The organism is Bremerella volcania, assembly GCF_007748115.1.
GTDB classification, from domain to species: domain Bacteria; phylum Planctomycetota; class Planctomycetia; order Pirellulales; family Pirellulaceae; genus Bremerella; species Bremerella volcania.
The window spans coordinates 1-461,373 of sequence record NZ_CP036289.1 but is presented as its reverse complement, the minus strand read 5'-3'; the positions used below and the strand labels follow the sequence as shown (position 1 = coordinate 461,373).

The following is a 461,373-nucleotide window of genomic DNA, read 5'->3' as shown; positions in this document are numbered from 1 at the left end:
ATGAAATTTGCCTGGAAATTGACACTTTCTGCAGTGCTGGCAAGCGGACAGATTGCCGTAGGAACCGCTCTATTTGCGAACGAAGCCGACACCAAGGCAGCGGTTCCCGCGAAGGTTCTCACCGTAGGTGAAGATGCGAAAGAAGAAGCAGCAGCTTCCCCCGATACCTTCGAAGCCAAGTTTAAGGCCGCCATGGATGTTGCCCGCTCCGGCGGGGAAGACAAACTGCCGATGCCTGAGCGATACGAGAAAGCAATCGAGCTGCTCGACCAGGCCTGGGAAATGGATCGTACCGCGGACGAAACCAAGCAAGCCATTCGCATGAAGTTCTCGTTGCTGATGGCAGTCGGCCGAAACAGCGAACAGCCCGGCGAGAAAGCCAACGCCTTCCTCAACGAACTGATTCAAGACAACGATCCTGAGATCTCCCTGCTGGCAGAAAGCATGCTGCTGTCGCTGGAACTAAGCCGACTGAGCAAACTCCCGAAAGAAGAACAGGCCTCCAAGTTGGATGAGTTGAAAGCCGAATTCACCGAATCGGAACCGACCGTTCGAACCGCGACGTTGGCCACCAACATCGCCACGACCATTTCGCGTCTTCTCGAAGAAGAGCCGGCCAGGGAGGAAATCTCGGAACTGGCCATGCACTTTAGCTCGGTTCAAGATGAAGAAGTTCAGCAGGCCGCTTCCCGACTATTTGGGCTCTCGAATCGTTTGAATTTGCTGGGCGAACCGATTGAAATCACCGGCACGCTGCTCGACGGCAATGACGTGAATTTCCCTGCCGCTTTCCAGGGGAAGACGGTTCTGGTCGACTTCTGGGCGACCTGGTGCGGGCCGTGCGTTGCCGAGTTTCCCAACATGAAACGTCTCTACGAGATCTACCATCCGCATGGTTTCGAGATCGTCGGCATCAGCCTGGATAGCGAGAAGGAGGCGGTCGATGAATTCATCCAGACCCGTGAAATCCCATGGTCGATCGTCTGGAACGAGCGCGAAGAAGACGAAAGCGGCTGGATTGATCCGAACGCAGACCGATACGGCATCAGCGGCATCCCCACGATGATCCTCGTCGGCGAAGATGGCAACGTCATCTCCCTCTCGGCTCGCGGACACAACCTGGACAAACTGCTGGCCGAAGCATATCCGGAAGTCGAAGTTCCCGCGAAGGAAGAAAAAACCGAAGCCAAGCCGGAAGCGACCAAGTAATCGCGTTTGGCGACATCGATCCGCATGGATGGATGCCACAATTTGATAATCACGATGGCTGCTTATGGAAATAGGCAGCCATTTTTCGTGACCTAGAATGAAACCTCTAGCGACCAACAGGCACAGGCGAATTGAGAAACTCATGAACGAGGAGTGGCAGATGAAACGCGCGTGGACGTGTTGTGGGATTTCGTTACTTTGGTTGGGACTGGCAGTCCCTGGCATACCTCTGTTTGCCGAGGATGCCTCGGTCGTCGAGTCATCGCCATCGGTTGAGACAGCATTCGAGCCGAAGACCGCCGACGAAGGTTTCCATCAGTTTGAAACCTTCATGCGCGATCCCAACAATCCGCTGCCCATTGCCGAGCGTCTGACGCGAGGGATCGCCATGCTGGATACGCTCTGGGGTATCGACTCGGACGTCGAGTTCAAACGTAAGCTCATCTGGACCCGCTTTTCATTAAGAATGGGTCAGGCACGCACCGGCAACGAGATGAGCATTGAAACGCTGCTGAGCGAGCTGAACGCGTACTCTCAGCACGAGGAGCCTAAGGTCGCTCTGACTGCGAAGGACGCCCGGATGACGCTCGAGCTGATGCTCGTCCGGGAAAAGTCGGATCAAGAGCGACTCACTCTGGTGCAGAACATGCAGGAAGAGATCGAGGCGATGGACGTCTCTCCCGCTTCGGCCAAGCTGGCGATGACCCTTGCCAGAAATCTATCCACCGTGGTCGACGACAAGTCGGCCGCCCGCATCGCGGACGAACTCTCGCTGCACTTCGCTAAGTCGGACGACGCGGAACTGCAGCACGTGTCGGAAGACCTGAAAGGCTTCTCGCGCATGATCAACCTGAACGGCCACCAGATGCGCATCGCCGGAAAAACGCTGGAGGGGAAAGAGCTGGCCTGGGAATCGCTGCGAGGCAAGATCGTGCTGGTCGACTTCTGGGCAACCTGGTGTGGACCGTGCGTCGCTGAGTTCCCGCAACTGAAACAGCTTTACAAGGCCTACCACGAGCATGGGTTTGAAGTCGTGGGCATCAGCCTGGACGACGCCAAGGCAGACGTTCAGCAGTTCGTTACCGATCGCGAGCTACCGTGGATCATCGTCTGCAATGCCGAAGGAGACGACTACAACGGCTTCTCCGACGCCAATGCCCGATACTACGGAATTAACGCGATCCCTCAGATGATCTTCGTCGGCAAAGACGGCATCGTGCAGGCCACCGATGCCCGCGGCGAGAAGCTCGCCTTGCTGCTTGCCCAGGCCTTCCCCGATGTGGAAGCCCCCGAACTGGAAAGCGAAGAGCCTGCGGCCGAGCAAGAGTAACTCCCCCACCCTGTTACGCTGCTCTGCTAGAGGAACAAGAAGCGGGTCCGACTTAGTTACGGACCCGTTTTCTTTTCCAGGTTAGGTAGTTATCAAATTCGGGATGGGCCGTCAAAAGCTCGATCGTGTTGTAGTTGCGACCGAGTTCCTTTTCATCCGGAATGAAATGATGGATCATCTGGTGACACATCTTGCACACATCGATCGTGTGCTGCATTTGCTGCTTGGAGAATCGGCTTTTGAACCATGCCTTGCGATGGCAATGGCGCGGGATGAGATGATGCTCGTTAAAAGCTTCATCTCCGCACAGTTCGCAGCGAGCCATCGTGGTCGTCCTTCGGTTGAAATGGGCTATTACAATCCCCGATAGACACCGATGCCCATTGTGGGTTCGCTACGAAAGCAGCTGATGCACGACGTTTCCGTGAACGTCGGTCAGGCGGTAGTCACGTCCGGCGTATCGGTACGTGAGCTTCTTATGGTCGAAGCCTAACGCGTGCAGCATGGTGGCATGCAGATCATGCACATGAACCGGGTTTTCGGCGGCCTTGAAACCGGTTTCGTCGGTCGAACCGTAAACCTGTCCGCCCTTGATCCCACCGCCGGCCAACCAACAGGTAAAACCGTAGTGGTTGTGGTCGCGGCCGTTCACTTTGCCCTGGTTGGAACCTGGCTTTGGCAGTTCGACGGTCGGCGTCCGGCCAAACTCGCCACCCCAGAGAATCAAGGTCTCTTCAAACAGCCCCAGGCGTTTCAGGTCGGCAATCAATGCACCGATCGCCTTGTCGCATTGGCCAGCCAAGCGCCGATGCGACTTTTCAAGATCGTCGTGGCTATCCCACGGCTGGCCTTGGTCGTGGAAGACCTGCACGAAGCGAACACCTCTCTCGACCAATCGCCGGGCTATCAGAATCTGTCGAGCCTGGATACCGTCGCCATAAGCTTCCAGCACGTTCTTCGGTTCGCGTGAAACGTCGAAGGCATCGGTCGCTTCCATTTGCATGCGGTAGGCCAGTTCGAACGACTGCACGCGCGACTCGAGTGCCGGATCGAAGCCGCGCTGCTCGCGGTGGGCCTGGTTCATCTTTTGCAGCAAGTCGATCTGACTGCGTTGTTCTTCCAGCGACAGCTTCGAGTTCTTGACGTTCTCGATCAGCTTTTCGACTTCCGTGTGCCGCGTATCGACGTACGTTCCCTGGTAAACGCCCGGCAGGAAGGCCGACTGCCAGTTCTGCGTTTGCTTGGTCGGATAGCCGTGAGGGCACATCACGATGTAGCCCGGCAGGTTCTGATTATCGGTCCCCATGCCGTAGGTCAGCCAACTACCAAACGCAGGGCGAACGGCAACCGAAGCACCGCAGTTCATCAGCCCCAACGATGGCTCATGGTTGGGCACCTCGGCCTGCATCGAACGAATCACGGCGATGTCATCGATATGCTGGGCCGTATGATGGAACAACTCGCTGACCTCAATGCCGCTTTCGCCGTACTTTTGAAACTTGAACGGCGATGCCATGGCGGCACCGGTCTTGCGTTCGGTACGGAGGTTCTCGCCCCCAGGCAGCGGCTTGCCGTCGTACTTGGTCAGCAGCGGCTTGGGATCGAACGTATCGACATGTGAAGGACCACCGGTCATGAACAAGTGAATCACATGCTTCGCCTTGGCCGGAAAGTGGGGCTCTTTCGGCGCCAGGGGATTCTGATACGACATGGCCTGGGCTGCCGACTGGGCATCGGCGGCCAGCAGTTTCTCGTCTCCCAGCAGACCGGCCAGGCCCAACATACCAAGGCCTGTTCCCATGCGCGAAAGCATGTCACGACGGTTCATGCAAGCTTCAGGGCGATGTGGGTATTGGCTATTCATAATCTTGTTCCGGTTCGTATTTCGTGAGGGGGTCCGCAGGCAGGCAATCGGTCAGTCCACGAACATGAAATCGTTCGAGACCATCACTACCTGGGCGACGCTGTCCCACTTGTTCCACTTCTCTTCATCATTGGATGCTTCGACGTACTTTAAAAACATCTCCGACTCTTCGCTGGTTGGCGACCGCTGCAGCACGGTCTGAAAGAGCCTCTCAAGACGTTGCTCGTCCGTAAGGGATGCGTCATCCTTCCACTTCTGAGTCACCCACTGCGCCTGTCGCTGCACGAAGGGGCTATTCAACAGGTACAACGCCTGCTGAGGGACACTCGTCTTCGAGCGTTCCGGGCTCATCGCATCGGGGCTGGGGTAATCAAATGCCCGATACAGGTTCGGCAAGTCTTGTCGATCGACAAACCCGTAAACCGTACGCCGCGGCGGGTTGGGAACTTCCAGGATCTTCACCGCTCGGCCACCAAGGGAATCATCGAGCGCGCCGCTCACTTTCAGCATGCCGTCACGCATTTCCTCGAAGCTCAACCGGCGTCGATTCATCCGCCAGAAGAGACGGTTCTCGGGGTCTTTCTCGCGAGCCTCCGGGCGATCCTTGCTCGACTGCTGATAGGTCGACGAAAGCATGATGTACTTGTGCAGCTTCTTGAGCGACCAATCGTTGGTTCGCAGATAGGTCGACAGGTGATCCAGCAACAGCGGAAGCGCTGGCGGATCACTGCGAATACCAAAGTCACCCGGTGTGAGCACCAGCGGCTGATCGAAGTGCCCCATCCAGACGCGATTGACCATCACCCGCGCCGTCAGCGGGTTATCGTCGGCGACGATGTCTTCGGCCAGTTCCAGGCGACCGCTTCCGTTGTTGTAGGCGGCATCCGACTCGTCGTTCAAGACACGAATGAACTGACGCGGCACGCGATCGCCACGTCGGCCTGGGTCACCTCGTAGGAAGATCACCGGATCGTGAATGTTCTCGCGATCGACCACGGCCATGGCCCGCGGAGGGGAGCCTGCCGAATCGATCTCGTGCCCGCGAATCTTACCTTCGAGCTTCTTCTGATGGTTGCGATCGCTGGTGAAGTACGAGCGACGCACGTCGTTCTCGTTGAGCACGACCGGCGAATTACGCCCCAGCAGCGACTTGGCAATTTGACGCGGGGCTCCTTCAAACTTGTCGCTCGCTTCCCGATTGAACTCGGCATCGCGGTAGGCCTGACCGATCGGCTTGAGTAGTTCGTCGTACACGTCGACCAGGGCTGGCAGCGACTTCGGCTGGGCCGCTTTCAGGGCATCGCGTACCGCGGGATTCAACGGGCTCTGCTCAGCCGTCCACTCTGTGAGAAGCGTTTCGGCCTGCGATGCGTAAGCATCATCACCAAGCTCGCGGGCCTTGAATAGCGGCGCCCAGATGGGATGATCGGCCTTCCACTCGCGATCGGCAAACAGCTTCCACTTCGAGACCAGGTGCGGGCGAATGTTCTTGCTGTCGAGTTCATTCTGCTCGAACTTGGCGATCTCGACGTCTTGTTTCTTCGAAACCGCTCGAACGATGAAATCGAAGAAATTGGTCGACGCTTCCATTTGAATCGCGCGATCGACCTTGGCGATATGTTGATTCAGTTCTCCCTGCAGTTCGTCCAGCTTCTTCTTGAACTCGGGGTACTTCGGATCGGCATCGATGGGTCCGACTAGTGGCGTGGTTTCATTCAACTGATCGAAAACGCCGTATAGCCCGTAATAGTCGGCCATGTTGATGGCGTCGTACTTGTGGTCGTGACAACGGGCACACGTGACCGTCAAACCGAGCACACCCCGCGTGACGACGTCGATACGATCGTCGATGGTGTCTTGATGCTTGAGGAACTGGCGGCCAATCCGAATCAAGCCGAGCCCCGCCAGGCGCCGGTCTCCTTCTTCCGCGAAGTAATCGGCCGCGATCTGTTCCTTGAGGAACTCGTCGTACGGCGTATCGAGATTGAACGAGTCGATCACGTAGTCGCGGTACGCATGGGCATAGGGGAAACGGCGATCCTGGCCGTCGTTCAAGTAGCCGCGAGTATCAGAGTACCGGGCCACGTCCAGCCAGATGCGGCCCCACTTCACCCCATATTGGTTGGAAGCCAACAGGCGATCGATCACCTTCTCGAAGGCATTGGGATCTTGATCGTTGACAAACGCTGCGACTTCTTCCGCGGTTGGCGGCAAGCCGGTCAGGTCGAACGTTGCCCGGCGGATCAGCGTGCGACGCTCGGCCTTCTCGCTGGGCGTGATACCTTTCTCGCTGAGTCGGCTTTGCACGAAGTGATCGATGTCGTTCGTGGCCCAGTTCCCTTCCACCTTCGGTGCTGGCGGATTTTTAATGGGTTGATAAGCCCAATGATGCTGCTTGTCGTCGACCAATCGCTGATCGAACGACGCCGGTTGCAGCGGTTCGGACTCTTCCGGCCACGGCAGCCCCAGCTTTACCCACTTCTCGATCGCCGCGATCTCTTCGGCCGGCATTTGACCGCTGGGGGGCATCTCGAACGTTTCGTAACGAATCGCCTGGATCAGTTCGCTTTCATCCGGCTTGCCGACGACGACCGCGGCCCCGGAATCTCCCCCTTTGACGATTGCCGCGCGAGCATCCAGACGAAGGCCACTTTCCTGTTTTTCAGGACCGTGACACTCGACACATCGTTTCATCAAGACAGGTCGAACCGACTTCTCGAAGAACTCGATATGCTCGGGAGAGAATTTACTGTCAGCCGATGCCTGGGACGTGAAGGTGATCGTCACGAGCAGGGCGAGCGGCAATGCGAGGGTCCGCATAGAACTGAGCCACGGAGGTTTAGGTGGGGATGTATGAATGGGTGGGAACATGGAAAACCATGCCCCCCTATTCTACCGCACCGCGTGGCATCGGTCCAAGTCTATTTGCGTCCGCGAAGTGGCAAATTGCCCCTCGCGAGCGGGAAAAGGTCGGCTTACGAGCCCTCTGCGGCCTGGGCCCGGGCTTCCTCTTCCAGTTCGGCCTCGATCGGCTTGCGCCCTTTCATACGAACCCGCATATTGAGGAACTCGACGATCAGGGCAAAGGTCATCGCGAAGTAGATGTATCCCTTGTTGAAGTGGGTGCCTGCCCCTTCGGCAACCAGCATCACGCCAATCAAAATCAGGAAGCTTAAAGCCAGCATCTTCAAGGTCGGATGGCGTTCGACGAATTCCGAAATGGGATTCGCGAAGGCAATCATCACGCCCACCGAGATCAGCACGGCCGTTACCATCAGCCAGATTCCGCTGACCTCCATGCCGGCGATCATCACCTTTTCTTGAACCATGCCCACTGCGGTGATCACCGAGTCCAACGAGAAGATGATATCCAACATCATCACCTGAAAGATCACGCCTGAGAATGTCGCCGCCGCTGGCTTGGCGGCACCCTCGGCATGCGGGTGGTGCTCGAGCTTCTCATGAATTTCGAAGACGCTTTTCCAAATCAGGAACAGTCCGCCCACGAACAAAATCAGGTCTTTCACCGAAACGCCTGCCAGTTCCTCGTGATGCTCAAAGAACTCCAAGTTGCCTAAGATCGAACTCCAATAGAAGAATGGTTCGTCGGCTTTCATCACCCACGAGATCGTGAAGAGAAGCAAGATTCGCATGATCAAAGCGGCCAACAGACCCACGCGGCGGGCATTGGGGCGTTGCTCTTGGGGTAGGCGTGCCGAAACGATCGCGATGAAGACGATATTGTCGATGCCCAGAACGATTTCCATGGCGGCCAGGGCGATGACCGCGATCAGTGCTTCCCACATGGTGTTTCTCTCAGCGTCCCCTGGTGCGGCTCAAAGCAGCCACAAATCTCATTTGATCCCCACGATTTGGTCAGGCGCATCATAACGCACGCAGAAGTCGGTCACCATGCCGCTTTCTCGGCGAAGATACATCCTTCGACCGTTGCATGTCGTGTGCCATCCAACCACAATAAAGCCACCTGCGAAGAATTTCCCACCTAAGGACACCGGCTCATGAGCGCTCACTTGGATCGTCGTCAAATGCTTTCTCTCTCAGGTGCCTCGGCACTTGGCTGCATGGGGCTCGGCCTGACCGCCACGACAACGGCGGAAGCAGCCCAGAAGACCCCATCGGCGATTCGCTACTGCTTCAACACGAGCACCATTCGCGGCCAGAAGCTGACCATCGAGCAGGAAGTCGACGTCGCCGCCAAGGCAGGCTACGACGGCATCGAACCCTGGATCTCGAAGATCCAAGAGTACAAAGACTCTGGCAAGAGCCTGCACGACCTGGGCAAACGCATTGCCGACTCAGGCTTGAAGGTCGAAAGCGCGATCGGCTTTGCCCAGTGGATTGTCGACGACCAGGAGAAACGGGCCGCTGGTCTGGAACACGCCAAACGCGACATGGACCTGCTTGCTCAGATCGGTGGAACACGTATCGCCGCACCCCCGGCCGGTGCCACCAACGGCCCTAAGCTCGACCTGTTGGAAGTCGCCCAGCGGTATCACGCGCTACTGGAAGTGGGGCGGCAGGCAGGCGTGGTCCCGGAACTGGAGCTATGGGGTTTCTCGACGAATCTTAATCGCCTGGGTGAAGTGGCGATGGTGGTGGTCGAAGCCAATCATCCCGATGCGTGCATGATGCCGGACGTCTACCACATCTACAAAGGTGGTTCCGACTTCAGCGGGCTCCAAGCGATCAGCGGCAGCGTCATTCCCGTGTTTCACATGAACGACTACCCGGCCGACCCGCCCCGCGACAAGATCAACGATAGTGCCCGGGTCTTCCCAGGTGATGGTATCGCCCCGCTGAAGACGATGATCCAAACCCTGGCCGGCAACGGGTTCGCCGGCGTCTTCTCGCTGGAACTGTTCAACCCTGAGTACTGGAAGCGCGATGCCTTGGAAGTCGCCAAGGAAGGTCTCGACAAGATGAAGGCCAGCGTCCAAGAAGCACTTGGCTAGAGCGGTTCCAATTCATCTGTAGCGTCCTTGGCTGGCTGCGCGGGACTTCGTTGACCTGCATCGACGAATCTAGAGGATTCGCCTGCTTCGGTCGCCTTGTCCAGCTTGCCTCGCCGATGCCCATGACGCTACAGCTAACTTGGAAACGCTCTAAGGTCGGCTACCGAGCGTCCGGGTAGGTCTTTTCCAGCGAGATGGAATCGGCAATCCAGAAGAATTCGTTCTGCATTTCGCCGTAACCGCGTTCGCGTTTCATGAGCACTTCGACTTCCCAGAGGGGTTTGCCGGATTCTTTGTCGATGATTTGAAACGCGTGTCGTCCGTAGTTGACCCCTTCGTACAGACTGGACGACACGTCGTGGTCGAATTTGGCCTCGAGCGGTCCCCCTTCCCACTCACGAATCACCTTCACGGCGTCGTGCGTTTCGAAGGACAGGAGATCTTCCTTCGTGATGTCGTCCTTCTCGTAATAGCCTTCCAGCGACGTCGTTGCCGACTGGCGTGCATTGGGGCGAAGCGTCAGTTGATGGGCTTCCATCGTCTTCTTTTCCAATAGCAATTCGAGCCAGCTCTTGGCCAGCTCGCGCGAGTGCGTCATCATCACGCGATCGCGCACGCCACCCTGGGTAACGCCGATACCCAGCCAGATGGCAGCCAGGCCCATACCGATCAGGGCCATCCCTTTGCCAGTCAGCACTTCCGATCTATCGATTTTGTAATAGGCCACCAGCGAGAGAATGATAGCCAGCACCGGTACGATCCACAGAACCGAGGTAAAAATGGCGAGCACCGAAAGCACACCCAGCACCATCCCCCCAATGGCGAGCCGGCTGAGTTCTTTGTATTCAAGCAGGTCTTCGTTTTCGGCGGAAAATCCAGCACCCGAAGCGTGGTTAGCAGTATCAGTCATTGGTGACGAGAATTGAATTCGAAGGAGCGATGGACGATAGGAAGATTATTCGCGATCTGCTTCGGCTTGGGCACGCTTCAGACGACTTGTGGCAAATTCAACCATGTTGAACGGCTTGCCAGGCATCCCCAGATTCGACGGAACCTGAAAGACGAGATATCCATACGTGCTGCCAGCAAGCGACGGGACGCTCGGGCCATTCATCATGTTGACGAAGTTCGGATCTCCCACCGGCGAAGCGAACAGGGTAAAGCTGATCCAGCAGTACATGACGACCGTAATCAACCCGCAGCCAACCCAGTCGAAGATGGGATCGACCTTCTTGCCGAATCGCACCGGAAATTTCGATAGCCAGTTGACGTACTTCCGCAACGAGCCGTAGAAGCACCAGAACAGAAACCACATGAAAATAAACTCGGTGAACCCGCTCCATTCCGGTGCCTTTTCGTTGATCTTGGCGGCCGAGTCCGGGGCGATATTGACGGCAATCGCGCTGCACAGGATCACCATGTGACAGTTCAGGAAATTCGTCCAGAAGCACTGATTCCAGAAGACCGCGAAGAGCGCCAACAACAGGACGACGGTAAAGACAAAAAAGTACAACACAGTCAAAAGCCCTGGATACGAGTAATAACAACGATTGCAAACAGACAACGAAGAAGCGGAAACACGAAACTACGAGGCTACTCTTTAAGGACGCGACTGATTTCTTCCAACGAAGTCACCCCCGTGGCCACCAGTCGAATCGCTTCCTCTTGAAGCGTCTTGTTGCCTGCCTGCTTGGAAGCGGCTCGAATGGCTTCCAGCTTAGGCGTTTTCACAATAGCGCGGCGGATGCCATCGTCGACTTTCATCAACTCGAAGATCCCCACGCGGCCATAGTAACCAATGCCGCCGCAATGCTCGCACGGCGGCTTCTTCGGGTCGTCCGGGCCAGGAGGCGTGGGTGTCTTGTAGAGCTTGTCTACCTTATCCGGCGGGATGCCCAATCGCTTGAGAAGTGCCGCGCTGGGCTGGAACTCTTCACGACAGCCTTTGCACAGTCGTCGGCACAGACGCGTATACAGGACGCCGTTCAACGCACTGGCGTACTCGTCTGCCGGAACCTTCAGTGAAAGGAGGCGCAAGACCGCTTCCGCGCAGTCCTCTTTCGCGTTCACCGTCGTGAAACACATCCGGGTTCCGTTGGCCTGGTCGAGCAAAACATTGAAAACTTCCGGGGTGTCGATTCGACGGACGAACAGGGCATCAGGCTGGTTACGAATCACCGAGGTCAAAACCTCTTCCGGCTTTTGGCCGGCTGCGGGATCGTAATACTTGAGCGCGATGTTCATCACCTCAGGCTCGCGGCTATCCTTCAATTCAATCCCCGCGAAGTCACGCATCAGGCGATCGGTCGACGACAACCCCGTGTGCCACAGGGTCGTGAAGCCGCCTTCGGGACGGGCCGTGAATACGAACAGGCCGTTGGGAGCCCCCATCAATCCCTTGACTTCCTGAATCATGCCTTCACGCATTCCCAGGTCTTCAAACGTCTCAAGCTTCGCGGTGGGCGCAGGCACGGCGAGAAGCACTCGTTCGCCAGTCTGCGTGCCTTGCGAATTCATCGAGCAGATCACCTTCTTCTTAACGTCGTACTTGATCTCGAACTCGCCTGATTGACGGGCGCGGCGTTCGTTGGGATTCAAGTTACACACCAGCTTCAAGACGGCCAGCATCTGGTCGCTCGATTCTCGATCGCGGTTTTCGCCGGCGAGCCAGACGCCGTCGATCAAGTAACGCATCGCGACCGTTTCCTTGGTGTAATCCATCATCACCTTGGATGCCCGCCGAGCGATCATCTCGTAGATCAGTTCCTTCACCCAGACATAGGCATCCGGCATCTTCCGAGCCGTATACAGGTTCTCGGTGTTCTTACTCGCGTCGGCACCCATGGCCGTGATCTGGATCTCCGGTCCGCGGTCCCAGGCTTCCTTCAACTCTCGTTTAACCTTACCCCCAGACCACGAACCGATCACGTAGCGAATGTGATCTTTCGTCATCACGCGTTCGTGAGGATCCAACAGCGCGTTGCGGGTCTTGATGTACATGCCCAGCGGCACGGCCCAGGCCAGGATGGCCAGCAAATATCCCAGGAAAAAGGGAATCGCCGCACATAAGAGCCAAAACGTGAGACCGAATACAAAGACGTTCGGAACAACCCAGGTCGCCGGCGATAGTTTCCGTTCCGGACAGTCCTGGCCGATCCAGTCGGTGGTGTAAACCCACGCGCAAAATAGGAAGATGACCAGCAACAGCAGGAATGGGTTGACGAAAAACCCCTTGCCTTCCGAGTCATCCGACGCGGCTGGCGTGTTCGCCGGGGCGGCTGCCGGGGCCGACTGGGCCGCTCCGCCATCTTGAGCCAGCAACGTCGACTCGAATCCGGAAGATGCCGTAACCAGCCCGACAGATAAAAGGACCAAAATCAAAAGAGCGATTCTTCGCATTAAACCATCCCAGGTTGTGCCACATTGATGCCTTTGAGTGCCATCTTCAACGCTTCGACGTTTGGTGCCACGGCGAAAGCGGTTTCGCGATCGATCAGTTCTTTATCGATCAACGACTTGAGGCTCATCGTGAAGTCTTGCATACCGTCGTCTTTACCGATACGGATCGCATCGGGCAGCTTGCTGTCCTTCCCTTCCAGAATCAGTTTCTGGACGGTTGGATTCATCGTCATGATCTCGACCGTCGGCACACGGCCCACGCCCGGCTTGATCGACTTGAGAAGTTTCTGGGCGACGATCCCCTTCATATTGAACGCGATGGCACTGCGAATCGAGCCATGCATTTCTTCGGGGAACAAGTCGAGAATACGGCCAATCGTACTGGAAGCACTCGAAGCGTGGATCGTTCCGAACACCAAGTGCCCCGTTTCCGCCGCGTGAATGGCCGTGAGGAACGTTTCTTGATCACGCATTTCACCAATCAGGATGATGTCGGGGTCTTCACGCACGGCGTGCCCCATCGCGATCTCGAAGTTCTTCACGTCCTGCCCGATCTCGCGCTGATTGATCAGGCACTTATCTTCGGTGTAGACGAATTCGATCGGGTCTTCCAGCGTCAGAATGTGCTTCGAGTAGTGCCGGTTGATCCAGTTGAGCATCGACGCGATCGTCGTACTTTTACCGGAACCCGTCACCCCGGCCAGCAGCACCATCCCTTGGTCGAACTTACACAGCTCTTCCATCACCGGAGGAATGTTCAACCCTTCGAAGTTCGGAATCCAGTTGTTAATACGACGAGCCACCAGCCCGACGTTACCCAATTGGGTGAACATGTTCACACGGAAACGCCACTTCTCGCCATCGACGTCCACCACGTGGGCAAAGTCGGCACCGCCGTTTTCTTTAAAGATACGCTCGTTTCGCGCGTCCATGAGCGGCCAGAGTAGCCGCAACATTTCTTCGGCGTCGATCGGTCCTCGATTAAGGTTCTTGAGCGTACCGTTCACTCGCACAATCGGCGGGCGGCCCACTTTCATATGCAAGTCGGAACCTTCCAGCTTCACCAGCGCGCGGAAGATTTTGTCGACTTCGTACTCTTTATCCTGCGAGAGAAACTTCTCGGCTATCGCTGCGTCGATTTCTGCCATGACTCTTCTACCTCAGTTCCTGAACGTTCGAGGACAAGCCCCTCATTTTGATTCGCGACGGCCGTGAAATCAAAGCCGGACGCAAATTCCGCGGTCGCGCATCAATTCTTTCGTTTCATGAATTGTAAACTGGCCGAAGTGAAAAATGCTCGCCGCCAGGGCGGCATCCGCTTTCCCTTCCAATATGGCGTCGGCCAGGTGCTCGGGATGCCCTGCCCCACCGCTGGCCACCACGGGGATGGTTACCGCCTCGCTGACGGCCCGGGTAACTTCCAGGTCGTAGCCATCTTTGGTTCCGTCGCGATCCATGCTGGTCAGCACGATCTCGCCGGCACCCAGCTCTTCCACCTTCTGCGCCCAGCTGACCGCCTCCAGGCCGGTGGGCTTGCGGCCTCCGTTAATGTGGACCTCCCACACTTCCTGGCCATCTTTCTGCACGCGTTTGGGGTCGATGTTCACCACGATGCACTGGCTGCCAAATCGCTTGGCTGCCTGGCTGACGAACTCGGGATCTTTACAGGCCGCCGAATTGATCGAGACCTTATCCGCCCCGGCATTCAATAGCGAACGAATGTCTTCCATCGTCCGAATGCCACCCCCGACCGTCAGCGGCATGAACACCTCTTCCGCCGTCCGCCGCACGACATCGAGGATGATGTCGCGCTCTTCATGGCTGGCCGTAATGTCCAAAAATACCAACTCGTCGGCCCCTTCGCGCTCGTAGCGCGCAGCGACTTCGACCGGGTCACCGGCGTCGCGCAGCTGAACGAAGTTCGTTCCTTTGACGACACGCCCTTGGTTCACATCCAAACACGGTATGACACGGCTGGCCAACATCGATGCTAACCGCAGCTTTCAGAAAGGGTTGCATAAACTTAACCGAACCCAGAAAAGGGCCCGTAGAAAGGCAAATCTACTGTAAGCGGGACGGGAGTCAGGGTCAACTAACCCCACCTGGGTGTGGAGGGGACAGGGAGCGATCAATTTCCGCGCATCCCATGGCAATGAAAACAGTGTCCAAAGCGGTCGGCGCTCTTAACCCCAAGGACCGGAGGCCCGGTCGAATATAGCCAGGCGGCGTAAGCCCCTGATTATCCGCATCTAAAAAGAGTGAAAGCACTGGCAGGGCGACCGAAACATGCCATCATTCCTTCACCCGTCCCTGAACCGCCCGACCCTTTTCGATCTCATTCAAGATCCGCTCTTTAAATTGCTTCACCGTAACAGGCTTGCTCTTCGCGATATCTTCATCCCGCATGTTGATCCCCATCTGGGGCACTTTTCCCTCGAATACCGGGTAGACCGAGTTGCCGTCGGTCAATTGATATAATCCCGGCTGGATCAACTTCAGGCAAAGAATGTAGGTCCGACCTTCGGTCAAATCGTGGCTCAGGCCGCGGATCCCACGACTGCCGTCTCCGTGGGCAATCGTCAGCAGATCTTGCTGGTCGTATTCGTCGGCCGCCTCATCCTGGTCATCAAACGCATGCTTCTTCCATACCTCGCGGACCTTCGTTAACGAAAAGCACTTGGGCCCCAAGTATTGACCGAGCGATTGATCGGAGACCTGCTCGTCGTCCTCCGCCAGTAGCGGCATCATGCGAATCACTTCGCATTTCACGATCGTCGTTGACTCGTCGACAAGCCGATCGAACGGCAGCGGGATCGGAAACGACGCCTGGACCGGAGTAAAAAGCAGGCAGCCAAAGATGAACGAAACGAATCGTGCGGGCAACTTCATCGAAACCTCCCAGCCTATTTGCGGCAAACGTCCTAAACTTAAATATAATCATCCCAACCCGGCCTCGCCGAGCCCGCTTGAGCAAAGCTATCTTCCACCAACTGGCACTCTGGCAGCGCCTTTAAAAATGCCCGGCCGTAACCCTTCGTCTGCACGCGTGGGTCGAGGATCACCACGATTCCCTTGTCGGAGTGCCCACGGATCAATCGCCCGAAACCTTGCCGTAATTTAATAATCGCTTCGGGCAATTGGTATTCCGAAAACGGCTGGCCGCCGCGTTCTTTGATTTGATTCAGCCGAGCCTGCAGCAGCGGATGGTCTGGCACGCTGAACGGGAGCTTCGTGATGATCACGTTCTGTAGGGCATCGCCGGGCACGTCGACCCCTTGCCAAAAGCTATCCGTTCCAAACAGCACCGAGCCAGGCGTCTCTTTGAATTTTTGCACCATCTGCCCGCGTGGCATGCCGTCGGACTGGCTGAACAGCGTGTACCCGTTCTGGCTCATCCAGCGGCTCACACGGGAAGCACAGTTGCGCAGCATGTCGTAGCTGGTGAACAGCACGAACGCGTGCCCCTGCGTTTGCTCGACGTATCGCTTCACCATGTCGGCCAAGGCCTGGTCGTAGTCGCGGCGGTTGCTCGGGTCTGGCATTCCTTTGACCAGCACCAGCTTGACGTTCTTCTTGTAGTCGAACGGACTGCCGGAGGTGACCTCGTCGTTACGCGTGATGCCGATGCGATCTTTGAAGAAGTCGAAGCCTTGGTCAGGCGACGACGACAACGTCGCGCTGGTCAGGATGACGCTGTCCACCTTCTGAAACAGCTCTTCCCGCAGCACTGGCCCCACTTCGATCGGCGTGGCGAACAGCTTCACGCGTCGATACGGCCCGCGCTGCTGGCTGCTTTCGACCCAGTAAACCGTGTGCTCCATCTTCTGCATTCGCCACGCTTCGATCGAGTCTCCCATCAGGAAGATACGGTCCGACAGCGAATGGAAGTCTTGCCGGGTTCCTTCTTCTTCGAATCGGTCCCCTTCCGACTTCACCATCTGAGCCAGCTTGGCCAGCGCCGGCGAAAGGACGTTCGGGATCAACTCCGGCACGGTCGCGCGGCCGTTGCCTCCGGGGTTTTCCTCCAGCCAGCTATCCAGCTCGTTGAAGAACTGCTGAGCCCGATAACGCGTGTGCACCACCTGGTTCATCGCGTCGCTGCACTCGTGATGCACCAACAGACCTTTTTGAGTGCGTTCGTTGAACAGCTTGTTCAACGCAAAGTCGATCTGCGTCGACGTGACCGACATCCCGAGGTGATCGCCTGCGACTCCTTCCAGCGTGTGCGCTTCGTCGAAAATCACCGCGTCGTACGAGGGCAGCAAACTGACGCCACTCCGCCGCAAGGCCAGGTCGCTGAAGAAGAGCGCATGATTCACGATCAGCAGCTGCGCGTTCTGCATCCGGCGACGTGCCCGGTAGTAGAAACAGTCGTCGTAGGTCGGGCACTTGCGTCCCAGGCAATTGCCGCTGTCGCTGGCGATTTCGTCCCACACTTTAATGGCCGGGCGAAAGTCCAGATCGCTCAGCGATCCGTCGGCCGTCTTCTTCGACCACTCCTTCAACGTGCGAAGCTGGGCGGTCTCTTCGTCTTTGTCGAACAAGCTGGCGCTGCGCAGCGAGGCCGCACCCAGCCGGCGGAGGCTCACGTAGTTGCCGCGTCCCTTGGCCAGCACGGCGGTGAACTCTAAAGGGATGGCCGCGTTGATCAGCGGGATGTCCTTTTCCAGCAATTGCTCTTGAAGGCTGATCGTATGGGTCGAAATCACGACGCGGCGTGACTTCTCACCGCTCCCCTGCTGACCGCAAGCCCACAGAATCGACGGCACCAGGTAGGCAAAGCTCTTGCCGACGCCGGTACCGGCCTCGACCACCAGGTGGCGATTCTTGGCCAGCGCCTTGCCCACGGCCTGGGCCATGGCCATCTGCTGGGGACGTTCTTCGTATTGCTTTAATCGACGAGCGATCAGCCCCTGGGGCCCCAGAACGTCCTCGATTGACAGGTTATCCATCCGTGAAATCCGTGGTTGCCTTTCATTGCCTTCCTCTCGGTGATCTCTTTGTCCTCTCTGGCTAAAGGACAAGTCCGCAACCCTTAACTCTATCGCGAATGCCGCGAACTGCCCACCACGATGGGTAAAAGTCGCGACGTAAGCTAGAGCAGGGCCACGATTTGGAATAGACTAAGGACCGGTTCTTTCTGGCCGACCTTTTCGTATCGTTCTTCTGCGTTGAGAAAGTCATCCACGATGCCGATCGACTTCGATTGCGCCGTTTGCAAGCATAGAATTCGCGTCCCGGATGGAGCCGAGGGAAAGCGAACCAAATGCCCCAAGTGTAGCGCCATTCAACCGGTGCCGTCTGAATCGGACGAACTGAGGCTTAAGGACTCCCCGGGCGAACCGGCCCCGACGCGTCGATCTGGGGTGGGTGATGCCTTTCAGCCGGCCGAGCCGGAGCCTGCGAAGCAAGAGAAAAGCCCGTTCGGCGATTTCGACTCCGGCAGCTCCGACAACCCCTACGCCCCCACTTTCGGCGAGGACGCCGTGAAGGTCAGTTCGGCCCGCATGGAGGCAATGGAAAAGCTGCAAACGCCGGTGCTCATCTGCCTGATTCTGGCCGGTCTGGGAATCGCGTCGAACCTGGTGACGCTGATTGTCTCGGTGATCGGCATCATTGGCGAAGGGGCCCGCGGAACGGACGTCGTCGTGCAGCTTGCCACGTACGCGATTGGTTTCGGCTTCGCGATCGGGCTGTTGGGGTTTGCCGTATTCGGTCTGATGCAGGCCCGCGATCTCAAGAGCTATGGCCTGGCCTGGGCAGGCTTCATTATCACGCTTCTTCCTTGTTCGTGTTGTTTTCCCCTTTCGCTTCCCATTAGTATCTGGGGAATGATGGTTCTGGCGGATAATACCGTCCAGCGCCAGTTCACTTCCTAGTCCATCGTCGGCACGTGTTGCTACTGCGTTGAAATTCCCCCGAACCGATCAGGTGCCTATCCATGTCGATCGACTTCCCCTGCTCGAATTGCCATCAAACGGTTCGCGTGCCCGATGGCACCGAAGGCAAAAAGACCAAGTGCCCCAAGTGCCAGCAGGTCCAGGTCATTCCCGATAAGAACTCGTTTGGCTCGGCACCTCCGCCCGCGCCCACACCTCCTCCGCAGCCGCCGCCCAAAAGTGAATCGATGTGGGATGACCTGACTCCCGAGCCGAAGCCTGCCGCGGCGTCTTCGAGCAACCCCTTTGGCGATGCCCCCGATCCGTTTGGCCCTCCGGCAACCAACCCCTACTCGTCGCCTGCTCAGTCGTCGTACTCCCCTCGGCCAGCTTCGCGTGCCGAGGCCCGCTCGAAGTTGATGGGCCCCGCGATTGGCGTTTTGCTGTGCAATGGTCTGGGGCTGCTTCTGCTGGCCGTGTGGGCGATTGCCACGATCATCGAACTGCAAGGCGGCGGCGAACTGAAGGATACTCCGGAAATCGTCGGGGCCAGCATCGCGCTGTTCATCATGTTTGGTCTCCCCTTCCTATTGAGCTTGTTGTGCATTGCGGCGATGATCCGCGCGTTTGCGGTGCGCAACTATGCCTTGGTCATGACCGGCTTCATCCTGTCGATAACGCCCTTTGGTGGAGGATGCGCCTGCTTGATCGGGATGCTGTTTGGCATTTGGGGGATCGTAATGATGAACGACGATTCCGTCAAAGCCGCATTCCGCCAGCCGTAGGTTTCGCCCTTCCTAATTGAGAAAGTCCCGAGATGCCGATCAGTTTTCACTGCGAAACCTGTCGGCGGTCTATCTGCGTTCCCGATGGTTCGGAAGGCAAAAAGACACGCTGTCCCGAATGCTATTCGATCGTCCAGATTCCCTTCCACGGGAATACGACCCTGCTGACGGTACCCAAGCAGCCGGAATTCGCTCCTTCGGAAGTCGACGACGACCCGCTGGGCATTTCCGGCAAGAAAGAGTCGCGCTGGGACCCCCAGGAACCAACCTCGTCCAATCCCTTTGCCGACCAGCCTGCTCCACCACCGATCGAAAGACCATCGACGCCAAGGCCGGGCCACCCGCGTGACACGACCAAAAAACAAAAGACTCTGAAGAACCTGGCGGCTATTTTATTGGCCCTGGGAGTGCCAATGTTGGTTTTCAGCCTGCTTGCCGTCAGCAGTCGCGTCCTGGCGCTGATCGACAACCCGACGGATGATTCGCAAACGCTCGGCGCCTTGGGGGGCATGGCCACGCTCTTATTGGTTCAAGTCGTGACCCTGATTGCATTGAACGAAGCGCGCGTGATGCGAAATTACGCCACCGCCCGCACGGGAATGATTTTGGCCATAATCCCACTTTCCTACCCGGCAGCTCTCATGGTCGTGCCGCTAGGGCTGGCGATCTGGGGGGTGGCACTTCTGTACGACCCCGATGTCCGCGCCGCCTTCGATAGCGAGCAAGGCAACACGCCTGACTGACACGCCCCCTTTGGTGTGTTAAAACAAGCGTTCCCTGTTGAAACAATCCCCAAGCTTTGCCTGTCTTATTCTCTGAGGAGATTCGCCCCATGGCTACCAACGGTGATCTGAATCGTAAATTGCGAATGGCTTTGGTCGGTGGTGGTTCCGGCTCGTTCATCGGCCGCGTGCATGCTACCGCCGCCGTCCTCGATAACCGCGCCGCACTGGTCGCCGGGGCACTCAGTTCGAATCCCGAGCGGGCCAAAGCTTCCGCCGCCGATTACGACATCCCCGAAGCCCGGGCCTACACCAGCTACCAGGAAATGCTGGAAAAGGAAAACGCCCTGCCCGAAAGCGAACGGATCGACTTCGTCTCGGTCGCTACCCCCAACCACATGCACTTCCCAGTCGCCAAAGCGGCCCTGGAAGCTGGCTTCAACGTCATGTGCGATAAGCCCATGACGCTGACGCTGGCCGAAGCCGAAGAGTTGTACGAAGTCGTGCAGAAGTCCGGCGCCGTCTTCGCCGTCACGCACAACTACACCGGCTATCCGCTCATTCGCCAGGCCCGCGAGATGATCCTCAACGGCGACCTGGGCGAGATCAACGCCATCCGCGTGCAGTACATCCAAGGTTGGCTGCGGACCAAGCTGGAAGACACCGACCAGAAGCAAGCCGCCTGGCGTAGCGACCCAGCCAAAAGTGGTGCCGCCGGTGCTTACGGCGACATCGGTACTCACGCCTACAACCTCGGCCGCTACATGACCGGCCTCTTGCCGGACAAGGTTAGCTCGCATCTGACCACCTTCGTCGAAGGACGCAAGCTGGACGACTACGGCACCACGGTCATTCGTTACGAAAATGGAGCCCTCTGCACGCTGACCGCCTCGCAGATCAGCCACGGCCGCGAAAACGACCTGGCGATCGAAATCGACGGCACCAAGGCCGCCATCCAGTGGCGTCAGGAAAACCCGAATGAAATGATCTTCCGCCAGAACGGCGAACCTCACAAGATCTACACCCGCAGCCCCGGTGCCCCGTTCATGACCCCGATGGGTGATGCCGCCTGCCGCATTCCGGCCGGTCATCCCGAAGGGTTCTTCGAAGCGTTTGCGAACATCTATCGCGCGGCGTTCGACGCGATGGCCCTGCGAGCGCTGGGCAAGGACTTCGAAAAGAAGGACACCATCTACCCGAACATTCACGACGGCGTCGAAGGGATGTACTTCATCCAACAGTGCGTTGCCAGCAGCGGGCAAGACGGCGCCTGGCTGCCGCTGAAGCACGACGCGGCTCGCCGATAATTCGCTTCGAATGCAGTCAACAAGTGACGTGTACCAAGCTGGATGAACAGGCAGATCATCACCCGCCCGTTTCCTTCCTCTTGAGGGCCGGAGGCCCGGCCGAATGTAGCCAGGGGTGATAACCCCTGGTTGCGGACTGCGGAATACTCTTGAGCCCTGGAAGGGCGACCGAAGTATCGAGTTTCTGTTTCGGTCGCCCTTCCAGGGCTTGCTTTTGTTGATGCCTTTTACCAGGGGCTTTCGCCCCTGGCTACATTCGGTCGGCCTTCCAGGCCTGAGGAAACTTGGGCAACCGGTCACTCGAATGGCTGCAGCCAAACATGCGGCTCAATCAGAAGATTCCCAAACACTCTAGACAATCACGCCATGAAAATCGAACACTTCGCCCTCCAGGTTGCCGACCCGATTGCCGTTGCTCGCTGGTATGTCGTGCACTTGGGGATGACCATCCAGAAGGGAAGCAAGCAGCCGCCGTTCGCCCACTTCCTGGCCGACGACGGGGGGCAGATGTTGATCGAATTGTACTTCAACGATCAGTTCGACGTGCCTGATCAGTCCCAGGTCCCGCCGGCTCACTTTCACCTGGCGTTTGTGAGCGACGACATCGAGAAAGACCGCACGCGACTGATCGAAGCCGGGGCGAAGGAAGAAGGCCCCATCGACACGCAGCCCAACGGCGACCTGGTTTGCTTTCTCCGCGACCCGTGGGGACTGACGCTGCAGTTGGTAACGCGGGTCGAGAAGCTGCTGGCCTAGAGTGATTTGTTTCGGCGTGCTGTTTCGTCAATAATCGGGAGCATCTTCCCTCTTTCCCTTGAAGGTGCTCCCCATGCGAATGCTCTCCACGCTACTACTTCTCCTGCTGCTCCCCGGCCTGACGTTTGCCGACGAACTTTCGTTCGAGCCCCAAGAGCTGAAAACCGAACTGGGCGTCGGATACGCCGTTCGTCTGCTCGACATGAACGGAGACGACAAGCTCGACATCTGCATCGTCGATCAACAGCGCATCCTCTGGCTGGAAAATCCCAGCTGGACCGAGCACGAGATCCTCGGCCCCGGCCAGACCAACGCCGACAACGTGGCGTTCGCCCCCGCGGACATCAACGGTGACGGTCAGCTCGACTTCGCCGTGGCCGCCGGCTGGGGTGGCGGCAAAACGCAGCGAGGCACCATCCAGTGGATCACCTCCGAGGGTGCCAAGGGGGATCACTGGAACGTGCACCCCATCCGCAACGAGCACAGCACCCATCGGATTCGCTTTGCCAACGTCCTCGGCGATGAGAAACCAGAACTAATCATCGGCCCCCTGTTCGGCCCGGGCACCACCGGACCTCACTTCGCGGAAAGTGGCGTGCGGTTGATCGCGCTCGAGATTCCCAAGAACCCGACCAGCGACCAATGGCCAGTCCACATGATCGACAACTCGCTGCACGTGATGCACAACTTCCTGCCGATTGACTTTACCGGCAACGGCAAGACCGACATCATCTCGGCCAGCTACGAAGGCATCTACCTGCACGAGCTTCAGGAAGATGGCACCTGGCAGAAGTCGCAGTTGGGCAGCGGCGACCAAGAGTCCAGTCCCAGCCGTGGTGCCAGCGAAGTTAAGGTCGGCCGGCTGGCCAATGGCGACCGCTACATCGCCACCATCGAACCGTGGCACGGCAACCAGATTGTGGTCTACACCAAGCCGGAAGATCAGCCGCTGCGAAGTCTCTGGACGCGGCACGTCCTGGACGACCAGCTGAAGTGGGGACATGCCGTCTGGTGTGCGAACCTGGACGACGATGCGGACGAAGAACTGGTGATCGGCGTGCGAGACGACCAGACCGACAGCACGCGCCGCGGACTGCGAATTTTCGACCCGCAGGATGCCAAGGGATCCCAATTCCAGCGAACCGTGATTGACCCTGGGGCGGTCGCGATCGAAGATTTAGCCGTAGGGGACCTGAATGGGGATGGCAAGGCAGACGTCGTTGCGGTCGGCAGGCAAACGCACAACGCCAAGATCTACTGGAACAAAACTCAATAGCACTCGCCAAGATTCTCAAACATTGCCTGTTTACCGGGTGGTTCCTACTATTTTTTATCGCAAAATTTCAATATCGCTGGGTGAATTCCGAATCGACCGTTACACTGGATTTCACCTGCCAAGAGCGAAATCTTATCTCCCCACATCATGAAGAACGAAATAGGAACAGGCCCGATGAGTAAAGTTCGTTGGGGTGTGCTGAGCACCGCAAAGATCGGCACGGTCAAGGTCATCCCTGGGATGCAGAAAGGGCAATATTGCGAAGTGACCGGCATCGCTTCGCGCTCGCTGGAAAGCGCCCAGGCAGCTGCGGACCAACTCCATATTCCCAAAGCGTACGGTTCATACGAAGCCTTGTTGGAAGACCCCGAGATCGACGCCGTCTACATTCCACTGCCCAACCACTTGCACGTGCCGTGGGCCATCAAGGCGATGCAAGCCGGCAAGCACGTGCTGTGCGAAAAGCCGATCGGCCTGAATGTGGAAGACGCCCGGCACTTGGCCGACATCGCTTACCAGCACCCGAACTTGAAGGTGATGGAAGCGTTCATGTATCGCCATCACCCGCAGTGGCAGAAGGCCCGCGAGATCGTCCGTGAAGGGGGCATCGGTACCCCGGTTACCATCCAGTGCTTCTTCTCGTATTACAACAACAACCCGACCGACATCCGCAACAATCCCGACTGGGGTGGCGGCGGCATCATGGACATTGGCTGCTATCCGATCTCGCTGTCGCGGTTCATCCTGGAAGGAGAGCCCGAAAAGGTGATCGCTTCGGTGACGCGCGACGAAGAGTTCAAAACCGACGTCGTCTCGTCGGTGATGATCGACTTCGGCGGCCTGATGAGCACGTTTACCTGCGGCACGAAAATCGCCCCGTACCAACGGGTCAACATCTTCGGCACCGAAGGACGCGTCGAGATCCAGATCCCTTTCAACGCCCCGCCTGACAAGCCGTGCATCATGTGGCATCAGCAAGGGGAACAGATTTTAGAGATCGAACTGCCGGTGGCCGATCAATACACGATCCAGGGAGACCTCATGTCGCAGGCCATCCTGGAAGACACCGACGTCCCCACGCCGATCTCCGACGCGGTGGCCAACATGGAAGTCATCGAAGCCGTCTTCCGTAGCGAACGCTCGGGTCGCTGGGAATCGGTTAGTCATATGGTGACGAAGTAAGCCAGCATGGCTGACTCACGCAAAGCCTGACGCATGTGGTCAGGCTTTTTTTGTTGGAAGTCACTTGGCGTAGCCTTGTTACTGAAACTCCGACTCGAAGTTAGTACGATCGCCTGGTTTGATCAACGCAGTGACCGTCCAACGTTCATCGTACCAGGCAGGTATGCGACAGAACGAGTGCGATGCACAGACTCTTCCGCAAGAGGATAAAATATTCATCCAGCTCTCTCTGCGTACGAAATTGTCGAAAAGGGACGGCCTTTGTCACTTTTCCTTACATTAACATCAGAAGAAAAATTCTCGGAGATGTTGAAATTATATAAATTTCACTTTAAACTCGCAAAAACAGTAGGATTCATCGACCGCTAGGATATATCATCCATTCATGCGGCTCCGGTGTTCGCTATCGCGTAAAGAATGCGCGTCACTTCCAGCTAAAGCCGCTTCGATTTTGCCATCGTTTTCACTTTTTTTAGCGTTATCTCGAATCCCGAAACGGAGACCGCCATGCAGGTTATCGGTTCGCCCAGTCGCGTCTCACGAAAATCGCCAGCAGGCTTCACCTTAGTGGAGTTACTGGTCGTCATTGCCATCATTGGCGTGCTCATCGCGTTGCTGCTTCCCGCCGTGCAGCAAGCCCGCGAGGCCGCTCGGCGGATGCAATGCACCAACCAAATGAAGCAGCTTGGGCTGGCAATGCACAACTATCACGACACGTTCCAGAAGCTTCCCCCAGGTAACTCCGAGATCGAGTCACTCGGCAAGCCGCGACGAGAATGGGGTTGGGCTCCCCGAATTCTCGCTTTCATGGAACAAACGGCCATTTACGATCTCATCGAGTTCGAAAAGCCCTCGTACGATCGCCCCAGCGGATGGAACAATACGATGATGGACGACCCTTCGGTGGTTTGTAACTACAAGTTCATTCGCATGGTACACCAGCAGTTTCTTTGCCCTTCCAACTCCCAAGGGGGCGAAGCCGCCGTCGAAGATCACTTCGGCACCGGCTGGGAGATCTCGCAGTGCGACTATGCCGCGAGCATCGGCGATTACCCCAACGGCACCGGCGTCGCTGGCGTGGGAGTCACCCACACCGGGGCCGGGAACTCGGAAGAATTCGTTCGTGGCGTGATTGGCACACTAGACTACTCGGCGAAATTCTCGGATATCACCGACGGTCTGAGCCATACCTATCTCCTTGGGGAATGTATTGGTGCGTGGAGCCACTGGCAGAACTGGGGTTCGGCCTGTTTCTCGAGCACGGCCTATCCCATCAATCATCGCAATCGCGATTTTTTGAATGGCACTCTTGGGCCAACGGTCACCGACTGGAGAGAGAACATCGCATTCCGCAGCTTTCACCCAGGCGGAGCGAACTTCCTATTGTGCGACGGTTCGGTGACGTTCCTGTCCGAAACCATTGACGGCGCCGCCTACCGTGCCGGGGCGTCCAAAGCCGGGGGCGAAGTTCCCCAACTTCCTTAATAACGGAATCCGTCCACTCGTTTGTTATTCACTCTTCATTACTGGCAGGAAATGTTTCATGAGTTTTTCCGTCAAGTACCTTGGTAACGGGGGGCAGCAAGTTCCATGTCCAAGACTCGCGTTTGCCGCACTTGTCTTAACCATGGCCGCTGTCATGCTGGGATGCGATAGCGGCCCCTCCCTAGGTCAAGTTACCGGCACGGTGACTTACCAAGGGAAACCGATCGAGAAAGGAACCATCGTGTTCGAGGTCCCTGGCACGCGATCCGCATTCGGTAAAATCGAGAATGGAAAAATCGTGGATGTTTCGACGTTCGAGAGTGGAGATGGCGTCCCACTAGGAGAAGCCACAGTCGCCGTAAACGCGTACGATGACGCTGGAATGAGCACCGAACAGACCTCCCCTAACGGGCAAAATGCTCCGGGAGGCACTGGCCGAATGGTCATCGGAAAAAACCTGATCCCAGCGAAATACAGTAACCCCACCACCAGCAATCTCCATGTGACCATTGAAGCGGGAATGAATGTGGTCGAACTAAACCTCCTTCCCTAGCCAAAGTGGTGCGTCTCAGCCAAACAGCGAGCCAACGCAGTTCCGCTCGACGGTTCTCGTCGATCTTGCTGGAGAAATCATCACTCACTTACTGCCGCTGAGCATCCTCCCGGGGGGGAAACTCGCCAGTATCATAGCCTTTGCGCTAACCACCTGTTACGGTGAAGGGTAGTTGCTGCTTACCCTTTTCTTTTCGACACGCAAAAGCCGGCTGAATGGAAGCTGATCAAGACGAAGCACTTTCCTCGACCGCGTTTCCGGCGGACGATGCTGCTTCCACAGATCCGTACGACCTGGAAGCAACCAAATGGTTGGTCCCGGCAGCCTTGGTTCTGTTTGCCATGTTGCTACTGGAGATCGTCGTGCTTTTGGCGTGGCGAACCCCCGGCGAGGAGCATGGAATCTTCATTCGTTTCGGCCAGGCAGGGATCGCGGGCTTCTACCTGGCGTGCGGCTGGGCGAAATGGTGGGTACGGTGGCTGGTCGCCTTTGGGGCGGTCGTGGCCTTTTCGATCACCATGATTCAGCAAATCGATCCAGTTGCCTATGTGATGTTTGGCGTGCTGATCATGCTATCGGCAGGCTTCACCTACCTGGTCCGCATGATCGTGGCCGTCATTCGCGGCGAGTCAAGCTCTTCGCAGCGTTTCACCATCTTCGGCTTGATGCTTGTGACCGGCATCGCGGCCGTCTGCGCGGTCGCGATGAGCAACCTTCCGGAATTTCAGGAACCGGCTCGCGGGGCGTCGATCGTCATCATGATGGCATGTTTTGGTTTGTGCTTGATTACCCAATGTTCTCCCCTGTGGACTACCAGCCAGCGTCAAGCCATTCCATTCGTCGCGAGTGCCGTATCCTTAGCACTGCTGATGCCGTTCGCCATCTGTCTCGTCTTCTACTTGATCCAAGATCAAATGCCGCCGATATGGAACGTGGTGTCCGCCTGCTGGCTGATGGCCTTCACCACCTGGGTCACTCTTTATCCGTTGGTGTTCGTCTTTTACGGCATGGGGGGCTCATTGGTCGATCCGAGTTGGAAGCTGAAACCACGCTACGAGCGACCCCACCGGCCGGCTCGCATCGAAGCAGAAGTCGACGTGCTGATGAGCGATCCTGGCGATGGAAACTAGAGCCGAAGTAACGACCCGTGAAGAGAACCACCCGGCGGATGACCATGCCGCGGCAAACCGGTCGACTCGAAGTGGACTGCTCCAGCTTTGCGGCATGGTCTCGCTGCTCGTCTGGGCACTGGCGATCTTGTTTTGCCTGTATGGCTGGCCAGACCGTCGAATCGAGTTCACCATGTTTATCTGCTATAGCCTGACCACGTTCGCAGGCTTCTACCTGGCTTGTGGCAATGCCCGGTGGTGGGTGCGGTGGCTGCTGGTCGGCATGACGATACTGCTGATCCTTTTCGCGAATCATGGACCCGGCATACCACGGCGATTGCGCCATGATGGGTTATCTGCGACACTGAGGCAATGGCGGTCAGGCGATTTTGTGACGGAGGTTGTCGCGGCCTGATCCGGTGTTCTCAGGTGCCTTTCTCATGTCGTCACGTTCGCCTGTTTCCCTTCAAGAGTGCTTTGCCGATCTGACCGATCCGCGGACTCGCAAGGTGACTTATCCGTTAACGAATATCGTGACCATCGCGCTGTGTGCGGTGATGAGTGGGGCGGATGATTTTGTGGCTATCGCCGACTGGGCCGAGATGAAGAAGGAGTGGCTGGGTAAGTTCCTTGATTTGAGTTCCGGCATCCCTTCGCACGATCGCTTTAATGCGATCTTGGCTTCGCTGAATCCGGCTGAGTTTGAGAAGTGTTTGCTGACTTGGATCACCGCCTTACACGAAATCACCGACGGGCAGATCATCGCGATTGACGGCAAGACGCTGCGGCGGAGTTTCGACAAGGCCAGCAGCAAGGCGGCCATTCACATGGTCAGTGCCTGGGCGACTGCCAATCATGTGAGTCTCGGCCAGGTAGTAACCGACGCGAAGAGCAACGAGATCACCGCCATTCCCAAACTGCTTGAAATCGTCGAGGTTTCCGGCAGTTTAGTGACGATTGACGCTCAAGGTTGCCAACAGGACATCGCTCAGAAGATCGTCGACCAGGGAGCCGATTATTGCCTGGCCGTGAAGCGCAATCAGCCGACCCTCCACGATTCGATCGAAGATTTTTTTGTCGCGCAGCAGGAAAGCAATTTCAAGCGAGCCAAAGTACACCGTCACGAAACGCACGAGAAAGGGCATGGTCGCGAGGAGTCGCGTTCCTATTATATCTGCCCTGTGAACGACGAGATCATCACACGAGATCGTTGGTCGAACTTGAGGGCGATCGGGATGACGATCAATATCGTGAAGCAAGGCGGGAACGAGACGAGCGAGGTGCGATACTATATCCTGAGCAAGTACCTTTCCGGCAAGCGTTTCGCCGAGGCCGTTCGCGGTCATTGGGGCATTGAAAACAGCCTGCACTGGCAACTGGACGTGACGTTCGGTGAAGATCAATCTCGCATCCGCAAAGGGCACGCCGACGCCAACTTTAGCCTGCTACGAAGGACGAGCCTGAGCCTGCTGAAGAACAACAAGACAGCCAAGGTCGGCGTGAAGAACAAACGATTAAAATGCGGCTGGGGCGATGACTACCGCATGGAAGTCCTGCTGGGACGGTGAGTTATGGTGCAATCGCCGTGAGGCATCAGCAGGTGGGCTATATCAATACAGATGTAATTTTGCGACATTGGTAATATTGTTATTTGTTGAAGCTTGCGTGTAAATCCATTTGAGTGATCATTTAGGACTGAAATATTGATCCTTCAATGGTCAACGCATTTTCTCAATAGCAAAGGCCACATCGGTTTCGTGACCTTTGACGAAGTAAAATTGCCGACCGGTTAAAGGCCTAGCCCTTCGAGCCAACTCGACTTGTCCCATTCGACCCAGCTTTCAACGAGTTTGTCACCCTCGTAGTGATCGGTATGGACGCCGGTCCAGGTGGTCGTCTTGCCGGTCGAGTTGGCATCGCGGAACGCGCCGGTGTTGGTTGCCGTCATCCGCCAACGCGAGCAGACATAGTCCCCTTCGGCGACTTGCAACAGCACTTCCATCTTTACGTCTGAGAAGCCCTCGTGAAAATCAGAGACGAGGGCTTTCCACTCGCTGAGCGACTTGGAAGAAGTGCCACCGGCTGCGTCAGGAAATTGGTGATTGACGTAGTCGTCGGCAAGGTAATCCGACGCTTGGTGAACGGCGTTGTCGCCCCACAATTCGAGAAGCTTTTTCGAGCACGCTTTGCGATCGATGGACATTGGATTCCCCCATGAGGTGAGTTGACCCTCTACGAGGTTATCCTTCACAGGGAAGCACTGCAAACGTTTTGGCCAAACGAGTCGAACAGAAGACATGAGGAACGAAAAAAGCTCCTTGCGCGGGCAAGGAGCTTTTTGTGTATTCTATCAGCCGCCAGCGAAACTACGTGACCGCACACGAGTCGTCATCGGGGCATTGGTAGTCGAAGAACTTGCGTTCCTTGATCACCTTGGCCACGGGAGGCGGGACCATCGTTTCCCACGAGGGATCGCAATCGCCAATCTTTCGCAGCACGTCACGCGAGAAGATACCCAAACAGTCGGGATTGTAGTTGTCGAGATCGCTGATCCCGTCCCGCTCCAATAGGTAGCGGTAGAGCTTTTGGAGTTCCGGTTTGATGTTCAGCGTTTCGCAGGTTAATAGTTCGTCAGTGTCGCGATCTCTCAGTGGATAGCAGTAGATCTTCAGGTCGTTCTTGAATAGGCGTCCGAACGATTCCAGAATGCCGCCGTCGAGCGTCGTGTAATACTTCTCGTCGAACAGCTCGCGAAGGCTGGCCGCTCCCATCACTACGCCGATGTGTTCGTTGGTGCAGCGAGCCAGGTAAGCGCCCAACCGGTAGTACTCGAAGTAGTCGGAGATCAGCACGTTCATGCCGCACGCGGCCATCACATCGGCACGTGCAAGGAAGTCGCGGCGGTCGATCTCGCCTTCCGCCTTCAAGTTCCGCATGGTGATCTCCATGATCTGAGCCACCTCTTTCCCTTTGACGTCGGGAAGCTGCGAGAACTTTTCGTGGGCACAATTGAGCATGTCCAGGTTCACGTTACAAACCGGACGGAAGCTGCCACGCTCGACCAGAATGGGTTTCTTGTAAAGGAACTCGGACGGTTGCAGCACTTCGCCGTTGGCCGCGAACATGGCCGCCCCGCTCAGGCCCAGTTCCACCAGTTTCAAGCTCATCAGGCGATTGTCGACCCGACGGAATGCGATGCCGGAGAACTCGATCATGTCGATCTCGATACGCGAGGTCGAAAGACCATCCAGCAGCGAGTCGACCAACAGTTCCGGTTCGTGATGGTAGTTGAACGCGGCGTAGACCAGGTTCACGCCGACGATCCCCAAAGCTTCCTGCTGCAGGGCCATCTCGTTGTCGAGCATGCGGACGTGGATGATGATCTGGCTATCGTCGTCGCGCGGGTGGGCTTGGAACTTGATTCCCATCCAACCGTGACATTCCGAGCCCCCTTTGTATCCGCGGGCCTTCACCGTATCGGCGAACGCGAAGAACGTGCTCGTCTCGCCCCGAATGTCGGTCAGACGTTCCAGATTCAAAGCATGCTCTTGGTCGAGCATCGCCTGCAGACGTTCGCGGCAGACGTAACGCTTCGCACGTCCGTAGATCGCATCGCTGACCTGCATGTCGTATGCCGACATGCTCTTGGCGATCGTTCCGGCTGCACCCCCGACGCGGAAAAACCAGCGGACGACTTCCTGGCCGGCACCAATCTCGGCAAACGTGCCGTATCGGCGATTGTCCAGGTTGATGCTGAGCGCCTTCTGGTGAGTATCCAGTGGCTTTCCGGATGTGTTTTGGAGCATGCGACTTCCGCTCGGTAGGCGTTGGATTGGTTGAGAAAGTTACGCGGCGAGTTACCTGTCGCACGCCGACATTTCGCCACGCGTGTTTCAAAACACTGATGCGAGTCAGGACCTAGCGATCAAGATAACAATTGGCGCAGTTCGTGCCACAGTCATCTATCGGGCATGCGTCGGCGCGAGTCGAGCGGGAAGGTTAACTTTTCCGTGTTTAAGGGATATGAGCACGCTAACGGCGATTACGGGCAAATCTCGTTCCCCTGAGTTTCTGTAAGAATTTGCCGCATTCTCGTCGTTTCGTTCCGGAAAATCGTTGTGACCGGGGCATGCGGGCTCTAGATTTCCGAGTAGGGTCTCAAAATTTATCTATGCGTTTTGTGCATGGCAGCTATAGAGAGAATTCATTGGATGAATCACTCGTCGCGCGGGAGAATTGAAGGAAGTTGACTGGCCGGTGCCCCACAGCGGGCCATTTCAAATCATTCCAACCAACCGGAGAGATCATGACACGTACCATTCCCATCACAGCTTTTTTGGCGAGTTGTGCGGTGATGTGCCTCACGGCATCCGCCGTAGCTCAGCACCCAACCGTTCCTGCCGGTCATCCGAGCACGGACGCAGCGGCACCCGCGAGCAAGTGCCCCATCACGGGGGCCATGAACGCCCTGTTCACCGCGGCCCATGCCAAGACGGACGATGCCGAGAAAATTCCAGAAGCCTACATGAACTCGGGCCCCGTGATGTCCGTCAAGGATTGGTGGCCCAATCAGATCGATCTGCAAGTTCTTCACCAGAACTCGGCTCGCAGCAATCCGCTCGGTCCCGACTTCAACTATGCCGAAGAGTTCCAGAAGCTCGACATCGACGAGGTGAAGGGGGACATCAAGAAGTTGATGACCACTTCCCAAGACTGGTGGCCGGCCGACTATGGTCACTATGGCCCTCTGTTCATTCGAATGGCCTGGCACAGTGCCGGTACTTACCGCGTGACCGATGGTCGCGGTGGTGCGTCGGACGGTACTCAGCGTTTCGCTCCGCTGAACAGCTGGCCTGACAACGCCAGCTTGGACAAAGCTCGGCGCTTGCTCTGGCCGATCAAGCAGAAATACGGCAACAAGATTTCGTGGGCCGACTTGATGATCCTGGCCGGTAACTGCGCCTTGGAAGACATGGGATTTGAAACGTTCGGTTTCGCCGGCGGTCGTGAAGACGTTTGGGAACCGCAAATGGACGTTTACTGGGGACCAGAAAACAAGTGGCTTGGTGGCGAGCGTTACGACGTCGATGGCAAGCTCGACAATCCGCTGGGCGCGACGCAAATGGGTTTGATCTACGTCAATCCCGAAGGCCCTAAGGGAGAACCCAATCCACTGGAAGCCGCCAAGGCCATTCGCATCGCTTTTGGCCGCATGGCGATGAACGATGAAGAAACGGTGGCTTTGATCGCCGGTGGTCATACGTTCGGCAAGGCCCACGGTGCCGCTTCCCCAGCTGAGTACGTCGGTCCCGAACCGGAAGCCGCCAGCATCGAAGAACAAGGCTTCGGCTGGAAGAACAAGTTTGGCAAAGGTAACGCTGAAGATACCATCACCAGCGGTTTGGAAGGTGCCTGGACCTCGACGCCAGCTCATTGGTCGCACGACTACTTCGACAACATGTTTAAGTATGAGTGGGAATTGACCAAGAGTCCTGCCGGCGCCCATCAGTGGAAGCCAAAAAACGGTGGCGGTGAAGGTACCGTGCCAGATGCCCACGTCGAAGGCAAGTCGCACGCACCGATGATGTTCACCACCGATCTGGCCCTGAAGATGGATCCGGAATACGCCAAGATCTCGAAGCGTTTCCACGAGAATCCAGAAGAGTTTGAAAAGGCTTTCGCTAAGGCCTGGTACAAGTTGACTCACCGCGACATGGGCCCTCACGCTCGACTACTCGGTGCCAGCGTTCCCGAACCACAATTGTGGCAGGATCCGGTCCCGGCGGCCGATTACACGATGATCAATGACGCCGACGTGGCTGCATTGAAGAAGACGATCCTCGACACCAATCTGACGATTCCTGAACTGGTGGAAACGGCCTGGGCTTCGGCCAGCACGTTCCGTGGTTCGGACATGCGTGGGGGTGCCAATGGGGCTCGCATTCGCCTGGCTCCGCAGAAGGATTGGGCTGTGAACAACCCCGAGCAGACCGCCAAGGTGATTGCGGCGCTGGAAAAGATCCAGCAGGATTTCAACGGTTCGCAGTCTGGCGACAAGCAGGTTTCGCTGGCCGACTTGATCGTGCTAGGCGGTTGTGCCGCGGTGGAAGCCGCTGCCAAGGAAGCCGGGCACGACGTGAGCGTTCCGTTCACGCCAGGCCGAACCGATGCGACCCAGGAAATGACAGACGTCGAATCGGTGGCCTACCTGGAACCGACTTCCGATGGCTTCCGCAACTACATCGGCAAGAACGACTACGATCGTCGCAAGCCGGAAGAAAAGCTGGTCGACAAGGCGAATTTGTTGACGTTGTCGGCTCCGGAAATGACGGCCTTGGTCGGAGGGCTGCGAGCCTTGGACGCCAACACGGGCGACTCGAAGGCCGGCGTGCTGACCGATAAGCCTGGCACGTTGACCAACGACTTTTTCGTTAACCTTTTGGACATGGACACCACTTGGCACAAGACCGGCGACAACTCGTTTGAAGGCCGCGATTACAAGTCAGGCGAAGTGAAATGGACGGCGACTCGAGCCGACCTGATCTTCGGATCCAACTCGCAGTTGCGAGCGATCGCCGAAGTCTATGCCACCGACGGTGCTGAAGAACGTTTCGTCAGTGACTTCGTCAAAGCTTGGAGCAAGGTGATGGACCTTGATCGTTTCGACGTCGATCGCGCAGATCCTGAGTTGAACTAAGCGAGAATTCGCGAGTGCAATCCCCCCCGGACGCGTCCTGCCGCCGCTTTGCGGTGGGACGCGTTTTCTTTTGCGCGACCCCCAAAATAAAACGGCCTCGGTGGGATGGGTATCACCGAGGCCGTTTTGTGAAAAGGAAAGGGAGGATTGTCGAAAAGAATGGGGCGGAGTTCGTTCTAGCCGAAGAGTGCCGTAACGGCTTCGGCCTTCACTAGCTCGCGGGGCTGATTCAAATGGTTGTAAACGATCGTCTGCGGATCGATGCCGATCGCGTGGTACATCGTGGCTAACAATTCGGTCGGATGAACCGGATCGTTCTTCGGCGCCGAAGCCGTATCGTCCGATTCGCCGTAGACCTTGCCGCGACCGATCCCAGCACCAGCCAGGCAAGCCGTATAGCAGTAAGGCCAATGATCGCGGCCATCGGCGCTGTTGTTGTTGCCCGAGGTGCTCACGCCGCGCTGTGGGCTACGGCCAAACTCACCGACGGCAACGACCAGCGTTTCGTCGAGCATGCCTCGGTCGTCCAGGTCGGCGATCAGCGAGGACAAACCGGAGTCCAGCATCGGTGCCGACTGGTTCTTCATGCGGTTGCTCAGATCTACGTGGTGATCCCAGCTGTGATTGTTGCTGTTGGCGACTTTCGGCCAGATCACTTCCACGACCCGGGTACCCGCTTCGACCAGGCGGCGTGCCAAAAGTAAGCTCTGGCCGAACGTGTTCCGGCCGTAGCGATCGCGGGTCTTGTCGCTTTCTTTGGAAAGATCGAACGCGTCGCGAGCCCGACCGCTGGAGATCAGGTTCAGAGCCGTTTCGTAGTACTTGTCCAGGTCGTACGACTCGACCGCTTTGTCCAGCGCCGGCATGCCGGCGTTGATCATGTCTCGCAGGCGTGCCCGACGTCCCAGACGCGTGCTGGTGATCTCAGGCCGCAGCTTCAGGTCGTCAACATTGATGCGGTCCATCTTGTTCATGTCCATATCATCTCCCGACGGGAACAGATAATACGGATCGTAGGCACGCCCCAGAAAGCCTGCGGTGCCCGACTTGTTGACGACGTTACTTTCCTGCAGCGGTCGCGGCATCATCACGAACGGCAGCATGGGAACTTCCGGCGGCTTAAACTTGATGATGTTGCAGCCGAAGTTGGGGAAGTCCTTGGGGGTGGGCGGTTCTAACTGTCCACTTGGGCTGACCTTGTCGGCTGTGTAGCCGGTATGCATTTGGTAGATGGCGGCGGTGTGATTAAACAGGCCGACCGGGGTATAGCTCATTGAGCGAATCAGCGTGAGCTTGTCCGTCTCTTGGGCCAGCTTGGGCATGTTCTCGGTCAGATCGATGCCAGGCACCTTGCTGCCGATTCGCTTGAACACGCTCTTCACGTTGTCTGGTACGTCATCTTTCGGGTCCCACAAGTCCAAGTGGCTAGGGCCGCCTTGCAGGTAGACCAGAATGATGCTCTTCGCTTTGCCGAAGTTGGCACCGTGCGAGTTGGACTCGGCCGCCAAGGCTTGGCCTGACTGCAGATTCAGCATTTGCCCAAGCGAGAGACCCAGCATGGCAGAACCGCCAACGCGCAGTAGATCGCGACGAGTTGGTCCCAAGTGGGAATCGCAGACGTCCTTCGCTTTACTTCCAGGAATGACCAGCATGGGAATGCTCCTTGGTCAAATTGGGACGAATACCGACGCCGATGCGACGGTATACAAGCGGAGGTAGGACAACCCAAAAGCGTCACCAAGTGGGAGATGACGTATGAGAGACGAGGTTCTCTCAAGCTGGGTAGCCAGCGCTTGCGGGGATAGCGCGGTCCTCAAACCAGGGGCCTGTTAGGATGAACCCCTCAATAACAAGCCTTTTCGGCAGTATGACGCTTTCAATATACAAAGTCAAGCTTTGCCACTTCTACTTCAGATAAAGGTGCTAAGAATCACGCTATGTGGCCTGAAGTCAGTGCTAGCGGTAATCCAAGGGGTGTTGCTCTTGCCACGGTGGAAGGAATTTTGATACGTATCACGCCCGAATTTTCTCGATGCCAAAGGAGGCCGATGATGCGACGTCGAATGCTGAAATGGATTGCCGGCAGTTTTGCTCTGGGGGGTGCTTATGCGCTGGGGCAAGGTTGGCTCGCTCCACAACGACTTGACGCAGCCGAAGTGGCGAACCTCCAAGACACGCTCGAACGGGGTCTTTACGCCCGTCTTCCCGAGCAATTCGCGTTTATTGCTCTGGTGGTCAAGCTTGTCGAGCAGGACAAACTCGAGCTGAAGCTGGTTTACTCGACCTTTCAGTGGTCGCGGAAGTACGATAAGGGACGACGCTACTACTATTTCGAGGCCGCTATCAGAAAGCGTGCTGGCGATTTGGGAGTCGTGGTCTAGTCTTACCTGAATTCGTAAGCTTGCGAATTACTTGACCAGTTTGCAGATTCCGCGAGAATCGTGACGAGAAGAGCGACACCTGCGTGCTTTTGCGCGGTTGATTCTATTGGAGCGGCCCCCACGACCCACCTTGGCCGTTCGTCCCCGGAACAGAACAGACAGAGAAGGTAACAGCATGATCCTTAAGGAATCGACCTGGACCAAAATTACCCAAGTGGTTTTGCCCGGGTTAGTTCTCTTTAGTGCGTTGGCTTACATGCATGGGCCAAGCTACGTTGCTTATTTCCAGAAGCAGTACCTGGCTTACAGCATGCCGCGAGAGTCGCTATGGGGACCGATCAAGTACAACGTTCGGTTGAAAGCGGACTTCGTTTCCGAATATGGAGACGACTGCCAGGTGTACGTGCTCACCGATCTTGAGCCGGTCAAAGATGCGCCCGCCAATCGCCAGGAACTGATCCTGGTCGATAAGTGGAGCCGTGTCGTCGATCGCCAGGTTACGACCGACGTAGGGGCGATCCGCAGTACTCACCTCAGCCCGCAAGATGGTTACGCGATGCTGGAGGTTATCCGAAGCGTTCCCGAGAATCGCCGCCAGGCCGAGATTCTGCACTACCAGGTGACCGCCGAGCAGATCGCCATGGTAAATACCGAAACCCGAGATCTTACCCCGGAATGGGACTGGCACGACGGTCCTCCTCGGCGTCGTCGTAGTGACGATGACCAGCGCGGACGAAACTGGGAAGGCCGTCCTCATTTCACGCCGGAGCAGTGGGAAGAGTGGCATCGTCGCCGTCGGCGTATGGAAGAGCGTAAGCGCGAAACGTCCGACGTAGCCCTGGCCAAGGAAAAGCGAGGCGAAGGCAACGCGGAAGATCAGCCGCGCGAGAAACGTAAGAAGCTCGATGAAGAGGCCAGCGAGGCGACTCGTTCAGAAGACAAAAAAGACATGCAGCGAACGCGCCCCATGCGCTCCGATAACAAGCGATTGCTCGATGTCGGCCGTCTTGGAGGGGCCCGAGATGAAGCAGCCGAATTCGTTTCGACTCCACACTAGTCGCTGGTAAGCCTCGGCCATGTTGTGGACCACGGCTTCTTCCACCTTGCCGCCTGCGCAGTGAATTACCAGGGATATATGCTGCGGGATAAAGAGGATCACCCGGTGCCGGATCTTGGCATCGGTCACCCACACTGCCGCATTCTCGGCCACCGCGAACTCGCCCGGCAAAACAGCGTAGTCGACGTCTTCCAACTCGTGCGGATCTTCGACGCGATCCAGGTCCACCGTTCCCACGAGCCCTTCGACGCAGCTGACCGTCTTCTTTGCGTCGGTGTAGGCCGGAATCTTGGCGAGTTCTTCGGTTAGTCCGTCGATCCCTTCCACGGCAATCGCGGTTCCTCCGACCGCTTGCAGGACTTCGCCAAAGTGGGCGACGGCATCGTCGTACTGAATCCAGTCCTGGTCCAGGCTCGGCAGATCGGCCGATGGAACCAACTGGTTGCGGACCGACTTCAGGATTTGATCTTTGCTGCTCATCGGTCGTCGCTTTTCTTCTTCGCACGTTGGGCGTACTGCTGGCGGAAGCTTTCCGGCGGAGCTTCCGGCATCTCGCGATGACGTCCCCAGGGGTTCAGCGGGTTGTAGATCAGGAAGCGGGGCATCGTTCGCAGGAAGAACTTGCCGATCCCCCCGAGCCAGGCATACAGCTTCGGCCGCTGGAACACGTACGACGCAATCCGCATCGGCAGCGTTTTCGACATCGGCAGTTGCTTCTGGTTTTTCACTTCGGTGCGTAGCGTAAGAAGCTGCTCGTGCAGGTTGATTTTTACCGGGCAGACGTCGCTGCAACTGCCGCACAGCGTACAGGCAAACGGCAGCGTCTTGTGGTGTTTGGCGTCGCGAAGCGGATTGAGAATCGAACCAATCGGTCCCGGGACCGTCGCCGCGTAGCTATGGCCGCCGCTACGACGATAGACGGGGCAGGTGTTCATGCACGCGCCGCACCGAATGCACTTGAGCGAGTTTCGGTAGTCGTCGCTGTTCATGATTTTGCTGCGGCCGTTGTCGACCAGCACGATATGCAGTTCGCCCCCTTCCACGGGACCGTGGAAGTGCGAAGAGTAGGTCGTGATCGGCTGCCCGGTCGCGCTGCGGGCCAAGAGTCGCAGAAAGATGCTGAGGTGATCGGCCTTGGGAATCAGCTTCTCGATTCCCATGCACGCGATGTGAACCTTCGGCAGCGAAACACCCAGGTCGGCGTTCCCTTCGTTGGTGCAAACGACAAAGCCGCCCGTTTCGGCGATGGCAAAGTTCACGCCGGTGATGCCGACGTCGGCCTGGCAGAACTTCTGCCGCAAGTGCTGACGAGCCGACTCGGTCAGGTAGTTCGGGTCGTTATTCCCTTTTTCGGTTTGCAGATGTTCGTGAAACGTGTTGCTGACGTCTTCCTTCTTCAGGTGGATGGCGGGCATCACGATGTGGGACGGGGGCTCTTGCCGCAACTGAACGATGCGTTCTCCCAGGTCGGTATCGACCACTTCGATCCCGTGCTTCTCGAGCCACGGATTCAGGTGGCACTCTTCGGTTAGCATCGATTTCGATTTGACGATCCGCTTCGCCTGGTGCTTTCGCAAAATCTCGAGCACGATCTGGTTGTGTTCTTCGGCATCTTTCGCCCAGTGGACTTGCACCCCGCGAGCGGTCGCGTTCTTCTCGAACTCTTCCAGGTAGTCGGCCAGTTTGCTGACGGTGTGGGCTTTGATCTGCGACGCGCACGATCGAAGCGTTTCCCACTCGGGCAAGCTCTTCGACATGCGGTCCCGCTTTTCGCGGATGAACCACAGCGAAGAGTCGTGCCAATGGGTACGGTCCTGGTCCTGGTTGAACTGGTTGGCGTTAGTCGGGTGATCGTAGCTTTTGATAGCGCTCATTGGGGTACCTCGTATCCGGCGAGGATCTCGGCGATGTGCATGACGCGGATGGGCTGCTTCTCGCGTTTGATCAAGCCTGCCAGGTGCATCAAGCACGACATGTCGCCGGCGGTAAGTACTTGTGTTCCGGCTTGCAGGTGGTCGGCGATCCGGTCGCGCCCCATCGTGCAGCTTACCGCTTCTTCAGAAACCGCAAACGTGCCACCAAAGCCACAACACTCGTCTTTCCGTTTCAGCTCGGCGAACTCGACGCCATCCAGCAGTGCGAGCAGTTGCTTCGGCTTGTTGAATTCCGGAGCGTTCAGTTCGCTATCGCTGGCCAGGCGAAGTTCACGCAGGCCGTGACAGCTTGAATGGAGACCGACCTTGTAGGGAAACTTGACCGGCAGCGAATCAATCTTCAGCACGTCGACCAGAAATTCGCACAGTTCAAAGATCTGCGTGCGGAGCGTGTCGTAATTGGCGTTCTCGTGCAAAAGGTGATCGTAGTGATTCTTCACCATCGACACGCAGCTACCGCTGGGACAAACGATGGCATCGTAGCCCGAGAAGATCTCGACAAACCGCTCGGCCAGCGGCAACGCATCGGTATCGCAGCCGCTGTTAAGCATCGGCTGCCCGCAGCACGTTTGGGCTGCTGGAAATTCCACGTCGACGCCCAGTTGTTCCAGCAGATCTAAAGTGGCCATGGCCACGCGCGGGTAGAGTTGATCGATGTAGCAGGGAACGAATAGGGCGACGCGCATGGTAACCAAAGAACAGGGGAATCGAAGAAGCAAAACCGGGGCAGGCAGATTACAGTATAACCGCTTAGCCGTTCTTTCCGACGCAGATCAACTGAATGCTCGCGATTTTTCCTTGATCGTGTCCGATTGAATCAAATCGGTGACGGAAAACTCTACTCGCATCACGTGTCCCGACCCCTGTTGGTGCTGTGCCGCTTGATGGCCCGACAGAATCTCCAGGCAATCTTGAATCCGCGGGCTGTCGGCCAGATTCCCCGCACCGTCATCGGTGATGGCCAAGCGCAGCCGGTCGTCCTCTTGCACAAGCTCCAGTTCCACGTTCTGTGCGAATCGATTGCGGCGGATCTGATCCAGCGCTTCGCGGACTAGTTGAATTAGCGCGCATTCACACAATGGAGAAAGCCGATCGAACTCGACGTCGTGGTGAAACCGCACGCTGTCGACCGATGCCTGGAAGTGATCGACCAGGCGCTGCAAACTGGCGACGACTCCTTCATCCTGGACCAGCGTCGGCGACAAGCAGTTCATCACCCGGCGCGTTTGATGCATGCTTTCGCGAAGCAGGTCGATCGTCCCATCGAGCGAGTCATCCATGCCGCTGAGGCGTTGGCCGAGCGCTTCCATCTGAAATAACGAAGACGTCAGATTTGGCAAAGTCAAGTCATGTAGATCGAGGGCCAATAGTTGCCGCTCGTGATCCTGATCGGCTTTTAGGAACTGCAGAAAGAACTTGTCTTCCAACAACTGGGCGTTCAGGTGCCGCAGCGTATCAAGCTCGAGCTTTAGCCGTGAATTCTCTTGTGTGGCATCCGTACCAGTTGGGGCAGAATCGGAATTGGTCGAGGCAAGCGTCACCACGGCGGTGAACGTGATGGCGATCGCCAGGATTGCAAAAATCGTTGCTGTGGCTGGACTTGGAAGCAAAGTTGGCACAAGGGATGCGATGAGGCCACATGCCGCGGCTAGGAGACCTAGCGCGGCGATGATGACGCAGCATGTTCGTTTGGCTTGCACCGTGGAATGTCCTCAACCGAGCAGACGAGCGAGGGAAGTTCTTCTGTATTGTTGATAACACCCCGCAACTTGCGAATCAGCCCCTCCCTCAGGTTGCTTGGGTAGTTGCTTGTATATTTTGCCTAAAATACACAAGAACCTAATTTAACCTGACTAGCGCAGCCGTTAGAATCGAACTTTGCCAGTTAAAGCTAATGAATGACCTACTGTTAAAGAGGCGTCGGGTGAGACGCCCTTACGACCTACTTGTTTTCAGAAAGTTTCTGGGGGAAAGATTGATTATGCTCCGTGTTGTTCTCGTACTTACGATGGCCTTCTTGAGCGTTCCGCAACTGGCGGAAGCGGGTCGACGTCACTGCCACGCTGGCTGTGCGTCACCATGTGCAACCAGCTGTGACACTGGGTGTGGCACGGCCTCTTGTTCTTCGTGCGGTGAAGCCGCACCTGTGACTATGGTCGAAAAGACCGTCATGGTTCCTACGACGGTGATGGAAACCCGCACCGTAACCAAGACCGTATGCACTCCCGAAACTCGGGAACAAACCTACAAGGTGTGCAAACGCGTTCCGGAAACCAGCTACGTCACCAAAGAGTACACCGTGACTGTTCCGACTTGGGAAACCAAGGTCGTTGAATACACGGTGAACAAGCCGGTTTACGAAACCAAGACCGGCACCAAGACGGTCATGGTTCCCGTAACCAAGACGAAGATGGTCGATTACTGCGTGAAAAAGCCAGTTTACGAAACCAAGACTGGCACCAAGACGGTCATGGTTCCCGTGACCAAGACCAAGCTGGTCGACTACTGCGTTCGTAAGCCGGTCTATGAAACCAAGACCGGTACCAAGACCGTCATGGTTCCAACTTGGGAAACCAAGCTGGTCAACTACACCGTCTGCAAGCCCGTCTACGAAACCAAGACCGGCACCAAGACCGTGATGGTTCAAGACTGGGAAACCAAGGTCGTTGACTACACCGTCACCAAGCCAGTCTGGGAAACCAAGACGAAGACCACCACCGTGATGGTTCCTCACCAGGAAGAACGCACCGGTACCAAGACCGTTTGCAAGATGGTTCCTGAAACCGTTACCAAGACCCGCTGCGTGGATCGTGGCTGCTGGCAAACCAAGTGCAGCACCGACTGCTGCGGTTGCCCAACTGCCTGCAAGGTTTGGGTTCCTAACGTCGTCGAAGAAGCCTACGAATGCACCGTCATGCGTCAGGTCACCGAAGAAGTGCCGTACACCTACACCGTGTGCGTCATGAAGCCGGAAGAACGTACTCAGACTTACAAGGTCTGCAACATGGTCACCGAGACCAAGCAGAAGGAAGTCAAGCACATGGTTTGCCGTCCAGAAACCCAAGAGTACACCTACCAGGTGTGCAAGATGGTTCCTGAAACGCTGACCAAGGAAGTCAAGCACAAGGTTTGTGTTCCCGAAACTCGTGAATACACCTACCAGGTCTGCAACTACGTGACCGAGACCAAGCAAAAGGAAGTCTCGTACACCGAATGTGTTCCGGAAACGCGTGAGTACACCTACCAGGTTTGCAACTACGTGACCGAAACCAAGCAGAAGGAAGTTTCCTACACCGAGTGCGTTCCACAACAGCAAGAGTACACCTACCAGGTGTGCACGATGGTTCCGGAAACCAAGACCAAGGAAGTTAAGTACATGGTCTGCAACACCGAAACCCGCACCAAGGAAGTTCCGGTTACGACCTACAAGACCGTGTACGAAGACAAAGTTCGCACGTACACTGTCATGGTTCCTCACACCGTGACTGAAGAAGTTCAGGTTCCTGTTTGCAAGATGGTTCCTAAGACCATCCAAGTTCCTGCTTGTGGTACCACCTCGTGTGGTTCGGCTTGCGGCAGCTGCGGTGCCTAAGCTTCGGCTCACGCCTGACGAGTTAAAAACAAAAAAGCCTGAGGTCGAAAGATCTCAGGCTTTTTTCATACGCCGAGCCAACTGACGAACATCAAGTCATGATGCCCCGCATCCCGCCAGGGTAGATCGAAAGACAACTAAAAGCTCTCGGGTCCTAGGTATTCAAACCGGGGCACTTCCTGGCCATCGACGATCACCGATTCGATGAACATCGCCAGCGGACGCACCCACAGGCTTTTATCGCCGTAATCCTTGCGATAGACGACCAGCGGCTCGTCGGTCTCGCTATGCCGCGCCACGCCCAGCACGACGTATAGAGGGCCTTTGTAGTGACGATAACGGCCAGAGGCAATTGACGCTCACGGGAATCCGACATGGGCTGAGAGAGCCTCGCGAAGGATGGGAGGGCAAACCAGTGGGGCCCTCGACCAAAGAAAAGAAAGGGTGGATAGAGGGATTCGAACCCACGACCCCTGGAACCACAATCCAGTGCTCTAACCAGCTGAGCTATACCCACCACAATCGAAGCGACTTATCTTAAATGCCGCCTCGGCTTTCGTCAATTGGCCGGGCCTTCTGATTTCTGCAAAACCAGCCGTTTTAACGGCTTACGTCTAACCGTCGATGACAAACGGGAAGTTTTCGTCTGCCTGGCTATGGGATAGCTCGACCAGGAAGGGGGCCAGGCGGCTGACGAGAAGCTCCATCATGCGCTCCCCTTTTTCGGCCGTCGCCTCGTGAGGATTGCCTGATCCGCTGTTGGTCGTCAGCAAGTGCCAGGGGCGGGTGATTGAAACCCAGCCATGCTCGAGGGCCTCCATCCGCATCGGCCTGGTCGCTCCGGAGTCAGCGTCAAACGATCCATCTGGTCGTCTGGCAACCAGCTCGGGACGATACGCCAGGATCATCGAGGTTTCCATTTCGCCGGCATGATCTTCTTTGTGGGTGAAGATCTCGTGGTATTCTTGCTCGCTGAAGGCCTTAAACCAATTACATAGAAAAACATGGGCTTCCGTTTTTCCGTACAGCTCGCGCAGCAGTGGTTTCATCTCGTTTCCGCCGTGGCTGTTGAGCAGCACGACCTTCTTGATTCCGCTTTGCACCAGGGACTCGACCAGATCGGTAACCACGGCAAACAGCGTCGACGGGTCAACGTTCATCGCCAGCGGAAACTGCCGCATGTTGGTCTCGGTGCCGTAGGGCATCGTCGGCAAAAGAATGACTTTGGCCCCTTGCTTGTGGGCCGCCTCGCAGATCCGCTGGCCGATCTGGGTCCCTTCGTAGTCGTCGGTTCCGTACGGCAAGTGCAGGTTGTGCGGTTCGGTGGCACCCAAGGGAAGCACGGCCACTTCGTATTGGGTGTTCTTCACGTGGCCGTAGTTAACTTCAGAAAGTATCCAGGGACGAGGGGCAGACATCGGCGCGGCTCCAACAGGAAGGAAGGGAAGTGGAGGAGCCATCGATTTTATAGGCCCGCTTAGTGGTGAACCACCACCTTCGGCAGCGATTGCTTTAGACGCTCAACACCCTGCGGCGTGATCCGCGTTTGCCGGGCATCGATCATTTCCAGATCTTTCAAGCCGGCAAGCTTCAACAGCCCTTCGTCGGTGATCTGCGTGACCGCCATCCGCAGGACCTTCAAGTTCGATAGCGAACTTAGATGAGCGAGACCAGCATCGGTGACCGGCGTACCACTGATGTCGAGTTCTTCCAGTGTCTTCAGCTTACCAACAGTCGCCAGGCTGCGGTCGCTGATGTGGGTGGTGGCGATACTCAAATCTCGCAGCGAACGGCAGCCAGTCAGGTGAGCAATACCGCTATCGGTGATGCTCGTTTTGGTGAGATCCAGCCAACGCAATTTCTCAAACGTGCCGATCCGCGCGAGGGCCGCATCGGTGATCGTATCCATGCTGCCAAGTACCAGGTCGGTTGTTGGCGCGCCTTGGGGCAGAGCCAGGATGTCTTCGTCGAAGACTGAGAGAAAGTTCATGTAGAACGTCTCGGTACCTATCCGTCCTCGGTATACCACTTTGTCCCCTAAGGAGTGCACCGTATCACGTCCCAGGTAGATCTCTTTCAAATACTCAATGAATGGCTCACGCCACTTTTGACTTTCGGGGGCGTAGTCTTCTGGATAATCGAGGTAATAGTGGGTGCGGCCTGCTGATTCGCTATAGAGGGCACCAATGTCAGGGCGTTTTTGGAGTTCACTGCGTCCCAGGCTTACAAGTTCAGCGAAGGAAATACGAGAGTCGTCGTTAAAGTATCGATTGCGAGCAAACTGCAGCCGCGTCGCATCAATCCCCCCCAGCGTGACGTACCCGTCGAAGATCCGCAACGACTCCATGTACATCGCCACCCCTTCGATTGCCCAGAAGTTGAAGTTCAGCCCAACGTCTTTCGAGGCACTGCGGTACTCCTGAAACAGCTGATGCGAAACCTCATGATGCCAGGTGGCGTGGGCCGCTTCGCTCTCGTCGTGAAAGAGGTACACCTTCTCTTCGTCGAACTGGTAGATGCCCAGCGTGATGCCGATGCGCGGCTGGACCTGTTCCAGGTAATTCACATATTCGCCGCGCGTCTTGAACAACACGACTTCAAACTTCTTGCGTACCGGGCTTGGCGAGCCTCCGTCGAAGTACCCGGCCAACTGCAGTTCGTTGCTCCAGTACGAAAAGAACATCTGTTCCCAGGCCGAATAGACGATCTCCAGACGCTCCCCCAGCTTCAGGCCTTCCGCCTCGCTGAGGTTGGTCATGATTTGAAAGTGGGGCGTATCGATCTGCCAGAAGCTTTTGGCCGGCCAGCCGAACTTGGGATGCTCGTACCGCGGCTGCTTGGCCCGCGTCACCACGCCTGGGCGTCGCCATGTTCCGTTGACGTTGGCATAACCGAGGATCCGCCGCGCGTCGGTATGGTCGGGGTTCTCGCGCAGCACCTCGTGCAGCGTTTGATACGACTTGGCTCCCTGCTTGGCGATCAGCATTTCCTGAGCATGTTTGTACAGGGCATCGGCATGCTCGTTGCGGATGGAACGAAACTTCTGATACCAGAATTGAACCAACTGCGAGGCGTCACCGTCAGGCTGAAGCGGATCGCTTTCCGGCACCAGGTAAAAAAGGTTTGCCTGTCCGTACCGGGGAACGATCCACTTGCGGGTAAGCTCGGCTTGCTCCGGCAACTTCACCTCGTCGCACTTGGCCGCCAACTCGCTGAGCTGCGCCTGAAACCGCGCATCGATCTCTGCCCGCGACGGCGCTTCGGCTTGCATCGTCACGGCGGAGAGGATCAGGATGGCAGCGGTCGTAAGTTGCAAGGGTATGTTTGGGGAAAGGGTTGTTCCCCAGCCCCAACGGGGCGACATGTCATAGCCAGGGGCGCGAGCCCCTGGAAAGGTGTATAAATCAATCGCGAGCCCCAACGGGGCGGCATAGGCTATGTCGCCCCGTTGGGGGCTGAACTCGCTTTTGGAGATCTCGTACCAGGGGCTCACGCCCCTGGCTATTATACATGTCGCACTTCCAGGGCTAGGATCTGGTAGTCACTAACACTCTAGTGTGACCTCAATCCCGATTCCTTGCCAACTTCTGGCCCCGGCGCATGAAAAAACCGAGCCGGATTATGCTTCTGGCTCGGATTGTTTGGTTTGTAGCGATTTGAGGATTAGCCCTAGCCCTCTCTCCCCTCGCACGGGAAGGGGACAAGATACGCCAGGATTCCGCTTGCTTACTGCTTTTCTTTGTCGAAGGCAGAATCGAACGCCACGTCGCTGGGGGCGAAGTCGATGCTGCGGACGAACTCGCACGATTCTTCCGCACCATGCAGACGATCCATGCCGCTGTCTTCCCATTCGATGCTCAGCGGGCCGGTGTACTTGATGTCATTCAAGGCGCGGATGATTTCTTCAAAGTTCACGCCACCGTGGCCAGGGCTGCGGAAGTTCCAACCGCGGCGATGATCGCCGAAGTCGATGTGGCTGCCCAGAATGCCGCTACGGCCGTTGAGCGTCGTGATCGCGTCCTTGATGTGGACGTGGTAGATGCGGTCGGGGAAGTAGCGAATGAATTCGACCGGGTCGATCCCTTGCCACAGCAGATGGCTTGGGTCGAAGTTGAAGCCGAACTCTTCGCGGTGACCGATCGCATCAAGGGCCTTCTCGGCGCTGTAAATGTCGAACGCGATTTCGGTCGGGTGGACTTCCAGGCCGAACTTGATGCCGCATTCGCCGAAGACGTCCATGATCGGATTCCAGCGATCGGCGAACAGCTTGAAGCCGTCGTCGATCATCTTCGGAGGAACCGGCGGAAAGCTGTAAAGCAGGTGCCAGATGCTGCTGCCGGTGAAACCGTTGACGACCGGCACGCCAAACTTCTGAGCTGCCCGGGCAGCGTTTTTCACCGCTTCCGCCGCGCGGTCGTTCACACCGGCCGGATCGCCGTCCCCCCAAACCGAGTCAGGCAGGATCGCCTTGTGACGCTCGTCGATGATGTCGCAAACGGCCTGGCCACATAGATGCGTGCTGATCGACCAGCACCCCAGATCGTACTTGTCCAGTTGTTCGCGTTTCTTGTCGCAGTAGTCATCTTCGGTGACGGCGCGGTCCACTTCAAAGTGGTCCCCCCAGCAGGCCAATTCGAGACCGTCAAAACCAAAACCTTTCATGGTCTTGGCCAAATCGTCCAGTTTCATATCGGCCCACTGGCCGGTGAACATCGTGACTGCGCGGGCCATGCCGTGCTCCTTTGAGGGGTGAAAAACGCGTCGATGGTATGTCAATAAAAAAGTGTGGCAAACCACAGAACCGGTTATTTTGTCCCTTCCCCTGGATCGTTGCAACCACTTAGACACCGCCAGTAAGGGAATTCCAAGGGTAACGATTCTGCCAATTCCCCGGCTGCGCGCCAGGCGAGTGCTACAATTGAGTCGTGAACGAGAACCGAAACGGAGCCAGGCATGACTCAACTGCGCACGCTATTAACGACCTTGATCCTCTTTGCGTTTCCGGCGACGGCCTGGGCCGATCATCGCGTGACGCTCGAGGTGATCACCGAGAAAGGTCTGTCGATTACGGCTCTGCAAGAGTGGACTCGTCTGCTCAACGACAAGGGTGCCGACTCGGTCAAGCTGCGCACGGGCCGCGATGGCGAGAAGGTCGGGATCGAGGAAGTCAATCTCGGGCGTAGCCAATCGTATCGCGTGACGGCCATCCTGGGACGCGATCAAACGCTGCACATGCCCGATGGCAAACGCTTCACCAAGCGCAATCTGGGTGAACTGCCGCAGTGGTTTCAGCGCATCAAAGTGGGTGGCGAAGACGAACTGATGCGTCAGCCGGAAAGTGACGGCATGACGCGCGCCGAGCGCAATGAAGTCCTGGCGAAGCTCTCCAAGCCGCTCGATTTTAGCACGAAGGACCAGCCGCTGGCCGAAACCTTGGGGGCGGTTCGCGAGTTGACCGGGCTGAACTTCAGTGCCTCTCCGGCGATGATTGCCCAGGTAAAATTGCTCAAAGCGAAGGACGAACTCAACGGCTACTGCGCCGGTACGGCCATGGCGATCCTGCTTCGTGCGCACGGCTTGATCGTCGTTCCCAAACGCGAGATCGGCGGCACCGTCAATCTGCATGTGCTGCCCATGGCAGCCAGCGACGATGGATGGCCGGTCAGCCAACCGCTCAAGCAAAGTCCAGCCGATACGTGCCCGGTTTTGTTTCAATTCATCGAGGTCGAAATCAATCGCACGCCTCTTGAGAAAGCGCTCGGGGCGATCGGCCCCCGTTTGAATACGCCGATTTTCTTCGATCACTACAAGATCGCCCAGGACAATATCGATACCAACGTTGACGTTCGCTTTCCCAAAGACAAGACGTTCTACAAGAAGATTCTCGATCACATCCTCTACCAGGCATTTCTCGGGATCGACCTGAAAGTCGACGAAGCGGGCAAACCGTTTCTGTGGATTACGTCCGCTAAACGAGGCTGATCGCCAGAAAAAGTTGCCAGCTTGCTTGGCGGCGTGTATAAAATAACGCAGAAGTGCGGCTGGCAGTGGAGTTCGGTCGCTGGTCTTCCCTCCTTGTTCTCTCGTTGCGTGTGCTCATGACTTGCCGACTACCCCAAGCGTTTCTGTTTCCGCTGCTCATGTTGTTGTTTGTTGGCGTGGAGGGACTACCGGCCGCGGAGATTGCTGCGTGGAAGAAGCAAGGGGACAACCAAAGCTACTTCATCGATAGCGGCAGCGGTAAATGGTTAGAGGTCGACGCGAAGGGAAGCTCGCTTCGCTTCGAAGAGCTGCAGCGCAAGGAAGACAGCGTCGAGATCATCGATCGCGGGCGGCAGATCAAAATTCGGCTGAAGCCCAAGCAAGCCGAGTTATCGGTCGGCGGCCGCCCTTATCAGCGGTGGGTGACCGGCGATTGGACCAAGGCCGACAGTTTGCCCGAGTTTGCCAAGATCTCGCCGATCGATCACAAGGTGCGCCTGATCTACTTCGTGCCGACCGATCGCGAGCCGAAGCCAGGCTATCGCGAGAAGATCAACACGTTGATGCACTTCGTGAATGAGACCTACAAGTACGAGTTCAAGCGTCGCGGTCTGCCTGATCGCGGGCTCGTCTTTCAAACCGATGAAAGCGGCACCCCGATCGTGCACCTAGTGCGGGGAAAGCATCCGGCGAAGCACTACAACGGCGCACCCAACTACGATCCGTACTTTCAGTTGCGACAGCTGAAGCCTGAGATCCCGCGGAGTATCGGCTCGGAGTCGACGCACCTGGTGATCACCTTCGCCGAAACTTACGACGAAGGCCCGCACGTATTTGAATGGCCCGGCGGCATCGCCTTGGGAGGCTGGCGTTCGGCCGATGGGGGAACGGCGAACTTCTCGGCGTGGGTCTTGCAAGATATGTTCTGCGCGACCACGGTTGCCGAGCAGGAAAAGCTCTTTCAAGATCGCACGCCGATCGAAGGACGCACGGCGCTGGGCAATGGCCGACCTGACTCGCCACGGTTCGAGTTTATCGAGGACGGCTTCGGTGCCGTGATTCATGAAGTGGGACACGCGTTAGGCTTGCCGCACGATCAACGCGACGATCGTCACTACATCATGGGCAATGGGTTTCGGAAGATGAAGGAGAACCTCAACCCCAAGACGCCGGTCTCGGGCAGGGCACGCTTCTCCGATGCCAATGCCAATATCCTGGCATCGTCGCGGCTGCTGAATCCCGATGTCGACCTCACTGACAACGCAGCACCTCAACTCGAAGTTCAACTTGAACCAACCGACAAACCGAACGTCTACCAGGTAAGCATCCAAGCCAAAGATGATCGCGGCGTGAAGGCAGTCCTCTACTACGACGACGTCCGCGGAAGCGTTGTCGGCGGAGAGCAGCTAGAGGGAACCGAAGACGAAGACCAGCGCAAGCTGGAACTCAAAGTGGAGGCCGGGAAGAAAGAGGTTCGGCTCCAGGCCAAGGTGATCGACCAGGGAGGCAACATCATCACGGTTCAAGCAGTGCGACCGACCCCCTAGCGCAAGAGAACGCACCATGAGCAAAGTCCCATGGTGCGAAGTTTAATAGGAAATCGACCAGTCAGGCTTAGCTTCCTGCTCGGAAGTCAGGACCAAAGCCGGTGCCGTAGCCATATCCGCCGAAACCGAAGCCGCGATATCCGCCGTGATAGGGCGAAATGTAACGTCCGGTGTAGTAGTCATGGGTTGTGGCATGCGGGTGTTGGCTGACATTTCGATAATGGGGCGCTCGCCCCCAGCCGGCTTGGGCCGTAGAAGCAAGCATCATGGTAGCAGCGAGAACAGCCGTCAGCATCAACGTGCGAATCATCTCATTCTCCTTAGGAACTCGTAAAAACTGGTAACGTTCCCCTGCATAGCTCTGTCGAGAACTGCTCGAACTATATCGAATTACCCGAGAAATTTCCTGGTTTCGCGAAAAAGAAGCCGGATTTCAAGTTGTGAAGCAATGGACATTTAGTACCCTAATGATTCAAAATGACCACCATTTGGAAAACTAATAGTTCGTCCTGCGATCCGCGCAAGAAAAAGTGACGCCTGTCCGAGGACAAACGTCACCTGAGTGAGGCAAAGTGATTGTTCCGCTTTAGAAGCCAACGCGGAAGCTCACGCCGGGTCCGTAACCATAACCGTAGCTGTATCCGTAACCCGGATAGCCGTAGTAGCGATAGGTCGACACAGGTCGGTAGTAATAGCGCGGCCCGTAGTAGTATCCCGGGGCGCCATAGGCTGGCCCGTAATAGTGACTACGGTAGTAGGGACCGCCGTAATAGGCGGTGACGCGGCCGGGGTAGTTGTAGTAGCCGTAGTTAGCGACGTAGGGTCGATAATAACGGCGACCACCAGCATCGGCCCGCGAGGTGGAAACGAACATCATCCCGCCGATAAGAACAGCGGCCAGCAGCAGCGTACGAAACATGGCTTTACTCCTCTGAGAAGCCAGGAAGACCAGTGGGTAACTCCCTCCTTGTCATTGTTACCGTCGTCGACTCGAGAGAGAAGCAACAAGTTCTCAATTCTGCGTTGGCGGTCGCTTATCAAGAAAGACACCGCGCCGATGCATGACCGGCGCGGTGTCTTCATGATGCTGATTCGTGGTTCGGCTTAACGGCAAACTCCGCTGGCGCAGCCGGTGCTGGGGGCATGATAACTTGCTCCGCCGCACGAGGAGCAGCCGCTTGAATAGCTACCGTAGTAGGGGTTGTCGTAACAGCCGCCGTGGTAGTAGCTTCCGTGATAGGTGGTGGCACATCCCCGATAGTGGTAATTGCCGCAACGGCGATGTCGCCAACCTGCTTCGCTCACCGAAACCATCGACAAACCAACCAAAAGCGCGACGGTCATAAGCAACGCTCGGACCATGAAAATCCCTCCGTAGGTGCATGAAAAAAGGGTGCTAGGGCATCGTCACGGCGTCCATCCAACAGGCCGGCGGACGATGCTTGGGGTAAGGTGAATTCCTTAAGACCAACACTAGGCGCAACTGGCGGCAAGGAAAGTCCCCTCGCCAACATTTGCCGATCAATTGCGCGATAGGCGTCAGCCAGTAGCAAACCGATGGGTTCGCAAGCGATCAACTGCCGGTGTTAAGCGGGGCTAGGGGCACAGATAGGGAGAGCCCCGGTGCGGAATATCGGGCAGTTCATCGACTCGTTGGAAGTAGAAATCAATCAGCTGATTGTCACCCAGAACGCCTGACGGAGGCGTGTTCGAGCGAACCATCACCTTGTAAGCGCCGTCGCGCAGCAGCAACGTTTGCTGTTCGGGGCATTCGACGTTCCAGTCCATCAAGTCGTAAAGGTCGCGAAAGCAAACCTTTCCGCCGATACAGCGGAAGGGAAGCGTCAGGCTGAACTCGTGTTGCTCGGCACACATCGCCGGTTTGCCGCGCTGCACGCGCAATCGAAACGTGCCTGGCGTGCCGGTGCAAAAGCCGACGATCGAGCCGGCCCGTACGTGCCGTCGCACGTCCGGCACGTTCGTATAGTGGACACTTAAGTAGTCGTCCCCCGGTTCAATGTGCGCAGCATTGTGGGGAGAATAGAAAATGATCCCCAGTCCAGCCGTTTCCAGCTGGATGGACTTAACGGTCGAATCCACGAAATTGCCGCCCCTGTCGAGCTTGCCTGGGTTTACTAACTGGCCGAAGCGTTCTCTATTTTAAAAGCCGCTTCATGGCAGATGCAACGCCGAGGGCCACTTCGGCCATGCGCCGGTAGTCGAGCGTGTCCGGCGTATCGCTCGCCTGGTGATAGTTGGGGTTCCGCACGAAGGCCGTATCGGTCAGCATCAGTGCCGGATAACCTTGTTCCCAAAAGGCGCGGTTGTCACTCAAAAAGATGAATTCGAACTTGTCCGGCAGCGGCAACGTCCACAGCGGCAACCGCGAACCGCGTTGGAAGCCGCGGTGAAACTGATACGCCAGCTTCCACGAAGCCAGGTTTCCCAGCGCCGTTAGAAAGTTGCCCCGTCTGGGCAGCGGCCAGGTCAGCCACTTGGGGATTTCCTCGGGGTAGGGCTGCGAACCCGGCTCATCTTGAAAGTACCCCACCATCTCCAGACACAGCATCCCGACAATCTTGTCGCCGCGCTCTCTTGCCGTGCGCGCATGATGCTGGCTGCCCATTTCGTCTAGGTTGAAATAGGGGGGCTCTTCACAGGCAAACGCGACGTACCGCGCCGTTCGCTTGCCGACATGGTCTTTCAGCAGCCGACTGACCTCCAGCAGTACCGCCACGGCGGAAGCATTGTCGTCGGCACCAGGCGTCGACAGAACCGTGTCGTAATGGCCTCCCAGCACGATGATCTCCTCGGCGCGGCTGGTGCCCGGGGTTTCGACCACGAAATTGGTGGCGACGTCCGACATTGCGTTGTAAGGTTCCTCGGTGATCGCGTACCCCATCTCCGACCACTGCTGACGCAGGTAACCCATCGCGGCATCCATCGAGCCAGCCCGCTGAAAACAGCGCGGTCCAATCAGACCAGCCAAGCAGTCGACGTGCTTAAACAGCCGCTGCTGCAGGGCATCTTTGTCTTGGTGGTTCATCTTGCTGCCGCTTTGAGTGGGTCGGAAATCAAAGACGAAAAAAATTTTCCGCGCGCACTATCTCACTGAAGCGCATTGCCCATAAATTGAATATACGACACGCAGACCAATCGAAGGTTCTCTCGTGCCATGGGCACGCCTTCGAGGAAATGCGAAGAAAGTATCTGTGCCTATTCGGGATTACCGGACAAATATTGCCACACAACCACATCGAGTAAAACCATGACCACCAACCACGACCAACCTGAACCAAGCGGCGCGACTAAGCCCCAGGTGGTCGTGCGCGCCGGCAAGTACTTCGTCTGTTCGTCCTGCGGGACGATGGTCGAAGTCCCGGCGGATGTCGTGGGGCAATTGGTGATTGCGGTCGATCCTTCGCCGCAGGAAGAGCTTTCTCCGCCTGAGTCCGCGAATCTTAAGCCGCCCCAACAGCAAACACTCATCCAAGAATCGCCATCGCGGCCTGCACGCTCCAAACGCTTGCAGCAGCCTGACCGTAGCGACCTCACCGGCACAATGATCGACGGACTCGGCGTGCCGTCTTCCCAGGAATTAGACCGCGCGCTGGCCTGGGTAAGCTTCCACCTGAAGGTCCTTGATCGGCAGGGGAGCGAACTCAAACGGTTGCAGAAGTTGCTCAAACAGCAACCGATGCCATGCCCACGTCCGCGCGGGCATGCGCCAGCGGCAGCCACGCAATCGCACGTCGTCCGCGAGTGTCACTCAGAGCGAAGGCATGCTCATGAAAAGGTGAGCATGGCACCCGAAGAGCGCTCGCAATCGTCGAATAAAACCCAACAACGCGGCCCGCCGTAAAAATTCCTGTCCCCTCTCCCTCGCAGGGAGATGACTAGGGTGAGAGTTTGTGAAACGACGTTTGCCAAACATCGCCAACGAGAAGTTCCGAACCAAACGCGAACGTCAATCGTGCATGCGCTTCGCTCTCGCAAGATGCCCTCTCACCCTGACCCTCTCTGTGCACAGACGGTGGAGAGAGGACCGGAGAGGGTGCTTGCGCATGCGCCCTTAGAAAGTCGCTTTAACGTCGCCAGAATTGCCACCACTTTTTCGCGGTCGGGTCACGATCGAGATGATGGAACAGGTCTTTCCCTTCACCGGGTAGCGTGTCGTGAAACGAGAACCCCGTGATGCGCCGGGCCGTTTCGATCGGGACTTCCATGGTGCAGTCGACCAGTTGGTTCGACTGGTCCATGGCCGCTTGTTCACCGGCGTACCAGGTGCGGATCTCGTCGAACATCGGAGGCAACTTGCCGGTCGCATCCAGGTGATGCCTGCCGGCGGCCGACTGGCTGTCGTGGGTGATTTCCCAGGCATGTTTTCCGTTCTTCCAACCGGATGTGCTGGCGTACATGACATGCTCTTCGACGGCACATGTCACCAATTCGCACCGTTTGGAAAGCCGACGCAAGCGGCGGGTATTGGCGTAGTCGCAGCGCTCGGAGACGACCAGGTACCAGCCCGTGGGAAGCATGATGCCTGAGAGGTTGCCGTTGGGGAACCCTTCGTACGTGTTTCCCAGTGTCAGCCCCAAGTCACGAAGCGTATCGTCCGGCGATTTGCCCGAAACAGCCAACCACGAATAAGCGAAGCTCACGGTGACGACTCCCTTCCCACAAGATCATGGAGATCAAGCGATTGATGTTAGAGAAAGCTATCGAAATTGGGAATCAGAGAAAACGGAACTTAACTAAGACGATTCTTCCGGCACAGGGAATGCCCCAATGGCTCGCACACCGTCGTCAGCAATTCGATAAACCTCGGTCGAGATCGCGTAAGGGCTGCGGGTATATTCGCGAACTACAACCGGGCCCAGCCGAGAGACAAAACCCTGATGCTGAGCACCCCATAGGTAAAGAAAGTCGCGATCCGGCACGACCGCCATCACCGGCCAGCCGAGCCGCTCTTCGACCATTTGCCGCAGGTTGGGTGCCAGGATCAGTGCCGCTTTGAAAGGGAGCTCGGTCACTACGTAACCCAGCGGTACACCGTCAACGTCCTGCGTTTCCAGCGTCGCGGCTTCCACTTCGCGGGCAAGGTTGGTAAATGCATGCCGGCCGGCGTCCTCAAGGGACAGTCCCAGCGTTTCCAGCATGGACGGCGTGACCCAGGTGATCATCGTGCCGCACGCGGAAAGATGGACCAGCACGCGATCCGCCGAGTCGCTGACGGCTTCGCAGTAGTCGGCTTTCTCCTCGTAGTCGTTCGGCTCGAGCGACCAGTAAAGCCGCTCGGCCGCGTAGTCGTCGTCGAAGGTTTCAACCGAAGCGAGAACCGTATCGACAAACCGAGCCACACGATCGCCATCGATGCCAGCAGCCAGCTCACGCTCCAGGTTTTCAAGGCTGACTTTCAGCTCGGTTTCATCGACGGTTACCAGGTGACAGCCTGATTCGGGATCGATCGTAAACGAGTAACCACGCTCGGTGAGTTCTCGTTCGAATTGTTCGCGGACGCTCTTCAACGAGATCCCCTTACAGTAAATCGTTCAACTGATCGACCAGGCTGTCGAAATGACTCAGCGCCATATCGACCGGTTTGGGGCTTTCCATATCGACGCCGGCGTCTCGCAAGAGATCCAGCGGGTACTTCGAGCAGCCCCCTTTGAGGAAGGAGAGATAGTCATCCAACTCCTTCTTGCCGCCGTTGAGCACGCGCATGCTCAACGCGATCGCCGCCGACAAGCCGGTCGCGTACTTGTAAACGTAGAACGCGCGGTAGAAGTGCGGGATGCGGAGGCATTCCAGTTTCAATTGCGGATCGATGACGAACTCCGGGCCGAAGTAACGTTCCAACAGGCCATGGTAGACCTCTTGGAAAGACTTCGACGTGAGCGGTTCGCCTGCTTCGCACATCGCGTGGGTGATCTTCTCGAACTCGGCGAACATCGTCTGGCGAATGATCGTGCCGCGGATGGCGTCGATGTCGCGGTTGATGAGGTAGGCCCGCTCAAGGTCGTTTTCGGCGTTCTCTTGCAGGTGCTGGCTGAGCAGCTGTTCGTTGAACGTACTGGCCACTTCCGCGACGAAGATCACGTAGTTGTAGTACTGGTACGGCTGGCTCTTGGAAGAGTAGTAGCTGTGCATCGAGTGCCCGGCCTCGTGAGCCAGCGTGAACACGTCGTCCAGCACGTCCTTTTTGTAGTTCATCAAAATGAACGGAGCCGCGTCGAAGCTGCCGCAGCTGAATGCACCGCTTTGCTTGCCGGCGTTGGGGTAGCGGTCGCACCAGCGCGCCTTGGTGAGGCCATCCTTCAGCACGTCGCAGTATTCGGGGCCAAGCGGGATCATGGCGTTCATGATCAGTTCGACCGCTTCGTCCCACGTGTGCTTTTTCTTGATGTTGTTCAAGATCGGCACGTAGGTGTCGTAGTGGTGGATATCCTTCAGTTTCATCTTGCGGCGCCGCAGCTCGAAGTAGCGATGCACTGCCGGCAGATGATGGTGGACCGAATCGATCAGGTTATCGTAAACCGACTCGGGAATGTTATCGGCATACAGGGCCTGGCCGCGAGCGCTTTCGTAGCCGCGGACCTTGGCATAGTAGACGTCTTTCTGGATCGAGCCGGAAAGGGTCGCGGCGAGGGTGTTTTCGTGCCCTTCGAACTGTTGGTAGTACTGTTCGAAAGCCTTCTTGCGGATCTTGCGTTCCGGCGAGAGAAGGAATTCCATCAGGGTCGAGTTGGTCAGTTCGTGCTCTTCCCCATGTTCGTTTTTGAGGGTGCCGAATTTCATGTCGGCATCCAACAGCTGGCGGAACGCCTTGCCGGCGGCTCCGGCCATTTCGCTTTGCATGGCGAGGATGCGTTCTTCCTTCTTGCCGAGAGTGTACTTCTTGTAACGCGTCATGCGTTCCAAGACCAGGCGGTAGCCTTTGAGGACCGGATCGTCCATCAGTTCCTGCAGACGCTTGGCGGGAATGGCTTGGATCTCTGGCGCGATGTAACTGGCGGCCTGACCGAGCTTGCTGGCCACGGCCTGAAAGCGAGCCATGCGGCGTTGGTTTTCGTCGTTGGCCTGGTCTTCGGTCGTTTTGAGGAATGCGTAAATGCCGAGCTTCTCGCCCAGACGGTCGACTTCGGTGTCGAACTTAAGACAGGCCAGCAGTTCTTTTGCCCCAGTAGCCAGCGTGCCGCGAAACTTGTCGAAGCCTTCTTCTTTCTTGGCCAGCTTTTTGAAGTCTTTCTCCCAGGCCTGGTCGTCGGGATAAAGGCTGCTCAAATCCCAGGTATCGTCGGTGGCGACCTCGTCGCGCGTGAGGAGCTTTTTGACGGACTTCTTAGCTGCTTTGGCAGTCGTGGCCATGTTGGTTCCTTCTCAGGTTTCTCTAATCGCTAATCTCGAAGGCAATCGTAACGCGTAATAGCGGATGGAGAAAGATTAGGTTGGGGATCGGATGGGAGGAGAAGTTTTCAGTGTTCAGTTTTCAGCAAGAGAAAGCGTGTCAGGCATTACCATAAAAAAAGGGCATCCATGATGCCCGATTGGTGGTTGCGGTGGATCCGTTACCTACCACTGGAAGACGGTCGTCCCCCACGACAGTCCGGCACCGAAGCCGCACAGCAAGATTTTATCGCCGCGGTGGATGAGCCCTTTTTGCATCGCTTCGTCGAGCACAAGCGGGACACTGCCAGCCGACGTGTTGCCGTATTGGTCCAAGTTGACCACCATCTTCTCGCGGGGGAAGCCGAGGTTTTCGCAGGCCGCGTCAATGATGCGGACGTTGGCCTGGTGCAGCAGAACGAGCGAGACGTCGTCCGGCGTGAGGTGGGCGTCGTACAGCACGTCGCGGATCGAATCTTCGATCACACGCACCGCCCACTTAAAGACGCTGCGGCCATCCATGTAGAGGTACTGCTTCCCTTCGGACAGACCTTGCTCGGTAAGGGGCTCGCGAGAACCGCCGCCTGGGACGCACAAGAGGGGACCGCCGTCTCCTTCGCTTCCCAGCGTGTACGAAAGCATGCCGTGATCGTCACTGGCCGGGCCCAGAATAACGGCGCCGGCGCCGTCGCCGAACAGGGGATAGGTCTTCTTGTCTTCGGGGTTCGAGATCCGCGACAGCAGATCGGCACCGACGACCAATGCCCGGCGGCTGGTCCCCGTTTTGATGAACTGGGCCGCCGTGATCATCGCGTACAGGAAGCCGGCACAGGCCGCACTGACGTCCATGGCCGCCGCGCGAATGCCCAGCCGTTCCTGCAGTCGGCAGGCGGTCGATGGGGTTGCCGAATCGGGCGTGAAGGTTCCGACCACGATCAGATCGATCTCGTCGGTCTCGATACCGGCCGACTTGATGGCCGCGATGGCGCTTTCATAGGCCATGTCGCTGGTGGCAATGTTTTCCGGGGCGTGACGACGTTCACGGATGCCGGTCCGCTGGATGATCCACTCGGGATCGCACCCGAGCGACGAGAGGTCTTCGTTCGGGATGACCTTCTCAGGCACGTAGCTACCGGTACCGAGGACCTGAAAGCCCATCAATGAACGCAGGTGACTGCGGCCCGAGGGAACTGGGCGCGGAGAGGTCGTTTCACTACCGGGAGAGGAATTGGGTTGCGCCGTCGCCATGCTTTCGTTTCGTGAGGGAAGCTCGTCCGGGAAAACGATTAATGTACCAGAAATCCCCCAAGTTCTCATGCCTATTTCAGTTACCAGACACGCGAATCTGCGAGAACGCCTGGGAGGGAATTATAGAAGTTCCGCTCGCAAGGTCACCGGATCGACGAAGACCGGCCCATCGAATGGGGTAGGGAAGACGGCCACTTTCAGCCGCATGCGGACGAGCTTATCGACCCAGCGTTCGTTGAAGCTGGAGAGTTTGATCATCTTAGGGGAGTGTAGTCGCCATTTATCGGTAGCGCAAAGGCGGGCATGTGGTTCATCGGGCCAGACGACCAAGCCCTTCTTGCCGTCTTTGTCGGTTGCTTCGGCCCAGCCGTCGACGTACAGGCCCCACATCTCTTGAGAATCGCTCACCTTGTGAATGAACATTTGCAGTCGATCAGGACCGCTTAAGTCGACCGCTCCGGCAAACTTGCCTGAGGACATATCACCACTCCCGAATTACTGTTCCGATTAGCTATGGAAAAGAGGATAGAAAAGAGAACGCGCGCCGCGGATGATTTACCATGCATCTGCAATGCGAATCCGCTTCGTTTTCTCGTCGGTTCGGCACGCCGCTAACCTCTTCTCAGCGGGCCAAAACAAATTCCCTGTCTCAAATCATACCGAAATTTTTTCGCCGCTTCACCCATGTCGGTGGTTTAAGGGGATCCTGACTGGACCAGCAATGATTTCGCACGATGGGCGACAAGCGTTCGCTTGGCTGGGTATTCGCACCTGGAAAGCTTTCCTTGGGCTCAGCCGATGACGGTTGAACCGGTGCGTCGGCTGGGGTGTCCTGACGAGGAGAAGGACCGACGAATCAGCGGTGCCGATATCCACCTTGTCGTCGACGATCGAGTCGGCTCTGGCAATCCCAATATGGCCCGTTCGATCGCTCACGTGGCGACCTTCTGCTCATGGTAAGCACCCCGGCGGATGGCGAACCGAAGAGAGGATAAACAGGAGCCGTGGCAAGCGTTTACGAGGCCGAAAAGGCTGATTATGCGGGGTTTTAGGGCATGGGGCTGCCGATTGCGGAAAGTTGAACCAAGCCCCCGCCGATTGAGGGTGTACCTTAAAGGTGGGGATAGCGGGCGTTTTTTGGTCCCTGGTTTCACACTTCCTTCAAGCTACCGTCGGGGAAACTTGTTTTAACAAAAATTTAGGTACTCGACCCCCATTAAAGGGTGTCCGAATAGGGAAAAAAGAATAGACTCAAGGGAATTAGATCGACCTTGGGGCGTGACCAGGGCACTTGCTTTTTTCGTTCCTCTAGCCCCGCTCTTTAACAATATGTGCCTATTGGCAATCCAATACCGAAGCGTTCCTGAGGCTCCGATTCTTGTCGCGGCTAATCGGGAAGAATTTTACGATCGTCCCACGCTGGCTCCCTCGATTCAATCCGGGAAGCCGCGAGCGTTGTGCGGAATTGATCAGCAGGCTGGGGGAACCTGGCTTGGCGTCAATCAGCACGGCCTCGTTGTCGGATGCACCAACCGCCGCAAGATGAAGCGTCCACCGGTACCTCGTTCGCGGGGACTTTTGTGCCGCGAACTGCTTAGGGCCAGCAGTGCTCAGGCAGCCGTGGAAGTGGCGATGGAAGGGCTGATGTCCGAGCAGTACGACGGCGTCAACTTCGTCATGGCTGACGCCGACAGCGGTTGGGTCGTGCATGGCGGCGACGACGTCAACGCTCAGCGTCTGGAAGAAGGCCTGAACCTGATCGGCGGCCACGACCTGAACGATTCGCGAGACGAACGCGTTCAGTTGGCTCATCGCCTGATGACCCTGCAAACGCTCGATTCGGCCGTGAAGTTCCTGGCCGTTTCCAGCAAGGTCTTTGCCCGTCCGCCAGCGGCTCAAGGTCGTCCTGGCATGGTGATCGAAGGGAAGGAATGGGGTACGGTCAGCAGCACGCTAATCTCGCTGGGCAAAAAGCCTCGTGACGCCATCTTCCAATACACCGAAGGCCCTCCGACCAAGGTTGGCTACGAAGATTACTCGCCGCTGCTCAGAGACATCCTCAGCCGCGGTCTCCGCGAAGCCCGAGCTTCCCGAGCCGAAGCCTAGTCGGCGACGCGAATTGAAAACACTCGAAAGAGCACATTGCATCCGTGATGTGCTCTTTTTTTTATGAACATCTGGTCCCCCTCTCGACCGTCTGCGGGGGCGAGGGGGACCAGAGAGAGGCTAACCCCGGATTGCTTCCTGATTCATGGCCAACGAAACCTGGCGTCCTTCGGCGTCGATCGACAATTTGAAACGGCGGCACGAGATCACCCAGGCAGTGCGGGCCTTTTTTCTCGCGCTGGGGTTCTGGGAAGTCGAGACGCCGTTGCTTTCGCGGGATACAGTCGTCGATACGCATCTCGATCCCGTGCCGGTTTCGCTCTCCTGGGATCCGGCCAGGCCAAGCGAAGGAGAGCCGTACTACCTGCAGACTTCGCCGGAGTTCGCCATGAAGCGGTTAGTGGCGGCCGGAGCGGAGGCCATTTTTCAGATCACCAAGGCGTTTCGCCTGGCCGAGGCGGGCTCGCAGCATAACGTCGAGTTCACGCTGATCGAGTGGTACCGCGTCGGTGACGACCTGCAGGCCGGGATGCGGCTGCTTTCCGACTTGGCGGTCGCGATCCTCCAGCGTGGGCCAGCGGAGATGATCAGCTACACGAAGCTGTTTCAAACGCACCTCAGCATCGACCCGCTGACGGCAACCTCGCAGCAGCTTCGAGCCGTCGCGGAAAAGCACCACGTCAGTGTGCCGGCGTCATTCATGAGTGACGACGTCGACGGCTTGTTGGAACTACTTCTTTCCGAGCTGATCCAGCCCAAGCTTGGTTTCCAGCAGCCAGTGATTTTGTATCACTACCCCGCCTCGCAAGCGGCCCTGGCTCGGCTGGACGAAGCCGATCCGAGGGTAGCGTGTCGTTTCGAACTGCTGGTCGACGGGATGGAGTTGGCCAATGGCTACGACGAACTGCTAGACGCCGAGCTCCTGGTCGAGCGAAATCGGGCGAATAACGCGGCTCGCCAGACCCTGGGCAAACCGCAGCTGCCGGAGAGTAGCCAGCTGATCGAGGCCATGCGCGCCGGGCTGCCAGCATGCAGTGGGTGCGCGTTGGGACTCGATCGCCTGGTGATGGCGGCCATCGGCGCGAAGTCAATCGACGAGGTGATCCCGTTTCCGACACGACAGGCGTGAAGCTCTCTCTTCTTCCTGTCCCCTCTCTCCACCGTCAGCGGGGGAGAGGGGACCAGAGATGGCTACTGCACCACAAAAGGCAGTGGTAGGAAGTCAGCCGTGCGGGGCATGAAGTAGGGGATCTGTACCTGGCTGATTTCCTGCACGACGGACGAAGCCGCGGCGTCGGAGATGTCCCCCTTGTCGAGACCTTGCAGGAAGCCGGTCGCGGCTCGCGAGGAGATCGTATGAGCCCAGATCGGATCGTCAGAGCCCTTCATCAGCAGTTCCAGTTTCAGCTGGCCGTACTGATGCTCGGGGGAGGCAGGCTCGGCGTTGAAGCGGAAGTAGACCTCCTGGTCGGCGGCGTAGAGCATCTTGTCGGCTTTCATGCGGGCGACAATCGCATCGCCGACGGCTGCCCTGGCTTTGTCGATCGACTCGCCGCGCTGGCCTCGCATGTAGACGTACAGCGAAAGCTTCACGCCAGGGCCGAGGATCGCATTGTCGACCGTGTTCATGGCTTCCAGCGAACTGTCGATCGATTCCCACGGAAGACCGATCATGGTGATCGATTCGGCCTCTTCTCCGAAACGCCCCATCAGGAAGTACGTGTCGAGCACGGCGATCTCGTCTTTGTCGTTGCGGGGGCGTTTGAACTGAACGGTGATCTTCTTGGTTTCGCGATCGATGACGTTGCCGTCGACGATCCATCCTTTTTGATCGGGCAGCCACGACAGGCTGTAAGCGTTCAAGCGGCCGTATGGAATGTTCAGCGGGATGTCATGGGTGATTTGCCCCTGGCCGTTCCAAACCACCAGTCGCTGCTTGCTGAAGCTGCTGTAGAGCGCCGCCATCTCTTGTCCATCGGGCGAGAACTCGAGGTCTTTGATGTCGCGAGCACCGACGGTCCAACCGGTGCTGCTGGTCGGATCACGCAGGGGGGCTGCCAGGTTGCCGGCGTAGCGGCCATCGGCCAGGGTCATGACCGAGACCTTGTCCCCTTCGCACAGTGCCAGGTACTTGCCGTCGGGGGAAACGGTCAGCTGCCCTTCGTTGACGTCTTGCGTTCGTACGAAGACGTCGCGCGTCTTCTTGTTTTGTTCCAAGTCCCAGATCGTCAGTTGCTCGCCGGTATCGGGGGCCGCCAAAAGATAGCGGTTGTACATGATCTTCATCACCGGGTAGATGCTGCTCGACTTGCCTGGGATCGTGGCGACGATCTCGCCGGTCACCAGATTCCAGACGTTGATGTCTTTCCCGCGATCGAAATGGCCACCTTCGAACGCGGCGAAGTACTTGCCGTTGGCGCTCAAGCAGCGGTAGTCGCCGATCTCCCAGCCATCCTGGATCGTCTGCACGACCTTCTTCGATTTGATGTGCCAGGCCTGACGATTGACCACGATCACCGGGCAGCCAGGCGGTCCCATGGTGACTTGGGCTTGTTGATCGGCGGGGATGTTAATGTCCGAGGACATGATCCACGGCGAGGCGCTCATCTGGGCGAGTGCATAGCGCCCGGGAAGCAGTAGCAGAACGAAGAAAATCGTAAGGGTTCGAATCATTCGAGACATAAGAAACTAACGAAGCAAAGCAGGCCGAAATGAATTCAACTTTCGATTATGCATGGCCGTCGGGGGGAGGGAAATGCGAAAATCGGGCGGGAAGAGACTTTCACGAAGGTTTGATCTCTTTCCCCTAAACTTTGTTCAACGAAATTGCTGGTAAATGGTTCATGTTTTTCCGGGAAGAGAAAAAAGCTTGCTGCCCGTTTCCGCGTAGGGTACACCGAAATAAATCTTCCGATGGGATCCACTTGCCATCGAAACCCATACGTGAAGAACACCCCCAACAGCAAGGATCGATCGATGAGTGAAAAGGTCGGACTCTTCCTCAAGAAGGCCAACGATGATTTGGTTTCTCACTGCCAATGCGAGCCGTGCTGGATCTCGGCACCGGCCCAGATGGATTGCCCCTGGTGTGGCTGCGGGTGGCTGTTTGCTTGCCCGAAGTGTCGGCATGCCTACACGTTTACCGTCGCCGCGCCCTGTGATCTGACGTGGGAGGAGCTGGCCCATCTCGATCTCGATACCCGCTACAGCGAACCACCGACCGACGAAGACATCGATCTTTGGATCGACTTCATGAAGCAGATGACTGAAGACCTGGAAGAGGGTCAGCAGTACGTCTACCTGGACGGGTGGGCGATTCCCGTCGATGCCGAGGAGTTCGACGTCGAGGGGGTTTACGCCGAACATCAACTCGATAAAGTTCCGCAGCTTGCCGCGCTCGGTCAGCCATCGATCATCGAAGAGGTGCTGGCCAACGAAGACTACTGGCGCGAGCGGCATGTCGAATACGACGACGATGATGAAGAGGATTAGGCCTGGTGGGTCAATCTTCCATCAGCACGTCGAACTCTTCCTCGGGGGCAGCGACCTTGGGGCCTGCGACGTGGCGTGGTCCTAACTTCCAACTGGGGTCGATCAAGGTCCAGCCCAATGCGTAGAAGCCGAACCAGAGCGGGTAGAGGAGCATCCACATGAACAAGACCATGGTTCCGATGGGAATCAGGACGTCACCGGCTTCCGTCGGCGACTTGTTGACGTAGTGAAGCAGCACGTGAACGCCTAGCGCCGCGGGAATCGCCACGAGCAAGGCCACCAAGGCTACCACCAACGTTTCCCACTTGGTGCGGCACCACGCGGAGGCACATTGGGCCGTCAGTGCAAAGCCCACGAGGATCAAGATCACGATGACCAATAAGGCCGAAGGACTACTCTCTGAACCCAGAAAAAGGTTGAGGGCGACCAGGCAGACCGCGGTAATCGCCGTGACGATCATCAAGCCGAAGATCGTAAATCGCTGACGCGGACTCGACTCGCGGCGAAACGCCGAGATGATCATGCGACTCATATAGGTGAACCCCGCTGCGATCATCGCCAACACGCTAAAATAAGTGAGTCCTTGGAGTATGCCGGGCACGGCGATTGCACCATAACTCACCGTCCCAGCAGGACTTCCATGCGGTAGTCATCGCCCCAGCCGCATTTTAATCGTTTGTTCTTCACGCCGACCTTGGCTGTCTTGTTGTTCTTCAGCAGGCTCAGGCTCGTCCTTCGTAGCAGGCTAAAGTTGGCGTCGGCGTGCCCTTTGCGGATGCGAGATTGATCTTCACCGAACGTCACGTCCAGTTGCCAGTGCAGGCTGTTTTCAATGCCCCAATGACCGCGAACGGCCTCGGCGAAACGCTTGCCGGAAAGGTACTTGCTCAGGATATAGTATCGCACCTCGCTCGTCTCGTTCCCGCCTTGCTTCACGATATTGATCGTCATCCCGATCGCCCTCAAGTTCGACCAACGATCTCGTGTGATGATCTCGTCGTTCACAGGGCAGATATAATAGGAACGCGACTCCTCGCGACCATGCCCTTTCTCGTGCGTTTCGTGACGGTGTACTTTGGCTCGCTTGAAATTGCTTTCCTGCTGCGCGACAAAAAAATCTTCGATCGAATCGTGGAGGGTCGGCTGATTGCGCTTCACGGCCAGGCAATAATCGGCTCCCTGGTCGACGATCTTCTGAGCGATGTCCTGTTGGCAACCTTGAGCGTCAATCGTCACTAAACTGCCGGAAACCTCGACGATTTCAAGCAGTTTGGGAATGGCGGTGATCTCGTTGCTCTTCGCGTCGGTTACTACCTGGCCGAGACTCACATGATTGGCAGTCGCCCAGGCACTGACCATGTGAATGGCCGCCTTGCTGCTGGCCTTGTCGAAACTCCGCCGCAGCGTCTTGCCGTCAATCGCGATGATCTGCCCGTCGGTGATTTCGTGTAAGGCGGTGATCCAAGTCAGCAAACACTTCTCAAACTCAGCCGGATTCAGCGAAGCCAAGATCGCATTAAAGCGATCGTGCGAAGGGATGCCGGAACTCAAATCAAGGAACTTACCCAGCCACTCCTTCTTCATCTCGGCCCAGTCGGCGATAGCCACAAAATCATCCGCCCCACTCATCACCGCACACAGCGCGATGGTCACGATATTCGTTAACGGATAAGTCACCTTGCGAGTCCGCGGATCGGTCAGATCGGCAAAGCACTCTTGAAGGGAAACAGGCGAACGTGACGACATGAGAAAGGCACCTGAGAACACCGGATCAGGCCGCGACAACCTCCGTCACAAAATCGCCTGACCGCCATTGCCTCAGTGTCGCAGATAACCCATCATGGCGCAATCGCCGTGGCTGATGCCTAACCTGGATGCACCAGCAACACTTCCGCTGTATCGCATATCCATCTTGATATAAATTCATTCTAATATGTCCACCATTGAGTATAGTCTTTTTCGGGCAAAGATAATTTTGCCGTCTCAAAAATCGTTGTTTCAACCTTCCCTTACGCCTTAAGAGATTTTCGCACTCGCAATTCACGAACGACCTTCCGCCGAGTTGAGAGCAGGACGCACTTGGCACATTGGCAATATTGAAAACTTCGAAAAAGACAAAGGCTACTTTGCATTTGGAAGAACAACTAGAACAACGAATACAAAATTCGATGAAGACACTGGCAATTTTGTTGAAGAGGATTTTGAAACTAGCCCTTATACTCACGTAGTGTTTAACACCGCCATTGGATTTCTTGGGATCGCGCACAATCATCGCCTTGCGCGTCGACCAACAGGCATTGCTTCCAAACTCCAGCAAGTCCTACGACGCACAGCAATTGTGATGGACACTGATGTTGAGGTACTAATATCTCCTATATCGGATCCAGAAGGCTTCCTAAGGACTATCGCTCGGGCGTATCGAGTCCTTAGATTTACGGCTCACTTTACAGGGCCTAACCCATTTGATGCTGATGAGTTCTTTCAGAAGCCGCTGTCTGTTTACGCGGCTAAAGCCAATGCGGCCAAAGGCAAAGCGCAGATAGACGGTGAAGATTTGGACAAATCCGTCGTTTCTGAAGTAGCCAGAAGCACTGCAGCAACAGGCAACAAGGCGTCGGCTCGCGTAAAAAGAACGAGGAATCAAGCGCCAGAGACAGTTGGCTTAAGAGGAGAACCTATCAAACGCCGTTTCGATGAGATGACTCACGATCCAGAAAATGTCGTTGACGAACTTACATCCGCATACGACAAGGTACGACAAGATGGATGAGATTCGCATCGACAATATGGAAGCACTAATCCATCGCCTTAACGAATCTCCGAATCATTTCGTATTCCGGGGACAAGCCGACGCCGACTGGAAGCTCCAATCGGCGCTTGAGCGTGCGATTGGTAAGGACTGGTCCAAGGATAGAGCCAAGCAATTTGAGGACTACTCTATCTCGCTTTTCCAATCAAAGTTTCACCTCTACGACAAGGAGAATATTCAGCCAGACTCCAAGCTTGCCTGGCTTTCTATAATGCAGCACTACGGTGTTCCGACTCGACTAGTCGATTTTACTGAGAGTCCTTATGTCGCGTTGTACTTTGCACTGGAGAGCTACGCACCACATAGTATGCACGACTTCTCTGTCTTTGCGATCGACTATACAGCAACTATGGAAAGCTCTCTCGCTGAAATAAAACGACAAGACAGCCAGTTTACGGAGACTAGGGAAACGCTTCATAACAAACGTGATCAAGTTTTTGAGAATGTAGTCGACCGTTTTTCCTACGATATTCTTTGGATTACTGAACCTAAGCAAATGAATACAAGACTCGACCGCCAAGCAGGTTCATTCATCTTGTCTGGAAACGGGGGGTCGAAAATAGAGACAGTTGTTGAGTCGCCTGCATACGAGAACGTAACAATCGAAAAACTACGCATCGACCATTCTTTGTACCAAAACGTATTTGCGTTGCTAAGAAAGATGAACATTACCAGCAAGAGCCTCTATGGCGATCTTGATGGACTCGCCCGTTCCATCCGAATGGAAATGCAAGTACGTGCTGTCTAGGAACTTACCCAAGCGAGGAGCTTTTCGCGCGGCGGGACATTCTTTGCAAGCTTACTTCGCGGCCGCTTCCCAGATGGCCACGTTGCGGAACAGGGCTCCTTCACCGCGGGCAACGAACCCGATGCGCCCTTTGCGATCGAGAAAACGCTGGTGGGCGGCTTCGATTTCCTGGCCATCGAGCACCGCTCGCATGCGATCGCCGCACACTTCGATGGTGATCGTGTGCCACTTGTCGGGATCGACGTCGTGTTTGACGCGCTTTAGCTCTTCCCGGCGGGTTTCCTTCGAGATGCCGGTCATCTTTTGAATCCAAAACGCGTCCGGCTTGATCATCACGCGGCCTTGGTGCAGGTTCGGTTGATTGGTATCGCGAAAGACGAACGCAACCTGCGGAGCCTCTTTCATTTTGAACTCGGCGGTCAGCACGAAGTCCCCCATGTCAGTCACGTATTCGCACACGGCCTCGTGGCCGTTGGGGCGCCGGTCACTGGGGGCTTCCTGAATCGCGTACGCGGCGCCGTCAACCGTCTTCCAATCTCCCAGGCCATCGCGCCACTGGCCAGCTTCGACCTTCCCTTTGGCGACCATGACGTTCGGCTTGTCGAACTTTTCAAATGCGACCAATTTACCAGGCTTACATAGCCTGGTCTCAGGAGCCGCCGGGGCTTCACCAAATGCAGGAGCCACACAACAGACAACGGCAGCGAAAACAATCAAGCGGAGCATGGGCGGGGATCTCGTAAAAAAGAAGTGGAGGGGATGCGCGAGAGCAATAATCGTCCGGCTATGCGTTACTCTTCGCTTGAACCTGCTTCGGGTGCAGGAACATCCTCAGGGGAAGCCTCGCTGGGCTTTTCTTCTGTCGGTTCCGTTGACTCACTCGGAGCCTCAACTTCCTCCTTAGGAGCTTCCGGCTCTTCCGTTGCTTCCACCTTCAAATCGGCGGCAAAGCGATAGAGGCCTGGCAGGAACTTTTCTTTGTCGACGCTGTAGGTCAGAAGCTCGATCGAAAACCGTTTGCCGGAGCGAACCGTTTCCAGAAAGACCCCGCTGGCCGCGAGACTGCGGAACTTCATCGCCTTCTCGTAGCGGACGAACCAGTTGTTGCCGATATTGACCACCGTCATGGCGGCATCTTTGTCGGCACCGACTTCCTCGGTGATCTTGGCAACCAGTTGCTTCGCCGAGTCAGCGGAGGTCGTTTCCGGCAGGCCGCCGGCGTCGGATTCTCGCAGCACAAGCCGAGGGATGCCTCCCTTGTCTTCGTAATAGGCCGCAAAAAGATAGTCGTTGGAGCGCGGCAGGAATTTCCATCCCTGGGGCATGTTCGACTGAACGCGGCCACCATCCAGCGGAGGAGTCGCCTCGCCGGCCGGAGCCAGCGAAACCTTCGGCGCCGCCGCCCCACCGGTCGGCTTTGGTGAAGCGGCACTACCGCCGCCTGCAGGGGCGGGTGGTGTGGGTTCACTGGTGCATCCCAACGCCGCAAGCAGAAGTACGGCGCAAGTTACGAGACTCATTCGCAGCATCATCGTGGGGACTCCCGCACTCAAACAGGTAAGTTGTTGGTACTAGGACGAGGCAACTACGAAAACGGCACACCAAGGATAGGGCGTGGCGGGGCGTTACTCGATCGTTTCTTCGATCGTTTCTTTGACCTTCTGAACGAAGTGTGGCGGTTTGCCTGACTTGCTCAGATCGGCGGCCTTGGCTTCGGCTTCATCCTTCTGGTCGAACTCGTAAAGAGCGACCCGCTTCATCGATTGATTGAAAACCCCCCAGAACATCTTCATGCGGACTTCGGTGGTTTTCTTGCTGCGGGACTTGCGCTTCGCCTTTTTTTTCTTGGGTGCTCCTTCGTCTTGAGCTTCGGCGGCTTCGGCAGCCTCCACTTGAGCGCGCAACTCTTTACGATTAGCGACTTTTCGAGCCATAGTGCAATCTTGCCGTTGTGGGAAGTTGACCAATTACCTGCGAAGGCGAGAATCTAGTAAAAGACGAGTTCACCTAGGAGACCTACCCTCGCAATGGGTTGAATTTAGCTAATATAACGGATTCTGCTGCCAATCACCATGGGCAGACCGTTTTCCCTCGAAATAGCCATAGGGTCTGCTTGATAGACCTTACTCATGATCGATCTCGTAGAGCAAATCGTCCGTCATCAACTGGAAGACACCGTCAAAGAACTCGGGCAACCGAAGTTCCGCGCTAAGCAGCTGCGCGAGTGGATCGTGCAGAATCGGGTCGATTCGTTCGAAGAGATGACCAACCTCCCTAAGGCGTTTCGAGAGAAGCTGGCCGAGTCGTGCCGAATCTGGACGACCACCATCGCCAAGCACACCACGGCGGACGATGGAACGGAGAAGCTGCTGGTCCAGCTGCATGACGGCGGACGCATTGAATGCGTTTTGCTGCGGGACGGCGATCGGCGAACGATCTGCATCAGTTCTCAGGTCGGCTGCGCGATGGGGTGTGTCTTCTGCGCTTCGGGCCTCGATGGCGTCGAGCGAAATCTGACTGCCGGCGAGATCGCCGAACAGATGCTACGGCTGCAGATGCTGCTGCCCGAAGAAGAACGCCTGAGCCACATCGTAGTGATGGGGATGGGCGAACCGCTGGCGAACATCGATCGCTTGCTGCCAGCTTTGAATCTGGCATCGTCGGAAGATGGCCTGGGCATCAGTGCCCGGCGCATCACGATCAGCACCGTCGGCCTGCCACCGGCGATCGACAAGCTTTCCAAGCTCGATACGCGGTATCACCTGGCCGTTTCGCTGCACGCCCCCAACGACGAACTGCGAACGCAGATCGTGCCGGTCAACAAGACGATTGGCATCCAGAAGATTTTGGACGCCGCGGATCACTACTTCGAGGTAAGTGGACGACGGCTCACGTTCGAGTACGTACTGCTTTCCGAGTTGAACGATCGCCCGGAGCACGCCCAGCAGTTGGCCAAGCTTCTCAAAGGCCGCCCTGCCCTGTTGAACGTGATCCCTTACAACCCCGTTCCCGGCTTGCCCTACGAAACGCCCACCGTCCAGGCTCAGCAGCGTTTTCGTGAGATCCTGGAAAGCCACGGCATCACCGTGAAGTTCCGCCACCGCAAAGGGGACAAGATCAACGCGGCGTGCGGTCAACTGCGGCGACTCTCGAAAGAGAATCTGGTTCCGTTGGAAGGATCCGCTCCAACCTGATGGCCTCGGTAATTTCACTTGAACCGTAGGATGGCTATCTGCCGCAGACATGAATGACCATCGGTGGTTACTCCCGCTTCTCTCCCAAGAAACAAAAAACGCCCCGCTTAGTCAGCGAGGCGTTTTCTGTAAGTAAACCTTCGGCCAGATGCGACGAGTGGAGTCGCTGCGAGAATTGCGCGTTTCTGAGCGTGCACGTGCACTAGCCGTTGATGAAACGGGCAATCGCAAAAAATTGGTCCCTCAGCCGATGTGGGCCGAAGGTTTATATCCTTTGTTCGTGATGCTTCCCTATTTTACCTCATAACAACGATGAGGATAGGTCGGAAACATGAAGATTAAATTCGTCCACAGGCATGCCCCAGGTTCACTAAATCCATTCATCATTTTTGTTTACGAGAAAACAGAACCCACAATAGGCTTTGGGCAAAGTTTGCTAGCCCGCGGATTTTTCGATTCGCTTTCGAAATTCACTCCGCCACGATTCGGCTAATACCACGCAATCGGCCATCGCCTGGGCGTCTTTCAGGTTGCTTCGATCGTGGTAGAACAGCTCGTTCAGCCGAGCAATCGGCCAATCAGGAAGTGGTCGCTCGATCAACTTCATTTCCTGGCCGGCAGAAACGGCCCCTTCTTCGATCACGCGCACATACCAGCCCATCCGTCCGGTCGATACGGCAAGGGCGGTTAATTGCTTCAGACGCCAGCGTCGTCCTAGCTTCCAGCAAGGTTGGCGCGGCTGCGAGACTTGGACTTTCGCGCTTCCCACTTCATAAACGTCCCCCAGGCAGACGTTTTCTTCCGAAAGCCCGCTGACCGTCAGGTTCTCGCCAAACGCCCCGTTACCGAAGTCCTCAATCGAGAGACGCTCGGAAACGGCCTCCATCCGTTGGAATTCATTTCGCCAAACAGGGTAATGTTCGGCCGAGTAACACAGAACGGCTTTATCCACTCCCCCATGATGGACGGTATCGGCGACGCCATCCCCCTCGAAGCCCAAGCGATTTAAACGAACTGAGATGGAGACAGGCTTCTTAAAAAAGCCCGTCTCCCAGGTCTTATCCATCGGATCGGTCGCTTCCTCGCTGCCATATTTCTGGGGCATGCCGACAGCCACCTGAACGATAACTCCCTTAATAGACAACACTTACTCCTAAGGAAGAGGTATTGAACGAATCGAGAATCGAGGCTCTTTCCCACTAAGTTTTTCCGTTTAGATGCCCGCCTGCCGGAAAAGATCCGACAATGAATCGAGAGATTTTCCCCACGTTGAGGAATTCGATCGATGAATTCTTGATATTTTTTTCCAGGGATCGAACCATTACTATGAAGAGATCGTAACGAGCCTATCGAAACATTTCCCTCCAAGAATGTTTACGAAGCAAGTGTGAGTTCCAGGAAAAGGCCACCCAATGACGTTCGTTCGTTTAACGGGCGATTTTGGGTGGCCTTTTTCCTTGTATGGGTCAACTTACCCGCTGTTTACCCTCTGTCATGCGATCCCCCCACTCTTAACAATTCAGCTCAGTACCCTCTTACGACGGTGCATCTTCGGATTCTTGGCTGGCTTCTGCCAGCTTCTCTTCAAGCGAAGACAACGAGGGCTAAATCCGTTCTTAACATGTCCTCCCGACAATATGGCGAAATGTAATCGGCAAGGCGGGCAATCAGTAGGTGTAAGTGAAATCACTTTCACGAAATTTTGCCAACCCGCGTCCCGCTTGAAGAGCACTCCGCCATGGAATCTGGAAGAATCTCGCTCCGGGCATTCGAAACGTGGAATGGAATACTCGATGTCGCCCTATGCCAGAATCGCGACACTGCTCAATCGCCACACGAAACGCAGAAACTCATGACATCGAACCATTTGCTTGCTAAACCGCGACCTGCATTCACGCTCGTCGAACTGTTGGTCGTGATCGCGATCATCGGAATTCTTGTCGGCCTGGTTCTGCCTGCGGTTGCCAGCGCTCGGGCCTCGGCACGGCGGATGGAATGCCAGTCGAACCTGAAGCAAATCGGCATCGGCATGGTCAACTTCGCCGGTATCGATAAGGGACGACGCCTGGCTTCGGGCGGATTCAGCTGGAAGCGCGATGGAGCGGTCACCGAAGTGGGCTGGGTCGCCGACATGGTCAATTCCAATATTGGCGTTGGTGACATGCTGTGCGCCTCGAACAACTCCCAAATCTCCGACACCTACGAAGACCTGCTGTCACAAACCAACGTCACCAAAACGGGAACGGCGCCCAACGATTACGCGGCCTTTGCTGACCCCGAAGGGGATTCGCTCGGATCTTTGACCGTCGCGCTCGAAAGCGGCCTGGCCGGCAAGAACCCCTGCCGCGAGATCTGTGAAACGGCTGGCCTGCAGACTCCGGGTGACGATCGTGACAATCATGTCAAGACGAAGATTTACGACAAGCTCTATAACACGAATTACACTGCCCATTGGTTCCTGATCCGGTCGCGAGTCCGCATGTCGTATGACAGCTCCACGCGTCGCGCAACGGGCAACCTGGTCACCACCACCGGCACCAACCCTCTGGTATCGCTCGCGGCAACCCATGGCCCGCTAACCACGGCAATGGTCGACAACTCGGCCACTTCCTCAAGCTTGATTCCCCTCCTGGGAGACGGCCTCTCGGGCGGTGGCGGGCTGCTATCACGCGGTCTGTCCGGCAGCGTGAGTGCAGGTGATCCGATGGTTCCCTTCTGCACCTGGGGCCCCCGGGTTTCGGCCAGTCCCAGTGACACCATCGCCGGCTGGACACCCACCACCCTACTTCAGCCACCAACCTTCTCGAGCGTAAGCGAGGCGGTCTGGAAGGAAGCATGGTGGGAAGGATGCCGTCAGGACCTGCGTCAGTTTGGCGCCAATCATGGCGACGTCTGCAATGTCCTGATGGCCGACGGAAGCGTCCGCTCGCTCACCGATAGCGATGGGGATGGGTATCTGAACCCAGGCTTTATCGCCGGCGAAGATTACCTGGTCGGCTACGAACGCGACACCGAGGCGGAAGTCCCCGAAACCGAGTGTTATTCGCGGTGGGATCTGAAACCGCTGAAGTTCAAATAGCTGCCACAAATGAGGGTTAACGACCGCCAAAAGAAGTGGAATTAACCTTAATCGAAAATTCGCTCCGAGATTCACATTACGTTGACAATCCAAAGCGACAATCTAGCCAAATCACTTTACTGAAAGGAGGTCGTAGTAGTAAATCGGTTCCTATTCGTAGTTATGTCAACCCGCTTTTGATCACGCGAAAAGCGTCTTCAAAGCCCCCAACCCCAGATGGAACAACACAGCACAAAAAAAGAGAGACCGAAGCACTAGATTTGGAACTCCGTGCTTCGGCCCTCTGAAAAGCGTCTTTCGACACTCTTTCCACAATTGCTTGTAACTAAATCCTTGGAGATTTTCAATGAAGAAGCGTGGTTTCACGTTGATTGAACTGTTGGTGGTTATCGCCATCATCGGTATCCTCGTTGCCCTGCTGTTGCCTGCCGTTTCGCGTGCTCGTGAAGCTGCTCGTAATGCAGAATGCAAGAACAACCTGCGTCAATTCGGTATCGGTGCCTACATTTTCTCCGGCGTCGACAAGAAGGGCCGTCTGATCAGCTCCGCTTACGACTACCGTCGTGACGGTTGCCCAGACACCTACGGTTGGGTTGCTGACCTGGTGAACACCGGTTCCGCTGCTCCTGCCGAAATGCTCTGCCCAACCTCGCCACTGCGTGGTCTGGAAAAGCTGAACGACCTTCTCGGTGGCCCAACCGGTTCGACCGGTCCAAAAGAAGGTGCTGAAACCTTCAAGCTGTACGGCGGCATCTGCGGTTCGGAAACGACTCCGTTCAGCGGCACCGCGTACAACACCCCAGGTAACGACCGTGGTGAATACCTGAAGACTTTCCTGATCGACCAGGGTTACAACACGAACTATGCTTCCAGCTGGTTCGCTGTTCGTGAACAGCCTAAGTACTCGGCCAGCGGCAAGGATCTCCTTATTGAAGGTCCGATGAAGGGTCTGGGCGGCTCGAAGGGTGGCCTCCGTCTGCGTACGGTTGAATCGGCCATCGTTCCTTCGCAAGCCATTCCGCTGCATGGTTGTGGTGCTCCTGGCGACACTGACGAAGCCGTTCTCGACAACGACATCAGCGTCGACGCTGACCTGACCGAAGGTGCACGTCTGGCTGAATCGTTCAACGACGGTCCTGCTGCTCTGTCCTCGAAGTCCGGCATCACCACCACGGTTAGCGTTTCGCACTCGACCTTCGTCGCCTACGATTCCGATGGCGTCAGCGGTGCTTGGGACGGTCTGGACGATCCTACCAAGTGGGGTAACGACGAAACCTCGACCGACACGACCGGTACCGGTACGTTCAACGACATCGGTCAGCGCGTTGCTGGTCAGGGTGGTACGAGCCAGCAATGGGCTCAGGACACTCGTGACTGGTTCGCTTGGCACTCGGTTGGTAAGACCGGCGGTGCTGCTAACATCCTGATGGCTGACGGTTCGGTCAAGACCGCTTTCGACGTCAACGGCGACGGCTTCCTGAACCCAGGTTTCTCGATTGACGACGAAGCCAACAGCGAAGATCTGCTGATCGGTGGCGTTGGTTACACCGACGACACGGTTGAAATGGACTGGTTCGACATCTACTGCGGTGTCAACATCCTGCCTCGTAAGGCTCAAAAGGGTACCTTCGAAGACTAGTCTTCGATGGCCTTTGCCTTACCTGCGAGAGGAACCGAAACTACGATACCTCTAGAAAGTCCGAGCCTTGGGGGAAACCCCAAGGCTCGCTTTCATAATACTTTCCATTCTTACTGTTGAGTTCACTGTTATGAGCCGCTTCATGCCCCTGATCATTCTTCTGATTTCCGTCACCACCGCGGGAGTCTTGTGGTTGTCAGGCCCCTTCGATTCTCAGTCGTCGAATCCAGCTCCGGAAAAAGAAACCAAAGCGGCCAGTCCCCAGAAGCCCTCGACGACCACAAAGCCTGTCACCAAGACCGAAGAAGAAACACCCAAGCAGGAGAAGGCCGCAGCCAAGAAGAACACGGCTTACCCCATCGCGGTGACGGACGAAACGTCCTACAACTTTGGCGTCCTGCCCCGATTCACGCAGGCCCAGCACGTTTTCAAAATCCGCAACGAGGGGACCGCTCCCCTGGAACTCAAGCAAGGTCCCAGTTCGTGCAGTTGCACGCTGCTCGGCCTGGAAACCTCGAAGGTTTTGCCAGGCGAGACGGCGGAAATCAAACTCGAATGGACCTTGAAATTCAAAGAAGGAAACTTCTCTCAGTCCGCGGTTATTTTCACCAACGACCCTGACCGCAAAGAGATCGAATTCGTCGTCAAAGGCCTAACCGAAACGCGCCTGGGTTTGAGCGAATCGAAAGTGGTCTTCTCCTCGCTTTACCCCGGCGACAGTCCCACGAAAGAAGTCCTGCTGTATTCCCGCACGCTCAAGTCGCTGGGCGAGGTAACTCAAACCGTCAAAGCCAGCATCCCCGGCGTCAAGGTCTCGCTGCACGAGGCCTCGCCCGAAGATCTAAAGGCGGTCGAAGGACGCTGCGGCTACATCATCAAGGTCGAAGTGCCCGGCGATTTGGAATCGGAGCACCATGTCGGTCAGGTCGTATTCACCGCCCATCCCGAAGAACTTGCCGAGGAAGAGGAGGTCGAGGCGCGAACTCCGGAGGTTGCCTTGAACATCGATCTTCGCGTCAAAGACCCAGGAGCAACCTTCTTTTCGACCCTGATCGACGGCTGGGGACGCATCAAGCTGGGTGAGGTCTCTTCCGCGGAAGGGAGCGAACTGCTGAAGCTCAATTTTCGCGTCGATCAGGGATCGACCCCCTGGAAGGTCACCAACATCCGCAAATATCCAAAATTTCTCGACGTAAAAGTCGTCCCCTTGGATGCTGATCGCGGCATGTTCCAGCTACAGATCCAGGTACCCCCCGGTGCGCCTAGTGGGAATTATTATGGTCAAACGATCGGGCACATTGTCCTGGAAAGCGACCATCCCTACATTCCCCGCGTTCCCTCAGAAAATCGAATCGGAATCGCGCTTGAATTCCACGTCAAATAAGCGTACTCGCACCGGAATCGTCTTCACACAGCCTTCATGATTCGTAAATACAATGGTGAAATGTCACCCACTGAATCGAGCATCGACCCGTACGACCGTCTGCTTCGGATAAAAACCGAGGGGAAAACACTCAATTTCTACGAGGTGTTAAAACTCGAAGTTTTTGAGAACGACGTCAATTACATTCGCAATTACGGCGAGAAAGCTCGCAAGCAGCTGCATTCCAAATTCGGTGAAATCGACCCTGGCCTCTGGCGACAAGTCTTCAACCATGTCGAGGACGCCATCGCAACGCTGACCGATAAGGAAAAGAAAGCCGAGTACGACAAGAAGTTGGATATCGAGCAGTCGAGCAGTTCTGCTCGGCTCGCGTCCAGTTCCAACGGAAGCAGCCATAAAGCCACCGCGAAATCAGCGGAGCCTGGCGACCGTATCCAGTGCCGCAAGTGTTCGACGCTCAATCCACCTTCGCGCCGTTTTTGTTCCGATTGCGGCGACGCGCTCTTTCTGGCCTGCCCTGAGTGCGGTGGCATGAACACCGTCCATGAACGGTTCTGCGGCCAATGCGGGGTCAACCTTCAGGCCTCTGCCACTGCCCAGCGCGAAGCCCTGGAATCGAAGTTCGACGAAGCCGAAGCATTGCTTAAAGACGGGCGACATGACCGCGCATGCGATGTTTTGCGAACCCTCACCAAGGCACAGCACGAGGGGGAGATCGAATTCGCCAAGCGTGCCGCCACCATGATCACGCAGATCACGCTCGAGAAAGATCGCCTGATCAATCGTGCGCCCGAAGTCGAAGCCGAGGCCAAGCAGCTGCGCGACGGTAAGCACGCCGAAAAAGCGGTCGCCTTGATTCGGGAAATCCCGAAGAACCTCTGGCCTGAATCGCTGAAAGAGCTTTACGAGGAAGTCAGCGAAACGAAGAAGCAGATCAAGCGACTCGCCCAGGAAATCAAAACGGCCATCCAGGAACGCCGCACGTCGCGTCTGCTTCCCAAAGTGGAACGCCTGCTCGAACTCAAGCCGCATGACATTTCGGCCCAGCGTCTGGCTGAAAAGCTTCGCAAGTCCCAAGACCAGGCCGATCGCTTGAAACGCGAGAAGCTGGTCGAGAAAGCCAAGCAGTACATCAAGCAGTTCCGCTACGAGCGAGCCCACCAGGTTCTCTCGGAAGTTCCCGAGTCGGTCCGCACGGAAAACTTTTTGAAGTTCTTCGATCAAGTCTCAGAGCTGGCCTTCCTTTCGGCTGACCTGCGGCGAAGTTCGTATGCCGACCCCATCCTGGTCGGCATGGCCAGCCGCCTGGTCAAGATGATGCCGAAAGACAAGCACTCGATCGATCGGCTCCACAAGATCACCCAACGGGTCGAGCAGGCTCGCAAGAATCGCGGCGCACCCAGCTCGTATTGGACCGAGCCTCCCAAGACCACCACGCTGGGGATTCCCGTCGATCTTTATCCGCGATACCGCAAGTTCAATACCGATGCGGTCAACGACAACGAGCACTTCGATCTGTTTGCTTCCGGCTTTGTCGTCGCCGTGGGACTTGGACTGCAGGGAATTGGCATCGCTAAAATCGAAACCAACTTGCTACCCAACAAAAGCGGCGGCATGTTCGGATTGATTGGGGTCGGCAGAAAGGCCCCGACGGGCGACCTTGCCTGGGGTATCGACCTGAGCAACTCCGGTCTGAAAGCGGTGCTGCTGCGAAAGGAACGCAAAGGCGAAAAGAAAGACGAGATCGAAACGATCGTTCACATCGAACAGATGGTGAAGATCGAATACAAGCGGCCCCTCTCCCGAGCGGACGACGCCGACCGCCGCGGTCTGATTCAAGACGCCGTCGAGCAGTTCTTCAGCACGGTTGGCAAAGACGTCTTCAACGACAAGCGAGGAAAGCCGATCGTCTGCTTGAGCCTGCCGGCAACCGAGGTTCTGGGACGCTTTTTGAGTCTTCCGCCGGTGGAAGACAAGAAGATCCCCAAGACGGTTCAATACGAAGTGCGTCACCAGATCCCCTTTCCGATCGAAGAATTGTCTTGGGACTATCATGTCTGGGATGACAATATCGCACCGGAAGATATGGGCCTGGAAAGCGAAGCCAAGCGAACGTGCGTGGTCGTCGCCACACGCTTGACCAAGCTCCAAGAACGATTGGCGTTCCTGCGAGGCCTGGGCATCACGCCTAATCTCGTTCAAACCGATCAGATGGCGATCTACAATTTCTTCGATTTCGATCTCTTTTCGGACGAGTCGTATCGCCAGCAAATGGAAGAGACCCAGCAGGCCGTCGGCATTCTCGACGTCGGCTCGGATGCAAGTCACCTGATCATCTGCGGCCCCAATTCCATCTGGTTCCGCGGCCTGGAAGTTGGTGGCGAAAACTTCACGCGTATCCTCGTGCGACAGATGAGCCTCACGTTCACCAAGGCAGAAGAACTCAAAAAGAAGCCGGATACGGCGGACGAGATCTTCAAGCTATACGACGTGATCGAGCCAGTGCTCAAAAACATCTCGAAGGAAACATCCTACTCGGTGAACACGTACGCCGGGCTCGACAAACTGAAGCTGGCCGAGGTCAAGCTCGTGGGCGGGGGCTCGTACCTGCATGGGCTGTTGACCTTCCTGCAGTACGGAAAGTTCCTCGACATCTAGGTCCCTGGACATCGTATAAACAGAAAGAAAGGCCATCGCTCGCGAAGAACGATGGCCTTTACGCGTTTGATCGTTGTCACGCTGTTTACTTCAGTTCGATCGTCACCGTCTTCAATTGACCACCAAACTTGAATGGCACCTCGTACTGGTCATTGATGGGCGTTCCGGTATCAAAGCCGATGTCGGTCGTCTCGTCGAGCGTGACCCGATTGGGAATGCTCTTCTCGACGCGTCCCTTACCAACCACTTGATCGTTCGCGTAGAGCGTCACATCGGCACCGGCCAGCGGCTTGTCGGCGTCGGTGACGTACTCCATCTTCAACTGAACGTTCCCGGTCGGAATCTTATCTTTCGACTCGATCGTGTAGCGGTCGACTCCCGCCAGATTGTAATGGTACGTCAGCTTGCCATCCTTCACGTAGAATCCGTATCCGCAGAAATCGCCCCCTTGGGTGAACAACACACCGTCGGCACCCCCTTCAGGGACAACGACGTCCGCCGTAATCGTGTGGCTCTTGTGCTTCAGGTCAGGAGACGAACCCTCGGTCAAGCGAAGTAGATTGGGATAGACGAACTTAGTGCGCCCCTGCGTCAAACTGGGGCGGTTATCGACCGCCAGTCTCGCGGTCTTGCGATCGTCCAGCGGCAACACATTGTAGCGCGACGCTTCCGCGAAAAACAGTTTGACTAAATCCTTTAGCTTCTCAGGCTTCTGCTTTGCCAGGTCGTTGGCTTGGCTGAAGTCCTCTTCGACGTGATAAAGCTCCCACGGCATATCGAGCAGATTCGCAGGCGGATTTTCGGAAGCCCACGGCACACCTCGCAAGGCGCTGGCCATCCAACCGTCGTGATAGATGCCCTGGTTGCCGAGCATTTCAAAGTACTGCGTGGTCCGACGGTCTTCCGCATCCGCATCGTTAAACGAATAGACCATGCTAACCCCTTCGACAGGCTTCTGAGCGATTCCGTTCAACTGGGCAGGCGTCTCGACACCGACGATCTCGAGAATGGTCGGATAAACGTCGATCACGTGATGAAACTGATCCCGCACTTCTCCGCGGGCCTTGATCCCTTTGGGCCACGAGATGGCCATGCCATTGCGTGTTCCGCCAAAGTGACTGGCGATTTGCTTGGTCCACTGAAACGGCGTGTCCATCGCCCAAGCCCAACCAGCCGGAAAGTGATTGTAGTGCTTGGCACTTCCCAGCGTGTCGATGGCTTTCAGCTTGGCCTCCAGCGGTTCTTCGATCCCGTTGAAGAAGGTCATTTCATTCAGCAGACCGCTCATGCCGCCTTCGGCACTCGAACCATTGTCGCCGGCAATGTAGATCACCAGCGTGTTGTCGAGTTCCCCCATTTCGTCGATCGCATCGACCACACGGCCGACTTCATGATCGGTATGCGCGGTGAACGCGGCAAAGACGGCCATCATCCGGGCGTATACCTTGCGTTGATCTTCCGGCAGGGAATCCCAAGCCGGCAAAGATTCTGGCCGCGGCGTCAACTGCGTGTTGGCGGGAATGATGCCCATCTTCTTTTGGCGAGCAAACGTATCTTCGCGGTATTTATCCCAACCACCATCGAACTTGCCCTCGAATTTCTCAATCCATTCTTCCGGCACCTGGTGAGGAGCATGCGTCGCGCCGGGAGCGAAGTAAACGAAAAACGGACGCTGCGGAGCCACGGCCTTCGAAGCACGCATCATCCGAATCGCATGGTCGGCCAGGTCGGTCGTCAGGTGATAAGGGGAACCATCCTCATTGGTTTCCGGAGCGGTCATACGTCGCTTGTTCTCAACCAACGCCGGATGAAACTGGTCGGTATCGCCGCCGACGAAACCATAGAAGTAATCAAACCCAAGCCCATCGGCCCAACGATCGAACGGACCGACGATGCTCGTTTCCCAGTCTGGCACGTTGTGGTTCTTGCCGAACCAGGCATTCATGTACCCGTTCTCGCGTAGCACTTCCGCGAACGTACCCGCGGAGGCTGGAATGATTCCCGTGTAGCCCGGGAAGCCGGTCCCAGCTTCACCAATCACCCCGGAACCAACCGAATGATGATTTCGACCGGTCAAAAGTGCTGCCCGAGTTGGCGAACACAGCGCCGTAGTGTGGAAGCGATTGTAGATGATTCCGTTCTTGGCGATCCGATCCAGCGTCGGTGTCGGAGCCGCACCACCAAAGGTGCTGCACTGCCCGAAACCACAATCGTCGATCAGCACGATCAGGATGTTCGGCGGGGCTTCCAAGCCGTACGTTTCCGGTACATCCAGCTTCGGTTTCACAGCAACGGAGTCCTTGTAGGTTAACCCGATCTTTCCCCTGAAAGGCTCCTCCGGCCGAGGCAGAACCTCTTGGGCAATCACCGAACCGGCGAGGCAGAATGCCGCGAGACAACAAAAAACACCAGTCGCTCGTGCGACGCATGATCCGAGATGCATGGCATGGACTCCATGAGAGAGAGGCGAATACGCAATGTAGAACGCGTGAGAAGCAATCACCGACCCAACCGTAAGAGTAGTGCTATTGCCACGGCGAAGAAAGCAAATTCGCGAGAACTTCAGTGATTGGCCAAGCTGGATGCTCTGTACGTTTCAGGTAGCCAAATGCGAAAGATGCGTCTACTGCTGCATCGCATATAAAAGAACGTTCGTAGCAATTCGGGCAGCGTCTTCTTTGACGTACCCTTTGCACTGCAAGGAGGCACCACTTTCCATCGCGCAGCTCAAGTCATTCGGGCTGAAAACGATCGCCAGGCGGTTATTGATGAACAGGCCTTCCAGTTCAGGGCTCGACTCACGGCGAACTGACTTGAGGCCCCCTTCATTGCTGTTGCGCGTTTGCGGGTCGTTGAGCGTGACGTTGGTGACGTCGAAACCGCCGTACGCAGTCGATAGCATCGGGTGGTCGATCGGAATCGCTTCCAGCTTGGCGTCTGGGAAGATCGCCGCGATCTCTCGGCGAAACGCGGCCGTAAACGGCTTGCTGGCGCAGATCGAATCGGCAAAGAGGAAGCCTCCTCGTTCGAGATACTCTTTCAGATTCTTCCGCTGCTTGGAATTGAAGCCAAAATCGCGGCGGCCGTGCATAAACAAAATGGGATAGAACTGGTGAGCATCATCCTGCAGCGTGACCATCGGCTTTTCGACATCGAATCGCAGGTCTAGCTGCTCGCCAGCCACGCGAACCATATTGGCGAGTGCCGCCGGGGCATCGTCCGAACCACCCAGGTGCTGAATCTTGGCCACCTTCAGTACGTTGCGGCCCAGTTCATCTTGCACGCCACCATCAGTCGTCAGTTCAACCCGTTCCAACTTGTCCTTCAGTTGCCGCCCGGTGGCATAAGCCAACACGTTGGCTCCGATCGCGTTGGCCGCTGTGACCTGGTTACGGACTTTGATCGAGATGTTGTCGTCATCGAGAAAACTGCGGCTACCGTACAGTTCCCAGTAACAGCTCAAGTCCTGCGGCGTGTAAACCACACTCGTTCGGCAACACGCATCCAGTCCCCATAGCGGCACGGCAAAGTCCGGACTGACGGCCTGTTCGGCGAACCACACTGGATGATCTGGCGGCAGCAGACGGAACTGACTATCCGGCAGAATCCGTTTCAACATCGCCCGGAAATCCTTGTCGAACTTCTGACCACCGCAGCCCGCTTCGGCGAAGATGAACCCGCCAGCTTCGATATACTGCCCCAGCAGCTCTTCCTGCTTGGGCGTAATCTGGAAGCCATCTTTTCCACTGATCCAGATGACCGGCGTTTGCAGAAGATCTTCGGCCGATTTAACGGCACTGACGTCGACGACCTGCCACGTCATCTTCTGCTGCCAGAGACTTTCCACGTGGCGATTCAAATTGTTGAGATCGTGACGATGCGGATTCCAATCTTGGTTGGCCGTGTAACGCAGTTTCGAGACCAACACTGGCCGGCGTCCCTTGGCGAGAAAGAGTAGCGCGAAACTGGTCGAGACCAGCGGATTGCTTTGCTCGACGACGCCTGTTCCTTTCCACGTTCCGTCCAACGAGTCTTGCCAAGCGACCAGCAACTCAGCCCCTTCACGATACCAATCGTGCGTCCCCATGAATCGTCGGCCACTGAGTCGCCCGACGCGCTCGATACCGTACAAGTAATAGAGCAGCGAGTTTCCACCCCCGCCCCCTTCCGACGGATTGGTACGCAGCGTCATGTTCCTCGCCAGCCAGTCGAAGCCGCGATCGACGGAACTGTCCTGCTTGAGGGGCACGCAGCAGTTGACGCGATCGCCGTTGATTTCGGCGTCGCCACTTTCCAGGCGTTTGGTCGTGATGATCATCGACGTGATGCCGGCGCAGGTCATGCTTCCGGTGCCAGGGGCGTTGGGAAGATAACCCCACGACCCGCTGCCGTTCTGCATCGAATCCCAGCGCAGGAAGGCCCGCCGCCACGTCTGTTCGCTGATTTCGGCCCCATGCTCGGCCGCTTCGTCCAAGGCCAGCAGCGCGAACTGACTGTTGCTGTTGTCCCCTCCTCCGCCCCCTTCTCGCGGGGAGCCATACGACCACAGCCCGGCACGTTCGCCCGATTGGATTTGATAGCTTTCCAAGAGCGCCGCATTCGACTTGATCAGCTGCAAATCTTTTTGCGGATCGACGGCGCAGAAGACCATTGTTTGCAGTGCCAGCGCATAGGTCTTATCGGCCCGGGTACTGCGGAGCGAAGTCAGTGCTTTTTGAATCGCGGGATCATCTTTCGGCACCCCCGCCTCTAAGAGCGCCAAAGTGACCAGCGAGGTTACCCCACCCTTAAACTCTGCGTAGTCTGGCCAGCTTCCGTCTTGTCGCTGGGTTGACTTGAGATAACGAACCGCTTTGTCCATCGAGTCGCGGACATTTTGGGGAGTCACCCCACCGCGCGTAGCGGCACGCTGTGCCATCGCAGGGGGCACAATCAGCAAGATCGCTACAATCAGCGCAGGGCAGCTAGTGATTCTCAGTGGGAACAAACGGGGGTTCCTTGGGGACACGTCGCGTTCGCTTCTTTCCATCTTAGGTCTGCCTGCGGTGGGCACAAGCGAAATGCAGGTGCGTTGTTTCCATCGAAGCACGTTTCTACAATCACTTGGCAAGGCTGCGGGTTTTCGTTTGCCGGAACCAAACCTTTTCCCCTGCGTAACTTACAATTACCGGGCTAAACGATATCAATGTCCCCTCGCCCCTGCGGGGAGAGGGTTAGGGTGAGAGGGCGAAGTTGGTACCAGCTTCATCAACCCTCACCCTAGCCCTCTCCCTTTGGAAGGGAGAGGGGACCGGATATTGGCCGATAAGACCAACAGCGTCACTCATTCACCATCGACGATTCTCATCTGAGACAAGGCGTCTATTGTGGGCAAAACCAGAAACCTGGGCGAAGTTCTTCAAGAGTTCAAACAACAACGCATCGTCATGCAGCAGGAACTGCAGAAGGTGATCGTCGGTCAGGACGAAGTCATCGAACAATTGTTCGCGGCCATTTTTACGCGTGGGCACTGTTTACTGGAAGGGGTGCCTGGTCTGGCGAAGACGCTGATGGTGAGCACGCTGGCCAAAGTGCTCGACATGCAGTTCAAGCGAATTCAGTTCACGCCTGACCTGATGCCTTCCGACATCACTGGCACCAACGTGCTGGAAGAAGACGAAGATGGCCGCCGCAACTTCCGTTTCGTCGAAGGGCCAGTCTTCACCAACATTCTGCTGGCGGACGAAATCAACCGTACACCACCCAAGACGCAGGCCTCGCTGCTGCAGGCGATGCAGGAACGCGAAGTGACCGTTGGCCGCGAAACGATGGACCTGCCGGAGCCCTTCTTCACCATCGCCACGCAAAACCCGATCGAGCAGGAAGGAACCTACCCACTGCCGGAAGCCCAGCTCGACCGGTTCATGTTCAACATCATCATCGATTACCCTTCGCTCGACGAGGAAGAAAAGATCCTCATGGCCACCACGCGGCAAGAGCGCGTCGAAGTCCGCAAGGTGTTCAGCAGCCGGGCGATCCTCAACATTCAAAAGCTGGTCCAGTCGGTCGCCGTCAGCGAGTACGTCATCAAGTACGTCGCTCGGCTCGTGCGTGCGACGCGTCCTCGCGATGCCGAAACTCCTGCGTTCATCAAGGAACTGGTCGACTGGGGTGCCGGTCCGCGTGCCGGCCAGAACCTGATTAACGGCGGCAAGGCGATCGCCGCCATGGAAGGTCGCTTCTCGGTCGCGATTGAAGACGTGAAGAAGATCGCCATCCCCGTGCTGCGGCATCGTATCGGCACGAACTTCCAAGCCCAAGCCGAAGGGATGACCAACGTCGACATCATCGAAAAGCTGCTCGAAGAAGTTCCGGAACCCAAGATCGAAAAGTTTGAACGTTGACCACAGCCGAAAGTTATCTGAAGCCTGAGGTGATCCGCCAGATCTCGCGGTTAGACCTGCGCGCTCAGTTCGTGGTCAAAGGGTTTCTGCAAGGTTTGCATGCCAGCCCCTACCATGGGTTCTCGGTCGAGTTCAGCGAGCACCGCCGCTACGAACAGGGAGACGACCCGAAGGACATCGACTGGCTGGTCTACGCCAAGACCGACCGCTATTACATCAAAAAGTTTGAAGCGGAAACGAACATCACCGGCTACCTGGCAATGGATCTGAGCCGTTCGATGGCGTACACCTATCGCCAGGAGATGACCAAGTTCGACTACGCGATCAGCCTGGCCGCCGCGCTGTGTTACTTGATGGTCCACCAGCAAGATCCGGTCGGCCTGGTAACGTTTGATACCAAGATCCGCGCCAGCCTTCCGCCGAAGTCGAAGCGAAAACAATTGGGAGACGTCCTTTCGCTGCTGGCCAACTTGAAGCCGACCGGCGAGACCGATATCGCGCACAGCCTTTCGCAACTGGCCGCCATGCTCAAGCACCGCAGCGTGGTGATGATCTTTTCCGATTTACTCGCCGATCCGGACGAAGTGATGCGGGCCATCTACCAGCTGCGTCATCGCAATCACGACGTCATCTTGTTTCACGTTCTCGATGAAGCGGAAGTCACCTTTCCGTTTGACGGGATGGTCGAACTGGAAGACCCGGAAACGAAAGAGCGGATGAAGGTCGACGCCAGCAACTACCGCAAAGACTACCAGAAAGAGATTGCGGCCTTTCGCGACAAGTATCGCCAAGATTGTTTTCAGGCCGGGGTCGACTACGTGGAACTCGACACGAGCATGCAGTTCGACAAGGCCCTGACCGAGTACCTCATCAGCCGCCAATCAAGGTTTTGATTCATGCAGTTCGCCAACGTCGGCCTGCTGCTGGGAGGCCTGCTCGTGGCCGTGCCCATCATCTTGCACTTGGTGATGCGGCAGCAGCCGAAACAACTGGAATTCCCTGCCCTGCGTTTCGTCCGACAACGCAGCGTCCAAAATACGCGCCGTCTGCAACTGAAGCACTGGGTACTCTTGGCCCTGCGGTGCCTGGCCGTGCTGGCGTTGGTGATCGCCCTGGCCCGCCCTGGGGTTGCCTCGGCAGCGCTGGGCCGCTGGGTGCTTTCCGGCTCGCTCGGTGTGATTCTACTGATTGGCGTCTTCGTCACCCTGGCCGCCTGGCTGGCCGGCAGTAGCCGCACGCTGGCCTATATCCTGACCGGCATTACGGCGCTTATTGGCGTTAGTGCATTGGTCTCGGCGCTGATGGCGATGTCCAGCAGTTCCGGGCCGATCGTAGGCGAACAGGAAGCACCCGTCGCCGCCGTGATCATCTGCGATACATCACCGCGAATGCTCTACCGCCATCAGAATCAAACGCGACTGGAGAAAGCTCAAGAGCTGGGGATGTGGCTCACCTCGCAGCTGCCGGAAGACAGCCAGATGGCCGTGCTCGATCAGCGTACCCAATCGACGATCTTCGCCCCTGACCGGGGAGCCGCCCGTCAGGCACTGCAGCGACTGGAAATCGCCGTCGGCGGACAATCGCTGATCGAGTTGACGCAGAACGCGCTCGAGATGCTCCAAAGCAATGAACTGGCCCGCAAAGAGATCTATATCCTTACCGACCTGGCCGCCCCGGCCTGGGATGCCAATCAGGCCCAGCGATTGAAAGCGGCACTTGCCGAGCAGCCCGACATTCCACTCTATATCGTCGACGTCGGTGCCGACGACGTGCAGAACGTCGCGATCAGCGACCTGGTGCTTTCCGCCGAGAGCACGCCAGAGAACCACGACGTCACGCTGCAGGTCGAAGTCGTCTCCGATGGAAGCAGCCAGGTCGAGACGCTGGAAATGTTCGTGGAAGAAGTCGACGACAAGTTACCGATCGTCGAGAACGGCGAGCTGATCGTCCCTACGGCAACCCGTCGCAATCGTCAAACGATCGAGCTGGCCGACGACCAGCCGCGTAGCGTGAGCTTCCGACTGACCGGCCTGGAAGCTGGCACGCATCACGGCTGGATTCAGTTGGTCGGCGAGGATGGCCTGGGGGCCGATAACAAGCGTTGGTTTACGATCGAAGCGCGAACGCCGTGGTCAATGCTGGTCGTCAAATCGGACAAAGCGATCAGTGACCGCCTGGTCGATGCGCTCGCACCACCCAGTTACCGCGAGTCAGGCCGAGCAGCGTTTAAGATCGACGTCATTTCGCAAAGCGAACTGACGCCAGCCAAAATGGAAGAGTATCAAGCGATTGCCCTGTTGGACCCGGCACCGATGCCTGACGCCACGTGGCAGGCTCTTTCCAGCTACGTGAGCCGGGGTGGAGGGCTGATGCTGCTGCTGGGTCGCGCGGCCGTCAAAGACGAATTCAACTCCGAGGCCCCGCAAAGCGTTCTGCCAGGGAAACTATCCAGGCAATGGCGAGCCGGCAATCGCGAGTGGTTTCTGGCCCCGACCGACTACCAGCACGCCGTCCTTTCTCCCTTCCGCGGAAGCGGCGCGTCGGTCCCTTGGCGAGACTACCCGATCGATCGCTTCTGGTCGTTCGATGACATGGACGAAGACGTCAACCCGATCGTCCTCTACAGCAACGCGGTACCCGCGTTGATCGAGCAGCGGATCGGGGATGGTCTTGTTTTGACGCTGACGACCTCGGTCTCAGACCCACGCGGCGACTCGTGGAACAAGCTGTTCACCGGGCTCGATACGTGGCCCTTTTTCGTGCTGTGGAATCAAATGGCCCGCTACGTCGTGCAAGGCGGCGACGATCACTTCAACTATACCGCCGGCGAAGTGGCAACTTTGAAAACGGAACCCGGCAACGAGACAGCAACCCACCTGCTATTCACCCCCAATGGCATTGATCCACAGGAAGTCGTTCCCGATTCCGGCACGATCACGATTCCCTTTACCAGCAGCCTGGGCACGTATCGCGTGCGTCCGTTGGGTGGCGGCAAGTCGATGGGCTTCAGCGTCAATCTGCCCCCCTATGCCACACGCATGGATAAGTTGACCGAAGCCGATTTGGATGAACTGTTCGGCCCTGGCCGCTACCGTTTAGCCCGCCAGCAGGAACAGATCGTCCGCGAACAAGGCAAGGCCCGCCTCGGCGTCCCGCTGTTCCCGTGGCTGATGCTGATCGTCGTGATCGTCTTCGGCCTGGAAAATGTTTTGGCCAATCGTTTTTACCGGCAAGCACCTAGCGAAACTTAACCCTTGAAGAGGAAGGAAGAATAACCACGGATTACACGGATGGCCATGGATAAGAGAGTTAGGACTGAATTGGCCGTAGGATGGCTATCGCCTCGGAAGGCGTAGCCATCCTCCAACATCTTTTTTATCCGTGTAATCCGTGGTTACATCCCTTCTTCCTCCAAAGCAAACCACATGTCGTACTGGTACCTGCAACCTTTGGGCGAGAGCTATCTCTTGGTGGGGATATTGGTCTTCGCGCTAGTTGCGCTGTTGGTACTGCGGCCTCAGTTTCAAGGGCTGACCCCCAAGCGGCACTGGATCCTTACCGGGCTTCGCTTCGCGGTGATCCTGCTGATTGCCTTGACGCTGCTTCGCCCGACGTGGGTTCGGACGATCAAAGAAACACAGAAATCGTTACTGGTGCTGATGTTCGACTCGAGCCGCAGCATGACGGTGCCTGACGCCGCTGACGGCATCCCGCGGTGGGAAGCTCAGAAACAAACACTCCAGCGGTTGGCCCCTGAACTCAGCGCTTTAGGGGATGACATCGACGTAGCGATCTACCAGTTCGACGAAAACGCCACGCGGCTGGAATCCATCAATGGGCAAGTTCAGTTGCCCCCTGGCCCCGACGGACGCTTCACCGACATCGGTACTTCCATCTCGCAGGTCATGCAGCAAAACATCGGCAAGAAGCTGGCCGGCGTCATCCTGCTTTCTGATGGTGCCCAACGGGTTTACTCGCCCCAGGTCGAAATGCAGCAGGCAGCACGCGACCTGGCACGACTGGAAACGCCCCTGCATACCGTCACCTATGGCAAGGCGATCGATCCCTCCCAGGCCCGCGACGTCGCCGTCGAAACGTTGGCCGACCACTACACCGTCTTCGTTAAGAACGAACTGGCGATCAAGACTTCGGTTCGCATTCAAGGAATGGCCAACCTGCCGGTACCGGTACAACTGATCCTGGAAGACGCCCAGGGCCAGAAGACGATCGTCGAGACGCAGGAGATCACCACGCCGAAGGTGCAGGAAACGGTCGACGTCATCTTCCGCTACACTCCGCAAACTTCAGGGCAGTTCAAACTGAGCATCGTGGTGCCCGACCAAGACGGCGAACTGGTCACCAAAAACAATGGGTTGAGCGCCTACCTGAATGTCCTGGAAGGTGGCCTCAAGCTGTTGTACCTGGAAGGGCGCACGGTCGACCGTCCGGAGCAAAAGTGGCTGCGACAGGTCGTCGCCGAGTCGGCCGACATGGAACTCGACTTCCGCTGGATCGATCGGCGACGGCGCGATCAATGGCCCGTGAATCTGACCGAAGAGATCGAGAAAGGAAAGTACGACGTCTTCATCATCGGCGACGTCGACTCGTCGGCGCTCAGCCCTGAAACGCTCGAACTACTGGCCAAGCAGGTTGAAGATGGCAAAGGCCTGATCATGCTCGGCGGGTTTCATTCCTTCGGGGCCGGCGGCTACCAGGCAACGATCTTTCAAAACGTGCTGCCTGTCGAAATGAGCCGCTTCGACCGGCAGGACTTCGATGCCCCGATCCGCACCGACATGCACGTGCCAGGGCCGATCACGATCGTCGCCACCGAGAACCACTTCCTCTCTTCGCTTGGCACCGATAGCGAGGGGGTGCCAGCGTTTACCTCGGTACCGGCACTTTCCGGGGCGAACAAAGTCACCGGTCCGACGCGGCGCGGGATGACGATTCTTGAATCGCAAAGTGGTCAGCCCCTTTTGGTGGCTGGCGAATATGGTCTCGGCAGGACGCTGGCCTTCACCGCCGATAGCACCTGGCGGTGGGTCATGGCCGGCAAGAGTGACATCCACAAGCGTTTCTGGCGGCAAATCATTTTGTGGCTGGCCAAGAAGGATGGAATCGAAACTCGCGACGTCTGGGTGCAACTGGGGCAGCGGCGTTATGTGCCTGGGGCACCCATCCAGTTCACCGCCGGTGCCAACTCGCAGAGTGGTGATCCCCTGCGCGGCGTGACGTTCGAATCGACGCTGATCGCCCCGGACGGGAGTCGCACGCTCTTGCGGACGCTTCCTGGCGATGGCGTCATCGAAGGGAGCCTCGACGCTGGCCAGGCGGTGGGAGACTACACCATTGAAGTGGTCGCCAAGCAAAACGATGCCGCCGTCGGCACGGGCCTGGGACGTTTCTTTGTCTACGACCAGGATCTGGAACTGAGCGACCCATCGGCCCGGCCATCACAGTTGGCGGCACTATCGGCGATCACCCAAGAGGTCGGCGGGCGAACCTGGACACCGGAAGAACTGCCGCAGTTGCTCGATCAAATCAAGAACCGTCCGCCGGAAACGGAAGTCGAGGTACAAACCAAATGGACGTGGCCAGAGTCGTCACGCGATAGCTGGATCAATCTGCTGCTGATCATCGGTCTGCTCGGCTGGGAGTGGTATCTCAGAAAACGATGGAGCATGGTCTGACGCACGGTTATATTAAGACCTCCCATCTACTTTTTTGCTACCAGGAGGCAAGACCGTGTCAGACGACTGGAACGCATATCTCACGCAGATTGAAGACTCGATTGCTTCAGTTCTTTTGGACATGGGCATCGTCTCGGATGCACCTGATCCGCAGCGAACGTGGCTCGTCCGGGTATTCATTCCGCTTCAGGATCCCGATCCGTACGGGATGACCACCAACGAAGAGTTCACGGCGATTCAACCGTTGGAAGAGGGGATCGTCGATGCGATCGAACAAGGTCTCGGCGCCGTGCATGTCGGCTGCCTGACGCACGACGGACGCCGTGAGGTTGCTTTCTACAGCCCGACCTTCGAAGGAGTCGACGTGGCATTGGCTCCAGTCATGCAAAAGCATGCCACCTATCAGCTGAGAAGCAGTTACCAGGAGGATGCCGATTGGGGTTTCTACTTTGAGATCTTGTACCCATCGGAGTACGAATATCAATCGATGCAAAACAGTTCCGTCCTGCATAACCTGATCGAAGCGGGCGACTCGCTCGAGCAGGAACGTCCTGTGTCGCATTGGGCTTATTTTCCCAGTGAACAGGCACGAGCCCAATTCATCGCCTCCGTTCAGGAAAAGGGCTTTCAGATCGAACAAGAGATCCAGAGTGATGAACAGGAACAATCCAACCCATTCGGCGTGCAACTCGAGCGAGTTGACCATGTCGACCAGGCCTCGATCGACCAGGTCACCATCGAACTCTTAGAACTGGCCCATTCGCTGGAAGGCAGCTACGACGGCTGGGAAACGATGGTCATTACCGACGAGTAAGAGAAAGGCAAATACCGCGGCGGACTGCTCTGCGACAAGCAGTCCGCTCACGGCTTCTGCTGGAGAGAGCGGGGAGCGATGCGAACATCGCTTGGACCTTGGGGCGAGTTGATCTTAAAACTCGCCGGTCTTCAGTTGAAACATCAAGTTATTGGAACCGTCCGCGGAAATCTTGGCGCTCAAGGTCCCTTTCTTTTCGTACACTTTGGGCACGAACGCTTTCGGTGCCGGGATCCCTTCACCGCGCTGCACACCGTCGATGATCGCCCCGGCGCCTGGCTGCTGCGAAACCACCATCACGTAATAGTCGCCTGGAGCGATTCGGCCGCTGGGAATGGTGAACGAGCCTCCGTTGACCTCGGCCGTAACTTCCTTCGCCTCGGGGTTTCCCTTCGGCTTGAACTTGATGATCGCCCCGTTGAGCGGACGTCCATCCAGCATCACGCGTCCGGTGATCTCGCCGGCGGAACCGCCACAACCGGAACACAGCATCAGCGCCAAAGCCATCCCCAACGCCAACATCACACTCGCTTCCACCGGGTTCCGCGTCATCAGTTGCAATCCTCGATCGATCATGGCTGAGCTACCTCGTTCACGGCCAGGTGCCGCAACGTGAGAATCGATTTTAGGACTGAAATGACACTGCGAGGACCAAGCGCACCACGCCTTAACGGGAAGTTAAAACTCGTAGTCAGCCAGCTTCGAATTCCAGTCATTAACCCCCTCGATCTACTAAATCATTGCCACTTGAAATGGGTATTAAGTAAGCTGGCTAGCCCCGCCGCTGGCACCTAAAGGGCGCGAATCAATCGGAATGGAACGTTTTCGCCTCTCATGGTTGATACCGAGTATCAATATCGCTATAACCTAACAGAGCGTTAGCCAGTGTCAACGACATCAGCGAATTTTCCCCGATACCCTCCCCTGACACGTATGTCTCGAAAAGCTTTCGCATGAATACCTCGGACCAAGATCAAAAGACACCGACCAGCGATCCTGCCCCCCTGTTGAAACGCACCATCCAATCCGAAGAGATCATGGCCGGTGAGAAAGAAGTTTGGATCCAGCACGGCGATGCGATTTATCGCTTGTGCGAAACCAAGTCCGGAAAGCTCATTCTCCAAAAGTAGAACCAGCCGGGGCGAAAGGACGTTCGCGCTGCACGCGAAGACGTTGCCGGTAATACTGCAAGCCCGGGATGAAGAAGCTGGCGGCCGATACGATGCCAAAAATGATGTGCGCAACGCCTGGATACAAAGCCATTGGTACGCTGCACGCGAACAGGGCCAACGCCTGAAAGTAAAACCACCCGGTCAGAATGCCTCCCTTGATGAGGAAGACCATTCCCGAAATGACCGCCAACAGCGGCGACAGTTCCAGCGGCTTGAGCCCTAACAGCCATTCGATCGGAAAGAGACACGCCACCCCGATCATGCCTGCGCCCCACACGTGCGCGATCTGACGTTCCACGAACGTGACTGGCCCCATGCGTCTTCGCAGGTACCAGAAGCAGGCAGCCCAGATTCCGGAGATGACCGTCCAGATGGCAATGTAGTGCCAGCGATGACCGTCATTGTTCCACTGCAGCATCTGGGTCGCCACGCAGCAGACGAAAAGCACCAGGCTGTGCCACATCCACAACAGACCCCAGTTCTCAAGAACCTGGGCGTTGTGCGTCTCGCGAAACATTCGGGAAACGACCTGAAAGAACTGACCACTGCGGGCCGAGATCGCCTCATCGTTCAAGTAAGCCTCGAAGTCGTCGCAAAGCATCTGCGCGTTGGGATAACGCAGGTCCATCGGCTTTTGCAAACAACGGAGCGTGATCATCTCTAAATCGCGGTCGACCTTCGGGTTTACCTCATGCGGCATCGGAGGGTCTTGCTCGAGCACCTTCAGCAGCACATCGACCGGCGTTCTTCCCTGGAAAGGAGGCTGCCCTGTGATCATGGCGAACAGGATCGTGCCCAGGCCATAAACGTCGCTGGTAACGCCAACCGCCCCGCGATCGCCGCTGGCCTGTTCCGGGGCCATGAACGCCGGCGTACCGATGATCGCCCCGCTCCGTGTGATGCTGTCGACATCGCTGGTGACCTGCTTGGCCAGGCCAAAGTCGGTCACCACCGGGCTGCCATTCTTATCGATCAAGATGTTCGAAGGCTTCAGATCACGGTGCAAAATGCCGTGCTGATGGGCTTCGTGGACGGCGCTGGAAATGATCCGCATCATGCGCGCGGCTTCCTTCGCCGGCATCGGACCGCGGGCCAGACGCTGCGAAAGCGTTTCTCCTTCGATGTACTTCATGCTGAAGTAATATCGCCCGTCGCGCTGCCCCACTTCGTACACCGGGACAATTCCAGGGTGGCTGAGTCGTGCGGCCGACTCGGCTTCAGACAGAAAGCGACTCAGTTCGTCCTCCGAGGCGAGCTGCGCCTTGAGGATCATCTTCACGGCCACGATGCGGTTGAGACTCACCTGTCGGGCTCGGTAAACGACCCCCATCCCACCGCGACCGATTTCCTCGATCAGTTCGTAGTCGCCAAAACGTAGCGGCAGTTTTAGCTGCGAGAGCTTCTCGGGGATCGGTTCTTCGCCGGAGCCGGGGCTGGTGATCGAAACGTTGAGCGCGACCGCGTCGGCCAGCATGACCGCGCCCCAGACTTCTTTCAGATCCTCGGCCAGGTGGGGATATTTCTGGGTGACCTGTTCCAAGTCGACGGCTTCGCCACGCTGCACGCGCTGGGTCAAATCATCGAGCAGTTCGGCCAGCTGTTCGTCGATTTGATCCCGGTCGGTGGCCATGCTTGTGCGTTGACTTCAAGAAGAATTATTCGTCGACGGCGGTCGGCCCCAATAAAGCTCGCAGGCGACGAATGGCCCGCAGGTAACGCATGCTGGCCGCGGCCGGAGTCAAGTCGAGGGCGGCGGCCACGTCCTGATTGGAGAGCTGCTCGAAGTGCCGCATGATGACGACTTCGCGATCCTGATCGTCCAGCTGTTCGATCGCGTCTTGGAAGCGGATGTGCAGTTCCTGCATGGTGGCCGCAGCCCCTGGCGTTGTGTTTTGATCGCACAACTGGGCAGCCAGATCGACCGACGACTGATCCATATTGAATCCGACGTTCATATTTTGTTCGCGGTCGACACTTCGTTTTCCGCTGACCCGGTGACGGCGGTGGGCATCGATAATTCGATCCTTGGCCATGTGCCGCAGCCACAAATGAAATGGCATTTTCGGGTTTTCAAGATAATCGGCCAGTCGACGATTGGCATCGACCAACACCTCTTGGACAATGTCACTGGCGTCAACGCGCTGCTGGATACGCTTATCCAGGCGCATTTCGATCATTCGTCGCAGCGAATCGCGATGGCGCTGCAGCAAGGCATCTCGCGCGGAAGCATCCCCGTCTCGGGCACCTTGAAGCAGCTGCTGTGTTTTGTCAGTTTCGGGCCACATATGTTTATTATTTTGAGCTAGGGGGGCCCCCAGCAAGCCACCAGACTAGAATTCCGGGAGATCCATACCGACATTAACCCATAAAACCGGTCAATCTGGTGTTAAATCGCAACCATTCTGTTAAAAAATCGGTGCCCAGCCTGAATCGTTTTGGCCGGCCATCTCGTCTATCTATGCGTAAGGGCCCATTGTGGAGCATTCGCGTCGCGCAAGCAGTACCCCCCCTGCGGAAAACCGTGGGGATACGCTGGAGACCCATTTTTCGGGTCTTCACGGAGAACTATTGGGCACGCTGTACCACCTTTTGGGCAACATGGACGACGCCCACGATGCCCTCCAAGAGACCTTTATCAAGTGTTGGCGAAACCGAGAGCAATTACCCGAAATAGAGAATGTCAGGGCGTGGATTTTCCGCATTGCCGTGAATACGGGTCGCGACATGCGGATGACAGCCTGGCGACGCAAACGCCAAGCGCTGGGTGACCAGCAGCAGGACGTCCCCAGCAAAGAAGCGACTCCGGAGCACTACGCCCACAGGTCCGAGCAAATGGAACGTTTACGGATTGCCGTATCAGAGCTCCGGGACGAAGAACGGGAGGTCTTCCTGCTTCGTCAGAACGGAGACCTTACGTACGAAGCAATCGCCGATGCGCTATCCATTCCGCTAGGAACCGTCAAGACGCGCATGCGAATGGCCCTTTCGCACTTGCGAGAACACCTGGCCCCCCAAGAGTCACCACGAAAGAATCCTTTGTAAGTTAACGATTGTGCGAGTAGCCTAGGTGGCGAGTCGCACCCAGCAGAATCTCACAGAGCAATGGACGATCGCGAACGAATCCAGCAGCAGATGCTGGAACTGATTTACGGCTTACTCTCGGACGAAGAGTCCGCGGAGCTGGTCGATCGTATCAGTTCCGACGGACAGCTGGCGCGCGAATACGCCGAGCTTAAAGAGCAGACCGAACTGCTGGCCGAGGTGACCAAGGCCGACACGCAGCCTCCCAACTACGACCAGTGGAAGCGCGAGGCGGAAGACGATCGCCCCACGCCGCGCACCCCAGCGGCAACGTGGGCTTCGCGAACGTTACAGGTCGTTGCGGCCCTGGCAGCCTGTTTACTCATTGCCGCGCTCGCTTACCCAATGCTGAGCATCGACCAGCAAGACCAAACGCTCGCCCTGGCAAAGCAGAAAGAAAGCCTTGCGAGTCACTTCCTGAGTGTCTCGGTCACCGGCCCTTCCTTGATGGCGGCCGAAGTTCGCAATGACTTCTTCGTCTCGATCGAAAACGCCGAAGCGCAACCGGTCGACGCCGAAGTTGAATACACCTTCAAGAACCCCGAGGGGGCGACGGTTTACTACGGCCTGACCAAGGCCACCAACGGACAGGTCACTTGTCAAATTCCGGCCGACGAAGTCTCGTACGCCACGAAGCTGGAAGTCGTTGCTCGGTATGAACAGGCCAAGAGCAAACTTGACGTCGACGTGAAGGCCGCTCCCCCCAAGCCCATCGCCGTTCTGCAAACCGACCGCCCAGTCGCCGAGCCAGGCGAGACCGTCAACATCCGCGCGGTGGTTCTCGATCCGCAAACTAACCGTGATCAATCCGCGAACGTCGCTTTCTTTTACCGCGTTCCCAACCAGCGTGGACTCAACCGGATTGTCAATGCCGAACGCTCGACGCTCAAGGGGGTCGCTCAAGGACAACTACAAGTTCCCCAGTCGAATGACTTTGACAATGTCGATCTTGTCGTGCAAAGCCCCGAGCTGCAAAACAACTTTCAGCAGCGGGCGCTGCCGGTAGTCGAATCCCGGGCAAAAGCGACCGAAGAACTCGCCCGACTCGGCGAACGTTCTTATGGCGGCGCGTATGCAAACAACGCTACCGATGCCTATGCCGGCGGGGCCCCGTCGCAGATTGCCGCCAAGCCGGAAGGAGGCAACCTGGTCGCTGGCGTGTCGAACCGTGTGCGCTACATGGCGACGCGGGATCAAGCCCAAACCACGCGTGCCCAGATGCAGGTTCGCGGTGCGGATGCCAAGCAGGTCGCCGGGAACGACAAACTGAATCAAGACTACGGTTATTTCGAGTTCGTCCCGCAGCCCATGCAGGACTACACTGTTGAAGTAGTCGAGGAAAACCAACAACCGCTCGAAGAACAAATCGCCCAGGCCCAAGCCTTGCCGGCGGCATTACAGATTAACAACGGCGTCGCCCCGGCCGACCAACCGCTGGACGTCGAAGTCCGCGTGGCTCAGCCGAACAACACACTCGCGCTGGTCGCAACGGACGGCTACAACACGATCGGGCACAACTTGTGGGACGTCGGCGTCAACGCGCCGATCACCCAGCCGGTACAACTCGATCTGCCAGTGGAAGCCAGTGGTGCCCAGCGGGTACAGCTCTTCAGCATGCCCTCGCAAGAGGAAGAAGATTCCGCTGCCGAGCCGCAATTGATCGCCGAGCGCATCATCTACCGCATTCCCGTGCAGCGGTATGACATCGATGTCGATGGTCTGCCGGCCCAAGCCGATCCGGGGCAAAGCCTGGACTTGCTGGTCACCGTGACCGACGAATACAACAGCCCCGCTCAGGCTACCCTCGGCGTGCAAATGGAACGCATGTCCGACGTGCTCCCCCAATCGCAGCAACCGCTCGGCCTCGAGGGAGAATGGCTCTTCAATCGCCGCGTGCAAATTCCAGCTACCGCTGCAGGTCTGCCGGAAAACATCCGTGACCTGGAGAAAGACAGCGTCTGGTTCGACCAGGTCCTGGCCCTTTCCACCTGGAAGGAAGAGCCAGCCGCATCCACTTCCGATGACGCGGACATGATCGCAGTCGCTTCGAAAGACGCCCAGCGGGAAGCATCCTCACCGCAGGCCAAGCTGCCGGTCATGCGACGATCGAATAAGAAGGCCATTCAATCGCAGTATCAACAAGCACTCGCCATGATCCATGCCGAGTGGGAGTCACAGCTCGAAGGCATTCGCCAGACGTCCAGCTGGATGCTAACCGCCGCCGGCGCGATTCTGGTGGTCTGCTTGATTGGCTTAGCCGTCGTGCAAGGGCTGCCCAAGATCGGCGTCTGGGGACCAGGCTTATTGGTCGCTATGGGCGCGGTGCTATGGGGCATCATCTCCCTCAATCTGTCGCTCCCTGAGATCAGCCCTCCGTCGGCAAGCGGGCCTGAAATGGTCGCCTTGAATGAAGTCAGCGACAACATTTCAACCGAAAGTCAGCGTGAAAAGAAAGAAGGTGCTCAAGAGCTGGCGAAGAACCGCCTGGCCGACGGCGCGGCTGCCACCGAGGTCGACGATAACTCGGGCAATTGGTCGTTCGGTGGAGGCATGACCGACGAGATGCCCCAACTTCGGCCGGCCGTCGAATTGCAACGCAATGGGCAGCAGTCGGGGCAGAAAGCTCAGGTCGAACTGCGAACCGGCCCGGCTCGATTCGCCGACCAGCCAGACCCCAGTGCCGCCGGCATGGGCGGTAGCGGCGACGCCCCAGGCCTGGCCCCCATGTCGACCCCGGCAGGCGGCTCCGGGATGAGTCGTTTCGGCGCGGAATCTCGCAGGATGCGAACGGAGCCGAATACTCCGCCTCAACCGGAAGCCCCTTTCGACTCAGGCATGAACGAACCTCAATCCGATGTGGCGAACATCAAGCCGGCCGAAAGCATGATGGCTCTTTCGGCGGAAGCCGAGAAGCTTCTGCCGGAACCCATCTTGTGGAAGCCTCGCCTGACGACCAATCCGGACGGCCAGATCAATATTCCCGTGCAGTTGCCCCAGCAGCCTGGCCGCTATCGTCTGCTGATCGATGCCCACGGCTCGGGACGCTTGGGTACGGTGGTTCGGTACGTCGAAGTCCTTCCGCCGAACCTCGCATCCCCAACCCCCTCGCCTCTGAAGAAGGCGGTGAACTAGCCACTCGCTGGCTGTAACGATTCTGCGGATCTTACCGCCTGGCCGCGGGCCCGGAAGTCACATTTCCTGGGGGCTTGTTCGCTCGTACCCTCCTCGCGCCGGAGAATAGAGAAACTTTCTTCCGCTGCGTCAGGGTTGTGTATCCGTGGATCTACCTGTTTGGCAAATCCTATTGCTGGCCATCGTGCAGGGCATTGCCGAGTTCCTGCCGATCAGTTCGTCGGGCCACCTCGTGGTTCTGGCGACGCTGCTGGGTGCCGATGCCGAAAAGTTCGACCTGGTCGAACTCAACATCGTGCTGCACGCCGGAACGCTTGGCTCGATCCTGGTGGTCTATCGAAAACAACTCTTCGAGGCCCTCACCAAGGACTGGCGGATCTTGTTTCTACTGGCCGTCGCGACCATGCCGGCGGTAATCGCCGCGGTGGTTTTGAAGCTGACCGATGGAGATGCTCTGCTCGAATCCCCTTTGGTGGCCGGCGTTTGCCTGCTAGTGACCGGGGCGATCCTGCTGCTTTCGCAGCGACTGGCCCAGAGCGAGCAAACGTACGAAGCGACCTCGTGGTGGCAGGCATGGTGGATCGGCTGTGCCCAGGCCCTGGCCATTTTGCCTGGCATTTCCCGCAGTGGTTCGACCATCTGCAGCGGCCAGGCCCTGGGCCTCTCGCGCGAAGGCGCCGCGACGTTCTCTTTCCTGATGGCGGTACCGGCGATCCTGGGTGCGATCGTGTTGGAACTGGCCAAGTCCCTCTCGCATTCGTCCGAAACGGAAAACGGCCTACCGGCCTGGTTGCTACTATTGGGAGCGCTGGTTTCCTTCGCGGTGGGCTGGGCGTCGCTGGTCCTCTTGCTGCGGATGGTTCAACGGGGGCGGCTGCACTGGTTTGCGTGGTGGTGCTTCGCGGTCGGGTTGTTTGTCATCGTCTGGCAGACGACGATAGGATAGAGCTTCTCGTTCCTCCGCGCAGATAAGCCGATGCAACTGACCGAACTTCACCAGCAGCTACTCAGCCAAGACGCCAAGGCCGACGCCTATGCCGAAGGGATCGTGAGCGCGCTGCTAAAGGGAGCGTTGGCCCTGCGAGCCAGTGACGTCCACATTCAACCGACCCCCACCGGGCACCAGCTCAAGATTCGCATCGACGGCGTCCTGCAAACCCTGGGAGAAATCCCCCGCGGAGAGAAGACCGACACCGGCGCACGGCTGAAAATTCTTGCCGGCCTGTTGACGTACCGAACCGATATTCCTCAAGAGGGACGCGTCAGCGATCTGACGTTCGGACAGGAAGTCCGGGTCAGCACCTTTCCGGCACTGCATGGCGAACGGGTCGTGATTCGGATTCTGTGGCAGCAAGACGAACTGCATCAGCTGAGCGATCTCGGTTTGCCCAAACGCATTGCCGATGATCTTGCGGCGCTGCTCGAAGAGTCGTCCGGCATGATCCTTATCGCCGGGCCGGCTGGTAGTGGGAAGTCGACCACCGCCTATGCCTGCCTGCGGCATATCGCGGCCGAGCAGCATGGCGGACGCAGCATCGTCACGCTGGAAGATCCGATCGAGTCCGAAATCCCCGGCATCTCGCAGAGCCACATTCGCCCCAGCGCCGGCTTCGACTTCGCTACGGGGCTGCGGAGCTTGATGCGGCAAGATCCCGAAGTGATCCTCGTAGGCGAAATCCGCGACCCTGTGACGGTCGAAACGGCCATGCAGGCCAGTCTCACCGGGCAACTGGTCGTCAGCACGTTCCATAGTGGCAGTGCGGCGGAAGCGATCCGGCGACTGATCGACATGGGGATTCCCACCTACATGATTCAAAGCGGACTGCTGGGCGTGCTGCATCAGCGGCTGGTGCGAACGCTGTGCGCTTGCGCAGTCGCGTGCGAAGAGGAACAGCGGCTGGGCTTTGCAATCGAAGGGATGAAACAGCCCCAAGGGTGCGAGAAGTGCCGCGGCATCGGCTATCTCGGGCGAACGCTCCTGGCCGAATGGCTCGTACCTCACCAACACCGGTTGTCGAAGCTGTCGCTCGAGACGGCCACCAGCGCCGCGATCGAGGCCTGGGCGGTCGAAGCCGGCATGCCTACGCGGTGGGTCCAGGCCGAAGCGATGCTATCCAGCGGCACGACCAGCCCCGCTGAGATCCGCCGTGTGCTTGGTTTTCGCGATGATCCTTTCACCAAGTCGCTTACGTCTCGTTAGCGGAACGCGCACCCGATTCGCACTTCCCTAAACGGCTGACGTCGATTATCCTGCGGGCAATGGATGATCGTTGGCGAAAATTGGCTTCCGCCATACCTCCCACTCGCTTTTTTCCAGCCAGTGGACTCTGCGCCAGAAATCACTTTCTTTTTTGCCGATCTGTGGCAGAATGTGGCCCCATTTTCCGTGGGCCGACGCTTTTCAAGATAGAGCAAACCCCAACTGCCGCTGCGCACGTCAGCGGACAAGTTGCGACCGATACCCCATTGTGGGACGCACGTCCCGGTTCTGTTTTCCCTTTCCATGCGAGGAATTGCCCATGGCAAGAACAGTGGCCAAATGCGAGATCTGTCGAGAGTGGATCGATGCCGAACGGCTCGAAGCGGTCCCCGGCACGCGGTTGTGTCGAGAACACGCAGAGCAAATCAATCAATACGGAGGCGAATTCCTCACCGTCGCACGGGAAGACCGAACATCGAAGTCAGGCAGCTTGAAAATCAACATCGGCGGGGTCACCACCGAACGAGTCCCCAATCAGAAAGCCATGGATCAGCTGCGGGACGACTACGAAATGCAGCTCGACGATGATTAAACCAGGCAGAAGCGGCAGGCAAAGTTCCGCTCTGCCGGTTGCATCCTTTTGTTTAGCCAGCTTCTGGCGCCGGTTCCGCTGGCGCCTGCTTTTGCACGACCATCGTATCGATGATGCCGGCCCCGCACGCGTCGCCGTAGACGTTGACCGTCGTTCGCAAACGATCAAGGAACCAGTCGATCGCCAGGATCGTGCCGATGCCCGTCATCGGCAGTCCCACCGCCTGCAGTACGATCACCATCGTCACCAGGCCTGCTTCCGGGATGCCGGCGGCACCCACCGCGGCCAGGGATGCCGTCAGAAACACAATCACCAGGTCTGCCGTCGAGAGATCGATCCCCAGCGTCTGCGCAATGAAGATCACCGCCACCGCCTCATATAGCGCCGTACCGTCCATGTTGATGGTGGCACCCAGGGGCAAGACGAACGACGCGGCGCGATTCGAGACGCCGTTATTTTCTTCGACGCACTCCATCGTCACCGGCAGCGTGGCGGCACTACTGGCCGTGCTGACCGACGTGAGCAAAGCCCGCAAGAGGTTGAATGTGTAAGTCATCGGATTTCGCTTGCCGAGCACGCCGAGCAGCGTGGCCAGAATAGCGGAATGGATCAGCAGCCCAATGACCACCGTTGCCACGTACCAGCCAATCGCCTGAAGCTGTTCCAGAAAGCCGGCGGCACCGCCGTTCTTGGCGATGTTCGAACTGACGAGCCCGAAGATACCGATCGGCGCAAAGAGCATCACCAGGTGCACCATCTTCATCACCGCTTCGTTGCAGACGTTGAAGAAGCGGATGACCAGGGCCCCTTCCTCGCCCAGGGTGGTCAGCGCGCCGCCAAACACAATGGCAAAGACGATCAGCGCCAGCACGTTGGTATTGGTCGCGGCCAGGAACAAGTTCGAGGGGAACATCCCGCTGCCAGGGTCCCCTTCGCGGCCGCGAAAGACGTCGAGGAAGACCTCCATCGTGGTCTGACCTTCTTTCGCCTCGACACTCTCGGTGCGGTAGGCAAACGTGTCGTCGGCCGACATCCCTGGCTGAATGATGATGACCAGCACGATCCCGATGAAGACGGCGATCGCCCCGGTGCTGAAGTAGTAGACGATCGTCGAGAGACCAACGCGTCCCATCTTCCGAATATCACCTAGCGACGTGATCCCGCTGATCATGCTGGTGATCACCAGCGGAATGACCAGCAGCTTCAGTACCTGCAGAAACAGGTCGCCGCAGAACTCGCAGAAGATGTAAACCGACTGGGCGACACCCAATTTGCCGGCCTTCTTATCGGCCTCGACTTGTTCGACGGTCTTCTTTGTTTTGTCGATGCGGCCCTGAATCTTGGGCAGTTGGCCTTCCAGGCGATCGGCTTCCTTGTTCAGCCGCTGAGCTACCTGGGCATCGTTCGTCTCTTGGGCCTGCTGGCGGTATTTGGCGGCATCGGACTGCTTTTGCTCGATCGTCTTCTCAAGCCGGGCCAGTTCCTTCTCCGCCCCTTCTGAGGCCAACCACATCGAATAGCCGTAGAAAAGACCCAACAAAACGCCCAAAACGATACCCAACAGAATGAGTATCAGGCCACGCATGCTGTTGTCTGGCTTCGATGCGTCTGCGGTGTCGGTCATCGGGGTTCCTCGCTGGTGGTACTAAGTGTCCGCCTAAGATAACCGACCTCAGGCAGGAAAACCCAGCCGCTTCTCCAACAATTTCCGGCAAGATGTCTATTTCTACTGACGAAGCCCAAGTTTGGACCTCGATTTGCAGAGAATATTTCTATAGCCACTAATTGGCTTTTGTGAGTATACTTACCATAGACGCCTGATAACGATGCAGTATTTCACGCAGACCAATCAGGCAGGCATTCCGAGGAGTGGGATGGTCACATTTTGGCCAGGGAGATGAAGTGCGATGAAATTAGGAACTCTTTTAGTATCCGTCATAGGCCTCTGGTGCGTTCTCGGGGCTATTGTCCTCGGACCAGGCGTGCTGCTCTATCCCGTGGCCTGGGTTGCCGTCTTTGCCGTCTTGTACGGAGTCCACAAAATCGCAGAACCCCGGCAAAACAAGGCTCAATCAGCGCTCAGAAAGTCCGCCCAATCGTCCGGCGATCTCTCGCACGCAGATCTTTCCCGCGATCAAAATGCGGCATTGATCCGATAATCGCACGGCCAGTCACGCAGGTCTCGCAATCGGGCTAGACCTGCGATGCCGAGCATTCTTCTTGTAATCTTCTTGCGATAACAATCACGCGATTGCCTACGCCTGAGGCATCTTCGTGCCCATAAAGGCAGCTTTACCGGGTCATTCCTCCCCTTAGATCGCACCCCATTTCATCCACGCTGGTAACCCCTTATGCCGCTTGTGCATCGAATTAAGGGGCCGTATAATCGCCTTCACCTGGGAAGCCTTCACGATTTCCGTGAATTTTATTTGGCGCCTCTCAGGAAAACATCTGGGCACGGACGTCTGGCCCGCTTGGGCACGCTCAGGATGCGTGCTATAACGCCGAGAACACACCCCGATCGGCATCGTCCCTGTCAGGGACCAGAGATACCAATACACACGACGGCGAACCGCTCGCCGCCCAACGATTTACCCCCTCAGGAGATTACGTACCGTGGCAGTAAAGGTTGCAATTAACGGTTTTGGACGTATCGGTCGACTTACCTTCCGCAACATGATCGCTCGTCCTGAGGAGTTCGAGGTTGTGGCGATTAACGACCTGACCGACAACGAAATGCTCGCGACGCTGCTGAAGTATGACAGCACGCACCGTCGCTTCCCTGGCACCGTCGAGTTCGACAACGAAGGCCTGACGGTCAACGGCAAGAAGATCAAGGTTCTCGAAGAACGTAACCCAGCCAATCTCCCTTGGGGCGATCTGGGCGTCGACGTCGTCATCGAATCGACCGGCGTTTTCACCGGCAAGAAGAACGGCGAAAAGCCCGGTTACGACTCGCACCTGGACGCTGGCGCCCGTAAGGTCGTCCTCTCTGCCCCAGCCAAGGACGAACCCGATCTGACGTGCGTTCTCGGCGTGAACGACGACAAGCTGACCGCCGACATGACCACCGTTTCCAACGCCAGCTGCACGACCAACTGCCTGGCTCCGGTTGCCAAGGTCTTGAACGATTCGTTTGGTATCGAAAGTGGTTTGATGACCACGATCCACGCGTACACGAACGATCAGAACGTGCTGGACCTGCCGCACAAAGATCCTTACCGTGCTCGTGCCGCTGCCCAGAACATCATCCCAACCTCGACCGGTGCTGCCAAAGCCGTTGCTCTGGCCATTCCAGAACTCAAGGGCAAGCTGACTGGTATCGCCATGCGTGTTCCGGTTCCCACCGGTAGCGTCGTCGACCTGACCGCCAACCTGAGCAAGTCGGCCAGCGTCGAAGAAATCAACGCCGCCATGAAGGCTGCCGCCGAAGGCCCGATGAAGGGTATCCTGGCTTACACCGAAGATCCGATCGTTTCGTCCGACATCATCGGCGATCCACACAGCTCGATCTTCGCGGCTCCGTTCACCGCCGTGATCGCCGACAAGCTGGTCAAGGTCGTTTCGTGGTACGACAACGAAGCCGGTTACTCGGCTCGTGCCGCCGACCTGGTCAAGAAGCTGGGCACCATGTAATTCGCCTCCTTCTGGCGTCAAAACCATCAAAACCCTCGGATGTGAACGCATCCGAGGGTTTTTTCATGCGCGTTTGTTTATGGAGTAGAGTTCAATAGGCCGGAATGAGGGCAAAAATTGCCCGCTCGATTCGCTTTGACACAGATGGCCGAATGTCGGAACATTGGGGAAAGCATCTATCGACGCAACGCCCTCCCCAGTCGCTTGCAAAGCATTCCCCTAAACGACTACTGCTTAACACTGCCATGAAATCAATCGTTACCTATGGTGGCTTGTTTGGCCTGTTGGTCGGGCTCCTTGTATGTCCTGCCCGCGGCCAAGCTGCCGATGCCCAGGCCCCGAAGCTTCCTAAAGTCGCCGGACAGGACACGCCCGCGTTCGTGACTTCCGAGTTCATCTTCCCGACTGAAGATCGGCCGACCAAGAACTCCCACGCGTCGACCATCGTCGAAACCTCCGAGGGGCTGGTCGCTGCCTGGTTTGGCGGAACGCATGAAAAGAACCCGGACGTGGGCATCTGGCTTTCACGCAACACCGGCAACGGCTGGTCCACTCCCATCGAAGTCGCCAACGGCGTCCAGGACGAAGAACTCCGCCACCCAACCTGGAACCCAGTGCTGTTTCAACCGAAAGAAGGGCCGCTAATGCTCTTCTACAAGGTTGGCCCCAGCCCAAGTAGCTGGTGGGGCATGCTGACCACATCAACCGACAACGGCATCACCTGGACCGAGCCCACTCGCTTGGGCGAGAACGAAGCCATCGGCAACCTCCTGGGCCCCGTGAAGAACAAGCCAATTCAACGAGAGGATGGAACCATTGTTTGTCCCTCCAGCACCGAACACAAAGGATGGCGGGTTCACTTCGAGGTCACCAAAGACCTGGGCAAGACTTGGGAAGTGATCGGTCCGATCAATGATGCCAAGCTGTTCAATGCCATCCAGCCCAGCATTCTTTCGTACGGCGACGGCAAGATGCAGATCCTCTGCCGCACGCGTGAGAACCAGGTTGCTTCGGCCTGGTCGGAAGATGGTGGCAAGACCTGGAGCGCCTTGAGCGGGACCGAACTCCCCAACCCCAATTCCGGGACCGACGCGGTGAGCCTTGCCGATGGCACGCAGCTATTGGTCTATAACCACACCATTCGCGAGTCCGACTTTCCGGCGGGCCGTAACATGCTGAACGTGGCGATCTCGAAGGATGGCAATGCCTGGCATCCGGTGTTGACCCTCGAGCGGCAACCAGGCGAATACTCGTACCCGGCCGTCATTCAGACTTCCGACGGAAAAGTGCATATTGTCTATACGTACCGCCGGGAAACGATCAAACACGTAGTCGTCGATCCCGCAAAATTGAAGATTCCTGCACCGGCACCCGCAAAATAGTGGCAACGCGTGGTCCGGTCGGCCGTTAATTGCAATTGTCGACCGATACCACTCGGACTATCATTTGGACGTATGTTTAGCCCAGCTTCAATTCGATTTCGCACTGGGACGGTGGCCCTGGCCATCCTCAGCATGGTGTATTCCTACGGCGTTTGCCCGGGGGGATGCCTGGAGGAAAATCAGTGGTACGCCGCGCTGCATCATCTGGTCGAGCACGACCACGAGATGCCCAGTTGTGCCCACGAACATGATCCGACCGAGCACTGCAACTGCGACCTGAGTGCCGACACGCCGCTGTTGGTTTCTTCGCGAACGGTCGATGACGATGGCGCCCCGTTCATCGCCTGGCTGCCGATCCTCGACCTTCCCACTAGCACGTTCACCATCGTCGTCTCTGGCAACATCTTCCAAGTCGAGCATGGCGCAGGGCCTCCTACGACCACGCTGCGCGCTCAGTCTCAACTCTTTCGCTGCTAGCTTCCGGCAGCCAGTGTGCCCCTTCTGCGGGCACTTCCCCCAGGCATTGCATCGCCTCGGGTGCACCACGTATCCCTGGCATGGCCAGTGGTACCCCGTCACGCTGCCGGATATTACCCACAACTAGCAAGAAAGGCTTATCATGCCTCGCACGATTTTGCTTCGGATCGCGCTCTTTTTGAGCCTCGCGATCGCGATCGGCTTGATCGGATATTACACCGGAATGCAATTCGCTCCCGCCCCTGCACCGCCGACCGAAGCGGCTCAGGATGATCACGAGGACGAACATGGGCACGACCATGGTTCCGGCGAAGTCGTCGAACTGACCGACGCGGCATTCAACAACTTGAAGATCGCGGTAAAGACCATGCGCGGCGAAACGTATGTCGCACCGCTAACCATTCCCGGCGAAGTGGTCGAGATCCCCGGACGCAGCAGCTTTACGGTGGCGGCGCCGGTCGGAGGGAACATTCGCAGCGTGAACGTTGATGCCGGGCAACTGGTACATCTGTCCGATGCTCTCTTTACGCTCGACATCGTCGACGAGCCGGTCCTGTCGGCTCAGGTTGACCTACTGGACGTCTTGGGTCAGATCGACGTTACGAAGGCCGAGATCAACCGGCTCTCTCCGTTGGCTCAATCTGGAGCGATCGCGGGCAAAACCCAACTCGAATTTCAGTACCAAGAGCAGAAGCTGCAAAACCGCAAGGATGCCCGCATTCAGGAATTGATTGCCCGGGGGCTGACGGCAAACCAGGTATCCCACGTGATCGAGCAGCGCAAACTGATCAAACAGATCGACGTACTGCTGAGCGAAGTTCCGCGAGTGGATGACTCCTCAGAACAAGATCCTGTCTCGTTCGTCGTGGAATCGCTTGAAATTCATCCCGGCATGACCGTCGAGCGCGGCACGTCGCTGGCCCGGTTGGCCGACCATCGCTACCTGTACATTCGCGGCGAAGCATTCGAGCAGGACGTTCCGCGGCTGTACGAACTGGAAGCGAATCACCTGCCGATCGAAGTTCAGTTCGGCCACTCGCACCAGGACGCGGCTCATCGCAACTACGCGACGCGTACCGCCGAGATCGCCTACATCGACAACCATGCGGATGAAACAACGGGAACGTTCTTCTTCTACTTGCGGATCAAGAACGAAGTCGCTGCCGACTCGTTGCTCTTGGATCAGTCGGTTACGCGTCAGTGGCGATTCAAACCGGGGCAGAGGGTCCACCTGCAATTGCCCATGGATAAGTACGAAGACCAGTTCGTCCTGCCGCGCGAAGCGTTGGTGGAGGAAGGAATCGAAACGTTCGTCTTTCAACAAGTCTTCGGCCATGTCGAACCCGCCATGAAGGAGTTTCAAAAGGTTCCGGTCGAGGTGATCCACCGCGACACGAACACCGCCGTGATCCGCCGCGATGGAGACATTCGCCTGGGAGACACGATCGTCGTGACCCATGCCTATCAGTTGTACTTGGAAATGCTTTCCAAGGCCGGCTCTGGCGGCGGAAGCGATCACCACGGACATAACCACTAATAGCCGAGGAGCGAAATCATGTTGAACAACATCATTCTGTTCGCCCTCCGCAATCGGCTGGTTGTCGTCATGGCGGCGTTGGCCGTCATGGTCGTGGGGAGCGTTATCACGGTGAAACTGCCCATCGACGTGCTGCCGAACCTGACCCGGCCGCGCGTGGTGGTCATTGCCGAATCGCATGGGCTGTCGCCGGAAGAAGTCGAACAGCGAATCACCTACGTGCTGGAACGCAGCCTGATTGGTGCCTCCGGCGTGCAGGCGGTGCGCAGTTCATCCGACATCGGATTCTCGGTGATCTACGTCGAGTTCGACTGGGGAACCGATATCTACACGGCTCGCCAAATCGTGCAGGAACGCCTGGCGCTCGAGCAAGATAATCTACCGCCGGAAACCGACGTGCAGATGGCCCCCATGTCGTCGCTGCTGGGGCAGATCATGATCGTCGGCATGTGGAGCGACGACGGCGAGACCTCACCGCTGGAAATCCGCACCATGGCCGACTGGACCGTGCGTCAGCGGCTGCTCACCATTCCCGGCGTGGCGCAGGTGATCACCATGGGGGGCGGACGAAAGCAGTACCAGGTACTGGTCGACCTGCACAAGATGCACCAGTACGACCTGCAGTTGGCCGACATCGAAAAGGCCCTCAGCGAAAGCAACTTGAACGTCACCGGCGGATACATCGATCAAAGCTCGCAAGAGTTCCTCGTACGCGGGCTGGGTCTATTGAAGACGATCGATGACATCAAGGACGTTCCCCTCACCACCGATCGCCATCGCCCGGTGCTGATGCGGCACGTGGCCGAAATCAAAGAAGGGGCGCAAATCAAACGGGGCGACTCCAGCGTCAACGGTCGCGAGGCCGTGGTACTGACCATCCAGAAACAGCCCAACGTCGACACGCGATTGATCACCGAGCAAATCAACGCGGCGATCGCCGACTTGAAACTGGCGATGCCGGACGACGTGCAGATCGAAACGACCTACCAGCAGCGCGAGTTCATCGATCACAGCGTGACCAACGTGATCGAAGCCCTGCGTGACGGAGCCATTCTGGTGGTCATCATTCTGTTTCTCTTTCTGTTCAACTTTCGCACGACCTTCATCACCGTGACGGCGATTCCCCTTTCGATTCTCGTCACGTCGCTGATCTTCTATTTCCTGGGAATGTCGATCAACGTGATGACCCTCGGCGGCATTGCGGTGGCCTTGGGGGAACTGGTCGACGATGCGATCGTGGACGTTGAAAACATCTTCCGCAGGCTCAAAGCGAATGCGAAGCTCGAGAACCCTCGGCCGGTACTGCGAGTCATCTTCGACGCGAGTGTCGAAGTGCGAAACGCCATCATCATCAGCACCGTGCTGGTGATCGTCGTCTTCGCTCCCCTGTTCGCTCTCAGCGGGATGGAAGGCCGCTTGTTCACGCCGCTGGGTGTGGCGTACATCATTTCGATTCTCGCCTCGACGCTCGTGTCGCTGACCGTCACGCCGGTCCTGTCGTACTACCTGCTTCCCAACGCCAAGGCCACGCATCGTGGTGACGGGGCGTTCCTGCGATTTTTGAAGTGGGGCATCCAGCCGGTCGTCCGGGCCGGTCTCACGCAGAATGGCATCGCGATCATCCTCTCCGGCGTGCTGATCGCGGTGATCGGCAGCGGCTTCCTGGTAACGCGGCTGGGTACCGACTTTCTGCCGCCGTTCGATGAAGGGGCCGTGCAGGTCAACTTGTTCGCTCCTCCTGGCACCTCGCTGGAAACGAGCCGCAAGATCGCCAAGCTGGTCGACGACGAACTCGGCAAGCTGACCAAAAGCGAAGACAACCCTGACGGTCCGCTGCTGTGGTACACCACCAAAACCGGCCGGGCCGAGCAGGACGAGCACGCGATGGGGGTCAACGTGACCGAGACGGTCATCTCGCTCAACCCGGAAGTCCACAAGGGACGCGACGAGATGATCGAGATTCTGCACAAGGCCACCGCAGACGTTCCTGGCGTCGAGATCGAAATCGAGCAGCCGATCGCTCACCTCATCAGCCATATGCTGTCCGGGGTGACCGCGCAGATTGCGATCAAGATCTACGGCGACGACCTCACGCAGCTCCGCCGCACGGCCAATAACGTGAAGAACGCCATTACCGATATCGAAGGAATCGCGCCGCCGGTGGTGGAGCAACAAGCGATGATTCCGCAGTTTCGCGTCGAGCTGAAACGAGACGAGTTAGCCTACTACGGCGTGTCGGCTTCGCTGGTCAACGAGACGATCGAAACGGCGCTCAACGGCAAAGTCGTCACGCAGATGTACCAGGGACAGCGCACCTTCGATGTCCTGGTTCGCCTGGAAGATCGTTACCGAACCGATCTCGAGAGCCTCGACCGCTATCCCCTGGAACTTCCCGACGGCAGACGCGTGCCTTTGTCGGTTCTGGCCAACGTCTACGAAGCAGGCGGGCCGAACACCATCAAGCGGGAAGATGGCCGCCGCCGAATCGTCGTCCGCGTCAACACGCTGGGCAAAGACCTAGGCACGGCAGTTGCCGAGATCGACGAGCGCATTCGCGAAGACGTCGAGTTCCCGGAAGGTTACTTCTTCACGATGGGAGGCCAGTTCGAGGCCCAGCAAAGCGCCAGTACGCGGATCTTTGGGCTTTCGATCGTGGCCCTGCTGGTCACGTTCGTCGTGCTATACTCGGCGTATCCGTCCACCAGTATCGTGCTGCAGATCTTGTTCAGTCTGCCGGCGGCGTTCGTGGGTGGAGTGTTGGCTCTGCTGATCACCGGGCAAACGCTTTCGATCGCGGCGTTGGTCGGCTTCATCTCGCTGGGGGGCATCGCGGCCCGCAATGGCCTGCTGCTGGTCTCGACCTACTTAGAACAATACCGCGAGGAAGGCTTCACGCAGCAGATGATCATCAACGGAAGCCTGGAACGCCTGGCCCCGGTGCTGATGACGGCCCTGACCACCGGCATCGGCCTGATACCGCTGGTGATCGGCGGCAGCCAGCCGGGGAAGGAAATGCTGTTCCCAGTGGCAACGGTCATTCTGGGCGGACTGGTCACCAGCACGTTCTGTGAATTCCTCGTCCGCCCTGGGATGTTCTGGTTCTTCGGCAAGCAGGCCGCCGAGCGACTGGCCGTCGACGAGGCTTCGCCTGACGGTATCGACTAGGAATGCGAAACGTACAAAATCGTTGCGAGTCTTGAAGATTCCAGAGAAAATCGCTTTCGCGGCGGTTGTCCCCTCATCGATCAAGGATCGCGTTATGCCGGATACTTCGGATGAAATCTCGCACTCCTCGTGGCAGGACATGGCCTGGGTTTTGGCACTGGTCGTGACGCTGCTGGTGCTATTCGGCATCTACCGCACCGAGGTCGTCCTGGCGTCGCTCCCTTACCTGGAATACATCCCCGGCACCCTGGCCGCGGTGATCGCGATCGTCTTCCTAAAACCACGGCAATCGGTGGTGCTGTCGATTGGGCTGGGTTACTTCGTGGGCCTTTTGCTGATGCCGTTCGCGCTGGCCAACCCACCGCTGCAATGGTACTTGCACTTAGAAACCTTCACCGCCGTGAAGGTCGGCAACAGCCTGCCGCTGCTGGGCTGCGTGATGGTGGGGATTGTGGTGGCGTCGATCTGGCTGGCATTTCGTGCGCAGATTCGTCGCCGGATTACTTCCCAAGACCCGGCAAACTAAGTTGCCCGTTCTTCACGTCGGCCAGTCGCCCCCGGGCCATCTCGACGTACTTCTCCGATTGGTCGATGCCGACGTAGCTGCGGCCTAAACGCTTGGCGACGACGCCGGTCGTGCCGCTGCCCAAGAAGGGATCGAGCACCGTGCCATCTTCCGGGCAGGTGGCGTTGATGCAGGTCTCGACCAGCGTTTCCGGAAAGACGGCGAAGTGGGCGTCGCGGAACTTGGAAAGTGGGATCGACCAGACGGTCCGCTTGTTGCGTCCCTTGGGATGAAAGGCCTGATCCCAGCGGGCATCGTGCAGGTTGTTGTTGCCGCCGTTCTTGCCTGCTTCCGGCGTGCTGCCGCGGCGATGGAAGTGATTGCGGCCCCCCTTCATCTTGCTGTTCTCGCTGAAGGTGACGTGCGGCTCGCGGATCGCGTCGGCATCGTAGAAGTACTGGTTGTTCTTCACCAGCAGGAAGACATACTCGTGATCGGTCGTGGGACGCGTCTTCACGCTGCTGGGCATCGCGTTGGGCTTGTGCCAGATGACGTCGCTGCGCAGCTTCCAACCGTCGGCCCGCAGCGCGAGCGCCACTTGCCACGGCAAACCCAACAGTTCGCCGTCGAGGTACTTGTCCCCCAGGACCAGCCACAAGGCGCCTGTCTCTTTCAGCGTGCGGCGAACCTCGCGGAAGACTTCCACCAGGCTCTCGACGTAGCCTTCGGGCGAAGTCTCTTGGCCGATCTGATCGTCCCCGTCGTAGTTCCGCTGCTGAAAGTAGGGCGGGCTGCTCACCACACAGTCGATCACTTCGTCGGGAAAGGTCTTCAGAACATCACGGGCATGGCCGTGATAAACCGTGTTAAGCGTGAAACTCGGCTTGGCCGACTTCGAAACCTTCCGTGGCATGATCTTCTCCGAGCGAGTCTCTTGCTCTTATCTCTTGTCCCCTCTCCCTCGCAGGGAGTGGGTTTCCTGTGCGAACTTGACCTCACATCTTCAGATATTGTACCGCCACGATCTGAACACTTGCCGCGCCAGCGCTCATCTGCCTGCGGGTTTCCCCCCTCACCCTAACCCTCTCCCCCGCAGACGGGGGCGAGGGGACCGGAGAGAGAGATTACATCTTCTCGACCGTTTGGATACCCAACAAATCCAGGCCTTGTTGTATCACCCGGGCCGTTAAATCGCAAAGCAAGAGTCGGCTATTCTTTTGCTCTTCCGTTTCCGCCTTCAGCACCGGGCAGTTCTCGAAGAAGCTGCTGTACGACTTGGCCAGCTGATCGAAGAGGTAACTGGTCAGGTAATTGGGCCGATAATCGAGCAGTACGTCGTCCAACGCCTCGGAAAACCGCAGGATGGCCATCGCCAACTGACGCTCGGCCGGATGCTCGATCGTGATCCGAGCACCGCTGGTCCGCAGGTTGTCGATCTCGACTTCCCCTTTGCGGAAGATGCTTTGTACCCGGGCATAGGCGTACTGCATGTAGGTCGACGTATTCCCATTGAGCGCGAGCATTTTGTCGTAGCTGAACTTGTAGTCCGACTCACGATTCTGCGACAGGTCGCCATACTTCAGCGCGGCGATCCCCACCGTCTCGGCAACTTTCTTTTGATACGACTCGTCGTTCGCTACCCCTTCGGCGAAACCATCTCCTGAACCACTTACAACCTTGTAGGCACGGGCAACCGCTTCATCCAACAGACCTTCCAGGCCCACCGTATCGCCGGCCCGCGTCTTGAACGGCTTGCCGTCTTCCCCCATGACGGTCCCGAAGCTGACGTGCTTCAGTTCGACGTCGGTGTAGCCCCACAGCCGCGTGGCGGCGAACAGCTTGTCGAAATGCTCCCCTTGGCGAAAGTCGACGACGTAAAGAATCGCATCGGGTTTCCAGTGCTCCATGCGGTAGGCGATGGTCGCCAGGTCGGTCGTCGAGTAGAGAAACGCGCCGTCGCGTTTGCGAATGATCATCGGGGCTTTGAACCCTTCGAGGAACACGCACGTCGCTCCTTGCGACTCCTTCGCCAGGCCGCGTTTCTCGAACTCTGCCACCACCGGGGCGAGGCGATCGTGATAGAAGCTTTCGCCCAATTGATGATCGAACGTCACGTTGAGCCGCTGGTAGACGCGTTTGATTTCGTCTTCGCAGAACGGCAGAAACTCTTTCCAGAGGGCGATGTTCTCTTCGTCCCCTTCGTGCAGCTTAGCCGTTTCCTGGAGGACCGCAGTGCCGATCTCGGCATGCTCGTCGGCCATCTTCTTCAGCTCAGGCGAGTCCTCGGTCTTGGCGATCTTGGCCTTGGTCGACTCGATTGCTTCGTTGAGTTCCTTGATCTGCGATTGAAAACGGCCGACTTCTTTCTTCTGCTTTTTCGCTTCCGCCTTGTCGGTGGGCTCGGGGGCATTCTTGGCCGTTTCGTACTCGGCCGTTCGTTCGGCGAGTTTCTCGATCAGTTGCGGCAGCTCTTTCTTCGCATCGAAGTAATCCATCAGCCCTCGCACGACGCGGTAGATCCGCGACAACTCCGGCACCGGGGCCTTCTGGTAGGCGTCTTTGTCGGCGAAGTGCTTGTAGCCGTAGATGATCATCCCAAACTGGGTACCCCAATCGCCGAGATGGTTGTCGCTAATCACGTTGTGCCCGACGAACTTCAGCGTGCGGCAGAGCGAGTCACCGATCACCGTGCTGCGGATGTGACCGACGTGCATCGGTTTGGCCACGTTGGGCGAAGAGTAGTCGACCACGTAGGTCCGCGGCTGGTCGACCTTTTTGATCCCTAGCCGCGGATCGGCCTTGGCATGCTCGAGCCGCTGCTGGATCCAATCTCCGCGGAGCTTCAAGTTGATGAAGCCAGGCCCGGCGACTTCGGGTGTTTCGCAAATATCTTCCACTTTGACGGCCTGGACGACCTCGGTGGCCAAGTCGCGCGGATTCTTGCCGAGCTTCTTCGCCAGGCCCATCGCGAAGTTCGCCTGGTAGTCGCCGAACTTCGGATCGCCCGCCGGGCGAATCATCTCCAGCAGCGGACCCACCTCGTCGGTCAGGGTCGCGAGCACAGGCTTAAATCGGGCACGAAGCAGAGCAAGAATATTCATGAAAGTGGCTTGCAGCTTGGATGAATCAAAGTGTTCTCGATCTTGTCCCCTCTCCCTTCCCAAGGGAGAGGGCTAGGGTGAGGGTTGGGAAGCGGGTACCTGGTTCGCCCCTCACCCTAACCCTCTCCCCTAAGGGGCGAGGGGACAAGATAAAGAGGCTCGCTTGCCAGCGCTTATTCGCCCGGGTTTCGCAAGATGCCGGTCAGGTCAACCTTCTTGGCATCGGCCCACAGTTGTTCCAGCTGGAAGTACTCGCGGGTTTCTTCGTCGAACAGATGGCAGACGATGGTGCCGTAGTCCAACAAGATCCAGCGGCTTTCGTCGTACCCTTCGCGTCCCATGCGGCGATCACCCAGCTCTTTCTCGAGCTTGTCGTCGATCTCTTCGCTCATTGCGTGCAGCTGCCGGCGGCTGCCGCCGGTGCCGATGACGAAGTAATCGAAGATCGGCGTCAGGTGCCGCATGTCGAGGATGCAGATATCGCGGCCGTTGTTGTCTTCGATGACCTGGGCGGCTGCCTTGGCAAGCTCGAAGCTGGCGTTATCGCTGTTGTCGGAAGTTTCAGGCTTGTCGGATTCAGTCACGCGAATGTGTGGGGAAAGAGTCAGCGTCAGTGAATGTTCGTAGGCGGATCCAAGATGGCGATCGACTCAGAAGTCGCAGCCATCCTGCAACCCAGGGATTTCCAATTGGGGCATTAGGCGGAAGTGTTAGCCGGCGTCTTTTGACCGCCGCCGGAAGGGCCCCCTTCGTTCGCTTCATAGCGTCCGAAGATCATGCGGCCGGCACTGGTCTGCAGCACGCTGGTCACCAGAATGCGGACCTGGCTGTTGATGTGCTCACGCCCCCCTTCGACGACGATCATCGTTCCGTCGTCCAGGTAGCCGACGCCTTGGCTATCTTCTTCACCCTTTTTGACAATCCGCACCGAAAGATGTTCGCCTGGCAGGAAGACCGGTTTCAAGGCGTTGGCGATTTCGTTCAGGTTGATCACTTCCACGTTATGCAGCTTGGCAACCTTGTTCAGGTTGTAATCGCCGGTGACGATCTTCCCTTCCAGCAGCTTCGCCAGCAGCACCAGCTTCATGTCGACCGGTTGGCCTTCCATGTCGGGCGTCTCGCGATCGTGGATCTTTAGGTCGACCTGGTCGTTGTTTCGCAGGCGGTTCAAGATATCGAGCCCACGGCGGCCGCGGCTGCGCTTCAGCTTGTCGCTGCTATCGGCGATGCCTTGCAGTTCGGCCAGAACGAACCTGGGCATGATCAGCACGTTGTCGAAGAAGCCGGTCTCGACGACGTCGGCGATGCGGCCATCGATCACGATGCTGGTATCCAGCACGTACGGCTTGGGCCCTTTCACTTCCTTGGCAAATTCGACGTAAGGAATGATGAAGCGAAAGTCGTCCTTGGTTTGCAGCACCAGGCTGATACAGCTGTAACACAGCACCATCCCGACCACCAATTGTAGTGCCCGGTGGGCCGTGACCGCTCCGGGATTGTCGGCCGGGAACCATACCTGGGTGATCAGCCCCAGAATGTAGGTCAGCGAGAGCCCCACCAGTAGCCCGAAATAGACCCCAGAGATGGTGTCGTATCGCTTGTTCTTGACGAATATATCGATGCCGATGACCGCCAACGCCAGGACCAGAACCCCGACGAACGCCCAAAATGGCTGGTCCTGCAGCGCACTGCGGAAAGCATCGACCTGGATGACCGTGATGCCGACACCGGCGGCCACCAAGATAAAAACAATTCTAAGTACAATCAGCGCCATGGAGAGCCTGCAGGAGACGACCCAAAACGAGATAACCGCGACGGCAACCTTCGGTCAGGCAGGTCGTGCTCCCCTTAAAAGACAAACCTAATCTCAAATCCAAGTGACGTATTCTACTCCGCTTTTGCAGCGAAAGCATCCCCATAGACTAGCGAAAATGGGCTTCAAACTCCCGTTGGCAGTAAGAATCGGTCATGGTGGCGATGTAATACCCTACGGTACGAGGAAGCCCCCAAACCTCGAACCAGTCGGCACATTTACCACGTACCAGCTCTGGACGGCGTAAATACCCCTCGTACATCCGCCGCAGTTGGTCCTGGCCGCGCTGGCGGAACTCGACGATGTCAGGATGGCGGTAAACCCTATCAAACAGGAACCGCTCGAGCTGGGTTTTTCGCGCACGAAGGTCATCGCTCACCGTCACGATCGGCTCGCACATCTCGGCTTCCTCCGGCGTGGCCGGGCTCCACTTGGCGATCCGCTCCATCGCGGTCTGCATGACGTCGGTGACCTGAATGTCGATCAGTTGGTGGATGACCATCTTCCGCAACCGACGCCCTTCCAATTGGCCATACCGCTGATACGCTTTCTCGGCCGCTTGCGCAAATAGCGGAACCTGCATCAGCTCGTCGAAATTCACCAGCCCTAGCTTGAGCGCGTCGTCGGCGTCGTGCGTGTCGTACGTAATGCTGTCGCAGGCCTCGACCGTCTGGGCTTCCAATAGCGGCCGCAGGAAAGTCATCTGCCGCTTGTCGACCCGCGTGATCTGCCCCTCCAGCACCTCGTGCGTGAGGTTCAGCCCGTCGTAGTAGGGACTGCGCGTTTCAAGAAACTTCACCAGCACCAGGCCGAACGCGTTGTGCGAGAACCCTCCGCAGTCAGCCATGCACTCCTGAAGTACCTCTTCCCCCGTGTGCCCCAGTGGCGGATGCCCTAGGTCGTGCAGATACCCTAAAGCCTCAATCAGTTCTTCATTCAGTCCCAAACTGCGGCCGATGGTGCGGGCCACGTTCACGACTTCGATCGTGTGAGTCAGCCGCGTGCGGTGGTAGTCGCTGACGCTCATGAAGACCTGCGTTTTGTCGGCCATCCGGCGGAATGCACTGCTATGGATGATCCGATCGCGATCGCGCTGAAACGGCGAGCGATACGGCTGGTCGGCCTCTTCGTGCTCGCGACCGCGCGACTGTTTACTTCGAAGCGCGTAAGGAGCTAAAAGCCGGTCCTCGCGCTGGTCGTAATTCATGAAATGATGCATATGCTTCGCTGGTAGTTTTCAGTTTGAAGTGTTCCATTTTCAGTCGTCAGGAAGTTGTAAGTGGTTGTGCCTGATTCTTCTATCCCGCTTGAAAGAAGGCATGACTTGTGCGCTTTCTCGTCCCCTCTCCCTTGCCAAGGGAGAGGGTTGGAAAGTGGGTAACAGACTCGCCCCTCACCCTAACCCTCTCCCCAAAGGGTCGAGGGGACAGGAGTTACGACGATACCGCGCGTGGCGTTCAGCCCGTCTGACTGAAAACGGAACACTGAAAACTGAAAACCCACGCTTCCCCTCTAGTTGCCACCTGGGTTGGGCCCTGTTAGCCTGAACTGAATTGTCGCTCATCATTTATACCTTTAAGGTCGGGATTGCCCCATGGCAGGGGCACGGCGCGAAGTCCCGATCTTTCCGCCCAGCATGACTGTCTGCCATCGTGGATTTTCATCGAGATAAGCTGTCTGCCATCGATCCGACGCAGGATACGTCCTCGATCTGCGTTCGTGGGGCCCGTGTTCATAACCTCAAAAACATCGACATCGATCTCCCTCGAGATCAGTTGATCGTCATCACCGGGCCCAGCGGCAGCGGCAAGAGCTCGCTTGCTCTCGATACGCTCTACGCCGAAGGTCAGCGGCAGTATGTCGAAAGCCTGTCGGTCTACGCGCGGCAGTTCCTCGACCAGATGGAACGCCCCGACGTCGACCTGATCGTCGGCCTGCAGCCCACTATCTGCATCGACCAGCGCACCGGCAGCCAGAACCCGCGCAGCACCGTCGCCACCATCACCGAGATCTACGACTACCTCCGTCTGCTGATGGCTCGCCTCGGCCAACCACACTGCTGGAAGTGCGGGCGTCCGATCACCCAGCAAACCGCCGAACAGATTCAAGATCGCCTCTTAGCCCTGCCTGAGGAAACCAAGCTGATGATCATGGCCCCGATGGTTCAGGGGCGCAAAGGGGCGCACAAAGAGGTCTTCGATCGCATCCGCCGCGAAGGCCTGCTGCGGGTACGCGTCGACGACGAGGTCTACCAGATCGACGAAGTCCCCGAACTCAACCCAAAGAAGAACCACACCATCGAAGCGATCGTCGATCGCATCATCATTCGCGAAGGGCTGCGGGCCCGCATGAGCGACTCGGTCGCTATGGCTTTGAAGCTGGGTGAAGGGCGGCTCCTTTCCTGCCACCTCGATACCGACAAGGTCGACGACAAGCATCCCAAAGGAACGTGGATCGATCAGATCTTCAACACCGAGCTGGCCTGCACCGAGTGCAACCTCAGCTTCATCGATATCGAGCCCCGCACGTTCAGCTTCAACAGCCCCTACGGCACGTGCCCCAAGTGCGAAGGGCTGGGCATCTGCGAAGAGTTCGACCCCGACCTGGTCATCCCGGAACGCGAGCTTTCGATCGACGACGGCGCGATCGCACCCTGGCGTGGGCTGACCGCTTCGGCGCTCACCAAGGTCAGCAAAGGGCTCGACGTGTGGCTCGGCAAGCATAAGCTCGACCGCACCTCGAAGCTGAGCGACTGGACCGAAGACCAGCGTACCAAGCTCCTTTCCGGCGAAGGCAGCACCTGGCAAGGCGTGCTGATCGCCCTGGAAAAAGAGTACGTCACCACCACCCGCAAAAAGCGGCTCGAACAGCTCGGCAAGTTCCGCGGCAAGCTCCCCTGCCCTGCGTGTCAGGGGGCCCGGCTTCGCCCAGAAGCCCTCGCCGTGCGCGTCGCCGATCACAACATTCACCAGATCGTGCGCCTGAGCATCAACGATGCCCGCACGTTCTTCGACGATCTGGAATTCGACGAACACGAGAGCCTGATCGCCACGCCGATCGTCCGCGAGATCGCCAAGCGTCTGGCCTTCCTGGAAAAGGTCGGAGCCGACTACCTCACGCTCGACCGTGCCGCCGACACGCTCAGCGGCGGCGAACTGCAGCGGGTTCGCCTGGCTACCGGCATCGGCAGCGGCCTGGTCGGCATCTGCTACATCCTGGACGAACCATCGATCGGGCTTCACTCGCGCGATAACCACCGACTGATCGAAGCCCTGGTCGAACTGCGCGACCATGGCAATACCGTCATCGTGGTGGAACACGACGAAGCGATCATGCGAGTTGCCGATCGCCTGGTCGACGTTGGCCCTGGTGCCGGCAGCCGGGGCGGGCAGATCATCGCCGAAGGCACCCCGGACGTCGTTTCTCAGGTCGAAGCTTCGATCACCGGCCAATACTTGAGCGGTCGCACGAAGATCGACGTGCCCAAATCGCGCCGCAAGGTGGCTAAGTCAAGGATGATCTCCATCGAAGGAGCCACCACCAACAACTTGAAGGACGTTGCCGTTCAGGTTCCCCTGGGCGCGCTGGTCTGCGTGACCGGCGTCAGCGGCAGCGGCAAGAGTTCGCTGGTAAACGAAACGATCACGCCGGCCCTGCTTCGCCGCCTGGGTCAGCCCTCGCAGCGGCCTGGGGCGTTCACCAGTCTGCGCGGCACGAGCCAGGTCGACAAGGTCATCCCGATCGATCAGTCCCCCATCGGCCGTACGCCCCGCAGTAACCCGGCCACGTACACTGGCGTGTTCGATGAAATCCGCAAGGTGTTCGCCGACACGCGGCAGGCCAAGCAGTATGGCTACAAAGCGTCGCGGTTCAGCTTCAACGTGAAGGGTGGCCGCTGCGAAGAGTGCCAAGGCCAGGGCTTGCGTAAGATCGAAATGAACTTCCTGCCAGACCTGTTCGTCGAATGCCCCCAGTGCCACGGCAAGCGGTTCAACCGCCAGACGCTACGAGTGAAGTACAAAGACCTCTCGATCGCCGACGTTCTGAACCTGCCGATTGAAGAGGCGTCCGAGTTCTTCGAGGCGGTCCCCACCATCCACCGCGTGCTGGCGAGCCTGTGCGATGTGGGGCTGGGATATCTCTCGCTCGGCCAACCGAGCACCACCCTTTCCGGCGGCGAAGCCCAGCGCATCAAGCTGGCCACCGAACTGGCGAGAACCGAAACCGGCAGCACGCTGTACGTGCTGGACGAACCGACCACCGGCCTCCACTTCGAAGACATCCGCCGGTTGCTCTCGGTCCTGGGGCGGCTGGTCGACAAGGGGAACACGGTCCTGGTGATCGAACACAACCTGGACGTGATCAAAAGCGCCGACTGGCTCATCGACCTTGGCCCCGAAGGCGGCTCCGGTGGCGGCCAAATCATCGCCACCGGCACCCCGGAACAACTGGCCGAAGTGGAAGCGAGTTACACGGGGCAGTATTTGAAGCCGCTACTCAATGGCGGCACCGAGGCCTAACTCCACTCCCCTCGCCCCTACGGGGGAGAGGGTTAGGGTGAGGGGGCAAACCGGGGCCCCGTTCTAAAATGCAAGAGGAGAAGACCAACCACGGATGACACGGATGAACACGGACAGGAACGCTTGAAAACGGGTGCCACTGCCGCCCCCGGCAGTGCGACGTTGGTACCCGTTCTCGATTCATTCCCATCCGTGTCATCCGTGGTCAAAAAATTTTTCCCGCGCGCACTATCTCACTGAAGCGCTAACCCTCTAAATTGCACGTACACCCGATGAAGCAATCTCGCTTCCGGGTGCCGTGCCCGCGTTCGCGTGGGCACGCCCTCTCAGCCCCAACGGGGCGACAGATAATAGCCAGGGGCGTCAGCCCCTGGTAGGTGACCAAAAAAAAACAAGCCCTGAAAGGGCGACAGAACCTATGTGTCATTCATGATTCTGCCGCCCCGTTGGGGCTCGGAAGAACTCGAATCCAAGGGTGATACCAAACGTTCACCATTCGTTTTTCTCGTCCCTAACACACTCAACACTCGAAAACGTCATGTCCCATTCACACGCCACGCAACCTGAAAAACACGGAGCGAACGCATCAGCGTACGCTCCGCAGGTTGCCGTGCGCGAGGGGAATCGGCTTCTCTGCCCCTGCTGCGGGGAGGTGTTGATGATCTTGCAGGAAGAGCCGGCCAACGAGTCGCAGCCTAAGAAGTTCTGGCCGCCGAAGATGGCCCCTCCGAAGCGAACGCCGCGGCCCCAATCGGCCACGCTCAACGAAATCATTCGTCGGCAAGAGGCCCAGGAGGAAGCCGCGTTTCAGGCCGCCATGACGAAGGACGTTCCTAGCAAGGACCCGCCTGTCGAAGCGTTCGACCCCGACCGGCCTCACTACCGGGCCGACAGCATCGTGGTTGAAATCGATCCGGAAATCAACGCGTACGAGTTCCCCGAAATCGATCCTCCCCTGGTCCCCAGCGGCCTAACGCCCAAGCGTTCGCGAAGTGATTCAGGCGAATACCGCGAGCCCCGCGAACGCGACGCGGTGACGCGTTACGAGGAACGAAAACGGTACCGACTGCGGCAGCCGCTGCGCGAGCCGCTCACGTACGAAGCCGCCCGATTGTACGCGTGGATGTTCTACCGCATGAAAAAACTCAACCTGCAGCTGATCGAGGAGATCACCGCGAAACAGGCCGAGATCGACGCGCTGGAAGAGGAACTCAACGCACCGGTGAAAGAGGCTTCCAGCGAAGAACAACCGCCAAGCGAAACGCAGCCTCAAGTAGTCTCCCGAGTCGAAACCAAAAAGATCATCACGCCCACACGACGCAAACGCGTGCTTCGTGCGATTGAAAAGCGTGTCCACGGGGATGTGAGGATGGCGTCCAACAACGAAACACGACAAGTCGAAACGGCCCACGAACGCGGGCCGCCTTGAGTGTATAAGCCCCAAGGGGCTGACAAGAAAATCCTATCCCCTCTCCCTCGCAGGGAGAGGGCTAGGGTGAGGGTTTGTTGTGCGGTTTTTGCCTCACATCGCTGGTCGAAAGTTCCGAGCCTATCGCGAACTTTTATCTCGCATGCGCTTTCAGGCCGGCGGGAAAGACCCCTCACCCTAGCCCCCTCCCCTCGGGGGAGAGGGGACGGAAGCGCGTGCGCCGATATAATTATTGAACTACAGCCACACCCTCGTTTCCCGTGCAGTCGTTCCCCTGCGATTTCATTTTCAGGACATACACCATGGCAGATCTTCTCACGGCAACTTTCGGCGGCGGGTGCTTCTGGTGCACCGAGGCGGTCTTTCTTGAGCTTCGCGGCGTGAAGAGCGTCGAGTCTGGCTATGCCGGCGGGCACGTCGCCAATCCGACCTACGAACAGGTCTGCACCAAGACCACCGGGCACGCCGAGGTGATTCAAATCACGTATGACCCCGAAGTGGTCAGTTACGAAGACCTGCTGGAGATCTTCTTTCAAACGCACGACCCGACCACCAAAGATCGCCAAGGCAACGACGTTGGCCCGCAGTATCGCAGTGCGGTCTTCTACCATTCGGACGAACAAAAGCAGACGGCCGAAGCGTTCATCGCCAAACTGAACGAAAGTGGCGCATTCCCGGCAAAAATCGTGACCGAAGTGACCGAGATCAACAACTACTACCCGGCCGAGAACTACCACCAGGATTACCTGGCCAACAACCCCAGTAACCCGTACTGCGCGATGGTCGTTCGCCCGAAGGTCGATAAGTTCCGCAAACAGTTTGCAGGCAAACTGAAGTAAAAGAAAACTTGCACCGGCTGGCCAGGTGGGTTAGGTTTCGGGAACTCTTCATTCTCTTGCCTCAGCCCCACAGGTTTCGTCATGTTTGTCACGCGTCATAATCACGTTGGCGTTTCGCTTCTTTGGCTCGGCCTTCTCCTGTTCAGCTTCGGCTGCGAACCGATCGGAGATATCACTCCGCAAGATTCGGCCCCTCCTGGAGATTCCAACGCCCAGACCGTGACCCCAGCCGTCGAAGACGACGAAGAGGAAGACGCTTACTTCGATCTGGGTGGCGAGATTGCGCTGGTCGTGAAGCTTGATCCACTGCACCCAACCTCGACCGAGCCGACGCATGTGATCGCCGAATACTCCAGCGCCTATGGCCGCCCCAAGGTGCAGCTTGAGATGCGAGTTGTTACGGCTGGCGGAGAACCGACGGCGTGGCAGTCGCTGAAGATGACCGGCGGCCATGTTTACGACGAGGCCACCGACGACATCGTGCCGGTGAAGGACCTCGACCAGGAGGCTCCTTCACTGGAATACGGTGATTCGATTTACGAAACCGACTTCCAGTTCCCAGCCGGCAAGATGAACATCGAGTTCCGCGAAAAGGACGGCGAATCGCTTCGGATTCAATGGCCGATCAGCGTGAAGTGAGATCCACGTATCGCTGACGCCAGAAGCAGGCGTCGATGTATTACTCTCGGGCCCGACCCTGGGCCATTAGTCTATTAGGAGCCCATAAGAGCCCATTTCAAACCGATAAACGCAATCAAGCAAACGTTGCAAAACGTGGCAAAGAATAACATCAACCAGTGCGTCTCGGTTAGTTTGCGACCAAGCACCAGATTGTTAACAAGCCACGCCGGCAGAAACAGCAGAGCCCCATACGACACAACTCCGCTAAGTACCATGTCTTCGTATTCTCTCTGCGGTAGAAACTGAAAGACCTGACAAGCCAGGACCGTCACCAGGTTCATGACCAGCAAGAGACGCGGTGCAAGATGCGGCGAGTCGATTACAATCACCAAAAAGAATATCGACCCCAGGAAACTGACCAAATAGCTGATGAGCCCGAAAGCAGCCAGCGACGGAACGAATCGCGCAGTCCCATCAAGCAGGACCTCACCAAATGTCGTCTTCTGCCCCAGTATCACAAGGCCGCAGACGTAGGCGATCGAAAGGGTTAACAGCAAAAGATCGAGCACGCCAAATTGTGCGTTCACTTTCGGCGTGCTCGATGCTGGTTCCTTCTTGTCCACCGTGAAAACTACTTCCGTTCAAACTTAAACTTAAAACGGTCGTTCTCGGTGTGAGCCTGGTCGAAGATCTCTCGCACCTTGGCGATCACCAGCGGGTACTGGGCCGAGAGGTCGACGTTTTCTTCGACGTCCTTTTCGATGTTGTACAGCGCGATGGGGGCGTTGGGGTTGGCGGTCATGTCGTTTTGAACGGCTTTCCACTGCCCCATCCGCACGGCACGGCGGCCGCCGCGTTCGAAGAACTCCCAGTACAGGTACTCGTGCTGCGGCTGGTTTCCTTCACCGCTCAAGGTGGGCACCATGCTGATGCCATCGAGGCCTGCCGGCACGTTAGCTCCGGCCAGTTGGCACAGCGTCGGCAACACGTCCCAGTGGGCACTGACCAGATTGCTTTCGGTGCCTGGCTTCACGTGCCCTGGCCAGCGGACCAAAAACGGTGCCCGGATGCCGCCGTCGGTCAGATCGCGTTTGTGACCACGATAAGGACCGTTGCTGTTGAAGAACTCGGGGTTGTGTCCCCCTTCCTGATGGGCGCCGTTGTCGCTGGTGAACATGATGATCGTGTCGTCGTCCAGGCCCAACTCATTGACCAGGTGCATCACGCGGCCGACGTCCTCGTCCATTTTGGTGCACATGCCCGCGAAGGCCGCGATCGGGTTTTTGACCGGCGGACCGGCGTACTTGCCGATCTTGTTCTCGAACTCCGAGAACTTCTGACGGTACGGCGCCACGTACTCTTCCGGCACGTGCATCGCGGCGTGCGGAATGGTGATCGGCAAGTAGCAGAAGAACGGCTTGTCCTTGTTGTCGCGAATGAACTGCAACGCATGGTCCATGATCAGATCGTGCGAGTAGGTCTTGCCGTCGAGTTCGATCTTCTTCTCGTTGTCGTACATCCAGGTCGGATAATACGTGTGCGCGTTTCGCTGACAGTTGTAGCCGTAGAAGACGTCGAAGCCTTGCTTGATCGGATCCCCTTCAGAACCAGGGAAGCCAAGGCCCCACTTGCCGAAAGCCCCCGTCGCGTAGCCCGCTTCCTTGAGAAGCTCTGGCAGCGTGACCGTATCGGCCGGAATGGGTTCCTGCCCGACGGGCTTCACTTCGGCATTGCCGCGGACCGGCGTGTGCCCGGTGTGCAGCCCCGTCATCAGCACGCTTCGGGTCGGAGCACACACGGTGCTGCCACTGTAGTGATCGGTGAACTTCATCCCCTCGGTCGCCAGGCGATCGATGTTGGGAGTCTCGAACTTCTCTTGGCCATAGCAGCCAAGATCGCCGATGCCCAGATCGTCGGCCAGGATGTAAATGATGTTTGGCTTTTTGGCTTCGGCAAAGTCAGGGAAAAGGAAACCGAGACCGACAATGGCTAACAACAACGTGGTAAGCGTACGGATCATGATCAAACGATATCGTCTTCAGGAAAAGGAAATTGGAATGTCTCACTAAACTTACAAACCGAACGACTTGCATCGACTCGTATTATGGCGGCGGCATCGTCAGGCCGCGGTACTAAGTCTAACACGGTGAACGGATCGTTGGCGACCTGCTCAGGCTGATCGAAAGCGAACAACCACTCGCAAAACCAAAGGAGGTGCGATGGTCATGATTACTTTTTGTCGGCCGCATTCAGGGCGTCGATGTTCGCCGACTTGTGCAGCTTCAAGATCTCTTCGTCGGTCAGTGCCCGATCGAAGACGGCCAGGCCGCCGAACTTTCCTTTGGTTGCTTCACGCAAAAAAGAACCAACGGCGTAACGTGCCCCCACGGTGAAGTCGGAGCCGCCGTCTGGCTTCGACTTGGCGTGCTTCTCGGGATCGTACTTGAAGATGCCGCGGCCGTGGTAATACGGATTCATCCCGCGGTCTTTGCCATCGGGACCTTCCTGGGTGAAGTAGCGATCGTCGCGGCGATCTTTCTTCGCGTCGAGTTCGCGCTTCTCGTACGTTCCGTTGATGTAGGCGGTGATGTATTTGCCGTCGTAAGTGAACGCCAGAGTGCACCACTCTTCTTCTGGCACCATACGCTTCGTCGCGGCGTAGTCGGCACACCACGGGAAGGCCGAGCCGTCGGCGCGGCGCGTGACGCCTCCTTCGGCGCTGATGTGAGGCACCAGTTGATTCGGTCCGCCGTAGGTTGGCATGTTCATCAGCATGGCGTACTGGCGCGTGCCGCTGTCGTCGTCGCGGCCTTTGCCTTCGCTCCACATGCCAGCGATCGTGCGGCTTTGGCGAAGGTCGATAATCCGCACCACGGCGAACATGCTGACCTGAGCGTCCGGCCCGCTGATGTTCAGCTTGCCGGTCTTGTCGTAGTCGAGTTGCAGATACTGCTTGCCGTTGAAGTCGATGCTGTGACCGGAGTACGGGCCCTGGTCTGCCCGGGCAATCGGTCCGTTGACTTCCTTCAGCGGGTAGTCCCCTTCCGGGGCGATCGACTCTCGCAACTGGCCGGGCTCTTCGTCGAAGGTCCAGAACGCAACCAGCCCAGGCGTCTTCAGCACGACGGAAGGATCGCCGGCCGGTTCGTGAGCCTGAGCCGATGCAAGAAAAGAAAGTCCCAGCAGCAGGGAGCCCAACAGAGTCGAACGCAGCATGACGGAGGTTCTCGGAAGGATTGGGGGGAGGCATATCCAGGGATCAGGCCGAATCCGGGGAATTCGACCTGACCTCGATATTAATCCATCTCAATCCGACATGAAACCTTTTCGGCCGCGGAAAGGGCTCGGCCTGGAGCAAACCCGAAGCCTAGTCGTTCAGGCCAGCCAGCATGTTATCAAGCGAAAGCGACGGAATGTCGGCCGCGAGGGAGTCGTCGGCTACTTCCGATTCCGCACTCATCGGGCAGCTCATGGAACCAGCGGCACAACCGGAAGCCTTCGCATGGCAACAGCCTGAGTAGCCACCTACCGGCATCCCGGCCGAGCAGGTTTCGCCAGTTGCGGAGGTCGCAAAGATCGTTTCCTGGTACTCCTTGGGCAGGTACTGCGAAACGGCCACCGCGGTTTCTGGCGAGACGACGGTGATCACCAACGCCAAGATCACCAGCCCTGCGAACCCGTATATGGTGTTCTTCGCCCAGCTTCCGATGCGGCTGGTCGAAGGATTGGGTGGTGAACCTTGACCGGCGTCTTCGGTTCCCTGTTGAACGGACTCGGTCGTTTGATTCGTGTTTTCCATCATCAATTCCCCTGCGAGCATTCTGGAACAGGACTAATTACCATAAACAGTACCGACATTTTGCGGCTGATGTTCATCCGTTTTCGGTGAGATCTTCCACCGTTAGAGGATCTTTTTAGGAAATTCATATTATCCCCCAGTTTGAGCATTCACATTGCCGAATTTGCATTCCCGATCCCCCCGGGTTTTGTTAGCTTCACAATGTGCTGTTCCTAAACATTTGGACACACCCAACCCCACTGCCCAAAAAATTGTTGCCCATGATTATCATGCCTCCTTCGGCGCAGGAGCGCCTTGCTCGTATTGAACAGGTCCTCGCACCTCAGCGGCAGGAACTGCTCGATCACCCTGTCTACCAGCGGATCGGCGACGCGGATGCCCTGAAGGTCTTCATGCAGTACCATGTCTTCGCGGTATGGGACTTCATGTCCCTGCTCAAGGCCCTGCAGTTGAAACTAACCTGCACGACCGTTCCATGGCTGCCGACCGAGAACAACCTCGGACGCCGCCTGGTCAACGAGATCGTTCTCGGCGAAGAGAGCGACGAGGATGGCGAAGGGGGCTTCCGTAGCCACTTCGAGCTGTACCAAAATTCGATGCAGCAGATCGGAGCCGATGGCTACTTCATCGATCGCTTCCTGCAGCGGCTGGAAAATGGCCGCGACGTGACGGCCGCTTTGTACGAAGCCGACCTGCCGCGTCCGATCGTCCAGTTCGTGACCAACACGTTCGATCTGATTGCCAGCGATAACCTGTGCGCGATCGCCTCAGGCTTCACCTACGGCCGCGAAGACCTCCTGCCAGGCGTCTTCCAGAAGATCGTGGCCCAGGTCAACCAGGAGTTGTCCGGCTCGGCCTCGAAGTTCGTCTATTACCTCGACCGCCACATCGAACTCGACGGCGACTCGCACGGCCCGATGGCCCATCGTCTTCTCTCGCACTTGTGCGGCGACGACGACCACAAGTGGCAGGCCGCCGAAGATGCCGCCGTACGTAGCCTGGAAGCACGGCTGCTGCTATGGAACGGAATGTACGACGCCCTGGCCTACTAGCGGAAACCGACCAGTGCGCGAGAAGTCGGAAGCGAGGACGTTCCGGTTAAAGAAGTCGATTCTTTACCAGGGCATCGGCTTCTCGATCTTCTTTTCGATCGTGATCTGCCTGTACGTCTGGCTCGGTTTTTTTATCCCTCCCGCCGCACCGGGTGCTGGTGGCCCCAACGTCTCGGTGATGATCCTGGGCATGATCGTCTTCGGGCCGATGCTCATCGGCTCGCTGTGCATGTGGCGGGCCTACTACGTCGAACAACTCACCATCGACGGCAGCCTGATTTCGCTCCGCTCGCTAACGCAAAACCATCACTTCGACGTCTCCGAAATTCAGTCGCTCGCCTGGTCCGCATTCCCACGCGGTGGATCGCTACGAATTCAACTCGCCGGCTCCAAGGCTCGTCTCAGCCTGCACGGCTTTAGCCCGAAAGACCGACAAGTGATGATCGCCATCCTGCATGCGATGGTGCCTGAGCCGCTGCAAGAGAACTGGCCGAAGTTCTGCCACCGCATCGCGATCCCCCTGCGAGACGGCTACTTCCCTAACGCCGAAATGACGCCGATCGAACAAATCGAGCGCGAAGCGAAACGCCGTCAATTGATCCGCACGATGGTCTTAACCGTGAGCACCATTGGCCTCCTATCGACGCCCGTCCTGATCAACCTGGGCGTCGACAAAGAGACGGCCCTCATCGTGGGAGTCGTCGTGCTGCTGGCAGGCGTCTTCGGCTTTATCCCGTTTCTGCCCCGCGTGAAAACGAAGTGGTCGGAGGAGGATGAAGAGTTGGCGGTGCGATTGTGGGATGAAGGGGAGTCGGTGTCGGCTGCTAAATTGATGACTGGAGAATAACGAGCGGGTGTTCTCTTGTTAAGGCTCAACGTCCGTGGTGCTGACACGAATGCTTTTCGGATCAGCCCGCCCGCCTTGGGCTGTTTGAAATGCCAGACTTACGATGTCCAGCAAAATACTTGGCACGACGATAACGACCGTGTTCACGGGGCGGCGGCGAACGGCGTTGATTTCAGGACATGCACCCGACCGCCGCTCGGGTGCAACACATTGTTATCCGCTCATGTCAACAAGATGAGAAGCGGGACGTCTTATTGACGTCTGCGCATCCAATCCGTAGGGGCGACCAACGGAAGTCCCGGAATTCGTGGCAAAATGGCTGGCAGAGGCGTTCGATTTAGGGCGCAGACATCAATAAACTACTTGATCCACTTTTGGTGAATCAGAAAGACGAGTACTCGGGTCGCAAACCCTGGTCGGAATTCCGGCTTTTCCGCCCTATGCCGGTCGATATGACTTTGGAGGTCTTCACCGGTCTCAACCCATTGGCACTCGCGGAGCGGAACGTGAGTGCCGCACCCCGTACAGAACGTCTTATCTGCCAGATAGAGGTACGGATTAACTAAGTAGCTTCGGACGATCTCCTCCGGCATTTGCGTCCCCGCGCCACATTTGCTGTGACAATACACTTGCGGTTCGTCGACCAAGTTTTCCGATGAACGTGCTTCGGGCGGCAGAGTGACGTACTCTTCCTGCTGTCCATCGGCCTGAATTTGTTCGTGCTGCGCGCAATGCGCATTAAATTGGGAGGACTCAACATGCTCGTGGCAATAGGGGCATCGTTTACTGCTCATGCTTGCGTCCTTGTTTGACGGATAGCTTGTTAATAGGAAGTTTCTGCCTATCACCTGGAGGCCGCAAATATACGGCCTAAGCGGAGGCAGTTGATTCTCGTAAGTCTAATTCTAGACGTTGGCTGCTCAATTCTCACGCCTGTTCGTGTGTGATAGGCGGTCCCAGGCTATTGCGCATCCGCCCGACGAGTGAGTTGATCCGCGAGGCTGCGTCCCCACGGTTCTAAGATTTCTCTACGAGCATTAGAGACGCACGATGATGCGGAATCAATGTCTTTTACCACTCCCAATACAAAGACTCGGCTCTGCGATGTTAGAGCAACTAAGTGTTCTTACGCTGAGAAAGAACCGTCATTTACCACCGAAACAAGAGCGAAAAGGTCACGCCCTCCTTACGCACTTCGATGTGTAGAAGGAAGTATGGTGTTTGATTATTCAAAGCCACGGCTTGGTGCCCAACCGCCCGCCCACTTCGTCCAGAAACAGATCCACGATTGCTCGACGCGGTATCCGGCATGCGTTTGGGCGAAGAGCAGGAACTCCCGCACCCTACGCGCGAGGTACGGCCGGTGGTTATCCAGCGCCAAGTTCTTGTCTTGAAGGAACTTGGCATAGCAGTCGAGCACCTCGCTCAGTTGACTATCGCGTTGGAACATATCCACTTTCCGTTTTAATACACTTCTGGATCAAACCTGGCTTCCTATGGACATGCACGGCCGGTCAAACCACCATTTCGCCTCCTAGAGGGTCATCGCTAGCCAAAACATTGTTGATAACTCAAAACGCCGGTAGAATGGGCTTCAAAGCTCAGGAAAGGCAGTTTTCTGTAGAAGAACCGTTGTGCAGGCGTGCAGTGTTAAATGAGCGAGCTTGATCTCGACAAACCGTTCGTCCACGCTGTTGATGAATTGCGACGCGGTCGGCAACCAATCACCTTTGCGATCGAACTACTTCAATCATACGAACAGAAGCACGGTTTGACTCTCGTGGCTCCCGGCCTGCATTACGAGTGTCGCCCTGGTGTCATTGAGGTAACTTCAGATCCTCGATTCGGTCATCTTACCGATCCCAACGATGATCTTCTCGATAGACTCATTGAAAAGAATCTATTTCCGTTCCTTACTGACACGCATGCGGTACTTGCGCTGACCTGCCCCCTTCAACAGCGTCCATTCGGTAAATTAGTTTTTGCTGAATGCATGCCCATTTGAAGGGAGATTTCTTATGCCTAGAAGAAGATTCACGCCTGAGCAGATCATCCAGCATCTCCGCGAAGCGGAGGTGCTTCTCTCTCAGGACAAGACGATTGCCCAGGCCTGCAAGGCGATCGGCGTCACGGAGCAGACTTACTATCGCTGGCGGAAGGAGTACGGCGGTGTTCGTACCGATCAGGCCAAGCGTTTGAAAGAGCTCGAGAAGGAGAATGCTCGCCTGAAGCGACTGCTGGCTGATGCCGAACTCGACAAGGCGATCCTGAAGGAAGCCGCTTCGGGAAACTTCTGAGCCCGGACAAGCGACGGCGAATCGTCGAGCACGTGCGAGATACTTTGGGACGCGAGCGAGTATCAGAACGGAGGGCCTGCCGGGTGCTGGGACAGCCTCGTTCCACTCAGCGCCGTGTTCGCTGGGTCCCCGACGACGAGCCTCGCCTGGTCCGGGAGATGATTGAACTTGCTGAACAGTATGGCCGTTATGGCTATCGGCGAATCACTGAGATGTTACGCCGGAAAGGTTGGCAGGTGAACCATAAACGCATCGAACGCTTATGGCGTCGCGAGGGCTTGAAAGTACCAAAAAGGCAGCCGAAACGACGTCGCCTGTGGCTTAATGATGGTTCGTGCGTTCGCCTGCGGCCGAGTCATCGTGATGAGGTCTGGAGCTATGACTTCGTGCATCACCGAACGCACGATGGTCGAGCCTTCCGTATGCTGACGCTGATCAACGAGTATACTCGCGAGTGCTTGGCGATCGATGTGGCTCGTCAACTGACCAGCGAGGATGTCTTGGAGCGTCTTAGCGACCTGTTCGTTCGCCGTGGCGTGCCAGACTTCATTCGCAGCGACAACGGCTCAGAGTTCACCGCCACTAAGGTCCGTGACTGGCTGGAGCGAGTCGAGGTGAACACCCTGTACATCGAACCTGGCAGCCCGTGGGAGAATGGCTACATCGAATCCTTCAACGGGAAGCTGCGAGATGAACTACTCGATCGAGAGATCTTCGACACGCTGCTGGAGGCAAAAGTGTTGATCGAACGGTGGCGAGTCGAGTACAACACGGTACGCCCGCACAGTTCGCTGGGGTACCGTCCACCGGCACCGGAGGCAATTCTTCCAGGGGAAGCTGCTTCCGCTACGCTCCAGCACCTTCCCCTGGAAGAATCCTTGAAGACTACAACTTAAAGACTGGTTTCATTCGTGGGGGCAGGTCACGCAGCGATAAAAATCAGTTCTCGTTGTTGAAATTCCGATGCGTTACTGACGTCCGTGCGACCGTTTGCCCGCTTCTTCGGCGCCCCTTTTCGTTTTGCCATTCTTGATCTCCCCTACTAAAGAAATTGTTGAACATTACCAGGTCGCCGTCATTCGCCTGGTAGTGTCGCGGGAACGCAAGATCGTAGAGCGTGCCTATCTACTCAGTAACCGAGAGCTATGAGGGAGGTCCCTCGGGTGGCTTTGTATACACCGCTTCTACTTCATCGAGCTTGGACAGCTGGTCCTGAACCATCTGCCCCTGCTGCGCATCGGTCACTTCGACAAAAAACTGCCTCGCCAGGTCTTCGTCCTCCGCACCAGGATGCAGAGGAGCAATACTCCAGCCCGAACCAGCCAGCGATGACTGGACGGAATTGAATGATAAACCCTTATCCTCAGACGGATTCTTGCGAAGATATACTATCACGTACATATGGCATGCGTCCCTTACACCGGCCTAATCATCTCATATATGAAATAGCAAATGCAATGACATTAAGAAAAAAACATCATGCTCAATCGAGCGAGTTCACGAACGATGCAACACATTGGAAACGCTTTCAGATCTATTGACGTCTGCGCATCCAATCCGATAGGGGCGACCAACGGAAGTCCCGGAATTCGTGGCAAAATGGCAGGCAGAGGCATTCGATTTAGGGCGCAGACATCAATAAATCGACAGCTGCGTTTTCTAGTACGCAGGCTGGTAATGAACTGTCCAGGCAACGATATTTTAAACGGGGTAGCTCGTCGGCAGAAATTGCCGGAATGCCATTTCGAAGGACTTCTTGCCTGAGCGAAAAAGAAAAGCCGCAGGCCGCTAAGAGTTGACCAGTCAAGAAATGAAAAAACCCGGCGTACGTTTGTTAAGCTTCAACGTACGTCGGGCTCACACCGCGGCAAAGTGCTTAACGCTCCGTGCGGTGTCCTTGCTCGGCCGCAGACGATTGGAGCAACCGTCCAGAAGGGCCCATTCGGCCGAACACTTGTAACTTAGGTTACGTTTTGCCTGAATGCAAACTTTTTCTTGAACCATTTTCAGCGAGGCGATTTTCGTACAATAAGGGGTCATTGCTTCATGATCCAATCGGTACCCATTGATGTCCCTGTTTGAACAAGCCGAAGCCAAGAACTTCGATCGAGCCAAACCGCTGGCTGCCCGGATGCGTCCGCGTAACCTGGGCGAATTCGTCGGGCAGAAGCACTTCTTGGCCGAAGGTAAACTGCTGTGGCGATTGATCAAGTCGAATCGTCTGACCTCGGTCCTCTTCTATGGCCCGCCTGGCTGCGGCAAGACGACCCTGGCCCAGCTGTTGGCATCCGAAACGAAGTCCCGCTTCCGTCAGCTCAACGCCGTGACCTCAGGCGTGAAAGAGCTGCGCGAAGTACTACAGGAAGCCCAAAGCGAAGTCGCCACCGGCGGACGCAAGACACTGCTGTTCGTCGACGAGATCCACCGCTTCAACAAGTCGCAGCAAGATGCCCTGCTGCCGGACGTCGAGAACGGCATCGTGATCCTCGTCGGAGCGACGACCAGCAATCCGTTCTTCGCGGTCAACAGCGCGCTGGTCAGCCGCAGCCAGATCTTTCAGTTTGAACCGCTGACGCCGGAAGAGATTCATGATGTCCTCAATGCCGCGATGGCCGATCCGCATCGCGGGCTGGGGAAGTTCGACGTGAAGCTCGACGACGATGCGGCCCAGTTCCTGGGCGAGGTGTGCGACGGCGATGCCCGGCGCGCGCTGAACGCACTGGAGATCGGCGTTCTTTCGAGCGACGAGCAGCCGATTCACTTCACCAAGCAACTGGCCGAAGAGTCGATTCAGAAGAAGGCCGTGCAGTACGATCGCGACGGCGACACGCACTACGACACGGCCAGCGCGCTGATCAAGAGCATCCGCGGCAGCGACGTCGACGCGGCCATCTACTGGCTGGCTAAGATGCTGGAAGGGGGCGAAGACATTCGCTTCATCACGCGGCGGCTGATCATCTCGGCCAGCGAAGACATCGGCAACGCCGACCCGCATGCGTTGACGATCGCCGTCTCGGCGATGCAGGCCTGCGAAATGATCGGTCTGCCGGAGTGCCAGCTCACCCTTTCGCAAACGGTGGCCTACCTGGCGTGTGCCCCCAAAAGCAACGCCGCGACGGTCGCCATCGGCGAAGCACGAAAAGACATCCGCGAAGGCCGCGTCCAGCCCGTGCCCGTTCACCTCCGCGACACGCATTACGGCGGAGCCAAAGATCTCGGCCACGGCGAAGGGTACGAGTATTCCCACAACGCGCCCGACGGCATCGCCGCCCAAACCTACCTGGGCATCGACCGCGAATACTACCGCCCCGTCCCCCGCGGCTTCGAAGCAACGCTGCAGAAGCGGGTCGAGGTTTATCGGAAACGGCTACGTGGCGAAGATAGTTAGCCACAGAGAAGAAGAGGGACAAACCACGGATTACACGGATAGTCACGGACAAGCACTAGCGCGTCCAGACAAAGCATGCTGATGGATTTAATCGAGTGACAGCGATGGCTATGATAACGACAACTTGGAGTATGTTTCGCTCACGGTATGGGATCACTATTGGGATAGTGTGGCTGTCGTTTATGCAAGCCTTTTTCTTCGGATGTCAGGAAAAGCAACCGGTTAGTTTTCCGAAGCCTGTCCAAACGCTTCTAAAGCCCAAAACGGTTCGACATACAATTGCACAATCGGAAGGTTGGCAGCCGAAGGACTTTTTTCAAGCAGAAGAATCTCGACGAATCTGCGAAGCCATTTCCGCCGGGGATCAGGTGACGCTTGAGCGATTGTTAAAGCAATCGCCCGATGTCAATGTGACTGGTAAGTATGGCCTGACCTTGCTGCACTGGGCGTTCGCGGAGGAGAACATGGGGGCCTTTCAAACTTTGCTTAAGAACGGTGCAAACCCAGACTTAAAGCTAAGTGAAAACGTTCCGCACAAAATCTACGATGTTACCTTCGTTGAAGACTCCAATATCTTTTTCTCCAGTATTCAATGCTTGCGTCCCGCGTATTGCACTGCAGCGCTTCCCTACTCCGATGATCCTAAGCAGCCAATTCTCGGTGGATCGAGTATGTTACACTTGATCCTTAGCCGAATGCCGTGCCCAGCAAATGAAGAGGACATTGATGCAATGCTCAAGCACGGCATCGAAGTAAACACCCAGGGAGCATTTGGTTACACGCCCTGTCATTGGGCCGTTCACAATGCACCTCGGCTGTGCGTTCCCTTGTTGGAAGCAGGAGCCGACCCAAGCATTCAGGATGAGAAAGGACGAGATGTCGCGGACGCCGTCGATTTTCAAATTGCCGAGGCGCAAAAATTAGGTCGCAATATTCAAGAATATGAGCCTGTGATCGAGTGGCTTTCCGAAAATTACCGCCCCATAGATACTCAGCGCCCTTCGGGAAATGCACCATGAAAAAAGAGGGCTAATCGCAGATTGCACAGAGGGTCACGTATGACCAGGTAGGTTGGTTCAAGACCCAGCGAAGTCAAATCGGTGGCCAGTACGTCGTCCGCATAGAATGGTGGCATGTGGTCTGTTTCAAATTTCACTGAAGCCGTTAAGAGGACGGATGGTTATAGCTGAGTCTCGGCAAGACTATCCGTGTTCATCCGTGTAATCCGTGGTTAGTCCTCTTCTTCTCGACTTGCCTACTTCTTCGACTTCAACTCAATCATCGTCTTAGCCAGTTCATTCCCAATCCGCGTATACCAAATCGCACTACCCAGGTAATGATACGGACGATCAGACCCCACAAGCTTCCACTCTTCAAAATGATCTTGCCAGTTGGGGAACTTGGCTTCGGCGGTCTTGTCGACCAGGACGTCGGTGCGGATCGTTTTGACGTTGCCGGCGAACTCTGGCACGTTGTTCATGGCGAGCTGGGCGTCTTGGATTTTCTTCATGTTCTCGGCTGGGGGTGACGAGCCGTTTTGGCCCAACGCGCCGATGACCACCGGCAACTGCGGAACATCCCAGGCCTGGCGAATGTCTTGAATCAGCAGCTTCATGTTCGCTTCGTACTGGCCGGGGGCATGGTCGCCGAACATGTCGTTGAAGCCTTGGAACCAAACGAAGCCTGCGATCTGTGGCTGCTTTCCTTTCAGCTGCGGAAACAGCTCGCCAGCGTTTTTAAGCGTCTCGTCGACTTCCTGCATCATGTTCCGGTAGGAGACGCCGTACTCGGCTTTTACCTGCTCCATGGTGGGCAGCGGGTCGTTGCGGTTGCGTTTCTCGTTATTCTTCTTGGTCTGCTCCTGCAGCTTGGCTAACTCCTGCTGCAGCACTTCTTCGCTGGGCAGGCCAGCGCTGGGTGGGCGAAACTTCTGGTAGAGCGAGTGCCCTCCCCAGGCCGTTTTAATGAGCAAGACCGGCTCGTCGTAGTAGTCCCCCATGGCGAAACCAAACGCAAGTTCCAGGCCGGTCTTGTCGCGCGAACCGTACCCCACGGTCAGCGGCCCCTTTCGTCCCAGGTACTTGATCAGCACATCGTCCCGCTCGATCCACTTGGTGTTGTCTTCGTTTCGATAAGGCGCGAAGAACTCCTTGGTATCCGCGAAGGTCGCCTGATGCTCGAACAGTTCGGTACTGGCTTTCCCTTCCATGTTGGACTGCCCAGCCAGGATGAACACTTGGTAGGTATCGGCCGCGAAGACGTGAGAGACGGCCATGCCGACCACAAAGAGGAGAGCCACCGGAACATGGAGTAGACGCATGAGGAATTCCTTGAAAGGGAGAAGTCGTCGGGGGAGATAAAGGGAAGAGCAATCTCCGTTGTACCCTAAATGGAAGTCACTTTCCAAACAGAAGCCCGTGGCATACATGCCTTCTCTTCTCCCCTGTGTTCTCTGTGCCCTCGGTGGCTAACCCCCTCTTCCTGGAGCAGCTAGCAGGGCACGAAAACCGGCCTTTGTCCGAATTGGCCGTTTGGTTACTATCTGAGAACGCTTGTTGAGCTAGACAAGCTATGGGAACAACATGACCAGTGCGACGATCGTCGCGATGATGCCCAGGATGCCGAAGAGAATCCAGGTGAACGACTTCCCCGACCAGGGGCTTGTGTCGTGGATGATCGCGTGCAGGCAGATCGGGCAGACGTCGACATCGTCGAAGATTTCGGCCCCGCACTCGGGGCAGATCATCGTCTCGTCCTGATCGTCTTCAGGCTCGTCGTCGATCCAATCTTCGTCGTACTCGTCGCTGTCGACCATGTTCCTGGGATGGGTAAAGCAAAGTTAAGAGCACACCTCGGCATTATCAATCTTCGGCAGAAGGATCTGCCTGGGATGAGCCGAAATCGTCAGGGAGGACGAAGGTGGAAACGATTAAAACCGCTTGCATGGTCATTGTACTCATGGCCATTGGTTACGGCGTCTACACCGTTTTGAATCAGCCGGAAGACGTCCCGCCGGAAGTGGCCGATGCCAGCGAAAGCATGGACCTCACCCTGCCGGACTTCTCGCAGATGGCGATGCCTGGCGGTTCTCCTTCGACTTCCCCATCTACGCCGATGGGCACCCCTTCCACGGCACCCAAGTTCGATGACAAAGGTTTCGCCAGCGGACGTTTGACCGCTCCCCAGCTCGGCCAATCAGGCGGGAACATCCCCTCATTCGATGGCGGCGCCAGCGCGGCCGGCCAACACGATCATGGTCACGGCCACGATCATTCCGACGACGCGCCTAAGTTCGCAGGCTCCAGCGACCTTCCCCCCCTGGGCAACTCCCTCCCCAATAACCCCGCCCAGGAAACGTCCTCCAGCGAAGCTCCCATCCCCACTTCACCGGACACTTCCCGTACCGAGCTGGCCTCGGTCTACAGCCAAGGCAACATGAGCGGCATAGCCAATCCCGTGGGGGGCGACGCGGCCCAGTCGCTCCTGGCGTTCCAAGCTGACTGGGACGAAGCCCAGGTCTATCTGCGCCAGAACGACCTGGTCGAAGCGACGAGGCGGCTCACCCCGTGGCGCAATCGCCCCGAGCTGAATCCCTCGCAAAAGGAAAAGCTGAACCTCCTGCTCAGCCAACTGGCCGGCACGGTGGTTTACTCGACGCAGCACTCGCTGGAAGAACCGTACACCGTGGGTAGCGGCGAAACGCTTAGCAGCATCGCTCAGCAGTTTCAGGTGCCTGAGATCCTGCTGCAGCGGATCAATGGCATCGCCGACCCCAACAATCTGACGCCTGGCCAAAAGCTGAAAGTGCTGCGTGGTCCCTTCCACGCGAAGGTCGACATGACGCACAACGAATTGACGTTGGAAATCGACGGCTGCTACGCCGGACGATTCCCGATTACCATCGAGAACGGCGCCATCATTCCTGCTGGCGAACACGAAGTACTGCGCAAGGAAGCCAACCCGCAGTTCTACGACGAGGCGTCGCAGAAGATCCTGACGGCAGGTGACCCGGCCAACCCGTATGGCGGCCATGCGGTGCACCTGGACGGCGGAATCGTCCTGCACGGCAGCGGCGGCCCAGGCGGCTCGATCAGCATGAGTTCGCGCGATTCGGAAGACATCTACGGCATTCTTTCGGTCGGCTCGAAGGTCACCGTTCGCCGATAATTTGACGGCGAAGTGAATCGCGGATAGCTTACGATAGTCCCACCCTACCTTGCGGAGACTATCGTGTCCGACCCCATCGGCCAGTCTAGCGAAACGACCCAGCCCAAGCGGCGCGGCTTCTGGCGACGGCTGTCGCTACGAATGCTTCTGGTCCTGGTCGCCTTGGTGGCGGTTCTGTTTGGACTGGTCAGTCACCAGATGCGCGTCGCTCGACTGCATGCCGACGTAGCGAATAACCTGAGGGCGATGTCGGTCGACGTCGCATCGACGCGAGCCACTCACCTTTACCTCGGTCCGATTCCGATCGAAATCACCGACCAGCGGCAGGCCATGCTCGACAAGTTCGGCGCGAACGACCTGACCTATCGTATTGGCCGGATCGTCTTTCGAGAAGACATGCGGGAGGAAAAGCTCAACAAGACGATTAACGAGCTGCGCAGGCTCGATTCCTTCTTCCACTTGTCGTCCTATGGTAGTGAAATCACTCAAACCGAGCTGGCTCGGCTTTTGGAAGACACGCACGTCGATACGCTATACCTGGAAGGAATGAAGGTCGACCGCCGCGGTATCCCTTGCCTGCATGGCAGCGAGGTACGCTGGCTGCTCTTAGCCCGCACGCAGTTCTCGGACCCGGGCATCGACGACCTGCCGGATACACTGGAGCACCTCGACGTGACGCGAACGCGGATCACGGACCAGGGGCTCGATAAGTTCGTGCGGCTGAAGAACCTGAAAACGCTGATCCTGAGGCGCACGCCCGCCAGCGAAGAAGGCATTGAAGCACTACGGCAGAAGATGCCCTGGTGCCGGATAGCCTGGGAGCCGCTGACCAATCCATGAAACACCGCGCCGCGACAACTGAAGACATCACGGCCCAATCGCCACGGCTGCGCTCGTGGTGCGTTCGTTGGTCGATGCGGGGCCTCATTGTGGCAACGGCGTTGGCTTGCATCTTGTGCGGATGGATCAGCTATCGATATCGAGTTGGACGACTCCACGAAGATGTCGCCACGCAGTTACTGATCCTTCAGGCACCCCGGCCAAAACATCGCATCTTCAACAATTCTCCCATTCAGCTTGACTGGAATCTTGAAGAAACCAAACGGGTGATCGATCCGCCGCCCGGAGTGGCTGCGGTCACCGGGGCAACCGACTTGACGATCGCCTACGACGTGCAGGTAAGGTATACGCCCCGTTGGATGGAAATGACTTCCAGCGGCCCTGTGTTTCAGCGTTTGAAGGGGATTCGTTTGACTCCCTACATTCATCCCGACGTCATGCGAAAAGTGTTGGATCAAATTGCCCGACTGGATGGCCAGGTACCCATTTCGATCGACATGCCGCGAATGCATCAAGACTTGATGGAGGACATCTTCACGAAAACCCAGGTCCATACCTTCGATGCACGATTCGCGAAACTAGAACCGGGGCCGCTCCCGTTTCTTAAGAACTCGGGGCTTGTCGAACTGTGTCTTTGCCATACCTGGTTTTCCGATGCGGCCGCGAGTGACTTGCCGGATACGCTCGTATCGCTCGACCTGGAACGCACGGCCGTGACTGATGCTGCCCTGCCAGAATTTGCGAGGCTGCATCGCTTGCAGTACTTGAACCTTCGACGAACGCCAACCAGCGAAGCAGCGATCGAGAAGTTGCGCGAGGCGATGCCGGAGTGTCAGATTGCGTGGGAACCGCTGAGGAATTGACGACGATAAGAGAACCCCCTCACCCTAACCCTCAGGGGCGAGGGGATCAGAGAGTGGTTAAACCGTTTCTACGCAGCCTTCAGCCAGGCGCACGATTGAGTCCGCTTCATCCGCGATGCTTTGGTCGTGGGTGACCATGACGATCGTCAGGCCTTGTTCTTCGTTCAGCTTGCGCAAAATGGCCAGCACTTCCTGGCCGGTCTGGCGGTCGAGGTTGCCGGTGGGTTCGTCGGCCAGCAGGACCTTGGGGTCAGAGACCAATGCCCTGGCAATCGCCGTGCGCTGCATTTCGCCGCCGGAAAGTTCGCGCGGCTTGTGATTCAAGCGATGGCCCAGGCCGACCATGTCGAGCAGGTGCTTAGCTCGTTCTTTGAGCTGCTTGCGGACGGCCCAGTACTTGAAGAAGCCGTGCGAGATCATCGCTGGAGTGAGCACGTTTTCCAGCGTCGTCAGTTCCGGCAGCAAGTGATAGAACTGGAAGATCAGCCCGAATTGGCCGTTTCGCAGGCGATCGCGCTGGCGGATCGGCAGGTTATCGGTGCGCTGGTCCTCGAAGTAAATCTCCCCCTGGTCCGGCACATCGAGGGTACCCATCAGGTGCAAGAGCGTGCTTTTGCCGGAACCGCTTTGGCCGATGATCGACGTGATGCGGCCTTCGTTGGCGATGAAGTCGACGCCGCGGAGCACCGGGATGATGTGCTGGCCTTTGCGGTAGCTTTTGTGCAGGCCAATCGTGCGGAGGATCGGCTTGTCGACTTCGATGGGCGTATCGAAGCGGTCGGTGTGGACGTGCGGACCCGGCTTCTTAGGCGCAGGGGTGACGGCCGGGGCGGTCGCGGTGGACGTGTAGCTATCGCTCATCATGTTACTCATAACGGAGGGCCTCGACCGGGTGAAGTCGTGCGGCGCGAATCGCTGGCAGCACGCTCGCCAATACGGCAATCAACATCGCCCCAAAAACCACCATGGCAATCGCGGCGGGTTCGACGATGGTAGGAATTTCCTGGAAGTAATAGATCGTCGGATCAAACACTTCGCGCCCGGTGATCATCTCGATCAGCTTGGCGATGTGGTTGATGTTCCAGACGAATAGCAGGCCGAGAATGCAGCCGACGCCGGAACCGACAATGCCCAGCGAGAGCCCGTAGCCGACGAAGATGCTCATGATCCCGCCACCGCTGGCACCGAGCGATTTGAGGATGCCGATGTCTTTGGTCTTCTCGACGACGATCATGTAGAAGGTCGCCAGAATGCCGAAGCCGGCCACGCCGATGATCAAAAACAGCAGGATATTGAGGATCGTCTTTTCCATCTGCACGGCAGCCAACAGCGGCCCTTGCATGTCCTTCCACGATTGAATGCGGAAGGGATGCGTTTCAGCGGGGAAAGCAGCACGCAGCTTGTTGGTGAACTGGTTGAGGTCGACGCCTGGCTTCAAGCGAATTTGAATCGTCGAGACGGCGCTGCCCAGTTCCGGGTGCGTCATGTAACGTAGCGACTGGAGCTTGCTCAGCGGAACGAACGCGAAGCCGGCGTCGTATTCGTTCATCTTGCTTTCGTAGAAGTCGACGACCGTGAAGGTCGCGTTGATCGCCTTGGGTGGGCTTTCGGCCGAAGGAAACGTCAGGCGAACGTCGTCGCCAGGCACGGCCAGGAAATAATCTTTCACCTGGCCTTCGGCATCTCGCTGACGAATGCTGGCCACGGCCATCCCCAGGATGATGCCGGGGGCCTGATGCTTCATCGGATCGAAGGTCTGGCTCTTGGGCTGATCGTGACGCAGAGCAAACGGGTCGCCTCCCTGATTGGGATCGATTGGCTTGGTTTGCTTGGCCATCCGCTCGGCCAGGTCGGCAGGGGGTGCTCCTGGCAGCGGTGGTGCATCGGGATCATCGGCGAACTTAGGAGTGACCAGTGGGGCTGGCTGAGCAGCATCTTCGGCCAGAGGGCTATCCATCGCTGCGATCTCGTTGGGATCGCGGCGCGGCATATGGCCATGTTGATGCATCGTTTCAAAACGCCGCATCTCGGCTTCCAGTTCTTTCTGGTAGGCGATCTTCTCGCGACGATACTCCCAGCCTGATTCGACCAAGGGAGAGTTCTCCGGGCCGTCGTAGCCGGTTTCCTTCAGGTTGAAGTCGACCTGCTGGCGGTTGGATGGGTGCTTCAGATACTTTGAAAAGTCGCTGACTTTATTGTACGTTTCGTCGTCGATGCCGATGACGGTGAGTTGCCGCGGCAGCCACTGGTCACGCACACGCATGTTCAGCATCGCCGGTACGTGCACGGTGACGGTCATGTTCTCGATGTCGTCGCCGGCCACCTCGCGTACGGCTTGCATGTGACGTTCCCACTGGTAGAAGCCATCCAGGCTGTGGCTTTCCATCACGACGTCGGAAAGAATGCCGTGCAGGCGAACGTGCATCTCGTGCGAGAAGCCTGACATGACGGCGTTCACGACCACCATGGTGGCCACGCCCAGCGTCACGCTAATGATCGACGCGAGGGCGATCCAACGCGTTTTCAGGTAACGCAGACAGAGCATCAACTTGTACATTGCCAATCCTTCGGCAAACGCGGCACTCGTGTCTGGTCCCCTCGCCCCTCCGGCGGTGTGCCACTGGCCTCTGGCCATTGTGATGGGGGAGAAAACGTGAACCTTAGGCACTGGCCAGAGACCAGTGGCACACAGATTTAACCTTCAATCTGGATGCAATCAGGTTGCTTCGTGCCGCAACAGCGGGAACAAAATGATTTCGCGAATCGTCGCGCTGTTAGTTAGTAACATGACAAGGCGGTCGATGCCAATACCAAGTCCGCCAGCTGGCGGCATTCCGTTGCGAAGGGCTCGGACGAAATCGGTGTCCATGCGGGCCATCGAGTCCTCTTCGTCCATCCCTTCCAACTGGGTGCGGAACAGCTTTTCCTGCAGGTCGGGGTCGTTCAACTCGGTGTAGGCGTTGGCCAGTTCCATGCCTTGGATGAACAGCTCGAAACGTTCGGCAACCGCTGGATTATCCGCTTTTCGCTTGGTCAACGGGCAGATGCTAGCAGGGTAGTCGATTACGAAGACCGGGCCGACCAGTTTGTCTTCGACCGTTTCTTCAAAGATCTCGTTACGCAGCACGTCGGGGTGCTTGCCGTCGGTCTCCAGGCCCAGCTTCTTGGCACACGCGATTACCTCGGCTTCGTTCGTCGGATCGATGCCGGCGTGCTCTGCTAGCAGGTCGCTGTAGCACTTCCGATCGAACGGGGGCGTGAAGTCGATCTCTTTCTCGCCGAAGGGAACCTTGTACGGCGAGCCGATCGCATCGAGGGCGTTCTTGACGATGTTCTCGGTCAGCTCCATCATCGTTTCGTAGTTGCCGAAGGCCTGGTAGACCTCAAGCATGGTGAACTCAGGGTTGTGACGCGGGCTGATCCCTTCGTTGCGGTAGACGCGTCCCAATTCGAAGACCCGTTCCATGCCGCCAACCAGCAGCCGCTTCAGGTGCAGTTCCAAGGCGATTCGCATCACCAGCGGCATACCCAGGGCGTTGTGGAAGGTCTCGAAAGGACGCGCGGCGGCACCACCGGCGATCGTGTGCAGCGTCGGGCCTTCAATTTCGTAGTAGCCTTCACCGACGAGCGTATCGCGAATCGAACGCACGATTTGGGTTCGCTGCACGAAACGTTCGAGCACGCCGTCGCCGTAGGCCAGATCCAAGTAACGCATCCGCTGACGCATCTCGGGATCGGTCAGGCCCTTATGCTTTTCCGGTGGAGCTTCGAGCGTCTTGGTCAGGAAGTGAAGTTCTTCGACGAAGACGGTCAGCTCGCCGGTCTTGGTTTTCTTCAGTTCGCCATCGACGCCAATGATATCGCCGAGATCCAAGCACTGGGCGATCTCCCAGTTGCGCTCACCGACCTGGGCCTGGCCGAGAAACAACTGGATGGTGCCGGTCCGATCGACCAGGTTGATGAAGATCAGCTTGCCAGTGGGTCGCATCAGCACGACCCGCCCCGCGACGCGTACCTTGGGACCACTGTACTGGGTTTGCTCGCGTCCTCCTTCGCTGGTCGTCTTCTCTTCGGTGATTTCCGACTCGAGCCCGCGAACCTCGGAAATCGACTGCTTGTTGTCGAACCGCTGCCCCCACGGGTCGATCCCCAAGCTGACGAGCTTGTCCATCTTCTGACGACGAGCCGCTTCGATCGCATGAACCGCGGCGTTCTGATCTTCGATCCACGGACGGCTTTCGTCGGAAAGCAGCTTGGTCAACTTCTCGGCCAGCACGTCGGCGAAGGTATCGCTTTCGCCGAACAGGCAAATGTCATTCGGCTTCAAGCCTTCGGGGAGACGCAGCAGGTCGTGGATCTCGCCTGAGACCTCCTCGCGCTGATCGCTGCCGTTATTGCGGTGCGTGAGGACGAACCAGACCGACTGATGGAACTTGTTCTGCTTCGCACTTTCCAGCACCAGGTCTAACTGCTGCTGGGCTTTTTCTTCGGTGTACGGATTGAGCGACGTCTCGTCATCGGTGCACAGGCCGATGGTCAGTGCGAGCGTATCCTTGGCCTTGGCCAACAACTCTTCGGCCGGGACGGCGCCGGGGTGCCCTTTGTCGTCGGTACCGAAGCAGTGATCGATGATCTCGAAGGTGACGCCAAACTCAGGCTTGGCGGTTTTCTTATTGAACTCTTTGAAGAACTTGCGGACATCGCGACACTCTTTGACGGTGTCGTTCGACCAGAGCAGAAAGACTTGGTACTTGGACGGTCGATTGGTTGGCTTGGCGGACATGGCCCCTTCCGAAGTTCGGGTGATGGGAAAACCCCAGGGGCAAGCTTTGGCACCCTCAAGTGAGCGTGAAGAATGTAACCCCAGTTACCGCAAGATTTTACTGGGGTTGATTTGAGGGTCAATCGGAGGTCGTTTCCGCAGCGTGAACTAGCGGGTAACTGGTCCGGCTTCGCGAGGGCGATATTGGTACGCCTGTAGCACGCCCATGTGCAGACAGAGGTGCTCGCAAATGAGTGCTCGCTTGGTGGAATCGTGTCGGACGATTTCCAAAACCGGCGGTGAGGTGTGCTCCATGAAACCGACGTTGAGCAGCTTGTTGCTGCGATCAGCGTTCCACGAGGAGGTGACGTGGTAATCCTTATCGGTGACCACCACCCGGCAGGTCGTGGTGCCGCTACCAGCTTCCGACTCGAAGACGAACAAACGATGCATGATGCCCCCTTCGTCGGTAAAGCTGTTCTCCGAGATCAGCCTGTCTTGGTGCAGCGGGTTCATCGTCGGAAAAGACTCGGTCGTCAGGAAGGTGACGTAGTTGGCCTTGCGGTAGAGCGACTCGCCAAAAGCGACGCCCAGGATGCCGACCATGATCAAAACGGTAATCGCCGATTTGGCAAACTGAGCTGGGGTAATTTTGCCCATGCTAATAATCCTCTGTTCCGGTAGGTAGGTCGTTTTGCAGGTAGGTAGTTTGTGAGCCGCAGTTGTTCAGGCTGCTAACTCCGCCTCGTTCTCGATGGAACTGAAATCGTCTCTATGCTTTAATTCGCGTCCGTCTGTGACTGATATTCCCCCATTATCGTTTTTCTTGCAACGGTTTTTCGAAGGCCTTTTTTTGCCCACCAGGCAGGCTTCCAGCTTATGCAAAAAAACGCACCTATAGGAGTCACGTGGGGATGGGTCCTCGCCGTATCGATGCAGATTCGGTGAAAACTTTATTGGCTGGATTTTTCCCTTGAGACCACCGGGGATGTGGTCTTCCGCAGTGCTAGCTAGTAGGCAGGGTCTAGCGATCACGAGAGAGAAAAAAAGGCGACTCAGGCCGGCAGGGGCAAACGTCGGGGGAAACGGGCCAACCAGAGTCGCCAATATGGTCACTGCCCCAGAACGAGTGTCTCGGTCGGCGGCAGTTACTTAGCTGTCTATATTTTCGCTCGATGCCACCGAGATTCGATGTGGCAAACCGAGAATGAAGAAATTGCTAAGCTCAGTCTAATTCCCGGTGGCTGGTATACCACTCCACAAGATGGGGGATCTGACTCGTTATATTCCGGGTTTTTGGCCCTTCTGTGATGATTGCAACGCCCTTAACGCCAAATAAAGTATCTCCGCCTATTGGCTTGCGTGGTACCGCAAGATGACACCGCGGCTCAGTAATACGCTTGGACACTTATCGTAAAAAGGGAATCGCGACGGGAATGACGTATGGCTCCCCCTCGTAGGCCTTCATAGCAGGCAAGATCGTGAAGATAACTTGAATGGCGAAGGTGACCATGGCCAATAGAATTCCGACGTAAACGCACATCAAAACGCCGGAGGCCATGTAGGCCAGGATCAGCGTGATCTGAAAGTTGATGGCCTGCTTACCGTGGAAATCGACAAACGGGGATTTGTCCTTCATCAGAACCCATAGGATCAGGGGCCCAAACACGTTGGTCAGCAGCCCCAGGATATGACACAGCAGGGCCATGTTGCGATCGTCTTGCGTGACTTCCTGCGATTGTCCCGATTCATAGGGAGACGACTCATGCGGATTCGTAAAATCTGACGACATGGTTTCATCCTTCGCGGTTAAACTCGAAGCTCTTCCGTCGGCGCACTCAGCGTATCACGTCTGCCGAGGCACTTCATCTTTTGGCCGATGCGTTTGGCGGTAGCGATCGACCACGACCCAGACCATCAGGATCACGCCACCTAGAAACCCTCCGGCGTAACTGGCGCTGTGAATCCACAGGTCGATCAGAAACGCATCTTGCTTTTCGCTGGGAATGGCATGCTCGAAGCCTCCGGCCAAGTGAATCGCGTCATAGGCCGTCAGCACGTAGCACGTCACACCAGCCATAATCGCAAGAGCGGCCGTGCCGGCCATCAAGACCAACATCGGACGAACCAGGTCTTTGGCTGACTTTTTGACCAACGACCCTGTCTGGCTGACGAAGGCCAACGGGATGCCCAGCATCGCCCCGACCCACCAGGTCGCCAGGAAACCCCAGGCGAGTCCCAGCACGGTAGGATCGTCCGTCCCGCCCAGGATTGGCTTGTGACCGATGGTGAAGTACTCGACGCAGATCCGAGCCGTGATCTGATCGTGGATGACGCCATAGATCACGCACATCAAGATCGAGAGCCCCACGATAAGTGGCGACTGCGTCATGCATTCCCCTTATGGACAAGACAAACAGAAAAGGCCGATGGATACGTTTCCCCAAGGGGATTCGTCTGCCATCGGCCGATCTTGGTGATTGGAGTGAAGGTTTTTCAAATTCGCCCCTCACCCTAGCCCTCACCCCGGCGGAGAGAGGGGACAAGAGATGTGCTACTCGGCGGAAACGAACTCGTAGATCGAGCCGTAATCGCCGAAAATCGCACACATCAGCACTTCGCCATCTTCCGTTTCGCCGAAGCAAACGACCGGCGGGTTCGAGGGCTCTTCGATGCGATAGTTCGTGCCAGCCTTCTTGGTCTCGTAGTCGTACTCGAGCGCCCAGATCTTACCAGTCACGTAGTCGGCGTACAGGAACTTGCCGACCAATTGCGGGACCTTCTTGCCGCGGTAGACGTAGCCGCTGGTGATCGACTTACCGACGTTGTGGTGATACTCGAAGATCGGATCGATGTATTTGGCACCTGGCTTGGCGAACTCTTCGGAGAAGGGATGCAAGCCTTCGCGAACGTTCCAGCCGTAGTTACCGCCGTTGGTAATGACGTCGATTTCTTCCCACAGGCCCTGCCCCACGTCGCCGGCCCAGCAAGCACCGGTCTCGCGATCGAAAGTCAGTCGCCAGACGTTACGCAGGCCATAGGCATAGATCTCTGGCTTGGCCCCTTTCGTGTTCACGAAAGGATTGTCGGCCGGGATGCCGTAGTTCTTGCCGTTCTCTTTCTTGTCGACGTCGATCCGCAAGATCGAGCCCAACCAGGTCCCCAGGTTCTGCCCGTTGCCGAAAGGATCGTTGGCCTTACCGCCATCCCCCAAAGCAATGTAAAGGTACCCATCGGGGCCAAACTCGATGCTGCCGCCGTTATGATTCCAGAACGGCTGATCGATCGTCAGTAGCACTTCTTCCGACTCGGGATCCCCCTTGCCATCTTTGGTTTTGAAACGAGAGACGTGCGAGACCAGCCCCTTCTTCACGGTGTAGTAAACGAAGAACTCGCCGTTCTCTTTGAAGTTGGGATGGAACGCCACGCCCAGGAGGCCTTCTTCGTTTTGCTTCGGATTGAAGCGAACCGAGTCTTCGATATCGAGAAAGACTTCCGTCTCTTCGACCTGTGGATCGTTGGGCACCGCCAGGATGACCCCTTGCTGTTCAGCAAAGAAGACGCGGTTGCTGCCGTCACCAGCGTGGGTGATCGTCACCGGTCGACGAATCCGCAGGTTGGTGAAAGTCTTCTTAGGAAGCACCGACAAGATCGGATCATTCGGGATCGGCGGACCCTCGACTTCCTTCTTCTGCGCAAACGCAGGCACAACCAACAGGGCCATCATCGGAAGAACAAAAAACAAACGAAGCAAACGATTCATGGTCGAGATGCTCTCAGCGACAGGGGAAACACGGAAGGACCAGTGGCAGGAACGTCGACTTATTCTAGCTGGGCAATTTGGCGAATTCCATGCACCAGCCTGCTCTTAGTGCCCATCTTCACCAAGTTTATGGCCGGGAATTTGATGGGGGATCGCCAAGGGCCGCGGATTTCGCGGATAAGAAACCAGCGTTTAGGTTGCATCACGAATGCGAAACCAAATCACGAGCCAACTGCACCGCGTGGATCATGCTCGATACTTTCGCTTTGCCCTGCCAGGCGATGTCGAACGCGGTGCCGTGATCGACCGACGTTCTTACGATCGGCAAGCCCAGCGTCGTGTTCACGGCGACGTCGAACGCCAGGGCTTTCAGTGGGATGTGCCCTTGGTCGTGGTACATGCAAATCACGCAGTCGTACAGCGGACGGCGTTCGGCCAGGAAGGCCGTGTCAGGCGGGACGGGGCCGTCGATGTAAATTCCTTTCGCGCGTGCAGCTTCGACGGCAGGGACGATGATGCGTTCTTCTTCGCGATCGCCGAACAGGCCGTGCTCGCCGGCATGCGGATTGAGTCCGCATACCAATAGGCGTGGATCGCGCTTACGAATCTTCCGCATCGCGTCGACCGTCAAATCGATCACTTCGTCGATGCGCTGGATCGTCAGCAGCTGCGGCACATCGCGGTAACCGACGTGCGTGGTGACGAAGCTGCAGGTCAGTTCTTCGCTGGTCAGCATCATGCAGCCAGAGTCGCGGCCGCAGCGCTCGATGAGGATCTCGGTATGTCCCGGGTAGAAATGCTTGGCGGCGTGCAGGGCTTCTTTGTTGATCGGCCCGGTCGTGATGCCATCGGCCTTGCCGGCCAGGACAAAGTCGATCGCCTTGGTGAAGTACTGGTAGGACGCCTCGCCCCCTTCGGCGGTGACTTTGCCGGGCGTAAAGCTGGCCAAGTCGATGGTGCCGAAGTCGACGACGGTCGCCTCTTTCAGCGAGTGAAGGTCCATCGCTTCATGGAAGGGAACGACGTTGTTAGGCTCAGGGTAACCGCACACGTGGGCGACCTGACGCAAGATGGCGGCGTCGCCGAAGATGATCGGCACGGTGCCTGCGTATTGGTTGTGGTCGAGCAGAAATTGCAGGCAGACCTCCGGCCCTACCCCGCCGGGGTCCCCCATGGTGACGATGATTCGCGGATGCAACACGCCAAATACTTTCTTTTCCGTGGCAAGTATGAAGCACTTGTTCTATTGTACAACCTATCGCCTTTTCGCCGAGGGAGGCGAACCTGATGCCTGGTTGTGCGTGTCTGCCAGGCGGACCGAGCCACTTTCTTCTTGTGAAAATATTTACCATGCCGCGTACCCTGTACCAAGTCGATGCGTTCACATCCAAACCTTTTGCTGGGAACCCGGCAGCCGTCTGTTGGCTGGACGAGCCGGTCGATGCCGAGTGGATGCAACAGGTTGCGGCGGAAATGAACCTGGCCGAAACCGCTTTCGTTCATCCGGAAGGAGACTCGCTCCGGCTCCGGTGGTTCACGCCGGCCGTGGAAGTCGATCTGTGCGGGCACGCAACCCTGGCCACCGCACACACCTTGTGGCAACACCAAGGTTTTCCCCAGGATCAGACACTTCGCTTCGAGACTCACAGCGGCACGTTAACCGCGTCCCCTCTTGGGGACCGAATCGAACTCGACTTTCCGATCGCTGCCGCGGAAGAAACACCGCCGCTGGACGGCCTGCTGGAAAGCCTGGGGATCGGCGATTTCACGTTTTGTGGGAAGAACGCGTGGGATTGGCTGATCGAAGTTCCAACAGCGGACGACGTTCGCCGGCTCAATCCCAATCATGCGCTGCTGGCACCGGTGACTTCGCGCGGGGTGATGGTCACGGCCCGAAGTGATGCGCCGGAGTACGACTTCATTTCCCGGTTCTTCGCGCCGGCCGCTGGCATCCCGGAAGACCCGGTCACCGGATCGGCGCACTGCGTAGTTGGTGAGTATTGGAGCCGCAAGCTCGACAAGAAGATCCTCCAAGCGTATCAAGCATCGCCGCGCGGAGGAGAGGTAGAAGTTGAGGTTCGAAACAAACGTGCCCTCCTAAGAGGGCACGCCGTAGTTGTGGCTAAGATTGAACTGTTCGTCTAAAGATTCCCTTCTTCATAGACCTCCTGGCGTTCAAGGTGCGGTGTCGTGATCACGTTGGCGTGGGCATGTCATCCCGGGGTAGTAAGTGATGCCCGCGCCAACGTGGGCATGGCATCGTGGTTGTTGATTTAGTCTGGCTCGTTGAGCAAACCCACTTTGGCCAACAGCACGTGCAGGCCTTGGTCGATGGCCGAAGGTTCGCAGTCCTGACACGAGACTCGCCATTGGGTTTGCGTCAGGATCGGGTAACCGATCAGGCCTGCCAACAGCAGAATGCCCATCCCTTCCAGGACAATCGCTCGCACCAGGTGCATGCCTATTTGCGCGGAGCTTTGTTTGCCACTGCGTCGGGCGTGTCGTTTTCTGGTCACTGCGTCTCCTCCGTGTGCTATCGCTTGGGTGTTGCCAGGACCGAAGTTGCTCTCCGTCATGAACCTCGCCTGGGAACAGATACTGATACGGCGAGCCCCGCCAGGCAGTTCGCGAATTCTTCGATTTCCGTGAAGCAGCACTGATAGCACAGCATGGTTCGATCTAACCGTGGCAAATAGGGGCTGGTTGATGTTATCTTAGGAGCTTGCTGAACTTCTCATGAAAGTCCCTCGTCGCATGCCGCACCCAGACTTCCCCGACCAGCCACAACGCCCCAAACGCGAAAGCTTTGGGATGGAAATCGGCATCGCGCTGATGTCGATCGTCGTCGCTGGCATGTTGCTGCTAGTCGGCGGGCTAATCTTCAACTGGGCCGCCAAGCCGACGCCTCCGGCCGTGCATGATAACGACCAAGACCCAACGGTCAGCAAGTTTCGACGCGTCGGTTTTGAAATTGGCCGAGACAACGAGAACCGCATTCAGGTCATCACCACACCCAATCCACTGCTGGTCACCAACATAGACCTGGCCCTGATCACAGGGCTGCCCGACTTGATCGTGCTCGACCTGCGTGGCACGCAGATCAGTGACGAGGCCCTCACACATTTGACCGACCTGCCGAGCATCGAGCAGCTGTACCTGGGAGGCTCGGTCATCACCGATACCGAGCCAACGCTGTTTCATGCCCGCTTCACTGACGCGGCGGTCGATCCGGTAGTGCAGTTGACCTCGCTGAAAATACTGAGCCTGGCCAAGACCGATATCGGCGACGAGGCGGTCAAGAAGCTACCGGCGCTGACCAACCTGGAGGTGCTCTTTCTATTAGGGACGAACGTCACCGACGAAAGCGTCGACGCGCTGTCACAGATGAAGTCGCTTCAAGAGTTGTACCTGCAAGAGACGGCCGTCACGCCGGAAGGACTGAAGCGACTTCGCGAGGCCCTGCCCGAGACCGAGATCTTACCCCTGGACGAAAGCGACGCCGGTGAGGATTCTTAAGCCCTGAAAGGGACGGCAGACAATAGCCTAGGTTATAAGTCCAATGTCATTTCTTCTAAAGGGCGACGCTCGCGCATCTTGTCCCCTCTCCCCCGAAGACGGTGGAGAGGGGACAGGAGAGGGACCTACCCCCTGACCTGCTTTGCCCCGATGCGGTACGATGGGTTTCGAATGGCTCATGACCCTGCGACCGAGGAAAGATCGATGCAATACAGCAAAGAGAAGCTGATTGAAATTGTTCGTGACAAAGGCCTGAAATTTGGCGACTTCACGCTCGCCTCGGGCAAGAAGGCTTCTTACTATCTCGATTGCCGCAAGGTGACCCTTTCCAGCGAAGGTGCTCTGCAGGTTGGCCTGGGCATCTTGGACATGCTGGGGGACGACCTGCCGGATGCGGTCGGAGGGATGGCCATTGGGGCCGATCCGATCTCGGCTTCGGTCATCACCATGGCGGCCGTGCAAGGCAAGTCGCTCGCCGGGTTCATCGTTCGCAAGGAAGCCAAGGCCCACGGAACCGGACAAGACGTCGAAGGCCCGATCGTTTCCGGCAACACGTGCGTGATCGTGGAAGACGTCGTCACTACCGGCGGCAGCTCGCTCAAGGCAATCGAAAAGGTCGAAGCGGCCGGGCTGAAAGTGCTGGGCGTAATTGCGATTGTCGACCGCATGGAAGGTGGCAAACAGGCGTTTGCCGAAGCAGGCTACGAATTGCGTACCCTGCTGACGATCGAAGACTTCGGAATCACTCCACCGCAATAAAGATATCGACGCGATTGGGGCTGGCTTCGTCATAGATCTCGAAGTCAGCCTCGAACGACCGCGAGTAGGTCATATCTTCTTCGAAGAAGCGCCAGATCTCTTTCCACGTTTTAAGAACGATCTGCGGCATCTCTCCTTCGCCAACAAAGTGCAGGTAATTCCCTTTGTGAATCCGCACCTTGTCGAGCTGATCCGGCACCTCGGCTTCCGGCGACACCTCTCTCCCCAGCAGCATCGTGAATTCGCCGGACTGGTCCGACTCGTAATCGGCGTACACGGCAATGCGCTGCTTCGGATTGACCGGATTCGCGATTAATGAATCGATGTTGTCGGTCTCATACTTTTCGTAAAGCTTGGGAATCCGCCAGGCATCAGGATTCATTTCCTTGCGGTTGGTGGTGCGAACCGAGATGCCGGCCACGTGTATCGCTTGCTTGAGTGGCTCTAGTTGAGGTGCCACGATTGCCTCCTGAGAAGTTTGCTGAAGCACGGTGGTCTCGAGACCAAGCCAGGCAATGCCGGTCGAGATCCATATGGGAATTGTAACAAATCCAACCACGGTCGACGCCATCACCACGCGAAGTGCCGTGCGGGGATCTCCTCCGTAGTGCTTGGTCAGCACAATCGGGAAAACGGCCGCCGGCATCGCGGCTTGAATTGCCGCCACTTGCTTCAGTTCCAACGAAATCGGCAGCCAAAGTGCCGCTAACAGAAATAAAATGGGCAATAGAAGCAGCCGCAGCAAAACGGTCGAGACATATGTCGGCCAGGGGCTCGAGTTGTCTCCCTGCACGTCCGCGTGAAAGATTTGATCGTAGAACGTCGCCCCGATCAGGAGCATCATCATCGGAATGGCGGCGCTGGCCAGGATGCTTGTGATTTGTGTCACGAACTCCGGCACCAGGCTGGCCCAGCCCATCTCATTGATCAACAGCGAGAGGATGATCGTCAGGCTGGGCGGGTTCAAGACGTTCTTCCACCAACCCTTGGTCAGCCCGCCACTGGCCAGGCTCACGCCGATCGTCCAGATCCCCAGTTCCACGCCGACGTTATGCAGAAACAGCACCCCCAGGGCCCGCTCGCCGAAGATTTCCTGAATCAGCGGAATGGGAATGAATCCGTAGTTGAAGATCCCGATGCAGATGGCAAACGTATGCACTTTGTCCGAGTGATCGAAGCCGAGCCGGGCTCCACCCACGCGTGCCCACGAGTACGCTACGAAGCAGCCCAGAGCGACCGTGACAAAACCCCAGATCGGCGGCAGATAGACGTTAGCGGCCTCGTCAAAGGCCGGATTGCCGACTACCTTCACAAAGATAAAGCACGGCATCAGCACGCGAATGCCGAGCTTCAACAAGCCGGCGTCGACCTCGCGCGAGATCCATTGCAGATAACGAGCCGTCCCGCCGATCCCCATCACGGTGAAAACGGCGGCCGTTATGCTTAGAATCGTAATGACTTGCGTAAGATTCATCGTCCTAACTTAATCGTTAGCCCGCGAAGCAACAATTAGGCCACCCAAAACTTCACTCCCGAGCAGTTCTTTGATGCGGCAGACCACATCCGACCGAGAAAACCTGGGCATCATCATCGTCGACCACGGCTCCCGCCGGGCCGAAAGCAACGACCTGTTACTGGAAGTGGTCGAGCTGTTCCGCCAGACAGCCGGATACAAGATCGTCGAACCAGCCCACATGGAACTGGTCGAGCCCAGCATCGCCCAGGCGTTTCAAAAATGCGTCGGCCAGGGAGCTACCCGGATCGTCGTGCACCCCTATTTTCTTTCACCAGGAAGACACTGGCACGAAGACATTCCCCGCCTGGCCCAAGAGGCAGCCGCCAACCATCCAGGCATTACGCACCTGGTAACCGCCCCACTAGGGCTACACCCGCTGATGGCGAAGGTGATGCAAGAACGCATCGAAACCTGTTTGGCGCATTGCGAAGAGGGGGCGCCGATTTGTGAGGTGTGTACCGAAGAGAGTAGTTGTCAATTGCGTGGTCAATAGCCGAAGACGCTCAAAAGGCGTTACGTCCGAAGCCCTGAAAGGGCGGCATATAATAGCCAGGGGTGCAAACCCCTGGTAGTTGGTACCTGATAAAGCGAAAGCCCCAACGGGGCGACAGAATTGTTCCTGGCAGGTTTTCTGTCGCCCCGTTGGGGCTTTCATTGGTTCTTGGAATCGTTACGGCAAGGGAATTAAAACTATTAAAGAAAGAGCTATCGTATCGGATTAAGGCGAGAGTAATGTTGGCCCTGAGAAATTTACCCTTGGCATGTGGTATTCTCCAGCGTCCATATTTCGCATGAAAACGTCGACAGGCTTCCCTGTTTTTGCGGTATGGTTTAGCCGAAAACCCGTTGGCGCCCACTCGTATTCTCGAATGAAAGCCGTGACACGAGTTGGGTGTTCATTGCTCAAAGCAATATAGACGACTCCTGGTGTCTTGACTTGAAAATGTATTGGCTTTGTACCTTCGCCTTGAACCTGTGCAAATTGCTTGAAGGGAAAGTCGTCTGGTATATCTACCCATTTATAGGATCGATCCGAAAACGCTCTTACTCCATTCTTAAGGTTCTGAAGTGAGGAAGCACCCGACTTAACAACTATTTCGGCATTGGCATATGTTGGATGATTCGAAGGTAATGCTTTGATCTTTTTGATTTCGTCTTGAAGATAACGAGCATCATCAAGTAGCCCTTCCCTCACATACCTCCGAACTACTTGATCATAGGCATTTTCGAGTTGCGTTAGCGCTCGTTCAAAGGTAGTCACGTAACCATCTGCCGGAACAACAGTCGGAAGAATACCTTTGCCTTTAAATGCTTCAATCTCTTTAACAACCGACTCAACCAACTCTAGTTCACCACGCCGTTGAGCAAACTCCAGTTTCGTTTCGAGACGCTCTAGCAGATGCTTCTTTGCAGAATCGATGTTTTCTTCGAACACCTCCTTTGCCGCTATGATCTCCGGATCAGGAACCTTATCACTATCAGCGGCGAAGATATACACAGGACATGTGTTCAACCACAGTAAAAGAAAAAATGTGCTGTGAAGATGCTTAACGTCCATTACCAACCCCAGCTAATTGGATATTTCGCGAGCGTTTATTTCTGCCAATATTGTAAAGTGGTGGCTTTGCAAATTCCAACTAAGTCCCGGTCTATTCTCTATCGCCCCGTTGGGGCTCACTCGTTTCTTGATCGACTTCCCCAGGGCTTACGCCCTGGGCTATTATATGCCGCCCCTTCGGGGCTTCAGAGATTATCGCGGCTTAGCACTACTCCTCCACCAACACCGTATCCTCATGCTCGTACCCGGGAGCACAACAACACAGCAGTCGCAGTGTATCGCTGCCCGTGTTGGTGATCTGATGGACCTGGCCTGGTGGGATGGCAATCGCATCCCCTACGCGGACTTCGCGCAGTTCTTCGCCGATCTGCATACGCCCTTGGCCGTGGGTGATGTAGTAGATTTCTTCCGTCTTGGGGTGGTAGTGGGCGGTGGTGCTAGCGCCTGGGGGGAGGCGGGCCTCGGCCAGGCTTTGGGCCCGGATGCACGAATTGCGGTGGGCCAGCAGTTCGCGGATTTCGGAGCCGTCTTTGGTGGTGAACGGCTCGGCGTCGTTCAGATTGACGATATCCATCGGTTTTTTGCCTCCTAACGGGGTGTTCTGGCACAGCGGCTTGGGCTGTGAGAGAATCTTATTGACACATTTGGGCGTTTCTTGATACTTGGGCGAAAAATACACCCAAGCCTAGCGCTTTAACGGACATCACGAAGGAAACCAATCATGCCCCGAAATAAGACGTTTAACGACGCATGCAACGCCATCGGCGATACCCCGATGATACATATCAATCGGTTGATCCCCCAGGGTGGGGCCGAGGTTTACGGCAAGTGTGAATGGTTCAACCCGCTCAATAGCGTCAAAGACCGAATCGGGTACGCCATGATTGCCGATGGCGAGAAGCGCGGCATCGTGACTAAAGACACGCACATCATCGAGCCGACTTCCGGCAACACAGGCATCGCCCTGGCTTTCGTTTGTGCCGCCAAAGGTTACAAGTTGACGCTGACCATGCCGGAATCGATGTCGCTCGAGCGCCGTGCCCTGCTACGTGCGATGGGTGCGAACCTGGTTCTGACGCCTGCGGCCGACGGTATGAAAGGGGCCATCAACACGGCGACCGAAATGGCCGAGAAGGAACCCAACGGCTGGATGCCTGGCCAGTTCGAGAACCCAGCCAACCCGGCCATTCACGAAGCGACCACCGGCCCTGAAATTTGGGCCGACATGGAAGGCAACGTCGACGTGTTGATCTCCGGCGTCGGTACCGGCGGTACGATCACCGGCGTCTCGCGTTTCATCAAGAGCAAGAACCCGAACTTCATTTCGATCGCCGTCGAACCGAAGAACAGCCCCGTGATCAGCGGCGGTCAGCCTGGTAAGCATCGCATCCAAGGGATCGGTGCGGGCTTCATTCCGAAGAACCTGGATACGTCGATCGTCGATGAAACGATTCAAGTCGACGACGAAGACGCTTTCGAGTATGGCCGACTGCTGGCCAAGGAAGAAGGCCTGGTCGCGGGGATCAGCAGCGGCGCCGCCATCTGGGCTGCCAAGCAGGTTGCCGCTCGCCCCGAAATGAAGGGCAAACGAATCGCGGTCATCCTGTGCAGCCTGGGCGAACGATATCTATCAACGCCACTGTTTGGTGGCCTGGACGGTTAAGTCCCGAAGCCCCAAAGGGGCGAAATAAAATAGCCCAGGCGTAAACCCTGGGTTAGACGAGCAAGAAACAAGTGAGCCCCAACGGGACGACATAAACTCAATGTTGAGAGATTATGTCGCCCCGTTGGGGCTCTTTCTCTTTTGAGACGAGTACCAGGGCTTACACGCCCTTGATTACTAGATGCCGCCCCTTTTTCGGGGCTAAGGAGTCATTACTGGTACAACGTCTGAAGCAATTCCGCCTGCCGCTTCAGTTCTTCCAGCTTGGCCTGGGCGTTGGCCATTTCGTCGGTGCTGGTTTCGACCTTCTGCTTGTGCTCGCGGAGTTGAGCGTAGACGGCCGACTTTTCTTCCATGACCTTATCGAGTTCGGCCTGCAGCTTGGCGATCTGGGCCAGCTTTTCTTCCATCTGCTTTTCCATCTCGGCCTGCTTGGCGGCGGCTTCGGCAACCTGCTGTTCCTGGGTCTTGATGCCGGTCATCATGGCTTGCTGTTCGGCTTGCAGCTTGGCGGGGTAAGCGGCGAAGTCGGCTTTTTCCTTCTTGAGTGCTTCCAACTCGACCTTGGCGGCAGCGGCTTTCTCGGCGGCAGCCTTGGCAGCGGCGGCCTGATCGTTCATCGCCTTCTCGACGTTCAGCTTGCCTTCTTCCAGCTTCTTAAGCTGCTCGGCCTGCTTCTTCATCTCGGCGTCGTACTGCTTGATCAGGTTTTGCTGTGTGCCGGTCTCCTTGTTGGCTTCGTCTTTGGCCTTCTTGGCCGCTTCGATCGTGGACTTCGCGGATGCCAGCTGGGTATCGGCGGTCTGCTTGTTCTGTTTCGCCGTGGCGATGGCCTTTTCCGCATTGGCTTTCTCGGCGTTGGCCTTGTTCGTCTCTTCCTGAAGCTGCTTCACCTGAGCTTCGGCGGCGGCGATTTGCTCGGCATCCTTTTTGAGTTCGCCGTCTTTGCCTGCGATGGCGTCGGTCGACTTCTTTGCTTCGGCAGCCAGCTTGTCGACTTCGGCCTGGGCGGCTGACTTTTCACCATTGAGCGAATCGATTTCCTTTTGCTTCGATTCCTTCTGATCGTCGGCGACCGATTCCTTTTGCTTGGTCGCTTCGGCGATCTTGGCATCAAGGTCGGCGACCTTCTTCTTGGCGGCTTCGATCGCTTGCTGCTGAGCGGCTAGCTGTTTCTTCAAGTCGTCCAACTGCTTTTGATGTTCCGCTTGAGCATTCTTGGCGGCATTCAGGACCGAAGTCTTCTCTTGGATCTGCTTGCCGTAGTTGGCCAGCTTGGCGTTGACTTGATTGAGCGACTGCTCGGCCTTGGCGATTTCGCCGGCCCACTTCTTCGAGTCGGCGTCCTTCGCGTTGGCTTCTTGCTCTTGCTGCTTTTGCTTGGCTTCCGAGTCGGCGATGGCCTTCTTCAGCTCTTCGATCTTCTTCGCGGCCGCATCCATGGCGGCCTTGGCGTCATTGCTGGCCTTCTTGCTGTTCTCGATCGCGGCAAGATGATTGTCGAAGGCCTGCTTGGCTGCGGCTGCGGCGGCACTTGTATCAGCAGCGGCCTTGTCGAAGGCACCAATTTCGGTCTGCAGCGAAGCGATCATCTCGTCGTAGGTCGGGGTGACGGCTTTCAGCTTGCCGAGTTCCTGCATCCCTTCGATTTTGTAGACGCGGATCTCACCGGTCCAGTCACCAACAACGATCTTGATACCGTCGTGATTGAAACAAGCACGCAGGGCCAGGTCGGCGAAGCCTGGGGTCTTGGCGAGTTCTTTTCCGTCACCAGCCCAAACCTTGGCGACCTTGTCGCGGCCAGCGGTGACCATGCGTCCGTCGTGGGTGTAGCTGACCCACTCGGCACCGCCACCATGGGCGCCGAACGACTTGATGTTCTTGCCGTCGATCATGGCCCACAGCTTGACGTCGTTATCGCTGCTGGCGGAAGCCAACACGTTCGAGTCCGGCTGCCAAGACACGGCGTTGATGCCTTCTTTGTGTCCTTGCAGGTTCATGTATTCGCGAGCCGTTTCGGCTTCCCAAACGAACAGTCCGTTCGAGCGATCAGCCGAGGCAAGCAAGACCCCGTCAGGGCTGTAAGCAATCGAGGTGACCCAGTCGGTGTGCTTCTTGATTTCGTAAAGTAGCGAACCGTCGGCTGTCGAGTAGATGCGAACCAGTCGCTGAGGCCCCCCCAGGGCAACTCGCGAAAGATCGGGCGATACATCGGCAGCCAGCACGGCGTCGTATTCGTCACCGACCGTCACCAGCGGCTTGCCGGTGCGAACATTGAAGAGAGTCACGCTGCCGGCGTAACCACCACGGCCACCACCAGCCATCAGCACTTCGCCATTACGGCTAAAGCGGAGGATGTACGGAATGCCTTGCGGGTAAGGAATCACGCCCAGCAATTTCAGCGTATCGGTATTGTACAATGCGATCTGCTTTTGACCGGCAATCGCGACCAGAGGTGCCCAAGGGCTGTGCGCCATCGCCGTAATGGCACCGCTGCTGTGGAGCTCCATGACCGGAGCCTTCCACAGACCTTCCGGCATCGCGGCAGGACCTTCTGGCTTGCCGGTGGTCACCGGGCCTTCCATCGCCAGGCCGCTCTTTTTCTTGGCTTTAACTTTCGAGCCGCTGTTTTCCAGTGCGCCCAGTTCGATCCACTTCGCGATGATGTCTCGCTTTTCCTGGGCAATCGGATCTTGCCCCGGCGGCATCTCTGGCGTTTCGTCACCGTTGATCAATGCAAACAGACGCGAACTGCCGACGTCTTGTGGGATGACCACCTCACCACTGGCACCACCTTCGAGCGTGGCTCCAAAGCTTTCCAGGTTCAGCCCCCCCTTGGCATCCCCCTGGTTATGACAGGTAAAGCAATGCTCCCGCAGAATCGGACGAACGTGATCTTCGTAGGTGATCTTTTCGACCATGTCGCCAGCTGGCTTGGCATCTTCAGCTGCGGCCAGCGTGGTCAATCCGAACAAAACCAGAAGTGGGAAGGTATAACGCATCGCTCAATACTCTGTGCGAAAAAAGGCGGGCAAACGAAGGCGGGGGTCAAGCGTGCCGACGGACGGACCGTGGCACGCTAAAGCAAGTCTAGCTCACGAAATTTAGTGGTTAAACATGAACTCGCGGGAGTTGAGGACCGCCCAGAAGACGTCTTCGAGCCCCCGTTGGCGGTTCTCTTCTTCTTTGAGAACAGCCGTGAGTTTCTCTCGTTCTTCCGCCGTTGGCTTGCGGGCCAGGCAGCGGATGTAAATCTTGTCGATGATCTGATCGTTGGTCAGCTCTTCCTTGACCCAGTCTTCGACCAGCTTGCCGCGTGCGATTTTGTCTTGCGTGGCCGAGCCGTTCAGCATGTGCAACGCCTGGGACAAGGTCGGTGAGGTGGCAGCTTCACACGAGCAAACCGTTTCACGTTCGCTGCGACCAAAGGTCGTGAGGAAGTAGTTGGAAGTCTTACCGTCAGCGATCTGCACGGCACGCGAACCGAGTGGCAGGCCGCGGAACTTTTCGTCGTGGTTGGTGGCCTGACTGATGCAGTCCAAGAGTTGCTCGGCCGGGATACGGCGTACCTGGGCGTAAGCGAAGTTTTTGGTATCGGACTTGTTGCTGTCATTGGGAACAGTCGTTCGCTGATAGGCCTTGGAGGCACAGATGTCACGAACGAGCTTCTTGAAATCGTAGTTGTACTCGACCAGCTTGTTACCCAGCGTCGTGTACAGTTCGGGGTTCGAGGCTGGGTTGCTCACGCGGACGTCATCGACTGGATCGACGATACCAACGCCAAAGAAGCTGGCCCAAATCCGATTAGCGACGCTGCTCGCGAAGTAAGGGTTCTCGGGAGCGGTCAACCACTCGGCCAGCACTTCACGACGATCGCGTCCCTTCATGTCTGGTTCGACGCCGCCAAGGAACTTCGGTTCCATGACCTTATTGCCGACTAGGTGACGCACGTCGCCGCCACCGCGGTTGTAGATGATACGCTCGCGGTAGTCCTCGGTGTTCTTACGACCGATCTGAGCGAAGAACGCGGCGAAGCCGTAGTAGTCATCCATCGTCCAACGATCGAATGGATGGTTGTGACACTGGGCACATTGAGTTCGCAGCCCCATGAAAACCTGAGCCACGTTCTCGGCCGTCTTGAGGGTATCGGTCTCGATTTCGTAGTAGTTGGTCGGCGGATTGCTGAACGTACCGCCCGATGCGGAGAGCAGATCGCGAACCATCTGATCCAGTGGAACGTCGTTGGAGATCTGTTCGGTCAGCCAGCTGTAGTACAGGAAGGCCGACTTATCGCTCACGCGGTTGGTGCTCTTGATCATCAACAGCTCGGCCCAACGCATGGCCCAGATTTCCGAGAACTCTTTACGCTCAAGCAGGCGATCGACCAGCTTGGCTCGCTTGTCGGCCGAAGTGTCGGCCATGAATACGTTGTATTCCTCCTCGGTCGGCAGAAGGCCGGTGATATCGACCGTCGCACGACGGAGGAACTCTTCATCCGTGCAGATTTCACTCGGTGTGATTCGCAGCTTGTGCAGTTTGGAACCCACCAACTCGTCGATGTAATTACCGACGACCTGAGGCTTTTCGTACTTCAAATCCTTCGGCAAGACGATCACCTGGCTACCGACGGTGTGGGTGTCGAAGCGAGCCATGACGAACGCTTCGCCGCGTTTCGAGGCGGTGCACAAACCGTTCTTATCGATCGGAGCCGAGTTGTCATTATTGGACATGAAGACAGCCAGATTGGTCACGTCACGCGTGGTGCCGTCCGCGTAGAAGGCCTTGACGATGAACGACTGCTGGGCCCCTTCCCCTTCGAGGACGGCCTTGGGCGGGTAGATCTCGATCTTGTCGCACCGGGGCACTTCCCCTTCATCTGGCTTGGCACCGGTTTCCAGCCAACGCAGAAGGGTGGCGTAGTAATCGGAGTCTTTCTCGAAGAGCTTACCACCGGTATGAGGAACGCTACCGATCGCCTTTTCCAGCAGCAAGCTAGACTGGGGATCGGCGAGGTTGACGCGACGGGTGGCTTGTTCGCGCGTAGTGCGGAAGTAGTCGCCATCCGGATCGAAACCAAATAGCGACAAACGGAAACCGTCCTTACCGCGAGCAGCACCGTGGCAACTACCGGTGTTACAACCGGCTCGCATGAAGACCGGCATCACGTCGAGGTGGAAACTGACGGGACGTTCTTCGGTTGCCTGGGCGACCTTTACCGGAATTTCGACCTTGTGACCGGCATATTCGATCTTTAAAGTCGTTTCGCCATCGGCAACCGGCAGGACCAAGTTACCTTCCCGTTTGACGCTCCCTTCCGAGGCCAGCGAGGCGGTTGCCTGGGCGGTGACATCGAGCGTGACGTCGTCATCGCGAGTCGCGACCACGACATACCGCTGAGCATCTCGGCTAGTCAGCAATTCAATCGAACTGGGATAGACGTTGATTTCGCGAATGGCGGTCTCGGCCTGAGCAGTCGTTGCTGCCAGACAAATCACGAGTCCGCTGAGCATCCAATGAGCGACTGCGTTACGAGTCACGGCTGGCTCTCCTTCGGCTTTCGCCGTTTATCCTGGGAAGGGTATAGGAATCTTGTTCTGGGGGGAATCGAAAGCAGGCGTTTACTCGCCCATTTCCTTAGCCAGTCGCAGTTGTTCCAGGCGACTGAGCGGACGTTCCGGTTTCGGCTTAGGAGCCTCTTCCTTCTTCGGTTCGTCCTTGGGTTTGGCGGTGGCCACTTTGGGTGGCAGCGGCTTGTCGACCCGCAGTTCGATGTTGCCGTTGGTCTGAACAATTGGCTCGTCGTTTTCGGTCACCGTGATGCGGGCCACGATCGACTTGTGTTTGCCATCTTTCGCGTCTTGGGCAACTTTGACGGTGAAGACCGCTTTTTCAGCGTCTTTGTTCACTTTGACCGGTTCGGTGGTCACGCCAGAAGGCATTCCCAGCAGTTCGACGGTAGCCTCGCCAGGGAATTCTCGTTTGGCGGTCAAACCAACAACGATCTGAGCCTCTTGCCCTTGCTCGCAGGCAGCTTGATTGAAGGCGAAGTCAACGATGCGATCAGCAACTTCCAAGTCGGCGAAGGGAGAAGAGACTTCCGACAGGCCGGAGGTTCCCAAAACGCAAATCTTGTGAACACCGATGGCCGCACCGCCGTTGGCCGTGACGGGAATCTCAGCTTCGGTCTGCCCCTTTTCGATTTTGATCGAACGCGAGGCGCCAATGCCCGGTGGATCGTCGAGCAGACGCAGGCGGATTTCATCTTCAAACCCTTCGGCACGCGTCGCTTTCACTTTCAGCTTCATCGAGCCATCGCGGACGACCGGCACCTTCGGTTGAACGATCTCGAGCTTGTAAGGGACTTTCTCGACGACGGCGACCGACATGCGGTCGGTATCGTGACCCCACACGTCACGGTTGTTTTGACCGCGAACGAGCATCGTACGCTGTAGCACGTGTCCTTCAACCTTGATATCCTGGTTGGTCGGCCTGGCCACGACATCCACCAACTTGCCGTTGAGTTGGGCATCGGGCTTGGCTCGCATGAGGACTGGCAACTTGTTGGTATTTTCCGCCATGGGGAAGGTGATCACTTCGATTCCTTCCGGCAGATCATGGAAATCAAACTTCAGTTCGCCGCCGAAGTTCTCGCGGCGAGCGGTCAACAAGACAGCCATGTAGTTGTCTTGCGGAACACTCATCGTGCGGGCTTTATATCGCTCGACTTCCGGAATGTCGATGACCAGGCTCGGCGTACGCTGGGTGACTTCCACGCGGTAGATGTTCAGCGGACTGCCAGAGCCAAGGTGGTCACGCACACGGACCACCAAGTCGGTATCTTCTTCCGCTTTGACGCGAACGTAGCTATCGATATTTCCGCCGGTGTCGTCGTTGCCACCCAGACGCTTGCCGTTGGACTGTTGATAGACATCGACGACGGGATCCAGGTAGGAACGCAAATCTTCGCGAGCATAGACGCGAACGTCATACTCTTGCCCCTTCTTGGCCGGGAATGCAAAGTGGTCGTAGTCCCCCTTCTGTTCGATCACACCACTGGCAACGCCCGGCCCTTGCATGGGCGTGGCTGCCTTCAGGTCGTTGTTCGGTTCCTTCTCGACTACGCCAGGCAGACTCGAAACGAACAAACGGTTCGGGGAAGGAGCGATACCGTACTGATCTTCTGGATAGTACAGAAACTCGCCTTCCTTCTCTGGCAAACGTACCTTGGCGGTCTGCGTGCCGGAAGGGTCGCCTAACCAAGTGACTTCGATCTCTTCGCCTGGCTTGCCGCCGGTTGGGTAGATACCTTTGGGACGTGGGAAGCTGCCGACGCTCAGGCGATAGGCACAATTGCCGTTGCCGCCGTAGCTGCTTTCGCGGACCTGAATGATGTACTTGCCATCTTCCGGAGCCAAAAGCGAGCAGAGGCAGTCTTGGAATAAGAGAGGTTCATCGTCGCTCTTAGCGAGTTCAAAACGTTGCTGGTTGAGGATCGCGACGTACGGATCGAAGAAGGTCAGGCCCAATCGCAGGCCAGTCAATTCGGCCGTGATCCGCTGACCTTTCTTGGCCTCGATGACGAAGTAGTCGACATCTTCGTTCTGGATGATTCCGTTGACTGTGGTTCCCATTTCGACGGGCTGCGGTTCTTTAAAATCGCTATTGGGTTCTTTCTCTTCGATTTCTGGCAGGGCGCCGACGTAGAAGAGAACCACATCGCTCAGCCCAGTCGCCGTCCGCAGCCGCATCGCATGCTGGCCAAGACGGCAGTCAGGAGTGACGTTCAGGGTGACTTTTACCTTCTTGTCGTCTTCTGCCTCGATCGATTTGGTTGAGACGCCTGGCTCGAAGTAAAGAATCTCCTGAGTGTCTTTCAGGCGATCTCCTTGCAACGTCACGGTGATCTCTTGACCGCGTTGGAAACCAGGAGGGCTGATCCGCGAGAAAGCTGGCTTGGCAGCCAGGATATCAGCTGAGATCAGCGTCGTGATGACCGTAGCCAATAAAAGAACTTGGAGGCGTTTCATGACGGTACCGCGTCCAGATGAAGGGTTCAAATCGTGTGGGGGAGAAAACGAGAGCCGGAAGCTGGCAGGAAACCGAACTCACGATTTTAGGCGGGGATGATAGGTTCGGCCTGGGCAAACTTGCCCAGGCCGAACGGTTTTATTCTAACCTGAACCTCACGAAGGCGAAGTGTTTTCTGCCGTCGCGAAGCCAGTTTCTACTAAGTTAGGCCAGCAGGTCTTTGATGACCTTGCCACCGTCAACGATTTCAATCGGACGATCGCCAGGTGCCATCAATTCCTTGTCAGCCACGATACCCAACTGGTGGTACATGGTGGTGGCAAGATCTTCGGGACCGACTGGGTCGAGTTCTGGCTCGCTCGAAGTGGCGTTCGAGGCACCATGGATGTAGCCTTTCTTCAGACCACCGCCGGCTAATGCCACGCTGAAGACTTTCGGCCAGTGATCGCGCCCAGCGTCCTTGTTGATCTTCGGCGTACGTCCGAATTCGGAGGAAACCATCACCAGCGTGTCGTCCAGGATGCCTTGGCGATCGAGGTCGCGAATCAGTGCCGAAAAGGCTTGATCGAAGTCAGGCACCTGACGCTTGATGCTGTCGGTAATGCGTTGATGCATGTCCCAACCGCCATAAGTCAGCGTGACCATGCGAACGCCGGACTGAACCAGACGTCGAGCCATCAGCATACGCTGGCCGGCCTGATTGCGACCATACTCATCGCGAATCTTGGCATCTTCGGCATCAATGTTAAATGCTTCACGAGCTTCCGGCGACGAAACCAAGCTGTAAGCTCGTTCGTAGAAGGTATCCATTGCCGCAACTTGATCCGACTCGTTCTTCTGAGCGAAGTAGTTGTTGACGGCATCCAGAGCCGAGCGACGACGATAGAAACGAGCATCATCCACGCCGCCTGGCAGGCTCAGGTCACGAACCTTGAAACCACCGCTGGCTGGATCGGAACCCAGCGAGAATGGTGCAAAGGAAGAACTTAGATAGCCCGTGCCTGCAAATTCGTTAGGCACGTTTGGCACGCAAACGTAAGGAGGCAGATTCTTGCGCGGACCGTACTCGTGACTCACTACGGCACCGAAGCTGGGAAACTTAAGCGCCGGGCTGGGACGGTATCCGGTGAACATGTTGTGCGTGCCACGTTCGTGAGCGGCTTCACCATGGCTCATCGAACGAATGATGCACAGTTTGTCGGCCACTTGAGCGGTTTTAGGCAGTGCTTCGCTGAAGTACTCGCCGGTATTGGTTTTGACCGTCTTCATTTCGCCGCGATATTCGATCGGCGAATATGGCTTCGGATCCCACAGTTCCTGTTGGGCGGCACCACCCGGCAGGTAAATGTGAATGACGCTCTTGGCCTTGGCTTCGATGAAATCATACTGCTTGATTTCTGCCTGGGCTTCTTGCAGCCGGAACATGTCGGACATGCTCAGCCCCAGACCTGCCGCGGCACCGACGGTAAGAAAATTACGTCGACTCAGCGGGTTCCCCTTGCACTTCTTCATGACCATCTCCAACAGTTTTGGGTGTGTTCAGCTTCTTGGGAATGACTTGGATTGATGAAAGGTTTCACCAATTTCAAGCGAAACGGAAGGAACGGCGCCAAACCCCTAATATGTGAAGCGCAAGGGTGTTGGACGCGAGCGTAACATTGAACGATCGCCGCTAAACTCGGCCATCTTCAAAAAAGGTAGGCAAATATGGGTAGGTAATGGAAGGAAATGTGCCACTTCGGATAGAAGCAGCCTTATCCATTAAATGGCCAATATAACGATCCTCATCTCTGTTGTCAAAAGAATTATATTGGATTTGACCTATTTAACTCCCTTGGCAACTTCTTAGCTAAACCCTTACACAAAAGGAACTTACGCCGATGTGATGTCACGAGCCATCAGAAGAATTTGGCAAAAAGGCGAAACTAGCCCCGATTTGCCAAGCGTGCCACCCATTCGAACTGGCTTAGTTGGTGCTTTCGCAACTACGAAGCAGGCGCGAGGCAGTAGAGATGCGTCGATGTTCTCCAATACAGCTTTCCGCCCGCGAACACAGGGCTGGCGAATCCATTTCCCTCGAGATGAAACTGGGCAACCGAGTTAAAATCGGGAGTCGCATCAAAGACGTGCATTGTCCCGTCCTCGTCGGGAACGAGCATGTAATTGCCGTATAAGGTCAACGAGGCACTGAAGTTACCGCCGATACGCTTCCGCGCGAGACGCTCGCCAGTCACCGCGTCGTAGCACAGCCCGATTCCGTCGTCGTTGACCGCGAAGATCTTACCATCGTGTACCAAAGGGGACGGGACATAAATCCGCTCCCTGGCTTCCCATTCAATCGTTTCTCTGACTTTCTCCCCATCTCTATCGACTCGGACGGCAATCGATCCGTTTTGAGGATAGCCGCCGGTCGAAATCACCAGGTCCCCGGCAACCACTGGGGTATTGGCAGTCGTCTTCGCAGGACCGCTGACCGACCACAGAAGTTCGCCATTGTTGGGGTCGTAGGCTGACGTCTTCCCAGTCCCGCCAATGAGAATCTGTTGCCTGCCGGCAACTTCGGCCAGAATAGGCGAGCCGTAACTTGGTTCAGACGAACGTCCTACCCGCCAGACGATGTCTCCGGTGTCTCGTCGCAATGCGGCTAAGAACCCAGGCCCATCCGAGTCCGCCAAGACTATCACGTACGACTCGAAAATGATCGGCGAACTTCCATAGCCATGCTGGCTGCGGAATGGTCCGGCTTCCTTCTGCCAGACGATTTGTCCTTTCAGATCGATCGCCGTGACATATAAAGAGTCCTTCACCACGAACGCCGTAAAGATGTACTTTCCGTCGGTGGCTGGTGTCGCGGAGGCCTGAGAGTTCTTTTGATGGGTCCGCATAAAGCCGCCCTGATGGACCGTGGTAGTCCAGTTCGGCTTGCCCATGATGGTCTCATAGCAGACTAGCGACTTGGTTTCCTGCTTGGCATCGGCCGTCGTGATGAAGACCTTGTCCCCCACGACAATGGGCGAAGAATGCCCCAGTCCCTGGATTTTAGCACTCCAGACGACGTTGGGTTGGCTGGTCCACTGGAAATCGGCGATCTCTTGATGGGCGATCCCATCCCGATCTTGGCCGCGCCACCAGGGCCAGCTACTGGGCGGCAGCGATACCGGATCGGCAGCTTGAGCGGCTTCGCCTTGCGGGGCATGGATCTCGGCAACCGGCTCTTGCCGACAACCAAGCAGCAACGCACCTACCGCAAGCGATAGGGACACAAATCGGCGATATCCTGCGAGCATCATGCGTCTCCGTTGGGGAGTCATTCCGGCAACAGCTTCTTTGCATATTGCCGAATCGAAATAAATTCCCTGAATTCTCGTCATGGCAAGGTCTGCCTAATTGCTTAGAATAACATTTTACGCGAATCCGCTAACAAAATGTTCTCACGGAGTTAGATAAAAACATCATGGTTGGGCGATTCTCCCTCTTCGTGGTAGCCACAATGATAGGTGGCTTCTTAACCCTCCCCCTGGCGGCTGAGGATTACGCAGGGCAAGCCGATCTCGACAAAGCAGTCGACTTGAAACTCGACGCCGAAGGGATGGACGATCTGGCCAAGGTCGCCGAACTTTGTGAATCGGCCTTAGACAAGGGGCTGCACGAAGAAGACCAGGTCTTCGCCAAGCAACTGCTCACCTCGGTACGCTACCAACGGGCCGAAGCCATGGGCAAAGGGATCTTCGAAGAAGCCCAGCAGCGCAAAGACTGGAAAGAACTACGCGACAAAGCGGTCGCCGAGGTCAACAAGGGTCTGAAGTACGACGACTCGGTCGGCATGCTCCATTTCCTGAAGGCACGTCTCTTGCTTCTACCTGAAGGAGATCGCGATCAAGCGAAAAAGAGCATCAACAAGGCGATCGAACTGCTGCAAGGAACCGGCGAGCCCCTCTCGAAAGCGCTGGTCGTCTCCCTTGTATTCGCTGAAGGCCCCGATGCTCAGATTGACGTGCTGACCAAGGCCATCGAAGCTCATCCGAACAATGCCGACGCGTATCGACTCCGTGGGCTGATGTATCTGGAACAGGAAAAGTTTCAAGAAGCCTTGGCCGACCTGAAGGTCGTTACCGAACAGTTGGCCCCCGGCGACCTGACTTCGCTGCAAGCATATGCTCGTGCGTTTGCCCGATTGGGTGAGTTCGACGAAGCGATCAAGGCGGTCGATCAAATCATTCAAGCCAATCCCAACTCGCCGATTGGTTACTTGCTGCGAGCCCAATTCAAGACGATGGCCGGCAATCTGAACGCGGCGATTGAAGACCTGGATCAGGTACTGGTTCTCGCCCCGCGATCGGTGCCGGCTCTGTTGATGCGGGCCAGTTTGTACGTGGAACGGGAAGACTACAAGTCGGCCCTGCAAGACGTCGAGCGGGCCTTGGCTGCCGACACCGGCAACATGCAGGCATTGCTCATGCGAGCCACGCTATACGCCCAGGAAGGGAAGTTCGCCGAAGCGATTCGCGACCTCGAAGCGCTCCAGATTCGCAACAGCGACAACGCCACGATCGCCTTGCAGCTGGCAACCCTCTATCAAGCCGACAAGCGTCCTCGCAAGGCCGTGGAAGTCTACGATCAGGTCCTTAAGATCGAGCCTGATAACGTTCTCGCGCTGCGTGGCAAAGGAGATGCCCTGCTCTCTTACGGCAAACATGCCGAGGCAGTCGAAACTTACATGGCCGCGCTCAAGATTCAAGATGATGAAGAAGGGGGTATCCTGAACAACCTGGCGTGGGTCTTGGCCACGTCCCCCAAAGAGGACGTTCGTGATGGCGAGAAAGCGCTCAAGTACGCCGTAAAGGCCTGCGAGGCGACCGACTACTCGCAAGCTCACATCTTGTCGACCTTAGCCGCGGCTCACGCCGAAAAGGGTGACTTCGAGGAAGCTCGCAAGTGGTCGAAGAAGGCCGTCGAAGTCGCCGGTGGCGACGAAGCTGCCGCCGAGATTCGCGAGCACCTCAAGAACGAGTTGGATTGTTACGATGGCAACGAAGCCTGGCGAGAAATTCAAAACACCAAGGAAGGTGGCAAAACCGATACCATCGCCGGTCCGGCTTCCAAGGTGGCCGAACAGTTGAAAGACGCCGACCAAGAAAAGCCCGGCAAAAAGGGGAAGAAGGATGATAAGCCAGAGATGATGGAACCAGTCCCCGACATGGACCCCGTCTCCTGAGCCAACTCTTTTTTGTTTGCTTCGCCTCGAGTATTCGGAAGAATGAACGCAGAGGCCACACCCAAACGAAACGCTCGCCCTGGCCTCTTTGACGGTGCCAGGGCTTTTTTCATGAAGGGACTCCACACCATGGATATCCAAACGCCCGATCAATTGACGCAAAAGAAGTGCAAGCCGTGCGAAGGGGGGGTCGACCCGTGCAGCGTGAACGAAGCCAACGATCAGTTGGCCAAACTCGACGGTTGGTACCTGACGCACGAAGGCCAGCGGATCCGCAAAGACTGGACGGTCAAGAATTTCATGGCCGGCATGGACTTTTTCAATAAGGTCGCCGAAGTTGCCGAAGAAGATGGTCATCACCCCGACCTGCACATCGCCGGGTATCGCAACGTTTCGATTGAACTATGGACCCATGCGATCGGCGGACTCAGCGAGAACGACTTTATCCTGGCGGCCAAGATCGATGCCTTGCCGATTGACTTGAAGTCATAGGCGACATGCGGATACCAACGTGTCCGTATGAAGTCCTGGTTAATCATTGTGCGGGTGGAATTTGCGTTTCGCGGCGAGTGTCCTAAACTTTGGGCAGTTACTGCGCACGCGTCTTACCCCCTACATGGCTATGAACGACGAGACGGAACTTCTCGATAAGCCTCAGCTTCCGGCGGTTGCCCCTGAGGCTCCGGTCCCAGCCGAGCGGACCATCGATGCAGGCCTGCCGCCTAGTATCCGATCGGCCGTACGTAGCCATACGATCATCTGGATCGTCATCCTGTCGATCGGCCCGTTGGGTTTACCGCTGCTTTGGCTAAGCCCGAAGTACTCGGCCTGGTCGAAGGTATTGATCTCGCTGGCTACGGTCTTCTTCACGGTGATCCTGCCGGTTGCGGTGACGATCTACTGCGGCGAGTTTCTCGTTCACGAACTTCTGGACGCTCTGGAAGAAGCCAACCGAGCTGGCGGGGCAATCTAACGACCGTTTAGGCCTCGGCCGTTTCCTGGAGTTGTCGATAGTACTCCTGCACGACCGGACGACGATAAAGCGTCGCTAACACCTGGCGACGCTTTTCCAGAAGGTACACCTGGGCCTGTTCCGGGGTCATCCCCTTGGCTTTCATCAGCCAACACATGACGATCGTCGCACTGCGGGCTCGGCCTGCTTTGCAGTGGACGTAGACGTCCTTATTTTCGGCAACGAACCGTTCGATAAAACGCACCCCTTCGTCGATGTCCTCGACACTCGGGGGCGTAAAGTCGACCGTTGGTAGATAGAGTTGTTCGACGCCATGCTCTTTATAGATGTCCAGGGGCCCTTCATATTCGTGGCACGTATTGATCACTCCTTTGATGCCACTTTCGGCCAAATCGAGGGCCATCTTGCGCGACGGAACCGCCCCCACGAAAACATGCTCGTCGATTTCGTCGTACCAACGCCACCACTTGAGCCGCCGGATCATCGTCCAGTTATAGAAGTATGAGGGCCAGTAGATCGATTTCGCGTACAGATGTTGGAGAAAACGCTTCATGTTGGGCAAAAATGGTCCATTCCCGGGGGATATTCAGGTTTCAGCTCAGGAAGCCTGGCAATTGATTCCCTTTGCCTATGTCACCGATTATGATGGTTGGCGGTCTCTGAGCCCACCCTGCCCGAGCGAAATGTCGTGGCAGCCTACCCATATGGGCAAATATCATGCCTCCTTGCCCGCCTGAAAACATCCTGTGGAGAAACCTATCTATGTTGCGTCTGGTGTGTTGCTTGGGCCTGCTGCTGGGCATGGCCTCGTTTGCGTTCGCCGAAGAACCCGCTTTGAATCAACCGCCCAACGGTTTCAAGCAACTGTTCAACGGCAAGGATCTCACCGGCTGGAAGGGCCTCGTAGCCAATCCGAAGAAGCGAGCCGAGATGTCGCAGGAACAACTCGCCGAGGCGCAAGCCAAAGCCGACGAGTCGATGCGCGAGCATTGGCAAGTGGAAGATGGCGTGCTGGTTTTCGATGGCAAAGGTCAAAGCCTCTGCACGTCGCAGGATTACGCTGACTTCGAGATGTACGTCGACTTCAAAATCAAAGAAGCTGGCGACAGCGGCATCTATTTGCGTGGTAGCCCGCAAGTTCAAATCTGGGACCCGAGTAACAAGGGCCCCAATCCGAACGGTGTTGGCTCAGGCGGTTTGTACAACAACCAGAAGAACCCCAGCCAGCCACTGGTCACGGCCGACAATCCAATCGGCGAGTGGAACACCTTCTTCATTCGCATGATTGGCGACCGCGTCACCATCAAGCTGAACGGCAAGCTGGTAACCGATGACGTCGTGCTGGAAAACTACTGGGAACGCGACAAGCCAATCTACCGCACTGGCCAGATCGAACTGCAGAATCACGGCAACACGCTCTACTTCCGTAACATCTACATTCGCGAACTGGTCACGCCTGAACAGATCGCCAAGATCGAAGAGGCCCTGCCCCAACAGCCACGCGTCGAACCGAAGAAGAAGCACAACGTGCTGGTCTTCACCCGCTACGACGGCTTCCGTCACAGCTCGATCCCCGTGGGTGCGATGGCCGTGAAGATGCTGGGGGAAAAGACTGGCGCGTTTGATGCCCGCATCACGAACGACCTGACGATGCTCTCTCCTGAGACGCTGAAAGACTACGACGCGATCGTGATGGTCAACACGACCGGTTCGTGGATCAAACCCCGCGACGAAGACATCGCCAAGCTGGCCGCGGACGGAAAGCAGATGAGCAAGGCAGACGCCGAGCAGATGTTCCGAGAAAGCCTGCTCAACTTCGTCTCCAGCGGCAAGGGCCTGGTCGGTTTTCATGCTGCCAGCGACGCGAATTACCACTGGGAAGATTTCGGCAAATTGATTGGCGGTTACTTCCATGGTCACCCATGGCATGAAAAGGTGGGCATCAAAATCGATGACCCCGAGCACCCGCTGATGGCCGCGTTCGGCGGCGAGAACTTCGCGATCGTCGACGAGATCTACCAGTTCCGCGATCCCTACTCCCGCGATGCATTGCATGTGCTGCTTTCGCTGGATGTCGACACCACGAATATGGACAAAAAAGGCATCCATCGCAAGGATGGTGACTTCGCCGTTTCATGGGTTCGCAAATGGGGAGACGGCCGCGTCTTCTACAGCTCGCTGGGACACCGCGAAGAGATCTATTGGAACCCTCAAATGCTGAAGTTCTATCTCGACGGCATCCAGTTCGCTCTGGGTGACCTTGATGGACCGACGGCTCCGAGTGCCGCAAAATAAGAGAGAACGATAAGAGCCAACCACGGATTACACGCATAGGCACCGATGAAAGCGCAAGGTTCCATTCGTGCCTTATTCGTGTAATCCGTGGGGCTTTTTCCTGCCACTTCGACACCTATTCAAGGAATTCCCCTCATGACTTTTCGCTTCTTTCGCCCCTTGCTGGTGATGCTCGTCGTCCTGGCAATCGCTGCCACTTCCCAGGCAGAAGAGAAAGCCAAACTGAAAGCTCTGTTGATCACCGGCGGTTGTTGCCATGACTACCCGAACCAAATCAAGATTATCACGCAAGGTCTCAGCCAGCGCGTGAGCATCGACTGGGACGTCGCCCTGGCCGGAGAAGACCGGAAGATCAAAGTCCCGGTTTACGAAAACCACGACTGGATCAAGCCATACGACCTGGTCGTGCACAACGAGTGCTATGGGGCGGTCGAAGACGTCGACTTCGTCGAAGGGATCGTTAAAGCCCATACCGAGCACAAGATTCCGGCGATCTTCGTGCACTGCTCGATGCACAGCTACCGCAATGCCAAGACCGACGAGTGGCGTAAGCTGATCGGCATGCGAAGCACCAGCCACGAAGGCAAGCATCCGCTGGACGTGATCACACTCGTCGAAGATCACCCGATCATGAAAGGCTTCCCGCAGAACTGGAAGGTGGAACGCGGCGAGCTTTATAAGATTGAAAAGACGTGGGATTCCGCCACGCCGCTGGCCAAAGCATACGGCGTTGATACCAAGAAGGACCACACCGTCATCTGGTGCAACGAATACGAAGGGACCAAGACCTTCTCGACCACGTTGGGGCACTATAACGAAACGATGAATAACGATGCGTGGCTGAGCCTGGTCGCTCGCGGCATTCTGTGGACCGTCGACGGTCTGAACGACGACGGCTCCGCCAAAGCAGGCTTCGAAGGGACCGGCAAAGCCGAGATCGACCTCAGCAAGCCGAACCCCGACAAAGATAAGAGCCCGACGCCGGCGAAGTAGGAGGGTACCCCGAAGTCCTGAATTCACAATGCCTTATCAAAAGGCTATCCGCCTTCCAGCGGGTAGCCTTTCTTTATGTCCAATGTCGTCTCTAAGAAGCCTTTCGAGGCGAGCAAAAGATGGTTCGCGACGCGCTGCGCGACGATGATCGACCTTCTGACTCGTCGGCAATCTTCCGCAGCTGAGCTTGCGGGTACTCGTGGAAGCGCTGTTCCCCGACCGATTCGTAGATCGAAATCAAAGAAGGCCTGCGAAGAGTGCTCCCTAGACCTGGGCAGCCTAGGCATTGGTTACCGGTGCGATTCTTGCGCCACGATTCCATCGACGAACCTTCCCATAACCCGCGCAAGCTGTCTTCTTCCAGACTACCGAAGTAAACCCGTTGTCGCTGCTCGCCGCTGCAGCCGGTCATTTGACCGCAGGCACCAAACGTCACTACGCGATACGGTTCTTCGCACAGTTTCATCCCATAGTCAGCTTGTTGTTGTTCAAGCGAAAACGCGCTGGCCCCGCCACTACGCTGCACTCGGAAGGCTTCTCGCCAACTGAGTTGGTCCAATCGAGCAGCCAGATCGATCGATAGATTGCCTTGAGGAATCCGCACGACCAATTCCGACGAAAGCTGCCAGGCACTCTTTACGCGGGCATAGTATTCGATCGTTCGCAGCCAGACTTCCAGTTCGTCCGTTAGTTTTTCTTCGTCGGACTGTTGAAAGGGCAACAGTTGGTTACGAAGATCCTTGGGCAGGGTAAATTCGATCGCGGTGAAAGCCCGGAAGACCTCCTCCACCTCTTGCCGCATCATCCCCTCGCCACCGGTGAAGAGAATTCGCTGAGGAAAACCCGTCAGGGCAATCATACGGCCATGGTCGACCAGTTCGGCTAGTTCCCCAGGGTCGGCACCGACACCTCGTACATGAACCGAGTGGATCGTATCAATTGGGCGGCCAGCAGAGAGAATCTCGGACAACCGATCGGGCGTCATCATGACCCGCCGCGGACCGTTGGCATCAACCAGATGGAGTGACAATATCCATGGATCGTACTTCAGACGAGACATAACCCTAATGAACTTCCCTGTTTCGTGTAGGTGCGATCGCTGCGCGTTTTCTCAGGCAGCGTTCACTGCTCGGTCAAAGCCACCCCACGGGACGACCGTGATGTATCGATACGAAAATGGGGGTGTTGCTCAGGCCAAAGGTGCTTCTCGCGCCAGGTTCGTGCCATGGGGGCGCGAAACTAGATGATTCCCATTTCCCCTAAACGAAGCAATATCAACTCTCTATATTCCTCCCAGACGTGCTATCTTCGCTAGCAGATTAAGAACACGTGAATGTCCAATAAAGTAACGACGACAAACAGAACCAACACGAACGCAATACGTATGTGTTATCGGAACGCTATAGGAAGAGCAAATCCCTACCCCAGGCCCACCCCAATGAAATCGGAACAGATTTACCAGAAGCTAGGCGAGATCTTCCCAACTCTCAAACCGCTGCTTGAGGGAAAGAAGAAGAGCAAGTATCCGGGCCGTGAGAAACGGAAAACGCCACTGCGTGCGCCAGAGCCACCCAAAGATGCCAAGCCGGACCTGACGGAATTCTATGTGAAGTTCCCGCCCAAGTTTCAAGAGTCGGGACCTTACCGACTGGCGGAACTCAAAACGCTCGCGCGTGATGGAATGATTACCGGCGAGACGCATATCCGCACCGACAAAACATCGTGGATGTATGCCAGGAACATCAAAGGCTTGGTCGCCGAAGGGACCGAAGAAGAGTAGATCTCGCTGGGACTACGCCAGGATGTCGTGAACGACATTGCCGTGAACGTCCGTCAGGCGGTAGTCTCGGCCAGCGAAGTGGTAGGTGAGCCGTTCGTGATTCATGCCCAGACAGTGCAAAATGGTGGCCTGCAGGTCATGAATATGGACTTTGTTTTCGGCTACTTTGAAGCCCAGTTCGTCGCTGGCGCCGTATGAAAACCCAGGCTTCACACCGCCGCCTGCCATCCACAGGCTAAAGACGTCGGGGTAATGGTCACGACCCAGGACGTTACTGCCAGCTGTGCGACCTTCGCGGAATGGAGTCCGACCAAATTCGCCACCCCAGATCACCAGCGTTTCGTCCAGCAGTCCGCGTTGTTTCAGGTCCTTAATCAACGTAGTGACAGGCCGATCCATCGTGGCACACTTGTCCCGCAGACCATCTTGAAGACCGGTGGCGACACTGGTGCCGTGGAAATCCCAGCCCCAATCAAACAGTTGCACGAATCGAACGCCACGTTCCACAAGCCGCCGTGCGAGCAAGCAGTTGTTAGCCAAGCTTGAATCGCCCGGCTTTGCCCCGTAGGCATCGAGGGTGGCCTGCGTTTCCTGGCTCAGATCCATCGCTTCAGGGGCCGCCATCTGCATGCGGAAGGCCAGCTCATACTGGCTGATGCGGGTCTCGGTTTCCGGATTACCCATTCGCTGGAGTTCCATTTCGTTCAAGTCATTCATCGCATCGAGAGTCATGCGACGCATGTCCTTGTCCATGCCAGCCGGATTATTCAGGTACAGAACAGGATCCCCCTTCGATCGGCACTGGACGCCTTGGTAGACCGACGGCAGGAAGCCGCTTCCCCAATCGCTGTTACCGCCGGCCGGATTGACGCCGCTGGATACGAGCACCACGAACCCAGGCAGATTGGCATTTTCGGAGCCCAGCCCGTAGGTCACCCAAGAACCCATGGAAGGACGTCCCAATCGCGGCGATCCAGTATAGAGCAACAACTCGGCCGGGGCGTGATTGAACTGATCGGTATTCATGGAATGGATGAAGCAAAGGTCGTCGGCAACTTCTTCCAAGTGCGTCAGCGCATCTGACATCCACATCCCCGACTTACCAACCTTGCGGAACTTGTGGGGCGTCCCCATTAATTTGGGTGTTCCGGTAGTAAACGCGAACTCTTTGCCCTCAAAGAACTCTGCGGGACAGTCTTTGTCGTTGTGCTTGATCAGTTCTGGCTTGTAGTCGAACAAGTCCAGATTCGGCGGCGAACCCGTCATATGCAGGTAAATCACGGACTTGGCCTTGGCCGGAAAGTGCGGCTGAGCCGGAGCCATCGGGTTGCTGGGAGTGGCCTCGGCACCACTTGCCATGCCACCCAAGAGCGAACTCAGTGCGAGCCCTCCCAGGCCAGCCTGACACTGCGAGAGGAAGTATCTACGCGTAACGTTCTGCAAAGGTCGATGGAAAGGATTCATCGTCATCTCTCGTTCAATGGATTATCTCGAGCGGCCACCAACAGGGCGTTACCGGTTCAACGTCTCGTCCAGGTTCAAAAGTACATTTCCCAGAATGGTCCAAGCCGCGAGTTCGTCGGCGGCTGCCCCCTCTGGCAGTGGTCCCAAGGGATCGGTCGCCAACTTGGTCGCTTCTTCCGGCATGGATGAGTATTGTGACTTGGCCCGTTCGAACAGTTGGACCAACCGGGTCTTCTCCTGTTCGCTCGGCGGTCGCTTCAGAACGCGGCGGAATGCATCCGCGACTTTCTCTTCCAAGGAAAGCTCCTTCTGCTCCCAAACTTTACGGCCAAGGGCCTGCGCCGCTTCGATGTAGACCGGATCGTTCAGGGTCACCAAAGCCTGGAGCGGTGTGTTGGTCGTAATCCGGCGAATCGTACAGACTTCGCGGCTGGGTGCGTCGAATGTGGACATCGAAGGATAGGGAGTCGTTCGTCGCCACATCGTATAGACTCCGCGACGATAACGGTCTTCTCCGGAACTTGTCGTCCAGTCGGTCGCTCCGCCAAACGCCGCTTTGAGCCCTAGGTTCGGCCGGGGCGGATGGACTGATGGTCCATACATCTTCCTACTCAGAAGCCCGCTGGTCGCCAGGGCCTGGTCGCGCACCATCTCGGCAGACAAACGAACCCGCGGGCCACGCGAAACCAGTTGGTTCCGAGAATCTAATTCCAACTTTTCAGGAGTCGTCTTGGCCGACTGTCGAAATGCCTGGCTCATCACGATCTGCTTGACCAGCCACTTCGTATCCCACTCATGCTGCATCAACTCAACCGCAAGCGTATCCAGCAACTTCGGATGGGTCGGCAGTTCGCCCTGAGAACCAAAGTCTTCGCTGGTTTCGACAATGCCAATCCCAAACAACTGTTCCCAGTGCCGATTCACCACGACGCGCGCCGTTAGCGGGTTCTCTTTACTGACCAACCACTTGGCCATCGAAAGACGATCGGTCTTGGCTTCTTCAGGAAACGCGTGGAAGTTGTCAAGCACGCTCGCGGTGACTTCCTCGCCGCGCGACTGATAGTTGCCGCGAATCTGGATGTGCGTCTTACGATGCTTATCCGCCGGCAACTGCTTCATCACCGGCGTAGTGATCGGCTTGATGCTGTCCCGCTTCTTCTCCAGGCTGGCGATGCGTTTCTTTTGCTTCTCCAGTTCTGGCGAGTTGCCTTTGAGATAGGCAGCCAGTTCCACCCGAGCACGCTCGTCCATGCCATCTACGGACTTGGGAGGGACGAATTCGGCAGTCGGATTGAAGGGAGAATCGACCCTTCCCGCCCAAACCGGCTGGCGATTTTCATCCAAGATGATCACGCGGCACGATTTCATCCGATTGAATAGATCGCCATCGGTGCGATTCCAAATAACGACCTTATCGATCGTGGTGCTGGCACCCAAATCGACTTCCCACCAGGGGTTTTTCTCTTGCTTCGTGTGGATCGTGCTCATCGCTCCGGCGAAGTCGCCGTTGGTATTGCCATCGATCGCGAGATTCGCAGGGCCGTTATAGTCGACACTGATCTGAGAAGCCTTTCCGTTGACGGCCACGTTGTTCTCGTTCGAGAAGACCTGCACTTCCGCGATATGCAGATAGGCGCTGTCCGCAACGTTCTCGACTCGCACATAGCGACCCACGTTGGGGACGTTTTCCGACAAGGCAATCTCCGCCGAGTCTTCCAGCATCTGCTTCAGCTTCGCTTTGGCTTCCTCAATTTGCGACACGATGCCGGCCTTCTGCGACTCTTGTTCTTCCGTGAACCACCGATGCAGAGGCGATTCATCATTGCGGTCGGCATCTTCGGTTTGATTGAAGATCGCGAAGAACTCGAAGTATTCCTGCTGCGTGATCGGATCGTATTTGTGCGTGTGACATTGGGCACACTCCATGGTCAGCCCCATCCAGGCCTGAATGGTCGTATTCACTCGATCGATCACGGCCGCGTTGCGGAACTCTTCGTCGTTGGTGCCCCCTTCAGTGTTGGTCATCGTATTGCGATGAAACGCCGTGGCGATAATCTGATCTTGGGACGGATCAGGCAACAAATCGCCGGCGAGTTGCTCGATACTGAATTGATCGAACGGTTTGTTCTCGTTAATCGCTTTAATCACCCAATCGCGATAGGGCCAAATCGTTCGCGGGCTGTCCTTTTCGTAACCCATCGAGTCGGCGTAGCGTGCAATGTCGAGCCAGACGCGCGCCCAGCGTTCGCCATAGGCGGGATCGTCCAGCAAGCGGTCGACCAGTTTTTCGTAAGCATTGGGTGAGTCATCGTTGACGAAAGCTTCAGTTTCTTCCACCGACAACGGCAGTCCTGTCAGGGCAAAGGAAACACGACGAGCCAAAGCATAACGATCCGCTTCCTCATTCGGCGTGAGCCCTTCTTCCTCGAGCCGCTTGAGGATGAACGCGTCGATCTCGTTCTTCACCCAATCCGATTTCTGCACTTTAGGTGGTGCATGCTTCTTGGGAGGATCGAACGACCAGTGCGGCGCGTACTTGGCACCCTGCTCGATCCACTTGCGAATAAGCTTCACTTCTCGTTCGGAAAGCTGCTTGCCGATCTCAGGGGGTGGCATGCGCGTGAACTCGTCGTCCGCGATAATCCGAGCAAACAGTTCACTTTCGTCCACATTGCCAGGCACGATCGCCAGCAGGCCGCTATCGAGTTCTGCCTTGGCGTCCTCTTCAATGTCGAGGCGCAAACCGGCCTCACGCGATTCGGGATCAGGGCCGTGGCAATGGAAACACTTGCCGGAGAGGATCGGGCGAATGTCTCGGCCGAAATCAATATCATTCTCCTCGGCGGCAACCGTGGTGGTTAGCAGCGCCAAGCAGAATAAAGCCATGTAGGCATATAGGTCGGGTCTCATAGATCACCAGAAGGGGCTATGGTAGGCAGGCAGGGAAACTCGTCTCAACCCGAATGCATTATTTCTCAATTCGGGCAAAACAGCAAGATTCGATCACCCTGCAGCGGGGAAAAATCGCTCACTTAGCGATCATTTCTCCTCCTCAATTCCATAATTGATCTCAACTCTCAGTTCGGGAGATAGGCGTCTCGCTTGCGGAGATTTCGCCACTTTTCCTCGTACTTTTCGGCAAAATCCCAGCCTAATTCGCCGTAGATATCCGAGCGTTTCTTATACAGAAGCAAGTTCGTCGGATCATCGGCGATCATCTTGTTAAGCAGTTGCAGGGCTTCGGCTTGGCGATCGTGGCGGCGAAGACGCCGGAGATGAACTAGAGCGTATTTCTTATCGGTGGTATCGACCCAGCTTGCCAGATCGTCAAACGCTTTCTCAAATAGCTCGGCTCGTTCTTTCTCGTCCTTCGGCTCTTTGCGGATGTCTTTATTTTCTGGGTGCTCTGGGTCATCCTCTGGCAGATCCATATAGGCGATGGCTCGGGCTTTGCGGAAAAGCGTATCGATGATCGCTTCCTTCAGCTCGGTCATTTCCTTCATCTGCTTCTTTTCTTTGTCCGTTTCCGGATCGCGGCGTTCGGCAAAATAGCTTCGCACCTTACCGACGTTAATTGCTTTAAGAACCTCGTCGGCGGCCTGAACCACTTCGGGGAGGTGATCCTTGCGATCGTTCTCGTCCAGCAAGATCAACTTGGCTTGCAGCAGCGGAACGTGCTTCTTCTTTTCCTTGTTCAACTCCTTGAACAGATTATCGAATTCGTTCTTCTGCTTCTTATCTTTGAGCGTCTTCAGGTAAGCAAGCTTGGTTTCGAAGAGCTTGTCGGCCAGCGTTGGCTCATCCTCTTTCGGCGGATCAGGCGTTTCCGTTTTAGGTGTCGGCTGCGGGCCGACGACGTACTGCAAAGGAAAGCCGCCAGGGCGTCGAGCGTCGCCACCCAGCTTGGCATCGGAATCACCAAACTGAATCTCCCCGATCAACAAATCCCCCGGCGAGGCTTGTTTGGGGAGGCCTTTCGGATTGGTCGTCAGGAAAACGGGAAGTAGTTGCCCAGGACGAAGCCAGGCAGCACTGAAGCCCCCTTCCTGGTTGGCCGCTTTCTCATGCGTATCGAAGGTGCGAATGCCTGGGCCGCTGATCTTGTAGTCGAGCCAGATGGGCATGTCTTCCAGTTCCAGTACCTTGTCGCGATTCTCTTGGCGGAAGTAGAACGTCAACGTGTACTTCCCCCTGTCGAGCGATGCTTCGCGGCCACCGGCCCCGGTTGTCATGACGCGTTTGTTGGCGTCGTAAATGACGTACACGCCACCAGAGTATCGATCATAACCGTTAGCCCAGATGATTGGCTCTGGCGTGACGGTCGACTTTTCGCTCAGGGTAAACTCGTAGGTAAGCGTGATGCCGTAATTCAATCGCTTCCGCGGGAATTCGTCCCGCTCGGGATCGAGGGCTTCGACTTCACTCTTCACTGGCAGCAGCGTCTTGCGCAGCTTTTCAAACTTGGCGCTCGGTTTGATCTGCATCGGGCCCAGGCTCGATTGCACGTCGATGCGGTGAATCGGGTTCGTTCCGTCCCAGGTCAACTCGGCAGGGCTCGGCAGGATGCCGAAGAACGTCGCTTCGAGTTCAACCTCATTTTGGCCGAGCGTCGACCAATACTGGGCCAGGGTCATTTCCAAAGTCTTCCCTTCGGCCACGGCAAAGCTGATTTCGGTAGCCTCGTTGGGCTCGACCCGCAGGAAGCTTTGCTTTTCGATCGTCGGAAACGAGCGATCTTCCAGCCGCTGCAGGGCATGAAACACGAACAGCTTGGTGTCGTCCGCTTTCGTGGGCTTTACGCGAACGTTGACCCACGTGGCCCCCATCGGCACCTCGATAAACGTCCGATCAATCTGCCCAGGCTGAAGCTGTAAGGTTGTTTTGAATTCAGTGGGAGTCTTCTTCGGGGATGGCACCAACACGGTAATCGGCACTCGGAATCGCGGCCCCATGTCAGGCCGATCCGCGTAGTAACCCTCGACCGAAGCGAAGTGCGCGCCCGGCTTCAGATTGCGTGGATCGACTTCCATCTTGAAGGTGCGACCGCCATGGTTCACGTAAAAGTTTTGCGGGATCTTCACCCAGTCTGCGTCGCACTTCAGGAAGAACTCGGCGCGATAGTCGGCCCGGGGACCAAACTTGGCATCTTCGTTGAACTGAGGATCGACTTCGACCGTGACTTCCTGGGCACGTTTAATCTCTTCCGGTTCTCGCAAGTAGACACCTCGTTTGGTGCGCATGCCCGGCAAGGAAACGTCGTAGCGAACTTCCGGTTCCACTTCGTCACGATGATCTTCCAGCCAGTCGAAGGCCGCATCGACTTGGATCAGCCCCTGGCCATTGGCCCAGACGGATCCACCTTCGAGCTTGCGTGCCGTGTTCTTGATGGCCAGCTTGACCGATTCCGGCGTGTAGGCGATTTTCTCTTGCTTCAGTCCGCTCAGGATCAATGCCACTCCACCGCACGCATTGGGCGAGGACATCGAGGTCCCGTTCATCAGACTGCCAGGAGAAAGTGACCAGCGCGAGACAGGTGAAACCGCACCGCCTGGTGCCGTGATATCGACACCCAGGTCACCATCCATCGTTGGTCCGCGTGAACTCCAGGTGAACGGCTTTTCGCCAAGTTCTTCGCGCACCGAATATGCCGCGGACATCAGCTCAGGCGAGACGTAGGCACCCACACCGAGAATAGCCGAGGTCGTTCCGCCTGGGCTGCCGACGGTGCTTAGCCCAGGGCCATCATTGCCGGCGCTGGCCACGAAGATCACACCGTAGCGATTGACGATCTCTGAGAACAACCGAGCCGTTCGCCCGGTGCTCCACTCCGGCGAAGGCCCACCGTAGCTCATATTGATCAGGTCGCACTTATTCTCCAGCACGGCAATCAGACCGCGATCTTCACCGATCCCGGTCGAATTCGACCCGAGTCGCGAGTCGCCAATCTTCACCGAAACAATCTGTGCCCCAGGAGCCACGCCGTTGAGTTCGGGCGTGTCGGGATAGTTCGCCGCGATAATCCCGCCGACATGCGTACCGTGGGTGCCGGCATCGCAGACGATGCTCAGCACATCGCCGTCCTGATAAATGTTCACGGCGAACGTCACGAGGTCGACCTCACCGAAGGTCGAGTATTGACGTTTGACTTTGTAGTTGGTCATCAGCTTTTCGTCGCTGAGGTCGCCATCTTCGTCCGTATCGATGGCCGCTTGCCACGAGTTGCCATCGTTGAAAACGACACAGTCATAGATCGGACCTGGGTCGCTCCAGTTCTTACCCAACTTGGTCAGTTCTTCCAGCCGAACTTCGAGTTCCTTCTTCTCTTTGAGTTTCTCACCCCTAGGCTTGGGATTGGCTTTCTTGAATGCTTCCAACTCGCGAGTCAACTGCTCGACCTTCGCGCGCACGGCTTCGTCCCAAAGCTTGCGGTTTTCGGCTCGCAGACGCGGAATGAGATGATCGGGAAAGAGTTCGTACGCTGGCTTCATGCCAACGCGGTACTCCCCACTGGGGTTGTTCCACTTTTCGGGAATGGTCAGCTTGCGCCCGGTCAGCCCTTCGATCTGACCTTCTTCCACTTTGCGAATGGTCGTCGTGTTGACGTCCCCACTGCCGGTGGCGTCGATCATGTCGATGACCTTGGGCTTGCCATCGGACGTGACTTGAAGACCTGGCGCAGCCGGATCGCAGCCGGTATCAAACACGGCGACGATGACGTCACGGCCATCAAATTTGCGGTGCTGCTTCAAATAGCGTGTCGCACCGATCTCCTTTTTAGGAAGCAGGTCGGCCGTCGGGAAAAAAGCGTCCTGAGCAAATGCCGGCGCAGAGCAAGTGACCAACAAAACGAAGGCGAAGCAGAAACGAATCATGGCTGGCTTAGGTTGAAGGAACGATCGCAGGTCGATTAAGGATGCAAGCGTAGCCCGCATAGTTTACGCAAACCCTCTATTCTAGGTCGTAAGTCCCCCAGGGGCGATGGTCAAAGATGTAGAAAATTCCGCAGAATCGGCAGAAACCCAACAAAAAAGGTCGCGTGAACGACGATGTTCACGCGACCTTTACGAAGTCCCGCAGTCTACCCAAACGCGTGGCCTGCTATTTCTTCTTAAGGGTCGAGATGTAGTCGACCACATCGACCAGTTCCTGAACGGTCATCAGTTTCTGCAGATCGTTCGGCATGACCGAGATAGGAAGCTTACGGATCTCTTCCACTTCATTCTTGGGAATGGTGCGGACAAGACCTTCGGCATTGGTGATCGTGATCGAATCGGCCGTCTCGCTCGTTTTCAAGCCGGCGATCGCGGTACCACTATCGGTCAGCACAGCCCAGTTTTCGTAGTTATGACTAATGCCAGCACTTGGATAAAGAATCGCCTCGAACATCGCCTCGCGACTCAGCTTCGAGCCAATCTCGCTCAGGTCAGGTCCGACTTCTTTACCTTCCTTGTTCACGATGTGGCACTTGTTACAGGTACCTTCAGTGGTGAAGACCTTCTTGCCGTTATCAACGGAGCCTCTCATCTTCACCAACTGATCCATCGGAGGCAGGGGCTTGTTATCCTTCGAGGGGGGTTGCGGGAAGATCTCGGCGGCCTGACTGCGGACGTCGTTCCAAACGGCGATCTTCAGCGGAGCGGCCGCGGCCTGCATCAGCTCGGGGTCGAGCTTGCCGCTCTTGGCAAGTTCCAGTAACTGCTTGGCCGACTTCTCGTTATTAGCCAAGCCCTTCACCGCTGCGCGGCGAACTTGCAGATCGGCTTTCGAGTCGTTCAACGTTCGTCGTAACCAGGCAGTCGCCTGGCCACTGCTGCTATTGGAAATCGCAGTAGTCAGCGCCAGCTTTTGTTCGGGCGTGCCTAAGGTCAGGATGTCGGCAAGCAACTCGTTCTGCCCACGACGCAGCAGCACATCGGCAGCGGCCACGCCGATCGCGCTTTCTGGTTGAGCAATGGCCAGCTCTCGGAGTTGGCCATAATGCTGCTTGAGCTGGAAACGGTCGACCAGGTCGACGTACATCGACGTCCCTTCGAGCTTGGCCAGTGCCTTTTCCATGGCGGCCGCCGACTCGGGGTTATTGGCATCGTAGTTCTTCAGACGCTTGACCGACTCTGAGATAATCATCGTCTCGGCAGCATCATGTCGCGTGCCGGCGAAAGCCAACGCAGCGACCGCGCTGTTCACGCCATCGGCGTTCGGCTGGAAGTCAAGTGCTCGGAAGTAACGAGCCAGCTTGTCCGCCGAGTTCTTCTTGTCTTCGATGATCGAAGCCAACAGCCTAGGCGTCTGCGTAGCGCGGCTCCGCCAGACGACGTCCTTCTCAACATCGGTATCGATGTTGCCATCAATGGCCGACAGGTAAGCCGCCAGGCGGCTGTCCCAATGCAGGTCAGCCCCGATGCCGAGTGCTTCCAGGTACCAGCGATCTTTCCCGTCGTACTGCTTGGCCAGCTGAGCCCATTGCTGAGAAGCCTTGTCACTGCCGTCAAAGCGAAGCTCGATGGCGGCACTGCGGAGAACTTGAGGGTTCTTATCCTCCAGGACCTTCGCCACAACTTCGGTGGCTGGAATCTTCAGCTGATGCGCCAGGCGTAGACCGACAATGCGGAGGTCGGGGTTATCGGAAGCCAACGCCAGGTCGACATACTGACTCCCCTTCCCTTCGATCTTACCCAGAAGCCATAGGAGGCGAGCCTTTTCCCGGGTGTCCTTGGCCGAATCATAGGCCGCTTTCAGTGCCGCTTCGGCCTTGGCACCTTGCTTGTGCAAGTTCGTCCAGGCGATGTAGCGTACCGAAAGACATGGGTTGTTCAGCGCTTTGATGCAGCCTTCGGTGGTGGTGAAGTCAAATTTCGGCACGATGTACTTGGACCCTTCCGGGGCGACGCGGAACAGGCGGCCGCGATCGAGGTCGCGTTGAGCATGTCCACCGACGCCTGGATCGTACCAGTCACTGACGAATAACGAACCATCAGGAGCTACGCACACGTCCGCTGGGCGGAACCAGTTATCGCGGGCACCTTGCAAGATATCGACCGACTCGGCCGAGAAGCCAGCTCCGTCTTTCTTGACCGGATAAGCGCGAACGATGCTTGGACCAGCATCGCAGTGGATCACTTGATTGTGGAAGACCTTGGGCAATAAGTCCCCTTCGTAAACGCAAATGCCGGTAGGTGAGCCGGCACCCGTTTGCAGCAGGTTAGGCACGACGCCTGGGTCGTTCAAGTGCCAGTGCTGCAGTGGGACCTCGCTTTCCATGTTGGTACGAGGATCACGCCAGCCGGCGCCGGTCATCTGGTCGCGGTAACCATAGTTACCGTACTGCATCACGTAGTTAATGCGTACGCCGCGGTTGCCGTCGTCGTCGTTATCACTTTGCCACAAATTGCCCAGCGAATCGACGGTGACTTCGTAGTTGTTGCGAAAGTTGTGTCCGAGGACTTCGAACTCGCTTCCATCCAGATTACAGCGAAATGGCATACCACCGAAATAAGGCTGACCATCGTCAATCACTTCGTTGCCAGCCAGGTCGACAACTATCTTGCCGTTGGCGTCGTAAACATGCTTGCCGGTGTTACCGACGTTCCAGTAAAGCTTGCCATCTGGGCCAAAGAGAAAGCTGTGGGCGGAGTGGTCGTGCTGAGGCTGGCCGGTATTGGTGAACAGAAGCTCTTTCTTCTCAGGCTTGTCGTCACCATTTTCATCGGTAAAGACGTAGATATTGGGTGAAGCGGAAACGATGACCTTATTTCCCAGCACGCAAATACCCATCGCCGAATCGATGTCGCGACCTTGATAATAGACCTTGGACTTCTCGGCTACTCCGTCCCCATCTTCATCTTCCAGGATGAGGATCCGATCCCCTTCTTCACGGCTGCCGTTGTTGCGGCGGTAGTTCATCACGTCGCATACCCAGATGCGGCCACGATGATCGATATCGATATTGGTTAGGCTCTTCAGATCTGGCTCGGAAGCAGTGAGCGTTGCCTTGAGACCCGGGTAAACGTCAAGATTCGCGACCGCATTCTCAGGACCGCGTCCGGCACTCTCGGCTTGCTCGGAAACGTTGCCGGGGTCGGTAGTGTAAACGGCAAACTGAACGGACGTATGGCCACCACCATTTTGATTCGTACCGCCATTGTCGAGCGCGCCCTTGGCCACGAAGGTCGTATAGCCTTCGGGCAGATCATATTCAATCACGGAATTGGCGTGCGTGCCGATGCCATTTTCGTAAGGCTTGCCGTTGACCATCAGCGGTCTGCCGTCGACGTTACGATTCTTGTTGACCTCACGCCAGTCGGTGGTTGCCTTCTTCCAGTTCAGTTCGGTCAGCTTCTTTTCACCACTGGGACCAACCAGCTTGGGCTCAATCCAATCGGCCCAGTCGCAGCTGTAGCCGTTCCCGCCGTCGCTGACGACGAGAAACAGCTTCTTGGCCCCTTTCAGGTCGACCTTAATGTCGACCTGATGTCCCGGAGTCGCGGTGGTGACGACGGGACTTTGATACAGAGGCTTTACATTCTGGGAAACTTTTTTAGCCGCAGGCTTTTTGGCTTCCTGTTTTTTCGGCTGCGGCTTCGGTTCGGGAATCAGGCCTTCCATGTCGTCTCGAGAGAGAGAAACTGACTCGACGCCGTTTTCCGGAACTTCTTCGTGGCTGATCCACACGATGGCGTTGAGAGCCACTTTGCGGAAGTTAGGGTCAGCCCAATTCCAGTGGAAGTGCCCACCGGTAAAACCAAAACCACGGCCGCCATCTTCACGCTCGGCAGCCCAGGCAACATGCTGAGGCTGACCTTTCATCGCGCGAACGTGCTGGTTGCCGCTATGCGGTCCGTCGGGTCGACTCAGCGTGCTTTCTGGCGGCGTGGCGGTCAGAATCGGAGTGACTCCTACCATTTCGTTGCGAAACCGCATGTTGTAGTACCACTCGTCATTGATCTCGAATGGCTCGACACCGTTGGCGATGGGGTGATCTGGCAGCGCCTTGAACGAGGCCGTCCAGTGCGGATTGACGCTCCACCACGTTTCAAAGTAACCACCAATCCAGTCGACGAACTTGTCGCCAGGCTCTCCCTTGGGGATTTCCACTCCGTAATGAATGCATGCCAGACCGACGCCCTTGTCCATCAGCTTCTGGAACTCTTCCAGGTGCGGCTTCAGCAGGTGACGTTCGCCGCCATCGCAGTAGACAACCACCGCATCGGCATTGTCGAACGCGGTCGGATCGTCAGGCCAACCCCCTTTGTAGATCGAAGCTTCGAACTGCGGCATGTTCTCGGTTAGGGCCAACATCAACAGGCGACAACCGGCAACGTGTTCGTGATCGCCCCAGGCATGGCTTGGCGTACCGGGAACAAAGACGACCTTCTTCTTACCTTCCTGCAAAGGAAGACGCTTGAGCATGATGTCCTTGAATTGGACCTTCATCGGCGGACCGGCATGCAGCTGCAGTGCCAGGATGCCGCTGGTGCGGGAATCCTTTTCGCCTTCATCGATAACTTCGCTGAAGACTTCACCATTGATCTTATGAATCAGGTGATTTCCCTTGGCGATGATGTGGTAATCGTTCCAGTCTTCCTGCTTGATCTTGTCTTGCAGTTCAGCCGACTCGGCAAAGCGTTCCTTCTGGGGATCTTTGTTGCCGTCATGAACGATTACCTTTTCGCCGCGTTGAGCGAGGATACCGCGACCGCGTTCTTCGTAGTTGATGCCGCTGTAGGTCGTGCCGCTATCGATGTCGGCCTGGTAGCCTTTGACGACATGGTTGCCCAGGTCGGTCGACCGGTACTGAATGCCGGAGTTGCCACCGACGATGCGGTACTTCAGCTTCAGTTCGAAGTCGTCGACCTTGCCCTGATCCCAAATGATAAACGTGTTTCCCTTGGTGGGATTCTCGGACGTCGTCGTTCCGGTAATCGCGCCATCTTCGACGCTCCAAAACTTATCGATGCCGCTCCAACCGTTGAGCGTCTTGCCATCAAAAATAGGCTTGAAGCCGGCATCGTCCGCCGAAGCGGTATTCGCCGCGGCGGTCGCGATAAAGCCGACCAAAAGCCATGTCAGATGCTTAATCATGAGAGTGAAATCTCCTGCATTCATGTAGGTAACGGGATGCGTGTCGACAACCGCGCGCGGCTGATGAGAAGCTTGCGAATGTGGGGTGCGTTCGCCAGGCTGGCTGGAAGTTTGCGATCAGTGCATCACCCTTCCAGAAGACGAACGTGCGGTTGGTCACTGTGTAGTTTAGCGGGGAAGAACCGAGAAATGCACTAGATCGTGTCTATTTCTGCGTCCATTTTGAAAAATGAAGTTCCTCTTGAGGTGCGCAAGGGGCGATACGCCTCCCTACGTAGCAACAAAAAAAGACTCGCGATCAAATCGATCGCGAGTCTTTCAATAATCTTAAGGAACATTAGCGGAATGCTTAGTTACCAAACGGATCGTCCATGCCGGCCCCGCTACCTGAGCTGCCGAAAGGATCGGAGCTGCCACCGCTGCCAAACGGATCGTTGGAACCACCTCCCGAGTTGCCACCGCCGAACGGATCGCTGGAGCCGCTACCAAACGGATCGTTGCTTCCGCTTCCGCCGCTACTTGGTGGACCGAACGGATTGGCATTTCCTCCGCCGCTGCCACCGAATGGATCGGCTGCCGGAGCACCACCCCCTGGGGCGGCGAACGGATCGGCGACTCCACCGCCAGGAGCTGCGAATGGATCGACGGCAGGCTTGTCGCCCCCTGCGTCTTCTTCTTTCTTGTCACCTTCAGCAGGTGCTTCTTCATCCTTAGGTGCTTTGACGTTCACGTGCACCATTGGATAAGGATGAGCGGCCGATCGCAAGACGACGAGTCGTCCCTTCTTCGAGCCGATGATAATACGATCGGTCTGGCCATTGGTGTAAAAGAAATCGTAGCCTGACAGATCTAGCGTCCCTACCTGAGCACCCGAGTTGATATCGAGGACGACGAGATTCTTGGTTTGATCGAGTGCGTAAGCATACTGGTCATTCGCAGCCAGGAACTGTTCGATCCGCGGAACAAACCACTTCACGCCACCATCATCGATGCCAAGTTTATACAGCCCGCCTCGCTGAAGTGCCACAAAAACGGCATCGCCAATGGCAACGGCTGAAGTATCAATCGGCTGCCCACACGAGAACCGCCACTGCACACTGCCATCTGGAGCGTAAAGGCAATAGACGTAGCCTGTCTTGGTAGTAAAGAACAGACGCAATGGGTCTTCATAGCTCGGAGGTGCCAGGATCTCGCCGCTCGATTCAATGCGATAACGAATCAACGGACGATCCGCATAACCGACGTAGAAGTAATCGCGGTCGGTCGCCCAGGCAACCGAGGTCTTGGAAGCGACCATCGGTTTGTGAATCCGACCCAACGACTTGTAGCGCGGCGTCAGTCGCGGGCCCCCTTCGAAGTTGTAGGCAACGACCGTTCCGTCGAGCATTGGAACGTAGGTAAACTCTTCGCCTACGACTGGGCCGGCAATCGGAACCCCTTCTAGTTTTCGGCTCCACACCAACTCGCCATTATTGCGGTGCAGGCAGTTCAGAGCGAAGTCATTGATGGTGAAAACGAATTCGTCGTTGGCATCTGGCGTCGGCTGGGGATATCCCCGACGGCCGTACACCTTCGACCACTCGGTTCGACCAGTGCGTCCGTTGATGGACATCAACATGCCGGCATCGCTTTGTGCGAGGAACGTGACTTCGGGAATCTCCAGGCGATTAACAACCGGCTTTCCTTTGCTGTCGTCCAGACGAGCGACATACTGATCGGCTTTCGCCTTGGCACCTTCTTCGCCCAACGGCTGGCCGAGGATGCTCAATTCATTCGAGGCAAACGTTGCCGTTCGACCATCCTGTTCTACTTCGAAGACGACCAATGGATTCTTCAGGCTGACCACCTGCCGGAACTTTTCGATCTCCGAGCGATGTGGATCGATTGGCAGTTGGCCTATCCATAACTTCTCCAGACCCAATCGTTCCAGTTCCAAAGGAGAGAAGTTTCGCGGCCCCAACTGAGCCATTGCAGGACTCGCCGCCACTACCAGCATGGCAAACAGGATCAGCCGCGTAACGCATTTGTGAATGTGCATAATCGTCTTGCTTCCTTGGGTCGGCTTGAACTCGGTCCGACTTTCTGAGTGGAAACTACTGCCAGATAAGATCCTTCGCCACCTGAATCGGCCGCGAGGATGAATTTAGATTTTTAGCTCGATGAGAACGCCATCAATGCGTCCTCATTAAGCATAACACTCGATTAGGAAATACCTTGCCGAGTTTTTTCATCTTAATTCAGATCCCCTTGGGCGTCACGTTTTCGCCCAGGAATTCGCCAAAACCTCGTTTTTCCATGTTTCCTGGGGTTCTGCATCGCCTAGACCCCATCGGCACTGGGCTCTACCATAAACTCTTGCGGGAGGATTTACCACTCTCGTGAGGGGAAGGCAATGCTTGTCGAATGCATGGCGGCACACCCCTCGCATTAGGGGCTCTTATTCAATTACAGTGGACGGTTCATGGGTGATCCAGCTGAAGAGAATGTTCTGCTCGAGAAGATACTCGGCTATCTCAATTTCTCTTCCGGAGACTTCGATGCCCGCTTCGCCACGGCGATGGACCACCTGTTTCGCCAGGTTGCCGAATCCGAGCCAGCCAAACCGATCTGGCAATGGTCGCTCGTTGGTGAGAGGCTAAAAGAAGGTCTCGCTCGCCTGAGGACCACTTCGGCCGCTTTGAACCAAAGCACCCAGGCCGAGACTGCGCTGTACTATATCTTCGATGTGGTTCTGCCAGGTTACCTGAAGTTCCACCACGATCTTTTGTTTCACCAAAGCGGTGAGAGCCTATTCTCTCCTTTCTTCGTCGTCCGCGTGGCGCAGTCCGTCCTGATGCAGTCGGCCGAATGGGATGACGAAGCCCGCGTTCTCAAGAATTGCCTGGAACAGTTAAATGATTACATCGGACACCGTCCGGTTCCTGCGCTCGAAACCCGCAAGACCGAGCCGTACGCCCATGAGTATTGCCGCCCTATTCCCATTTGGCTGAAAGGGGCAGGCGCTTGCCTAAGTCGACACCAAGAGATTGTCGAGAAGACCTTGGAACTGCTTGCCAGCACGGCTCCGGACATCTTACAAGATGCTGGATTCGATCCCGCGAAACTTGTTGAATTGGCGATCGACCCGCGAGCGTACGACTTCGAGCATCCGGTCAACAAACGTCCGAACTACCAATTCGGACAGTGGGACCCGGACAGCATCGACATGAGCGGTCATTACAATCGCTTTGTCGTACAGCAAGTCACCCTGGAAGCATTAACCGACCGCGTCGATCGCAACCCTCCGGAAAACTTGAGCCATGAAGAACTCGTGTACGAAGGGGCGGCCGTTCTGGCTGGCGTCATCCTCATGGGTGCCGGCATCAGCGGCAGCGGACCAGGTGCTTACGATTCGGAGACGACCCTCTCAAAACTCGTGCCCGTTATCGCCAACTACCGCGATCGGTTCTACAACCAGCTTCTGGATAACTGCCCCGCCTCGATGTCGCAGCGGCTCAACGAAGAGTCGATCCAACGACGCCAACCGTTCGGGGCCGCTCGACAGCATTTAAACGCTTACCTCAGCAATCGCCGCGCAAAGCAGCTGGCACACGTTCGCCTGGCGCTTATCTTTTCGCGGATGGGCTATCCCGAAGCGGCCGGCAAACAGGTCGATATCGTCCCAACCGCTTCTGCGCGGATGCAGTGCCGCATTGAGTGCTTCATCACGCTTGCCCATCAGGCCATGCGTCGCGGCGAGCTGAACGAAACCATCGAGTACATTCACCGCATCGTTGATCGACTCCACCGGGCAATCGAATGCGGAGCGATCGTCGACCCCTGGAACATCCTGGGCTTCGACGGCCAGTTCAGCTTGTTCCCCGCCTACGAGAACAGCGTCCGCGATCATCGCGTTGATGACTTGGCGCGGATGATCGAACAAATCTTCGACCTCATGTCCCAGGCTCTCAGCGAAGCGGCCGTGCGCGATGACGAAGCCGTGCGATCGAAAACAGCCTGGGCGTTTGAAGAGTTCAGCATGTGGTGGCATCAATTCGCCACGCACGAGCTTTCCAGCGTCGATAGCCCCAGCGGTGACGATGCCTTTGCGGCGGCACGACGCGTGGCCGATGCCCTGCGTCTGTGGCACAAAGCCGGAGCAGAAGCTGGCGATATTGCCTTCTGGTCGCCGCACGTCGAAATGTTCGATTCCCCCAAGGCCTATGGTCTGGTGATTCAAGCGCTGCTCGAGCGGAACGACTTCGTCACCACGATGGCCTTGTTGATGAATTGGCTCGAACAGGCCGACGAGATCCCGCTGCATCATCTCGACACGTCCTACTTCAGCATCGCGACGCAGTGGATTCTAACGCTACAGAAACATCGCGAGTCCCTGCCGGACACGCCTGAGAATCAGGCCGAGACGTGGCAGATGATTCAGCGTTTCATGGATTTCCAGGAAGCCAACGCCGGCATCTACAGCCAGGTGCCGGGGTGGTTCTCGAAGCAAGCGAAGAAGGGACAGTTCGACGAAGAACTTGACGCGCTCTTCCAAGGAGAAGAGCCCAGCGAAGACGATGACATCTTCCAGGCAGCTTACGAAGACGTCACTTTCACCGACAGCACCGACGATGGCAACGAAGGGGCGATCTTCGAGGGAGGATCGAGTTCGACCGAATCGAGCGAAGACCTGCAAGTCGAATCGCGCCGCGTCAACATGCACATCTCGTTTCTCAGCTGCGTCGCCCAGCAGTGGCAGATGGCTGCGTTTCAGGCCCTGCGTAGCGAGGGGGAACCGGTCGTCGTCGAGAAGTTGCTGCAGTGGCGAGAGCAGGCAATCACCAACTATCGTGAACTGCTGGAACTGCTGCTGGTCGTGAACCAACATCAACTGAGCGATATCAGCGGTGACCACCAAGAGATGGTCGAATACGATCGCCAGCGAGCCGTCAAAGAGTTCATGCTCGAGCGGATCATCATGACGACGGTGAGCACGGCCTCGGCGGCTCGTATTCTTTCGTCGGTCGTGGCCGCGGTTGCTCCTGAGCATAAGCAATCTCTCGAGAATCTCGAGAAAGAAATCGGTGCGGAACAAACGCTGGCCGTCGATCTATTGGCGGCGATCCTTGCCGGCGATACCGAGGCCGTCCAGCAGCATTTCCCGCCGATGCTCAATACTCTGAAAGACAAACCGCTGCTATACGTGCCAATCTCGAAGCGGGGTGGACCACTGCGAATCGTTTCGACACGTGTTCGCCAATCGACCATCCGCGAACTGCTGCATTGGCTACCGCGCATTGGGCAATACGACTTCTCGCGCCAGATGCTCGACACGGCGCGGAAGATGGAAAACGATAACCCAATCGGTCCCGGTGCGATCACCGAATTTGACGCACTATTTGAAACAGGCTTTCTGGCGATTATCGATGCCGTCGTCGCTTCCTCAGAGAGTTGGGAAGTCGCCAAAGAAGGGGCTTCGGAACTCGACAACGCATTGGTCGAGTGCCTGGAACATGTCACGCAGAATCTTTTGATTGTGTGGCTCAATCACAGTCGCACGCTGCGTTTGTCGGCCGTCGAGAAGTTCTCTGACCCTGGGCAATGGAAGCTCGTTCAAGCTTTCATTCAGCGGTACGGGGCTGATCTGTTCACCCAGCACTTCTTCAATCGCGGCAACATCCGCAGCATTCTGCACGGCGGTGTGGCAACCTGGATCGAAAAGGTTCGCCAGCAATGGCCCGATGAAGACTGGCCTCTATTCATTCAGGCTATGGGAACGAATATCAACCGGACCGAATCGATTGCCTGTTTTAGCATGGTGCTGGAAGCCGTGCTGGAGAACTTCGCCGAGTATCGCGACTACAACAGCACGACCACGCAGAGTGACCGCGGCGAGTACCTGTACATGTTCCTCGACTTTCTGCGACTTCGTACCGCGTACGATCGCGTCTCTTGGAACCTCAAGCCGATCGTAATGACGCACGAAGTCCTCGTCCGCACTGGGCACTCCGAAGCAGCTCAAATGTGGCGTAAGGCGTTGGCCGATCGCATCGAGGACGAAGCCGACAAGTACGTGCAGAAGCTGCGAGAACTGCAGCGCGAATACGCCATGCAAATGCCCACCGTTGCCGACCGCATCAAGGAACGCTTCGTCCGGCCGCTGGCCGTCGATCGGATCTGCTCACTGGTCGAGCAATCGATGACCAACATGGGAAGCGAAGACGCCAACACGGCCTTCAAGCTGCTATACGACGAGGCGGAAGCATTGGTCGAAGAGCCCAGCGGCGTGGGGCTCGATATCCCCGCCTGGCTCAAGGCTCTGGACGAAGAAGTGACCAAGGTCGAACTCGAAGCTAGCTTCTCGACGGAAAATGAAGCCTGGCAACCTGGTGAAGCGATTCCGCTCAGGAAACTTTCTCTGGAAGAAGTTCACGATCAAATCGACGGCTGGACGACCCATTTCCCTTCCGGTGGAGACGACGAAGAGGAATAATGAGTTAGCTGCTTAACTCTTGTCCCCTCGCCCCTTTGGGGAGAGGGCTAGGGTGAGGGGCTGACGCGGGGACTCAATTCGCCCCCTCACCCTAACCCTCTCCGCCGCAGACGGTGGAGAGGGGACCAGATGTCGCCAACAACAGGTACCAAGCAATGAACTTTCGAGTTGAAATCCCCATCTACCGTGGGCCGCTCGATCTATTGTTGTACCTGGTTCGTAAGCACGAACTTGATATCGTCGATATTCCCATCGCCCAGGTAACTCAGCAATACCTGGCCTATCTGGAAATTCTCAAGGCCATGGACGTCAACAGTGTGGCCGACTTCCTGGAAATGGCCAGCACGTTGATCGAGATCAAGTCGAAGCTGGTCCTGCCTCAGGTCGAAGACACGGACGAAGAAGCAATCGACGACCCGCGCGAACAGCTCGTCGAACGACTTTTGGAATACAAACGGTTCAAAGACGCTGCCAGCCTGCTGGAAGACCAAGGACGCAACTGGCAGCGACGCTTTACCCGCATCGCCGACGACCTCCCCCCACGTAAGGTCGATATGGCCGACCAACCGATTAATGAAGTCGAACTCTGGGACCTCGTTAGTGCACTCAATCGGCTGCTACGAGACAACAAGGCCCAACAGCCGACCAATATCGTTTACGACGACACCCCGATCCGGGTCCACATGAAAGCCGTGCACCAGCGGATTGTCGAAGAGGGAAAGGTTCGCTTCCATACTCTTTTTCCGCCTGATAGCGCCAAGAGCCGCATCATTGGCATCTTCCTCGCCCTGCTGGAACTGATCCGCCACTATAATACGTTGGCCCATCAGGACGAGGGAGAAAGCGAGATCTGGATTACCGCCGGCGAAGGATTCAAGGCCGAAGTTCATTTTGAAGACGTCGACGAATACGAACCAGGAAAAGCATCGGCGGAGTGAACCTGATCTCGCGGATGCAAGTCCTTTCCTTCCTCGACACATGGCACCTTGATTGAGGGTCACCAGCACTCACAGCGATTGGTCTCCCGATCACACTCCATCTGCCTGATCGACGGCGACGATGGAACCTCCAGAGATACGCAACTCAGACTTTGACGATCATGCTCGACAACGCACCGCTGCGAAAACTTGAATTCAACGGACTGACGATCGAAGGGTATTCCCGCGCGGCCGTTCAAACTTACTGGCGCATTCCAGAAATGAAGCTTGGCTTCGATCTGGGATTGCAGCCGTGGGACTTCATGGGTACGGCAACGTGGTTTGTTTCCCATGCTCACTTGGATCATATCGCCGCGCTGCCCGTGTATGTTTCGCGTCGTCGGCTGATGAAAATGCCTCCTCCAGTCATCTACATGCCTGAAATCGCCGTCGGCCCTGCCCTGCAGGTCCTCAAAGCATTCAGCCGATTGGATCGCGGCAAGATGCCGTGCACCATTCATCCGGTCCTACCAGGCACGGAGATCGAACTCTCGCGCGAGCTGATCGTCAACGCCTATGAAACGAAGCACACCGTCCCGTCGGTTGGCTATATCGTTTCGCAGAGACGTCGCAAACTGAAACCGGAGTTTCAAGAGCTTCCCGGAGAGCAAATTCGAGACCTGCGACTGGGCGGTACCGAGGTCACCGAAGAGCATCGTCACCCGTTGTTGGCTTACCTGGGGGACAGCCGCGCCGAGGCGATGGACAACAACCCGCAGTTTTACGAGGCCGATATTCTGATCATGGAAATGACGTTCGTCTCGCCCGAGCATCGGAAGGAAAAGATCCATAAGATGGGTCACATTCACCTGGATGACGTGGTGGCACGGCAGGATCGTTTTCATAACAAAAAGATTATCGCCTCGCACTTCAGTACGCGGTACAACAATCGTCAGATCCAAGAGCATGTCCAAGCCAAGCTGCCGGAGATGCTCGACGGACGGCTGCACTTGTGGCTATGAGCGACCTGCACGCTGCGAACGAGACGCCGCGCAGTGCGTACATTCACGTCCCGTTTTGTGCGCACCGCTGTGGCTACTGCAACTTTACCGTCATCGCCGGCCGCAACGACCTGGCCGGTGCCTACCTGAACGCGATCGAGAAAGAACTGGAGCAACTCGGTCAGCCGCACGAGGTTGACACGCTCTTTCTCGGTGGTGGCACTCCGACTCATCTTGCGCCGGATGAACTGGAGCAACTTCTTTCCCTAGCGACCAAGTGGTTTCCCTTAGCGGCGGACGCTGAGCTAAGCGTCGAGGCGAACCCGATCGACATCACACCTGAGAAAGTCGCAGTCCTTGAGTCGGCTGGAGTCAATCGCGTTAGCCTCGGCGTTCAGTCGTTCCGCAGTGAGAAACTAAAACTACTTGAGCGCGACCACGACCGAGGCCAGGTCGAAGCCGCCGCACAGCTGTTATTGCCTCGGATTCCCAATCTGAGCGTCGATCTGATCTTCGCCGCACCTGGGGAAACGTTGGCACAGTGGGAAAGCGATCTTCAGTCGGCCATCCACCTGGGGACGGCGCACCTATCGACCTACGGACTTACGTTTGAAAAAGGGACGACGTTCTGGAATCGACTGCATCATGACCAGCTTCGTGAAGTCGACGAGGAACTTCAGCGCGAGATGTACCTGGCCGCGATCGATCATCTCACGAAGGCCGGTTTCGAGCACTACGAGGTCTCGAACTTCGCTCAGCCGGGACGCGAAAGCCGTCACAACCTGCAGTACTGGCTGGGCAAGCGATATTTTGCCGCCGGGCCTGGCGCTTCACGTCATGTCGGCATGATTCGCGAAACCAACCACCGCAGCACCACGGCATACATCCGCAGAATGCAACAAGGCACCTCGCCAGTGGCAGAACATGAAGAACTCAGCTTGCCAATGAAAGCCAGAGAGCAACTTGTGTTTGGTCTGCGGATGCTCGCCGGCGTCCACATTCCCACCTTCCAGGAGGATACCGGCACGACTCCCTGGGAGTTATGTGGGACAAAGATTGACCAGTTTCTGGAATTAGAACTACTAAACCATAGTTATGAGCGCTTACGATTAACGCGTGAAGGGCTATTACTCGCTGACACCGTTTGCGTCGAACTGCTTTGAGTCGATAACCTGCTAACTCACTAGCAGGCACCACTCTACGGGGCGCTGAGCCGTCCATTCCGTCATACGCAAACCTTAAGCCTGCTAGTCAATCAAGCGCCAATTCTTCCGCTTCCTTCATATTTTGTACTTTGTATCGAAGTACCAATCAGGTAGAGTGAATATCAGTGATGCGAAAAGATTATCGCACTTCACGCAAAACTCTTTCTGCCAACCCTGGTTCAAACAGAATAGCTCTCGACGAAAGATACGTTCGACTGCTCTTCATCTAACGGAACAAAATTGTCGAGGCGTCGATCGCATCGCCTTGGGGGAGTCCCCAGCGATGTCACACCCCCAATCCTTGGCCAGTTAACCTGGGAGTGACGCCATGATTCAAATTAAGCATCGTATTACAGGAGAAGTCCTGTACGAGATCGACGCAGACGCACTAGCCGGTGCCAAGCTCGTCGGCAAAAACCTCGCAGGTGCTGACCTTTCCTCGTTGGTACTTCGCAGTTGTGTATTTGATAGCGATAACCTGGACGAAGTCTCTTTCGAGAACTCGGACCTAGAAGGTGCCAGTTTCATGGGTGCCAGTGTGAAGCATGCTTGCTTCGATGGTGCCAATATGGTCGGCGTGACCATGACCGACGCGATACTCAACGAGTCGTCGCTTAAAGAAGTAAACCTTACCAAGGCAAACCTACGTTACGCGAAGTTTCACAACTGCAACCTTTCTGGTGCCCGCCTGGTCGAAGCCGATATCAGCATGTGCGATCTGCGCTGTGATATGCCTGGCGCGAACCTTACCCGGGCAGATCTTCGCGGTGCGAATCTCACCGGTGCCGACTTGACCGGGGCAAAGGTCGACGAAGCCGACTTCACCGACGCCACAATGACCGAAGCCCACCTCGAAGGCTGCTACCTCGAACGAGCAATCAATGCGTGCACCAAGCACAAGCCGTTCAAACCCAAACCCCAGTCGGTGAAAAAGCCGTGGTGGATGGTGTGGGCGACCTAGTCGTCCGAACAAATCGATTTGGAGTGGCCATCGCCGAAAACGCCATTGCCACCAGCACAAGATGCCGACTGGCCGTCAGACGAGAATTTTTTTGACCACGCTTCCATGCACGTCGGTCAGTCGGTAGTCGCGGCTCTGAAAACGGTACGTAAACTTCGTGTGGTCGATACCCAACAGGTACAACAGCGTCGCGTTCAAGTCGTGCACATGCACGGGATCTTCGGTGATGTTGTAGCCTAGCTCATCCGTTGTTCCCAGTTCGAAGCCTGGCTTCACCCCTGCCCCGGCTAGCCACATGGTAAAGCATCGACTGTGATGATCGCGGCCATAGTCGTTGGCAGCGATCGATCCCTGGGCGTAAGCGGTTCGACCAAACTCCCCTCCCCAGACGACCAGCGTATCTTCCAAAAGACCAAGCCGAGCCAGGTCTTCAACCAGCGCGGCCGATGCCTGATCGGTATCGCGACATTGCCGGGGAAGCTCGGCATTGATGCTGCGATGCTGATCCCAGCCGCGATGAAACAGCTGAATGAATCGAACGCCTCGCTCGGCCATGCGGCGTGCCAAAAGGCAGTTGGCAGCGTAAGTACCTGGCTTCCTGGCATCGTCTCCGTAGGCCGCAAAAACCGATTCGGGCTCATTCGAAAAATCGGTTAGAGTCGGAATCGACATTTGCATCCGATAGGCCATCTCGTACTGAGCAGTGCGACTTTCGATTTCCGGATCTCCCACCTCGGCAGCCTGGCGCTGGTTCAATGCAGCCAGGGTCTTGATAACGCGACGCCGATCAGCCATCGAGATACCAGCCGGGTTGTTCAAATACAGAACAGGATCCCCATTGCTACGAAAGCGAACCCCTTGGTAACGAGACGGCAAAAAACCGCTCGACCATAAACGATCGAAGATCGGCTGATTGTTCAACGTGGCGCTTCCTTGGGAAACCAGCACTACGAAGGACGGCAGTTCCTCGTTCTCGCTCCCCAGCCCGTAGCTGAGCCAACTCCCCATGCTCGGTCTGCCTGGCAGGGTATGCCCACTGACCAGCAGCGTCGTACCGGGATCGTGATTGATCGCGTCAGTATGCATGGAGCGAATACGACAGATGCGATCCGCGATCTTGGCCTGGTGCGGAACGAGGTCGCTAAACCACATGCGGCCCTCGCCATGCTGGGAGAACGCGAACTTGCTGGGGGTCAGCGGCAACGAGTCTTGTTCGGACGTCATCGTCGTAAGCCGTTGCCCCATTCGAATCGACTCTGGCAACTCTTCGCCGGCCAGTCGTTCTAACTGCGGCTTGTAGTCAAACAAGTCATGCTGAGAGGGGGCACCGGACTGGCACAGGTAAATGACCCGCTTCACCTTGGGTGGAAAATGGGGCAATGAAAGGTCTGCTCCTTGAACATCTTTCGTCGCGAGCGCGTGCATCGCCAGCGCACCCAGCGATACGCTGGTCGATCCCAGGAATGATCGCCGTGTTTGACGGTCCGCGAGTTGTTGGAAATCGTCACGCATTTAGGGAGTCATCACCGCTTCATCGAGATTGAATATCGTATGGCAAATCACTGCCATCGCTGCCAGTTCGGGACTCGCAGCGACTACCATTTCTCCTTCGCCCAGCCACTGGTTCATCGCTTGGGGATCGTCGGTAAACCTCTGCAGCTCTTGTCGATACAAGGCCTCAAGCATCGCCAGTTCGTCCGGGCGAATCGGCCTGGAAAGAACCCTTAGGAAGGCCTCGCCCATGGCCGCGTCGATTCGATTACCCTGATTCTTGAGCACATCGGCAGCCAACACCTTGGCGGCCTCGACGAAAGTCACGTCGTTCAAAAGCACCAGCGCTTGCATCGGCGTATTGGTCCGGCTTCGCTGCGCGACGCAGATCTCGCGGTTTGGTGCATCGAAGGCGATCATGTTGGGCGGCGGGCTCGATCGCTTCCAGTACGTGTACAGACTTCGACGATAAAGCCGGTCGCCATGATCCTGCACGAATCGCTGGGCGGTGAACTCGCTTCCCTTAGAAAGCTCTTCCCATAGGCCCGGCGGCTGATACGGCTTGACGCTCACACCGCCGATTTGCCGCACCAACAGCCCACTGGCCGCAAGTGCTTGATCTCGGAGCTCTTCGCCTGTCAGACGCAACCGTGGGCCTCGGGCAAGAAAGCGATTCTCGGGATCGGCTTCATAACGTGCCTTACTGACTGAACTGGATTGCCGATACGTGCTGCTGCTGACAATCAGGCGGTGCAGATGCTTCATGTCCCATCCACTATCGATCAACTCGCTGGCAAGATAGTCGAGCAATTCCGGATGGGTTGGTAGTTCTCCGCGCGTCCCAAAGTCATCGATCGTCTTCACCAGCCCAGTGCCGAAGTAGTGTTGCCAGGTGCGATTCACGACAACTCGGGCTGTCAGCGGATTGCCAGCCGAGACCAGCCATTTGGCCAACTGCAGACGATCGCCACGTCCGCGGGCATTGCCATCGTACAACTGCCGTGGTACGCCGGGCTTCACGACATCACCAAGCTGATCCCATTGACCTTGAATACGAACATGCGTGACGCGTGGTTCTTCTCGCTCGCGCATCACCATCGTCTCCGGAAACTCTCGCCACAGAAGTTCGATCTTCCGCCGCAAATCTTCCATCTGCTGTTCCAGACGAACGAAGTTTTCGTTCGTCTCACGCAGATAGAACGTCTTGAGACGAATTGATTGCGTTTCCGTACGCTCGCGGGGTGCTTTGGCGAGCAGTGCCGAGATCGGGTCGTCTTCCGCCAGAATCGTTGCCTCGCGATTGGACCAGATACGTGCATCGATCCGCACGTCGTCCAACAGCCCACGAATAGCGAAGAGCCACTCCCCTTGGGAATCGTCAACCTCGTCTTCATCCAATGAGGTAGTTGTTGGCAACTGCCACGAAAGACGCTTGCCATTCATCCAAACACGGGCGTCTCCAGGGGCACTTGGATCGATCGCAAACGCCACATGCTGCCAAACGTTGGTTTCCCATGGGTCGCAAGCCGCCTCCCGCGTGATGACCGTGTCATCTGCCTTGACCGAAGTAAGCGTGAACTTGTCTTTTGCTTGGACCAACTGCAGCATGTCGCCATTATCGCAGCGCAAAGCATAAAGAACTTGCGGACGCGTGACGGTCGGATAAAGCCATGCGGCAACGGAAAGAGGCCCTTGGGGATCACGAAGTAGATTTAGCCGCATATTTCCGCCAGCAACCAGGGCTTGGCCTTGCTTGCCGGTCACGTAGGAGCCGTCACCAACCAGGCGAATGCCACTTGGAAAAGGAGATGTCGTATCGAAGTCAAGCTTAGCGAGCAGCTTCTCCTGCGAAACGACTTCGGCTCGACCCTCCTCTCTGGCTTTCGTTTCCCAACCGATCATCAGCGGATCGTCCGTCGTCAGATAATCGGCATACGGCTGGCGAAGCTGGCCTAGCTTTGTTTCGAGATCGGCCAGTTTCTCTTGCTGTTCTCGCGTGGGGCTTTTAATGACGGGCCCAGCGTTACCGTATTGCCCGTCGAGCCCTTTCTCGTCGATGTTGTCAAAGAAGGCAGCCAACTGATAGAAGTCACGCTGCGAGATTGGATCGTACTTATGATCGTGGCACTGGGCACAACCGAGCGTCATCCCCAGCCAGACACTGCCGGTCGTGTTCACGCGATCGACGACGTACGCATGACGATACTCTTCGGCGAACGCCCCATTCTCGTCATTCACCGGCAGGTTCCGATGAAACCCGGTCGCCGTAAGTTGATCGACCGTCGGGTTGGGAAGCAGATCGCCGGCGAGTTGCTCGATCGTGAATTGATCGAACCGCATGTTTGCGTTGAGCGACTCAATCACCCATTCGCGATAACGCCACATGTCGCGATGACTGTCGACGTTATACCCATGCGTGTCCGCGTATCGAGCCAAGTCGAGCCAACGGCGAGCGAAGTTCTCGCCATAGGCAGGCGACGCGAGCAAACGATCGATGACTTTCCGCTCGGCCTGGGATGACGTGTCAGAAACGAAAGCATCAATCTCAGCGGGCGAAGGTGGCAAGCCGGTCAGGTCGAAGGTAACCCGGCGCAGCCAGGCATAACGGGAAGCAAAGCCTGCTGGCCACACGCGGTTGGCTTCCATCTCGGCCAGCGTGAAATAGTCGATATCATTCGTCGGCCAATCCTGACGTTCGACCGAAGGTATGCTCGGACGCGTGATCGGCTGCAGGCTCCATAGCTCTTGCCACGGGGCGCCTGCTTCGATCCAGCGTTTGAGCGTGGCAATCTCTTCCAGGCTCGGCTGGTGCTGCTCGCCAGGAGGCGGCATGCGAACATCGGGATCGCTGGAAACTAAACGTCGATAGAGTTCACTAGCACCGGAATGCCCAGGCGAGACCTTCTCCAACGCACTATCGCGCTGATCGAGCCGCAAATCGGCCTTCCGCGTGGCCGCGTCAGGGCCGTGACAAGCGTAGCAGTGCTGAGCCAGGATCGGCTGCACGTCCCGAGCGAAGTCGGTCGCCGGCTTCTCCGCGCGCACGGCAAGAGACGTCCCCAGCGCGCACGCCGAGAACAGAAGCGATCGAATTAGCCAAGCGCGAACAGAATGCACAAGCACCCCAACCAAACAGGAAAGAAAGACGCCTTTCTTTCATCATATACGCAGGGAGGGATTTTCGTCCAAGTGCGTGCCAGGGAACGCCCTACCGCAGGGCATTGTGAAGGGGTCGTAACGATTAGACAGGCTGGACCTATCCGAGGTTGGTTACCCGGCCATTGGAGTCGCTGAACTTGTCGGCGCTGATGCCCATGGTTTCGAGCATCGTAACGTACAAGTTGCACAGTGGAGTCTTATCCGCCACGCGGACGTGCCGCCCCGGCTTCAGTGCGCCGCCACCCCGGCCGGCCAGCAAGATCGGTAGATCGTCATGATTGTGGCGGTTTCCGTCCGAGATGCCGCTGCCATATAGCAACATCGAGTTATCCAGCAGCGTGCCGTCCCCTTCCTTGACCTCCCGCATCTTGGTCAGCAGATAATCGAACTGCTTGGCATGAAAGGCGTTGACCTTCGAGATCTTCTTCTGCTTGGCGTCGTCGTTCTGGTGATGTGAAAGATCGTGGTGCCCTTCACTCACGCCGACTTGAGGGTAAGGACGATTGCTGCTCGCATTGGTCATCATGAAGGTCGCAATCCGCGTCGAGTCTGTCTGAAACGCGAGCACGATCATATCGAGCATCAAACGGCAATGCTCTTCAAATTCAGCCGGTACGCCACTTGGACGAGCGTAGTCCGGCATCTCGACTTCCTTCCCTTCCAGCTTGATGCTGTGGGAAACGCGGCGTTCGACGTCCCGCACCGCATGCAAGTATTCATCCATTTTGCGGCGATCGACTTCCCCCAGACGGTACTGAAGACGCTTGGCATCGTTCAGGACGAAATCGAGGACACTTTTTTTGCGGCGGTTGCGGATCGCCTGACTTTCGGCTTGCTCCTGCGACTCGCCATTGCCAAACAGCCGATCGAACAGGGCCTGCGGATTAACTTCTTTGGCGACATAATTGGTATCGCTACGCCAGCTGAGATTCGACGAATAGACGCAGCTGTACCCGGTATCACAGCTGCCTGACTGGGCACTTGGTTCCAGCCCCAATTCGAGCGACGGGAACTTGGTCAGATGGGAAATTCGAGCCGCGGCGAACTGATCGACCGAGACTCCATTACGGATATCGGCGCCGCCTGTCTTGAAGGGATGGGCACCGGTCAAAAAGGAAGCCACACTGCGTGCGTGGTCTCCGCCGCCATCCCCCAGGGCCCAACCGTTGTGCAGTTCAAAACCGGAGATCGGCATGATCTCGCTGCGGTGTTTCGCCAAGTGCGAGAGCGTGGGAGTTAGTTCTTTGAGTTCTCCTTCGTACTTTGGCTTCCAGTCCGGCATATGCATGCCGTTAGGAACGTAGAAGAACCCCATCCGCACCGGCGGTTTGACGTTGGAGGAATCGACGTTGGCGGCGCGGGCTTCCGGGCAAACGCTTTCCAGCCAAGGCATCGCCACCGCGGTACCAAGGCCACGCAAAATCATTCGCCGACTGAGCATTGTGCTAGACATCGAATAGGTCTCCCTTAGCCACCGCGTTTTTGAAATGGATCACTATGAACGATGGCCTTGATCATCGAGGAAAAGCGGTAACCGCTATTCTCCAGTTCGACCTTCACGGCCTGGATCGCACACTCGTCGTAATATTCCACGCCTCGCCCCAAGGCGTACGTTGTCGTCTTGGAGATCAGGTTATGAACGAAGTCGTCCTTCTTGTCTTCCAACAACAGCTTCTTCAAGCCGCCCGCTCCGTCGACCTTGCGTCCGCCAGGCATCTCACCAGTTGCGTCGATGGCGAAGCCGGCGTCCTTGGTCCGCCATCTGCCGATCGCATCGTAGTTTTCCAAAGCGAAACCAATCGGATCCATGCGGGCATGGCACGAAGCACAAGCCGCGTTCTCGCGATGCTGCTTCATCTGTTCACGTAGGCTGCCGGTCAGCTTCTTTTGTGATTCCAGCGATGGCACATCGGCCGGCGCTTCAGGCGGGGGCGTACCGAGTACATTGTCGAGAATCCACTTGCCACGCTTCACCGGGCTCGTGCGTGTTGGATTGGAGGTCACCGTCAGCACGCTGGCTTGGGTGAGAATGCCGCCTCGACGACCATCGCCTAGCTCGACACGTCGGAAGTGATCTCCTTTGACGCTACCGATTCCATAGTGCTCGGCCAGACGTTGATTCAGGAACGTGTAATCCGCACCCAAAAGATCGAGCACGCTGCGATCTTCATCGATGATCGACTGGAAGAACATTTCCGTTTCGGTACGCATATCGGCGGCAAGCTTGTGATTGAAGCTGCCGAAGCGATTCCGATCGGGCTGAACGATCTCGAGCTTTCGCATTTCAAGCCACTGCCCGGCGAAGTTCTCGGTGAGTTGTTTTGCTTTCGGATCGGCCAGCATCCGCTCGACTTGCACGTCGAGGTTCTGCCGGAGCGTTCCCTTCCAGGCCTGCTGCAGCAGTTCCTCGTCGGGCATGGTGCTCCACAGGAAGTAACTCAAGCGGGTCGCCAACTGATAGTCGGTCAGCGGCTGCGTGCCTTCGCTTCCCTCAGGCGTTTCCTCGACTTTGAAGAGGAAGTGAGGGGAACACAACACGCCAACGACGACTTCGCGAATCGATGCCTCGTAGTTCAGCCCGTCCTCCTTCGCCATTTCGTAGAGGATCATCAGCCGCTCCATCTCCCCCTTGGTGACAGGTCGACGGAACGCTCGGGACGCGAATCGCGCAATCACCTGCTGAGCGGCTTGCTTCTCGTCTAATCCCTGCTGACCAGGGCTCACGAAGATGATCTTCTTATGCGACTCGGGATACCGATCATCGAGGTTTGTATCGGGCCCACGCAGTTCGATTCGATTGATGAACAGGTTTCGGTCGCGGCGGTTGGGATTGGGATTGCCCGGATCGTAATGATCGTTGAGAAAAGCAACTTCCAAAGGAAGCTTTCCGCGAGGAACCCGCATTTTGATTTCCATCGGGTGGTCGCTGGGACGCTCGTTACTGACTGCGAACGTTCGCTTCTCCTTGTCACCGAGACGAACTCCCAGTTTGGCGGGCTCATCTCCCGACTGGCTGGCATGAGCATAAATGGCCACGGTATACATACCGGGTTCGACATCCAGTTCATAGCTGCCGGTGTTGTTGGAAGGAAACGTCAGCTGCCGTCCCGAGGGATTGCCGTACTTCAACTTGAACTTGGCCAGCGGCAACTCGCTCTTAGGAATCAGCTGGCTCTTATCCGTGATGATTGCGCGCGAAGCAATCTCATCAGCGGCTTGGTAGAACTTTTCAAACAGAAGCGGAGACGTCGACAGCACGTCGCCGATGTTGTCAAAGCCGTACCCAACGTCATCGGCCGGGAACGATTCGGTGGCCTTGTATTGGATGCCGACCAGATCACGAATCGTATTCTCATATTCAATACGATTTAAGCGGCGGATGGTCTCACGGCCGGGATTCACGGGGCCATCGCAATCGACCATCGACAGCGCGTCCTGCACCCACTTCAGTACGTCTTGCAGTTCTTCGCCGGCAGGTTGATCGTAGTCTTTTGGGGGCATGCTCCCGGTGACCAACATGTCCAACACCGATGCCCATTTCTTCCGACCGGTGGTGGTGACCTCTTCCCACGAGCGGAACTTTTCCAAATCGAGCCCTGCCTCGGCGGAGTCGCCTGAGTGGCAATCCAGGCAGTAACTCTTCATAAACGGCACTACCGTGGCGCTGTACGACTCAGCCATCTCCGCGCGTTTTGCTCCCCATGCCTGCGACGCAATCAGCGTGCAGAGAAGAGACAAAACGATTGGGAACGGCCCGAATGTACGGAGCCCGCCTGGGAGCCGTGACATGGAAGAGAACTCCTACTTGGGGAAGATAACGAGGGATTAAGGCAGGTTTAAGGGGAAGGTAGCCCATTATTATAAGAATCATGTGTAGATACGTCTATGGAAAATCGTATCCACCAGCGGCGCTTTCGGAATACGGATTTCCACACGAAAATAGTGCCGTGCGAGGAGATAGAAAGACACCCCACCGCAGAAACGCCTTCCACCTACAAGACGGGCAATGCGGATAAACTGCATCGCCATTTTAGCAGTCCGCTTCTGCCCAAAAATTTGGGACGCATCGACACAAAAAAGCCGCGAGTCCACTGGGTGGATCGCGGCTTGAAGTGAATGGGCTTCGTTGACTTAGTCTTTGAAACGACTAAGGGCGAGCGTGATGTTTTGGCCGCCGAACCCAAAACTGTTGTTCAGGGCGATATCGACCTTCGCCTCGCGGGCCACATTGGGCACATAATCGAGATCGCAGTTGTCGTCTGGATTCTCGTAGTTGATCGTTGGCGGAAGGACGTTGTCACGAATGGCCAACATGCAGACGATCGCTTCGGTCACGCCAGCTGCGGCAATCAAATGCCCCATCATGCTCTTGGTACTGGAGACCGGGATCTTCTTGGCCCACTCTTCGCCAAACGCTTCCTTGCAGCACAGCGTTTCGACCTTGTCGTTCACCGTGGTGCTGGTGCCGTGGGCGTTGACGTAGTTGACCTGTTCTGGACCGATACCGGCGTCTTCCATCGCCATCTTCATGCAGGCGATACCCCCGCGTCCTTCCGGATGGGTGTCGGTAATGCGGAACGCATCGGCCGTGGTGCCGTAGCCAATGATCTCGCCAAAGATCGTCGCGCCGCGGGCCTTGGCATGTTCGAGTTCTTCGAGCACGACCATCGAGGCTCCTTCGCCCAGCACGAAGCCGTCGCGTTCTCGATCGAAAGGGCGCGATGCCTTGGTGGGCTCGTCGTTGCGGGTCGACAGGGCGGTCAGCAAGTTGAAACCGGTGACGCCAAAAGGATGGATCATCGAGTGTGCTCCGCCTGAGAGCATCACGTCGCACGTACCACGCTTGATCAGTTCACGCGCTTCGCCAATGGCCTGGCTTGAAGCGGCACAGGCAGTCAAGCAGTTCAGGTTAGGCCCTTGGGCGTTGAACAACGATGCCAGGTGACCACAAGGCATGCTGGGGTCTTGTTCCATCTCGCGCTGCGAGTCGAGCGTGGCCAGGCCCTTGGTGATGAATGCCGACTTGTCCCAGTCGCCATTGCCGCTGCTGATCGCGGCGACCACCATGTTGGTGAAGGTGTGAAAATCCTGATCCCCTTCGCCACATCCCAAGTAGACGCCAAAGCGGGTCGGATCCTTGATGCTGTCCAGGACGCCGGAAGATTCCACGGCCTGCTTGGCGGCACCTACGGCGAAGCGCGTATGACGACCAGCTTTTTCCCAGTCGGCGATCTTCTCACCGCACTTGGTCACGTCCCAATTCTTGACTTCCGCCGAGATCTTGGTGGGGAAGTTCGAGGCGTCAAAGATGGTGGTGTAGCCAACGCCGGAAGCGCCCTCTTTCAAGCCTTTCCAGACCGTTTCCACATCGTGTCCCATGGGATTCACCATGCCGACACCGGTGACAACGACTCGCCTAGTCATAGAAGATTCTCTCCGCGCCGAAGGCATTAGGGGCGTCCAGAACTCGTACGGCCTGGCTCACACACTTATTGTAGTTCGCTATATCGGCTGGGTCGCGTCGCAGCTTGCGAAGGTTTCGTCAAGCTGCCAGCGATTGCACCAGCTTTGGGCTTTGCTGGCTACGAAATCGAGGGGGTTTTCGTTAGTTCGATTTCCGCTTGAATCATGTAATCGGGTGGTTGAAGCGGGGAACCATCTTTGGCCAGACCGACTTCATAAAGGCCAAGCAAGCGTAGCATTGATAGCAGGTCGGCCGGGAAGAACAGCTCGCGCTGCTGGTCTTTGTCGTTGAGGTGGGCGAAAAACAATTCGACCTCAGCGTGCAACTGATCGCCGATGTGACTGGTCGCCGAGACGTACGCTCCGTTCTCGCGGATGTCGTTCATCGTCGCCGTATAGGTCAACTGATCACCAGGATGAGCCGTGCCATGAAAGATGGCCTTGGCTACTTTGGCCAGAACGACACGTTCGCGGAAGTCGTAAACTTCGCCGGCAAGCAAACCGCCGGTCTGAGCAATCCCTTCGATCACCAGCGAATGCGGCATGACCGGCAGGTAGCGAAAGTGATCATGGAGATGGTCTTCGGCCAACGAGACGCACTTCACCGCTTTGGCCGACTCGCCACTTTTAAACTCAATGAACTTGTCGATCCAAAACCAACGCATCCCGACCGTCCCTCAGGCTTCTTTCTTATCCCCTCAACACGTTAGGAAGAGGGCTGGGGCGAGGGGGCAACGACAAATTTGCTCCGCAACTCGATCCCGCTGATGCCGATGGATTCGGCTTGGTTTCTTCGCGTACTTCGTATCCTGGAAGCACGCGACGCGAATCGTCCCTACGCGTTCTCCTCTCTCGCTTTGAGAGAGAGGGAATGGGAAGGAACTCGGTTACTTAGGCCAGCTTCGACTTGACGTAGCTGCACATATCGTTGACGGTCAGCAGGTTGCCGAAGTCCGACACGACTGGGTTCGCTTCAAACTTGCTGAGATCGGCAAATGGCATGCGCTTCTTCAGTTCGGCCAGACCTTCGTCGGTGACCTTGCCGCCTTGGACGTACTCGGCGTTGGTTAGAATGTCTTCCGGGAACAGTTCGTCACGCGGAATGGTGATTCCGAACGCTTTCTCCAGGCGGAACACGATATCCAGGAAGTCAATCGACTCGGCACCCAGATCGCCGACCATGGTGGCCTCTGGTACCACTTCTTCCTCGTCAACGCCCAACGCGTCTACCAAGGCTTCGCGGACCTTTTCAAAAACTTCGTCATCCGAGGGTGCCATAATTTCTTGCTCTCCGACTGGGAAAAGACTGGCTAATTGATTGCTTGAAAATTTGCCCGACATGGGGCTATGTGGCCGCACGAGCGACCCAGTGGACTGCCTAAACCGCCGAGTGTTGACGATAGAGCAGTTCGTATTGTTGTTTTAGTTGCCGAATCGCATTTTGATCGGTGATGTTGGGCTCGTCGGTACCGGAAGAGTTATAGCTTTCCAATACGATGCGCGAACTAACCGCGACGTTTCCCGCCAATTCGCCGGAAACCTTAAGCGAAGCCAAATTGCCATCCATCTTGACCAGTTCCGCTTTGACGATCAGCATCTCGCCAGGTTCGACAAAGTTGCCGTACTTCACGTTGCGTGCTTCTTTCAGCACGGTCAGGCTGTGGCTGAAGTTGTTCGTCACGCGAACCAACCAGGCCCCGGTCTGAGTCATCGCTTCCAACATCAACACGCCGGGCATGACCGGAAACCGCGGAAAGTGATCCTGGAGGTACTCTTCGGCCAAGCTTAAACACTTAATCGCCGAAATTCGTTCGCCGGGATGAATCTCCGAGATTTGATCGATCAGACTGAACTTCATCTCAGCTCACTAGCGACACGATTTTTCGTAAGCACTTAAGGACCTAGCGATGGGAAATTAAAGCTTAGCAGTATACCCAGCTAATCTCACCCTCACAAGTTCACAACCGGCTGCAGAAGGACGGTTTTCAGCTGATACCGCTACCTCTGCAGTTGCCCCTAACCTAAGAAAATAGCCCTACTTACGGTAGGTCAGTTCGGCTGATCCGACCGGATTAGGTCGAACTTGGCCGTAATATAAGGTCTCACTGGGGCTTAGCGTGGGTGGGTTAGCTCAGGGTCGATGTCTATAATAAGCGGTAGTTTCAGGCCCTTTGTGGCCCTCAATACCCCAGCCAACCGCCTGCTGGCGGACGCCTGGCACCTGCGAGAACCATCATGTCGACCGTTTCCCTGGGATCCTTCGATTTTGCCCCCTATCGATCCCTTTCCAACGAAGAGCTGACCACGCGAATCCAAAAGGTCCGTGAAGACCTGGGTAGCAAGCTCCTGATCCTGGGACATCACTATCAGCAGGACGAAGTGATTGAGTTGTCTGATCTTCGCGGCGACAGCTATCAGCTCAGCAAGATGGCCGCCGAAAGCAGCGATTGTCGCTACATCGTCTTCTGTGGCGTGCACTTCATGGCCGAAACGGCCGACATCCTGGCCAATCGCCCCGAAAAGATCGAGGAGCGTAACGGCCAACGCGTCACGGTCGTGCTGCCCGATATGGCCGCAGGCTGCTCGATGGCCGATATGGCCGCCATCGACCAGGTCGAAAATGCGTGGGATGACCTGGGGGAAGTAATCGACACAAATGACATCACACCAGTTACTTACATCAATTCAGCGGCCAGCCTTAAGTCGTTCGTGGGCAAGCACGGCGGCATCGTGTGCACTTCGAGCAACGCCGACAAAGCCCTGAAATGGGCATTCAGTCGCACCAGCCGCGTGCTGTTCTTCCCCGATCAGCACCTCGGCCGCAACACGGCGCTGACCATGGGCATCACCGAAGATCAGATGCCGGTGTGGAACCCATACGCAGGTGACCTAGGCGGCAGTACCGAGGCGCAACTCGTTGATAGCAAAGTGATTCTATGGCAAGGGCACTGTAGCGTGCACCAGATGTTCAAGAAGGAACATGTCGACGCGTTCCGTCGGAATCACCCGGGAATCAAGATCCTCGTCCACCCGGAATGCATGCGCGAAGTCAACGAAATCGCGGACGTCTCCGGCTCGACCGGGAAGATCATCGAAACGGTGCGCAAGGCTCCAGCTGGCACGAAGTGGGCGATCGGGACCGAACTTCATTTGGTCAATCGACTTAAGAAGGAGCACCCCGAGCAGGAAATCCACTTCCTCAGCCCGGTGGTATGCATGTGCGCGACGATGTACCGCATCGATCTGGCTCACCTTTGCTGGTCGCTGGAAAATCTGGCCGCTGGCACGCCGGTGAACGAAATCTACGTCGATGACGAAACGGCCAAGTGGTCGCGGGTAGCACTGGAGCGAATGCTGGAAGTATCGGCATAATCATTACGAGCCAAACCGATTGGCAAGTAAATCACGAACCGTAGACTACCTCGCTCGGACCATTCGACAACTTCCTAACTTCAAAAGGCCCAAAAACTTGACGCCTGTTAATTTGGGCAACTATATTAGACTTTGAGATAAATTCGGCCGGCACCGTTGTGCTTGGATCGTGAGTCCCTTTTCCAATCTCCAGGCGTTTTCCGCATGACAGTTGCTTCCATTCGCACTTCGTTTCTGCTTGTTCTGGCGATGCTAACGGCATCGTTGGCCATGCCGTCTTCGTATGCCGCGGCAGCAGCTCCGGAAGAGAATACGGACGTCGCCGCGAACGCGATTCGCCTGGCACAAGCCAATCCGCCCAATCGAAAGTTCGTCGACGGCGTGATGACGACGATTCCGATGAAGTTCAGCGCTCAAGACACATACTCGAGCCCCGAGCAATATCGCGACATCTTGCAGGGTATTCCGAACCTGGATTGGACCCCGAACTACCTTGCCGACACGCGAACTTTGAAGTCGATGGCCAGCAACGTCATCTTCCGCCGCGATGTCTGGGGCCTGGAATTCTCGTTCAAACCGGTCCGTATGATCGAAGTGGGCGTTCCCCAGCCCAGTGGTAAACTACAGAGGAAGTTGGTTTGGTACATGGTCTACAAGGTGACCAACAACGGGAACCCACTGCGTCACGTGCCGGTAAAAGACCAGTTCGGCAACGTGAAGTTCGAAGTTCAACAGATCGACGACCTCCCATCCGCCCCGATCCGTTTCTTCCCCCGCTTCGTCCTGGAAACGAAGGATACTAAAGAGAAGAAGGAGTACCTGGACCGCATTATCCCGGCGGCGATCGAAAAGATTGCCGAGCGAGAAACAGGCGGTAGCAAGCTCTATAACTCGGTCGAGATCAGTCGTTTTGACATCCCCGTGACCACCGCCGACAAGGATAACAGCATCTGGGGCGTGGTAACCTGGGAAGACGTCGACCCGGACACCGACTTCTTCAGCATCTACATCGATGGCCTGACCAACGCGTTTCGCTACGAAGACGCCGATACAAACTACGATGCTAGCTCTAACCCCCTTTCTTATCGCCAGTACAAGCAAAAGACGCTGAAGCTCAACTTCTGGCGTCCTGGCGACCGCCTGGACGAAAACGAGCGGGAAATCCGCCTCGGTTCGCCTGGGGAGGTTGACTACGAGTGGATCTTCCGATAAAAAACTAGTTTCCCTTAGCGGCGATATAGTCGCCTGGGAATTGAAGAGATCCACCTAGTAAGCGATTGCCGCCCCTCACGATGCGGCCTCATAAGATACCTCAGGAGCAGATGTCATGGCCCATAAGAAAGGTCAAGGTTCTAGCCGTAACGGTCGCGATTCCAACCCACAGTATCGCGGCGTGAAGAAGTACGGCGGCCAAACGGTTAAGGCTGGCAGCATTCTCGTTCGCCAATTGGGTACCAAGTTCCGCGCCGGTAAGAACGTCGGCATGGGCAAGGATTACACCCTGTTCGCTCTGTCGGACGGCACGGTTATGTTCGACCAAGGCAGCCGCCGCGTTAACATCGTGGTTGAAGCCAACTAGGCGGCTCGCCCTTCCCCGCTGGGAAGCTTAGGCGAACGATTCGCACAAGAGAAAACACAGTAGGGATGGTCAGTCGGCCATCCCTATTTTTATTCGCAAAGCGCCAGGCACGAAAATCCATCTATGTTCGTCGATCGGGTACAAATCCAAGTCGAAGCCGGGGCTGGAGGTAATGGTTGTTCCAGCTTCCGCCGCGAGCGATATATCCCCAAGGGTGGTCCCGACGGCGGTGACGGTGGCGACGGCGGCAGCATCATCATCGTTGCCGAAGAAGGCGTGAACAGCCTGGTACAACTTGCCCACCAACATCATTGGCGCGGCAAACGGGGCGGCCACGGGAGTGGCGCCAACCGCACCGGTCGCAAAGGAGAAGACATGGTCATCAAGGTTCCTCCGGGGACCGTGGTGATCGATGCCAAAGAAAACTTCGTGCTGAAAGATCTCGCCAAGGACGGAGATCAACTCATCGCCGCACGCGGCGGCAAGGGTGGACGCGGCAATCTCAGCTTCAAATCAAGCACCAATCGCGCCCCCAGAGAATGCCAGCCAGGCGATCCCGGCGAGAAGCGACTGCTGACACTCGAGCTGAAGTCGATCGCCGACGTGGGCCTTATCGGTAAACCAAACGCCGGCAAAAGCACGCTCCTTTCGCGGCTTTCCCGTGCACGCCCCGAAATTGCCGACTACCCCTTCACCACCAAGTTCCCCAATCTTGGCCAGGTGCAGATCGACATGGACACCAGTTTCATCCTGGCTGATATTCCCGGTCTAATCGAAGGCGCCGCGGAAGGGGTTGGGCTAGGGCACGAGTTCCTGCGTCACGTCGAACGGGCAGGCCTCCTGGTTCACCTTGTCGAGCCAGCTCCGGTCGATGGAACCGACCCGCTGGAGAACTACCATTCCATTCGTAAAGAGCTGGAAGCCTACAATCCCAAGCTTGCCGCCCGCCCGGAAGTAACGTGCGTCACCAAGGCCGAGCTTCCTGGTGCGGAAGAGTTTCGGGCGACACTCCAAGAAGAACTGGGTCGCGATGTCTTTCTGATTTCGGCGGTCACCGGCCAAGGACTGAACGAGATGATTCGGCAGGTCGCCCAGCAACTGGAGGCCGCCAAGAACGAAACGGAGGACGCCTAGTGCCGGTTGAGTCGCTCATCGCCGTCGACATTGGCAACACACGGGTACACTTTGCCCGCTTCGAAAACTTCCGTGCGGAAGAGGTCACGCCGCCGGTCTCGACCTTCTCGTATTCGACTTATTCGTCTGATATCCAGGGTCTGCGTAACTGGCTCACCGACGCCACCCTTCCCTGGTACACCGTCAGCGTGCATCGCTCGGCACTCGCTTCGCTCGAAGCGTTCTCGAAGATTGAGCCACGCGTCAGCTCGTTCGTTGCCTTCGATTACCAGAAGCTGCCAATCGAGATTGCGATTCCCGCCCCGGAAAAAGTCGGCTTGGATCGGCTTGCCGCGGCCGTTGCCGCGAATCATATGCGGCAGAAAGATCGACCGGCAATCGTAGTCGACGCCGGCACGGCGATCACCATCGATGTAGTCTCGGCCGAAGGAGCATTCGTCGGCGGTGCCATTCTGCCTGGCATGCGGACCAGCGCGAAAGCACTGGCCTCGCAAACCGACGCGCTGCCGCAAATAACAGTCGACCTGGAAAACCAGCCGGTTGCGATCGGTACCGATACAACCCAGGCCATGCAAAGCGGACTCTTCTGGGGCTCGGTCGGCGCCGTCCGAGAAACCATCCGCCGCGTCTCCGATCAGCTGAACTCGGACGAGCCTCCGCAAATCTTCTTCAGCGGCGGTGATGTGAATTACCTGGCCCCGTGGATGGACCTGGATATCGAAACGGTCGATTACCTGGTGATGCGTGGTGTGGCGCTGGCAGCACAAAACCAGTAGCAGCGCGGACGCGGAGGTTTGCACGGAAGTTGCCTTAGTGTCATTTTTCTTCCCCACAGCTCGCAGTTCGCATATCCTTTTAGAAACAAACGCCAGAGCGCTGGCTGCTCGCAGTGACAAAACCTCTGCTCGCCTTCTCACTCGCTGGCATCAGTTTAGGTGGCAACGCATGGATTCACGTCTGGCCAATCTGATTGCGTCGTATCAAACAGCGGTTGCTGACTGCGTTCATGCGCTGGCCGATGCAGGTGCGACTCTTCCAACTCGTGATTACGATTGGCCACCCGACGGATTTCCCCAAACGGGAAAGCTACCTGACGGCCGCGACTATTTCTGTCACGGTGTTGGATGCACCGTCCGCTCTGAGAAAGGACGGAGGGTGACTTTGACTTCGGCGAGAATGGCCAGATTGACGGGTTCGACCAATCTCGATTGCTAACGTTCGTGGGAGCAACTCTCCAGAAATTTGGATTTGAGACACGTGATGAAATTGCTGCCAGTTTCGATGCTGTCAAGTCGGAACTCGCTTTCTCAGGTTCGATACTCTATAATCTTTTACCGCCGGAATGAACCGCCAAGAATACACTCTATCCCATCTCCAGATGGCTATGGCTCGATTGCCAATGTCATCTAACCACAGAAGCACAATGATCCATGACCGAACAGTTCAAAGGGTCCCCGTGGAATTGTGACTCCATCGATCAATGGAATCAGCCTGGTTATTGGTCGGACTACTACCGCGACCTGTTAGCGGACCGGCAAGACCCGATACGGCGAAAGCTCGTGGTATGGCGGGACTGCGATCGCTTAATATATACGCTTTCGCGGATTGGCAAGCTTCCGGTCCGGGATGGTAAAGACGAAATCAGATTCCTGGATGCTGGCTGTGGAATCAGCGCCCTGCCCTACGTCTTGAAAGCTTGGGGATTTCACGTCGTGGCGTTGGATACGTGTGAGCAAGCCATTCAAATCTCCGCGAAGCAGAATCCATCCGACGAGGAACTCGCGCAATGTATCCGCAACTGGGAACCATCCCGCGACTACCGTGGCTCTTACACGCTGATTGACGATCCAAAGAAATCACTTGAGAGTCTTCAAAATCTCAAGGGCGTCGGCGGATCCGTTTCTTTTATCCATGCGGATTGGCTCGACCGGTCTGCATGTACAGGCCCGTTCGATTTCATTTACTGCCGGAATAGTTTGAGAAGGTCGAAGAAGCCATACTGGCGCGACTCGATCCGGCGCTTTTACGAAATGCTTGCCCCACGCGGTCTACTTATTCTCGAAACAGTCAACGCGCTGGATCTTATGAACGAAGTGCACGACCTGCTCCGCGAGATTGGGTTTGTGAGTCTAGAGAAGCACCTGACCCGTGATGAGGATCACAAATACGTTGATGCGTATTGGCCGACTGGATAGCCATGGTAGCGCGAATTATCCACAGCCTCCGCTGACTACGAGGCTACACTGCGGTAAACGTCTTCCAGCGTTTGTCGCAGCGTGATTCGCTCGATGGGCCCAATCGCTTCGTGCAGCTTCGTAACATCAGCAATCGGCTGCTGCGAGGGCTCCGGCTTTTCCGCCGAGACTTCGATCTGCCCGCCGCGGATCTCGCACAGCGTGTTCCAGATGTCAGCGGTTGTAATTGCCTGACCGCTGCCGACGTTGTAAGTCTCGCCGAGAGTTCCCCGCTGCGCAAGCAGCCGGTAGATACGAATCACGTCGCGAACATCGCTCAGATCGAGTGACGTTGCCAGCGACCGAACCGATTGTGGACCGTCAGCATCCTTGATCTTCTGACACCACTCCGGCACCAGGTAGATAGGGCTTTGGCCAGGACCGGTATGATTGAATGCCCGGGCAATGACGACCTTCAGCCCTTGTTCGATCCGATCTCGCAAAAGGTTTTCCGCCGCCCACTTGCTATGGGCATAACCTCCTTTGGGCTGCAGCGGGTCGTCTTCCCTGGCCCACGGCTGCTCGGCCGTGCGGGTGCCGTATACTTTGCTGCTGCTGGTGAAGATGATCTTCGGTTCGGAAGGAAGTGCCAAAGCCAGGTCGGCCACATGACGCGTGCCGAGGATGTTCACCGCTTTGCACGTTTCCGTGGGAAGGTCATCGCCACAGCTACCGGGGTGACTGATCGCGGCCAGGTGGTAGATCACATCGGGCGAAAAGTCTTTGAGCTTGTCGATGAGTGAGGGAGTCGCAGGCTGCGAGATCTCCCACTTCAGGTCCAGCTCGGACGAAGGCTGACTTCCGACATAGGTCCCCCGAACTTCGTCCCCGCAATGTCGTAGATACGACGCAAGATGCTGACCGACGAATCCATTGATGCCGGTAATCAGAGACTTCACGCCTGCTCCTCAGCCAGTTTGATTTCGGCTTTGACCCGTTTCATGTCTTCGTCGACCATCATGTGAACTAACTGCTCGAACGAGACTTTCGGCTCCCAGCCCAATTCCTTGCGGGCCTTGCTCGAATCGCCGCATAGCGTGTTCACGTCGGCCGGGCGGTAGAAGCGCTTGTCAACGACGACGTACTTCTCCCAGTCGAGATTGACCCGCTCGAACGCTAATCGGCAGAACTCTCGGACGGTATGCTTCTGGCCGGTCGCCACCACGTAGTCATCCGGCGTATCGGCTTGCAGCATCAACCACATCGCCTCGACATAGTCTCCGGCGAAACCCCAATCGCGTTCTGCATCGAGGTTACCCAGGCGAAGTTCGCTTTGCAGACTGTTAGCGATCTTGGCGACTGCGTATGAGATTTTGCGAGTGACGAACTCGGTTCCGCGCAGTGGGGACTCGTGGTTGAACAAGATACCGCTGCTGGCAAACAGGTTGTAGCTCTCACGATAGTTGACCGTCATCCAGTGGCCATACATCTTCGACACGCCGTAAGGGCTGCGCGGCCAGAACGGGGTCGTTTCCCGCTGCGGCTCTTCGTAAACCTTACCGAACATCTCGCTGCTGGATGCCTGGTAGAAGCGGATGTTCGTGTTGACCGTGCGGATCGCCTCCAGAATACGAGTGACCCCCAGGGCGGTGACTTCACCGGTAAGGATTGGTTGGTCGAAGCTGGTGGGCACGAAGCTTTGCGCGGCCAGGTTGTAGACCTCCGACGGCTGAACTTTTTCGACCAGCCGATTGAGGGCCATCTGGTCGAGCAAATCCCCTTGATGCAGTTCGATCTTATCGGTTAGATCCGCAATTCGCTCGAAGGGAAGCGTGCTGCCGCGGCGCACCATCCCATGGACCTGGTAACCCTTAGCCAGCAGAAACTTGGCCAGGTAGGCGCCATCTTGCCCGGTGATCCCGGTAATCAGTGCCACTCGCATGCTGGATTACTCCTCGCCACTCTCTTCGGAAGCTGAGTCTTGGGAAGCAGGGTCTTCGTCGGTCGATTCTTCGGCGGCGGGCTGTTCACTTGCCTGAGGAACGTCCTCAGGGGCTGGCGATGCCGGAGCTGCGATTTCATCCACTTCGTCGTCCGTATCTTCTTTCGGAACACGCACGACGGCGGCCAGGCTGTCTCCTTCGTCCATCGACATGATGCGAACGCCTTGCGTGTTGCGGCCGACCATGCTGATCTCGGCGGCGGAAATACGCTGGATCTTACCGCGAGCGGTCATCATCAACACTTCATCGGAATCATCGACGCGAGCGACCGCCACGACCTTGCCATTACGGGCGGTCGTCTTGATGTCTCGCAGCCCCTTACCACCACGCTTCTGCGTACGGTAACGAGCGCTGCTGGAAGTCGATTCTTCTTCCGATCCGTTATCATCCGCATCGGCGTCGGCGTCGCTACCTTCGTCTTCGACCGCCAGACCAGGGCCGAAGTTGGTCCGCTTACCGTAGCCGTGTTCGCAAACGGTCAGCAATTGAGCGTCTGGGTCGGCTACGACCATCCCGACCAGGCTGTCCCCTTTGGAAAGGTTGATGCCCTTCACGCCGCTTGAGTTACGCCCCATGGCTCGGGCATCGCTCTCGCGGAAACGGATGGCCATCCCCTTCTCGGTGGAAAGGACCAGCTCGTCGCCCGGTTTGGTGATGGCGACGTCGATCAATTCGTCGTCTTCTTTCAGCTTGATCGCGATGATGCCATTCTTCTTCGGGCGGCTGTATGCTTCGAGCAAGGTCTTCTTGACCAGTCCCTTGCGGGTAGCCATCACCAGGCAGTGGTCAGGCATGTCGAAGTCACGCACGGCACGGCAGTCGGCGATGTGTTCGCCCTCTTCCAACTGAAGCAGGTTGACCACGGCGCGGCCGCGGCTTTCGCGGCTGAGGTTCGGCAGGTCGTACACCTTCTGCCACAGCACTTTCCCCTTCGTGGTGAAGAAGAGCACGTAGGCGTGGGTCGAGGCGACGAACAGGTGGCGAATTGGATCTTCCTCTTCGCTCTTGGCACCCTTGATCCCTTTGCCGCCGCGACGTTGGGCCTTGTAGATGCTGGCCGGAGTTCGTTTGATGTAGCCCTTGGTGCTGATCGAGACCACCATCGTTTCTTCTTCGATGAGGTCTTCCAGATCGATGTTGCCGATCTCTTCGTGCGAGATCTCGGTGCGACGATCGTCCCCAAAGCGACGGTCGATCTCTTCCATCTGCTCGCGGATGATGGCCAGGATGTTGGCTTCGTCCGACAAGATACGCAGATACTCGGCGATTTCTTCCAGCAGCTTGGCGTGTTCGCCGGCCAGTTTTTCCTGTTCCAGGTTCACCAACTGACCCAGCGTCATTCGCAGGATCGCGTCGGTTTGGACCGAGGTCAGGAAGTAGACGTCCGATTCGCCACGTTCCATCTGGAACTGAGCGAAACCTTTCTCACCGAGTGCCCGGGCCATCATTGAGGCGGGGCATTCGACTCCCATCAAACGCTGCTTCGCTTCGGCCTGAGTGCTGGACGAACGAATGATGCGAATGATTTCGTCGATGTCGGCCAGAGCCAGCAGCAAACCTTCGATGGTGTGCTTGCGCTGCCGTGCCTTGGCCAACAGGAATTGTGTGCGGCGGCGAATGACCGTCACGCGGTGGCGGATGAATTCCTCCAGCATTTCCTTGATCGACATCGTTCGCGGCTTGCCGTCGACCAATGCCAACAGGATGATCGAGAACGAGTCCTGAATCGGCGAGAATTGATAGAGCTGATTCAGGACGATATCGGGATCGGCGTCCCGCTTCAGCTCGATGACGATCCGCACTGGCTCTTGCAGGTCGGAAAGGTTGCTGACCGAGCGAATTCCCTGGATGCGTCCTTCGTTGACCAGCGAAGCGATCTTTTCTTCGACGCGGTCGCGCGTCTGCTGGTAAGGGATGTCGTGAATGATGATCTTTGCGCCGCTCTTGGCATGTTCGATCGTCGTGTGCGAACGAACGACGATCGTGCTGCGCCCGGTCTTGTAGCCTTGGCGAATCGCTGCCCGGCCACAGATGATGCCGCCGGTCGGGAAGTCAGGCCCTTGAACGATGTTGAGAATCTCGTCGATCGTCGTGCCTGGGTCGTCGATCAACTGGATGACGGCTCGGCAGATCTCGCGCAGGTTATTGGGCGGAATCGAGGTCGCCATACCGACCGCGATCCCATTAGCCCCGTTGACCAGCAGGTTCGGGAACTTGCTCGGCAAGACGGTTGGCTCGGTACGAGCTTCGTCGTAGGTCGGCACGAAGTCGACCGTGTCGAGCTTCAGGTCTTCCAGCAGAAGATTGGCAAAGTTCGACATGCGGGCTTCGGTATATCGCATGGCCGCCGGAGGCAGACCGGCAATCGAACCGAAGTTCCCCTGCTTGTCGACCAGCACGTAACGCATGTTCCAGTCCTGGGCCATACGAACGAGGGTCGGATAGATGACCGATTCACCGTGCGGGTGGTAGTTACCCGAAGTGTCACCACTGATCTTGGCGCATTTGACCCGCGATGCCCCCGGAGTGAGGTTCAGGTCGTTCATCGCCACCAGAATGCGCCGCTGCGAAGGCTTCAGCCCGTCGCGAACATCCGGCAAGGCGCGGCTGACGATGACGCTCATCGCGTAGGTGAGGTAGCTCTCCTTGAGCTCGTCCTCAATCGACATTGTGAACAGTTTTGTGGGGTCTTCCGGCGACCCGCCATCACTACCATTACCGTTGGGGTTATTACCGTCCGTTGCCAAGTGAGCGTCCTTTCGGAGGTTATCCTGCGCGGCGGGAAAAAGGGCCCGGCGCGACCGTCAATCTGCGAGGTTGCAAGTGTGCTGAAAAAGGGCAAAAACACCGAGAAAAACCACGTTTCCCCAGCGGAGAAAAGCCTTCCAAAATGCACACCGTAATGTACCAAATTTGAGGGCGCGGAACTACTAGGGGGAAGCCAATTAACGGAAGAGCTAAGTGGTTGCCAGACAGCGGCTTACGAAGCGATTATTTTGTGCCGAGTAACCACTACAAAGCTGAGCTGGAAAGCCACGCGAAATGACCTCTAACGAATGGTCAATTCGCCTGTTGACTTAGAGCGAATTCACATCAGAGTCGACGGGCAGGGCGTCGTCAATCTTCTTCAATATACGATTCAACACTGCGTGGTGGTGGCGGAGCGGAACCTGTTGGCGGCTGGTTCTTCAAGTAACGCACGATGCCGGAATAGCGACGTTTCAGCTTCTCATTTGACGCTTGTTCCAGCGCCCCTTCATAGGCCTGCAATACTTCCTCGTCCGTGAAGCCGTGCTGCAAGCGGACGAGGGTGATTTTCCAGTCGTCTTCACTTTGTTCGATGTGTCGAATTAAAAGGGGCATGTAGTCGCATTGAGGGTCCATGATCCGCGCATCTTTGATGGAAGACGTAACACGGATCCAACGCGTGGCGTCACACGTTTCCAAAACCATGGGTGCCGCGGCCGCGGCATGGCGCTGGTATTGGTTGAGCACGCTCATCCCCCAGACGCGCAGCCGCTCGTCTTTCAGTGTGGGAATCACGGCGGGTACGACCATCGGTGCGAAGATTTCACGACGCCCTAGATCTGGCGCCATAGCGGCCAGTCCGGTGAGCCCGTTCAACTTGACGAAGAAGCGATCGTCCTTCAATTGACGGATGAGGGCACCCATGATCGGCCCCTTGAGTTCGTCCTGGATGTTGAGCGTGCGGTAATCAGCCGCCGATACCAACGGCAGCCCCGAATCGAGCTTCGCGACGACTTGGGCACCATGCATGTCGAAACGCGTTTTAAGCTGGTCGAGTTGAATTTCAATCCGTTGATTCTCAATCATCAGCTGATGGTTCTGCTGAGCGATGAAACGCATTTGGCCGAACAGTACGCCTGCCAGCGCTACGATGATGACGGCCGATATACCGCCCAGCCATAGATACGTATTATTCGCGGGAGAACCGCTCATGGCGCGTCCCCATACTCGACGGGCGAAACCGGGAGGCCAAACGCCTCGCGAAGCCGTATCGATTGTTTTTTGAGAAGCGGATCCCCATCACTCGGGACCATTTCCGCCAGTTGCCGTGCATCTTCGGCCAATGCAGCCGTATAGTCAGGCGAGAACTGGGGAATACGCACTGCGAAGTCCAACAGCAGGAACTGGTTGCTGACGTCACCTTTGGGATATTCTTCCTGGATCCGTTTCATCAGGCGATGGAGTTTCTGCTCGTCTGCCTGCACAAAGAAACAACGCGACTCGTCCCATGCAGAAATGCTTTCGTCGCCTGAGCGTCCTTCTAGTTGATTATATCGCGTAAGGTAATCGACCACGGCTTCGGTTGATTTCCAGCGGTCGGCACGCTGTTGAATCTGGCGGCTAATCTGCTCGACCAACGCAATCTCCGATTCCAGCGTCGCGACCCTTTCGAGCAGGACAGCCCTTTGAGCGATGAGGTCCGCCCGCGTTCTGGCCTGTTCGTGCCAATTCGTGTAGATCGCAATCCCCAGACCGGCAATTGTGGGTAGGACGAACAACAAAAACCAAAGCGGAAACTGGGCTCGCTTGGCGGGCTGTCGTGATTCGTCCTGTTCGATCTCACTCATTCCATTTCCATTGCCGATTGAAAACGCGTCAAGCCCTACAGCGGGTAAGCGATCTCTTCGCATCCGCCTTGATGTCTTTCCAATCGGCGTCAGCATTCAAGCCGGTCGCCATTGGCTTGGTCAGGGGCTGATGCTCGTAGATTGCCGCTACGATCTCCGGATCGACCTCCACCTCGTAGTACTCTTCGGCGAACTGGCAATACGTTTCCGGGTTGCCGTCCAGATGCGACAGAAGGTACGCCGATCCGTCCGGGTCTTTTCCCTTGGGAAGCTTGAAGTCGGCATGTTCCCAGTGCGAACCATCCGCGGCCCGCCAGAGGCAGAACGTGACGTTCTCCGGAGAGAACGCAGGCTCGGTCACGCCTCCTTTCAACGGCTGCGGTACGCCTTCGTAGAGCTGACTGCCAAGCTCGGGCCGCTTCGCAAACTGGCACTCGTGCTCATATCCTTTCAGGAAGCAACCGTATTTGTTGAACAAGGCAAAGAATTCGTCGCCGCTTCCATTTCGCATCGATCCCATCCGCTCTCCTTTTCCCCACTTGGCGTTGAACGAGTAGTAGCGGTATTCCCACTCGGGGCACAGGATGGCCTCGAGCATGGCCAACGATTGAAGCAGGGCTTCAAGCTTCGCCACGCCTGGCAGCTGCGATAGATCCTGGGTCGAAATCGTGGCCACTTCCGGAAGTTCCTAACGAGTTCTGAGGGGGGATGTTCGTACTAGTTTTAATGGCCAAGACAGCTTCTTTCCACATTTTTCACCGATTCGAAGCAACCAGGGTGGAGATATCCAGATAACCTGCTTGGCTCGACGGGGAAACGGGTCACTTACTCGCGGCCGCGAGACGATACAACGAGGGGAGGATCGGTCGGTAAGATCCAAGGTACCGAACGATCGACAATTTGCCTGGGTCTTGGGGGAGATACTCAGGCAGATGGAAGGCATCGACCGTGGCCACGTCGAATCATCGGGGGTTGATTCGATGATGGCTGCGGTCGAGTTATTTCTTGAGATGGGAAGCCGCTCTAAAGCCCGGCCCGCAAGATCAAACCCGCAATCGCGATTTTATCGGCATCCTTCTGCCTGGTGTAATAGAGTTCCTCTAACAGGACTCGCACTTCGTCTGCCGGGCGAATATCGAGAAGGGCTATTACTGCGGCGTCTTGAGCGGGGTTACCCGCGCTGAGCAGCTCGATCAGTCTGGGCCCGGGATCGGAACCAGATCGAATGTTTCCAATTGCGATGGTGGCGAAGACTGCTTGCGGGTGCTTTTCATCGTGCGAGATGATCGCCAATGCCCCCACCGCACTCTCGGCATCTGGCCCGATCATTCCCAATAATTTAATCGCATCGAGGGTGTCCGAATCGGTGGGAGTACCCAGCTTGATGATGTCTAACAGCTTTCTGACCAGCTCGGGGTGATGCTTTTGCATCTTCTCGCGAATCTGGTTGTCGTACTGCCCCGCAAGCACGATGCACGCATTCCGGCGAATCCGATCCTCGGGATCTGACAGGAGTTGAATGAGCTTCTCGACGGTCGCGTCATAGTCATCCCCCGCTTTCTGTAAGGCCTCTGCCCAATCGCCTGCATTGAGGTCGGTTCGCACATCGCGGATGAGTTCAATGAAATGCTCCGGCGATTTCGCGGTGAACGAAAAGGTTCGCCTGCTCCGCGTTAGAAATACATTCGGTGTGCTGCCGAACGGGTTCACACTGTACGAGTTCAAGAGCGTGATTTGACTCGCTTTGATGTCGCGCTCGAGCTCCGACTTCGCCAACTGCTGCGACAAACGCGTATGGTCCGACCACCACCCCAAGCCCAGGCCGATCAGCAGCAGCAAAAAGAGGGCACTACTGATCCTCAGTTGGAAAAACGAACGACGCGACGGAACACCTTCGGTTTCGTGCATGGCATGCCTCCATGGGGATAGTTATACCCCAATAGAACTCGATCCGTCACGCAAATAACCGAAACCACAGCGTACTAAGAAAACGCCACCAGCACGTCGTACATCGCATGCGATCCCGCCGCGATGCCAAACCCCCGCAGGGCAAAGATCGACGCGAAGATCAGCCCGGCCGATAAACGAAACAGAAACGTATAGCCGTCAATCGGATCGCCGCCAGCGACGAAGAAGTTGTAATGCGCCGCGGCAAAGACCAGGCTGCTGATGAGCATGGCGGCGAAGGTTGCCACCAGCTTAGGGAACGCGAATCCCTGAATGAAAACGATCAGCACCGGGATCAGCATCAAGCGAAACAACAGTTCTTCGTAGATGCCTGCCCCGAAGTAAGCGACGACCTGCTTGGTAGTCACATCGACTTCCGGACCGGCATTGGCCGCAACGACCTGCATCTGCATGACCGACGCTTGAAAGTGAGCCAGGCATAATAGCAATAGTCCCAGCACCATCGATTCCGCGGCCATTAGTGGCAGATTGGTCGGCCGGAATTGCCACGGATACGACTTCAAATGATGCCACGACAGAAGAATGGCAATCGTCAGCACCGGCAGTAGGAAATACTGCCCCAGTCCCATCAAGCCCAGGAATTGCCGCAGCCAGACATCGACCCCGTTGCGAATCGCATCAGGCCCCAGCATCAACACGCCGGCTTCGTAGACGGCCAGCATCGGCAGCACGAAGATCAAACTCGTCAGCGGGCGAGCGGTGGCCTGCCAATAGTTGATCTCTTGAGGTTCCAGTTCCACTTCCGGGGCGGACATGCGCTCGTTCTTTGCTGGCAATCGTTGGTCTAGCGAGGTTTCCACATACATTCCCGTCGGAACTTATGCCAGCAGCACTTGATTCCTCGTCGCCTGACTGGAACAACTGTTACGACCGGACATCGCCTCCCCCAATCGATCCTTTGCCTGTGTGGATTCTCTGTTGAGCGACTCGAACGTTTCCTTAAATACCGTCTTTGAAAAGCTTTTAGAGCATTACGGCCCGCAAGACTGGTGGCCTGGTGAGTCGCCGCTGGAAATCATGATCGGTGCCGTGCTGACCCAGAATACCTCTTGGAAGAACGTCGAGAAGGCGATCGCCAACCTGAAAGAGGAAGGTCTGCTGAACCTGGATCGACTGCATGCGACCCGGCAGGAAGAACTGGCCGAAATCATCCGCCCTTCGGGGTATTATCGCTTGAAAGCGAAACGACTGGCCAATCTGATCGATCACGTCGTCACCCGGTACGACGGGGACCTGGAGTGGATGTTCTCGCACGATGTGATGACGCTTCGTGAGGAGCTTCTCAGCATCAACGGAATTGGCCCGGAAACGGCGGACTCGATTCTTCTTTATGCCGGCAACTTGAAAACATTCGTGGTAGATGCCTACACGGCTCGCATTTTAAAGCGGCATGGCTGGATTGAGTGGGAGGCCGACTATCACCAGCTCCAAGATCACTTCGTTAGTCAGGTACCCAGCGAAGTCGAGCATTACAACGAGTTTCATGCGCTGATTGTCCGCACTGGCAACGAATTTTGCCGCAAAACACCCAAGTGCCAAGGCTGCCCGTTGGCCTGTTATCTGCCGGAATCAGGCATCCAAGAGCCTGTTTAACGACCTGTGTCTGACAGGATTTTTTACCAATCCCCCACAAGCCGCACTTATCTACCCCTTAGCGGGTCCCATGCTTCCATTCTCTAGATAGTCACTTCTTGAAACGCATCCATCGGCGTGTCAGAATCATTCCTTGCATCTTTTGCGACTTTGCGTGCCCCTTTTTGTTTTGAGCCGGAGTTGAAGCAAGTATGAAAGTTGTTCCCCTGGGAGCTAATGTGGTCGTGCGGCGAATGGAATCGGAAGAAACCACAGCCGGCGGCATCGTCTTGCCAGGCAGTGCTCAAGAAAAGCCGAAACAGGGTCGTGTCCTGAGCGTTGGTGATGGTCATGTCCTGAAAGACGGTACCAAGGCACCACTGAGCGTCAAAGAAGGCGACCAAGTGATCTTCAGCAGCTGGGCCGGTACGGAAATCAAAGTGGAAGGGGAGGAACTCCTCATCATGGCCGAAAGTGACATCCTGGCTGTCCGCGGCTAGACATTTCGAACCGTTCCTCCACACATTCCGGCGCCGTATATTTTCGCTAACCCTTGGTTTTAAAAGGGTTAGCGAAAGAGATCACCGAGAATCCGCTGGTGTGCGGCCAACATCTCGCCGCAGAGTGGTTAATTTCGGTTTCTCGGTCTACAATTATTTGTTCCCTGCTTGGTTTCATGGTGAACGTCGTGGTTCACCCTGGGCTTCGCAACGGTGCCAATTTGGGTCGATGCTCTGCCAATCGACTCCCCTGTGCGGTCTGCCATCGCTTTTGGGCAGCAACGAGCACCTAGCAACCCGCCCGATGACGCCTGGCTTCGTCATCCGAGTTGACTTATTTTCCCTAGAGATAGAGGTCTCCTACATGTCTCAACTGCTCGTGAATCCCTTACGTTTTTGCCTGGCAATGTTGCTTTTGGCTTCGCTGTTGATTTCGCCGGCCGTCGTTCATGCCGCCGACAACGCTGCCTACGAAAAGGCCGTCCAGAACGCCGTGAACTACTTGACCACTCAAGGTCAGGCCCCCGACGGCACATTCAGCAGCAACGCTGGTATCGGCGTTACCGCGATTTGCACGCTCGGTTTGTTGGAACACGGACGTACCCCGCTCGATCCGGCCGTCAAAAAAGGTCTGGCTGCCCTGGAAAAGCACGTGAAAGAAGATGGCGGTATCTACCTGGAAGGTACCAGTCATCGCAACTATGAAACGTGCCTGAGCTTGTTGACCTTCATCGCCGCCAACAACGAAGGTCAGTACGACAAGCTGATCGCCGATGCCAACAAGTTCCTCAAAGGACTGCAATGGGACAACGAGGAAGGCAAGAGCGAAGACGACGCGTTCTACGGCGGCGCCGGCTACGGCGGTCACTCGCGTCCCGACATGTCGAACACCACCTTTCTGATGGAGGCCTTGAAAGAGAGCGGCACGAGTGCCGACGATCCTGCCATGCAAAAGGCGCTGATCTTCGTCAGCCGCTGCCAGAACCTGGAATCGCCGCATAACCAATTCGAGTTCGCTCCGAAGAACCCCGATGGTGGCTTCTACTACACGATCGCCGCTGGCGGCAGCAGCCAGGCCGGCCAAACCGAAAATGGTGGCCTGCGTAGCTACGGCTCGATGACCTATGCCGGTCTGAAAAGCATGATCTACGCTGGCGTCGACAAGGACGACCAACGAGTTAAAGCGGCCGTTGCCTGGCTTGGTAAGAACTACGACACCGAGCAAAACCCCGGCATGGGCGATACCGGTCTGTATTATTACTACCATACCGTCGCTAAAGCCTTGGAAGCCTACGGCGAAGACGAGTTCGTCACGGCAGATGGGAAGAAGCATGACTGGCGGAAGGAGTTCACCGACGAGCTGATCAGCCGCCAGCAGGAGAACGGCAGTTGGGTCAACGAAAAGGCCGAGCGTTGGATGGAAGGCGATCCGAATCTGGTTACCGGATACTGCCTGTTGGCCTTGGCTCATCTGCAGAAAGATGCCGACTAGTCACGGCGTGCGATGGCCACAACGACAAAGGTCCGGCGAGATGACTCGTCGGACCTCTTTAATGCGCGCTGCTTCATAAGCATTTGCTCAGTTGGCTAAATCTTTCGCAGCACGAAAACCGCGTCGCTGATTTCATCGTCAAACGGCATCGGATCGTCGATGTCGTAGTTGAAGTCGTATACCTCGCAGATTTCAAACTCTGGCACCTTCGCCAGCAAATCTCGAAACTGCGTTGGGTTATAGATTCGGTAAGGATACTCGGCTTTCAGTCGTAGTTGTTTTTCACCGTCGCGAACCTGCAGATGAAACAGCAGTGTTTCCAGTCGTTCTTCCCGACACGACTGAACCACTTCCAACGTGGTCGTCACTTCGACATCGCCGTCCCGGTTGGTCCAATGTTCCTCACACTCCGGATCGTCGTAGTCTTGCAAGATGTGAAAGCCCAAGACATAAAGCCCGCCGGGTCGCAGAGCACGTGCCACGCAATGCAAATGGCTTTCGGCCTGCTCCTCGGTCAGTAAATGCCGAAACGTGTTGAACGTGCACAGTGCTGCGTCGAGAGGGGGTTCGATCTGGAAGTCGGCCATATCGGTCGACACGGTCTCGGCGTTTAAATCCTTCTCGTAAAGTTGTCGAGCAAGATAGGCTAGAGAGGCCTCGTTATTGTCCAAGCCCAGCATTTTGAAGCCGCGTGTCGCCATCTCAACAACATTGCGTCCTCCTCCGCATCCGATGTCCAGCACGCGATGTGTGTCTCCTTGACCGAAACGTTTGAATACATCTTCAAAGAAGTCGCACTCCAGCTCCGTTTCGTCTTGGAAAGATAGGTCCCAATACTTGGGATAGTCGTAGCAATCGACCGTTTCAAATGGTGTCAAGAGATTGTTCTCGTAGAAGGAAGACGGAGCCCGCTGGGCAATCTTGTCATTGTGCCCTGATTCCCGGTGCACCGATAGGAGCAAAATGAGGGATTGGTTGAATGATACGAAAGTAGTTGCCCCAGACATGTCCGCATTAAGATTCGACGCCTTTTTTACATGGTCGGAGGATCTAAAGTTTTTGCGGCTTCTACCACCGATTTCTTCTCGATGTCGACCATTCCGTTCGCGCCTCGCATTTGTTCGGTTGAGATCGTATTGACCATCTTCCGCAGACGCTCGGTCGCGGCACGATCTTTGGCCAGCCGAGGCGAAACCAAAAGCACCGCGTCATAAGGAGGCAAGACGAACCGTGGATCGCTCAACTCAATGATCTCGTCGGTGGCCAAGCGGCCATCGGTGCGATATCCCACGATGACGTCCGCGTCCCCCCGAAGCAGTGCCCCGTACATCAACGTTGCATCCATTGACTTCGTTTCACCGAACTGCAAACCATATTGCGATTGCACGTTCTTCCATTCGGGGCGCGACCAGAATTCGATCTCACATGCGGCCGTCAAATCACCGGCGTGGACAACCAGGTCTTCCAGCGATTGGATCCCCAGTTCTTCCGCTTGTTCCTTTCGCATGGCGAAGACGTAGTCGTTGCTGAAGCCAAGCGGCCCGAGCGTGAGCACCCCGCTGCTCTCTTTCAAGTCGGTGGCAATATCGATCAACATTTCCGCCGACGAGACGTTATCGGCGCGTTTCATTTCATTGGCCCACAACGTTCCGGAGTAGTCCACATAGCAGTCGATCTCGCCACGTTGCAGCGACTGCAGTACGACCGTCGACCCGAGACCCGCCTTGACTTCCGTATCGCGGTTCGCTTCGTTCAGCGTTTCTTTCAGGTGTTCGATCAGAATATACTGCTCAGTGAACGGTTTGCCGCCGATCACGTACGGCTTCTCCTGGATAAACTCGCTGGCCTCAGCCAAGCGATCGCTTGGCGTCAGTGTCGGCTGCGGCTGCATGGCTTTCAGAAAAAGGGGACTCAGCGCGACGGCTACCATCCCGCCGATCGAACCCAACGCCCAGGCCTTGCTGCGTCGCTGCGAGGCCCGTTCGAGCCCCCCCAGCAGCATATCCAAAAGCAGGGCCAGTCCGGCAGAGAACACGCAGCCGACAAACAAGGCCACCGGATTAGTCGTTTGCAAACCGGCGAAGATGTAGTCCCCCAGGCTCGTTGCTCCGACCGGGTATGCCAACGTCGCGGCCCCTACGACCCAGGCCGAAGCCGTACGAATCCCAGCGATGATTGTGGGCGATGCCAGCGGTAATTCGACGACTCGCAGCCGCTGCCATTTGTTCAAACCGATGCCGTCCGCCGCTTCGATACAGCCAGGGTCGACCGTCTTCATGCCGGCGATCGTGTTTCGCAAGATCGGCAGAATGCTGTAAAGCACCAAGGCGATCCAGGCAGGCAGGACGCCTGTGCGATCCAAGGCAAACACCATGATTGCCAGCAATGCCATACCAGGAATCGTTTGAATGATATTGGCAATCGTTACCGCGACCTGTTCCCACTTGGGCCTTCGCGCACAAAAGATCCCCAGCGGAATGCTGATCAGCACGCCGGCAAGGATCGAAGTGAACGCCAGGAAGACGTGCCCGCCAAGTCGGTCCGGCAGAAAACTCAGTTGATACGGCACACGGCTCCAGAAATCAGCATCGAACATGGCTCTATATCTTGTCCCCTCGCCCCTGAGGGGAGAGGGCTAGGTGAGGGGTTTTGAGTCAAAAAATTAGGCGCTCAATTCTCGTACGAGTTCACCATGACGGCGTGGCGTTTCCAGTAGCTTGGCCACATAGTCATCGCCGGGATCTTGCAGAAGCTCTTTGGGGGTGCCAATCCGCAAGATCTCGCCCACGTTCATCACGGCAATGATGTCCGCCAGCAGCAACGCTTCGGCCATATCGTGGGTGACGATCACGGCCGTCAACCCGAGGGAACGTTGAATACGACTAAATTCGATTTGCAGCGTATCGCGGGTCACCGGATCAAGCGCCCCGAACGGTTCGTCCAGCAGCATCACTTTCGGCTCGGCTGCCAACGCTCGGGCAAACCCGACCCTTTGACGCTGCCCGCCTGAGAGTTCGCTTGGTAGTCGTTTGGCGAACGTCTGGTGTGGCAGATCGACCATGTCCAATAGCTCGTTGGCTTTGGCCGTTCGCTGGTCGGCAGGAACACCTTGCAGCTTCAAGAGCAGCGTCACGTTGTCGGCCACGTTCATGTGCGGCAAGAGCCCGATGCTTTGAAATACGTAACCGATCCGGCGACGAAGCTGGACGGGATCTTGGTGGGTGATATCTTCGCCGCCCACCAGGATGCTGCCAGAGGTGGGCTCGATCAGGCGATTGATCATCTTCACGGTCGTGCTTTTGCCACTTCCGCTGCCGCCGAGAAGCGCGAGGACTTTACCCTGAGGCACTTCGAGCGAGACATTCTTGACCGCGAAGGTCTGGCCTCCGTCCCACGATTTGCAGAGATCTTTGAGTTGAATCATCGGCTATATTCTCGCTTCTTACGAGCTTGGCGGGAGAAGGAACCAAGGGAATACGACATCCGCTCACCAGTTAACAGCGAAAAAGAGTGATCGTTAGGACAGAAAGATTTTTCGAGGCTTCACCATGGGGATGCAGCCTACCCAATCACTTCGCCGCTTGCCTCCCCTTCTTCGTTCGATTCCTCATCGACTGGGTTTTGATCGGCCTGGGGATCTTCCTTTTTCTCCAGCAGCGGTTCTAGCTGTTTGGTCAGCCGCTCGTACTGCTCCTGAATGATCTTCAGGTCGGCCGGATGATGCGGCTGTTCCAGTGCCCCTTCCATCGTAAGCCGTGCTTGATGCAGCACATCCGCGGCATGGTCTTCATGCGTTACGGCATCCGCAATACGCTGATAACCTTCCATCAAACGCTGCGACACGGCCGCGCTGTTTACGGCATAGCTGCGTATTTGATCGAAGGCCGCGTGCATCACGCTCGAGAACGTTTGACGGTCGACGATCAAGCGAAGATGCCCATCATGGTCGAAGCGATTCGCCGCCGGCATTTGCCGTTGGGAAAGCTGAGCCAACGCTGAAGAAAGGCGATCGATACAATTAACCGCCGTGTACGGATCGTTGATGCCTGGGCTCAGGGCGCGGACACCCATCTGCGACAGTTCGTGTACCGAGCAGTTCACATCTTGCCATGGCGTACGATTATTGCCGATAAAGAAGGCTTCGTTGATCGCGTGGGCGACCTTGGTCTGGTCAATCTTTTCCTGTACTGCGACTCGGGCCATTGTTTCGCCGGTGGAAAGAAAGTCTCCGGGACGTTTGGGAAGCTCAATGATCAAGTTGTGCTGAACAGCCAATGCAATCAGGTCGTCCCCTTCAATTCCCTGTATGTATCCTTCGCGAGTCGACTCGATAGTGATGCCGTTCTTCAGCGAGTCCCACTCCTCATCGGTCACCTCGCGGAGATGCGAGTTCACCTTCGGCGGTGGATCGCCAATTTTGTCAGGAAAAATCCGCTCCATCGAATGCCGCAAGTCAGTGGCCAGGCTCGCCACAATCTCAGGCGCCTGGGCGATCATCGCGACGTGGTGGATGAAATAGAGCAAGATCATCAGACTCCCCAGGGCAAATAAAATTGCCGCCATCACGGACAGATGGGGGATGAAGAAGTTGTCTTCGCCCAGCTTCCGTACCATCTTCAGCACCACCAGGCTATAGACGGCGGTGCCCATGAACGCCCCAATCGTCCACTGGGTTGTCCGATCTCCCAATCGGCTGCGCAGGACGCGCGAGCCAAATTGCGAAGAAGTGATCGAAAGCGTGACCATCTCCATCGACAACACGATGCCTGCCACGGTGATCATTCCGCCGGCGATCGTCGACAGAACGGTCTGGGCGCCATTGGCTGTGGTTTCCAGCCAGAAAAAATCTTCCCAAGATCTTTTCAACGTATGGTCGAGCCACAGCATGAGGATGGCGACCATAACGCCCCCTAACGTGCAAAGAACAGGCACAAACCAGAGGCTGTGTTGCAGGCGGTTCGAATAATTTAGCAGCTTTTTGAGAGACAACATTTGGCGCGTCAGTGCTTGAGGAACAATCTTCATCCCAGTTTCGTCCGACGGGAGTTATTCTCGATCATAGACCGACACGACGTGCAAGACGAACTCGAAATGAAATGAAACCAATTGTCTTTCATATGGGCCGAGAGGCAGAGTAACTCTAGCGAAAAGTGATCACCTAGCGAAATAAGATGAATGCATCTACAATCCGATGCACCTCTCCGAACCGTCCTAGCCAACCACGATTGCCTGGAACATCCGAGATTCCATGAAAAAGAAACGTGAATACGAGCTTTGCGCTGGTCGGTTGAAGGCCCTCGCGGATCCTGATCGCCTGCGGATCGTCGAACACCTCTTCTCCGGTCCGATGAACGTCAGCCAACTGTCGGAAGCCCTGGGGGAAGAGATCGTGAAGGTCTCGCATCATCTAGGAGTGTTGCGGCACGCGGACGTCGTCCAGACCGAGAAGCAGGGCCGTTTCGTGATTTACTCGCTACATCCCGATGTTGCCGCCGTAGGCAAAGATGAATCGATGGCCCAGGTCCGCCGCATCGACTTTGGCTGCTGTTCCTTCGACCTCGATTGTGAATAGTTTCTTTCCGCGCGAAAATCTTTGACGCAGCTAGCAGGGAATTCCATAATCGGAACTTCTCCAAGCCTCCTAGCCCGCATAAACGAATCAAGTCGGGTCCCCGAGCCATCCTATCCGCTGTAAGGAATCAACGATGCCGCGCTTCCATGTCGAAAAGTCGATCGAGATTGCCGCGCCTCCGCAAACGGTCTACGAGAAGGTCGTCGACTACGCAACGTGGACGACCTGGTCTCCTTGGCTGTGCGCGGAACCCGATGCCGAGGTAACCGTCAGCGAGAACTCGAACTCGAAAGGCTCTCTCTACAAGTGGTCAGGCGACGTCGTCGGAGCCGGCGAAATCGAGCACATCAAGCTCGACCCTAATCGGCGCATCGAAGATGAGATTCGTTTTCTGAAACCGTTCGCCTCGAAGTCGAACGTTGCGTTCGACGTCGAGCCGTCCGGGCTGGGCACCAAGCTTACCTGGCACATGGATGGCTCCCTTCCCTGGTTCATGTTCTGGATGACCGGCATGATGAAGGGCTTCATCGGAATGGACTACGACCGAGGTCTCAAGATGCTCAAAGAGTGGATCGAGACCGGCACGATTAACAGTAAGACCAATGTCCTCGGCATCGAAGAAGTAGGCCCCATTCATATGGCCGGTCTGCGACGTTCCTGTTCGCTGAAAGATATCGGCGGGACCATGCAGGGAGCCATCGGAGAGATGATGAATCTGTACGCGAAGCATAATCTGCCCAGCGAGGGACAACTGATGGCGGCGTACCACAAGTTCCATATCGGTAAGCAAACGTGCGAGTTCACTGTCGGCACGATCCTGCCGGCAGGCGATATCGAAGTACCGGCACCGCTCGAAAAATGGTCTTGTCCCCAAACCAAGGCCTTCTGCGTCGAGCACTTAGGGGATTACAATCACTTGGGCAACGGTTGGAGCGCCGCCAATCAGCATGTGCGCTATAAAAAGCTGAAGCAACGCAGTTGCAGTGCGTTTGAGATCTACGAGAACAATCCAGACGAGACCCCGATTGATCAACTGCGGACAAAGATCTACCTTCCACTGAAGTAAATCCCCACCTTTCCCCTCACCGGCGTGCCGCTTGCACGCCTCCAGGAGCCGTGCATGAGTCAGGATGTCGATCCGAGCAATCAGGAAGATAAAGGGGGACCCGACTGGATTGCCATTGGCGTCACCATCGCCTCGCTCGTCCTGCTGATCGTCTTTTCTCCTTGGGTACTTAACATTCAAATCGGATTCCTGATCATTCAGGTCGTGTTGATCTCGATCGTCATCTGGCAAGCCTGCGATCCTTTCGCCGATGCGGCCCAGTGGGTGGGCGAGAAGCTACGGCTACCAGGCTCGGTGCGCGGTGCGACGCTTGATGCCGTCGCCAGCAGCATGCCGGAACTGTTTAGCGGCATCTTCTTCGTCGTCGTGGCGGTGATGAGCGTGAAAAGTGATTCCGTCACCGAGATGGCCCAGACCGGAGCCGAAGGGTACGGCAGCACCCTGGCTACGTGTGCCGGCAGTGCCGTCTACAACATGATCTTGATCCCGGCGTTTTGCGGCATCGTCATTTCGATCTATCGCAAGTCGCAGCCAACTGTGGATGTCGAACCCGAAGTCATCTCCCGGGATGGCATGTGGTTCATGGCCTGCGAACTCGTGCTAATCGCCTTCTTGTTCAACGATCAAATGCATTGGTGGATGGGACTGGTCTTCATCGGGATGTACGTCGGCTACATCGTTCACTTGTTTGTCGATGCCAAGCGTTATCAGCGGGCGATGGATGCGATTCATGCCCATCTGGGCGAAGTCGGTCACGACACGCCCACCGAGCAGATCGTGGCGACGCTGCAGGAAGAGAACATCAAAGCCACGCACATGCTGGTCGAGAAGATCAAAAGCTCGGCCGATGAAGATGAAGAAGACGAAACAGACTCGGCTGGGGCCTTGTACGGGATGTTCGACATTCCGCTTAACGGCCTCACCGCGACGATCGTTCTTCTGGTCTGCACGGGGATCGCGGCCATCTCATGTTACTGGCTAGTCGAAGTTACCAACGAAACGGCGCACGTCTTGAACGTACCGGTCTTCTTCGTGGCGGTGATTCTTGCTGCCGCCGCATCGAGTGTCCCGGACACGTTTCTCTCGATCGGAGCCGCGATGCGCGGTGATGACTCCGGTGCCGTGTCGAACGTCTTTGGCTCGAACATCTTCGACATTTGCATCTGTCTGTCGATTCCGCTGCTGGTCAATTCTTATTTGATTGGCTGGCAGCCGGTGCAGTTGGTGCAAGATGGCAAACCGATCGAGGGACTGGTCGACCTGCGTCTGCTCCTGGTCACGCTTTCCGCCATCACCTTGCTCGTGCTTTGGCATCGTCGCCAGTTGACGCGAGCCAAATCGTACTTCCTATGTTTCCTGTATGCCTTGTTCATTGGCTATGCGATCGCCGGTTCCTTTGGATTCAGCATCGTGGGCATCTTCGAGCAGTTGTTTTTGGGAACGTAGGCTCGAATTGAATTCGGCGGAGACATTCACCCACAAGCAAGATTGCCTGAATCTGCACCCTTATTTTCCCCCGGATTTTTGAGGCAACACGATAATTTCTTTTGTACGATGTCTACCGACGCACTCATGCGGCATCACTTTTCCAAATCGTTCTCATCTTACGACGTATCTACTAAAGCAATTGTCGATAAAGGGCATCCAGACGATGGGATTACTTGACTCGTTATTCGGAGGAATGGAAGGTTCCTCAAAGCTGACTCCTCAAGAATCGTTTGCCGGAATCCTTATGGGGGCCAGCGGATGTGACGGACACATCGCCGAAGAAGAAGTCGACGGCCTGATCACTTGCCTGGTACGCATGAAACTGTTCCAGCGATACGACGGCCGGCAGTACGGCAAGACCTTGAACAAACTGCACGGCTTCATGAAGAAGAAAGGGGTCGATGCGTTGATCGATTCCTGCACGGAAACGCTCCCTAAGGAACTCGCCAAGGCAGCGTTCGCCAATGCCTGTGATATCGTGCTGGCCGACGGAGTCGTCGAACCCGACGAGAAGGCCTTCATTGATCGACTGCGCGAGAAACTGCAGTTCGATAGCAAAACGGCCAAAACGATCGCCGAAGTGATGGTCATCAAAAATAAAGGTTAGCGATCCGGTATCGCTCTCGCGAACTTCCAACCTTCCGCCGATTGGGATCTTATTCATGTCACTTTTCGATGATGTATTAGACGATTCGTCCTTCGCTCCGGAACAGTTCGGACCACAAGAAGGTTTCGCAGGCACACTCCTGGCCGCATCCGCATGCGATGGCCACATTGCCGACGAAGAAGTAGGTACATTGGTCACCACCTTGGTTCGTATGAAGATGTATCAGCATGTGCCGCCGCACAAATTCAATTCGATGATGGATCGCCTGATGGGCGTCCTCAAACGAGGTGGTCCTGAGAAGCTGATCGCGGCAGCCGTGCCGGCGATTCCTCCAGAACTCCGCGAAACGGCCTTCGCCAACGCGTGCGATATCGTGCTGGCCGACGGGGTTGTCGAGCCGGATGAAAAAGAGTTTATCGACGACCTGATGATCAAGCTCGAGATGGACAAGAACCGCGCCAAGACGATTGTTCAGGTCATGGTCTTCAAAAACCAAGGCTAGCGACCCTGGCTACCAACCATTGCCATGCCCACGTCCCTCGCGCTTGGGCATGGTCTTTTCTTGCTGGACGCGTCAAGCGACGGGGATACCTTCCAGCGGAAACAGCGGGCGGATCTCGACCGTCCCTCGCTTGGCAGCCGGAAACCTTTCCGCAATCGCGATCGCTTGGTCCAGGTTCGGGACGTCCACGATCACGTAGCCCCCGAGTTGTTCTTTCGTTTCGGCAAACGGCCCGTCGCGGACTTCGGTGCGTCCCGATTTGGCAGTCAGACTGGTTGCCGTGCTGATCGTCTCCAATGGCGAGGCCCCCACAAACTGTCCTTTGGCGACCAGCTCTTCACACAGACCAATGGCATTCTGCATCTCTTGGGTTAGCTCTTCTTGCGTAAAGACCCCTTCGGTGTGGTACATGAGAAGAATGTATTTCATCGTTTAGCGCTCTGGGAAAGGGATAGTTTCCGCCACGCAGCAGGCAGTGGCTGACAACCCATAGTCGAACGATAAGGCAATAATTCGACTTTCGTCCGGAAAATTTTTGTCCGTCAGACAACTACTATTGTGGCTGAAAAACTCCACCACGTGTCTCTTGGAATCAATCTCCCCTAGAAGGTGCCCTGATCGATTAGATATCTCGCGTCAGTTGTGACTAGAATAGACCATCGTGCTTCCGTTCTGAATTCCCCCTTCACCCCATCTGGAAGAATCTCGCTCATGAAGTCTCTTGTGCCTGTTTGGGCCGGCCTGTTGCTGGCCTGCGTGATGACGTCGTTTGCCTCGGCAGAAACCAAAAAGCCCAACATCATCGTGATCATGGCCGATGACCTCGGCTACGGTGACGTCGGATGCTACGGAGCCCAGGCCCTTGCTACGCCCCACATCGACGCGCTGGCCAACGATGGCTTGAAGTTCACCAGCGGCTACTGCTCGACTTCGACCTGTACGCCAACGCGGTTTGCCTTTCTGACCGGCATGTATGCGTTCCGTCAGAACGGGACCGGCATTGCTCCGCCGAACGCGACCTCGATCATCAAACCAGGCACCAAGACCACACCAGAAGTCCTACAAGATGCTGGCTACAAAACGGCTGTCGTTGGCAAGTGGCACTTAGGTCTGGGTGAAGGAGATGGTCCTGATTGGAATGGAGAACTGAAGCCAGGCCCGCTGGAACTAGGCTTCGACTACTGCTTCCTGTTGCCCACCACCAACGATCGCGTGCCTAGCGTTTACGTCGAAAACCATCGCGTGCGGGATCTCGATCCGAGCGATCCTCTGTGGGTCGGTAACAAGAACCCTAACGACCAGCCCACCGGCGTGACGGCACGCGAAACGCTGAAGCTCGATTGGAGCCACGGGCACAACAACACCATCCATAACGGCATCGGCCGTATCGGTTTCTTTACCGGTGGGCATGCGGCTCGCTGGCGCGATGAAGACCTGGCCGACGAATGGGTCAAGAAGTCGAACGAATGGATCCGTGCCAACAAAGACGAACCTTTCTTCCTGTTCTTTGCTTCCCACGACCTGCACGTCCCACGAATGCCGCACGAACGTTTCCAGCGTAAGACTTCCCTCGGACTGCGTGGCGACGCCATCGTGCAGCTCGACTGGTGTGTCGGCGAACTGGTGAAGACCCTCGACGAGTTGAACCTGACCGACAACACGTTGATTGTTTTCTGCAGCGACAACGGCCCGGTACTGGACGACGGTTACAAAGATGGTGCCGTCGAAAAGCTGGGCGATCACCTGCCAGCCGGACCGTATCGCGGTGGCAAGTACACGCCGTTTGAAGGTGGCTGCCGTACGCCGTTCATCGTCAAATGGCCCGCCGTCGTGAAGCCAGGTCAAACCTCGGACAAGATGATCACGACCACCGACCTGGGTGCCACCTTCGCCGAGATCGTCGGCCAGAAAGTTCCGGCCGGGGCACTGCCCGATAGTGAGCCGCTGGAAGCGACATTGCTAGGTGAAGCCTATGCCAAGGGTCGCGACTACGTGGTCGAAGAATCGCCCCGCGGCATCGGCCTGCGAAAGGGGAACTGGAAGCTGGTACGCCAAGGCAAAAATAAAAACCAAGGCTACACGTTGTATGACCTCTCGGAAGATGCTGGCGAAGAAAACGACGTCGCCAAAGCGAACCCCGAAAAGTTCGAGCAGCTAAAGAAGCTGCTGGCCCAGATCGAAGCGGGCAAGTAAGCTGCCTGCTGCAATTGCTCCCGAAAAGAAAAAGCCAGGAGTGCACCGCTCCTGGCTTTTTTCGTTGGGGCTTACCGCTTCCGATTCGGTTTCGGGCCGTCGCCTGTCAGCGGACCTGCCATCGGGGGCGTCTCGAAGAACTTGCCCTCATCCACCAGGCGAGGATCGCCGCTGGTCTTCAATTCTTCCATCAACCGGGCCGTCAGTTCTGCTTTAACCTTCTCATACTTCGGATCATCCGCGACGTTGGTCATCTGATCCGGATCGTTCTTCAGGTCGTACAGTTCCACGGCCGATCGTTTCCCAAAGCAGCGATCGAAAATCGGCTTCACTTCGGGATCGGCGCGATGCATGACCATGAACGCCTTGGTAGGACCGGCGTCGTCATCCGGGAAGGTCACGAACGTCTTGTTGACCAGTTCATCCTGCGTTGGTGGATTGTCAGTACCTAGATTGTATGGATCCCCCATCGGCCAGCGGTCGGGCTTAAAGTTGATGATCAACTGATAGTCGGCCGTTTGAATGGCTCGCATCGGGTAAGGCAGGTTCCCTTCGCGAGCCATTTCGACATGACGTTCACGTCCGGTAAAAGCCGCGGTGCGAGCCGGATCGACGAGGCCTTCTTTGTCGGACTTCAATACCGGCCACAAGCTCTTAGCGGTCATCACCTCGGGGATCTCCTGACCGCCGGCTTCCAGGAACGTAGGAGCCAGGTCTGGCAGAATCGTAAAGTCATCGACCACACGGCCACCATGAACCCCAGGCCCCGCAACCGCCAGCGCGACATGCGTGCCGAAGTCGTACAAGTTGCACTTCCCTTGTGGGAAGCCTGGCGGGCCATGGTCACCACTAACGACGATCAGCGTGTTGTCGAGTTCGCCTGCTTCTTTCAACTGCTCGATGAGAATCCCCAACGCCGCATCAAATGCTTGGATCTCGCCCAGGTAATCGGCCAGGTCTTGGCGAACGACCGGAACGTCTGGCAAGAAGGCTGGCATCTTCCCCTTCAGGTCGTCAGGATTGATTCCCCACAGCTTCTTGCCACTGCCGGCGACCCACTTGCGATGCACATTGGTCGGACCGAACCAGTAACAGAACGGTTGCCCCTCCTGACGATCTTTCAGAAAGTCGGCGAAGTTGCCGCGGACCTGTTGGTAAAGCTCTTCTTTCGCTTCATCCGCCGACTTGCCGCTGGACATCAAAGCGGTCGCGCGTTGCGAGAACTGATTGAAAGAACTGCCCGCCTTTTGATAGCCATACTTTCCGCTGCCGTACGGTGCATCGTTCGGTGTACCGGGGCTCCATACCTTGTATGTTTCGCCAATGTGGTAACCGCCATCTTTAAGGAGCAGCGGATAACTGGGGATCGTCGGATCCCAAACCGCACCACGAAGAATGGCACCGCGGCCGGTTCGCCAGAAGTACTGCCCTGAAAGAAGCGAGCTACGGCAAGGCGTGCACGATGGAGCATTCACGAATGCGTTCTTGAAGAGCACACCCCGCTTGGACAGCGCATCGAAGTGGGGTGTCTTCACCACGTCGTTGATGCCGCCAGGCTCCAACTGGCCGTAAATGCTGGCCTGCTTCCCCCAGTCATCCGCAAAGGCAAACAAGATGTTGGGGCGTTTGGTTTCTTCCGCGTGAATTCGGTTAGCAAAGCTCGTCAGGCACAGGGCCATCAGCACAAGCAGTAAGGTGCGTCGCATCATGTTGGGGCTGTCCAGAAAGAGGGATTCGGCGAGTGCAATCGAAGAATTGCATTCTAGACCGAAGCGGACCGCAACGCACGCGCCGATTCTACGACAGTTCAAATCGACGCAAGATCTTCGTCAGCGTTTTCCGGTAATCGAAGTAATCGACCTCCAGTCGATGCCGTGCCGTCGCCAGGAAGTGGTCGCGCGAACGGATACCTGTTCCGCCGGACTGCTTTTGGACCCGGAACGACTCAGCAACCGGGCGACCTTCGTGCTTTGCTTTCAGAAAACGGGCAATGATCTGCGTTTGTAGATCGGTTAATTGCCACTGACCGCTGTTGGGCTGGATCATGCCGGCCACAAACAGCGTATCGTCGGTCGGATGAAACGCGTGCAGGTACAGCTTGGGGACTCCGTTATGTGTGTTGAGCAGGTCCTGCTCAATAAAAGGAAACTCCAACTGATACCCGGTTGCGAAGACGACCAGGTCGAACGCTTCCCGCTGACCGTCGGTGAACTCGATCGACTCGCCGTCCATCGAACGAACGTCAGGGAAGACCTGTAACTTCCCGTGCCCCGCATAGTAAGGAAGCTGCGAATTGATGATCGGGTGGGCATCAAACAAGCCATGCTCAGGCTTAGGCAGGCCGTATCGCTGCGGCTTGCCAATCGTCCAGTCGACCACAAACTGCGAGAGTCTTCGCTGCCAGGATCGTGGAATCGGCCAGCGGCGAACCCGATCCCCCACCACGTCGGCAGGCTTACCGCGAATGAACTTGGGGAAGAAGTGGTAACCGCGGCGCATGCTGATCGCCGCGGACTGACCATGAATGGCGGCTTCGACCGCTATATCGCAGCCGCTGTTGCCCGCTCCGACGACAAGAACCCGCTTTCCTTCCAACTGGCGATGATGCTTATAGCCGTGAGCGTGCAGTAACTCGCCGGTAAACTGGCCAGCAATAGTCGGCATCATGGGTTTGGCATGGTGGCCGTTGGCGATGACCACGGCATCGAACGATTCGGTGGCTTTCCCGGGATTTCCTTCTTCCTGCAGCTCAATCTGCCAGGCATTGTCCCGTTTTTTAATGGAAAGAACCGAAGTTTTTTTCCGAACAAAGCGATCCAACTCAAAGCGTTCTGCGTAAAAGTGTAAATATGCCAGCACTTCGCGGTGGCTGGGATACTCAGGATATTCCTCTGGCATCGGGCAATCGACGAACTGAGTCATCCCCTTCGAGGAGATCAAATGAGTCGATTCATAGACGCTGCTATGGGGCGATTGGATATTCCAATTGCCTCCGATATCCGAATTACGGTCGACCGCAACGGCGTCAATTCCGAGTTGGCGCAGGTTTTTTAGCGCAACAAGCCCGGATGGTCCTGCGCCAATTACAAGAACACGAAAATCATGCTGCGAGGTCATGCCGCCAATTGTAACGATTTTTTCAATTGTTCGAGATCGCCGCTACTGCGCGAAATTCTATGCCATAAATCGAGATCGAACTTGGGAGTATCCCGCCTTACGAAATGGTGATCACAACGTGCTCATAGATATTTTTCACTTGAATAGAGATTTTTAACAGAAACCCAATCGCCGAGACGGTGTTTCAACTCTTAATTAACATTTTTTATGATATTCCAGATTGGCTCCATAACCTTTTTAATTCCCATGCTTTACGTCTATGAGCTATGCTTCGTGGTAATTAATTGTCCATGCACGGACTGCCGCACTCAAAAAATGTTGTCTTTTTGTCAAATCTCGAAATAATAAGTTTCTTAGGTAGCGAAATTCTTTTGTGAGAGGTTACAATTACATTTCACGGGATATCGTTAACCAGGAGACTCCGGAACACCTCCTGCACTTTTAACCCTAGGCACTTCCCCCTAAGGTGCCAAACCCAACCAGACCCAAGTTGTTGGAAGGACTTTAGAAGAGGCTTTACACATGCGTTTTAATAAGATCACTTCAGCGGAAGACTTCCAGCTGATCAATAGTTTCGATGAGGTCAAACAACGCCTTCTCGAAGATAAGAAGTACTCGGATCGTCTCGACAAGCCGCTGGCTTACTGGGCCCTTCCCAACGATCGTCGCTTGCCACTGGCGTTTCTCGGCCGCACGATCGGCGACCTGTTGGCAACGCCATTCGACGAACTCTCGGCAACCCCGGGTATCGGTCAGAAGAAGATCAGCTCGCTGGTCACGCTGCTGAACCGTGCCACCAAGGAAGACGCCGGTTTCGAGCCTTCCCAGGCTGCCGCCAAGGAAGCCCCGGCTGACGACAACTTCTCGACCAAGAGCCCGCTGGATGCTGACGGCAAGTTCGATCCATCCCTCGTCTCGGAAGTCTTGTGGCTTCGCTGGCGAGAAACAGTTCGTCGTCACAATCTGGGTAACGAACGTCTTGGCCGCCTGGCTCCAACGCTGACCGATCTGCCAACCGTCATTTGGAACACGCCACTCGAGTTCTACATGGGTCATAGCCTGGCCGAGATTCGCCGCCTGAAGACGCATGGCGAGAAGCGCGTCCGCGTCGTTCTCGAAGTCTTCTACCGCGTTCACGAAACGCTCGACCTCGCCCAAGGCCAGCCACACCTGGCAATCGCCCTGCGTCCCAAAATGGTGCCGGTCCTCGAAACTTGGGGATTGGATCGCCTGACCAGCGAAGCGCCGGTCAGCCGTAGCGAAGTCATGGATCGCCTTACGCGTCCGATGCTGCAGCAGATCTTGACCGACGCCGGCCAAACGGTTCATGACCTGGCCGCTGGTCGTCTCGGTATCGAATCAGCTCCGCAGAGCGTTCGCATGCAGGCCCGCAACCTGGGCGTCACGCGAGCACGCATTTACCAGCTTCTGGAAGATTGCCAGAAGATCATGGCCGTTCGCTGGCCAGAAGGTCGTGCGATCCTTGAATCGCTATGCCGCAAGATCGAAGAGAAGCCAGGCGAAGCCGAAGCTTGCCAGTTGCTGACCGCGACCCGTGATCTCTTCTACGCCGTCAAGAGCGAAGAAGACGAAGCCGACGTCGAAGAATCGGAAGTTGCCAGCGTGTAACTTGGCGGCTTGGCAAAACAAGAAATCATAAACGCGTCCAGGTTTTCTGGACGCGTTTTTTTATGCTATTGCGTTCTGCAGATCAGCTGGCCTAGGCAGCACTACGATGTAGCCGCGGACCAGGATGATCGTTGCGTGGATCGAAGCGGAAGGTCTGATCGCGGCCTTCAATCACGGCCCGTACGTCGTCCAAGTCTGGCAGGCGATGCAGGGCAGCCTTGGCATCCGCTTTCGCGGTTAGAGCGGACATCATCGTGGCAATAGACCCACTTCCCACGCTACGCGACAGCCAGCCCAATTTGCCGCCTGTCTTGCCGCGAGACGCGAACCACTCTTGATGCCGCAACTGCAGTGTCCTTGCCAGACGAATCCGATCGGCGGTCACGCGGCCCAGATCGTTGGGCTCGTTCAAGTAAACATGCGAACCAGTTGCCACTTCGCACCGACCCCCTGCTTCGGCAATCCAAAGACCAATATCGAGGTCGGCAACTTGCTCCATCCGCGTACAGAAACCACCCACCGCTGCTAGCAACGAATAGCGATAGAAGCCTGCCTGCAGCATCGGTGCTTGCATGGTAGCTGCCGAGGCGGCGGCACGCAGACCGAAGTCATCGGCCAGGACCCCCTGAACAGGTTCGTTGGAGTCGTTGTAGTGCGACTGCGGGGCAACGGCCATCACCTCTGGGCGCTGGAAACCAGCGAGGGCTTCTTCCAGCCAGCCTGCTTCCACGGTCGCCCCAGTGGCCAAGGTGTGGACGATCGGAGCCTTGCACATCGACCAGGCAACCGCCAACAGTTCGACTTCGTTACGAGCCGCGGGAACTTCGATCAGGCGGACTTCATCAGCAATATCGTAGGGGTCGTCGTAGTAGCCAGAATGAGGCACGACAATCTCGCACTCGCTCGGACAATTCTCCAGCAGCGAGATCAAGGTCGTTTCCAGTCGGTGAGCGTTGTCAACGCTCGGGATGACGATCGAGACTTTCAGCACAGAAACTTATCCTTCTGCCGCGGCCTGACACTCAGGGGGAAGACCAAGGTACGCTAGGTAGGGCTAGTTGGCCGGGGCTCACGTTGGAATAATTCGGACCAAATGCGGTCACAAGTTTACCTGTTTTGCCTCAAAACCGACGATGCCGCTGGCAGAACGATGCTAAGAAGCCAGGCTAGCAGCTAGCGTTGCGTAACCTGGATTACTTAGGCAAGCGATCCTTTTAGCTTGCGGCAGACTTGGGTTCGCTCGCCCAAAGCTCCAGCATCTTCAGCACCAACTCGACCGCTTGCTCCATCTCGTCCAAACAGGCCCACTCCAGCGGCGAGTGCGGGTTATGTTGTCCGGTCGAAAGATTCGGTGTCGGCAATCCCATCGCGGTCAACTGCGAACCATCGGTACCCCCGCGAATGACGCGTTTGCTGCAAGGCCGCTCCAGCGCGCGATGTGCTTTCTCTGCGATCGGCACGGCGCGGGGTTCCTTTTCCAAGCCGTCTCTTAGATTTCGATACTGCGGTGTGACGGCCACGTGAATCTCGCAGCCGGGAAACTCTCCTTCGACCTGCTTGGCCAGGTCGCGAATGAGCTGAGCCTGAGCTTCCAGCTCTTCGGTTTCAAAGCTGCGAAGAATGCACTGAACGGTCGTTTCCGCGACGCCCCCTTCGATGATGTAGGGATGGATGAAGCCATCGCGCTGGTCGGTCGTTTCCGGGGAAAGTCGATCGGTCGGCAGCTTTGCCACCAAGGCGCTCGCCGCGCGGACGGAGTTGACCATGCGTCCTTTGGCGATTGAAGGATGAATGTTCACCCCCTTCACGGTAATGGTGGCCAGGTCCGCCGAAAACGTCTCTTCGTTCAGTTCGTTCGCACCAGGACCATCCAAGGTGTAGCACACGTCGGCGCCGAGCTTCTTCAGGTCGACGTGATCGACTCCATGGCCGATTTCTTCGTCGCAGGTAAACAAGATCTTCAGGGTCCCAACGTCAGGCCCCTTCCCTTCCAGTATCCGTTGGGCCACTTCCATGATGACGGCGATGCCTGCCTTATCGTCGCCGCCCAGTAGCGTTGTGCCGTCGGTAGTGATCAGCGTGCAGCCATGCAGATCGTTCAGCTCGGGGTTATCGCGAACGGTGATCACCTTCGTCGGATCGCCTGGCAGCGGAATGTCTCCGCCGGCATAGCTTTCAATTACCTGGGGTTTGACATTGGCCCCGGTTGTTTCCGGAGAAGTATCGACGTGCGAATTGAGCGCCACGACCGGGCACCCCATCACTTTTCCTTGCACCGTTGCGTACACGAGACCATGTTCGTCTTGCACCGCATCGACGACTCCCATCTTCAATAGCTCGTCGGTCAGCAGTTTGCCGAGAACTAGTTGCCCGTCGCTGCTGGGGTACTTGCCGCCCGGGTGGCCAGCAGTCGTGTCGATTTGGGTGTATTTAAGAAATCGCTGGAGTAAACGATCGCGGCTCATGGAGGTTCCTTTAGAGGACGCTAGGTGTGTTCCCTTCAGCTTAGTGAAACCGAGCGGAATCCAACACCCTCCGTCGTTATTCCCCAGGCGTTGTGATACGTTGTTGATGTGGGAAAGGAATTTCAAGCATTTCTTGGTGAAAAGGGTAGCGCAATGGCGGAAGCGGCGGTTCGATACTTGGTGTTCGATGTGGAATCGGTCGCCGATGGCAACCTCGTTTCCCGGCTGAAGTATCCCGACGAGGGGCTCTCGCCGGAAGAGGCCGTCAATCGCTTTCGAGCCGAACTGCTGGAAGAAAAGGGAAGCGACTTCATACCCTATACCTACCAGATGCCTGTTTCGGTGGCGATCGCCAAGCTCGACATCGAACTGAACCTGATCGACCAGGTGGTATTGGATGCGCCCAAGTTTCGCCCACCGACCATCACCGACCACTTCTGGCGAGGCTGGAAAGCGTACCGCCGACCGACCTTCGTGACCTTCAACGGACGCGCGTTTGATATTCCGTTGATGGAGCTAGCCGCGTTTCGGTTCGGATTAAGCGTGCCGGATTGGTTCAATTTGAACGCCAAGAACTTCGAGCAATCGCGATATCGCTACAACAACGATTCCCATTTCGATCTGTACGATGTGCTGACCAACTACGGGGCCAGTCGCTTCACCGGCGGACTGAACCTGGCCGCGAACCTTTTAGGCAAGCCTGGAAAGATGGAAATCGAAGGGCACATGGTGCAAGACTTGTATCACGAAGGGAAGCTCGAAGAGATCAACGAGTACTGCCGCTGCGACGTGCTGGATACGTACTTCGTCTTCCTGCGCTGTTGCGTCTTGCTCGGGAAAATCACGCTCGATCGTGAGCAGGATTTGATCCAACAAACCAAGACCTGGCTCAAGAATCGGGCCAGCGAAACGCCCATCTATCAAGCCTATTTAGAAGGCTGGGGTGACTGGGAAAATCCCTGGGATGCAGACTCCGGGGAGTAAATCGTGGCGAAGAAGCGAAAGAAGAAGAAAAGCCCAGCGTCCGACTCACAAACTCCGAAGAAAGCTCGACGAATGATCTGGCTGTATGTTGCTCTCGGCCTTTTGGCAATATTGATCGTCGGTCCGATCGTCGTTCTCTCACTGTACGTCGACGATTGGTCGCGTGACCTGACGACCAATCACGCCGAAACCAGGAAAAGCGACCCGAACCCGCTGCTGCAGCCGCTGGTGGTCCCCGGCGACCGGGACAAAGCCACCGCGCTGGTAACCGACGCAATCGTGAAGCTGGAAGACTGGAGCATCGAAAGCATCACCACCGAAGGTAAACGCACGATTGTCAATGCGACCCGCACGACGAAGCTGCTCAAGTTCACCGACGACATTCGCGTTTACCTGAACGACGCGGAAGATGGCGTTCAAATCACGGTCACCAGCCAATCGCGCGTCGGCAAAGGAGACCTAGGCCAGAACCCCCGCAACATCGCCGAATTGATGTCGAAAGTTCGGGAACGTCTCAAGCCATGAGAATCGGTCTGCACTGCCCCGAGGTGCCTGGGCATCTGAATCCGATGACTACGCTCGGCTGCGAGCTTCAGCGTCGCGGCCACGAGGTGACGTTCCTGGGCTGCCAGATGGCCGAAAGCATCGTCCGGCGCAGTGGCCTTCCTTTCTATGCGTTGGGTCCCCACGACGAGCTGAACGACCGGCTCGAGCAATCGTTCCGCGAACTCGGCAAGACGTCCGGCATCCAAGGGATGATGATGACCGGTAAGATCTTCGGCATTCAAGCGAAACTCGTCCGGCGCTACATCGGCGAGGCGTTCGAGGCAATTCCCTTCGACGGGCTGGTGATCGACCAGGTCGCGCCAGCGGCCGCGATCCAGGCGGAAGAAGCAGCGATTCCCTATGCGGTCGCGTGCAATGCCCTGGCTGTCTACTGGGATCCGTACATGCCCCCACCGCCACTGCCTTGGGATTACCGAACCGACCTCTACGGGCGAGCACGCAACGAGATTGCCAAACACCTGGTACTGTGGGCGTATCGCCTGTTTGCGGCGGAAAAGAAAGTTGGCGTCGATCCGCTGAAGCTCATTCGAAATAACGATAAAGCCCTGGTACATCTCGCCCAGCAACCGGCCTTCTTTGAATACCCTCGTACCAAGTATCCCGAGCGGCTGCACTATACTGGACCGTGGCACCGCGCCGAACGCGATGACACGTCGATCGATTTCCCCTGGGACTGGCTCGATGGCAGGCCGCTCATCTATGCTTCGATGGGAACGCTGCAGAACGCCGTCAGCCATGTTTTCCGGAGCATCATCGATGCCGTGCGTGACTTGCCGATGCAGGTCGTCCTCAGCAAAGGAGGCGGACAAGTCGACGTCCCTGGCCCCATCCCCGAGAACGTTCTGCTGGTCGAGAAAGCCCCGCAGCTTCGTCTTCTGGAAAAGGCTACGCTGGTGATCACGCACGCCGGCATGAACACGGCGCTCGAGTGTCTGTCGCACGGCGTGCCGATGCTTTGTCTACCGGTCACCAACGATCAGCCGGGCGTAGCCAAGCGGGCCGAGTACCTGGGCAATGGCCGCGTGATCCCCGTTCGTAGCGTCACCACCAAGCGCCTGCAAAGGGAGCTGGATCGTATGTTGCACGACGATTCGTTTCAGCAGAAAGCCAACGAGTTCGCCGCGACCCTGGCCAGCTACGATGGCCTGGAGATGGCCGCGAAACTGATCGAACAGGCCCTCGAAACCAAACAAACAGTTGTTAACTTCGAGCATCGTCAACGAAACCAAGCGATCTGATCGAAAACGCCCGCGAAGTTTCTTGTATCGATTCTCCGGCAAATAATCGTAGGATGAACCATTCATCGAGATTGGGGCCCGCTGAAAGCTTAAAAAATCGTTCGCCATCTCTTCCAGGCGGAAACGCTTCGCATGAAGTACGAATGCCAAGGAATACTTCGATACGGCACTTGCCTACGCGTTCAAGTTCCGGCCGTCCGCTTACCGACTCAACAATCAGAACAGCGATGCCGACGAAGACGAACGTCGCTTCCAAAAACTTCATGGCCAGCGCTGACATGACCGACGCCCCCATCACAGACCAACTACGGAGCCTGGCTCGCGGTGAGGAGCCTCTCTCGACGAACGAGGCCAGGAAGTTGCTTCAGGCCGCGTTATCGCACGCATCCAACCGCACCGTGCAGCGGGCAGCCGAGATGATCACCGAGGCGGAAGACGCATCCTGTACGGCCGACCTGGTCAAAGCGTACTGGCGACTCAAACGGAACCCGCTTAAGAAAGACCCTGGCTGCCTCGGCAAAACGGCCATCGTGAAGGCCCTCGTGCAGATCGAACACGCCGACATGGAGGTCTTCCGCGACGGCATCACGTACAAACAAATCGAACCCCACTGGAAAGGCGAGATCGACACGGCCGCCGAGCTGCGCGGCGCGTGCGCCATCGGACTAGTCCACTTCGCACCGGCGATGGAAGTGCTCAACCGCTGTGCCGTTCTGCTGTGCGACGCGTGGCCGGAAGCACGCCTGGGTGCGGCTCAAGCCCTGGGAACTTTGGGCCAGGTCGATGCGGCTCCCCTATTGCGTTTGAAGTTGCTCACCGGCGACAGCCAGGCCGAAGTCCACGGCGAATGCTGCTCGGCCCTGCTGAAAGCGGACCGCGAAGAGGGACTCGCATTCGTCCAAACGTTTCTCACTTCCCATGACGCCGATCAGTGCGTACAAACGGCCTTGGCCCTGGGTGAAGCCCGCCTGCCAGGCACATTCGACATTCTCCGTAGCGTCTGGGGACGCCGGGCCGAATTGAACGTTCGCGAAAGCCTGCTTCTCTGTATTGGTCTGTTGCGAACGACCGAGTCGCAAGACTTTCTCCTGTCACTGGTCGACAAGCGAGACATCCGCACCGCCGCCGACGCAGTGAAAGCGCTACGACTCAACGGCCCGCTGGGTGACCTCCGCCAGCGAACGGAAGCGGCGGTGGAAGCGACCGAGAGTGATGCGCTAGCACGTGTGTTTCGTGAAGAGTGGCTGGACTAGGGAAACTGATATCGCTTGGATCCAGAACATCAAACCACTGTTGGCACAGCGGTTGCTGCCCTACGAAACCGGTCGTTAAGTCGACCCCAAGTTGAACTGTCTCCATCTCCCTGGGAAAGGAGGAACTGATGTCACACTCGAAATACGCAGACTGTATCCGAGCTTGTATTGAATGCGCTCAAGCATGCGAACTCTGCGCCGATTCCTGCCTGAGTGAGTCCGATGTGACCAAAATGGCCGAGTGTATCCGCACCGATCGCGATTGTTCGCAAATCTGCTGGACCGCCGCCGCCTACCTGAGCCGCGATTCGCAATTTGCGGCGGAAATTTGCCGTATTTGTGCCGATATCTGCGAAGCTTGCGCCGCCGAATGCGAAAAGCATGATATGGACCACTGCCAGAAATGTGCGAAAGCATGTCGCGAGTGTGGCGAACAATGCCATAAGATGGCTGGCGTGCATGCTTAACAGCAGCGACTAAAATCTGACGTTACCATTCCTCACCGATTCTCAGGGGAGATACCTCGCCTGAGAATCGTGAGAGAATGTGCATCAATGCCGTTCGCATCAGGTTAAGCAGTCAAGTCAGATTGGGACTTAGCTGAGGAACGCGATGGGAAGATTTGATCTATTCTGGAATGGACTTAAGGGCATGCTGGCCGGATTGGGAGTCTTGGCTGTTTGCCTTAGCCAAGTCATTTTCGGATGGATCGGCGATGAACTGTGGCTGCGAATCGTCTATGGTGCAGCAGGCCTCCTCTTAGGGGCCCCTATGATCGTGGTCGGATTCATGTACGCATACATGGGGCTTACCGGTGACGTCGACACTCGCATGCCACCGAGAATCTATCGGCGAAATTAATCGTTCCACCTACTTCGTATTCGCAGGCACCGCCGCCACGGGTCCGTGTGGCGAGCCTCTTTCGTAGATGCTGAACTCGGCCCAAACCGGTAGATGGTCCGATACCTCCAGCCCTTCGGCCAGCGTCAAGTTGAACTGACGCAGGAAGTCGAACACGCCGTTGCGACCGGTGTATTCGCTGGTGGCGCTGCGCTGCATGAAGAGGTTGTCGTACAGTTCGGTTCCTCGCGTGTTGGTCTTCACGCCGCTGATCGCCCAGGTAATGCCAGGTATCGTCGCGATCTGGCCGAACTGCGATTCGTTGGCGTTGAAGTCACCCAGTAGGATCACGTCGTCTTCGCCGCGGGCATCATCACGCACCGCGCGAAAGACATCGTCCATCACGTCCATCTCTTGCTGCACTTCGTCCGGGTCGACATGCACGTTGACCAAAGTGAAAGTGAATGCCTGACTGGGGTCGGGTCCCCGCACGCGAAACCACGCGACTAGTGGTTCACGGTGCAAGACGTCCAGCGGATCTTCCACGGTGTAGACCTGCGAACGATCGACCTGCAGGCTGGCCGTATCAAAGACGTAAGCGAACTGCTCTTTGCTATCGGTTCGACCCAGACGCGGGCCAATGACGAAGTCGTAATGCCTGCCGTTGGCGTTGATCATCTCGACGAAACGCGACAGCAGGCTTTGATCGATCGAGCGGATTTCCTGAATGGCGACCACATCGAACTGGCGAATGATCTCGACCAGCCGGGCCATCACTTCCGGTTTTTCCATCTTGGCCGTGCCGAAGACCTGGATATTGAACGAGGCTACGCGGATCGAATCTTGTTTCCGCGCCATCGCCGGCACGGCTACCATCGGGTCCGCGGTAGGTGCGGCAGACTTGGCGGTGGTGGCATCGCGCGGGACGACCACCACGTTGTCGATTCCCTCGATGCGATAGTTCTGGAAAAAGAACCAAGCGCCGGCGCCAGCGATCAATGCCAATAGCAAGGCACTCGTCCTTCTCACCGCAAATCTCCTGTGGACTTATTTTGTCGCTTCTCTGAGAACCAAGAAGGCTGTGTGCCACTGGCGTCTCGCCAGTGGCACACCGGTGTTTTATGCCCGCAATGCTCTTCTCACTTCTTGCTTGTCAGCCCCCGCGCGCATAGCGGGGTGCGAGACCATAGCGGAAAGCGGCGGAGCGAATCCATATCATTTCCGGGAGAAATCATTGTCGATCGTGCTATCAATGCCTATCTTGAAGGGTGAGTTTCCTTCTCATCACAGGAGCGCGGTCGTTTGCACTGGAGTGCTATCATTGCGGGTCTGCTTGGGCTAGTCGGGCTGCCGCTATGCGCCCACGCCCAGGTCGTGCAGCTTGCCAATGGGGGGCAACTGGAAGCCGCTGTCAGGCAAGACTCGGAAGCCGCAGCCGGCGGCCAGGTCGAACTGATCGTCGAAGGAGTGGGCTCGGTCGTTCTGGCCAGCCACCAGGTGCAACAGGTCGAATCCCCCAAAGTCACCGAAGACGAGTACTTCGACTACGCATCCCGTTTTACCGATACGGTCGGAGACCAATGGAAACTGGCCAAGTGGTGTCAGCAGCAAGAGTTGCAGCTTCCTTTCCAGCGCCACGCCCAACGAGTTCTCCAGCTCGATCCGAACTATCAACCGGCCCGTAAGGCACTCGGCTACGAGCGCCGTGACGGCCGATGGGTCAGCCGCGAAGAGATCATGACCGATCGCGGTTACGTCCGCTTTGAAGGGCGCTGGATGACGATGCAGCAGGCCGCGCTGCAGGTCGCACAAGAGCGCCAGAAGCAAAAGCGGATTGATTGGAAGCTTCGTTTGCATCGCTGGCGGCAACAACTGGGGCGTTCGTCGGCCCCGGAAGTACAAATCGACTTCGATACACTAGACGACCCCGATGCCATTCCTGGTTTGATCCAGTTGTTGGGAGAAGAACTCGACCAGGATCTCGCGTTTGTCTATCTCGAAACACTCGGTCGCATGAACAGCCCGGCGGCTCGTTCCTTTTTGATGGAGAACGCGGTCTTCCAGAACAATCCCATCTACCGCGAGAAGTGCCTGCAGGAAGTACTCGCCCAGCGCGACCCGCAGATGGTCGAGTACTTCGCCAATCACTTGAAGAGTTACGACAACACGATCGTGAACCGGGCAGCCTACGTTCTGGCCCAGCTCGACTACCCCACCGCGGTGTTTCCCCTGGCTGGTGCCTTGCAGACGCAGCACCTGGCTTCGCATTCGTCGCGGTATACCTACTTCTATACGTCGCTGGCTCCTGAGCGGCGGTTTGACGTCGAAGGGCCGAAGGCTTCCTACCGGATGCTGACGCTGGCTGAGTTTCTCGGGCGAAGCCGCAACGCGTACGATATCGTCCGCGTGCAGAACCAAGGCGTGCACCTGGCGCTGATGCAACTGTGCGACGGACAAGACTTCGGCTACAACCCAGCTTCCTGGAAGGAATGGTACCAACAGGTCCATGCCCCCAAGTCGCCGACTATTCGGTTGGCCCGAGAGCAGTAGCCACTGCGCGGCAAGCGCAAGTTAGATCAATCGATTCTCGACGATCGGCACCAGGGTTTCATCGTAGATTCCCTTCAGTGAAGGGTCGGTCCACTTTCCGACCAGCGTGCCGTTCTCTTTGATCTTGTAAGAGACCACCCCGATGGCCACGCCTTTGGGCGTATTCAACGTCCAGGCAACGCTAAGACGGTCTTCGTCGACGAATCCAATCCCATCGTACTTCGTTTTGCCGACGACCCAGGTAATGCGATAGCCCTTGTTCACCTTTTGGACGATGACCTCGCCGACGTATTTGCCCCCAGCGTCGGAAGTGCCCACACATTGGTATTTGCCCGCTAGATCAGGCGGAGCGGCCTCGGCATAAGCATTACTACCCAAAAGAGTTACAACACACGCGAGGGCCACGGCCAAGCGAACCATCGAGCACCACCTTTCGGCAAGAATTCAAAACGCTTCTCTAATGCACTTTAACAGCCACCGGGCATCAGGAAAGCAATTTCGTCGAGAAAGACTGGCAATCAGCCGTCGACGGCGTGCTCTTGCAGGTCTTCGAGGTCGATAAATTCGAGGGTCGAGATGTGCGTCGCCTCGAGAACCACCGAGGGGGCGACCCCTGCCTCGAAGGCTTCCTTCCACCTCAAAGCACATAAACACCAGCGATTACCCGGTTTAAGGCCAGGGAAGCCGAACTCGGGGTGGGGTGTCGAAAGATCGTTACCGACGCTTTTCGAGAACTCCAGGAACTCTGCCGTGACTTGACTGCAGACGATGTGCAGCCCTACGTCTTCGGCCCCGGTGTGGCAACATCCGTCTCGAAAGAAGCCAGTCAGAGGGTCTTGGCTGCAGTCTTGCAGATCGGTTCCGAGGACATTTTTCGCCATTACGGGAGCAGCCTTGAGATAGAGTGCAAGCAGGGTACGTACCGCGCGGTACGCGGTCATCATAACATGACCGCATGCGTCGCAAGTCCCCACCGCCTGAGAACTTACCCCAAATGGGCGGGTTCGCTTCCAAAACTTGCAATCTGGGAGCAACCGAACTACGATACCGGTGAGCCGTGGTTCTTTTTCCAGGGACGGTAACCGGTGGTCCGATTGCCCTCGTTCGAGTGGCAGGCGGTACTCTTCAAGGACGAAGGACAGGTGGTCCGTGATTCAGCTGAATCATTGCCTCCTGTCGAATCCATTTTCCCCACGAGCACGTCCACTTCCCAACAAATCTCATAAACGAAGCGCCCCTCGAGCGCGGCCAACCGATCGGTACCAGGGAGTTTTTATTGATGACGAGGAACGTTATCGCCTGCGGGCTATTGTCCTGCCTGAGCCTGCTTCTGACTGCATGCACGACCCAAGAGGCAGCGGCTCAAGACACCGTTCTTGTCGATTTGTATGGTCGCGGTGTGCACGCGTACAACCGAGGCGACTATCTGGAAGCAGAAAAGCTTCTTGGAGCCGTCCTCGCCGAAGGCACCAATGATCCGCGTGTCTATTACTTCATGGGTCTGGCCAACTACAAGCTTGGCAACACCGACCAGGCACAAGCCGACTTCACCAAGGGTGCTGAGTTGGAACTCGATCGCAGTCAGGTCTATCCCGTGGGCAAGGCACTCGAACGCGTCCAGGGTTCCGAGCGAATCATGCTGGAAGACTACCGCGACAAAGTGCGTACGGAGGTCTACCTGAAAAAGAAGGAACGCGAACGAGCACGCTACGAAGCCCTTAAGCGAGCCGAAGATGAAGTTCTGCGAGATCGCCAACAACGCACCAGCTCGACGCAGCCATCGGTTCCGGTTCCCTCCGAGGACGAAACTGATCCATTCGGCTCGCCAGGCGCAGCGACCACTCCGATGACGCCTGATCCGATCGTTCAACCCAGTCCGACCGAACCTGAAATGACGGAAGATCCATTCGGTGGCACGTCCCCTCCAGGATCGGCCACCAACCCAGCTCCGGCCAGCCCGATGGCCGCACCGACCGATACCGATCCGTTTGGCGCTCCGACCACCCCGACCGACGATCCGTTTGGTGCCGCACCGGCCCCATCGGCCACTACGCCTAGCGACGATCCATTTGGTGCCGCGCCGATGCCCAGTCCTTCAGAGCCCGAAATGACCACAGATCCGTTTGGTGGCACCTCCCCTCCAGGATCGGCCACCAACCCAGCTCCGGCCAGCCCGATGGCAGCACCGACTGATACCGATCCGTTCGGGGCTCCGACCACCCCGACCGACGATCCATTCGGCGCCGCTCCGGCACCTTCGGACGATCCATTTGGTGCCGCTCCGATGCCCAGTCCATCGGAACCCGAAATGACCACAGATCCGTTTGGTGGCACGTCCCCTCCAGGATCGGCCACGAATCCCGCTCCGGCCAGTCCAATGGCCGCACCGACCGATACCGATCCGTTTGGGGCAGCACCAGCCCCAGGTGCGGGTGCGGCAACCACCGAGAGCAAACCGAATCCCGTTTCCGCTGCGTTTGGTGCTCTGGGAAGTGCGTTGATTCCGAGTGTGAAAGTTCCTTCGGTGCCTGGCATGGGACCTCCGTCTGGTGCATCCCAACCGGGTGCGATGCCAGCCGACGACGATCCATTTGGCGCTCAGCCAGCTCCGGGCGCCGATCCGTTCGGTAACGACCCGAGCACGAACGAACAACCGTTCGGTGTCCCTTCCGCCGCTCCCTCGAACACGGTTCCCAGTGACGATCCCTTTGGTGCGGAACCGATGCCCGAGATGAAGCAGCCTTCGAACGACCCATTCGGCGCGGCGCCCCCTGCAGGCAATGACCCATTCGGAGCCGCTCCGGCCACCGAGCAGCCAGCTGCCGACCCATTTGGCGAGGCACCAGCTCCAAAGCCGATGCCCCAGCCAAGCGACGATCCATTCGGTGCGGCCCCGGCTCCATCGAACGATCCATTTGGTACCAGCGAGCCCGCTGCCGATCCGTTCGGCAACTAAAAACAACTTGGACGAGACAACTTGATCTCGTACACACGGAACTTCGGTCGCGTTTTTCCTTGACGCACCGTCGTTCCGTCTCGGACAATAACTCCGAACCTTATCCCGCCCCACCCTGCCGCAGCTTGAGCGGTCTCGCCTAAACGACAAGGAACCCACCTGATGGTGCGCTCTTCAGTACTCGTCGGTCTCACACTCGCTTGGTGTGTTGCGTCGGAAGCGATTGCTGCTCCGCAGATCGATAACGTCTCGCTACGTGGTCTCACGAGCGGGCAGACAACGCGTCTAACCCTTCGTGGCAAACAGCTTAGTCCTGATACCGAGGTGAAACTCGATTTTGCAGCCAAGGCCCTTCGTGTTCTGCCTGAGTCGAATGCCGGGCGTTTGGAACTCGAGATCGAACTGGCAGCCGACGTCGAGCCCAGGCATGGTCACCTGCGGGTTGCTTCGGCGACGGGAATCAGCGCACCAATCACCCTGGAAATCGACCAACTGCCAGAGGCCGTCTTCAGCGAGAAGATCGAGACGCTCCCGATCGCTCTCAGTGGCAACCTATCTGGCTCGCAGCTTCTGTCGACCACCTTCAGCGGCAAAGCCGGTCAGCGGGTCATAGCTGAAGTCGAAGCTCAGCGACTGGGAAGCAAAATGCAGCCGCTGGTCAGCATCGTTGACGCGCGTGGCACGCAGTTAGCTTACTCCTCGCGCGAAGTCACCCTGCAAGGCGATGCCCGCGTCGAGGTCATACTCCCTGCCGACGGCACCTATACAATCAAGCTGCAAGACGTTCTCTTCAAAGGAGGTTCGCCGGGGCATTTTCGTCTGAAGGTCGGACACTTCATTTACTCCCGCGACTTGCAATTGCCGCTGGCTTTACAGTCTCAAGACGAGCAAGGGCCCGGTTTGATACCCGAACAGTTCTCCGAATCCTCAGAAGAATTGGATTCCTCAACTCCTTTCAGCGGCACCCGGCCGAAGATCTACGTCAGCGGTATTCCCGAGGTAACCATTCCCCCGGGCGAATCGCCTGCCGACGCATCGGTCGGCGCTGCTCCGATCGGAATCAGCAGCATCCTTTCCGAGCCGAAAGAGCAGGACGCTTTTCTCGTCGACGTCACACCAGGCATGAAGTACCGCGCGGAAGTTTTCGCCCAGCGGCTTCATTCGCCGGTCGATGCCGTGCTCGAAATTCGCAAGCCTGACGGCGGGATGTTGGCCAGTTCCGACGATCAAAACAACACACCCGATCCAGCCGCCACGTTTGACGTTCCCAAGGATGTCAAGCAAATCAAAGTATCAGTCCACGACGTGACGCGAGCCGGCGGTCCGCTGCACTTGTATCGCATCGCGGTCACACCGGCCAACCATGCCGACTTTCATCTGCACATCCCCAGCCCGGCCGTTAACATTCCGGCCAGCGGCAGCGCCGTCATGGAAGTCATTGCCCAGCGTCGTGGGTTTGGTGGGCCGATTGCACTGAACTTCCCCGAACTGCCCGCAGGTGTTCAGGTTTCGCTCAACGAGATACCGGCACGTGCCGATCGAGCGCTGGTCACCTTCACCGCTTCGGCCGACGCCAAGCAGGCCGCCGTGGGCATGGTCATGGGAACAGCAAAAGCGAAGGAGCAAGAACTTTCGCGTGTAGCCGCCATCGGCACCGACGCAGGCAGCTTCGGCCTGGCCGCTTCCCAGGAGAATCTCGGCATCGGCATTCTGCAAAAACCCAAACTCACGTTGGCTTACAGCAGCGCACCAGCAGCTAACGCACTCGGACTTGGGCAATCGACACCGCTGACGGTCAAGGTACAGCGCGGCGAAGGGGAAACAGGCCCGGTTCGGTTTTCGCTGGTGACGTCACAGGTCATTCCTGAGGATAAAGGAAAGCCTGACTTGTCCAAAGCGATCAAGCTCGATGGCGAACCAGTGCTGGCCGCCGATCAATCGGAGATGACCCTTTCGCTGTCGGTCCCTCAGGAACTGAAAGACATTGCCTGGGACATTGCCGTCAAGGGTGAGCTCCTGTCGGATGACAAGAAACAGGTCAAAGCATCGGCGACGACCGCAGCCGTTCGCCTGTCGATGGGATCACCGCTCTTCCTGGCACTGACCGGCGAGTCGATCGTCCGACTGAAAGGAAAGATCTCGCGAGCAGGCGGCTTCGCCGAAGCGGTCACGATCGTTGCCGAAGGGCTTCCGAAGGAGGCCAAAGCGGCTCCGGTTGAGGTTGCCGCCGACAAAAACGATTTCGAAATTGAAATCGTGTTGCCCACTGGTATCCAAGCAAAACAGCTTGCCGATGTGAAACTGGTCGCGAAAACGAAGCGCAACGGGGAAGATACCGCCAGTAATTCCGTGGCCATAAAGTTGGAAACCGGCACGAAATAACTTTCGCCCCTCTCCGGGCGGGAAATTCCGTGAATGCACTCAATTGGACCGGCAAACGATCTTTATCCTGCCTATACTGAGTGATTCGTTGGCACCCCCCGCCTACCATACAGGGTGCCGCGTTAACAATGCGAGCACGCTCTGCCCCTAATCCAACGAGCGTCTCGTTCGAGATGGGTATTCGATTTCAAGAGAGACGAACCGTATGCACAAGTTTGCTTTGACCCTGGCCGTGGCAGCGACCATGGTTGTGTCCGCGTCAGCCGCCGAAGTAGTTGGCATTAGTCCCACCAAACCCGAGTCGGGTCCCTACGTGAAAATCGATAGCGGCTACATGGTGCCCTACGAAATCACGATTCCTGGCACCGATGCCAAGCTGAAGATGATTCCGATCCCAGGCGGCAAGTTCAAGCTCGGCAGTCCTGAATCGGAAGCGGGCCACACCGCAGCCGAAGCGCCTCAAATCGAAGTCGAAGTCCCTCCCTTCTGGATGGCCGAACACGAAACGACCTGGAAGCAGTACAAGCCCTACATGGCCCTGTACGAGTCGTTCAAGGACTTCAAAGCCGAAGGCGTTCGCCCAGTGACCGACGACAACCGCATCGATGCCATCACGGCACCGACGCCCCTTTATGAGCCAAGCTTCACCTACGAATACGGCGAAGACCCACAACTGCCGGCCGTCACCATGACGAACTATTCGGCGCGTCAGTACACCAAGTGGCTCAGCGGCATCACCGGCCAGCAGTATCGCCTGCCAAGCGAAGCCGAGTGGGAATACGCAGCCCGCGGTGGTACAGACACGGCTTATCACTTTGGCAACGATCCCGAGAAACTGGACGAGTATGCCTGGTTCGATGGGAACGCCGACGAATCGCCCCACCTGGTCAAAGAAAAGAAGCCCAACCAGTACGGCTTGTACGACATGCACGGCAACGTGTGGGAATGGGTTCTTGATCAGTACAGCGACGAAGGTTTCGCTCGCCTGGAAGGCAAGAAGCTGAAGGCCCTTGATACGGTTGCCTGGCCAACCGAGCCTGATCCGTTGATGGTCAAAGGTGGTGGCTGGGATGACGACCCCGAGAACCTTCGTGCTGCCTCGAAGATGGGTAGCAGCGACAGCGACTGGAAGGAAGAAGACCCGAACATTCCGCTGAGCCCATGGTGGTTCACCAGCTATCCGTCGACGATGGTTGGCTTCCGCGTGATTCGTCCACTGGAAGAAACCCCTAAGAAGGAAGCTGCGAAGTTCTACGTCCCTGAGATCGAGTTCCTGAATCTCGACGTCAGCGACCGCCTTATCGAAGGACGTGGCGTCCTGGGTCTGGTCGATCCCGAATTGCCGGCTGCCATTAAGAAGGCCGAGTAGTTTTCTCTGAAATGCACAATCCACACGCCCTCTCCCAGTTCATGGGAGAGGGCTTTTTTGTGGATCGAATCGTGCTTGAACAGATCCACCAGCGTATGGAGCGTGGTGGCCAGTCCCGATGGATCTCAGCTCGCGGTCTTGGTGGCATCCGATGCGATGTGCGTTATCTCGCGCAAGATTTCTCGCGGATCCCCCCATCCCAATGGGTCGGGTTGAATTGACGCGGTAAACCGTAGTAACCACAATAGTTGGCATTCCGTTTAGGCTCGCCCCATTGGGGCATTCGCGCACGAGCCGTGGTTCAATCTCGTTAAACCACTTCCCCTTCCCACCGGCTTGTATGGAGATCTCCATGACCTACTTATTTCGGTACTCTCTTCCCCTCTTTCTGATCGCGGTGACACTCGTCCCGTGGCTCAATCGCAGCGTGCAGGCAGCCGACAAGAAGCCGAACATCGTCTTCATGATGTCCGACGATCACGCGTTTCAGGCAATTTCGGCCTACCCTGGTGCGATCAACCAGACACCCAACATCGATCGCATCGCCAAAGACGGAATGCGTTTCGATCACTGCTACGTGACCAACAGCATCTGTGGACCCGCTCGGGCCGTGATTCTGACCGGTAAGTACAGCCACTTGAACGGTTTCTACGACAACAAAACGCCACGTTTCGACGGAAGCCAGCAAACGTATCCCAAGCTGTTGCAGAAAGCAGGCTACCAGACCGCCATTATTGGCAAGTGGCACTTGGGATCAGAACCGACCGGCTTCGACTACTTCAACGTTCTGCAAGGCCAGGGTCCTTACTACAACCCCAAGATGCGTACTTCGGACGGCATGAAGAACTACGAAGGGCACACCAGCGAGATCATCACCGACATCGCCATGGAGTGGCTGCAAGAGAAACGCGATCCCAACAAGCCGTTTCTGCTGATGTACCAACACAAAGCACCCCATCGCAACTGGATGCCGGCTCCGAAGTATTTGAACAAGTACAACGACGTCACCTTCGAAGAGCCTGCCAACATGTGGGACGACTATAAGAATCGTGCCAGTGGTGCCCGCGACCAGGACATGACCATCGCGAAAACGATGAACATGCACGACTTGAAGGTTGCCACGCAACGCGGTCTAACGCCTGAGCAGCGAAAGGTGTGGGACGCCGCCTACGGCCCGAAGAACAAGGCGTTCGAAGATGCCAAGCTGGAAGGCAAGGAACTGACGCGTTGGAAGTTCCAACGCTACATCAAGGACTACCTCCGCTGCATCGACTCGGTCGACGAAGGGGTCGGCCAGGTACTGGACTACCTGGATGAAACGGGCCTGTCGGAAAACACGCTGGTCATTTACAGTTCGGACCAAGGTTTTTACCTGGGAGAGCATGGCTGGTTTGACAAGCGTTGGATGTACGAAGAATCGTTCCGCACGCCGCTCTTGGTTCGTTGGCCTGGCCACGTCAAACCAGGGACCGTCAGCGACGCGCTGGTGATGAATCTCGACTTCCCCGAAACGATGCTCGCCGCCGCTGGCGTGGAGATTCCCAGCGACATGCAAGGGCTCAGCCTGTTGCCGATCTTGGAAAACGACGGCAAGACTCCCAAGGACTGGCCGCGCAAGGAACTGTACTACCACTACTACGAATTCCCCGGCGCTCATAGCGTGCCGCGGCACTACGGCGTGTTCGACGGCCGCTACAAGTTGATCCATTACTATCAACTGGGCGAATGGGAGCTGTTCGATCTGCAGGAAGACCCCAGCGAAATGAACAGCGTTTACGGCAAGCCGGAGTACGCCGAGGTGCAAGCCAAGATGCACGAGAAACTGAAAGAGCTTCGCGAGAAGTACAAGGACGACACGCCGCGCGAAGGTGGCAAGTACTAAAGCATCAACTGAGCGAACTTTTAACGAGCGGCTACGTCTTTCCGGACGTAGTCGCTTTTGTTTGCGTAGTCCCAGAGGAGTTCCCTTGGGTTACCCTGCGTAACCCAATTGCGAGAGCATCGACACTCCTAGCCCTGAAAGGGCGAGGGGACAAGATTGGCAGCGCGCATAAAAAAGCCTGGTTGAGTTTCCCCAACCAGGCTTTTTGTATTCACGCTGTCTTCGCTAGGCTTAGCGAGCCGAAGCCAGACGACGGCGAGCTGGAACGAAGGTCATGGTGTCAGCCGGAACTGGAGCCGGTGGCATCATGTCAGCTTCGGTTGGAGTACCAGCTTCAACTGGAGCCGAGTAGGTTGCACCGCAACCGCACGACGAACCGCAGCTGTCGCAACCAGCGTCGCAACCGCAACCGGTGTCACATCCGCAGCTGCTCTTGCAGCAGCTGACGCAGAACAAGCGAGCGATGGCGTCCTTCAGCGGGGTGCAGCTCTTCTTGCAGCCGCACTTGCCAGCGAACAGGCTGCAGCTCTTCTTGCAGCACGAACCGCAAGCTGGAGCGCCGCAGGTTGGTTCGCAACCGCAACCGCTGTCGCAACCACAAGCTTCAGGAGCGGCACAGGTAGCTTCAGGTGCACAGCACGAAGCTTCTGGAGCGCCACAGCCACAGCTCGAACCACAGCTCTTCTTGCAGCAAGACTTCTTGCAGCAGAACAGGTTGTTCAGAGCGTCCTTCAGCGGAGTGCAGCACTTCTTCTTGCAGCAGCTGGTGGCACATCCGCAAGGAGCAGCACAGCTGGGCTCAGGAGCACAGCACGAAGCTTCAGGGGCACAACCGCAAGCTTCAGGAGCAGCACAGGTGGCTTCTGGAGCACATCCGCAAGCTTCTGGAGCACAGCAGGTTGGTTCCGGAGCACAGCAAGTAGCGGCTACCGGAGCACAGCAGGTCGGCTTTGGCATGCAGCAGCGCGGCTTAGGCGAGCAGCATTTCGGGGTTTGACAGCAGGACGTATCGCAACCGCAGCCGGTTCCCAGCATTTGGTTCAGAAGTCCCGCGGCATTCGCTTGGCTACACACAAACGCGAGCACCAGCGTTGCCAAAAGAGTGTTCCATTTCATCGAGTCATTTCTCCTTCTGAGTGGTGACTTCCAGATCCCAATATTCTTTGTCGCCAGGCCGGCGCTCTCGTGAACAATCACGGTATGCGACTACCACGCCGCGATTGCTCGCACCTCTGGGGCTGTCCTTATGGCGGGTTGGACAACATGGCCTCGGAAGTTTGAGCGTGTAGTCGAACCTATTGAGCAAAGCTTCTTGGTTTCTTTCGTCTCCACAGTCCTCTGTCTAAGTTCCGTCGAGCCAATCCTTGACCCGAATGTTCCCCATCGAAACTTGACAGCCCCTCATGATCCGCCAGAGGGAATTCCGTTTGATAGACACCTCGTGCAGGTATGTCTGGAAATCGGTATCGGCGGAAAGACTAGGCAGGCTTGATCGCTCAGAACCAATTTCAGCTACTTGGTTTACATCTTCGATTGCACGAACTTTTCCCACCACGGAAGACAGGTAAACCTTAACGGTTATTCACGCGAGCCAGTCGCTACAGCTTGCCAACCGAACCTGAAAGGTCGCCACTAATCGCTACAGCTTAACGCAATGCTATCGGTAGCCCCTCATCCACGTGGCAGGTAGAATATGCGGCATAACGCATCCAAATTTCCTCTTTCAGCCCGCCACACATCGGAGGCAGTATGACCTCGACCCCATCGACCAAGGGATATGAAGTCGTCGATTTCGCCAACATCCCAGGCGTCCCTTGCCCCTGCGGAACCGCCAAGCGCGGTCTGGCCGACGTGGATGATTACCCCGGGACAATTCACGTCACCGAGATCTCAACCGATGCCAAAGTCCACTACCATAAGAAGCTGACCGAGACCTACTTCTTTCTCGAGTGCGGCGAGGATGCCCAGATGCAACTCGACGATGAGATGATTCCCGTGCACCCCGGGATGTGCATCATGATTCGACCCGGCACACGTCACCGAGCCCTGGGAAAAATGAAGATTGTGAACATCGTCTATCCCAAGTTCGACCCCGAAGACGAATGGTTCGACTAATCCCCGTCGGTGGCCGCTAGTGCCTGATACAACAGAAGTTAGCTACCGCGATCATGAGTGAGATGAATGGCTGGGTGCCACGGCTGGGCGAGCCAGCAGTGGCACCCGTTTCCAGCTCTTTTCCCCCGTATAAACGGCCATTTTTGTCCCTCTTCTCTCAGCGATTTCTGTGCCCTCTGTGGCTGAATTTTCCCTTTGATTCCGCTAGCAGCCGCACGGTTTTCCTCCCTCGCCTGGACTATGCGACCAGGAGATTCCTTGCATACACGTTTAAACAGGTATAAGCTTGAAGCTGCGTTACGACCTTCCCCCCAACGATTTTAGAGATCCCTATGTTCCGGCCCTATGCACATCGGCTCCATCCAACGGTGGCCTCGGCAACGTTGGTATTCATCCTCTCGCTGTCCCTCCTGACGATTGGCTGCACGCCACCTCCGACCGGGCGTCCATCCACGAACAACACAACGCTCAATCCGAATCCCAACACCACGGTTCCTAGCACGAACGCAACGACTCCGTCGAAATTGCCTGGCCCAGACGAAGTGCCAGTCGACGAAACGAAAGAAGCCGTTGAAGAGTCGAAAGTCGTTCCGGCCAAGACGAGCGAAGAACTGAATCCGGTTGTCACGCCCGACGAGAAGCCTGGCAAGACGCTCGTCGATTCCGTCGAAACGACTCCGGCTAAGAACAGTGAACAACTCACGCCTCCGATGGCAACCGACACGCCTGCTGATGCCGCGATGAAGGAAGAAGCGGTCAAAGAAGAAGCCCCGGCAGAAACCAACGCAGAGAAACCTGCTGCCGAGGAAATGACCAAGAAGGAAGCTCCGGTCGTGGAAGTCGCCTCCGCCAAGAAGACGACCACTGCTGCTTCGTCCAGCGAAAGCCCAGCCGATCCGCAAGACTGGCTCTACTGGCGTGGTCCTGAGTTCAACGGCATCAGCCGCGCAACAGGCCTGCCGGATACCTGGAACCCCGAAGGGGGCGAAGGGAGTAACGTCCTTTGGAAACGCGACGACCTGGGTACCCGCAGCACGCCGGTGGTGATGAACGGCAAGCTGTTCGTGCTGGCCGCCGCCGAACAAGGCACGCCTCGGGAAGGGGAACGCGTCGTCTGCGTCGACGCCAAGACCGGCGACACGATCTGGGAAAACCGCTTCAACGTTTATCTCTCGGACGTTCCGGTCGAACGCGTTGGCTGGTCGGCCGTGACGGCAGACCCCGAAACGAACACCGTCTTCGCCCTGGGCGTCGCAGGCCACTTCCAATGCATCGACGCCGACACCGGCAAAACGGTTTGGCTTCGCAAGATGCACGAAGAGTTCGGCATGCTGACCACCTACGGTGGCCGAACCAACTTCCCTATCGTTTACGAAGACTTGGTGATCATCAGCGGCATCGTGATCGGCTGGGGTGACATGGCCAAGCCAGCGCACCGCTTCTTGGGCATGAATAAGGAAACTGGCGAAGTCGTCTGGTTTACTGAAACGACTCCCCTCCCCTACGACACGACCTACAGTGCACCCAGCATCAAGATCGTTAACGGCATTCCACAGTACGTGATCGGTGCTGGCGACGGCAAGATCTGGAGCATTCAACCTCGCACCGGCCAGCACAACTGGAGCTTCGCGTTCGCGGCTCGCGGTTTGTACGGTACCCCGATCATTGAAGGGGACACTGTCTTCATGGCCCAAGGCGAAGAAAACGTCCAGACGAAAGAAGTCGACGGCAAGATCGTCATCGACGTCGACAACACCATGGGCGCGGTCGTTTCGGTCGACGCGACCCAGTCCGGCGACATCTCGGTGAGTGGGCAGAACTGGAAGGTCGTCGAACTGAACGGCAACCGCAGCGCTCCGCTGTACGTCAACGATAAGCTGTACGTCATCGACGACCGGGCCAAGCTGTTCGTGCTCGATCCGAAGACGGGCGAAGAACTCTTCAAGAAGACCCCGCTGGGGACTAAGATGTTCGCCTCGCCGCTGTACGCCGATGGCAAGATCTACACCATCACCGAGAATGGCCGCTACTACGTGCTGGGCATTCAAGAGGACGGCAACGTCGATATCCTGACCAAGGGTCGCCTGCCTGAAGGGGACGCACTTGGTTCGCCGATCTGTGCCCACGGACGTATCTACTTCCCAACGACCACCGCCCTGTACTGCGTTGGTAATCAAGACGGCAAGGAAACCGGCTTCAGTGGTCTGCCTGAACAACCGCAAGAAGCCCCGGTATCCGACGATCCGAAACCGGCTCACGTCCAAGTCATTCCGGCCGAAACGCTGATCTATCCGGGTGCCGAAGTCGACTACCGCGTCAAGCTTTTCAACTCGCGTGGTCAGTTCGTCAAGGACGCCGAGTCGGTTGAATATAGCGTCGAAGGTCCCGCCAAGATCGATGATTCCGGCAAGCTGACGGCCAACGAAGATGCCGGCCATGCTCCGGCATACGTCACGGCGAAAGCTGACGGCTTGACTGGGAATGCTCGCCTGCGAATCGTTCCGCCGTTGCCGTGGAGCTTCGACTTCGACGGCATCGCCATCGACGAGAAGACCGGCAAAGGCGAACCTCCGATCACCTGGGTAGGTGCCCGCTATCGTCACGTCGTGCGTGAAGAAGATGGCAATAAGGTTATGGTCAAAATCACGACCATTCCCAAGGGTACCCGCAGCCAGTCGTGGATGGGACACACCGACCTGCACGACTACACGATCGAAGCGGACGTGATGGCTCAAGAGTTGGAAGGTCAGCTTCCCGATATTGGCCTGATTGCCCAAGGTTACGAGTTCATCTTGATGGGCAACGAGTCGAAGGCCCGTGCTTTGACTTGGATCACCCAGCAGCGTATCGCCCAGGATGTCGACTTCAAGTTGGAACCCAACGTATGGTATCACCTGAAGTTAAAGGTTTCCAACCAGGATGATGGCACCGCCAAGGCCCAAGGCAAAGCCTGGAAGAAGGACGAGGCCGAACCGGAAGCGTGGATGGTGGAAGTCGTCGACGACGTCCCCAACACAACCGGCAGCCCTGGCCTGTTCGGGAATGCGAAAACCGGCGAAATCTTCCTGGACAATATCAAGGTGACTCCGAATAGTTAGAGTGTTTCCATGAGAGTTGTCGCGTTTGTGGCGTAGGCGAGGCAAGCTGGGCAAGGCGACCGAAGCAGGCGAATCCACTTGATCCGTCGATGCAGGTCAACGAAGCCTAGCGAAGCCGCAGCCGGCCAGAACGCGACAGATAGAATGGAAGTATTCGACATGTCGGACTCCCTCCTCAATTCCTCCCTCATATCACACAGTTCACGTACGAGCATAAAACCCATGAAATCGACGTATGTTTACTTGGCTATCGTAGGCTCGGCCTGCGTTGGCATGACGATCGCTGGCCTTTTGCCCGAAGAGCGCGTCGTCGCTCAGGACGAAGTGGCCAAGGCAGAAGTAACCAAGGATTGGCCGCAATGGGGCGGTGACTCCAAGCGAAACAACACCCCTACCGCCACCAACATTCCCACCTCTTGGGAAATCGGCGACTTCGATCGCACCACCGGCGAGTGGCAAAAAGAAGATGCCGAAAACATCAAGTGGGTCGCCGCGCTAGGCAGCCAGTCGTACGGCAACCCGGTGGTCGCCGACGGCAAGATCTTTGTCGGCACCAACAACGGCAGCGGCTATATCGAGCGCTACCCCTCGAAGGTCGACCTGGGCTGCCTGGTTTGCTTCGACGAAGCGACCGGTGAGTTCCTGTGGCAACACTCTAGCGAAAAGCTTCCAACCGGCCGCGTTCACGACTGGCCGCTGCAAGGCGTCTGCTGTGCTCCTTACGTCGAAGGTAAGAAGCTGTGGTTCGTGACCAGCCGCGGTGAAGTTCGCTGCCTCGACACCGAAGGCTTCCGCGACGGCGAAAACGACGGTCCTTACAAGGACGAAGAATTCACTGGCGAAAAGGAAGCCGACGTCATCTGGGTCCTCGACATGATGAAAGACCTGGGCGTTTCGCAGCACAACATGTGCAGCTGCTCGGTGACCTGCCGGGGTGACATCCTGTTCGTGAACACCTCGAACGGCGTCGACGAATCGCACATCGTGATTCCTTCGACCGAAGCCCCCAGCTTCATCGCCATGGATAAGAACACCGGCGAAGTCTACTGGACCGACAAGTCCCCCCACACCAACATCCTGCACGGTCAATGGTCGAGCCCGACCGTAGCTGAACTGGGTGGCGTTCCGCAAGTAATCTTCGCTGGCGGCGACGGCTGGGTTTACTCCTTCAAGGCTGACAAGGGAACCGACGGCAAGCCGGAACTGCTGTGGAAGTTCGACGGCAACCCGAAGAACTCGAAGTGGGTTCTGGGCGGTCGTGGCACGCGTAATAACATCATCGCTACCCCGGTCGTCTACGACGAAAAGGTCTACGTGGCCGTCGGTCAGGACCCGGAACACGGCGAAGGAGAAGGTCACCTCTGGTGTCTCGATCCCACCAAGCGAGGCGACGTCAGCTCGGAACTGGCCATGAAGATCGAAGGGAGCCAGCGTGTACCGATCGAACATCGCCGCATTCAAGCGGTGATCGAAGAAGATGGCGAAGTCGCTGTTCCTAATCCGAACAGCGCCGTGATCTGGCACTACTCGACCTACGACCAAGACGGAGACGGCAAGATCGAATTCGAGGAAACGATGCACCGCAGCATCGGTACCTGCACGATCAAGGACGACATCCTGTACATCGCCGACTTCAGCGGTCTGCTGCACTGCTTGAACGCCCAGACCGGCAAGCCGAACTGGACGTACGACATGTTCGCCGCGGCGTGGGGTTCGGCCCTGATCGTGGACGATCACGTCTACATCGGTGACGAAGATGGCGACGTGGCCGTCTTCAAGCTGTCGGCCGATCCGGACGATGCCGAACCGCTCGAAGAGATCAACATGGGCAACTCGGTCTACTCGACCCCGATCGTTGCCAATGGCGTGCTATACATCGCCAACAAAACGCACCTCTTCGCCATCACCGAAGGGGGCGAGTAACCTAACCGCTTACCAGCGCATCCTAAGACGCGGGAGTGACCAACGGACGCTCCGGCGTTTTTTATTGCCTACGGAAGAAGAGGAGTAACCACGGATATTTACGATCCAACCGGGTGGCCCTCTATGAAGACAGACTCGTTGTCAAGTGTTTTCACCGGTGGTTCCCTTCCTCTATCCGAGCGTTTCCCGTGGTGGGATAGCCCCTGTGGGTGTTTTCGAAGTAAAGGGGAAGGCTGCCCTAACCAGAGACGAGCTTGAGCCCAGGGCCACCACGAGCGTACCTTCCCGCCGGAACAGGTGAATGCTTGACCAGTCGCTTCTTTCGAAGGATCTCCCAGAGTTCTATCGAGTTGTGGGGATTCCTTAATTTAAACGGCTTGCTCTAAAACGCGATCCGCTTGGGGCGTTTCGCGGCGTAGTTCGTGGTGCAGCCAGCGAACCCAACGATTGGCGACCGCCGCGACCACCACGTTCTTCGGTTTGCCTCGACTCAGCATGCCGGTCGCTAGCTTGGTCCATGGGCCACTTGTTTGTCGAATCAGTCGATGCCCCAATTCGATCAACACAGTCCGCAGGTCGGGGTTGCCGGCCTTGATCAGTCCTGCATCTGCCTGACGTTGTCCACTGCTGGCATTGCGAGGCGTCACTCCGCAGAACCGAGCCAGTTGCTTGCCACGCGTGAAGCGATCGAAGCGACCGATCTCGGCGCGAAGCGTAACCGCCGTCACCAGCCCCACGCCGGGCATTGTCAGAAGCTTCGCAACGACCGGATCGTCTTCGACCGTGTGCCTGATCTTGGCTTCCACAGCACGGATGCGACGCCCCAGGGAAGTCAATTCCTCGAGGTGGTCTTCCACAAGCCACCGGTCGCTTGGTGCCAAGTCGTCTGTTTCCTGCAGCCATGTGAGCCACTTCTTCGTCCAAGGCGTGCCGCCCGGTGAAGGCACCCGGTTTTCTCGTAAAAGCCCACGAATCCGCAGTTTAACGTCCCGCCGCCGCCGCACCAATTGAGCCCGATGGCGGACCAGGCGTCGCAGTTGCCGCGTTGCTTCGGGGGCCAGCCACACGCTCGGCAGGTAATTGACGCGAGCCAGATCGGCCAGCAGTTGGGCATCGGCCAGGTCGGTTTTGTCAGGCGAACGCTTCATCCGTGCGACGTAGCCTGGATGAGCCAGCTGCACCGGCAAATTGCGATGGGTGACCAGTTCCTCGGCCAGATCGGCCGCCCCGCAACAGGCCTCGATCGCCACGCGTTGCGGCGTGCCATGCTGCAACGCAAAGCGGGCAATCAAATCAGCCTCATTCCGCACCGACCGATTCGCCAGCGTCCGCCCTTCCGAATCCAAAACACACACCTGAACCAAATCCTGATGGTAATCAAGCCCGACGAAAGTTGGTAAACTAGGCATCGCTCGTTGCTCCTTTTGGGTTTATGGGTTACTAACACACTCGTAGTAAACCCTAGGAGCAACGGGTCTTCATCCCTATCCAGAGAGCTATCTCTGGGCCACCCGGTTGTTGAAACATTCCTCCCCTATCCGTGTTCATCCGTGCCATCCGTGGTTCGTCCCTCTTCCTCTCTTTCCCTGGAACTCAGACGATGCCTAAACAAGTTCTCGACGTCGGAAACTGTGGTTACGATCATGGCTCGCTCAAGAGCCTGATCGAGCGCAACTTCGACGCCAAGGTGCTTCAGTCGCACGGTCCGGCCGACACCTTAAAAATGCTGCGCGAACAAACGTTCGCTTTAGTGGTCATTAATCGTAAGCTCGACCGCGATCATTCCGATGGAATCGAGATTCTGATCGATCTGAAAGCGAACGAGCAGCTGAAGGATATCCCGGTGATGATGCTTTCGAACTACGAGGAGGCCCAAGCCGCAGCCCAGGCAGCCGGTGCCGTCCCCGGTTTCGGCAAGCGCGACCTGGGCAAAGAGACCACCCTGAAAAAGCTGGAGCCCTTTCTAGGATAGCGCCATGTCAGAGATAACCTGGAGCGACTTCGAAGCCGTCCAGCTGCGCGTCGGCACGATCGTCGAAGTCGAAGATTTCCCCGAGGCCCACAGGCCTGCGTACAAGCTGATGGTCGACTTCGGCGTTCTGCTGGGCATTAAAAAATCGAGCGCCCAAATCACGCAGCTCTACACGAAGGAAGAACTGCTCGGCAAACAGATCATCGCCGTCACCAACTTCCCCCCGAAACAGATCGGTCCCATCCGCAGTGAGGTGCTGGTAACCGGCTTCTACGGCGAAGACGGAGCCGTCACGTTAGCTGTGCCCGATAAACCAACGAGCAACGGCAATCGCTTGGCGTGAACGCCTCTTGTCCCCTCGCCACCGTCTGCGGGGGAGAGTGGGCATGTTGCCGAAGTCGAGAGGTTGCTCGGTCGGTGATCCGCTTCTTTCCAGAACACGAAGTTGCGTAATTCTTCAATCGCCGCTCAAGAAACCCTCACCTTGCAAGGGAGCCGGTCGAACCGTCCTTTTTGAGCTAAGGACGGCAAATGTCACGCCCTCCTTACGCTGTTTGAATGGCGAGACTCATTACGATCAGCCAGGTACTTGGCAAGAACGGCGGCGTTGACCGAGCACCGCCCATGTGGTTTCCATTTGTAAACGCGCCATGCGGTGCTTCGGTCCAACGCATGGTTCATCCCGTCTCACTGGTTTTCGACATTGATGCATCGGCAAATCGGACAGAACGTAAACACGAGCAGCGGCGACATGCTGCCAAAAAGAGGGGCGTTTCGATCCTGCTCATACGTCGCGAAGGCCCGTACTGTTGCATCTGATTCGTTGTACCGGCAACCGCGGTCGAAATCACCGCAGGAAAACCATTTGCTTTGATAGAATGGCCGCAAATATTCGCCACGCACAATGTCCGCTTTAGATTCGTACAGATGAATGGGCGTTATGCAATGCCCTTCCCAATCTCCTCGCCATAGTTCATCAACAATTCCCACCGCACGATTCATCTCGCTGTCGGAAAGATGTTCCAGTCCGAAAATGCCCGCCCACTTTAAGGCGTCCTCTGCCTTGCTACGATCATTGACTTCTGATTTGAAGCCGAATTTCACCGCTTTTTGTTCATCAAGGCACGGCAAGTTGACTGGAGCTTCGTCGCCGACGATGACTATTTGGTTGTCAGAGGTAACGCGGTAGGCCAACTCAGAGAAGTCAGGGTCCCTAACCTTGTAGATGAGGGGTACGCGTGTGACTCCGGGCAGGGCGATATCTATGTGGGGGTCGCTAACGTCCAGTGAATAGAGCAGGTCGAATGCTGTGCTGCCAATTGGGCATGCGTGGTCTTCAAATACAAATCGTAAATGTGCGCCAGGCGAATCCGCGCTCGATCCGACAGTACCCGATTCGTAATTATAGACCTGCAGCGACATTGCGAGCTTGCGTAAGCGGATGAACTTGTTTATAGGATGATCAGCGTATCACCTGTAGGCTGCAATTTTGTCAGCCTAACGCGCAGCACGCCAATCGTTGCAAGACTCTTCATACTCGGTGGTTGCATCTTTTTCAAGACTTTCGCTGCGTGATAGGATGTTTCATCATATCACTCACCGTGACCACGAGTCAGACCGTCAGCCGGGCTGCGGACACCACGGCCGCCTCGGTTCAAGACGTGCGTGTAGATCATTGTCGTGCGAACGTCTTTGTGACCAAGCAGTTCCTGAACCATGCGGATGTCATAGCCCGCCTCGCAATGAGCTGAGCCCTCGAACTTCATGCACGCTTCAGGACGAACCGTCCTGCGAGCCTCCCCCGCATTCCATCACACGTCCAAAGTGTACGTCTCAGCGGCAATTCCCTACTTCGATCAAACTGATCGCTAAAGCCCACTTCTGACCGCTTGTGCTACTTCATAATCTGCTGCGAAATGCAGTGGAACGCCCCTAAGCCCCAAACCAAGTCGATCGCGTCGATCGGGACGATCTTGCGATCCGGGAAACAGCCCTGCAACGTATCGCATGCTTTCGCGTCGGCATCATCGCCGAACTGGGGGACGATGACGATTTCGTTGGCGATATAAAAATTGCAGTAGCTGGCCGGCAGGCGCTGGTCCTCCTGGTACTTGGCCTTGGGCATGGGCAGTGGAATGACTTCCAGCGGTTGCCCACTCAGGTCGGTCATGTCCTGCAGGTCTTGGAAGTTCTGCTGGAGCGCCTCGTAGTTCTCGTCGCTGGTATCTTCTTCGTAGGCGGCCACGACCGTGCCTAGACCGACGAAGCGAGCCAGCTCGTCGATGTGGCCATCGGTATCATCGCCGGCGATCCCACGATGCAGCCACAGAATCTTTTCCGCACATAGGTAGTCGCACAGAAATTTTTCGGTTTCGGCCTGGGAAAGGTGAGGGTTGCGATTCGGATTGAGTAAGCACTCCGTCGTGCTGAGCACCAGCCCTCCGCCGTTGCCGTCGACGGCGCCCCCTTCCATGACGATGCCTGGCTGAAAGCGGCCGAAGCCGAGTTTCTCGGACAGCCGCTCGGGCACGGCCTGGTCGTTACCCCACGGCGGATACTTGCCACCCCAGGCATTGTAGTTCCAGTCGACCGCCATCCACGGCTTGCCTTTGGGGGCCTGCAGAAAGCTGGGACCATGATCGCGGGCCCAGGCATCGTTGGTTGGGATCGCGTGGATGAAAACGTTGGGCAGATGCCCCACCAGGTCTTCGGCCTGGGTCAGTATCTCACCGGCGGCTGCCAGGATATGCACGTCCTCGACTTCGCACAGCGCGGTCACCAGCTTTTTGTACACGCCAGGAACCGGCTCGAACTTGCCAGGCCACGAGTCGCGATTGTGCGGCCACGAAAGGAGCGTTCCGACGTGCGGCTCCCACTCGGCGGGCCAGCGGTACTCTTGTTGTTTGGGCGTCAGCCGATCGTTCATGAGGTGACGTCCCCATCGATGAATCGTTTGGTCAGCCCGGCGTAAGCGTCGATGCGACGATCACGCAGGAAAGGCCAATGCGTTCTAGAGAAGTCGATCTGGGCCAGGTTGCACTCGACTACCAGGATCTCTTCCTGGTCGTGCGAAGCCACTTCCAGCAGCGTGCCGGTCGGATCGACCACGAACGAGTGCCCCCAGAACTCGATGTTGTCTTCAATCCCCACGCGATTGGGCGCGGCGACGAACACACCGTTGGCGATCGCGTGGCTGCGCATCATCGTTTCCCACGCCGAGACCTGGGCCGGGCCGTACTCTTCCTTTTCCGGATGCAGCCAACCGATCGCCGTTGGGTAGACCAGAATCTGAGCCCCAGTCAGCGCCGTCAAGCGAGCCGCTTCGGGGAACCACTGATCCCAGCAGATGCACACGCCCAAGCGGCCAAACTTCGTATCGAACGTGCGGAAGCCGATATCGCCTGGCGTGAAGTAAAACTTCTCGTAGTAGTGCGGGTCGTCCGGGATGTGCATCTTGCGGTAAATCCCCAGGAATGCTCCATCGGCATCAAACACAGCGGCCGTGTTGTGGTACAACCCTTCGGCGCGCTTCTCGAACAGTGAAGCGACGACCACCACGCCGTGCTCCTTCGCGGCGGCTTGAATGCGCTCGCTGGTTGGGCCGGGGATCGGTTCGGCCAGTTCGAACTGAATATGGTCCTCGGTCTGGCAGAAGTAGAGACCGGGGAACAGCTCTTGCAGGCAAACAATGTTCGCTCCCTGCCGGGCGGCCTCAGCGATTTTGGCAACCGCTTTGGCGACGTTCTCTTCTTTGTTGCCGCTGCACGTCATCTGCACGACGGCGACGTTGACCTTGTCCGGTTTGCTCATGTTTCTGACTGCTTACTCACTTGAAGCGATGCTGGGATGCGAACTGGCAAAATGGTACTATTTCCCCTATGGACGGAAAACCACCAAGAGGACTCTTTATTACCGGAAATAATACGGGCGTCGGCAAGACCCACGTGGCCGGTTTGATCGCCGGAAGCCTTCGAAATGCGGGGCTCCGCGTCGGCACTTACAAACCTGCGGCCAGCGGACTGATCGAAAAGGAAGGCCAGTGGATCTCGGAAGATGTGCACACGCTGTGGGAGTCTTCCGGAAAGATCTGGGATCCGCGTACCATCTGCCCGCAAACGTTTCACGCGCCGCTGGCCCCCCATCTGTCTGCTCGGGCCGAAGGGAAGGTGCTCGACACGAAGCTGCTGCGAACTGGCTTCGACTTTTGGAGACAGCAGCAAGCCGCCGGCGCGTGTGATCTGATCCTGGTCGAAGGAGCTGGAGGGCTGCTTTCCCCCATGTCCGACGACGATTACGTCGCCGACCTGGCCCTGGAGTTTGGGCTGCCGCTGGTCATCGTCGCGGCCAATCGACTGGGCATGATCAACGAAACGCTGCAAACCGTGATCACGGCTCGGTTCTACCAGGGAGGCGTTCCGATTGCGGGCATCATTCTGAATGATATTCAGTCCGATGCAAGCGACGTCAGCCGTGCGACCAACCGAACCGAGCTGGCCCGCCGCTGCCCGGTGCCGATTTTGACGCATGTTCCTTTTGGCGCCTGCGCACTTCCCGACCAGGTCAACTGGCTGGCGATTGCCAGCATGACGTAAGTGCCGCAGTGGACAAAAATTCGGAAAAAATCTCCTTTCTGCAAATCGCTGGCCGAAAGTGTCTCGTCTCTCTGGGTGAGCTCAAGTAGGTCGTAAAACGCAGAAACACTCATCCCCAACCAAACTGTGCGGGTCGAAACCGATGAAAAAGATATGGATTCTCACGCCGCTGCTTCTAGGTGTCTCCCTCGTTGGATGTAACGCCCAACCGGGCGACGTTGCCGCGACGAGTCAACGAGCCCCAGGCGCGGATAACAGCACACACACGGAACTAAGCTCCGCCGACGAGTCCCTCACGCAGGTACCGTTGGAAGGTTACGTAGAGCCGGGGGAGACAAACTTCTCGGTCGTTCCGGAGCAAGCCGAAGTGGGACAGATGCAGATGGGGCGCCAAGCCCAGTCCAATACGGCAGGCCCTGTTCCCACCGAGCCGACTCCGACGATTGAGCCCGGCTACTATGGCGGCAAAGCGATACGGGACATGGCTGAAGAAAGCAAGCCTGTGATGGATGACCTCAGCTCGCAACTCGATGGGCAACCGGTCTCTGGCGAACGGGAAGAAGTCGGAAAATATGCCGAAGGCACCCACAGGATCAAACAGCTTCAGCAGATGGAAAGGAACGTCAAAGAACAGCCCTACCGCGAAAACGCACCCGCTTCGGAAGCCAAGCGGGCCGACGTTGCCAAGAAGGAAGCTGCCCCTGAGGCCCCGCCGGCCCCTGTTGGAGCGTCTGCTATGTCGGGTCCGGCTGTTGGCGACCCAGCGGCACGCGTTGCCAGCAATCCGGTGCCGGCCACCAAGCCAGCCGAAAGCGACCGGCTACAAGGGGTCGAAGCTCGAACTCGCTTCAGCAGGGAGGGCGAAGTGCGATCTTTGGACTTCAAGCCGCTCGATGAAATGCGATTAGAGTTCGACAAACCAGGCGACGGCGTCGGCCCCGGCGAAGGGGGCGACAAGTTTGAGCCGATCGAAGAAAACGACTTCATCGCGGTCGCCGATCAGCCTCTGTCGACTTTCTCGATCGACGTCGACACGGCCAGCTACTCGAAGATTCGTTCTTACCTAAGCCAGTTTGGTCAGCTGCCACCGCGGGATGCGGTTCGCGTGGAAGAACTGGTGAACTACTTCACCTACGACTACGCGACCCCCACCGACGAGCATCCGTTCGCCGCCAACGTCGAAGTGGCCAGCTGCCCATGGAACCCCAGCAATCGCCTGGTTCGCGTCGGCATCAAGGGGAAGGAAATCGACACCGAAGATCGCCCGGCCAGTAACCTCGTGTTTCTGTTGGACGTTTCCGGCTCGATGAACAACCCCAACAAGCTGCCGCTGCTGAAGAAGGGCATGAAGATGCTCGTCGATCAGCTGGGCGAAAACGACAAGGTTTCAATCGTCGTCTACGCCGGTGCCGCCGGCATGGTGCTGGAACCCACCTACGGCTACGAAAAGGCCAAGATCCTGGAAGCACTCGATCGCCTGCAAGCGGGCGGTTCGACCAACGGCGGACAAGGCATTCAGCTGGCCTATAAGACCGCCACGGAAAACTTCATCCAGGGTGGAACCAACCGCGTGATCTTGTGCACCGACGGCGACTTCAACGTCGGCGAAACGAGCACCGGCGGGCTGGTCGGCATGGCCGCCGAACAAGCCAAGAAGAACATTTACCTCAGCGTGATGGGCTTCGGTATCGGCAACCACAACGACTCGATGCTCGAACAGCTGTCGAACAAGGCCAACGGTAACTATTCATTTATTGATAATGAGAAGGAAGCCAAGAAGGTGCTGGTCGAACAGATGAGCGGCACGCTGCTGACCATCGCCAAGGACGTGAAGATCCAGATCGAGTTCAACCCGAAGAAGGTCGCTTCGTATCGCCTGGTCGGCTACGAGAACCGCCTGCTCGCCGCCCAGGACTTCAACGACGACAAGAAGGACGCCGGTGAAATCGGTGCCGGGCACACGGTTACTGCGTTCTACGAAGTGGTGCCGGCTAAGGGTAACGGTGATACCGAAGTCGCTGCCGTCGATCCCAAGGTCGACGAATTGAAGTATCAGACCAAACCCAAGACGACCAAAGCCGCCAACAGCAACGAGCTGATGACCTTGAAGCTGCGATACAAGCAGCCTGAGGAAGACGTCAGCACGCTGATGACCTACCCGGTGGTCGATAGCGGCAACAAGTTCAACCAGGCCACCGGCGACTTCCAATTCGCCTCGGCCGTGGCCATGTTCGGCTTGAAGCTCCGCGGTAGCCACTTCCACCATGAAACCAACTTCGCCGAGATCGAAGAACTGGTCGCTTCTAACGTCGACGGCCCAGGCTCGTCGTATCGCGAAGAATTCCTGGAAATGATCCGCCAGGTCGAACGGCTGCAGAAGTAAGCTTGCCTCAGGAATCATTCCGCATTGTTCACTCGAAGGCCGCCTGACCACTGCAGGCGGCTTTTTTCTTTCGATCTTCACAAACAATACGCATGACTCCTGCGGAAAAGCTTGCGAAACTGCGTGTAGCTCATGCTCGCTATCACCCATCACCCAGGTGGAGTCTGTCCGATGAAGCGATTTCTTCTCGTCTCGATGCTCCTATTATCCGCTGGCTTCTTCGGCTGTGACGCCAAGCCCGCATCAAACCAGCCTGGCAAACTCTCACAGGAAACGAACACCAAAAGCGAAACGCTTAACGAAGAACTGGCCCGGCGGAAGGACGTCGCCAAGAACCTGCGAGAGAACTACTCTCCACCTCCGTCGCCCAAAGGAAGCTTTGAGGACAGCGGCCCGAACCCACACGGTTTTATGCCGATGTCACGGCAACCATTAGTTCTCTCGTCGATGCCTGGCGACGGACAACGGCCAGGCGAAGGCCAAGGACCGGGCATCGGTGGTGAGAAGTTCGACAAGATCGACGAGAACGGCTTCATCGCCGTCAACGATCAACCCCTGTCGACCTTCTCGATCGACGTCGATACGGCTTCCTACTCCAAGATTCGCTTCTATCTGACCAGCTATCGTCGGCTACCACCGGTCGATGCGGTGCGGATCGAAGAGATGGTGAACTACTTCGTTTACGATTACCCGGCACCAACCGACGGCGAGCACCCGTTCGCGGCCTCGCTGGAGGTCGCCAATTGTCCCTGGAACCCCGATCATCGCCTGGCTCGCGTGGCGCTGAAGGGGAAAGAGCTGGACCTCACTGAGCGGCCCTCGAGCAATCTCGTCTTTCTGCTCGACGTATCGGGCTCGATGAACCAGCCCAACAAGCTGCCGCTGCTCAAGCAAGGGATGAAAATGCTGGTCGACCAGCTGAGCGAGAACGACATGATTTCGATCGTCGTCTACGCCGGAGCCGCAGGCCTCGTCCTCGAGCCAACCTCTGGCGACCAGAAGGCCGAGATCATCAGCGCGCTCGATCAACTGCACGCCGGTGGTTCGACCAACGGGGGTGAAGGGATTCAACTGGCTTACAAGATGGCGACCGATCATTTTCTGAAAGGGGCCACCAATCGCGTGCTGCTGTGTACCGACGGCGACTTTAACGTCGGCACCACCAGCACCGGCGACCTGGTTCGTCTGGCCCAGGAGCACGCCAAGAAGAACATCTACCTGAGCATTCTCGGCTTCGGCAGCGACAACCACAACGACTCGCTGCTGGAACAACTCTCGAACAAGGCCAACGGCAACTACACGTTCATCGATACCCAGCAAGAAGCAAAAAAGGTGTTGGTCGAGCAGATGGCCGGCACGTTGGTCACCATCGCCAAAGACGTCAAGATTCAGGTCGAATTCAATCCGACCAAAGTCGCCGCCTATCGCCTGGTGGGCTACGAAAATCGTTTGCTCAAAGCCGAAGACTTCAACGACGACAAAAAGGACGCCGGTGAAATCGGTGCCGGGCACACGGTCACCGCGTTCTACGAGTTGATCCCCTTCGGCACCGAGACCACCGCCAACGGCAAGATCGACGATCTGAAGTACCAAACCGAACGCGTCCCCTCGGAGGCCGCCCAGTCGGACGAACTGTTGACGCTCAAGCTGCGCTACAAGCAGCCTGACTCCGACACCAGCACGCTGATGACTTCGACGATCGTCGACGATGGCAAAGACTTCGCCAAGGCCAGCGGAGACTTCCAATTCGCCGCCGCCGTCGCCATGTTCGGCATGCTGTTGCGAGACAGCGAGCAAACCCAAAAGACCAGCTACGCCGCCATCGAAGAAATCGCCGCACCGTATGCTGGTGGCCCCGGGGCATCGTACCGGGCCGAGTTTCTGGAAATGGTTCACCAGGCAGAAGGACTGCCGAAGTAACGAACCGACGTTTCCTGCTTTCTTTGGCGTACCGCTTCGTGAGCGTCCTCACGTGCTGCGATGAACGCACGCTCTCGCTCTCTCTATTGCGATGAGCCCCAGCGCACTGCCCGCTTCGGTAGTGGCAATCCAGGCGATGATTCTCAAGGGCGTGAACAAGGATTTCAAAATCCACCAACATCCATAACTTCCCCGCAAAGAATCTCAACTCTTGTGACAAATCAGCAATCCCTGCGTGACAAGAACGCAATGACCCGAAAAGCGGGGTTAGCAACAATACTCAATAACCATCAGATTCTTTAGTTCTCTTGCAAAGACCTTCAGATCCTTGTCTTTAAGCGGCACGTGAGCCCCCTCGATTAGCTCGCCGCTTGAATGCCCCATTCCTTATCCCTATCCGAACTAGGCACTATCTATGAAGACTGCCGCGCGCTGTGGATTTACGTTAGTCGAACTCTTGGTGGTGATCGCCATCATTGGTGTTTTGATCGCCCTGTTGCTGCCCGCCGTACAACAGGCTCGGGAAGCTGCCCGACGTATGCAGTGCACCAACAACCTGAAACAGCTTGGGTTGGCACTGCACAACTATCACGATACCTATGGAGCGTTTCCAGCGATCAGTTACGATCATGAAGTGAACGGCGGCAGCGAGGCCGATCACTCCAGCTGGAGTTGGGGTACGCTGATCCTGCCGCAGATCGAACAAACGGCCGCCTACGATCAGCTGGCCCCGAGCTCGCCCGATCGTCTACACGAAGCGGTAAACAATGCTACCAAGTTGGCCATTCTGAAAACGCCAATCAGTGGCTTCCGCTGCCCATCCGATTCGGGTCCTGATTTGAACTCGCATTATCTCACCAACCAGGGCAGCCCCGATCACGAGTTGGCTTTGTCCAACTACATCGGCGTCAACAGTGCCGGCAATGTCGACCGAGCCCATAGCCCCAACGGTATTTTCGTCCCAGGTACGAATGTCGATGGTAACAAGCGTTTGCGTGTTGGCATGCGGGACGTCACCGACGGTACGAGCAATACGGCCATGGTCGGCGAGCGTGCCTGGAAGCTGAACGGTGCCACTCTGGGTGCCGGACTGGTTTTCGGCCACAATGGCAATGCTGACGTCGAACGAAATGGTAACTTCGATACCGGCTTTATCTCAGTCGTTGGTGGTGGCAAGCCGCACATCAATACTACGGCAACTTGCGGCACCGGCTGTAACGACAACGATGGACGTCAGGGTTTTTCCAGCGTTCACCCAGGCGGATCGCAGTTCGTGTTCGCCGATGGTTCGGTTCACTTCCTCAGCGAAACGATCGACGACGACATCGGTGGTGGTACGAATACCACGTACGAGCGCCTGCTGAATAGCCACGACGGTCAGCCGATCGGACAGTACTAAGCACCCGATCGCTTCATCCCGTTGAAGCAATCATTTTGCCAACGTCCCAGGCAAAGCTCTGACTTCGTCTCAGAGCTTTGCCACAAGCTGTGGCTGTCTCTTTTTCTTTCACCTACGCCTGTCGGCCTATCCCCTCATTGATCGTTGATGGTCGTGGGGACCTTACGGAGTTCATCTCATGAATACGCGCGGACTTTCGCTCTGCTTACTACTTACCATTTCACAGCTTGTCGGGTGTGGCGGCAGCGGCAATCCGATTGGGACCGTCAACGGCAAGGTGACCCTCAACGGCGAGCCTGTTTCCGAGGCCTACGTCATGTTTGAACCAGTCGAAGGCGGTCGTAGCTCGTTCGGTATCACCGACACCGATGGCAACTACCAGCTGACGTACATGGCGGAAAACGACGGCGCCCTGGTCGGCGAACACACAGTGCGAATCACCACCCAGCGTGGAGCCAAGCGAGACGATCGAGGGCAAATCACCCAGCCTGGCGTTAAGGAAAAGTTTCCACCGGAATACAACACGGAATCGACGCAGCAGGTCACCGTCGAAAGTGGCAGGAATGAAATCAACTTCGACGTTATTAGCGACAAGAAGTAATCCCTTCGACATTCCCATTCTGACGAAACGCTCGATCCGCTGGTTCGAGCGTTTTTTTATGGTGCTCTTTCTTTTTTAACAGGCCCACGGGCTTCTTATTGGCATGCTCGCGATCGACACGCTATCCTAGCCGCTGGAAACACCAAACACTGCCTGACTTACTCAGCACCCATCCAGGAAATCTTTCCCATGCCTGATCCTGCCCATGTCGTTCAGTCGTCGCCCAGTGCCGAGACCATGCGTCTGATGGATCTGGTGGCAGCCGATGCGGCGGAGATCTTGGACGTGTCGCTCGGCGATTCTCCCCAGGTCATTATCGAGGCGATCGACCAGTGCGTGCGTGAGATTCAAAAGGGATGCGGGCCTGAACTGGACGCGGAGGAAGACCTCGTCATGCTGCTGGGCAGCCTGTGGGGCAACCAAATCGTCCAGGCTCTCTCGTGGCAATGGGTCAACATCGATCTCACCGACAGCGACCCGCCGTTTGCGGCGATCGGCGTGGTTTCTCCCGATCGCGACAAGGTGATCTACCCGTTCAACTTCGTTTCACTATGCGTCGAGAAGGACGTGCTGGTGAACATCCTTTTGGTTTACAACGTGCTGACCGAAAAGCCAGAGTCAGCCGTGTACGATCCTGGCTCGTGCGAAAACGTGATGACCCGCATCCAACACATGGTTCCGCCGGAGTAGGCTACCGTGATATTCAGTCGCATCCTGTCTTTTGCTGGCATGCTGCTTGCCGTCGTTCTGGGTATCGATGCGATGATCGCCTGTTGGAATCAAACGATCTACCTCACATCATCCACTCGGGTCGATGACTTCCATTCTTATCCTCTCAGCGAATCACGGCCCAATACTTCGCTGCTGAAGACCGACGAGATCGTACCGGAGAGCTTCAACTCGTTTCAGTTCGTCCGCATGAATACGACGAGTTTCATCGAAGAGCTTCGCTTCCATCGCTCTGGCAGCGGCATCTATCGCTACGTCGATTTCAACAACCCCGAAATGCCGGTGATGCAAACCGAGTTCTTCGTAAGCGACTGGCATATCGCTGCGATTTGTGCCGTGCTACGTAATGCCGATTTCTGTTCGCTCGACGACGCCTACGAAGCAGACGTTCCGTTTCAATTCGCCATGGCAATTCGTGTCGAGAGCTTAGGAGTCGGCAAAGAAGTCGTTTGCCGCGAGTACTTTCCCAAGCGGTTCGACCAGGTAGTGAAATACTTGAATCGAGACTTTCTACCTGGCCTTGGTCTTCAACATCATTCGTTCAAGCCGGTGCCGAAGTCGGAGGCCGAACAGTGGAAACACTTTATGATCGATATGCCGCTACCGGATGAATGGGCGACCCAAAAAGAAACGCTCGACCAGTAGCCGAGCGTTTCCCATTGGATTCCACTTGTCGAAGCGGCGTTTACTTCTTCACGCGTTCGACGTAGGTCCCGTCGCGGGTGTCGACTTTGATGACGTCCCCCAGGTTCACGAACATGGGGACCTGGATCTCGGCGCCGGTTTCAATGGTGGCGGGCTTGGTCACGTTGGTGGCCGTGTTCCCCTTGGCACCTGGCTCGCAGTAAGTGACTTCCATTTCGACCTGCATTGGCGGGGTCATGTCCAGCGGGTTGCCGTTGAACAAGGTCATCATGCACTTCATGCCGTCCTTCAGGAACTTCCAACCGTCCCCCACGGCGTCGGCGTCGAGTTCGTACTGCTCGAACGACTCGTTGTCCATGAAGACCCACGTGTCCCCTTGCTTGTAGAGGAACTGCACGTCGGTTTCTTCGACGTCGGCCGATTCCAGCGTTTCACCACCACGCCAGGTACGGTCCAAGTTCGTGCCGCGGATCAGGTTCTTGAGCTTGCACTTGTACAGTGCGTTTCCCTTGCCCGGCTTCACGAAGTTGCACTCGGTCATGACGTACGGTTCGCCGTCGATCTGGACCTTCAAACCTTTACGAAAATCGCTGGTACTGTATTGCACGTGGGGACTCGCTGAAAAAAGATATCCGTCGCTTAAGGGCGCCTTCCGCCCCTGTCCATTTCGGTAAAATGGAAAGATGAACATTGTAACTACCGATTCGCAATCTGCGAGTAGCAATTGTATCGCGAACCCCGCCACATCGCCTAGCGAGGGTTGGAAAGCCTCGATGCGGGCCGCTTTCCGTCGCGCCAGCGACTTGGCCGAGCACCTTCAACTGCCAGAAAGCAGTTGGCAAACCGGCTTGGCGGCGGCCGACGGCTTCCCGCTGTTCGTCCCGCGCGAGTTCGCCGCCAAGATGCGCCGCGGCGATATTGGCGATCCACTGCTTCGGCAAGTGCTGCCTGTCGAGCAGGAAACCTTTGTCACAGAAAGCTTTACGGCGAATCCTGTCGGCGACGACGAAGCGATGCTGACGCCAGGCCTACTGCAAAAGTATCACGGCCGGGCCCTGATGGTGACGACAGGGGCGTGTGCGGTTCATTGCCGGTACTGTTTCCGGCGGCATTTTCCTTATGGGGAAGGTCCTAAGGGGATCGACGCGTGGAGTTCGGCTCTGGGGGCGATCCATCAGGACGAGAGCCTTCACGAAATTTTGTTATCCGGCGGGGACCCGCTGACGCTGACCGATGGCGTTTTGACGCTACTGGCCGAGAAAATCGCCGCAGCCAGGCACATTCGCCGGTTGCGAGTTCATACCCGGCTACCGGTGATGATCCCCAGCCGTGTCTGCGACAGCCTTCTGGCCTGGCTGACCGGCACGCGGCTCCGCCCGTTTGTGGTCATCCATGTGAACCACCCCCACGAACTGGCCGACGACGTCGCCGCGGCGCTGGCCCGGTTGAGCGAAGCCCAGGTTCCCCTGCTCAATCAAAGCGTGCTCCTGAAAGGGGTGAACGACGATGCCGAAACGTTGATCGAACTGTCGGAAAAACTGCTCGATTTGAACGTCATGCCATATTACCTGCATCAGCTCGACCGCGTCCAAGGCGCCGCCCACTTCGAGGTTCCGCGGGCCGAGGGGCTGCGCATCGTCAAAACCATGCGGAGCCGTCTGCCTGGCTACGCTGTACCAAGATACGTCGAGGAAATCGCGGGAGATGCGAGCAAGCGGGTAATTGGTTAGTCGGCGCACGCACGTTCATATCCCTCGCTTCTGAAGGGCGAGGGGACTGGATTATTGGGCTAGAGGGATTCGCGGTTTGTTGAAGTCTACTGCGGTGCTGGTTCGGCCAAGGCTTTTTGGATCGCTTCGTCCAGCGATTTGATGCCTGCCTCGCCGATGCCGCCGACTACTTTGCGGATCTTGCCGTCGCGGCCGATGAGGACCATGTGAGGAATGACCGATACGGCATACGACTCGTAGAACTGGTCTGGATCGGCGACCAATGCCGTGGGATGTTTCAGGCCGTGCTCGGCGACGAACTTATTGAGCATGGCTTCTTCTTGGGCCGGCGGGACTTCTCCGTCTTCGACTTGCCCTGGTCCTTCGGCACCTTCGGGCCAATCGAAGTTGAAGTAGCGCGTGATGCCGATCACCTGAAGGCCTTCCTCGCCGTACTCCTCTTGCCACTCGATCATATGAGGAAATCCGGCGACGCAAGGACCGCACCAGACCGCCCAGAAGTCGAGCAGGATCACTTTTCCCTCAAGTTCTTCTGGCGTGAAGCCGTCGCCGTTGACCCAGGCCTGGGCGTCGATCGGAGTCATCTCATTACCGATGATCTTCTCGTAGGACTTCAAGCGGTCGACGTCTTGAGCGATCGACTGCAGGACGATCGCGGCCTTTCTGTAGGCGATCTTCACTTTCGAATCATCGACCTTCTCGGCATTGGAAACAATGAAGTCCGCTTCATTCTTGACGAACGCTTCCATCTGCGGGATGTCGTCATGCATCTCGGACGAAACCATGTCGATCTTCACGGCGTACAAGTCAATCGCCTCGACGTCGCTGGGGTTCTCGGTGACCTTCGCTTGGACCTCGTCGAGCGTGAATCCTTTGGCGACCAGACGAAACTCGAAGACCTGCAGCGATTTCTCGATGCTGTTGAGCAGACCGGCGGCCTGTTCGTTATCGCCTGGATCGACTCCGGCGATACTCTTGCGGATGCCTTCGATGTGCTTCTGGGTAACTTCACTGGGGCCGGACATCTCTTTCTGAAGCGCCTCGAAGTTGGCGTTGGTGAAATCCATCAGCGGCTCGGTGTCGGTGGGGTTAGCCACGAAGGTCGCCAGGCTATCTTGGGCCAGCACTTCTCCGCCAGTGGATTCGGCTTCGGCCGCAGGTACCGCGTCGTCAGCGGCACGGTTGCAAGCGACGAAAGCAAATAACGACGAGCTCACACAGGCAGCAACAACGAATCGTTTCATCAGCATTCGAATTTCCAGGAATCAGAGTGATTTTGGCGTGCGATAGATTGGGGGGATCTTGCCGGTGGCTAACGTGCGGTCGCCGGTCGATTGGTGGCAAGACACTGTATTATCGCCGCCCAGGGGTTAGAAGAAAGGCGTCCGCCCGCGAAATTCATATGTAAATGCGCAGCACGCCCTCAAGTGGCTACGATTCTGGCACGCGCTCTAGTCGGCCAACTTTTTCAGGGCATCGTCGATCAGTGCCTGGATATCGAGGTGTCCCGAATCGATGCTATCCATAATCGAGTCAACCTGGGTTTCGGCCTCGTATTCACGAACTTCGGCGATGATGTGGTCGATTTCCACGTCCGAGTAGTTCTGACCACGCAGGTATTCGCGAAGTTCCGGGTATTTATCGTTTTCGGTCATCAAGCTCCCCCGTCGTCGCCCCTTCTTGCCTGCCCGTCGCTCGGCAGACCACGTTGATTGAAAAAAGTCGATTTCGCTGCGGCCACGTGGTAAGTTAAGTGCAATCACTCCTCCTTTCCACTCCCCCAATCTTACCCCACAAATGATGATGATCGAAATTTCTATTCCGGCAGTTCGCTTTAGCTGGACTCTTTTTCTCGTTCTTTTCATGGTTTCTGCCCCCCTTGCTGCTGAAGAATCGGGCTGGAAACCCCTTTTTCAGGGCGATTCTAACGATTGGCCTGCCTGGCGCGGGCCAGAAGGCATTGGCTTCAGTGCGGCAACCAATGTACCCACGAAGTGGAATGATCAGGAGAACCTGGCCTGGAAGACCCAACTCAACGGCTGGGGGGATTCGACCCCGGCGATCGTTGGCGATCACGTCTTCGTCACGCTGCAGAACGAAGCCAACGAACTGCGTCTGTTGCGTCTCGATGCGAAGACAGGCCAGATCGAACTGAACATCCTGGTCGATCAAGCCGAAACGCCGCGCGAGGCACCGAAGCGCAAGTCTCAGAAGTTTCACAATTTGCACAACATGGCTAGTCCATCTCCCGTGGTCAGCGGCGATCAGGTCGTCGTGCACTTCGGCAATGGTTTGCTGGCTACCTACAACCTCGATGGCGAAGAGTTGTGGCGTCATAACCTGCAGCAAGAGTACGGCACATATTCGATCTGGTGGGGACACGCCAACAGCCCCGTCGTTTACGACGGCCTGGTGATTTCGGTCTGCATGCAAGACTCGTTGGCCGATCTGCAGAAGGAATCGGTCAAAAGTTACCTGATCGCCCATGATCTGAAGACAGGCGAAAAGAAGTGGATGACGATGCGGATGACCGGTGCCCCGGCGGAAGAAGCAGACGCATACACCACGCCCCTTCTGCTGCAGAAAGATGGCCAGGTGCAACTGGTGGTCATGGGGGGCAACACGCTGGATGCGTACGATCCCCACACCGGCAAGCGCCTGTGGTACTTGCCAGGGCTGGTCGGTGGTCGCACGGTGACGGGACCGATTGCCGCCGAAGGAAAGATCTTCACCACGCGCGGCATGCGAAAGCCGCTGCTGGCCGTGACGCTGGATGGTAACGAAGGGGAACTCACCGAAGACGCGATTCAATGGACCATCGATAAGTCGACGCCTGACACGCCTTCGCCGGTGTATGCGGGTGGCATGCTCTTCACGGTCACCGACGACGGGATCGCCCACTGCTATAGCACGAAAGATGGTGAACTACTTTGGCGCGAACGTCTGGGTGGCAACTTCAAGGCCTCGCCGATCGTCGCTGGCGGCAACGTTTACTTCCTGAACATCGACGGCAACTGCAAGGTAGTCGCCGCGAAAGATACGTTCGAGCTCGTGAGCGAAAACCAGGTGAAAGACACGACGATCGCTTCGCCAGCGGTCGCCGGCGGCAAGCTCTTTATCCGCGGGAAAGAACATCTTTACTGCATCGGGAAGTAGGCCGTACCGTAACTGGTTGGGCCTAGTTCTTTGCTGCCCGTTTGATCTGAATTTGAATCGTGCCCTGATTATCACCTAGTTGGTCAGGGCTCTCGTTCACCTTCAGAAACAGCACACAGGGACCTTCCGGAAAGAGGGAAGTCCCCAGGCCGACTTCGTTGGCGGTAACCAGGGGCGTGATGGCTCCGCCGGGCCAGGGCTCGGCTCGGAGGGCTCCGACCAGTTGGCCGAGCGGTTTTCCTTTGTGGTAATGGATCGTCACGCCGTTGGGCTGGCACATCCACGGCTGGCCATCGTTGCGAATGACGTACTCGCCGCTGGCGGTCACCTCGAAGTTGCTGCTGCTGTCCAGCAGAATGCCGGTCGATTGCCAACCGCGATCGGCGCTGATCTCGGCGGTCATCACTTCGCCGCTAAAGGGAACCGGGTCGCGGTAGACGACTTCGTTCCGCTGCCAGTCGTAGCCATATTCGGCATTGGTGACGAACAGTTCCCAAGATTCGGCCAGTTGCGGCATGACGTCGCCCAGTTCGTTCAGCAGCCGTTCGCTGAAACCACCAGTCAAGCGAACCTGGGTGACCATGTCACGAAATGCCTCTTGTGACAGACTATGGTTATCCAAAAAGGCACACGCCCCCCAGCACCACGCGTAAGGGCGGTTCTGCAGAAAGGACTGCTGCGGCGTGCCCATGATCCGCGTGAGCGACAGCGCACTGCCCCCAGCGACTTCATCTTGAATGATCTTGATGCGCCCCCACATCGGGGTCGCGTCTTTGGATGGGGGCATCACGCGGGTGGCGAGCTGGCCGTTTTCCCAGCGGTGCGTCCCGAAGTGCTCGGCCATCCCTTCCATGTACCACGGAGGCCCCGCCCCACCCAGGAGGATCATCATGAACGCATGCGTTCCCTCATGGATGAGCAGGTGCCGGCGGTAGTAGTCGCTGGGCTGATCCAACAGCCAGACGGCGTCCCCCTGGTAGTAGCCGTGCAAAAACTCGGGCAGTGAATCGGGAAAGAGGCCTGCTTTGCGGAAGGTCTCTTTGTTGGACATCAACACCGCTTTGACCTTCCAGTCGTCGTTAGCGGCGGGATCGACGTGGAAGTACTCACACCACTGCGGATAAGCCGCGTCGAAGACGGTCGGCAACTCGTCGATCTCGTGCGAAGACGGCAGGTCGGTATAGATCGTGACGTGCTTCCCCTGGATGGCGCGGATGCCGTTGGCCTCGAGCTTGGCCGGATCGACCTCGAACTGCACTTCCGGCTCGATGCGACCAACCTTCAGGCGCTCGCGGAGTCCTTCCCCGCTGAAGAAGTTCGGCCCCAGGGAATCGGCCCCGCCGGAGGACGGCTTGCTGAAGCTCGCGCTGCCGGAACGCATTTTCGGGGGCTCTTTATTCGGCTCTGGCGGCTTCGCCTCGGCTGGCTTGGCCTGAGCGGTTTCCGCAGAGGGTGGCGCGGCGGCGGGCTTTGCCGTGGGCTCAGACGAACTACAACCTGGTAGCAGGAGTGCACCGACGATGAGGATAGCGAGCAGTCGGACCATGGGCCGCCTTTGTCCGAAGAGAAGACAAACAAACCAATTGGTGGTATTTTAGACGAAAATTGATTTCGCGTCTTTGTTGTTGTTCGCCCCCATGCAGGACCACACGTCCCCCGGAAAATCTGGTTTACCCAAAGCTCATGCGGCTTGTGCGTTGATTTGCTTCGCCGGCGCGGTGGCCTCGGGGCTCGATTGGCCTACGCCTGCCCCGCAGCATGCCTCGGTGATGATGCCGGCGCTGGTGATCTGGGGGATTGCTGTGGTCTATCAGTTTCTGCTGGCGGCTGGCCACCTGCGAACTTCGATTCTGGATCATCAGCACCTGTTCGGCAGCAGCCACTACGAACGCCAATCGGACGTGGGCTGGATGGTCGCCAACGTGGTGGTGCTGGTCGTGGTCGCGTTGTTTTTTGCCCAGCAATCGAACTCGATCCCCATCCTCACCGGCCAAACGACCACGCTGGTGGCCCTGTTCGTCACGAGCGCCATCTCGTTGGTCATTTGGGGCATTCGCTGGAAAATCACCCCTCGCAAGTCGAAAGCTGCTTCCTGAAATGCCTGCCCCAGCCCCGCGACGTCGTGCTGTCTCGCTCGTCCTGCTGTTATCGTGCGGACTGCTGCTGCCCGCTTGCCGACCTGCGGCTAAGAAGGAGGTCGTCGTCTACACGGCGCTCGATCAAGAGTTCTCGGAGGACCACTTCCATGCCTTTCGCGAACTGACCGGAGTGGCTGCGGTCCCCAAGTTCGATACCGAGGCCAACAAAACGGTCGGTCTGACCGAGGCAATCTTGGCCGAGAAGGACCGCCCGCGGTGCGATGTTTTCTGGAACAACGAAATCCTGAACACCTTGCGCCTGCAAAAGGCCGACCTGCTCGCGGCGTATCATCCTCAGCACGAGGACGAGTACCCGGCGGCGTTTCGTTCGGCCGATGGTTTCTGGTTCGGCTTCGCGGCCCGTGCTCGTATCTTGCTCGTGAACACCAATCTGCTGGCCGAAGGAGAACGGCCTGGCTCGGTCTTCGATCTGGCCGACGAGAAGTGGAAAGATAAGGGAGGCTACGCCAAGCCGCTCTTCGGCACGACCGCCACGCATGCGGCGGTGCTCTTCGAGGAGCTGGGGGACGAGAAAGCGAAAGATTTCTTCACCAAGCTGCAGACCAACGCCAAGATGTTTCCCGGCAACAAGCAAGTCGCCCAGGCCGTCTCTTCCGGCGAAATCGCGTTTGGCCTGACTGACACGGACGATGCCGTCGTCGAGATCCAATCGGGCCGCCCGGTGGCGATCGTCTATCCGGATCAAGGAGAAGGCCAGCTCGGAACGCTCTTCATTCCCAATACGCTGGCCATCATCAAGGGGGGACCGAATCCTGAAGCAGCGAAAAAGCTGGTCGACTACTTACTCTCGGCGGAAGTCGAAACCGCGCTGGCACGCGGGCCGAGTGCTCAGATTCCGTTGAACACGACGCTCGACATCCCGCTGCAGGTCGAATCCCCCAAGACGATCAAGCCAATGGAGGTCGACTGGGAGGCCGCCGTCGACCAATGGGATAGCGCCGCCGAGTTTCTTCGCGAGAAGATCCTCACGAACTAATGTTGGTTCAATTTTCGCAGACTGGGTAGAGACCTCAATGTTACCCACATTTCTACCACGCTAGCTCGTAATTCTTACAACGCCTGTCTTCGTTTTCTGCGGAATTGTGCTTGTTTTGCTTTTGGCATTCGGTGTGCACCCCGACCACCCAGCCATAGAAGTCGTGCCCGCACAGTGGGTCAAGACGATCACCAAAGTACGACAGCGCCCCAGTCCCCGAGCACCCAAGATCAATGCAACGACGATGACGCTTGAAGAGTTCGTCAAACACCTGGGCGGCCTGGGAGGTCACCTCGGCCGAAAATGCGACGGCCGCCCCGGCTGGCAAACCCTCTGGCGCGGATTGGAAAAACTCCTTCTGATCCTCCGCGGCTGTGAGATATTACGAACAAAATGTGGGTAACATTGAGGTCTCGACCCAGTCTACGGCACTGCGGTTCATTTCAGATTCACATGCTCACGAAGGCATGAGCATGGTCAAGTTGGATGATACACTAAAGTGCCCGGCGGTGGCGGCGACGGGGAGCCTTCTTGGGTGGCTCTTTCTTTTCTTCGGCCGGAGCAGTTCCGTCGGTATCGCGGGCATGCGTCGGACTCGTTTCGACCGACGTCTTCACGTACGGGTCGAACCCTTCGATTTCGTCACGAATCAACAGCTTGTCGATCCGCATCTCGATCCGCGTCAGCTGATTCCCTTCTTCCGGCGTCACGAAGGTATACGCGACCCCTTCCTTCCCCATGCGGCCGGTGCGTCCCACGCGGTGGACGTAGTCGTCGGAGTATTCCGGCACGTCGTAATTCACAATCAACGTCACGTCTGAGATGTCGATCCCGCGGCCTACCACGTCGGTGGCGATCAGGATGCGATACTTGTTCGCCTTGAAGTCGGAGATCGTGCGGTTGCGGGCTCCCTGGTGCATGTCGCCGTGGATGCAGCGGACCAGCTTGGTCTTCTTTTGCAGACGCTGGAAGAGCTTCTCGGTGCCGCGCTTGGTTCGGCAGAAGACGATGCACTTGGTCGGCTGCTCGCGGCGAAGCAGGCGGACCAGGAGTTCCATCTTCTTGGGCCCATCGACCGTGAAGTAGTGCTGCTCGATCGTGTCGGCCGAGATGTTCTTGGGAGAGAAGTCGACCTTCACCGGATCGCGCATATAGCGGTTGGCCAGGCGCTCGATCGGGGGAGGAACGGTGGCGCTCAGCAGCATCGTCTGGCGCTGTTCGGGGCAGCGGCGCAGAATCTTCTCGATGTCAGGCCGGAAACCAATGTCGAGCATGCGGTCGGCTTCGTCGAGCACGACTATGCTGAGGTAGTCGAGCGAGAGGGACCGCCGTGTCATGTGATCGATCACGCGGCCTGGCGTCCCGACGATGATGTCGGGGTTTCGCTTCAGCTTGTCCATCTGCCCCTTGATCGGCTTGCCGCCGTAGATGGCCACCGTTTGGATGCTCATCCCTTTGGATAGCTTGGCGATCTCGTCGCGAACCTGGACCGCCAACTCGCGGGTCGGCACCAGGATCAATGCGTGCGGCCCTTTGCCGGAAGGAAGGGTCTCGATGATCGGAATGCCGAACGCGGCCGTCTTGCCGGTACCGGTGCGGGCCTGACCGAGGATGTCTTTCCCTTCCAGGGCCAAGGGAATGACTCCGGCTTGGATGGGCGAGGGGACCTCGTAGCGGGCCTCTTTCAGCGCCGCGAGCATCTTTTCGGAAAGGTTGAGGTCGGTGAACTTCTTTTCTGGGGTATCTTCAGGGGTCGACAAGGTTGGGACCGTTTCTCTAAGTGGGACGTCGCCAGGAAGCAAGACGTCGTTGTTGTCGTCAGCGGTTTCTCGAGCAGGTCCAACCCATCTGAGCATGTCTTTCACTTGCCAGCCCCAAGGGGGCGACCGCTAAAAGCCAAAGGCTTTCACCTAGCGATCGCTCCGTCGGGGCCGACACTGGGGGCTACGATGACACTTGCTCGGAACGTTGACCAGCTGCTGCCGCAAGTTCTGCGTCAAAACAATAAGCCCTAACGATAATGTACAAACGGCGATAGGACAATCGAGCGGCCCCCTCGGAAGTCCTGTATGCGCAAACAAATAGGCCGAACCGCTGGCCCGTAGGACGCCTACGGGACAAAGGTTCGGCCTTTCTCGTCGTTATATGCCAGGCCGCCCCTGGGGGGGACCTCGTCGAAGAAAAACCAATGTCGGCCGAGTTGATGGCTCGGCCGTCAAGCCTTAGGTGGCTGGAGTTGCTGGAGCAGCAGGCTTCTTAGCGGCAGCCTTCTTGGTGGTCTTCTTCTTAGCGGTCTTCTTGGCGGCCTTCTTTGGCGAAGCTTTCTTCGCAGCAGCCTTCTTCACCGTCTTCTTAGCGGCCTTTTTAGGGGCAGCCTTCTTTGCAGCCTTTTTGACCGTCTTCTTAGCAGCCTTCTTAGGGGCAGCCTTTTTGGCAGGTGCTTTCTTGGCGGTCTTCTTTGGTGCAGCTTTCTTCTTGGTTGCCATCGTTCCGTGGGCTCCTCAAGATTCGATGCCCGGGGTTTTTAGAGAGGGCTTTCGGGGCATCACAAAAGTCCTCTCGAATCTGCATTGGCAGTTATGCCGAACTCCCACATACATGTGAGAGATTGAACATCCATTTTCATCCGTCCGAATGCATGGCAGATTCGATCGGGAGAACTTCGGCCAAGGCCGCTTCACCCCTGTTCGACTCGGCATCCTCGCGGGATTTTTCAAGCCGGAGTTTTTCATTTCGTCAACGCTTCAACGCGCCACCAAACTGCTTAAGCGACGTGAGGTGATGACTGAAAAACTACTTCTCGCAAATTGAATCAACTTTGCCTTTCTTTCGTCAAGGTGAATTATCGAACCTCGAATCGAATTTGTTCAGAAAAACTTCAACGCGAGCCGCTCAGTTCATGGAAATACTTTCGCGTAGTCATGCTCGATGAAGCGCCGCGAACCTTGGAAAGACGCGCTGGTGGTGGTCGCGATCAAGCACTTTGCCCTTTAGACTAGTAGATGGACCAAGTTGTTGTCCGCCGTTGTTCCATGCGAAAGTGAAGTCCATGTCGGATCGATTGAATGCCGCTCTCAGTGGCTGGCTGGAAGGAGATCAAACCCTCGCAGCACTGGTCTCGCACAAGGAAGCGCTGCAGTGGATTCTTAGCGCCGAAGAACTAGAAATCTCGGGGATTTTGCGGTTTTTAGAGTCGGTTCCACCCGAGATCACCGATCCTCAGCGGCGTTTTCTCGATCGTGTTTTGAACCTGTTGGCGATGCGGCTGCGCGGCGCAGAAGACCTCGAAGCGGACGACCTTCATCGCATCGCGACCGCGTACCGAAAGTGGGGCGCGACGCATCGCATGGGGCACTTGTTGCTCGCGCTGTTGTCGGCCACCGGCAGTGAAGCGGCGCTCCAGTTGTTTGCCGAGTTGGTCGTCGAACAACCACCTTCGAATTCCAACGCAGCGGCGATTGCTTTTGTTCCGCTTTTGCGTCAGGACGAACTTCCTACCGAGACACTTTTTCCAAAACTTCTTGAAGCGCTGTCGCATCTCTCGGTCGCGTCGCTCGTGTTGGACCTGGCCAACTACGTCACGCGACAAGGCATGGTCGCCAGGCATCCGGCATCTGACCGCGTCGAAGCGCTAGGAGAACTTTTCTCGGGCCTGGTCGCGCGACTCTCGAAGTTTGAATCGGAGCCACCCAAGGAAGCCAAGGACTTCGCCACCGCCAAGGTCGCCGTGACCGAAGCAACCTCGATTGCCCTGGCCATTTGCGACGCGTTCGCCCTCATTGGTGACGAGAAGGCAGTCGGTAAACTCAAGTCAGCATTAGACTTAAAGCATCGCAAACTAAAGGCCGACGCGGCCATCGCGCTGGCCAAACTGGGGAACGAAGAAGGGAAAGAGCTTTTGGTGGAACTGGCCGCTGAGCCGGTTTGTCGCCCGCGCGTGTTGGCCGTGGCGGAAGAACTCGACATGCTGGCCAAGATCCCGGCCGAGCATCAATCGGAGCAAGCCAAGGTCGAAGGAGAACTCGCCGCGTGGCTTTCGCTGGATACCCAGTTCGGCATGCCGCCGCACGAAGTGCACCAGGTCGACAGCCGAGAGTTGGGTTGGCCTGGGTTTGAAGAGACGCAGCGGTGTCACCTGATTCAGTACGCCTATCACATGCCTGGCGGAACGTTTCAGAGCGTGGGCATTGTGGGGCCCGTCACCCAAAGCTTCGCCGTCGACCTCACTTCCCTGCCGCTGCCAGATATCTACGCGGCCTTCGCCGGATGGCAGGCCGAGCATCCCGAGGTGTTCGAGCTGGAGCCGAACATGTGGCAGCCCAATCAACAAGAGTTGGCCAATAATCTTCTGCAGCGCGTCGCCAGCGAAGGGTACGAGACACCCCAACCGGCGATGCTGGGGTTCTTCTTTGGCGATGTGCGACTGATAGCAGCCACCCGCCGCGACGGCCAAGCCGGCACCGCGGTCGCCGATCTTCGCCAAACGACGTTCTACCCAGCAGGCGAAAGCCGACACCCCGTCGGCCCCCGCGAGGCCTATTACGTCCACGCCGGCCGCGAATATTTACAGGCTTTTAACGAGGACCGGCCTGAGTGGGTTTCCTTGCACGAGAGCTTGTCGGATCAGGAAGAAGCGGAGTAATTCGGATTCCCTCGCCCCTGTTGGGGCTTAGGAGATTTTGTCTTTACTCAGGCATGTTGAAGGAGCCAGACTGGTACCTGGTTCTTCAACCCTCACCCTAGCCCTCTCCCTTGGGAAGGGAGAGGGGACAGGATGAGTCTTAGCTGGTCACCTTTTTGATGCCTTCGCATAGGCGGTCGACGTTGGCTTCGCTGATGCCAGCCACGTTGATGCGCCCCGAACCGACGATGTAGATGCTCATTTCGCTGCGGAGCTGGTCGACCTGCATCTGATTGAGCCCCGAGAAGCTGAACATCCCCTTCTGCTGCTGGATGAAGGAGAAGTCCTGGTCGATGCCACAGGCCGAGATCTTATCGACGAACAGCTTGCGAATGCCGTTGATGCGGTCGCGCATGTGGGTCAGTTCGTCTTCCCACGTCGCACGCAGCGAATCATCGGTGAGAACGGTCTCGACGACCGCGGCACCGTGCGTGGGCGGGTTCGAGTAGTTCGAGCGGATCACCTTCTTCAACTGGCTGAGCACCGCCGTTGCTTCGGCTTCGCAGGTGGCAACCGCCGTCAGGGCACCGACGCGTTCGTTGTACAGGCCAAAGTTCTTGCTGAAGCTGCTGCAGATCAGCATCTCTTGCCCAGGTCGAGCGATCTCGCGAAGGCCGATGGCGTCTTCGGAAAGACCATCGCCGAAGCCCTGGTAGGCGAAGTCCAACAGCGGCAGCAGTTCCTTTTCCTGAATCAGATCGGCGATCGCTTTCCACTGCTGGGGCGTCGGATCGATGCCGGTCGGGTTGTGGCAACAGCCGTGCAAGAGGACGACGTCCCCCTTGGCGGCACCCTGCAACGCGCCGAGCATGCCTTCGAAATCGAGGCCGTTGGTCGCCTTATTGAAGTAGGGGTAGGTCTTCAGGCCGAGGCCAGCGGCGGTGAAGATGTTGGGATGGTTGGGCCAGGTAGGTTGGCTGAGCCACACCGACGCACCGGGAAAGCTATCGGCGATGAAGTCGCCAGCGACGCGTAGGGCACCCGTACCACCAGGCGACTGAACGGTGACCGCACGATTGGAGGTGATCACTTCGTGATCGGCACCAAACATCAGCTTGCGGACCGCGCTGTTGTAGCCAGCTCGGCCGTCGATCGGGAGGTAGCTCTTGGTGCTCTCCCCTTCCAGCAAACGCTTCTCGGCTTCCTTGACGCACTTCAGGACCGGCGTCACCCCTTGTTCGTCTTTGTAGACGCCCACGCTCAGGTTGATCTTCTCCGGGTTGGGATCGTTACGGAAGGCTTCGTTAAGACCCAGGATTGCGTCCGGGGGAGCCGTTTCGACGTGCTGGAACATAAACTTCCATTGGTAAGAAGGGGCTGAAGCAAACAAACGCGTTCATTTTACGAGATGCTGGTGGTGTCTGATAGTTCGCAATCGTGTCCGAAAAGTCCCAAACTAGGAAAAAATGCGGCGGATTCTTCGGTGACCCGCCCCTTTAACGGGGTGAATTTCCCGCCCAAACCGATCATAATGGTAAGCTTCACCCTTCCTCGCGATGCCTGCCTGGTTTGTTCCCACCCATAATTCGGAACCGGTCGTAGCGAAATGGTGAGCCTCATGGCGATGACGCTCACCCCGAACCAGGCCCAATGTTGGTATCGCGACGAATTGATTTTTCGCCTTTTGATTTGGAAAGAAACTTACCGATGGCAGGCTCGCGTACCGGGATCTGGCTGATTGGCGCTAAAGGCGGCGTCGCCACCACCACCATTGTTGGACTGCTCGCGCTGAAGAAGGGCCTGACCGAGACCGTCGGACTGGTCAGCGAACTAAAGCAGTTCGAACACCTGGATCTGGCCCAGTGGAATGACATCGTCATCGGCGGCCACGACATTCGCGACGTGAGCCTCTTGGACGAAGCGTACAAGATGGTCTTTGAGAGCCGTGCGATCGATGGCCGCCTGGTCGAGAAGATCAAAGACGACCTGACCGCGCTCGACGGGAACATCCACGACGGCACCCTGATCAACGCCGGCAAGAAGATCACCGAGTTCGCCCACGCCAAGCTGCAGTCACTTAAGGAAACGCCTCGGGAAGCAGTCGATCGCTTGAAGGGGCATATCACCGACTTCGCCACGTCCAACCGCCTGGACAATGTGGTGGTGGTGAACATCTCGTCGACCGAGCCCCCGGTCGATGGCGCGCAGTTCCCAAAAAGCTGGAAAGAACTCGAGCCGCAGCTTGCCTCCAACGATTGCAAGCTGCCAGCCAGTTCGCTGTATGGGATCGCCACCCTGGAACTGGGCTACGCATTCATCAACTTCACCCCTTCGCTGGGGACGGCGATCGATGCCCTGGACGACCTAGCCAAGTCGAAGGGGACCTGCCACATGGGGCACGACGGCAAGACAGGCGAAACGCTCCTCAAAAGCACGCTGGCCCCGATGTTCGCCAATCGTAACTTCAAAGTGATGAGCTGGGTCGGGCACAACATCTTCGGCAACATGGACGCCAAGGTGCTCGACGATCCCGAAAACAAGAAGACCAAAGCGGTCAGTAAGGATCGCCTGCTGAGCAAGATCTTCGGCTACACGCCGCAGACACTGGTCACCATCGAAAACATCGACAGCATGGGAGACTGGAAGACGGCCTGGGATCACATCCACTTCCAAGGCTTCCTGGGCACGCCGATGGTGATGCAGTTCATCTGGCAAGGGGCCGACTCGCTGCTGGCCGCCCCACTGGTGATCGACCTGGCCCGCTTCGCCGACCTGGCCCGCCGCTCAGGATGCACCGGCCTGCAAACGCAACTCTCGTGCTTCTTCAAGTCGCCCCTAGGGACGGAAGAGAACGACTTCGCGAAACAGTTCCAGATGCTGGAAGAGTGGACGGAAACGTTGAAAAGCTAGTGCCTGCGAAGCCCTGAAAGGGCGGCAGATAATAGCCAGGGGCGCAAGCCCAATGGCACATACTTGGAGGGCACGCTGACTCATCTTGTCCCCTCTCCACCGTCCTCGGGGGTGAGGGGGATTGACTGCGCTGCTCGCACCCTACCCGAGGTTGATGATACGAGACCTCTTCGACTTGTGGCTCCTCCTTGATTTCCGGTTCGCCGGTGGGCCTGGTTAACTGGTAGATCCCCCAGATCGAGAGCAGGCTCAGTAGCACCACCAGCAGCGCGTCCGGCTCGATGATCGAGTACTTCTTCTCGGCTCGGTACAGAATGCCCATCGTGGCGACGCACGTCAGCAAAATGACCGCGGCACCGGTCATCGCGTGCACGGGGCTGGCGTCGGCCAGCAGCGAGCCCTTGGTGTAGATCGCGTCGACCGGCAGCAGGATCGCGATGTTGAAGGTGTTGCTTCCCAGGATGTTGCCGATCGCCATGTCAGCCGCGCCGATCAGCACCGCGACGATCGTCGTGACGAACTCGGGCAGGCTGGTGGTCAGTGCCAACAGCGTGCTGCCGATGAACGTTCCGCCCAGGCCGGTGATTTCAGCAATGCGGTCGGCCGTCGGTGCCAGGTACGCCGCGGCGATGAAGATCACGACGGTGGTAGCCAGGTAGATCAAAATCGCGACGCCGAGGGACATGCCTGACTTTGCCGTCGGTTCTTCCTCGGGGCTTTGCTTCTCCTGTTCCAGCTTCGAGGCCATGTGTTGATCGAGATAGATCAACCGCACCGAAAAGATATAAAACACGCCGCACGCGATCGTTCCGATCCCCATGTGCCAGATGTGGAGGGGAATGCCGATCGCGTCCCGTTCCAGCAGCAGGAACAGCACCACGATCGCAATGAGCGCCATGCTGACCAGCGCCGATAATGCGTGCGCCGAAGAGATCGACGAGAACATCCGGGCCTTCGAGTGGAAGATCAAGTCGACGATCCCCAGAATCAACAGATTGAAGAGCGAGCTGCCCAGCACGTTGCCCAGCGTGAGGTCGACCCCTTGGGTGCTATCGGGCAAGCGAACCGCGTTGATGTTGATCGCGAACTCCGGCAAGCTGGTCGCCGCGGCAAGCAGGACCAGGCCGGCCAGCGAGGCACCCATGCCCGACTTTTCGCCTATGACGTCGGCCGCTTTGGCCATGAAATTGCCTGCGAAGACAATCACGATGGCCAGTCCCAGAAAGATCAAACTCAGCGTTGCCAGTTCGCCGCCCATGGTGCTCTATTCGTAGATGGGAAAGAAGGTGTTGAAGGCCGCTTCGCAAAAATGGCCTGGATCGTTGAAGCGGCGATTCTGATTCAAAGCCGACAGGCCGGACATCTGGTCTTTCGTCAGATCGAAGTCAAATATTGCCGCGTTTTCCTGCAAATGTTTTTCGCTGCTCGCCTTGGGAATAACGATCGTCCCCCGCTGCACCGCCCACCGCAGCAGTACCTGCCCCGGTGTCTTTCCTGTCTCCTTCGCAATACGTTGCACCACATCGTGATCCATCAACGAGTCGCTCTTTTCGGCCATGCCTAGCTGATAGTAGGAACTCGGACCGAAGGAAGAGAACGCGGTCACGGCGATGCCCTCTTGCGCGCACCAGCGCAGCAGCTTTTCTTGTGTCAGCCGTGGATGCAATTCGATTTGTAGCACGCTCGGGCGAATCTTCGCGTACGACAGCATGTCGCGAATGAGTGAGACGCCAAAGTTGCAGACGCCGATATTCTTGGCCAGACCCGCGTCGACCAGCGACTCCATCGCTTCCCACGTCTCGCGGATTGGAACGGCTTCGGTCACCATGCCAGGACTCTCTGCTTGCGGATCGTAGAACCACTCCGGTGGATAGCGATCTTCAAAGGGAACGAACTTCAATGCGATTGGAAAGTGAATCAGGTACAAGTCAATATAGTCGAGCCCTAGATCACTTAGCGTTTTCTCGCACGCCGGCTGGACGTGCTGCCGCGCGTGGTAGGTGTTCCACAGCTTAGAAGTGATCCACAGCTCTTCGCGCGTCGCGATCCCTTCGTCGACGATTCGCTTGAGTCCTTGGCCGACTTCCTTTTCGTTGCCGTAATCACACGCACAATCGAAGTGGCGGTAACCAGCTTGGGCCGCTGTGAAAATCACGTCGGCACACTGCGACTTGTCAATCTTCCACGTACCAAGCCCGAGCATGGGCATTTGGGAACCGGTGTTGAGCGTTTGTGTATTCATAGGAGGGGAGCCTGGGTGAAGGGATCGTAGAGCGTGGGCCACTATAACACAATCAAATGCCCCTGTCGGCGATCCATCGGCAAGGTTTCATACCGACGTAGCCTGGATGAGCCAGTTGTACCGGCAAATTGCGATGGGTGACCAGTTCCTCGGCCAGATCGGCCGCCCCGCAACAGGCCTCGATCGCCACGCGTTGCGGCGTGCCATGCTGCAACGCAAAGCGGGCAATCAAATCAGCCTCATTCCGCACCGACCGATTCGCCAGCGTCCGCCCTTCCGAATCCAAAACACACACCTGAACCGAATCCTGATGGTAATCAAGCCCGACGAAAGTTGGTAAACTAGACATCGCTCGTTGCTCCTTTTGGGTTTATGGGTTACTAACACACTCGTAGTAAACCCTAGGAGCAACGGGTCTTCATCCCTATCCAGAGAGATTCCTCTCTGGGCCATCCCGATCATTTCTCGCACGATCGGCGTAACAATCCTTCATATCGCGACGACTTTGCCGGGAAATGGCTCTCCGGCTTGCATCAGCGCGGTTTGCGAGCCAGAATCGTAATATCTCGCCCAAATTGCCAAAAACTCGAAAAGCGTCGCGCTCGTCGAGTGCGGCCCTTCCCGGTATCGACCCCATCGCTTAAGTCACACGACGAGGTAGCCCATGTTTGCCCGCATCGTTTTATCCGCTTGTTTCGCCGTTGTCGGCGTCGCTTATATCGCTCAGCCTGCGTATGCCATTCCGTTCTTCTGGGAAGTCTTCCATGAGAAGGTCGTCCCGGCGGATCCGAAGGAAGAACCGGCCAAGGCGTTCGCTGCCACCGCGACCGCGTCGAAGTGCAACGTGTGTCACATCGACGGCCAGAGCAAGAAGGAACGCAACGCCTACGGGGCGGCTCTCGACCAGTTGCTGGACAAGGCCAACTTCGGCAAAGAGCGTCTCGAAAAAGAAAAGGACAAAGCGACCGAAGAAGTGGTCGCCGCGCTCGAAAAAGTAAAGGCCATGAAGGTCAACAAGGAGGACGAGAAGTCCCCGACCTTCGCCGATAACATCACGGCCGGCAAGTTGCCTGCGGAGATCGCCAAGGCCGAGCCGATGCCAGAACCGAAACCGGAACCGATGCCAACTGAGTCAGCCGCGGAAGAAGGCAAAGGCCTGGTGCTCGATCAAGCGGCACTCGACAAGCTGAAGGCCGAGATCAAGAAGGAAGTCAAAGCAGAGCTTTCAACCGAACTTCGCAAAGGCCTGGCCGATGCGATCAAGACGCAGTTGCAGGTCATCGAAATCGTGAAGGCCCATCCGCTGGCTCCGGTTGACGACGCGACCGAAGAGGAAGCGATCAAACAGATCACGGCTCGTGGTGGCCGCGTGAATGTGCTGGCGCAAAACTCTGACGAGAAGGTCGTTTCGTTTCACCTGAGCGACAAGCCGATCGATGACGAAGCGTTGGCGCTGGTTCGTAAGCTGAGAAACGTGGTCGAGATCAATGCCCGGGGAACCAATATCACCGATGAAGGGGTGAAGCAGTTGGTCGGTTTGCCAAACCTACAGAAGCTGAACCTGGCCAAGACCGGCGTGACCGACGCCGCCCTGATTTACCTGGTGCCGCATACGAAACTGCAATATTTGAACCTGTACGGCACCAAGGTGACCGACCAGGGAATCGACGTCCTGGCCAACTTGACCAGCCTGAAGCATTTGTACCTGTGGCAAACCGGCGCGTCGCAGGAAGGTGCCGACGCATTGGAATCACAGCTGACCGGGCTGGAAGTAAACCTGGGCAGCTAACCCCTTTCCTGTCCCCTCGCCCTCGCAGGGAGAGGGGACATGAGCGCAATGGTCCTTGATGCTCGCACCTTAAACGATAAGCTGCTTAACCCTCTTCCGGATTCAATCTTGCGTACGCCTCATCCGCCCAAGGAGAATCAGGATTCAGCTCCAGGCACTTTTGCCAGTGACTAGCCGCTTCGCGCTGGCGGCCTAGTTCATCGAGCGTGCGGGCCAGGTGGTAGTGGGCATCGCAGTAGTCGTCGTAAACCTGGATGGCATCCCGCAGGGCAGAGACCGCTTCGACCAGTTGGCCTGTTTCGGCCAGTACACAGCCGAGGTTTGCCCTGGCCTCGATCATCTCGGGGTCGAGTTCGATCGCGGTGTGGTACCGCTCGATCGCTCCGTCTAAGTGCCCTGCCCGGTAAAGCAGTTCGGCCAGACGAAACGACCGCTCGGCACTCGCTCCGCCGATTGCCAGCGCGGATCGCAGGCAGCGGATGGCTTCTTCCAACTGCTCGTCGTCTTCGTAGTCAGCCGCGCGGGCGTCCCACTGTTCGGCTGATTCCGGCTCGTAGCTGGCGGGGTCGACGACGTTGAACTCGTCCGAGAAGTCGTCGTCGCGATCGAAGTCGAAACGCATCTGGCCGCCCGGTTCGACGAGCCCTTCCCCTTGCCGCAACAGGATGTCGCGACCTTCGACCATCACGGAAAGCTGCACCAGCGGACGCTGCACGTCCGGCAGGTATTCGGAAATCGCCGACAACTGACGTTCGATCCGATCAGGTGACAGGCCGGAAGCCAGCATCGCGGCCAACTGCTTGGCGGTGGCGACCTCTCGGTAGTCGAAGTAAGGGAGGCTGCGAACTTGCCGGGCCGGGATGATCAGCCCGCGACGATGCCAGCGGCGGATGATCGATTTGGAGACCCCCAGCAGGTCCGATAGCATCGCCGGCGTATAGAGCCGATGCAGTTTCTGGTGCGGCTCGATCAGGCCGAGCCACTGCCAGAGGGTCGTTTCGCTGATGAATTTGAGATCGCCGCCAGCCGCTTTTTCCTGCAATTCAGGCGAGATGCCCTGATCCCCCAGGCCGGTCAGATCGTTCTCGCCAAAGACGATGACGTCGACCCGCTCGTCGATCTTATCGCTAGGTGTGGCGTCGGCTTCGCGCAGGGCCGTGTAGACCTCGCGCCGCGTCATACCGGCCAGTTTGCCGACGATCGCGACGCGTTTGCCTGACAGATCGCCGGCTTCGTTCGATTTGGCCCAGTCCGTTGCCACGTGCCACCATCCCAGAATGCGGGCTGCCCCAGCAGGTCCCAAACGCGGGAAACAGCAACAGCAAACCCTTACGTTCTCATCGATTTAAGGTACTGTAACCGGGCCGGATAGACTAGGCCCGGCAGCGCCGTAACCTTGTTTCCTGGCACAAGATCGATTACCTATGAAGGCTCCCCAAACACTTTCCTGCTCGTGAGTTTGCCATGCCTCGGATCGGAATTCTCGTCATCTTGTTGACTATGACCTGGGTGGCTCGTGCCCAGGCCGAGAATAACTACAACGTGCTGTTCATCGCCGTGGATGACCTTCGGCCGGAGTTGGGCTGCTACGGCCGCTCGCCGACGGTAAGCCCCTCGCTCGATGAATTGGCGAAGCACTCGGTCGTTTTTCGCAATCATTTCGTTCAGGTTCCCACGTGCGGTGCTTCGCGGTATGCGCTGCTCACCGGACGCAGTCCGAGTAAGACCGGCGCGCTGGGGAACGAAGCGATGTATAGCGGCAAGACGGCTCTTTCCGGCGAGCAAATGCCGGGGGCGCAGTCTCTGCCGGAACTCTTTCGCCGCAGCGGCTATCACACCACGCTGATCGGCAAAGTCTCGCATACGGCTGATGGCAAGGTATACGCCTACAACGGCAAAGGGGACGGCCGCGACGAAGTGCCGCATGCCTGGGATGATCTAGCAACCCCCTACGGCCCGTGGAAGCGCGGCTGGGGGATTTTCTTCGCTTATGCCGATGGAAAGCATCGCGAGGATGGAGGCGGGCACTCGGACCTGATGGAGTTCACCGTAGAAAAAGACAACGAGCTTCCTGACGGTATGATGGCCGAGACCGCGATCGAAAAGCTCAAAGCGTATGGCAAGAGTGACGAGCGTTTCTTCATGGGGCTCGGGTTCTTCAAGCCGCACCTTCCGTTCGTGGCAACTCGGCAGGACTGGGAAGCGGTCGACGCGATGGACATCCAGCCGGCACCCCACGGCACCAAACCGGACACGGCTTACTGGCATACTTCGGGGGAGTTCTACAAATACAAGACCGATTACCCGAAGACCAACCCGCTGGCCAAAGAGGATCAGATCACCGCGCGCAAAGCGTACCTGGCCTGCGTTCGTTACACCGATCGGCAAATCGGCAAGGTCCTGGCGGCACTGAAAGAAACAGGCCTGGAAGATTCGACGATCGTCGTCGTGTGGGGAGATCATGGTTGGCACTTAGGTGAAAGTGCGCTGTGGGCCAAGCACGTTTCGCACGAGCGTGCCCTGAATAGTCCGCTGTTGGTCAAAGTGCCTGGCGTGACCGACCAGGGGAGAATGACCTCGGCCCTGGCCGAAACCTTGGACATCTATCCGACGCTCGTGCAGCTGTGCGATCCGAAGTTCAAGCAGACCGAACACCCGCTCGATGGCGTGAGCCTGGCATCGATCGTGCAGGGAACCGACGATAAGGTTCGCGACGTCGCGGTCAGTTACTGGCGGGGTAATCAGGTCAGCGTCCGAGACGATCAGTACCGACTGATCGTGCAGATGCAGAAGGGAACCCCACAGAAGATGGAACTGTACGACATTCGCGAAACGCCTGACCCGGTCGAGAACCTGGTCAGCGAGAAACCGGACGTCGTCTCCAAGTTACTCCACGCCGTGCAGGATGCCACACCGTAATGAAGTTACCCATCGATCTGCAGTTTCTGAGACGCCCCTTTGAACGCCGCACGCCGCCAGGCTCGGCACCGGGGACGGCATCGAAGCCGGAAGAGGAAGTTGCCAGTCGCATTCATGTGGTTGCATTCGGCCCGGACGAATTCGAGGAAGCCGAGATTGATACTGCCGACGAGGTTCGCGAATACCTGGGCAGCTACGACGTGACCTGGATTCACGTGCATGGGCTGGGCAATACCGAACAGCTGCGGCAACTGGCCGATTTGTTCGACCTGCATCCACTAGTCTACGAAGACATCCTGCATCCGCATCAACGAGCGAAGGCTGAAGAGTACGGCGACTATGCGTTCATTGTGGTGCGAATGGTCGAGATTCACCCCCATCTCGATACGCAGCAGTTGAGCATGGTGGTGGGGGAGAACTTTCTGTTGAGTATCGAGGAAGCCAGTGCCCAAGATCGCCTGGAACCGGTGCGCGAGCGGCTGCGGAAGCGGGTGGGCCGAATCCGGCAGATGAATGCCGATTATCTTTCGTACGCGCTGATGGACTCGGTGATCGATCACTACTTTCCGGTCGTCGAGTCGTTTGGCGATCGATTGGATCTGCTCGACGATCCCCTGGCGGCCGGCTATACCCACGACGTCATTCCCCAGATCCAGAAAATCAGTAGCGACCTGTTAACCATTCGCCGCAATCTGCTTCCGCATCGGGAAGCGATTCGCAATATGATGGGGGCTCGCTTCACACGGTATTCCGAAAACACGACCGTCTTCCTGCGCGATGCCGACGACCACACGTCGCAGCTTCTCGACGCGATCGATGCCTACCGCCAGATTTGCTCGGACATGCGCGACTTTCACTTCGCGCTGACCAGCCAACGGGCCAACGAGGTGATGAAGACGCTGACGATCATCGCCACGGTCTTCATCCCCCTTAGCTTCATCGCCGGCGTCTATGGAATGAATTTTCACGATATGCCGGAACTCAAATGGAAGTTCGGTTACGAATTTGCCTGGATCTTGATGCTCAGCGTGGCCGGAGGGCTCATGACGTGGTTCTATACCCGCGGCTGGTTTAAGGAATAAGCTGCCGACGCGTACCCATAATTAGCAGGGGTCTTTTATGAAAACAGAGTTAATCCACCCGTTGTTCCGCGTGAATACGCGTAAGTCTTTGGATTGAATTTCGGCTCACCTCTGTTGAGGGGGGTGAAAACCGATTAATCTGGGACGAGTCCTCGTCTTTGCGCAAGTTGTTGCGTTAGACTGGGAATAGCTCATCTGACGGCAAATGATTACCCAGGCCGCACCCAGCAAGGATAGAAAAGCTCCTCGATGGTAGCTCCGTGGAATACCGAGGCGATCGACTCGCAGTTCAAGGTCGTAACGCCTGAAAACATCGCGTTCAACTACCAGGTCGCCGGACCATTCCGTCGCTTGCTTGCGTTTTTATTGGATTTGGCCATTCGCGGTGCGGTGATTCTGGCCTTCTTTATCGCGCTGAGTTGTGCGGGGCTCGGCAGTGTTTTCGTCAACGCTGGGCTCGAAGATCTGATGTTCGCCCTGATGACCTTGGCGGCGTTCTTCTTCAACTGGTTCTACATGGCCGCGTTCGAGTATTGGTGGAACGGCACCACGCCGGGCAAGTGGCTGTTGAACCTCCGCGTGACCACCGACGAAGGGGAACCGATCAACCTGTTTCAGTCCGCCGTGCGAAACCTGTTTCGCTATGTCGATATGTGGCCGATGGTCCCCCTCCCTTTCGCCGTGATGCGCGAAGAGATGACGCCGGAGCCGGTCGTGGTTACTTTTCTGTTCGCGCTGATCGTCCCCATTTTTAATCAACGCTTTCAACGAATCGGCGACCTGATCGCCGGGACGATGGTCGTGATCGAGGACCGTTCCTGGCTGATGAAGATCGCCAAGATCGAAGACGACCGAGCACGTCTGCTGGCCGATTATATTCCCCTGAACTTCGTCGCTCCGCGGAGCATGGTCAAAGCGGTCGCGACCTACGTCGAGCGGCGGCGCTACTTCACGACCGCGCGGCGGCGTGAGATCGCGCGGCATCTGGCCGAACCGCTGCTGGATAAGTTTGGCCTGCCGGCCGACACCAGCTACGATTTACTGCTGTGCGCGCTGTATTATCGAACGTTCCTCTCGAAGCATTCGGCCGACGGAACGAAAGAGGATTCGCAGCTGGTGGGGGATGGAACGACGCGAGAGCATTCCAACCCTTACCTGGCGACGGCTAGCGTAAAGGTCGGAGCGGAATCGAAGTAAAGGAATCATTGCGGTGAAAGTTGCTCAACTGATCGAAAAACGACGCGTTTACTGGCAAGAGCTGGAGAATCTTTGCGCTCAGATGTCCAGCTCGCGCAAGAAGACGATCGGGGCCCGCAACATCGCTCGGTTCGCCACGCTGTACCGTGCGGCTTGTGCCGACCTGGCTTTGGCCGATAGCTATCAGCTGCCACCCAACATCGTCGATTACTTGCACAAACTGGTTGGCCGGGCCCATGGCCAGCTGTACCGCAGCCGCCGCGTCGATTGGTCGAAGATTGGGGACATCCTGTTTCGGCAAATCCCGCGCGAGATCTTCCAGGATCGATGCGTTCAGCTGACGTTCTGGCTGTTCTGGATGGTCTTTCTGCTGGCCGGTTTCATGGCGGCCAACCCCGATCGTTTTCCGAATTTCGCCGCCGATATCGTCGGAGCCGAAAACATCGACATGTACGAACAGATGTATGCCGAAGCCCCCAGCTCGCGCAACAACGGCCCGACCGCCTCAGGTGCCGCGTTCTACGTGAATCACAACACGGGCATCGGCATCAAATGCTTCGTCGTGGGGATCACCGTGATCGGCGGCATTTGCGTGCTGCTGTACAATGCCGCGGTCTTGGGGGCCACGTTTGGACACATGGCCAGTCCCAATGTTTCGGAAGAGGTGAGCCAGCACTTTTTCGAGTTCGTCACGGCCCACGGTCCCTTCGAGTTGACGGCCATCGTGCTGGCGGCCGGGGCTGGCCTGCGCATCGGATTTTCGCTGATCAGCCCTTACCATAAAGAAGAATCGCTCCAGCCCGACGAACTACCCGAAGGGGAAGAAAGCCTGTTCGATAAGTCTCGCCGGGTCGCGTACGAACGAATCGACTCGCTGCGGATTGGCGCTAAGCGAGCCCTGCCTATCATGGGTGCTTCGGCGATCCTCTTCATTTTGGCGGCGATGATCGAAGCATGGATCTCCCCTTCCCCCCTGCCTGAGCAAGCGAAGCAGGTCGTGGCTATCTTTTGCAGTGGTCTGCTGATGGTCTACTTCATCGTGCTCGGCTATCCGCGAAGGGAATCCGATGCAGCTTGATAAGACACGCATTGCCATCCGCGAACGAGAACTGCTGGAGATCTACGATCTGGCGCTCATCGTGATGCGCGTTTACTGGTGGAAGATTCTACAGGCCCTGGCAATCACGGCGGTGCCACTCACACTGATCAACGCGGGCCTGTTGTGGGTGATGGAACCGGATCTGGTCGTGAACGAAACGGCTGGTTGGTTCATCTACTACATGATTACCCTTATCTTCCTGGAAGCGCCCCTGGCAGGTCTGCCGATCACTCTGCTTTTGGGCGATGCCTTGTTCCACGACAAACCGAATTGGCGGAGAATGTGCACCGGTCTCTGGCCGGTCGTTCCGCGCATCTTCTGGATCATCGTCGTGCTAAGGGCCATCTTGCCCGGCATGGTCCTGGCGTTCATTGGTTCGTTTGCAGAAAACTACTTCGCCGCCACCATGATGTTCTTCGTCTGCTGCTACGCGGCAATCCTCCGCGCCGTGCGACCTTACATTGGCGAGATCCTGATCCTGGAAAAGAATCCGGTCTTCTCGCGGCAGAAGGATGCCATCACCGTTGGCCGCCGCAGTTCGGCCTTGCATCAACCCAACTTCGGCGACCTGGTCATCCGCGCGATGGCCTCGAGCATCAGTGTTTTGCTGGCGGCCAGTATCGTCATGAATGTCTTTGGACTCCGGGGCTACGTCTTCGGTCAGTGGAACTGGGACGACATGTTCCTGTTCATCTGGTTCCCCCTGGCCTTATGGCTGGTGGTCGCATTCATGACCGTCGTGCGATTTTTGTGTTACCTGGACCTCCGCATCCGCCGCGAAGGATGGGAAGTCGAACTCGTTCTGCGGGCCGAAGCATCACGTCTGAAGGAGGTCGCCGGATGACGCGAGGCCTTCTCGGAAAACTCGGTACGATGTGCCTGTTGCTGTCGCTTGCGCTACTGCCTCAGGCATATGCTCAGGAGTGGGATGACTTCGGCACCGGCACGCGTTCGATCCAACAACCGGTCGAACAAGGACGCGAGGCGCTGGCCAGTATTCCCCAGGCCAACTGGTACGACAGCGAGTCGGACGAGGTGCGTACCATTCCGGTGCCTGGCGAAACGAAGATGCCCAACACGCGGCCAGGCACTGCCAAAAAGAAGAAGCCAGCCGCCGCGCCGGCAGCCCCTGTAAACTGGAATTTCCCCAACCTGGGCGGACTGTCGCTGTTCTCGATTTTGATGTACTCGATCTTGATCATCGTGCTTGGTTTCATCACGTACCTGATCTACCGTGCCGTTAGCTCGGGCGGTGCGGCCGCGACCAGTTCGTACGTGCCTCAGCAGCACGAGGATGAGAAGTCGAGCCAGGTCGACCGCGTCGAACATCTTCCCTTTGAGGTCAAGAAGAAGGACGGCAACCTGTTGGACGAGGCCCGTCGCTGTTACGAGTCGGGTAATTTCAACGAAGCAATCGTTTACCTGTTCAGCTTCCAGCTGCTGGAACTCGACAAGGGACACATCATTCGCCTGGCCAAGGGAAAGACCAACGGCCAGTACCTGCGCGAAGCAGGCCGCAACCGCGACCTGCGGAAGATTCTGCAAGGGACCATGAACGCGTTCGAGGACGTCTTCTTTGGCAATCGCAATTTGACGCGCGACCGCTTCGAGCGATGCTGGAACGAGATGACCCAGTTCAATCAGCATTTGGCGGGAGGTGGCGTATGAACGGCACACGCTCTTTCCGAACGATCGTCCTGCTAATGCTGATGGCCTGTACGATTATGGTTGGCTGCGGCAAGCCGAACGACAAACTCCGCACGGCCTACGGCAAGCGAACCGGCAACGAAGCTGGCAGCGTCAACGGCACCAAGGGGCTGTCCGAGATGTTCCGCGAGGCAGGCTACTACGTGCGCAGCTACAGCGTCGTCTCGCCGAGCATGCTGCGGCACGACGTGATCGTCTGGTTCCCCAATAACTTCGACGGTCCAACGCCCGAGTTTCGTGATACGATTTTGAAATGGCTGCAGGAAGAAGAAGGTCGCACGTTCGTCTACGTGGGACGCGACTTCGATGCATCCATCCAGTACTGGGGAGACGTCCTTGACAAGGTCGACCCCGCTGAAAAGCTCGACGTGATGCGGCAGCGGAGCCTGGCGATCGAATCGTTCGACCAACTGCGAAACTATCAAACGGCCAAAGCGGATTACACCTTTTACAAGATCGAACGGGACGCCCCGCGGCGAATTGCCAGGTCGCTCAGTGGCCCCTGGGCCGAGGGAGTCGACGCGACGAAAACCCAGATCGAACTCCGATCGCGGATGATCCCGGCCGACGAAGACTCGATCTACGAAGGCTTCAATTCAATAGACGGCGAGTCGGTCCCGGTTCACCTGGTGGAAGATACTGAAATCTTGCTGGGAACCGGTAACGAAGCGATCGTTGCTCGGCTGGGCAGCGATTACAGCGACAACCAAGTCATCCTGGTCAACAATGGTTGTTTCCTGTTGAATCTTCCCCTGGTCAATCCCGAGCACCGCAAGCTGGCGGCCAAGCTGGTGAACCAGTGCGATCAGTCGTACTATCCCCCGGAGAGCGTGGCCTTCCTGGAAACCGAAGCGGGCGTTCGCATCATGAATGCGGACCAATCGACCGACGGTAACAGTGGCTGGGAATGGCTCTCGAAATGGCCGCTGAACTTGGTGGGCCTGCAGATGGCGTGGTGGCTGATCGTTCTCTGCTTTGCGTTGTATCCCATTTTCGGCCGTGCCAAACGATTGCCATCGGCCGAGACGTCCGACTTCAAGAAGCATATCGATTCCGTGGGCGACCTGCTGCAGGCAACCGATGATCACGGTTACGCTCAGCTGCGCGTCCAGCAATATCATCAAGCAATGAAAGGAGACACCGTCTACCGTCGATCGAAGGTACGTCGAGGCGATGGGAAGTAAGCCCTCCCCCTCGATCACGAAACCCGACCGCAAATCGACAAGACGGCGTGCATTACGATAAGCGAGCATCCATGAGTAGTTCCCCCCCTGATATTATCGAATTTCCTTGTAGCGGCTGCGGCAAGAAACTGCGTGTCGGCCCGGAAGCTGCCGGTAAGAAGGCACGCTGTCCGCAGTGCGACAACGTACAGGTCGTTCCCGCTTCCAGCGAAGCCAACGGGACGAGCCAGGTGGTAGGTCCATTTCCGCCCGAACCAGCGCCCGCTCCGCCACCGGAACCTGAACGGCCAATTGGCACGCTGGGGGACGATCTGTTCTCCAGCAGCGAGTCACCTGCTCAGCAGCCTGCCTCTCAGCCCCCGGCCCAAACAACGCCGCAGCCGACGTCGCCCTCCCAACCGATGCGTGCGAGCAGCACCACGCTGCAAGGTCATCACACGGATGACTCTGCTTTCTCCGAGACGCGCCACCTTTTCCAAAGCATCACCGATGAGATCTCGAAGATCTACGTGGGGCAGGAAGAGCTGGTACTCGGTACGCTAGTCGCGCTGTTCAGCGGCGGGCACGTGCTGATCGAGAGTGCTCCCGGTCTCGGGAAGACCCTTTTCGTGCGAACGCTCGGCCGGGTGCTGGGGTGCGACTTCGGACGCGTGCAGTTCACGGCCGACTTGATGCCTTCGGACATCACCGGTGCCCCCTTCTTCGACATGAAGTCGAACGAATTCCGCTTCCGTCCTGGTCCGATCTTCACGCAGCTGCTGCTGGCCGACGAAATCAACCGTTCGCCTGCCAAGACGCACGCAGCCCTGTTGGAGGTGATGCAGGAATTCCGCGTGACGATCGACGGCACAAGCCACAAGATCGATCGCCCGTTCCTGGTGATGGCGACGCAAAACCCGATCGAGTCGGAAGGAACGTACAACCTGCCGGAAGCCCAGCTCGACCGCTTCATGTTCAAGCTGAATCTCGACTATCCCAGCGAACTGGAAGAAGCGGAAATCTTGAAGCAGCACAGCCAGCAGGTCGACATCAACAAGCGACTGGAAGAAGAACTGGAGGTGATCACTTCGCCGGCGAAGATCATGGAAGTCACCAAGCAGAACGGCGACGTGCTGATCGCCGACAAGCTGATCGACTACATCAATCAGATCGTGCGACTGACGCGAACCTGGCCGCAGTTTCACTTGGGGGCATCTCCCCGAGCCGGGATTACGCTCATGCAGGGGGCCCGTACCTTGGCTGCTTTCAATGGTCGTGACTACGCGGTGCCAGACGACGTGGTTCAGATTGCGTTGCCGGCGTTGCGTCACCGCGTCGTCCTTTCCGCCGAAGCCGAAGTGGAAGGACACACGGCCGATGAACTGCTGACCGAACTGATCCGCACGATCGAGGTACCGCGTCTGTGATCTCGTTCCTGCAAGACTTTTTCGTCGGGCTTTGGAATAACGTCCTCACCCAGCCCATGATGCAATTGGTGGCCATGGTCCTTCCCTTGGCCATCCTTGCTCGTTGGATGCGGACGACGCCCACGATCTGGCTGGCCCTGAGCTTCGCGGCGCTGATGCCGGTGCCGGTGATAGCCATTTTGCTGGCTGACGCCGGTAGCTTGATGGGTCCGATCGTCTTTCTGCTGATACTTGCCCTGGCGGTGGGCATTTTTTCGTTCGTTCAGTTTCTCGCTCATTCCCTGGGGTGGGAGCGTTTTCAAGCCAAGTTTCTCCCACTATCGGCACGCGTATGGCTGGGGATGACGTTCGTCGCGGCGCTGGCCATCTGCGTGTTGTTCGCCTTCGCCGCGGTAGGCAACTCGCTGGCATGGGTTGCCTGGACGCTACTGGGCTTGAACCTCGCTATTGCGGCAATCGCCGCGATTGACCTGGCGAGCCTGCCTGGCGCGAAGCACTTTTTGGTTGAGCGCGAAACGAGCCGCATTGCGTCCCTTCTGAAGAAGCAAAAGGTGATCCTGACGATCACCTACAAGGGCCCCCTGAATCTTCACTTGTCCGTTCGCGACGACGTTCCGCAGCAGTTTCTGGCCGTACCGGAAGAGTTCAACCTGGACGTCGAACCACGCAGCCGCACGACCGTGCACTACGAAATGGAACCGACCCAGCGCGGGTCGTTCTCGATGGATACGGTATTCATCAAGGTCGACAGCAAGCTTCGCTTCTGGAAGAAGATCGTCAAGGTCCCGGCGCACGTTGCCATCAGTGTCTATCCCGACATGAAGCAATTGGCCGAGTACGCACTGTTGGCCCGTACGAATCGCTTGAGCCTGGTCGGCGTGCGGCGTACGCGAAAGGTCGGCCAGGATCATGACTTCGAGCGTCTGCGTGACTACACCCGAGACGACAACTACAAGCATATCGACTGGCGGAGCACGGCCCGGCGTCGGCGTTTGACGGTTCGCGAGTTTCAAACCAGTCAGAGCCAGCGGATCATGTTCATGATCGACTGCGGGCGAATGATGACCAACGAAGCAGACGGCATCAGCCTGTTGGACCACGCATTCAACGCGATGCTGATGCTGAGCTTCGTTGCCCTGCGGCAGGGAGACTCGGTCGGGGCGATCGCGTTTTCCGATCGCGTGCACAAGTACGTGCCGCCGAAGTCGGGCGCCAACCAGATGAATCATCTGCTGCATGCCAGCTACGATCAATTTCCGCAGCTGGTCGAGTCTCGCTACGACGAAGCGTTCATGCACCTGCGGACCAATTGCCGAAAGCGATCGCTGGTGGTCTTGATCACCAACGTTATCGACGAGGTCAACTCGCATCAGATCGAGCAGTACCTGACGACCCTCGTCGGTAGGCACTTGCCCCTGGGCGTGCTGCTGCGAGACCATCGCTTGTTCGACGCCGCCGAGAACGAGAAGCCATATGGGCCTGACTTGTTTCGAGCCGCGGCTGCCGCCGAAATCCTTACCTGGCGGCATCATGTGCTGACCGACCTCAGCCACAAAGGGGTGCTGGCCCTAGACGTCTTCCCAGAAGACCTGACCGCCAACCTGGTAAATCAGTACCTCGAGATCAAAGCGCGGCACCTGCTTTAACGCAGTTACCGATGCATGGTCTGCTGATCGGCCTGAATACTTTTGGCGACCGACCAGCCGCGGAAGCCTTGGCCGCGATAGATGGTCACCGCATGCTTGCGATTGGGGCCCACTTCCACTTCGACTTCTTCCAACGGCTGGATCGATTGAAAAGCTAGCTTCAGCGGAAGCGGGATCTCTTCTCCCTGGTGGGCGACCAGCAGGAAGTCGCGGCTCTTGGTCTCGTCCGGTCCGCCCCAGACGTCGTATTGCGAGAGTGGGAACTGGTTGTCTCCCCACAGGTAGACTTTCGGATGCTGCGGCATGTAGAACGCTAACTCCGAAGCGACCGCTCTTCCGGCGGTGACGATCATGGCCTGCGATCGTTCCTCGTGTCGCTCTAATCGGCTACCCACTTCGCTGCCAAGCTCTTCCCATCCTCGCAGGCGAACGAGCACATCAACCTTGCTTCCATTGAGCCCCAGCAGCGGCAATGCCAGCGGCATCGCGTAGGTGCCAGCCAGGAAGATCGCTCCGACGGTGGCCGCATATCGCAATCGCCACTCGGCCGGTTTCAGGAAAAGATTCGGTAGTTGCACGTGACCCAGTGCCCAGGCGGCGACCAGGATGATACCGGCACTAAAAAAAGGAGCTGGCCAGTTGAGTTCCAGCCGCTGCTTCAAGCTCAATCCCAGAACAAGCACCATCGGCAGTGCACTCAGGCAAAGCAAGTAGCGCTCGCGGCGTCCGACGCTGCGAAACGCAAACAACCCGAATGCGGTCACGCAGATGAACAGGAAGAACGTTACCGGCGAGATGACGCCGAACAGTCCGCCGACGAATTCCAGCGAGATCGCCACGCGGCGCAGTACCGATACCGGCTCGCCTTGGAAGTGCTCGCTGGTGTGATGCAGCGTGACCCAGTCGTGCTGGTAGTTCCAATAGAAGACAGGAGCGAGGAACAACAAGGCTCCGATCGCACAGATATACAGCGTCGGACGAATCGCTTCATGCCGGTCTTCCCTGGAAAGCAGAACGAACAAACCACCAAAGACCAGCATGCCCGCCATGGTTTGTTTGGTCAGCAGGCCGAGGCCAATCACAAGGGTGGTGGCGATCAACCATTTCCAGCGATCTTCGCCCCGTTCCAGCAGTCGCCAAAAGCAATACATGGCGACGCTCCAGAAGAAGAGGAATGGCGAGTCGATCGTCATCAACAAGCTCATCGCCGCGTTGCCAGGGGTCATCGCGGCCAGCAACATCGCCCAGAAACCGACCTTCGCGTCGTACATCCGGCGGGCCAGCAGAAAGACGAACGCGAGGCTACCCGTCCCCAATAGCGAGGCCGGTAAGCGAACCGCGAACTCGTGATCTCCCAGCAGCCGCGTCGACAGGCCAATGATCCAGGCAATCATCGGAGGCTTGCTGAAGTAGCCGTAATCCAACTGCCGCGACCAATCCCAGTAGTAGGCTTCGTCGTGGACCAGGTCGAAGGGATCGAGCGCGAGATAAAGAACGCGAAACAGTCCCAAGCCCAACAGCAGCCAAATTGCCCGGCGAGTCCACGCCGACGAGTCATCTGAATCGGCCTGCATGGCCTCGATTGGTGTATTCATAAGTGGCTACTAGTTTCGATTCACTCGCCAAATGAGTGCCGCGCCAATCGTGATCAACACGGCGTTGGCAATCCACACCGGTGCCGAACCAAAGGTTCCTTCCCGGGCCGTCTGCTCGCCAATGACCAGCAGCGGGTAATACAGCAAAAGGATCGGCAGGAAGCAGGTAAAGAAGGTCGAAACGTTGTCCGCCGACTTTCTCCAAATAGCGACCGGGATGCCCATGCAAACAAAACAAAATACGCCAAACCCGTTGGCCAGGCGGCGTTGACGCTCGGCTTGCAGGCGAAACAAACGCTTTTGGTGATGCTTCAAATTGTGCTGGGCATCGTCCAGGATTTCCGCGTCAGCGCTGTCGGTCACTTCTTGGAGTGTCGCTTTCGCTTCCTTAACGAGCGCTTTCTCGCGATCGATCTGCTTGGGTATCGCCTTAAGGGTGAGATTGGCCGGAGAAGAATTATCTTCGTTCAGTTCAATCGAATTCAGATGATCGAGATAAATGACGCGTTCGTCTGGGAATTCGAAGGAGCCTTCGTCGCCAAATTCGACCGTGCCATCCCGGCAAATCAGTTGTAGGATGCCAGTCTTCGGATCGGTCTTCAGTTCGGCTTCTTCAACCTCCAGGTAAATCGACGGCTGCGACTCGGTCGCCGCGACCTGGAACGTGGGGCTGATCAACTTGCGATCCTGAACCGACTTCACGGTCACCGAGAAGCCAGACATCTTGAAGTTGCGCTGCGTCCTGAGCACTCCGTAAACGGTATCGTCAAGCGACTCGGCCACGACGCGGTGCAGATTCGGGCGAGACCACGCCGCGCAGGCATCGTACATCCAGAAGGTAAAGAAGCTGAGGAAGTAGGCCAGCGTGAGCACCGGCCACATCAGTTCCATCGGATTGATGCCGGCCGACTTGATAGCCGTGATTTCGTTGGAAGCGGCCATTCGGCCAAAGGCCGTACAGACGGCGAAAAGCATGCAGCCTGGAATCGTGTAACGCAGCATTTCGGGAATGAAGTACGGGAGCATGTTCAGGATCACCCCGGGAGGCAATCCCTTCTTGAGCCCTTCGTTCACACCACCACCGACGGTCATCAGAAGCACGGTGATTCCGAGGCAGAGCAGGAAGACCTTGGTGATCTCCCACAAGACGTACCTCTGGATCGTTGTCATGAGAAATCTTGTGCTTTACTTAAGCTGCGGAACTTTTACGAACTTCTTGCACGTTGTCTGCATGGCTATTTGGCGAAAACGGCACGGTTTCCGCCGTCGCTGCAGCCAATGTCTCCGGCCGTTTCCAGCCGTACATTCCCACGTATAAAGCGAGGCCGGTAAAGTAGACGATCGCACCACTCCAAGCAATATCACTCAGGTAGTGTCCCCCCTCGGCAATGCGGGAGGCACCCACACCGGCACCACACAATAGCCCGAAGGCAAATACGCATGCCGCGCGTTGTGGGTTCTTGCGAAGAAGTAGAAAGGCCGGCAGCAGGAACACAAACCCCATCGAAGCATGACCGCTGGGGAACGACTTGGCCATCTCGTAAGGGCCAATCGTTCCCGGTGGAATGTACTGGAAGTCACCTCCAAACACGGCCGTATCGATCGGACGCGGGCGTCCCCAGTTGGGCTTCAAAACCGTGTTAATCAATATCCCTGGGCCAATCAGGATCGCCAGCGAGCAGAACAGCGCTCCCTTTCTCCAGTTTCTCAGCCAGGCGAAGAGAAAGCTGCCAATCCAAGTGGCGACGCCTCCCACGCCGAAGACAATCGCGGGAATCGGGCCGTAGTCGTAAATCAGGTTTGCCACCAGCGTTTCGCCGTAGGGAAACGGATCATCACCCTGGTCGCTGAAGAATTGACGGGTCGTCAGCAGATCGAGCTGCGTCAGATAGCACAGGACCGTAAGCGTCATCAACAAAGCAAACGGCACGATGGTCATCCAGATCAGTGCTGGCTGAATTGAGTTGTTGTGACGCGTGTTTTGTGTTGGGTCCGAGTCGGGCATGGTCGACAAGTCCGCGGCCGATCGCGAGTGAGGCGGAACAGAATAGGTCTCTTGTATCTGCATCGACGATCAGGCTTTGGGTATTCAATGGATCTCGTTCGGATTTCCGAATCGCCGACGGCGAAATGTCGGTCCGTGCGTTTGGTGCGAAGGGTACTACTACCCGAGATGAGGGATCCAACGCAAGACACATCCGCAGTCTCGGCACGCTAGCAGCTACTAGACGACCAAAGCGTAGATGAATACCCCCAAGCCCGCCAGCGAAATCACGACGCCAATACTCCGCGACAACGTCGAGGCGGGTTCGATCCAGTGGCCGATCCAAATGCCAATCCCCAGCAGCAGTCCGGTTCCCAGCAGAAGACCTAATAGAAACGCCAACGGTAGCGAATCGGTCATCAGGCTCTCTGAGCCGTGCACGTAGCCATGAAAGATTCCGAAAAAGGCCACCGCGACTGCTAGCAGCAGCTCGGGGTACTTTCTCCCGGGAATGAGGGCGACGCCCAACAGGATAACCGAAAACGCCACGATCGGCTCTCCCCAGGGAAGCCAGATTCCACTTCCATTGAGCCCTTCCCCGGCCATCAAGCTGCTTAAGAAAACGATGGGAACCGCGATCATCGATCCCTTCTCGACGTGAGCCACCAGCAGCCCGATGGCAAGCGTTGCCAGCAGGTGATCGATACCAAACCAGGGATGCACAATCCCTTCGAGAAAACTGTTGCCGGACCCCGTGCCATGAACAGGACCAGCCCACGCCTGCTCAACAAGCAGCGGGATCCAAAGGATGGCCCAAAGGTTTCGGGCAAAGCTCATGGGGGTGTTCTCGATGAGGTAAAACAACGACGCCACCCATATTATCGGCTACGTGCCACCCAGAAGTTTGCGAACAGCTGCCTGTACGTCTTCCTGCCGCATCAAGCTCTCGCCAACGAGAACCGCGTCGACGTCGTTCTCTTGCAGCAGACGAATGTCCTCGTGCGTAAAAATTCCGCTTTCACCCACCAACACGCACTCGCTGGGAATTTGTCGGCCGAGTCGAATCGTGTGGTTCAGATCGACCTCGAACGTTCGCAGGTCACGGTTGTTGATGCCGACTAACTTAGCTCCAATTTCCAGCACGCGCGCGACGTTCGACTCTTCGTAAAGCTCGACCAGCGGCGTCATACCCAGTTCGCAGATCTGATCATGCAGCGATTTGAGGGCATCATCGTCCAGGCATTCGGCGATCAGCAGCACCGCATCGGCACCAGCAGCCCGGGCTTCGATTACCTGGTACGGATCGAGCACGAAGTCTTTCCGCAGGATCGGCAACCCAACTTCGCCGCGAATGGCAACCAGGTAATCCAGATGCCCTTGAAAGAACGACTCGTCGGTCAGACAGCTAATGCACGCAGCACCGGCCGCCTGGTAGTCCTTGGCGATCTGCACAGGATGGAAGTCGGGGCGAATCAATCCTTTGGACGGACTGGCTTTCTTCACCTCGGCGATCAGCTTGACCGAACCTCCCGCGGAGAGCGCCCCCAGAAAGTCGCGCGGAGCCGGCGCGTCGGCCAGTCGGGCTTCGACTTCCGCCTGGGGGCGAGCGGCCTTGGCGGCGGCAATCTCTTCCCACTTTTTGGTAACGATCTTATCGAGGACGGTCGGCTCAGCCATGTTCTTGTCTTGCCGCAAATTAGTGTCGGAAGTGACGGACACCGGTAAAGATCATCGGCAGCTTGTGCTCGTTGCACGCGTCGATCACTTCCTGATCCCGCTTCGAGCCGCCTGGCTGAATGAACGCTTTGACGCCGGCCTTCGCGGCTTCGTGAATCGAATCGGGAAATGGGAAGAACGCGTCGCTGGCCAGCACGCTTCCCGGTGCCCGGTCGGCGGCCTTCTCGATCGAAATCTGAACCGAGTCAACGCGGCTCATCTGCCCTGCTCCGGCACCCACGAGCGAGCGATCCTTGCACAGGACGATCGCGTTCGATTTGACGAAACGGCAGATCTCCCAGGCGAATCGCAGTTCCTGCTGCATCGACTCTTCGACCTCGGTTTCCGTCACGACCTGCCAGGTGCTGGGATCATCGAGCAGGAAGTCGGTGTTTTGCACCAAGAGGCCCCCTTCGATCCAGCGCGATTGGAACTCGGGTCGCTTTCCTTCCAGCGAACCGACTTCCATCAAGCGAACGTTGCTCTTCCACTTCGGCTTGGTGGTCAAGATCTCGACCGCTTCCTTCGAGAAGCTCGGGGCCGCAATCGCTTCGACGAAGAGGCCCGGCGTCGAAAGATACTCGGCGGTCGCAGCGTCGACTTCCTGATTCATGCCGATCACGCTGCCAAACGCGCTGAGTGGATCCCCCAGCATCGCCTTCTCGCATGCTTCGGCCAGCGTTGAAGCCGAGGCCGCACCGCAAGGGTTGTTGTGCTTGATCACCGAGACGGCCACATCGGGAAGACCGCGGGCAATGGCCAACGCGCTGTCGAGGTCGAGCAGGTTGTTGTACGAAAGTTCCTTGCCATTGAGCTGCCTGGCCTCCACCAGCGAAGCCCCGCTGAACTTGGGAACCGCGTAGACGGCACCCTGCTGATGCGGGTTCTCGCCGTAACGCAGAACGGCCTTGCGCTCGAACGACTGACGCAGTGTTTCTGGGAAGACGCACTGGTCGTCCTTCTCGAAGTAGTTCGCGATCGCGGCATCGTAAGCGGCCGTATGGGCAAACGCGGCGGCGGCCAACTTGCGGCGAAGACCGAGCGAGGTCTTTCCATCATTTTGCAGTTCGGCCAGGATCTCGGGGTACTGACTCGGCTTGCAGGCAATCGTGCTGAACGCGTGGTTCTTCGCCGCGGCACGTACCAGGCTCGGCCCACCAATATCGATCTGTTCGATGGCCTGGGCGTCGGTAACCCCTTCTTTGGCGACCGTTTCCTCGAAGGGATACAAGTTCACCACGACTAGCGGAATGGCGAAGATGCCGTGCTCGCCGATGGCGGTCATGTCGTCTTCGCGATCGTGTCGGCACAGAATTCCGCCGAAGATCTTGGGATGCAGCGTCTTCAGCCGGCCATCCATCATCTCGGGGAACTGGGTGTACTCGGTGACGTCTTTGACCGGGATGTTGGCTTCTTCCAAGTGACGCCGGGTTCCGCCGGTGCTGTAGATGGTGACCCCCGCTTCAACCAGGCCTTGGGCAAACTCGGTCAGGCCTTCTTTGTTGCTGACGCTGATAATGGCATTCTGAATGACAGGGTCGAGAGACATCGCTAAACCAACCTAAATCTGTATACCGAGAACGGAACCCAGGAGAGAGAATCAGCCCTCTTTGTAGGCTGGCGGGTGGGAAATCGTCAACCACCCGAACCCCCGCCAGGCGGCAGACCGAAGCAAATCGACCGCCCGTTTGGTGTAGAGATTGGCTAGTAGCGATGGTTAGCGCCAGAAAGGCTCGCTAGTCGATGGTGCCTTGCCGCTCAGCCATCATGTCGCGCATGTCACGCACGTTGTCGTTGATGGTAAAGAACGTGAGGGCCACTTCCGCCATCACGCGCAAGATCACGATGTAGATCAACGTGAACAACAGCATCACCGCCGAAGCTCCTGCCGCGATAGCGATTGCCATCACATCGCCTGCCAGAACGGCCATTACCAGGGAAAGGCCTGCATACCCCACAAACCCCAGAAAGAGAAGCCCGGCAAGCAAGAAGAACAAGATCTTGATCACCGTCGGCGCGATCAAGACATCGAAGTTGAACAGCGAGCCGATCCCACCCCGTCCTTTGCGACGCGGTGACGTTCGCCCGGCTGGCGGATCGCTGGCGTAGGGGTTCGTCGCGCCTCCACCTGGCTTGGTTGCAACCGGCGCGACGGCAGCCGGTGCGGCGGCAGGCTCTGCCTTGGGGGCTTCCACTTTTGGAGCTTCCGTCTTGGGAGCGGCGACGCTGGGGATCTCGACTTTGGGAGCTTCCACCTTCGGAGCGGCTACAGCGGGAGCAGCCTTTTTCGCAGCCGGTGCACTCCCCTTTTTGGCGGGCTTGCCACCGGGCTTCTTCGGCGCCACCACCAAAGAATCGAGCCCGGCCGGAACATCGGCCGTTGGCTTCGATTGCGCCAGATCTGGGAAACTCATTCCCCCACCAGCATCTGCTGATGGCGGAGCCACCGGGATGGCCTCGGGCGGCGACGAAGGATTAACCGGGGTGGCCGTGGGCGGCGCGGCAATCGGGGCGGGACCTACCGGTTTGGCTTCCGGTGGAGCAACAGGAACTGCTTCAGGAGGACTTGCCGCTCCGCCACTTGGGAACAATCCCTTCACGGTGGAAGCGGTCACCCATTCGCCGGTGCCCCGACGAAGAACACTTTCGGGTTGAATTGCCCCACTTACGGCAAGCTGCTTCAAAGTTTTCGAATCAATCGGACCTACTTCCGGCGCATCCGGATTGAACTTATAGAAGAATTCGTCAGCCATGGGGTATGATCTTTAAATTGTCACGAAGAGAAGCGCGGAACGAGGAAGAGTGTGCCTTTCATAATGTCTTAGCCTGACCCCAAAGTCAAACGCACCCATCGTTACCGTAGAATCTAGATTTTTCCCACTTATTCAGCTGTAGGACCATTGGAATGGACGACTTTAGCAAGCTTGAACTTCCCGAGCCCGACCTCGCGCAGCTCAAGACGCGCTATGCCGAGATCGCGCGGGGAATTGAAGACCTCAACGGCAACGATGGCCGTGGAGAACAGCTGTTTCAGTGGCTCGAGCGCTGGGACGATGTGCGCCGCGAGCTCGATTCGTGGTGCAATCTGACCGAGATCCGCTTCAACCAAGACACCAAAAACGCGGCCTTCAAAGCGGCCATGGATCGTCTCGACGAGATCCATCCGAAGCTGACCGATCTCGACGTGCAAATCAAAAAGCTGCTGCTGGTCGAGCATCGCCAAGAGAAAATCGTCGAGCGATTCGGCGCCCAGGCCGTCGCGTTGTGGCAGTGCCAGGTCCGCTCGTTCGATCCCGTCATCGAAGACGACCTGGTCGAAGAAGCGAAGCTGGTTTCCAGGTACAACGAGCTGTTGGCCAGCGCGACGTTCACGTTCCAAGGGAAGGAAACCAATCTATCCGGCATCGTCGAATACGCCGAAGACAACGACCGCACCCTGCGTTACTCGGCCCTGGCGACCATGTGGGGCTGGTTTGCCGAGAACCGCGCCGAGTTGGACGAGATCTACGACAAGATGGTCCAGCTGCGCGATCAGATTGCCAAGAAGCTGAAGTACGAGAACTTCGTCCAGTTGGCGTATCAGCGGATGTCGCGCATCGATTACACCGAGCAGGATGTCCAGCAATACCGCCAGGAAGTAATCGACAAGATCGTCCCCCTGTGCACCGAGATTCGCAAGCGGCAAGGGGAACTGCTGGAGCTCGATCCACTGATGTACTGGGACGAAGCGATCCATGATCCGCAAGGAAATCCTCGTCCGCAAGGAACCTACGAACATCAGATCGAACAAGCTCAAGCCATGTTCGACGGCATGGACGAGCGCCTGGGCGAGTTCTTCCAGCTGATGCAGGATAAGAACTTGATGGACCTGAAGAACCGCCCCGGGAAAGCAGGGGGCGGTTTCTGTGCCAGTCTACTGCACCAGCGCGTGCCGTTCATCTTCGCCAACTTCAATGGCACGCTTGGCGACGTCGAAGTCTTCACCCACGAAGTCGGACATGCCTATCAATGCTATGCGAGCATGTCGCTGCCGCTGTTGGATAACGTGTGGCCAACCATGGAGTCGTGCGAGATTCACTCGATGAGCCTCGAGTACCTTTGCTGGCCGCACATGGAGAAGTTTTTCGGTGACCAGGCGGATCGTTTCCGCAAGATCCATCTCGCGTCGCGGCTGCTGTTTCTGCCGTACGGCGTCGCGGTCGACCACTTCCAGCACGAAGTGTATAACCACCCCGAGATGACGCCGAGCGAACGCAATGCCAAGTGGCGTGAACTGGAAGAGCTGTACCTGCCGCACATGCAGTTCGGTGATCTTCCCCACTTGCCCGAAGGCGGACGGTGGCAGAAGCAGCGGCACATCTACATGTCGCCGTTCTATTACATCGACTACACCCTGGCGCAATGCTGTGCCCTCCAGTTCTGGGTTCGATCGCAACAAAACTTCGACCAGGCCATGGAAGATTACCTGAGCCTTTGCGCTCGGGGAGGCACGTTGCCGTTTCAGGAACTCGCCCAAAGCGCCGACCTGAAGAGTCCCTTCCAGTCGGGCAGCTTGAGCGAAGTGGCTGGTCAGGCCAGCAAGTTCCTCGGGCTATAGAATCGGATGCCAGGTATTATTGCGCCAACGACAGCCGCCGTTCTGACCCCGCCGGCTCGCGGGGCCATCGCGACCGTTTCCGTCCAGGGACCGGAAGCGATTGCACTGGCCGATCGCTTCTTTAAAAGCCTGGGCAAGGTCGGGCTGCGCGACGCCCAAATCGGACGCATTCTGGTAGGCCACTGGCAGGGCGAAGAAGAGCCGGTAGGCGAAGAACTAGTTGTCGCCAAGCTTGCCGAAGACTTAGTCGAAGTCCACTGCCATGGAGGCGTTCAAGCAAGTCAACGGATCTTACAGCACCTGGCCTCGGCTGGCTGCCAGATCGAGTCATGGCAATCGCGAATGACCTCGCAGCAGGAAGACGCGATCGTGGCCGAGGCGAAGCTTGAACTTCCCCGGGCCGTCACGTCCCAGGCCGCGTTGCATCTGCTCGACCAGGCCCATGGGGCTCTGAGCCGAGAAATCGTTGCGGTCGGCAATCTTCTCGATCAAGCGAATTTCGAAGCTGCCGAGCAGAAGTTAGATCCTCTGTTGTCGCTGGCCCCCTTTGGCAAGCATTTGACGCAGCCTTGGCTGATCGTCATCGCCGGACCGCCCAACGTCGGCAAGAGTAGTCTGCTCAACAAGATCGTCGGCTACGACCGGGCGATCGTGCTCGACATGCCAGGTACGACGCGTGACGTACTGCACGCGACCACGGCCCTCGACGGTTGGCCGGTGCAGTTCTCGGACACGGCCGGCATACGTATTTCCGACGACGAGATCGAACAGGCAGGCATCGCCAAAGCGAAAGCCGCGCTGAAGACGGCCGACCTGGTCATCGTCATGCACGACGCCGCCGACCTAAAGCCGGACGAACTGGACCAGTCACTCCAGCAGCTTCCGTCCGCCCTGCACGTGGTCAACAAGATCGACCTAGCGAGTGATCTGCGTATGCCAGATTCTGGTGAAATGCTGGCCACCAGTGCGGTAACCGGCCAAGGGGTGCCGCAGTTGATCTCGTCGATCGTTTCGCACCTGATTCCCTGCGTCCCCCAGGCACACCAGCCGCTACCATTCACCGCTCGTCAGGTCGAAGGTCTTCGGCAATTGCACCAGCAGGTGCAACATCGCCAGAGAGACGAAGCCCTGCAAACGATCCAGACACTGTTAAAAGCATGAACGAGCACGACCGCGCCAAGTACCAAAAAGAGCACCCCCCTGCCCCGCACCATCATGCGGACGTGGAGGACGTGATCATCAGTCGCGACACGTTCCGAGAAAACCGCATTCCGCCGGGGCAAACACGCACCAAAAAGTGGCCCGTATTGCATGCGACGATTGTGCCTGAGGTATCAAAAGAAACCTGGTCGCTGGAAGTGTTTGGGCTCGTCGAGCGGAAGTTGTCGTTCAACTGGCAGCAGTTTCAGGAACTGCCGCGCGTGAAAGTCTTCTCCGATTTTCACTGCGTGACCCAGTGGTCGCGACTGGGGAACCTATGGGAAGGGGTCTCAACACGCTATCTGTTAGAACAGGCAGGCGTTCAGGCGGAAGCCCAATTCGTCATTTGCCATGGGTACGACAACGGCTGGACGACCAACCTTCCGCTGGAAGAATTCCTGAGCGAAGATGCCCTGCTGGCCGACATGCACGACGGCATGCAGATCAACGCCGATCACGGCGGGCCTGTTCGGGGCATCATCCCGAAGCTATATGCCTGGAAGAGCGCCAAGTGGATCAAAGCGATCGAATTGAGCGCGACCGACAAGCCTGGCTATTGGGAACAAAGCGGCTACCACAACGTCGGCGACCCGTGGAAAGAGCAGCGTTTCGGTGACGGCCAGCTTCCCGCCGGCTGGACAGGCGAGCCGGAAGGAATTTATTGATGTCTGCGCATAAAATCGAATGCTTCTGCCAGCCATTTCGCCACGAATTCCGGGACTTCCGTTGGTCGCCCCTATCGGATTGGGTGCGCAGACGTCAATCGTTCTCGCCTGCTTCTCGCTTGGCAAACAAGAGTGCCGTCGCGTAGCCCAGCGGGTCCCCCAGCTCTTTCGAGTGTTCGGCCAATCGCTCGAAGTTTCCAGCGTTCTGGCTCAGCTCGATCAAACTGGGCGAAATGCCAATGGTATGAATGCCAGGCGGGATCATCTTCAACGCCGCTTCCAATGCTTCCTCGTGATGCCCCAGGCGCGAGAGAAGCTCGATGTAGGTCTCGATCGCCAGCGAACCTTCACGGCGGATGTCGGACGCTTCGGCCTTTTCACGGAAGTAAGCCAATCCAGCGTCGGCGTCTTCGCCCAATAGCGTCTGAAAGTAGACCTTGTGACTCGGGTACAACTCGGTGAACGGCGGCGTCTGTTCGTACTGGAACGCCTGATCCAAACGCGAACCGTAGTCGACCAGCTCCAACGCTTTGCGAAGATGCGATTCGTCGCGCAGCACGCGCGCGAAGCGAACCGTCGCGGCCAGGTGACTGGTATCGATATGATAGGCTGAGTTGGCAAACAACCAGTCGCGTGGGGCAATGATCTCACTGAGGGTCTTCTCTTGCGGCTCGGTTCCCTCTTGATGCGAAATATCGGCGATGACGGTCCCCATCAGCTCGTCATACACGTGATCGAGAAGCAGTGCGGCCAGCGGCTGCTGAGCGGCAGGCGGCATGCCGGCCAGTTGTTGTTCGTACGTGGTGACGGAGTTGCACGTGCCATAATGCTCGAGCATCCAGCGGAAGCCGATCTCAGGGGCCACTCCTTCGTACAGAGCGACTTCGATCAGGTCTTCGATGTTTTCCTCGTCGACCTCGGCCTCTTTCAAAGCTTCAATGACCGGAGCCTTGTCGCCGACCGGTCGCAGGTAGTACCACCCTTCGCGAATCTGACCGGCATCCAACAGCAAACGGCCCACTTCGTCGCAGGCTTCCACCAGGGCATCTTCCAGTTGCGTTCGCTGCTCTTCGGTGAGATCTTCCGAGACGCCGGGAAACAGCAGTGGCAACCCCAGCCTGGCCCTCGCGCGCAGCTTGTACATCTCGAACAGCTGAACGTGCTGCTTCTCCTGACGGAAATACTCGATCATATTTTCGATCGCCGCCAAACTGCCTGATTCTTGGATTTGCTGACGGAACTGGTCGAAGACTTCCTGCGAAACCACGGAAAACCCCATAGGACACGCGATAAAACGGATGAATCACACATCACGTATCGTAACAAGCAGCACCGGCGATGAATAGCAACACGCCGTCGGTTAGATATTTAGACCGTTGACGCAGCCGGGAGTTGCGCCGTGATTGATGCCATTAATCATGTCGCGAATCTGGCCGAGCGTAGCCGTTTCCATGGCTCCCGAATCAAAGGCAGCCACCTGCTTGCTCGGATCGGCTAGTCCCATTTCAACGTCGAGTCGGTGGACCCAGCGGAGGCAGTTTCCACGGCTGATGACGCCGGTGGGGCGCCGGTCCTTGACCACAACTACCCGCCGGATCGCAGCCTGACTGAGATATTCATAGACATGAATCGCCGGATCGGATTCATCGAAATGTACCACTTCGCGGCGCATCGCGACCGATACCAGCGTGCTGCCCCCCTCGGGTCGGCGGAAGGCCTGCATCAGGTCTTTCTCGGAAATCACGCCGACAAGGTAACCCTTTTCGTCAACGACAGGCGCCGAATTGAACCCTTCCCTGATGAGCATCTGCGTGGCGATTGCAATCGTATCGGACTGGTTGATGGTCAGGATCGGAGAAGTCATGATCTCGGAAACGGCCAGGTGTTCCAGGCGTTCACGTACATGGTCTTCGGCTGCCATGAAGCCGGCGGATTGCTGGCAGTTCCCCAGGCAGACGACATGACGCTTGCCCAGGCTTTTGGCAACTTTCAACGCGATCTCCGCGTTATCGATCAGTGCTTCCAGGTTGGGCACGTCATTGTTCCGCTGGGCGACCCCCATGCTCACCGAGCACGGGATCTGTTGGCCATTCGCCTCCACCACCATCCTGTCGACGAGCATTTCAATTCGCATCGCCACGCGGTAGGCATTCACTTCAGCACATTCCGGCAATACCAAGAGCAGCCGGTCGCTATCCAGGCGACACAGGTAATCGACCTGGCGTCCCTGAACGGTGATCGTCTGGGCCAGCTGTTGCAAGACCATGTCCCCAGCTTCGACACCATAGTCGCGATTGATTTCACTGAAGTCGTCGATATCGATGACGATGCAGGAGATCGGCAAGTGGTAGTTGCGAGCGCGAACCCATTCGCGCTTGAGTTGGTCGTTCAAGTAACGAAGCGTAGCCAGGCCGGTCAGCGGATCGTTTCGCTCAACCGTGCGAAGATGGTTTTCCAATTCGATGACGCGACCGGCTGAATTGATGCGCGACAGGAGTTCTTCGCGGCTGATGGAATGCGAGATCACATCGTCGATCCCCACGCGATACGCCAGCGTGGGATCGGTAATCATTCCCTGCTCTGCCGCCACCATCGTAAAGACATACCGAGGCAAACGTTCCTCTCGGATCCAACGGCAAAAAACTTCGGCGGCGGCCCGGTTTTGTCCCCAGTCGCTGATCACGACCATCGGGCACTCTTCGCGAATGAGATTTTTGGCCGAGGCATAGTCGCCGCAAGTGCGTACCTTCATCCCGACGCTTTGCAGCCATTTGATGATCAGCCCGATGGAAGGAGTACCGTCGGTGATGACCACCGCGTTCTCGCCACTGAGCTCGGTCACGACTTGATGCTTGCCCCAGTGATAGTTGGCCGTTTGTCCCGAAGCGGCGTTTAGAAAACGGACCACGCTATGCTGTTCGGCAGAGAATGCTTCGATTTTGTCGAAGGTTTCCTCGAAGGCAGTCACGATGGCTGGATCAAAATGGTTTCCGCTCCCCTCGCAGATTAGTGCTCGCGCCTCGGCGGCGCTCATGGCATCTTTATAGACGCGTTTGCTCGACAGGGCGTCGAATACGTCGGCCACGCTCACGATCCGGGCTGCCAGGGGGATATCGGTTCCCTTCAATCCTTCCAGGTAGCCTCCGCCGTCCCAGCGTTCGTGATGATAGCGAGCGATCTCGGCGGCCATGTGAAAGAACGACCCGCTGGGGCTGCTCTTGGCGGCTTCCTGCAGCGTTTCCGCCCCAATGCGAACGTGCTGCTTCATCGCGTTGAACTCTTCCGCCGTCAGCTTGCCTGGCTTCAACAAAATGGCGTCGGAGATGCCTACCTTACCGATGTCGTGCAGCGGGCTGGACCGGAAAAGATCTTGCAGAAACGAATCGTTAATCGCGTCCTGGTAAGGACCGCTGATCCGCAGTTGTTCGGCGATCATCTGCGAATAGGCACGCATGCGAACGAGATGCTCGCCCGTTTCCGTGTCGCGCGAGTCGGCCAGCTTGGCCAGCGCGAACACGGCGGTATCTTGAGTCGCTTGAATCGCCATCGAGCGGTTTTCGACGATCCGCTCCAATTCGTGAGAATAATTCTCGAGCTTCCGTTCGGCGGTCGTGGCACGCATCAGCGCGTTATGCAGCCGCATCAACACGTCAATCTTGGCAGTTAACTCCAATCGCCCGATCGATTTGTCGAGGACGTTATCGGCACCGACGGCGAACATTTCCAAACGCTGCGATTCATTCAACTCTTCCCCCATGACAAGCAGTTGAATCTGTCGGTCCGCGAACTCGCGGCGAATCGCTCGGCAAACTTCCAAAGCCGAGTCATCGCGCAGATGATAATCGAGCAAGATCAGCGCAGGCTGAACTTCTTCGATCGATCGGTGGATGTCTTCCACGCTCTCCAGAATGTGAACTTCGTGATGTTCGCCGAGTACTTCGCGCAGTTTCCTGCGGTGCACTTCCGTGCTTTCAATCACGAGTAGTCGATTATGCATGGCCTGCCCACCATACTCCATTTCGGCCAACCACCGTATCGTGCCTGAGATCTGGCGCGAAATAAAACGATGGTTGATTCCTAGTAATTTGAGTCCCAGGAAACCTAGGTCGCCTAACGAGCGTCGCAAGAGGCGCGGGTCCAATATCGCCATGGATACCACCCAAAAATACCCCAAACGACCAGCACAGCCGAAACAATCGGCGCAATCGGTCGATTAAATCCAATAAGACCGATGGAACTAGTCGTGAGACTTGCGGGGAACTACGCGGTGGAAATGAAGTTCCACCTCTCCGGCTACCACGCGACGCAGACCTTCGACCAGGCAAGTAGGCTCGTTGACTTCCTGACCGATTCGGACGATTTCTTCGATCTTGGTGCCTGGTTCGACGGAAAACGTTTCCTGATGGATGATCTGATTGCCCGCATCCAGTTCAGGAACGATGAAGTGGCAGGTTGCTCCGAACGTGAGCATCCGCACCTCGTTGGCATCGTGGTACGGACGAATGCCTGGAAAACTGGGCAGAAGTCCATGGTGCAGATTGATGATCCGTCCCCCGGCGTATTTCCAGCAGCTGGTTGCCGGCAGCACGCGCATGTAGCGCGCCAGCAGAACGTAGTCGACGTCATATTCGTCGAGGATTTCGATCATCCGCTCGTCGTTGGCTTCCCCCTTTTCGCCGCCGATGTTCTGCCAGTCGACGCCGTGGCTTTCAGCCAGCCCTTTGCAGTTATCGCGGTTTCCGATCATGACCGCCGGTATCGCGTGAATATCCCCTGCCGCGATCGCTTCGAGCACGGCCTGAGCTGGCTCAGGCCGGTAGGTCGTGCAGATCGCGATCCGTGGGCAGTCGCGGCGGACGTCCGCGGACCAGACCCGGATGGAAAGCTTTTTCAGGCGGCCAATCTCGGTCAATGCGGTTCGCAGCGAGTTGTAGAGATCGGCATCGATGTGAACTCGCAGGAACATGGCGAAGACGGCTTCTTCGTCATGGTCGTACATCTGGATTTCGGCGATGTTCGCCCCCAAACCCGTCACATAGTGAATAATCGGATCGGCCAAACCCACGTTATCCGGTCCGACTGCGGTGATCACAACGAGCATCGCCAAACTACCTATGGAGTCCTGAAAACAACGATTGAACCTGGTTCGATTATCGACCCGAACTAGGCATTGTAGCACCGGTTTGCTACCTTGTCCGAAGAAGTCCACCATCTTAACAACGCCACCAATTCGCCGAGGATGGCAAAATGATCCAGAAAAAGGTCCGCCGAGAAGATCTTGGGCCGGATGAGAACCTGTGCGAATACTGCACGGCCAAGTGCTGCCGCTACTTCGCCCTGCCGATTGAAACGCCCACCGAATTTGCCGATTTCGAGTTCATCCGGTGGTATTTGCTGCACGAGGGCGCCTCGGTCTTTCTGGACGACGACGTTTGGTATCTGCTGGTGCACACTACATGCAAGCACCTGCTCGACGATCACCGCTGCGGCATCTACGAGACCCGTCCGCAGATCTGTCGCGATTACACGACCGAAGCGTGCGAATACGACGACGATTGGTGCTACGAGAAGTACTTCGAGACCCCAGAGCAAATCTGGGAGTACGCCGAAGCCACCACGCCTCGCCGCCCAGGGCAAAGCCTACGAAGTGCCAAGCCGCCCGTGTTGCCGATTCTGGGCTAGTACACGTCAAACGGAAGGTTCCGGCCCAGTAAATCTTGTCCCCTCTCCCTTGAAGGGAGAGGGCTAGGGTGAGGGATTTCTGAACCAACGTTGGCCAGAATGGTGGTTTTCTCACTCCGTACGGATAGGAACCCATTTCGCCTTTGTCCTTCGCTCCGATAACATGCCCCCTCACCCTAACCCTCTCCCCCGAAGACGGTGGAGAGGGGACGAGACAACGACAACATCATCCTGGGCGAACACTTGCCAAGCTACCCTGTCCTAACTGAAAACGATACCAGAACCAACCCAACTCGAATCCCATGTCCAACAAGAAGAAGCTCATCCAACCCCGTACGCTCAAAGGCTTTCGCGACTATCTGCCCGACGCGATGATGCCGCGCGAAGAGTTGGTCAGCACGGCTCGCCGCGTTTATCGTTCGTATGGTTTTGCCCCGATCGATACTCCCACGCTGGAATATGCCGAGATTCTGCTGGGCAAGGGAAGCGACGAAACCGACCGGCAGATGTATCGGTTCGAGGATCATGGCAAACGAGACGTGGGGATGCGTTTCGACCTGACCGTTCCCCTGGCCCGCTTCGCCGCGCAGCACATCGGCCAGCTGGGAACGCCCTTCAAACGTTATCACATCGCCACCGTCTGGCGCGGCGAGAACACCCAGCGCGGACGTTACCGTGAGTTCATGCAGTGCGACTTCGATACGATCGGCACCAAGAGCATCGTAGCCGATATCGAAACGGCCCTGGTCATTCACGACCTGATGCTGGCGATCGGCTTCGAAGGCTTCACGGTCCGTGTGAACAATCGCCAGGTGCTATCGGGTTTGCTCGAGAAGCTCGACCTGGTGGAGAAGTCGACGGAGATCCTGCGTGCGCTCGACAAACTGGCCAAGATCGGTGCCGAGAAAGTCGCCGCCGAAATGCAGGAAACGGCCGGAGCTTCCGCCGAGCAAGCAGCCCAGGTTTTGAAGCTGGCAGAAATTGGCGGCTCGACCGACGAGATCCTGTCGTCACTCGACAGTCTGGTAGCCGGCAGCGAGAAAGGCGAGATCGGTGTTGGACAACTCCGCGAGTTGACTGCGGCCACCGCAGCCGCTGGCGTCCCGGCCAACCGGCTTCAGATCGACGTCTCGATTGCCCGCGGTTTGGACTACTACACCGGGACGATCTTCGAAACCTTTCTCAGCGAGCTGCCTGGCATCGGCAGCGTCTGCAGCGGCGGCCGTTACAACGACCTGGCCAGCTTGTACACCAACCAGGAACTACCTGGCATCGGAGCATCGCTGGGGCTCGACCGACTTCTGGCCGCCATGGAGGAACTCGGCAAGATCGAAGCCCGAACGACGCCGGCTGAGGTCTTCATTCCCTATTTCGATGAGAGCAGCTTGCAACAGTACCTGAAGATCGCGGCGACGCTTCGCGGGGCAGGCTTCAACGTCGAACTCTATCCCGATGCCAAGAAGCTGGGTCAGCAGCTGAAGTATGCCGACCGTCGCGGGTTTAAGGTCGCGGTCGTCGCTGGGGATCGCGAATTGGCCGAGAACCACTGTCAGGTCAAGGATCTGAAGACCGGTGACTCGATCGACGCCAGCCTCGCGGGGGGTGCCGAAGAACTCATTGCGGGAATTTCGCAAATTCTGCGGCCCACCGCATAACCCCCGTGACAAGGTGTTGTCACCCCTAGTTGCGATATTGAAGCCAACGAAAAGATCTCCGGCTTCTCACCTCGCAGCTACCCCGAGGACAACACCGATGACGATCCGCACGAACCACTATGAAGTCGCACTCGAGGCATTCTTGCGCGACGAGAAGATCCCCTACATCGCGGTCGACGAACGGCGCCGCTCGCTGTACGGGGCTGGCTCGTTGAAGAATCTGGACTTCATCGCGACCCCCAGCGGCAGCGACATGTCGTGGTTGATCGACGTGAAGGGACGCAAATTCCCTTCCGGTCGCAAGAACCGCTACTGGAAGAACTGGACCACCACCGACGACCTGCAAAGCCTGTCGCAGTGGCAGCGGCTGTTGGGTCCGCAGTTTCGCGGGATGCTTGTCTTTGTGTACGACGTCGTCGGCGAAATGGCCCCCGTTCCGTCCCACTTGTTGTATCCGCATCAAGACCGACTCTATGCGTTCATTGGGATCCGGCTCGACTTGTACGTGGCCTGGGCTCGGAAGATCTCGCCGCGTTGGAAAACGATGTCGATGCCAACCAAAGCCTTCCGCCAACTGGCCGAACCACTGCAAGTCACCCTTCGCACGCCCATCGTCTCAGGCGGTGACTTCGACCATCGTCGATCCACCAGTACAGCCCCAGCCATCGCCTGAAGAGATCAGGACCATCCAAGCGATGGTCCTTCATCGGAATGATTAGCCACAGAGAGCACAGAGGGAAGAACTTTAACCACGAATTACACGGATGAACACAGATATCTAAGATTCGTCTTCGACACTTCCGAATTTCATCCGTGTCTATCTGTGAAATCCGTGGTTAACAATCCCCTCTCCGTGTCCTCTGTGCTCTCTGTGGCTATTCTTTCCGAAGCAAAAGAACGACTCACGACCGGATAGGGATTACTTCCGCTGGCTCATTTCGTGAACCATATCAACTAACGCCCGCGCGTTGTCGACTGGTGTTTGCTGCATCACGCCGTGCCCCAGATTAAAGATATGCCCCGGTCGCCCGGCAGCCTGGTCGAGGACGTCCTTCGCGCGGCGACGAAGTTCCATCGGGTCGGCCAGTAGCGAAACCGGATCGAGGTTCCCTTGTACCGCAATATTGTGGCCAACCGTTTCCCAGGCCACGTCCAGACGAATGCGCCAATCGACGCCAACCACCGCAGCGCCCGATTCGGCCAGCATCGGCAGCAGGGCCGGATTGCCGGTTGCGAAGTTGATCACCGGCACGCCTGGGGCAATCTGCGCGACGATGTCCTTCACGTATGGAAGCACATAGCGGCGATAGTCATCCGGTCCGAGCGCTCCAGCCCACGAATCGAACAACTGCACCGCCTGGGCACCGGCGGCAATCTGGGCATTCAAATATCGCGAAATCGCTCGGACAAAGCGTTCCATCAGTTCTCGCCAGGCACCTGGGTCGCGGAACATGAGGGTCTTGGTGTTCACGTAATCGCGGCTGCCACCCCCTTCGATGGCGTAACTGGCCAGCGTGAACGGAGCCCCGGCAAAGCCAATCAGCGGCATGTCGGCCGGCAAGTCGGCTCGCGTTTGCTTGACCGTTTCCATGACGTAGTGCAGCGAGTCGGTGCTTTCCAGTTCCAGCACGCGATCGACGTCGGCCGCTTCGCGAATGGGGTTGTGAATGACGGGGCCTTCCCCCTTGGCGAACTCCAGATCCAAACCCATCGGCTGCAAGATCGGCAGCAGGTCCGAGAAGATGATGGCCGCGTCAACTCCCAACTTCTCAACCGCCGTGCACATCACTTCGCTGCAAAGCTGCGGATTGGCACACAGTTCCAGGAAGGTGGTCTTCGCGCGGACGTCGCGGTATTCCTTCATGTAGCGCCCGGCCTGACGCATCAGCCAGACCGGCGTGAAGTCGGTGGGCTCGCGTCGGCAAGCCTTCAGAAACGCGCTGTTGTACCAGGGTGCCTCTTTGTTGAGCGCTGCCTTGGTGGTCTCTTCCAGGACCGCGCGAATCTGGCGCTTGCGCACCAGGATGTCTTGCGAACGCTCGGCCGCGGCCGCCACCAGCGGTCCCATCTTGGGATGCTCAGGCTCGACGTCGACCGGGTAGCCCAGGTCACGCAGGCGTTCGCTCATCGTGGGACCCACGCTACAAATCACGGTTCCGCGAAGCGCGGCGGAAAAGGCTTCCATCTGCCCCTGCCTCTGGGCCAGCTTCAAGACGTGATTCAATTGGTTGGCCGACGTGAAAAGCGAAACGTCGATCTTGCCGTCGATCATCTTCTGGATGTTCGCCGCCAAGGGGCCGATATCTTCGGGCAAGTCCCAGTCGTAAACATGCAGCGTTTCGACATGCGCGCCGCGAGCCTCGAGCCCCGCGACCAGGCTGGCATTGGTCACGCCGTATTCTTGCACCACCAAAGTTTGATTGGCGATATGGATCTCGGTGTCGATGGTTTGCAGAATCTCGCGCCAGGTGTTGGGCTCTGGTACTTTAATGGTCGGTGTGAGATTCACTTCCCGCATCGCGGCCACCGGCTTCGGCCCGCGGCAGATCGTGGTGATGTCGGACAAGGCATCCAAAAATCGCTGCTTGTCGACCTTGCGATCAATGGCCGCCAGCAGGTGGTTAAATCCTACCCCGGTCATGAAAATCACAATGTCGATTTGCCCGGTGATCACCCGGTTAGCAAAGTCGACAGCTGGCTGATTATCTTCCAGCGGCACTTCGCGCATCGAAGGGCTCACATGCGGAACGCCTCCGAACTTCTCGATGATCACCGCCATTTCTTTACCACGACGACTCTCGAACGAGGCAACATTCAGGCCTGCGAAGTTTTTTCCATTTTCTGGCATATAAATCTAATCCGCGTCTAGCTCTATTGGGGTGGGCGGCCGGCAGGTAATCACTGGGGGTTCGCTACGATATCGAGAACACGGCAAACGTCCCAATTCATTGACCGACTTGTATTCTATTCCTACGATGATGATTGTGCAGTGTACACCACCTTACGGTGCGCAACTGCCATGCTCCTCTGATTTTAGCAGTTTGCGGTCTCGACCGGTGAACGAAGACTTTTCGTGAGTTCCCACCATGCAACTTTCCTGCTTTTATTGCAGCAAGAACCTGACGGCAACCGCCGATCAATTGGGTGGCGAAGTCGTCTGTCCGCACTGCGGGAATGTGGTCCGTCTGCCCGACGCCGAACAACTGCATAAGTCCGAAGAAGACCAGCAACCAAAGTCCCACAACTGGCTGACCGACAGTATCTCTGGCTTTGCTTCGCTGCTGATTCACATGGGCATCTTGTTTGTCCTGGCAGCCGTCACTTGTGATTATCGCAGTGGAATTCCCGAAGGGGATGAAGTCTCGATCGGCGAACTACCGGGGATCGATCTGACTGACTCTGGCGGCGACGTTCTCGATACGAGCGACGTCGAACAATCGTCCGACACGGCCAGCCTCGACGAGCTGGTCGCCGATATCGAACCCCCAACCGCGGCCACGTCCGAGATGGGTCAGGAAGTCAGTCTTTCGCAGCTCCTACCCAGCGGTGCCGCAGGGGGCGCGGCCGGATCGCTCAACACCATTGGCGGCGGCGGTGGTGCCGTCGGTGCCGGTACCACGTTCATGGGCGTCCGGGCTGAAGGGTCGCGCATCTGCATCATCGCCGACTGCAGCGGCAGTATGAGTGGTCCGAAGATCGAATATTTAAAAGAAGAGGTCCTGGAAGCGATCCGCAGTATGTCGCGCGAGAGTGAATTCCAGATCGTCTTCTTCAACAGCGTATCCGTTCCCTACACGATGCGTGGCTGGCGAAACCCGAAACGCGATCTCGACAACGTCAAACGTTGGCTCAATACGGTTCCGGCCCAAGGGGGTACCAACCCGATTCCTGCATTTGAAGAAGCATTCAAACTGACGCCTGCCCCCGATGCCATCTTTTTCATGACCGACGGTCAGTTCGAGCCGAACGTCGTCCCAGCGGTGAAAGCGCTGAACATCGGCGGCAGCAACCGCACCAAGATTCATTCGATCTCATTCATCGATAAAGCCGCCGAAGTAGAAATGAGGCAGATCGCCAACGACTCCGGAGGATCGTACCGCCATGTCTCCGCCTTTTAAGAGCCCACGCGCAAGCACATGGTACGGGCAATGCATGGCGGTCTTGGTCGCTACGTTTTGGTTCGTTCTGCCGGCGCACGCACAAGCCGATCGACTTATCCTGCGAGATCTTCGTCTGTTGGGGAACATCACGGTGATTGGCTTCGACGAAGAAGGAGTTAAAGTCACCGACAACAGCATGATTCCCTGGCACGAGATCGAGCTGGGCACGGTCAGCCCCGATAAGCAGGCCGACTTCGATCGACTGCGCAAAGAACTGGGCGATCCCCTCTTTCGCATTCACCAACGATTGAAAGTGGGAGACTACGCCGGAGCCCGCGAACCGGCCGAGACGATCTTCGACCGCTACAAGGATCGCGATTCCAAGGTAGCTTACATGGTTTGCCAGGCCACCATGTGGGGACGCCTGGCCGAAGGAGATCGTGCAGCCGCCTTAGAACCCTACTTCTGCTGCTTGCGGATCATGAAGAAGTCGGCCCGGACCAGCGAAGTCACGCAACTGCCCGGCAGCCGGTCGCTCGACTACGACAAGCAAACCGGTCTCACGTCCGATCTGCTTCCCCTCTTCTTCGATCGCGACAAGGCCGCCAAGGCATTGCCAAAAGCCAGCGTTGCGGCGACCTCGATTGGATCGGGCGCACCCGATGGGGTGCTGGTTTACATGGCCGCGCTCGCCATCGCTGCCGAGAACTTCAGCCAGGCCGAGTCGTGGAAGAATCGCATTCGCAGTGGTAATCCAACATTAAAACAATGGCCGGTCATTCTCACGGCCCAGTCACGCATTCAAACCGGCGATCTGATCGGCGCACGGGCCGATCTGGAACCCCTGATCTATAGCTTCGAGACCTGGAACCAACCAGTGGCGTGGTACCTTATGGGGATCTCCGGCGCACGGTCGAGCGAGTTTCTGAGGATCGAAAATGGTGTGCTCGATTTGCTGCACGTCCCTCCCCTATTCGGCAACGACCATCCGGAACTGGCCGCGGCCGCCCTGGCTGAAACTTACTCCGCGCTACGACGCATCCAACAACCCGAACAGGCCCAGGACATTCGCCGGCAGCTGCTGCTGTTTTACGGTGGAACGACCCACGCCGAGCAAATTCGCCAAGCGACTCAGTCCAATAGCAACCCTTGAGAGGCACCTTGATATGCGACACAAGACGACGCCCAAGACGGGCATCTTCTATTGCCTGGTACTTTTGGTAGCAGTGTTTACCGTTCAGCTCTGGGCACAAGATTCGGGGACCCCGAATCCCAGTCCGCCCGATACGTTAACGCTCGACAGCAACGACAGTGCCACCACAGCCCCGCGAGCCGATTACGAAGAAAAGACCCTCCTCGACACGCTGATGGACGGTGGGACGGTCGGCGTGCTGATTGGCCTATTATCGATGGTCGCGATCGGCTTCATCGTCGAACACTTCCTGACCATTCGCAAAAGCGTATTGATGCCGGAAGGGGTCGCCTACGAACTGGAAGAGATGATCGCCCAAGGACGCGTCGACGAAGCGCTCGAAGTTTGCAAGAACCCCGAACACCAATCACTGCTGACCTACGTGGTGCAGGCAGGTCTCGAACGATTCCGCGGAGCCGAGTTTGGTTTTGCGGAATACAAAGCGGCCGTCGAAGAAGCGGGCGAGGATCAAACGGCCAAGCTTTACCGCAAGACCGAAGTGCTCGGTCTGATCGGTTCGATCGCGCCGATGCTCGGGCTCACCGGTACGGTGCTTGGTATGATCAAGGCCTTCAATACGATCGCCTCGAGCGGTGGTGCTCCGAAGCCGGAAGACCTGGCCGGATCGATCGGTCAGGCCCTGGTCACCACGCTGTTGGGTCTGGTCGTCGCCATTCCGGCGATGGTGGCCTACAGCTACTTCGGCAACCGCATTGATTCCTTGGTCGCGGAAGTCGGCAAACGCGTCGAACAGATTCTGACTCCGCTGGGTCGTCGTCGTTAATCACTTGGGGAGAATGACATGAAGCTCTCCAAGAAGCGAGTGCGACACACCAAGGGGATGGACATCACGCCGATGATCGACATCGTATTCTTGCTGTTGATCTTCTTCATCACGGTGAGCCAGGTCTCGGAAACGAACCGCGAGAAGCTGGAACTTCCCGAGTTGAAGGGTGCCCAGGATCAAAAGAAGACCTCCCTGGTGGTCAACATTAACAAGGCCGGCGAGATCATCGTCGCTGGCAACCAGTTGCAGTTAGCCGATGTGGCGTTTCTGGTCGGCAAGGAACTCGAGACCAACGGGGGAGACCCCGGCCTGGTTACCGTCGTGGTTCGTATCGATCAGAAAGCAACCTGTCAGGTCCCCAACGCTTTGGTCAAACAGCTGGCCAGCCAAGGGATCTCGAAAGTTCGCCTCGCCGTACAGGTACCCAACTAAGCCATGAAACTATCCAGCCATAAACGTGCCCATAACCGCCAGATCACGCTGGAGATGACCAGCATGATCGACGTCGTGTTCCTGCTGCTGATCTTCTTTATCGTCACCGCCAGCTTCACGAAGACCGAACGTGACCTGGACGCCGTGACCAAGGTGAACGAGAAGTCGAGCAGCGCCGCCGAGACCGACCTCGAGCCCGCCGTCGTGCTGCTGGCCGACGTGGGTGGGAGTTGGGTCTACCAGGTCGGATCGAACAACATCAGCACCTTCGCCGAACTGCAGGAGGTGCTCGACAAGTTTCCCAACAAAGCGGATGGGGCCTTCGTCCGCGCCCCCGACGCCGCACCGTACGGCATGGCGGCCTCGGCGATTCAAGCCTGTAAGAACGCTGACTTCCCCGGCGTCTCTTACGTTCCGTTAACCCCGTAACAGAAACTCACCTCCTTCGTGCTTACCGCGCTTACATGGCGAATCGCATTGATACCTCTTGGCTGCGTCCTGGCCGCTGCGATGTGCGTCATGCCGCTGCGCACGGCCAGCGCCCAGAATGCGGTCGTCAATGACACGCGATCTCCGCAGCAGATGATCGAGGAGTACCGCCGCGTCGATAGCTATCTCAGCAAGTTGAAGCTGCCGGATCAGCGGCTGCTGTTGATCGAACGTTACCTGAAACATGCCCTGCCGGCCAACGAACGAGAAGAACTGCTCGATCAAGGCTCGCAGTTGTACGCCACCCAGCTGATGCTTTACGCGGATGACCCCGCTCGGTCGAAGCATTATCAGCAAAAGGTCCAGCAGTTTCTGGCCGACCACCCCAGTGCCGACACGCCGGCCATTCAAGTGATGCTGCTGCAGGCCGACTACAACCGCGGCGAAGCGGCCGTCACGCGGTGGCTGAACGACCCTTCCGATAAAGAATCCCTTGCCGAGGCACGCAGCGACTTTCAGCGGATCGCTCCGAAGCTGGTCGAGTATCACAAGTCGATTCAAAAACGCATCGAAGAGCAATGGGACGTCATCGACCGCATGCCCTCGGGCAGTGGAAGAGAATCGCGCGAGAAGGTCGTGCGCGAGCTGGAAGGGGTCGTCGGTCGAGCCGCGTTCTTTGGTGCCTGGTCGAACTATTATCTTTCGCTGGTCGAAGACACGCGCGGGCCGTCGAATTACTCGAAGATCGCCATCGAACTCTTTCGCGGACTGCTGGACTTGAAGGTCGATCCCAAGTCGACCACGCCATGGCATGAAGCGGCCGATCCGAATCGGATGGGACTCGAACAGGAATGGCGGGCCCGAGCACTGATCGGTCTCGCGATGTCGGAGATCCTGGACAACAACGTGCTCGACGGGCAACGATGTTTCGCGCTATTGGAAGCAGGCCCCACGAGTGCCGAGATCGCCGATCAATCCGACTATTGGTACTGCCGCGGTCTGATCAATGCCGGCAAGCTCGACGAGGCGGCCAACTTCGCCAAGATGACCATTCAAGACTTCCAAGGCAATTCGTCCCCCGGCAAGACGAGCCTGTGCGTGCTGCTGGCCGACACGGGACTGCGGGAAGGAGCCAACGCACCTAAGATCCGCGACATGGGAATCCAGGGCCTCATTGGCCTGGCCAAGCTGGGGCATCACTCGGCGGCGATTCAACTGGTCGAGAAGTACGGCATCGATTTGGAGAACTCGCAGGGGTTCTACATGATGTGGCTCGTGGGCCAGCAGCAGTTCGCCGAGGCCGAGAAGTCGAAGTCCGCGGACGATTATCGCGAGGCACAAACCCAGCTTCGCGATGCGCTTGCCGCCCCTGAGGCGAAGAAGGACCTGCTTTCGGCAAGCGAATGCCGTTACACGCTCGCCTGGTGCAGCTATCGCCTGGAAGAGCACGCCGAGGCAGGCCTGAACTTCCAAGACGCCGTTTCAGGTCTCAAGGGTCCCAATCCCGGCAAGGCGGCCGAAGCCGCTTGGATGGCGTTTGTGTCGTACCAGGCCCTGGCCAAAGAGGAACCCCGCTATGGCCTGCGCGCCATCGAAGTGCTGGAAGACCTGAAGCGTGATTTCCCCAATCATCAGTACGCTCAGAAGGCCGACTACTTCATCGCCAAGCTGCAGCAGTCGCGCGGCTCGATGACCTCCTCGATCCGGCAGCTGCAAAGTATCTCGCCGGACGATCCGAACTATTGGTCGGCCAAGTTCGACTTGTGCAATCTGCTGCGGCAGCAGATCGATCAGGCCTCGTCCGAAGACGAAAAGAAAGAACTGGCCGGACAACTCAAAAAGGTCGCCGACGATCTTCAAACGCGGTTGAACCATGACTCCGCCCCGGAAGACCGCGTCTCCGGCGTCGTCCGCTGCTTGCTGAATGTTTCCGATCTGGCTCGCAAAGATATCCTGCCATCTGGCGAATTCGCCAAGTACGTGGGGGCTTCAAAAACGCTCGTGAGTTCCCTTCCGCCAGATGATCGGGCCTGGGTCGATTACCACTACCAGGCCCTCATGCTGGCTCGCACTCAAAAGAACGAGGGCGAGGTCGCCACGCATGCCGACTGGCTCTTGAAGAACGCCAAGGGGACCCCCTACGAGCAATCGGCGCTGATCATCCGGGCCCTCGAAATCGATCAGCAGGTAGCAGCCACGACGGCTCCTGACAGGCAGCTTCTGGAAGAAGGCTTCGACATATATAGCCGCCTGGTGAAGCACCTCGGTACCACCTCCGGGGCGGTCAAACAGAGCAAGAATGCCAAAGTGGCCTGTTCCAAAGCCGCCGACTTCGCCGAGCAGCTTCATCGCTGGTCCGACGCGGCGACGTACCTGCGCGTGCTCGTCGAAGCCTATCCCAAGGAGCAAGAGTACCTGCAGCGGCTGGGAAGAGTTGAGTTCACGCTGCAGAACTATCCCGGGGCCCTCGGGCACTGGCGGACCTTGCTCGTGGGGCTCGACAAGGGGGAAGAAGCCTGGTTCGAGGCCAAGTATTACCAGTTGGCTTGCCTGCAGCAAACCGACCGGGATCAAGCCAAAACGGTCCTGGAGCAGTTCCAATTACTGCACCCAGATTGGGGTTTGCCCCCGTGGCGCGATAAAATAAAGACACTCGCCCAGCAGATCTCCGGATCTGGCGGGTCGTAACCTGTTAGTAGCTCCCCCCCAATACGTCCAGTGGAATGCCTCAAGGACCGCCGCCACACTCCGCCGATACGAACCAACCGCAGCGAGTCAACGAATTCGTTCGCGAAGCGGAGGCTTTTCTTGCTTCGCGCGGAGGTGGGCACGATCCGACCGTCTTGCCGGCGCTGGCCTACCAGTTCGGTCTCTCGCGGGAAGAATACCAGCAGGCGATGCATATCCTGTATACGGCCCCAGTTTCCCCTGTAGCGGCTCAGCCTCCACCACCAATTCCCCCCCAGACGGAACCTGCCCAACCAGAGGCCCCTCCACCAGTAACGCTTCCGTCGGAGATTCTCGGCGATGAAGCCCAAGAACCGACGGACGACGAGCCCCTGATCCAGTCGGAAGCGGTCGCCGAGGACGACCAGGACTACCCCGGCGTGCGTCCTCAGGACCTCTACTCTTTTACTCGGCAGGCACGGCTCATCCTCGCGGATGCTCGGGGATGGTCGGAACAGGCACTGGCCAGAATCAATTTCCTGGCCGATCAATTCCTGATTCCGCACGACGTCCGAGGCAACCTGTACCGGCGATTGGAAGACACGAACTTCAATCCCCAGCCTCCTTCGGACGGTGAACCAACTGCCGATCCCATGCAGGTATTCGAGGCCCAGTTGGCACCCGATGCCGACGAGGGTCCTACGAAGGAAGAGCTGGAAGCGGCCAAACGCGAGAAGGCCGAGAAAAAGAAACGGCAATCCCCCAGCAAGCTCTACAAGATTTATCTCCGCAAGGCGATGGAGGCCCTGCCGGTCAAACGCGTGAATGAGCGGCGCGAAACGAAGCTCATCCTGGAAGGGACCACCAAGCTTGGCTTGGGCGAAGCATTGGCCCGCGACCTGCTTCTGGAAGTCGCCAAAGAAAGGGGCTATGTCGTTGCCTCGGAAGAAGAGAGGCCGGAAGAGCGCGACCAGAAACAAGCCAAAGCCGAACTGATCACCACGTTTCAGCAGCGGGCCGCCACCATCATTGCCGGGCAAGGCGGAGTCAATTCACTGACCCGCATCATGATTGCCCAGGTAGCCACCGACCTGGGGCTTTCCGACCAGGATCGCGATACCGCACTCGCTTCGATTCAAAAGCAAAGCGAGAAAAACCAGTCCGATACGCGGCAACAACAACGGGCAGACTCGTTCCGACAGTTCGCGCGCGAACGCCTCGACAACATGAGCCACGGCATCGTCATCGCTACCCTGGCCCAGCAGCTTGTCCAGATCGGCGTCGACATGCACGGCATCCACGAAGACCTTGCGTGGAGTACGCTACGCGAGGTGCTGCAGGAAGAAGACCTGCGCCTGGTGACCGTGCAGCAGGCCGAGTCGCATATCAAGTCGCTGGTCGATGAACTGATGCGGGAAGAGGGCTTCCTCTCGATCCAGAGCCGCCAGCGTCTGATGGCCGAAGGCGAGCAATGGGGACTCGATCACGCCCACTGCCAGCAGATGATCGAAGACCGCGTCGTGGAATACACCCGCCGCCAAAACCGCGGACAGCGTCAAGTCGCGATGATCTTCGGAGCGTTCTTTGCCCTGCTCATTTTCGGCGGCGGTTATATCATCTACCTCGGTTCGATTCCGCCGAAGGGTTCCCCCACGGCACGTCATTCTCCAGGGAAAACCTCGACCGATCTCGGCAACCCCGACCTGGATACCCCCACCGAAGACGCCCAGCCGGAAGTACTCACCTGGCAGCGCCAGCCTTGGTGGGGTGAATCCCTTTCGCTCAATCTTTTGAAGGTCTATCAGGACGAGACCTCGCTACAGCCGCGCCTAACCGCGATCTGTACGGATGACTCCAGCCGGCGGGCCAGTGCCTATCGCGCGCTGTTGCCCCAGTTGGTCGCGAAGTCGGTGGCTGAGGAAGGGGAAACGCGCGATGCCATTCGGGCTTCCGTTTCAGGGCTCGTTCACGATGAACCGAGCAGTGAGGCGGTCGAAGTCATTGCCCAGACGTTGACCGAAGGGATTTCGCTGAAGGATGCTCCGATTTCGGCAGCGACGCCGCTGTCGCAAATGTTGGAGAAAGCCTTCCTCAGCGTCCAAGCGGCCCAGCAGCCTGGCTTGCCGGAAGATCGTCGGGAGCTGTTTCTGAGCGAGTTGGAGCAGCAGTTGGGCATCACCTACTCAGGCTCGGCCGACCCGGTCGAACTCACCATGAGCGAGATGATCCGCGAGCAGTACCGCAAGATTCGCGATCTATCCGCCAACGACCCGAATGCGGCAGCGCGGCTTCATGCCGACCTTTCCAAGATGGCCCAAAGCTATCTGCCGGTCGACCAGGTTCTGGCCAAAGACAGCTTGTTGATTGCCGATATCGCCGGACGAATGACGGAGAACTGGTCCACCTATCAGCCTGTCGTGCAGCGGGTAATCAGCTCGGAGAAGACCGATCGTTTGCTGCCGATTTTGGATGCCTTCGAACAAGGCCTGAAAAACTCAGCCATCCAACAAGAACTCTCCCGCATGCTGTCGCGGCGAATCGGCCGAGGATTGGACGCCGACGATCCGGTGCAGTCGGCGGCGATCGTGCGGACCGAGTTGGGCCTCGATGCGGTCGTCGTGCGCGACGGAGAAATGTACCGTATGTTCACGCGACGCTCCGCCTCCTTCGATTGGCAACCCCCTGCCGATATCGCCGCGGATGAACTTGCCAAAGAGGTCACCGAACTCAGCTTTCTGTCGGTGCTGGGACATGCGGCCAGCCAGGGCGACATGGGGCAGCGCATTTTTGAAGAGACACTCAAGAAGGGTCCCCCCACCTACGATGCGGCTTCCGCTGCCGGGACCAGCGTCACTCCTTCCTCGACGAAGTCGCTGGCAGCGTTGTCCAAGATTGAATCGCTCGTCGAGCGACTGCATCGGGCCAGTAACCCCCTAGGCCGAATTGATATCTACCGCGAACTATGCTCGCTGGCAGGGGACGTCGAGGACGTCGACTACACGACCGCGGCCCAGCTGGCGGAGTATCTGCTGGCTCCCAAGCCCCGCGCGGAGCAAAGCCAGATTCAAAGCGGAATTCGCGCGTTCTCGCACTGGACCAACATCAAGCTGGCCGTTGCCGATCAAGTGCATACGGCTCGCCGTGCCGCGGATGACATGGCCGAAATCGTCAGCGGTTTGCTGGGCGAAACGATCGTCGTCAACAACGTGCGAACGGCGCGTGACGAACTGCAGGAGCGCCTGCTGCGAAGCGGGCTCGAAGGTCTCGGGAGCCAGCCTGCCCAGTCGGGAGAGCTTTCGCCGCAGATGGCCAACGACATCGCCACCTTCCTGGCCGATCACTATCGTCAACATGCACGGCTGAGCGGGATTTCGCTCGATCAACTGGGCAGTTCCGATCTGCCCGATGCGATCGTCGCACGCTTGATCGAACTCGAACGGGCCCAGCTCGAGCAGATGACCCTCACCGACGCCGAGGCAGCCAAGCTCCAGGATATCACTCGCCGCGAGATTGCCCTCAATTACTTGAGCAATTCGCCCATCGCCTCGATGGTCGCCAAGCAGCGGGTCTGGCTGCGGCTGATGACCCTCCGCCATAGCAAAGAGCGCCCGCAATTTCAGGGGCAGCTGGGGCAGATCCTCGACAAGCTGGAACAACAAGATGCCGCCGCCACAAGCTTGATTGAACAGCTCCGCAGCGGCGAGCTGGCCTTCGTCAAAGTCTGGGAACTGACGGGAGGCTCGGCATGACCGTGTTCCAAGTAAGTATAAGATCGTGTTTGTTGGTGTTGGCTTGCCTGCTATTTACCTGCGATGCCCTGGGAGCGGTCGTCTATATCAAAGGACAAAAGGAACCGATCGCAGGCTTCGTCGAGTCGGCCGACGACATGAGCATCCACCTTCGCATTCGAACGCCCGATGGAGATGAGTTGACTCGCGAGATCCTTCGCGGCGAGATCGATTTGCTTTTGCAGCCGGTGAGCCCCAGCCGCTTGAGTCAGCTCTCGCCAGACAATCCCAAGGCCTATCGCGAATATGCGGAAGAGCTGGTCGAAAAGACGACCGATCCCGAAGCGGTGGAAACCGCCAAGCGGTTGTTCATGATTGCCGCCCATCTCGACCCGAAAGCCCAAGGGCGAAGCGCGCTTCTGGGGATGACCCCCCTGATGAACGACGCTCAGGGGGTGAAACAGTTGCGCGCGATGGCGTACCTGATTGATCCTTCGCATGATGCCTCGCTATTGGAAGGCCAGCAGCAAGCCGTCGCCACGGGGGCAGCACTCGACGAGTCGTTGCGTCAGGAGGTCATCAAGGTGTTGCAGATGCTACGCCACGGCGAGCGCGCCGATGCCCGGCAGCAACTGCAGCGTGACGAGATCCGCAGTGCGATGCGGCAAGGAACCAGCAAAATCACGCCGGACGAATGCCTGGCACTAGTACAAGGCCTGTGCCCCGGCTGCGAACAAGGGAAGATACCGGCGTACATGCTGCAGAAACTGGTCGCTGCGGAACTGGAACTGAGCACCAGTCAGGCAACCGACGAAGTGAAACCCCAGTGGGGATTCTTCCTCGACAGCAGCTTTCAGAAGCCGCTGCCCGTGTTATCTCTTGCCAAGGCCATCGGCTTCGATCCTCGGCAATGCGTTTACCGTGACGGCAAGTGGGTGGAACCCACGAAAAAGTAGTCGTCGCAAGCTACGGCGCGATGAATTCGTCGCTGAAACGACGGACGAATGAGGGATCGATTTCCGAACCTTCGTCTTCACCGAAGTAGTAGACGTTCGAGTCGGAAATGTGACGATCGGCCACATGAGCGAACAGGTAGGCGGCCGCCGCGGCGCGAATGTCGTCGACCATGTCTTCCCACTTGGTTTCGCCCCGCTTTTCCTCGTGGACCTTCATCAAGTGAATGCCGAACTTGGTCTGAATCGGCCCGACGAGTTCCCCGATCGGACGAGCAAACGCGGCTTCATGAATGCGCGGATCCAAAGGACCGTGGTGCTCGATCCAGCCCATGTTCCCGCCATCGGCGGCACTGGGGGCCTGGGAATGCTTCTTGACAGCATCCTCAAACGAGATTTCCCCTTGTTGGATACGATCCCGCAGGAAGACGGCTTCGCGGAAAGCGACGTCCCAATCGAATCCCTCGGGGTCCTCGGGATTGCCAAAGTAGACCTGCGAGACGCGCCGGGTCGTGCCGTCGAATCGTTCGTAGTTCCGCTCGTAGTAGCGTCGTAGATTGGCCTCGGTCAGATAGCTTTCCAAGTATCGCGACCAAACGATTTTCCAGGCCAGGTTGCGCCGCAGCATGGCCTGATCGACCTTGCCCGAGGCGAGAAACTCTTCCAGAGACTGTCCCCGAGCCGCCAGCGACTGTTTGACCTCGGAAACGGCCAGGTCGATCTCTTGTTCCGAAGCGCGGAATTCGGTCGTCTGCAGATAGGAAAGGATCACCTGGCGACGTACCAGCTGCGACATGACCGTCGAGCGGTAGACTTGCAGGGACGTTTCCGGCAAATCGTCGAACACATTCAAGCGTTGCAGATAACGTTCAATCTCGACGTCGTAAATCGGAACGTCATTCACGCTGGCGACGACCATCGCTCCGGTCGAAGGATGAATGAGCGTCTCTTCTGGCAAGTAGGGACCCAGCGAGGATTCGAGATCGCCTGACATGCTCCACTGGTTCGCGGCCTCTGGCAGGACGATCAAACAGATCATCACCAGAATGAACGTCGGAGATCCGATCCAGGGTTTTGACGCCATGGCTTGCTTTCAATTCTTTCGGATTCCACTACCGCGGTTGGTACGCCCGCCAGCTCGGCTTTCCCGGAAACTACGGCAATGGAATATCGGTCAGCTCAAAGGATACCGGCAGCGAAATAATCGACGCCGGTGATCGATACACGAATTGGAAATCGCCTACTTCTCGTTCCAAAACAAACTTGTAAGACATCCCCACGGTATCGACGTCGCGGTAGGTTTCTTCAAACCCGGCGATATCGATACGTTCCCCGTCGGGACCCTGCAAATATGCTTCGTTGTTGTAGACCCAGCCGCGATGCGATTCGAGCGCGCCTTGCTCGTTCAAAAGTCGCAGCAGGATGCTTGCCTCCCAGATGTCGCCGTTGCGCCGGAACGCTTCCAGCACGACCTCGATCGTCCCCCGCGTGTCCTTCACGTTCCGCGCCGATTCCAGCTTGTCGAACTGGAAGGTCTCGATCCGGCCAGGCATCAGGGCCACCATGTCTCCCTTGAGCGTGGCGATCTTCTGCGAATCTCGCTCGACGCCGCCCAGGGGAAGCTGAATATCGACCGCCGAAACGCCTTGCAGCACTTCCGTATCGAGGGAACCCATCTGATCGCCGGAGGTCAGGCTCTTGCCTTGCTCGTCTTCAATCTTCAGTTGATCCAGCGGTAACTTGATGACAATCGGCTCGACGCGAGGTTCCCAGGCAACCTGTAAATTCAAGAAGGTCCCACGCTGCGAGCGATTCGAGAGATTCATGAACGACTCGACCCGCGTTGGCTCGAAGCGAAAGATCTCGCTGGTTCGTACCAACGGGTTTTGCTCGCCTTCCGGTGATTGCCGCGCGACGAAGGCTAAGACGTTCGGCTGGCCGGCGTAGTGGTAGGCCTCGAGATTGGTTTTGGCGAACAGTTCTTCGACCGCTTCCCAGAACGGAACGTCTTTCCAGTCGACGCTGACCTTGGTCGAGTCCGCACGCTGACCAAAGTTCTGGCGATAGTCGACCAGCTTGTTTTCGGTCTGCTCCTGGATCGCCGCCAGGATCTCGGTCAGAGGTTTATCCTTGACGGTAAGCGTGACATGCGATGCCTTGGCGGCGCTGTCGGCCCGGGCCTTTTCCAGAATGGTTCGAATCCGCTGCAGCCGGGCCTTCGTCTCCGCGGATGTGTTGGGCTTGACCTCAGGAAGATACTCGATCGCTTGATGGCCTAACTCGATAATCTCTCGCTCGGCGCGCTGACGATCTTCAAGCGTGTCAGAATCTAAACGACGTGCCCAAGCTTTGACTTGGTCCGACAGACTAGGCTCTGCATCTTGAGAATAGAGGGGTACCGCGAGCGCAAGCACGAGGCCCACCCACATGATGGTTCGAAGCGCGTCCATGAATAGGGTTAGGGATTTCTTCCCGAAAAGGTCACTTTGAGATGAGGTGAGCAATCATTTTAGGGATTGTGGCGACAACTTTCCAGCATAATCTTCGAAAGTTTCCCCCTCATTTGTAGGGGTTTTGTGTAGCGCATAACCTACGCTTGTAAGGTATTTACAATTCCCCTGATCATGAACACCGGGATTGGATATGAAGTTCTTACGACTCTCCTTACCGATCGTAACGTTGATTTGGCTCGCACATGGGCAGCTTTTCACGGCTGACGCCATCGCCCAGCAGACCTATCCGGTCATGATCCAGCTCGACTTGAAGGACGAAACGATCGAGGCCACGCCGGTGCTGGCCACCGAGCAGCGGGTCATCATGCTCGGCCGGGATGGGCGGATGTGGGACTTTGCACCCCAGAGTGCTTCCAATTTCACCCAGCTATCAACCTCGTTTCGCCCCTTGCCCCAGCATGAAATGCGGGGCCAGCTGCTGGCTGAGTTCGGCAATGGATACGACGTCACGGGAACCGGCAACTACCTGGTCGTACATCCCGCCGGCCAGAAAGATGAATGGGCCAGCCAGTTTGAGAAGCTCTTCCGTTCGTTCCATCAATACTTCGCGGCCCGCGGCATCCAGTTGCAGCGAAGCGAATTCCCCCTGGTCGCCGTCGTGTTTCCTGACTTTCGTTCCTATCAGAAGTACGCCACCCAGGACGGCATGCGGGTTTCGCCGGGGCTGGTCGGTTATTACTCGTCGCGAACCAATCGTGTGGCGCTTTACGACGTGACCCATGGCCATCACGATAACCCGATGTGGGCCGAGAACATGGCCACGATCATACACGAGGCAACCCACCAAACGGCCTTCAACACCGGCGTCCACAGCCGCTACGCCCAGCAGCCGAAGTGGCTGGTTGAAGGACTGGCCACCATGTTCGAAGCACCCGGAGTGTGGGACTCGCGCAATCATGGGAGCTTCCGCGATCGCGTGAACAAGACGCGCATGCTCGAGTTCCTGGAGTACGCCAGAACGCATCGCTCCGCCAATTCGCTGGCCCAGTTCATTGCCACCGACGACGCCTACTACAAGCGGCCAGCTACCGCCTACGGAGAAGGCTGGGCACTTGTCTTCTACTTGATCGAAACGCGTCCCCGCGAGTTCGCCGCCTACGTCCGCACCGTCGCGGCCCGCTCGGCCGAAGAAGGCTATACGGCCCAACAGCGCCTGCGCGACTTCCAGGATGCGTTCGGAAGTGACTTCGCCCAAATGGAAGCCTACTTCCTGCGTTACATCAGCGACCTGCCCAACAAGATGTAGGTCTTCTACGAAAGCGACAACTGGCAACACGTACTCGGGTAGTAGTCACTACCCAGGCGGGCCTCGATGACGATCAGCGGCATGTAGATCAAGCAGCACATCAGGTGCGAATTCACCCTACCCTCGGTCGTCGGCTCGACGAAGTAGTAGAACTCGGAGTCGTATTGGACGGCCTGCTGAATCCCCTGACGCGAAAGGGCGACGTACGAGCCGACGTAAAGGATGAGCAAGATCACGACGCAAATGCTGGGGAAGTGACTACGGGGCATGGGGTGGCTCCTGTGTCTCTTGTTCGTCGCAATTGACCTCGAAGATCATTCGCTCGCCGGAATTGATGGCATCCTGGTAGATCAGGACCGTGATCCACACGATGGCTAGATTCGTCCAGTAAAAGTAGAGACGATCCGAGAAATCGAACAGCCTGATCCGTAAGGACTCACAGGCCACGTAGTCCACGAAAGGAATGACAACCGTCAGAAGCGCGGCAACACATCGCACAACCTGTCGCGGTAGGCCGGGCTGTGCCATGAGACTCATGCCAACGGCGGCAGTACCCAATCCCAACAGGCTGGCGTGAAGCAAGATGTAATAAATGAACTTCCACCGCCATGACTGGATCGCATCAAAATCACCTACCTCTCGGAGGACAAAGAATGCGACACCCAACGAAGCCGTTCCAATAATCAGTTCCCAGAAACGAAACTGAACTCGCAAGAACGTCCACTTTGGATTCTGCCCGAGAGCAATAACTCCTAAGCCAGCAAACAACGTCGTGAAACCAATCGTCGCAAAGATCGCCGAGAAGTACCCACCATCCACTACTGGCATCGGGATGATACATCCCGCCACGATGTAGAGCCCAACCACGACCAATAACAAACGGAGCCAGATCTTCCCCTCTCCCAAAGCCAGCCAGAAGCCCACCATGGCGAACTGCGACCAGAGCCAAAACGGATAATATCCAATCGCAAATGACGCGAGAATCACGTGGTAAAACAGCATAGATCCCAAGGTGATCGGGATGACCCGAACTTCCACTGGAGACTCGCGCAGCTGTTCTTCTTTCATTTTCATCACTGAGTCCGATCGTTCATGTCAGCGACCGCATTCTATGGGTGAAACGAATTCTTGGCGCGGATTCGGTCAGAAGGAGTGGACTTATTCCGTCTTCGACTCCTCTGCTTCCTTCTCCAACTCCTCCTGCTCGCGTTGCGCTTGCAGCTGCTTGTCGACGGCCCGATGGTGATCCCAGTTGCCTCGCGAGCCCGCCCGGCGTTCGTCGAGGTTCATCAGCACGTCGCGTTGTCCGTATAGAATGACCGTATCGCCCGCTTGCAGTTTGGTGTGACCTCGGGGGATGCCGATGTAGTCGGCTCCGGGACGTTCGATCCCCAGGACCAGCACGCCTTCTTCCGAAAGCCGCAGGCCGGCCAGGTCGCGTTCCACCAGCCAGTCGGTTTCCTCGACGACCATCTCGATCACCATGAACCCGTGACCCAGGTGCAACAAACTTTGATAGTCGGCCACTTCCAGATCGGTCCAGCGGCGCAGGGCCCATTCGACCAGGTTATTCAAGCGATGATCGACCCACTGGCTGCGGCTAAAGAACCAGAGAATCATCAGCCCGAGCCCCAGGATGCCGAAATTCATCCAGACGTTCACCGGGTTCTCGTCGCGGGTATTAATGAACGACAGCATCAGCGAACTCATTGCGGTCACGATCCCGGCGTTCCCCAGCAGCATCAGCATCATGATGATCTTGCGACGGACCGGATGCTGCGTCACCTTGTCTGATTCCGAGGTGGTGAAGCCTGCCCCGGTGAACGCGGATCGAGCTTGAAACTGAGCCAACTGCTGCGAAATGCCGGTCAGCACCAAGGCCATGGTCGCAATGCGAACGACCATGAGCGACATGAAAATGACCATGAAAAGAGAGATGATCGGTATTAACGACGCCATAGGACCGCAAGTATCCCCCGAAAGCGTTTGGATGGGACGATAAAATCTATGATAACCTAGACATGCAAGTTACGCGCCGTTGTTCTGCCGCGCCAATATTCCAGCCGTACGATCGAATCCCTGTTAACATCGCCGAACCTCACCTCAAACTACCAGGTATCGAAATGTTCGATCCCTACGACGACCAGTGGGAAGAGGACGTAGCGTTTGATTTTGGACGCTTGCTGTACGCCTTCTTTGCCGGTCACTTCATCAAACCGAAGACGTTCGCCGGGCAAGTCGCTCGGCTGACCGCCATCCCTTCGATCTTGATCGGACCGGCGGCGCTCTTTTTGTTGATCATGTCCCACCCCTCGTTCACCCTGCAAGGCATCGCCTGCATCGGCGGGCTGATCTGGTTCTGCTACACGGCGTGGGCGATTTTCATGGTCGAACAGGCCTACGTAAAGGATCTGGAAGAGGCCCACCGCGAAGAGTTGTAGCCGCGCAAGAAAAAGAGGCGTCTTGAATCGATGCTCAAGACGCCTCTTTTTAATAAGTCTGAAGACGAACGCTACGGCTTGGGAACGTCGAAATCGTAGGTCGTCTTGTTGGGTTCGATCTGCACCGAGGTGGTATACGGTTTTTTCATCACCACCGCGCTGACGTCCGAGCCTGACTCGACGTCCGGCGGCGTAATCCGCACGACGTAAGCCCCCTTGCCGACGCCTCGCTTGGGATCGGTTTGGTACTTGCCGTCGACGACCGGCGTGATCGCCGCCGGTCCGCTGTTTCCCTGCTTGCTGTCCGGCTCGAAAGTGATGCTGCCACTTTTCAGCGGAGACCCGCCGACGGTGACGCTGCCGCTGACCTGCGTACCGTTGGTCTCGCTGGCGGTGCAGCCGACGCTTAGCACAAGGGCCGCCAACAGCAGGCAAACGCCCAGATTCGCAGGATGAAATGACTTAGCACGCATTAGGGAAGACCTCCGACTGGGCCGCCGTCAGCGATCGCGCCCAGCTGACGGTGAATCGCCAGGTCGAGCGTTTCTGGCATGAAGTGCACGCTGGCGTCGGCGATCAGCATATTGCACCCACCTGGATGCCAGCTGCTGTAGGTACGTCCGACGCAACCTTCGCAGTAAACGTTGTCCGGCGTCTTCGCGCCGGTGTATGGCTGCATGATCGGTTCGACGGCACCGCCGGCGTTGGTGTAGTAACGCCAGGTCGCTTGGGTGTAAACGCCGCCTGCCCAGAAGCTGTACTTCGCGTTGGAGTTGCTCGGACCGTCGGGGTGCACCACGAAGGTGCTTTCCCCCATCATGTACGAAGCGGACGTTCCATCGACGATGTCACGGAAACCCACCTTCGAGTTCACGAAGAAGATCCCGTTGTTGTAGGTCACGAAGTTCGACGTGCTGGTCGCGACGCAGCCTTGGCCGGTAGCTGGCGTAGGAGGCCCACCGCCCGACGAGACGACGTAGCTGGTTTGGAAGTTCTTTCCCCACGGATCAGACGGACAGTGAAACGCTTCGTTGGTGGTGGTTGCCAGCGCGTGATTGTTACCGGAGGTGGCGCGGTGTTCGTAGTTGCACGAGAACCGCGAGTTGAAGTCGAACTGGTCGTACAAGTTGCCTTGTTCGATGAACGGCAGAATATGCACGCCCCACGGGGCACGCTGTTGGTCTTGCGGACGATCCAAACAACCGGTGGTGTGACCCAGCACGATGTAGCCTGGTGGAAACGTGCCAAACGTATCGTGGTAGTTGTGGAACGCGAGACCGAACTGCTTCAACTTGTTGGTGCAGCTCATGCGTCGAGCTGCTTCACGTGCCTGCTGCACCGCAGGCAACAATAAGGCAATCAATACACCAATGATGGCAATCACCACCAGCAGCTCCACCAGGGTAAAACCTAGCCTGCGACTGGCTTTTGCAGACGCGCACATGATCAGGGGCCTTATCAGTGGGTAATTAGGAAGGAGGGAAGGAGTAAGACTAAACTGCAGGATTGCAGGTTGACTTCAGAGGTTTTGCCAACGAATGCGGGTGGGTCGCCTTTAGGCGCATCTTAGGGAATTTTATTCCGACTTATCTAAACACCAAGGGCACCATGATGTTTCGGGGCCATTTTCAGGAAAAACCCGAATTCCCACTTACCTCACCACCCAACGGTAGTCCGCCCCACGGACGCTCCTATTCAGCCCTTCGATTGAAACCTCCTCGCCAGGATGGGATGATGACCCCTACGGGTCAAAACATGGACCAAGCCCTGGACTGCTAGGGGCTTCTCACGAATCGCACCGGAGTCCGTCATCCACCTTTGGAAGTCCCCCCTTCCCTCGTTAGCAAAGATCATAGCCATGCAACAACTCGGCCTGTGGACCTTTCGAGGTCAGATCGATTCGTCAAACGATATTAGTGCCATCGCGGTGATCGAGGGTGGACAGTTTGTCGCCATCGCCGGCGACGAAGGCGCATCGGTCCAAATCCTCCGCCGGCGCGGGCCAGGCGACTATGACGTGCACGACGCGATCGACCTGAGCGAGCAGCTTGACGATGACGAATCGGAGATAGACATCGAAGGACTGGCTTTCAGCGGCGGCCGCTTGTACGTGCTGGGTTCGCACTCGAAAAGGCGCGCGAAACTCGATCCACGGTCGTCGCAGAAAGAAAACCGAAAGCTCTTGAAGCAGCGCGATAAGCAGCCTGACCGGCAGGGCCTCTTCGAGATTGATTACCTCGGTGTAGGAAAGTTCGCCAGCGAGGTGAAGTCCTGCGACCTATTGCCCACGCTCAAGGCGGACAAGACTCTCTCTCCTTTCCTGGCGATTCCCAGCAAAGAAAACGGCATCGACCTGGAAGGACTGGCCGCCCATGGCGACGACCTGATCGTCGGATTCCGCGGACCGATCTTACGCGAAGGCCTCGTGCCGATTCTCAAGCTTGACTTCGACAAGCCGGACGACGCAGACCTGCTGTTCGTTCATTTCGGAGGACGTGGCGTTCGTGACCTGGTGCGAACCAGCAGCGTCTATCTCGTCTTGGCCGGTCCCATGCGGGACGAGCCCATTTCGTACAGGATCTACCTCTGGAACGGCGAAGACGCGACCCCGGGACACGACCGCGATCCGGCGAGCGTTCCGCGGCTGTTGGGCGAAGTTCCCCTTCCCCATCTCGGTGCCAAGCCCGAAGGCATCGGGCTCATCGAAGAGACCGATGCCTACTTCGACGTCGTCCTGGTCTGCGATAGCTCTCCTATGGGAAGCCCGACCGTGCTGCGAATCGCCAAGCCGATTGACTAGCTTAAGAAGTCGCCCCGTACGCGATGCCGTTGACATGTTCCGGAGCGCGGAACAGTTCTTTCCAGTGGATCGCATCGTCGGAAATCAGGACGCGTCCCTTCCAGGCCGAACCGAGATAGAGCCCGTCACCGAACGTGCAGGTTTCCGGAGCGTTCTCGTTTTCGACCCTGCGCCACGACTTGCCATCGGCGGAAAAGTAGGTCGCGCCCAGGCCGACGCCCACGAACTGCTCGCCCGTCCAGAGCAGCGAGTTGATGTGCTCCCCTTCGCGGCCAACCTCGCGGTGACTCCAGACCAGGCCGTCCTCGCTGGTCATCCGCAGTCCGTGCAGCCCCGCTCCGACGTAGACTCCATTGCCATACGCAATGTCGATGAACGTATCGAGTTCCGGAAGTGCCTGGGCATCTTTCCACTGGGTGCCATCTTGGCTGACGGCAACCCGGCCTTTCACGCCAACCGCCACGAATTGATCGTTGCCGAATGCCACGCGGAGCAAGAGGGGCTGCTTGTCGAACTTGGTGGGGCCTTCCCAGTGAACGCCATCTTTGCTGATCATCACAGAGGACCAATGGCCATCCATGTCACCACCGATTACGAGGAAACGTCCGTTGCCGTAGGCGATGTCATGCAGGCGCCCGTCGACGTCTTGCTCGCTGAGCTTTTCCCAATTGGCCCCGTCTGGCGACGAGAAAAACAACGTCTTTCCACCGTACGTGGCAAACGCGACGAATCGGTTCTGAGCGTACTGGCATCCCTTGAAGTAATAATTGTTCTTCTCGACGATCGGCTCAGACCAGGTTCGACCATCGACGGATGCGATTCGCAGACCTTGTTGTCCGTACGCAATAAACATGAAAAAAGCTGCCTTGGGGTGGGAAAGGGTGAGAGGCCTTTCCTATTGTAGTTCCCGCGGCAGCTCGTTAAATCCGGCGTTTGCCCTTGCCGGCATGTTGTTTTGGTGCAGTGGCTGGTTGCTGGAAGCTACTCCTCGTCCGATTCGGCTTTGGCCAAGCGTCCGGAAAGCTGGTCAGGCTGACTCAACTCGCTCCGCTGTTCAATGGGGAACATGTTCCGCTCGAGAACTTCTGGATCGTAGGTCGTCCACGTCTCGCGTACGTTGTCCGCGTACACTTTCCGGTCGACGTTCATGTCGCGCCAATGGCAAATGAATTGATCCTGATTCCACGACTTGCGGGGAAGCTGATCGTTGGTTTTCAGCAGCCGCCAGGCGCGGACCTGAAATCGCTGGGATGCACTATCCCATTGGTAGAAAATGAGTTGATTGATTACGAGACGCCCCTGTAGGTCGTACAGGTGATTGATTTCGACGAGGTCGACACGGTCAACCACGTGAGTTTCGACAGGGGAAGCCCCCATCGACGCCATCGTCAGGATGGACGCGACTACGAACGAGGTCATGCTCGTCTCCCTAGTGCCAGTCGTTGGAAATGGAGAGTTCCGCAAGTTCCTTTTGCGGAGCTACGGTGCGCGAGGCTAACGTTCGCATTCCGGAATGCTAAAAAACCGTGTAAGCGAAATACGTGCCAAAACAGCTTGTTGCTTCCCGTGGACCAACCGTAACCCTAAAAGCCTGTTGACTTTTAAAAAAGCTAATGCAGGCCAAATCACGAGCCGCTATCGGCACGCATCATTAACGATGCTCAAGCGAGGCGCACATACCTTTATGGATGCTTATTTCTTCAACAAGTTCACTGGGCATCCATTTTATGCGTTTGATTCAATCCCTAAGTCAAAACCAACTCACCCTAAACCCCCACAAGTCACAACAAGTTAATTAGACCTAACTGGGCTGGATAACGCGTATTTGGTAAGGAGCGAGAACAAGCGATACGATAGAAGGGCTTTTCACCAGTCAACTTATAAGGAACCAACTCGCATGAAGTGGACCAGTCGGCAATGGGTTGCCCTGACTTGGGTTCTGGCGGTCTGCATTGGCTTCTTCCTGCTGCAGTTTATCCCTGAGTGGGTACCGGGAGATTTCTGGTTCATTCTGGTTGCTCCCTTTGTCATCGCTTCGCTGCTGGGCATTTGGCTGACCGCTGGCATGGGTCCCGTTTGGCTGCGAATGCTCAGCATGCTCGTCGGCCAAAGCTTGCTGATCTGGATCATGGCCGTGGTCAGTTACGAAAGCCCGGTGGGCTTCACCCCGGGGCTCGCGGCGACGACGGCATTCACCGCGGTCGCGATGCTCGGCCTCGGCTGTCTGGGTTCGATCTTGCCAATCCAATCGACCTGGAGCGTCCGCATCGCGCTGTGGGAAATCGTCGTCAGCGTTGGTCTGATCGGCGTGAGCCTGGCGATCATTCGTTTGGTATCGGAACTGTATGCATGGGACTGGCCCGAATGGGCGTCACGTGCCGGCGTTCACTTCCTGGTGTTTGCCCTTTACACCGGACTGCTGATGACGCTCGCCCTGCTGCCGCTGATTGTCAAAGGCCGCCTACCGCGCGGGCTTGCGGTCATCGTGTTGCTGGCCGCAATTGCAATTATCCCGCCCATCGAATCGTTGACCTTCCTTCAGCTTGACTTGGACGGAGGAGATCTCGATCTGTTCTACGCCGCCCACACCGGCCAGATCGCCATGGCCTTGGCGATCATGATTCCCCTGGTCGTCGCGTTCCCTGGCTTCCTGGTGCGACAGACGCGTATTGAAGTGAGCTCTAAGAATCAAACGGAAGATAAGCCACAACCGCCCACCGGCGAACAAGACTTCGCGGACATGCAATGAACGACGTTCCCCCAGTCACCGGCAGTTGGAGGTGCCCCACGTGGTGGCAGTGGCTGGTCATCGTCTGGCTGGTGGTACTTAACGTATCACCCTACTGCATGGTGGCCTTGGCCGGAGGCAGCCTCAGCAACTTGCACTGGGTGATCTGGTCGTTACTTTCCGGGCCATTCGCTCTGATCGGCATGCTGAGTTTCCTCACCGTCGCTGGTAGATGGCCAGTCATGGTCCGGCGGCTGCTTTTCGTTGCCGGTTCGCTTTTGCTCATCGGCGGGCTGATGCTCATGCTGGAAGAAGAGATCGTCGGGGCGAGTGCCTGGTTTCTGCTGGAAGCCGTTGTCATCATCACCCTGACGCTTCTGTCATGCCGTGTTTGGGGTATCCCCGAACGTCCCAGCCGCTGGTCCCTGCAATTCTCTCTGGCAGAGATCGCGATCCTATGCGGGTTGGCAGGTATCTTTCTTTTTTTCCTCCGCTTGGCCGAGGCAACCGACCTTCATTTTTGGAGCCAGGCTAGAGAAATGCCGTTTGTCGTCTTCGCGTTCTTGACCGGTGTTCACCTGGTTCCCGTCTGTCTGAGTACCATTGCCACTTCGCGTCGCGGAATCCTCTTTGGGATCGGCTGCAGCGTTTTGCAATGGGGCCTCGCTCCACTGATCTTTTTGGCAATCCTGACGGCATTCAATTCCCAGCAACTGGGCATCGACTTGATCCTCATGATCCTCTATCCGGTTCTGGGCTTTCAAGCACTGCTGGTATGGGGCACGCTCTTCCCCATACGCATCGCGTTTCCCAGAGTCCTGCTGGCGAAAGAAGCCGTGCCGGCTACTGCTGCTCAATGCAAATCAGATACTCTTGCCGACGCCCCTGCGAACTGTCGGCAAAGCGAGCATACAGACGTCCCTGACTGACGATCGGGGTGGCGAAGACGTCATCTCCCAGGCGGTTTTCCGCGACCAGTTCGTAGCGCTGGGGGTTTGCTTTGATCACCCACACGTTCCCCTTCTCGTTGGCGACGAAGATGTTGTCACCACTGAGTAGCGGCGACGAACTGACCGGGCCGCCCAGGCGAGTCTTCCACATCTCTTGGCCTGTCTGCCCATTCCAGCAGAAGAAAATCCCGTTGTCGTTCATCGCGTAAACGTGGCCATCGTATGCGAGCATCGATTGCTCGTAGCACTTCTCGTTATTGGTCCACAGCACCTGGCCTGCTTTCACGGCAATCGTTTGCGCGTCGGGATAGCCGCCGCTGGCAAAGACCGTGTCGCCGTCCCATACCATCGTGCCGCAAGTCGCATTGGTGGTCCCAGGGACCGACCACATCGGCTCTCCGGTTTTGGGATTGTAGGCAGCGACCGCCTTGAGGCCGCTGATCAGCAGTTGATTCTTTCCACCAACCTTGGCGACGACCGGGCTGCTGAACGAGATCCCTTCGCGCGGCTGTTTCCATCGCGGCCGGCCATCCTTCTGCGCGAACGCGGCCAGCCAGCCTTGCTCATACTCCGAAGCGACGATTACCATGTCGTCGTACAGCATGGGGGAAGGACCGTAGCCAAACTTATACTGCTGCGGCACGTACGGCCCGGCGTTCACCTGCCACTGCAGCTTGCCCTGCAGGTCGAGCGCTATCAGCTGCACCGACTGATTCTGAATGAACACGGCGAACAACTGCTTGCCGTTGGATGCCACGGTCGACGTCGCGTGGGTGTTCTTGGGATGGATTTCCGGCTGGAAACCACCCTGGCCAACCGGCGTCTGCCAGACCGGCTTTCCGCTCATCTTGTCGAACGCGAACACGCCGGCCGTCTGACGGTTTTCATCAGCAGAGGTAACGACGACCAGGTCTCCCACGATGATCGGCGACGAGTGGCCGCGGCCAGGGACCTCGGCCTTCCACTTCACGTTCTGCGTTTCGTTCCACTGCGTCGGAGCCGGCGGGCCAGGGGCGATGTTGTTGGAGTCAGGCCCGCGCCACTGCAGCCAATCGCCGGGGGCACCTCGATTTGACGATGGGCTGTCTTCGCTCTTCTCCATCTCGTTCCCGCCGCGGGTTGGTCGACTCTCGTTGGTTCGCATCTCACCGGGGCGCATCTCGGCTGCTTTCCGTTCGGCCAGCCTCTCGCGAAGTAACGTACGAATCCATGCCTGATCGTCCTTGCTGAGCTTGTTCATCGGAAGGGTAATCGTTTCACCGCTCGCCTTCTTGAGCGTCACGTTACCTTTGGCGTACTCGACGAACTCGGCTTCGATGTTGAACTGTCCGGTCGAATCGGTCCAAGTACGCGATTCGGCCCAGGCCAATGCTGCAAACATTCCCACGGAAACAACTAGCGCAGTCATCGCACGAAACATAAGAGGAACCTTGAGAGTAGAGAACGCAGCAAGAGTGAAGCCTGGGCAGGTGCATCCATTTTGCTTGGTTTCGACGAAGATTTCAACAAAAGGACAACCTCCTGTCCCCTCTCCCTCGAAGGGAGAGGGTTAGGGTGAGGGATTCACGAACGAATACCGATTTACATGGCCCGGCAAAAGTTCCTCTCCGATGCGGAACCCACACAAGCTGCGTACTTCATGCCAAGGACTGGCCCCTAACCCTCTCCCCGGAGTACCGGGGCGAGGGGACTAGAACAAAAAAAATCGCCCCGACCAGGGCGGTCCGGGCGATGGGGGTAGGTCGACGGTGGGGTGGGTGGGAAACTGCCCGAGTCAGGAGGGAAAGAGGATAAGCATCAGGGGCTGATTAAGAGGTCGTGTTAATCATCCCACTCACCAAAGTATTGCATAAGAAAGTCGATGTCGCCGACATAAGTTTTGTCAGAACCTTCGGTTGAGTACGCATTCACAACGTCAAAACCGGCAGCGTAGCTCGAGAAATTATCCCCTTGTAGCGAGGCATAATTTGACCGAGCGATAAGTTTGTCATCGGCCTGGGTATCGAACAGATACGCGACGTCGTGCCCCCCGGCCGAAGCGATCGCATGGACGCGATCGAACCCGCGGGCCGTGTTGGCGTAGCCTTGGCCGGCCATCGAGCTTTCCACGGTGCGGCTATAGAAAGTGTCGTTACCGCGGGTGTCGTAGAAGAATGCTTGATCGTTTCCACCCTTGGTCGATACGGCCACCGAGCGATCGAAACCCTGAGCCAGCACGTAGTAATCGGCACCATACATGGTGGCCTGATTTCCGCGAGCGATGTATACGTCGTTGCCGGCCGTATCGTGGAACGTGGCCGTATCGTTGCCGCCATTCATGGCGATCGCCAAAACGCGATCGTAGTTGTAAACGGTGTTCGTGTAGCCGGAACCGCTCAGAACGCTCGAGGTGCCGTACGAAGTGAACGTGTCGTTCCCCTTCGAGTCGTACAAGTAGGCTTGATCGTTTCCGCCGGTGCTGTAAACGTTGGTTCGCTCAAAGCCGTAGGTGGAGATCGACGAACTGGAGGTCAGCATGTAGCTGTCCGTTCCGCGGCCGATGAAGTAATCGTTCCCGCTCGAATCGTACAGCATCGCCGTATCGATGCCACCATAAATGGCTCGGGCCGTGACCGACCGGGCACCGGTGACTTCATTCTTGTAGCCACTGCTGGACATCGACGACTTGGTCGGGCTGCTGGTGAACGTATCGTTGGCGATCGTATCGTAGAAGGTCACCGAGTCGCTACTGCTCGCGCCGCCATAGTTGTACTCGACGTTGTCGGTGCTCCAGGTAAATCCACTGCCGTAAACGGTCATCGTATCGGCGCGGAAGACCCAGGTCTCCTTGCCGCTGGTTCCGTAGAAACGAGCCGAGTCGGTCCCTGCCCCGCCGTCGAAGGTGATCTTCTTCACTTGCGAAGCGTCGAAGCTCGACGACTTGCCGTTCATCGTGACGGTCACGGTCGAGCCGGTATGATTGACCGAGATGCTGTCGTTGCCATCGGTTCCCAGGATCGCCAGGGTTCCGCTCTTCAGCTGGAACGGAGACGACTCGGCGATCTTCAACGTGTAGTCGCCGGTATACGAACTGGTCGCCCCCTTCACCGCCAGGTAAACGGTGCCGGTGCTGCTGGCCGTCCAGACGATCTTGGAACCGGAAGTGCTCGAGTCCGTTGCCAACTGCGACGAGCCATTGCTGCCATATAGCGTCAGCTCGGAGCCGGCCAGCGAACTGTGACTGGTATCGATGACGTAGGTCTTGCCGGCGACGGCGCTGAAGCGGAAGTAGTCGACGTCCCCGGCGTAGTTCAGCTTGCCACTGGTGGAACTGCCAACCGAAACGAGCGTGGCGCCAGCGGCCGTGTTCGCGTAGTCGTCTGGCTGAATGATCGTGACCGAGGTCGCTACCAGGTTGCTCTTGGCACCGTCGTCGTCGGTCGCTTGAGCGAAGATCAGCTGGCTGCCGGCCGCGGTAAACGGATTGCTGATCGTCAGACTGGCCAGGCCGCCACTGACGGTCGAATCGCTGCCGAGCACCGCGTCGGTCGCGTCCCACTTTCCGTTGCCGTTCGAGTCGCGGTAGAACGTGACGTTCGAGACGCTGCCATCGGCGTCGGCCACGTTCTTGGCTGTGATGGTAATGGTGTTGGTTTCGCCCAGGTAGACCGTGCCGGGGTCGGTCGATACGCTTCCCAGGGTCGGGGCTTTGTTCGGTTCTGGTTCTGGCTCGGGGTCAGGCGTCGGATCGTTGCTGCTGGGGTTCAACAGATCGAGCGTTCCGGCCGCGTTGAGTCGCATCCCGGTCGAGACCTTGCCGCTGAGCCCCGAGATTAAGTCGCCGCCACCCAGGATGGCATCCTTCACCTCGGCCGCGGTCGCGTCGGGATCGTAGGCGAAAGCCAACGCGGCGACGCCAGCGACGTGCGGAGACGCCATGCTGGTACCTGAGAACGAAGCATAGTAGCCGCCAGCGATCGTGCTGTAGATGCCGACGCCGGGGGCCGCGATGTCGACGGTGCTGGCTCCGTAGTTGCTGAAGCTGGCCAGGTTGTCGTTCTGATCGGTCGCCGCCACCGAGATGACGTTGCTGACGTAGTAGTTTGACGGATAGTGAGGGCTCGAGTCGTTGTTCGTGCCGTCGTTACCGGCCGCGGCAACGAATAGGATGTCGGCCTGTTCGCTTGCCTTGATCGCCGCTTCCAGCGAGCTGCTGAATCCACCGCCACCCCAGCTGTTGTTCAGCACGCGAATGTTCACGCCGTACTGGGTACGCATCATCGTGGCGTAGTTGATCGCCCGGACGGCGTCGGAAGTGTACCCGGCACCACTGGCCGAGAGGAACTTCAGCGCCATGATCGACGTGTTCCATGCGACGCCTGTGACGCCGCGTCCGTTGTTCCCTTGGGCGGCAATCGTACCGGCGACGTGCGTTCCGTGATGGTTGTCGTCCATCGGATCGCCATCGTTGTTGACGAAGTCGAACCCGTGTACGTCGTCGATGAAGCCGTTGCCGTCGTCGTCGATCCCGTTGCCGGCGATCTCGCCGGGGTTGGTCCAAATGTTTCCGGCCAGGTCAGGGTGCGTATAGTCGACGCCGGTATCGATGACCCCGACGACCACGCTGTCGGAACCGGTCGTCTTGTTCCAGGCCTCTGGCGCGTCGATCTGATTCATGCCGTAGGTGGAAGAGTAGCTGGCATCGTTTGGCGTAATGTTGAACACCGAAGCCACGTCGAGCTCAAAGCCGCTGATCACATCCAACGACGAGAACCAGGCACCCACGTCTTCGGCGCTGGCCCCTTCGCTGCGAATCAGTAGCTGACCGACCAGGCCCAGGCCGCGGACGACTTCGACCTCGAAACCACCGCCGGTCAATAGTGAACTAACTTGCGAGACCGACGTAAGCGTACTAGCCACGTCGCCGGACAGCTGCACGATCCAGTCGTTGGTGTAGGGATCCTGGGTCGCTTGTTCGATCACGCCGTTGGCGTCGGTCGTGTAGCCGCCACCGTTGCGCTCGTAGCTGTCACCGGCGACGTCTTCGAACCAGATGGAAGAGATCGTATCGCCCGCCATCATGCTGCGGACTTCCAGCGTTTCGATGGCGTTGGCCGTGGAGTGCTTCGCGCGGCGCGAGCTTTTTTTCGAGCGATTGGAACTGGCACCGCCAGAGAGCCATGGTGCTAGCCCGGTACGTACCTCGGGATTGTCACTATCGAAACTTCCCACCTTCGCTGCTCCTAATTTCACCTCAGGGCTCGATTCCAACCGAGCCAATGGTTTGGATAAGTGCTTGCTGGCCGCTGCTAGCCGCTTCCGCTACTTGCCTGGGAACGCGGCTGCTTGCATGCCAGCAGGAACATGGCTGCCGCGCGGTCTGCTGCGCGGTCGCCGTGATAAGCAGTGCGTGACGTGGGTCACCTTGCTGCCGATAGCTGGCTGCCCGGTCACGCTGGGGAGTAGATAGACTCACTGGGAAGCGATCGCCAGCATTCCTTGCTTGCTAATAGCTCCCCCCGCAAAGTCCTGCGGAAATGTCGGTCGCGCCTTCCCTGGCGTCAAATCGAGCGGGCAGGGATTCTGAAAAAATCCCGAGAATGGCTCAAGTCCAAGTGGCTTGAATCCGACATTTGAGGCGAAAAGAAAACATCGCGTGCGGCTAGCTGCTTCTGTTATGCACCGATGTTGATTTTTTGATACATGGCCCTTGCGCGAAAGAAAACTTTCGGCCTATGCCCTAGCCCAGCGATAACATTTGCGGATCTGTCTCACTCGCGCCCGCACCGAAGCCGCTTCATCCTCTTCGGCTCGACTGAGTACCTCCAGTGCGTCTTTCTGAAACCGTGGTTGGCAGTCGCCGATCGCGGCGAAGACGCTACAAGTCCACGCCCGGACCAGCTTGTTTTCGTCGCTGGCCAAATCAGGCAACACCTTCTTCAAAGCGGCAATACTCCCTCTAGGAAGTGAAACCACCGAAAGGATCTGCAAAAGGTGGAGTTGGACTTCCCAATAAGAAGAAATCCGCAACAAGGCAATCAGATCGGCAGCACATGATTCGACCAGAGGTTCCGATTCGTCACTCCAGCGCTTTAGCAACCATGTTGCCGCGACTTGTATAGCTTTATCATCGTGTTCGGCCGCGGCCAGCAACTGCGCCAGTGACTCTTGGTCTCGCGGGACTCTCGCCGCGAGCTGTTCCAATACATCGGTATGCTTACCGTCAAACTTCCGTAACGAATTGAGAATTTCCATCGTTGCATTGGTGACTCTTGAATTGCCTATAGATGATCACGCTCAGAAATCCATCACCGTGAACTTGCAGCCATCACGATAAATCATCACTTCAAGAATTCTTCTGGCGAAATTTCATTTGGGGCGTTCCACCGCACGGGATTTCCAAGTCTTCGGTCATGCATCGCAAGCTTCCAAGAAGGCAAGTAGAGGCGTGATGAAAAAGTATGTCCTGATTCTCAACTTCCAGCGAGCTCCAATCAACCGTGGATCGCCAGAATACGAAAAAGTCTGCTGGCACACCGATCACTTCCGCCGCACGATCAAAAAGTCTTGCGAGCAACTAAACCGATACCCGTCGTCCGTTTGAAAGTGCTCGCGAATGTAGGCTTCCAAATCACTTCGCTTGGGCGGATAGGTCATCGGTAAGAGGTTCAGCATGAACTCGGCGATCTGGTAGGCGACGTCGAAGGTGCTGGTCGTGACGTGGCTGTCGACCTTCTCGAACGCCACCTCAAACGCTTCGGCATGGCCGGAGGCAAACCGATCGGCAATCGCCGGCAGGTCGAAGTGCATATCTAAAAAATGGTCGAGCATGTACATGCAGTCGGTCGTCGATTGCTGCAAGATCACCAGCAAAATGCCGCCGGGGCGTAGCCAATCGCTCATCGCTTGCAGATTCGCCAGCCGTTTGTCCGGCTCGATGTAATACAGCACGTGCGAACAAAGGATGAAGTTCGCCCCGGCGAGGCGGGCCGGATCGTTCTCGAGGATGGTCTTCTGAAGGATCTCGGCGCCTGGACAGTGCTGCTGGAGGCTCGACTCGAAGTGGGTGTTCGGCTCCACGCAAATCGTCTCGTCGAACCGCGACATGAACCAGCTCGTCACGTCCCCCGTCGCCGCCCCGACGTCTACGAATTTTCCGTTCTTACTGGCCTCTGGTACCGGCGCCAGGCGGTCGATCACCTCGGCGATCTTGCTCTTGGCTTGGATCTTCTGATCGGTATGGTGCAAAAAAGCCAGAAATGCCTCTTCATACGCGGCACTGCCGGAACTAAAAACGCTGATCGTTTCGGATAACTCAGGCACAATTTTCCCCCGATCCTTGGCTAAGCAAGTACCAATGCCCCAAGCGCCCAGTAGAACGTATCGAGTGAGGAAAGATCAAGTTAAGAGTTGGTGCGCGTCATCGACGAAGACGCTTGGTTCAATCCTATTGCAAAACCTGAAACGGTCGCGGGTCGTCCGTTTCCGGGTCGGTGTCGTGGCGGAAACCGGTCAGGGCCTGGCCGACTTCGGCGGTCAATTCGTAGAGGTGGTCCGCGCCGTCGTCTTCCGCCTGCTTGGCTTGCTGCCGGGCCAGCGTCTGGTGCACCACTTCCGGCGGCTCGCCACCCAGCTCAGGTCGTTTGGTTTCGTCATCGCTTTTGTAAATGATCGACCACGCTTCCTGGCCATCTCGATAGCAGCGCAGATCGGTCTTCATGAACGTATCGGAACAGCGAAAGAAGAGGGTCTCGCGGCCGTCGGCCGAAAGGTTCTTCGCATATGTTCGCCCGAGGTCCCGGTAGTCGTCTCGCCCGTCGGCTATCAGCAACACCCACGGCGGCAACTCTAAAAGGTACCACCCCAGGTCGGGAATCTCGTCTCGCTTTTTGGTCCGCTGCTTCTCGGCAGTGCGAAGCAGTTCGTCCGCAGCGATCCCCTGAGAGGCAACCCACGAAATCCGAAAACCCATAAATGTCTTTCCGACGTAAGAGAGATATTATCCCGCCACCAGTTTATACAAACCAAACCCGATCAGCCCGACACCAAAGACCACGCGAATCCATGACGCCGCCTTGCCGGTACCCCCTTCTAGCACATTCCCTCGCTTATCGCGAGAGACGCCGGTGATCAACTCGGCGACTCCCCATCCCCCAATCAAAAGCCCCAGTCCCATCACTCCTAACCCCAAAATGGCCGGATTGTTTTCCAGGTACTGGTTGAAGTCGTCTTTGGCATCAGCCAGAAGGAGAAGATTCATGGTGATCACATGGGGGATGAGGAGGAAAAGTCGTCAGGGGTTGCCTCGTAGTATAAATCGGACGCATGCGTCTCCCAATCCAACTCCACGAAGCTGCGACCACGGAGGCCTGGCTCGGCCGTTGGTCGCGCGTTCGTTTTGTCTGCTGTCGGTCACGGCGGACCGCGCTCGTGGGTGCTTTGCGCAGTAGGCGACGTGCCCACCTCTTCGAGGACACGCTCTTCGCATTCACGCTGGGTAGGCAGCGGCACTTCTCGCCTGGTCGGCCGCTGCGCAGGGGGGCGCGTCCGACGGCAAGAAGGCTGAGCTTGGGCGGCCTGGGTGAGCAGTTTCTTGAGCCGCTTGATCTCACTCTCTTGTCGGTCGAGCACTTGAAGATGAAAGGTCGCCCACTTCAAGGCATTATCGAGCTGACGACCGGAAGGGGTTGGAAGGCCATCGATCACCACGCCGGCCCATTGCGGCTGCTGTGGTGTTCTCGGGCGTTTCGGTTGCGGTGGCCGGGAATCCTTCGGCCTGGCAACTGGCTGCGGATTGGTCCTCCGGGTTGGATGGAAGCGGGCAGCTGGACGAGCCGCTGCCGCGAAGCCTGGGGGTTTTTCTTGTTCCTCTTCGGTGGGCGGCAGTTGCTGGGAAGACGGGGTCGGGTTTGAGGGGGGCGTCGGCTTGGAAGTCGGGGCCAAGAGAACCAGTTGTCCCACGACGTCAGCCGGAATCTCGACCAGGGTGCCACAGGCCGTGCAAAGGTAATATTTCTCCGCGCGCACCACGACCCGCGGAGCAACGTCGTGCGAGGACGCTCCTGCGGGTTCCGGTTGTGGGTGGGCGGATGAAGACATGGGTTTGCTCGTTAAACGTCTGGACTTTTGAATGTTGTACGGGAAATGGATTGAACGTAGATGGCGTGTGAGGGTAGAGCCCTCGTGCGTGTATTAAGGTATACCAGCCTGCTACCGCCTGAAGATAGTGCGCGCGCGATTTTCTTGCTCGCGTCCCTAGGCAGCCCGTCAACCGTTGCGTTATGCCGGGCATCCCAACGTGTGCCACTGCCGCCCTCGGCAGTGTGAAGTGGCAAGCCGGTTGACTTAGATCAAGTGCTGTGGGAGTCCGTATGATAGGGCATGGCTTTTATTTTATGTCCAGCGATTCCTTCGATCGCACTGCCGAGGGCGGCAGTGGCACACCACGGATGCCAATCAAATGTCGCAGCTGTGGGCCGTAGTGCTGCTTGGTTTGCTGCATGACTTTCCACTCTTGCTCGGTGTGGGCCAGCGGTGGTCCGCGTAGTGCCGGGTCATCGACGGCCATGTGGGTGATCGTCAGCACCTGGATCATTTTGTTCCAGCCCAGCGCCAGCTGCATGCCGACGTTCAGCTGACTGCGGTTCATGGGAACGATGGCCAAACCATCTGGCAGCGCTTCCAGTGGCGGGAAACGAAGCCACGGCTCGTTGCACTCGTCGTTCAGGCGAATGTCGTGGATTCGCAGACGAATGTCGCCCGTTTCAATATCACTGATGACGACCTCGCGCATCGTGTAGGGCGCCTGACGATCGAACGTGACGATCATGATCGACTTGCCCGACCACGAGGTCGACTGGTAACGCCAATTGCCGTTTGCATCTTCGCCCAGAACCGGATTGTGTACTTGCAATTGGACGATCGACGGCAGGTCGATCTGGATATCGAATCGACTTAACCGCTGGTTACTGGGCTCGATGCTGCATTCATACGAAATGGACTGATATTTATTCCTGAGCCGCAGTCGCGGGCGTGATTGATCCAGCGTAACGACGCGCTGCTCGGCCAGGTCGACGTACATCGACCGCTTGTCGGCAGCAAAAAGCACAGGATTTTTTTGCTGATCCGCCGACACGTATAGCTGCGGCGGCTCGCCTCGTTTCCAACGAAAGTCACCCCATAACCGCCCATGCTGCAGGTAGATGGTTTCATAAGAAAACGAGAACTGATCAAGCCCTTTCTCTTCGGTCGAAAGAACCGGCACGCCGGCCAGCAATTGTTCGATCGTCGGCGGCTGGGCAGCCGAGTGCGACGCGAGGGAAAAGAACAGCAATGCGGTGCAGAGGAGCATCCTTGGCATGGTTGTGTTCCTTCCTTGAGATGTCGAACTCAAACCGTGCCTAATTGAAACAGCATCCAACGACATTCATGCACAGCATGATGTACTGAAGGCAGATGGCGATCATCAAGTTTTATTTTCCCACTTTGGCGTTTCTTCCAGAACATACCTTGCTCTACCCGAGCCCAGCCTGAATGCTTTAAGGCGAATTTTCAGCGGCTTATGTAGATAACTATTGATTTCATCTGGATCAGTAACTTCTGACCCTATCTTTCCCCTAATAAGGATGTCATCAGGCTCTGTAAGAAACTCGAAACTCCGGCTGTTGGGCAGCACACCTTGAAAACTCCCATAATATGTTTCTACCTCCTCATGGACATTTCCTTCCGCAATTCGATCCAAGGCCGTCTTAAGTTCATTAGCGTCACGAAAACCAGATTCTCGATCCCTAAATGAAAGGGTGCAGACAGCATCGTTGTCAAACAACTCCTTTAGAAACACTCGTAACTGAACAATCGTGCGGTTACTGACTTGGGAAATGCGTTCCGCAAGTTCTTCATCGTCGTCGCTAGATACTGCATCAATTAACGCGGTAGTTTCGTCGACTGCTTGACTAAGCTTTGAATCGAATCCAGGAAATCTTCCTTGCCCAGGTTCTTCTTCTAACACAAAACCAAACGATCCAGTCGCCGTACCCGTAATTAGAAGTCGAGACTGATCTCGATTGGGAATTGGACCACTTAGTGAAATTGGCTTGTCGCGTCCAGCTGCCAATGCAGCAACCAGATCTGAGAATGCAGTGGTTGCTTTTGCAGCGAAGTCGGCAAAAATTCCATACGAAGCTAGGACTGGTCGCCCTCGAAATGTTAACTTTGCCCTTACTGGCTCCGACGAAAATGGTAGAGCGGCAAGTTCTTTCTTGAGTTCTTCTAACCGCGAACTCAAACTCAGTCTTCCAATTGCGGCATCTTGTGGCAATTCTGCTAGCATGCGTTGAACATGGTCAATTTCTGCCCTCAATCTTGTTTCGTCAGAAATGATCATGTTTAAATCTCTTCATCCAGGGAATCTAGAATCCTTTTCCCAATACCATCATCGGCGAGATCCAACTCTATCTGCACGAATCCCTTCCAGCTTAGGTCGCGGCGATGCGACCACAAACTATACCAATACGCGCTATTCTCAATCAGTGACCGCCCTGGCCAAGCTTGATTGACGTAATATGCATCTACATTGAACTTTCGCTTGATGAAATCGCGTGAGAACAGTTCAGGATGTTCAGCTACCAAACTCTCCTCAGTGACACCCTCACCTAACTGAAAGAAGGTGACACAATCGATATCGTTTGGATCGCGTTTTTCCGTAAGTTCAATCTCTTCTAAAAAACTTCCATCCAACCATTGAAACCCTTTCGTGATACCTGCTTCGTAAAGGGCTGCTCGGTAATCTAACCATTGGCGTAAGATCTGTTGTCGTTTAGCCGAGACAGCAAATCGATGAATGAAATCACCTGCCTGCGCTTTATATGGAGACCTCTCTGGCGCGGTGGGAGCGTTTGAATCAACGGGAGGAAGCACACCTCCTTTATTCCACCTAGGAATTGACACCCATGATCCTTCAAAACAATTTTACTACCAGTTCGACACGTATGGTCAAGAAATGTGCTTTACCATGACTAGCCCCAATGGGGCATTCAATAACGATACCACAGAGCGGGACTCATCCTCAATACAAAAAAACGGCACCCAGTTACCCAGGTGCCGTTTGATTATCAACTTCCACTAGCCGCGAAGCAAATTAAACTTCCTTCGCGTCGATCCAGCTCATCAGGCGGCGTAATCGTTTGCCGACTTCTTCGACCTGGTGGGTGCGTTCGCGGCGGCGGATGGCTTTGAAGCGAGCGGCGCCGGCTTTGTTTTCCAGGATCCAGTTGCGGGCGAACGTGCCGTCTTGGATCTCGTTGAGGACCTTCTTCATCTCGGCCTTGGTTTCAGGCGTGATGATGCGTGGGCCGGTCGAGTAGTCGCCGAATTCGGCCGTGTTGCTCACGCTGTAACGCATGTAGTTCAAGCCCCCTTCGTAGAACAGGTCGACGATCAGCTTCACTTCGTGCATGCACTCGAAGTAGGCCATTTCTTCCTGGTAGCCTGCTTCGACCAGCGTTTCGAAGCCGGCCTTGATCAATTCGCTGAGGCCGCCGCACAGCACGACTTGTTCGCCGAACAGGTCGGTTTCGGTTTCTTCGGCAAAGGTCGTTTCGATCACGCCGCCGCGCGTGGCACCGATACCCTTGGCATAGGCCAAACCGATTTGACGCGTTTCGTCGGAAGCGGTATCGCCCAGGGCGATCAGCCCGGGAACGCCGCCGCCCTTTTCGTATTCGCTGCGAACGAGGTGCCCGGGGCCCTTGGGGGCGACGAGCAGGGTGTCGACGCCTTCCGGTGGAACGACCTGGTTGAAGTGAATGTTGAACCCGTGCGAGCACATCAGGACGTTGCCGGTCTTCAGGTTCGGCTGGACGCAGCTTTTGTAGACGTCGGCCTGGGCTTCGTCGGGCAGCAGCATGTTGATGATGTCGGCCTTCTTGGTCGCTTCTTCGGCGCTCATGGGTTCGAAGCCGTGCGACTTGGCCAGGTCGTAGTTCGGGCTACCGGGACGCTGGCCGATGATGACGGTGCAGCCGCTGTCGCGCAGGTTCTGAGCCTGGGCATGCCCCTGGGAACCATAACCCAGGATGGCAATGGTCTTGCCCTTCAAAACGGACAGGTCAGCATCGTTGTCGTAATAGATTTTGGCGGTCATAGAATTGTTACTGGTTTCTAAAACTGATGGGTAAGTGGACGGTTATGTCTTGTCCCCTCGCCCCCGAGGGGAGAGGGTTAGAGTGAGGGGTTATCCAACGTGCGAAGAACCCTCACCCTGGCCCTCTCCCTGGATAGGGAGAGGGGACCTGAGTTTCTCGGTGAAGCTTACGCCTCGACGGCGTGCGGATCGTTGACTTGTTCTTCCAACGACATTCCGCTGCGAACCATGGCGATTCGTCCCGTCCTCACCAGCTCGCGGATTCCGTAGGGTCGCATCAGATCGATGAATGCGACGATCTTATTTTCGGTGCCGGAGATCTCGATGATGATCTCTTGTCGGCCGACGTCGACGATACGGCCGCGGAAGATGTCGACCAGTTCGTTGATTTCGCTGCGAGATCCGCCTGGCTCGGCGGCAACTTTGATCAGCATCAGATCGCGTTCGACGAAGTCGGACGAGCTGACGTCCAGCACGCGTACGACGGTGACGATCTTTTCCAGCTGCTTGCGTACTTGCTCTAGGACGTGATCATCTCCGACGACGACAAAGGTCATCCGCGAAAGATGTGGATCCTCGGTTTCCCCCACCGCCAGCGAATCGATGTTGTATCCGCGTGAGGCGAGCATCCCGGAAATGTGGGCGAGTACCCCGGGCACATTCTGTACCACCGCCGAGAGCACGTGACGCATTGTTTTCTCCCAGAACCGTAAATTGAAACCCGCATGATAGTTTGCCCCCCTTGCACCGACAAGAGGCGGTGCTATGCCGCCCATTAGTGCAGCCAGGAAAGCCATTAGCCCCACCCTAACGCGGGCAGAAGTGTTAGTAGCGAGTGAAGCCAACCGATCTTGTTAAGACACCGCGAGTTACGACAAGTTCAGGCCCCTCTGGTGAGGTTTTGCCAGGGGGCGGCTATGCAGGCATCGCACGCGGCCAGAAATCGTGATGACAGCGAATATGCCAAGTGGCGATTATTCTTCTTCCAGGTTCTCTTCAATCGCTTTGAGTTGAGCTTCCATGTCTTCCAGCAGCGAACGAAGGATGGAAATGCGATCGCGGAGTTGCTCGGCCGAGTCGCGCATCGTCGCTTCATTGAAGACGAACGTGGCCTTGATCGGACGATGATCGGTGCTTTTGCCATCGTCCGTAAAACTGCTGCCAGGCACGTTGGGAAAGGTCGGCGACGTGACCGCGACGTTTCCTTCGCGCTCCAGGATAACGCAATCGCCGTCCCAGCCGGCCAGTGGATTGGCGACGTAGATAAAGTCCAGCATCACCGTGGAACCAGGGAAATTGTGCGTGGGAACCGGGTTGCTCGGTTCGAGCCACTGGAACACGCCGTCTTCGATGGTCGCGTCGAAGGAAGGGGAGTTACCGTCGGCAGAACCAATTTCGTAAAAGTGATTGAAGTCTCCCAGGCAGATCACCGGCAACGTTTCCGCCTCGGCCAGATCGTTGAGCATTTCCGACTGACGCGTTCGCTTGCTGGTGGAATTTGGATCGCGTTGGGCCTTCAGGTGATTGACCATCACCAGGAACTCGGTGCCGGTCGCCTTTCCTTTGAATTTGGCAACCAGGACCGGACGCAGGCCTGGATTGCCAAGTTGCAGCGAGTTCTCCTGGTGCGAGGAAACCAATTCCAGGCGCTGCGCGTTATAAACAATGCCAAGCTTGTCTTTGCCGGCATTGGTGCTGATGACGTCTTCGTAGTCGATACCATGTTCGGCTTCAAGCTTTTCCAGAATCGTATCGAGAAAGTCCTGGTCTTCCAGTTCCGAAAAGCCCCAAATATCGACGGGACCTTTGTCCGCAGCCTGGGCTGCCAGGGTAGCAGCATCTGAGTCGCCGCTCTCCAAGTTCCAACCGATGACGGTCATCTGAATGTCTTCGGCATGAACCAAGTTGAAGCTAAAGAGACAGAAAACCAACAGGGGCATCAAAGTCATCCGTCGCATGGCAAGTCTCCTGGGAATGCTTGAGGGAATACGTCCAGCAGTTATGACGTGGTTGTATATGCTTGGCAACTATCTCACGTAATATTTTACATTAAGATTCGTACGGAGTTCCTACAGGATCGTTGGCAGGGTGATAATGACGTCACGAGACCAGAAATCGGGCTCAAATCTTTCTGGTTTCTTCATTCGATTGTCATGAGATAAGCCTATTCTTGCAGGCGCGTTGAGAGACGTGTCGCTTAGTTCAGCAAGGATGGACACGACTTTCTTTCGCATGGCTTGCGGTTCTATCGTTATTTGCGCATAGAATCCAACATTATCTCGAACCGATTTGCTGCGAATTTCAGGGCTTCCATTGATCGCCCCTGTTGGATTGCCTACGCAAGCGTCAATAAACGTTACCTCTGTTCGATGTTCCTTTCATGCATAGATGGGAGAATGGTATGAGGAAGTTAAACTGCTTGATTAGTATGGCTGTTGTTCTGTTGGTAACAGCGTTGCCACGAATCGCGACCGCTTGCGGACCGTACACGGATACAGGCACTTTCGACGTGACGGTCGTTCAGCGATCGCCGACTTGGGGGCCTAAAGAGAATCCCGTGCCTGGGGGCACCTACAATCTGGGGATTACCCAAAGAGGGCACACGTATAGGGTAGTGGTCAAAACGGACGAATCAACGGTGCTCACGCTGAGTCATGCGGCTGTCGCCAATGGTGGAATTTTTACGGGGGATCCCACCGTCGTGGTGAGCACCGCAGGCGGCTGCTCCACGCATACGTTTTCGCTCAAAGTTCGCAATGAAACGGTGCCGCTCACCTACTGGATTCAAAGTAAAATCACGGTTAGCGATAGCGTGAATACAATGCAATTTGACGTGCAAACCCGAGAAATCGAATACGACTAGACTGCCCTCTTCCCGGCTGGGTGGCACGGGAGCCAATCACACCTCCATGTGCCACTGGCCTCCGGGTGAGTGCCATGCGGTTCCATCGTTAACCACTTGTCTCTTGAACACCCAAGCGATGAAACCAAGCCGGGTCAGCGGCGTAGGCTGGGTCGAGACCTCAATGTTACCCACATTTCTACTACGCTAGCTCGTAATTCTTACAACGCCTGTCTTCGTTTTCTGCGGAATTGTGCTTGTTTTGCGTTTGGTATTCGGTGTGCACCAAGCCAACTCGTCGACGCACGAGTGAGGGAGCCTCTCGAGGTTTGACTTCGGCAGGGGAAGTCGTAGGCGTTGAAGTGGGCTGGGCGGCGAGCGCGTGTTGTACTCGTTGGCGATGATGGAATTTTCTCCGTGTGAATTGGGGGATGTGCGACGAACGAAACGCCTGGTTAAGGCAGCAGCTCAGGTGCTGGTTCGGCCTGACGGCACGACGCCTGAGCAGGCCGAGTCGTGGGGGGACTGCAAGGCGTTGTATCGCTTGATGGACTGCGACGACATCAGCTTTCAAGCGATCACTTCACCCCATTACGAGCGGACCAGGCAGAGCGGCGATGCCGGTTCGGTCCGCCTGATTCTCAACGATACGACCGAGATCGACTACGACAGCAAGCGTCGTGCTCGCGGTTTGGGACCGGTCGGTCGCAACACGGGACGCGGCTTCTTTCTCCATTCGGCGTTGATGCGTGACCCGGTCACGAAGCAAGTTATCGGCCTGGCCGGGCAAGAGGTTCAATATCGTACGAAGAAGAAAGGGGCGAAGAACTCGCGGCGACGTGATCCCCATCGTGAACAGGCCGTCTGGGGACGGCTGATCGATCAGATCGGGTCGCCTCCGCCGGGCGCGACCTGGCTGCACGTTTGTGATCGTGGTGCCGACGATTACGAAGTCTTCTGCCGCGCTTATCGTCAGCGTTGCGGCTGGATCGTTCGAGCGTGTCGATTGAATCGTCAGGTGATCTCGCCAAGCGGTGATCGCATGACGTTAAAGGAACATCTGACCGCGCAGCCCGTTCGCGGTCGCCAGTCGTTGGAAGTGGCAGCCACGCTGAAGCGATCGGCGCGAACGGCCCAACTGGAACTACGATTCGCGCCGTTGGCGTTGCCTCGGCCGCGAGTGATCAACGCATGGATTCGCAAGCACGCGCCAAGCGAGCCTCTAGCGATGTGGGTAGTTGAACTGGCCGAAATCGATCCACCGAACGATGCCGAGCAAGTTCGCCGGACACTACTCACTTCGCAACCAGTGGAAACGGTGGAGCAGGCCCAGCAAATCATCGACTACTACGCGCAGCGCTGGGCGATCGAAGAATACCACAAAGCGCTGAAGACAGGCTGCCAGGTCGAGTCTCGCTATTACGAAACGGCCGAGCGTTTGGAACGAATCACAGGTCTGCTGGCAATCGTGGCCGTACAGCTACTTCGTCTACGCCATCTGGCCGACGAGCACCCCGACCACCCAGCCATAGAAGTCGTGCCCGCACAGTGGATCAAGACGATCACCAAAGTACGACAGCGCCCCAGTCCCCGAGCACCCAAGATCAATGCAACGACGATGACGCTTGAAGAGTTCGACAAACACCTGGGCGGCCTGGGAGGTCACCTCGGCCGAAAATGCGACGGCCGCCCCGGCTGGCAAACCCTCTGGCGCGGACCGGAAAAACTCCTTCTGATCCTCCGCGGCTGTGAGATATTACGAACAAAATGTGGGTAACATTGAGGTCTTGACCCAGCCTACGGCACTGCGGTTGCCGCGTGAATGAGTGCTCCGGTTCACGGCTTTGTTATCCCACGATTTCTTTGTGCTAATTTGTTATTCCAGATTTCGTCAAATGTCGAACTTCAATGCTCGAATCGCCATTATGGCGAGACTGCTCTCGATACTTGAGCCCAGCGGGAAATGTATCTCCCACCAGTTCGATTTCGGTCACCAACAGCCTGTCAATTTCGCAGCCATTCCAGTGCAGGAGCGTATTCTTGTCGTCAGTGACGATGTAAGCGGAAAAGGACGAGTGCAACCGATGAAGGCACTTGGTGTTCGGTTCGCGTTCACGATCTGCAAGATAAACGAAGAATCTATTGCCTTCAGCGTCCTTGACTTCGCCATGCCACCAAACCGTCATAGTAAGTTTCGGATCAAGATCCTCTCGAATGCGATCCAGTCCTAAGTACTGGTTTAGGCCGTTACTCCATGCTGCAGGTTGCGTTGCCAACGCCTTGAAGAGATTTCCAGTTTTACGATCGACTTCAGCCAGTGGGTCTATGGCGAAACAGCTTCGCTCAGGATTCGGGTGATACCGATACGCGAAAGAGTCCGGCTTCAAATGTGTCTCTAGTCGATCAATCTCATTCTGAAGCTCAACTGCCCGACGGCGTTCAACGAGCCAGCCAATTCCAAATCCGACTAAAAGGAATGCAAACAGCACATTGGAGAGTGAGAATTTCATGCCACAGTCTGCGGGATAACGCCTGCCGTAACCGGGCACGAACGGAAGGCTTTGATTTCAGTTGCCGCGTGAATGAGTGCTCCGGTTCACGGCTTTGTTATCCCCCAGGGATTCTTGTCACTTAGATTCCACCCAAATGGATTTCCGTGTCTTGTTTGTATCATTGATCAGCGTTTTTTGCCAATTTTCAGAAACAGCAGAACACTCCAATTTCGATTCGAGCGGTGGGAAACATAGCGAATTTAACGAGACCGGTGGGCAAACCAGGAAAGTCACCTTAGACGGTTCGATCTTCATTGGAGCCGTGACATAGCCTCGATCAGAATCTGGGAGTTGAACTTTTAGCGGACTGACAGCCGATCCCATACGCCATGACTCTGCGATTCCTTGAGGCGTTGGAACAAAGAAATCATAGCGAAAGTGGTCCCTCTTAAACCCTAGGCGAACAGCAGTTTCAGCCCAAGATTCGTTGTACTTGAGTCCAATCCGAAACTGCGAAAAATCGAACGAGCTGTTGTATATAAAGATCCTCAGCTTGTTGGTCTCTTTCCTTTCAATCCCTGCTGGATCACCGAAAAACTTGGGTTCCCCGTGATCGATTTCGACGATCTTGGTCGGGTATTTCTCCTTCATTGACGCGATTGCCTTGATCAGCTGCGCCCTAAACTTATCGGAAAGGTTGGACAAATCCAGCCTCTTGTATCCCGCATATCCACACAAAGAGAATGACATCTCCTCAGGTCGATCGTAGTCCAAAATGCTGAGTTCTCCGCTCTGGAGTGCCTTCCATTCGGATTGATCGATCTCGCAGTAGAAGAACGCGTCTCCAGGGATGAAATAGCTGTTGTTCGCGGAGCATGGCGTCGCAAGTAGAAAGCAACTTGCAGCTACAATCAAAATCCGAGACATCGTGCGAGTTCCTTGTGGGGCTAACGCCACCGTTCACCCGGCCGCGGCGAACGACATTGATTGATGAACCCGCGTGGCCCGCGGCTCGGTGTGCAACGGTTTGTTATTTGGCCTGTGTGACGTCATTGGGATCACATGGGGCAGACCGCCTGTAGACAACGCCAGCAAATGCCATGGCATCCTTCGAGATCAAGTCGAGTGGCAGTTTGGTTTGGGGTAGGTCATTCTGTCCGTCGTACTGGTACAAGCAGACAACCTGCATGCCATTGAGCTTCCATGTGCCCGTTCCATGGACGGATCCAATCGATTTATCTTGACCAGCAATTTCAACTGTGCCGTTGGTATGGAAGCTGAGCACAATAGTTTGAAGATTGTCAGGCTTGGCGACCCATTCACCGATTATCGCTGATTGCGGAACGGGCAGCATGTCGCGAAGTCGCTCGGCTTGTAGCGCACATACCAATTGCCGCAATTGGTGGACCTGGGTTTCCAAGGTGTCAACGCGTTGCTGGAGTGTATCGGGCGATTCGTTGGAATCTGCTGCGCTAACGGCTGGGTTGCGGGTGACGTAAATCACAACCGCAGTAATCGCAAGTAGAGCACACGTAAATCGTGAGTATCTCATTGGGAACTCCATTTCAGCTTGAGGAACATGCTTTGCCAAATAACTTCTACGATCACCGGGCCACCGGAGTGATCGTTCCATCTAAAACACGCGCGATCGGCGGATCCGTGTGCATCGTGTTGTTACATGCCGAGGATGCGGGGATCAACGTCGGAATCAACGTAAAGTGCGTCAAGCCAAAGCGTGAACGACGCGCCATCGTCACTCAAGTCGTTTACCGTTCCGTAGACGCAGTCCTCGTCGATTCGATCAAACGCAATCCCATCTAACGACACGCGTTTTGATTTCCATTTCAGACCATTCGCATCGTAGCACAACAGATGCGTCCAGTCACAAGCAATTATCAGGTCTCGGTGTCGGTCGTAAACGGCATCCGTGAGCATTCGTTCTTCGGAGGCCATACGCAACGATCGGTCATTTGCTGCAACGCGGTAAAGACGACCGGCTACCACCACCATGAATTCATCGGTTGTGAGGTTTTGCAGCTTGCCCTCGTAATGGAGGTTTCCGGCACCGAATATGCCGCACCATTGGCGGTATTCGTCGTCCTCAAAGAGCACCCAGAGGCAGTTGCCGTAAGCATCGAACGCAACTTCCGGAATCACCCAGGCAGGACGTTCGCGAATGATCTCAGCAGTCGCCATTCATTTCGCTTTTAGGCATGTAACGGCACGCATCAGCGGGCCGGCGTGAGATGCTTTGACTTCAAAACCGACCCGACCGCCGGCTCCGTTGCATGTGTTTGTTATCCGGCGATACGGGGTCAAGTTTAGCCAACGCGAACCCGTTCGATGGAGTTAACCGCAGACTGAAAGAACAATGCCAATTCTACGGTTTCCGAAACGGGATGTCGAATATCGTCGTTGGGTGATTCAAAAATGTACCGATCCGATACAAAGTTGTCGGAGTATTCGACGAGTATTGGGAGCAGTCCGGGATATGTTTTGTTGAGACGATGCTTTGCAAATTCTTCAATCAAGTATGTTTTCGCCCAGTTTTGGAGGTGATCGAAAAGTTTGTCGAGTTTGTGACCAGGCTTGTTCGGTTTCGTCGTGATTAGGTCGCAATCAACACCGAGTGTTTCAAGTTGGTTGTGACGCACCCAATGGCAATCCAATGATTTGATGTAGAGTTCGACGGCAAACACAGCATTCACGCGCATTGCTTGCGTGCCGGAGTTCGAGATCGCGTCGTAGAGCATCTTTGCGGTGTCGCAGAATTGGTCGGCAAGGCAAACGACGTGGGAATCTGGAATTTCGCATTCAACTGCCATCATTTACTCCGTTTGGTTTCGGGCAGGACACAGCGAACGAGCTTAGGGTTCATGCCAGATCGTTTGAGTTCAATGGGCGGCGGCCAAGCAGCGTTGGGTTCAGGACCGAGCCGAACCGCCGCTCCATTGCAACGATTGGTTCGTCTTCATTCTTTCGGTTTCGCTGACATGTCTAGTTCGATTGAGATTCTGTTGTCACCGGTTTCTACATCGATCACTTTGATCAAACCGGAGGTGGAGGCGAGGAGAAGGGTCGACCCGTCATGGTCGAGAGCGATGTGCGTGGGAAGATACGGTGCGACCTTATCGCCGTTCTTGGGCGTCAGCCTCTCGGGCACAATGTAGGCAATAGTCAGCAAATCATCCTGAGTCGAAACATCGAAGACTGTAACCTCTCCACCCAGATCCCGCTTGAATCGCTTTTTTGCCAACACCCCTGGAATCGGTCCGTAAATCGAAACTCCTGCGAGACGTTTTCCATCCCCACTGAATGTGAGCCACATTATGCTCCCTAAGCAGCTCCCAATCTTTGACTGCTTTCCCGTTTCAAGCTCTCGTGTGTATATGATTGAACCAGAGGACAGGTTGTCGCTATCGACGAAAGCTATGGTCTTGAGGTCTGGTGAAAACGCCGCAGCCATGGCTTGATTCGGCGTCGCAAACTCGTAGAGCAATGTATTGTCAGCAACTGAAAGCACACGAACTTTCCGATACCCTGCCTCGGCGCGCATCTTCCCATCCGAGCTCAAGCTTGTGTAGGGTTGAACACTTTCCTGCCGTGGGTTGGGCTTAAAGACGAGCGCCTTGTCCGGATCGTATTTAAATTCCGGTCCCTCCGGCTCTTCGGCATGGAGGTCCAAACACGACCATGACAGCAAACAAGTCCAAATGGCTGTCGCCGCTAAATAACGAGAGAAGCGAAATGAGTTGTGTTTTTGTGTGAGTGTCTTCATGCAGCGAGCCTGGCGTAGAGTGTGAAGTCAAGATAAGGGCGGAAGGTGATCCGAGCTATCGCGGGGGCATCTTGCAGTTCGACGAACTTGTTATTAGACAGACTTTCTCTGTATAAGTCCTGCTTACACAGAATCAATTCGCGGAATCCACGTGATACCACACATCCTTGCGGGTGTGTGCGAGCGTACATTCAGTAGCCCAGCTTGCAATCGTAAGAGTCGGTTATTATCCTACAAAACCCCTCTTCAGCCAGCAAATCCTCAGGCCTCAAGCCGTTTGCAGGCCGTCTCCGTAACACCTTGCTTGTAGACCAACGGCCGAGGGTGTAACAAAGGGTAGAGCGGGGGTTCGAAAGGGGTAAAGAGCCCGCCTGAGAATGAGCGGAAATCGCTTTAACGCGTTGATTTCAAAGAGGTTGCAACAAGACCCTGCAAAGGGGCACTGTTGCTTCAAAATCCAGTTCCCGCAAGGGAGTGGGGATTGTTTCCTCTGCGACTTTTTCTAACTTTCTCCTGAGTGCGGGAATGCATTCCTCGCGATTTTTTCGTTCCCGTAGGAACACTCCGGCGATAACATAAAGGAATCCCTCCTCCCTCTCCCCCTCCAAGGATTCCCGCATGTTCCAGCCCTACGCGATCGCGACTGCGCTGCTGGCGATTTGCTCGTCGCTTCCAGCCACCCACCTGCTGGCCAAAACGATTCGTGTGCCTGATGATCGCTCGTCGATTCAGGCCGCCATCGACGGGGCCGAGCCTGGCGACCTTGTCCTGGTGAAGCGGGGCACCTATTCCGAGCGTCTCAAGCTGAAGGCCGACGTGACGGTGCGTAGTGAAGGGGCCGATACCGCAGGCAAGCTAGGGCGGCTGCGTGCCGAGGAAACGATCCTCGATGGGGCGGACGTGCCTGGGCATGGCAGTGCGGTGATCATGGCCGAGGGGGCCGTGCTCGATGGCTTCACCGTTCGCAACTTCGGTCACTACGACGAAGCCGAGTGGGCGAAGCATCACAAGACGCAGGGAAACCTTCAGTCGCACGAGCACATCGGCGAGAGCCCTGGCCCAGGCATTCAAATCCCCGACGTGACCTGCGTGGTGCAGAACAACATCGTGCATCACATCGGCGACACAGGCATCGGCCTTTTCGGCAGCCCAGGCAGTGCCGCTTCGCCGCACGTTTACCAGAACGTCTGCTACCGCAACATGGGTGGCGGCATCGGGGCGATGCGCCACTCGCGGGGGATTATCGAAGCGAACGTCTGCTTCGAGAATTTTTACGCAGGCATCGGTCACAATCATGCCAGCCCGATCGTGATCCACAATACGTGCTACGAAAACATTCGCGCCGGCATCGGGAGCAGCGAAGGGTCGTGCCCCACGGTACGCGAGAACAAGTGCTACAAGAATCGCCGGGCCGGGATCGGCGTGCGAACCGGTTCGAACACACGTCCGATCATCGAGGCCAATCACTGCTACGAAAACGACATGGCAGGCATCGGCACCGAAGAGGACGCCGCGTCGATCCTCCGCCAGAACGAGTGTTACCGAAACAAGCTGGCCGGCATCGGCATCCGCCACGCGGAAGCGACCATCGTGGGCAACGAATGCTATGAGAACGGCGCTGCCGGCATCGGGCTCGACGGCGCCAAGGCCGTCGTGCTGGACAACCACAGCCACCACAACCAGACCGCCGGCATCGGCCTGGCCGAAAGCGAACACGGCCTGGCCACGCTGGCGAGAAACAAGATCCTCGAGAACCGGCAAGTCGCCATCGGCATTCACGGCGGCTGGCAGGTCGAACTGATCGAGAACGAAATCGAACGGACCGGCGGGATGCCGCCGTTGGTGATGATCTTCGCCGGATCGAAAGTCGATTTAAGTGGCAACACGTTCCAGGGAGGAGGCGTCGCCGCCATCCGCGTCGCCGGCGAGGCCCGGATCGAAAACAACCGGCTGGTCGCCACCGAGCTTCGCAAAGCAGGACCACCCAGCTTCGGCATCTGGGCTTTGCCGGACGCCACCGTCCAGGCCTACGGCAACACCTTCGAGAACTGGCGCCACGCGATCTTTGCCAGCCAGGCCCACGTTTCGGCAGTCGATAACCAGGTCAAGTCATTCCACCAAGCGGCGTTTGTGATTGAAGACGCCAAGAGCACGGCAACGGTGATGGGCAACCAGCTGACGACAGGCGATGCCAACGCCAAGGTGGTGCTGGCCAGGGGTAAGGAGACGCAGCGGGTCGTTGAGCGGGATAACGAGATTCTGGCGGAAGCAAAATAAGCCGGATGCTCTACCCTTACTCCAGCGGCTGTTTCGCTTCCTTCATGAAGTTACCCATCATCTGCACGATCGTGGGATGGTCCTTGGCGATGTCGGTCGTTTCGCCGATGTCTTCGTTCAGGTTGTACAACTCGATCGGTTTGTCAGGGGCCTGGCGAACCGCTTTGAACGGTCCTTGCCGGGCCGCTTCCATTTTGGCGAACGACGAATACGAGATGCGCTGCTTCGGGTCGGGCTTGCGGTTTTCGACGACTACCTTCTGCTGCTTGCTGAGCAAGGTCGGCAGGAAGCTGAGGCCGTCGTTCAGGGGCACCCTCTTGGCCTGGGTCAGGTCAGCGTAGGTGGCCATCACGTCGTAGGCGTTGAAGGTAATGCCTGACTCGGTGCCGGCCGGGATTTTGCCGGGCCAGACGGCGATGAACGGCACGCGGATGCCTCCTTCGTAGACGGTTCGCTTGTATCCTTTCAGCGGGCCGTTGCTATCGAAGAAGTCGACCTTGTGCCCCCCTTCCTGATGCGGGCCATTGTCGGATGTGAAGATCAACAGCGTGTTGTCTTCGATCTTCAGCTCCTTCAGCAGGTCGCGCAGCTTGCCGACGTCGCTGTCCATGTGCGTGACCATCGCGGCGAAACCTTTCTCCGGATCGGGCCAGTCCTTGTCGGCGTACGGACCGTAGCTAGGGATCTCGCTGCCGTTGCCGGTGACGCGGCCTCCTTCGTTATTGGCGTGAGGAATCGTCCAGTGAATGTGCAAGAGGAACGGCTTGTCGGCGTTGCGGCGCACGAAGTCGAATGCTTCCTGGGTCATCACGTCGTGCGAGTAGGTCTTGCGGGTATCGAGCTTCGCCACGCGGCCGCGAGCGTTCTTGTCGTCCATCAGCACGTTGCCAGGCAGGGGAAGCTCTTCGACCTTGTCTCCTTCACAGCGCCAGATGTGGGGCGGGTAATAGTTGTGGGCTTCGCCTTGATCGAGGTACCCGCACCAGAAATCGAACCCATGGTAGATCGGTTCCCCGCCGCTGCCAGGCGTACCCATCGCCCACTTGCCGACGCCGCCGGTGGTGTAGCCTTGCTCTTTCATCAACTCGGCGATGGTGTGATCGGACGACTTCATCGTGTACGGCTTGTTGTCGTTGATCGGCTGATGCCCCAGGTGCCGCCCGGTCCACAGCACCAGTCGCGAAGGACGACAGACGGTGCAGCCGGCGTAGAAGCTGGTCAGCTTGATCCCATCGCTGGCCATCTGATCGAGCTGGGGCGTGGCGATCTTCTGCTGTCCGAAGCAGCCGAGGTCGCCGTAACCGAGGTCGTCGACGTAGATGAAAATCACATTCGGCTTGGCATCCTCCGCCGCACAAGCGAACGAGGGAACCAAAAGCAGCAAACCAGCAAACAGCAAAACCAAACGACGCATGGCAGGGACCTTCCGCGCGAGAAAGTGACGAATCAGGGTGGCTGTTTAGTATCGTCTCGCGAGGTGGCGGGGTCAAATCTGCGCAGGAACGCGCGGCAAGCGATCGAAATCGACGTCATACGGGTGATCGGGAACCCAGTCTCCTTGAAGCATCACGGGCGAATGGGCAGGCCGCTCTTGGGCGACCAGCGAAGAAGAGCCATTGCCTGCGATGATCAGCATCGCCCCGCACACACCAGGCACAATCGTTTCATCGTCATGATATTGTTACCCAGTCATTAATCACGAAGGGAGCCTATCGTTATTGATCCGCTATCTTCGGCTCGATCCCCAAGAGGCCAGAGAACTCCAACAGCAACCGCTGCGGGGTGCTCATCGCGGCGCGCTGCTCGAGGACCGATTGTGCGAGTTCAGGCTTGTCGGTCAGGATGCCGTCGACGCCGCGGCTCATCATCGTCGACATGGTGGCCGCATCGTTGACCGTCCAGACGAAAACCTGTTTGCCGTTATCATGCGCTTGATCGATCAGCAGCACGTCGGCGAACCTGGCGTTGACAGCCAGGAAGTCGGCGTCCAGCTTGCTCAGGTTGCCGGCAGCGACCGACATGAGCAGGCCGACTTTCCACTGCGGGCGAATGGCTTTCATCTTCTGAACGCCTTCTCGCTTGAGCGACATGGCCATGACCTGATCGTTCATGCCTTGCTGGTCGACCACGTCGGCAACGCGCTGCTCGAGCATTTGATCGTGGCCATAATACTTCAGCTCGATGTTGACGCCGACCTTGTCTTTGCACAGGGCCAGCACCTCGGCCAGCGTCGGTACCCGCTGGTCGGCGAAGTCAGGCGATTTCCACGAGCCGACGTCGATGCCCTTCAATTTGTCTGAGGTGGCGTCCCAGATTTTGAGTGGGTCTTTGCTGAGCTTCATGAAGTCGCTGTCGTGCATGACGACGACCTGCCCGTCGGCCGTTTCCTGCACGTCGAGTTCGATCCAGTCGGCACCATCTTCGATGGCCTGCTGAAACGAAGCGAGCGTGTTCTCCGGAGCTTTGCTGGAAGCACCCCGGTGAGCCATGATCTGCACGTTGTCTTCGAGCTGAACCGACTCGAGCGCGGCGGTTCCGATAAGGATGGCGACCAGAATTCCTATCAAGCTGATCGCGGCCACGCGCGGGCGGGTGATCTTCGGGCCAGAGTAGTTGGCGGCTTCGTGTTCGAATTGGGCGGCCAGGTCGACCTGCGATCCTTCACCGGGCGATTGGTAAAGGGTGAACAGCATCGCCGTGAACGTCGTCGTGCCGAGCAGGTTAGTCGCCAGGTTCACTAGCGTCAGCAGCAGCATCGAGACCCCGATCGCGACGACCAGCCAGTTCAGGGACGTCGTCGAGTCGGGCATCAGTTGCTGACTGCACCAGGTGACGATCGCCGAGGCTATCGCAGAGACGACCAGGATGGCCCCAGCCCAACCGAGAAGCCAAACAAGCACAATGCGACGATGCCCATGAACCCGGCGGCGACTTTCCCGAAGTGCTTCGGTCGGGCTGAGCTTCTCGAACAGCAGCAGCGGCAGGGCGAAGAAATAGTTGGCAATCATCCACAATAGCACGGCTGCCAGGCCCAGTAACAACGCCACGCCGATCCCCACGGCCACGCGAAACACGGGCGGGCTTTCCTTCAAGTAGTAGTTGATGTCGTACTCGGTGAGGAGCGAGAAGTAGACGCCCCCTGCCACCACCAGAAACGGCACCACGGCAGCGATGATGAGCAGAATGATTCGCATCGTCAGGCGAACGACGCTTGTCGCATGAGCAGCAGCAAACCGTAAGGCACCCAGTGGCGTGACCGTTCGGTTGACGTGCCTGGCGGCGAGGATTCCCAGCAGCGAGGTCTGTTCGAGAAACACGATCCCCAGCCACAGCGACCCAACGACAATCAAGCACAACCAGCCGGCCGGGCCGAGAAAGAACAGGGCGATCTCGACGTCCGACAGAACCTCGTCCCCAAACGTCGCCAGTAGAAAGCGAAACAGACTACCCAACAGCGGCGTGAGCACGATGAACGCGAGAATCTTGTAGAGCAGATCGGTCGCGACAAGCGTTTTCCAACATGAGGAGAACGCCTGAGAAGCAGCAGTGAGCCGTGAGTTCATGTAGGTTTCCCTCTGCACTTCCAATCACGACGGCGGCAAGTTGGAGTTACCAATTCAACGTGAACGATTCACTAAAACAACTGGTATGCCTTGGCATCCAAGGTCTTTGCCAGGTCGGCATCGTTCGCCTTGTCGAGCAAGTAATAGTAGCCGTAGGGATACTTGAAGACGTGCCCGATGCCGACGGACTTGTCTCCGCGACGCTGCCAATATTCGGCTTGATTGGGTCGTAGTTTGCTTGGGGCGCGGTCTTTGATTTCGCGCGCGTCGGGGCCGGGGCCTTGCCGGGTGACGGTCACGTATTTGCGGAACGCGGTGCGGCAGCCTTCGGCAAGTTCTTCGTCGCCGTCGGCGGCCAGTTCGACCATCGCCTGGCCGAAGGTAAGCATGTGCCCGGCGAACCCTTGCCCATGACCGACGAACCGATCGATCGCATCGCTGGCTTCCTGCAGAACGAATCGCGAAGCGGCGGCCGTATCGGAAAACGAAGGAGGCTGCACGCTTTCATCGGGAGCCTCATCACGCCACGGCTTGAACTTGCGGATCATCTGGCACACGCCATCGACGCGCTGCGGGGTGGCCAGTTCGGGCATCAGGGTGAACGACTTGATTGCCAGGCTGGCGAAGATGACGTTGTGCCCCACTTCGCGAAGCGTCTCGCTACCATCGAGCAGTGCCAGGCGAACTTTTTGCACGGCACCGGGATCGGGGTCTTCTTCGGGAAAGGGCTGGCACAGCTTCGTCTTGGCCCAGTTCAAGTCGAACAACTGCGAGATCCGCGTCATCGTCGGTTGATCGAAACCATTCTCGACGCACATCAAGTGGGCAGAGATCATCGCCGCGCCGCGATGCCCGTCGTTGAAGTAGTTCATCGAGTGTGCCCTGGCCAATGCGTTCATCCCCAGGCGAACCAGGTGCCGGTCCTCCAGCGGCGACTGCTCGGCGGCTTTCAGCCAGTCCGACCAGAGACTGCCAGATAGGGTTCCTCCAGCGAGAACCATTTGGGCAAAGCGACGGCGATCCAATGACTTCTTCATGACAAGCGCCCCAGAGAAGTGAAACAGAATAATTAGGCAGGAAGGCAATCCTTTTAGGATAGCTGAAAACGGCGTGCAGGACGAAGTACGAAATCGCGAATAATGGGTACGGCGCGCTCACCATGAACGTCAGTGCCGGTCACACACGCTTTGAGGATGGTTAATGGAAAAGGATTTCCCATAGCAAATCGCCCTTGAAGCGGCGGTCGATTCCACGCAAAGCGATCCAGATTGACGGCGAAGAATTTATCGATATTCTTGCAAGATTACACGTGACATCATCATAGCCGTTTTCTATAGTGCGCTCTGTCTGCCAAGTGCTGCTTGGCGGGGTTTTCGCCCGTCGGACCTGGCAGACACCATCATGGCAAGCTTCGATTTTCTCGTGTTTCTTTTCTTTCCTTTAACTCGGAGACCGATACCATGAAGTCCGCGAATAAATTGAATGAGCGGAGTGGCTTTACCCTGGTCGAGTTGCTGGTGGTCATCGCGATTATCGGCGTTCTGATTGCGTTGCTTCTTCCGGCAGTGCAGCAAGCCCGGGAAGCTGCCCGCAGGATGAGCTGCTCGAATAACCTCCGCCAGCAAGGGCTCGCACTGCACAACTATCACGATACGCACAACTCGTTTCCCTTCGGCGGGCGTCATTACATTACCTACGCGGGAACGAGCTGGCGATTCGCGCTGCTTCCTTACCTCGAACAGAAAGCGATCTACGACCTCGACCGTGCTTCAGGTCATCAACTCAACACGTATGCGGGGGGCGGAAGCAATACCGACATCAATGCCTATCGGGCAGAAACGCGGGCGTTGTTCAGTATCGTTGTCGACGGTTACGTTTGCCCGTCGAGTTCGATCGATACGCTGTTCGCCGCGAACAATAGTGCGTCCCTTATTTCGATCGGCGCCGTAACCCAGGCCCATCACTACGTGGGCATCATGGGAGCGTATCCCGATCCGGCCGGACGAAGCGATACGTACTACGCGGTCCAATACGGTAGCTATGCCGCGGACAACGGCATCCTGACGATCGGCGAAACGAAAGCGATTCGCGACATTACCGATGGAACGTCGCAAACGATCATCGTCTCGGAGCAGTCAGGCAACCCCGATCCGAACCTGAAGAATCGCCAGCTGGCCAACTATCACACCGGCTGGGGAGGCATCTCAACGACCGGCACCGTCTCGGACTGGCGGGCCGGGGCCGCGAATCTGCATAAGTACGGCAACGGTTTGACCGCCGTGTTTCATTCCCCCAACCCACGCTCGACGGGAATCGAAGCGGACAAAGAATGGGACTTCAATACGCCGTTGACCTCATTCCATCCCGGCGGCGTGCAGGTTCTGCTGGCCGATGGGTCGGCGCGTTTCCTTCCAGAAACCATTCCACTGACGACCCTGCAACAACTGTGCGTCCGCGACGATGGCACCGTGATTCAAGGGTTCTAAGGGGGTGAGATGATGACACGAAACAGAGAATGCGGAGGGCAATCGATGCACGTTCGGTGGGAAAAACACTTGGCCCGCCATGTGCGAGCCGGATGGATCATCGCGATCTTCGGTCTGGCACTGGTAGGCTGCCAAGGCCGTAGCGCTCGTCCTTCGGCGGATATTCAGGGAGTGGTTCGCCTGGACGGCAAACCGCTAGAGCAAGCCAGCGTCCACTTCACGTCGCCGCGCACCGGTGAATCGGCGTATGCCAACGTCGAACCTGGCGGAACGTATCGCATACCTTTTCCGGAAGTCGACATCGGCGAGCTGTACGAAGTGGCCGTACGAAAACCGGTAGTCGAAGTCGAGTACGCTACCGATGCCCCGACGTCACAGCCGAAGACGACTAAGATCCCGGACAGGTATGCCAACCGCCGAACGAGCGGCTTGACGTTCAAGATCGAATCCGGCGGGTCGCAAACGTTCGACATCGACCTAAGCGGATCGTAATGAGTGTGGGGCAATCAGAAACGAGTGGCACCAAGTCCCCGCTTGGGAACCGCTCGTTTCCGCACTCTCGCCACATTGCTTTCTTAATGATGCGTCTGTTTGCCACCGACGCACAGCACTTTGGTTGGTATGCCGCCGACTTCGTACTCACCGTGAAACTCGAGGTCGGAAAGCGATAGAAGCTGCAGCTTGCCGCTACCCGGGTTAGTGACCACCGCCCAGCGGCCGTCGGCGTCGAAATCTATTTCATGATGGCCATAGTGACCCATTACCTGGCTCGGCCCGATTGGCAGTTGCTTGACCACCTTGGCATCACTCAGGTCGCGGTCGGCGTTGGGATCGAGATCGACCACCACCAATTGCTCGGCGGCGTCTCCTTCCTTTCGGTCCTGAAACAGAAACGCATAGTTCTTGCCGGCCGAGGTGACTACGGTGGTCGGCGTCGTGAGCGAGAGGCCGTCTGGCGTATCGATCGGCAGCTTGACGACCGAAGGCTCGGCGGCGGAGGCATTGACCAGGCAGAGCGCCGCCGCGCCATGCTTACCGGTCGTGCATAGCACCCAATTGCGATGCGTGACGAAAGCACCGGTACGGTTGGGCCGATCAGAATCGTCGTCTTTGCCCAGGGATAGATGATGCATCTCGACGCTTTCGGGGGATTGCTTCAAGTTCACATCCGCATCGACGTAGTAGATTCCATCGGAAGGGGCGAAGAAGACGCGCCCGTGGCTGGCCGTCGCGCCGTGGAGCCCTCCGACGGGAAGCTGAAACGAGTAGGCAATCGCGTCGTCGCCCGACCGGGTGAGATCGGTCACGTCGATACGACCGTTGTTCTCTTCATCGCGGGCAGCCCATGTCGAGTAAGCGATCTTGCCTTCGATCGCCGCCAGCGTGATGTGTCCGCCGCCACCACGATAGAAGTGCCCGTGCTGTTGATCGTCCTGCCGCAGGAGATGCAGCGGGTCGAGCTGCGTGAAACCGTTCCGCTTGTCGTTGGCCAGGTAGAAGACGCCATCGTATCGGTACAGATGGGCCGGGTTCCCCTGCGCTTGATCGACGACGCTGGCAAGCAGGTGGGGGGGCTCCTTGTAAACGTGGTCGTCGTGATCTCCATGCGAATGACTACGGACACCCATGTCGATGGCCGCCCACCCGCTTTGATATTTGCCATCGTCATCGTCACGGATGCCGACGACGACCACGCGGCCGATACGCTCCATCTGGACAAGCTCGTTGCGCTGTGCGTCGAGCTGGGGGAAACCTTCAATCGCGTCATGCTTCGTAAAATGGATCTGCGAATCGGCCAGGGAAAACTGGCCCCAGCGCAGCGTCTTCGCCTCACGGTCTTGCCAGACGATGCGCATGAGGGGCGTTTCTGCGGCCTGGATGGATACGCTGCCAGTCAGCAGGAATAGGATCACAAGTAAGTTCGAGAGCAGTAGTTTTCGAGTCATGGTTTCATTCTTTGGCAGAGGTTGAGTGTTTGATTCAAGTTACAGCGACATCTTCGGAGCAGGCACGTTGAGATCGATCTCGGTTTGTTCCGCGGTCCAATCGATTTCCAACGGAGACTTCTCGGGCGAGCGGTATGCTTTCGGCCAGATCATGGGAAACTCGCCGGCCGATTCGATCGTCAGGCGATAGCTGCCTGGCGGCAGGTGAACCCCTTCCAGCGTCGCTTCCTTGCGCAGCTGGAAGTTCCCCTGGCGATCGCTCACGGCGAACGCCTGAGGGTGGCCGTCGTGGTCGAAGACGGTCACGCGAACCTCACCCAGCGGCTGACCTTCAGCGTGCAGCTTTCCAGGCGTGCCTCCGGGAATTGCGGGAGGTGCTCCGCAACCGATCAGCACACCAGCAAGCAGCGTTAACGTGGTTGGAATTAGGCGATGCATGGTTGCTGCTTGCTTAATAGGGCTGAGGGACTTCACCGCCGCCGCGACTAAACAGGGCCCGCCAAGTGGAGAGATCGATCGTCTCCGGCACAAAGCTGACACTGCCATCGGCAAGCACGATTTGCGTTCCGCCGGGGTGATTGCTGCGGCTGCTGGAAACGATGTAGCCGTGATGCGAAGCATCGGGACTACGACTGTTGGGCGGATAGAAGCCGTTGATCGTGATGTGATAGCCGGTGGTTCGAATCCAAGAGCCGGCCCGGGCACCGGTGTAGCCGGAGGCCGAAGCGGTATCGATGTCTTCGGCCGTCTTCGATCCCGGCGCGCCGCCGCTAACCCGTTTGATCTGCCGCTGCGGATCGGTCAGGACGGTGGTTGAAACCTGATCGCGACCACCAAACAACGTTTCGGCCATCAGAATCGTGTGACTGGTGCCGTCGGTAATGTCGCGAAACGCCGTGTTGCTGCCTCGCCAGAAGAGCCCGTTCGGATCGCAGCCTTCGCAGTAGTACAGCCCATTGCCACTTCCGACGTTGATCATGTAGTTGGTTCCGGCCCACGTATCGGTCCCGTCGTTGTAAAACGGGTCGCCACTGTCGGACGGGCACAAGAGCATCTCCAAAATGCGATCTGGAATGCCGGCATGCACCGGGTTGAGCGTCACCGAGGGACCACTGCCGAGCATCAGCGGCTCGCTGAAGTCGATCAAGTCGTGCAGGTTGCCTTGCTCGATGAATGGCAAGATCAGTGCCTGGGCCGAGAAGCCGGTGCTGCTGGAAGAAATAGGCGGGAACTTGTTATGGTTATCGTGATAGTTGTGCATGGCCAGCCCCAACTGCTTGAGGTTGTTCTGGCATTGAATTCGGCGGGCCGCCTCACGAGCCTGTTGCACCGCCGGCAATAGTAGAGCAATCAAAATACCGATGATCGCGATGACCACCAGCAGCTCGACGAGCGTGAACGCGTGTCGTGAACGCATGGAACTTCTTCCCCTTCGCGGATAACGAAAGCCGTGCCCAACAACGCACGACTGAATATCACATGCGACTTTATTTGTTTTGCAATTTAGTTGCAAGTACATTCTTGAAAGATTTACGGAAGGGGCGATTCTGGTGGACAGAGGAGTGAACAATGCCGAAAAGAAAAAGCCCTGTAGGGGGCGACCAGGAGCTTGATGGCTCGCTTTGGTCGCCCCCTACAGGGCTTTAGAATTTGTGACATTCCGGTAGAGTGAGTCGAGTACTCGACTCGTGGTCCCCTGCGGTACGTTGACTGCCGACGCCATGTCGACTTCGCTCAAAAAGACTCTCTCCCTGCGAGGGAGAGGGGCCATGAGGAAGTTACTCGCCGGTCAGTGCCTCAGGGTCTTCGATCACCAGGTAGTGACCGTGATCGGCCGTTAGAATCAGGCACGTATCGTCCCAGCCGCCGTGCGTTTCGATCCACTGGGTTACCTGGTGGAATGCCTCGTCACCACTGAGCACGGCTCCGATCGAGTCGTCGATGTTGTTCGAATGGTTGGCCCAGTCGACGTCGCCTGCTTCGATCATCAGCCACCACGGCTGGCCCTTGGCTTCCAACACGTCGAGGGCCGCGATGCTCATGTCGGCGAGCGTGACGTTCTCGCGAAGGTCGGCTGCGCTGTATTTCTCAGCCGCGACCGGTCCGGAACTCTTCGCGCTGACCACTGGATCGTACTTGCCATCGGCCGTTTGAAATGGCAAGTGCCCACCGCCGATACCGAAGAATCCAAAGAGTCGATGCCCCTGTTTAATCGCCCCGGCCGCGCCATCATCCAATACCTTTTTACCTGCCTGGCCAGGCGTTCGCTGGGCAATGACGTACTTGCCTCCGTTGGCGACATCGATTGCCTGTAGATCCTCTTGGGTGATGTAAGGATTGCCTGGCACGAAGTTCTGGCCCTGCTTTCCATCCTTCGTCTTTTCGTCTCCCCAACCTCCGCCGATCAAGACGTCGACGCCTGGAAGCGAGCCAGGGTGATAGACCGAAGGACGTCCGATCAGGTCGCGTGTGATGTCTTGATAGTCGTACCGATGTACGTTGTTGGCATAGGCCGCCCCAGGCGTGGCGTGGCAAACAGGCACGCTTGTCACGACGCCAATCTTCCAACCATCGGCTTGCAACTGACGCGAGATCGGCAAAACTTCACGCCCCATGTAGTCGACGTTGATCGCGTTGTTGTAGGTCTTAATGCCTGAGGTCATCGACGTGGCGGACGAGGCCGAATCGGTGAACGCGTGAATGATGTTCTTTCCCTTGGCGATCGGATAATACGCGTCGGCCGGAACGCTCCAAGGGAACTCGCCAGCCTCGCCGACGTCGTAACCTCCCTTGGTGCTGCCACCGGGGGACGTCACGATTTGACGATCGACGTTCACGTCGGTGCCGTTGTTGTGTGGAGTCGTCACGAAGTACCCAAAGTCGGTCTTCGCACCCCGATAGTCTTGAAAGTGCAGTCCGGCCCCGCGCCCCTCGCGATACGGAACGCGGCCTGACTTGTAAATGGCGGCCGCCCAGGTCGTTTGCCAGTCCATGCCATCGTAGATAAACAGAATGATCCGCTTCTTGCCACTTTCGGCGGCCTGCTTCTGCAGACGATAGACATCGGTCTGATCGAAGTACTCGGCCTTTGAGTTGACGGTTTGCGCAGGAAGGTAACCAAACAACTTCTCAAGCTTCTCTTCACTTCGATAAACACTACTTACGCCATCGACCGCGTCCAGATCGATGCCGAACGTGTAGATCGGGATCAGGCGGTTGGAGTGATTGGTCCAGCTGGAATACTTCTTTTCATTGGGCCCCCAGTGAATCGACTGGGGACGATTCGTCTCCGCATTCTTCTGTTGAAGGGACGAGACCGGCACGCGCTCGAGCGACTCGGCAAGTCCCATGCTTGCCAGGAGCAAACCCAGGGTAACCAAACAAATCGCAGGGAAGATCTTCAACACGGGTAGGTCTCTGCGCGGGAATGGGGGGAGGAATGACGACTTGTCTTGAACCCTTCATTGAACCTGCCCAGCGCCTGGCAATAAACCCCTCATCGCGCAGGACACCCAACTTTTTGCGCACGACGGTCGGAATCGTGTGATTGCTTCAAGTGTGGAAACCGTGCCGGACAAGTGCTCGGTGAGAGAAGCTACGCTGACGCGCACAACCTCTAGGTGATGCCGTGCCCAGCACTGGAAGGATTCTCAATGTCGCACCGTACCACCGATGGTGTAGGTGGTTAAGGAATTGCCTGTTGGCAATCTAAGCAAGTCTGCCGACAGATTGTGCAAGAAAATTAGTGGTGGATATTTTTTTATCACCCCTCCGGCGGGTTTCAATTTCCGCGTAAAAATATACGTAAAACCGCAGAACCTAAGAATACAAGCTGAAAACTAAGGGAATTTGATTTTTCACTAAGCGTTCCGTCGCCGGACTTTTCCCGAGTGGCACGGTCTTTGCCATATTGAACCTCAAACGATATCCCGATATATCTTGGTGATATCGCGGAATAGCGAAATTGAGGCATATTTGGTTTTATTTTTTCCATTCCTTAACCGGAGGCCCTCCTGATGATTCGTCCGACCTTGAAGCGTCGCGGCTTCACCCTTGTCGAACTTTTAGTGGTCATCGCCATCATTGGTGTTCTAATCGCCCTGCTGTTGCCAGCCGTCCAACAAGCGCGTGAAGCCGCACGGCGAATGCAATGTAGCAACAACCTCAAACAGCTTGGCTTGGCGCTGCACAACTATCATGACACGCACTTGGAATTCCCGATTGCCCACTTCATCACCGCGCCGACCGATCGACCCGCGAGCTGGCTTGTGCGGATCTGGCCATTCATCGAGCAATCGGCCGCGTACGATCAATGCACGTTCAGCGGAAGCGACTGGTCAGGACGTGGTTTCGACCGCAACTGGCGAGTGACGACCAATATCTTCGTGGAAGGCCTGAACTGCCCTTCCAGCCCGATGGAACGCTTCCACTCGCAAACCGCCAATAGTGACACGACCAATGACGGTGCACCATCAACGATCCAGTACCAGATCGCCGACTATTGCGGCGTCGGTGGAACGTATGGCGACGGCAAGTCCCATTGGTACGGCTATCATGGCCGCAACGACTACTCCGGCGTGTTCATCACGACCGACTCGAAGAACTCGCAGGTTACCGCGTTCAAAGACATCACCGACGGAACCAGCAACACGCTGGCTATCGGCGAACAGTCCGACTTCGTCCGTATCGATGATGGAAGTGGCAACGTCGTCAAGAAGGACTACCGCGACTTCAGCTGGCACGGGGGTGCCTGGAGCGGCGGCGGCGGCGGTGAAACGGACGAAGGTTACTGGAACGGTCATTCTTCCTTCCGCGTGGGTATCAACTTCGTGGCCTCCGGCAATCACAGCCCCCATGGGATTGGCGACTACTGGTATGGCCGCCGGGGACATCACTCGCCATTCTGCTCGCCGCACCCAGGCGGAGCATTGTTCACACTGGCCGACGGTTCGACGCGATTCGTCAGCGAACATATGAACTTCGATACGCTCCGTAGCCTGGGCAATCGCGCCGATGGTCGTGTCGTTGGCGAGTACTAATCGAATCACCCTACCAATCCCAAAGGACTTGACTGATGACGATTCAAAGAGCCTTGGCGGCGACTACGCTGTTTGCCATGGTCATACTGATAGGATGCAGCGATTCAGGCCCTGCGCTGGAAGGCGTTACTGGAACGATCACCAAGAACGGCGTTCCCTTTGTCGGTGCCCAACTCGAGTTCTACCCTGAAGGTCCCGGGGCCGCTTCTTACGGCAAGTCGGACGAGCAAGGCAACTTCAGACTTCGCTACTCGACCGGTAAGCCGGGGGCGGTGATCGGTAACCACAAGGTGACCGTGATCGGCGGAAGTACCAATGGTGCGGAAGTTGAAGAGGAGCCTGTGGAAGATCCAATCGAAGGGGAAACGAAACTGGCCCCGGTCTCCAACCCGGATGCGGCCGGCCGCCGCGGACGCAATGACGGAGGTCCGAAATCGATTGAAGGAATTCCGGCCGTCGTGAAAGAGGGCGAGAAAAACCACGTGATCATCGAACTAGACTAGCCAGGTCTTGCTTGAGATCGACTATCAATCGGAACAGAGTGCTGGGTACCCTCGCGACACTTGTCGCGGGGGCCCTTTTTTACGTTCGGCATAGGGGTTGAACGTGAGGAAGGGATGACCACCCAAACAAGATCAGAGACATCCCCTAAGCGTCACTTCGACGCACGTTATCTTTACTTCCTACTTAATTGGAGGCCCTCCTGATGAAGCGTCCGCTTCGCAAATGCTCTGGCTTTACGCTAGTTGAGCTACTGGTGGTGATTGCCATCATTGGTGTTCTAATCGCCCTACTGTTGCCAGCCGTCCAACAAGCACGTGAAGCTGCGCGACGAATGCAATGCACGAACAACCTCAAACAGCTCGGTATTGCCTTACATACTTATAACGATACGTTTTTGGCGTTGCCGATGGGAGTGCTGCAACAGCACAACTGGCGGGTTGGCGTTCTTCCGTATCTGGAACAGAACAACCTGTACGAGCAACTCAATTTCTCGGAAACCTTTCGCGGTGATCAAAACAATGCTAACACCCCCGCGCTGGGCGGCACGACAGTCGATACGTTCGTCTGCCCGTCGAGCCCGCTGGATCCGAACATGAACCCAGGATGGAACGGATTAAAGTATCAGTACCATCACTACATGGGCGTCAGCGGCGCGGTCGGAACGAGCGTGGGAACTTGCCAAAAACACTATGGTTGGAATTGCGATAACGGACCATTCTCAGTCAATAAGAAGGTTAAGCTGGCTGAGCTCACCGATGGTACGTCCAACACAATGATCGTAGGCGAGCAATCCGAACGTGTAAAATATACTGGTTCCGGGGTTGGTTCGTGGCCATTTGCCGAAGGAAAGACGATGGCACCAGGTGGTTATCACGGTGGCTGGGAAGGCCCTGGGAACCTGAGCCAAACGGGTACGCAATACGGCATCATGTCGGGCATCGTACCTATCCAGTATGGTCCCAATGCTACCTGTCCTGATCCTTGGGATTGCGGCTACTGTTACATCAATTCAACCATTCTTGCGTCCGCCCATCCTGGTGGCATCAACATCTTGTTGGCGGACGGATCGGTTCGATTCATTTCAGAAACGATCGACCTCAATAACTTCAAATTGTTGGCACTCAAGAGCGATGGTGAAGTTGTGAAATTCGACTAAGGCTAGAGAACAGAGAAAAACCTTTATGATCCAAAAAGCAACGATCATCTCGCGATCGACCATTGTATGCTCGCTCCTATTTGTGGGAGTCGCTGCGATGATCGGCTGCGGCGAGTCCAACGCTGGCGGAACCGTTTCCGGCAAGGTGACTCTTAATGGCAAACCGTTAACGGGTGCCAACGTCAAGTTTCACAATCCTGATCTGGGGGTCGGCATTACTTGCGAATTAAGCCCCGACGGTACGTTTGCGAGCACGACGAAGATCCCGGAAGCGACTTACCAAGTCGCGATCATTCCGCCCAATACGTCGCATGAACCTGGGGCAGACGGAATGCCAGTCATTCCCAAACTGCCTAAGGATTTGCCTCAAAAGTATGCATCGCCAGATACAAGCGACTTGACGGCAGAAGTCCATTCACAGCCCGTGAATGAATTTACCTTCGAGTTATAAGCCCCGCCCGTTGGTCAGTGAAGTAAACCATATGATTATCGAACGCGACCAACCTGGTCTTGTTCGTGGTGCACAATTCAATGGAACAGAGAGTTGGGACCCCCTTGCGATCCTATCTGCAGGGGGCCCTTTTTTACTTTCCGAGGTGGTGGTCTTTGTAAAACGATCTGCCTCGATTCATTGCATGGTTTCGCCCACTTCGCCGACAGCTTCTCGATCGATACCGGTCTGGGCTAGCCAATATTTGGTGTTCGGCTCGGAAAGACGCAATCTTCGCTAAACACACATTAGGCGATCTATCGACGGATCATCTACCAGTAGATGCATTCATCGTCCAATCTGCCATTTTTCCACCTGATTCTCCCTAGTGCGATCTGAAATTCGGTATAAGCCTTGATGATATCTCGGTATATCCGGCTGTTGGATCATGGAGCCCGGTCTGACGTCGCGATACTTCCGACATTTTTCCTACCTGGAACAGAGAGCGCTTTGAATATGACAACGAAACAACAACATTCCGTTCGCCCGGCGTTTACCTTGGTCGAACTGTTGGTGGTGATTGCCATCATTGAAGGTGGTACCTGAAAGGGCTCTCGCGGTTGCTTCGCCGCGAGGGTCCTTTTTCGTTTCTGGCTAGCGAAGCATGGCCCGCTCGACGGTTCTTTGAGTAGGACGTGAGGTGGTGAATCGATCAGTTTCCTCGCGTGAAAACCATCCCACGTTGTAGATGGATCGTTCGTACCACCAGGTGCCGGTGTCCCAATCAGAGTAGCGGGCATTGAATTCCACCTGGCCCCATTCATCGAGAGAAATGGTGAAGCCGACGCCTTCGTGCGGATAGGCCGAAGTGCCGTTAGCCAGACTACGCGGATCCTTCGGATGACGAACGATAAGACGCTCAACATCCGCGGAAACGGACAGACCTGGCAGGCTCCGTTCTTCCAGAGACGAGATGGGTTCAATCCGTTCTTGCGGTTGGAAGTCGCTCTCTTCCAGAAACGAGACTCGATGCAAGCTGATCTCTGCCGCAAATGCATCTAACGGAAGAGCACAAGCGTGCGGCAAGGCATTTCGTCTCACAGCGCCTTGCCCGCCCCGGGAGGCCTTCGTCCATACGGTGTGAAGTCGCTGCACAATGATTCGCGGAGTTTGCATTATGCCTACTTCGGCCCGCTGGCGTTGATTTTGTCGGCACCGTGCTCCTGGCCAGCCCAGTCACCGTAGGGGCGATCTCCTTTGATGCGCTCGCCGGTCTTGCTGTCGACATAGCCGGTCTCACGGTCGTAGAAGTCGGTGGTATAGTTTGCCGGAGCGCTGTCGCCGGTTTCCTTTTGCCACCGGTCCATCACCTGGCGCATTTCGGCCAGGTGTTTGGCGTACTGTGGGCTACCGACCAGGTTGTTGGTTTGCAGCGGGTCTTGGCTGGTGTCGTACAACTCTTCAGCCGGACGTGGTGCCAGCAGGACGTCGGCCTGGGCGGGGGTCAGGTCGTCTTTCGCCTCGACGATGTCTTTGTGCGAAGGAGAGCTGACCGAGTCGGCCGGGCCCAGCCAGGCTTTCTCAGGCCGCGCATTGCGGATGTAAAGAATCCCCTGCTGTTTGCGGACCGCACGGCCGTGGGCCTCGTAGTCGTGCCAGTTGTGTTCGCTGAACGCGTAGTTGCGTTTGGACAGATTCTGAGGATCTTCCAGCAGTTGAGCAAAGCTGACGCCTTGGGCTTGCTCCGGAACCTTCACGCCAGCCAGGCCCAGGAAGGTCGGGCAGATGTCGATCACGCTGACCAGCTTGTTGTTGGTCTCGCCGGCGTCCTTGATTCCTTTAGGCCAGCTGACGACGAAGGGAGTCTTCATGCCGCTATCGTGCACACGCGTTTTGCCGCGTGGGAACGGACGGCCGTTGTCCGCCATGACGATGATCAGCGTATTATCGAACGCATCTTGAGCTTTCAGTTCTTCGCAGACCTGGCCAATGTAGTAGTCGAAGCGGGTGATCTCGTTGTGGTAGGAAGCCAGGTCGTCGCGCGTGGCCGGCTCGTTCCGCATGTACGGCGAGACCTTCACGTCATCGGGATTGTGCTTCGGTCCGTAGTTGTCGGCCTGCCACTGCTTGTCGGCATCCCAGCCGCGGTGGGCGTCGGTGGAAGCGAACCAGAAGAAGAACGGCTTATCCTTGGGACGCTTCTGCACGACATCGACCCAGTGCCCTTCCCCGCCGGAATTGCCAGGCACATTGGTGCCGCGCTTGTCGTCCCAAACGGCCTTCTCGTCGGCGTTGTCTTGCGGCATGTGATCTTTACCGGCCAAGGCCGTGTAGTAGCCGGCCGCTTTGAGCAGCTTCGGAAACTTGACCAGATGCGCCGGCAGCGGACGATGCAGTTCGCTGGCCGCCCCGTTGTTGTGCGGATAGCGACCGGTGATGATGCTGCACCGGCTCGGGCTGCAGCTGCTGGCGGTGAGATACGCATTGGTGAACTTCATCCCGCTGGCCGCCAAGGCATCAATATTCGGCGTACGAGCCGTTTCGCTGCCATAACAACCGAAGTCATTCCAGCTGACGTCATCGGCAATGAAAATGATGAAGTTAGGTCGATCGTCGGCAACGGCAGGCAGGGCGATCGCCAGGAGTAGCAAGGCCGATAGGTAGAAGGAGATGCGAGGCATGAGGCTTTCCGCGCTTGGGTGGAGGTGTGAGGTGGGTCAGGGGCTTTAGGAACAGTATCCTTGATGACATAGGAAGGGTCAAATCCTCATCCACATCGACGTGACATGGCATTCTTTGGCATCGCAATCTTCCTTTCGTTTCTGCTGAGCTTTATCACAGGCCTTATGTCGATCTGCTATGCGCTACTTCGTCATCTTCCAACCGCCAAAACGCTCGGTTGGTTTGCGGTCGGGACGAACGCAATTGCCGTGCTGGGAAGCATTCCGATTCTAGTAACCTCGGTCGCCTTATTTCTCCCAGCGATCGTTCCCAGCACCTTAGGTCTCATAGCGATTGCTCTCTGTCAAAGCTTTAAGGGATATGAGCCGGTGAAGGATCGTCAGATACCGCTAGCGATGCTATTTTACCTGGTCGCTGTTTTTGGGCTCTTAATGTCGATTTGCATGTGTTTTGGGGCACTGTTGGATCTTGATCTTGATCCTTAGGACTGCATAGCTTCGGTTCTGAATTGTGGGTTTTCTCTTCCAGTTTCCGCCGGTTCAAATCTTAGTTAACAATCCCCAATCCCCGGAAACACGTCATGCGACTTCCCGTCATACGCGGCATCATCGATCGCAGAATTCTGGCAAACTATCGCATCGATCCCGACGTGCTTGCCAAGCAATTACCGAAACCCTTTCGCCCTCAAGTGGTGAATGGATTTGGTATCGCCGGAATTTGTTTGATCCGTCTGGTGAGCATTCGCCCAAAAACCTTGCCCTTGTGGATGGGCATTTCATCTGAAAACGCAGCCCATCGAATCGCCGTCGAGTGGGATGACGGTGACCAGATGCGGACAGGCGTCTACATTCCCCGTCGGGATACTTCTTCCTTCTTAAATGCACTGGCCGGTGGTCGCATCTTTCCTGGCGTGCATCATCGAGCGAAATTCGAGGTATCGGAACAAGCAGATCACTATCGAATACGAGTCACCAGTCACGACCGCCAAGCTCAATTCCTGGTCGCAGGTCGTGTGGCGGACGATTTGTCGAAGACCTCCATCTTCCACAGCGTCGAAGAAGTCTCGCACTTCTTCGAGTGTGGATCGATCGGATACTCGCCGGCGAACAAACCTGACCAGTTCGATGGGTTGGAGTTACGTTCATTCAATTGGCAAGTCACGCCGCTCGATATCGAACACGTTGAGTCGTCCTTCTTCGACAACGCCAACTTATTTCCCCCAGGTACCGCGGTGTTCGATAACGCGCTGCTGATGCGCAGTATCGATCATGAGTGGCATGAGCGAACTAGCATGCAGGCTAAGCGAGATAACGTTCCATCGATTACGGCTCAATGCGAAACGTATCAAGGTACTGCCGAACGATCTCAGAGGGCTCATCCCATTCTTCTTGAACACCATACTTGATGTAATACCACTGGCCGTCGCGCTCGAAGGTCAGTTCATAGTACGTCACGGCCGGATCGTCGAATGTTGTCGGCCGTGATTCAATACGCTGCCAAGCCTTTTGGCCCTGGAAGGTAATCGGCAGGTAGCCCTCCGATTTTGGATCCCACGGGCCCACTTTCATCACCGAGAAAAAACCGCACCGACCTGGGAACGCCGTACGAGGGCGAAGCTGAATCTCTGGGCTGTCGGGAAACGCAGATCCCCAGTTCTTGGGCGCCACAATGGAGAAGCCTGCGGGGCTAACCACACGATGGACTTCTTCTGGCGGGCTCACGGGGGGATCACTTCCGAGCGTGGAAGGATCCACTCCTCGAAAGACGATATGTGCGAAGAAGAAATAGCATACGCCCACGATAAGAAGCGAAACGGCAACTTCGCGAAGCAACTTCACCGCACGATTCCTATTCCACACGCCGATAAGACAAGAGCGTCCCCAAGACGTTTTCCAATGTCACCTTGGCGGCAAGCCCCACCATCACACAAGCGGCGACCATTGCCCAAGTAGCCACATCGGTAAGGGACCAGGGGTAACTGATTGCCAGGCGCGCCAATTGTAAAAACAGGAGGGTACCCAGAACGAAGGCAACGTCTCCCAACTTATCGAGGCGGGACCCACGGTTGAGCCGCCACAAGATGCCGGGCCATACCGATGCCAATCAGAATGACTTTGAATGCGGCAATCATGGATCACCTCTCTCTGTGGCAAATTGCCAGATTGCTTGGTGAATACTGCCATCGCGGATGGTTCAGTAAGTAATCCGCAGATTCATCTTCTTCGACCAAAGCTCGTCCGCCCCGGCTTTGGTAACGCCGGTTCTTTGAACCATCAGGATGGTGAGGTTGGTCAAGTCCAAGACCGCCGGCAGGCCGGCATCGGTAACTTTCGTATCGTCGAGCTGAAGGTTATCCAGCGTTTTGATCTTCGAGAGCGTCCGGAGGCCTTCGTCGGTGATGTTGTTGCCGTCAAGATAGAGCGCATTGAGTTCCGGAAGTTCCAACAGCGCTTCGAGTCCTTTGTCGGTAATTTTCGTGCTTTCAGCCGAAATTAACTCGAGTGTCTTCACCCCTTTGAGCATCTGCAGCCCTTCGTCTCCGACGTTTGTATGGTCCACATCGATAAACGTCAACTTTTCCAGCCCTTGGAGCGCCTCTATCGCTGGATCGCCGATATTGTTGTAGCCCAAGGTCACCAATTTGAGTTCCTTGAGGGACGCAAGAGCTTTCACGCCTCGATTGGTCAACTTCGTTTCCGAAAGCGTGAGACTCCAGACCTTCTCCAGGGTGCCAACTTGTTTCATGGCCGCGTCGTCCAAAGGACACTCAAAGACGTGCAAGAACTCCAGATTCGGGAACTTGCCTAGCGTTCTCCCTTTGATCGGACAATCGTAAAAATACAGCTTCTTCAGGTCTTTCAACGAGGCAAGAGGCAAGAGATCTTTGTCGGTAATCGGTACCTCGGTGAAACTAATCTCCTTAATGGTTTTTGCCTCGGATAGGGCGCTCAGATCTCTTCCGGATAGCGTCACCTTTTCGAACGAAACCCAGTCTAGCCCGGGGAAGTGTTTGAGCCCGGCAAGATCATGGGGCGCGAAACGCTTCTCTCGAAACGAGACGTACTCGACGCGGCCCGACACAATACCTCGTTCGACGAACGCGCCCATCTTTTCGAGCGCCGCGGCGGCTTCTTCAGCATTCTTCGCTTTGCCCAAGTCCTGAGAAAGCCCGGACGTTGCGGCAAAGCATACCCATACGATCGTCAGTAGTGAAAATCGAAATCGCATCATCTGTTCCTAAAAAATGAATGCCTCATTCATCCTACTGCCACGGCACGCTGCCAGCCGCTTGAATCTGCTTCTGCAGGGCTTGCTGCAGTTCGCGGAACTTCTGACGGTTGGTCTTGGCCAGGTCGTGTTGTTCCTGCGGGTCTTCGTTCAGGTTGTAAAGTTCCAACGGCATGTAAGGGTCGTTCTGCATCAGCTTCCAGCCGTCGCGGATGATGGCCTGGTACGCTTTGCCGCCGTAGCGCTGGCCTCCTTCGCGGCGAACGAAGTACAAATCACGCGGCTTCTTGGGCATCGGTTTCCCCTCCAGCAGCGGCACCAGGCTCACCGCGTTCAGGTCTTCGGCCGGAGTGCCACCAGCGAGCTCGACGAACGTCGGGAAGACATCAAAATTCATCCCCTGGTAGTCGCTCGTGCTGCCTGGCTGAATGTGGCCAGGCCAACGCACGAAGAATGGGACCTTCAGCCCGCCGTCGTAGTGGCTCTGCTTGCCGTCGCGCCACGGATCGTTGTTCTGAGCATGCGGCAGGCTGCCGCCGTTGTCGCTGCCGAAGTAAACGATCGTGTTCTCGGCCAGGCCGAACGTATCGAGCGCCTTAAGCACCTTCGCCACCGCGTCATCCAGGTGCTGCACGAACGCGACGTTCTTGGCCCGCTTCTCATCCAGCTCAGGCTTCGCCTTCTTCACCGCGTCGAGGTATTCCTTCGGCGGTTCGATCGGGAAATGAGGCGCGTTGAAGGCCAGGTACAGAAAGAACGGCTGCTGCTTGTGGGCACCGCGAGTACAGATGTACTGATGCGCCCACTGAGCGAACAGGTCGGTCGCATGCCCCTCGGGATCGATCTCGCGATCGTTGTACCGCATGTAGTTGTTCCCCTCGCGGCGATGGGTGATGTAGCTGTCCATCATGTCGCCGAGGAACCCGTGGAAGTGATCGAAGCCGCGCTCATTGGGGGTGTTGGGAGATTCCAGCCCCAGATGCCACTTGCCAATGCACGCGGTGGTGTACCCTTGCTTCTTCAGCTCGTCGGCCAAGGTGGGTACACCTTGTTTGAGAAAGCCCCACGAGTTATCCCGATTGGTGCGGATCACCCCAGGCACACCGACCAGGTCAGGGTATCGACCGGTCAGCAGCGCCGCGCGCGAAGGGGAACAGACCGTGCAGTTGGCCCGCATCTGCGTGAAGGTCATCCCCTCGGCGGCCAGCTTGTCGATGTTGGGCGTGGCCACGTCCGAGTCGTGATAAGTCGAAACGTCGCCGTAGCCGAGGTCATCGGTGTAGATGATCACGAAGTTCGGCCGCTTGGGTTCGGCGGCGAAGACAGATGCTGCGAGCGTCAATAAGGTGAGAAGTGAGAGAAGGGATTTCATGGGTGGGGCTCGTTAGGGAAAAGGGTTATCTGGGTGGCAGTCCTTACTTCGCGAACTCTTCCTCATGCAGTTTCGTCAGTCGCTTGACCACGTCCGGATGTTGATCCGCGAGGTTGTTCTTTTCGCCAGGGTCTTCCATGATGTTGGCCAGGAAGATTTTGAACGAGGCGTTTTGAGCGTCTTCATGCGTATCGCGGGTATTGGCGATCAGTTTCCAGTCGCCTGCCCGGACGGCCCAGGCAGCATTCGGACCGTTGCCCACCTGCCAGTGCAGCGGATGATTGAAGTGGGGCGACTGCGCCGTGGCATCTTTCAGCATGTTGACCATCGAGCGGCCATCGAGGTGGGTCTCCGGCAGCTTCACGCCGGTCAGTTCGGCCAGGGTGGGCATCCAGTCGCACGCATGGGCCATTTGATCGCGGACTTCCCCTTCAGGTAGCTTGCCTGGCCAACTGATGATGCCGGGCAGGCGAATGCCTCCTTCAAACATGCTGAACTTGGCACCGCGGTAAGGTCCGCTGTTGCCGCCGCCGAAGTGAGCCCTTTCTTCGGTCGAGTAACCGTTGTCGGACTGGTAGATGATGATGGTGTTCTTCCGCAGGTCGAGCTTATCGAGCTTGGCCAACACCTGGCCAACCCGTTCGTCTTGCGAGGCGATGAACGCGGCGTAAAGATTTCGCGGGTACGGTACCTCTTTGAAATGTTCGAGCCACTTCGCTTCCCCTTGATAGGGATAGTGGGGCGTGTTCATCGCGTAGTAAATGAAGAACGGCTTGTCCTGGTTCTTTTCGATGAACGCACACGCTTCGTCCGCCATCAGTTGCGGGAAGTAGGTTCCGTCCTCGTGGACTTCTTCGCCGTTGCGCCACAGGTCGTGACGGTTGGGCCCATTCCAGTAGAAAAAGTGGGAGTAGTTATCGATGCAGCCTCCCATGTGACCGATCGAGTAGTCGAACCCCTGAGCCAGCGGCATCGTCTCCGGCGTGTAGCCGATATGCCACTTGCCGATGTGGGCGGTCGTGTAACCGGCGGCTTTGAACATCTCGGCCAGGGTGATTTCTTCACTGGGCAAAGCACCGCCGCCCCCCTTCTTCGACGAGCAGTTATTCGGCACCCCAGCACGCACCGGCCAACGCCCCGTCAGCGCTCCGGCCCGGGATGGCGAGCAAACCGGCGCGGCAGAGTAAAACTGCGTCAAGCGAACCCCATGCACGGCCAGCGAGTCCATGTGCGGCGTATGCAAGTCCTTCGATCCATAGCACCCGGCATCGACCGAGCCTTGGTCGTCCGCCAGAATGAAGATCACATTCGGCTTGTCGGCTGCGAACAGGGAAGAACAAGTCGTCAGCAGCAGACCGACCGCAAACAGCGATAAAACGCGATTCATGGAACGTGGAACCTGGAGGGAAACGGAAGGAATTCGGTGGCCTTTTAGTATCCTCGACTGGAATTGGTCGGTCAAATTTTCCCTTTTCGGAGCCCTTATATGGGAATGGAATACTTTGCCAAGCTGGATCGACCATTGGAAGAATGCGATAGTGCCGTGCTGTTCGACCTGCTTTTAAAGCACTTCGGGATGATCCCGCTTTCCCAGACTGCGTCTGAGTTGCGTCTTCAGCTTCCAGAGTTTGCTGACGATACTTGGGAAGCGATTTATGTTGCCTTGAAAGAGCGGGAGATATACGTTTGCTTCTATGGATGGAATAGTCACGAATACCCGCGATTCCTCGAGTTTATTTCGCAGTGGGTCGCTCAGGCTGGATTCAGTTGTCATTTCGAGGAAGAGTAGAATATAGCGCTGCTCAATTGCCACCGTACAAGGACCCGCAATCATGTTCGACCCCGAAGCAAAAGCCGTCACCGCCCAGGCCCTGAAGCAGATCGAAGCGGATGGCTCCGACTTGTCCAAGCCGATCGAGATGGACTTCTTCGTCGCCGTGCCGAGCCAGGAAGCTGGCGATCAGGTTGCCGACGAGGCTCGCAAGATCGGGTTTGAGACGAGCGTCGAGCAGGATGAAGAGTCCGGCGAGTGGACCTGCTACTGCACCAAGACCATCCTGGCGACGGTCGACGCGGTGTTCGACATCGAGGAGAGCCTGGACGATCTGGCCGATCCGTTTGGAGGCTACAGTGATGGCTTCGGCACGTTCGGCAACAAGGACGAAGATTGAGCACCGCGGGTTCGGCTGGCGTGGGCTCTACTGCTTGCGGATCATCTTCTGAACCGTCTCGGGAAAGAGGTTCAAGATGTCTTCGACGTCGTTGGGCAAGCGCCGTTGGAACGCACGACCATCCGACTTGGACGTGTAGAGGGCTCCCTGTTTGACCGGCACTTGTAGCTGCTGCGGTTTGATCGGCGTCTCGAAGTCGGCCTGATCGAAGTGAACCATCGTCACGTGGCAGACGTCATCCGGCAGCAGATTGAAGTTGAGAATCAGCCGGGGCATCTGAAAGCGGCACTTCTCGCTCGACGGCTGCAGATACAGATACAACGAGCAATTAAAGACCTGGTTGTTCTTCTTATCGACCGCGGCCGTTGCCAGGATCGCGTCTTGATCGGGGTCGACCAGCAGCCACTTCTCGTACTGCGAAAACTCGGCCACATGAAAGGTCTTGCCGGCGGTTTGCTTCAGCAAGTAAGGAGCGCTCAAGAGCTGCGTACTCCGCGCTAGGACGTCGCCTGGTACGAAGCGGTCGGCGTGCGGTTCGCGGGGAACGCCATGGACGACCGACTGCGTCTCTCCATTCTGGTGCAGCGATACCTCGGAGACCGGCGAGCGGGCATAGGTATGCTCGGTCGTGTCATACGAGGTGCGATCGACGTAGGCCTCCTGGGTGTAGTCGTAGATGGTGGTGGTCCACGCCGGCCCCTGGATCAATTCAATCTTCACGCCCGGTGGCGAAGGGGGGATCTCGAGCTTGACGACGCTGAAGCCGAGTTGATCGAGGAACTTCCACTTCAGAATCTCCTCGCGATCGTAGGGGATGGCTTCCAACTGGTCGCGCAGCTTGACGACGTCAGCCAAAGTCTTCAACTGAACCCCGTCGAGATCGGCAATGATGGCCCGCTGCAGTTCGAGATGCCCTTGCTGCGGAATCGTCAAGCGATCGCGCAGCTTCGGCTCGTCGGCCAACGCGGCGCCAGAAACAATCAGCGCAGACAGAACTACGAGAAACAAACGTCGGGCACGCATAAGACGCTCTCCGAGGATTTCGTGATATGCCCTTAGATTACTCGAAATCAATCCTGAAGGCATGCCTCACGCGAAGCAAATTGCCTACACGCCGTCGTAGCTTTCGACCGCCTTGGTGATTTCGGCGATCTCGCCGTCACTCAGATCGATACTGCCGGCCTTCGCATTGTCGACCGCTTGCTGCGGGGTTCGGGCACCGCACAGCACGTGCGAGCAGCCTCGCTGGGCCAGCGTCCAGGCCATGGTGAGCTGCGCGAGGGTGGCGTCGTGCTTGTCGGCGATGGCCCGCATCGGTTCAAGCATCGCTTGCACCTGGCGGACGTTCTCGGGGTTGAAACGCGGCTTGAAGTTGCGCTGGTCTCCTTCGTCGTACTTGCGATCCGGAGTGATCTTGCCGGTCAGCAGACCCTGACTCAAAGGACTGTACGCCAGAAACGCGAGGTCCTGCTTCGCGCAGTAATCGAGATTGGTCTTTTCCATATCGCGGTCCAACATCGAATACTTTTCCTGATCGGTATCCAACTGGCCGAACTGGCGATACGCGTTCATCTCTTCCTGGGTGGCGTTGCAGACCCCGATGGCGCGGATCTTGCCTTCCTTCTTCAGTTCCATCAGCGTCTCCATACGCTCCTGGATCGGCGTGTTATCCATTTGCCAATGGGTCTGGTACAGGTCGATCACGTCGGTTTGCAGCAATTTCAAGCTGCGTTCGACCTCTTCCCGGATGCCGTCCTTGCCGCTGTAGATGTAGACGTCGAAGCTCTCGTCGGTCTTTTCACCGCTCCAGTCGACGTTTTGCTTGGTGGTGCTGAAACGCTTGGTAGCCCGCTTCTTCTGGGCATCGGTCAGGTCCCACCGCATGCTGCACTTCGTGGCGACGATGACCTGGTCGCGACGATCGGCGATCGCCTTGCCGACGACTTCTTCGCTGTGGCCGAAGCCATACACAGGTGCCGTATCGATCAGGTTACCGCCGGCATCGAGGTAGGCGTGAATCGCCGCGATCGATTCCTTCTCGTCGGCTCCACCCCAAGTCCATCCACCGATTGCCCAGGCCCCGAAAGCGACGACGGATGCTTCGATGCCTGATTTTCCGAGAGGGCGTGTCTTCATGATGCTCTTTCTGTCGTGGGGGTTTCAGCGGGCTGGGTCACAAGAGGCAGTGCGTTGAATGATTACATTCGCAAAACGATCTTACCGAATTGTTCGCCTTGTTCCATCCGGGACAAAGCTTCGTTGCCTTGGGCGAGACTGAAGACTTGATCGATCACGGGGCGAATCTCATGTTTCTCGACAAGATTTAACATGCCGCGGAAATCGGCGGGGGAACCCATCGTCGTCCCGATCAACTTCAATTGATTCCAGAAGACTTTGAACATGTCGATCGTTTCCGGAGGCCCGGTCGTGGCACCATAGTTCACAATCCGTCCGCCTGGTGCGGCCAAGGCGATCAGATTGGCATACCCTTTGCCAGCGGCGCTATCGATAATCAAACTGGGTCGACCAAACTCGCCGGCCGCTTTCTTGTGCCAATCATCCTCGCGGTAGTTGAAGCCTGCGACCGCGCCGAGTTCTTTGGCCTTGGCCAGTTTCTCAGGCTTCGACGACGTGACGGCAACTTCCGCCCCGATCGCGACGGCGAACTGCAAGGCGAGCGTTGCCACCCCGCCGCCGATACCACTGACCAAGACCTTTTCACCGGGTCGCAACTGTCCCTGGGACATCGTAGCCCGGAACGCGGTGACGCCGGCCAGGGGAAGCGCGGCTGCTTCTTCCCAGCTGAGGTGTTTCGGTTTGGCTCGCAGGGTCTCGATCGGCACGTGCATGTGACTGGTGAACGTCCCGTTGTGGGGCATTCCCAAAATGGTGAACTCGGCCGATTGAGCCGCTTCGTTGGTTCCCCAGTCCCAGCCGGGATTGATGATCACCTCCTGGTTGAGCCAGCTATTATCGGCATCACTACCAACCTGGGTAACGATGCCTGCCCCGTCTGAACCGAGGATCTTGGGCAATTCGATTCCCGGGTACATGCCTTGCGTGATCCAGTAGTCGCGGTGATTCAGTGCCGCGGCTTTCATCTCGACCTTGGCGTAACCTGGCTTCAACTCCCCTAAGTCGTAGTCAGATAGCTCTAAGGGGGACTTAAGCTCTTTAATCATTAATCCAGGCATGCGGTTGTCCTTTCCCGAATTTCGTCGTTGGTGGGGGCAAGCTACTGCTTGAAACCTTTGGCCCGATCGGGTCATACGAGTAGAATGAATTATCACCCATCCTTTACCCATCCTTCCCTAAATTCTTCTCGCGTGATCGATACGTTGCGATTCTGTCGGCCAATCTTTGTTTGCATCCTAGGGCTCGGATGCACTTGGGCAACGGTGGGTTACCGTGCGCAAGCGGAGGAGTTCGCCACTGGGCCGTTGCAGGAAAGCGCCGAGCAGTTCCACGCGGACGTTCTTCCTATTCTCGATCAATATTGCCTGCACTGCCATACGAGCGACGCTCCTTCTGGCAATGTCGCGTTGGATCGGTTCGATTCGCCGCGGCAAATGTTTGCCCACGTGCGAACCTGGCTAAAGATGGCTCAGACGCAAAATGACCAGTTCATGCCCCCGAAAGACGAAGACCAACCTTCGGAGTCCGAGCGGAAAACACTGGTCACTTGGGCCGAGTCCCTCGGCAAGCATCTGGACGAAAAGCCGTCGACTGATCCCGGCCAGGTCGTTTTCCGCCGTTTGAATCGCTTGCAGTACAACAACACGATGCGTGACCTGTTGGGGGTCGACTACGATGTGGCCACGGCGGTCGGCTTACCGGAAGATCCGGTGGCCTTTGGATTCAACAACATTGGGACCGCGCTGGAGATTCCCCCGCTGCAGTTGGAAAAGTACCTGGCCGCGGCCGACGAGATGCTTTCGCGGGCAGTCGACACCAAGCCGAAGTCGTTCTCGTTTGATATGACGAAGGTCGACTTCGACCTGGAAGGGGAGATGCCCGAGGGGCGTGGCAAAGATGGCCCCATTCCCCCGGCCACCGAAGTGGTGAACGGCTATCGCCTGTTCCGCTTAAGCAGCACGCATCACTTTCCGCTGACGATCGACAAGGCCGGCACGTATCGGTTGACGTTTGCCACCTGGGGGCACAAGGGACCACAGTGGGTCAAGTGGCAGCCTGACCTGGCAATCAGCGTGAATGGTCAGGTGCGCAAGTCGATCTCGGTGCTGAGCGTGCGCGAGAATCCCGGCGAGGAAGTGCTCACCCTGCGGCTGCCGGCCGGCGAGGTCGATCTGTCGGTCGAGTTCGTCAACGCCGAGATTGGCCCAAGCTGGGCCGAGAACGATCACCGCTTCCGCCACTTGGGTTGGAAGTCTTTCGAGATCGCAGGCCCCGTTTCTCCGCAGGGAATTGTGCCCAGCCAGGAAGCGCACGAGAAGATCTTCATCGCAGAGCCCAGCCCAAGACTCGCGCCGCAAGATGCGGCTCGGAAGATCCTCGATGCATTCGCCACGAGGGCCTTCCGCCGCCCGGCCCAGCCAGACGAGATTGATCGCCTGCTGACGATCTTCGACATGGCCCAGGCCGAGGGTTCGACCTTTGAAGAAAGCGTTCGCTACAGCTTGAAGGCCGTGCTCGTCTCGCCGCAGTTTCTCTTTCGTATGGAACAAACTCCCGTCGGCAGCGATCCGCAGCCGGTGACCGATTATGAACTGGCATCGCGGCTGAGCTACTTTCTGACCAATACGATGCCCGATGATGAACTGTTTCGCCTGGCGGAAGCCAATCGTCTGCATCAACCGGAAGTCTTGAAGCAGCAAGTCGCGCGGCTGTTGGCCGATGAGCGTTCGCAAGTCTTTGTGCATGACTTTGCCGGGCAGTGGCTGCACCTGGATGAACTGGATCACGCGCTGCCCAGCGAAGAGTTCTTTCCCGAGTTCACAGCCCGCACGCGGCATGCGATGCGGACCGAAGTGTTGATGTTCATGGATCACCTGGTGCAAGAGAATCGCAGCGTGATCGAGTTGTTGGATTCCGATTACTCATTCACCAATCGCGATCTGACCCCCATCTACCGCTATGGCGGTTATCAACAAGAATTCCAAAAGGCCGAGATCAACAAGCGGCGCAATCCCGAACGGGGCGGTCTGCTCGGCATGGGGGGCATCCTGGCGATGACCTCGCACGTCTCACGAAACAGCCCCACGCGGCGCGGTAAATGGGTGCTGGATGTGCTGATCGGCGATCCACCCGCCCCGCCGCCCCCCGACGTCGAACAGATTGATGAAGGATCGGACAAGAACCAAGCGAAGAGTTTTCGCGAACTGCTATCGCTGCATGCGGATGAGTCTTCGACCTGTGCCGGCTGTCACCGGAAGATGGATCCGTTGGGCTTCGCACTGGACGAGTTCAACCCGATCGGCCGCTTCGAGCGCGAGCGACAAGGAGAGAAAGTCAACGCGACCGGCGTGCTGCCAGGCGGGCGTGAGTTGAACGGCGTGGCCCAGCTCAAAGAAATTTTGCTGGAGCAGAAGTCCCATTTCGTGCGAAACTTAACAGAGCAAATGATGACGTATGCCCTGGGGCGCGAGTTGACCTACGAGGACCGCCCTGCCGTGGCCGCCATCGTCGCGCGACTCGAAAAGAACGACTATAAGATGCAAGAGTTGATTTTCGGCATCGTCGAGAGTTACCCCTTCCAGTACCAGCGCGGCGCCGACCAGCGCGTGACCTTGAATCCCTAACGAGCATTCCTTCACTGAGCAAACGCCATGAGCATGAAACCTATCTCCCGTCGAACGCTGCTGAAAGGCACTGGCGCCGCGTTGGCCTTGCCGTGGTTGGAATCGATGGTGACCAGCAAAGCCCTGGCTGCTTCCGCCAGCGTGGCTCCGATGCGGATGGGCATTTACTCGACGGTCGGCGGCACGGTGATCGAATCGTGGAAGCCTGACAAGGCGGGTGCCCTCGGCGAGCTTCCATCCATCCTGCGTCCCATGCAGGCCCACAAGGACAAGCTGCTCGTCTTATCGGGCCTGGCCAACCATGGCCGTTCGAAGAACGTGAACGCCCACGAACATTGCGCTTCGATGCACCTGACCGCGGCGGCGGAAGTGGGCAAAGAGAACGGCGTGCCGGTGACGAGCATCTCGGTCGATCAGATGGCCGCCAGGCATCTCGGTTCGCAAACTTATTTGCCCAGCCTGGAAATGACGACGACGCCGGACGAGTGGAAGTATTCGTATCGCGACAAGGGAGAGCCGGTCCCGTACGAAATGAATCCGCGAGTTGTGTTCGACCGGATGTTCCGCGGCCGCGAACCGATGGCACCCGACTGGTCGGCCCGGGCCAAACGCCGCGCCGAGAACCAAGCCAAGCAGGCGAGTGTTCCAACCGAGAAGTCGATCGATCGTCATATCCTGGACATGGTCATGGAAGACGCGCGGCGGCTGCAGAAGAAGGTCGGCACGTTCGACAAGCAAAAGCTCCAGCAGTACTTGGCGAGCGTCGAATCGGTCGAGCGGCGGATCGCGCTCGTCGAAGCTCAGGCCGCCGAGATGATGGCCGACGGCATGGGCGTGCCGGCCGAAATTCCCAAGGGACTGCCTGCCAATGCCAAGGAGTGGGATCCGATTCACCAGGTTTCTTCGCAAGACCCGGAAGTGCAGTCCCAGGTCATCGACCTGATGGGAGACCTGTTCGTTCTGGCTTTGCAAACGGACTCGACCCGCGTGGCGACGATGGCGGTCGGCAGCGACGGCTCGATGATGCCCGGCGTGGTGACGGTCGGTTTCGAGCGACACTTCCATACGCTCGAGCACCAAGGGGGCAACCCCGATCCTCGCCGTAGCGATCCGATCGCCCGCGAGGCGTGCCGCCAGGTGAGTCACTGGTTCGTGCAGCACTTTGCCCGGGTGGTCGACAAGATGGCGGCCGTCGACGAAGGGGGAACCAGTTTGCTCGATAACACGCTGCTGCTGTTTACCAGCTACATGGCCGACGGCGGCCACCACCGCGAAGACTACCCGGTGATGCTGGTCGGCAACGCTCAAGGCACCTTAAGCACCGGTCGCCACATCGCCTATCCGCAAGGGACGCCGATGGCGAACCTGTTCGTCGAAATGCTCGACCGCGTGGGAGTGAAAGTGGGCGAGTTCGGCGACAGCATGACCTCGCCAGGGGCCGCGTTTGGTGGACGTTTGCCTGACTTGGTCTAGCATTGCTAAACATTCTCCCCCAGCCGGTGGCTTAGTCGATGCAGCGTTGGGCTGGCGTCGTCTTCGGGCAAGTGAACGTGGATGATGCTCATTCCTTCGCGGTCGTCCCAGGCTTTGTGAAGCGCCGCGTGGAACTCTTTCTCGGTGCTGACTTCGTAGCCGGTACCGCCGCGCAGGACTTCCGGCAGCTTGCTGTACGACCAGGAGTGGATCTCGTTGTACTTCCAGTCGCCGGGGTGTAGCCAGCGTTCGGTGCCGTACCCATGGTTATCCAGTATGATGATCACGGGGTCGTAGCCGCTGCGGACGATGGTTGACAGTTCCATGCCGGTCATCTGGAATGCCCCGTCACCGATCACCGCCACGATGCGGGCGTTACGATTGGCTGTTTGCGCGCCAAGCGTTGCCGGAACGGCGAAACCCATCGAAGTGTAGTACGCGGGGCTCAAGAATTCGCTGCGTCCCTGGGTGACCAGCTCCGTCGCGGCGAAGAGGGAATCGCCGATGTCCGCGATCACGACCGTTTCGTCATCCAGCAGAGGATTGATCATCTGCATCATTCGTTGCGTCGTGATGGGCTTGTCCGTAATGTCGCCGACAGGGTTCATCTGCATGCGGATCCCAGCGGGCAGGGCTCGCTTGGCACACGGAATGTTTCGCTCGGACAGTTGTCGCACGAAGTCAGGCAGCGTGATGCCATGGTAATGATGATGCTTCAGGCGAAGCTGTTCGCTGGTGGCGTAAATGCACCTCGACGGATCGAGGTTCGCCGTGAAAACGCCCATGTTGATGTCAGTCATGAAGGTCCCCAGGAGCAGCACCAGGTCGCTCTCTTCGACGAACTTGGTAACCTCTTCCCGGCCGATCGCCCCTTCATACAAACCGACGTATAACGGATGCGTTTCCCGGATGACGCTTTTGCCCAGCACGGTGGCCGCGACCGGGATCTGGGTGTGCTCGGCCAGGGCGACCAGTTCGTCCTGCAAATGAAAGCGCTGCAGTTCGACACCGGCCAGGATCACCGGCTTCTCGGCGTTTTGAATCAGCGCGGCCGCTTCGCCAACGGCCTCGCTCAATACTTGCGGATCGCTTGTGTTCTCAGGCGAAGGGAAGACGTGACTGATATGTGGAATGACGTTGACCATGTCGCGCGGCAGTTCGATATAGCCCGGTCGCTTGAAACGCACGACGGCGTCCAGCACGCGATCGATCTCGCGGAAGGCGCTGACCGGGTCCGAGAGTTCCGCGCCGGCAATGCACAGCTTTTCGAAGACGTCTTTCTGGGTGCTGAAGTCACGCACCATGTGATGCAGCAGCGGGTTGTTGGTCCGTTCTCGCAGCCCTGGCGAGCCGGTCAAGATGACGACCGGAGACTTCTCGGCGTATGCCCCGGCAATGCTATTGCAGATGCTGAGACCGCCGACGCAGTAGGTAACGCAAACTGCGCCAAGTCCTTTCACGCGAGCGTAGGCATCGGCCGCGAATCCGGCGCAATCTTCCCGCGTGCAGCCGACCACGTTGATTGGGCTTTTCTCGAGCATCCCGTAAAAGGAAAGAATGTAATCACCGGGAATGCCAAAGATGTCTTCCAGGCCATGCTCTTGCAGTCGCCGAATCAGGTACTGGCCGATAGAAACCCCGCTCACGGTTTGCGAGAAGGGCGCACTCGGGGAAGGGGCGGAACGATTCATCCTGGTCGACTCCCAATCAAACGGTAGGTGCGAAATGCCTGCTATCCATATTCTAGAAATTCGATCCGCCCGCGGCATCACAATCTTGGTGGTGATAGCATTTGGCCAATTTACCCCCACCCCTGGCCCCCCAAGTGTTTGACAGGACGCCTATGCCCTGCGAAGGGGCGCAAGGCATGTGATAACAGGGGTTTGTGAGCTCGAGGACCTTTTATCAGCGAAATGAGAGATTTCTCACCGAATGGCGGTTAACTCGTCATCTAGAATCCGGTCCTTGAAAACCTGCCACATAATTTCGCGAGTTATCCGACAGTCGGGGCAGCCTCTGTCGGAAGCTTGGGTTGGGGGGTGAAATGGGTTCGAAGCCTCATTGCCCCGAGGCCAAGACCGTTTCGCCTCCCCCCTTTTCTGACTGCTTTTCTCGTCGGCGCGTGCTTTGCTTCATACTCTTGCACAGAATCTGTGAGCAACACGACTTACTTACGGTTCTCCCGTTAAACACTTCGAGGAGAAAACCCATGACGAAACAGCAACAACTTGACCAAGGTTATCCCCAATCCGATCCTAACTCTAAGTCACCCCCGGCAGTTGTTTCCTGGCTGGCGGTTGTGTTGGTTGGCTTAGGATTGATCGCTGGACTCATGATTCTTGGGCCTGCGTTGGCACTCTTGCAGGCAAACTGATTTAATGGGCATCGCCGTCTAAGTTTTCGCCCCCTGATTTGCCGCGACGCCCTATGCCCCATTCCGATGCTGATTCCGGTCCTTCGCTCGGCGACGCCAACGACCAGCGTGATCGATCTCGAACACCTCTGATCGTCGGAGTTGTTCTCTTTTTGGTCTTACTCGTAGGCTGTGTCATTCTCGGTCCGATAGCTTCGGCCCTGCTTCAGGTACGCGAGAACGCGCGGCGCACGGCCTGTATGAATCATCTCCGCGAGATCGGCGTGCAGATCGAAGACTACTACGAAGTCCACAATGCTTTTCCGCCTGGGTGGGAAGTACCGATGGACGAAGCGCCGGCGCTGCCAACGTGGGGTTGGCCTTCCAAGCTGATCAGCATGACGGGCGTGACCTATCCCACCCCGGAAGATTTACAGCAGCCACTGGCGGAAGTGCTACTGGCCGATGACGAACGTATGGAGTTCGTGCAAACGTACTTTCAACAGTACCTGTGCCCATCGGACGATGGGCTTGCGTACGATGGCGAAAACCACCCGGACCGGCGCTGGGTTCATAATGAGAAACCCGTTCCCTTCGGGCTGAGCATGTACGTTGGCAACGCGGGACATCGACACGATGCGGTGGGCAGCCAGGCGAACACGGGCATCTTCTACGGCAATTCAGCGGTTACCCTGGCCGACATAACCGACGGCATCAGCCACACGATCATGGTCGGCGAACGTGACTTGACCAATTGCCGGGCCGGCAGTTGGCCTGGCGTGCCTGATCCGCTGAAGCACGACGGGGGACCGTCGATCTGGAACGTCGTTGCTGGAGCCAAGCCGAAGATCAACGCACCACCCTGGGATGGCGATACGCTCTGCGGCGAAGGCTTTTCGAGCTTGCACCCCGGCGGAGCGAACGTGCTGCTGGTGGATGGCTCGGTGGAGTTCTTGGCGACCGATACCGACACCCAGTGGCAGCCAGAACCCACCGCCGGCCAGATCGGCGTCCTGCAGCAGATGATGATTCGCAACGATGGCCAAAAGAGCGGTCCTTAGGCTCTAATTAGTCCGCGTGATCATCTTCAGCCACTCGATGGCCATCGGAATGCCGGGATCGAGCATCGGGTCGAAATGCCCGCCGCTGGGGACGCGGACAATCGTGACGTCGCTGCCCAGTTCGCGGAGCTTTTTGCCGAACGAATCAGCCGGTCCGGTGATGTCGGGCCGATCGTCACCGGCGATGAATAGAAACGTCGGTTGGCTCAAACGATGGATGTGCGTGATCGGAGAGATCTCGTTGACGTAGATGCCTGCCTCCGGCACGATCTCGGCATTCTGCACGTACGTGATGCCATCGATACCCAAAGACGCGCGGATATCTACCGCGGGCATGAACGCGATAGCCCCTTTCACTTGAGGCTCCATCTCGGCGACATACAAGGCCATCGTCCCCGCGGAACTGTGCCCGGCGGTATAGAACTGCCGAGGATCGACAAACGAAACTTTCTCGCGTGCATAGGCCATCGCGACTTGCGCGTTGAGAAGTCCTGACTTCGCCTGGCGAAATTTCGCGGCGGCCAGTTTCAACTGGATATCGGTAGAATTCTGGGCGTCCGCGGCGCCGCTCAGCTCGTAAGCGACGACGGCAAAACCAGCTTTGACCCAGGGCAAATGTTCGGGTGCATCCCCATCGGCAAGACCCAGGCCGTGGATCATCATCGTTCCAGCCGGAGCAATAAAGACGCACGGTACTTTCGACTGCGGAAGCGGATCAGGCTGGTAGATCCACAGCGTCATCGATTCGCCGCTGGGAAGCTTTGTCTGCACCACCGCCTTACGTACGCCACTTCCTTGCGGGTTGTACACTGCGTCGGGGGCCTGCTTGGCAATGTTGCCCAGGTAATTCATGGGAGCGAGCAACTGATCGGCGAATTCGCTTTCCACAAGCGTTTCGGTGACCGGCTGGTCCTTCGAACAACCCAAGCCCAGACAAACGACGACCGAGAATCCAACGAGCAGTACAAACGGACGGTACGACATGAGGCAACCTGACAAACCAATTGGGGGAACTGCCCTATTGTAACTCGGGGGAGATGAAGAGTGAAACAGCGGCTGCCTGCTTCCAGGCGTCTGGTTGTCAGCTTGAACGAAACGGCTACCCTTGGGGTTTTCGCCAATCTCAAGTTCGCCCCATGCCACGCACGAAGCCGAAATCTCGCCCGAAACCAGAGGATTCTTCGCCGGTGCGCGGTTCGTTGGCGGCGTTTCAATCGCACGTCTTTGCCTGGTTCGCGGCCCACAAACGGGATTTGCCGTGGCGAAAATCGCAAGATCCCTATCGCATCTGGATCAGCGAAATCATGCTGCAGCAGACGCAAGTCGCGACGGTGAAGCAGTACTTTCGGCGTTTTACGGCTGAGTTCCCCCAGGTAAGCGACCTGGCCGCGGCCCAGCAGCAGCAGGTGCTGCGATTGTGGGAAGGGCTCGGCTACTATCGCCGGGCTCGCCAGCTGCATGCCGCCGCCAAGGAGATCGTCGAGCGATTTGACGGGAAGTTCCCGCAAACGGTCGACGAGATCCAAAGCCTGCCTGGCATCGGTCGGTACACGGCCGGGGCGATCGCGTCGATTGCCTATGGACACAAAGCACCGATTCTCGAAGCCAACACGCAGCGGCTGTTCGCTCGGTTGATTGGTTGGGACCAGGCTCTGACCACATCGGCCAGTCAGAAGCGGCTGTGGCGGTTTGCCGAAGAGATTCTTCCCGATCAAGAGGTCGGCATCTTCAATCAGGCCCTGATGGAGATTGGCAGCCTGGTTTGTACGCCGAAGAATCCTAGTTGCTCGCAATGTCCATTAGCCGCCCACTGCCAGGCCTACCAGCAAGGTCGGCAAGACGAAATCCCGCAGCCGAAGAAGAAGATCGAGTTCATCCCGATCACCGAGATCGCGCTGGTCGTGCGCCGCAGGAATGAAGTCCTCGTGCGGCAATGCGGACAAGACGAACGCTGGGCGGGGCTATGGGATTTTCCGCGGTTCGCCGTTGCCGATGAAGCGGACCTTGGCCCGGTAGAAACCCAACTGAAGGAGGCCTCCGGCATTTGGGCCTCGTTGGGATCGCACATGACGACCATCAAGCACGGCGTGACCAAGTATCGGATCACGCTTCTGTGTCACGAGATGACCTACCAGAAAGGTCGCCTCCGCCCCGAGGCTGGCCCCGATGGTCAGTCTCGCGTGTGGCAGTGGCGCGATGCTTCGCACCTGACCGATCTGCCGTTATCGACGACCGGTCGCAAGTTGGCCAAGCTGGTATAAGTTATCGCCGGCCTTTAACGTCTTCCGACTGCACGAACTCGTCCCACAACTGTTCGACGCTCTTTCCGGTCGTCTCTCGAATCATGGCGTTCTGATATTCGCGTTTGCGGATCGCTTCGTTGATCTTCTGCACGATGCCTGGGTGGGTCTTTTCCATCCAGGCGACGAACTGGGCACTGGTGCGATAGCCGTCGCGGTAACTTTGCCGCTCGGGATTGATTCCGCGAAGACGCGTGTTGGGCTCGTACTGATAGAAACGGATGTAGTCGGCGATCCCTTCGACCAACCAGAAAGGGCCGCCGCGGGGATAGGCCTGAATCACGTGGGCCAGCTCATGCACGACCATGCCGGTATCGTCGGGATGCTGCTTGACCCAATTGCCGGCAATCACGATCTGATTGCGGATGGTATGAGCAACTCCGTCCATGTCCTTCTTGAACACGACATGAACTTCGCGCGGCGGCGTGAAGCCTTCCTGCTTGAGCATCTCGGCGATCTTGGGATGCCACTGTTGAATCAACTTGGCCGATTTTTCGCCCCACGCTTTCAGTTCCGGGACTTCACTCGTATCGACGATGACCTTCACCTCCGGCAGCGCCGGCTCTTGAGGTTCGTCAGTGGCGAAGACCGCGGCAGGCGTTAATAACAGTCCCGTCAGGACGAGGTGAAGCAGTCGCATCGAGTGGCCTCTTCGGTTGCGAAAGGAAAATGGGTAGGAGAAAAATGTCGTCCCCCATCGTAGCCCACGGAAATCTCTATCGCATTGAGGTCCATTCCGGATTTGTATATTTTTCCGCAACTAGTTGAGCGGTCAATTCGCGGGGCCAATCGACCATTTCGCCATGAGTCGGCCAGGCCTCAAGCAGCCGCTGGCGGATGATTTCTCGGGTAATGGGCACGTTGGTGACGAACGACTGGTGAGGACGACGCGCGCGATAATCAGGCATCCGCGGCGGCGTGCGAAGAAGTTCGGGAATGAGCGTCAAATCGAAGTCGTACAGCAGCGTGCCGTGATAGATGAGATGCGTGCGCTTGCAGCGAAGACTGTTGCCGGAGAACTTTCGCCCGTCGAGCGTCAGATCGCATGTCCCTTGGAAATTGACCTCCGGCACTTCCCGCGCCAGCGACGATTGCAACCGCCCCATCACGAACTGATGACAGACGTCGAGTGCCGCCAGTTGGGGATGAAGTTCGTAGCTCAAGACAACGGCATACATCAAACAGCCGCGGCCTGTGACCACCGAAGCCCCGCCACTGGCCCGGCGCAGAACTTGAATCCCGCGCGATTGGCAGGTCTCGACGTTGACTTCTTCGTGCAGCTTGGAAGCACGGCCGATGACGACTAGCGGCTCGAACGGTTCCCAGATCCGCAAGACCTCCGAAGGGCATTCGCCTGACTCGGCGGCAGTCAGCAGAGCCTCGTCCAGCGCCAGATTCTCTTCGGGCGACGGCAGGGTGAGATCGAGAAGTTGCATGGACCGGTTTGCTTCAGCCTAGCTGCGACGTGTGCCAGGCAAGGCAAACGCGCTGCCCATCAGGATCAGCCCGAGCACCACGCCAGCGACCGAAAGAGTCAAGAACGTTTGCCGCGACTCGTAGACCCCCAGCACGTAACGATCGCCTGAGGCATTCCCGCGCATGTCACTCAGCGCGTGGCCACTGGAAGCAAACGCCCAGAAGCTGAGCGTATCTTTCATGGTCCACTGTTCGACGTCCCCTTCGATCAGTTCGATAGGGACTTCACGTGCTTTGTCGAGCGACTCGAGCGGGGTGATCCGGTACAGGAAAACCGAACTGACCGAACAGCCTATTAGCAAAAGCAGACCAACCACAAAGAGAATCGATTGACCGACCGACCAGTCCCGCCGGACCGGGGCTTCCTCTTTCTCAACCAACGGCAGTTTCTTCAGTTCGCGAAGCGTGGGAACTTCAACCGTTTTGCCACTGGCCGTGGTAATCGTTTCGCCGGCTTGCGAGGACTCGACGTGAACCTCTTCGCCATCGGGGGTCGTCAGCAGATAAGTTTGAGCCATAGCTTCTATGCGGTCGCGAGAGACGTATCTATTCGAGAAACGAGCTTGTCGAAACCATTTAGTCTACTCCCCCGATCGCTCGGTGGGAAAACGACAGGCACGAATGGAGCCGATTTTTGAAAATCTTTACCGTTCTGACACGCCTGGTGCGCTAGCTCGGAGCGGCCCGGCCTGTCTTGCCCCACCATGGGAGTGAGATGCCACCATCGACCAACAGCGTGGCCCCGGTCGTGTAGCTGTTTCTGGGACTGCTCATGTAGCAGATCGCTTCGGCCATTTCCTCAGGCGTACCGAGTCGACCGGCCGGAATTTTGGAACCTCCTTCTTCCAGGACCTCGTCGGTGGCGAACTTCCTTTCCCCCGGTGTATCGGTCCAGCCAGGCTGCACGATGTTCACGCGGATCTTGAAATCGGAAAGTTCGATGGCCGCGGTCTTGGCCATATGCTCGATGGCCGCTTTCGACATGTTGTAGGCCATCGCCTTGGGGGCTGGAATGAATGCATGCGGCGAACTGACGATCGTGATGGCACCCGGCGTTTTTTGGGACATGATTTGCCGCGAGGCGGCCCTCAGCAGATGAAACGCACCCCACATCGTGACTTCGATCGTGCGGCGAAATCCGTCCATATCGGCTTCGTAGAAGAATTCGCGGTCGCTGTAAACGGCGTTGGAGACCGCCGCGTCCAGTTTGCCAAATCGCTCGACTGCTTGGGCGACCATCGCTTCGACTGCCTCGTAGCTCGAGACGTCACATTTCACGGCGATCGCTTCGCTGCCCAGCGCTTCGATCTCGGCGACGACCTCTTCGGCCTTCGCGGGACTGCTGTGATAATTGACGATGACCTTGGCGCCTTGCCGGGCAAACTCGATCGCGGCCGCTTTACCGATACCTTGGCTGGAACCAGTCACCAGGACCACTTGTCCTTCGAAATCTCGCTGCGTCATGATTTTGTTTTTCCGGGCTGATCAAGGTGGGAACGTTCGCAGAAGAAGGGTCTGCCTGTCGGGTAATGCTAACGGTCCAACCCATGGGCCGCAATTCACCGATCGATCCCGCAGCGAGCGCGATAGGGAATTGACTTGAATTCAATCGAACATTCTCACGACAGTTGAGTTTCTGCCCCGAAATGAGGTGTTTTCTCGCCAATTACGGAGTGTCCGGTGGTGGAAAGGGGAAACGGCGAACCGAAAAAAAACAGCGCTGATGCCAGGACGCATCGCACTGGGGTAATCTTCCCCCAGGAAGGTGGCTAAGGGAAAAGAATTACCAGCACCTGAAAAATGCTGAGATAGACTGTGGTTGTCCGTAGATCGAAAAGGAGCGGAAACTCCTATTTTCCCGTATGAAAGTCTGGACCCTGGTTAGTGTCCAGTTAGAATTGGATGAATTCGATCGACCAGCGGATGCCCGACGGCGCCGGCCCAAATTTCGTATCCTCCAAACCCTCCATCTCTTGCACGAACATCTTGCCCCCACGGTCTAAATTTTCCGTGGTCCGAAGACGGAATTCTATTTGTCGTGAAACGAGTTGAGGTTTGGTTGACATATGTTACTGCGGAGTGTTTGCCTGAATCGCAAAATGGCGACATTTCGATCCATAAGGGAACCCGAGTGACATAGACCACCTCCTACTTCAAAGAACACGATCCGCTCGAAAGCCAGACAAGGCACAGCGATCATCACTTTGGATAGGCTACGAAGTTTAGGTAATTGATAGCATGCATCCGGACCTTTTTCCAGACCAGCAACCTCGCCGATAAGCGGCAAAGTTCATGGAATTGTGGCATTCCGGTTGATTACACTAGGTGATGAGACCGATTTTTAGGGAGTTGAAAGTCTGGTCGTAAACAAGGGTTAGAGTGATTCTTCGGCACAGCAAGAAGCTGGGTCGCCCAGTCGCAAGACAGGACTTGTTGCTGGAGGAAAGGGGCACGGATTACCAACAGACACGTTGCACGCTGCCGGCCATGTCCGTTTGCTGCTTCGATGCCGCGAGAGATTCGCAAGATTGGCGAAACTCCGCTTGGCTCAGCACAGAACTTTCGGGATTGGGCAAGCTACGCAGGCCGCAAGCACGCGTCAAATGTAATCTCTTTCCAAATATCCACGGAAGGCAGTCATCCGCGCGTTTGGTGGTAGACTTGCGAAGTTTTTCATTGCAAGCAGTGCTGTCGAAGAACACGCGGATAGGGCGGGACGACCGCAGAACTTTTCCCGTCACCCATGGGTTAAACAGAAGAATACGAGCCTCACTTTGGCGAGTGAAGGAGTGATATGTTGTACGATTCGTTGATTGACGATTTCGAAGATGATGATGCACGAGTACGTCCGCGTAGCTTCGACGATGCTGCCGTCGATGTGATCGATGACTCTGATGACGATCGCATGATGAGTGCGGATGATATGTCGAATGATTCGGCAGATGATTCATCCGATGAGTTCAGCGAGGATAGCGAAACCTGGTCCGACGACCCGGTTCGGATGTACCTGACGCAAATGGGCGAGATTCCCCTGTTGACCCGCCAACAGGAAATCTATCTCGCTCGCAAGATCGAACAAACGCGAGCCAAGTTCCGACGCTTGCTCTTGGAGTGCGACTACGTCGCCCAAGATTCCTTCAAGGTTTTGCAGCGCGTGCAGGATGGCGAACTCCCGTTCGATCGTACGGTTCAGGTTTCGGTGACCGATCGTTTAGAAAAAGAACAGATCATGGGCCGCATGCCAATGAATCTGGTCACCATCGATCGTCTGCTGAAGCGAAACCGTCGTGACTACATCACCGCGCTCAGCAAGTCGGTCTCGGCCGAAAAGCGCACCGCGGCCTGGCGCCGTTTGAGCCACCGCCGTCATCGCGTGGTCAAACTGATCGAAGAGTTGGGTCTGCGTACCCAACGCATCGAGTCGAAGATCGGCGTGCTGGAAGAATTCTGCCGCCGCATCAACGAACTGAAAGCTCGCTTGGACGATCACAAGGCGGCCAACACGCCGATGGAAGATCGCCAACCACTTTTGGCCGAATACCGCAACCTGCTGATGGCCACGCAAGAGACTCCCAAGAGTCTCAACCGTCGCTGTCAGGCCGTCAAAGCGATCTACTCGGAATACCAGCAAGCCAAGCGCGAGCTGTCCGAAGGGAACTTGCGTCTGGTGGTCTCGATCGCCAAGAAGTATCGTAACCGCGGTTTGAGCTTCCTCGATCTCATCCAGGAAGGCAACGCCGGCCTGATGCGTGCGGTCGACAAGTTTGAATACCGCCGTGGTTTCAAGTTCTGCACGTACGCTACCTGGTGGATTCGTCAGGCCATTACCCGTGCCGTTGCCGACCAAAGCCGAACCATTCGTATCCCGGTTCACATGGTCGAAACCATGTCCCGCGTTCGTAACGTGGCTCGTCAGCTGCTGCAGGAAAAAGGACGCGAACCCACCATCGAAGAAACGGCCCGTCGTGCTGGCACGACCGTCGAAGAAGCCCGCCGCGTGCTGGCCATGAGCCGCTACCCGATCTCGCTTGACCGCCCTGTCGGCAACAGCGAAGACAGCCAGTTCGGCGACCTGCTTCCCGATGGCGAAGCCGAAAGCCCGGCTAACGGTGCTGCTCAGGAAATGCTGCGTGGCCGGATTGGCCGCGTGCTGAAGACCCTCAGCTACCGCGAACGCGAGATCATCAAGCTGCGTTACGGTTTGGGCGATGGCTACAGCTACACCCTGGAGGAAGTCGGTCACATCTTCAAAGTGACCCGCGAACGTATCCGCCAGATCGAAGCCAAGGCCGTCCGCAAACTGCAACAGCCCAGCCGCAGCCAAGACCTGGTCGGTTTCCTCGACTAAGTCGAACCTCGCGTCTACCTTCGAAATTCAAAAGCCGGACTCACATGGGTCCGGCTTTTTTTTTGTTCACAGTTTGAAGTGTTCTGTTTTCAACAAGAGATGAGTCGGACCAGGCAGCCATATGCTACCCAGTATGGCGCGCTTGTCCTACTGAAAACTGAACACTGAAAACTTCAAAATCACGCCTGTGGAAAACCTGTCGGTATGCTGTCGTTAACCTGTTGGTAAGTCGTCGATAGATGTTTGATACAATGTGGATACCTGTCGATAACCAACCTGACTAGCTCGCATGCCTGAACCTCCCGAATCGAACCCGTTCACTTCTCCGCATGGCGACGATCAGCCGTCGTCGCCGGAGTTGTCGTCGATTCCTGCTCCGTTGGCGGTGGCGGTTCTCTTGGGGCTTTTGCTCACCGCGTGGCAGATTGGCGAGTTCTTCGTCATTGGCTACACCGACACGTCGCAGCAGTTCAGTCTGCTGATGGGGGCTGCATTCTCGTGTTTGATCTCGCTGGGGCTCATTGCCCGCAGCAGTCCGACGTGGGCGGTGGCCCGGTTTTACTTTCTGTTTCATGGGATGATGGCCATCGGCTTTTGCGTGATGGCGTTCGTCTTTTTGAAGCCCCCGCTGGCAATCGTCTCGGGACTGGTGCAAGCTGGACTTTGTCTGGCGATCTTCTCGTCCCTGGGAAGAGAGTCGGTCCGCAAGTTTCATCGCCTTCAATGCCCCCACTGCGATCATGTGAACTCCGGCGGGGATGACCTGTTATGCTTCCAGCGACGCTGCACCAGGTGCGGCTTTCGCTGGTAAAGAAAATGCCCAACTCCTCGCACGACAACCCGTTTCAATCCCCGACGGCGCCCACCGACCGCACGTCGACCCCCTATCGCAACGTCCGCAATCTCGTTTCGCTGACGTGGGGATTGTTTCTCACAGCCGCCGGGCTGCACGTCATCGCGGGGCTACTGGCCGGCAATCGCGTTCAACTGATGGTCGGCTTCCTGAGCCTGGCAGTCGGCTTTAGCGTGTTGCTGCCGTCGATCTTCACCTGGCTGATCGGTCTGGCCTACGCCACGCTGATGGCGGTGCTTTCGGTCGGCGTTCTCACGAGCGGGATCGTCGAAGACCGTCCGCTCATGATCGTGGGACTGGCCCCGCTTCTGCTGTACGTCACCATCATGGTGCTACTGATACAGACCTCCAGTAAGTACTACTGGCGAGCAAGGTCGAAGAAGTGAATTCGTCTTCTGACAATCCGTTTCAGTCCCCTGGCATTGTCGAAGAGATCCCCAATACCACGTTGGTCGACGACGAGCCTGCCCATCCGATATCGGTGCTGGTCTTTGTGAGTTGGTGTCTGTTCATGCTGATCGCCATGGCTCACTTCGGCGTCTGCTGGGTGCTGCAGGACGTGATCAACGGCATCCTGTTCTGCATCACCGCCGTGGTCGGGTTCATCCTGATCATCCCTACCCGCGGCACGATGGCCCTGGCTACCCTTTACGCTTTCGCCGTCAGCATCAGCTGCGCGACGCAGGCCGTGATTTTCGAGAAGGGTTACCAAACGGCTTTCCTACTCGGCTTTGTGCTGGCCTACGCGATCATCGCCGTTCTCCTAGGTTATATTGGATACCAGGAAAGGTTGAAGACGCATGGATGAGAATCCATTTGAATCCCCCGATACGATCGACGAGCCGCCGATGGAGCCGGAAGTGGTCGAAGAACCTGGCGACCCCCGCGCCTTTCGCGTGCCGGGGCAGGTCGCGCTCGCGTGGCTGTTCAGCCTGATGCTGGCCGTCGGCCTGGTGGCGCTCGTGGAAGGTCCCTTCGGTCCGATCACCGGGCTATTGGCCATTTCCGCCGGATTCCTTTTGTTCTACCGACAACTGTGGGCCTACCGCGTGTCGGCGAACTACTTCGCGGTCCTCTTTCTAATCTTGATAGCCGGCACCGCCTTGGCAATGCTCGAACAAGAATGGTGGCGGGCAACGCGAGGAGCGTTGGTCCTGCTAGTCACCACCCTCATTCTTCTGCTGCTGATGCATCCCCAGTCGCGGAGGTTCTACTATCATGGACCTGCGTGACAACCCGTTTGAGTCTCCCCAGACAAACAGTATTCCCCCATCCCGATCCTTTTATCGAGAAGTACCGGAACACGATCGATGAGCCAACCTTCCCCCCACGAAAACGCCCCCGCCAAGAAGCATAACCAGGGCGCCTGGGATCGGATGGCTCGGGGAGGGCATCGGTTCGCTCAGCCGGCGAAGGATGAGGAGTTCAAGAACCCGCTCAAGACGCTCGATCGTTGGGGGTGGCTGGGGCCAAGCATCTACGGGCAGCGCGTGTTGTGCCTGGCCGCTGGAGGTGGTCGCCAAGGTCCGCTGTACGCCGCGGCCGGTGCCGTCGTGACGGTGGTCGATATCAGCGGGGCCCAGTTGGAGATCGATCGACGCGTGGCGAAAGAACGCGGGCTGCAGCTTCGCACGGTGGAAGCCTCGATGGACGACCTGTCGATGTTCGCCCCGGCCGACTTCGATATCGTCATTCATCCGGTCGCGACGTGCTATGTGCCGGACGTCGCCCCGGTCTTTCGCGAAGTCGCCAAGGTGCTCTGCGGCGGGGGAATCTACATCAGTCAGCACAAGACGCCGACGAGCCTGCAAGCCGAAGTCCGCCGCAGCGAGCACGGTTACCCGTTGACCGAGCCTTACTATCGCACAGGCCCCCTGCCGGAAGTCCGCGGCAGCCGCCACCGCGAAGAAGGGACGCTCGAATACCTACACCGCTGGGAGCAACTACTGGGCGGCATGTGCCGCGCCGGCCTGGTGATCGAAGACCTGATCGAGCCGCTGCATGCCAAGGAAGACGCCGAGCCTAATACGTTCGAGGACCGCAGCAAATACATCGCCCCGTACGTGCGGATCAAGGCTCGTCGAGTGGGTCAGGAAGAGGCTCAGGCCGAAGCGGGCTCGCTGTGGCTGCCGAGCTAAGAGTGGCCCTATCGAGTTCTACCTGCATCAAACCATAACCTCCCAGCATGACGGTCAGCGTCTGCGCCACCAGGTAAACCCAAATCTGACCTCCATCGGGTGCCATCATCCACCCCGCACCGATCAAAAGGAGGATCAACGCCATGCTCGCTAGATAGGCTCTCATCTGCGAGAGTACGCCCACCAACAGGCAACCAATCGCTGCGGGAGCGAGAAGCAAGAGCATGAAGCCCATGGCCGCCAGCAGGAAGAGATAGGTCATGGACGCCACCACAATGCTGACGCCGACCAGAGTCATCAGCAGCATGATATGCAGAATCGAGAACTGAAATCCTCCGCGAGACGTCAACGATCGTAAAATCACCGTAGGCAACAAATTCAGTGCTAAGCAAACGCCTGCCACGATCAGCGCGAACAACAGGATGTAACCCGCTTCCTCGACCTGGTCAAAGACAACCGGCACGATGCCGGACGAACTAACGAGTAGTACAAGCCAACCGATCGCTCCTTCGCGAAGGCTTTCGTTTCTCAGAATCGCCGCGCACCCCAGGCCAAACTGCCCGACGAGCACTCCGATGAGGACGGCTGCGGCGTTTTCTTTGCCTGGCTGATGCAATACGATCCATAGAGTGAGCATCAAGTCGACAAACAGAAACAAGCCAGCCAATTGCCCAATCGAACGCGTTGCCGGATCGCTTTCCATCTTTCCACTCTCCGTATTACTCTTCCGGCAGTCCCGCGACTTCTCTTTGGGCACTCCCCTGCCCGATCGAAATCAACAAGATCCCGCCCATCCAAAGCACCATGATTTGAGCCATGAACATGCCTAACAGGGGTGCGGCCATCGGCTGGATCATGGTAAACAAGATGCAGATGAACATGCCGGAAGCCATCATCCAACTGTAGCCGGTAATTTCAACGGCTTTCGCCAGAAGATTACTCGCAATGATCGATGGTAACGCCAGAACGAATACGCCGAGCGCCATTCCGACGGCAACCTGTACGTTCATCACAATCACACACGCAAACGCAATGAGGATTGTACCGATGAACATCTGCTGAAGCGTGAATCGGTTTTCCAGACCCTGCGATGAGAGCCACTGCACCAGCGAGTGCGGACCCACGCAAAAAAGTACCGTGAAACCTACGGTCAACATCACCAGGGCGATAAACTCTTGGTTCGATTGGATGAAAATCGTAGGCAACAAGATGACAATCGCCGCGACAGGAATCAGAAACATACCGAGGTAGGCATAGTGCCGCGTCGCTGCAAACCGAAGCCGCGAGCCGCAGCACAGTCCAAACTGCCCCCAAAGTAGGCCCACAAAAAGGAAGTTCCACACGGTCTCCGGCGAATGTGTTTCGCTGGCAAGCACGGCGATCCCCACCACGGCATCCACGCCTGCGTTGATCCCGATGAAGACAAGCAAAGGAACGAGAATCGATGAGCGGTCCATGCCGTCAGCATAGCCGATGCGACCATTTATGGCTGCGAAATTCCTGTTGTTTTCGATAGCTTTCGATCTTCCTGGTCTCGCGGCAATTCCATCACGATCAGGCCACCGGTAAGTAAATAGGTCGTCTGGACAATGGTGAACAGAGCGACCTCCCACTGCGAAAAAAGGGACAAGAGTAGCAGCGGAAACAGGAAGATTCCCAGCATCGGTTTGACATACCGGTTTCGATCGTCCGTGGTACCTAACAGAAAGCAGGCAACCATCACGGGAATCTCGTAGCCCACGTAGATGATGGGTAACGCGAGCCAATAAAGTTGATGCATGATGGCCAGGCAAACCAAAGCGAATATCGCCGTTGCGAAGAACATCAGCTTGAGATTCCACCGTAATCCGCCCCCTCGCTGAAACCAACCATAGGCAGATGCAGGGGCAATACTGAAAACCATGGTCACAACCGCGTGAGTTACCAGGTAGGTTGCCGAACTTCCGCGGTCTTCGTTCGCTGAACTCCAACAAGTGGCGATCATCAAGAGGGCAACCATCGCGCCGAGGACATGGCTGCGCATGTTCCGCTTGCGCAGCCAGAGGGCACAACATAAACCCAACTGCCCCGACAACAATCCCCACAAGACGAACTCCAGGGGACCGTTTTCACGATAGCGGTAAAGTGTCGGAATACCAACGGCGAGATCAGCCGTCACGCTGACGACGATCCAACTGACCAACAACGCCATGGTATTTCTCGCTACCATAGATTCGATCGTAGCGAGAACCGAGAATAATGCTCACGTTTTGATCAGGAATCGGAAGCAACCGTATCGGCCGCCAAGACTTCATCATTCCTAATCGCCTGAAGCGCCACGATGCCAGCGATCAACAGGTAAAAGCTTTCCCAGGCAATCACCAGCGGCATCCGGTTCCATAGGGCCGGCAGCATCCAGGCCGCCGTGAGCGAGATCGCCAGGATCGCGCCCAGGCCGATGACCAGCTGGCGCTGGCGGTCCTCTTTCGTTTCGCAGAGGGTCAGCGCGACGACCATCGTCGGGCAGCTCCATACCATCAGGCCTGGGAGTGCCACCGGAAGTTCCTGCCAGGGGAAATCACTTTGCAGTACGGCCAAGCAAACCAGCGTTGCCCCGGTCGTTAACGCGAAGATGGCGGCCAACGAGAACTGCGACGTCGCTTCGCGGCGACCGATGCGGTAGATCAGCGGCAGGGCCACGCTCAGCACGGCGAACACGCCCAGCACGATTGCCCAGTGCAACAGCGGAATCTTCTCGATCGTTGCCAGCAGCGTACTGCCCAGGGCAATGCTCCCCAGCATGGCAATCGACCAGACTGGCCACGCTTCAGGACGACGGATCCATCCGGCCGCGATCAAGCCAATCTGCCCCAACATCAGACCGAGCATGCAACCAAAGAGCCCCTCCGACGGCTCGCTGCCGTGAAGGTTGGCGGCAATCGCAACGTCGACGCAGATGCTGGCCGCGGCGAGAAGGGATAACAGAAATCGTCCGGGAGTAATCATCCCTTCATGGTGATTGGAAGTCGCGGCAATTGCATGCCGGACTGATCCCACATACCAACGAAATCAAAATCCACGATGACGCTTGTATCGATTAAAACTGTTAATCGGCCGCGAATGGGTCTTCCACGGATGGTAATGATTCCGCCTGCGGAAGCGGAGTTCGCTCTTTGGCTTCCCATAGCAGTACGGCTCCACCGACAAGAAGATAGAGAGACATGAATCCGCAAATCTGGACGACCAAGCCAATGTCCCTGAGGGAATCTTGGTAAACACTAATAATGAGCGCACAAGCCAGAATCAGCGGCAACATGATCATGACGAACCATCGCGTCGAGGCCGTACGGGGACCCACCAGCATGAACGCAGCCAGTGGGATCGGGATAGCGGAACTCAGGAAGAAAAAGAAGTACGACAGGAACCACCCCCAATCAAGATCCATCTGAATGAACACGGCACAAACCACGGTCACCAGTGTCATCAGTCCGAACAGAATCGATAAGGAGAACTGCACTTTCATACCGACGAACACCACTCGGTAGATCGCGACGGGAACGATTCCGAACAACTGCGTCGTCAACAGAATGACCAACACTCGATCAAAATGGGCACCTTTTTCATGCATGGTAATCGTGAGGCCAAAGAAGAGTGAAAAGATCAGGGCCCCAAGGACCGGTAGCCACCTGGAAACATCTCGCATGAGAAAGACCAGGCTCAGCGTCATCTGCCCAAGGGAGAACCCCAGAATGCAAGTGGTCAGATATATGGTCTGTTGACCCTGTCCAAACGTGATTTCTACCACTGCCAGCACGACGTCTAAGCAGAAGGTAAACAGCACTAAGATAAGTATGGCCCGGCGATGTTGGATGTCGTTCATGTTCCCAGCATCGCATTTTATCGACCTCGGTGCACGTAGTTGCCGCAGGATCACGTTGCAAAACTTCGGCCTGCCCGGCAAAATTGAACCTGACAATTCCCCACCTCAGCAAACCCCTACGCGCGCACGTAATGACTCACGAATCACTTCAGGAAATCGTCTGTTGCATGGGCCAGCCGGTCGCCGGTAACCCCTCACAATTCATGATGGAACGGGCCTTTGCCGCGGCTGGGTTAGATTGGCGTTACCTCACGTTGGAAGTGCCCCCGGAAGATCTGCCAGCGGCCGTGGCCGGAATGAAGGCGATGGGTTTCCACGGTGGCAACTTCACCATTCCCCACAAGGTGGCGGTCATTCCGCTGCTGGCCCGTCTGACCGAAGCGGCCGAACTGATGGGAGCGGTCAATTGCGTCTTCGCCGAAGAGGGTGGTTTCGTCGGCGAGAACACCGATGGCAAAGGCTTCGTTTCCGCGCTGAAAGAAGTCATGCAGCCGGAAGGGAAGAAGGTCGTCCTGTTGGGCGCCGGCGGAGCTGCCAGGGCAATTGCGGTGGAGCTGGGCTTGAACAAGGTGGCCAGTATCGACGTCGTCAATCGCGACGCAGGCCGCGGCCGCGATCTGGCCAACCTTCTCTCGCAGCGCGTGGGGATTGAATCGAAATGGATCCCCTGGAACGCAGCGCACGAGCTGCCGGAAGACGCGGACCTGGTCATTAACGGAACGAGCATTGGCTTGAATGATGGCAGCGCGATGGTGCCGGTCGACGTCGATACGTTCCGCGAGTCGATGCTGGTGGCGGACGTAATCTTCAACCCACCCCAAACGGCCTTCCTAGGGGCAGCCCAGGAAGCCGGATGCCAAACGATCGACGGCCTGGGAATGCTGGTCAATCAAGGCGCGATCGGTTTCAAAATCTGGACCGGCATCGAACCGGATCAAGCGGTCATGCGCGAAGCCCTGGAAGAGTATTTGGGGATCTAGAAGAACAAAGAGGAACCACGGATTACACAGATGGGCACGGATAAAAGAGTAGAGTTCGTGTGTCCCTAGTCCGTTATGCAAAACAATCGTTAGGTAACTCTCAGCCCCAGAACGTTTGCCCCGGTTTCTTTTCTGTCGCCCTTTCAGGGCTCAACATGATGTTGCACTGCTACCAGGGGCTGACGCCCCTGGCTATTATCTGCCGCCTCTTCGGGGCCAAGAGCCTTCTCTCTTATCCGTGTTCATCCGTGTAATCTGTGGTCAAAACTCTTCTCGTCCGCACTTCGTTGAACACGGTGCACTCGGTGGGTCCATAAAAACGAGGCCCTCGCATTTGCAAAGGCCTCGCTCGAATCATTCCGAACCATCACCGATCGTTCGGTCTTATTTACTATATTCGCCTACTCGCTGGGCTTGGCAATGCCGATCACGCCCACGCCAACGCGCGGACCGGCGTCGCCCGATGGCTGGCTCTTCAGGTCGTCTGCTTTGGCGTGCACGACGATCGAGCGACCCAGCACGATGTGCAGCTTCAAGCCTTCAGCCTTGGTGTCGATCTTGGCAACGCCGCTGTCGTCGGCGGTGATGTTGCCCAGGTCGCCGGCGTGACTTTTAGCGCCTGGGGCACCATGTTCGTGGCCATCGGGATTGAAGTGACCACCGGCAGCGGTGCCGTCGGCCTTGGTCAGATCGCCGAATTCATGAATGTGGAAGCCGTGTTCGCCGGGTTCCAAGTTAATCACCTCCCCGGTCAGGTGAACGTAACCGTCTTCCTGCTTCAGCATAATGACGCCCTTCACGTCACTACCGCTGGTCGAAGCCAGAACGGCGACGGCCGCCGTGGGCAAATTTACCATTTCAGCGGAATGCTCGTGAGCGAGTTCTTTTTCATGAGCTTCTTCCTTGGCACCTTCTTCTTGAGCCAAGACCAGGCCCGGAATTGCCAAAAGCAGAATGCCTAGAGTCAGAATGGTCGATTTCATGTTGCTGTCTTCTCCTGCGGGGCGATTGGTGTATAGCATCCGTCGGGCAGAACCGTTCTACCGACGTCATCACTCGTGAGAGAGCTCTTGCGCCTATTGTTACGTATTGCATGACCCCATTCCACCAAAGGTGAAAACTTTGTCGCACCGCGCCAGCCGACGCCAAAAGAGCATGCACGACACTTGGGCAATTGAAACATCAGGCCGCTTGCTGGACTTTTTCGCTCACAAGCCGTTTCATGCGGGCTGCGGAGTCGCGAGCAAACTTTTTTTGAAGATTTCGCATATAAGGATGGACCAACCAGACAATCCATCGCTTGGGCTTTGAGAAAGCCAGAATGTCGTACCACACGTCCCCGTACTGATCCATCTCGACGAGAAAGCGTTCTTCGCCCATTTCCATATGAGCCGGAAGCGTACCATACGCAAAACCAAACTTGGGCGTGTTCAGAGGGTCGTCAATCACGTACACAATCCGTGCCGCGTTCAGCCAATGCAGGCCTGCCGCTTTGCCAATCACGCACACCGTTTCTCCTTCGCGGATTGTGGTGGTGGTCGGTCTGGCCGAGACCCAGCCCAATTCAAATTGTTGCCACTTGCCCAGCGCCTCTTTCGCCTTTTCAAACGTATCGATTCCGTGCCCCAGCTTCACGCGGGTATGGTCGACTTGAAATCCCTTCGGAGGCGTGCTGGCCGTTTTCCCCTGATGGCAGTATGAATACTTCCGCTCGCGCTGGCTTTTCAGAAAACGCTCGACGGACTTGGCATCAGGTGAATGAAAACGGAACATTGCGGTTCTAAGTGGTCTCTGAGAAAATACTTCCGATGAAAAAGCGAGAACCGTAAAATCGAAACCCATACAACATCGATCGGCCCGATTTTTACCCCAGTAACATATGACTTCTGACGATCACCCCAGATGCAACCGACAGAAAACGGTTCTCGTAACCGGTGCGACCGGGTATGTGGGGAGTCGTCTGGTCCCCCAAATCTTACCTCATTACCAGGTACGCTGCCTGGTCCGCGATCCGGCGCGCCTCGATGACTCGATCCGTGATCAAGTTGAAGTCTTTCAAGGGGACGTGATGCATTCCCACAGCTTGCATAAATGCATGCAGGGAGTCGACGTCGCGTTCTATCTCATTCATGGCATGGGGTACGGGGCCGACTTTCAGAAGAAAGATCGAATCGCGGCCGAGAATTTCGTCGCCGCCGCCCAACAAGCTGGCGTCTCGCGCATTATTTACCTGGGAGGCCTGGGGGATGATGCCGACCCGGAGCTTTCACCTCATCTGAAAAGCCGGCACGAGGTGGGTCAGATTTTTCTGGCCAGTGACGTGCCGACCATCGAACTGCGAGCCTCGGTGGTACTTGGGCCCGGAAGTCTTTCGTACGAACTCATTCGCTCGCTCACGCAGCGGCTGCCGATGATGATTTGTCCCAAGTGGCTTTCGACCCCCACGCAGCCAATCGCCACCCAGGACGTACTGGCCTACCTGCAGGAATCGATCGAGTTGCCACTTGAGAAAAGCGAAGTCTTCGAGATCGGCAGCCAAGACGTGGTCACCTATGGCGGGCTGATTCAGATGTACGCCCAAGAGCGAAACCTGAAGCGGGTACTGATCAGCGTGCCGCTTTTGACCCCTTACCTTTCCAGCCTGTGGCTGGGACTGGTCACGCCGACCAGCGCCGAGGTGGGCCGGCACTTGATCGAAGGGCTGCGAAACCCAACTGTCGTGCGCGACGACAAGGCCCGCCAAATCTTTTCGCATCAGCCGATGACCACCCAAGAGGCGATTCGCCAGGCTGTCCAGCAAGAAGCATAGCTGGCAGAAGAATCGACGCTTCGAACGCAAAACGGAACCCATCCCATCGAAATGATGGTCGAACGTTTCGATTTCGCAACGGGCGTGGTGGTCGTGCCACGTTCACCTCGCTGGGACGTTGCATTAGGGCAACTTTTCCTTCTGGTTAAGCTAGCTGGTAGCAACCTTTCCTAATAGGATCACTTTGCCAAAAAAGAGGATTAGTTCGTCGGCAATTCGCAACGAAATCTTGAAAGAATTTCGTTTGCTGTAAGACTAGATGAGGTATGCTTTTCCAGCGGAAAACGATCATGGTGGTAAACTTTTATGTTTGCCAGGCAGCACGATTTTTGCGAGTCTAATAAGACTCACACGCGTGGAAGAGGCGCCCCGTTTAAGGGAGTAGAACCGATCTGGAGCGAGATGGATTTCGTCGGCGGATAGGCCTCGGTGGTCGTATTCGATAACCAACTTGGTCAGGAAACTTGAACCATGAAACTCGCTCATCTTAAGAAGGTATTCATCGCTCCGGCGCTGCTCAGCGTTGCGGGGATGAGCATCGCGCCAACGCCATCGTTCGCCCAATGCGGCGGATGTGGGCCATCGTACAAGATCGTCACTCAGACCGTCTACGAGGAACAGCCTGTCACCGCCTATCGGACGGAGTACCAGCGGGTCGAAGTTCCCAAAGAGGTCACCACCTATCGCCCGGTTTGGGAAACCGAACGCCGAGAGCGAACCGTGACCGTCGCCAAGCCGGTTGTGGAAACTTCCGAGCGCGAAGAACGCTACACCGTGATGAAGCCGGTTTGGAAGGAACGCGTCGAGGACCGCAGCTACAACCAGACGCGCTACGTCACCGAGACCGAAGTGCGCGAGCAGGTCAACACGGTGCTTCGCCCCGTGACCGAAACGCAGTACTACGATCAACAAACGGTCGTGCGTCGTCCGGTGACCGAAACCGTGATGCAGAACCAAACAGTCACGATGTACCAACCGCAAACGGTCTGCAAGACTCAGTACGTCGATCAAGGCGGCTACCAGACCACGCAGGTTTACACGCCAGGTCCGACTCGCAACCGTTTGCGTTGGACCACCGGCCAAACCTACTTCGACCCAGTCACCGGCCAGTACCAATACGACCGCGGTGGCTTGCACTGGATTCCCGAACAACGCCCCGGCACCGTGAGCAACGTCACCAACTACGTTCCGAACGTGGTGGCCCAGCAAGTTCCGGTTACCCAGTACGTGCCCACCCAGGTGACGCAGCAGGTTCCGGTTCAACGTGTTCGTTACGAAGACGAGATCCAGGTCAACCGCATCCCCTACAACGTGACTCGCTACGAGCAAGTCCAGCAGGTCCAGCAGATTCCGGTTACCGTTCAGAAGCCCGTCACTGAACGGGTCGAGAACATGGTGACCGTGAAGTACTGCGATTGGGTTCAGGAAGAAGTCGTTCGTAAGGTTCCCGTCAGCACGACCAAAATGGTCTACGAACAACGCGTCGAACCGTACGAAGTGAAGGTCCAGAAGTGGGTTGCCGAGACGAGCACCGTCACGGAAACCAAGCTGGTTCCCAAGCAGGTTCAGTACACCTATACCCGTCGCATCCCACGCACGGTGACCATGCGTGTTCCGTTGGATTCCTACGGCAATCCGGTTTACGTCGCTCCGGCAACGTCGGCCAACCGAGTGATCCTGCCGCCGGCCGCGCCGTCGCCGACCTTGGCTGCTCCAGGCAGCGTGGTTGAAAAGCCGCCAACGATCATCCAGAAGAGCATTGTGACCCCTTCCGAGCCACCACCGGCTCCTACCAAGGAAGAGGAAGCGGCCGCGGATCAGAAGGCGACCAAGGACGACTCGACCACGTCCCCCAGCGACGACGACCCCACCGGTCAACCGATGCTGTAATCGCTTCGTGCAAGTTGGTTATCTCAAGAGGCCCGTCGCAAGAACGGGCCTTTTTTCGTGGAGTGACCGTAAATTCGATCCTTTACGACCCATTTTCGTCGGTAGCGACTGTTTCACTTTACCTGGCGTACATAGAATGAGGCTTCTTGTCCTGCCTCATTTATCTCGGGGAAACATGAGCAGGAAGCACGCTTCTTTCTCGTGACTACCCACAGGTAGTCTCCTTTTGATGGCCAGGCATGAACTTTTTCTTGAACCTATTCGACACGTCTGACTTTCCCCAGCGTTGGTATTGTGGGGAGTGGTCCGCCGGGCATGGCTGGCTCCATATCCTCTCGGACGTTGGTATCTGGGCCGCCTACTTTGCGATTCCCGGCCTGCTCGCATACTTCCTTTCGCAGCGGAAAGACATCCCGTTCCGGCGTGTTTTTCTCCTGTTTGTGGCGTTCATCATGCTGTGCGGGCTGACCCACCTGATGGATGCCATCATTTTCTGGTGGCCTGCATATCGTCTGTCCGGCCTTTTGAAATTGTCCACGGCGATCGTTTCGTGGGGGACCGTCGTGGCGCTGATCTACCACATTCCCGAGGTCCTTCGGCTGCGCAGCCCGGAAGAACTCGAACGCGAGATTGAAGCGCGCAAGCAGGCCGAACAAGCCCTGCGCGAGTCGAACGATATTCTCGAACAGCGCGTTCAGGAACGCGTCGCACAGCTTGATAGAGCCAACGCGGAAATCAAAGAACGGGATGCGCGTTGGCGAAGATTCGTCAGTTCCAACATCATCGGCGTCGGTCTGGCCGATGCCGACGGGAGTTGGTTGGAAGTCAACGGCGAGCTGCTCCGCATGCTTCGCTGCTCGGACGAAGAGTGGCAAAAGGAAGGTCTTCGCTGGTACGACATGACCCCGCCGGAATACTTGCCGAGGGACGTCGAAGGGATCGAAACGGCCGACAAGGAAGGTGCCTGCCCTGCCTACGAGAAGGAGTATATCGCCAAGGATGGAACCCGCGTGCCGATTACGCTGGGATATACGCCGGTCGAGGATCGTCCCGGGCAATACATCTGCTTCGTGCTCGATCAGTCGCGACTCAAGGAAACCGAGCAAGCCCTCAAGCAGAGCCAGGCCGAGTTCTTCCAATTGGCCGATGCGATTCCGCAAATGGCCTGGATGACCCGTGCCGACGGCTACGTCGATTGGTTCAACCATCGTTGGTACGAGTACACCGGTCTTTCCCAAGAGACTTGTCTCGGTTGGAACTGGAAAGAGTGCATCGAACCTGAAGACCTTCCCCAGGTACAAGCGGCATGGGAAAAGAGTATCGCGACCGGCCAGCGGCTCGATATCGTCGCCCAAATTCGAGGCGCGGACGGAGTCGTACGTCCCTTCCTGACCCGGGCCCTTCCCTTGAAGAATGAAGATGGCCAGATCGTGCGCTGGTTTGGAACCAACACCGATATCAGCGAGCAGCAACAGATTCAGGAAGAACTACGAACCGTCGCCGCGCAGCTTTCGGATGCCGACCGGAAGAAGGACGAGTTTCTGGCGACCCTGGCTCACGAACTACGCAACCCATTGGCTCCGATCCGCATGGGTTTGGAACTGATGAAGATGGCCGGCGATGATCCGGAACTGTTGGACGAAACCCGCGAGACGATGGAGCGGCAAACCAAGCAGTTGATCACGCTGGTCGATGACCTGCTGGACGTCTCTCGAGTGACGCGCGGCAAGCTCAATCTCCGCAAGGCGGACGTGAAGATATCCGACGTCATCCAGAGTGCGGTCGAAACGGCGCAGCCGTTGATCGAAGACTCGGAGCATACGCTTGAGGTGGTCATCGACAGCGACATCACGATCCACGCCGATCCGCATCGGCTCGCCCAGGTTGTCTCCAACCTTTTGAATAACGCCGCCAAGTATACGCCGGACGGCGGAAAGATCACGCTTTGGGTCGAGCAGCCCAGTGCCAACCAAGTCGCCATCCATGTCCGGGACACCGGCATTGGGATACCGGCCGACATGATCGATTGCATTTTCACGATCTTTACCCAAGTCGATCGATCGATGGAACGTAGCTTCGCAGGCCTCGGCATCGGGCTGACGCTGGTCAAATCACTGGTCGAGATGCACGGAGGAACGATCTCGGTCACCAGCCAGGGGCAAGGCCAAGGAAGCGAGTTCACCGCGACCTTACCGGTACGCGAGGAAGACCAGCCGACTCAGAACCAGGATCTACCGATCGAAAGTTTCTCGCTCAAGAAAGGGAAGCACAAGGTCCTGGTGGTCGACGACAACAAGGCCGCCGCCGAGATGCTTAGCAAGGTGGTCAAGATGCTGGGCAACACGGTCGAGACCGCCGAGGATGGACAACAGGCGATTGAAGTCGCCCAGCGATTCCGGCCAGAAATCATCCTGATGGATCTCGGCATGCCCAAGATGAATGGCTACGAAGCGGCCCGCCATATCCGCCAGCAAGACTGGGGAAAAGACGTCCTGCTGATCGCGCTGACCGGGTGGGGCCAGCAGGAAGATCGCGACCGGACCAAGGATGCTGGCTTCGATCATCACCTGGTCAAACCGGCCGAGCCGTCCGAACTGCAGCGGATCATCAACCAAGGTCGGCAAACTTGATCTACTTCGGCTGATGCAACATCAACTCGTTGAACGAGTCGATCACTTCCTGCGGATCCACGCCATCGGCCAGTGCTGAGATGTATTGATGGCGTGGGTTATCGGTTTCGACTTCCCACTGGTGCGTTCCGTTGGGAAAGATATGATTGTGCCCCTGGGTGACGAGCTTCCACGGGTGCCCCGTTCCGCGTGCCGCCACCATCACCGCGATTTGATCGGCACTGTGACGATCTTTCACGTTGCCGCCGAAGTAAAGTTCGTACACGCGGCGAACCGGATTATCTTGGGGCAATTCCTTCAGGCGCTTGCCGGTCGAGATCAACTCGGCGAACTTGCCTCCTCCGGTGAAGGTGATCTTCGTCGGCCAGGCTTCGATCGCTTTGACCGTCGACTCGGCATCCGGTTTGAAGTTGCCCCACTTGCCGGGATCCAAGTCGGCCGGGTAACGGCTTCCCATGCACACCCAGTGAGCCACTTTCTTTTTCACCAACTGCTGACCCGTGAGCGGACTGATCTCGTCCGCTTCCGACTCGATCAGATAACGCAGGTTGGTTAAATCTCCCACGGTCAGAATCGTCACACTTCCATCTGGCTGAGCCGCCAAAAGCTGGCGATACAGCCGGGTCGCATCCGGGGCATCGTCGTACAGGGGACAGTCGTGCGGAAACTGCTTCGCGACTTGCTCGGCGTATTTCGAACCCTGCTGAATGCCAGCCTTCCCTTTGGGCACGCCAATCGGCAGATCTGGTCGACCGTAATACGTATTGATGGCATCGGCACACGGACCCGACCAGGGAAACTTGGCCGAGATCATCGTCCCTAAAAGTTCGATCTCGCCACGATCCGCCAGCGCATGCAGCATGGCCAAACAAGCCGCGTCGTCGCAATCACTTTCCATGTCGGTATCGAAGAGGATTCGACTGAATGTCTGCCCAAATGTTGGAAGACTCAGGGCACATAGAATTGCCAAAGAAACGGCGCACAACCACATTCGCGACATTTTTCGATGATCACCAACGGGCAAAAGGGAAGAAAAGATCATCCAGTTCAATACACTGGCGCAGACGCGGAATTGGGAGTCACATGCCTGTAATTCAATTCACAGAAACATCTTCTCGCCATTTGAAATTCGTCATCGATAGCTCCGGGATCGACAACCGATTCAATGATCGCAGGCACCATTTGATCGATATGAGACAATATCCGTTGAAACGCTTGGCATGCGATCGTGCTAATTGCACAGTGGTGACTGTCGGCATCCACTTCACTTATGTGGATCTCAGAAAGCCGGTCGCCATATTTCATCAATAACTGAGCGGCAACGCTCATTGTGGGATCAACTTGTCGTGCATGCCCAATATCGAGACAGAATTTAGCTTCGGAAAGCCTATCAAAGAAATTTTCTAATTCGCGGCTAGTTCGACCCACTAAATATCTTTGGTCCATGTTTTCAATTGCGAGCCGACTTCCCAATCTATTCCAAACTTCAAAGTCGCTGATGATGTTAGGGTGAACAATGACCGAAGAAATCTTAAATGGCAATTTGACTAGTCGTTCGACCAATTCACGTTCCGTCCATTTCTGCAACTGACTAGGAGCGTGGAAGGATATGTAGTGGAAAGAAGTTAGATCAAGTTCCTCGATTGCTGAAACAAGAGGATCTAGTTCGTCTTCTCGAAGTGCCGATAATTCGATCGCATCAGCTATGTCACGTTGCAAGCGAATCCCTTCGCGAAAGTCACCTTTAGCAAGTGCTCCGGTCGAAAATCCTATTCGACGCATTAAAATACTCCATATCTTCGGGTCAAATGAGCCAGTCTTTGATCGCTATCGAAAAAGAATTCGAGTAATCCATCTCGAAATTCTCGACTATTATTTCTTTCATGTTGAAATACGTCATCTTCTGAATTGTCGAAAGAAAGTCCTTCCAGATGGTTTCTCCGATCCTCATTGTTCAACAACTCAATAAATTGATCATACGATCGTAGGATTCGACTTGCCAATGGTTTTGGCGCCAAATTATGCAACGCTGAAGCAAGAAAGGCCAACGGTGGAACACGAGACAACTCGTAGCAGTAACTGAGTAACTCTAAATTGATCTCATCCAAACTGCTCGTTGATGGAGAACCTGCAAATGTTTTTTCACAAGCAAAACAGAGTAACATTCCTTTCGCAAATAGAAGCTTTCTGGACATCCGCAGCTTAATATTTCGGAGCGCCCAACCCTCGTTTGATCGTTCCCACTTTTTCGTGGCGTAATCAACAGCAAACGTTCGCCATAAACGAACAACATCGTTCAAGAGGAATCTGGGAATTCTATACTCTAGCGCATTGGAAACAGGTGAATCACACACAATATAGCGCTCCAGAATAGCGCGACAGAGTCTGGAATGAGTTGTCTTTCCGCTCAATGGCTCAGATTCAAGTAATAGCAGCAATCGCCGCGTCATGTTCTGATTCGTATCGTTATTCCCACCTATTTCGTGGACTAGGGGGTGGCTGCTAGTCAAAGTTCCAAACGTCTCGGTTGGACCAGGACCCTTAAAATCTTTGAGAACCTTCCGAACATCTTCCATTGCTGGAAAATGATCCACACCCGACGGACCATCAACGATAAACGTCCAATCTACGTCACTCTTGGATGTCCACTCCTTTCTCGCGATTGAGCCAAACGCCACGACGGACGTATTCGTAGGAGGTTTCGTTTTGGCAACTAAGCGAGACAATTTGTCAATTTGAATGAAGCCCGCAAATTTCGCATCTTGAATTGCTGGCCAATCTTCGCCTAACGCGTTGGCAAGCGTCTGAATCGGATCTGGATCAGAAACGTCGATCATTGTTTTCCATTATCTCAATTCAGTCGCCACAAATAAGTTACACGTCCAAATTCCGCACTTCCAACGCGTGCTTCTCGATGAACTCGCGGCGGGGTTCGACCTTGTCCCCCATCAAGATGCGGAACATGTCGTCGGCGGCCGAGGCGTCGCTCATGGTGACCTGCATTAGCGTTCGATTTTGCGGGTCGAGGGTCGTTTCGCGAAGTTCTTCCGCGTTCATTTCACCCAGACCTTTAAAGCGAGTTACCTGCAGGCCGCGTTCGCCGGCCGATCGAACCGCGGCCAGAAGACCACGCAGATCTTCCAGGCCTGTTTCGGTTTCGCCGCGACGCAGCTTGTAACGAGAATCGGTACAGCCGGTCCGTTCTTGCGGGATCAGTGCCTGGATATCGAAACCGAGTTCGGCGAGCTCGCCCAACTTGATGTTGATCGTTCGCACTTCGTGCAGTTCGGCAATGTGCGGGGCTTCGATTTTCGATTCTTCTTCCTTCGGCTGACCGTTGGTCGAAGCTTCGCCGTCGATGACCTTGCCGTCGACCACTTCCCCTTCGTCGGGAATCTTGGTGTCTGGCTCGGCATCGAGTCCGCGTTCGCTGAGGAACGCATCGAGTTCCTTCTTGGTCGGGAACCAATGTTCTTCGCGACCCATCACCAGGTGGAAGACCGGCAGCTTCTGACTGACTGGGTCTTGACGCACGGCGTGAATCTTCAGCCCGATGCCGCGGCGTTCCAAAGCGACGATCGCTTCTTCCAGCGGAGCGAGTGCGCGGCATAGCTTTTCCATCTTTTCGCCTTCGATCACGTCGCCGTTCTCGTCGACGAAAGCACAGTCGGCCAGCCCGTTGTCGAGTAGCTGGTTCTTCATCTCTTCTTCGGTCTGGACGTACCAGACGTTCTTTTTGTGCACCACGCGAAACAGCGGCGGCTGGGCGACATAGACGTGACCGCCGGCCACCAGTTCGTTCATCTGGCGATAGAAGAACGACAAAAGCAGCGTGCGAATGTGCGAACCGTCGACGTCGGCGTCGGTCATGATCACGACCTTGTTATACCGACGCTTGTTGATGTCCTGGTCCTGGCCAATCCCCACGCCGATGGCCTGGATCATGCTGCGGACTTCTTCGTTGGCCAGCACCTTGTCTTCGCGAGCCTTGTAGCTGTTGATGATCTTACCTCGCAGCGGCAAGATGGCCTGAAAATCTCGCAGGCGTCCCCCTTCGGCCGAACCACCGGCCGAGTCACCTTCCACCAGGTACAGTTCGCACTTCTCCATCTCTTTGCTGATGCAGTCCCGCAGCTTGCCAGGCAAACCGCCGCCGCTAAGGGCATCCTTTCGGTTTCGCAGCAGATCGCGAGCCTTACGAGCCGCTTCGCGGGCCTGACCGGCGAGCAGTGCCTTGCGGATGATGATCTTGGCGACCTTGGGATTCTCTTCCAGGTACTTGGTCATGAACTCGCCGAAGGCTGAGTTGATGTAGCTTTCGACTTCGCTGTTGCCCAGCTTGGTCTTGGTTTGCCCTTCAAACTGCGGCTCTGGCACGCGGGTACTGATGATCGCCGTCAAGCCTTCGCGGAAGTCGTCTCCGGAGAGCGCGAGGTCCTTGATCATGTTTTCCTTCTTGGCGTAGTTGTTCAGCGTACGCGTGAGGGCCGTCTTGAACCCGGAGACGTGCGTTCCTCCTTCGTGCGTGTTGATGTTGTTCACGTAAGAATGGAGGTTCTCGGTGTACTCTTCGCTGTACTGCAGGGCGATTTCGTAGCCGACCCCTTCCGTGATGCCGCTCAAAAAGATCACGTCGGGATGCAGCGCGTTGGTTGCGCGGTTGAGGTGCGCGACGTATTCGATGATGCCCTGTTCGTAGAGGAACTCGTCTTTCTCTTGGGTACGGTCATCGATGAAGATGATCTTCACCCCTTTGTTCAAGAAGGCGAGTTCCTGCAGACGCTTGGCCAGGGTATCGTGATTGAACTTGCTGACGTTGAAGATCTGGCTGTCCGGCTTGAAGGTGGTCTTGGTGCCACGCTTCTTGGTCGGTTGCCCTTTCTGAACCGGTCCCTGCGGAACGCCCCGTTCGTATTCCTGCTGCCAGACGAAGCCGTCGCGGTAGACTTCGACTTCGCACCACTCCGACAGGAAATTCACCACGGTCACACCCACGCCGTGCAGACCGCCGGAGGTTTGGTAGGCCCCTTTGCTGAACTTGCCGCCGAACTTCAGCACCGTCATCACCCCTTCCAGGGTCGAGACGTCGCGGCCGACTTGTTCGGAAAGCTGCGGGTGACGGTCGACCGGAATACCACGGCCGTCGTCTTCCACCGTAACGGAGTTGTCATTGTGAACCGTCACGATCACGCTCGAAGCGAACTCGGCCATGGCTTCGTCAATCGAGTTGTCGACCACTTCGTACACCAGGTGATGGAACCCACGCGTCGAGCGGTCGCCGATGTACATACTGGGACGTTCGCGGACGTGTTCCAGGTCGGAGAGATGTTCGAGATCGCTCGCGCCATATTCCGATTTGGCCTTGGCCTGTTGGGCCTGCTGCGCGGCTTCTTTGTTTTCAATGTCCCCAGTCGGTTGATCTTGAGGTTCGTTCGGTTCGGTCATATTCGTTTTTCGTTTCGTCGAAATGTTTTCCTCAATCCAGTCCCCTCTCTCCTGAGGGGAGAGGGTGAGGGTGAGGGGTTATGTATTTGACTATCTTTTCAGGAATTCGTTTTGTAATTCGTTAAACTTGTTCGGTATTGGCTGAGGGTAACACGGCTTCTAAGAGCCCCTATCCCACGAGGGGCGAGGGGACCAGAGGAATCTCAATCAATCCGTCCCACCTTAATTTTCAAATCGGTAATCCCATGATCGGGCAGCTGCTCTTGCAATGACTTCAAGATCTTCAGCTTCTGGAAACTGATCATCTGGCTGATCGTCGAGTTGGCGACCATCACCAGCAAGGTGCCTCGCTGCACGTTGCCGGCCACGCTGTGCTCGGCCAGGCGCTCGCCGGCGGCCAAGTCCCAGGCCTTTTGCGTCGCATCGGCCGTCTGAACCTGGGCGTAACCCTTCTGGACCATCAACTGGGCCAAGGTTCCCTTGATCGATTGCACTTTGCCGGGCTGACGCTGGCTCATGGTTGTATTTCCGAGTAGGTCTTTCGTGGCTGGGTCTAGACCCAGCCTAAGGCTTCCATATCTTGAGCCCCAAAGGGGCGGCAGAAAACTTTCTATCTGCCAAGGTTCTGTCGCCCCGTTGGGGCTTTCTTGTTTTGTTGTTCTCTACCAGGGGCTTGCGCCCCTGGCTATTGTCTAGCGCCCTTTCAGGGCTAAAGAGGTAAGCCTTACCGATCGCGGGCCAGCGGCATGACGACGTAGTCGTAGTTGTCGTCGGTACTGAACAGGGCGGCACTTTCGGCGTTCTGGATGTTGAGGGTGAAGTTGCTTTCGCTTCCCAGCACCTTGTAGAAGTCGGCCACGAAGCGGTGGTCCATCGTGATCTCGACATTCTCGCCGTCGTAAGGAATCGGAATCTCGACGCGAGAATCGCCCACCTCGGCCGTATTGCTGGAAAGGACCATCGAGCCGTGACCGAAAGTGAAGTCGATCCCACGGCTTTCGTCGGACGTCACAATGGCTGCCTGACGCAGGGCGGCGAACGCAGGCCCCACCGACATCTCGATATGAGCCGCTTCACGCTTTTCGGGAAGCACGTCGCGCCACTTCGGGAAACGTCCTTCCACCAGGCGGGCATAAATTGTGGCGGGGCCGACTTTGACGAGGACGTCGTTGGTGCGGGAAGCAATCTGCACGGTCGCCTCCAGGTCGGTCAGGCTGCGCTCGATCAGCTGCATCGCACGCGACGGGATGATCGTCATCGCGTCGGTGTTGCCGTGCCCTTCGACCTGCGTGGCAGGTCCTTCCATCTTGGCCAGCCGGCGTCCGTCGGTAGCGACCGCGGTAATGCTCTTTTCGCCCATTTCCAACAGAACGCCACCCAGGGCGTAACGGCCGCTTTCAGTATCGGTGGCGAAGAGAGTTCGGCGAATCAGTTCTTTGAGAACCCGAGCCGATACTTCATGGTACTTACCCTCGGCGAACGTTTGCACGGTGGGAAACTCGTCGGGGTCTTCGCTCGACAGGGTAAACTTGCTGTGCTGGGCTTGCACGACCGTTCGTGATTCTTCCCGTTGCACGCTGAGTCGCTCATCACGAACCTCCTTCAAAATAGAGCCGAACCGGGCAACTGGCAAAACGATGCTGCCGGCCTGCTCGACTTCGATGCCTTCCACCTCGATGCGAACGCCGATCTCCATGTCGGTGGCCATCAGTATCGTGGCCTTTTCGGTAGCGTCGAGTTTAACGTTTTGCAGGATCGGTTTGGGACTACGGCTGGGTGCCACCATGGCCGCCGTCTGGAATGCCGTCTGAAACTTCTCGCGATCGAACGTGATTTTCATGGAGTTCGTTAATCCAACAAATGTCTTCTTATTAGTTTTTCGAAAGAGTAGTAGTAGTAAGGAGACGCTGCGAGCTGTCGACAAGTCACCTCAAAAATTTGTTTCGCTCGGCCGTCTTCGAATCAAACGAAGAGGATCCATGTGTGAAAAACCTGGCGCCAGGCCGTTGTTTTCGTGTCGCTTGAGCGTCGACAAGTTCGCTAGCGGTGTCGGTCGTTTGAAGTGACCCTGGTAAGCGACACGACGTCGACATCCTCGCACACAAAACCAACACCTTTTCCACTACTGCTCCTGTTGAGTCCGTTAGTCGGACGTGGTCCTATTCTTGTCCCTTCTCCCTCGCAGGGAGAGGGCTAGGGTGAGGGTTTTCTGAGCGATGCCAGTCCAACATCGCCAGGTGAAGTACCTCACCTTTCTCTTGGAACGCGGGCCGCGCGTCGGCTCGACTCCGGCGAAACGCCCCCTCACCCTAACCCTCTCCCCCGATACGCGGGGGCGAGGGGACTAGTGAAAGGTCCGCTTCGAAATTCATGCGTTGAAATTCACGCCGCACTGCGCTGCAAGATGCTCTCTCGCAGTTCCAGCACGGCTTCTCTCAAGGCAACATCCTTTTTAAGTTTGGCTTCCATACTGCTCACCGCGTGCATGACGGTGGTGTGATCGCGGCCGCCGAAATGTTTGCCGACCGCTTTAAGGCTTTCTTCGGTGAGTTGCCGAGCCAGCAGCATGGCGACGCTGCGGGCCTGAACGATACTTTGCCGTCGCGAACTCCCCTTCATGTCGGCGACCTTCACGCGGAAGTACTTGGCCGTCATGCTGGCGATGTTACGAAGACTGACCTTGGCCGTGTTGTGCTCGCTTTCCAACAGCGAGTCGACGACTGCCGTATCGATGATTTGGTTGGGCTGCGATTGGGCGATCAGCCGATTCACGATTCCGCTGAGCTGAAGCAGCCCGTGCGGAAAGGCCGCGGCCAGCTTTTGGGCGGCCATCTTGGTGATCTGACGATTGTGCCGCGTGGCGATTCCCTGGATGAGCACCTCGCGGGTCCCCTGCTCTGGCAGAACCACCGGAACCAAAAGACCGGCCGACAAACGGCTGCGAAGTTCGGTCGAAAACCCTTCCATGCCAATTGGATTCTCGCGGCACGAAACCAAGACCGCGGCGCCGCGGCGTTCCAGCTCGTCGAGAAGGTGCAGCAATACCTGCTGCATCGACGGAAAGTGCAACAGCTCGTGCAGGTCTTCGATCACCAGGACGTCGGTCCCGAAGAACTCGGTGCGCGTGGTGCTGGCCGTTTCTTGACGCAGCGCGTTGCCGTACTCGCGGGCAAAATCGCTTCCGGTTACCGACAGAACCTTCAGGTCAGGCTCTTTCTCGACCAGCACGCCGGTGAGTCCTTGCAGCAAATGCGACTTGCCGGAACCACTGGGGCCGTAGATGACCATCGGCGAGAACTGCGAAGCGTCGTGCTTCAGTGCTTCGACCGCCGATTGAATCATGCGGTTTTCCGGCCCTGCCACAAAGGGGCGCAGACCCTCAATGGATCGTTTTACGGATCCAATGTAGGCGGGGTCCTCCTGGCGGACCCAAGGCAAGGCAATGGTGATGATCTCCGTAACCAC

384 protein-coding genes, 1 tRNA gene and 2 pseudogenes are annotated in these 461,373 nt (G+C 57.0%); 182 read left to right on the top strand and 205 right to left on the bottom strand.

What is annotated here, in order from left to right; translation table 11 throughout:
- Both Pan97_RS01925 and Pan97_RS01920 read left to right on the top strand, forming a co-directional pair.
- The gene (locus tag Pan97_RS01925; RefSeq protein ID WP_144970244.1) at window positions 1–1,209 is read left to right on the top strand and encodes a TlpA family protein disulfide reductase; all 1,209 of its coding nucleotides are present in this window, start codon (window positions 1–3) and stop codon (window positions 1,207–1,209) included.
- Between the two features lie 160 nt (window positions 1,210–1,369).
- Complete coding sequence (locus Pan97_RS01920; protein ID WP_165698569.1) at window positions 1,370–2,539, top strand: TlpA family protein disulfide reductase; 1,170 nt, start codon at window positions 1,370–1,372, stop codon at window positions 2,537–2,539.
- Window positions 2,540–2,591: 52 nt separating this feature from the next.
- Here the strand turns inward: Pan97_RS01920 and Pan97_RS01915 are convergent, their stop codons facing one another.
- The 4 genes from Pan97_RS01915 to Pan97_RS01900 all read right to left on the bottom strand — a co-directional run bounded on the left by Pan97_RS01915 (window position 2,592) and on the right by Pan97_RS01900 (window position 8,209).
- Window positions 2,592–2,864 (bottom strand): hypothetical protein, encoded by a 273-nt coding sequence (locus Pan97_RS01915; protein WP_144970240.1) that lies wholly within the window; start codon window positions 2,862–2,864, stop codon window positions 2,592–2,594.
- Between the two features lie 69 nt (window positions 2,865–2,933).
- Window positions 2,934–4,367 (bottom strand): DUF1501 domain-containing protein, encoded by a 1,434-nt coding sequence (locus Pan97_RS01910; RefSeq protein ID WP_241676354.1) that lies wholly within the window; start codon window positions 4,365–4,367, stop codon window positions 2,934–2,936.
- 87 nt (window positions 4,368–4,454) lie between these two features.
- Entirely contained in the window at window positions 4,455–7,223 is a 2,769-nt protein-coding gene (locus Pan97_RS01905; protein ID WP_165698568.1) for a PSD1 and planctomycete cytochrome C domain-containing protein, read from the bottom strand.
- Window positions 7,224–7,378: 155 nt separating this feature from the next.
- Entirely contained in the window at window positions 7,379–8,209 is an 831-nt protein-coding gene (locus tag Pan97_RS01900) for a TerC family protein (protein ID WP_144970236.1), read from the bottom strand.
- 213 nt (window positions 8,210–8,422) lie between these two features.
- Between Pan97_RS01900 and Pan97_RS01895 the strand changes: the two genes are divergently transcribed.
- On the top strand, window positions 8,423–9,376 hold the full coding sequence (locus Pan97_RS01895) for a sugar phosphate isomerase/epimerase family protein (RefSeq protein ID WP_144970234.1): 954 nt from the start codon (window positions 8,423–8,425) through the stop codon (window positions 9,374–9,376).
- 160 nt (window positions 9,377–9,536) lie between these two features.
- Here Pan97_RS01895 and Pan97_RS01890 read toward each other — a convergent pair whose 3' ends face one another.
- The 7 genes from Pan97_RS01890 to Pan97_RS01860 form a co-directional block, all read right to left on the bottom strand.
- Window positions 9,537–10,286: a DUF4190 domain-containing protein gene (locus tag Pan97_RS01890; RefSeq protein WP_144970232.1), complete on the bottom strand. Its 750-nt coding sequence runs from the start codon at window positions 10,284–10,286 to the stop codon at window positions 9,537–9,539.
- A gap of 45 nt (window positions 10,287–10,331) precedes the next feature.
- Window positions 10,332–10,892, bottom strand: coding sequence for a hypothetical protein (locus Pan97_RS01885; protein WP_144970230.1), 561 nt, complete (start codon window positions 10,890–10,892; stop codon window positions 10,332–10,334).
- Between the two features lie 77 nt (window positions 10,893–10,969).
- Entirely contained in the window at window positions 10,970–12,775 is a 1,806-nt protein-coding gene (locus Pan97_RS01880) for a GspE/PulE family protein (RefSeq protein WP_144970227.1), read from the bottom strand.
- A complete protein-coding gene (locus Pan97_RS01875) occupies window positions 12,775–13,923 on the bottom strand; it encodes a type IV pilus twitching motility protein PilT (protein ID WP_144970225.1) in 1,149 nt (382 codons plus the stop codon). The genes Pan97_RS01880 and Pan97_RS01875 overlap by 1 nt, the downstream gene beginning before the upstream one ends.
- A 69-nt stretch (window positions 13,924–13,992) precedes the next feature.
- Window positions 13,993–14,760 (bottom strand): imidazole glycerol phosphate synthase subunit HisF, encoded by a 768-nt coding sequence (gene hisF, locus Pan97_RS01870; protein WP_144970223.1) that lies wholly within the window; start codon window positions 14,758–14,760, stop codon window positions 13,993–13,995.
- A 307-nt stretch (window positions 14,761–15,067) separates the two neighbouring features.
- Entirely contained in the window at window positions 15,068–15,664 is a 597-nt protein-coding gene (locus tag Pan97_RS01865; RefSeq protein ID WP_144970221.1) for a hypothetical protein, read from the bottom strand.
- Between the two features lie 38 nt (window positions 15,665–15,702).
- Window positions 15,703–17,727, bottom strand: a complete 2,025-nt coding sequence (locus tag Pan97_RS01860; RefSeq protein WP_196782246.1) for an ATP-dependent DNA helicase — start codon at window positions 17,725–17,727, stop codon at window positions 15,703–15,705.
- Between the two features lie 237 nt (window positions 17,728–17,964).
- On the opposite strand from Pan97_RS01860, the gene Pan97_RS01850 reads away from it, so the two are divergent.
- From Pan97_RS01850 to Pan97_RS01795, 12 genes are all read left to right on the top strand, one after another.
- Window positions 17,965–18,654, top strand: coding sequence for a hypothetical protein (locus Pan97_RS01850; protein ID WP_165698567.1), 690 nt, complete (start codon window positions 17,965–17,967; stop codon window positions 18,652–18,654).
- A 62-nt stretch (window positions 18,655–18,716) separates the two neighbouring features.
- Window positions 18,717–19,439, top strand: coding sequence for a hypothetical protein (locus Pan97_RS01845; RefSeq protein WP_144970215.1), 723 nt, complete (start codon window positions 18,717–18,719; stop codon window positions 19,437–19,439).
- A gap of 32 nt (window positions 19,440–19,471) precedes the next feature.
- On the top strand, window positions 19,472–20,182 hold the full coding sequence (locus Pan97_RS01840; protein ID WP_144970213.1) for an MATE family efflux transporter: 711 nt from the start codon (window positions 19,472–19,474) through the stop codon (window positions 20,180–20,182).
- Between the two features lie 89 nt (window positions 20,183–20,271).
- Window positions 20,272–21,468 carry a Gfo/Idh/MocA family protein gene (locus Pan97_RS01835; RefSeq protein WP_196782245.1) on the top strand — a complete coding sequence of 399 codons (1,197 nt, stop codon included), beginning with the start codon at window positions 20,272–20,274 and terminating at the stop codon, window positions 21,466–21,468.
- Between the two features lie 366 nt (window positions 21,469–21,834).
- Window positions 21,835–22,224, top strand: coding sequence for a VOC family protein (locus Pan97_RS01830; protein ID WP_144970211.1), 390 nt, complete (start codon window positions 21,835–21,837; stop codon window positions 22,222–22,224).
- A gap of 73 nt (window positions 22,225–22,297) precedes the next feature.
- A complete protein-coding gene (locus tag Pan97_RS01825) occupies window positions 22,298–23,500 on the top strand; it encodes an FG-GAP repeat domain-containing protein (protein ID WP_144970209.1) in 1,203 nt (400 codons plus the stop codon).
- Between the two features lie 174 nt (window positions 23,501–23,674).
- Complete coding sequence (locus tag Pan97_RS01820; protein ID WP_144970207.1) at window positions 23,675–24,682, top strand: Gfo/Idh/MocA family protein; 1,008 nt, start codon at window positions 23,675–23,677, stop codon at window positions 24,680–24,682.
- A gap of 507 nt (window positions 24,683–25,189) precedes the next feature.
- A complete protein-coding gene (locus tag Pan97_RS01815) occupies window positions 25,190–26,167 on the top strand; it encodes a DUF1559 domain-containing protein (RefSeq protein ID WP_144970205.1) in 978 nt (325 codons plus the stop codon).
- 58 nt (window positions 26,168–26,225) lie between these two features.
- Window positions 26,226–26,720: a hypothetical protein gene (locus Pan97_RS01810; RefSeq protein ID WP_144970203.1), complete on the top strand. Its 495-nt coding sequence runs from the start codon at window positions 26,226–26,228 to the stop codon at window positions 26,718–26,720.
- 215 nt (window positions 26,721–26,935) lie between these two features.
- Entirely contained in the window at window positions 26,936–27,850 is a 915-nt protein-coding gene (locus tag Pan97_RS01805; RefSeq protein WP_144970201.1) for a hypothetical protein, read from the top strand.
- The gene (locus Pan97_RS01800) at window positions 27,840–28,244 is read left to right on the top strand and encodes a hypothetical protein (RefSeq protein ID WP_144970199.1); all 405 of its coding nucleotides are present in this window, start codon (window positions 27,840–27,842) and stop codon (window positions 28,242–28,244) included. Before Pan97_RS01805 ends, Pan97_RS01800 begins: the two co-directional genes overlap by 11 nt.
- A 25-nt stretch (window positions 28,245–28,269) precedes the next feature.
- Window positions 28,270–29,397, top strand: a complete 1,128-nt coding sequence (locus Pan97_RS01795; protein WP_144970136.1) for an ISAs1 family transposase — start codon at window positions 28,270–28,272, stop codon at window positions 29,395–29,397.
- A 221-nt stretch (window positions 29,398–29,618) separates the two neighbouring features.
- On the opposite strand, the gene Pan97_RS01790 is transcribed toward Pan97_RS01795, so the two are convergent.
- Together Pan97_RS01790 and Pan97_RS01785 are read right to left on the bottom strand one after the other, a co-directional pair.
- On the bottom strand, window positions 29,619–30,032 hold the full coding sequence (locus tag Pan97_RS01790; protein ID WP_165698566.1) for an ester cyclase: 414 nt from the start codon (window positions 30,030–30,032) through the stop codon (window positions 29,619–29,621).
- Window positions 30,033–30,195: 163 nt separating this feature from the next.
- Window positions 30,196–31,635 carry a TonB-dependent receptor gene (locus Pan97_RS01785; RefSeq protein ID WP_144970195.1) on the bottom strand — a complete coding sequence of 480 codons (1,440 nt, stop codon included), beginning with the start codon at window positions 31,633–31,635 and terminating at the stop codon, window positions 30,196–30,198.
- Between the two features lie 500 nt (window positions 31,636–32,135).
- Between Pan97_RS01785 and katG the strand changes: the two genes are divergently transcribed.
- Entirely contained in the window at window positions 32,136–34,526 is a 2,391-nt protein-coding gene (gene katG, locus Pan97_RS01780; protein ID WP_165698565.1) for a catalase/peroxidase HPI, read from the top strand.
- 176 nt (window positions 34,527–34,702) lie between these two features.
- Here the strand turns inward: katG and Pan97_RS01775 are convergent, their stop codons facing one another.
- A complete protein-coding gene (locus tag Pan97_RS01775; protein WP_144970193.1) occupies window positions 34,703–36,178 on the bottom strand; it encodes a DUF1501 domain-containing protein in 1,476 nt (491 codons plus the stop codon).
- 396 nt (window positions 36,179–36,574) lie between these two features.
- On the opposite strand from Pan97_RS01775, the gene Pan97_RS01770 reads away from it, so the two are divergent.
- Window positions 36,575–36,907 (top strand): hypothetical protein, encoded by a 333-nt coding sequence (locus tag Pan97_RS01770; protein WP_144970191.1) that lies wholly within the window; start codon window positions 36,575–36,577, stop codon window positions 36,905–36,907.
- A gap of 931 nt (window positions 36,908–37,838) precedes the next feature.
- Here the strand turns inward: Pan97_RS01770 and Pan97_RS01765 are convergent.
- The 4 genes from Pan97_RS01765 to Pan97_RS01750 all read right to left on the bottom strand — a co-directional run bounded on the left by Pan97_RS01765 (window position 37,839) and on the right by Pan97_RS01750 (window position 41,598).
- A complete protein-coding gene (locus Pan97_RS01765; RefSeq protein WP_144970189.1) occupies window positions 37,839–38,444 on the bottom strand; it encodes a LutC/YkgG family protein in 606 nt (201 codons plus the stop codon).
- Window positions 38,441–39,838 (bottom strand): LutB/LldF family L-lactate oxidation iron-sulfur protein, encoded by a 1,398-nt coding sequence (locus tag Pan97_RS01760; protein WP_144970187.1) that lies wholly within the window; start codon window positions 39,836–39,838, stop codon window positions 38,441–38,443. The genes Pan97_RS01765 and Pan97_RS01760 overlap by 4 nt, the downstream gene beginning before the upstream one ends.
- Window positions 39,835–40,584 carry a (Fe-S)-binding protein gene (locus Pan97_RS01755; protein ID WP_144970185.1) on the bottom strand — a complete coding sequence of 250 codons (750 nt, stop codon included), beginning with the start codon at window positions 40,582–40,584 and terminating at the stop codon, window positions 39,835–39,837. Before Pan97_RS01755 ends, Pan97_RS01760 begins: the two co-directional genes overlap by 4 nt.
- An 87-nt stretch (window positions 40,585–40,671) precedes the next feature.
- Window positions 40,672–41,598 carry a sensor histidine kinase gene (locus Pan97_RS01750; protein ID WP_144970183.1) on the bottom strand — a complete coding sequence of 309 codons (927 nt, stop codon included), beginning with the start codon at window positions 41,596–41,598 and terminating at the stop codon, window positions 40,672–40,674.
- 452 nt (window positions 41,599–42,050) lie between these two features.
- Here Pan97_RS01750 and Pan97_RS01745 point away from each other — a divergent pair, with 452 nt between their 5' ends.
- Window positions 42,051–43,490: a hypothetical protein gene (locus Pan97_RS01745; protein ID WP_241676459.1), complete on the top strand. Its 1,440-nt coding sequence runs from the start codon at window positions 42,051–42,053 to the stop codon at window positions 43,488–43,490.
- A 137-nt stretch (window positions 43,491–43,627) separates the two neighbouring features.
- Here the strand turns inward: Pan97_RS01745 and Pan97_RS01740 are convergent, their stop codons facing one another.
- The 5 genes from Pan97_RS01740 to Pan97_RS01720 form a co-directional block, all read right to left on the bottom strand.
- Entirely contained in the window at window positions 43,628–43,843 is a 216-nt protein-coding gene (locus Pan97_RS01740; protein ID WP_144970179.1) for a DUF1653 domain-containing protein, read from the bottom strand.
- A gap of 90 nt (window positions 43,844–43,933) precedes the next feature.
- Window positions 43,934–44,007 (bottom strand) — tRNA-His (locus Pan97_RS01735).
- Between the two features lie 97 nt (window positions 44,008–44,104).
- Window positions 44,105–44,908 (bottom strand): creatininase family protein, encoded by an 804-nt coding sequence (locus Pan97_RS01730; protein WP_144970177.1) that lies wholly within the window; start codon window positions 44,906–44,908, stop codon window positions 44,105–44,107.
- Between the two features lie 59 nt (window positions 44,909–44,967).
- Complete coding sequence (locus Pan97_RS01725) at window positions 44,968–46,806, bottom strand: leucine-rich repeat domain-containing protein (protein ID WP_165698563.1); 1,839 nt, start codon at window positions 46,804–46,806, stop codon at window positions 44,968–44,970.
- 410 nt (window positions 46,807–47,216) lie between these two features.
- Entirely contained in the window at window positions 47,217–48,221 is a 1,005-nt protein-coding gene (locus Pan97_RS01720) for a sugar phosphate isomerase/epimerase family protein (protein ID WP_144970173.1), read from the bottom strand.
- 222 nt (window positions 48,222–48,443) lie between these two features.
- Here Pan97_RS01720 and Pan97_RS01715 point away from each other — a divergent pair, with 222 nt between their 5' ends.
- Complete coding sequence (locus Pan97_RS01715; RefSeq protein WP_144970171.1) at window positions 48,444–49,472, top strand: hypothetical protein; 1,029 nt, start codon at window positions 48,444–48,446, stop codon at window positions 49,470–49,472.
- A gap of 116 nt (window positions 49,473–49,588) precedes the next feature.
- Entirely contained in the window at window positions 49,589–51,019 is a 1,431-nt protein-coding gene (locus Pan97_RS01710; RefSeq protein WP_144970169.1) for a hypothetical protein, read from the top strand.
- 67 nt (window positions 51,020–51,086) lie between these two features.
- On the opposite strand, the gene Pan97_RS01705 is transcribed toward Pan97_RS01710, so the two are convergent.
- The 5 genes from Pan97_RS01705 to Pan97_RS01685 all read right to left on the bottom strand — a co-directional run bounded on the left by Pan97_RS01705 (window position 51,087) and on the right by Pan97_RS01685 (window position 54,065).
- Window positions 51,087–51,329: a hypothetical protein gene (locus Pan97_RS01705; protein ID WP_144970167.1), complete on the bottom strand. Its 243-nt coding sequence runs from the start codon at window positions 51,327–51,329 to the stop codon at window positions 51,087–51,089.
- A gap of 276 nt (window positions 51,330–51,605) precedes the next feature.
- Complete coding sequence (locus Pan97_RS01700) at window positions 51,606–51,896, bottom strand: hypothetical protein (RefSeq protein ID WP_144970165.1); 291 nt, start codon at window positions 51,894–51,896, stop codon at window positions 51,606–51,608.
- Window positions 51,897–52,123: 227 nt separating this feature from the next.
- On the bottom strand, window positions 52,124–52,381 hold the full coding sequence (locus tag Pan97_RS01695; protein ID WP_144970163.1) for a hypothetical protein: 258 nt from the start codon (window positions 52,379–52,381) through the stop codon (window positions 52,124–52,126).
- Window positions 52,382–52,615: 234 nt separating this feature from the next.
- Entirely contained in the window at window positions 52,616–53,119 is a 504-nt protein-coding gene (locus Pan97_RS01690) for a hypothetical protein (RefSeq protein ID WP_144970160.1), read from the bottom strand.
- A 55-nt stretch (window positions 53,120–53,174) separates the two neighbouring features.
- Window positions 53,175–54,065, bottom strand: coding sequence for a M28 family peptidase (locus Pan97_RS01685; protein ID WP_144970158.1), 891 nt, complete (start codon window positions 54,063–54,065; stop codon window positions 53,175–53,177).
- A gap of 222 nt (window positions 54,066–54,287) precedes the next feature.
- On the opposite strand from Pan97_RS01685, the gene Pan97_RS01680 reads away from it, so the two are divergent.
- On the top strand, window positions 54,288–54,881 hold the full coding sequence (locus tag Pan97_RS01680; protein ID WP_144970156.1) for a hypothetical protein: 594 nt from the start codon (window positions 54,288–54,290) through the stop codon (window positions 54,879–54,881).
- Between the two features lie 223 nt (window positions 54,882–55,104).
- On the opposite strand, the gene Pan97_RS01675 is transcribed toward Pan97_RS01680, so the two are convergent.
- From Pan97_RS01675 to Pan97_RS01655, 5 genes are all read right to left on the bottom strand, one after another.
- Window positions 55,105–55,680, bottom strand: a complete 576-nt coding sequence (locus Pan97_RS01675; RefSeq protein ID WP_144970154.1) for a hypothetical protein — start codon at window positions 55,678–55,680, stop codon at window positions 55,105–55,107.
- A 93-nt stretch (window positions 55,681–55,773) separates the two neighbouring features.
- A complete protein-coding gene (locus Pan97_RS01670; protein ID WP_144970152.1) occupies window positions 55,774–56,547 on the bottom strand; it encodes a hypothetical protein in 774 nt (257 codons plus the stop codon).
- Window positions 56,548–56,557: 10 nt separating this feature from the next.
- Window positions 56,558–58,387 carry an oligoendopeptidase F gene (pepF, locus tag Pan97_RS01665; protein WP_144970150.1) on the bottom strand — a complete coding sequence of 610 codons (1,830 nt, stop codon included), beginning with the start codon at window positions 58,385–58,387 and terminating at the stop codon, window positions 56,558–56,560.
- 204 nt (window positions 58,388–58,591) lie between these two features.
- The gene (locus tag Pan97_RS01660) at window positions 58,592–59,653 is read right to left on the bottom strand and encodes a beta-ketoacyl-ACP synthase III (RefSeq protein ID WP_315861154.1); all 1,062 of its coding nucleotides are present in this window, start codon (window positions 59,651–59,653) and stop codon (window positions 58,592–58,594) included.
- A gap of 120 nt (window positions 59,654–59,773) precedes the next feature.
- Window positions 59,774–60,133 (bottom strand): DUF2750 domain-containing protein, encoded by a 360-nt coding sequence (locus tag Pan97_RS01655; RefSeq protein ID WP_144970148.1) that lies wholly within the window; start codon window positions 60,131–60,133, stop codon window positions 59,774–59,776.
- Window positions 60,134–60,406: 273 nt separating this feature from the next.
- Here Pan97_RS01655 and Pan97_RS01650 point away from each other — a divergent pair, with 273 nt between their 5' ends.
- The 3 genes from Pan97_RS01650 to epmA all read left to right on the top strand — a co-directional run bounded on the left by Pan97_RS01650 (window position 60,407) and on the right by epmA (window position 62,888).
- Complete coding sequence (locus Pan97_RS01650; protein ID WP_144970146.1) at window positions 60,407–60,613, top strand: hypothetical protein; 207 nt, start codon at window positions 60,407–60,409, stop codon at window positions 60,611–60,613.
- A gap of 369 nt (window positions 60,614–60,982) precedes the next feature.
- Window positions 60,983–61,759, top strand: coding sequence for an NRDE family protein (locus Pan97_RS01645; protein WP_144978060.1), 777 nt, complete (start codon window positions 60,983–60,985; stop codon window positions 61,757–61,759).
- A gap of 145 nt (window positions 61,760–61,904) precedes the next feature.
- Window positions 61,905–62,888, top strand: coding sequence for an EF-P lysine aminoacylase EpmA (gene epmA / locus Pan97_RS01640; protein ID WP_144970144.1), 984 nt, complete (start codon window positions 61,905–61,907; stop codon window positions 62,886–62,888).
- Between the two features lie 62 nt (window positions 62,889–62,950).
- On the opposite strand, the gene Pan97_RS01635 is transcribed toward epmA, so the two are convergent.
- Window positions 62,951–64,432: a WD40 repeat domain-containing protein gene (locus Pan97_RS01635; RefSeq protein WP_144970142.1), complete on the bottom strand. Its 1,482-nt coding sequence runs from the start codon at window positions 64,430–64,432 to the stop codon at window positions 62,951–62,953.
- Window positions 64,433–64,735: 303 nt separating this feature from the next.
- Here Pan97_RS01635 and Pan97_RS01630 point away from each other — a divergent pair, with 303 nt between their 5' ends.
- On the top strand, window positions 64,736–65,251 hold the full coding sequence (locus Pan97_RS01630) for a hypothetical protein (RefSeq protein ID WP_144970140.1): 516 nt from the start codon (window positions 64,736–64,738) through the stop codon (window positions 65,249–65,251).
- 10 nt (window positions 65,252–65,261) lie between these two features.
- On the opposite strand, the gene Pan97_RS01625 is transcribed toward Pan97_RS01630, so the two are convergent.
- A complete protein-coding gene (locus Pan97_RS01625; protein WP_144970138.1) occupies window positions 65,262–65,783 on the bottom strand; it encodes a hypothetical protein in 522 nt (173 codons plus the stop codon).
- A gap of 86 nt (window positions 65,784–65,869) precedes the next feature.
- Complete coding sequence (locus Pan97_RS01620) at window positions 65,870–66,997, bottom strand: ISAs1 family transposase (protein ID WP_144970136.1); 1,128 nt, start codon at window positions 66,995–66,997, stop codon at window positions 65,870–65,872.
- 316 nt (window positions 66,998–67,313) lie between these two features.
- Between Pan97_RS01620 and Pan97_RS01615 the strand changes: the two genes are divergently transcribed.
- Together Pan97_RS01615 and Pan97_RS01610 are read left to right on the top strand one after the other, a co-directional pair.
- Complete coding sequence (locus Pan97_RS01615; protein ID WP_144970132.1) at window positions 67,314–68,021, top strand: hypothetical protein; 708 nt, start codon at window positions 67,314–67,316, stop codon at window positions 68,019–68,021.
- Window positions 68,014–68,808, top strand: coding sequence for an FRG domain-containing protein (locus Pan97_RS01610; protein ID WP_144970130.1), 795 nt, complete (start codon window positions 68,014–68,016; stop codon window positions 68,806–68,808). Before Pan97_RS01615 ends, Pan97_RS01610 begins: the two co-directional genes overlap by 8 nt.
- Before the next feature lie 51 nt (window positions 68,809–68,859).
- Here Pan97_RS01610 and Pan97_RS01605 read toward each other — a convergent pair whose 3' ends face one another.
- The 3 genes from Pan97_RS01605 to Pan97_RS01595 all read right to left on the bottom strand — a co-directional run bounded on the left by Pan97_RS01605 (window position 68,860) and on the right by Pan97_RS01595 (window position 70,742).
- On the bottom strand, window positions 68,860–69,534 hold the full coding sequence (locus tag Pan97_RS01605) for a family 16 glycoside hydrolase (protein WP_144970128.1): 675 nt from the start codon (window positions 69,532–69,534) through the stop codon (window positions 68,860–68,862).
- 65 nt (window positions 69,535–69,599) lie between these two features.
- Window positions 69,600–70,340, bottom strand: coding sequence for a flagellar basal body L-ring protein FlgH (locus tag Pan97_RS01600; RefSeq protein WP_165698561.1), 741 nt, complete (start codon window positions 70,338–70,340; stop codon window positions 69,600–69,602).
- 93 nt (window positions 70,341–70,433) lie between these two features.
- Window positions 70,434–70,742: a hypothetical protein gene (locus Pan97_RS01595; RefSeq protein WP_144970124.1), complete on the bottom strand. Its 309-nt coding sequence runs from the start codon at window positions 70,740–70,742 to the stop codon at window positions 70,434–70,436.
- 195 nt (window positions 70,743–70,937) lie between these two features.
- On the opposite strand from Pan97_RS01595, the gene rlmN reads away from it, so the two are divergent.
- A complete protein-coding gene (rlmN, locus tag Pan97_RS01590) occupies window positions 70,938–72,002 on the top strand; it encodes a 23S rRNA (adenine(2503)-C(2))-methyltransferase RlmN (protein WP_144970122.1) in 1,065 nt (354 codons plus the stop codon).
- 436 nt (window positions 72,003–72,438) lie between these two features.
- Here rlmN and Pan97_RS01585 read toward each other — a convergent pair whose 3' ends face one another.
- Window positions 72,439–73,107, bottom strand: a complete 669-nt coding sequence (locus tag Pan97_RS01585) for an MOSC domain-containing protein (RefSeq protein ID WP_144970120.1) — start codon at window positions 73,105–73,107, stop codon at window positions 72,439–72,441.
- Window positions 73,108–73,854: 747 nt separating this feature from the next.
- On the opposite strand from Pan97_RS01585, the gene Pan97_RS01580 reads away from it, so the two are divergent.
- The 4 genes from Pan97_RS01580 (at window position 73,855) to pilM (ending at window position 80,762) form a co-directional block, all read left to right on the top strand.
- Window positions 73,855–75,081, top strand: a complete 1,227-nt coding sequence (locus Pan97_RS01580) for a DUF1559 family PulG-like putative transporter (protein ID WP_165698560.1) — start codon at window positions 73,855–73,857, stop codon at window positions 75,079–75,081.
- Window positions 75,082–75,427: 346 nt separating this feature from the next.
- On the top strand, window positions 75,428–76,720 hold the full coding sequence (locus Pan97_RS01575; RefSeq protein WP_144970116.1) for a DUF1559 family PulG-like putative transporter: 1,293 nt from the start codon (window positions 75,428–75,430) through the stop codon (window positions 76,718–76,720).
- Between the two features lie 142 nt (window positions 76,721–76,862).
- A complete protein-coding gene (locus Pan97_RS01570; RefSeq protein ID WP_165698559.1) occupies window positions 76,863–78,104 on the top strand; it encodes a DUF1573 domain-containing protein in 1,242 nt (413 codons plus the stop codon).
- A 60-nt stretch (window positions 78,105–78,164) separates the two neighbouring features.
- Window positions 78,165–80,762: a pilus assembly protein PilM gene (pilM, locus tag Pan97_RS01565; protein WP_165698558.1), complete on the top strand. Its 2,598-nt coding sequence runs from the start codon at window positions 78,165–78,167 to the stop codon at window positions 80,760–80,762.
- Between the two features lie 85 nt (window positions 80,763–80,847).
- Here the strand turns inward: pilM and Pan97_RS01560 are convergent, their stop codons facing one another.
- Window positions 80,848–83,049, bottom strand: coding sequence for an arylsulfatase (locus tag Pan97_RS01560; RefSeq protein WP_196782243.1), 2,202 nt, complete (start codon window positions 83,047–83,049; stop codon window positions 80,848–80,850).
- A 336-nt stretch (window positions 83,050–83,385) separates the two neighbouring features.
- Window positions 83,386–85,749 carry a DUF4159 domain-containing protein gene (locus Pan97_RS01555; protein WP_165698557.1) on the bottom strand — a complete coding sequence of 788 codons (2,364 nt, stop codon included), beginning with the start codon at window positions 85,747–85,749 and terminating at the stop codon, window positions 83,386–83,388.
- A 439-nt stretch (window positions 85,750–86,188) separates the two neighbouring features.
- On the opposite strand from Pan97_RS01555, the gene Pan97_RS01550 reads away from it, so the two are divergent.
- From Pan97_RS01550 to Pan97_RS01530, 5 genes are all read left to right on the top strand, one after another.
- Complete coding sequence (locus Pan97_RS01550; RefSeq protein WP_144978058.1) at window positions 86,189–87,145, top strand: AAA family ATPase; 957 nt, start codon at window positions 86,189–86,191, stop codon at window positions 87,143–87,145.
- Window positions 87,142–88,038 (top strand): DUF58 domain-containing protein, encoded by an 897-nt coding sequence (locus Pan97_RS01545; RefSeq protein ID WP_144970106.1) that lies wholly within the window; start codon window positions 87,142–87,144, stop codon window positions 88,036–88,038. The genes Pan97_RS01550 and Pan97_RS01545 overlap by 4 nt, the downstream gene beginning before the upstream one ends.
- Before the next feature lie 3 nt (window positions 88,039–88,041).
- The gene (locus tag Pan97_RS01540; protein WP_144970104.1) at window positions 88,042–90,396 is read left to right on the top strand and encodes a vWA domain-containing protein; all 2,355 of its coding nucleotides are present in this window, start codon (window positions 88,042–88,044) and stop codon (window positions 90,394–90,396) included.
- A gap of 174 nt (window positions 90,397–90,570) precedes the next feature.
- On the top strand, window positions 90,571–92,838 hold the full coding sequence (locus Pan97_RS01535; protein ID WP_144970102.1) for a glutamine amidotransferase: 2,268 nt from the start codon (window positions 90,571–90,573) through the stop codon (window positions 92,836–92,838).
- Between the two features lie 55 nt (window positions 92,839–92,893).
- Window positions 92,894–93,652, top strand: coding sequence for a DUF695 domain-containing protein (locus tag Pan97_RS01530; RefSeq protein ID WP_165698556.1), 759 nt, complete (start codon window positions 92,894–92,896; stop codon window positions 93,650–93,652).
- A gap of 114 nt (window positions 93,653–93,766) precedes the next feature.
- On the opposite strand, the gene Pan97_RS01525 is transcribed toward Pan97_RS01530, so the two are convergent.
- Window positions 93,767–94,228, bottom strand: coding sequence for a hypothetical protein (locus Pan97_RS01525; RefSeq protein ID WP_144970098.1), 462 nt, complete (start codon window positions 94,226–94,228; stop codon window positions 93,767–93,769).
- A 377-nt stretch (window positions 94,229–94,605) separates the two neighbouring features.
- On the opposite strand from Pan97_RS01525, the gene hemP reads away from it, so the two are divergent.
- Entirely contained in the window at window positions 94,606–94,782 is a 177-nt protein-coding gene (hemP, locus tag Pan97_RS01520; RefSeq protein ID WP_144970096.1) for a hemin uptake protein HemP, read from the top strand.
- On the opposite strand, the gene Pan97_RS01515 is transcribed toward hemP, so the two are convergent.
- Together Pan97_RS01515 and Pan97_RS01510 are read right to left on the bottom strand one after the other, a co-directional pair.
- Window positions 94,766–96,454 carry a serine/threonine protein kinase gene (locus Pan97_RS01515; RefSeq protein ID WP_144970094.1) on the bottom strand — a complete coding sequence of 563 codons (1,689 nt, stop codon included), beginning with the start codon at window positions 96,452–96,454 and terminating at the stop codon, window positions 94,766–94,768. The genes hemP and Pan97_RS01515 overlap by 17 nt on opposite strands.
- 25 nt (window positions 96,455–96,479) lie before the next feature.
- On the bottom strand, window positions 96,480–97,109 hold the full coding sequence (locus tag Pan97_RS01510; RefSeq protein ID WP_144970092.1) for a sigma-70 family RNA polymerase sigma factor: 630 nt from the start codon (window positions 97,107–97,109) through the stop codon (window positions 96,480–96,482).
- A gap of 283 nt (window positions 97,110–97,392) precedes the next feature.
- On the opposite strand from Pan97_RS01510, the gene Pan97_RS01505 reads away from it, so the two are divergent.
- The 5 genes from Pan97_RS01505 to Pan97_RS01485 all read left to right on the top strand — a co-directional run bounded on the left by Pan97_RS01505 (window position 97,393) and on the right by Pan97_RS01485 (window position 103,829).
- A complete protein-coding gene (locus tag Pan97_RS01505) occupies window positions 97,393–97,866 on the top strand; it encodes an RNA polymerase sigma factor (RefSeq protein WP_196782242.1) in 474 nt (157 codons plus the stop codon).
- A 60-nt stretch (window positions 97,867–97,926) separates the two neighbouring features.
- Complete coding sequence (locus Pan97_RS01500; protein ID WP_144970090.1) at window positions 97,927–101,037, top strand: hypothetical protein; 3,111 nt, start codon at window positions 97,927–97,929, stop codon at window positions 101,035–101,037.
- 145 nt (window positions 101,038–101,182) lie between these two features.
- On the top strand, window positions 101,183–101,983 hold the full coding sequence (locus Pan97_RS01495; RefSeq protein WP_144970088.1) for an undecaprenyl-diphosphate phosphatase: 801 nt from the start codon (window positions 101,183–101,185) through the stop codon (window positions 101,981–101,983).
- A gap of 30 nt (window positions 101,984–102,013) precedes the next feature.
- Complete coding sequence (locus tag Pan97_RS01490) at window positions 102,014–103,237, top strand: GspE/PulE family protein (RefSeq protein WP_144970086.1); 1,224 nt, start codon at window positions 102,014–102,016, stop codon at window positions 103,235–103,237.
- 319 nt (window positions 103,238–103,556) lie between these two features.
- Entirely contained in the window at window positions 103,557–103,829 is a 273-nt protein-coding gene (locus tag Pan97_RS01485; RefSeq protein WP_144970084.1) for a TraR/DksA C4-type zinc finger protein, read from the top strand.
- 52 nt (window positions 103,830–103,881) lie between these two features.
- Here Pan97_RS01485 and Pan97_RS01480 read toward each other — a convergent pair whose 3' ends face one another.
- Entirely contained in the window at window positions 103,882–105,453 is a 1,572-nt protein-coding gene (locus tag Pan97_RS01480) for a cation:dicarboxylate symporter family transporter (protein ID WP_144970082.1), read from the bottom strand.
- A 992-nt stretch (window positions 105,454–106,445) separates the two neighbouring features.
- On the opposite strand from Pan97_RS01480, the gene gap reads away from it, so the two are divergent.
- From gap to Pan97_RS01450, 6 genes are all read left to right on the top strand, one after another.
- Entirely contained in the window at window positions 106,446–107,465 is a 1,020-nt protein-coding gene (gene gap / locus Pan97_RS01475) for a type I glyceraldehyde-3-phosphate dehydrogenase (protein WP_144970080.1), read from the top strand.
- 245 nt (window positions 107,466–107,710) lie between these two features.
- A complete protein-coding gene (locus tag Pan97_RS01470) occupies window positions 107,711–108,847 on the top strand; it encodes a sialidase family protein (protein WP_144970078.1) in 1,137 nt (378 codons plus the stop codon).
- Between the two features lie 72 nt (window positions 108,848–108,919).
- Entirely contained in the window at window positions 108,920–109,324 is a 405-nt protein-coding gene (locus Pan97_RS01465; protein ID WP_144970076.1) for a hypothetical protein, read from the top strand.
- Between the two features lie 142 nt (window positions 109,325–109,466).
- Window positions 109,467–110,861: an efflux RND transporter periplasmic adaptor subunit gene (locus Pan97_RS01460; RefSeq protein WP_144970074.1), complete on the top strand. Its 1,395-nt coding sequence runs from the start codon at window positions 109,467–109,469 to the stop codon at window positions 110,859–110,861.
- An 18-nt stretch (window positions 110,862–110,879) separates the two neighbouring features.
- Window positions 110,880–114,026 (top strand): efflux RND transporter permease subunit, encoded by a 3,147-nt coding sequence (locus tag Pan97_RS01455; RefSeq protein ID WP_144970072.1) that lies wholly within the window; start codon window positions 110,880–110,882, stop codon window positions 114,024–114,026.
- 94 nt (window positions 114,027–114,120) lie between these two features.
- Entirely contained in the window at window positions 114,121–114,552 is a 432-nt protein-coding gene (locus Pan97_RS01450) for a hypothetical protein (protein ID WP_144970070.1), read from the top strand.
- Here Pan97_RS01450 and Pan97_RS01445 read toward each other — a convergent pair.
- The 5 genes from Pan97_RS01445 to dgt form a co-directional block, all read right to left on the bottom strand.
- On the bottom strand, window positions 114,527–115,444 hold the full coding sequence (locus Pan97_RS01445; protein ID WP_144970068.1) for a DNA-methyltransferase: 918 nt from the start codon (window positions 115,442–115,444) through the stop codon (window positions 114,527–114,529). The genes Pan97_RS01450 and Pan97_RS01445 overlap by 26 nt on opposite strands.
- A gap of 211 nt (window positions 115,445–115,655) precedes the next feature.
- On the bottom strand, window positions 115,656–117,632 hold the full coding sequence (gene argS / locus Pan97_RS01440) for an arginine--tRNA ligase (RefSeq protein ID WP_144970066.1): 1,977 nt from the start codon (window positions 117,630–117,632) through the stop codon (window positions 115,656–115,658).
- 173 nt (window positions 117,633–117,805) lie between these two features.
- A complete protein-coding gene (gene rsfS / locus Pan97_RS01435) occupies window positions 117,806–118,216 on the bottom strand; it encodes a ribosome silencing factor (RefSeq protein WP_144970064.1) in 411 nt (136 codons plus the stop codon).
- Window positions 118,217–118,329: 113 nt separating this feature from the next.
- The gene (locus Pan97_RS01430; RefSeq protein ID WP_144970062.1) at window positions 118,330–119,406 is read right to left on the bottom strand and encodes a PIN/TRAM domain-containing protein; all 1,077 of its coding nucleotides are present in this window, start codon (window positions 119,404–119,406) and stop codon (window positions 118,330–118,332) included.
- A 148-nt stretch (window positions 119,407–119,554) separates the two neighbouring features.
- Complete coding sequence (gene dgt, locus Pan97_RS01425) at window positions 119,555–120,652, bottom strand: dGTP triphosphohydrolase (protein WP_165698555.1); 1,098 nt, start codon at window positions 120,650–120,652, stop codon at window positions 119,555–119,557.
- A 445-nt stretch (window positions 120,653–121,097) separates the two neighbouring features.
- Here dgt and uvrA point away from each other — a divergent pair, with 445 nt between their 5' ends.
- The 4 genes from uvrA (at window position 121,098) to Pan97_RS01405 (ending at window position 126,872) form a co-directional block, all read left to right on the top strand.
- On the top strand, window positions 121,098–123,965 hold the full coding sequence (uvrA, locus tag Pan97_RS01420) for an excinuclease ABC subunit UvrA (RefSeq protein WP_241676352.1): 2,868 nt from the start codon (window positions 121,098–121,100) through the stop codon (window positions 123,963–123,965).
- Window positions 123,966–124,503: 538 nt separating this feature from the next.
- Complete coding sequence (locus tag Pan97_RS01415) at window positions 124,504–125,394, top strand: hypothetical protein (RefSeq protein ID WP_144970058.1); 891 nt, start codon at window positions 124,504–124,506, stop codon at window positions 125,392–125,394.
- A 302-nt stretch (window positions 125,395–125,696) separates the two neighbouring features.
- Window positions 125,697–126,233 (top strand): peptide-methionine (S)-S-oxide reductase MsrA, encoded by a 537-nt coding sequence (gene msrA, locus Pan97_RS01410; RefSeq protein ID WP_144970056.1) that lies wholly within the window; start codon window positions 125,697–125,699, stop codon window positions 126,231–126,233.
- A gap of 81 nt (window positions 126,234–126,314) precedes the next feature.
- Window positions 126,315–126,872, top strand: a complete 558-nt coding sequence (locus Pan97_RS01405) for a hypothetical protein (RefSeq protein WP_144970054.1) — start codon at window positions 126,315–126,317, stop codon at window positions 126,870–126,872.
- A 74-nt stretch (window positions 126,873–126,946) separates the two neighbouring features.
- Here the strand turns inward: Pan97_RS01405 and Pan97_RS01400 are convergent, their stop codons facing one another.
- The 4 genes from Pan97_RS01400 to Pan97_RS01385 all read right to left on the bottom strand — a co-directional run bounded on the left by Pan97_RS01400 (window position 126,947) and on the right by Pan97_RS01385 (window position 130,656).
- Window positions 126,947–127,477 carry a hypothetical protein gene (locus tag Pan97_RS01400; RefSeq protein WP_144970052.1) on the bottom strand — a complete coding sequence of 177 codons (531 nt, stop codon included), beginning with the start codon at window positions 127,475–127,477 and terminating at the stop codon, window positions 126,947–126,949.
- 8 nt (window positions 127,478–127,485) lie between these two features.
- Window positions 127,486–128,874: an arylsulfatase gene (locus Pan97_RS01395; protein ID WP_144970050.1), complete on the bottom strand. Its 1,389-nt coding sequence runs from the start codon at window positions 128,872–128,874 to the stop codon at window positions 127,486–127,488.
- Window positions 128,875–129,083: 209 nt separating this feature from the next.
- Window positions 129,084–130,070, bottom strand: coding sequence for a LamG domain-containing protein (locus Pan97_RS01390; protein ID WP_144970048.1), 987 nt, complete (start codon window positions 130,068–130,070; stop codon window positions 129,084–129,086).
- 151 nt (window positions 130,071–130,221) lie between these two features.
- Window positions 130,222–130,656, bottom strand: coding sequence for a hypothetical protein (locus tag Pan97_RS01385; protein ID WP_144970046.1), 435 nt, complete (start codon window positions 130,654–130,656; stop codon window positions 130,222–130,224).
- A 257-nt stretch (window positions 130,657–130,913) separates the two neighbouring features.
- Here Pan97_RS01385 and Pan97_RS01380 point away from each other — a divergent pair, with 257 nt between their 5' ends.
- Both Pan97_RS01380 and Pan97_RS01375 read left to right on the top strand, forming a co-directional pair.
- Entirely contained in the window at window positions 130,914–131,705 is a 792-nt protein-coding gene (locus Pan97_RS01380) for a DUF3050 domain-containing protein (protein ID WP_196782241.1), read from the top strand.
- Between the two features lie 13 nt (window positions 131,706–131,718).
- The gene (locus Pan97_RS01375; protein WP_144970044.1) at window positions 131,719–132,552 is read left to right on the top strand and encodes a hypothetical protein; all 834 of its coding nucleotides are present in this window, start codon (window positions 131,719–131,721) and stop codon (window positions 132,550–132,552) included.
- 359 nt (window positions 132,553–132,911) lie between these two features.
- Here the strand turns inward: Pan97_RS01375 and Pan97_RS01370 are convergent, their stop codons facing one another.
- Together Pan97_RS01370 and Pan97_RS01365 are read right to left on the bottom strand one after the other, a co-directional pair.
- On the bottom strand, window positions 132,912–133,346 hold the full coding sequence (locus Pan97_RS01370; RefSeq protein ID WP_144970042.1) for a hypothetical protein: 435 nt from the start codon (window positions 133,344–133,346) through the stop codon (window positions 132,912–132,914).
- Window positions 133,347–133,777: 431 nt separating this feature from the next.
- Window positions 133,778–134,002 (bottom strand): hypothetical protein, encoded by a 225-nt coding sequence (locus tag Pan97_RS01365; protein ID WP_144970040.1) that lies wholly within the window; start codon window positions 134,000–134,002, stop codon window positions 133,778–133,780.
- 204 nt (window positions 134,003–134,206) lie between these two features.
- Here Pan97_RS01365 and Pan97_RS01360 point away from each other — a divergent pair, with 204 nt between their 5' ends.
- From Pan97_RS01360 to Pan97_RS01345, 4 genes are all read left to right on the top strand, one after another.
- A complete protein-coding gene (locus tag Pan97_RS01360; protein ID WP_144970038.1) occupies window positions 134,207–134,557 on the top strand; it encodes a hypothetical protein in 351 nt (116 codons plus the stop codon).
- A 13-nt stretch (window positions 134,558–134,570) separates the two neighbouring features.
- Window positions 134,571–135,745 (top strand): IS3 family transposase gene (locus Pan97_RS01355; RefSeq protein WP_144970036.1). Its coding sequence is split into 2 segments (ribosomal slippage): window positions 134,571–134,835 and window positions 134,835–135,745, totalling 1,176 coding nucleotides; the frame shifts between segments, so codons are not numbered across the junction.
- A gap of 1,172 nt (window positions 135,746–136,917) precedes the next feature.
- Window positions 136,918–138,237: a replication-associated recombination protein A gene (locus tag Pan97_RS01350; protein WP_144970034.1), complete on the top strand. Its 1,320-nt coding sequence runs from the start codon at window positions 136,918–136,920 to the stop codon at window positions 138,235–138,237.
- A 182-nt stretch (window positions 138,238–138,419) separates the two neighbouring features.
- A complete protein-coding gene (locus Pan97_RS01345; protein WP_165698554.1) occupies window positions 138,420–139,256 on the top strand; it encodes an ankyrin repeat domain-containing protein in 837 nt (278 codons plus the stop codon).
- 236 nt (window positions 139,257–139,492) lie between these two features.
- Here Pan97_RS01345 and Pan97_RS01340 read toward each other — a convergent pair whose 3' ends face one another.
- Complete coding sequence (locus Pan97_RS01340) at window positions 139,493–140,557, bottom strand: sialate O-acetylesterase (protein ID WP_165698553.1); 1,065 nt, start codon at window positions 140,555–140,557, stop codon at window positions 139,493–139,495.
- Window positions 140,558–140,806: 249 nt separating this feature from the next.
- Window positions 140,807–141,052 carry a hypothetical protein gene (locus Pan97_RS01335; RefSeq protein ID WP_144970028.1) on the bottom strand — a complete coding sequence of 82 codons (246 nt, stop codon included), beginning with the start codon at window positions 141,050–141,052 and terminating at the stop codon, window positions 140,807–140,809.
- A gap of 104 nt (window positions 141,053–141,156) precedes the next feature.
- On the opposite strand from Pan97_RS01335, the gene Pan97_RS01330 reads away from it, so the two are divergent.
- The 3 genes from Pan97_RS01330 (at window position 141,157) to Pan97_RS01320 (ending at window position 144,107) form a co-directional block, all read left to right on the top strand.
- Complete coding sequence (locus Pan97_RS01330; RefSeq protein ID WP_144970025.1) at window positions 141,157–142,404, top strand: LysM peptidoglycan-binding domain-containing protein; 1,248 nt, start codon at window positions 141,157–141,159, stop codon at window positions 142,402–142,404.
- A 63-nt stretch (window positions 142,405–142,467) separates the two neighbouring features.
- Complete coding sequence (locus Pan97_RS01325; protein ID WP_144970024.1) at window positions 142,468–143,244, top strand: leucine-rich repeat domain-containing protein; 777 nt, start codon at window positions 142,468–142,470, stop codon at window positions 143,242–143,244.
- On the top strand, window positions 143,241–144,107 hold the full coding sequence (locus tag Pan97_RS01320) for a hypothetical protein (protein WP_144970022.1): 867 nt from the start codon (window positions 143,241–143,243) through the stop codon (window positions 144,105–144,107). Before Pan97_RS01325 ends, Pan97_RS01320 begins: the two co-directional genes overlap by 4 nt.
- 57 nt (window positions 144,108–144,164) lie before the next feature.
- Here the strand turns inward: Pan97_RS01320 and Pan97_RS01315 are convergent, their stop codons facing one another.
- The 8 genes from Pan97_RS01315 to pdxA all read right to left on the bottom strand — a co-directional run bounded on the left by Pan97_RS01315 (window position 144,165) and on the right by pdxA (window position 153,833).
- Window positions 144,165–144,980 (bottom strand): ABC transporter ATP-binding protein, encoded by an 816-nt coding sequence (locus Pan97_RS01315; RefSeq protein ID WP_241676351.1) that lies wholly within the window; start codon window positions 144,978–144,980, stop codon window positions 144,165–144,167.
- Window positions 144,973–146,664 (bottom strand): ABC transporter permease, encoded by a 1,692-nt coding sequence (locus tag Pan97_RS01310; RefSeq protein WP_144970020.1) that lies wholly within the window; start codon window positions 146,662–146,664, stop codon window positions 144,973–144,975. Before Pan97_RS01310 ends, Pan97_RS01315 begins: the two co-directional genes overlap by 8 nt.
- A 159-nt stretch (window positions 146,665–146,823) precedes the next feature.
- On the bottom strand, window positions 146,824–148,332 hold the full coding sequence (gene lysS, locus Pan97_RS01305) for a lysine--tRNA ligase (RefSeq protein WP_241676458.1): 1,509 nt from the start codon (window positions 148,330–148,332) through the stop codon (window positions 146,824–146,826).
- Window positions 148,333–149,037: 705 nt separating this feature from the next.
- Complete coding sequence (locus Pan97_RS01300) at window positions 149,038–149,529, bottom strand: hypothetical protein (RefSeq protein WP_144970016.1); 492 nt, start codon at window positions 149,527–149,529, stop codon at window positions 149,038–149,040.
- 748 nt (window positions 149,530–150,277) lie between these two features.
- On the bottom strand, window positions 150,278–150,661 hold the full coding sequence (locus Pan97_RS01295; protein ID WP_144970014.1) for a DUF4870 domain-containing protein: 384 nt from the start codon (window positions 150,659–150,661) through the stop codon (window positions 150,278–150,280).
- Window positions 150,662–150,715: 54 nt separating this feature from the next.
- Entirely contained in the window at window positions 150,716–151,261 is a 546-nt protein-coding gene (locus tag Pan97_RS01290; protein ID WP_144970012.1) for a hypothetical protein, read from the bottom strand.
- A 162-nt stretch (window positions 151,262–151,423) separates the two neighbouring features.
- A complete protein-coding gene (locus tag Pan97_RS01285; protein ID WP_144970010.1) occupies window positions 151,424–152,632 on the bottom strand; it encodes a PQQ-dependent sugar dehydrogenase in 1,209 nt (402 codons plus the stop codon).
- Window positions 152,633–152,834: 202 nt separating this feature from the next.
- Window positions 152,835–153,833 (bottom strand): 4-hydroxythreonine-4-phosphate dehydrogenase PdxA, encoded by a 999-nt coding sequence (pdxA, locus tag Pan97_RS01280; protein WP_241676350.1) that lies wholly within the window; start codon window positions 153,831–153,833, stop codon window positions 152,835–152,837.
- A gap of 149 nt (window positions 153,834–153,982) precedes the next feature.
- Here pdxA and Pan97_RS01275 point away from each other — a divergent pair, with 149 nt between their 5' ends.
- Window positions 153,983–154,777, top strand: coding sequence for a PhzF family phenazine biosynthesis protein (locus Pan97_RS01275; RefSeq protein WP_144970008.1), 795 nt, complete (start codon window positions 153,983–153,985; stop codon window positions 154,775–154,777).
- A 128-nt stretch (window positions 154,778–154,905) separates the two neighbouring features.
- Here Pan97_RS01275 and Pan97_RS01270 read toward each other — a convergent pair whose 3' ends face one another.
- Window positions 154,906–155,148 carry a hypothetical protein gene (locus tag Pan97_RS01270; protein ID WP_144970006.1) on the bottom strand — a complete coding sequence of 81 codons (243 nt, stop codon included), beginning with the start codon at window positions 155,146–155,148 and terminating at the stop codon, window positions 154,906–154,908.
- Window positions 155,149–155,368: 220 nt separating this feature from the next.
- On the opposite strand from Pan97_RS01270, the gene Pan97_RS01265 reads away from it, so the two are divergent.
- Window positions 155,369–156,148: a leucine-rich repeat domain-containing protein gene (locus tag Pan97_RS01265; protein ID WP_144970004.1), complete on the top strand. Its 780-nt coding sequence runs from the start codon at window positions 155,369–155,371 to the stop codon at window positions 156,146–156,148.
- A gap of 204 nt (window positions 156,149–156,352) precedes the next feature.
- Entirely contained in the window at window positions 156,353–156,907 is a 555-nt protein-coding gene (gene pyrE / locus Pan97_RS01260) for an orotate phosphoribosyltransferase (RefSeq protein ID WP_144970002.1), read from the top strand.
- On the opposite strand, the gene Pan97_RS01255 is transcribed toward pyrE, so the two are convergent.
- A complete protein-coding gene (locus Pan97_RS01255; protein ID WP_144970000.1) occupies window positions 156,891–158,381 on the bottom strand; it encodes an AEC family transporter in 1,491 nt (496 codons plus the stop codon). The genes pyrE and Pan97_RS01255 overlap by 17 nt on opposite strands.
- A gap of 73 nt (window positions 158,382–158,454) precedes the next feature.
- Here Pan97_RS01255 and Pan97_RS01250 point away from each other — a divergent pair, with 73 nt between their 5' ends.
- Window positions 158,455–158,916, top strand: a complete 462-nt coding sequence (locus tag Pan97_RS01250) for a CbiX/SirB N-terminal domain-containing protein (RefSeq protein ID WP_144969998.1) — start codon at window positions 158,455–158,457, stop codon at window positions 158,914–158,916.
- 225 nt (window positions 158,917–159,141) lie between these two features.
- Here the strand turns inward: Pan97_RS01250 and Pan97_RS01245 are convergent, their stop codons facing one another.
- Together Pan97_RS01245 and Pan97_RS01240 are read right to left on the bottom strand one after the other, a co-directional pair.
- Entirely contained in the window at window positions 159,142–159,981 is an 840-nt protein-coding gene (locus Pan97_RS01245; protein WP_144969996.1) for a hypothetical protein, read from the bottom strand.
- A gap of 208 nt (window positions 159,982–160,189) precedes the next feature.
- Window positions 160,190–160,555, bottom strand: a complete 366-nt coding sequence (locus tag Pan97_RS01240; protein WP_144969994.1) for a cupin domain-containing protein — start codon at window positions 160,553–160,555, stop codon at window positions 160,190–160,192.
- A 147-nt stretch (window positions 160,556–160,702) separates the two neighbouring features.
- On the opposite strand from Pan97_RS01240, the gene cysK reads away from it, so the two are divergent.
- On the top strand, window positions 160,703–161,644 hold the full coding sequence (gene cysK / locus Pan97_RS01235) for a cysteine synthase A (RefSeq protein WP_144969992.1): 942 nt from the start codon (window positions 160,703–160,705) through the stop codon (window positions 161,642–161,644).
- Between the two features lie 212 nt (window positions 161,645–161,856).
- Here cysK and Pan97_RS01230 read toward each other — a convergent pair whose 3' ends face one another.
- The 5 genes from Pan97_RS01230 to Pan97_RS01210 all read right to left on the bottom strand — a co-directional run bounded on the left by Pan97_RS01230 (window position 161,857) and on the right by Pan97_RS01210 (window position 172,962).
- Complete coding sequence (locus tag Pan97_RS01230) at window positions 161,857–164,646, bottom strand: c-type cytochrome domain-containing protein (protein WP_144969989.1); 2,790 nt, start codon at window positions 164,644–164,646, stop codon at window positions 161,857–161,859.
- 102 nt (window positions 164,647–164,748) lie between these two features.
- The gene (locus Pan97_RS01225) at window positions 164,749–167,154 is read right to left on the bottom strand and encodes a DUF1549 and DUF1553 domain-containing protein (protein ID WP_144978045.1); all 2,406 of its coding nucleotides are present in this window, start codon (window positions 167,152–167,154) and stop codon (window positions 164,749–164,751) included.
- Between the two features lie 108 nt (window positions 167,155–167,262).
- A complete protein-coding gene (locus Pan97_RS01220) occupies window positions 167,263–169,671 on the bottom strand; it encodes a PPC domain-containing protein (RefSeq protein WP_144969987.1) in 2,409 nt (802 codons plus the stop codon).
- A 205-nt stretch (window positions 169,672–169,876) separates the two neighbouring features.
- Window positions 169,877–171,184, bottom strand: a complete 1,308-nt coding sequence (locus tag Pan97_RS01215) for a DUF1501 domain-containing protein (protein WP_144969985.1) — start codon at window positions 171,182–171,184, stop codon at window positions 169,877–169,879.
- Between the two features lie 473 nt (window positions 171,185–171,657).
- Complete coding sequence (locus Pan97_RS01210; protein ID WP_165698552.1) at window positions 171,658–172,962, bottom strand: outer membrane protein assembly factor BamB family protein; 1,305 nt, start codon at window positions 172,960–172,962, stop codon at window positions 171,658–171,660.
- Window positions 172,963–173,162: 200 nt separating this feature from the next.
- On the opposite strand from Pan97_RS01210, the gene Pan97_RS01205 reads away from it, so the two are divergent.
- The 3 genes from Pan97_RS01205 (at window position 173,163) to Pan97_RS01195 (ending at window position 175,860) form a co-directional block, all read left to right on the top strand.
- On the top strand, window positions 173,163–174,887 hold the full coding sequence (locus Pan97_RS01205) for a tetratricopeptide repeat protein (RefSeq protein WP_165698551.1): 1,725 nt from the start codon (window positions 173,163–173,165) through the stop codon (window positions 174,885–174,887).
- A gap of 129 nt (window positions 174,888–175,016) precedes the next feature.
- Window positions 175,017–175,379 carry a 4a-hydroxytetrahydrobiopterin dehydratase gene (locus tag Pan97_RS01200; protein WP_144969979.1) on the top strand — a complete coding sequence of 121 codons (363 nt, stop codon included), beginning with the start codon at window positions 175,017–175,019 and terminating at the stop codon, window positions 175,377–175,379.
- A 130-nt stretch (window positions 175,380–175,509) separates the two neighbouring features.
- On the top strand, window positions 175,510–175,860 hold the full coding sequence (locus Pan97_RS01195; protein WP_144969977.1) for a hypothetical protein: 351 nt from the start codon (window positions 175,510–175,512) through the stop codon (window positions 175,858–175,860).
- A 7-nt stretch (window positions 175,861–175,867) separates the two neighbouring features.
- Here the strand turns inward: Pan97_RS01195 and Pan97_RS01190 are convergent, their stop codons facing one another.
- Window positions 175,868–176,413, bottom strand: a complete 546-nt coding sequence (locus tag Pan97_RS01190) for a phosphatidylglycerophosphatase and protein-tyrosine phosphatase 1 family protein (RefSeq protein WP_196782240.1) — start codon at window positions 176,411–176,413, stop codon at window positions 175,868–175,870.
- Between the two features lie 209 nt (window positions 176,414–176,622).
- On the opposite strand from Pan97_RS01190, the gene Pan97_RS01185 reads away from it, so the two are divergent.
- Both Pan97_RS01185 and Pan97_RS01180 read left to right on the top strand, forming a co-directional pair.
- Window positions 176,623–178,155, top strand: coding sequence for a ThuA domain-containing protein (locus tag Pan97_RS01185; RefSeq protein WP_206668916.1), 1,533 nt, complete (start codon window positions 176,623–176,625; stop codon window positions 178,153–178,155).
- A 135-nt stretch (window positions 178,156–178,290) separates the two neighbouring features.
- On the top strand, window positions 178,291–179,148 hold the full coding sequence (locus tag Pan97_RS01180; protein ID WP_144969972.1) for a ThuA domain-containing protein: 858 nt from the start codon (window positions 178,291–178,293) through the stop codon (window positions 179,146–179,148).
- A gap of 91 nt (window positions 179,149–179,239) precedes the next feature.
- Here the strand turns inward: Pan97_RS01180 and Pan97_RS01175 are convergent, their stop codons facing one another.
- Complete coding sequence (locus Pan97_RS01175) at window positions 179,240–180,208, bottom strand: SPASM domain-containing protein (protein WP_144969970.1); 969 nt, start codon at window positions 180,206–180,208, stop codon at window positions 179,240–179,242.
- Between the two features lie 378 nt (window positions 180,209–180,586).
- On the opposite strand from Pan97_RS01175, the gene Pan97_RS01170 reads away from it, so the two are divergent.
- On the top strand, window positions 180,587–180,928 hold the full coding sequence (locus Pan97_RS01170) for a DUF4339 domain-containing protein (RefSeq protein ID WP_144969968.1): 342 nt from the start codon (window positions 180,587–180,589) through the stop codon (window positions 180,926–180,928).
- 12 nt (window positions 180,929–180,940) lie between these two features.
- Here the strand turns inward: Pan97_RS01170 and Pan97_RS01165 are convergent, their stop codons facing one another.
- From Pan97_RS01165 to Pan97_RS01145, 5 genes are all read right to left on the bottom strand, one after another.
- The gene (locus tag Pan97_RS01165) at window positions 180,941–182,392 is read right to left on the bottom strand and encodes a DUF1501 domain-containing protein (protein WP_144969966.1); all 1,452 of its coding nucleotides are present in this window, start codon (window positions 182,390–182,392) and stop codon (window positions 180,941–180,943) included.
- Window positions 182,393–182,440: 48 nt separating this feature from the next.
- On the bottom strand, window positions 182,441–185,302 hold the full coding sequence (locus tag Pan97_RS01160) for a DUF1553 domain-containing protein (RefSeq protein ID WP_144969964.1): 2,862 nt from the start codon (window positions 185,300–185,302) through the stop codon (window positions 182,441–182,443).
- 167 nt (window positions 185,303–185,469) lie between these two features.
- Window positions 185,470–189,264, bottom strand: coding sequence for a S8 family serine peptidase (locus Pan97_RS01155; RefSeq protein ID WP_165698550.1), 3,795 nt, complete (start codon window positions 189,262–189,264; stop codon window positions 185,470–185,472).
- Between the two features lie 226 nt (window positions 189,265–189,490).
- The gene (locus tag Pan97_RS01150) at window positions 189,491–194,470 is read right to left on the bottom strand and encodes a PVC-type heme-binding CxxCH protein (protein WP_144969960.1); all 4,980 of its coding nucleotides are present in this window, start codon (window positions 194,468–194,470) and stop codon (window positions 189,491–189,493) included.
- Window positions 194,471–194,819: 349 nt separating this feature from the next.
- The gene (locus tag Pan97_RS01145) at window positions 194,820–196,508 is read right to left on the bottom strand and encodes an outer membrane protein assembly factor BamB family protein (protein WP_144969958.1); all 1,689 of its coding nucleotides are present in this window, start codon (window positions 196,506–196,508) and stop codon (window positions 194,820–194,822) included.
- Between the two features lie 423 nt (window positions 196,509–196,931).
- On the opposite strand from Pan97_RS01145, the gene Pan97_RS01140 reads away from it, so the two are divergent.
- The 5 genes from Pan97_RS01140 to Pan97_RS01120 all read left to right on the top strand — a co-directional run bounded on the left by Pan97_RS01140 (window position 196,932) and on the right by Pan97_RS01120 (window position 205,026).
- Window positions 196,932–200,942: a hypothetical protein gene (locus Pan97_RS01140; RefSeq protein ID WP_144969956.1), complete on the top strand. Its 4,011-nt coding sequence runs from the start codon at window positions 196,932–196,934 to the stop codon at window positions 200,940–200,942.
- 155 nt (window positions 200,943–201,097) lie between these two features.
- On the top strand, window positions 201,098–201,880 hold the full coding sequence (locus Pan97_RS01135; protein ID WP_144969953.1) for a segregation and condensation protein A: 783 nt from the start codon (window positions 201,098–201,100) through the stop codon (window positions 201,878–201,880).
- Between the two features lie 161 nt (window positions 201,881–202,041).
- Window positions 202,042–202,881, top strand: coding sequence for an MBL fold metallo-hydrolase (locus Pan97_RS01130; RefSeq protein WP_144969951.1), 840 nt, complete (start codon window positions 202,042–202,044; stop codon window positions 202,879–202,881).
- On the top strand, window positions 202,878–204,023 hold the full coding sequence (gene hemW, locus Pan97_RS01125) for a radical SAM family heme chaperone HemW (protein WP_144969949.1): 1,146 nt from the start codon (window positions 202,878–202,880) through the stop codon (window positions 204,021–204,023). The genes Pan97_RS01130 and hemW overlap by 4 nt, the downstream gene beginning before the upstream one ends.
- A 370-nt stretch (window positions 204,024–204,393) precedes the next feature.
- Complete coding sequence (locus Pan97_RS01120; protein WP_144969947.1) at window positions 204,394–205,026, top strand: pentapeptide repeat-containing protein; 633 nt, start codon at window positions 204,394–204,396, stop codon at window positions 205,024–205,026.
- Window positions 205,027–205,101: 75 nt separating this feature from the next.
- On the opposite strand, the gene Pan97_RS01115 is transcribed toward Pan97_RS01120, so the two are convergent.
- The 8 genes from Pan97_RS01115 to Pan97_RS01080 all read right to left on the bottom strand — a co-directional run bounded on the left by Pan97_RS01115 (window position 205,102) and on the right by Pan97_RS01080 (window position 216,997).
- The gene (locus Pan97_RS01115) at window positions 205,102–206,538 is read right to left on the bottom strand and encodes a DUF1501 domain-containing protein (RefSeq protein WP_144969945.1); all 1,437 of its coding nucleotides are present in this window, start codon (window positions 206,536–206,538) and stop codon (window positions 205,102–205,104) included.
- Window positions 206,539–209,562, bottom strand: a complete 3,024-nt coding sequence (locus tag Pan97_RS01110; RefSeq protein WP_165698549.1) for a DUF1553 domain-containing protein — start codon at window positions 209,560–209,562, stop codon at window positions 206,539–206,541. It abuts the gene before it with no gap.
- Between the two features lie 211 nt (window positions 209,563–209,773).
- Window positions 209,774–211,129 carry a DUF1552 domain-containing protein gene (locus Pan97_RS01105; protein ID WP_144969940.1) on the bottom strand — a complete coding sequence of 452 codons (1,356 nt, stop codon included), beginning with the start codon at window positions 211,127–211,129 and terminating at the stop codon, window positions 209,774–209,776.
- Window positions 211,130–211,143: 14 nt separating this feature from the next.
- Window positions 211,144–213,465, bottom strand: a complete 2,322-nt coding sequence (locus tag Pan97_RS01100) for a DUF1592 domain-containing protein (protein WP_144969938.1) — start codon at window positions 213,463–213,465, stop codon at window positions 211,144–211,146.
- A gap of 342 nt (window positions 213,466–213,807) precedes the next feature.
- A complete protein-coding gene (locus Pan97_RS01095; protein WP_144969936.1) occupies window positions 213,808–215,100 on the bottom strand; it encodes a beta-ketoacyl-[acyl-carrier-protein] synthase family protein in 1,293 nt (430 codons plus the stop codon).
- A gap of 158 nt (window positions 215,101–215,258) precedes the next feature.
- The gene (locus Pan97_RS01090; RefSeq protein WP_144969934.1) at window positions 215,259–215,804 is read right to left on the bottom strand and encodes a 3-hydroxyacyl-ACP dehydratase FabZ family protein; all 546 of its coding nucleotides are present in this window, start codon (window positions 215,802–215,804) and stop codon (window positions 215,259–215,261) included.
- A 226-nt stretch (window positions 215,805–216,030) separates the two neighbouring features.
- Window positions 216,031–216,417, bottom strand: a complete 387-nt coding sequence (locus Pan97_RS01085; RefSeq protein ID WP_144969932.1) for an acyl carrier protein — start codon at window positions 216,415–216,417, stop codon at window positions 216,031–216,033.
- Window positions 216,418–216,517: 100 nt separating this feature from the next.
- Window positions 216,518–216,997 carry a 3-hydroxyacyl-ACP dehydratase FabZ family protein gene (locus Pan97_RS01080; protein WP_144969930.1) on the bottom strand — a complete coding sequence of 160 codons (480 nt, stop codon included), beginning with the start codon at window positions 216,995–216,997 and terminating at the stop codon, window positions 216,518–216,520.
- A gap of 377 nt (window positions 216,998–217,374) precedes the next feature.
- Between Pan97_RS01080 and nadA the strand changes: the two genes are divergently transcribed.
- The 5 genes and pseudogenes from nadA (at window position 217,375) to Pan97_RS01055 (ending at window position 222,000) form a co-directional block, all read left to right on the top strand.
- A complete protein-coding gene (nadA, locus tag Pan97_RS01075) occupies window positions 217,375–218,511 on the top strand; it encodes a quinolinate synthase NadA (protein ID WP_144969928.1) in 1,137 nt (378 codons plus the stop codon).
- 204 nt (window positions 218,512–218,715) lie between these two features.
- Window positions 218,716–219,723: a hypothetical protein gene (locus tag Pan97_RS01070; protein ID WP_144969926.1), complete on the top strand. Its 1,008-nt coding sequence runs from the start codon at window positions 218,716–218,718 to the stop codon at window positions 219,721–219,723.
- Between the two features lie 115 nt (window positions 219,724–219,838).
- Window positions 219,839–220,090 (top strand): 50S ribosomal protein L27, encoded by a 252-nt coding sequence (gene rpmA, locus Pan97_RS01065; protein WP_105351495.1) that lies wholly within the window; start codon window positions 219,839–219,841, stop codon window positions 220,088–220,090.
- 123 nt (window positions 220,091–220,213) lie between these two features.
- Window positions 220,214–221,221, top strand: a pseudogene (gene obgE, locus Pan97_RS01060) (GTPase ObgE); the annotation flags it as partial.
- 2 nt (window positions 221,222–221,223) lie between these two features.
- The gene (locus Pan97_RS01055; RefSeq protein WP_144969923.1) at window positions 221,224–222,000 is read left to right on the top strand and encodes a type III pantothenate kinase; all 777 of its coding nucleotides are present in this window, start codon (window positions 221,224–221,226) and stop codon (window positions 221,998–222,000) included.
- A gap of 155 nt (window positions 222,001–222,155) precedes the next feature.
- Here the strand turns inward: Pan97_RS01055 and Pan97_RS26995 are convergent, their stop codons facing one another.
- On the bottom strand, window positions 222,156–222,284 hold the full coding sequence (locus Pan97_RS26995; RefSeq protein ID WP_261342365.1) for a hypothetical protein: 129 nt from the start codon (window positions 222,282–222,284) through the stop codon (window positions 222,156–222,158).
- Between Pan97_RS26995 and Pan97_RS27105 the strand changes: the two are divergent.
- A pseudogene (locus Pan97_RS27105) lies at window positions 222,236–222,570 on the top strand (DUF6896 domain-containing protein). The gene Pan97_RS26995 and the pseudogene Pan97_RS27105 sit on opposite strands and share 49 nt — an antisense overlap.
- Window positions 222,571–222,654: 84 nt before the next feature.
- Window positions 222,655–223,419, top strand: coding sequence for a class I SAM-dependent methyltransferase (locus tag Pan97_RS01050; protein ID WP_144969921.1), 765 nt, complete (start codon window positions 222,655–222,657; stop codon window positions 223,417–223,419).
- 35 nt (window positions 223,420–223,454) lie between these two features.
- Here Pan97_RS01050 and Pan97_RS01045 read toward each other — a convergent pair whose 3' ends face one another.
- From Pan97_RS01045 to Pan97_RS01010, 8 genes are all read right to left on the bottom strand, one after another.
- Entirely contained in the window at window positions 223,455–224,357 is a 903-nt protein-coding gene (locus Pan97_RS01045) for an NAD-dependent epimerase/dehydratase family protein (RefSeq protein WP_144969919.1), read from the bottom strand.
- Window positions 224,354–225,340 carry a GDP-mannose 4,6-dehydratase gene (gene gmd / locus Pan97_RS01040; RefSeq protein WP_144969917.1) on the bottom strand — a complete coding sequence of 329 codons (987 nt, stop codon included), beginning with the start codon at window positions 225,338–225,340 and terminating at the stop codon, window positions 224,354–224,356. Before gmd ends, Pan97_RS01045 begins: the two co-directional genes overlap by 4 nt.
- Before the next feature lie 6 nt (window positions 225,341–225,346).
- Window positions 225,347–228,070, bottom strand: coding sequence for a DNA gyrase subunit A (gene gyrA, locus Pan97_RS01035; protein ID WP_144978040.1), 2,724 nt, complete (start codon window positions 228,068–228,070; stop codon window positions 225,347–225,349).
- 448 nt (window positions 228,071–228,518) lie between these two features.
- On the bottom strand, window positions 228,519–229,361 hold the full coding sequence (locus tag Pan97_RS01030; RefSeq protein ID WP_144969915.1) for a hypothetical protein: 843 nt from the start codon (window positions 229,359–229,361) through the stop codon (window positions 228,519–228,521).
- Window positions 229,358–229,996, bottom strand: a complete 639-nt coding sequence (locus tag Pan97_RS01025; RefSeq protein WP_144969913.1) for a hypothetical protein — start codon at window positions 229,994–229,996, stop codon at window positions 229,358–229,360. The genes Pan97_RS01030 and Pan97_RS01025 overlap by 4 nt, the downstream gene beginning before the upstream one ends.
- Before the next feature lie 28 nt (window positions 229,997–230,024).
- The gene (locus Pan97_RS01020; RefSeq protein ID WP_144969911.1) at window positions 230,025–230,672 is read right to left on the bottom strand and encodes a hypothetical protein; all 648 of its coding nucleotides are present in this window, start codon (window positions 230,670–230,672) and stop codon (window positions 230,025–230,027) included.
- 347 nt (window positions 230,673–231,019) lie between these two features.
- The gene (locus Pan97_RS01015) at window positions 231,020–231,904 is read right to left on the bottom strand and encodes a HEAT repeat domain-containing protein (RefSeq protein ID WP_144969909.1); all 885 of its coding nucleotides are present in this window, start codon (window positions 231,902–231,904) and stop codon (window positions 231,020–231,022) included.
- A 74-nt stretch (window positions 231,905–231,978) separates the two neighbouring features.
- Window positions 231,979–232,719 (bottom strand): CPBP family intramembrane glutamic endopeptidase, encoded by a 741-nt coding sequence (locus tag Pan97_RS01010; RefSeq protein ID WP_165698548.1) that lies wholly within the window; start codon window positions 232,717–232,719, stop codon window positions 231,979–231,981.
- Between the two features lie 163 nt (window positions 232,720–232,882).
- Between Pan97_RS01010 and Pan97_RS01005 the strand changes: the two genes are divergently transcribed.
- From Pan97_RS01005 to Pan97_RS00995, 3 genes are all read left to right on the top strand, one after another.
- A complete protein-coding gene (locus Pan97_RS01005; RefSeq protein WP_196782238.1) occupies window positions 232,883–233,557 on the top strand; it encodes an endonuclease III domain-containing protein in 675 nt (224 codons plus the stop codon).
- Window positions 233,558–233,748: 191 nt separating this feature from the next.
- Window positions 233,749–234,036: a co-chaperone GroES gene (locus Pan97_RS01000; RefSeq protein WP_105351520.1), complete on the top strand. Its 288-nt coding sequence runs from the start codon at window positions 233,749–233,751 to the stop codon at window positions 234,034–234,036.
- A gap of 364 nt (window positions 234,037–234,400) precedes the next feature.
- Entirely contained in the window at window positions 234,401–235,528 is a 1,128-nt protein-coding gene (locus Pan97_RS00995) for a prenyltransferase/squalene oxidase repeat-containing protein (RefSeq protein WP_144969905.1), read from the top strand.
- A gap of 95 nt (window positions 235,529–235,623) precedes the next feature.
- On the opposite strand, the gene Pan97_RS00990 is transcribed toward Pan97_RS00995, so the two are convergent.
- The 4 genes from Pan97_RS00990 to Pan97_RS00975 all read right to left on the bottom strand — a co-directional run bounded on the left by Pan97_RS00990 (window position 235,624) and on the right by Pan97_RS00975 (window position 240,520).
- The gene (locus Pan97_RS00990) at window positions 235,624–236,406 is read right to left on the bottom strand and encodes a class I SAM-dependent methyltransferase (RefSeq protein ID WP_165698547.1); all 783 of its coding nucleotides are present in this window, start codon (window positions 236,404–236,406) and stop codon (window positions 235,624–235,626) included.
- Between the two features lie 155 nt (window positions 236,407–236,561).
- Window positions 236,562–238,124 (bottom strand): ABC transporter permease/substrate-binding protein, encoded by a 1,563-nt coding sequence (locus tag Pan97_RS00985; protein ID WP_144969901.1) that lies wholly within the window; start codon window positions 238,122–238,124, stop codon window positions 236,562–236,564.
- A gap of 66 nt (window positions 238,125–238,190) precedes the next feature.
- Window positions 238,191–238,952, bottom strand: coding sequence for an ATP-binding cassette domain-containing protein (locus tag Pan97_RS00980; RefSeq protein ID WP_144969899.1), 762 nt, complete (start codon window positions 238,950–238,952; stop codon window positions 238,191–238,193).
- 137 nt (window positions 238,953–239,089) lie between these two features.
- Complete coding sequence (locus Pan97_RS00975) at window positions 239,090–240,520, bottom strand: DUF2254 domain-containing protein (protein ID WP_261342384.1); 1,431 nt, start codon at window positions 240,518–240,520, stop codon at window positions 239,090–239,092.
- 256 nt (window positions 240,521–240,776) lie between these two features.
- Between Pan97_RS00975 and Pan97_RS00970 the strand changes: the two genes are divergently transcribed.
- The 5 genes from Pan97_RS00970 (at window position 240,777) to Pan97_RS00950 (ending at window position 244,763) form a co-directional block, all read left to right on the top strand.
- On the top strand, window positions 240,777–241,100 hold the full coding sequence (locus Pan97_RS00970; protein WP_144969895.1) for an ArsR/SmtB family transcription factor: 324 nt from the start codon (window positions 240,777–240,779) through the stop codon (window positions 241,098–241,100).
- A gap of 133 nt (window positions 241,101–241,233) precedes the next feature.
- Window positions 241,234–242,166 (top strand): SRPBCC family protein, encoded by a 933-nt coding sequence (locus Pan97_RS00965; RefSeq protein WP_144969893.1) that lies wholly within the window; start codon window positions 241,234–241,236, stop codon window positions 242,164–242,166.
- A gap of 54 nt (window positions 242,167–242,220) precedes the next feature.
- On the top strand, window positions 242,221–243,612 hold the full coding sequence (locus Pan97_RS00960; protein ID WP_144969891.1) for a sodium:calcium antiporter: 1,392 nt from the start codon (window positions 242,221–242,223) through the stop codon (window positions 243,610–243,612).
- A gap of 205 nt (window positions 243,613–243,817) precedes the next feature.
- Entirely contained in the window at window positions 243,818–244,261 is a 444-nt protein-coding gene (locus Pan97_RS00955) for a tellurite resistance TerB family protein (RefSeq protein WP_144969889.1), read from the top strand.
- 55 nt (window positions 244,262–244,316) lie between these two features.
- A complete protein-coding gene (locus tag Pan97_RS00950; RefSeq protein WP_144969887.1) occupies window positions 244,317–244,763 on the top strand; it encodes a tellurite resistance TerB family protein in 447 nt (148 codons plus the stop codon).
- Window positions 244,764–244,835: 72 nt separating this feature from the next.
- Here Pan97_RS00950 and Pan97_RS00945 read toward each other — a convergent pair whose 3' ends face one another.
- On the bottom strand, window positions 244,836–245,192 hold the full coding sequence (locus tag Pan97_RS00945; protein ID WP_144969885.1) for a YciI family protein: 357 nt from the start codon (window positions 245,190–245,192) through the stop codon (window positions 244,836–244,838).
- Window positions 245,193–245,474: 282 nt separating this feature from the next.
- Here Pan97_RS00945 and Pan97_RS00940 point away from each other — a divergent pair, with 282 nt between their 5' ends.
- Window positions 245,475–246,956: a sulfatase family protein gene (locus Pan97_RS00940; protein WP_196782237.1), complete on the top strand. Its 1,482-nt coding sequence runs from the start codon at window positions 245,475–245,477 to the stop codon at window positions 246,954–246,956.
- Window positions 246,957–247,027: 71 nt separating this feature from the next.
- Here Pan97_RS00940 and Pan97_RS00935 read toward each other — a convergent pair whose 3' ends face one another.
- Window positions 247,028–248,665 (bottom strand): sulfatase family protein, encoded by a 1,638-nt coding sequence (locus tag Pan97_RS00935; protein WP_241676348.1) that lies wholly within the window; start codon window positions 248,663–248,665, stop codon window positions 247,028–247,030.
- Window positions 248,666–248,753: 88 nt separating this feature from the next.
- A complete protein-coding gene (locus tag Pan97_RS00930; protein WP_144969883.1) occupies window positions 248,754–250,073 on the bottom strand; it encodes a flavin-containing monooxygenase in 1,320 nt (439 codons plus the stop codon).
- Window positions 250,074–250,595: 522 nt separating this feature from the next.
- Between Pan97_RS00930 and Pan97_RS00925 the strand changes: the two genes are divergently transcribed.
- Entirely contained in the window at window positions 250,596–251,702 is a 1,107-nt protein-coding gene (locus Pan97_RS00925; RefSeq protein ID WP_144969881.1) for a hypothetical protein, read from the top strand.
- Window positions 251,703–251,793: 91 nt separating this feature from the next.
- Here Pan97_RS00925 and Pan97_RS00920 read toward each other — a convergent pair whose 3' ends face one another.
- Window positions 251,794–252,693, bottom strand: a complete 900-nt coding sequence (locus Pan97_RS00920; RefSeq protein WP_144969879.1) for a glycosyltransferase — start codon at window positions 252,691–252,693, stop codon at window positions 251,794–251,796.
- A gap of 223 nt (window positions 252,694–252,916) precedes the next feature.
- Window positions 252,917–254,167: a peptidase T gene (pepT, locus tag Pan97_RS00915; RefSeq protein ID WP_144969877.1), complete on the bottom strand. Its 1,251-nt coding sequence runs from the start codon at window positions 254,165–254,167 to the stop codon at window positions 252,917–252,919.
- Between the two features lie 153 nt (window positions 254,168–254,320).
- Between pepT and Pan97_RS00910 the strand changes: the two genes are divergently transcribed.
- From Pan97_RS00910 to Pan97_RS00885, 6 genes are all read left to right on the top strand, one after another.
- On the top strand, window positions 254,321–255,151 hold the full coding sequence (locus tag Pan97_RS00910; protein ID WP_144969875.1) for a 3'-5' exonuclease: 831 nt from the start codon (window positions 254,321–254,323) through the stop codon (window positions 255,149–255,151).
- A gap of 3 nt (window positions 255,152–255,154) precedes the next feature.
- Window positions 255,155–255,676, top strand: a complete 522-nt coding sequence (locus tag Pan97_RS00905; RefSeq protein WP_144969874.1) for a DUF1499 domain-containing protein — start codon at window positions 255,155–255,157, stop codon at window positions 255,674–255,676.
- A complete protein-coding gene (locus Pan97_RS00900) occupies window positions 255,673–256,956 on the top strand; it encodes a nucleotide disphospho-sugar-binding domain-containing protein (RefSeq protein WP_144969872.1) in 1,284 nt (427 codons plus the stop codon). Before Pan97_RS00905 ends, Pan97_RS00900 begins: the two co-directional genes overlap by 4 nt.
- A 227-nt stretch (window positions 256,957–257,183) precedes the next feature.
- Entirely contained in the window at window positions 257,184–258,209 is a 1,026-nt protein-coding gene (locus Pan97_RS00895; protein ID WP_144969870.1) for a HEAT repeat domain-containing protein, read from the top strand.
- A gap of 128 nt (window positions 258,210–258,337) precedes the next feature.
- The gene (locus Pan97_RS00890) at window positions 258,338–258,676 is read left to right on the top strand and encodes a four-helix bundle copper-binding protein (protein WP_144969868.1); all 339 of its coding nucleotides are present in this window, start codon (window positions 258,338–258,340) and stop codon (window positions 258,674–258,676) included.
- A gap of 145 nt (window positions 258,677–258,821) precedes the next feature.
- Entirely contained in the window at window positions 258,822–259,070 is a 249-nt protein-coding gene (locus tag Pan97_RS00885; protein WP_144969866.1) for a hypothetical protein, read from the top strand.
- 9 nt (window positions 259,071–259,079) lie between these two features.
- Here the strand turns inward: Pan97_RS00885 and Pan97_RS00880 are convergent, their stop codons facing one another.
- Window positions 259,080–260,078, bottom strand: a complete 999-nt coding sequence (locus Pan97_RS00880) for an endonuclease/exonuclease/phosphatase family protein (protein ID WP_144969864.1) — start codon at window positions 260,076–260,078, stop codon at window positions 259,080–259,082.
- A 273-nt stretch (window positions 260,079–260,351) separates the two neighbouring features.
- Between Pan97_RS00880 and Pan97_RS00875 the strand changes: the two genes are divergently transcribed.
- Complete coding sequence (locus Pan97_RS00875; RefSeq protein ID WP_144969862.1) at window positions 260,352–261,599, top strand: HEAT repeat domain-containing protein; 1,248 nt, start codon at window positions 260,352–260,354, stop codon at window positions 261,597–261,599.
- A 21-nt stretch (window positions 261,600–261,620) separates the two neighbouring features.
- On the opposite strand, the gene Pan97_RS00870 is transcribed toward Pan97_RS00875, so the two are convergent.
- Together Pan97_RS00870 and Pan97_RS00865 are read right to left on the bottom strand one after the other, a co-directional pair.
- On the bottom strand, window positions 261,621–262,019 hold the full coding sequence (locus tag Pan97_RS00870; protein ID WP_144969860.1) for a hypothetical protein: 399 nt from the start codon (window positions 262,017–262,019) through the stop codon (window positions 261,621–261,623).
- Window positions 262,020–262,117: 98 nt separating this feature from the next.
- Complete coding sequence (locus Pan97_RS00865) at window positions 262,118–262,480, bottom strand: DUF2237 family protein (RefSeq protein ID WP_144969857.1); 363 nt, start codon at window positions 262,478–262,480, stop codon at window positions 262,118–262,120.
- A 398-nt stretch (window positions 262,481–262,878) separates the two neighbouring features.
- Here Pan97_RS00865 and Pan97_RS00860 point away from each other — a divergent pair, with 398 nt between their 5' ends.
- The 4 genes from Pan97_RS00860 (at window position 262,879) to Pan97_RS00845 (ending at window position 270,188) form a co-directional block, all read left to right on the top strand.
- Window positions 262,879–264,555: a tetratricopeptide repeat protein gene (locus tag Pan97_RS00860; protein ID WP_144969855.1), complete on the top strand. Its 1,677-nt coding sequence runs from the start codon at window positions 262,879–262,881 to the stop codon at window positions 264,553–264,555.
- Between the two features lie 162 nt (window positions 264,556–264,717).
- On the top strand, window positions 264,718–266,937 hold the full coding sequence (locus Pan97_RS00855) for a hypothetical protein (protein WP_144969853.1): 2,220 nt from the start codon (window positions 264,718–264,720) through the stop codon (window positions 266,935–266,937).
- Between the two features lie 205 nt (window positions 266,938–267,142).
- Window positions 267,143–268,306: a formylglycine-generating enzyme family protein gene (locus tag Pan97_RS00850; protein ID WP_144969851.1), complete on the top strand. Its 1,164-nt coding sequence runs from the start codon at window positions 267,143–267,145 to the stop codon at window positions 268,304–268,306.
- A gap of 352 nt (window positions 268,307–268,658) precedes the next feature.
- Complete coding sequence (locus tag Pan97_RS00845) at window positions 268,659–270,188, top strand: sulfatase family protein (protein ID WP_144969849.1); 1,530 nt, start codon at window positions 268,659–268,661, stop codon at window positions 270,186–270,188.
- A gap of 231 nt (window positions 270,189–270,419) precedes the next feature.
- Here Pan97_RS00845 and Pan97_RS00840 read toward each other — a convergent pair whose 3' ends face one another.
- Window positions 270,420–271,304, bottom strand: a complete 885-nt coding sequence (locus Pan97_RS00840; RefSeq protein ID WP_144969847.1) for a hypothetical protein — start codon at window positions 271,302–271,304, stop codon at window positions 270,420–270,422.
- 633 nt (window positions 271,305–271,937) lie between these two features.
- Here Pan97_RS00840 and Pan97_RS00835 point away from each other — a divergent pair.
- The 3 genes from Pan97_RS00835 (at window position 271,938) to Pan97_RS00825 (ending at window position 277,324) form a co-directional block, all read left to right on the top strand.
- Window positions 271,938–272,303: a cupin domain-containing protein gene (locus tag Pan97_RS00835; RefSeq protein ID WP_144969845.1), complete on the top strand. Its 366-nt coding sequence runs from the start codon at window positions 271,938–271,940 to the stop codon at window positions 272,301–272,303.
- Between the two features lie 332 nt (window positions 272,304–272,635).
- Window positions 272,636–275,401 (top strand): outer membrane protein assembly factor BamB family protein, encoded by a 2,766-nt coding sequence (locus Pan97_RS00830; protein ID WP_144969843.1) that lies wholly within the window; start codon window positions 272,636–272,638, stop codon window positions 275,399–275,401.
- Between the two features lie 222 nt (window positions 275,402–275,623).
- Complete coding sequence (locus Pan97_RS00825; RefSeq protein ID WP_144969841.1) at window positions 275,624–277,324, top strand: outer membrane protein assembly factor BamB family protein; 1,701 nt, start codon at window positions 275,624–275,626, stop codon at window positions 277,322–277,324.
- A 368-nt stretch (window positions 277,325–277,692) separates the two neighbouring features.
- Here the strand turns inward: Pan97_RS00825 and Pan97_RS00820 are convergent, their stop codons facing one another.
- Window positions 277,693–278,733 (bottom strand): IS110 family RNA-guided transposase, encoded by a 1,041-nt coding sequence (locus tag Pan97_RS00820; protein ID WP_144969839.1) that lies wholly within the window; start codon window positions 278,731–278,733, stop codon window positions 277,693–277,695.
- A gap of 191 nt (window positions 278,734–278,924) precedes the next feature.
- Here Pan97_RS00820 and Pan97_RS00815 point away from each other — a divergent pair, with 191 nt between their 5' ends.
- Together Pan97_RS00815 and Pan97_RS00810 are read left to right on the top strand one after the other, a co-directional pair.
- Complete coding sequence (locus Pan97_RS00815; protein ID WP_144969837.1) at window positions 278,925–279,296, top strand: response regulator; 372 nt, start codon at window positions 278,925–278,927, stop codon at window positions 279,294–279,296.
- A 4-nt stretch (window positions 279,297–279,300) separates the two neighbouring features.
- Complete coding sequence (locus Pan97_RS00810; RefSeq protein ID WP_144969835.1) at window positions 279,301–279,639, top strand: tRNA-binding protein; 339 nt, start codon at window positions 279,301–279,303, stop codon at window positions 279,637–279,639.
- A gap of 344 nt (window positions 279,640–279,983) precedes the next feature.
- Here the strand turns inward: Pan97_RS00810 and Pan97_RS00805 are convergent, their stop codons facing one another.
- From Pan97_RS00805 to Pan97_RS00790, 4 genes are all read right to left on the bottom strand, one after another.
- Window positions 279,984–280,718, bottom strand: a complete 735-nt coding sequence (locus Pan97_RS00805; protein ID WP_144969833.1) for a hypothetical protein — start codon at window positions 280,716–280,718, stop codon at window positions 279,984–279,986.
- Window positions 280,719–280,888: 170 nt separating this feature from the next.
- Window positions 280,889–281,062: a tyrosine-type recombinase/integrase gene (locus tag Pan97_RS00800; protein WP_196782236.1), complete on the bottom strand. Its 174-nt coding sequence runs from the start codon at window positions 281,060–281,062 to the stop codon at window positions 280,889–280,891.
- A 128-nt stretch (window positions 281,063–281,190) separates the two neighbouring features.
- Complete coding sequence (locus Pan97_RS00795) at window positions 281,191–282,222, bottom strand: agmatine deiminase family protein (RefSeq protein ID WP_144969831.1); 1,032 nt, start codon at window positions 282,220–282,222, stop codon at window positions 281,191–281,193.
- Window positions 282,219–283,106, bottom strand: a complete 888-nt coding sequence (locus tag Pan97_RS00790) for a carbon-nitrogen hydrolase (protein ID WP_144969829.1) — start codon at window positions 283,104–283,106, stop codon at window positions 282,219–282,221. The genes Pan97_RS00795 and Pan97_RS00790 overlap by 4 nt, the downstream gene beginning before the upstream one ends.
- A gap of 68 nt (window positions 283,107–283,174) precedes the next feature.
- Between Pan97_RS00790 and bioD the strand changes: the two genes are divergently transcribed.
- From bioD to Pan97_RS00755, 7 genes are all read left to right on the top strand, one after another.
- Window positions 283,175–283,888, top strand: a complete 714-nt coding sequence (bioD, locus tag Pan97_RS00785) for a dethiobiotin synthase (RefSeq protein WP_144969827.1) — start codon at window positions 283,175–283,177, stop codon at window positions 283,886–283,888.
- A 142-nt stretch (window positions 283,889–284,030) separates the two neighbouring features.
- Window positions 284,031–286,271, top strand: a complete 2,241-nt coding sequence (locus tag Pan97_RS00780; protein ID WP_196782235.1) for a vWA domain-containing protein — start codon at window positions 284,031–284,033, stop codon at window positions 286,269–286,271.
- 171 nt (window positions 286,272–286,442) lie between these two features.
- Window positions 286,443–288,191 carry a vWA domain-containing protein gene (locus Pan97_RS00775; protein ID WP_196782234.1) on the top strand — a complete coding sequence of 583 codons (1,749 nt, stop codon included), beginning with the start codon at window positions 286,443–286,445 and terminating at the stop codon, window positions 288,189–288,191.
- A gap of 415 nt (window positions 288,192–288,606) precedes the next feature.
- Window positions 288,607–289,590 carry a DUF1559 domain-containing protein gene (locus tag Pan97_RS00770; protein WP_144969823.1) on the top strand — a complete coding sequence of 328 codons (984 nt, stop codon included), beginning with the start codon at window positions 288,607–288,609 and terminating at the stop codon, window positions 289,588–289,590.
- A 178-nt stretch (window positions 289,591–289,768) separates the two neighbouring features.
- The gene (locus Pan97_RS00765) at window positions 289,769–290,191 is read left to right on the top strand and encodes a carboxypeptidase-like regulatory domain-containing protein (protein WP_144969821.1); all 423 of its coding nucleotides are present in this window, start codon (window positions 289,769–289,771) and stop codon (window positions 290,189–290,191) included.
- 189 nt (window positions 290,192–290,380) lie between these two features.
- The gene (locus tag Pan97_RS00760; RefSeq protein ID WP_144969819.1) at window positions 290,381–290,881 is read left to right on the top strand and encodes a hypothetical protein; all 501 of its coding nucleotides are present in this window, start codon (window positions 290,381–290,383) and stop codon (window positions 290,879–290,881) included.
- A gap of 6 nt (window positions 290,882–290,887) precedes the next feature.
- A complete protein-coding gene (locus tag Pan97_RS00755; RefSeq protein ID WP_144969817.1) occupies window positions 290,888–291,565 on the top strand; it encodes a hypothetical protein in 678 nt (225 codons plus the stop codon).
- Between the two features lie 40 nt (window positions 291,566–291,605).
- Here the strand turns inward: Pan97_RS00755 and efp are convergent, their stop codons facing one another.
- Complete coding sequence (efp, locus tag Pan97_RS00750) at window positions 291,606–292,172, bottom strand: elongation factor P (protein WP_241676347.1); 567 nt, start codon at window positions 292,170–292,172, stop codon at window positions 291,606–291,608.
- A gap of 76 nt (window positions 292,173–292,248) precedes the next feature.
- Here efp and epmB point away from each other — a divergent pair, with 76 nt between their 5' ends.
- Window positions 292,249–293,295, top strand: a complete 1,047-nt coding sequence (gene epmB / locus Pan97_RS00745) for an EF-P beta-lysylation protein EpmB (RefSeq protein ID WP_144969813.1) — start codon at window positions 292,249–292,251, stop codon at window positions 293,293–293,295.
- Window positions 293,296–293,381: 86 nt separating this feature from the next.
- On the opposite strand, the gene Pan97_RS00740 is transcribed toward epmB, so the two are convergent.
- Both Pan97_RS00740 and Pan97_RS00735 read right to left on the bottom strand, forming a co-directional pair.
- Window positions 293,382–294,539, bottom strand: coding sequence for a TlpA family protein disulfide reductase (locus Pan97_RS00740; protein WP_165698546.1), 1,158 nt, complete (start codon window positions 294,537–294,539; stop codon window positions 293,382–293,384).
- Window positions 294,540–294,746: 207 nt separating this feature from the next.
- The gene (locus Pan97_RS00735) at window positions 294,747–295,058 is read right to left on the bottom strand and encodes a hypothetical protein (RefSeq protein WP_144969809.1); all 312 of its coding nucleotides are present in this window, start codon (window positions 295,056–295,058) and stop codon (window positions 294,747–294,749) included.
- Between the two features lie 100 nt (window positions 295,059–295,158).
- On the opposite strand from Pan97_RS00735, the gene Pan97_RS00730 reads away from it, so the two are divergent.
- A complete protein-coding gene (locus tag Pan97_RS00730) occupies window positions 295,159–296,451 on the top strand; it encodes an outer membrane protein assembly factor BamB family protein (RefSeq protein WP_196782232.1) in 1,293 nt (430 codons plus the stop codon).
- A 22-nt stretch (window positions 296,452–296,473) separates the two neighbouring features.
- Here the strand turns inward: Pan97_RS00730 and Pan97_RS00725 are convergent, their stop codons facing one another.
- Window positions 296,474–297,997, bottom strand: a complete 1,524-nt coding sequence (locus Pan97_RS00725; protein ID WP_144969805.1) for a hypothetical protein — start codon at window positions 297,995–297,997, stop codon at window positions 296,474–296,476.
- A 73-nt stretch (window positions 297,998–298,070) separates the two neighbouring features.
- Between Pan97_RS00725 and Pan97_RS00720 the strand changes: the two genes are divergently transcribed.
- The 3 genes from Pan97_RS00720 (at window position 298,071) to Pan97_RS00710 (ending at window position 299,989) form a co-directional block, all read left to right on the top strand.
- Complete coding sequence (locus tag Pan97_RS00720; RefSeq protein ID WP_144969803.1) at window positions 298,071–298,547, top strand: hypothetical protein; 477 nt, start codon at window positions 298,071–298,073, stop codon at window positions 298,545–298,547.
- 1 nt (window position 298,548) lies between these two features.
- Window positions 298,549–299,586 carry an extracellular solute-binding protein gene (locus Pan97_RS00715; RefSeq protein ID WP_144969801.1) on the top strand — a complete coding sequence of 346 codons (1,038 nt, stop codon included), beginning with the start codon at window positions 298,549–298,551 and terminating at the stop codon, window positions 299,584–299,586.
- A gap of 163 nt (window positions 299,587–299,749) precedes the next feature.
- Window positions 299,750–299,989, top strand: coding sequence for an IS4 family transposase (locus tag Pan97_RS00710; RefSeq protein ID WP_165698545.1), 240 nt, complete (start codon window positions 299,750–299,752; stop codon window positions 299,987–299,989).
- 91 nt (window positions 299,990–300,080) lie between these two features.
- Here the strand turns inward: Pan97_RS00710 and Pan97_RS00705 are convergent, their stop codons facing one another.
- Window positions 300,081–301,442: a DEAD/DEAH box helicase gene (locus Pan97_RS00705; RefSeq protein WP_144969799.1), complete on the bottom strand. Its 1,362-nt coding sequence runs from the start codon at window positions 301,440–301,442 to the stop codon at window positions 300,081–300,083.
- Between the two features lie 366 nt (window positions 301,443–301,808).
- Window positions 301,809–302,072, bottom strand: a complete 264-nt coding sequence (locus Pan97_RS00700; protein WP_144969797.1) for an RNA polymerase subunit sigma — start codon at window positions 302,070–302,072, stop codon at window positions 301,809–301,811.
- A gap of 563 nt (window positions 302,073–302,635) precedes the next feature.
- Between Pan97_RS00700 and Pan97_RS00695 the strand changes: the two genes are divergently transcribed.
- Window positions 302,636–304,228: a hypothetical protein gene (locus Pan97_RS00695; RefSeq protein ID WP_144969795.1), complete on the top strand. Its 1,593-nt coding sequence runs from the start codon at window positions 302,636–302,638 to the stop codon at window positions 304,226–304,228.
- A gap of 139 nt (window positions 304,229–304,367) precedes the next feature.
- On the opposite strand, the gene Pan97_RS00690 is transcribed toward Pan97_RS00695, so the two are convergent.
- The gene (locus Pan97_RS00690; RefSeq protein WP_144969793.1) at window positions 304,368–305,561 is read right to left on the bottom strand and encodes an amino acid aminotransferase; all 1,194 of its coding nucleotides are present in this window, start codon (window positions 305,559–305,561) and stop codon (window positions 304,368–304,370) included.
- 353 nt (window positions 305,562–305,914) lie between these two features.
- On the opposite strand from Pan97_RS00690, the gene Pan97_RS00685 reads away from it, so the two are divergent.
- The gene (locus tag Pan97_RS00685; protein ID WP_144969791.1) at window positions 305,915–307,117 is read left to right on the top strand and encodes an inositol-3-phosphate synthase; all 1,203 of its coding nucleotides are present in this window, start codon (window positions 305,915–305,917) and stop codon (window positions 307,115–307,117) included.
- Here Pan97_RS00685 and Pan97_RS00680 read toward each other — a convergent pair.
- Genes Pan97_RS00680 through Pan97_RS00670 form a run of 3 tightly spaced genes read right to left on the bottom strand, consistent with a single transcriptional unit; the run spans window position 307,032 to window position 309,708 of the window.
- Window positions 307,032–308,375, bottom strand: coding sequence for a sodium:calcium antiporter (locus Pan97_RS00680; protein ID WP_144969789.1), 1,344 nt, complete (start codon window positions 308,373–308,375; stop codon window positions 307,032–307,034). The genes Pan97_RS00685 and Pan97_RS00680 overlap by 86 nt on opposite strands.
- Before the next feature lie 6 nt (window positions 308,376–308,381).
- Entirely contained in the window at window positions 308,382–309,359 is a 978-nt protein-coding gene (locus tag Pan97_RS00675) for an aldo/keto reductase (RefSeq protein ID WP_144969787.1), read from the bottom strand.
- Window positions 309,360–309,411: 52 nt separating this feature from the next.
- Window positions 309,412–309,708: an IS110 family transposase gene (locus tag Pan97_RS00670; protein ID WP_144969785.1), complete on the bottom strand. Its 297-nt coding sequence runs from the start codon at window positions 309,706–309,708 to the stop codon at window positions 309,412–309,414.
- A gap of 315 nt (window positions 309,709–310,023) precedes the next feature.
- On the opposite strand from Pan97_RS00670, the gene Pan97_RS00665 reads away from it, so the two are divergent.
- On the top strand, window positions 310,024–311,148 hold the full coding sequence (locus Pan97_RS00665; RefSeq protein WP_144969783.1) for a hypothetical protein: 1,125 nt from the start codon (window positions 310,024–310,026) through the stop codon (window positions 311,146–311,148).
- Between the two features lie 85 nt (window positions 311,149–311,233).
- Here the strand turns inward: Pan97_RS00665 and Pan97_RS00660 are convergent, their stop codons facing one another.
- The gene (locus Pan97_RS00660; RefSeq protein WP_144969781.1) at window positions 311,234–312,409 is read right to left on the bottom strand and encodes a tetratricopeptide repeat protein; all 1,176 of its coding nucleotides are present in this window, start codon (window positions 312,407–312,409) and stop codon (window positions 311,234–311,236) included.
- A gap of 203 nt (window positions 312,410–312,612) precedes the next feature.
- Here Pan97_RS00660 and Pan97_RS00655 point away from each other — a divergent pair, with 203 nt between their 5' ends.
- The 9 genes from Pan97_RS00655 (at window position 312,613) to Pan97_RS00615 (ending at window position 323,388) form a co-directional block, all read left to right on the top strand.
- The gene (locus tag Pan97_RS00655; RefSeq protein ID WP_144969779.1) at window positions 312,613–314,067 is read left to right on the top strand and encodes a sulfatase; all 1,455 of its coding nucleotides are present in this window, start codon (window positions 312,613–312,615) and stop codon (window positions 314,065–314,067) included.
- The gene (corA, locus tag Pan97_RS00650; RefSeq protein WP_144969777.1) at window positions 314,067–315,149 is read left to right on the top strand and encodes a magnesium/cobalt transporter CorA; all 1,083 of its coding nucleotides are present in this window, start codon (window positions 314,067–314,069) and stop codon (window positions 315,147–315,149) included. The genes Pan97_RS00655 and corA overlap by 1 nt, the downstream gene beginning before the upstream one ends.
- 249 nt (window positions 315,150–315,398) lie before the next feature.
- A complete protein-coding gene (locus Pan97_RS00645) occupies window positions 315,399–316,346 on the top strand; it encodes an RDD family protein (RefSeq protein WP_144969775.1) in 948 nt (315 codons plus the stop codon).
- Window positions 316,347–316,359: 13 nt separating this feature from the next.
- Complete coding sequence (locus tag Pan97_RS00640; RefSeq protein ID WP_144969773.1) at window positions 316,360–317,424, top strand: stage II sporulation protein M; 1,065 nt, start codon at window positions 316,360–316,362, stop codon at window positions 317,422–317,424.
- Complete coding sequence (locus tag Pan97_RS00635; protein WP_144969771.1) at window positions 317,414–318,289, top strand: hypothetical protein; 876 nt, start codon at window positions 317,414–317,416, stop codon at window positions 318,287–318,289. Before Pan97_RS00640 ends, Pan97_RS00635 begins: the two co-directional genes overlap by 11 nt.
- Window positions 318,286–319,113 (top strand): DUF4129 domain-containing protein, encoded by an 828-nt coding sequence (locus tag Pan97_RS00630; RefSeq protein ID WP_144969769.1) that lies wholly within the window; start codon window positions 318,286–318,288, stop codon window positions 319,111–319,113. The genes Pan97_RS00635 and Pan97_RS00630 overlap by 4 nt, the downstream gene beginning before the upstream one ends.
- Window positions 319,110–320,336, top strand: a complete 1,227-nt coding sequence (locus tag Pan97_RS00625) for a DUF4350 domain-containing protein (protein WP_144969767.1) — start codon at window positions 319,110–319,112, stop codon at window positions 320,334–320,336. Before Pan97_RS00630 ends, Pan97_RS00625 begins: the two co-directional genes overlap by 4 nt.
- Window positions 320,337–320,407: 71 nt before the next feature.
- Entirely contained in the window at window positions 320,408–321,742 is a 1,335-nt protein-coding gene (locus tag Pan97_RS00620; protein ID WP_241676346.1) for an AAA family ATPase, read from the top strand.
- Entirely contained in the window at window positions 321,739–323,388 is a 1,650-nt protein-coding gene (locus Pan97_RS00615) for a DUF58 domain-containing protein (RefSeq protein ID WP_196782231.1), read from the top strand. Before Pan97_RS00620 ends, Pan97_RS00615 begins: the two co-directional genes overlap by 4 nt.
- 5 nt (window positions 323,389–323,393) lie before the next feature.
- Here Pan97_RS00615 and Pan97_RS00610 read toward each other — a convergent pair whose 3' ends face one another.
- The 7 genes from Pan97_RS00610 to Pan97_RS00580 form a co-directional block, all read right to left on the bottom strand.
- Window positions 323,394–324,983, bottom strand: a complete 1,590-nt coding sequence (locus Pan97_RS00610; RefSeq protein WP_144969765.1) for an ArnT family glycosyltransferase — start codon at window positions 324,981–324,983, stop codon at window positions 323,394–323,396.
- Window positions 324,984–324,992: 9 nt separating this feature from the next.
- Window positions 324,993–326,153, bottom strand: coding sequence for an LptF/LptG family permease (locus Pan97_RS00605; RefSeq protein WP_144969764.1), 1,161 nt, complete (start codon window positions 326,151–326,153; stop codon window positions 324,993–324,995).
- A 19-nt stretch (window positions 326,154–326,172) separates the two neighbouring features.
- Window positions 326,173–326,988, bottom strand: a complete 816-nt coding sequence (locus Pan97_RS00600) for a phosphatase PAP2 family protein (protein ID WP_165698544.1) — start codon at window positions 326,986–326,988, stop codon at window positions 326,173–326,175.
- Between the two features lie 219 nt (window positions 326,989–327,207).
- On the bottom strand, window positions 327,208–327,804 hold the full coding sequence (locus Pan97_RS00595; protein WP_144969759.1) for a HupE/UreJ family protein: 597 nt from the start codon (window positions 327,802–327,804) through the stop codon (window positions 327,208–327,210).
- Between the two features lie 48 nt (window positions 327,805–327,852).
- Window positions 327,853–328,644 carry an indole-3-glycerol phosphate synthase TrpC gene (gene trpC / locus Pan97_RS00590; RefSeq protein WP_144969757.1) on the bottom strand — a complete coding sequence of 264 codons (792 nt, stop codon included), beginning with the start codon at window positions 328,642–328,644 and terminating at the stop codon, window positions 327,853–327,855.
- Window positions 328,645–328,663: 19 nt separating this feature from the next.
- The gene (gene purH, locus Pan97_RS00585; RefSeq protein WP_144969755.1) at window positions 328,664–330,232 is read right to left on the bottom strand and encodes a bifunctional phosphoribosylaminoimidazolecarboxamide formyltransferase/IMP cyclohydrolase; all 1,569 of its coding nucleotides are present in this window, start codon (window positions 330,230–330,232) and stop codon (window positions 328,664–328,666) included.
- A gap of 187 nt (window positions 330,233–330,419) precedes the next feature.
- Window positions 330,420–331,436 (bottom strand): DUF4282 domain-containing protein, encoded by a 1,017-nt coding sequence (locus Pan97_RS00580; RefSeq protein WP_144969753.1) that lies wholly within the window; start codon window positions 331,434–331,436, stop codon window positions 330,420–330,422.
- A gap of 152 nt (window positions 331,437–331,588) precedes the next feature.
- On the opposite strand from Pan97_RS00580, the gene Pan97_RS00575 reads away from it, so the two are divergent.
- Genes Pan97_RS00575 through Pan97_RS00565 form a run of 3 tightly spaced genes read left to right on the top strand, consistent with a single transcriptional unit; the run spans window position 331,589 to window position 335,145 of the window.
- Window positions 331,589–333,280 carry a M3 family oligoendopeptidase gene (locus Pan97_RS00575; RefSeq protein ID WP_144969751.1) on the top strand — a complete coding sequence of 564 codons (1,692 nt, stop codon included), beginning with the start codon at window positions 331,589–331,591 and terminating at the stop codon, window positions 333,278–333,280.
- A gap of 6 nt (window positions 333,281–333,286) precedes the next feature.
- A complete protein-coding gene (locus tag Pan97_RS00570) occupies window positions 333,287–334,441 on the top strand; it encodes a GTPase (RefSeq protein WP_144969749.1) in 1,155 nt (384 codons plus the stop codon).
- Entirely contained in the window at window positions 334,438–335,145 is a 708-nt protein-coding gene (locus Pan97_RS00565) for a sulfite oxidase-like oxidoreductase (protein WP_144969747.1), read from the top strand. Before Pan97_RS00570 ends, Pan97_RS00565 begins: the two co-directional genes overlap by 4 nt.
- Before the next feature lie 94 nt (window positions 335,146–335,239).
- Here the strand turns inward: Pan97_RS00565 and Pan97_RS00560 are convergent, their stop codons facing one another.
- The 3 genes from Pan97_RS00560 to Pan97_RS00550 form a co-directional block, all read right to left on the bottom strand.
- Window positions 335,240–336,424 (bottom strand): hypothetical protein, encoded by a 1,185-nt coding sequence (locus tag Pan97_RS00560; protein WP_144969745.1) that lies wholly within the window; start codon window positions 336,422–336,424, stop codon window positions 335,240–335,242.
- Window positions 336,425–336,505: 81 nt separating this feature from the next.
- Window positions 336,506–339,142, bottom strand: coding sequence for a diguanylate cyclase domain-containing protein (locus Pan97_RS00555; protein WP_165698543.1), 2,637 nt, complete (start codon window positions 339,140–339,142; stop codon window positions 336,506–336,508).
- 240 nt (window positions 339,143–339,382) lie between these two features.
- Window positions 339,383–340,246, bottom strand: a complete 864-nt coding sequence (locus Pan97_RS00550; protein ID WP_144969741.1) for a formyltetrahydrofolate deformylase — start codon at window positions 340,244–340,246, stop codon at window positions 339,383–339,385.
- A 146-nt stretch (window positions 340,247–340,392) separates the two neighbouring features.
- Here Pan97_RS00550 and Pan97_RS00545 point away from each other — a divergent pair, with 146 nt between their 5' ends.
- From Pan97_RS00545 to Pan97_RS00535, 3 genes are all read left to right on the top strand, one after another.
- Complete coding sequence (locus Pan97_RS00545) at window positions 340,393–340,827, top strand: YkgJ family cysteine cluster protein (RefSeq protein ID WP_144969739.1); 435 nt, start codon at window positions 340,393–340,395, stop codon at window positions 340,825–340,827.
- Window positions 340,828–341,129: 302 nt separating this feature from the next.
- Window positions 341,130–342,482 (top strand): histidine--tRNA ligase, encoded by a 1,353-nt coding sequence (hisS, locus tag Pan97_RS00540; RefSeq protein ID WP_144969737.1) that lies wholly within the window; start codon window positions 341,130–341,132, stop codon window positions 342,480–342,482.
- 97 nt (window positions 342,483–342,579) lie between these two features.
- Window positions 342,580–343,155 (top strand): HYExAFE family protein, encoded by a 576-nt coding sequence (locus tag Pan97_RS00535; RefSeq protein ID WP_144969735.1) that lies wholly within the window; start codon window positions 342,580–342,582, stop codon window positions 343,153–343,155.
- Window positions 343,156–343,401: 246 nt separating this feature from the next.
- Here Pan97_RS00535 and hemE read toward each other — a convergent pair whose 3' ends face one another.
- A complete protein-coding gene (gene hemE, locus Pan97_RS00530) occupies window positions 343,402–345,330 on the bottom strand; it encodes a uroporphyrinogen decarboxylase (protein ID WP_144969733.1) in 1,929 nt (642 codons plus the stop codon).
- A gap of 238 nt (window positions 345,331–345,568) precedes the next feature.
- Between hemE and Pan97_RS00525 the strand changes: the two genes are divergently transcribed.
- From Pan97_RS00525 to Pan97_RS00490, 8 genes are read left to right on the top strand one after another with little or no spacing between them, the layout of a single operon-like run.
- Window positions 345,569–346,600: a vWA domain-containing protein gene (locus Pan97_RS00525; RefSeq protein ID WP_144969730.1), complete on the top strand. Its 1,032-nt coding sequence runs from the start codon at window positions 345,569–345,571 to the stop codon at window positions 346,598–346,600.
- A complete protein-coding gene (locus Pan97_RS00520; RefSeq protein WP_144969728.1) occupies window positions 346,584–347,735 on the top strand; it encodes a hypothetical protein in 1,152 nt (383 codons plus the stop codon). The genes Pan97_RS00525 and Pan97_RS00520 overlap by 17 nt, the downstream gene beginning before the upstream one ends.
- 13 nt (window positions 347,736–347,748) lie before the next feature.
- Complete coding sequence (locus Pan97_RS00515) at window positions 347,749–348,558, top strand: MotA/TolQ/ExbB proton channel family protein (RefSeq protein WP_144969726.1); 810 nt, start codon at window positions 347,749–347,751, stop codon at window positions 348,556–348,558.
- Window positions 348,559–348,576: 18 nt separating this feature from the next.
- Entirely contained in the window at window positions 348,577–348,993 is a 417-nt protein-coding gene (locus Pan97_RS00510) for an ExbD/TolR family protein (RefSeq protein ID WP_144969724.1), read from the top strand.
- Between the two features lie 3 nt (window positions 348,994–348,996).
- Entirely contained in the window at window positions 348,997–349,422 is a 426-nt protein-coding gene (locus tag Pan97_RS00505; protein ID WP_144969722.1) for an ExbD/TolR family protein, read from the top strand.
- Window positions 349,423–349,440: 18 nt separating this feature from the next.
- Window positions 349,441–352,110, top strand: coding sequence for a hypothetical protein (locus tag Pan97_RS00500; RefSeq protein ID WP_144969720.1), 2,670 nt, complete (start codon window positions 349,441–349,443; stop codon window positions 352,108–352,110).
- A gap of 35 nt (window positions 352,111–352,145) precedes the next feature.
- Complete coding sequence (locus tag Pan97_RS00495) at window positions 352,146–355,838, top strand: hypothetical protein (protein ID WP_144969717.1); 3,693 nt, start codon at window positions 352,146–352,148, stop codon at window positions 355,836–355,838.
- Complete coding sequence (locus Pan97_RS00490) at window positions 355,835–356,773, top strand: hypothetical protein (protein ID WP_144969715.1); 939 nt, start codon at window positions 355,835–355,837, stop codon at window positions 356,771–356,773. Before Pan97_RS00495 ends, Pan97_RS00490 begins: the two co-directional genes overlap by 4 nt.
- Before the next feature lie 10 nt (window positions 356,774–356,783).
- Here Pan97_RS00490 and Pan97_RS00485 read toward each other — a convergent pair whose 3' ends face one another.
- Together Pan97_RS00485 and Pan97_RS00480 are read right to left on the bottom strand one after the other, a co-directional pair.
- The gene (locus tag Pan97_RS00485; RefSeq protein WP_144969713.1) at window positions 356,784–357,854 is read right to left on the bottom strand and encodes a peptidylprolyl isomerase; all 1,071 of its coding nucleotides are present in this window, start codon (window positions 357,852–357,854) and stop codon (window positions 356,784–356,786) included.
- A gap of 70 nt (window positions 357,855–357,924) precedes the next feature.
- On the bottom strand, window positions 357,925–359,220 hold the full coding sequence (locus Pan97_RS00480) for a hypothetical protein (RefSeq protein WP_144969711.1): 1,296 nt from the start codon (window positions 359,218–359,220) through the stop codon (window positions 357,925–357,927).
- Window positions 359,221–359,413: 193 nt separating this feature from the next.
- Here Pan97_RS00480 and Pan97_RS00475 point away from each other — a divergent pair, with 193 nt between their 5' ends.
- Window positions 359,414–360,529, top strand: a complete 1,116-nt coding sequence (locus Pan97_RS00475; protein WP_144969709.1) for a DUF1570 domain-containing protein — start codon at window positions 359,414–359,416, stop codon at window positions 360,527–360,529.
- 5 nt (window positions 360,530–360,534) lie between these two features.
- Here the strand turns inward: Pan97_RS00475 and Pan97_RS00470 are convergent, their stop codons facing one another.
- From Pan97_RS00470 to Pan97_RS00460, 3 genes are all read right to left on the bottom strand, one after another.
- Entirely contained in the window at window positions 360,535–360,798 is a 264-nt protein-coding gene (locus tag Pan97_RS00470; protein ID WP_144969707.1) for a hypothetical protein, read from the bottom strand.
- Entirely contained in the window at window positions 360,788–361,603 is an 816-nt protein-coding gene (locus tag Pan97_RS00465; protein WP_144969705.1) for a hypothetical protein, read from the bottom strand. Before Pan97_RS00465 ends, Pan97_RS00470 begins: the two co-directional genes overlap by 11 nt.
- A gap of 84 nt (window positions 361,604–361,687) precedes the next feature.
- Window positions 361,688–362,488: a TrkA C-terminal domain-containing protein gene (locus tag Pan97_RS00460; protein ID WP_144969703.1), complete on the bottom strand. Its 801-nt coding sequence runs from the start codon at window positions 362,486–362,488 to the stop codon at window positions 361,688–361,690.
- Window positions 362,489–362,550: 62 nt separating this feature from the next.
- On the opposite strand from Pan97_RS00460, the gene Pan97_RS00455 reads away from it, so the two are divergent.
- Complete coding sequence (locus tag Pan97_RS00455; RefSeq protein WP_144969701.1) at window positions 362,551–362,970, top strand: hypothetical protein; 420 nt, start codon at window positions 362,551–362,553, stop codon at window positions 362,968–362,970.
- Window positions 362,971–363,041: 71 nt separating this feature from the next.
- Here the strand turns inward: Pan97_RS00455 and Pan97_RS00450 are convergent, their stop codons facing one another.
- Together Pan97_RS00450 and Pan97_RS00445 are read right to left on the bottom strand one after the other, a co-directional pair.
- A complete protein-coding gene (locus tag Pan97_RS00450) occupies window positions 363,042–363,443 on the bottom strand; it encodes a hypothetical protein (protein WP_144969699.1) in 402 nt (133 codons plus the stop codon).
- Complete coding sequence (locus Pan97_RS00445) at window positions 363,443–364,414, bottom strand: DUF1559 domain-containing protein (protein ID WP_144969697.1); 972 nt, start codon at window positions 364,412–364,414, stop codon at window positions 363,443–363,445. Before Pan97_RS00445 ends, Pan97_RS00450 begins: the two co-directional genes overlap by 1 nt.
- Window positions 364,415–364,828: 414 nt before the next feature.
- On the opposite strand from Pan97_RS00445, the gene Pan97_RS00440 reads away from it, so the two are divergent.
- Window positions 364,829–365,770, top strand: a complete 942-nt coding sequence (locus tag Pan97_RS00440; RefSeq protein ID WP_144969695.1) for a DUF3616 domain-containing protein — start codon at window positions 364,829–364,831, stop codon at window positions 365,768–365,770.
- A 1-nt stretch (window position 365,771) separates the two neighbouring features.
- Here the strand turns inward: Pan97_RS00440 and Pan97_RS00435 are convergent, their stop codons facing one another.
- Together Pan97_RS00435 and Pan97_RS00430 are read right to left on the bottom strand one after the other, a co-directional pair.
- Complete coding sequence (locus tag Pan97_RS00435) at window positions 365,772–366,623, bottom strand: WD40/YVTN/BNR-like repeat-containing protein (protein WP_144969693.1); 852 nt, start codon at window positions 366,621–366,623, stop codon at window positions 365,772–365,774.
- A gap of 128 nt (window positions 366,624–366,751) precedes the next feature.
- Window positions 366,752–367,189, bottom strand: coding sequence for a hypothetical protein (locus Pan97_RS00430; protein ID WP_144969691.1), 438 nt, complete (start codon window positions 367,187–367,189; stop codon window positions 366,752–366,754).
- Window positions 367,190–367,667: 478 nt separating this feature from the next.
- On the opposite strand from Pan97_RS00430, the gene Pan97_RS00425 reads away from it, so the two are divergent.
- Both Pan97_RS00425 and Pan97_RS00420 read left to right on the top strand, forming a co-directional pair.
- On the top strand, window positions 367,668–368,519 hold the full coding sequence (locus tag Pan97_RS00425; RefSeq protein ID WP_144969689.1) for a hypothetical protein: 852 nt from the start codon (window positions 367,668–367,670) through the stop codon (window positions 368,517–368,519).
- On the top strand, window positions 368,516–369,427 hold the full coding sequence (locus Pan97_RS00420; RefSeq protein WP_144969687.1) for a hypothetical protein: 912 nt from the start codon (window positions 368,516–368,518) through the stop codon (window positions 369,425–369,427). Before Pan97_RS00425 ends, Pan97_RS00420 begins: the two co-directional genes overlap by 4 nt.
- On the opposite strand, the gene Pan97_RS00415 is transcribed toward Pan97_RS00420, so the two are convergent.
- Together Pan97_RS00415 and Pan97_RS00410 are read right to left on the bottom strand one after the other, a co-directional pair.
- Window positions 369,342–370,868: an outer membrane protein assembly factor BamB family protein gene (locus Pan97_RS00415; protein WP_144969685.1), complete on the bottom strand. Its 1,527-nt coding sequence runs from the start codon at window positions 370,866–370,868 to the stop codon at window positions 369,342–369,344. The genes Pan97_RS00420 and Pan97_RS00415 overlap by 86 nt on opposite strands.
- Window positions 370,869–371,269: 401 nt before the next feature.
- Complete coding sequence (locus tag Pan97_RS00410) at window positions 371,270–374,659, bottom strand: S8 family peptidase (RefSeq protein WP_196782230.1); 3,390 nt, start codon at window positions 374,657–374,659, stop codon at window positions 371,270–371,272.
- Between Pan97_RS00410 and Pan97_RS00405 the strand changes: the two genes are divergently transcribed.
- A complete protein-coding gene (locus tag Pan97_RS00405; RefSeq protein ID WP_144969683.1) occupies window positions 374,637–374,897 on the top strand; it encodes a hypothetical protein in 261 nt (86 codons plus the stop codon). The two genes, Pan97_RS00410 and Pan97_RS00405, sit on opposite strands and share 23 nt — an antisense overlap.
- 263 nt (window positions 374,898–375,160) lie before the next feature.
- Here Pan97_RS00405 and Pan97_RS00400 read toward each other — a convergent pair whose 3' ends face one another.
- The 11 genes from Pan97_RS00400 to Pan97_RS00350 all read right to left on the bottom strand — a co-directional run bounded on the left by Pan97_RS00400 (window position 375,161) and on the right by Pan97_RS00350 (window position 384,526).
- Window positions 375,161–375,682 carry a HEAT repeat domain-containing protein gene (locus Pan97_RS00400; protein ID WP_144969681.1) on the bottom strand — a complete coding sequence of 174 codons (522 nt, stop codon included), beginning with the start codon at window positions 375,680–375,682 and terminating at the stop codon, window positions 375,161–375,163.
- A gap of 285 nt (window positions 375,683–375,967) precedes the next feature.
- Window positions 375,968–376,750 carry a class I SAM-dependent methyltransferase gene (locus tag Pan97_RS00395; protein WP_165698542.1) on the bottom strand — a complete coding sequence of 261 codons (783 nt, stop codon included), beginning with the start codon at window positions 376,748–376,750 and terminating at the stop codon, window positions 375,968–375,970.
- Between the two features lie 124 nt (window positions 376,751–376,874).
- The gene (locus tag Pan97_RS00390; RefSeq protein ID WP_144969676.1) at window positions 376,875–377,399 is read right to left on the bottom strand and encodes a hypothetical protein; all 525 of its coding nucleotides are present in this window, start codon (window positions 377,397–377,399) and stop codon (window positions 376,875–376,877) included.
- 27 nt (window positions 377,400–377,426) lie between these two features.
- Window positions 377,427–377,687 (bottom strand): hypothetical protein, encoded by a 261-nt coding sequence (locus tag Pan97_RS00385; RefSeq protein ID WP_144969674.1) that lies wholly within the window; start codon window positions 377,685–377,687, stop codon window positions 377,427–377,429.
- 152 nt (window positions 377,688–377,839) lie between these two features.
- Window positions 377,840–378,526, bottom strand: a complete 687-nt coding sequence (locus Pan97_RS00380) for a hypothetical protein (protein ID WP_144969672.1) — start codon at window positions 378,524–378,526, stop codon at window positions 377,840–377,842.
- Between the two features lie 289 nt (window positions 378,527–378,815).
- Window positions 378,816–379,787 carry a hypothetical protein gene (locus tag Pan97_RS00375; protein ID WP_144969670.1) on the bottom strand — a complete coding sequence of 324 codons (972 nt, stop codon included), beginning with the start codon at window positions 379,785–379,787 and terminating at the stop codon, window positions 378,816–378,818.
- 105 nt (window positions 379,788–379,892) lie between these two features.
- On the bottom strand, window positions 379,893–380,810 hold the full coding sequence (locus Pan97_RS00370; RefSeq protein WP_144969668.1) for a PH domain-containing protein: 918 nt from the start codon (window positions 380,808–380,810) through the stop codon (window positions 379,893–379,895).
- A 2-nt stretch (window positions 380,811–380,812) separates the two neighbouring features.
- A complete protein-coding gene (locus tag Pan97_RS00365; protein WP_144969666.1) occupies window positions 380,813–381,373 on the bottom strand; it encodes a DUF6932 family protein in 561 nt (186 codons plus the stop codon).
- Between the two features lie 190 nt (window positions 381,374–381,563).
- Window positions 381,564–382,568, bottom strand: coding sequence for a ketol-acid reductoisomerase (gene ilvC, locus Pan97_RS00360; RefSeq protein ID WP_144969664.1), 1,005 nt, complete (start codon window positions 382,566–382,568; stop codon window positions 381,564–381,566).
- Window positions 382,569–382,735: 167 nt separating this feature from the next.
- Complete coding sequence (gene ilvN, locus Pan97_RS00355; RefSeq protein WP_144969662.1) at window positions 382,736–383,260, bottom strand: acetolactate synthase small subunit; 525 nt, start codon at window positions 383,258–383,260, stop codon at window positions 382,736–382,738.
- 282 nt (window positions 383,261–383,542) lie between these two features.
- Window positions 383,543–384,526, bottom strand: a complete 984-nt coding sequence (locus Pan97_RS00350; protein WP_144969660.1) for an endonuclease/exonuclease/phosphatase family protein — start codon at window positions 384,524–384,526, stop codon at window positions 383,543–383,545.
- 443 nt (window positions 384,527–384,969) lie between these two features.
- Between Pan97_RS00350 and Pan97_RS00345 the strand changes: the two genes are divergently transcribed.
- Entirely contained in the window at window positions 384,970–385,431 is a 462-nt protein-coding gene (locus Pan97_RS00345; RefSeq protein ID WP_144969658.1) for a hypothetical protein, read from the top strand.
- 379 nt (window positions 385,432–385,810) lie between these two features.
- Window positions 385,811–387,187 carry an IS4 family transposase gene (locus tag Pan97_RS00340; protein ID WP_315861160.1) on the top strand — a complete coding sequence of 459 codons (1,377 nt, stop codon included), beginning with the start codon at window positions 385,811–385,813 and terminating at the stop codon, window positions 387,185–387,187.
- Window positions 387,188–387,278: 91 nt separating this feature from the next.
- On the opposite strand, the gene Pan97_RS00335 is transcribed toward Pan97_RS00340, so the two are convergent.
- The 6 genes from Pan97_RS00335 to Pan97_RS00310 form a co-directional block, all read right to left on the bottom strand.
- Window positions 387,279–387,920 (bottom strand): LapA family protein, encoded by a 642-nt coding sequence (locus Pan97_RS00335; protein ID WP_144969654.1) that lies wholly within the window; start codon window positions 387,918–387,920, stop codon window positions 387,279–387,281.
- Between the two features lie 117 nt (window positions 387,921–388,037).
- Complete coding sequence (locus tag Pan97_RS00330) at window positions 388,038–388,829, bottom strand: hypothetical protein (protein ID WP_144969652.1); 792 nt, start codon at window positions 388,827–388,829, stop codon at window positions 388,038–388,040.
- Window positions 388,830–388,932: 103 nt separating this feature from the next.
- Window positions 388,933–389,454: a hypothetical protein gene (locus Pan97_RS00325; RefSeq protein WP_144969650.1), complete on the bottom strand. Its 522-nt coding sequence runs from the start codon at window positions 389,452–389,454 to the stop codon at window positions 388,933–388,935.
- Between the two features lie 122 nt (window positions 389,455–389,576).
- The gene (locus tag Pan97_RS00320) at window positions 389,577–390,098 is read right to left on the bottom strand and encodes a hypothetical protein (protein WP_144969648.1); all 522 of its coding nucleotides are present in this window, start codon (window positions 390,096–390,098) and stop codon (window positions 389,577–389,579) included.
- A gap of 125 nt (window positions 390,099–390,223) precedes the next feature.
- A complete protein-coding gene (locus Pan97_RS00315; protein ID WP_144969646.1) occupies window positions 390,224–390,730 on the bottom strand; it encodes a hypothetical protein in 507 nt (168 codons plus the stop codon).
- 143 nt (window positions 390,731–390,873) lie between these two features.
- Window positions 390,874–391,680: a WD40 repeat domain-containing protein gene (locus Pan97_RS00310; protein WP_144969644.1), complete on the bottom strand. Its 807-nt coding sequence runs from the start codon at window positions 391,678–391,680 to the stop codon at window positions 390,874–390,876.
- A 618-nt stretch (window positions 391,681–392,298) separates the two neighbouring features.
- On the opposite strand from Pan97_RS00310, the gene Pan97_RS00305 reads away from it, so the two are divergent.
- Window positions 392,299–393,957 carry a right-handed parallel beta-helix repeat-containing protein gene (locus Pan97_RS00305; protein WP_144969642.1) on the top strand — a complete coding sequence of 553 codons (1,659 nt, stop codon included), beginning with the start codon at window positions 392,299–392,301 and terminating at the stop codon, window positions 393,955–393,957.
- A 16-nt stretch (window positions 393,958–393,973) separates the two neighbouring features.
- On the opposite strand, the gene Pan97_RS00300 is transcribed toward Pan97_RS00305, so the two are convergent.
- The 4 genes from Pan97_RS00300 to Pan97_RS00290 form a co-directional block, all read right to left on the bottom strand.
- Complete coding sequence (locus Pan97_RS00300; protein ID WP_144969640.1) at window positions 393,974–395,371, bottom strand: arylsulfatase; 1,398 nt, start codon at window positions 395,369–395,371, stop codon at window positions 393,974–393,976.
- Window positions 395,372–395,443: 72 nt separating this feature from the next.
- Entirely contained in the window at window positions 395,444–395,614 is a 171-nt protein-coding gene (locus tag Pan97_RS26150; RefSeq protein ID WP_165698540.1) for a hypothetical protein, read from the bottom strand.
- 58 nt (window positions 395,615–395,672) lie between these two features.
- Window positions 395,673–397,520 carry a glycerophosphodiester phosphodiesterase gene (locus Pan97_RS00295; protein WP_144969638.1) on the bottom strand — a complete coding sequence of 616 codons (1,848 nt, stop codon included), beginning with the start codon at window positions 397,518–397,520 and terminating at the stop codon, window positions 395,673–395,675.
- A 71-nt stretch (window positions 397,521–397,591) separates the two neighbouring features.
- Window positions 397,592–398,557, bottom strand: a complete 966-nt coding sequence (locus Pan97_RS00290) for a hypothetical protein (RefSeq protein WP_144969636.1) — start codon at window positions 398,555–398,557, stop codon at window positions 397,592–397,594.
- A 423-nt stretch (window positions 398,558–398,980) separates the two neighbouring features.
- Between Pan97_RS00290 and Pan97_RS00285 the strand changes: the two genes are divergently transcribed.
- Together Pan97_RS00285 and Pan97_RS00280 are read left to right on the top strand one after the other, a co-directional pair.
- Entirely contained in the window at window positions 398,981–400,006 is a 1,026-nt protein-coding gene (locus tag Pan97_RS00285; RefSeq protein ID WP_144969634.1) for a DUF1559 domain-containing protein, read from the top strand.
- Window positions 400,007–400,051: 45 nt separating this feature from the next.
- Window positions 400,052–400,498, top strand: a complete 447-nt coding sequence (locus Pan97_RS00280; protein WP_144969632.1) for a carboxypeptidase-like regulatory domain-containing protein — start codon at window positions 400,052–400,054, stop codon at window positions 400,496–400,498.
- A gap of 83 nt (window positions 400,499–400,581) precedes the next feature.
- Here Pan97_RS00280 and Pan97_RS00275 read toward each other — a convergent pair whose 3' ends face one another.
- The 4 genes from Pan97_RS00275 to Pan97_RS00260 all read right to left on the bottom strand — a co-directional run bounded on the left by Pan97_RS00275 (window position 400,582) and on the right by Pan97_RS00260 (window position 405,359).
- A complete protein-coding gene (locus Pan97_RS00275; protein ID WP_144969631.1) occupies window positions 400,582–401,952 on the bottom strand; it encodes a YncE family protein in 1,371 nt (456 codons plus the stop codon).
- A gap of 39 nt (window positions 401,953–401,991) precedes the next feature.
- Window positions 401,992–402,390: a carboxypeptidase-like regulatory domain-containing protein gene (locus Pan97_RS00270; RefSeq protein WP_144969629.1), complete on the bottom strand. Its 399-nt coding sequence runs from the start codon at window positions 402,388–402,390 to the stop codon at window positions 401,992–401,994.
- Window positions 402,391–402,403: 13 nt separating this feature from the next.
- On the bottom strand, window positions 402,404–403,369 hold the full coding sequence (locus Pan97_RS00265; RefSeq protein ID WP_144969627.1) for a DUF1559 domain-containing protein: 966 nt from the start codon (window positions 403,367–403,369) through the stop codon (window positions 402,404–402,406).
- 361 nt (window positions 403,370–403,730) lie between these two features.
- Window positions 403,731–405,359, bottom strand: a complete 1,629-nt coding sequence (locus Pan97_RS00260; protein ID WP_241676345.1) for an alkaline phosphatase — start codon at window positions 405,357–405,359, stop codon at window positions 403,731–403,733.
- A 609-nt stretch (window positions 405,360–405,968) separates the two neighbouring features.
- Here Pan97_RS00260 and Pan97_RS00255 point away from each other — a divergent pair.
- The 5 genes from Pan97_RS00255 (at window position 405,969) to Pan97_RS26145 (ending at window position 409,687) form a co-directional block, all read left to right on the top strand.
- On the top strand, window positions 405,969–406,991 hold the full coding sequence (locus Pan97_RS00255) for a DUF1559 domain-containing protein (protein ID WP_196782229.1): 1,023 nt from the start codon (window positions 405,969–405,971) through the stop codon (window positions 406,989–406,991).
- A 35-nt stretch (window positions 406,992–407,026) separates the two neighbouring features.
- Window positions 407,027–407,494: a carboxypeptidase regulatory-like domain-containing protein gene (locus tag Pan97_RS00250; RefSeq protein WP_144969625.1), complete on the top strand. Its 468-nt coding sequence runs from the start codon at window positions 407,027–407,029 to the stop codon at window positions 407,492–407,494.
- A 203-nt stretch (window positions 407,495–407,697) separates the two neighbouring features.
- A complete protein-coding gene (locus Pan97_RS00245; protein ID WP_144969623.1) occupies window positions 407,698–408,651 on the top strand; it encodes a DUF1559 domain-containing protein in 954 nt (317 codons plus the stop codon).
- Window positions 408,652–408,676: 25 nt separating this feature from the next.
- Complete coding sequence (locus tag Pan97_RS00240) at window positions 408,677–409,102, top strand: hypothetical protein (protein ID WP_144969621.1); 426 nt, start codon at window positions 408,677–408,679, stop codon at window positions 409,100–409,102.
- Between the two features lie 495 nt (window positions 409,103–409,597).
- The gene (locus Pan97_RS26145; protein ID WP_165698539.1) at window positions 409,598–409,687 is read left to right on the top strand and encodes a type II secretion system protein; all 90 of its coding nucleotides are present in this window, start codon (window positions 409,598–409,600) and stop codon (window positions 409,685–409,687) included.
- Window positions 409,688–409,735: 48 nt separating this feature from the next.
- Here the strand turns inward: Pan97_RS26145 and Pan97_RS00230 are convergent, their stop codons facing one another.
- The gene (locus Pan97_RS00230; protein ID WP_144969617.1) at window positions 409,736–410,182 is read right to left on the bottom strand and encodes a hypothetical protein; all 447 of its coding nucleotides are present in this window, start codon (window positions 410,180–410,182) and stop codon (window positions 409,736–409,738) included.
- Between the two features lie 80 nt (window positions 410,183–410,262).
- Window positions 410,263–411,762 carry a sulfatase family protein gene (locus tag Pan97_RS00225; RefSeq protein ID WP_144969615.1) on the bottom strand — a complete coding sequence of 500 codons (1,500 nt, stop codon included), beginning with the start codon at window positions 411,760–411,762 and terminating at the stop codon, window positions 410,263–410,265.
- Between the two features lie 581 nt (window positions 411,763–412,343).
- Here Pan97_RS00225 and Pan97_RS00220 point away from each other — a divergent pair.
- A complete protein-coding gene (locus Pan97_RS00220; protein WP_144969613.1) occupies window positions 412,344–413,168 on the top strand; it encodes a DUF2071 domain-containing protein in 825 nt (274 codons plus the stop codon).
- On the opposite strand, the gene Pan97_RS00215 is transcribed toward Pan97_RS00220, so the two are convergent.
- The 4 genes from Pan97_RS00215 to Pan97_RS00200 form a co-directional block, all read right to left on the bottom strand.
- Entirely contained in the window at window positions 413,086–413,601 is a 516-nt protein-coding gene (locus tag Pan97_RS00215; protein WP_144969611.1) for a hypothetical protein, read from the bottom strand. The two genes, Pan97_RS00220 and Pan97_RS00215, sit on opposite strands and share 83 nt — an antisense overlap.
- Window positions 413,602–413,956: 355 nt before the next feature.
- The gene (locus Pan97_RS00210; protein WP_144969609.1) at window positions 413,957–414,994 is read right to left on the bottom strand and encodes a leucine-rich repeat domain-containing protein; all 1,038 of its coding nucleotides are present in this window, start codon (window positions 414,992–414,994) and stop codon (window positions 413,957–413,959) included.
- A gap of 31 nt (window positions 414,995–415,025) precedes the next feature.
- A complete protein-coding gene (locus Pan97_RS00205; RefSeq protein ID WP_144969608.1) occupies window positions 415,026–416,363 on the bottom strand; it encodes a sulfatase family protein in 1,338 nt (445 codons plus the stop codon).
- A 43-nt stretch (window positions 416,364–416,406) separates the two neighbouring features.
- A complete protein-coding gene (locus Pan97_RS00200; RefSeq protein WP_144969606.1) occupies window positions 416,407–417,750 on the bottom strand; it encodes a sulfatase-like hydrolase/transferase in 1,344 nt (447 codons plus the stop codon).
- A gap of 99 nt (window positions 417,751–417,849) precedes the next feature.
- Between Pan97_RS00200 and Pan97_RS00195 the strand changes: the two genes are divergently transcribed.
- Both Pan97_RS00195 and Pan97_RS00190 read left to right on the top strand, forming a co-directional pair.
- A complete protein-coding gene (locus Pan97_RS00195; protein WP_144969605.1) occupies window positions 417,850–418,152 on the top strand; it encodes a hypothetical protein in 303 nt (100 codons plus the stop codon).
- Between the two features lie 43 nt (window positions 418,153–418,195).
- The gene (locus Pan97_RS00190) at window positions 418,196–418,534 is read left to right on the top strand and encodes a ribonuclease E inhibitor RraB (protein WP_144969603.1); all 339 of its coding nucleotides are present in this window, start codon (window positions 418,196–418,198) and stop codon (window positions 418,532–418,534) included.
- A gap of 27 nt (window positions 418,535–418,561) precedes the next feature.
- Here the strand turns inward: Pan97_RS00190 and Pan97_RS00185 are convergent, their stop codons facing one another.
- The 3 genes from Pan97_RS00185 to Pan97_RS00175 all read right to left on the bottom strand — a co-directional run bounded on the left by Pan97_RS00185 (window position 418,562) and on the right by Pan97_RS00175 (window position 421,728).
- On the bottom strand, window positions 418,562–419,557 hold the full coding sequence (locus Pan97_RS00185; protein WP_144969602.1) for a hypothetical protein: 996 nt from the start codon (window positions 419,555–419,557) through the stop codon (window positions 418,562–418,564).
- An 84-nt stretch (window positions 419,558–419,641) separates the two neighbouring features.
- Complete coding sequence (locus Pan97_RS00180; protein ID WP_144969600.1) at window positions 419,642–420,670, bottom strand: aldo/keto reductase; 1,029 nt, start codon at window positions 420,668–420,670, stop codon at window positions 419,642–419,644.
- 62 nt (window positions 420,671–420,732) lie between these two features.
- On the bottom strand, window positions 420,733–421,728 hold the full coding sequence (locus Pan97_RS00175; protein WP_144969599.1) for a zinc-binding dehydrogenase: 996 nt from the start codon (window positions 421,726–421,728) through the stop codon (window positions 420,733–420,735).
- A gap of 204 nt (window positions 421,729–421,932) precedes the next feature.
- Here Pan97_RS00175 and Pan97_RS00170 point away from each other — a divergent pair, with 204 nt between their 5' ends.
- Window positions 421,933–424,293 (top strand): DUF1592 domain-containing protein, encoded by a 2,361-nt coding sequence (locus tag Pan97_RS00170; RefSeq protein WP_165698538.1) that lies wholly within the window; start codon window positions 421,933–421,935, stop codon window positions 424,291–424,293.
- Between the two features lie 27 nt (window positions 424,294–424,320).
- A complete protein-coding gene (locus Pan97_RS00165) occupies window positions 424,321–425,766 on the top strand; it encodes a DUF1552 domain-containing protein (protein ID WP_144969595.1) in 1,446 nt (481 codons plus the stop codon).
- Between the two features lie 5 nt (window positions 425,767–425,771).
- Here Pan97_RS00165 and Pan97_RS00160 read toward each other — a convergent pair whose 3' ends face one another.
- The gene (locus Pan97_RS00160; RefSeq protein WP_144969593.1) at window positions 425,772–427,457 is read right to left on the bottom strand and encodes an alpha-keto acid decarboxylase family protein; all 1,686 of its coding nucleotides are present in this window, start codon (window positions 427,455–427,457) and stop codon (window positions 425,772–425,774) included.
- A 736-nt stretch (window positions 427,458–428,193) separates the two neighbouring features.
- Between Pan97_RS00160 and Pan97_RS00155 the strand changes: the two genes are divergently transcribed.
- Entirely contained in the window at window positions 428,194–429,180 is a 987-nt protein-coding gene (locus Pan97_RS00155; protein ID WP_144969591.1) for a DUF1559 family PulG-like putative transporter, read from the top strand.
- A 3-nt stretch (window positions 429,181–429,183) separates the two neighbouring features.
- Here the strand turns inward: Pan97_RS00155 and Pan97_RS00150 are convergent, their stop codons facing one another.
- The gene (locus Pan97_RS00150; RefSeq protein ID WP_144969589.1) at window positions 429,184–430,164 is read right to left on the bottom strand and encodes an alpha/beta hydrolase family protein; all 981 of its coding nucleotides are present in this window, start codon (window positions 430,162–430,164) and stop codon (window positions 429,184–429,186) included.
- Between the two features lie 152 nt (window positions 430,165–430,316).
- Here Pan97_RS00150 and mutY point away from each other — a divergent pair, with 152 nt between their 5' ends.
- On the top strand, window positions 430,317–431,441 hold the full coding sequence (gene mutY, locus Pan97_RS00145; RefSeq protein WP_144969587.1) for an A/G-specific adenine glycosylase: 1,125 nt from the start codon (window positions 430,317–430,319) through the stop codon (window positions 431,439–431,441).
- A 1-nt stretch (window position 431,442) separates the two neighbouring features.
- Here the strand turns inward: mutY and Pan97_RS00140 are convergent, their stop codons facing one another.
- From Pan97_RS00140 to Pan97_RS00125, 4 genes are all read right to left on the bottom strand, one after another.
- Window positions 431,443–432,120, bottom strand: coding sequence for a basic secretory protein-like protein (locus Pan97_RS00140; protein WP_144969585.1), 678 nt, complete (start codon window positions 432,118–432,120; stop codon window positions 431,443–431,445).
- 76 nt (window positions 432,121–432,196) lie between these two features.
- Window positions 432,197–432,916, bottom strand: coding sequence for a lipoate--protein ligase family protein (locus tag Pan97_RS00135; protein ID WP_144969583.1), 720 nt, complete (start codon window positions 432,914–432,916; stop codon window positions 432,197–432,199).
- An 18-nt stretch (window positions 432,917–432,934) separates the two neighbouring features.
- Window positions 432,935–433,474, bottom strand: a complete 540-nt coding sequence (locus Pan97_RS00130) for a hypothetical protein (protein ID WP_144969581.1) — start codon at window positions 433,472–433,474, stop codon at window positions 432,935–432,937.
- 151 nt (window positions 433,475–433,625) lie between these two features.
- A complete protein-coding gene (locus tag Pan97_RS00125; protein ID WP_144969579.1) occupies window positions 433,626–434,420 on the bottom strand; it encodes an SDR family NAD(P)-dependent oxidoreductase in 795 nt (264 codons plus the stop codon).
- Window positions 434,421–435,753: 1,333 nt separating this feature from the next.
- Between Pan97_RS00125 and Pan97_RS00120 the strand changes: the two genes are divergently transcribed.
- The 6 genes from Pan97_RS00120 to Pan97_RS00095 all read left to right on the top strand — a co-directional run bounded on the left by Pan97_RS00120 (window position 435,754) and on the right by Pan97_RS00095 (window position 440,295).
- A complete protein-coding gene (locus Pan97_RS00120; RefSeq protein ID WP_391529996.1) occupies window positions 435,754–437,304 on the top strand; it encodes a sigma-70 family RNA polymerase sigma factor in 1,551 nt (516 codons plus the stop codon).
- A gap of 289 nt (window positions 437,305–437,593) precedes the next feature.
- Window positions 437,594–438,115, top strand: coding sequence for a hypothetical protein (locus Pan97_RS00115; protein WP_144969575.1), 522 nt, complete (start codon window positions 437,594–437,596; stop codon window positions 438,113–438,115).
- Window positions 438,073–438,543: a hypothetical protein gene (locus Pan97_RS00110; protein ID WP_144969573.1), complete on the top strand. Its 471-nt coding sequence runs from the start codon at window positions 438,073–438,075 to the stop codon at window positions 438,541–438,543. The genes Pan97_RS00115 and Pan97_RS00110 overlap by 43 nt, the downstream gene beginning before the upstream one ends.
- Window positions 438,540–438,965: a hypothetical protein gene (locus tag Pan97_RS00105; RefSeq protein WP_144969571.1), complete on the top strand. Its 426-nt coding sequence runs from the start codon at window positions 438,540–438,542 to the stop codon at window positions 438,963–438,965. Before Pan97_RS00110 ends, Pan97_RS00105 begins: the two co-directional genes overlap by 4 nt.
- On the top strand, window positions 438,958–439,389 hold the full coding sequence (locus tag Pan97_RS00100; RefSeq protein ID WP_144969569.1) for a hypothetical protein: 432 nt from the start codon (window positions 438,958–438,960) through the stop codon (window positions 439,387–439,389). Before Pan97_RS00105 ends, Pan97_RS00100 begins: the two co-directional genes overlap by 8 nt.
- Window positions 439,390–439,467: 78 nt before the next feature.
- Window positions 439,468–440,295 carry a class I SAM-dependent methyltransferase gene (locus Pan97_RS00095; protein WP_196782228.1) on the top strand — a complete coding sequence of 276 codons (828 nt, stop codon included), beginning with the start codon at window positions 439,468–439,470 and terminating at the stop codon, window positions 440,293–440,295.
- Here the strand turns inward: Pan97_RS00095 and Pan97_RS00090 are convergent.
- The 5 genes from Pan97_RS00090 to Pan97_RS00070 all read right to left on the bottom strand — a co-directional run bounded on the left by Pan97_RS00090 (window position 440,228) and on the right by Pan97_RS00070 (window position 444,154).
- Entirely contained in the window at window positions 440,228–440,998 is a 771-nt protein-coding gene (locus tag Pan97_RS00090; RefSeq protein WP_144969567.1) for a V-type ATP synthase subunit I domain-containing protein, read from the bottom strand. The genes Pan97_RS00095 and Pan97_RS00090 overlap by 68 nt on opposite strands.
- A gap of 16 nt (window positions 440,999–441,014) precedes the next feature.
- Complete coding sequence (locus tag Pan97_RS00085) at window positions 441,015–441,752, bottom strand: hypothetical protein (RefSeq protein ID WP_144969565.1); 738 nt, start codon at window positions 441,750–441,752, stop codon at window positions 441,015–441,017.
- A 26-nt stretch (window positions 441,753–441,778) separates the two neighbouring features.
- Complete coding sequence (locus tag Pan97_RS00080) at window positions 441,779–442,486, bottom strand: hypothetical protein (RefSeq protein ID WP_144969563.1); 708 nt, start codon at window positions 442,484–442,486, stop codon at window positions 441,779–441,781.
- 62 nt (window positions 442,487–442,548) lie between these two features.
- Window positions 442,549–443,280 (bottom strand): hypothetical protein, encoded by a 732-nt coding sequence (locus Pan97_RS00075; protein ID WP_144969561.1) that lies wholly within the window; start codon window positions 443,278–443,280, stop codon window positions 442,549–442,551.
- A 100-nt stretch (window positions 443,281–443,380) separates the two neighbouring features.
- Complete coding sequence (locus Pan97_RS00070; RefSeq protein ID WP_144969559.1) at window positions 443,381–444,154, bottom strand: hypothetical protein; 774 nt, start codon at window positions 444,152–444,154, stop codon at window positions 443,381–443,383.
- Between the two features lie 131 nt (window positions 444,155–444,285).
- On the opposite strand from Pan97_RS00070, the gene aroE reads away from it, so the two are divergent.
- Window positions 444,286–445,134, top strand: a complete 849-nt coding sequence (aroE, locus tag Pan97_RS00065) for a shikimate dehydrogenase (RefSeq protein ID WP_196782227.1) — start codon at window positions 444,286–444,288, stop codon at window positions 445,132–445,134.
- A 401-nt stretch (window positions 445,135–445,535) separates the two neighbouring features.
- Here the strand turns inward: aroE and Pan97_RS00060 are convergent, their stop codons facing one another.
- On the bottom strand, window positions 445,536–446,117 hold the full coding sequence (locus Pan97_RS00060; RefSeq protein ID WP_206668915.1) for a superoxide dismutase family protein: 582 nt from the start codon (window positions 446,115–446,117) through the stop codon (window positions 445,536–445,538).
- Between the two features lie 199 nt (window positions 446,118–446,316).
- The gene (locus tag Pan97_RS00055) at window positions 446,317–446,907 is read right to left on the bottom strand and encodes a DUF1990 family protein (RefSeq protein WP_144969557.1); all 591 of its coding nucleotides are present in this window, start codon (window positions 446,905–446,907) and stop codon (window positions 446,317–446,319) included.
- A gap of 106 nt (window positions 446,908–447,013) precedes the next feature.
- Between Pan97_RS00055 and Pan97_RS00050 the strand changes: the two genes are divergently transcribed.
- The 3 genes from Pan97_RS00050 to Pan97_RS00040 all read left to right on the top strand — a co-directional run bounded on the left by Pan97_RS00050 (window position 447,014) and on the right by Pan97_RS00040 (window position 452,463).
- Entirely contained in the window at window positions 447,014–447,943 is a 930-nt protein-coding gene (locus Pan97_RS00050) for an NAD(P)H-binding protein (RefSeq protein WP_144969555.1), read from the top strand.
- 471 nt (window positions 447,944–448,414) lie between these two features.
- Window positions 448,415–449,833, top strand: coding sequence for a hypothetical protein (locus Pan97_RS00045; RefSeq protein WP_144969553.1), 1,419 nt, complete (start codon window positions 448,415–448,417; stop codon window positions 449,831–449,833).
- Between the two features lie 239 nt (window positions 449,834–450,072).
- Window positions 450,073–452,463 (top strand): PAS domain-containing hybrid sensor histidine kinase/response regulator, encoded by a 2,391-nt coding sequence (locus Pan97_RS00040; RefSeq protein ID WP_144969551.1) that lies wholly within the window; start codon window positions 450,073–450,075, stop codon window positions 452,461–452,463.
- A 1-nt stretch (window position 452,464) separates the two neighbouring features.
- Here the strand turns inward: Pan97_RS00040 and Pan97_RS00035 are convergent, their stop codons facing one another.
- The 7 genes from Pan97_RS00035 to Pan97_RS00005 form a co-directional block, all read right to left on the bottom strand.
- Window positions 452,465–453,361: a nucleoside hydrolase gene (locus Pan97_RS00035; protein WP_165698537.1), complete on the bottom strand. Its 897-nt coding sequence runs from the start codon at window positions 453,359–453,361 to the stop codon at window positions 452,465–452,467.
- A 149-nt stretch (window positions 453,362–453,510) separates the two neighbouring features.
- Window positions 453,511–454,245, bottom strand: coding sequence for a sugar phosphate isomerase/epimerase family protein (locus Pan97_RS00030; RefSeq protein WP_144969547.1), 735 nt, complete (start codon window positions 454,243–454,245; stop codon window positions 453,511–453,513).
- Window positions 454,245–455,300 (bottom strand): nucleotidyltransferase domain-containing protein, encoded by a 1,056-nt coding sequence (locus Pan97_RS00025; RefSeq protein WP_144969545.1) that lies wholly within the window; start codon window positions 455,298–455,300, stop codon window positions 454,245–454,247. The genes Pan97_RS00030 and Pan97_RS00025 overlap by 1 nt, the downstream gene beginning before the upstream one ends.
- Window positions 455,301–455,337: 37 nt before the next feature.
- Window positions 455,338–457,908, bottom strand: coding sequence for a DNA gyrase subunit B (locus Pan97_RS00020; RefSeq protein WP_144969543.1), 2,571 nt, complete (start codon window positions 457,906–457,908; stop codon window positions 455,338–455,340).
- Window positions 457,909–458,111: 203 nt separating this feature from the next.
- Window positions 458,112–458,426 (bottom strand): DUF721 domain-containing protein, encoded by a 315-nt coding sequence (locus tag Pan97_RS00015; protein ID WP_144969541.1) that lies wholly within the window; start codon window positions 458,424–458,426, stop codon window positions 458,112–458,114.
- 206 nt (window positions 458,427–458,632) lie between these two features.
- Entirely contained in the window at window positions 458,633–459,748 is a 1,116-nt protein-coding gene (dnaN, locus tag Pan97_RS00010; protein ID WP_144969539.1) for a DNA polymerase III subunit beta, read from the bottom strand.
- A 542-nt stretch (window positions 459,749–460,290) separates the two neighbouring features.
- A complete protein-coding gene (locus Pan97_RS00005) occupies window positions 460,291–461,271 on the bottom strand; it encodes a DnaA/Hda family protein (protein WP_261342381.1) in 981 nt (326 codons plus the stop codon).
- Between the last annotated feature and the right edge of the window lie 102 nt (window positions 461,272–461,373).

Excerpts from the sequence above, each read along its gene's own strand:
- Pan97_RS01925 (WP_144970244.1), top strand. The coding sequence starts at position 1 with ATGAAATTTGCCTGGAAATTGACACTTTCTGCAGTGCTGGCAAGCGGA.
- Pan97_RS01920 (WP_165698569.1), top strand. The coding sequence starts at position 1,370 with ATGAAACGCGCGTGGACGTGTTGTGGGATTTCGTTACTTTGGTTGGGA.
- Pan97_RS01915 (WP_144970240.1), bottom strand. The coding sequence starts at position 2,864 with ATGGCTCGCTGCGAACTGTGCGGAGATGAAGCTTTTAACGAGCATCAT.
- Pan97_RS01910 (WP_241676354.1), bottom strand. The coding sequence starts at position 4,367 with ATGAACCGTCGTGACATGCTTTCGCGCATGGGAACAGGCCTTGGTATG.
- Pan97_RS01905 (WP_165698568.1), bottom strand. The coding sequence starts at position 7,223 with ATGCGGACCCTCGCATTGCCGCTCGCCCTGCTCGTGACGATCACCTTC.
- Pan97_RS01900 (WP_144970236.1), bottom strand. The coding sequence starts at position 8,209 with ATGTGGGAAGCACTGATCGCGGTCATCGCCCTGGCCGCCATGGAAATC.
- Pan97_RS01895 (WP_144970234.1), top strand. The coding sequence starts at position 8,423 with ATGAGCGCTCACTTGGATCGTCGTCAAATGCTTTCTCTCTCAGGTGCC.
- Pan97_RS01890 (WP_144970232.1), bottom strand. The coding sequence starts at position 10,286 with ATGACTGATACTGCTAACCACGCTTCGGGTGCTGGATTTTCCGCCGAA.
- Pan97_RS01880 (WP_144970227.1), bottom strand. The coding sequence starts at position 12,775 with ATGCGAAGAATCGCTCTTTTGATTTTGGTCCTTTTATCTGTCGGGCTG.
- Pan97_RS01875 (WP_144970225.1), bottom strand. The coding sequence starts at position 13,923 with ATGGCAGAAATCGACGCAGCGATAGCCGAGAAGTTTCTCTCGCAGGAT.
- hisF (WP_144970223.1), bottom strand. The coding sequence starts at position 14,760 with ATGTTGGCCAGCCGTGTCATACCGTGTTTGGATGTGAACCAAGGGCGT.
- Pan97_RS01865 (WP_144970221.1), bottom strand. The coding sequence starts at position 15,664 with ATGAAGTTGCCCGCACGATTCGTTTCGTTCATCTTTGGCTGCCTGCTT.
- Pan97_RS01860 (WP_196782246.1), bottom strand. The coding sequence starts at position 17,727 with ATGGATAACCTGTCAATCGAGGACGTTCTGGGGCCCCAGGGGCTGATC.
- Pan97_RS01850 (WP_165698567.1), top strand. The coding sequence starts at position 17,965 with ATGCCGATCGACTTCGATTGCGCCGTTTGCAAGCATAGAATTCGCGTC.
- Pan97_RS01845 (WP_144970215.1), top strand. The coding sequence starts at position 18,717 with ATGTCGATCGACTTCCCCTGCTCGAATTGCCATCAAACGGTTCGCGTG.
- Pan97_RS01840 (WP_144970213.1), top strand. The coding sequence starts at position 19,472 with ATGCCGATCAGTTTTCACTGCGAAACCTGTCGGCGGTCTATCTGCGTT.
- Pan97_RS01835 (WP_196782245.1), top strand. The coding sequence starts at position 20,272 with ATGGCTACCAACGGTGATCTGAATCGTAAATTGCGAATGGCTTTGGTC.
- Pan97_RS01830 (WP_144970211.1), top strand. The coding sequence starts at position 21,835 with ATGAAAATCGAACACTTCGCCCTCCAGGTTGCCGACCCGATTGCCGTT.
- Pan97_RS01825 (WP_144970209.1), top strand. The coding sequence starts at position 22,298 with ATGCGAATGCTCTCCACGCTACTACTTCTCCTGCTGCTCCCCGGCCTG.
- Pan97_RS01820 (WP_144970207.1), top strand. The coding sequence starts at position 23,675 with ATGAGTAAAGTTCGTTGGGGTGTGCTGAGCACCGCAAAGATCGGCACG.
- Pan97_RS01815 (WP_144970205.1), top strand. The coding sequence starts at position 25,190 with ATGCAGGTTATCGGTTCGCCCAGTCGCGTCTCACGAAAATCGCCAGCA.
- Pan97_RS01810 (WP_144970203.1), top strand. The coding sequence starts at position 26,226 with ATGAGTTTTTCCGTCAAGTACCTTGGTAACGGGGGGCAGCAAGTTCCA.
- Pan97_RS01805 (WP_144970201.1), top strand. The coding sequence starts at position 26,936 with ATGGAAGCTGATCAAGACGAAGCACTTTCCTCGACCGCGTTTCCGGCG.
- Pan97_RS01800 (WP_144970199.1), top strand. The coding sequence starts at position 27,840 with ATGGAAACTAGAGCCGAAGTAACGACCCGTGAAGAGAACCACCCGGCG.
- Pan97_RS01795 (WP_144970136.1), top strand. The coding sequence starts at position 28,270 with ATGTCGTCACGTTCGCCTGTTTCCCTTCAAGAGTGCTTTGCCGATCTG.
- Pan97_RS01790 (WP_165698566.1), bottom strand. The coding sequence starts at position 30,032 with ATGTCCATCGATCGCAAAGCGTGCTCGAAAAAGCTTCTCGAATTGTGG.
- Pan97_RS01785 (WP_144970195.1), bottom strand. The coding sequence starts at position 31,635 with ATGCTCCAAAACACATCCGGAAAGCCACTGGATACTCACCAGAAGGCG.
- katG (WP_165698565.1), top strand. The coding sequence starts at position 32,136 with ATGACACGTACCATTCCCATCACAGCTTTTTTGGCGAGTTGTGCGGTG.
- Pan97_RS01775 (WP_144970193.1), bottom strand. The coding sequence starts at position 36,178 with ATGCTGGTCATTCCTGGAAGTAAAGCGAAGGACGTCTGCGATTCCCAC.
- Pan97_RS01770 (WP_144970191.1), top strand. The coding sequence starts at position 36,575 with ATGATGCGACGTCGAATGCTGAAATGGATTGCCGGCAGTTTTGCTCTG.
- Pan97_RS01765 (WP_144970189.1), bottom strand. The coding sequence starts at position 38,444 with ATGAGCAGCAAAGATCAAATCCTGAAGTCGGTCCGCAACCAGTTGGTT.
- Pan97_RS01760 (WP_144970187.1), bottom strand. The coding sequence starts at position 39,838 with ATGAGCGCTATCAAAAGCTACGATCACCCGACTAACGCCAACCAGTTC.
- Pan97_RS01755 (WP_144970185.1), bottom strand. The coding sequence starts at position 40,584 with ATGCGCGTCGCCCTATTCGTTCCCTGCTACATCGATCAACTCTACCCG.
- Pan97_RS01745 (WP_241676459.1), top strand. The coding sequence starts at position 42,051 with ATGGTCGAAAAGACCGTCATGGTTCCTACGACGGTGATGGAAACCCGC.
- Pan97_RS01730 (WP_144970177.1), bottom strand. The coding sequence starts at position 44,908 with ATGTCTGCCCCTCGTCCCTGGATACTTTCTGAAGTTAACTACGGCCAC.
- Pan97_RS01720 (WP_144970173.1), bottom strand. The coding sequence starts at position 48,221 with ATGGCCCGCGCAGTCACGATGTTCACCGGCCAGTGGGCCGATATGAAA.
- Pan97_RS01715 (WP_144970171.1), top strand. The coding sequence starts at position 48,444 with ATGACTCAACTGCGCACGCTATTAACGACCTTGATCCTCTTTGCGTTT.
- Pan97_RS01710 (WP_144970169.1), top strand. The coding sequence starts at position 49,589 with ATGACTTGCCGACTACCCCAAGCGTTTCTGTTTCCGCTGCTCATGTTG.
- Pan97_RS01705 (WP_144970167.1), bottom strand. The coding sequence starts at position 51,329 with ATGATTCGCACGTTGATGCTGACGGCTGTTCTCGCTGCTACCATGATG.
- Pan97_RS01700 (WP_144970165.1), bottom strand. The coding sequence starts at position 51,896 with ATGATGTTCGTTTCCACCTCGCGGGCCGATGCTGGTGGTCGCCGTTAT.
- Pan97_RS01695 (WP_144970163.1), bottom strand. The coding sequence starts at position 52,381 with ATGGTCCGAGCGTTGCTTATGACCGTCGCGCTTTTGGTTGGTTTGTCG.
- Pan97_RS01685 (WP_144970158.1), bottom strand. The coding sequence starts at position 54,065 with ATGAACCACCAAGACAAAGATGCCCTGCAGCAGCGGCTGTTTAAGCAC.
- Pan97_RS01680 (WP_144970156.1), top strand. The coding sequence starts at position 54,288 with ATGACCACCAACCACGACCAACCTGAACCAAGCGGCGCGACTAAGCCC.
- pepF (WP_144970150.1), bottom strand. The coding sequence starts at position 58,387 with ATGGCCACGACTGCCAAAGCAGCTAAGAAGTCCGTCAAAAAGCTCCTC.
- Pan97_RS01660 (WP_315861154.1), bottom strand. The coding sequence starts at position 59,653 with ATGGCGACGGCGCAACCCAATTCCTCTCCCGGTAGTGAAACGACCTCT.
- Pan97_RS01655 (WP_144970148.1), bottom strand. The coding sequence starts at position 60,133 with ATGTCCTCAGGCAAGTTTGCCGGAGCGGTCGACTTAAGCGGTCCTGAT.
- Pan97_RS01645 (WP_144978060.1), top strand. The coding sequence starts at position 60,983 with ATGTGCCTATTGGCAATCCAATACCGAAGCGTTCCTGAGGCTCCGATT.
- epmA (WP_144970144.1), top strand. The coding sequence starts at position 61,905 with ATGGCCAACGAAACCTGGCGTCCTTCGGCGTCGATCGACAATTTGAAA.
- Pan97_RS01635 (WP_144970142.1), bottom strand. The coding sequence starts at position 64,432 with ATGATTCGAACCCTTACGATTTTCTTCGTTCTGCTACTGCTTCCCGGG.
- Pan97_RS01630 (WP_144970140.1), top strand. The coding sequence starts at position 64,736 with ATGAGTGAAAAGGTCGGACTCTTCCTCAAGAAGGCCAACGATGATTTG.
- Pan97_RS01625 (WP_144970138.1), bottom strand. The coding sequence starts at position 65,783 with ATGAGTCGCATGATCATCTCGGCGTTTCGCCGCGAGTCGAGTCCGCGT.
- Pan97_RS01620 (WP_144970136.1), bottom strand. The coding sequence starts at position 66,997 with ATGTCGTCACGTTCGCCTGTTTCCCTTCAAGAGTGCTTTGCCGATCTG.
- Pan97_RS01610 (WP_144970130.1), top strand. The coding sequence starts at position 68,014 with ATGGATGAGATTCGCATCGACAATATGGAAGCACTAATCCATCGCCTT.
- Pan97_RS01605 (WP_144970128.1), bottom strand. The coding sequence starts at position 69,534 with ATGCTCCGCTTGATTGTTTTCGCTGCCGTTGTCTGTTGTGTGGCTCCT.
- Pan97_RS01600 (WP_165698561.1), bottom strand. The coding sequence starts at position 70,340 with ATGATGCTGCGAATGAGTCTCGTAACTTGCGCCGTACTTCTGCTTGCG.
- Pan97_RS01595 (WP_144970124.1), bottom strand. The coding sequence starts at position 70,742 with ATGGCTCGAAAAGTCGCTAATCGTAAAGAGTTGCGCGCTCAAGTGGAG.
- rlmN (WP_144970122.1), top strand. The coding sequence starts at position 70,938 with ATGATCGATCTCGTAGAGCAAATCGTCCGTCATCAACTGGAAGACACC.
- Pan97_RS01585 (WP_144970120.1), bottom strand. The coding sequence starts at position 73,107 with ATGCCCCAGAAATATGGCAGCGAGGAAGCGACCGATCCGATGGATAAG.
- Pan97_RS01580 (WP_165698560.1), top strand. The coding sequence starts at position 73,855 with ATGACATCGAACCATTTGCTTGCTAAACCGCGACCTGCATTCACGCTC.
- Pan97_RS01575 (WP_144970116.1), top strand. The coding sequence starts at position 75,428 with ATGAAGAAGCGTGGTTTCACGTTGATTGAACTGTTGGTGGTTATCGCC.
- Pan97_RS01570 (WP_165698559.1), top strand. The coding sequence starts at position 76,863 with ATGCCCCTGATCATTCTTCTGATTTCCGTCACCACCGCGGGAGTCTTG.
- pilM (WP_165698558.1), top strand. The coding sequence starts at position 78,165 with ATGTCACCCACTGAATCGAGCATCGACCCGTACGACCGTCTGCTTCGG.
- Pan97_RS01550 (WP_144978058.1), top strand. The coding sequence starts at position 86,189 with ATGCAGCAGGAACTGCAGAAGGTGATCGTCGGTCAGGACGAAGTCATC.
- Pan97_RS01540 (WP_144970104.1), top strand. The coding sequence starts at position 88,042 with ATGCAGTTCGCCAACGTCGGCCTGCTGCTGGGAGGCCTGCTCGTGGCC.
- Pan97_RS01535 (WP_144970102.1), top strand. The coding sequence starts at position 90,571 with ATGTCGTACTGGTACCTGCAACCTTTGGGCGAGAGCTATCTCTTGGTG.
- Pan97_RS01525 (WP_144970098.1), bottom strand. The coding sequence starts at position 94,228 with ATGATCGATCGAGGATTGCAACTGATGACGCGGAACCCGGTGGAAGCG.
- hemP (WP_144970096.1), top strand. The coding sequence starts at position 94,606 with ATGAATACCTCGGACCAAGATCAAAAGACACCGACCAGCGATCCTGCC.
- Pan97_RS01515 (WP_144970094.1), bottom strand. The coding sequence starts at position 96,454 with ATGGCCACCGACCGGGATCAAATCGACGAACAGCTGGCCGAACTGCTC.
- Pan97_RS01510 (WP_144970092.1), bottom strand. The coding sequence starts at position 97,109 with ATGTGGCCCGAAACTGACAAAACACAGCAGCTGCTTCAAGGTGCCCGA.
- Pan97_RS01500 (WP_144970090.1), top strand. The coding sequence starts at position 97,927 with ATGGACGATCGCGAACGAATCCAGCAGCAGATGCTGGAACTGATTTAC.
- Pan97_RS01490 (WP_144970086.1), top strand. The coding sequence starts at position 102,014 with ATGCAACTGACCGAACTTCACCAGCAGCTACTCAGCCAAGACGCCAAG.
- Pan97_RS01485 (WP_144970084.1), top strand. The coding sequence starts at position 103,557 with ATGGCAAGAACAGTGGCCAAATGCGAGATCTGTCGAGAGTGGATCGAT.
- Pan97_RS01480 (WP_144970082.1), bottom strand. The coding sequence starts at position 105,453 with ATGACCGACACCGCAGACGCATCGAAGCCAGACAACAGCATGCGTGGC.
- Pan97_RS01470 (WP_144970078.1), top strand. The coding sequence starts at position 107,711 with ATGAAATCAATCGTTACCTATGGTGGCTTGTTTGGCCTGTTGGTCGGG.
- Pan97_RS01465 (WP_144970076.1), top strand. The coding sequence starts at position 108,920 with ATGTTTAGCCCAGCTTCAATTCGATTTCGCACTGGGACGGTGGCCCTG.
- Pan97_RS01460 (WP_144970074.1), top strand. The coding sequence starts at position 109,467 with ATGCCTCGCACGATTTTGCTTCGGATCGCGCTCTTTTTGAGCCTCGCG.
- Pan97_RS01455 (WP_144970072.1), top strand. The coding sequence starts at position 110,880 with ATGTTGAACAACATCATTCTGTTCGCCCTCCGCAATCGGCTGGTTGTC.
- Pan97_RS01450 (WP_144970070.1), top strand. The coding sequence starts at position 114,121 with ATGCCGGATACTTCGGATGAAATCTCGCACTCCTCGTGGCAGGACATG.
- Pan97_RS01445 (WP_144970068.1), bottom strand. The coding sequence starts at position 115,444 with ATGCCACGGAAGGTTTCGAAGTCGGCCAAGCCGAGTTTCACGCTTAAC.
- argS (WP_144970066.1), bottom strand. The coding sequence starts at position 117,632 with ATGAATATTCTTGCTCTGCTTCGTGCCCGATTTAAGCCTGTGCTCGCG.
- Pan97_RS01430 (WP_144970062.1), bottom strand. The coding sequence starts at position 119,406 with ATGGCGCTGATTGTACTTAGAATTGTTTTTATCTTGGTGGCCGCCGGT.
- dgt (WP_165698555.1), bottom strand. The coding sequence starts at position 120,652 with ATGAATTACGACCAGCGCGAGGACCGGCTTTTAGCTCCTTACGCGCTT.
- Pan97_RS01415 (WP_144970058.1), top strand. The coding sequence starts at position 124,504 with ATGTCCCATTCACACGCCACGCAACCTGAAAAACACGGAGCGAACGCA.
- msrA (WP_144970056.1), top strand. The coding sequence starts at position 125,697 with ATGGCAGATCTTCTCACGGCAACTTTCGGCGGCGGGTGCTTCTGGTGC.
- Pan97_RS01405 (WP_144970054.1), top strand. The coding sequence starts at position 126,315 with ATGTTTGTCACGCGTCATAATCACGTTGGCGTTTCGCTTCTTTGGCTC.
- Pan97_RS01395 (WP_144970050.1), bottom strand. The coding sequence starts at position 128,874 with ATGATCCGTACGCTTACCACGTTGTTGTTAGCCATTGTCGGTCTCGGT.
- Pan97_RS01390 (WP_144970048.1), bottom strand. The coding sequence starts at position 130,070 with ATGCTGCGTTCGACTCTGTTGGGCTCCCTGCTGCTGGGACTTTCTTTT.
- Pan97_RS01385 (WP_144970046.1), bottom strand. The coding sequence starts at position 130,656 with ATGATGGAAAACACGAATCAAACGACCGAGTCCGTTCAACAGGGAACC.
- Pan97_RS01380 (WP_196782241.1), top strand. The coding sequence starts at position 130,914 with ATGATTATCATGCCTCCTTCGGCGCAGGAGCGCCTTGCTCGTATTGAA.
- Pan97_RS01370 (WP_144970042.1), bottom strand. The coding sequence starts at position 133,346 with ATGAGCAGTAAACGATGCCCCTATTGCCACGAGCATGTTGAGTCCTCC.
- Pan97_RS01365 (WP_144970040.1), bottom strand. The coding sequence starts at position 134,002 with ATGTTCCAACGCGATAGTCAACTGAGCGAGGTGCTCGACTGCTATGCC.
- Pan97_RS01360 (WP_144970038.1), top strand. The coding sequence starts at position 134,207 with ATGAGCGAGCTTGATCTCGACAAACCGTTCGTCCACGCTGTTGATGAA.
- Pan97_RS01350 (WP_144970034.1), top strand. The coding sequence starts at position 136,918 with ATGTCCCTGTTTGAACAAGCCGAAGCCAAGAACTTCGATCGAGCCAAA.
- Pan97_RS01345 (WP_165698554.1), top strand. The coding sequence starts at position 138,420 with ATGCAAGCCTTTTTCTTCGGATGTCAGGAAAAGCAACCGGTTAGTTTT.
- Pan97_RS01340 (WP_165698553.1), bottom strand. The coding sequence starts at position 140,557 with ATGCGTCTACTCCATGTTCCGGTGGCTCTCCTCTTTGTGGTCGGCATG.
- Pan97_RS01335 (WP_144970028.1), bottom strand. The coding sequence starts at position 141,052 with ATGGTCGACAGCGACGAGTACGACGAAGATTGGATCGACGACGAGCCT.
- Pan97_RS01320 (WP_144970022.1), top strand. The coding sequence starts at position 143,241 with ATGAAACACCGCGCCGCGACAACTGAAGACATCACGGCCCAATCGCCA.
- Pan97_RS01315 (WP_241676351.1), bottom strand. The coding sequence starts at position 144,980 with ATGAGTAACATGATGAGCGATAGCTACACGTCCACCGCGACCGCCCCG.
- Pan97_RS01310 (WP_144970020.1), bottom strand. The coding sequence starts at position 146,664 with ATGTACAAGTTGATGCTCTGTCTGCGTTACCTGAAAACGCGTTGGATC.
- Pan97_RS01300 (WP_144970016.1), bottom strand. The coding sequence starts at position 149,529 with ATGGGCAAAATTACCCCAGCTCAGTTTGCCAAATCGGCGATTACCGTT.
- Pan97_RS01295 (WP_144970014.1), bottom strand. The coding sequence starts at position 150,661 with ATGTCGTCAGATTTTACGAATCCGCATGAGTCGTCTCCCTATGAATCG.
- Pan97_RS01290 (WP_144970012.1), bottom strand. The coding sequence starts at position 151,261 with ATGACGCAGTCGCCACTTATCGTGGGGCTCTCGATCTTGATGTGCGTG.
- Pan97_RS01285 (WP_144970010.1), bottom strand. The coding sequence starts at position 152,632 with ATGAATCGTTTGCTTCGTTTGTTTTTTGTTCTTCCGATGATGGCCCTG.
- Pan97_RS01275 (WP_144970008.1), top strand. The coding sequence starts at position 153,983 with ATGCCGCGTACCCTGTACCAAGTCGATGCGTTCACATCCAAACCTTTT.
- Pan97_RS01265 (WP_144970004.1), top strand. The coding sequence starts at position 155,369 with ATGAAAGTCCCTCGTCGCATGCCGCACCCAGACTTCCCCGACCAGCCA.
- pyrE (WP_144970002.1), top strand. The coding sequence starts at position 156,353 with ATGCAATACAGCAAAGAGAAGCTGATTGAAATTGTTCGTGACAAAGGC.
- Pan97_RS01255 (WP_144970000.1), bottom strand. The coding sequence starts at position 158,381 with ATGAATCTTACGCAAGTCATTACGATTCTAAGCATAACGGCCGCCGTT.
- Pan97_RS01250 (WP_144969998.1), top strand. The coding sequence starts at position 158,455 with ATGCGGCAGACCACATCCGACCGAGAAAACCTGGGCATCATCATCGTC.
- Pan97_RS01245 (WP_144969996.1), bottom strand. The coding sequence starts at position 159,981 with ATGGACGTTAAGCATCTTCACAGCACATTTTTTCTTTTACTGTGGTTG.
- Pan97_RS01240 (WP_144969994.1), bottom strand. The coding sequence starts at position 160,555 with ATGGATATCGTCAATCTGAACGACGCCGAGCCGTTCACCACCAAAGAC.
- cysK (WP_144969992.1), top strand. The coding sequence starts at position 160,703 with ATGCCCCGAAATAAGACGTTTAACGACGCATGCAACGCCATCGGCGAT.
- Pan97_RS01230 (WP_144969989.1), bottom strand. The coding sequence starts at position 164,646 with ATGCGTTATACCTTCCCACTTCTGGTTTTGTTCGGATTGACCACGCTG.
- Pan97_RS01225 (WP_144978045.1), bottom strand. The coding sequence starts at position 167,154 with ATGCTCAGCGGACTCGTGATTTGTCTGGCAGCAACGACTGCTCAGGCC.
- Pan97_RS01220 (WP_144969987.1), bottom strand. The coding sequence starts at position 169,671 with ATGAAACGCCTCCAAGTTCTTTTATTGGCTACGGTCATCACGACGCTG.
- Pan97_RS01215 (WP_144969985.1), bottom strand. The coding sequence starts at position 171,184 with ATGAAGAAGTGCAAGGGGAACCCGCTGAGTCGACGTAATTTTCTTACC.
- Pan97_RS01210 (WP_165698552.1), bottom strand. The coding sequence starts at position 172,962 with ATGATGCTCGCAGGATATCGCCGATTTGTGTCCCTATCGCTTGCGGTA.
- Pan97_RS01205 (WP_165698551.1), top strand. The coding sequence starts at position 173,163 with ATGATAGGTGGCTTCTTAACCCTCCCCCTGGCGGCTGAGGATTACGCA.
- Pan97_RS01200 (WP_144969979.1), top strand. The coding sequence starts at position 175,017 with ATGGATATCCAAACGCCCGATCAATTGACGCAAAAGAAGTGCAAGCCG.
- Pan97_RS01195 (WP_144969977.1), top strand. The coding sequence starts at position 175,510 with ATGAACGACGAGACGGAACTTCTCGATAAGCCTCAGCTTCCGGCGGTT.
- Pan97_RS01190 (WP_196782240.1), bottom strand. The coding sequence starts at position 176,413 with ATGAAGCGTTTTCTCCAACATCTGTACGCGAAATCGATCTACTGGCCC.
- Pan97_RS01185 (WP_206668916.1), top strand. The coding sequence starts at position 176,623 with ATGTTGCGTCTGGTGTGTTGCTTGGGCCTGCTGCTGGGCATGGCCTCG.
- Pan97_RS01180 (WP_144969972.1), top strand. The coding sequence starts at position 178,291 with ATGACTTTTCGCTTCTTTCGCCCCTTGCTGGTGATGCTCGTCGTCCTG.
- Pan97_RS01175 (WP_144969970.1), bottom strand. The coding sequence starts at position 180,208 with ATGTCTCGTCTGAAGTACGATCCATGGATATTGTCACTCCATCTGGTT.
- Pan97_RS01170 (WP_144969968.1), top strand. The coding sequence starts at position 180,587 with ATGAAATCGGAACAGATTTACCAGAAGCTAGGCGAGATCTTCCCAACT.
- Pan97_RS01165 (WP_144969966.1), bottom strand. The coding sequence starts at position 182,392 with ATGAATCCTTTCCATCGACCTTTGCAGAACGTTACGCGTAGATACTTC.
- Pan97_RS01160 (WP_144969964.1), bottom strand. The coding sequence starts at position 185,302 with ATGAGACCCGACCTATATGCCTACATGGCTTTATTCTGCTTGGCGCTG.
- Pan97_RS01155 (WP_165698550.1), bottom strand. The coding sequence starts at position 189,264 with ATGATTCGTTTCTGCTTCGCCTTCGTTTTGTTGGTCACTTGCTCTGCG.
- Pan97_RS01150 (WP_144969960.1), bottom strand. The coding sequence starts at position 194,470 with ATGATTAAGCATCTGACATGGCTTTTGGTCGGCTTTATCGCGACCGCC.
- Pan97_RS01145 (WP_144969958.1), bottom strand. The coding sequence starts at position 196,508 with ATGCACATTCACAAATGCGTTACGCGGCTGATCCTGTTTGCCATGCTG.
- Pan97_RS01140 (WP_144969956.1), top strand. The coding sequence starts at position 196,932 with ATGGGTGATCCAGCTGAAGAGAATGTTCTGCTCGAGAAGATACTCGGC.
- Pan97_RS01135 (WP_144969953.1), top strand. The coding sequence starts at position 201,098 with ATGAACTTTCGAGTTGAAATCCCCATCTACCGTGGGCCGCTCGATCTA.
- Pan97_RS01130 (WP_144969951.1), top strand. The coding sequence starts at position 202,042 with ATGCTCGACAACGCACCGCTGCGAAAACTTGAATTCAACGGACTGACG.
- hemW (WP_144969949.1), top strand. The coding sequence starts at position 202,878 with ATGAGCGACCTGCACGCTGCGAACGAGACGCCGCGCAGTGCGTACATT.
- Pan97_RS01120 (WP_144969947.1), top strand. The coding sequence starts at position 204,394 with ATGATTCAAATTAAGCATCGTATTACAGGAGAAGTCCTGTACGAGATC.
- Pan97_RS01115 (WP_144969945.1), bottom strand. The coding sequence starts at position 206,538 with ATGCGTGACGATTTCCAACAACTCGCGGACCGTCAAACACGGCGATCA.
- Pan97_RS01105 (WP_144969940.1), bottom strand. The coding sequence starts at position 211,129 with ATGTCTAGCACAATGCTCAGTCGGCGAATGATTTTGCGTGGCCTTGGT.
- Pan97_RS01100 (WP_144969938.1), bottom strand. The coding sequence starts at position 213,465 with ATGTCACGGCTCCCAGGCGGGCTCCGTACATTCGGGCCGTTCCCAATC.
- Pan97_RS01095 (WP_144969936.1), bottom strand. The coding sequence starts at position 215,100 with ATGACTAGGCGAGTCGTTGTCACCGGTGTCGGCATGGTGAATCCCATG.
- Pan97_RS01090 (WP_144969934.1), bottom strand. The coding sequence starts at position 215,804 with ATGCGTTGGTTTTGGATCGACAAGTTCATTGAGTTTAAAAGTGGCGAG.
- Pan97_RS01085 (WP_144969932.1), bottom strand. The coding sequence starts at position 216,417 with ATGGCACCCTCGGATGACGAAGTTTTTGAAAAGGTCCGCGAAGCCTTG.
- Pan97_RS01080 (WP_144969930.1), bottom strand. The coding sequence starts at position 216,997 with ATGAAGTTCAGTCTGATCGATCAAATCTCGGAGATTCATCCCGGCGAA.
- nadA (WP_144969928.1), top strand. The coding sequence starts at position 217,375 with ATGTCGACCGTTTCCCTGGGATCCTTCGATTTTGCCCCCTATCGATCC.
- Pan97_RS01070 (WP_144969926.1), top strand. The coding sequence starts at position 218,716 with ATGACAGTTGCTTCCATTCGCACTTCGTTTCTGCTTGTTCTGGCGATG.
- rpmA (WP_105351495.1), top strand. The coding sequence starts at position 219,839 with ATGGCCCATAAGAAAGGTCAAGGTTCTAGCCGTAACGGTCGCGATTCC.
- Pan97_RS01050 (WP_144969921.1), top strand. The coding sequence starts at position 222,655 with ATGACCGAACAGTTCAAAGGGTCCCCGTGGAATTGTGACTCCATCGAT.
- gmd (WP_144969917.1), bottom strand. The coding sequence starts at position 225,340 with ATGCGAGTGGCACTGATTACCGGGATCACCGGGCAAGATGGCGCCTAC.
- gyrA (WP_144978040.1), bottom strand. The coding sequence starts at position 228,070 with ATGTCGATTGAGGACGAGCTCAAGGAGAGCTACCTCACCTACGCGATG.
- Pan97_RS01030 (WP_144969915.1), bottom strand. The coding sequence starts at position 229,361 with ATGAGCGGTTCTCCCGCGAATAATACGTATCTATGGCTGGGCGGTATA.
- Pan97_RS01025 (WP_144969913.1), bottom strand. The coding sequence starts at position 229,996 with ATGAGTGAGATCGAACAGGACGAATCACGACAGCCCGCCAAGCGAGCC.
- Pan97_RS01015 (WP_144969909.1), bottom strand. The coding sequence starts at position 231,904 with ATGCACGAAACCGAAGGTGTTCCGTCGCGTCGTTCGTTTTTCCAACTG.
- Pan97_RS01010 (WP_165698548.1), bottom strand. The coding sequence starts at position 232,719 with ATGTCCGCCCCGGAAGTGGAACTGGAACCTCAAGAGATCAACTATTGG.
- Pan97_RS01000 (WP_105351520.1), top strand. The coding sequence starts at position 233,749 with ATGAAAGTTGTTCCCCTGGGAGCTAATGTGGTCGTGCGGCGAATGGAA.
- Pan97_RS00995 (WP_144969905.1), top strand. The coding sequence starts at position 234,401 with ATGTCTCAACTGCTCGTGAATCCCTTACGTTTTTGCCTGGCAATGTTG.
- Pan97_RS00985 (WP_144969901.1), bottom strand. The coding sequence starts at position 238,124 with ATGTTCGATGCTGATTTCTGGAGCCGTGTGCCGTATCAACTGAGTTTT.
- Pan97_RS00980 (WP_144969899.1), bottom strand. The coding sequence starts at position 238,952 with ATGATTCAACTCAAAGATCTCTGCAAATCGTGGGACGGAGGCCAGACC.
- Pan97_RS00975 (WP_261342384.1), bottom strand. The coding sequence starts at position 240,520 with ATGTTGTCTCTCAAAAAGCTGCTAAATTATTCGAACCGCCTGCAACAC.
- Pan97_RS00970 (WP_144969895.1), top strand. The coding sequence starts at position 240,777 with ATGAAAAAGAAACGTGAATACGAGCTTTGCGCTGGTCGGTTGAAGGCC.
- Pan97_RS00965 (WP_144969893.1), top strand. The coding sequence starts at position 241,234 with ATGCCGCGCTTCCATGTCGAAAAGTCGATCGAGATTGCCGCGCCTCCG.
- Pan97_RS00960 (WP_144969891.1), top strand. The coding sequence starts at position 242,221 with ATGAGTCAGGATGTCGATCCGAGCAATCAGGAAGATAAAGGGGGACCC.
- Pan97_RS00955 (WP_144969889.1), top strand. The coding sequence starts at position 243,818 with ATGGGATTACTTGACTCGTTATTCGGAGGAATGGAAGGTTCCTCAAAG.
- Pan97_RS00950 (WP_144969887.1), top strand. The coding sequence starts at position 244,317 with ATGTCACTTTTCGATGATGTATTAGACGATTCGTCCTTCGCTCCGGAA.
- Pan97_RS00945 (WP_144969885.1), bottom strand. The coding sequence starts at position 245,192 with ATGAAATACATTCTTCTCATGTACCACACCGAAGGGGTCTTTACGCAA.
- Pan97_RS00940 (WP_196782237.1), top strand. The coding sequence starts at position 245,475 with ATGAAGTCTCTTGTGCCTGTTTGGGCCGGCCTGTTGCTGGCCTGCGTG.
- Pan97_RS00935 (WP_241676348.1), bottom strand. The coding sequence starts at position 248,665 with ATGATGCGACGCACCTTACTGCTTGTGCTGATGGCCCTGTGCCTGACG.
- Pan97_RS00930 (WP_144969883.1), bottom strand. The coding sequence starts at position 250,073 with ATGACCTCGCAGCATGATTTTCGTGTTCTTGTAATTGGCGCAGGACCA.
- Pan97_RS00925 (WP_144969881.1), top strand. The coding sequence starts at position 250,596 with ATGCGTTTTAATAAGATCACTTCAGCGGAAGACTTCCAGCTGATCAAT.
- pepT (WP_144969877.1), bottom strand. The coding sequence starts at position 254,167 with ATGAGCCGCGATCGTTTACTCCAGCGATTTCTTAAATACACCCAAATC.
- Pan97_RS00910 (WP_144969875.1), top strand. The coding sequence starts at position 254,321 with ATGGCGGAAGCGGCGGTTCGATACTTGGTGTTCGATGTGGAATCGGTC.
- Pan97_RS00900 (WP_144969872.1), top strand. The coding sequence starts at position 255,673 with ATGAGAATCGGTCTGCACTGCCCCGAGGTGCCTGGGCATCTGAATCCG.
- Pan97_RS00895 (WP_144969870.1), top strand. The coding sequence starts at position 257,184 with ATGCCGACGAAGACGAACGTCGCTTCCAAAAACTTCATGGCCAGCGCT.
- Pan97_RS00890 (WP_144969868.1), top strand. The coding sequence starts at position 258,338 with ATGTCACACTCGAAATACGCAGACTGTATCCGAGCTTGTATTGAATGC.
- Pan97_RS00885 (WP_144969866.1), top strand. The coding sequence starts at position 258,822 with ATGGGAAGATTTGATCTATTCTGGAATGGACTTAAGGGCATGCTGGCC.
- Pan97_RS00870 (WP_144969860.1), bottom strand. The coding sequence starts at position 262,019 with ATGGTTCGCTTGGCCGTGGCCCTCGCGTGTGTTGTAACTCTTTTGGGT.
- Pan97_RS00865 (WP_144969857.1), bottom strand. The coding sequence starts at position 262,480 with ATGGCGAAAAATGTCCTCGGAACCGATCTGCAAGACTGCAGCCAAGAC.
- Pan97_RS00860 (WP_144969855.1), top strand. The coding sequence starts at position 262,879 with ATGACGAGGAACGTTATCGCCTGCGGGCTATTGTCCTGCCTGAGCCTG.
- Pan97_RS00855 (WP_144969853.1), top strand. The coding sequence starts at position 264,718 with ATGGTGCGCTCTTCAGTACTCGTCGGTCTCACACTCGCTTGGTGTGTT.
- Pan97_RS00850 (WP_144969851.1), top strand. The coding sequence starts at position 267,143 with ATGCACAAGTTTGCTTTGACCCTGGCCGTGGCAGCGACCATGGTTGTG.
- Pan97_RS00845 (WP_144969849.1), top strand. The coding sequence starts at position 268,659 with ATGACCTACTTATTTCGGTACTCTCTTCCCCTCTTTCTGATCGCGGTG.
- Pan97_RS00840 (WP_144969847.1), bottom strand. The coding sequence starts at position 271,304 with ATGAAATGGAACACTCTTTTGGCAACGCTGGTGCTCGCGTTTGTGTGT.
- Pan97_RS00835 (WP_144969845.1), top strand. The coding sequence starts at position 271,938 with ATGACCTCGACCCCATCGACCAAGGGATATGAAGTCGTCGATTTCGCC.
- Pan97_RS00830 (WP_144969843.1), top strand. The coding sequence starts at position 272,636 with ATGTTCCGGCCCTATGCACATCGGCTCCATCCAACGGTGGCCTCGGCA.
- Pan97_RS00825 (WP_144969841.1), top strand. The coding sequence starts at position 275,624 with ATGAAATCGACGTATGTTTACTTGGCTATCGTAGGCTCGGCCTGCGTT.
- Pan97_RS00820 (WP_144969839.1), bottom strand. The coding sequence starts at position 278,733 with ATGCCTAGTTTACCAACTTTCGTCGGGCTTGATTACCATCAGGATTTG.
- Pan97_RS00815 (WP_144969837.1), top strand. The coding sequence starts at position 278,925 with ATGCCTAAACAAGTTCTCGACGTCGGAAACTGTGGTTACGATCATGGC.
- Pan97_RS00810 (WP_144969835.1), top strand. The coding sequence starts at position 279,301 with ATGTCAGAGATAACCTGGAGCGACTTCGAAGCCGTCCAGCTGCGCGTC.
- Pan97_RS00805 (WP_144969833.1), bottom strand. The coding sequence starts at position 280,718 with ATGTCGCTGCAGGTCTATAATTACGAATCGGGTACTGTCGGATCGAGC.
- Pan97_RS00800 (WP_196782236.1), bottom strand. The coding sequence starts at position 281,062 with ATGAAGTTCGAGGGCTCAGCTCATTGCGAGGCGGGCTATGACATCCGC.
- Pan97_RS00795 (WP_144969831.1), bottom strand. The coding sequence starts at position 282,222 with ATGAACGATCGGCTGACGCCCAAACAACAAGAGTACCGCTGGCCCGCC.
- Pan97_RS00790 (WP_144969829.1), bottom strand. The coding sequence starts at position 283,106 with ATGAGCAAACCGGACAAGGTCAACGTCGCCGTCGTGCAGATGACGTGC.
- bioD (WP_144969827.1), top strand. The coding sequence starts at position 283,175 with ATGGACGGAAAACCACCAAGAGGACTCTTTATTACCGGAAATAATACG.
- Pan97_RS00780 (WP_196782235.1), top strand. The coding sequence starts at position 284,031 with ATGAAAAAGATATGGATTCTCACGCCGCTGCTTCTAGGTGTCTCCCTC.
- Pan97_RS00775 (WP_196782234.1), top strand. The coding sequence starts at position 286,443 with ATGAAGCGATTTCTTCTCGTCTCGATGCTCCTATTATCCGCTGGCTTC.
- Pan97_RS00770 (WP_144969823.1), top strand. The coding sequence starts at position 288,607 with ATGAAGACTGCCGCGCGCTGTGGATTTACGTTAGTCGAACTCTTGGTG.
- Pan97_RS00765 (WP_144969821.1), top strand. The coding sequence starts at position 289,769 with ATGAATACGCGCGGACTTTCGCTCTGCTTACTACTTACCATTTCACAG.
- Pan97_RS00760 (WP_144969819.1), top strand. The coding sequence starts at position 290,381 with ATGCCTGATCCTGCCCATGTCGTTCAGTCGTCGCCCAGTGCCGAGACC.
- epmB (WP_144969813.1), top strand. The coding sequence starts at position 292,249 with ATGAACATTGTAACTACCGATTCGCAATCTGCGAGTAGCAATTGTATC.
- Pan97_RS00740 (WP_165698546.1), bottom strand. The coding sequence starts at position 294,539 with ATGAAACGATTCGTTGTTGCTGCCTGTGTGAGCTCGTCGTTATTTGCT.
- Pan97_RS00730 (WP_196782232.1), top strand. The coding sequence starts at position 295,159 with ATGGTTTCTGCCCCCCTTGCTGCTGAAGAATCGGGCTGGAAACCCCTT.
- Pan97_RS00725 (WP_144969805.1), bottom strand. The coding sequence starts at position 297,997 with ATGGTCCGACTGCTCGCTATCCTCATCGTCGGTGCACTCCTGCTACCA.
- Pan97_RS00715 (WP_144969801.1), top strand. The coding sequence starts at position 298,549 with ATGCCTGCCCCAGCCCCGCGACGTCGTGCTGTCTCGCTCGTCCTGCTG.
- Pan97_RS00705 (WP_144969799.1), bottom strand. The coding sequence starts at position 301,442 with ATGCTCAGATGGGTTGGACCTGCTCGAGAAACCGCTGACGACAACAAC.
- Pan97_RS00700 (WP_144969797.1), bottom strand. The coding sequence starts at position 302,072 with ATGGCAACCAAGAAGAAAGCTGCACCAAAGAAGACCGCCAAGAAAGCA.
- Pan97_RS00695 (WP_144969795.1), top strand. The coding sequence starts at position 302,636 with ATGTCGGATCGATTGAATGCCGCTCTCAGTGGCTGGCTGGAAGGAGAT.
- Pan97_RS00690 (WP_144969793.1), bottom strand. The coding sequence starts at position 305,561 with ATGTTCCAGCACGTCGAAACGGCTCCCCCGGACGCAATCCTGGGTCTT.
- Pan97_RS00685 (WP_144969791.1), top strand. The coding sequence starts at position 305,915 with ATGGCAGGCTCGCGTACCGGGATCTGGCTGATTGGCGCTAAAGGCGGC.
- Pan97_RS00680 (WP_144969789.1), bottom strand. The coding sequence starts at position 308,375 with ATGGGCGGCGAACTGGCAACGCTGAGTTTGATCTTTCTGGGACTGGCC.
- Pan97_RS00675 (WP_144969787.1), bottom strand. The coding sequence starts at position 309,359 with ATGAATACACAAACGCTCAACACCGGTTCCCAAATGCCCATGCTCGGG.
- Pan97_RS00670 (WP_144969785.1), bottom strand. The coding sequence starts at position 309,708 with ATGTCTAGTTTACCAACTTTCGTCGGGCTTGATTACCATCAGGATTCG.
- Pan97_RS00665 (WP_144969783.1), top strand. The coding sequence starts at position 310,024 with ATGTTTGCCCGCATCGTTTTATCCGCTTGTTTCGCCGTTGTCGGCGTC.
- Pan97_RS00655 (WP_144969779.1), top strand. The coding sequence starts at position 312,613 with ATGCCTCGGATCGGAATTCTCGTCATCTTGTTGACTATGACCTGGGTG.
- corA (WP_144969777.1), top strand. The coding sequence starts at position 314,067 with ATGAAGTTACCCATCGATCTGCAGTTTCTGAGACGCCCCTTTGAACGC.
- Pan97_RS00645 (WP_144969775.1), top strand. The coding sequence starts at position 315,399 with ATGGTAGCTCCGTGGAATACCGAGGCGATCGACTCGCAGTTCAAGGTC.
- Pan97_RS00635 (WP_144969771.1), top strand. The coding sequence starts at position 317,414 with ATGCAGCTTGATAAGACACGCATTGCCATCCGCGAACGAGAACTGCTG.
- Pan97_RS00630 (WP_144969769.1), top strand. The coding sequence starts at position 318,286 with ATGACGCGAGGCCTTCTCGGAAAACTCGGTACGATGTGCCTGTTGCTG.
- Pan97_RS00625 (WP_144969767.1), top strand. The coding sequence starts at position 319,110 with ATGAACGGCACACGCTCTTTCCGAACGATCGTCCTGCTAATGCTGATG.
- Pan97_RS00620 (WP_241676346.1), top strand. The coding sequence starts at position 320,408 with ATGAGTAGTTCCCCCCCTGATATTATCGAATTTCCTTGTAGCGGCTGC.
- Pan97_RS00610 (WP_144969765.1), bottom strand. The coding sequence starts at position 324,983 with ATGAATACACCAATCGAGGCCATGCAGGCCGATTCAGATGACTCGTCG.
- Pan97_RS00605 (WP_144969764.1), bottom strand. The coding sequence starts at position 326,153 with ATGACAACGATCCAGAGGTACGTCTTGTGGGAGATCACCAAGGTCTTC.
- Pan97_RS00600 (WP_165698544.1), bottom strand. The coding sequence starts at position 326,988 with ATGCCCGACTCGGACCCAACACAAAACACGCGTCACAACAACTCAATT.
- Pan97_RS00595 (WP_144969759.1), bottom strand. The coding sequence starts at position 327,804 with ATGAGCTTTGCCCGAAACCTTTGGGCCATCCTTTGGATCCCGCTGCTT.
- trpC (WP_144969757.1), bottom strand. The coding sequence starts at position 328,644 with ATGGCTGAGCCGACCGTCCTCGATAAGATCGTTACCAAAAAGTGGGAA.
- purH (WP_144969755.1), bottom strand. The coding sequence starts at position 330,232 with ATGTCTCTCGACCCTGTCATTCAGAATGCCATTATCAGCGTCAGCAAC.
- Pan97_RS00580 (WP_144969753.1), bottom strand. The coding sequence starts at position 331,436 with ATGGCTGACGAATTCTTCTATAAGTTCAATCCGGATGCGCCGGAAGTA.
- Pan97_RS00575 (WP_144969751.1), top strand. The coding sequence starts at position 331,589 with ATGGACGACTTTAGCAAGCTTGAACTTCCCGAGCCCGACCTCGCGCAG.
- Pan97_RS00570 (WP_144969749.1), top strand. The coding sequence starts at position 333,287 with ATGCCAGGTATTATTGCGCCAACGACAGCCGCCGTTCTGACCCCGCCG.
- Pan97_RS00565 (WP_144969747.1), top strand. The coding sequence starts at position 334,438 with ATGAACGAGCACGACCGCGCCAAGTACCAAAAAGAGCACCCCCCTGCC.
- Pan97_RS00560 (WP_144969745.1), bottom strand. The coding sequence starts at position 336,424 with ATGGGGTTTTCCGTGGTTTCGCAGGAAGTCTTCGACCAGTTCCGTCAG.
- Pan97_RS00555 (WP_165698543.1), bottom strand. The coding sequence starts at position 339,142 with ATGCATAATCGACTACTCGTGATTGAAAGCACGGAAGTGCACCGCAGG.
- Pan97_RS00550 (WP_144969741.1), bottom strand. The coding sequence starts at position 340,246 with ATGCTCGTTGTGATCACCGCAGTCGGACCGGATAACGTGGGTTTGGCC.
- Pan97_RS00545 (WP_144969739.1), top strand. The coding sequence starts at position 340,393 with ATGATCCAGAAAAAGGTCCGCCGAGAAGATCTTGGGCCGGATGAGAAC.
- hisS (WP_144969737.1), top strand. The coding sequence starts at position 341,130 with ATGTCCAACAAGAAGAAGCTCATCCAACCCCGTACGCTCAAAGGCTTT.
- Pan97_RS00535 (WP_144969735.1), top strand. The coding sequence starts at position 342,580 with ATGACGATCCGCACGAACCACTATGAAGTCGCACTCGAGGCATTCTTG.
- hemE (WP_144969733.1), bottom strand. The coding sequence starts at position 345,330 with ATGCCAGAAAATGGAAAAAACTTCGCAGGCCTGAATGTTGCCTCGTTC.
- Pan97_RS00525 (WP_144969730.1), top strand. The coding sequence starts at position 345,569 with ATGCAACTTTCCTGCTTTTATTGCAGCAAGAACCTGACGGCAACCGCC.
- Pan97_RS00520 (WP_144969728.1), top strand. The coding sequence starts at position 346,584 with ATGTCTCCGCCTTTTAAGAGCCCACGCGCAAGCACATGGTACGGGCAA.
- Pan97_RS00515 (WP_144969726.1), top strand. The coding sequence starts at position 347,749 with ATGCGACACAAGACGACGCCCAAGACGGGCATCTTCTATTGCCTGGTA.
- Pan97_RS00510 (WP_144969724.1), top strand. The coding sequence starts at position 348,577 with ATGAAGCTCTCCAAGAAGCGAGTGCGACACACCAAGGGGATGGACATC.
- Pan97_RS00505 (WP_144969722.1), top strand. The coding sequence starts at position 348,997 with ATGAAACTATCCAGCCATAAACGTGCCCATAACCGCCAGATCACGCTG.
- Pan97_RS00495 (WP_144969717.1), top strand. The coding sequence starts at position 352,146 with ATGCCTCAAGGACCGCCGCCACACTCCGCCGATACGAACCAACCGCAG.
- Pan97_RS00490 (WP_144969715.1), top strand. The coding sequence starts at position 355,835 with ATGACCGTGTTCCAAGTAAGTATAAGATCGTGTTTGTTGGTGTTGGCT.
- Pan97_RS00485 (WP_144969713.1), bottom strand. The coding sequence starts at position 357,854 with ATGGCGTCAAAACCCTGGATCGGATCTCCGACGTTCATTCTGGTGATG.
- Pan97_RS00480 (WP_144969711.1), bottom strand. The coding sequence starts at position 359,220 with ATGGACGCGCTTCGAACCATCATGTGGGTGGGCCTCGTGCTTGCGCTC.
- Pan97_RS00475 (WP_144969709.1), top strand. The coding sequence starts at position 359,414 with ATGAAGTTCTTACGACTCTCCTTACCGATCGTAACGTTGATTTGGCTC.
- Pan97_RS00470 (WP_144969707.1), bottom strand. The coding sequence starts at position 360,798 with ATGCCCCGTAGTCACTTCCCCAGCATTTGCGTCGTGATCTTGCTCATC.
- Pan97_RS00465 (WP_144969705.1), bottom strand. The coding sequence starts at position 361,603 with ATGAAAATGAAAGAAGAACAGCTGCGCGAGTCTCCAGTGGAAGTTCGG.
- Pan97_RS00460 (WP_144969703.1), bottom strand. The coding sequence starts at position 362,488 with ATGGCGTCGTTAATACCGATCATCTCTCTTTTCATGGTCATTTTCATG.
- Pan97_RS00455 (WP_144969701.1), top strand. The coding sequence starts at position 362,551 with ATGCAAGTTACGCGCCGTTGTTCTGCCGCGCCAATATTCCAGCCGTAC.
- Pan97_RS00450 (WP_144969699.1), bottom strand. The coding sequence starts at position 363,443 with ATGCGTGCTAAGTCATTTCATCCTGCGAATCTGGGCGTTTGCCTGCTG.
- Pan97_RS00445 (WP_144969697.1), bottom strand. The coding sequence starts at position 364,414 with ATGTGCGCGTCTGCAAAAGCCAGTCGCAGGCTAGGTTTTACCCTGGTG.
- Pan97_RS00440 (WP_144969695.1), top strand. The coding sequence starts at position 364,829 with ATGCAACAACTCGGCCTGTGGACCTTTCGAGGTCAGATCGATTCGTCA.
- Pan97_RS00435 (WP_144969693.1), bottom strand. The coding sequence starts at position 366,623 with ATGTTTATTGCGTACGGACAACAAGGTCTGCGAATCGCATCCGTCGAT.
- Pan97_RS00430 (WP_144969691.1), bottom strand. The coding sequence starts at position 367,189 with ATGACCTCGTTCGTAGTCGCGTCCATCCTGACGATGGCGTCGATGGGG.
- Pan97_RS00425 (WP_144969689.1), top strand. The coding sequence starts at position 367,668 with ATGAAGTGGACCAGTCGGCAATGGGTTGCCCTGACTTGGGTTCTGGCG.
- Pan97_RS00420 (WP_144969687.1), top strand. The coding sequence starts at position 368,516 with ATGAACGACGTTCCCCCAGTCACCGGCAGTTGGAGGTGCCCCACGTGG.
- Pan97_RS00415 (WP_144969685.1), bottom strand. The coding sequence starts at position 370,868 with ATGTTTCGTGCGATGACTGCGCTAGTTGTTTCCGTGGGAATGTTTGCA.
- Pan97_RS00400 (WP_144969681.1), bottom strand. The coding sequence starts at position 375,682 with ATGGAAATTCTCAATTCGTTACGGAAGTTTGACGGTAAGCATACCGAT.
- Pan97_RS00390 (WP_144969676.1), bottom strand. The coding sequence starts at position 377,399 with ATGGGTTTTCGGATTTCGTGGGTTGCCTCTCAGGGGATCGCTGCGGAC.
- Pan97_RS00385 (WP_144969674.1), bottom strand. The coding sequence starts at position 377,687 with ATGAATCTTCTCCTTCTGGCTGATGCCAAAGACGACTTCAACCAGTAC.
- Pan97_RS00380 (WP_144969672.1), bottom strand. The coding sequence starts at position 378,526 with ATGTCTTCATCCGCCCACCCACAACCGGAACCCGCAGGAGCGTCCTCG.
- Pan97_RS00375 (WP_144969670.1), bottom strand. The coding sequence starts at position 379,787 with ATGCCAAGGATGCTCCTCTGCACCGCATTGCTGTTCTTTTCCCTCGCG.
- Pan97_RS00370 (WP_144969668.1), bottom strand. The coding sequence starts at position 380,810 with ATGATCATTTCTGACGAAACAAGATTGAGGGCAGAAATTGACCATGTT.
- ilvC (WP_144969664.1), bottom strand. The coding sequence starts at position 382,568 with ATGACCGCCAAAATCTATTACGACAACGATGCTGACCTGTCCGTTTTG.
- ilvN (WP_144969662.1), bottom strand. The coding sequence starts at position 383,260 with ATGCGTCACGTGCTCTCGGCGGTGGTACAGAATGTGCCCGGGGTACTC.
- Pan97_RS00350 (WP_144969660.1), bottom strand. The coding sequence starts at position 384,526 with ATGCGACGGATGACTTTGATGCCCCTGTTGGTTTTCTGTCTCTTTAGC.
- Pan97_RS00345 (WP_144969658.1), top strand. The coding sequence starts at position 384,970 with ATGAGGAAGTTAAACTGCTTGATTAGTATGGCTGTTGTTCTGTTGGTA.
- Pan97_RS00340 (WP_315861160.1), top strand. The coding sequence starts at position 385,811 with ATGATGGAATTTTCTCCGTGTGAATTGGGGGATGTGCGACGAACGAAA.
- Pan97_RS00335 (WP_144969654.1), bottom strand. The coding sequence starts at position 387,920 with ATGAAATTCTCACTCTCCAATGTGCTGTTTGCATTCCTTTTAGTCGGA.
- Pan97_RS00330 (WP_144969652.1), bottom strand. The coding sequence starts at position 388,829 with ATGTCTCGGATTTTGATTGTAGCTGCAAGTTGCTTTCTACTTGCGACG.
- Pan97_RS00325 (WP_144969650.1), bottom strand. The coding sequence starts at position 389,454 with ATGAGATACTCACGATTTACGTGTGCTCTACTTGCGATTACTGCGGTT.
- Pan97_RS00320 (WP_144969648.1), bottom strand. The coding sequence starts at position 390,098 with ATGGCGACTGCTGAGATCATTCGCGAACGTCCTGCCTGGGTGATTCCG.
- Pan97_RS00315 (WP_144969646.1), bottom strand. The coding sequence starts at position 390,730 with ATGATGGCAGTTGAATGCGAAATTCCAGATTCCCACGTCGTTTGCCTT.
- Pan97_RS00310 (WP_144969644.1), bottom strand. The coding sequence starts at position 391,680 with ATGAAGACACTCACACAAAAACACAACTCATTTCGCTTCTCTCGTTAT.
- Pan97_RS00305 (WP_144969642.1), top strand. The coding sequence starts at position 392,299 with ATGTTCCAGCCCTACGCGATCGCGACTGCGCTGCTGGCGATTTGCTCG.
- Pan97_RS00300 (WP_144969640.1), bottom strand. The coding sequence starts at position 395,371 with ATGCGTCGTTTGGTTTTGCTGTTTGCTGGTTTGCTGCTTTTGGTTCCC.
- Pan97_RS00295 (WP_144969638.1), bottom strand. The coding sequence starts at position 397,520 with ATGAACTCACGGCTCACTGCTGCTTCTCAGGCGTTCTCCTCATGTTGG.
- Pan97_RS00290 (WP_144969636.1), bottom strand. The coding sequence starts at position 398,557 with ATGAAGAAGTCATTGGATCGCCGTCGCTTTGCCCAAATGGTTCTCGCT.
- Pan97_RS00285 (WP_144969634.1), top strand. The coding sequence starts at position 398,981 with ATGAAGTCCGCGAATAAATTGAATGAGCGGAGTGGCTTTACCCTGGTC.
- Pan97_RS00280 (WP_144969632.1), top strand. The coding sequence starts at position 400,052 with ATGCACGTTCGGTGGGAAAAACACTTGGCCCGCCATGTGCGAGCCGGA.
- Pan97_RS00275 (WP_144969631.1), bottom strand. The coding sequence starts at position 401,952 with ATGACTCGAAAACTACTGCTCTCGAACTTACTTGTGATCCTATTCCTG.
- Pan97_RS00270 (WP_144969629.1), bottom strand. The coding sequence starts at position 402,390 with ATGCATCGCCTAATTCCAACCACGTTAACGCTGCTTGCTGGTGTGCTG.
- Pan97_RS00265 (WP_144969627.1), bottom strand. The coding sequence starts at position 403,369 with ATGCGTTCACGACACGCGTTCACGCTCGTCGAGCTGCTGGTGGTCATC.
- Pan97_RS00255 (WP_196782229.1), top strand. The coding sequence starts at position 405,969 with ATGATTCGTCCGACCTTGAAGCGTCGCGGCTTCACCCTTGTCGAACTT.
- Pan97_RS00250 (WP_144969625.1), top strand. The coding sequence starts at position 407,027 with ATGACGATTCAAAGAGCCTTGGCGGCGACTACGCTGTTTGCCATGGTC.
- Pan97_RS00245 (WP_144969623.1), top strand. The coding sequence starts at position 407,698 with ATGAAGCGTCCGCTTCGCAAATGCTCTGGCTTTACGCTAGTTGAGCTA.
- Pan97_RS00240 (WP_144969621.1), top strand. The coding sequence starts at position 408,677 with ATGATCCAAAAAGCAACGATCATCTCGCGATCGACCATTGTATGCTCG.
- Pan97_RS26145 (WP_165698539.1), top strand. The coding sequence starts at position 409,598 with ATGACAACGAAACAACAACATTCCGTTCGCCCGGCGTTTACCTTGGTC.
- Pan97_RS00225 (WP_144969615.1), bottom strand. The coding sequence starts at position 411,762 with ATGCCTCGCATCTCCTTCTACCTATCGGCCTTGCTACTCCTGGCGATC.
- Pan97_RS00220 (WP_144969613.1), top strand. The coding sequence starts at position 412,344 with ATGCGACTTCCCGTCATACGCGGCATCATCGATCGCAGAATTCTGGCA.
- Pan97_RS00210 (WP_144969609.1), bottom strand. The coding sequence starts at position 414,994 with ATGATGCGATTTCGATTTTCACTACTGACGATCGTATGGGTATGCTTT.
- Pan97_RS00205 (WP_144969608.1), bottom strand. The coding sequence starts at position 416,363 with ATGAAATCCCTTCTCTCACTTCTCACCTTATTGACGCTCGCAGCATCT.
- Pan97_RS00200 (WP_144969606.1), bottom strand. The coding sequence starts at position 417,750 with ATGAATCGCGTTTTATCGCTGTTTGCGGTCGGTCTGCTGCTGACGACT.
- Pan97_RS00195 (WP_144969605.1), top strand. The coding sequence starts at position 417,850 with ATGGGAATGGAATACTTTGCCAAGCTGGATCGACCATTGGAAGAATGC.
- Pan97_RS00190 (WP_144969603.1), top strand. The coding sequence starts at position 418,196 with ATGTTCGACCCCGAAGCAAAAGCCGTCACCGCCCAGGCCCTGAAGCAG.
- Pan97_RS00185 (WP_144969602.1), bottom strand. The coding sequence starts at position 419,557 with ATGCGTGCCCGACGTTTGTTTCTCGTAGTTCTGTCTGCGCTGATTGTT.
- Pan97_RS00180 (WP_144969600.1), bottom strand. The coding sequence starts at position 420,670 with ATGAAGACACGCCCTCTCGGAAAATCAGGCATCGAAGCATCCGTCGTC.
- Pan97_RS00175 (WP_144969599.1), bottom strand. The coding sequence starts at position 421,728 with ATGCCTGGATTAATGATTAAAGAGCTTAAGTCCCCCTTAGAGCTATCT.
- Pan97_RS00165 (WP_144969595.1), top strand. The coding sequence starts at position 424,321 with ATGAGCATGAAACCTATCTCCCGTCGAACGCTGCTGAAAGGCACTGGC.
- Pan97_RS00160 (WP_144969593.1), bottom strand. The coding sequence starts at position 427,457 with ATGAATCGTTCCGCCCCTTCCCCGAGTGCGCCCTTCTCGCAAACCGTG.
- Pan97_RS00155 (WP_144969591.1), top strand. The coding sequence starts at position 428,194 with ATGCCCCATTCCGATGCTGATTCCGGTCCTTCGCTCGGCGACGCCAAC.
- Pan97_RS00150 (WP_144969589.1), bottom strand. The coding sequence starts at position 430,164 with ATGTCGTACCGTCCGTTTGTACTGCTCGTTGGATTCTCGGTCGTCGTT.
- mutY (WP_144969587.1), top strand. The coding sequence starts at position 430,317 with ATGCCACGCACGAAGCCGAAATCTCGCCCGAAACCAGAGGATTCTTCG.
- Pan97_RS00140 (WP_144969585.1), bottom strand. The coding sequence starts at position 432,120 with ATGCGACTGCTTCACCTCGTCCTGACGGGACTGTTATTAACGCCTGCC.
- Pan97_RS00135 (WP_144969583.1), bottom strand. The coding sequence starts at position 432,916 with ATGCAACTTCTCGATCTCACCCTGCCGTCGCCCGAAGAGAATCTGGCG.
- Pan97_RS00130 (WP_144969581.1), bottom strand. The coding sequence starts at position 433,474 with ATGGCTCAAACTTATCTGCTGACGACCCCCGATGGCGAAGAGGTTCAC.
- Pan97_RS00125 (WP_144969579.1), bottom strand. The coding sequence starts at position 434,420 with ATGACGCAGCGAGATTTCGAAGGACAAGTGGTCCTGGTGACTGGTTCC.
- Pan97_RS00115 (WP_144969575.1), top strand. The coding sequence starts at position 437,594 with ATGCCTGAACCTCCCGAATCGAACCCGTTCACTTCTCCGCATGGCGAC.
- Pan97_RS00110 (WP_144969573.1), top strand. The coding sequence starts at position 438,073 with ATGCTTCCAGCGACGCTGCACCAGGTGCGGCTTTCGCTGGTAAAGAAA.
- Pan97_RS00100 (WP_144969569.1), top strand. The coding sequence starts at position 438,958 with ATGGATGAGAATCCATTTGAATCCCCCGATACGATCGACGAGCCGCCG.
- Pan97_RS00095 (WP_196782228.1), top strand. The coding sequence starts at position 439,468 with ATGAGCCAACCTTCCCCCCACGAAAACGCCCCCGCCAAGAAGCATAAC.
- Pan97_RS00090 (WP_144969567.1), bottom strand. The coding sequence starts at position 440,998 with ATGGAAAGCGATCCGGCAACGCGTTCGATTGGGCAATTGGCTGGCTTG.
- Pan97_RS00085 (WP_144969565.1), bottom strand. The coding sequence starts at position 441,752 with ATGGACCGCTCATCGATTCTCGTTCCTTTGCTTGTCTTCATCGGGATC.
- Pan97_RS00080 (WP_144969563.1), bottom strand. The coding sequence starts at position 442,486 with ATGGCGTTGTTGGTCAGTTGGATCGTCGTCAGCGTGACGGCTGATCTC.
- Pan97_RS00075 (WP_144969561.1), bottom strand. The coding sequence starts at position 443,280 with ATGATTACTCCCGGACGATTTCTGTTATCCCTTCTCGCCGCGGCCAGC.
- Pan97_RS00070 (WP_144969559.1), bottom strand. The coding sequence starts at position 444,154 with ATGAACGACATCCAACATCGCCGGGCCATACTTATCTTAGTGCTGTTT.
- aroE (WP_196782227.1), top strand. The coding sequence starts at position 444,286 with ATGACTCACGAATCACTTCAGGAAATCGTCTGTTGCATGGGCCAGCCG.
- Pan97_RS00060 (WP_206668915.1), bottom strand. The coding sequence starts at position 446,117 with ATGAAATCGACCATTCTGACTCTAGGCATTCTGCTTTTGGCAATTCCG.
- Pan97_RS00055 (WP_144969557.1), bottom strand. The coding sequence starts at position 446,907 with ATGTTCCGTTTTCATTCACCTGATGCCAAGTCCGTCGAGCGTTTTCTG.
- Pan97_RS00050 (WP_144969555.1), top strand. The coding sequence starts at position 447,014 with ATGACTTCTGACGATCACCCCAGATGCAACCGACAGAAAACGGTTCTC.
- Pan97_RS00045 (WP_144969553.1), top strand. The coding sequence starts at position 448,415 with ATGAAACTCGCTCATCTTAAGAAGGTATTCATCGCTCCGGCGCTGCTC.
- Pan97_RS00040 (WP_144969551.1), top strand. The coding sequence starts at position 450,073 with ATGAACTTTTTCTTGAACCTATTCGACACGTCTGACTTTCCCCAGCGT.
- Pan97_RS00035 (WP_165698537.1), bottom strand. The coding sequence starts at position 453,361 with ATGGAAAGTGATTGCGACGACGCGGCTTGTTTGGCCATGCTGCATGCG.
- Pan97_RS00030 (WP_144969547.1), bottom strand. The coding sequence starts at position 454,245 with ATGCGTCGAATAGGATTTTCGACCGGAGCACTTGCTAAAGGTGACTTT.
- Pan97_RS00025 (WP_144969545.1), bottom strand. The coding sequence starts at position 455,300 with ATGATCGACGTTTCTGATCCAGATCCGATTCAGACGCTTGCCAACGCG.
- Pan97_RS00020 (WP_144969543.1), bottom strand. The coding sequence starts at position 457,908 with ATGACCGAACCGAACGAACCTCAAGATCAACCGACTGGGGACATTGAA.
- Pan97_RS00015 (WP_144969541.1), bottom strand. The coding sequence starts at position 458,426 with ATGAGCCAGCGTCAGCCCGGCAAAGTGCAATCGATCAAGGGAACCTTG.
- dnaN (WP_144969539.1), bottom strand. The coding sequence starts at position 459,748 with ATGAAAATCACGTTCGATCGCGAGAAGTTTCAGACGGCATTCCAGACG.